The sequence below is a fragment of the Mycolicibacterium rutilum genome (genome assembly GCF_900108565.1).
GTDB classification, from domain to species: Bacteria; Actinomycetota; Actinomycetes; order Mycobacteriales; family Mycobacteriaceae; genus Mycobacterium; species Mycobacterium rutilum.
Window position 1 is genome coordinate 1531684 of the sequence record NZ_LT629971.1, and the last position, 454668, is coordinate 1986351.

The following is a 454668-nucleotide window of genomic DNA, read 5'->3' on the forward strand; positions in this document are numbered from 1 at the left end:
CGGCGACTTCTTCAACTTCTACGCCTGCGACATCTCGCTGCGGCTCAACGGCCTGCAGCCGGGTGGTCCGGTGCGCACCGTGAAACTGTTCAGCCAGCCGTCGGGTAGGTGCACGCCGCAATGAGGACGCTCGAAGGGTCGAACCGCATCCGCGGCGGGTTGATGGGCATCATCATCCTGGTGGTGGTGATCGGCGTCGGACAGAGCTTCGCCAGCGTGCCGATGCTGTTCGCGACGCCCACGTACTACGCACAGTTCTCCGACACCGGTGGCATCAACACCGGTGACAAGGTGCGCATCGCCGGCGTCGACGTCGGGCTGGTCCGCAGCATGGAGATCGACGGTGACAAGGTCGTCATCGGATACTCGCTCGACGGCACGCAGATCGGCACCGAGAGCCGCGCGGCCATCCGCACCGACACCATCCTCGGCCGCCGCAACATCGAGATCGAGCCCCGCGGCTCGGAACCGTTGCGCGCCAACGGCATACTGCCGCTCGGCCAGACCACCACGCCGTACCAGATCTACGACGCGTTCTTCGACGTGACGAAGGCGGCCTCGGACTGGGACACCAAGACCGTCAAAGAGTCGCTGAACGTGTTGTCCGAGACCATCGATCAGACCTCGCCGCATCTCAGCGCCGCCCTCGACGGGGTGGCGCGCTTCTCCGACACCATCGGCAAGCGCGACGAGGACATCAAGAAGTTGCTGCGCAACGCCAACGAGATCGCGGGCATCCTGGGCAACCGCAGCGAGCAGATCAACCGGCTGCTGGTCAACGCGCAGTCGCTGCTCGGCGCGATCAACCAGCGCAACTACGCGGTCAGCATGCTGCTCGAACGGGTCAGCGAGTTCTCCACGCAGGTCAAGGGTTTCATCGACGATAATCCCAACCTCAACCGGGTGCTCGAGCAGCTGCGGGTGGTCAGCGATGTGCTTCGCGACCGCCAGTACGACCTGATGGACACGCTGACCACGGTGGCCAGCTTCGTCGCGTCGCTCGGTGAGGTGGTCGCCTCCGGGCCGTACTTCAAGGTGATGCTCGTCAACCTGCTGCCCGGCCAGATCCTGCAGCCGTTCGTCGACGCCGCGTTCAAGAAGCGCGGTATCGATCCCCAGAAGTTCTGGCGCGACGCGGGTCTGCCGGCCTGGCAGTGGCCGGACCCCAACGGGCAGGGCTTCGAGAACGGCGCACCGCCGCCGTCGCCGGCCGCCATCGAGGGCACCCCGGAGAACCCGGGCCCCGCCGTGCTCAAAGGTTCGCCGTGCTCGTACACCCCGCCCGCGGACGGACTTCCGACGCCGGGCAACCCGCTGCCGTGCGCAGATCTGTCGGTCGGACCGTTCGGTGGTCCGGCCTACGGCCCGCCGAACGTGGCGACCTCCGACCCGAACGCGCACGGTCCGCAGCCGTCGCCGGGTGTGCCCGCCGCGGCGATCCCGGGCCAGCTGCCGCCGAATGTGCCTGGCGCACACGGCCAGTTGCCGCCCGCCCCGCCGGGCGCGCGCACCGTCCCGGTCGGGCCGATGCCGCCGCAGCCGCCGGACTTCACGCCCGGCATCGCTCCGCTGCCGCCCGCCCTGCCCGCACCGCCGGTGCCGGGACCGGGTCAGCAGCTGGCGCCGGCCGGACAGCCGCCGCTACCGGGCAATCCGCCGTTCCTCCCACCGGGTTCGCAGGGTTAGGGGGACAAGACTCATGTCAACGATTTTCAACGTCCGAAGCCTGAAGCTGCCCAACGTTTCCCGGGCCACCATCATCATCGGCGCGCTGATCGTGGTGCTGGCCTTGGTGGCCGCGTTCGTCGGCTACAACCTGTACAAGAAGCTGACGACCAACACCGTCGTCGCCTATTTCACCGACACGCTGGCGCTGTATCCCGGCGACAAGGTGCAGATCATGGGCGTGCGGGTCGGCGCGATCGACAAGATCGAACCGGCGGGCGACAAGATGAAGGTCACCTTCCACTACGAGAACAAGTACAAGGTGCCCGCCAACGCCACCGCGTCGATCCTCAACCCCAGCCTGGTGGCGTCGCGCACGATCCAGCTGTCCCCGCCCTACACCGGCGGCCCGGTGCTCGAGGACGACGCGGTCATCCCGCTGGACCGCACGCAGGTGCCGGTCGAGTACGACGAACTGCGCGACTCGATCAACCGGATCCTGACCGACCTGGGCCCGACACCCGAACAGCCCAAAGGCCCGTTCGGCGACATCATCGAGTCCGCCGCCGACGGGTTCGCCGGAAAGGGCAAGCAGCTCAACGCGACACTGAACAACCTGTCGGAGGCGTTGTTCGCGCTCAACGAGGGCCGCGACGACTTCTTCGGTGTGGTCAAGAGCCTGGCCTTGTTCGTCAACGCACTCCACCAGAGCGATCAGCAGTTCGTCGCGCTGAACAACGACCTCGCCGAGTTCACCAACGCGTTCACCAACACCGACCGTGAGGTCGCCGACGCGCTGCGCGACCTCAATCAGCTGCTGGCCACCACCCGCAGTTTCCTCGACGAGAACGCCGAGGTGCTCACCCACGACATCAACAACCTGTCGGAGGCGACCACCGCGATCCTGCAGCCCGAACCGCGCAACGGCCTGGAGACCGCGCTGCACGTGTTCCCGACGCTGGGCGCGAACCTGATGAACATCATCTCGCCGAACACCGGTGGCGTGATGAGCATCCCGGTGATCAACAACTTCGCCAATCCGCTGCAGTTCGTGTGTAGCTCGATCCAGGCGGGCAGCCGGCTCGGGTATCAGGAGTCGGCGGAGATGTGCGCGCAGTACCTGGCGCCGATCCTGGACGCGATCAAGTTCAACTTCCCGCCGTTCGGTGTCAACCAGTTCACGTCGGCGCTGACGCTGCCCAAGCAGATCGCCTACTCCGAGCAGCGCCTGCAGCCGCCGCCCGGCTACAAGGACACGACGGTGCCCGGCATCTGGTCGCGCGACACGTTGTTCTCGCACGGCAACCACGAGCAGGGCTGGGTGTCGGCGCCGGGCATGCAGGGCGTCGAGGTGCAGCCGTTCACCGCGAACATGATGACCCCGGAGTGCCTCGCCGAGCTGCTGGGCGGACCGAACTGCGTCATCCCGGCCGCGCCTCCGGCGTTCGGCACCACCCGCGGCGGCAACCTGCCCGGCCCGCCGAACGCGTTCGACCAGAACAACCCGCTGCCGCCGCCGTGGTATCCGCAGCCGGGGCCACCGCCGCCGCCGGCGCCGGGCGTCATCCCGGGTGATCCGGGCAGCGCGGCGATGGTCGGCCCGGTGCCGGCGCCGAACGTGGGTCCGGCCGCGCCGGCGCCCGCGCCCGCGGGACCGCCGCTCCCAGCAGAGGCAGGTGTGCGATGAGCGCTCGCAGGTGGAGCAGGATCGCCCAGCGCGTCGTGGCGATGGGCGCGGTCGCGCTGGTGCTCAGCTCGTGCAGTTCGTGGAAGGGCATCGCGAACGTCCCGCTGCCCGGCGGCCCGGGCACCGGGTCCGACCGGATGACGGTGTACGTGCAGATGCCGGACACGTTGGCGCTCAACGTCAACAGCCGGGTCCGCGTCGCCGACGTCTACGTCGGCCGGGTGCGCTCCATCGAGCTGAAGAACTGGGTGCCGACGCTGACGCTGGATCTGCAGCCGGGCATCGAGCTGCCGAAGAACGCGCTGGCGCGCATCGGCCAGACCAGCCTGCTCGGATCCCAGCACGTCGAGTTGGACACCCCGCCGGACCCGTCGTCGGAGCGGTTGCGGTCCGGGGACACGATCCCGCTGGCCAACGCGTCGGCCTACCCGTCCACCGAACGGGTGCTGGCCAGCATCGCGACGATCCTGCGGGGCGGCGGGGTGCAGAACCTCGAGGTCATCCAGACCGAGATCTTCAACGTGCTCAACGGCCGGGCCGACCAGATCAAGGAGTTCCTCGGCAAGCTGGACGTGTTCACCGACGAACTCAACCAGCAGCGCGCCGACATCACCCGCGCCATCGACTCGACCGACCGGTTGCTGTCGATCGTCGCGCAGCGCAACGACACGCTGGACCGGGTGCTGACCGAATTCCCGCCGCTGATCAAGCATTTCAACGAGACCCAGGGGCTGTTCGCCGACGCGGTCGAGGCGCTCGGCCGGATCAGCGAAGCCGCCGACAACGCACTGGCGCCGGCGAGCGACAACCTGAACACCAACCTCAAGAACCTGCAGCGGCCGCTCAAGCAGCTCGGCCGAGCGTCGCCGTACCTGCTGGGTGCGCTCAAGCTGATGCTGACCGCGCCGTTCTCGATCGAGAACGTGCCGAAGGTGGTGCGCGGCGATTACCTGAACGTGTCGCTGATGGTCGACCTGACGCTGTCGGCGGTCGACAACGGCATCCTGAGCGGCACCGGCGTCTCGGGCATGCTGCGTGCACTCGAGCAGGCCTGGGGTCGCGACCCGGCGACGATGATCCCGGACGTGCGGTTCACGCCGAACCCGCACAACGCGCCGAACGGTCCGCTGGTCGAAAGGGGTGAGTGAGCGGTGCTGACCCGGTTCATCAAGATCCAGCTGGTGCTGTTCACGATCCTCACGATCATCGCGGTGGTGGTGCTCGGCTGGTACTACCTGCGCATCCCGAGCATGGTCGGGATCGGCCAGTACGAGCTCAAGGCCGAGCTGCCGCGCTCGGGCGGCCTGTACGGCACAGCCAACGTCACCTACCGGGGTACCCAGATCGGCAAGGTGACGTCGGTCGAGCCGACGGAGCGCGGCGCGCTGGCGGTCATGAGCATCGACAACCGCTACAAGATCCCGGCGGACGCCTCGGCGAACGTGCACTCGGTGTCGGCGATCGGCGAGCAGTACCTGGACCTGGTGTCGACCGGCAATCCCGGCCAGTACCTGGCGCCGGGATCGACGATCACGAACAGCACCGTGCCCAGCGAGGTCGGGCCCGCACTCGACGCGGCCAACGAGGGCCTCGCGGTGCTGCCCAAGGAGAAGATCGACGCGCTGCTGACCGAGACGTCGCAGGCCGTTGGTGGCTTGGGCCCGGCGCTGCAGCGGTTGGTCGACTCCACCACCAACATCGCGCAGGGCTTCCAGGAGAACCTGCCGCAGGTCAACGACATCATCGAGAACGCGCGACCGATCCTGGACAGCCAGGTCCGGTCGGGCGACAACATCGAGCAGTGGTCCCGCAACCTCAACGTGATCGCGGCGCAGTCGGCCGAACAGGACGCCGCGCTGCGCAGCGGCCTGCAGCAGGCGCCGCCGACGCTGGACCAGGTGAACTCGGTGTTCAGCGGTGTGCGCGATTCGCTGCCGCAGACGCTGGCCAACCTGGCCGTGGTCATCGACATGCTCAAGCGCTACAACAAGGGCCTCGAGCAGACACTGGTGATCCTGTCGCAGGGCAGCTCGGCCAGCCAGGCCGGCACGCTGTTCGAGGATCTGGGCCAGCTGCCGTTGGCGCTGTCGATCAACCAGCCCCCGCCCTGTCTGACCGGCTTCCTGCCCGCGTCCGAATGGCGTTCACCCGCCGACACCAGTATGGCGCCGCTGCCGCGGGGCACCTACTGCAAGATCCCGAAGGACTACCAGGCCAACGTCGTTCGCGGCGCGCGTAACTATCCGTGTGTCGACGTGCCCGGTAAGCGCGCGGCGACGCCGATGGAGTGCCGCAGCGAGGAGCCCTACGTCCCGCTGGGCACCAACCCCTGGTACGGCGACCCGAACCAGATCCTGTCGTGCCCGGCGCCCGGCGCGCGCTGTGATCAGGGTGTGAACCCCGGCCGCGGCGTGATCCCGGCACCGTCGGTGAACAACGGGATGAACCCGGCACCGGCCTCCGACCTGCCGCCGCCGAACTCGACGGCGCCGGTCAGCGATCCGCTGAGCCCACCGGGACAGGGCAGCGTGAGCTGCAGTGGACAACAACCCAACCCCTGCATCTACACTCCGGCACCGGGGCCACCCGGCTCCACGGCGGTGTACAGCCCGACCAGCGGCCAGGTGGTCGGACCTGACGGCGTGAAGTACAACGTCAGCAACTCGAGTAACCCAGGAGACGACGGATGGAAGGAGATGCTGGCACCCGCCAGCTGAACCCCACCGATGCTGATGAGACGCCCGACGAGCCGTTAGCCCCGGAACAGGACACCGCCGAAGAACAGACCACAGACGACAACCCGCCCGCCGAGCGCCGGCCCGCCCGGATCGGCCGCGGCATGGCCGCCTCGATCTGCGCGGCGCTGCTCGCGCTCGCGGTGGGCGGGGGCGTCGCCGGCTACTTTTTGTTGAAGGCCGACCAACGCAACGACGCCAGCGCGCAAGCCGAGGCAGCCGCGCTGCAGGCCGCCAAGGACTGCGTGGCGGCCACCCACGCGCCCGACACCGCCGCGATGACCGCCGCCCAGTCCAAGATCATCCAGTGCTCGACGGGTGACTTCGCCGTGCAGTCGTCGCTGTACGCCGGCGTGCTGGTCGACGCCTACCAGGCCGCCAACGTCACCGTGCAGGTGTCGGACATGCGGGCGGCCGTGGAGAAGCACAACGACGACGGCTCGTTCGACGTGCTGGTGGCGGTGCGGGTGAAGGTCACCAACTCCGACACCGCCGACCAGGAGCAGGGCTACCGGTTGCGCGTGCAGATGGCGCCCGACGAGGGCACCTACAAGGTCGCCAAGCTGGACCAGGTCACGTCGTGACGGCGTCGACCCTGGCGCCGGAGACGACGTCGCCCGAACGGGTCGCCGAGGACCCGGTCGCCTCGTGGGGTGCGCGGGCCGGTGCCTTCGCCATCGACGTGCTCGTCGGTGTCGCGGTGCTCGCGACGTTGGCGCTGGTCGCCTTGACCGCGCCGGAGCGCAGCTCGCTGTGGTGGGCCTACACCGTGGCCGCCGCCGTGGTGGTGCTGGCGATGGCGATGAATCGCCTTGTGCTGCCGACGATCAAAGGATTCTCGCTGGGCCGCGCGGTGGTCGGTATCGCGGTGACGCGCCGCGACGGGTCGGCACCCGGGGTGTGGCGGCTGCTGCTGCGCGACCTCGCCCACCTGCTCGACACCGCGGCGTTGTTCGTCGGGTGGTTGTGGCCGCTGTGGGAGCGACGCCACCGCACGTTCGCAGACCTGTTGTTGCGCACCGAGGTTCGGCGGGTGCCGGGTCCCAAGGGTGACGTGCGACCGATGGCCGCGACCGCGTTGATCGTGGCGACGGTGATCTGCGCGGCGGCGATCGGGTCGAGTTACGCGGTGGTCTACCGGCACGAGCAGGCCGTGCAGACCACGCGCGAGCAGATCACCGAAGAGGGCCCGCGGATCGTCGAACAGATGCTCAGTTATCGGAAAGATTCCCTGCAGGAGGACTTTTCGCGCGCCCAGTCGCTGACCACCGAAGGCTACCGGCCGCAGCTGATCGAACAGCAGAAGGCGGTGGAGCAGACGGGCGGCACGTCCAACGAGTACTGGGCGGTCAGCAGCGCGGTGCTCGCGGCCTCACCCGACACCGCCGAGATGCTGTTGGCGATGCAGGGCCAGCGCGGAAACGAGGCGCAGGACCTGAAGTTCATCACCGCGACGGTGCGGGTGGCGTTCGAGAAGTCCGGCGACGGCCAGTGGCGCGTCGCCAACCTCACGGTGCTGAAGAAGCCGCAGATGAATGCGCAGGGCCAATGAGCCCGCGCCGCAGAGTCGACGCCGACGAACGGGACTACTTCGAGGTGGTGCCGAAACCGCCGCGGCGCTGGGGCCTGCCGGTGGTCGCGGTGGTGACCGCGCTGCTCATGAGCGCGGCGATCACCGCCGGCGCGCTGATGCTGGTCAGCCACGAGACCGACCGGCGCGCGATGGTCCGCGACGCCGCCGCGCTCGGCTACGTCAGCGAGTTCATGACCGACTACACGACGCTGGATCCGTTCAACGCCAACGCCTATGTGGACCGGATCCTCAACGAGGGCACCGGTGAGTTCGCCACGATGTTCAAGGAGAAACAGAACGAGATCCTGATCCAGGTCGCCCAGGCCGAACCCACCACCGGAAGCGTGGTGGCGGCGGGCGTGCAGCGGTGGAACGACAACGGCAGCGCCGACATCCTGGTGGCGACGAAGATCTCGACCAAGTCACCGGACGGGAAGTCCACCGTCGAGAGCGGAAACCGCTGGGTGGCAACGGCTATCAAGGAAGGACAGCAGTGGAAGATCAGCCAGCTGATTCAGGTGATCTGACCACCGACGTCACCGCGGCGGCCGACGAGACGTCGTCGCCACCCCGTCGTCGCCGCTGGTTCACGCGTCGGCCCAAGGCCGCTGAAGACACGCAGACAGAACCCGCGGAAGTGGCCGCCGAGGAACCTGAGCCCGCGCCGAAGACACCGATGGGCAAGGCGGCCCGCACCGCCAGGACACAGGAGCCCGAACCCGAACCGGAACCGGAATCCGTTGAGGACGAGGTGATCCCGCAGGAGGTCACGTTCGTACCGCACCGGCCGGCGAGCCGGCGGCTCATGGCGGCCGTGCTGGTCGCGGCGGCGCTGTTCGTCGGCGCGGCCGCGTTCGCGGCGGCCACCCTGCAGCCGTACCTGGCCGAGCGTGCCGAGGTCGACACCAAACTCGACGTCGCGCGAACGGCCGCCAGCGCCATCTCGACGCTGTGGACCTACACCCCGGAGAACATGGAGTCACTGCCGGACCGGTCGGCCGGCTTCCTGGGCGGCGACTTCGCCTACGAGTACCGCAAGTACATCGACGCGATCGTCGCGTCCAACAAGCAGGCCCAGGTCACCAACACCACGCAGGTGCTCGGCGCGGCCGTCGAGACGCTCACCCCGACCGAGGCCACCGCGATCGTCTACACCAACTCGGTGGCCACCAGCCCGATGACGAAGAACATCCCGTCGCTGCGCTACCTGTCGTACCGGCTGACGATGGAGCGCCGCGACGCGAAGTGGTTGATCACCCGGATGTCGACCATCACCTCGCTGGACCTCACCCCGCAGCTGTAGGCCGCCCCAGCATGGCCGTCGAATCGCCGGTTTCGCAGCGGATGACGGTCGGGTGCCTGCTGCTGTTGACGTTCGCGACCGGGTTGGTCGACGCGGTCAGCGTGCTCGAACTCGGGCACGTGTTCGTCGCGAACATGACCGGCAACGTGATCTTCCTCGGCTTCTGGTTCGTCCCGCACTCCGGCGTCGACGTCACCGCAGCGCTCGTCGCGTTCATCTGCTTCGTCGTCGGCGCGGTGCTCGGCGGGCGGTTGGCCCGCCACCTCGACACCCACGTCCGCCGGTGGCTGGCGATCACCATGGCCGTCGAGGTCGTCATGCTCGCGACGCTGGCGGCGCTGGCCGGTGCGGGCGTGCTCGACTACCACGACAACCGCAAGCTGCTGCTGATCGGCGGGCTGGCACTGACCTTCGGCGTGCAGAATGCGACCGCCCAGCAGTTCGGCATCCAGGAACTGTCCACGACGGTGCTCACGACGACGATCGTGCGGATCGGGTTCGACAGCCGGTTGGCGGGCGGCACCGGACATCGGGAGCGGCTCCGGTTCGGTGTGGTGCTGACGATGTGCGCGGGCGCCGCTGTCGGCGCGACGATGACGCGGTTCACCGTCGCGCCGGTGATCGCGTTGGCGGCGGTGCTGATCGCGCTGAGCGGAGCGATGTTCTGGTACGGCGGCCGACCGCGCGACTAGTCTGCTGCCATGCCGTCCGTACTCGTCACCGGTGCCGCCCGCGGGATCGGCCGCGCCATCGCCGAGGACATGGCCGCCCGCGGATGGAACGTGATCGCCGGTGTGCGCTCGCAGCACGACGCCGACGGCGTGACAGGGGCGAATCCGCAACGGATCTCGGCGCTTCTGCTCGACGTCACCGACGAGGAGCAGATCGCCGCGCTGGCCGGTTCCCTACCCGATCGGTTGGACGCGGTGGTCAACAATGCCGGTGTGGTCGTCGGCGGACCGATGGAGGCGGTGACCGCAGCGGACTGGCGAAGGCAGTTGGACGTCAACGTGATCGGCCAGCTGGCGGTCACCCGGGCGGTGCTGCCGCGACTGCGCGAATCGCGGGGGCGGATCGTGTTCATCTCCAGCGTCAACGGCAGGATGTCGATGCCGCTGCTCGGCGCCTACGCGGCGAGCAAGTTCGCGCTCGAGGCGGCCGCCGATGCGCTGCGAATGGAGTTGCGGCCGTGGCGGATCGCGGTGTCCATCGTCGAGCCGTCCCAGACCGACACCGACATGTGGCGCACCGCCGATGCGATGGTGGCCGACGTCGAGGCGGCGCTGACTCCCGAACACCGCGCGCTGTACGCCAAGCACATCGCCGGAATGAAGAAGATGGTGCCCGTCTCGCAGCGGATGGCCGTGCCGACCGCGAAGGTCACCGCCGTCGTCGCACAGGCGTTGACCGCCCGCAGACCCCGCGCCCGCTACATCGTCGGCGCGGCACCCAAGGTGCAGGTGGCCCTGATGACCAGATTGCCGACCGCGGTCCGCGACATTGTGCTGCGCAAGGTGTCCGGTCAGCCGTAGCGATGCGGGAGTTCGTCAAGCGCAACGCGTCCGCGCCGGCCGGTTTCTTCACGTGTGAAGCGGCTGGGCTGCAATGGCTTTCGGGCGCCGACGGCGGCGTGCCGTGCGCCCGGGTGCTCGCGTACGACGACACCAGCCTCACCCTCGAACGGCTGCAGAACATCCCGCCTCGCCGCGCGGCGGCCCGCGAGTTCGGTGTGCGGCTGGCGCACACCCACGACGCGGGCGCCGAGCGGTTCGGCTCCCCGCCGCCGGGCTGGACCGGGGTGGGCTTCTTCGGTCCGCTGCAGCAGCCGTTGCCGATGTCACTCACCGGCCACGACCGGTGGGGCCGGTTCTATGCGCGCGAACGATTACGGCCGATGGCCGCCAGGGCGGCGCCGCTGCTCGCCCCCGACGTTCGCGCGATGGTCGACTCCGTGGCGGCACGGTGCGAGGCCGGTGACTTCGACGACGACGATTCGCCGGCCCGGCTGCACGGCGACCTGTGGAGCGGGAACGTCATGTGGACCCCCACCGGTGTGGTGCTCATCGACCCGGCCGCGCACGGCGGGCACCGGGAAACCGACCTGGCGATGCTGGCGCTGTTCGGCTGCCCGCACCTGGAAGCGGTGCTCGACGGCTACGCATCCGTGCGCCCGCTGCGACCGGGCTGGCGCGACCGCGTCGCCCTGCACCAGCTCTATCCCCTTCTGGCGCATGTGGCGCTGTTCGGCAGCGGCTTCGCCAAACAGGCCGCCGACGCCGCTCGCGGGGCGCTGCGAATCGCGAGCTGAGGCTCTCAAGACGTTGCTCAGTACGCGTCAGGGTCGCGTCACCGCCGTCTTTGTCTTGGCAAGAATTTGCGTGAACTTTCCATACCTTGGGGTCTGGAGTGTTACGGTCACGTCAATAGCTTTTTGCCTCGGAAAGGATTGCTCGTGGCCGGACGACACGGAACGCAGCACAAGCGCAACGGGCAGGTTCAGAAGATCGCCGCGTTGGGCGCCGCCACCGCGACCGCGACAGCGTTGACCGTCACCGCGCTGCCGCTCTCCGAACCGGCTCCGGCCTTGACAAACCCCGAGGTCAGGCGCGTGATGGACGCGAAGGTCGACCTCCTCGCGGCCGTCAACCAGTGGCCCGACCCGGACCAGATCCCCGACATCACCGGCGGTCTGGGCACCGTCGGCTACGACTTCGCGCAGTTCGTCTCCGATCTGCTGCTGCACGCCGTGGTGGACAACTTCAACCTGGCGGCGCTCGCCGACGCCGCCGGCCTCGACCTGCCCAGCCTGCTCGGCCAGCTCGTCGGTGATCCGAACTTCCTGCTGAACGAAATCCTGGGCGGCGTCCTCGGCGCCGTCCCGATCGACATCACCCCGGTGCTGAACACGGTCCTGGGCCCGGTGGCCGGTCTCCTGATTCCGGTCCTGGACCTGCTCGGGATCACCAACGCCGAGGGCGAAGTGACCCTGCTGGGCCTGCTCGGTCTGGTCGGCCTGGACCTCAGTGATCCGCTCAACCTCGCGAACCTCGACATCCCGGGGCTCAACGTCATCACGGCCAGCCCGATCTTCACCGCGCTGAAGCTGCTCGGCGTCGACCTGGGCTGGGTGCCGTCGCTGCCGAACTCGGTCGCCGATGAGATCGACGGCACCCCGTATCTCGCCGTGGGGGGTCTCGATCTGGTGGACGACCTGGTCGGCCGGGTCACCGCCGTGCTGGCGCAAAACCCGTTGCTCGGCACGCTGCTGAATCCGGTATTGAACGGCTTGCGGGGCATCCTTCAGAACCCGCCGATCGATCTGCCGGAGGTCGTGCACGTGCGTGTGCCGGTCACCGTCGGTATCGGCATGGGCGCCTTCGCCGCCGGCGACGCCTACCGGCAGGTCCTCGACAATCTGGCGAACCAGCCGGGCGGCCTGAGCCCGAACGCGCAGGACGCGCTGCTGGGCAGCTTCACGGTGCTGCCGCTGATCCTGCTGCAGAATCCCGGCCGCGCCAACGGCGGTCTGGCGGCGCGGCTGTACCCGTTGATGCGGCTGTTCGGCATCGACACCGTCACCGAGGACACCTACGCGTCGCACTCGGGTGGCATCCCGCTGCTGAACACAGGGCTGTCGCTCGGCGGCGCCAACCTGCTGCCGATCAAGGTCGACGGGGCGATCCAGTACGACATCCTGTCCGACTTCGCGGCGTGGCCGAACCCGTTCTCGTTGGCCAACAACCTGCTTGCGGGCATGCTGCCGACCTACATGCTGCGCGGCATCACGCTAGACACGGTCACCGAGCAGATCCTCTCGCAGCTCGATGACATCCTCGGGCCGGTGCTCAGCGGCCCGCTGGGAATCAACCTGTACCTGACGCTGCCGTCGGCCACGCTGCCGCTGCTCGAGCCGCTGTACCTGGCGGCCGATGTCGTCAACATCGTGACGCTAGGCGCGCTGGCGCGGGTGAACCCGTTCAGCCTGGTGGCGAACGCGCTGGCGCCGGCGCTGACCAGCCTGGTGAACCTCGGCTACACCGACGTCGTCTACAACCCGGAGACGGGCGCCTATGAGCGCACGCTCACCGAGGCGGGCATCCCGACGCCGTTCTTCTCGTTCCCGAACGTCAACTGGAGCGCGGTGCCCGGCGTGGTGTTCAACCAGCTCGTCGCCGGCATCCAGAAGGAGTTCTTCAGCGGCAACCCGACGACCGGTACGCCGAACGTCATCAGCAACCTGCTCAACCTGCTCACCACCGGAAACCTGGGCGGCCTGCTCGGCGGCGGCCTGGGCGGCACACCGGCCGGTGGCGGTGGCATCGGCGGCGGGCTCGGCGGGCTGCTGGGCGGTGGCCTGCTCGGCGGGCTCGAAGACCTCGTCAACAACGTGGTCGGCGGGCTGCTGGGCGGTCTGCTCGGCGGGCTCGGTGGACTCTCGACCGCGGCGACGACGGCTCAGCGCAGCGGGTTGGCCGAGGCGACGTCGCTGCCGGACTCGGGCGCCCGCATGCTCAAGGTCGACACCGAGGACCCGTCGCTGGGCGGCGAGGGCGCCGAGGGTGCGGACGGAGACGTCGTCGACGACAAGACGCCCGACGGATCCGAGGAGGAACCGGCCGGTGAGATCGACGGCGACCAGGGTGAGGACCAGCAGAAGGTCGAGGAGCAGGACCCCGCCGACGAAGAGCCCGCCGACGAGGAGGCCCCTGCCGACGAGGAACCCGCCGACGAAGAGCCCGCCGACGAGGAGGACCCTGCCGACGAGGAACCCGCCGACGACGAGGGCGCCGACGACGAGGCGGCCGACAACAAGGCAGACATCAAGAGCGGCAACAAGTTCGGGCCCAAGCACGCCAAGCCCGGCAACGGCCGCTCGGTCTCGTCGGTCACCGACGCGCCGCGGCACGCCAAGCCGGACACCGACACGTCGAACACCGACGGCGGTGCCGACAACAACGGTGCCGACAGCAGCGATGGAGACTCCGGCGACGCGGCTGCCTAGTTGAAGGCGAGCCAACTCGGCAGCGCGCGTTCCCGCGAATCGCACAGCACCTGACGGGTGTCGCACGATCCGCGGGGCACGCCCGCGCCCGTCCACATGCCGCCGGTGTCGCGGCGCAGCACGATCGCCGAGGATCCGCCGCCGTCGAGCAGCACCGCGGTGTCGCTGCCCAATCCGCGGAACAGGTCCTGGATCTGGTCCGGGGTGTAGCTGCCGCCCTGGAAGACGTACATCTCGTCCTTGTCCCGGGCATAGGCGAGCGCGGTGCGGGCCGCGCTGGGGCCGCCGTCGTTGAGTTGCCCGGTGTCGTCCGGCGAGAGCAGGCCGATGCCCGCCACCGCGACGAACCTCGCCCCCTTGTCGACCAGTCCCTGGATCACCGGGGAGGCCGCGTCGTAGTCGTCGGGGCTCTTCGGCGGCACCACATACGGGGCGCCGCCGACCGGCAGGATCATCGTCGACAGCGCCTTCCAGTGCTCGTTGCCGCCGGACAGGCCCTGCTTGCCCGCGTAGGTGATGGTGCCGGTCACCGCGGCGTTGGCACGGCCCTGCCCGCGGGTGTTGTCGACGTAGGCGCCGAGCGGCGAACTGCATCCGGTCGACTTCCACGAGCCGCCCTTCTGCCCGCGGACGTCGAAGAAGTTCGCGTTGATCGCGATCGTCGGTTGGCCGAGCGCCTGCCACGCCTGCAGCGGCGTGAAGATCTCAGAGGCCTGCCACAGCCCCTCGCCGGTGCGGGCGCGTGGGTCTCGCTCGCACCGCGCTTGAAAACCCTTGTGCGAGTCGACAAGTAGCCGCGGCGCCAACCGGGTCGACGCCGACTTGATGATCATCAGGCGACCGCCGCCGCCCATCTCGTACCAGTTGCCGCCGGCGTTGAGCATCGGTGCGGGGTGCCCGCCCCCGAAGTTGTAGACCAGGTACGACCCGCGGGTGTTGGCGATCGCGGCGGCCAGCAGTTCCCGCGCGCTGGCGGCGCCCGCGCTGGGCACGCCGGCCGTCGTCGACATCACCGCGCACATCAGCAGCACCGCGGCAGATGCCGCGAAGCGCCGGATGTTTGCGGTTGTCGAGGACACGGTCGCCCCTTCGTGGAGTCAGCAAAGCCCAAACAACATTAATCACACCCTGAACACAGTCAACTTGCGTCACAGCGGCATCACGATTCGATTTCGGCTGCGCCCGTGCGTGCTTTTCGCGTTAACGGGTAATCCGCCAGCGACCGCACAACAGACAGGGAGCAGAAATGATCGGCACCATCCTCAGCGCGCTCGTCGTCGGGCTGATTGTGGGCGCGCTGGCGCGGCTCATCATGCCGGGCAAGCAGAACATCGGCGTGATCATGACCATCGTGCTGGGCGCGCTCGGCTCGTTCATCGGCAGCTGGCTGACCTATCAGTTCGGCTACTCCAACTCCAACGGAGGCTGGGAGGTCATCCCGTTCCTCGTCGGAATCATCGTCGCGATCTTGCTCATCGCGATCTACGTCGGCGTGACCGGTAAGCGCTCCGGCACCCCGCGCGGCACCGCGGTCCGCTAGCGACCCGGTGGGGCCAACCGGTACACCGCATCGGCGTAGTCGTCGGTGATGTAGACCGCCCCGTCGGGACCGACGGTCGCGGCCACCGGGCGGCCCCAACGTGATCCGTCATCGGACTGGAACCCGCCGACCAGCGTCTGCTGGTCGGCGAGTTCGCCGTTGTCGAAGGCGAAGAAGGCGATCTCGGGGGCGCGCGGCGGCCTGCGGTTCCACGAACCGTGCACCCCGACGAGTGCGCCGCTCGCGTACGGCGCGGGCAGCACGTCGTCGGTGAAGCTCATGCCCAGCGGTGCGGCGTGCGCGCCGAGGCTCTGCTCGATCGGCGGCAGGGCCGCGCAGTCGAGGCGGTCACCATCAGGGTTGGTCTGCACATCGCGGATCAGCGGCAGATTCGCCGGCCCGCCGTCGGGATTGCAGAAGGGCCAGCCCAATTCGCGCCCCGGAGTCAGCCGGGCCACCGCCTCGGGCGGGTGATCGTTGACGTATTCGGTCGTCACCTCGCCGGTCTGCGGATCGGCGGCGTTGTCGCGGTTGTTCACCGCGGTCCACAGTGACCCGTCGGGCGCGACGGCGAGCCCGGTGCCGTTGCGCACGCCGGTCGCGAACGGTTCGGCGGGTCCACCGCCCGGCGGGATGCGCATGATGCTTGCTCGCGGCGGAGTGGCGTCGCGGTCCGCGGCGGAGATGTTGCCGGTCGAGCCGATCGAGAAGTACACGCTGCTGTCGGGCCCCACCGCCACCGACTTGAGTGCGTGCGCGTACGCGCCGCGCAGGTCGGCACTCTTCGCGTCGGGCAGGTCCGCGGCGAGCGTGCGGCGGGCGGTGGCGACGCCGTCGGCGTAGTCGTAGGCGTCGACCTGATCGCTCTCGGCGACGTAGAGCGTGTCGCCGGCGAAGGCCAGGCCGTGCGGCTGGTCGAGGCCCTCCAGCAGCGTCGTCTGGCGCGGCGGTGTCTCGCCGGGCTGCAGGCGCAGCACCGCGCCGGCGCTGGGCTGCGAGATCAGCAGCGATCCGTCCGGCGCCCACGCCATCAGCCGCGCACGGGGGATGCGCGCAAACACCGACATCGACCAGCCGGCCGGGATCAGCGCTTGGCGTGGCTCGTCGAACGGTGCCTGTGCGAGTTGGGGGTCGACGGCGACCGTCGCGGGTGCCAGGTCGGCGGCCGCCGGCGGCGTCGTCGATGTTGGAGAGGGTGAGTCAGGTGGGGGCGCCGGGTCGGTCGCGCACGCTGTCAGCAGGGCCGCCCCGATAAGGCACCCGGCAATCTTGTTACGCCGCAGCCAAACTCGCATGCATCTCCCAGACCAAGATCTCGGCGGGCGAGGTGGCGGTGACGCGCTGGCCGCCCGACGCGGTGAAGCGCACGGCATCGCCCTCTTGCAGCGGGCCCGCACCCTCGAGCGTGACCTCACCGCGCGGAACGAACAGGTGCAGATACGGGGCGTGCGGCAACTCGACGCTGTCACCGGGTTGCAGGCGGGCGCCGTGCAGCGCCGCGTACTTGTTGCGGATGGCGATCGCGGCGCGGTCGCGGTGCTCGGGCATGCCGGACGCGATGGTGACCAGGCCGCCGCGCAGCAGCTCGTCGTCGATCTCGAGTTGCTGATATCCCGGGTCGAGCCCGGACTCGTCGGGCACCACCCACATCTGCACGAAATGCACCGGCTCCGAATGGGTTTGCTCGCCGGTCAGCGTCCAGGAGTCGTTCTTCTCGGAGTGCAGGATGCCGCGTCCGGCCGACATCCGCTGTGCCAGGCCGGGATAGATGACGCCGGAGTGGCCTGTCGAGTCCTGGTGCACCAGCGAGCCGCGCAGCACCCACGTGACGATCTCCATGTCGCGGTGCGGGTGGGTGTCGAATCCTGTGCCCGGTTTGACGATGTCGTCGTTGTTGACCAGCAGCAGGCCGTGATGGGTGTTCTCCGGTGCGTAGTGGCTGCCGAACGAGAACGAGTGCTTGGAGTCGAGCCAGGAGATCGTGGTCTTCGCGCGCTCGTCGGCGCGGCGGATGTCGACGGTGGGGGCGGTCATGGCGTACCTCTCGGTCGGAGCCCAGCCTAGGGGCGGCTACTGGACGCGACAACATAGATGATGTGTCATGTATTCCATGTGGTTGACGGCGCAGGAACAGCAGGTGTGGCGGATGTACCTGACGGTGACGAGCCTGTTGCAGACCGCGATGCACCGGCAGTTGCAGCAGGACTGTGAGCTGTCGCTGGCGGACTACGACGTGCTGGTCGCGCTGTCGGAGCGCGGCCCGCTGCGGATCAACGAACTCGGCGAGACGCTCGGGTGGGAGCAGAGCAGGCTGTCGCACCAACTGCGCCGGATGAGGGGGCGCGGGCTGCTGGAGCGCCGGGACAGCGGCGACGACCGGCGCGGCGCTTCCGTGTCGCTGACCGACGGCGGCCTCGCGGCCCTGCAGACCGCCGCGCCGGGGCACGCCGAACTGGTCCGCAGCGCGGTGTTCGACGGGTTGCCGCCCGAGCAGTTGGCGGTGTTCGGCGAGGTGCTCGAGTCGATGCTGCAGCGCCTGCGTCGGTGACTTTGCGGTTGCGCCGAGTGGCCAGTTATCGCGCGGTTTTCGAAGGATCCCGCCGCATAAGTGGCCACTCGGCGGTAGCGCCCTGTGGATAACTCCCGTCCGCCCGACCGAACTTGTCGGCACCGCAGACCACGGTCGATCCATGAGGAGCGACCTGCCTTTCCTGGGCACCGAAGCGTTGGCGAGCGGACGGTTCGGGCCGCGAACACTGCTGAGCAGAAACGACCGCATCTACCGCGATGTGTACCTGTCGAAAGACGTCGAGTTGACCGCGGCCACCCGAGCGGTCGCGGCGTGGCTCTGGTCGGGACGACAGGCCACGATGGGCGGTCAGTCCGCCGCGGCGCTGTACGGCACGGAGTGGATCGACGCGCAGCTGCCCGCAGAGATGTTCCGCCGCAACGGAAAACCGGCTAGCAAGATCGTGATCCACCGCGACGAGCTGTTGGCTCACGAGGTGACGTCGGTCCGCGGGATCGATGTGACGACACCCGCGCGCACCGCCTTCGACCTGGGCCGGCGTGGACCGTTCGTCGAAGCGGTGATCCGGGTGGACGCCTTGGGCCGCGCCACCAGATTGGACCCGTCGAGTGTGTACGACGTGATCGCCGAGCATCCCGGCGCGCGGGGATTGGTCCAATTGCGCCGCGTCCTGTCGGTGACGGACGCCGGCGCGGAGTCGCCGCAGGAAACCCGGACCCGCCTCGTGCTGATCGACGGCGGGTTGCCGCAACCGCAGACACAGATCCGCGTGGACGACTGGCGCATCGACATGGGCTATCGCGAGTTCAAAGTCGGCGTCGAGTACGACGGTGCCCAGCACTGGACGGATCCCTTCATCCGAGCCAACGACATCGAGCGGCACGCGCAGCTGTCGGCCCGCGGCTGGCTGATCATCCGCGTCAGCGCCGACCTCCTGCGCCATCGACCGCACGTAATCGTGATGCGGGTCTGCGCCGCCCTGCGACAGGCCGGCGCCGAGTGGCCAGTTATCGAGCGGGTTCTCGGCAGATGCGCGGCTTAAGTGGCCACTCGGCCGGGGAAGGTGTCGGGCAGGCCGAACTTCTCGAACGTCGTCATGTGGAACGCCACGACGTGCGTGATGCCGTCCTCGCCGACCGCGAGCACATGCATCTGGAACGGCTCGTGCACACCGGTCGCTTTGTTGAGCATGTAGAGCGCCGCGGCCGGTTGACCGTTGGCGGTGGTGGGGACGAACCGCATATCGCCCGGTCCGTCCGCCGGGCAGTGCGTCTTGGACAGCAGCACGATGTTCTCCGGGCCCTGGTACCAACCGTCGAACGGTGGCATCTCCCAGACCGCGTCCGCGGTGAACAACTCGACCAACTGATCGATGTTGTAGCTCTCGAACGCCGCGATGTAGCGGGCCAGCAGGTCCTGCGCTTCTTGGGACTCCGGCGGGCGCAGCGCGTCATCCTCGCTGGGGCCGACGGCATCCAGCTGAGCGCGGGCGCGCTGCAACAGGCTGTTGACCGCGGCGGTCGAGGAGCCGATGGCGTCGGCGACCTCAGCCGCCTTCCACTGCAGCACCTCACGCAACACCAGCACCGCGCGTTGGCGTGGTGAGAGGTGTTGCAGCGCCGCGACGAACGCCAACCGCACCGACTCGCGCGAGCCCACGATGTTCGACGGATCGGTCGAATCATCGGGCAACGGCTCGAGCCACGGCACCTCGTCCCGCGCGACGATGTCGTCGACCGGGTCCGAACTCGGCGCGCCGAGCCCCGTCGGCAGCGGCCTGCGCTGCCTGCTGTCCAGCGCCGTCAGGCAGGTGTTGGTGGCGATCCGGTACAGCCAGGTGCGCACCGATGATTTGCCCTGAAACGTGTTGTACGACTTCCACGCACGCAGATACGTTTCCTGAACCAGATCCTCCGCGTCATGCAGCGATCCGGTCATCCGGTAACAGTGCGCCAGCAGCTCTTTTCGGTACCGCTGAGCGTCGGCTAGGAAGGCGTCTTGTGCGCTGCCACCATCGACCTCGCGGGCCAGGACCGTCATGCGCGCGAGCATAATCACTGCCCCCGACAAGTGGAGCTCAACCGACAGGCTCCGATCCTCGGCTGCCCGCTAGTCTCGCTGGGTGGCCACTACCCGCAGCGAACGCAACTTCGACGGTGTCGGCGGTGTGCGCATCGTCTACGACGTCTGGACCCCGGAGGGTGATCCCCGCGGTGTGATCGTGCTGTGCCACGGATACGCCGAGCATGCCCGCCGCTACGACCATGTCGCGCAGCGCTTCGGCGAGGCCGGCCTGGTCACCTACGCGCTCGATCTGCGCGGCCACGGCAGGTCGGGTGGCAAACGGGTCTACCTGCGCGACATCACCGAATACACCGCGGATTTCCACACCCTGGTCGGCCTCGCCGCGGCCGACCATCCGCAGCTGCCGCGGATCGTCGTCGGCCACAGCATGGGCGGCGGCGTGGTGTTCAGCTACGGAACCGAACATCCCGACGACTACGCCGCGATGGTGCTGTCCGGACCGGCCGTCTACGCCCAGGACGCGGTGTCGCCGGTGATGATCACCGTCGCCAAGATCGTCGGCAGCATCCTGCCCGGCCTGCCGGTCGAGCAGCTGCCGACCGAGGCGGTGTCGCGCGACCCGCAGGTCGTGTCCGCCTACATGGCCGACCCGATGGTGCACCACGGCAAGCTGCCCGCGGGCATCGCCAAGGCGCTGATCAAGGTGGGCGAGACGATGCCGCAGCGTGCGGCGGCGATCACCGCGCCGCTGCTGATCGTGCACGGCGAGCAGGACAAGCTGATCCCGGTGGCGGGCAGCCGCCAGCTGCTCGAGTGCGTCGGCGCCACCGACGTCCACCTGAAGGTCTACCCGGAGCTGTACCACGAGGTGTTCAACGAGCCCGAACGTGATCTGGTGCTCGACGACGTCACCTCGTGGATCGAGGCGAAACTGTGAAGCTGCGCAAACTGCTTGCCGTAACGTCTCTTTCGGTGCTGCTGGCGCTGCCGGCGTGTTCGTCCGACGAGCAGAGCCAATGGGTCGACGAGGACGTCACGTTCAGCGCCGACGGGCTGACTCTGCACGGCACATATCGGCACGGCTCCGCCGAGACGCCCGGACCCGCGGCGCTGTTGATCTCCGAGAGCGGGGCCACCGACCGCAACGGCGACAACCAGGTCGCCGGGCCGGTCGGCAACATGCGCCAACTCGCCGAACTGCTGTCCGAGCGCGACGTGGCCAGCCTGCGCTACGACAAGGTCGGCACCGGCAAGACCGGCCTGGGCCCGTATGCGCAGCGGCCGACCGAGGTGGTCAGCGCCGTCTACACGTCCGGCGCGAAGGCCGCGGCCCGTTTCCTGGCCGGACAGCCGCGCACCGACGACGCCCGCATCTCGGTCTACGCGCTGGGCGAGGGCAGCGTCCACGCCCTGCAACTGGCCGGCGACACCGGCGCCGATGCGCCGAAGATCCACGCGCTGGGCCTGTTTCAGCCGCTGCCCGGGCGCTACCTGGACATCATCACCAACCGCGTGCGGGCCAACGCCAGCCCCGAGGCGCTGTCGACGTGGCTGGCCGCCGTCGAGCAGGTCCGCGCCGACGGCACCGTCCCGCCCAACCTGCCCGAGGGGCTGGGCGCACTGCTCAACCCGGGCAACGTCAACGCCGTGATCCAGGCCGACCGGATCGATCCGCTGGCGCTGGCCGCCAAGGTCCCCGCGGGCACGCCGGTGCTGCTGACATGCTCGGACTCCGACGGCCAGGCCAGCTGCGAATCGATCAGGCCGCTGGCCGACGCGCTCGCGCACACCGCGCTGACGCTGGTCGAACTCAAGGGCGTCAACCATGTGCTGCGCGACGACCCGACCGACAACGTCGCCAACTACGCCTCCCAAGACCCGCTTTCTCCACAGGTGGTCCAGGCGCTGGACAGATTTGTCACGAAGTAGCCCTAATCTGGGCGCCATGACACCGAGAAGAAACCATGACTGACGACAAGATGCTGGCGCGCATCGCGGCGCTGCTGCGTCAGGCCGAGGGCACCGACAATCCGCACGAGGCCGACGCGTTCATGGCCGCGGCGCAGCGGTTGGCCACGGCCACGTCGATCGATCTTGCTGTCGCCCGGTCGCATTCGGACCAGCGCACCAAGGCGCAGATGCCGGTGCAGCGCACGATCACGATCGGCAACGCCGGCACCAGGGGCCTGCGCACCTATGTCCAGTTGTTCACCGTGATCGCCCACGCCAACGACGTCAAGTGTGACGTCGCGTCGAACTCGACGTTCGTCTACGCGTACGGCTTCGCCGAGGACATCGACGCCAGCCACGCGTTGTACGCCAGCCTGGTGATGCAGATGGTGCGGGCGTCGGAGGCTTACATCGCCTCGGGTGCACACCGGCCGACGCCGACCATCACCGCGCGCATCAACTTCCAACTGGCCTTCGGCGCCCGCATCGGCCAGCGGCTGGCGCAGGCCCGCGAAGAGGCCCGCCAGGAGGCCACGGACAACTCCCGGCCGGGCACGGCAATCGCGCTGCGCGACAAGGACCTCGAACTGCGGGACTTCTATCGCGAGACCTCCGAGGCGCGGGGCACGTGGCGGGCGACCAGCGCGACGGCGGGCTACTCGTCGGCGGCGCGGCGCGCCGGGGACCGGGCGGGACGCCAGGCCAAACTCGGGCCCAGCACCGAACTGGCGGGTGCCCGCTCCGCGCTGCCCGGGAGCAGGGCCACCGACCGGAAGTGACGCCGCGGGACAGTCAGCGCGCGAAGGTCTATGCGGCGGAGGAGTTCGTCCGGACGCTGTTCGACCGGGTCGACGAGCACGGGTCGCGCGCCGTCGAGTTCTTCGGCACCTCGCTGACCCTGCCGCCGGAGGCGCGGTTCGCGTCGGTGGCCTCGGTGCAGCGTTACGTCGACGACGTGCTCGCGCTCCCGGCGGTTCGGCAGCGGTGGCCCGGCGTTGACGCCCTGCAGGTGCGGGCCCGGCGCGGGACGACGGCCGCGCACTACGAGCTCGGTGAAGCGGGTGCCGTGATCGCCGTGCCGGAAGCGCAAACCCGTTGGGCGCTACGCGAACTGGTGATACTCCACGAGATCGCCCATCACCTCTGCGCGGACCCGCCCCCGCACGGACCGCAGTTCGTCGCCACGTTCTGCGAACTGGCCGAGGCCGTGATGGGGCCTGAGGTGGCCCACGTGTTGCGGGTGGTCTACGCGAAAGAAGGTGTGCGCTAGAACGTCTCGCGCGGCAGATCGGTGATCTGCGCGACGGCGGCGTCGATGCGCTCACGGTCGGCCTCGATGGACTCGGTCGCCGCGGCCATCGCGTTCTGCAGCGCCTCGTTGAGCCGCTGCTGCACCGTCTCCGCACCCAGCCGGAGCAGACCATCCTCGATGACCGCACCGGTGAGATGGTGATGGCCGTCCAGCGTCACCTCGACGGTCTCGGATTCGTCTGTCGCGGTGAAGGTCTGGGTGTTCATCCGGTGCAGCTGGTCATCCATGATCGATTGCAGGCGCTGGGCCTGGCGCAGCGCGGCGGCCACGTCGGGATGCATGTCGTCGCTCACTTGGTGTCCGCACCCTCTCCGCCGCCCTTGCCGGCCTCCCTGCGCCGGCGGTTGCCGATGACGGCCTCGGTCCACGGCCGGTCCTCGGTGTAGAGGTCCTCGTCGGGCGCCAGCCGCGCGTCACGCTTCTTTTCCTTGCCCTGCTGCGCGCCGGCGCCGTGGCCCATCGGCGCCATGCCGCCGCCCATGCCGCCCGTCGCGCCACCGCCGCCGCCCTGCGCGGGTGCGGCGGTCGCTGCGGCAGTCGTCGTCGGTGCGGGTGCGACGGTCTCGGCGGTCACCGGCGCCGACATCGGGGTGGCAGGCATGCCGCCCCCACCCCCGCCTGCGCCGCCACCCGCGCCACCACCGCCGGCGCCGGAGGCCGCCGCGGGCCGCAGCGACGGATCGGTCGGCAGCTTCGGGGTGGACTGCCCGCCGCCGGGCAGCCCGCTCGGTGTGCCGCCGCCGGCGCCGCTGCCACCGGACTGTGCGCCGCTGCCACCGGACGGGGACCCGCCACCACCAGCCGGCGACCCGCCACTTTGGCCCGTCCCGCCGGTGGGCGACTCGCCGCCCAGTGACTGCGCCATCTTCTCGGCCATCGCGGCGGGGTCGCCGGTCGGCTGGTCACCACCAGCACCGCCGCCGCCATCGCCCGAGCCGGAGGCGGCACCGCCGGAGCCGCCCGAGCCGCGGTCCGTCGGCATCTCCGGCCGCACCGGCGAGAACGTCGAAGCGCCCGCGTACTCCTCGCGGACCTCGTCGGATTCCTCCTGCAGCGCCTGCATCCGCGCGCGGATCATCTCCATCGCCGCCTGCATCACGGCCGCGTTCTCCGCGGTGATCTCGGCGGCGGCCTTCTTGAGCATCTCGTCGAGTTTCTGGTACTCGGCGTGGATCTCGGTGTGCCGGGACTTCGCGCTGTTGTGTGCCTCGACGATCTTGGCCGCCGCCTCACCCAGGTCCTCCCAGGCCGTGGAGAGCTGACGCAGATGACCCGCGAACTCCGTCATCCGCGCGAACGCGGCGTCGGCGGCCTCACCCTCCCAGTCGCCGGGCGGCGGGCTGGGCACCTTGTCGGCCGTCCGTTTCGACGCCAGCGCCCACTGCAGCATGGCCGTCTTCAGCGAGGCCCCGTCGTCGGGCGAGGTGAGGTCGGCCTGGGTCTGATAGACGTCGCTGTACCCGTTGGCCTCGAGCGATTGTTGGGCGCCGACGGGTGTCGGCACCGGAGCGGGCGGGGTGGACGGTGCAGGCACGGCGATGGCCTCGACCGCGGCTCTGCGTTCGGGATTGTCCAGCGCCTGGCCGTACTGCTCGTCGACCCTTCGGTATTCGCCCGCCGCGATCTTCAGCATCTCGGCGATGCGTTTGTTCTCCGCCTCGGCCCAGTTCTGGAATTCCAGCAGTGACTGCGCGTTGGCGTTGAGGTTTGCCACGGCCGCGGATGACGACGGCAGCGCGTCCGGCGGCACGACCGCCTCGGCGGCCGGGTTGTGCCACGCCTGGCCGTCGTCCATCTCGTTGGCTTGGCGCTCGAGCGATTCGGGAACCACCCGCTGCTCATTGCCCACGGCTACACCTCCGTTTCGTCTCAGCCCTCGAGTGCCATCTGGTAGCGGCTTTCCTCGCGCGGGTTGATCAACCGGATCGGCAGCTGCTTGTGCCGCGGCGTGTCGATGAGGTTGTGCCGCAACACGACTCGTCCGATACCCGGATGCGGGCCGAGATACGTCGTCGCGTTCGGCCACGCGACCTTGGCCACCTGTCCGATTCGTGCGTTGACGTACGCGGCGAACTCGGAGAACTGCGGGAGCAGCGTGATGACGGCGCCGGCGGCAGCAGACCGCACGATGAACTGGGTGAACAACCGCGCGTCGCCGAGGTTGATGCTGACGTCGACGTCGTCGAACGGCAGGTACACCGGATAGCGGTCCGCGGTCTCGCCGACGAGCACCCCCGCCGACCCGATCGGCAGTTCGTAGTGCCGGTCGGTGACCGGGCTGATGCCGTGCAGCGCGGCGCGCTGGCCGCCGAACAGGCACGAAAAGCCGCGCGGCGTCGTGGGATTGGCCAATGTCGTCAGCAACACCGTCGATGTGGGGGCCGTCCCCGGCCGGATGCGGACCCGGGTGATCGTGTGATCGGCCCTGGCCGACCACCACACGTCCGGGCCGCCGGGTGCGCTGTAGGCGGCGGTGAACGTGCTGCGGCCCTTGATCGCCGACCACGTCTCACGTTCGAAACTGATCTCGGTGGCGCGGTCGAGGTCGTCGAAGCTGCGCAGCGGGCGGGCGTCGATGCCGTTGCTGGCCAACTGATCTGCGATCCGCGTCGCCGAAGCCACCAGATAGCGGGCCAGCCCGGCCACCCCGGACTCGCGGCGCAGCGACGACCGCCGGGTGGTCTCCGGGTCGGCGCGCAACACGATCCAGGTCCGGCGGTTCGCGGGCGCCGGATACGGCCCGATCACCTGCTCGTAGAGCGAAACCAGCGTCGCCGGAGCGGTTTTGCCGACGCGGTACCCCGCGGAGACGACGTCGGCCTCCAGGTCGGGGCAGTGCGCCGCGATCAGGTTCTCCACCAGCCGGGTGTCGACGACGTCGTCGGTGAACGCCTCGCCGTTGACGATCACCGTCGGCGTGAACGGCCGCGGCACCAACTCGATCCCGGCCACCAGATGATCGTCGTGCCACCGCACCGCGACGTGATCGCCCGGCATCACGGTCGCGCCCACCGCCGGTTCCGACGGCCGGTCGGGCACGTTGCGGTGCCGTCGTCGCCAGGCGAACACCGCCGCGACCCAGCCGGTGAACCGCCGACCGCGAACCGTCACCACCACCGCGAGCGCGATCAGCACCCCCAGCGTGATGCCCAGCCACAGCAGGTGGAGTCGGGCGAACAACAGGACCACGGCCGGGATCAGCACCGCCGCCCAGATCGCGTGACCGGTCGTGAACCGGAGCCCGAACCACCCGCTCATCGGCGCCTCAGGGCACGTCGGGTCAGGGCGCCGAGGCCGAGCACCGCCGCCAGCACCGAACCGGCGATGACCACGGCGGTGATGGGTCCGCGGTCCGGCGGCGGGATGTACACCGGCGGCGGGATCTCCTTGACCTTGTACGGCGCCCGCTCCGGTCCGGCGGGTACGTCCCAGGTGAGCGCGGCCACCGGGTCGACGACGCCGGCGCCGACGTAGTTGTCCACCCCGCCGCCGGGGTGGCGCGCCGTCGCGGTGATGCGGTTGATGATCTGGGCCGGCGTCAGCGTCGGGAACCGCTGCTTGACCAGCGCCGCCAACCCCGAGACATACGCCGCGGCGAACGACGTCCCGCTGATCGGGATCAGACCGTCCTGGCCCTGCAGCGCGTTGACCGGGTTGCCGTCGTAGCCGAGCGCGATCAGGTTCTCGGCGGGCGCCGCCGCGCCGACCCACGGGCCGGCCATCGAGAACGTGCTGGGCTGCCCGTTCGGGGCGATGCCGCCGACGGTCAGCACCATCGGCGAGTACCAGGCCGGGCTGACGATGGTCTGCACCTCGCGCCAGCCGCGCGGGTCGGACGGCACCGAAGGATCGGGCGGCGGGTTCTGCGTGCAGTCCTGTCCGGTGTTGCCCGCGGCGATGATGATCACCGCGCCCTTGACGTTGACCGCGTAGTTGATCGCGGCGCCCAGGCCGGTCTCGTTGATCGGGCGGGTCACCTTGTAGCAGGCGGCCTCACTGATGTTGATGACCTGCGCGCCGAGGTTCGCGGCGTGCACGACGGCGCGCGCCAGGCTGCGCAGCGATCCCGCGGTCACGGTGGTGTTCGGGTCGTTGGGATCCTGGCGCGAGCCGACCGGCTGGAACGCCTCGGACGTCTGGCGGATCGACAGGATGCGCGCGGCCGGTGCGACGCCGACGAACCCGTCGGTCGGCGAGGGACGGCCGGCGATGATCGACGCGGTCAGGGTGCCGTGGGAGTCGCAGTCGGACATCCCGTTGCCTGCCTGGTCGACGAAGTCGCCGCCCGGTTCGGCGGGCACGCGCGGTGAGGCGTTGACCCCGGTGTCGATGACCGCGACGGTCACCCCCGCGCCCGTCGCGAACTTCTGCGCCTCGCTGATCCGCAGGTAGTCGTTGGCCCAGGGCCGGTCGGCGAAGTTGGAGTTCGGGAACACCTGCGGCGCCGAGCAGACGCGGCGCAGCTCCATCGGCTGGTCGGGGCCGGTCTCGTCGGGAGGGACGGCGCCCGGGTCGATGGTCGGCGGTTCGATCGCCGTGGCGGGCGGAGCGGAGACGAACGCCAGCAGCAGCGCCGCCAACAGCACAGTGATGCGCTGCACGCGTCACGCACCTTCCCGGTGGAAAGTGTGCTGCGCTGTCCACAGCAAACTCTCAGGTACCCGAACTGACCCGCAAAGTCTCACGTCAAGCCGATTGGCCGAATGCACGCAGCCAATCTTAAGCGGCTCTGAGGGGAGGCAGTTCCGCATTCTGCGGCGCGCAGACCTCCCGGACCCCGCCCACGCGGACATCAGTGCAGGTGAGATCGGGTGCCGCCCGCTGTGTGGCGCTCGCCGAAATGGACGGTGGGTCCGGTCCGGAGGTCACCGCCGGTCGCCCAGGTCCGCACGCGACGGGGCCGGTCCGGGGTCGCCCGCAATGCAGATGTACTCCACCCTCGACGCCGCCGGTAGCGACCGCAGCCGGCGGACGGCGGGACCCGACGGGCCCCGCGCAGCGCGACCGGCGAGCAACCCTGGGGCGGATTGCTGAGCCCGTCCGGGGTCCGACCGCTCACTAGGGTCGACGGCATGGCCCGTAAGTACGCGACCGCCGACGCCGTCGACCTCGGCGCGCTGCTCGATTTCGTCCGCCCCCGGCACCGGATGGTGCTGACCACGTTTCGTGCCGACGGGACGCTGCAGAGCTCCCCGGTGACCGGCGGCGTCGACGACGCCGGGCGCATTGTGATCGCGAGCTATCCGCAGCGGGCCAAATCGGTCAACGTGCGCCGGGCCGGCCGGGCCAGCGTCGTCGTGCTCTCCGACGAGTTCAACGGGCCCTACGTGCAGATCGACGGTGACGCCGAGGTGATCGAGCTGCCCGCCGCGGTCGAACCGCTGGTCGACTACTACCGCGCGATCGCCGGCGAGCATCCCGACTGGGCCGAGTACCGCCAGGCGATGACGGACCAGGGCAAGTGCCTGATCCGGGTCAGCCCGCGGCGCTGGGGCCCCGTCGCCACCGGCGGCTTCCCGCCTCCGTCGGCGCAGGGCTAGCGTTAGGCGGAACGCGCCGGTGGCGGCGACTGTGATAGTCAAGGCAGGGCGGCCGCGTTGCGTCCGATAGCACGTCAAACTATAGTCTGGACACATGTCCAGAAGGTTCGGAGTTTTTGCGTGACACCGTTTGTCCAGCTCACCGGACCTGGATATGTCGGCCACTGCGCATCGTCGTGAGCTGATCATGCGCATCGCCTTGTTGTCGTACCGAAGCAAGACCCACTGCGGCGGGCAGGGGGTCTACGTCCGCTACCTCAGCCGCGGCCTCGTCGAGTTGGGCCACGACGTGGAGGTGTTCTCCGGTCAGCCCTACCCCGAGGGGCTCGATCCGCGGGTGCGGCTGACGGAGGTGCCGAGCCTGGACCTGTACCGCGAGCCCGATCCGTTCCGGATCCCGTGGCCGAGCGAGATCAAGAGCTCGATCGATCTGCTGGAGCTGCTGACGACCTGGACCGCCGGCTTCCCCGAACCGCGCACGTTCAGCCTGCGCGCCGCCCGCGTGCTGGCCGAGCGCCGCGACGAGTTCGATGTCGTGCACGACAACCAGTGCCTGGGCAGCGGGCTGCGCAAGATCGCCGCGCTCGGTCTGCCGGTGGTCGCGACGGTCCACCACCCGATCACCCGGGACAAGGTCGTCGACGTCGCCGCGGCCAAGTGGTGGCGCAAGCCGCTGGTGCGCCGGTGGTACGGCTTCGCCGAGATGCAGAAGCAGGTCGCCTGCGAAATCCCCGAGTTGCTCACGGTCTCCTCGACCTCGGCGGCCGACATCTCCGAGGACTTCGGGGTCGCGCCCAGCCAACTGCACGTGGTGCCGTTGGGCGTCGACACCGCGATGTTCAAACCCGCCGAAAAGCGGGTGCGTAACCGCATCATCGCGATCGCCAGCGCCGATGTGCCGCTCAAGGGCGTCAGCCATCTGCTGCACGCGGTGGCCCGGTTGCGTGTCGAGCGCGACCTCGAACTGCAGCTCGTCGCCAAGCTCGAACCCAACGGTCCGACCGAGAAGCTGATCGCCGAACTCGGCATCTCCGACATCGTGCACAGCTCCAGCGGGCTGACTGACCAGGAACTGGCCGACCTGCTGGCCTCCGCCGAAGTCGCCTGTATCCCTTCGCTTTACGAGGGCTTCTCGCTGCCCGCGGTGGAGGCAATGGCCAGCGGAACCCCGATCGTGGCCAGCCGTGCGGGCGCACTGCCCGAGGTCGTCGGGCCCGACGGCGAGTGCGCGCGGCTGGTCCGGCCCGCCGACGTCGACGAACTGACGTCCGTGCTCGGCGAACTGCTCGACTCGCCGCGCGAACTGGCCCGCCTCGGCGCCAACGGCCGCAAGCGCGCGGTCGAGGTGTTCAGCTGGAAATCCGTTGCCGCCCAGACCGTTGCAGTCTACGAGCGGGCCCGCGATCGGGTGGGCGCATGCTGACCGTCGACTTCGACCGCCTCGGCGTCGGCGCCGGCACCAAGGTCATCGACGTGGGCTGCGGCGCGGGACGGCACAGTTTCGAGGCGTACCGGCGCGGCGCCAACGTCGTCGCGTTCGACCAGAACGCCTCCGACCTCAACGACGTCGACGAGATCCTCACCGCGATGCGGGCCGAGGGGGAGGCGCCGCTGTCGGCCAAAGCCGAGGCCGTCAAGGGGGATGCGCTCGATCTGCCGTACCAGGACGGCACCTTCGACTGCGTCATCGCCTCGGAGATCCTCGAGCACGTCCCGCAGGACGACGAGGCGATCGCCGAACTGGTGCGCGTCCTCAAACCCGGTGGCGCACTGGCGATCACCGTGCCGCGCTGGCTGCCGGAAAAGATCTGCTGGCTGCTGTCCGACGAGTACCACGCCAACGAGGGCGGCCATGTGCGGATCTACCACGCCGACCGGTTGCGCGACAAAGTCCTCGCGCACGGCCTGCGGCTGACGCACGTCGACCATGCGCACGCTCTGCACTCGCCGTACTGGTGGCTCAAATGTGCGGTCGGCACCGAGAAGTCCGAGCACCCGGCGGTCAAGGCTTATCACCGAATGTTGGTGTGGGACATGATGAGTCGGCCGTGGCTGACCCGTACGGCCGAGTCTGTGCTCAACCCGTTGATCGGCAAGAGCGTCGCGCTGTACTTCGAGAAGCCGGTTGTCGACGGTGCTGACCTCTGAGATCCCCGGCGTTCCGGGCGTACTGACGCCTGCGCAGTGCCGCCAGACCGCGGAGTCGATCGCCGCGACGCAGGAGTCTTCCGGCGCGTTGCCGTGGTTCCCCGGCGGGCACACCGATCCCTGGGACCACATCGAGAACGCGATGGCGCTCACGGCGGCGGGCCTGCTGGAACCGGCCAGGGCGGCGTTCGAGTGGTCCCGCAGGATGCAGCGGTCCGACGGGTCATGGCCCATCCAGCTGCGCAACGGCGTGATCGAGGATGCCAACAGCGACAGCAACTTCTGCGCCTACATCGCCACCGGTGTCTGGCACCACGTGCTGGTGACCGGCGACCGCCGGTTCGCCGAGACGATGTGGCCGGTCGTCACCAAGGCCATCGACTTCGTCCTCGACATGCAGCTCAACCGCGGTGAAATCGCCTGGGCGCGTAGCGCTTCGGGGCTGGAGCCGGAAGCCCTGATGACGGGCTGCGCCAGCATCTACCACAGCATCCGCTGCGCGTTGGCGCTCGCCGACTACTTCGACGACCCGCAGCCCGAATGGGAGGTCGCGGTCGGCAGGCTCGGACACGCGATCGCCCACCACCCCGAGGCGTTCACGGTCAAGGACCGCTGGTCGATGGAGTGGTACTACCCGGTGCTCGGCGGCGCGGTGCACGGCGCAGCGGCGCGGGCGCGCATCGACGAGCGGTGGGACGACTTCGTCGTGCCGGGGCTGGGCATCCGCTGCGTGGACGACCGGCCGTGGGTGACCGGGGCCGAAACCTGCGAACTGGTCATGGCTTTGGACGCGATCGGGGACACCGTGCGGGCCCGCGAGCAGTTCGCGGCCATGCACCATCTGCGTGAGGCCGACGGCTCCTACTGGACCGGGCTGGTGTTCGCCGACGGGAAGCGGTGGCCCGAGGAGCGCACGACCTGGACCGGTGCGGCGATGATCCTGGCGGCCGACGCGCTGTCGTGCACCACGCCGGCCAACGGCATCTTCCGTGGCGTCGGGCTGCCGCGCGGCCTCGAGGGTTCCTACGACTGCGAGTGCGCCACCAGCGACCGCTAGAGCGCCTGCCCCGCCTCGCCGCTGGTCCGCTCCAGCACCCGCATCGATCCCTTCGCCGACACCTCGCGGAAATCGCCTGTCTTCAAAGCTCTTTGGTAGATGTGGAACGGCGCCTGCCCGCCCTCGTCGGGGTTGGGGAACACGTCGTGGATGATCAGCGCGCCGCCGACCTGCACCCATCTGGCCCAGCCGTCGAAGTCGCGCTGCGCGGCCTCCTCGGTGTGCCCGCCGTCGATGAACAGCAGCCGCAGCGGGGTGCGCCAGCCGCGCGCCACCACCGGCGAGCGCCCGACCACCGCGACGACGTGATCGTCGAAGCCCGCGGCGTCGAGCGTGCGCCGCGCCGTCGGCAGCGTGTCGAACAGGCCGGTGACCGCGTCGACCATCGCCGCGTCGTGGTACTCCCACCCTGGCTGGTGCTCCTCGGAGCCGTGGTGGTGGTCGACGGTGTAGATCACGCCGCCGGTCTGCTGGGCTGCGGCGCCGAGCAGCACGGTCGACTTGCCGCAGTAGGTGCCGATCTCAACCCCGATGCCGTCGGCGAGGTAGTTCACCGCCGCGTCGAACAGCGCCCGGCCCTCGTCGGGCGGCATGAAACCGGTGACCTGCTCGGCCAGTGCGAAGAGTTCATCAGTGGTGCGCATCGCCGTCCAACTTACTGACTCGTCTTTTGCGGATCGTTGCTGGTCCCCGGTCGTTGTAGTAGCGTCCGGACATGTGTCCGAAACGGCCCTGGAGTCGACTCGGCGCCGATTGACCGCCAAGCAGGCAGACACCGTCGAACGGCTCGGCCGCGCAGCGCTCGAACTCCTGCACCGCGAAGGTTTCGCCGGGCTGACCGTGCGCCGGGTGGCCGCCGAGGCCGGGGTCGGCGCGGCCACCGCCTACACGTACTTCTCCAGCAAGGAACACCTGATCGCCGAGGTGTTCTGGCGCCGGCTCGCGAGTTCTCCGCCTGCCGAACACGTCTCGGATGACCCGGCGACCCGGGTGATCGAGGTGCTGCGGCACATCGCCCTGCTGGTTGCCGACGAGCCGGAGTTCGCCGGCGCCGTCACCACCGCGCTGCTGGGCCGCGACCCCGACGTCGAGGTGCTGCGGCAGCGCATCGGCGGCGACATCCGGGACCGGCTCACCGCCGCACTGGGTGCCGACACCGACACCGACGTCATCGACACGCTCGAGATGTTGTACTCCGGCGCGCTGGTGCGCGCGGGCATGGGTTACGCGTCCTACACCGAGATCGCCGAGCGACTGGAGAAATCCGCCCGCCTGATGCTGAGCTGACGGTCTCAGCGCCCGCCGAGGATGGCCTGCGACGCGGTGACCGCGGGTTCGATGATCTCGCGCAGGTCGCGCCCGTCCTCGAGCAGCAGCGCGGTCAGCTCGCGCAGCCCGCCCAGGATGATCAGCGCCAGCGGCCGCGAGATGGGCGCCAGGTCCGCGCGACGGAAGCCGGGATTGTCCGACAGGTCGACGAGCATGTCGGTGAGGTGCTCCATCGCCGTGCGGTGCAATGGGTGGGCCACCACCCCGAGCGCGGGCGCCTCACGGATCCAGGCCAACGTGATCGCCTGCCGGGCCGAGATGTGGTCGACGTAGGCGGTGACGGCCTGGCGGACCTGCGCGCGCCAGTCCGCCTCGGGGTCCACCGCGGCCACGATGTTGGCGATCAGGATGTCGTTGTTGCGCCGCAGCAGTTCGATCAGGCAGTCCTCTTTGGAGGCGAACTGCTCGTAGAACGTGCGCTTGGAGGTGCGGGCGTCGCGCACGATGTCGGCGACGGTGGTGTCGCGGTAGCCGCGCTCGTTGATCGAGGACGCCAGCCCGTCGAGCAGCCGGCCCCGGAACGGGTCGTCGGCCGCGGGGCGCGCACCGTTGTCCAGCGCTGTGCTCATCCCGCCTCCTGATTTACCCTTGCGGCAACTGGTACCAACCGGTACCGTACTACACGAACCTGCGGTACATCGTAGTACCAGAGCCTGGGAGCGTGATGAGCGAAGCCGTCGTCGTCCAACCGCCCACCGAAGTGCCGACGCCGCCGCGCGCCGTGCGGTTGCCACCGCGTCCGCCGATTCCGAAACCGCTGCTGGCGGTCGCGTTCTCCATCTCGCGCAGCTGGACCGTGGCGCGACTCGCGCGCCGGTACGGGCCGGCCTTCACGCTCAATCTTCCCGTCTTCGGGCCCACGGTCGTCCTCGGCGAGCCGAGCCTGGCCAAGCAACTGTTCGCGGCCAACACCGACGACGTCGGCAACATTCAGCCCAACCTGTCCCGCGTGCTCGGGCCGGGGTCGGTGTTCGCACTCGACGGCGCCGAGCACCGCAAGCGCCGCCGCCTGCTCACCCCGCCGTTCCACGGCCGCAGCATCAAGAACTACGAGGCGATCTTCGAAGAGGAGACGCTGCGCGAGGCCGCGAACTGGCCTCAGGGCCAGGCGTTCGAGACCCTCGAGCCGATGATGCGGATCACGCTGAACGCGATCCTGCGCGCGGTGTTCGGGGCCGACGGCGAACAACTCGACGAACTGCGTCGCATCATCCCGCCGTGGGTGACGTTGGGCTCGCGGGTCGCGTCGCTGCCCGCTCCGTCGCGCACCTACAGCCGCTTCAGCCCATGGGGGCGGCTCGCCGAGTACCGCAGGCAGTACGACGCCGTCGTCGAGCGGCTGATCGCCAGGGTCGCGGCCGATCCGGATCTGGAGTCCCGCGACGACGTGCTGGCGCTGCTGCTGCGCAGCACCTACGAAGACGGATCGGCCATGTCGCACAAGGACATCGGCGACGAACTGCTGACCCTGCTGGCGGCGGGCCACGAGACGACCGCCTCCACAATGGCCTGGGTGTTCGAGCGCATCACCCGCCATCCGCAGGTGCTGGCCCGGCTCGTCGAGGAAGCCGCGACCGACGCCGGCGAATACCGACAGGCCACGTTGGCCGAGGTGCAGCGGGCGCGCACCGTCATCGACTTCGCGGGCAGGCACGTCTACGCGCCGACCGTCGAAATCGGCGAATGGGTGATCCCGCAGGGCCATTCGATCCTGGCGAGCATCTCGCTGATGCACGACCGGTCCGAGGAGTGGGCGGACCCGGACCGCTTCGACCCGCAGCGCCACCTCGGCACCCGGCCGCCGACGTTCGCGTTCCTGCCGTTCGGCGGCGGCACCCGCCGCTGCGTCGGCGCGGTGTTCGCGAACGTCGAGATGGACATCGTGCTGCGAACCGTGTTGCGCCACTTCGAGATCGACACCACCACCGCGCCGGGCGAGAAGGTGTACTCGCGCGGCGTGGCCTACACCCCCCGCGACGGCGGCCGCATGGTGGTGCACCGTCGCGACACCCCGTTGGCACAGGAGAACCGATGACGAACGCAGCCGTCGACACAGCGCAGACCATCACCCCGCCGGCGGTGCCGCTGCCCAAAGCGGTGCAGCTGGTGCTGATGGCCGGCTTCCGCCGGTGGTACCTGCGTACCGCGATCAAGCGCTACGGATCGGTGTTCTCGATCAACGTGCCGTTCTTCGGGCGCAGCGTCGTCGTCGCTGATCCGGCCCTGGCGCGGCAGGTGTTCCTCGCGAGCACCGACGACCTGATCAACGTGCAACCGAACCTGAGCCGAATCTTCGGTCCCGGTTCGGTGTTCGCGCTCGACGGGTCAGAGCACCGCAAGCGCCGCAAGCTGCTGGCGCCGCCGTTTCACGGCCAGAGCATCAAGAACTACGAGAAGGTCATCGAAGAGGAGACGCTGCGCGAGACGGCGACGTGGCCGCAGGGCGTCGAGTTCCGCAGCCTGGAGCCGATGAACCGGATCACGCTGAACGTCATCCTGCGCACGGTGTTCGGCGCCGACGGCGCAGAACTCGACTACCTGCGCGAGATCATCCCGCCGTGGGTCGAACTGGGCTCGCGGATGGCCACGCTGCCCGAGCCGTCGTTCAACACCGGCCCGCGCAGCCCGTGGGGACGGCTGGCCGAGTTCCGCCGCAACTTCGACCGCACCGTGTTCGCGCTGATCGACAAGGCCCAGGCCGACCCGCGACTCGAGGACCGCACCGACATCCTGGCGCTGCTGCTGCGCAGCACCTACGAGGACGGCACGCCGATGTCGCCGCAGGACGTCTCCGACGAACTGCTGACCCTGCTCGGCGCGGGCCACGAGACCACGGCGTCGACGCTGGCGTGGGCGTTCGAGCGGCTGCGTCGCCACCCCGACGTGCTGGCCCGCCTCGTCGAGGAGAACGACCGCGGCGAGACCAACGAGTACCGGCAGGCGTTCATCCAGGAGCTGCAACGCAACCGGACGGTCATCGACTTCTCCGGAAGGCACGTGCTGGCACCGCATTTCGATCTGGGTCCGTGGCGGATCCCGCACGGCTACACCGTGATGATCGCGATGGCCAACATCCACGCCAACGCCGAGGTGTTTCCCGCGCCGGAGCGCTTCGACCCCGACCGGTTCCTCAACACCAGGACACCGACCGCGTGGATTCCGTTCGGCGGCGGCACCCGCCGCTGCATCGGCGCCGCGTTCGCCAACGTCGAGATGGACGTCGTGCTACGAACAGTGTTGCAGCACTTCACCATTCAGACGGACAGCGAAGCCGACGAGAAGGTGCACTTCCGCGGCGTCGCGTTCACGCCGAAGGCAGGCGGCAAGATCGTCGTGCGCCGCCGCTGAGGGGTCAGGCCTGGGCGCTCTCGCGCTTGGGCAGCTTCCAGCCGGGCCGCGGGAAGTGGCAGGTGTACCCGCTCGGGTAGCGCTCCAGGTAGTCCTGGTGCTCGGGTTCGGCCTCCCAGAACTCGGCGGCCGGGGTCACCTCGGTGACGACCTTGCCGGGCCACAGGCCCGAGGCGTCGACGTCGGCGATCGTGTCGACCGCGACGCGCTGCTGCTCGTCGTCGAGGTAGAAGATCGCCGACCGGTAGCTGGTGCCGACGTCGTTGCCCTGCCGGTTCTTGGTGGTCGGATCGTGGATCTGGAAGAAGAACTCCAGCAGCGCCCGGTAGTCGGTGCGGGCGGGGTCGTAGACGATCTCGATCGCCTCGGCGTGCCCGGGGTGATTGCGGTAGGTGGGGTGGTCGTTCTCGCCGCCGGTGTAGCCGACGCGGGTGGACACCACGCCCGGCTGCTTGCGGATCAGGTCCTGCATGCCCCAGAAGCAGCCGCCCGCCAGGATCGCCCTTCTGTAGTCGCTCATGCCTGCGCCTCCTCCGTGCTGAAAAGCTTCTTGTACTCGCCGTAACCCTCGGCCTCGAGCTCGTCGTAACCGATGAACCTCAGCGAAGCCGAGTTGATGCAGTAGCGCAACCCTCCCTGGTCGCGCGGCCCGTCGGTGAACACGTGCCCGAGGTGGCTGTCGCCGTGCGCCGACCGCACCTCGGTGCGGATCATCAGATGCGAGAAGTCGCGCTTCTCGATCACATTCGCCGATTCGATCGGCCGGGTGAAACTGGGCCAGCCCGAGCCGCTGTCGAACTTGTCGGTCGAGGCGAACAGCGGTTCGCCGGACACCACGTCGACGTAGATGCCGGGTTCGTGGTTGTCCCAGTACTCGCCGGTGAACGGGCGCTCGGTGCCGTTGCGCTGCGTGACGTGATACTGCTCCGGCGACAGCGCGTGCACCGCGGCAGGATTCTTGTGATATCGCTTCATCGTGCCTGTATAACTGCCGGGCCGACCGCTGTGTTCCGGCCAGATATTACGGTTGTGTGATGCGCGCAGTCCTCGTCGTCCTGGCCGGTGTACTGGCCATGTGTGCGGCGCCAATCGCCTCGGCGGAGACCGCGGTGCTGCCCGAACGTCCCGCCGGCGCCGGCGTGGTGTTCACCGACAATCCGGCGATCGTCGACCCGCATCCGATGCGCGCCGAGTCCTTCAGCCGGGTCCCCGACGACCGGGCGATCGCCGTGCACTTCACCACCGGGACCCCGCAGTGCCACGGCGTGCACGCCACCGTCGCCGAGACGCCCGACACCGTCACCGTGGACCTACGCGGCGGCACGCTGCCCGAGGCTGTCGGGCGGGCGTGCATCCTGATCGCGGTGGCGGGCACCCTCGACGTCCCGCTGCAGACCCCGCTCGGTGCGCGACAGGTGCTCACCGCGTTCTGACCCTCGACAAACCTCAGTAGAACGTGTTCTAGTTCTGGATGTGACGAGCAGCACCTTCAGCCGCGACGAACTCGCCGCGGCCTTCGACCAGTTCGAGGCCACCGTCGACCGCGCCGCCCAGACCCGCGACTGGGATCCATGGGTTGACCAGTACACCCCCGACGTCACCTACGTCGAGCACGCCGCGGGCACGATGCGCGGACGCGAACAGGTGCGGCCGTGGATCTGGCAGACGATGGAGTCCTTCCCAGGCAGCTACATGACGTCGTTCCCGTCGTTGTGGACCGTCATCGACGAGGCGACCGGCCGGATCATCTGCGAGCTCGACAACCCGCTGCGCGACCCCGGCGACGGCACCGTCATCAGCGCCACCAACATCTCGATCCTGACCTACGCGGGCGACGGGCTGTGGCGCCGCCAGGAGGACATCTACAACCCGCTGCGCTTCGTCAAGGCGACGGTCAAGTGGTGCCGCAAGGCCGCCGAACTCGGCACGCTGCCGCCCGAGGCCGACGCGTGGATGAAGCAGTACGGAGGTAACAAGTGAGCAAGCTGGTCATCGGCGCCAACGGGTTCCTCGGCTCGCACGTGACCCGGCTGCTGGTCGGCGACGGGCACGACGTGCGCGCGATGGTGCGGCCCACCGCGAAGACCGTCGGCATCGACGACCTGACCGTCGAACGGATCCACGGCGACATCTGGGACGACGACGTGCTGCGCGCCGCGATGGACGGCGTCGACGACGTCTACTACTGCGTCGTGGACACCCGCGGCTGGCTCAAGGACCCGGCGCCGCTGTTCCGCACCAACGTCGACGGCACCCGCAATGTGCTCGAGGTCGCGAAGGACGCCGGGCTGCGCCGGTTCGTCTACACCAGCAGTTACGTCACCGTCGGGCGCCGGCGCGGCCACGTCGCCACCGAGGACGACGTGATCCGCGACAAGGGCCTGACCCCGTACGTGCGCTCGCGGGTGCAGGCCGAGAACCTGGTGCTGCAGTACGCGCGCGAGCACGGCCTGCCCGCGGTGGCGATGTGCGTGTCGACCACCTACGGCGGCGGCGACTGGGGCCGCACTCCGCACGGCGCGATCATCGCCGGCGCCGCGTTCGGCAAGCTGCCGTTCGTGATGAGCGGTATCGAACTCGAGGCGGTCGGCATCGACGATGCCGCTCGCGCAATGATTCTGGCGGCCGAGCACGGCCGCGTCGGCGAACGCTACCTGATCTCGGAGAAGATGATCACCAACGCCGAGGTGGTGCGTCTCGCCGCCGCGGCCGCCGGAATGCCGGCGCCGGCCAGGTCCGTCCCACTGCCGCTGTCCTATGCGATGGCCACGCTCGGCACCGTCAAGGCGAGGCTGACGGGCACCGACGAACGGCTGTCACTGGAGTCGCTGCGGCTGATGCGCGCCGAAGCGCCCGTCGACTGCACCAAGGCCAGACGCGAACTCGGTTGGCAGCCGCGCCCGGTCGAGGAGTCGATCCGCGAGGCCGCGCGGTTCTGGGCCGGCCTGCGCGACGCCCGGCGCCGCAGCAAGGCCGGCTGACCGGGTTACCGTCGAGGGCATGCCCGACAAACTGCGCGTCGACCTGTCCGGGGCACCGCAGACGATGCTCGCGACGTTGCACGCCAAGGCGCTCGACGCCGACCTGCCGCACCCGATACTGGGAGACCGGTTCGCCAAGGAGATCGTCGACCGCATCGACTATGACTGGTCGCGGACGGCGATCACCGCCGCCAACTCACCGTCGGTGACCACCCGCAGCGCCCACTTCGACAGGTGGGCCCGGCAGTATCTGGCAGTGCACCCGAAAGCTGTTGTGCTGCATCTGGGTTGCGGCCTGGACTCGCGGGTGTTCCGGCTCGACCCCGGCCCCGACGTCGACTGGTTCGACGTCGACTACCCCGACGTCGCCGAGCTGCGCACGCGCCTCTACCCGGATCGTGAGCACTACCGCGTCATCGCCGCCTCCGTCACCGATCCGGCCTGGCTGACCGAAATCCCCGCCGACCGGCCGGTTCTGGTGATCGCCGAGGGCCTGACGATGTACCTGACACGCGACGACGGGATCGCGTTGCTGCGCCGCATCGTCGACCAATTCCCGTCGGGCGAACTGCATTTCGATGCGTTCAACCGGCTCGGCATCCGCTCGCAGTGGGCCAACGCGGTGGTGCGCCGCGCCGGGGCGAGGCTGGACTGGGGCATCGACGGTCCCGACGACATCGTCCACGCGCTGCCCGGCGTGCGGCTGCTGGCCTGGCTGTCGCCGTTCGACTCGCCGACGTTCCGTGACGTCGCCTGGTACTACCGCGCGCTGGCGCAGGCGATGTCGCTGGTCCCGTCGCTGCGGTACATGGCCCAGTACCACCGCTACGCGTTCTGACTACGACGCGCGCAGCTCGGCGATCACCTCCGCATAGAGGCGAGCCTTGATCGCCCCGAACACCGGACCGGCTTTGGCGGCCAACGCTTCCGCACGCGCCACCGCGGTGTCGAGCACCTCGCCCTCACCCGCGGTCGCGGCCACGATGCCCGCCGCGAGGGCGTCCTGGCCGCCGTAGCGGCGCCCGGTCGTCATCGCCTCGTGCGCGGTCGCGATCGGCAGCCTCGACCGGATCAGGGCGTTCATGCCCGCCGTGAACGGGATGCCGAGGTCGACCTCAGGCAGGCAGAAGTAGCCGCGGTCCGCGCGCATCACGATCTGGTCGTGCGAGAGCGCGAGCATCGCGCCCGCGGCGAACGCGTGGCCGGCGACGGCGGCGATGATGGGCGCCGGGAAGGCCAGCACCCGCGCGAACAAGGCGTGCACCTCGCCGAGGTTGGCCTCGGCGGCGTCGGGATGCGCGGCCATGAAGTCGAGGTCGAGGCCGTTCGAGTAGAACTTGTTTGCGCCGGTCGTGACCACCGCGCGCGGACCGTCGGCCGCCTCGACCTCGTCGAGCGCGGCGTTGATCGCGGTCAGCCGGTCGGGATGGAAGCGGTTCTCGTCGTCGCCGAGCGTCAGCACGTACACCGCGCCGTTCTTGTCGAGTTCGGGCATCAGCCGATTACACCACCGCGGGCTGTCAGAATCGTGCGGTGCCCACAACCAACGGCCGGGTCTCGCACTGGTTCGACGAGCCGCCGCCGTCGCGGCCCGCGCTGCCCGGGGACCGTGACGCCGACGTCTGCATCGTCGGCGCCGGCTACACCGGGCTGTGGACGGCCTACTACCTGAAGAAGGCCGACCCGGCGCTGCGGATCAGCGTGCTCGAGGCACGGTTCGCCGGGTTCGGTGCGTCCGGCCGCAACGGCGGGTGGCTGTCCGGGTTGGTGCCCGGTGACCGCAACCGGATGGCCGAGCAGTACGGCAGGCAGCGTGTGCTGGACTGGCAGCGGGCGCTCAACGACAGCGTCGACGAGGTGATCGACGTCGCCGCCGCCGAAGGCATCGACGCGGGCATCGTCAAGGGCGGCACCCTGCACATCGCGCGCACCCCCGCGCAGGCCGGCCGGCTCGCCGCCGAAGCCGACGAAGAACTCGCGTGGAAGGTCGACGGCATCGCGCGGCTGTCCAAAGCCGAGGTAGCCGAACGAATCCGACTCGACGGCGTGGTGTCGGGTTACCACAATCCGCACTGCGCGCGGATCCAGCCCGCCCGGCTGGTGCGGGGGTTGGCCGATGCGGTGGAGCGGCTCGGGGTCGACGTCTACGAGCAGACGCCGGCGGTGACGATCGAGTCGGGCCGGGTGACGACACCGCACGGCACGGTCACCGCACCGGTCGTGTTGCGTGCGACGGAGGGCTTCACCGCGACGCTGCCCGGGCTGCGCAGGCGGTGGTTGCCGATGAACAGCTCGATGATCGTCACCGAACCGCTGTCCGCCGCGCTGTGGGAGACGATCGGGTGGGACGACCGTGCCACGCTCGGCGACACCGCGCACGGCTTCTTCTACGCCCAGCGCACGGTCGACGACCGGATCGCGATCGGCGGGCGCAGCGTCCCGTACCGGTTCGGTTCGCGGATCGACCGTGACGGGCAGGTGCCGCCCCGCACGATCACGCACCTGACGCGGGTATTGCACTCGGTGCTGCCGCAGGTGCGCGACGTCCCGATCGCCCACGGTTGGTGCGGTGTGCTCGCGGTTCCGCGCGACTGGGAGTCCACCGTGACGTTCGACCGTGCGACGGGCGTCGGCTGGGCGGGCGGATACGTCGGGCACGGCGTCACCGCGACCAATCTGGCCGGCCGCACGCTGACCGATCTGGTGCTCGACAGGCGCGGCCCGCTCGCCGAACTGCCGTGGGTGGGGCACCGGTCGCGCGACTGGGAACCCGAACCGCTGCGCTGGCTGGGCGTGCGCGGCATGTACACCGCGTACAAGGCGGCCGACTGGCACGAATCACGCGGACGCGCAACCACATCGCCGATCGCGGTGGTGGCCGACAAGATCGCCGGGCGGCCGCACTAGCGGGCTTCGGCGGCCGCCTTCAGCCGTTGCAGCGTCAGCCGGATGTGCTCGGCGTTGGCGGTGTCACGATCCCGCACACCCGTGGCCCACCCCGCCGGCGTCTTGAACCAGCCGGGACGGCGATCCCAGGTGCTTTCGGTGACGCGGCAGGACCCGTCGGCGGTCGACTCGATGTCGTAGCGCCAGTGCGCGACGGGAATCATCGCGCTGCGCACGTCGAACGCGAACACCCGCCCGGGCTCGGCGGCCGTGACCGTACAGCGCGTCGTCCACGAACGAGACCCACTGCGGTTGCGGCCCTTGAACTCCGCCCCGGGACCGGCGGCGTCGCCTTTGCACCACTCCATCGCGTGGGCCTCCTCCGCCAGCGTCGCCAGCGTCGGCAGGTCGGTGATGAGCTGGTAAACGGTCAGGGCGTCGGCGTCGATGTTCACCTCGGCGCACGCGGACGGCTTTCCGTGTTCGGTCATGCCGCGATAGTAATGCCGGTCAGAACGGCGTAGGTGCGGCATTGCGCGCCCGCTCGGCCTTGATCCGTGCGGCGAATTCGGCGGCGCGCGTGCGTTTTCGCTTCGGCATCTTCGCCATGCGATCGGGCGGCGGCGGCGAGATTATCGGTGGCGGCGGAAGGTTGGCGGTGGTGGTGTCCCAGTCGAAGAACAACTTGCTGCCCGGGCGGGTGGTGTAGGTGTGGCCGCTCGGCGAGGTCCAGATGACGGTGCCGTCGGGCAACTGAATGTCGCGCCACCCGTCGGGACCTCCGCAGAAGGTCTTCATCAGGTGGTTCTTGCGGCACAGGCATTTGAGGTTCGACGGGTGCGTCGGACCCAACGGCCAGGGGATGGTGTGGTCGATGTCGCAGAGATCCGCGGGCACGTCGCATCCCGGTGCGCGGCAGTACATATCGCGCAGGCGTACGAACAACGCCAACGGCGCGGACGGGTGGTAGCCCTCCTCGGCGTCCGACCCCGGCTTCGTGATCGGACGCACCTTCGCGCCGCCACGGATCAGCGTGGGCAGGAGTGAGGGCGGCAGAGCTCCGCGACCCAACAGCACCGCTGTATTCCGCCGCTCGGGAGCAGCCGCGCTGGCGGCCTCGACCACGCTCTGGTCGGCCACCACGTGCACCACGACATTCGACGTCTTCGGACCGGCGGCGTCGCAGGTCGGCGATCCGCACGCACAACCCAACCGGTCTTGACCGGCAGCCAACGCGCCGAGGGCATCCGCCCGCCGCTCAGCCAGCGTGCGCGGATCGTCGTCGCAGACACCGTGGGCCATCTCGTCGAGGCGACGTTTGAGGACCGCGGCGTCGGTGGCCAACAGCTTCCCCCACACCGACGTCGTGGCCGCTGGATCATCGATGTCACCGACATTGAAATCTCGGGTGCGCGTGGTGTTTTCGATGTTCCGAACGGCGAGCGGATCGAACTGCAGGACCAGGGCGTCGATCGCGGTCTCGAGGCGCTGCTCGGAGAGCGGCCCCAACCGGGACGCCCGTTGCGCGAGGGCCGTGTCGATGAGCGCCAGCGCCTCGGCGTCCTCGACCAGCTGCGTGCGCCACGTGATCGTCGAGATGATCCGTGCACTGATCCCGCCCCGCTCGAACAACGTCGCTACCTGGGGGAGCCGCTCGCGGAGTGCCTGCGCGATCCGCATCTGCCCGGAGGCGCGCCGGTGACCGACCGTCATCGCCGCAGCCACCTCCGCGGCGACGCAGTCCCACGGGTCGAACGCGCACCGACCGCGGTCATCATCGTCGGAATCGCCGACCTTGCGACTAACGAGCTCCGCAGTGGCGGCGAGCCGCCGCGCAGCGGCCTGCGCCTCCGCGCGGGTGCTCTCCGCGACCGCGGCGACGAGCTCGGCGTCGTCGGCATCCGCGAACTGCGATCCGTACATACGTTCGATAGTAGATCGCGGGTACGACAAGAAGAGGAATCCTGGCGCTACTTCGTGCGTTGCCTCTCCCATGAGCGATCGCCAAGTACTCGAACCCACCGCCGAGCATCCGATCACCGTCGAGCCGACCGGTGAACACGTCACGGTCCTGGTGAACGGTGTGACCGTCGCCGAGACCGACCGCGCGCTGACCCTGCAGGAGGCGAGCTATCCCGCGGTGCAGTACATCCCGCTCGACGACGTCGACGCGGAGCGGCTGCGCCCCAGCGACACCCAGACGTACTGCCCCTTCAAGGGCGAGGCCGGCTACTACCACTTCGTCGACGCCGGCGGCTACACCGTCGAGGACGTCGTCTGGACTTATCCGCAGCCGTATCCGGCCGTCGGGCAGATCGCGGGTCATGTGGCGTTCTATCCGGACAAGGCGGAGATCGTCGTCGGACAGCAGGCATAACCTTGGCCGGTGCCCACCTCGGTCAGCGTCCGCTTCGGCGGTCCGGTCAGTCCGGGCTTGACGCTGGCGCCGCTGCGGCGAGGCCGTAAAGACCCCTGTTACTACGACGCCCCCGACGGCGCGATCTGGCGCACCAGCCTGATGCGCAGCGGGCCCGTCACCGCACGGATCACGCGTCCGGCCGTCGACACCGTCGACTGTGAGGCATGGGGCGCAGGCGCGCGGGAGTTCGTCGAGACCCTGCCGGCCCAACTCGGGGCGTTCGACGACAGCCGGGATTTCGAGCCGGCCGAACCGACCATCGCCGCCGCGCACCGCCGGGTCCCGCATCTGCGGTTGGGCCGCACCGACCGGGTGCTCGAAGCGCTTGTTCCGGCGGTGCTCGAACAGCGCGTCTACGGTAAGGATGCCCGGCGTGCCTGGCGCCTGCTGGTCACCCGGTTCGGCGCGCCCGCTCCCGGCCCGGCGCCCGAGCACATGCGGGTGCCGCCGCCCGGCGATGTGTGGCGCCGCATCCCGTCCTGGGAGTACCACCGCGCCAACGTCGACCCGGGCCGCGCCCGCACGATCGTCGGGTGCGCACAGCGCGCGGACTCGTTGGAACGCCTCGTCACCCGCTCACCCGAACGCGCACGGATCGCGATGCGATCGCTGCCCGGGGTCGGGGAGTGGACGGCGGCGGAGACCGCCCAGCGCGCGTTCGGCGACGCCGATGCACTGTCAGTCGGCGACTACCACCTGGCGAAGATGGTGGGCTGGAGCCTGCTCGGCCACCCGATCGACGACCCGGCGATGGTCGAGTTGCTCGAGCCCCTGCGCCCGCACCGCCACCGCGCGGTGCGGCTGCTGGAGACGAGCGGGCTCGCGGTGTTGCCGCGGTTCGGTCCGCGCATGGCGATTCCGAACCTCATCGATCTGTGACGTGCGCTGGGCCCGTGATTACCCCACCGCAGCAGCGGGTAGTCGAGCGGGCGACACACATGCGTGCGAAGGAGCTTTCAGATGTCTCAATTCACTGTGCCCGGTATGACCGACAAAGACGCGGCCAAGGTGGCCGAACTGCTGCAGAAGCAGCTGAGCCGGTACAACGACCTGCACCTGACCCTCAAGCACATCCACTGGAATGTGGTGGGCCCGAACTTCATCGGGGTGCACGAGATGATCGACCCGCAGGTCGAGCTCGTCCGCGGTTACGCCGACGAGGTCGCCGAGCGCATCGCGACCCTCGGCTTCGCCCCCAAGGGCACTCCCGGCGCGATCATCGAGGACCGCTCGTGGGACGACTACTCGCTCGAGCGTGACACGGTGCAGGCGCACCTGGCGGCGCTCGACCTCGTCTACGACGGTGTCGTCGAGGACACCCGCAAGAACATCGAGGAGGCCGAGGAGTCCGATCCGGTGACCGAGGACATGCTGATCGGGCACGCCGCCGAACTCGAGAAGTTCCAGTGGTTCGTGCGTGCGCACCTGGAGAACTCCGGCGGTCAGCTGGCCAACGCGGGTGCCTCCACCGAGAAGGGCGCCGCCGACCAGGCCAAGAAGAAGTCGTCGGCCAAGTAGCCGTCTGAAAGACCAAAAACAGTGGAGGCCGGGACATTTCGTCCCGGCCTCCCTGTCTTCGCTATCGGCTAGCCGTCGGCTCCGTCGCTGCCGTCGTTGTTGGCGCTGCCCTGCCCGCCGGCGCCGCCGCTGCCGTTGGGCGAGCCGCCGTCGCCGCCGTCGCCGCCCGAGCCCGCGCCGATGCCGGAGACACCGTTGCCGCCCGTGCCGCCGTCGCCGCCGCTGCTGAGCAGGCCGCCGGCGTTGCCACCGGTGCCGCCCGTGCCGCCGCCGGCCGAGGCCAGGCCGCCGGTCGCGTCGCCGGCGTCACCGCCCTTGCCGCCGCCGCCGAGCAGGCCGCCACCCTGGCCGCCCTCGCCGCCGTCGCCGCCTTCGGTGTCGATATCGGGATTCGCGGTGCCGACGCCCGCGGCCGAATCGCCGCCCTCGCCGCCGATGCCGCCGCCGCCGATCACACCGGCATCGCCGCCGTCGCCGCCGTCGCCGCCGTCAGCGGTACCGGTGCCGACCGCGCCCGCGCCGCCTTCACCGCCGGTGCCGCCGTTGCTGATGACACCGTTGCTGTCGCCGCCGTCGCCGCCCGCGCCGCCGGTTCCGGTGCCGGTGCCCGCGGTGCCGAAGCCGCCTTCGCCGCCGGTGCCGCCGTCACCGAGGACGACGCCGCCGCCGCCACCTTCGCCGCCGGCCCCGCCGGTGCCGTTGCCGATACCGGTGGCGCCACCGATCGGGATGACCTCGCCGTTGCCGCCGGTGCCGCCTTCGCCGCCGCCGCCGACCACGCCGCCTTCGCCGCCTTCGCCGCCGGCGCCGCCGGTCGCGTTGCCGTTGATCACGGCCGCGTCGCCGCCGGCGCCACCGGTGCCACCGGCGCCGATGATGCCGCCGGACCCGCCGTCGCCGCCCGCACCGCCGGTCGCGTTACCGACCAGCACGCCCGCGCCGCCGCCGGCGCCGCCCGTGCCGCCGTCACCGAGCACGATGCCGCCGTGGCCGCCGTCGCCGCCCGCCGTGCCGGAGACGTCACCTGCCGCGCCGACCGCCGGGGTGTAGCCCGCGCCGCCCGCACCGCCGGTGCCGATCAGGCCCGCGCTGCCGCCGTCGCCGCCCGTCTGGGTGCCGTTCGCGGCCGCGCCGCCGGCGCCGCCGTTGCCGAGGAGCAGGCCGCCGTTGCCGCCGGTCTGGCCGGCCGCGCCCGTGGCGCCGCTGCCGATCAGCAGGCCGCCGTTCTCGCCGGGCTCGTCACCGTTACTGATCAGCGCATGCACCAGGCCGCCGAGCAGCGCGCTCAGCGGATCCGACGGCGGAGGCGCCGCAGCGACCACAGCGGTCGTCGTCGCGGCGGGCTTGGGCTTCGGCGGAACGAACAGCAGACCGAACAGCGAGGTCAGCTGAACTTCCTGCTGCTGCACCACCAACGGGTTCGCCTTGGCGACCGTCGCCGGCGGGTCGACGAGGTAGGCCGCGGCGCTGGCCGCGGCCAACGCGCCCATGGCCAGGGTCGCGGTTGCGACTGACTTTTGCTTGGCAATCTTCATTGCCGGGTCCTTTCGTGGAAGAGACCGCACTGGACTCTTAGCTGGCCAACGACACACAAGGGTGTGAGCAACATATTTAGCACACATTGCCACTGATGAATAGCTAATCCCTGCAACCTGTTTCAATTGACTGACATGTAAATTAATTACGCGGTTAACAAGGACTTTCAGGAGTTTTATGACGGAAGCTTGCTAAGAGAACTAATGGATTTGCAAACATTTCGACGCGCGTTCAGCAATCATTAGGGCCATCGCGCGCAAAATTACTCGTGACGGGCAGCGCCGAGCCCGCACGGCAATGACTTGCGGAAAGAGCAAACTGGCCGCGATGCGAAGAAGCGGTCAGCGGTAACCGGTCAGGCGCGCGATGATCGCCGGCGCTCCACCCGACCCGATCGCCTGGGCCTCGCCGACGCCTGTGCTGCGGCCCACCCGCAGAGATGTTCCGACGTAACGGGATTCAGCGCCGCTGTGGAAGGGACGCAGGAAGTTGACCCGCAGGGACGAGGTGCGCAACAGGTCGTCGTCGCGTGCGGAGTTGATCGCGGCAGAGGCGACCATCTCCAGCGCCATCGCCGACACCCCGCCGTGCACGATGCCGATGAGGTTGTTGAGCACCGGGTCCTCGCCCTGTAACAGCACCTGACCTGCGCCGCCGCCCTCGGCGACCCGCACCGCCATCCGGTCGGCGAGCGTGCCCGGCGGCATCGGGCCGGTGGGCCCGTCGCTGAAGGAGCCGAGGGCGCCCGGCGTGCGGATGTAGAACGAGCGCACGGTCGCGGTCGCCAGCACGGTGTCGCGGTGGGCGAGGTCGCACACCGCCAACGCGACGTCGGTCTTCCTGCCGAACGGCCGGGCCGTCGCGACCACCGGTTCCTCCGGCGCCTCGGCGATGATCGCGGCCGCGTCCGGGTCGACCTCGACGGACAGTTCGGACGACACCGTCCACTCGTCGGGGCCGCGGCGGCGGTGGTTGACCAACCCGCAGGCGTGGTCGACCAGCATCGCCAGCGGTGCGATCGTCGGCGCTCCGGTCAGCGCGTTGGTCATCCCGCCGACGGGGATCGAGGCCACGCACTCGGCGGGACCGTCGACGGATGTCACGATGCCGAACCGGCCCAGCGGGGTGTTCAGCGGATGTGACATCGCCGTACAGCGTGACCGACCGAACCTGGCGCTATACCCCTATGGGGTATACCATCGCGACCATGACCGAGGTCGAGCACGCGCAGCACCACCACGGGGCCGAGCACGCCGGCGGGCACAGCGGTCACGGCCACGACGACCACGTCGCCCAGTTCCGTCGCCTGTTCTGGATCATGCTCGTGCTCGCCGTGCCGACGGTGGCGCTGTCGGGGATGTTCGCGATGATCGTCGGCTATTCGCCGCCCGACGTGCCCTGGGTGTCGCCGGTGCTGGGCACCGTCATGTACCTCTGGGGCGGACGCCCGTTCCTGACCGGTGCTGTCAGCGAAATCCGTTCGCGCACACCGGGAATGATGCTGCTGATCGGTCTGGCCATCACGGTGGCGTTCGTGTCGTCGTGGGGCGCGAGCCTGGGCGTGCTGCACCACCAGCTGGACTTCTGGTGGGAGCTGGCGCTGCTCATCGTGATCATGCTGCTCGGCCACTGGATCGAGATGCGCTCGCTCGCGCAGACCAGCTCCGCGCTCGAGTCCCTGGCGGCTCTGCTGCCCGACGAGGCGGAACGAATCGTCGGCGACGGCACCGAGACCGTCGCGCCCTCGGAGTTGCAGACCGGCGACGTCGTGCTGGTCCGGCCCGGAGCCAGTGTGCCCGCCGACGGCGACGTGGTCGACGGATCCGCCGACGTCGACGAGTCGATGGTCACCGGCGAGTCGCGGCCCGTGCGCCGCAGCGTCGGCGACCACGTCGTCGCGGGCACCGTCGCCACCGACTCGGCACTGCGGGTGACCGTGACCGCGGTGGGCGACGACACCACGCTCGCCGGCATCCAGCGGCTTGTCACCGAGGCGCAGAACTCGTCGTCGCGGGCGCAGCGGCTGGCCGACCGCGCGGCGGGTTGGCTGTTCTGGTTCGCCTTGTCGGCGGCGATCCTCACCGCGGCAGCGTGGTCGTTCCTCGGCCAGCCGTCAGAAGCGGTCATCCGGACCATCACGGTGCTCGTGATCGCCTGCCCGCACGCCCTCGGATTGGCGATCCCGCTGGTGGTGTCGATCGCCACCGAACGGGCCGCGCGCGGCGGCGTGCTGGTCAAGGACCGGCTCGCGCTCGAGAACATGCGCACCGTCGACGCGGTGCTGTTCGACAAGACGGGCACGCTCACCGCGGGGAAGCCCGCGGTCACCGACGTCGTGGCCGCGGCCGGCCGCGACGAGAACACACTGCTGGCGCTGGCGGCGGCCGCCGAGGCCGATTCCGAACATCCGCTGGCCCGCGCGATCGTGGGGATCGCCAAAGAGCGTGGGTTGGCGGTGCCGGCCGCCCGCGACTTCACCTCGTCGCCGGCCGTCGGCGTCACCGCGCTGGTCGACGGCGCGACGGTCCGGGTCGGCGGGCCGCGGATGCTGGCCGAGGCCGGCCTGGCCGAACTGCCGGAGACCGGGACGTGGCGCGACGAGGGGGCGACGGTGCTGCACGTCGTCGTCGACGGCACGGTGGCCGGAGCGCTCAAGCTCGCCGACGAGATCCGCCCGGAGTCGCGGCAGGCCGTGGCGGCGCTGCGGGATCTGGGCATCGAGACCGTGCTGATCACCGGCGACGCGGAGTCGGTCGCCCACGCGGTCGCCGCCGAACTCGGGATCGAGCGGGTGTACGCCGAGGTGCGGCCCGAGGACAAGGCCGCCAAGGTCGCCGAGCTCGCGGCGGAAGGCCGCACAGTCGCGATGGTCGGCGACGGGGTGAACGACGCCCCGGCAATCGCGGCGGCGGCCGCCGAGGGCGGAGTGGGCATCGCGATCGGCGCGGGCACCGACGTGGCGATCGCGTCGGCCGGGGTGATCCTGGCCGGCTCTGATCCCCGGTCGGCGCTCTCGGTCGTCCTGCTGTCGCGTGAATCGTATCGCAAGATGCGTCAAAATCTTTGGTGGGCAGCGGGATACAACCTCGTGGCGGTGCCCTTGGCGGCGGGGGTGCTCGCGCCCGTGGGGTTTGTGATGCCGATGTCGGTCGGGGCGATCTTGATGTCCGCGTCGACGGTGGTGGTGGCGCTCAACGCGCAACTGCTGCGTCGCCTCGACTTGCGGCCCGACGCCGCACTGCGAGCGCTTTCCTAAGAATCTGGCTAGGCTTTTCGCAAACCACTTGTGATCAAGTTCGCACAGGTCGCACGATCACGGCAGCTCAACAGCAAACTAGCCGGCGCACCTGGAGGGCAGTGTGACGAATGCCGCATCTGCCCCCGTCGCACTGACATCTGGTCAATCATCAACGCGCTCAATGGCATTGGTCGATCTACCGGTTTGCGGCCGGCGGCGCGCGCACCGGCCGGCAACGGGTTAGTTAGGTAGGGCTAAGTTGGCATGTCACCCGGTGTTTGTCATATCGTTTTCTCCACTTGAGGCATGTGGAAAAAGGCCGGCGTTCGATGCTGCACGAAGGCACTCCATAGCCCGGACCGGCGAAACGCCGTTGTCGGCGGCTGCCAGGCAGAAGCTTCGTAAAGGGTAGGTGGGAATGGCGCCCAACAGCCAAGGGCTGTACAACCCCGCATTCGAGCACGACGCATGCGGTGTGGCCATGGTGGCCGATATGCACGGCCGTCGCAGCCGCGACATCGTGGACAAGGCCATCACGGCACTGGTGAACCTGGAGCACCGCGGTGCCCAGGGCGCCGAGCCGAACACCGGCGACGGTGCGGGCATCATGCTGCAGGTCCCCGACGACTTCCTGCGCGCAGTGGTCGACTTCGATCTGCCCGAGCCCGGCAGCTACGCCACCGGCATCGCGTTCCTGCCCCAGTCGTCCAAGGACGCGGCCAACGCGTGCGAATCCGTCGAGAAGATCGCCGAGGCCGAGGGCCTGCAGGTGCTGGGCTGGCGTGAGGTGCCCACCGACGATTCACCGCTGGGTGCGCTGGCCCGCGACGCGATGCCGACGTTCCGTCAGCTGTTCCTCGGCGGCGCGTCGGGCATGGAGCTGGAACGTCGCGCCTACGTGGTGCGCAAGCGAGCCGAGCACGAGCTGGGCACCAAGGGCCCCGGCCAGGACGGGCCCGGACGCGAAACGGTCTATTTCCCAAGCCTTTCCGGTCAAACCTTCGTCTACAAGGGCATGCTGACCACGCCGCAGCTCAAGGCGTTCTACCTCGATCTGCAAGACGAGCGGCTCACCAGCGCGCTGGGGATCGTGCACTCGCGGTTCTCGACGAACACGTTCCCGTCGTGGCCGCTGGCGCACCCGTTCCGGCGCATCGCCCACAACGGTGAGATCAACACCGTCACCGGCAACGAGAACTGGATGCGGGCGCGTGAGGCGCTGATCAAGACCGACGTGTTCGGCCCGAACCAGGATCTCGACAAGATCACCCCGGTCTGCACACCGGGCGCCTCGGACACCGCTCGGTTCGACGAGGTGCTCGAACTGCTTCACCTCGGCGGGCGCAGCCTGCCGCACGCGGTGCTGATGATGATCCCGGAGGCCTGGGAACGCAACGAGTCGATGGATCCCGCCCGGCGGGCGTTCTACAAGTACCACGCCTCGCTGATGGAGCCGTGGGACGGACCGGCGTCGATGACGTTCACCGACGGCACCGTGATCGGCGCGGTGCTGGACCGCAACGGGCTGCGCCCGTCGCGCATCTGGGTGACCAAGGACGGTCTGGTCGTGATGGCCTCGGAGGCCGGCGTGCTCGACCTCGATCCGTCGACGGTCGTCAAGCGGATGCGCCTGCAGCCCGGCCGCATGTTCCTGGTCGACACCTCCAAGGGCCGCATCGTCGAGGACGAGGAGATCAAGGCCGAACTCGCCGCCGAGCAGCCGTATCAGGAGTGGCTCGACGCCGGCCTGTTCCACCTCGACGAACTGCCGCCGGGCGACTACGTGCGCATGCCGCACCACCGCGTCGTGCTGCGCCAACAGATCTTCGGCTTCACCTACGAGGAGCTCAACCTGCTGGTCGCGCCGATGGCGCGCACCGGCGCCGAGGCGCTGGGCTCGATGGGCACCGACACCCCGATCGCGGTGCTGTCGTCGCGGCCGCGGATGCTCTACGACTACTTCCAGCAGCTGTTCGCCCAGGTGACCAACCCGCCGCTGGACGCCATCCGCGAAGAGGTGGTGACCAGCCTGCAGGGCACCGTCGGCCCCGAGGGTGACCTGCTCAACCCCGACGCCGAGTCCTGCCGGCAGATCGTGCTGCCGCAGCCGATCCTGCGCAACGCCGATCTGTCGAAGCTGATCTGCGTCGACCCCGACCACGAGATCCGCGGGCACAAGCACGGCATGCGCGCGGCCGTCATCCGCTGCCTGTACCCGGTCAACCGCGGCGGCCAGGGCCTCAAGGAGGCGCTGGACAACGTGCGGGCCAAGGTGTCGACCGCGATCCGCGAGGGCGCCCGCATCATCGTGCTGTCCGACCGCGAGTCCAACGAGCAGATGGCGCCGATTCCGTCGCTGCTGTCGGTGTCGGCGGTGCACCACCACCTGGTCCGCGAGCGCACCCGCACCAAGGTGGGCCTGGTCGTCGAGGCCGGTGACGCCCGCGAGGTGCACCACATGGCGTGCCTGGTCGGGTTCGGCGCCGCCGCGATCAACCCGTACATGGCGTTCGAGTCGATCGAGGACATGGTCGACCGTGGCGTGATCACCGGCATCTCCAGCGATCAGGCCAAGGCGAACTACGTCAAGGCCGCGGGCAAGGGTGTGCTGAAGGTGATGTCCAAGATGGGCATCTCGACGCTGGCGTCCTACACCGGCGCCCAGCTGTTCCAGGCGATCGGCATCAGCCAGCAGCTGCTCGACGAGTACTTCACCGGGCTGACCTGTCCGGTCGGCGGTATCGACCTCAACGACATCGCCGACGACGTCGCGGCCCGCCACTCGCTGGCCTACCTGGACCGTCCCGACGAGTGGGCGCACCGCGAACTCGAGGTCGGCGGCGAGTACCAGTGGCGTCGCGAGGGCGAGTACCACCTGTTCAACCCGGACACGGTGTTCAAGCTGCAGCACTCCACGCGCACCGGCCAGTACGAGGTCTTCAAGGAGTACACCAAGCTGGTCGACGACCAGAGCGAGCGGATGGCCTCGCTGCGCGGGCTGCTCAAGTTCCGCGCGGGCGAGCGCGCGCCGGTGCCGCTGGAGGAGGTGGAGCCGGCCAGCGAGATCGTCAAGCGGTTCTCCACCGGCGCGATGAGCTACGGCTCGATCTCCGCCGAGGCGCACGAGACGCTGGCGATTGCGATGAACCGCCTCGGTGGCCGGTCGAACTCCGGCGAGGGCGGCGAGGCCGTCGCGCGATTCGACCGCGACGAGAACGGTGACTGGCGACGCAGCGCGATCAAGCAGGTCGCGTCGGGCCGGTTCGGCGTGACCAGCCACTACCTGAGCAACTGCACCGACATCCAGATCAAGATGGCCCAGGGCGCGAAACCCGGTGAGGGCGGCCAGCTTCCGGGCGGCAAGGTGTACCCGTGGGTGGCCGAGGTGCGGCACTCGACGCCGGGCGTCGGGCTGATCTCCCCGCCGCCGCACCACGACATCTACTCGATCGAGGATCTCGCCCAGCTGATCCACGACCTCAAGAACGCCAACCCGCAGGCGCGCGTGCACGTCAAGCTGGTGTCCGAGAACGGGGTCGGCACGGTGGCCGCGGGCGTGTCCAAGGCGCACGCGGATGTGGTGCTCATCTCCGGCCACGACGGTGGCACCGGCGCGACGCCGCTGACGTCGATGAAGCACGCGGGCGCGCCGTGGGAGCTCGGCCTGGCCGAGACCCAGCAGACGTTGCTGCTCAACGGGCTTCGCGACCGCATCGTCGTGCAGGTGGACGGGCAGCTCAAGACCGGCCGCGACGTCGTCGTCGCCGCACTGCTCGGCGCCGAGGAGTTCGGCTTCGCCACCGCACCGCTGGTGGTGTCGGGCTGCATCATGATGCGCGTCTGCCACCTCGACACCTGCCCGGTCGGCGTCGCCACCCAGAACCCGCTGCTGCGCCAGCGCTTCACCGGCAAGCCCGAGTTCGTCGAGAACTTCTTCATGTTCATCGCCGAAGAGGTGCGTGAACTGATGGCGCAGTTGGGCTTCCGTACCGTCAACGAGATGGTCGGCCAGGTCAGCGCGCTGGACACCACCCAGGCCGCCGAGCACTGGAAGGCGCACAAGCTCGACCTCGCGCCGGTGCTGCACGAGCCCGACTCGGCGTTCATGAACCAGGACCTGTACTGCAGTTCGCGCCAGGACCACGGGCTGGACAAGGCGCTCGACCAGCAGCTGATCGTGATGTGCCGCGAGGCGCTGGATTCGCAGACGCCGGTGCGGTTCTCGACGACGATCGCCAACGTCAACCGCACCGTCGGCACCATGCTCGGCCACGAGGTGACCAAAGCCTATGGCGGGCAGGGGCTTCCGGACGGGACCATCGACATCACGTTCGACGGGTCGGCGGGCAACAGCTTCGGGGCGTTCGTGCCGAAGGGCATCACGCTGCGCGTCTACGGCGACGCCAACGACTACGTCGGCAAGGGCCTGTCGGGTGGGCGCATCGTGGTGCGCCCGTCAGACACGGTGCCCGACGACTACGTCGCCGAGGACAACATCATCGCCGGCAACGTGATCCTGTTCGGCGCGACCAGCGGCCAGGCGTTCATCCGCGGCCAGGTCGGCGAGCGCTTCGCGGTGCGCAACTCCGGTGCGCACGCGGTGGTCGAGGGAGTCGGCGACCACGGCTGCGAGTACATGACCGGCGGCAAGATCGCGATCCTCGGGCCGACGGGTCGCAACTTCGCGGCCGGGATGTCCGGCGGTATCGCCTACGTCTATGACCCCGACAACGCGCTGCCCGACAACCTCAACGCCGAGATGGTCGAACTCGAGAGCCTCGACGACGAGGACCTCGACTGGTTGCAGGGCATGCTGCAAGCCCACGTCGATGCCACGGATTCCGCTGTCGGACAACGGATCCTGAGTGACTGGAACAACAACGTGAAGCACTTCACCAAGGTGATGCCCCGCGATTACAAGCGGGTACTCGAGGCGATCGCCGACGCCAAAGAACGTGGCGTCGACGTCGACGAAGCGATCATGGCGGCCGCCAGTGGCTGATCCCCGCGGTTTCCTCAAGCACACCCAGCGCGAGACCCCGCAGCGGCGACCGGTGCCGCTGCGCCTACGCGACTGGAAAGAGGTCTACGAGGACTTCTCCCACGACACCCTGCGGGTGCAGGCCACCCGCTGCATGGATTGCGGAATACCGTTCTGCCACAACGGGTGTCCGCTGGGGAACCTGATCCCCGAGTGGAACGACCTGGTCCGCACCGACCGGTGGCGCGACGCGATCGAGCGGTTGCACGCCACCAACAACTTCCCCGAGTTCACCGGCCGGCTGTGCCCGGCGCCGTGTGAGGGCTCGTGCGTGCTGGGCATCAACCAGGATCCGGTCACGATCAAGCAGATCGAGGTCGAGATCATCGACAAGGCGTTCGACGAGGGATGGGTGACCCTGCGGCCGCCCGACGTCAAGACCGGCAAGAAGGTCGCCGTCGTCGGTTCGGGTCCGGCCGGGCTCGCGGCCGCCCAGCAGCTGACCCGCGCCGGGCACACCGTGACCGTGTTCGAGCGCGACGACCGCATCGGCGGGCTGCTGCGCTACGGCATCCCCGAGTTCAAGATGGAAAAGCGCCACATCGACCGTCGGCTGGAGCAGATGGCGGCCGAGGGCACCGAGTTCCGCACCGGTGTCAACGTCGGCGTCGACATCACCGCGCAGCAACTGCGCGCCGAGTTCGATGCCGTGGTGCTCGCCGGCGGTGCCACCGCGCGCCGCGACTTGCCGATCCCGGGCCGCGAGCTCGACGGCATCCATCAGGCGATGGAGTACCTGCCGTGGGCCAACCGGGTGCAGCAGGGCGATCCGGTGACCGACGAGAACGGTCTGCCGCCGATTCACGCCAAGGGCAAGAAGGTCATCATCATCGGCGGCGGCGACACCGGCGCCGACTGCCTGGGCACCGCGCACCGGCAGGGCTGCGAGAGCGTGCACCAGTTCGAGATCATGCCTCGCCCTCCGGAGACCCGCGCCGACTCGACACCGTGGCCGGTCTATCCGCTGATGTTCCGGGTGTCCTCGGCGCACGAGGAGGGCGGTGAACGCGTCTACTCGGTCAACACCGAGGAGTTCGTCGGCAGCGACGGCCGCGTGACCGGGCTGCGCGGGCACGAGGTCAAGATGAACGCGGGCAAGTTCGAGAAGGTCGACGGCACCGAGTTCGAGATGGACGCCGACCTGGTGCTGCTGGCGATGGGCTTCACCGGCCCGGAGCGCGAGGGCTTGCTCACCGACCTGCGGGTCGAGATCAACGAGCGCGGCAACGTCGCGCGCGACAACGACTTCGCCACCTCGGTGCCCGGCGTCTTCGTCGCCGGCGACATGGGGCGCGGTCAGTCGCTGATCGTGTGGGCCATCGCCGAAGGTCGCGCGGCGGCCGCCGGGGTGGACCGCTACCTGATGGGTCACTCGGCGCTTCCGGCTCCGATCAAGCCGACCGCTGTTCCTCAGCGGTAAGCCCTGCCGCGACACGCGGCGCAATGGACGGGTTTTCCGCGTGCGCGCGAGACAGTAGTGGCGATGATCGGCCGCTACCGAACCACCCGTCCCGTCGTGGAGCTCAACCGGCGCAACTTCCTGGCTGCGCTGTCTGTAGCAACGCTGGGCGCGGTCGGGCTGAGTCGCTGCGCGGCCGACGGTTCACCCCAGGTGACCGGGGTGGCCGCCGAAGTGGCCAAACCGTCGGGCGCATCGCCGGTGGGCCTGCTGCCGCCGCCGCCCGACAGCGCGCGGGTAGCGCTGCCCGGCGGCGTGCTGAGCAGGCTGCCCGGTGAGGGCGACCTGCTGGCACTGACCGTCGACGACGGGGTGAGCAGCGAGGTGGTCCGGGCGTACACGCAGTTCGCCAAGGACACCGGCGCGCGGATGACGTTCTTCGTCAACGGGATCTACCGGTCCTGGACCGACCACATCGATGTGCTGCGGCCCCTGGTCGACGCGGGTCAGATTCAACTGGCGAACCACACCTGGTCACATCCGAACCTCACCAAGCTGCCGCTGGCCGACGTCGCCGAGGAGTTCCGGCACAACCACGAATTCCTGTGGAAGACATACGGAATCGACGCCCGACCGTACTTCCGGCCGCCGTACGGCGCGCACAACGCACACGTCGAGAAGGTGGCGGGCGAGTTGGGCTACACGGCGAACACGTTGTGGTCTGGCACCCTCGAGGACCACGTGTGGATCCCGGCGGCCGACGTGGTCGCGATGGCCGACCGGTACTTCACCGCGCAGACCATCGTCATCGGACACCTCAATCACGAGCCGGTCACCGAGGTCTACGGGCAGCTGGTCGACATCATCCGCGCGCGACGGCTGCGCACGGTGACGCTGAACGACGTGTTCGTCAGGCCGTGACGGCCGCGGACCGGATGCCGCGCAGTCGCCATGTGTGCGGATTCGTACGGTGGACCGGCGCGTCGCGGACGACACCGCACAGTCGGAAAGAAACGGGCGAGAATTTGGTCACATCTGCCACATCAGTCACTCCAAAAACGTCTGACGATTTGTCGGCGCGCCTACCATAGTTTGCCAACGCACAGGTATCTAATGACTTCATGAGGGCACTGCGGTAATGTAGGCCCCCGGTCAGCAATCGGTATCGACGCAGGAGTCAGTTCCGTGTACCACAACCCAATCTCACGGTCACGGGTGAGTCGTATCGCCTGGTCACTGTTGCGACATCCCCTGAAGAGCCGGGAATTTCCCGCCAAGGCCGAGCGCCTGATCACCGCGGACGAACTCCGCCTGTACGGCGTCTAGCGAACACAACCGCCGGCGAAGCCCGCCAGCGACGGTGTGTGATCTCGGCTTTGCCGAATCGTTATATCTTCGTGACCGTCAGGAAAGTTTGCTAGTCGCGCAGCCCTGACGCCGCAATCTCGTCGGCCAACGGCTGCAGCACGGCCGGATCATACGGCGGCGGCAGGTAGATGATCGCCAGGTCCAGCCCCTCTTACCCAGCGCCGCAGCCTCCTCGACCACCTTGCCGTAGTTGCGCTCGGCGTCCAGGCGCACGTGCGCCGACAGCGTGATCTCTGCCGGATCGCGGCCGATGTCGGCGCAGTGCGACGCCAGCACGTCACGCTTGCGGGCGAACTCCTCCGGCGGGCCACCGACGAAATTCCAGTGGTCGGCGTACTTGGCGGTGATCCTCAGCGTGCGCTTCTCACCGCTGCCGCCGATGCAGATCGGCGGATGCGGCTGCTGCGGGTCCTTCGGCTCGTTGCGGGCATCCTTGAGCTGGTAGTACTTGCCGTCGAACGACGTCGTCTCCTGGCTGAGTAGACCCGTCAGCACCTCGCAGGCCTCCTCGAACCGGTCGAAGCGCTCCTTGATCGACCCCAGCTCGATGCCGTACGCGCCCGACTCCTCCTCGTTCCAGCCCGCGCCGATGCCGAGTTCGAGTCGGCCGCCCGACACGATGTCGAGCGCGGAAGCCATGTTCGCCAACACCGCCGGGTGCCGGTAGTGGATGCCGGTGACGAGCACGCCGACCCGGAGCCGCTTGGTCGCCTGCGCCAGCGCGGTCAAGGTGATCCAGCCCTCGAGGCATGGGCCGCTCGAGTCGGAGAAGATCGGATAGAAGTGGTCGAAGGTCCAACCGGACTCGAAGACCTCGATGTCGTCGGCGGCCTGCCAGACGGCAAGCATGTCCGACCATGCGGTGTTCTGCGGTGACGTCTTGAAGGCGAATCTCATTGCTTCAACGTTAGTCCCGGAAACCTGGTGATCGCCTGTGGACGATCGGGCTACTCGGTCTCGCCGAACTCGTCGAACCAGTAGGCGAGTTTGCCGCGCCGACTGACCGCGCGCAGTCGGCGCTCGGCCACCGCGCGGGTCTTGGTGGTGGTCACGATCAGTAGTTCGTCACCGATCGCGATGCGGGTGTCGGGCTGCGGCACGAAGGTTCGGCCGTTGCGGATGATCAGCGTGATCACGCTCGGATCGGGCAGCCGCAACTCGAGCACGGTGACGTTGTGCAGCCGCGACGGCGCCTGCACCGTCATCGTCAGCAGTTCGGCGTCCAACACGTCCAGCGGCGCCGACTCCACCGCGATCTCGCGCGTCGCCTCCTTCGGGATCAGTCCCAGCCGGTGCGCGAGCGGGCGCAGGCTCGGACCCTGCAGCAGCGTGAACACCACCACGAGGATGAAGACGATGTTGAGCAGGTGGATGCTGTTCGGCACGCCGCCGACGATCGGGAACGTCGCCAATACGATCGGGACCGCGCCGCGCAGCCCCGCCCACGACACGAAAACCTGTTCGCGCCAGGGGATCCGGAACCAGATGACCGAGGCGACGACGGACAGCGGCCTGGCGACGAGCAGCAGCACCAGCCCGGTGACGATCCCGGGGACGATCGCGCTGGCGAGGTCGCTGGGATCCACCAGCAGACCGAGCAGTACGAACAGGCCGATCTGCGCCAGCCAGCCCAGGCCCTCGGCGAACGAGCGGGTCGCCGACCGGTGCGGCAGACCGGAATTGGCCAACACCACCGCGGACAGATACGCCGCCAGGAATCCGCTGGCATGCGCGCTACCGCCCGCGGCGAACGCCACCATGCCGAGCCCGAAGGTGGCCAGCGGGTACAGGCCCGAGGCGGGAAGGGCGATGCGGCGCAACGCGATCGAACCGAGGTACCCGACGCCCAGACCGATCGCGGCGCCGAGCACCAGCTCGTAGCCCAGTTCCATCAGCGCGTGCACCGGCGACACCTCCAGCGGTGTCACGCTGAACATCAGCACCAGGATGACCGCGGGCGCGTCGTTGAAGCCGGACTCAGCTTCGAGCAGACCGGCCACTCGGCGCGGCAGCGGCACGACACGCAGCACCGAGAACACCGCCGCCGCATCGGTGACCGACACGACGGCGCCGAGCAGCAGCGACAGTTGCCAGTCGAGCCCGATCAGCAGGTGCGCCCCGGCGGCGGTCACCAGCATGCTGACCGCGACACCGACGGTGGCAAGCATCGCCGCCGGCGCCAGCAGTCGGCGAATGTCGGAGAAGCGGGTGGTCAGACCGCCTTCGACGAGGATCACGGCCAACGCCACGGTGCCGAGGTGGTCGGCGAGCAGATAATTGTCGAAGTCCAGTCCGAGTCCGTCCTCGCCGACGATGACGCCGACGCCGAGGAACAGCAGCAGGCTGGGCAGCCCGACACGGCTTGCGGCCCTGGTGGCGACGATGCTGGCCAGCAGCACCACCCCAGCGAGCAGCAGCATGAGATACAGCTGCTCAAGGGTCATTTCATCGCCGTTCGGTCGGTCTGACGTGCAGTAAACACCTACCACGGCGCGGCGACCGATGTTCTGACCCGGTAGCCGCGCAGGGTGCGGCCCGCATCGGTCAGTATGAAGTCGTGATCCGGCCGTGGAGACGCTCAGCGCAGGCACCGCGCCGCGTCGACGAGCGCGCCGTGATGCGGGTCGGTGTCGCGGGCGCCGGCGCGGTCGGGCGATCGGTCGCCCAGGAACTCCTCGACTACGGGCACCGGGTTCTGCTCATCGAGCACAATGCCCGCCACTACGAACCGCACAGCGTGCCCGGGGCCGAATGGCTGCTCGCCGACGCCTGCGAGCTGTCGGCGCTCGAGGAGTCCGGCCTGCACATGTGCGACGTGATGATCGCGGCCACCGGCGACGACAAGGTGAACCTGGCGGCGTCGCTGCTGGCGAAGACCGAGTTCGGTGTCGCGCGCGTGGTGGCCAGGGTCAACGACCTGCGCAACGAGTGGCTGTTCACCGAGGGGTGGGGCGTCGACGTCGCGGTGTCGGCGCCCAGCGCGCTGGTCGCGGCGATCGAGGGGGCGATCGACATCGGCCACGTCGTGCGGCTGATGCAGCTGCGGCGCGGCCAGGTGAGCCTGGCGAAACTGACGCTGCCCGAAGGTGACCTGCTGGTGGGCCAGCGGATGCGTGACCTGCCGCTGCCCGACAACACGATGCTGGCGATCGTCATCCGCGACAGCGGTGTCGTGCTGCCCAAGCCCGACGACGTGTTGGAGGCCGGCGACGAGATGCTGTTCCTGGTCGGCGGGTCCGGCCACACCGAGGTGCGGGGTCTTGTACAGGGGGCGCTCGAGCCGCTGCCCGAGCGATGACTTTTCGCTGGTGCGCGGGTCGGTATGGACATGATCGATCTGACCGCAGCGTGCAGACGCACCGCCGACGTGCTGGTGAACGTGACCGACGACCAGTTGAGTGCCCCGACCCCCTGTGAAGACCTGCGGCTAGACGCGTTGCTGGCGCACATCGGCGGGCTCGCGCTGGCCTTCAACGCCGCTGCGCACAAGGAGTTCGGCCCGCTCACCGACACCCCGCCCACCTTCGACCCGGCGCTCGACGACGACTGGCGGGTGCGGTATCCGGCCCGGCTCACGGAGTTGGCGCTGGCGTTCTCCCGGCCCGCGGCATGGGAGGGGATGACGCGCGCGGGCACGGTCGACTTTCCGGCCGAGGTGGCCGGGATGGTCGCGCTCACCGAGGTGGTCATCCACGGCTGGGACGTCGCACGCGCCAGCGGGCAGCGGTATGAGATCGACGACGAGACCGTCGCGGTGGTGCTGCCGCACGTCAGCCAGATCGCGGCCGAAGGTCCGGTGGAGGGGCTGTTCGCCCGCGCGGTACCCGTCGCCGACGACGCGCCGGTGCTGGACCGTCTGGTTGCGATGACCGGCCGCGACCCCGGATGGTCCGCGGGACACTGAGCTCACCTCGCGTGTGCGGCCACGTGACTGCGGGCGTGCGCGATCGCGTCGTCGAGCGAGTCAAGCAGGTGGTTCTCGTGCCGAAGTGATTCGAACACACCGACATTCGCAAGTAGGTTCATGTGCTCGGGTTGAACACCCTTGATGATGACGGTGATCCCCCGTGCCTCGAGGTCGGTCGCGATCTGGGCGAGCGTGTGCGCACCGGTGGCATCGAGCATGCCCAGCTGAGACAGGCGGATGACGACCACTGATTGGTCGGCATCGGCGATGGCATTCGAAATTCTTTCCGCCACACCGAAGAACATCGCGCCATCGAGACGCAGCAGGGCGATCTGGTCGTCGCCGGGCTGCGGTGGCCCCGGTAGTTCCTCACGGACGACGCTGCTGCGGCGAGCAACAGTGCGCAAGGCGAAGAACGCAGCGACCAGGATGCCGATCAGGACCGCGTCGACCAGGTCGAAACAGACGGTGACGGCCGCGGTCAGCACGAACGTCACGGCATCGGAACGGGTGGAGTGCAGGATCTTTCGGATGGTTCCCAGCGAGATCATCCGGAACGACGTCACCATCAGCACGCCGGCCAGCGCGGACAGCGGGATCATCGAGACGGGCCCGGTGGCCAGGTACACGATGGCGAGCAGCACCAGGGAATGCACGATCGCCGCGACGCGGGTACGGGCACCGGACCGGACGTTGACCGCGGTGCGCGCGATGGCGCCGGTTGCCGGCATGCCACCGAACAGACCCGAGGCCACCGACGCCATGCCCTGCCCGACCAGTTCGCGATCGGGATCGTAGGGTCCGGTCGGCGCCATGGTGGCGGCCACCCGCGCCGAGAGCAGCGACTCGATGGCCGCCAACGCGGCGATGGCCAGCGCGGCGCCGACCAGGGTGCGCATGGCGGCGACGTCGGCGTGCGGCAAAACCGGGGCGGGCAGGGTCGACGGCAGCGCACCGATGCTGTCGACTGGAAGGTTGAGGACCGCCACGAGCACGGTCGCCGCGACGACGGCGGTCAGCGATTCCGGAATGCCGCGGTGCAGGCGCGGCAGCGTCACCATGAGCAGCGCGACGACGGCCACCACGCCGATCGGGTAGACCGCCGCGGACCAGTCGATGTGGCTGACCACCTGCCAGGCGGCGACCACGGTGCGACCGCCCGCCGGGGTGTCCGCGGCGAAGGCGGCCGGAAGCTGTTGCAGGAAGATGATTGCGGCGATACCGAGTGTGAACCCCTCGATGACCGGCCACGGGATGAACGTCCGCGCGGCCCAGTCCGGTGATGCCGCCCACCAGCACGATCACTCCGGCGAGCACGGTGACGAGAGCGATGCTGCCGAGTCCGTGCTGGGCGACGACGGGGGCGAGGACGACGGCCATGGCGCCCGTCGGTCCGGACACCTGGACATGGGATCCGCCGAAGACGGCCGCGACCAGACCGGCCACCACCGCGGTGATCAGACCGGCGGCCGCACCGACGCCCGAACTGATCCCGAACGCCAACGCCAGCGGCAGGGCCACCACGCCGACCGTCACCCCGGCCAGGATGTCGCGGCGCCAGGAACGCGGCGCCTCGGTGTAGTCGCGACGGCTGGGCAGTAGGCGGGTGACCGTGTCGGCAGCGGCCCGGATCATCCGCGCTGTCCGAGCGGCGGCATCGCTTTGAGCGCCTCGAACTGGTCGCGCTGGGCGTCGAGCACATCGGCGAGAAAAGTCCGGGCGATCACCAGCAACTCGGACACCTTCGGGTGGGCGAGCTCGTAGAACACCGAATTGCCGACCCGCCGTGCGCTCACCACCCGATGCCGCTTGAGCACCGCCAGGTGCTGGGAGATCAGCGTCGGCTCCAAGCCGGTCTCGGCGAGAATCTGGCTGACCGGTGTCGGGCCGCGACCGGCCGACAGGATCTCGAGGATCCGGATGCGGGCGGGGTGGGCCAGCGCCTTGAAGAGATTGGCCTTGATCTCGTAGAGCGGCTGCTCCGGACTTCCGGGAAAACGATGCGGCATGGCGTTACTCATCGATTGATGGATTGAACAAATTCGCAATCCACTATATGAGGTGCGCGCGGCCAGCGCCAAATCGGCTTTTGGGCACACTGGAGTCGTGGACCCCGTCGTCGCCCTCCGGCAGATCGCCTATTACAAAGACCGCGCGCGCGAAGACCCGCGCCGGGTGATGGCCTACCGGAACGCCGCCGATGTCGTCGAAGCGCTCTCCGAAGCCGACCGCGACCGGCACGGCACCGCGAACAGTTGGCAGTCGCTGCCCGGCATCGGTCCCAAGACCGCAAAGGTGATCGCGCAGGCCTGGGCGGGCCGCGAACCCGACGCGCTGGTCGAACTGCGTTCCACAGCAGCCGATCTCGGCGGCGGCGATGTCCGCGCCGCGTTGCGTGGTGACCTGCACGTGCACTCCAACTGGTCCGACGGTTCCGCGCCGATCGAGGAAATGATGTCGGCTGCAAGGGATTTGGGACACGAGTACTGTGCGCTGACCGATCACTCGCCGCGGCTGCGAATCGCCAACGGACTGTCGGCCGACCGGTTGCGCCACCAGCTCGACATCATCGACGAGATCCGCGAGACCGTCGCGCCGATGCGGATTCTGACCGGGATCGAGGTCGACATCCTCGAGGACGGATCACTCGATCAAGAGCCAGAGCTCTTGGAGCGCCTCGACGTCGTGGTGGCTAGTGTGCACTCGAAACTGGCGATGGACTCCGCATCGATGACCCGCCGCATGCTCAAGGCGGTCGCCAATCCGCACACCGATGTGTTGGGGCACTGCACCGGCCGGCTGGTGACCGGCGGCCGCGGGATGCGGCCGGAGTCGAAGTTCGACGCCGAGGAGGTGTTCACCGCCTGCCGCGACCACGGCACCGCCGTCGAGATCAACTCCCGACCCGAGCGCCGTGACCCGCCGACGCGGCTGCTCGAGCTCGCGCTCGACATCGGCTGCGTGTTCTCGATCGATACCGATTCGCACGCCCCTGGGCAGTTGGAGTTCCTCGGTTACGGCGCGCAACGGGCGCTGGACGCGGGGGTTCCGGTCGAGCGCATCGTCAACAGCTGGCCCGCGGACAAGCTGCTGGAGTGGACCTCGTCCTGACTTGTCACACCACGTCGGTAAAACGCGCCGAACGGGGTACCCGTCGGGCTCCGGCAATTCAGCGTTATGGAGTCGACAGTGGTGAGAAAAGCGATCGGTGACACGGCCGCGGCGTTGGGCCAGCGCGCAGCCGGCCTGGTGGCCCTGGTCCGGGAGGCAGCCGAGGACGCGGCCGAGAAGGTCGGCCTGGGAGAGGGGTCGAAGCGATCCGGCGGGGACGACGCGCCGGCGAAGAAAGCCCCCGCGAAGAAGGCCGCGACGCGCGTGAACCAGCCCCCCGCCAAGAAGGCGCCCGCTAAGGCGGTGCCGACGGCGTCGGCGAAGACCGAGGCGGCCAATCCGCCGCCGGCCCCGGTGAAGAAGGCGCCGGCCAAGAAGGCGGCCGTGAGCAAGGCCCCGGCGAAGAAGGCCCCCGCGAAGAAGGCCCCCGCGAAGAAGGCCCCCGCGGCGAAGGCCCCCGCGAAGAAGGCCGAGCCGGCCATCGCGAAGAAGGTGCCGGCGAAGAAGGCTGAGCCCGCGAAGAAGGTGCCCGCGAAAAAGGCCCCGGCGAAGAAGGCTGCCGCCAAGAAAGTTCCGGCGAAGAAGACGCCGCCACGGAAGTCGAATCCGAAGGGCCGGCCCTGAATCAGTCCGGCAGGTGCGGCATTTCGAGCCCGGGATCGCGTCCCACCAGCACGCCACGGGTGACCGCGGCATTGCCGTACCGCTGACGGACCTGGTCGACGGCGGCGTCGACGGCCGTGGTGTCGGTATGCGCGTCGAACGGCAACTCCAACTGCTGTGCCCCGTCCCGGTCGATGTTCGACACCGCGAAACCCACCAGCGTCAAACCCTTTTCAGCGACCAACGGCCTCGCCTCGGCGACGAGGGCGCGGGCCGCCTGCAGGATCGCGTCGGTCGACGCCGTCGCGCGCGGCAGCGTGCGTGACCGCGTGGCCCGGCTGAAGTCGTCGAAACGCAACCGCAGGACCACGGTGCGACCGGTCCGCCCCGCCGCGCGCATCCGCCGGGTGATGCGGTCGATCAGGTTGACGACGACCGCGTCGACCTCCGCGTCCGTCATCGTGTTGCCGCGCCTGCCGAGCGCGCGCTGCGCACCGACCGAGCGCCGCCGCACACCCGTGACCACCCGCCGTCGATCGATGTTGTGCGCCAACGCGAACAGCCGGCTCCCCATCGCCTGACCCACCAGGGATCCGAGCGTCGACTCGCTGAGCTCGGCCACGTCGGCGACCGTCTCGATACCGAAGGTGTGCAGCTTCTCCGCCGTCTTGGCGCCGACCCCCCACAGCCGTCGCACCGGAAGCGGATGCAGGAACGCCAGTTCCCGATCGGGCGGGACGAGCAGCAGACCGTCGGGCTTGGCCTCCTGGCTCGCGACCTTCGCCAGGAACTTGGTGCGGGCGATGCCGACCGTGATCGGCAGGCCCACGCGGTCGCGCACCTGCTCGCGCAGTCGCGCGGCGATCTCGACCGGGGTGCCCGACACCCGCCACAGGCCGGAGACATCGAGGAACGCCTCGTCCACCGACAGCGGTTCCACGAGCGGCGTCACGTCGTGGAACACCTCGAAGACCGCCTTGGAGGCCTGCGAGTAGGCCGACATCCGCGGCGGCACGACGATCGCGTGCGGGCACAGCCGACGCGCCTCGCGTCCACCCATCGCGGTGCGCACGCCGTAGGCCTTTGCCTCGTAGCTGGCGGCGAGCACGACCCCGCCACCGACGATCACCGGACGGCCGCGCAACGTGGCGTCGTCGCGCTGTTCGACCGATGCGTAGAACGAGTCGAGGTCGGCGTGCAGAATGCTCGCCGCCTCGACACCACCGCCTCCGGACACGAACATATGTTCGCATCGGAGGGTGACGGCTGACTAGTGCCGCGTCGTCCCGTAGATGCTGGTGACCCAGATGTGGGCGAGGGTGTCGACGAGTTGTGCGGGGTCGACGGCGGGTTGTTCGGTGGCGAACGACGCCAGCATCGTGCGCTCGTTCATCAGGTTCAGTGACGTCGCGAGGTCGTGCGCCGGAATCGTCGTCGGAGCTTCGCCGCGGTCGCGCTCGGCCTGGATCGACGCCGTCGTGTGGTCGATCCACTTCTGCATGAACCGCGACCACAGGGCCCCGACGTCGGGGTTGGTTGGCCGGGCCGCCGCGCCGGCCAGCGTCACCGCCCGGTGCGCGCCGAAGGTGCTGAACAGCGCGTTGATCGCCTTCCACACGCCGGCGGGTTCGACCGAGACGTCCATGCCGCCCATGGCCGCGTCGGCGTTGCGGTCGGCCTCGTTGATGACCTGCTCGACGAGCGCCAGCAGGACCGCGTCCTTGGACGGGAAGTAGAAGTAGAAGGTCGGCCGGGACAGCCCGGCGCCCTTGGCGAGGTCGTCCACCGAGATCTCGGCCAGCGGGCGCTCCTCGAGCAATCGCTCGAGCGTCCCCAGAATCGCCTGCTCACGGTCGTCGCCGGTGGGACGCGAGGAACGCCGGGCACGGGATCCGCGCTGCTGGCTGACGGTGGTCACAGGCCTTCACTTTACACGGTGTCGAGTTTTTCAACACACTGTTGACTGACTCGACACACCGTTGATACGCTCCGGTACCATGACCGAACATCTCGACGTCATCATCGTGGGGGCCGGCATCTCCGGCATCAGCGCCGCCTGGCATCTGCAGGACCGCTGCCCCGGCAAGAGCTACGCGATCCTGGAGCGCCGCGAGAATCTCGGCGGCACCTGGGACCTGTTCAAGTACCCGGGCATCCGCTCGGACTCCGACATGTTCACCCTCGGCTTCCGGTTCAAGCCGTGGACATCGGAGAAGGCGATCGCCGACGGGCCGTCGATCATGGCGTACCTCGAGGAGACGGTCGCCGAGTACGGCATCGACAAGAACATCCGCTACAGCCACCGGGTGCTGTCGGCCGACTGGTCCGACGCCGACAACCGCTGGACCGTGCGCGTCGAGCGCAACGGCGAAGAAGCCGAACTGACCGCGTCGTTCCTGTTCGCCGCGAGCGGCTACTACAACTACGACGAGGGCTACACCCCGGAGTTCGTCGGCCGCGACGACTTCGCCGGCACGATCATCCACCCGCAGCACTGGCCCGAGGACCTCGACTACCAGGGCAAGAAGATCGTGGTGATCGGCAGCGGCGCGACCGCGGTGACGCTGATCCCCGCGCTGGCCAATTCCGGCGCCGGCCACGTCACGATGCTGCAGCGGTCGCCGACCTACATCGGCGCGCTGCCCGACGTCGACCCGTTCACCGTGCGGACCAACAAGACGCTGCCGGAGAAGCCCGCCTACGTGCTGAACCGCTGGAAGAGCATCCTGTTCCAGTCCGCGCAGTATCAGCTCAGCAGGCGTTTCCCGAAGTTCATGCGCAACCAGCTGATGACGATGGCCAAGCGCCGGCTGCCCGAGGGCTATGACGTGCAGAAGCATTTCGGGCCGCGGTACAACCCGTGGGACGAGCGGCTGTGCCTGGCGCCCAACGGCGACCTGTTCAAGACGATCCGCCACGGCAAGGCCGACGTCGTCACCGATACCATCGAGCGGTTCACCGAGACCGGCATCAAGCTGACGTCGGGTCAGGTGATCGAGGCCGACATCATCGTCACCGCAACGGGTTTGAACCTGCAGCTGTTCGGCGGCGCCGAGATCAAGCGCAACGGCGAGCCGATCAACCTGAACGACACGATGGCCTACAAGGGCATGATGCTGACCCACATGCCGAACATGGCGTTCACCATCGGCTACACCAACGCGTCGTGGACGCTGAAGGCCGATCTGGTGTCGGAGTTCTTCTGCCGCGTGCTGAACTACATGGACGACAATGGCTTTGACCGTGTCGAGCCGCAGCACCCCGGCAACAGTGTCGACGAGCGGCCGCTGATGGACTTCACGCCCGGATACGTGCTGCGCGCGCTGGACTATCTGCCGAAGGCCGGCCACGTCGCGCCGTGGCGGCTCAAGCAGAACTACCTGCTGGACCTACGGCTCATCCGTCGCGGTAAGGTCGACGACGAAGCGCTGGCATTCACCCGGCACAAGGTGCCGGCGGCCGTCTAATTCCTTTGCCGAGCAGACGCGAAACGCCCCTCTTTGCGGCGAAATTGGGGCATTTCGCGTCTGTTCGCGCTGAGAGTCAGGGGGCGACGACGACGATGCCGTCGTCGTCGCTGTAGGCGTGGTGCCCCGGCACGAACACCACGCCGCCGAATTCGACGGCGGCGTCGCGTTGGCCCGCCCCCGTCTTGCTGCTCTTGCGCGGGTTGGTGCCGAGCGCCTTGATCCCGATGTCGAGGGTGCGCAGCGTGGCGGCGTCGCGCACGGCCCCGTTGATGATGAGGCCGACCCAGCCGTTGTCGACGCCCAGGCCGGCGATGAGGTCGCCGACGAGCGCGGTGTGCACCGAACCGTCGCCGTCGATGACCAGCACGCCGCCGTTACCCGGTTCGGACAGCACGGATTTGAGCAGCGCGTTGTCCTCGAAGCACTTGACGGTGGTGATGGGGCCCGCGAACCGGTCGTGGCCGCCGAACTGGCGGAGCTGCAGATCGCAGCTGCGGACGTCGGGTCCGATCTCATCGACCAGGTCAGCGGTGGGGCGGAATTCGATGCTCACCGCTCGATGCTAGCGACGATCACGTCATGCACGAACTGCGCCAGCCCGGGCTCGACGTCGTCGTAGGTGCGGGTGAACCGCTCGTCGGCCAGATACATCTGCGCCAGGCACCGGTGCATCTCGTCGTCGCAGTCGTAGAACCGCTCGATCGTCGCGCGGTGCCGCTGCGCGAGCGCGTCGGCCTCGGCCGATCCTGGCCTCACCCCGCGGCGTTTGGCGTCGGCGAGCGCGGCCAGCAGCGCGTCGTTCTCGTTCTTGACGTCGATCCAGTCCTGCTTGGTCAACGTCGCGGCCCGCTGCTGTGACTGTTTCCAGGCGTCGGTGTCGCCCCCAGCGCGCCTCGGCCTCGGCCGCGTACTCGTCGTGGTGCGCTGTCGTGCCGAAAATCTCCGCCTGTTCCTCGGCGGTCAGCTGGATCCCGCCCCGGTGTGCGGTCATCAGTTCCTCCACTGCCTTGATCGTGTGCTCGAGCCGGTCGGCCTGCTCGAGCAGCAACTGGTGCTGTCGGCGCAGGTGCTCATAGGCGTCGGCGTCGGTATCGAGAATCGTTCGGATCTGCTCGAGCGGCAGCCCGGCCGACCGGTACACCAGAACCAGGTGCAGCCGCTCGATATCGGCATCGGTATAGCCGCGGTATCCGGCAGCCGACCGCACACTGGGCACCACCAGACCGATGTGGTCGTAGTGGTGCAGCGTGCGGACCGAGACGCCCGTGAGGGCCGATACCGCGCCGACGGTTCTGGCGTCCATACCGCCACTATCGACCCTCACGCCGCGTGAGGGTCAAGCAAATCAGTCGTCGTCGCCGCTGCGGCGCACGAGCAGCACGACGATGATCGCCAGCACACCGGCCGCGATGGCGGCGGCAACCGGCAGCCGCGACGACTCCGGCCCTTCGACCGGCACAGGAGCGGGCCCCGACACCGGGTTGCTTGCACTGGCGACAGCCGTCTTAGCCTGTGCGGCAGCTACTTTCGCGGCCGTTGCGAGAGTGTCGTCGACGGGCGTGGCCGCGGGCGACTCCGCGGCCGGAGGCTTCTTCTCGGGAGCCTTCTTCGCCGGCGTCGCCTTGGTCGCCTTCTTTGCCGGTGCGGCCTTCTTCGCAGCTTTCTTGGCGGGCGCCTTCTTCGCAGCCTTCTTTGCCGGTGTCTTCTTCGCCGGAGCCTTCTTGGCGGGCGTCTTCTTGGCGGCGGCGGGCGGGGTCGCCGGCGGCTCTGCGGCGGACGGCTGCGGGGTCGACTCTTCGGCGGGCGGCGTGCCCTGCGACTGGTCGTCGGGTCGGCCCTGCTGGTCTGCCATCAGGCTGCTCCTTCGCTCGTCTCCGCCTGGCCGGTCTAACCGGCGGCGAGTCGGTCCCATCATGCCAGGTGGGATGAGCCGCTAGCCCGTGACGGCCAGTCCAGCGGCCAGGGCCAGCGCCACGATCATCAACCCGGTTTCGACATACGACCGGGTCCGCGACACCACCGCGGTCGCCCGATGGGCACGCGCGGCAGGCACCCACATCGTGCGGTTTCGCCAGCCCAGCGTGATGAGGACGACGGTCATCACCACCTTCGCGAGCAGCAGCCGGCCGTATCCGGTGGTGTACAGGTCGGCCGGCACAGCCAACCGCTCGGCGGCGGCCACCACGCCGCCGATCAGCAGCACCACCACGCAGGCCAGCGACAGCTGCGAGAACCGCGGCAGCATCCGCGCCCACTGACCGCGGTGATCGACGGTGAGCACCAGCGCCGCCAACGCACCACACCACAGCGCCGCCGCCAGCGTGTGCGCGGTGACCGCCAGCCCACCCAGCGAGCTCTCGGCGAAATGCCCGGACAGTTGGCGAGCGGCGACCCCCACCGCCGCCGCGCCGGTCGCGACGACCGTGGTGGGGGCCGAGCGCGGCGCGACGGCCGCGGAGATGCAGACCACGACCGCCGCGCCTACCGCCAGCGCGCCCGCGCGGCCCGCGGCCGTACCGCTCGTGAAGTCGACAGCGGTGTGCACGCCGAGGCGGTCGACCCGGACCGCGGCGGCCTGCGCAGCGGCGATGAGCAGCCGGGCCAGTTCGGCCAGCACCCAGAGCGCGGCGGCCGCCGTCAGCGGGCCTCGCGCCCGCGCGGCGATCTCGTCGCGGTGCCGGTCCCCGTCGAGCATCGGCACCACCGCCAACCCCAGTGCGAGCACTGCGGCGACATCGGCGAGGACCCGCACCGCGGTGTCCGCGAGCGAGCCCTGCGGGTAGGCCAGCGCCCACGCCAGCACCGCGGCGGCGGCCACCAGCACGCCGACGGCCGCCGTGCCGCGCCGGTTCACGTGCGCCGCCGCACCGCCCACACCGCCGCCGCCCCGACGACGACCACGGCGGCGACGTAGAACGGCCACACCGGGATTCCCTCGTCCGGCGACGATTCCTGCGGGGCGGCCACCGACGGACCAGGCGTGCCCGAACCGGCCACCGCCAGCCGGAACGTCCACGAGCCGTTGATCACGTGGCCGTCGGCCGACGTCGCGCGGTAGTTCACCGTGTAGGTGCCCGACGGTCCGAGCGGGCGCACGTCGACCGCCAGCACGGCGCCGTCGACCCGCGGCTCACCGCTCTGCCACAGGTTGCCGTCCGGGCCGACGACCGTCATCGCGGCGAACTGCGGCTGCAGCGCCTCGCTGAACGTCGCCGACACCGTCGTCGGGCTCGCGGTCAATTCGGCGTTGTCCGCGGGGTCGGCGGCGATACGGGTGGCGTGCGCGGCGGCCGAGCCGGCGGCGGACACCGCGCCGAGCATCAGCACCAGCAATGAAACTAGCGTCACTGCAATCGATTTCATGTCGTCCTCCGGGAGGTGAGCGCGGCGACGGTGATCAGGGCGCGCGAAGTCGCCCCGGTGAGGGGTGTCATACGAAAGGGCTTTCTGGTGGTGGGGTGTGAGGTCAGCGCGCGAGGCGGACCGGCGGACCCCGATGCGACACCGAGGCGGCGAGCAGTAGCGCCGAACGCAGCGGTTGCTCGGCGCGGGTGGCAGCCATGCGGACCGTCGTCTCCACCGGCACCCACACGATGCGCGCGGCGGCCCGGACCGTTCGGGACACCGCACGGCACAACCGCTCGCCCGCCGCGATGAGCAGCGCACCGGCCACGACGGCGACCGCATGCGCGGCGAGCATCAGCCCCGCGGGCGGTGTGGCGGCGTGGGCATGTCCCGACGCCCCGAGCAGGACGTGCCCGAGGACCTGTCCGGTCGCCAACAGCGCCACCAGGACAGGGGTCTCGGCGGCGCGGCGGAGCGTGGTGGTCAACGCCCCGAGGGTGGCCGCGAGCACGGCCAGCTGTGCGAGAGCGGCGCCGGTCGGAACACCGGCGCCCCCGATGCCGTGGGCAGCGATCGCCAGCGTCGCCGTCAACAGTCCCGAAGCCGCGCCGCGGAGGCGGGCTGCGAAGCGAGACGCCGACACCGGGCCGCTCAGCTCAGGCCGAGGCGGGCCAGCAGGTCGGCGTCGATGCCGTCGAGGTCACGCTCGATCGCGGCGTGCGCCGAGCGGCGGCGCGGCCCGGGCATGTGCTCGGCGGCCGCCACCGCGGCCGACAACTCGCCGAGACGCTCGGTCATCGCCGCGACGAACTGCTTGGTCTCGGCGTCCTTGGGCTTCTTCTCGGCCACCAGCCGAAGCGACTGCTCGGCACCGGCGATGCGCGCCGACAGCGCGGCGCCGTGCCCGTTGAACTGCCCGACCTGGCTCAGGGGCACGCCCAGCCGGTCGGCGCGACGTTGGTCGAGGTATCCGCGGGTGGTGATCGCGCCGCGGTAGGCGAGCGGCACCACGATCGGGGCGAGCAGCCGGATCACCGTGAGCATGCGGCGAATTCGCCCGGGCGCGAACAGCTTTCCTTCACGCGCCGCTTTCAGCTGCGTCTGCGCCACCTTGAGCGCTGCCCGGTCGCTGTCGCGCTGGGCCCGCAGCTGAGCCTTGAGGGCGTTCGCCTCGGCGCGGTGCGCAGCCTTGATGCGACGGGCCTCGTTCTTGGCCGACAGCCGCGCCTCCAATTTGGCCTTCGCCTTGATCGCGCGGGCCTCGGCGCGACGGGTGGCGCGGGTCTTGCGTCGCTTGAACAAGCTCATCCCGGCTGCCGGCCTTTCTCTACAAACGCTGCTGTCTCGGCGGTACTGCAGCCCAACACTATCGTTCGGCGGCCACCGCCTGCGGCCGTGTCCCGGCCGGAGAAGTTTCGTTGGCAAGCACTCGGTCAACTGCGTTTGTGGGAGAATCGACCAATCGTTTGGGTTGCCGTGAGTGACGCGATGAAGGGTGGCACCGCAGTGGCTTCGCGCGTGCGTATCGCCGCAGCGACCGCCCTGGTGGCCTCTGGCCTGTTGGCCGCCGGTGCGGGTGCCGCGCTCGCCTACGCCGAACCGCAGGGCGAAACCGACGGTGCGTCCCAGAACGACGACGAGCAGGACGAGCCGTCGTCGGGCACGACCAACACCCGCGAGCCCACCAAGACCCGCGAACCGACCAAGACCCGCGAACCCACCAAGGAGCCCACACCCACCGAGGAACCGCCCGCCGGGTGCGACGAGGACAACGACGACGACTGCGGGCCCGGCTTGCCGTGGTGGCCGTGGTTACCCGAGCTGGGCGCCATGCCGATCGCCGACGGCGGTGGCGGCGGTGCGGTGGAAGTCCCGGCGGGTGGACCCGCACCGCCTCCGACGATGCGAGTGCCGGCCCACGTCGGCGTCGAGCGCGCCCCAGTCGCCGCCGCACCCCCGGCTGCAGTTCCTGCCGTCGAGCCGCCGTCCGTCACGCTGCCGGTGATCGTCGCACCACCTGCCGGCCCCGCAGGCGACGCGCCCGCGGCGCCGTTGCCACCGCCGCCGCGCACCGCCGACGTCGCACCGCCCGCGCGTCCGCCCGCACCGCAGGCCGACGGGCTCAGCAACGTGACCGCGCCCGCGTCGTCGTACCGGATCGGCTACACCGACTATTTGCGGACAGCGGAAATTCCGCAGCTCGTCGCTTTGGCGGCGCCGGGGGTAGCGGGCATGCTGGTACTCACCGGCGCGGGCGGACTGGTCGGCTACCGGCAAGCCAAGGCGGGCCACACGGTCCATCCGGCCGCCGCGAGGTTCGTCAACTGAGCACAAACAGGCTGCCCGAGACGCCGGGACAGCGCATAGTGGACAGGTCGAAAGGGGGCTCACATGCCAGCCAGCCGCAGCGTCACCCGCGCGGTCGGTGCCGTGCTCGATCTGGCACCGCGACACGGGGAGGTATCGCTGACCCGGCTCGTCGAGGCCGTCAGCGAGGACCGGAACCGACCGATCGAACTCAAGATGGCCGATCTGCCGCCCGGAGTCTGCGGGCAGTGGCGCCAGTACTCCGACCGTGACGTGTTCGTCATCCAGAAGGGCCTGCCCGCCTGGGACCGGACGCTGGCCCACGAACTGGGGCATCTGGTGCTCGGTCACGAGGGCATGCCCGTCGTGCAGGCCGCGCTCGACAGCACCGAGTTCGCCAGCTCCGACCTGATCGGCTACATGCTCAACCAGCGCACCGGCTGCATGGGACCGGCCGGTGAGGACGCCGAACAGGAGGCCGAGGACTTCGCGGCACTGCTGCTCTACCGGCTCGGCCGGTTGCCGTCGGACCGGTCGTCGATCGTCCAGGTCCGGCTCGGAGAGGCGTTTGGTTGATCGTCTGGGTCATCGCCGGTCTGCTCGGACTGGCCACCGGATTGCGGATCGGGTGGGCCCTGGTGAACAAGCAATCCCTGGTGAGCACGGCGATGATCGTCGCGCTGGGCAGCCTCGGGTTGGTCGCCGCGCTGAACTGGCAGCCGCTGACCCTGCTGCTCGACACCCTGCTGCGCTGGCCCAACATCTCGATGGGTCTCTCGCAGGTCGCGCTGGTCGCCTGTGCGGCCGGCAGCTGCGTCATGATCACCACGGTTTCGTCGGTTCGTAAACCGGCCACCATCCGCAGGATCGCGCTGGCCCAATACGCCGTTGCCGCCGTCATCGCGACGCTGAGTCTGGTCACCTTCTTCACCGCCGGCCAGCAACCGGAGATGGCGCCGGAGGAGTATCTGCGCCGCACGCTGAACAACGGCGGCAACTCGTTGCCGTGGCTGCTGCCGCTGCTCTACGTGCTGCTGGCGCTCTCGCTGGTGTCGTGGGCCGGGCTGCGGTACTCCAACCGCAGCCGCCGCGGCCGGGCACTGTTCGTCTTCACCATCGGCATCGTGCTGATCGTCGCGGCGTCGGGGTTCTTCTTCCTGCGCGCGGTCGGCCGGTCCGGGCCGGTCGGGGTGGGCGCGGCCGCGACCCTGCTGGGCTGCGCGATGCTCGTCGTCGCCGCCGGATCGCTGCTGCCCAGCATCGAGGACTGGTTCGGTGCGCGCCGGGAACTGCGGGTGATCCAGCCGATCCTCGACGAGCTGGGCCGACGGCAGCCCGACATCGGCATCGGGGTCCGGCCTCGCGGTCCGCTGGTGTTCCGGGTGGCCGAGCGGATGTCGCTGATCTCCGACGCCCTGTTCCTGGAGGCCACCGCCGCCGACCGCAAGAGCAGGCTGCGGGTCGACACCTCGGGCGCCGCGCCGGATGAGCTCGACGAGACCGAACTCGAATCGCCCGCGGTGCCGCCGCAAGAGCAGGCCAGCGCCATCGCGGAGTGGATCTACGCGGGGACGGACGCCGCGCCGAAGGACATACGGACGACCGACTTCCCGGGCCTGGGATGGCTCCGGCAGCCCAGCAGCTATTCGGACCGCGAATGGATCCTGGAAATCGCCGAGCAATACCGCGAACTGACCCGCCGCGGTGCCGCGACGGGTCAGTCAAGCTAGCCGGTGGTGCGACCCCGCTTCGCCGGGTTCGGCATTGGGGGCCGCGGCGGGCTAATCGTCGAGATGCTCGCGGCGACGCAGCTCATCGACCTTCTGTACGAGGTCCTGCTGCGCCTCGGCCGAGAGGCCGACCGTGCGTGCGGCAATACGCCGAACGCCTTCGTCCCGCATGCCCGCGAGCCAGGTCAGTTCCTTGTCCAGCTTCTCGTAGTACTCGTCGTCGGTGAAGTACGCCGGCTTGATCCGGAAGAAGTTGGCAAGAGCGGCCATGGTCGCGGCCGACGGGTTGGTGCGGTTGCCTGAGCGCAGCTGCGACAGGTACGGCGCCGACATCGTGACACCCTCGGCCTTGAGGGCAGCGATCACCTCAGCGGACGTATGGGGCCCGCGTCCCGGCGGGTAGACCGTGTCGAACAGCCGGTTCAAGCGATCGGCGAACGTCGTGCTCATCAGTTTGACCTCCACATGCATAGACGAGCGGATTATTGGCGGCGTATTTGCTGATCATCGTAGCGAGTGATGGAGCAACAACCAAGTGCAAACCGCGTAAAACTTAACCCGCCATTTTGTTCTTCAACGTCTCAGGTAGCGGCGACGACGCGCCCGGGACGTCCCGGCGCTGCACATCGCGGTGCAGCTGGGCAAATAATAACGGCTGTGTCGAACCGGTTTTGCCGATGTGACAGACACCGCCGCCACAGTAATCCCGTCGCGCCCCCGCGGCAACGCTGATCTTGTGGGCGCTACCTGAATTCAATGTTTGCCAATTACCGGACGAGTCGTCGCGGAATTACGTAACTGAGGAATTCGCCAGGGCGGGACGAGGCGCGTGACCGCCGTCCGTGTGCAGCGTGCGCGCCGCGGGCGCCGGTTGCGGACAGGTGTCAGGAATGTTGCGACGGGGACGGGTCCGAGGGGGTCGGCTCGACCGACTCCCGGAACCGGGCCCGGGCGGCGCGGGCGCGCAGGATGCCCACCACGACCGCGATCACGCCGACGGTCGCGGTGACCGCCACGGCAACCCAGCGCAGGCCGAGCGCGCTGTCGAACAGCAGCCACAGGCCGAACTCCAGGAACAGGACGCTCGCCAGGCCGTGCAGGAACCCGGCGGGCAACCTCTTGTGCATCAGCCGGCCCGCCGCGATGGCGACGCCGTCGGCCAGCACCATGCCGATCGTCGCGCCGACCCACACGCCGGCCCAGTGATGGTCACTGGCCAGCGCGACGGTCGCGAGCATGGTCTTGTCGCCGAGTTCGGCCAGCACGAACGATGAGACGATCGCGGGGACGACGAAGCGCGGCTCGGCGACCCGTACGTCGGCGTCATCTTCGCCTTCGCGCCACGTCCACACCGCGAAGAGCAGGAAGGCGACGGCGGCGGCGAACGCGATGGGCCGCTCGGGCAGCGTCATGCCGAGGAAGTGCCCGATGGCCACCGACAGACCGTGCACGAGCATCGCCGCGATGCCGACGCCGGACAGCACCACCCACCACCGATGCCGCAGTGAATAGGTCATGGTGATCAGCTGCGACTTGTCGCCGAGTTCGGCGACGAAGACAACGGCGAGACTGACCAGGATCGCGGTGAGCATCCAATCGACCTTTCGACGCGTCGCCGACGGCGCGGTGCTCAGCGCCCGCCGGCTTCGGTCGAAGGTCTCGCCCACCGCCCGAACGAGCGGTCCGCCGGCCGGGCATGCGCATCCATCCGGTGCGCGGTGCCAGTATGTCGACACGACGATTGGGGGCTACTCCCCTTCGCTGACTCCACCGACCATAGCGACGGTTCCTCGACTACGCCAGCGGGGCGGCGGGTTTCGGGTGCCCGAATACTGCGTTCAGGTCACCGAATCGAATGCTTCGAAAGCCCTTATGCGGCAAGGAGCATCGCGAGGATCGCGGTGTCGGGATGGCTGATCGGGTCGACGCCGACCCGGCTCACCATCGAGGTGACGGTGCCGTCGGCCTCGGCCTCCACCCAGGCGGCGCGGTGCTCGAGGCCCAGATGAGGCAGGCCGGGAAGCAGAACGCACCCCGACGCGGCGCCCGAGCATTCCGGCAGGCTCGGTGTGGTTTCCGAGGGCGGGTGCAGCATCAACAGGGCGGGCGGCTGGTGCTCAGCGAAATAGCCTGGCGGGACCGCGGATTCACCGACCACCGTGCCCTCGGCCAGCACCAGGCCGACGGTGTTCGGCTCCGGTTCGTCGGGCAGCTCCTCGCGGGCACCGAAAATGGTTGTGGTGGACAGCAGCCCGGGCAGCGACGCGACCCGGACGGCGACCATCAGAAGCTGCGCCCACTCCTTGGTGGAATCCGGCCAGCGGCCCGAGATCACGAAGCCCTTCAGCGCACCCCGTGAGTGGAACGGGGCGATCTCGACCGCCCGTCCGTCCGATTCCCGCTCCATATCGCCTCCGTGCCATCGGTGTTGGGATACCGGCCGGAGCCGGCGACTGCCAGACACGCCTGTGGGTCGATTTGCTCAGGATGCGGCAGATCCCGGCTGGCACGCAAGTGGACGAGACTGCTAACGAGGAGATTTCGCGCGCGCGGTCCAGATGACGCGGTACGAGCCGTCCGCGGAAACCGGGCCGAACTCATGCGAGTCGGCTGACCCCGCGGCGCGCGGATTGTCCGAGCGGGCTTCAAATATCGCACGCCGACCCGTCCCGTGCACTTCACCGACACGCTTGACGAGCCAGCGCGTCGACAGCCGCGGATCCGGGAACACCCGTAGCTGGCCGCGCCGAATGCTGCCGCCCCGCAGCGCCACTAGGCCGTCACCCGGGCCGAGCGCCGGGCGCATCGATTCGTCGACAACCCGGAACAGCCGCAGCGGCCAGGCTCGCGGGGTCTGGTTGCGGCGCACACCCAAAGGGTAAGTTAAGGCTCATGCTGCATCGACTGTTCACGAACGCGACCCCTGCCCATGCCCACTGCGATCTGTACTGCGGTGTCTACGATCCGGCGCAGGCCAAAATCGAGGCGCTCTCGTGCCTGAAGACGATCCAGAAGTACCACGACTCCGATGATGAGCACTTCCGCACGCGCGCGATCATCATCAAGGAGCGCCAGGCCGAAGAGGTCAAGCATCACCTGATGGTGCTGTGGGCCGACTTCTTCACCAAGGACCACTTCGAGCAGTTCCCGAACCTGCACCAGCTGTTCTGGGACGGGGTGCACGGCGCGGGCGACGTCAAGAAGTCGCTCGACGTCGCCGTCGCCGAGAAGCTGCTCAAGACCATCGACGAGATCGCCGACATCTTCTGGCAGACCGACAAGGGCAAGCAGATGGGCGTCTATCCGCCCGCCTGATCACCCGTCAACGCGAAGAGCCGCCGAGTCCGAGGACCGGCGGCTCTTTTTTGTGTTGTGCGCGACGCTCAGAAGAGAACGATGACTGCCAGGATGCCGAGGAGAACCAGCGCGATCACCCCGGCGCGCAGACACGCCATGAGCTGCGAACGGGTGTAGGCCGGCGCCGCCGACTGCCACTCACTGGGCGGAACGGCCGAACCCGAGCCCATCGATGACGTCATGCACCCCTCCTGACCTGCATAAACGAGGTAATCCTCCCAGTGACATCAGTCACAACAGCAACCTGTGACGCCGATCATAACCCTTTCTGTGTCACCACAGAAATCGGGTCATCGCCGGATGACCGGACCGTGTGATCCACGGCACGTTCTGCGATTAGCTGCGCTACGGATTTCGCTCGCCGAACCGCCCTGTTGATGAGCACCGCCGTGCCTGCCCGGCTTATCCACAGCAACGCTCAGGAAAGACACAGATTGACCGGCCCACACGGGACAGGCGCCGGTTCGGCCTGTGGATGAATCTGTGGAAATTGTGGATAGTTTGTCATTGCTGTCGATTACTGCGCGGTAGCGACGTGTCAGCATGAACGGATGGATCAGGGTCTCGTGAGACAAGCCGATATCGCAGACGTCCCGACGACGTTCGACGCCTCGGTGGTGCTGCTCGACGTCCGGGAGCACGACGAGTGGGCCCGCGGCCATGCGCCGGGGGCTCAGCACATCCCGATGGGGGAGGTGCCTGCGCGGCTGGCCGAGATCGACGGCGATGCGCAGCTGTTCGTCATCTGCCATCTCGGCGGCCGGTCGCAGCGCGTCGCCCAGTACCTGGCCGGCAACGGGTACGCGCCGATCAACGTCAGCGGCGGCATGGAGGCGTGGGCCAACGCGGGGCGGCCGGTGGTCACCGACGACGGCGGCGTGGGCGCGGTCTGACGAACCGTCGCTACGCTGGTCGGCATGAATTCGCGGTCACGAGGAGCAGCGTGATGGCGCGCACGCGAGGAGCGAAATGATCCAGGTGTGCTCCCAGTGCGGGACGCGCTGGAACGTGCGCGACCGGCGCCGGGTCTGGTGCCCGCGCTGCAACGGCAGCCTGCTGCCGCCGTCGGCGCCCGCGCCGGACGCCCAGTGGGGTGCGCGGCCGTCGGTGCCCGCGATGCCGGGCGCCGCGCCCCGCCCACCGGCCGGCCTTCCGCCCGGCTACCGCTGGGTCGCCGTGCGCCCGGGTGCCGCACCGACGCTGCGCCGCACGCGTCGTCCCCTCGGCCCCACACCGCGTTACACCACGATTCCGCGCTGGGGACTCGTCGACCACGTCGGGCCCGTCGACGCGCAACAGCAGGACGCTGTGCGCAGCGGCCCGTCGGTGGCGATGGTCCGCACCGTGCTGCTGCTGACGATGATCGCGCTCGGTTCGGCGGCTCTCATCCACCTCGTGCGCTACGCGCTGCTGATCGTCAACCGCTCGGTGCTGCTGCACCCGTGGATCGCCGCAGGCGCGACGTGGCTGGGGGTGGCGCTCAGCGTCCTGGCCGTGTTCATGGTGCTGGCGAGCCTTGTCGTGCTGGCCAACTGGCTGGTCGCAAGGCGCGCCGCCGCATACGCCCATCGTGGCACCACCGACCCGCGGCCGGCGTGGCTCCTGCAGGCCGGTTGTCTGGTGCCGTTCGTCAACCTGCTGTGGGCGCCGGTGTTCGCGATCGAACTGGCCGGCATCGAAGAGCGGCTGAGCTGGCTGCGCCGTCCCATCGTGGCGTGGTGGGTGGTGTGGTTGGCGAGCTACGCGCTGTCCATCTGGTCGATCGCGACCAGCTTCACCACCGACGCGCAGGGCATCGCCGACAACACGGTGACGACGACGGTGGCCTACCTGGCCGCGCTGGCGGCGCTGCTGCTGGCGGCCAAAGTGGTCGAGGGCTTCGAGCGTCAGCCCGTCGACCGGCCGAGCAAGCGCTGGGTGATGGTGCCCGATGAAGCGCCCGCGCCCGAGGACCGGCCCGCCGAGCCGGAAAGCGAAGCCCCGGTTGAGTCCGAAGGGCAGAACCCGGCAGCATAGGCCGTATGAACCCGGGCGACGCCGAAGCCGCCGAGGCCGCGACTTCCGAACCCGCGCTCGGCCGCCATCCGTTCGTCGTCGCGCACCGGGGCGCCTCGGCCGACCGTCCTGAGCACACGCGGGCGGCCTACGAGTTGGCGCTGCGCGAAGGCGCCGACGGTGTCGAGTGCGACGTGCGGCTGACCCGCGACGGCCACCTGGTGTGCGTGCACGACCGCAGGGTGGACCGGACGTCGGACGGCTCGGGCATCGTCAGCGACATGACGCTGGCCGAATTGCGTGAGCTCGACTTCGGCGGATGGCACCCGAGCCGTAAAGACGTTGCGACGCAAGGCGATACAGGCCTGCTGACCCTCGACGAACTGGTGACGCTGGTGTTGGACTGGAACCGGCCGGTCAAGCTGTTCATCGAGACCAAGCACCCGGTCCGCTACGGCGCGCTGGTCGAGAGCAAGGTGCTCGCGCTGCTGCACCGGTACGGGATCGCCGCGCCCGCGTCGGCCGATCTGTCGCGCGCGGTGGTGATGTCGTTCTCGGCGGCGGCGGTGTGGCGGATCCGGCGCGCCGCGCCGATGCTGCCGACCGTGCTGCTCGGCGAGACGTCGCGCTATCTGGGCGGCAGTGCGGCGACCACCGTCGGCGCCACCGCGGTGGGCCCGTCGATCGCGACGCTGCGCGAACACCCCGAACTGGTCGACCGCGCCGCCGCGCAGGGCCGGGCGCTGTACTGCTGGACCGTCGACCATTTCGAGGACGTGCAGTACTGCCGCGACGTCGGCGTGGCGTGGGTGGCGACCAACCATCCCGGCCGCACCAAGGAGTGGCTGCAGAACGGGTTGGCCGGCGCGGGCCGGGACTGACCGGTCAGAGGTTGCCGCCGGCGGCCTTGGGCGCGCCGGGGTCCTTGGCGGGCGCGCCGAACTCGCGGGCCACGAAGTCCTCGAGGTGGAACAGGTTGGCCCCGGCCCGGTCGGCGATGCGCACCAGCGTCGTCATCTGCGCGACCTCCTCGACCTGCTCGCCGAGGAACCACTGCATGAACTGCTCGCCGAGGTAGTCACCCTCGTCGCGGGCCACGCCGGCCAGCCGGCTGATCTGCTCGGTCACGGTGCGCTCCTGCTCGAGCGCGAGTGCCAGCGCGTCGCGCGGCGTGCCGAACGAGTTGCGCACCGGGTCCACGCCGGGGATCTCGACCTCGACGTCGCGGTCGATGAGGTACTGGACCAGCATCATGGCGTGGTTGCGCTCCTCGACGGCCTGCCGATAGAAGTGGCCCGCCAACTGCGGCAGGTCCGCACCGTCGAAATACACCGCGATCGCAAGATATTGCTGAGCGGCCCCGAATTCGTTGCGGATCTGCTCCTGCAGAAGGGCGTGAAATTTCGTGTCGGACACTTCAGCGGTGGTCATAGCGGCCACGATAGCCCAGTTCAGAGGGGGTTGTCAGTGAAGGTCGGCCTAACAGAGGTCAGCTTTGCCTAACTAAGTGAAACCTTTGTGACGACGCTAACAGGAAACTATAAAAGTTTGCTGGAGTAACTCATGGCTGCGCGTCGAGCACATCCTGCGGGACGGCAGCGTCGGTGCGCAGCGCCTCGAACAGCTGGCTCGCCAGGGCGTCGTCCCACACCACGACCGAGCCCGAGCCACCGCTGGTGAACTCGCCGATCGGCACGGTGGTCGTCGTGACGTCGCCGTGCATGGCCCACGCCAGCCGGGCCAGATCCCACACGTGATCGTCGGTGTCGACGGTGACCGAGCGCGTGGCCGCGCGCGCCATCGGGGCCCAGCGCAGCGGGTTGAGCAGCACCTCCGGGCTGGTGGCGCGGTGCAGAAGCGCGGACATGAACTCCTGCTGGTGACGCATGCGGTCCAGGTCCGCGCGCGGGGTGGCCCGGGTGCGGACGAACCCCAACGCGGTGCGGCCGTCGAGCTCCTGGCAGCCGGCGGGCAGATCGATGCCGGCCAGCGGGTCGCTGATCGGCTCGGCCGGGCACATGGTGACCCCGCCGACCGCGTCGACCATGGTGGCGAAACCGTCGAACCCGATCTCGGCGTAGTGGTCCATGCGCAGACCGGTCGCCTGCTCGACGGTCTGCACCAGCAGCGGCGCGCCGCCCATCGCGAACGCGGCGTTGATCTTGTCGCTGCCGTATCCGGGAATCGACACATAGGAGTCGCGCGGCAGCGAGACCATCGTGGTCGGGGCGCTCGACATCAGGCCCGGAACGTGCACCAGCAGGATCGTGTCGGTGCGACCGGTGCCGAGGTCGCCGCCGGTGGTCAGTTGCGACTGCTGCTCGGCGGTCAGGTTCGCCCGGCTGTCCGAGCCGACCAGCAGCCAGGTGGTGCCCGCGCTCGACGCGGGACGGTCCGGGTAGTCGGCCAGTGCGGGGATGCGCTGCAGCGAGGTGTCGACCCACACGCCGACGCCGACCACCGCCACGACGAACACCAGTAGCACGGCGACGATGATCCGGCCCCAATGCCGTTTGCGCCGTTGCCGTTTCGGCTTGGGAGGCGCAGGAGGTGCGGGTGGCGCGGCGCCGGCCCGGCGCGGGGCGCGCGGCGGAGGCGGTGGGGGTGGCGGACGCCGCGGAGGGGGCGGCGGAGGGGGAGGTGACGGTGGGTTCGGCGGCCACGACGGCGGCGGACGGTAGTTCGGGTCCCGGCGGATCACCTGCGACGGCTCCCGGCGCGCCCGCGGGTCGCGTCCCGGTGGCGGCGGCGGCCGACGGTCGTTCACATAGAGGAATCTACGTGCCGCACAGAGTTGGTTACTGCAACCAGCCCAGGTGACCGGCGGCCAGGGCGTAGCCGACGAACGCGACGGCGTCGATCACCGCGTGGGCGATGATCAGCGGCCACAACCGGCCGGTGCGCACGTAGACATAGCCGAACACCAGCCCCATCGCGAGGTTGCCCAGCCCCGCGCCGAAGCCCTGATACAGGTGGTAGAGCCCGCGCAGCACGCTGGTGAGCACGATCGCCGCGGCCGGGCTCATCCGCAACTGCCGCAACCGGGTGAGCAGGAACCCGACGACGATCACCTCCTCGGCCCACCCGTTCGCGAAAGCCGTCAGCAGCAGCACCGGAATGCGCCACCAGGTGTCGTAGAGCTCGGCGGGTTCGACGTCGGCGTTCATCCCCAGCACGCGGGCGAGCTGGTACAGCGCCAGTCCCGGCAGCCCGATCAGTGCGGCCAGCCCCAGCCCGCCGAGCCCATCGGCGCGCCAGCGCGGCCGTCCCAGCCCGATCGTCGACGGTCCTGAACCGCTGCGCCACAACAGGTATACGCCCAGGCCGCCCCACGCCAGCAATTGGAAGACCCAGGCGAGATTGAGCCCGAGGTCGATCAGGTCGAACGGTGAACGCCGCGGGTTGAGCGCGACCACCTGACCGGCCAGCCCGAGCAGCACGGCCTCGATAAGGTTGAGCAGCGCGCTGTAGGCCGACAGGCCGAACGTCACCGCCAGCACCACGACGATCTCGATGCGTATCGCCCGCGGGTCGCTGCCCTCGTCGGTGCCGGCGCTCACCGGAGCTACGGTAGCGGCGTCAGAGTTTGCGTGCGCGCAGCCCGTTGAGGAACGGGCAGCCCATCAGGACGCGGATCGCCTGGCTGAGCCCGGTGATGTCGTCGACCGGCTTGGTGAACGGCAGCCGCACATCGTGATCGCCCTCGTCGGTCTCCACCCGCAACTGCACGCCGTACCGGTCCAGGCCCAGCGGCCGCACCCGGCCGCGCCGCAGCGACACCGGCAACCGGCTGGCCAGCCGCTCGACGACCTCGCGGTGCGCGGACTCCATGTGCTGCAGCCACCCCGACTCCATCGCGCAGAACGGATCCGGCCGCGCGCCCAGCAGCGTGCTCACCCCGACCGATTCGGCGCCGGTGGAGTCGGCGACCACCACCGAGTCGATCTCCAGCCGCAGCAGCGCGAACCCGCCGCCGTCGTCGGCATTGGTCGAATTGACCTGCAGCAGAGCCGGATTGGGGTCCTCGGAGGCGACCAGATCCAGCAGCGGGGGCACCTCGCCCGCGGGCACGTCGTGCAGAGTGCCGCGGATCCAGACCAGCGAGCGCACCGGCTCCCGCAGCGGCAGCGGCGCGTAGTCGGTCATCTCCAGCACCGCCTGCACTCCCGCGGCGCCCGCGCTGACCACTTTGGCGGCGACGGCGCTGCCCGCCGGAACCGTGATCGCGAACGACCCGTCGTCGAGCAGGTGGTGGACGGGGGACTCGGTGGGCTCGGTGCCCTCGGCCGCGAGCATCGCGCCGCCCGCCTTGGCGCAGGCGCTGCGGATCCGCTCGGCTGTGCTGGGTGCCGTGAGCGCTGTCGTCATGCCGCCTCCTCTGTAATAAGGTGAGCCTAACTTAACTACGCCGCGGCGGCCCCGCAAGAGCTTCGGTCCAGCGGAACGGCATTACCGCACCGAACCGATAGGGTTGAGCCGTGCCGAGCATCGCCTACCTGGGACCCGAAGGGACCTTCACCGAGGCGGCGCTGCTCAAGATGGCGTCGGCCGGAATGCTGCCCGGTGGCGGGGCCGGGGACGGGGTCGTTCCGGTGCCGTTCGACAGCACCGTCGCCGCCATCGCCGCCGTGCGCGCCGGCGACGCCGACTACGCCTGCGTGCCCATCGAAAACTCGATCGAGGGCTCGGTGCTGCCGACGCTGGACAGCCTGGCCACCGGGTCCGCGCTGCAGATCTTCGCGGAACTGACCCTCGACGTGTCGTTCACGATCGTGGTGCGCGACGGCGTGCGCGCCGAGGACGTCACGACGGTGGCGGCCTTCCCGGTCGCCGCCGCCCAGGTGCGCAACTGGCTGGCCGCCCATCTGCCGACGGCGCAGGTGGTGCCCGCCAACTCCAACGCCGCCGCCGCCCACGACGTTTCCGACGGCCGCGCGGACGCCGGGGTGAGCACCGCGCTGGCCGCGCGCCGCTACGGACTGGCGGCGCTGGCGTCCGACATCGTCGACGAGCCCAACGCGCGCACCCGCTTCGTGCTGGTGGGGACGCCTGCCCCGCCGCCGCCGCGCACCGGCGCCGACCGCACCTCGGTGGTGCTGCGGTTGGCCAATGTGCCGGGCGCGCTGGTGTCGGCGATGACCGAGCTGTCGATCCGCGACATCGACCTGACCCGCATCGAATCCCGGCCCACCCGAACGGAACTGGGCACCTACGTGTTTTTCCTGGACTGCGTCGGCCACATCGACGACGACGCGGTGGCCGAGGCACTCAAGGCGCTGCACCGACGTTGTTCGGATGTGAGATTCCTGGGTTCCTGGCCGACCGGAGCGGCCGCGGGCGCGGTGCCGCCCGCACTCGACGAAGCGACCGACTGGTTGACGCGGCTGCGGAAGGGCGCACCGTGAGCGGGCGGCTGGTGCTGGTGCGGCACGGGCAGTCCCTCGCGAACGTCGAGCGACGCCTCGACACCCGCCCGCCCGGCGCGGAGCTGACCGACCTCGGCCGCAACCAGGCCCGCGGCTTCGCCTCCGGACTCGGGCAACCGCCTGCGCTGCTGGCCCATTCGGTGGCGCACCGGGCGCGGCAGACGGCCGAGGAGGTCGCCGGCGCGCTGCGACTGGACCGGCTGGCACCGCTCGAACTCGACGGCATCCACGAGGTGCAGGTCGGTGAGTTGGAGAACCGCAACGACGACGACGCCATCGCCGAGTTCGAGTCCGTCTACCAGCGCTGGCAGGAAGGCGACCTCGACGTCGCGATGCCCAACGGCGAGACCGGCAACGAGGTGCTGGACCGCTACGTGCCGACGATCACCCAGTTGCGGATGCGCCACCTCGACGACGACGCCTGGCACGGCGACATCGTCGTCGTCAGCCACGGCGCGGCGATCCGCCTGGTGTCCGCCGTGCTGGCCGGTGTAGAGCCGAGTTTCGCGCTGGACCATCACCTGAGCAACGCCGAAGCCGTCGTGCTCGCCCCGATCACCGACGGGCGCTGGAGTTGCGTGCAGTGGGGCGCGCTGACGCCGCCGTTCTATCCCGAACCCGGCGTGCGCCCGGTCGAGGACGCGCTGCGCTCAGCCGACCCGATGGGCTGACACCGAGACGCTGCACTGGCAGCCGACGGCATCACAGTCGACGACGAAGGTGTGCACGATCTCCGGTGTCACACAATCCGGTTCGGTGCACTCGGACCGATATACGGCGTGGTGGATGACGGTGCCATGGCAGTGCTCGAGGCCCGCCACACAGTCTCGGCACTCGGTCATGAACCCTTGATAACACCACTCGGTGACAAACCGTCGGTGCCGCGCGGGCTCACCCCCAGCCGAGTTCGTGCAACCGGTCGTCGTCGATGCCGAAGTGGTGCGCGATCTCGTGGATCACCGTGATCGCCACCTCTTCGACCACCTGTTCCTCGGTGTCGCAGTGCTCGAGCAGCGCCTCGCGGTAGATCGTGATCGTGTCGGGCAGCGACCCGGCGTACCAGGAGTCGCGTTCGGTCAGGGCGACGCCTTCGTAGAGCCCCAGCAGGTCCGGCTCCTCGTCGTTGCGGGCCTCGACCAGCACCACGACGTTGTCCAACGCGTCGGCCAGCTTCGGCGGGATCAGATCGAGCGCCTCGGAAACCAACTCGTCGAACCGGTGCGGGTCCATCCGCACGGCCACGTGGCTACGGTCCCGGTGGTGGCAGCGGCGCGCCCGGTGGCGGCGGCGGTGCGGGTGCTGGTGGCGGGGGTGCAGGTGCGGGCGGCGGCGGAAGCGGCGCACCCGGCGGTGCCGGAGCGGGTGGCGCGGGGGCGCCCGGCGGCGGCGGGCCGCCCAGGAACACGTTGCCCGGCGGCGGGGCGGGCGGGTCGGTGGGCGGCGGCGCCTCGGTCTCCGTCGCGTCGGTGTGCAGCGGGCCCGGCCCGTGCGTCGTCTGCTGCTCCTCGCTGCTGCTGGTATCGCTGGAGCTGCTGTCGGAGTACTGGTCGCTGGTCGCCGACGAACTGCTGCTCGAGTCGTCGACCTCGGGCATCGGGATCGGCGGGAAGTTCAGCCGTTCCTCGGGGATGTCCGGCGGCGGCACCGGCGGCTGACCGTTGATCATCAACGGGCCCTTGGCGCTGTTGAGCAGCGTCGACCATCCGCCGTTGCCGAGCGTCGACCCAATGCTGCACGACACCTGATGGCTGCCCGCCGCCCAGCTCGGCGGCGAGATCGTGCTGTAGATCAGGGTCAGCGTGGTGCTGCGCAGCTGGATCGGCGCGAGGTACGCGTCGGTCATCCGCGTGCAGGCGTCCTTGATGAAGCTGTCCTGCTCCGGCTCGGGCGGAAGGCCGCCGGGGAACTTCTCGGCGAGGTTGACCGCGCCGGTGACCTCCATCGCGTGCGGCGCCGCGCAGTCGACGGGGATGTCGGTCGGCTGGTTGGTCGTCGGGTCGATGCCCAGGCAGGTGCCGGCCGGCCACACCTTGGACTGGTCCACCTCAGCGACCTTGCCGGTGAACGCGAGCTGCTGGTTGTTCGCGCCGGGCAGCTGCAAACCGCACAGCATCCGGCGTTCACCGGACTGGCGCCACGCCTTGTCGCCGGACCACAGCATGCTGACCGTGAACCGGCTGTTCGGGTCGAAGCGGGCGCCCAGGTAGCGCTTCACGGCCGTCGAGCACTGTTCCTGGCTGATCTGCTGGATCCGCGCGCTCGACGGTGGCGGCGCCTCCGGCCCGTACTCGCTGCCCGGGAAGGTGCGCATGTCGACCGACTGCGCGACCTCGAACCGGTGCTCTTCGCTGCAGTCGACGATCGTGGCGTCATCGGGGGTGCGGTCCGGCCAGTTCAGGCAGTCGCCGGCCTTGGCGTGTGAGAACGTCTCGTTGCCGCGCGGCCCCAGCGAGATCGTGCTGGCGGTCAGGCCGCTGGCACCTTCGGACTGCGGCAGGGCCGTGATGAAGCCGGCGATCAGGATCCCGCCGAGCGCGATCAGCAGCAACGCGCGGCTGGTCGGCGTGGCTTGCAGGTTCTTCCACCACGCCACCCGCTGCGCGTCGGCTGGCCGCGAATCGGGCGCGTTTGCGCCGATCGGGTGCTCGGGTGCCTCCAACATCTGCTCCATTGTGACAGGCGTGTCAGGCGCTGTGACAAGTGATGCAGTTGTAAAGTTACGCGGTTGTGCTGGACGGGCCCGTCGACCAGTAGGGTTGCTGCGTGATCGACCTCAAGCTGCTGCGCGAAAACGCCGAAGCCGTCCGTGCCTCGCAACGTGCCCGCGGGGAAGACCCCAGCCTCGTCGACGCGCTCCTCGAAGCCGACGCCGCCCGCCGCGCCGCGGTGTCGGCGGCCGACAATCTGCGCGCCGAGCAGAAGGCCGCCAGCAAGAAGGTGGGCAAGGCGTCCCCCGAGGAGCGGCCTGCCCTGCTGGAGGCGGCCAAAGCGCTCGCCGAGAAGGTGAAGTCCGCCGAGGCCGCCCAGGCCGAGGCCGACAAGGCGTTCACCGCCGCGCACATGACGATCTCCAACGTGATCATCGATGGCGTGCCCGCCGGCGGCGAGGACGACTTCACGGTGCTCGACACGGTCGGCGAACCGCCGCGTCTCGATGACCCCAAAGACCACGTCGAGCTCGGAGAGTCGCTGGGGCTGTTCGACCTCGAGCGCGGCGCGAAGGTCGCCGGGGCACGGTTCTACTTCCTCACCGGCGCGGGTGCGCTGCTGCAGCTGGGCCTGATGCAGCTGGCGGCGCGGTTGGCGGTGGACAACGGTTTCACGCTGATGATCCCGCCGGTGCTGGTGCGCCCGGAAGTCATGGCGGGCACCGGTTTTCTCGGCGCGCACAGCGACGAGGTGTATCGGCTCGAAGCCGACGACATGTATCTGGTCGGCACCTCCGAGGTGCCGCTGGCCGGCTACCACGCCGACGAGATCCTCGACCTGGCGGCCGGGCCTCTGCGCTACGCGGGGTGGTCGTCGTGTTTCCGCCGCGAAGCGGGCAGCCACGGCAAGGACACCCGCGGCATCATCCGGGTGCACCAGTTCGACAAGGTCGAGGGCTTCATCTACTGCAAGCCCGGCGACGCCGAGGCCGAGCACGATCGGCTGCTGGGCTGGCAGCGCGAGATGCTCGCCAAGATCGAGGTGCCGTACCGCATCATCGACATCGCCGCCGGCGACCTCGGCTCGTCGGCGGCCCGCAAATACGACTGCGAGGCGTGGGTGCCTACGCAGCAGACCTACCGCGAGCTGACCTCCACGTCGAACTGCACGACGTTCCAGGCGCGCCGGCTCTCGGTGCGCTACCGCGACGACGACGGCCGTCCGCAGACCGCCGCGACGCTCAACGGCACACTGGCCACCACGCGGTGGCTGGTGGCGATCCTTGAGAACCACCAGCAGCCCGACGGCAGCGTGCGGGTGCCAGAAGCGTTGGTGCCGTTCGTCGGAACCGACGTGCTCGCGCCGAAGAAATAGCGCGCGGTCGTCGCGCGGCTGCGCGATCATGGGGTCGTGTATCCGCAGACAACCCCGCTACCCTCGCAGAGGCCGGCCGGATGGGCCATCGCGTTGGGAGTTGTCTCGGCCGGCTTCCTGATCGGCGCGCTGCTGTTCGCGGCGTTGGCGGTTGTGGGGATCGGCCACGACGCGCGACTCAACAGCCACGGGGTGACCACGACCGCCACGGTCACTGACTGTGACGGCACGGAGGTCGTGGTTGATTTCACGACGCAGGACGGGGAGCGGGTCAGCGGCGATTACATCTCGTGGCCCAACCAGGTCAGCCCTGCCGTCGGCGACCGCGTCGAGATCACTTACGACTCCACCGACCCGACCTACATCGTGGCCGCGGGAAGCGCCGAGGACCGGCTCCTCGGAATCGGGTTCACGGGTGCCGCCGTGGTCGCGGGGAGCTTCGCGACGGCTGCCGGTGCCGGTGCGCTCCTCGTCCATCGCGGCCGACGCAGGCAGGTGCTGATGTTTCGCGGTGCGGGGGCCGGGTAGCTCTGCCCGAATGAAGGCGATGGTGTACCGCGGCCCGTACAAGATCCGGGTGGAAGAAAAAGATGTGCCGGCGATCGAACATCCCAACGATGCGATCGTGCGGGTGCAGCTCGCCGCGATCTGCGGTTCGGATCTGCACCTGTATCACGGCATGATGCCCGACACCCGGGTCGGGATGACGTTCGGCCACGAGTTCATCGGCGTCGTCGACCAGGTCGGTCCGTCGGTGCAGAACCTCAAGCCCGGCGACCGAGTCATGGTGCCGTTCAACATCTTCTGTGGTTCGTGCTACTTCTGCGCGCGCGGGCTGTACTCGAACTGCCACAACGTCAACCCCAACGCCACCGCCGTCGGCGGCATCTACGGCTACTCGCACACCTGCGGCGGATACGACGGCGGGCAGGCCGAGTTCGTGCGGGTGCCGTTCGCCGATGTGGGGCCGGCGATCATCCCGGACTGGATGTCCGACGAGGACGCGCTGATGTGCACCGACGCGTTGGCCACCGGGTACTTCGGCGCGCAACTCGGCGACATCGTCGAAGGCGACGTCGTGGTGGTGTTCGGCGCCGGACCGGTCGGGCTGTACGCCGCGAAGTCGGCGTGGCTGATGGGCGCAGGCCGGGTCATCGTCGTCGACCACCTCGAGTACCGCCTGGAGAAGGCCCGCGAGTTCGCGCACGCCGAGACGCTCAATTTCGTCGAGTACGACGACATCGTGGTCGAGATGAAGAAGACCACCGGTTACCTCGGGGCCGACGTGGCGATCGACTGCGTCGGCGCCGAAGCCGACGGCAACCTGCTGCAACACATCACCGGAGCGAAGCTGAAAATGCAGGGCGGTTCGCCGATCGCGCTGAACTGGGCCATCGACGGGGTCCGCAAGGGCGGGACGATCTCGGTGATGGGCGCCTACGGGCCGATCTTCTCCGCGATCAAGTTCGGCGATGCCCTGAACAAGGGTCTGACGCTGCGCATGAACCAGTGCCCGGTCAAGCGGCAGTGGCCGCGGCTGTTCAGCCACATCCAGAACGGCTATCTCAAGCCCAATGACATTGTCACGCACCGGATTCCGCTTGAGCACATCGCGGAGGGCTATCACATCTTCTCCGCCAAGCTCGACGACTGCATCAAGCCGGTCATCGTGCCCAACGCCGCCTGAGAGGACGATCATGACCTACACCGCCGACCATCCGCCCGTGCCGAACTCCGACGACCTGCGTGCCCGGATCCCGGGCTGGGGCGCCGACCTCGATCCGGCCGACCGGCCGTCGGTGCCCAAGCTCGCCGCCGTCGAGACGGGCGCCCGCTGGGACTTCCCCGAACGCCAGCCGGAGAAGTGGCCGCGCGAGCGGTCCATCGAGCACAAGTTCCTGACGCCGGTGTTCGGCACCTCGACGCCGCCGCGCGGGCTGTCCGGGGCGATCCGGCGGTATTCGTACCGCACCTACAGCGAGGGCCGCGCCGCGCACTGGCTGCTGCTGATCCTCGCCGATCGGGTCGACGCCGTCGAACACCATCTGCAGTCCCTGCTGAGCCTGCGCCCGGACAACCCGATCACCCAGACCGGTGTCCTCACCGAGTTCAAGTACAATGGCGTCGCGGCGCGCGCCAAGAGCAAGCGCGCCGACAGCAATCACATGTGGCTCGACCCGATCATCGTGGCGGGCCCGTGGCTGGCCTCGGCGGGCGCCGGACTGCTCGCGGTGCGACGGCTGCGGCGCGCCCGGCGCTAGGTGAGTAGTTCGTCGAGTCCGGCGACGAACCGCTCGGGGTCGGCGGGGGTGAACGCCGGGCGCCACCGGCCGTCGACGTCGAGCGTGATCAGCGTGCTCTTCAGCGGCCGGCGGATGTCGAGCGGCAGCCAGCGGCGCAGATCCGAACTGCCCCACAGCCGGTAGCGGTGCATCCAGTTCAGCGGGGTCGCGGTGTAGCCGCGGATCGAGCGCAGCGGGATGACCTTCGAGGTGCCCGACGGGAAGTGGTAGCGCCGCAGTGTGATCGCCTCGCGGTCGAGCTGGATCATGCCGTCGTCGTAATACTGTTGCGGCGCGGTCATATCCGGGTGCTCCGCAGCTCGTGGCCCTTGGTCGTCAGACATCGGCCGTTCTGCAGATTCCACTGCCACCCGTGCAGGTTGCAGGTCAGCGTCGAACCTTCGACCACGCCGAACTTCGACAGATCCGCCTTCAGGTGCGGGCAGCGCCGCTGAATCTCCCAGCCGTCCAACGTGATCGACGCGCTGTCGTCGTGCGCCTCGGCGAACCAACCGTCGGCGTAGGCGATCCGCTCGTCGGTCAGGCACTTGAAGAACGTGTACAGGTACTCGTTGTAGCCGCCGACCCGCCAGGCGCGGAACCGGGTCGACAGGAAGATGGTGTTGACCCAGTCGGGTTCGTTGTCGCGCAGCACGGTGCGCACCAGTTCCGGCGCGATGGCGAACCCGTAGCGGAACTTCTCGTCGGGGATCGGTTCGCGCACAACGCGTTTCGGGAAGTCGAGGACGACCCTCTCGTCATGGCCGCCGCCGCAGAGTTCCAGTTCGACGGGATAGCCGATACCGTCGCAGATCTGGTCGCTCTGCACCATGATCGGCTCGAACAGGGTGCGCAGCGGTTCGAGCAGTGACTCGCCGGGCGCCGGCGCCCAGTTCGCCTTCTCCGCGGCGAGCACGGGAGCCATCCGCTCGGCGTAGTCGGCGATGTAGGCCGCCTTGCCGGTGGTGAAGATCGCCTGCACGTCCTCGTCGGGCAGCGGATGGGTCAGCGAATCCAGTTGTGAGCCGGTGAAATCCGCCGTCGACCCCGGGATCAGCAGCAGCCCGCCGTCGTGGCCGTGCGTGCGCATCTGGTCCAGGAACACCACCTGGTCGGGGAAGATGTTGGCCGGGTCGTCGTGGTCGTCGTTGAGGTCACGCAGGTCCGGGTCCAGAAAGCACGGGGGTCCCGCCGACGGGATCACCCACGTCGCCCCGACCTGCGCGATGTACTGACGGCACCGGTCCATCTGCCGCTGCCGCTTCTGGATGCCGAACGCCTCCTTGGCGCGGGCCGGCATGTCGTAGACCATCGGGTACCAGATCGCCCCGGAGTACTGCAGCATGTGCACGTCGACGTGACCGAAGTCGGCGTGCACCACGTCGAGGTCGACGGGCCGGGCGTCGTTCATGTTGAACGCCACGGTTTCCCCGTCGTCGACGATCAGACCGGAGTCGCCGATCGGCCCGTCGGCCGGGGCGCGCAGCGCGATGATCATCACGCCGAGGTCGCCCTTGGGGCCGCTGACGGTGTGACGCACCGAGTCGGTGGTCTCGAAGAATCGGTGGAAGCCCAGCTTCTCGAGCTCGCGGCGCAGATCGGGCACCGGATAGTCGGGCAGCAGCACGACGGCGTCCTTGTTGACGTGTTCGCGCAGCAGCTTCGGGTCGAAGTGGTCGCGGTGCAGATGCGAGACGTACAGGTAGTCCACGTCACCGAGGGCGGCCCAGTCCAGCCGGCTGTTGTCGGGGAACGGGAACCACGACGCGAAGTACGCGGGATTCACCCACGGGTCGCACAGCACGCTTCCCGCCGCGGTGTCGATGCGGAATCCCGCGTGGCCGATGCTGGTGACCTGCACAAATGCCCTTTCTGCGCGTGTGGGTGCTCGCCGCGAGTCTAGCCCGCCGCCGGCTCCTCCTCGTCCCACGCGCGGCGGTAGTAGGCGATGCGGTCGGTGTCGGCGGCGACGCCGTACGCGTCGAGCAGAACCTCCTGGAAGCCGCCGGGGCCCTCGGTCGGGAAGTTCCAGTCCAGCGACACGGTGGCGACGGCGAGGTCGGCCCACCGGTCCGCGACGCCCAGGTCCACGTGCCCGCAGAACGCGCCGTCGTCGTCGAGCAGCGTGTTGGGGGAGCAGGCGTCACCGTGGCACACGACGAGGTGGTCAGCCGGCGGCGCGTCCGGGGGCACCCACGACGGGGCGCCGAACGGGCAGTCGTCGACCGGCAGGGCGTCGTGCAGGCGGCGCAGGCCGACCCCGATCGCGCGGGCAGCCACCCGGGGTTGATCGGCAAAGCGCGGGTCGACCGCCGACAGTCCGGGCAGCCGCGCGGTGTGCAACCAGCCCGGCCCGGCCGCCAGGACGGCGGGCACCGCCGTGTAGCGCCGCGCCCAGCGCAGCCGCGGCACCTCGTCGGCCAGCAGGTGAGCGGACGCCGCGGGATACACCTTCACAAACTCCGTGCCGCCCACCGAGAACGTCACCCCGCCCAGTTCGTTCACCCACACCGCGCGCACCGGCCGCGCGCCCGCGATGCGGCTGACGACTGCGGGGATCGGCACGGGTTCGGTCGGAACGGTCACGCGACTAGGCTGCCTGATGTGGAACCGGTATACGGCACCGTTATTCAGCTGGCGCGGCTGATCTGGCGCGTGCAGGGGTTGAAGTTCACCGTGACCGGCGTGGAGAACCTGCCCGCCACCGGCGGCGCGGTGATCGCGATCAACCACACCAGCTACTTCGACTTCACCTTCGCGGGCCTGCCCGCCTACCGGCAGGGGCTGGGCCGCAAGGTCCGGTTCATGGCGAAGAAAGAGGTCTTCGACAACAAGATCTCCGGGCCGATCATGCGCAGCCTGCGCCACATCGAGGTGGACCGCGACAGCGGCGCCGACTCGTTCGCCCAGGCCTGCCAGAAGCTCAAGGAGGGTGAGCTGGTCGGCGTCTACCCGGAGGCCACGATCAGCCGCAGCTTCGAGATCAAGGAGTTCAAGTCCGGTGCAGCGCGGATGGCCATCGCCGCGGACGTGCCGATCGTCCCGCACATCGTGTGGGGTTCCCAGCGCATCTGGACCAAGGGCCATCCGAAGAAGATGTGGCGCCCCAAGGTGCCGATCTCGATCGCGGTGGGCGAACCGATCCCGCCGACGCTGCCCCCCACCGAGCTGACCGCGCTGCTGCACTCGCGTATGCAGCACCTCCTCGAACAGGTGCAAGACGAGTACGGCCCGTATCCGCCCGGCGAGTTCTGGGTGCCGCACCGCCTCGGCGGCGGTGCGCCGACGCTGGCCGAGGCCAACCGGATGGATACCGAGGAGGCGGCCGAGAAGGCCGCTCGCCGCGCTCAGCGGGCCGACCCGACCGGGGCGCCGGAGTAGCGGCTGTGGAGCCCGTCTTCTACTCGCTCGAGGTGCTCGTCAAGGCGGCGGTCCGGGTCAACGGCATCCGGATCACCTACCGCGGCCTGGAGAACATCCCGGCCGAGGGCGGGGCGGTCATCGCGATCAACCACACCAGCTACGTGGACTGGCTGCCCGCCGCCCTGGCGGTGCACTATCGGCAGCGCCGCCTGCGCTTCATGATCAAAGAAGAGATGCAGGAAGTGAAGGTCATCAACTTCCTCATCAGCCGCACCGGCACGATCCCGGTGGACCGCCGCGCCGGCGCCGGCGCCTATGCGGTGGCCGTGCAGCGGCTGCAGGCCGGCGAGTTGGTCGGGGTCTATCCCGAGGCCACCATCAGCCGCAGCTTCGAACTCAAGGACTTCAAGACCGGTGCGGCCCGGATGGCCGCCGAGGCCGGCGTGCCGATCGTGCCGCTGATCGTCTGGGGCACGCAGCGGATCTGGACGAAGGACCATCCGCGCCGGTTGGGGCGCAGCAAGATTCCGGTCACCGTCGACGTCGGGGCCCCGCTGCAGGCCGCCGACACCATGGCCGAGACGCTGCAGCGGCTGCGCACCGCGATGACCGAACTGCTGCACAAGGCGCAACTGGAGTATCCGCATCCGGAGGGGGCGTTCTGGGTACCCCGACGGCTCGGCGGCAGCGCCCCGACCCCCGACGAGGCCAAGCAACTCGACGAGGCCGAACTGGCCGAGCGCGCGCGCAGGCGTGCCGAGCGCGAAGCCCGAAGCCACCGGTGACCCCGGTACGAGAAGGCGGATAACCGTATGACCCGCACCACCGGTATGCCCCGGCTCATCGCCTCCGACGTCGACGGCACCCTGCTCGACGACGACGAGAAGGTCACGCCGCGCACGCGCGCGGCGGTGACGGCCGCCGTGCAGTCGGGCGCCCAGTTCGTGATCGCCACCGGGCGGCCTCCGCGCTGGGTGCCGCCGGTCGTCGACGCGCTCGGGTTCGCCCCGCTTGCGGTGTGCGCCAACGGCGCCGTGCTCTACGACCCGGCCACCGACCGCGTGCTGACCTCGCACACGCTGAGCGCGGACCTGCTCGGCGAACTGGCCGAGATCGCGACCCGGCTGATCCCCGGGGCGGGGTTGGCCGTCGAACGCGTCGGCAGCACCGCACACGACGCCGCCACCCCACAGTTCGTCAGCTCACCGGGCTACGAGCACGCCTGGCTCAACCCGGACAACACCGAGGTGTCGCTGGCGGACCTGCTCAGCGAGCCCGCGATCAAGCTGCTGATCCGCAAGGCCGGCGCGCGCAGCGATGACATGGCCGCGGTGCTCGCCGATCATGTTGGCGCACATGGCGATATCACATTCTCGACCAACAACGGGCTGATCGAGGTGATGCCGGTCGGGATCAGCAAGGCGACCGGCGTGGAGGACGTCGCCCGGCCGCTGGGCATCAGCGCCGACCAAGCCGTCACGTTCGGTGACATGCCCAACGACGTGCCGATGCTGCGCTGGGCCGGGCTCGGGGTGGCGATGGGACACGGCCACCCCGACGCGCTGGCCGCCGCCGACGAGATCACCGCCACCAACAACGAGGACGGGGTCGCCCGGGTGCTCGAGCGGTGGTGGCCGACTAGCTCGGACTGATCGGCGGGGTGAACCGCTCGAGTTGCACGGGCGCACCCTCGACCGCGGGCTTGGGCAACTCCACCGGGACCCCGTCGGCGACGCGGGTCACCGTGCCGTGCTCGCGGTCGAAGTTCAGCGTGCCGTGCTGGAAGTTCTGCACAATCCATTGCGGCTCATGGATTTCCGCGCTCGTCGGCAAGCCGAGTGCGCCGCGCTCGAAGCCCAGCGTCCCCCAGGCCCGGTAGATCTCGCCGACCACCGGTTGCGGACCACTGGGCGGTGACCAGTACACCGCGCCGTGCTCGAACGTGACGTAGCGGGCGTCGCGGTCGCCGGCGGCCTCCAGCGACGTCGGCCTGCCCAGCGGGCTGTTCATCCCGCCCATCGCCTCCCAGCGCGCGAAAATCGCTCCGCCGCGCAGGGATTCGGCGAGATCGTCGGGTCCCGGCGGCTGGTTGAAGCGTGCCGCGATGTCGCGGATGTGGTCCATCAGCGCGTAGGCGGCGTTGCCCGGGCACTCGGTGACGCCGACGTCGCGGTGGGTGAAGATCGCCGGCAGCGTCGGCGTCGCGCCGACCGGGAACTTCGAGAACGAGCCGCCCGCGGACGGCAGCACCGCCTGGCCGCGCGGGTCGATGCGGTCCAGGCCGAGCCGCCAGCCCAGCAGCCGGCCGGTGGTGCGGACCTGGATCGGCGTCGGCGGCACCACCTCGAAGTTGCCCATCATCGCCACACCCCAGGTGTCGCGGTTGAAGCCGCCGGTGTGTGCGCCCTCGACCGGCCGGTCCATTCCGCCTGCCCGGCCCTCGAAGACCTGCCCGTACTTGTCGACCAGCGCGTTGTAGGCGATGTCGCACCAGCCCAGGGTGCGGGTGTGGTACTCGTAAATCGACCGGACGATGCCCGCCGAGTCCTCGGGTGCGTACTCGTTGCTGCCCGCGGTGTGGTGCACGATGCCTGCGCGGATTCCCAGGTCGTACTGCGGTCCGCACCGCATCGACTCGTCGGCGCCCCACTGCGGCCGGGCGATGATGTTCGGCGCCACGCCCGGCGCGCTGGCCGCGGACGGGACCGGCAAGGTGTCGACCGGCGCCTGCGGCGGGCTGATCAGCACGGCGTTGAGTTGCCCGACCGGCTGCTCGACGTTGGCGGGCACGTACCCCAGGCCCGGACCCGGCGCCTTCTTCGGCGTCGCGCCGGGTGGTGTGGTGGCCGCGTCGGCCGGCCGGGTCACCGCAATCTGCACGGTCGTGGTGCGCCCGATGAAGACCGGCTCGGTGCCGCGTGGCCCTGTGCCGGGATCCTCCGGGCCGACGCCCTCCATCGGCTCGGCGTCGTACCAGGGGCCCCAGCTGCCGTCGGCCTTCTTGGCGCGCACGCGGGCGCTGGTGCCTGCGAAGTCCTGCGCGGTGAGCGCGACCATCGAGAATGGGGTGTCCTGGTGGATCTCGCGGATCGTCTCGCCGCCGCTGAGCCCGGTCAGCGGCTGCTCGACGAGGTGGGGCGCCTCGGCGGCCGGTGTATCGGTGTCCTCACCGGGCAGGCCGTAGATCGCCGGCGGCAGCATCACCAGCGTCGCCGCGAGCGCGGTGAACAGCAGCGATGGCGCTGGACGACGTGCAGGCACGGACCGATGTTACGTATGTGTCAGATGTTGCTAGTGGTGCGACACGGTCGATCGGTCTGAAAATGTCGGGCGACGTGCAACGGCACCGCAGAGCGGGGGTGGCTTCTGCGGTGCCGTTCAGCAACAGGTCTCGGTGGTCAGGCTCCGGGGATCGGCGCCGGGCCGGGGCCGGGGATCGGCGGTGCCGCGGGTGCGCCCGGGGGCTTGACCGCCGACATGATCGCCGGCATCACCATGCCCTTGAGCAGGTCGATCGCCTGTCCGGCGCCGAGCTGGTCGGCCATGCTGGACAGTTCGCCGATGATGCCGCCGCTGCCCGTGCTGGTCGCCGCGGGCATGGTCGCCAGTGACGGGTCGCCGAGGATCGGATACGTGCCTGCGGCCGGATCCAGCCCGATCGGGGCCGAGATCGGGATCTCGCTGGGCGCAGGCAGCCCGGCCGCCGAGGAGATCGGCACGGTGGCCAGCCCCGGATCGGTCAGCGCCGGCGGTGTGGACAGCCCTGGCGTAGCGCTCGGGCTGGTCAGCGCCGGGTTGGTGAGCGCGGGGTTGGTCAGCCCGGGATCGGTGAGCGACGGGCCGGTCGCCGAGATCGGCGGGACGGTCGCGCTCGGCGCGGTGAGCCCGGGCGTCGTCAGCTCCGGTGTGGTCAGCCCTGGCGTGGTCAGGCTCGGTGCGGTGAGCCCGGGCGCGGTCAGTTCCGGAGTCGTCAACCCGGGCGTGGTCAGGCTCGGCGTGGTCAGGCCGGGCGCTGTCAGGCCGGGCGTGGTCAGGCCCGGCGAGGTCAGCGTCGCCGGGGTGCTCGCCCCCGACCCGGTGAGGATCCCGGTCGGCATCGGCGGCAGGTTGATGCCGAACTGCGACAGCCCCTGGGACAGGGCGGACATCAACTCGTTGGGCAGGTCGGTGATCAGCGCCGCCTGGACGAATTCGCGCTGCTGCGCCGGCGGCTGGGTGCTCTCGGACAGTTCGCTCACGGCGACCACTGCGGCGGGACTCGCGACTGCCAGGGCCAGGACTGCGCTCGTGGCTGTCGACAGCCTGCGTCGACGTCGGTTCGGCACGGAAGTCTCCTCAATACATGGACTACGTCTGCTAGTGGGCCAGCCGGGTCGTCGCGGCCGTCGCGTTCAACCCGGGTCTGACGCCGTCGACAGGGATAGCCGACGTGATCGACGGTACGGCTGTGACTAGTGGGACAGAAGTGACGATATGGAATCGTGAGCCGATCGCAACCTTGGGCCCTTGTCGGATTCGAGGCGCGCGGTCGCGGTCGGATACCCTGACTGCCGATGACGACTGCCAATCCCGGGGGCCCAGCGCACCAGTCAGCCGGACGTTTCGACCTCATTGTCGTCGGCTCCGGTTTCTTCGGCCTGACGATCGCCGAACGCGTGGCCACGCAACTCGACAAGCGTGTGCTCGTGGTCGAAAGGCGGCCCCACATCGGCGGCAATGCCTACTCCGAGCCCGAACCGCAGACCGGCATCGAGGTGCACAAGTACGGCGCGCACCTGTTCCACACCTCCAACAAGCGGGTGTGGGATTACGTGCAGCAGTTCACCGAGTTCACCGGCTACCAGCACCGGGTGTTCGCACTGCACGACGGGCAGGCCTACCCGCTGCCGATGGGGCTGGGGTTGGTGTCGCAGTTCTTCGGCAAGTACTTCTCGCCCGACGAGGCGCGCCGGCTGATCGCCGAGCAGGCCGCCGAGATCGACACCGCCGATGCGCAGAACCTCGAAGAGAAGGCCATCTCGCTGATCGGCCGCCCGCTGTACGAGGCGTTCATCAAGAACTACACCGCCAAGCAGTGGCAGACCGACCCCAAGGAACTGCCCGCGGCCAACATCACCCGGTTGCCGGTGCGCTACACGTTCGACAACCGCTACTTCAACGACACCTACGAGGGCCTGCCGGTCGACGGCTACACCAAGTGGCTGGAGAACATGGCCGCCGACGACCGCATCGAGGTCCGACTGGACACCGACTGGTTCGAGGTGCGCGACGACCTGCGCGCGCAGAACCCGGACGCCCCGGTGGTCTACACCGGACCGCTGGACCGCTACTTCGACTACGCCGAGGGTCGATTGGGCTGGCGCACATTGGATTTCGAGATGGAGGTGCTCGAAACCGGCGATTTCCAGGGCACCCCGGTGATGAACTACAGCGACCTCGACGTGCCCTACACCCGCATCCACGAGTTCCGGCACTTCCACCCGGAGCGCGGTTACCCGACCGACAAGACGGTCATCATGCGGGAGTTCTCCCGGTTCGCCGACGCGGACGACGAGCCCTACTATCCGATCAACACCGAGACCGACCGTGCGTTGGTGGCCGCCTACCGCGCCCGCGCGAAGGCCGAAACCGCCTCGGCCGCAGTGTTGTTCGGTGGACGTCTGGGGACCTACCAGTACCTGGACATGCACATGGCCATCGCCAGCGCACTGAGCATGTACGACAACACGCTCGCTCCGCACCTGCGCGACGGTGTGCCGCTGACCGAATCTTCAGAAAGCAGTAGCGCATGAGCGACATCCCGTCCGGCGCGCTCGACGCCGCCGAACAGAAGGCGGTCAGCCTGCTGGCGCGCGTCATCCTGCCGCGCCCGGGTGAACCGCACGACGTCCGCAAGCTCTACATCGAGGAGGCGGACACCAACGCCAGGCGCGCGCACGCGCCGACCCGCACGCAACTCGAGATCGGCGCCGAATCCGAGGTGTCGTTCGCCACCTACTTCAACGCGTTCCCCGCCAGCTACTGGCGGCGCTGGTCGACGCTGGACACGGTGGTGTTGCGGGTCGAGCTGACCGGCAGCGCGCGCGTCGACGTCTACCGCTCCAAAGCCACCGGTGCCCGCATCACCGTCGGTGGTGCGCCGGTGGCCAGCGAGCGGGAAGGCGAGCCGGCGTCGGTCGAGTTCGAACTGGACCTGACCCCGTTCGAGGACGGTGGCTGGATCTGGTTCGACATCACCACCGACGCCAGATCCACGCTGCACCACGCCGGTTGGTACGCACCGGTGCCCGCGCCGGGGCGCGCCAACGTCGCGGTCGGCATCCCGACGTTCAACCGGCCCGCCGATTGTGTCAACGCGTTGGCCGCGCTGACGTCCGACCCGCTGGTGGACGAGGTCATCGGCGCGGTGATCGTCTCCGACCAGGGCAACAACAAAGCCAAGGACCACCCGGGCTTCGACGCGGCCGCCGCAGCGCTCGGCAACCGGTTGACCGTGCACGACCAGCCCAACCTCGGCGGTTCCGGCGGATACAGCCGGGTGATGTACGAGGCGCTGAAAAACACCGACTGCGAACAGATCCTGTTCATGGACGACGACATCCGCATCGAGCCCGACTCGATCCTGCGGGCGCTGGCGATGAACCGGTTCGCCAAGACGCCGACGCTGGTCGGCGGGCAGATGCTCAACCTGCAGGAGCCGTCGCACCTGCACGTCATGGGCGAGATGGTCGACTCCGAGAACTTCATGTGGACCAACGCGGTCAACACCGAATACGACCACAACTTCGCCAAATTCAAGCTCAGCGACGAAGAGCACGAACGCAGCAGGCTGCTGCACCGCCGCATCGACGTCGACTACAACGGCTGGTGGATGTGCATGATCCCGCGGCAGGTCGCCGAGGAGCTCGGCCAGCCGCTGCCGCTGTTCATCAAGTGGGACGACGCCGACTACGGCCTGCGCGCCGGCGAGCACGGCTACCCCACCGTCACCCTGCCCGGCGCCGCGATCTGGCACATGGCGTGGAGCGACAAGGACGACGCGATCGACTGGCAGGCCTACTTCCACCTGCGTAACCGGCTGGTGGTCGCGGCGCTGCACTGGGACGGCAATGTGCGCGGGCTGATCGCCAGCCACTTCAAGGCGACGATGAAACACCTTCTGTGCCTTGAATATTCGACCGTCGCCATCCAGAACAGGGCGATGGACGACTTCCTGGCCGGCCCCGAACACCTGTTCTCGATCCTGGAGTCGGCGTTGCCGGACGTGCGCGCCATGCGCCAGCAGTTCCCCGACGCCGTGGTGCTGCCGAGTGCGACCGCGCTGCCGACGCCGTCGGACAAGCGCTGGCGCCGGAAGGTCAAGATCCCGACGAACGCGCCCGCGATCTCGTGGCGGCTGGCGCGCGGCGTGGTGCACCAACTCAAGGCCCACGACCCCGAGCACCATCGCCGTCCGCAGATCAACGTCGCCACGCAGGACGCCCGGTGGTTCTCGCTGTGCCGCGTCGACGGGGTCACGGTGACCACGGCCGACGGCCGCGGGGTGGTGTACCGGCAGCGCGACCGGGACAAGATGTTCGAACTGCTCCGCGAATCGCTCAAGCGTCAGGCGCTGCTTGCCCGCCGGTTCAACCGGATGCGCAAGGTGTACCGCGAGGCGCTGCCGATGCTGACCAGCACGCAGAAGTGGGAGTCGGTGCTCAATCCCGGCGACGCGCGGATCGGGCAGCAGGCATGAGGTCTCGTCCCCATGGCTGAACAGCCGCGCGGCGAAGAGGCCGCGTTGGTCGCCGTGCAGTCCGCCATCGCCGGCAGGCCCGGGGTGTTGGCGGGGGCGCGGGCGATGTCGCACTTCGGTGAGCACAGCCTCGGCTGGCTGGCGATCTCGGCGCTCGGTGCCGTCGTCGCGCCGCAGCGCAGGCGCGCCTGGCTGGCCGCCGGAGCGGGAGCGTTCCTCGCCCATGCGGCCGCGGTGCTGATCAAGCGCGTCGTGCGCCGGGAACGCCCGCACCACCCGGCGATCGCGGTCAACGTCGGCACGCCGAGCAGGCTGAGTTTCCCGTCCGCGCACGCGACGTCCACGACGGCCGCGGCAGTGCTGCTGGCCAAGGCGACCGGACTGCCGCTGCCCGCCCTGTTGGTGCCGCCGATGGCGTTGTCGCGCCTGGTGCTCGGTGTGCACTACCCGAGTGACGTCCTCACCGGTGTCGCGGTCGGAGCGGCCGTGGCTAAGGCTGTCGGCACGGTTGCCGACCGCGCCGAAGGGAACCGATGAGCATCTCGAGTGACAGCAGCGCAGGAAGCGTACGGCCAATGAGCGAACAACCGGCACCGGTCAAGGGACCACCCAGCAACGTCGTGACCGGGCTGATCAAAGCGATCCGCCCGCGGCAGTGGGTGAAGAACATGCTCGTCCTCGCCGCGCCGATCGCGGCGCTCGGCGGCGACGTGGACTACGACTACCGCGACGTGGCGGTCAAGATCCTGATCGCGTTCGTGGCGTTCTCACTGGCGGCCTCGTCGATCTATCTGGTCAACGACGCCCGCGACGTCGAGGCCGACCGGGCGCACCCGACCAAGCGGTTCCGGCCCATCGCCGCCGGCGTCGTACCCGAGTGGCTGGCCTACGTCAGCTCCGTAGTGCTGGCCGTTGCCGCACTGGGCATTTCGCTGCTGGCCTCGACGAACCTGCTGATCGTGATCGCGGTCTACATCGCGATGCAGTTGGCGTACTGCTTCGGCCTCAAGCACCAGGCCGTGCTCGACATCTGCATCGTCTCGTCGGCCTACCTGATCCGCGCCATCGCCGGCGGTGCGGCCGCGGGAATCCCGCTGTCGCAATGGTTCCTGCTGGTGATGACGTTCGGCTCGCTGTTCATGGTGGCGGGCAAGCGCTACGCCGAACTGCAGCTCGCCGAGCGCACCGGCGCCAAGATCCGCAAGTCGCTGGAGAGTTACACCGCGTCGTATCTGCGGTTCGTGTGGACGTTGTCGGCGACGGCGATGGTGCTGTGCTACGGGCTGTGGGCGTTCGAGCGCGACGGCGCCACCGCGTCCTGGTACGCGGTCACGATCATCCCGATCACCATCGCGATCCTGCGCTACGCGGTCGATGTCGACGGCGGACTCGCCGGCGAGCCCGAAGAGATCGCGTTGAAGGACCGGGTTCTGCAGCTGCTGCTGCTGGCGTGGATCGGGACCATCGGTGCCGCCGTCTTCCTCAGCTGACAAGGTGCGCCGGCCCACCGCGTGGACCGGCGAGATGGGGCGCCGGCTGGCGCGCTGGCCGGCGTTCCGCTACGACAACACGGTCCGGCTGAGCCTGTGGGTCAGCGTGGTGGTGGTCGCCGCACTGTTCGGGTGGGGCGCCTGGCAGCGGCGCTGGATCGCCGACGACGGCCTGATCGTGCTGCGGACCATCCGAAACCTGTTGGCCGGCAACGGCCCGGTGTTCAACGCCGGCGAACGCGTGGAGGCCAACACCTCGACCCTGTGGACCTACCTGGTCTACCTGGGCGCGCTGGTCGGCGGGTCGGTCCGGCTCGAGTATGTGGTCCTGACGCTGGCGCTGGTGCTCAGCGTGCTCGGCGTCGTGCTCGCCATGCTCGGCACCGGCCGGCTCTACGCACCCAGCCTGCGGGGCCGGCGAGCGCTGATGCTGCCCGCCGGTGCACTGGTCTACATCGCCGTGCCGCCCGCGCGTGACTTCGCCACTTCTGGGCTCGAAAACGGTTTGGTGCTGGCCTATCTCGGGCTGCTGTGGTGGATGATGGTCAGTTGGGCGCAGCAGCCGCGCGCCTATCAGCCGCAGCCGGTACCGCGCGGCGGGGTTCCGACGATCCGCAGGCAGCCGGCGGGTCCGGCGGTGAGCGAGCGTCCGCTCGGTGCCTTCGACGCCGCGCTGGCGTTCGTGGCCGGGCTCAGCGTGCTGGTGCGACCCGAACTGGCGTTGATCGGCGGTCTGGCGCTGGTCATGATGCTCGTCGCGGCGCGCGGCTGGCGTAGTCGCGCGGTGATCGTCGTCGCGGGCGGTCTGCTGCCGGTGGGGTACCAGATCTTCCGAATGGGCTACTACGGGTTGATCTTTCCCGGCACCGCCGTCGCCAAGGATGCGTCCGGGGCGAAGTGGTCGCAGGGTTTCGTGTACCTGGCGAACTTCAACCAGCCGTATCTGCTCTGGGCGCCCGCGATCCTGCTCGCCGGACTGGGCGCGGTGGTGTGGGTGACGCGGGGCCGCACCGGATCTGGCCGCGCCGCCGCCGCGGCCGGTCGCAATCGGTTCGTCCGGATGGTGCAGAGCCCGGCCGCGGTGGTGATCTTCTTCCTCGTCAGCGGGCTCCTGCAGGGCGTCTACTGGATCCGCCAGGGCGGCGACTTCATGCACGGCAGGGTGCTGCTGACGCCGTTGTTCTGCCTGCTGCTGCCCGTGTCGGTGATTCCGGTGGTGCTGCCCGACACCACCCGAATGGCCCGCGGCGCAGGCTATTTGTTCGTCGGCGCGACCAGCGTGCTGTGGCTGGCGGTGGCGGGCTGGGCGCTGTGGGCGGCCAACTCGAGCGGGATGGGCAAGGACGCGACGCGGGTGACCTACAGCGGCATCGTCGACGAGCGGCGGTTCTACGCGCAGGCCACCGGGCACGCGCACCCGCTGACCGCCGCCGACTATCTGGACTACCCCCGCATGCGGGCCGTCCTGGAAGCGCTGGAGAACACCCCCGACGGTGCGTTGCTGCTGCCGTCGGGCAACTACGACCAGTGGGACGTGGTGCCCGCGATCCCGCCGCCACCGGACGCGCCGAAGGACCAGAAGGGCCCGCACACAGTCTTTTTCACCAATCTCGGCATGCTCGGCATGAACGTCGGTCTCGATGTGCGGGTGATCGACCAGATCGGGCTCGCCAACCCGCTGGCCGCGCACACCTCCCGGCTCGAGGACGGCCGCATCGGCCACGACAAGAACCTCTTCCCGGACTGGGCCATCGCCGAGGGGCCGTTCCTCAAGGAGCCACCGTTCATTCCCGGCTACATCGACGAGGAGTGGATCCGACAGGCCGAGGCGGCGCTGCAGTGCCCGGCGACCGACGCGATGCTGAACTCGGTGCGCGGACCGATGAGTCCGCGGCGGTTCCTGTCCAACCTGGTGCACGCGTACCAGTTCACCCAGTACCGGATCGACCGGGTGCCGCTCTACGAGTTGGCCCGTTGCGGGCTCGACGTGCCCGAGCCCAAGGAGGCTCCGTACACCGGGATGCCCGCGACCGGCCCGTAACGCTGCCGCACCCGCGCGCCGATAAAGCTGTCGCGGACCGCTGTCCGCGCTGTTGTTCGACTCGACGATGGACGGACTCTTCACGTGCGAACCTGGCTTCGCCGCGCGATGGCGGCGCTCGCCGCGGTGGTGCTGCTGCCCGGCCTGTGCGCGGTGATCGGCGCGCCGGCGGCGACGGCGTTCTCCCGCGAGGGGCTGCCGGTGGAGTACCTCGACGTGTACTCGCCGTCGATGGGCCGCAACATCAGGGTCCAGTACCAGCCGGCCGGCGGCGCGGCGCAGGTTCCGGCGAAAGCCGTCTATCTGCTCGACGGCATGCGGGCCCGCGACGACTACAACGGCTGGGACATCGAAACCGCCGCGTTCGAGTGGTTTTTCGACTCGGGTGTGGCCACCGTGATGCCGGTCGGCGGCCAGTCCAGCTTCTACACCGACTGGTATTCGCCGTCGAGCTTCAACAGCCAGCCCTACACCTACAAATGGGAGACGTTCCTCACCGACGAACTGCCCACCTGGCTGGCCGCCGAGAAACAGGTGTCGAGCACCGGCAACGCGGTGGTCGGAGTGTCGATGTCGGGCAGCGCGGCCCTGGCGCTGGCCGCACACCATCCGGCCCAGTTCGGCTACGCCGCTTCGCTGTCGGGTTTCTTGAACCCGTCGGCGGTGTTCATGCAGGGCGCGATCCGCGTCGCGATGCTCGACGCCGGCGGCTACAACGTCGACAACATGTGGGGCGCACCGTGGGATCCGGCGTGGAAGCGCAACGACCCGATCCGGCAGGTCGGCAAGCTGGTCGCCAACCACACCCGGTTGTGGATCTACTGTGCGCCAGGCGGAACGACACCGCTGGACCTCAATGCCGATCCGAATCAGGCCTTCAGCGCACACAGCCTCGAATCGATGGCGCTGAAGAGCAACAAGGACTTCCAGGCGGCCTACCTACAGGCCGGTGGAAACAACGCCACGTTCGACTTCCCGCCCGCGGGAAATCACGCGTGGCCGTACTGGGGTGCGCAACTGCAAGCCCTGAAACCAGACCTGATCGCAACGCTCCATGGCGGAGCGGCGTGACCAGGAACGACACACTCTGAATGGGAAGTTCGCAGCAAGGTGTGGTTGACTGCACGGGTTACGCGGCATGCCCGAGGGGCGGTTCCGCGTGCGGCATACGACAGATGGGATAGAAGAAGCATGAAGTTCGTTGGCAAGATCCGGGGTGCCTGGATCCGCCGGCTCGCAGGTGCGGCGATGGTCGCCGCCGTGCTGCCCGGCTTGATCAGCGCCATCGGAGGCTCGGCGACTGCGGGGGCTTTCTCTCGTCCGGGTCTGCCGGTCGAGTACCTGATGGTGCCGTCGGCCGGGATGGGCCGTGACATCAAGGTTCAGTTCCAGAACGGCGGTCCGAACGCGCCGGGCGTCTACCTGCTCGACGGTCTTCGTGCCCGCGACGACTTCAACGGCTGGGACATCGAGACATCGGCGTTCGAGTGGTACCTGGACTCCGGCCTCGCCGTGATCATGCCGGTCGGCGGCCAGTCCAGCTTCTACTCTGACTGGTACAAGCCGGCATGCGGCAAGGCCGGTTGCTCCACCTACAAGTGGGAGACGTTCCTGACCCAGGAGCTGCCCGCCTATCTGGCCGCCAACAAGGGCGTGAACCCCAACCGCAACGCGGCCGTGGGCCTGTCGATGGCCGGTTCGGCCGCGCTGACGCTGGCGATCTACTACCCGCAGCAGTTCCAGTACGCGGCCTCGCTGTCGGGCTTCCTGAACCTGTCCGAGGGCTGGTGGCCCATGCTGGTCGGGATGTCCATGGGTGACGCGGGCGGCTACAAGTCCGAGGACATGTGGGGCCCGTCGAGCGATCCGGCGTGGAAGCGCAACGACCCGATGGTCAACATCGACCGCCTGGTCGCCAACGGCACCCGCATCTGGGTGTTCTGCGGTAACGGCAAGCCTGCCGAGATCAACGGCAAGGTTGCCGGTGACAACTTCAACGCGAAGTTCCTCGAGAGCTTCACGCTGCGGACCAACGAGACGTTCCAGGAGCAGTACCTGGCCGCGGGTGGCAAGAACGGTGTGTTCAACTTCCCGCAGGGCGGTACCCACGACTGGCCGTACTGGGGTCAGCAGCTGCAGCAGATGAAGCCGGACATCCAGCGTGTGCTGGGTGCCACGCCGCAGCCGTCGACTCCGATCGCCACCGAAGCCGCGCCGGCCGGTAACTGATCGGTTCGTCCGAGTACATCGCCTGACGGCGGTGACCCTCCCGGGGTCACCGCCGTCAGTCTTTTGCGCTCTTGTTGTCCGCGTGTGTGATTGACTACCTCGCGCGGGGTAAGGCAAGCCGAACGTGAGGTGGGCAGTCGATGAGTGGGTTCTTGCGGGCGATTCTGACCGTGGCACTGGCCGCCGGCCTGTGGACCGCAGGCGCGGCGACGGCACCCACCGCCAACGCCGACGTCGAGATGCTGATGGTGCCCTCGGCGGCGATGGGCCGCGACATCCCGGTGGCCTTCCAGGGCGGCGGCCCGCACGCCGTGGTCCTGCTCGACGCGTTCAACGCCGCACCAGACGTCAGCAACTGGGTCACGGCGGGCAACGCGATGAACACGCTCGCCGGCAAGGGCATCTCGGTGGCGGCGCCGGCGGGCGGCGCCTGGAGCATGTACACCAACTGGGAGGCCGACGGCAGCAAGCAGTGGGAGACGTTCCTGGCCGATGAGCTGCCGAACTGGCTGGCCGCCAACAAGGGCCTGGCCCCGACCGGGCACGGCATCGTCGGCGCGGCGCAGGGCGGCTACGGGGCCATGGCGATGGCGACCTTCCACCCCGACCGCTACCGCTTCGCCGGTTCCCTGTCGGGCTTCCTGGCCCCCGAGCGCACCGGCGTCGACGGCGCCATCACCGCCGGTCTCGCGCAGTTCGGCGGCGCCGACACCCGCAACATGTGGGGACTGCCACAGCTGGGCCGCTGGAAGTGGCATTCGCCCAACGTCCATGCCCAGTTGCTGGCCGACAACAACACCCGGCTGTGGGTATGGAGCGCACCGGTCGGCGGCTGCACCGACCCGGCCGCGATGATCGGTTACTGCGACATCGCCCAGGGCACCAACCGCGAGTTCTACCAGCATTACCGCGGCGTCGGCGGCCACAACGGCCACTTCGACTTCCCGACCAGCGGAACCCACGACTGGGGTTCGTGGAGCGGGCAACTCGCCGCCATGGCGAACGAACTGGCCACCACGATCAAGTAGCCAGCGAACACGCCTCGCTCACCGGGTCCGGCGCCGACAGCCGGTACGTTGGAGGCGTGCAACGCTCGGTACGGACCATCGCCCTCGCGGCGCTGATGGGTTCGCTGCTCCTCGCGTCCGCGGCGTTGCTGACCGCGTGCTCCGGTGCGGACATGATGGCCACCATCGGATTGCCCACGACGCAGGCTGCCCCAGCGCACGGCGAGTCCAGCGCGGCCGCGCCCGGCCCGCCGCCCGCCGGCCCGAAGTCGAACGCGCTGGTCGTCACCGACCGGCAGCGCAACTATCTCGACGGGCTGGCCGCCGCCGGGGTGCGGCCGTCGAGCGATCTGCTGGCGCTGTCGATCGGCTCGTACGTGTGCCAGGCGCGCGCCGCCCAGCACACCGACCAGGAGGTGTGGGACTCGGTGTACCCGCTGGTGCGCAGCGACGTCGACGACCGGATGAGCCCGGCCACCGTCGACGTCGACGCCGAGACGTCCGACTACATTCGCATCGCAACCGACCGACTCTGCTAGCAGGAGCCGCATCCACTCATGGCCAAGACCAATCGGCGGAAACGCCATCGCATACTCGCGCTCGTCGCCGCCGGGGCGATGGCGCTCGTGGTGGTGCTGCTCGTCGCCATCGTGGTCATCGTCCTGCGCAAGCCCGACGGCCCGTCGACCGCGGTGCCGCCGTCGGCCGTGCCGCCCACCGGGGTCAGCCCCGGCAAGAAGCCGCGCCCGGAGTTCCAGGACGCCAGCTGCCCGGACGTCCAGCTGATCTCGGTGCCCGGCACCTGGGAGTCCTCACCGCAGCTGGACCCGTTCAACCCCACCCAGTTCCCGATCGCGCTGCTGCTCAACGTCAGCAACCCGGTGCGCGGCCAGTTCGGCGACGACCGCCTCGAGGTGTTCACCGTCCCCTACACCGCGCAGTTCCACAATCCGTTCGCCCAGGACGGGCAGATGACCTACAACGACAGCCGGGCCGAAGGCACCCGCGCGACGGTCAAGGCGATGACCGACATGAACAACCGCTGCCCGCTGACCAGCTACGTGCTGGTCGGGTTCTCGCAGGGCGCGGTGATCGCCGGCGACATCGCCAGCGACATCGGCAACGGGCGGGGCCCGGTCGACGAGGACCTGGTGCTGGGCGTGACACTGATCGCCGACGGCCGCCGCCAGGAGGGGGTCGGCAAGGACATCGGCCCCAACCCGCCGGGGCAGGGTGCCGAGATCACGCTGCGCGACGTGCCGATGCTCGACGGGATGGGGCTGGCGATGACCGGCCCGCGGCCCGGCGGGTTCGGGGCGCTCAACGACCGGGTCAACGAGATCTGCGCGCCCGGTGACCTGATCTGCTCGGCGCCGCCGCAGGCGTTCAACATCGTGAACCTGCCGAAGACCATCGAGATCCTGATCGGCGGTGCGGGGCAACCGATCCACGCCATGTACGCCACCCCGCAGTTCTGGAATGTGGACGGCGCTTCGGCGACCCAGTGGACGCTGGGATGGGCGCAGGGAGTGATTGATAACGCTCCGCGCCCGAAACATGGCTGACACGTGACCAACCTGATTTGGATCGCGTTCGGCGGTCACTTAACATTAAGAAATAACTAAGAGCAGTGGCGGAGAGCCGGCCGGTAGGATCGTCGGGTTCGGGGGGCGCGTCGGGGATCATGTGCGAGTCGGCATCGAGAAGCGAGTGCCGTTGACAGGAGAGTGCGATGGGGTTCCATAACCCGTTCATCAAGGACGGTCTGATCAAGTTTCCCGACAACGGAAGCCTGGTCAAACACGTCGAACGATGGGCGAAGGTGCGTGGGGACAAACTCGCCTACCGCTTCATCGACTTCTCCACCGAGCGCGACGGCGTCGCCCGCGACCTGCGCTGGGCCGACTTCGGCGCCCGCAACCGCGCGGTCGGCGCGCGTCTGCAGCAGGTCACCCAGCCCGGGGACCGCGTCGCGATCCTGTGCCCGCAGAACCTCGAGTACCTCGTCGCGTTCTTTGGCACCCTGTACTCCGGCCGTATCGCGGTGCCGCTGTTCGACCCTAACGAACCCGGCCACGTCGGCCGCCTGCACGCGGTGCTCGACGACTGCCATCCCTCGGCGATCCTGACCACCACCGAGGCGGCCGAGGGCGTGCGCAAGTTCTTCCGCACCCGCCCCGCCAAGGACCGCCCGCGCGTCATCGCCGTCGACGCGGTCCCCAACGAGGTCGGCGCCACCTGGGTGCCGGTCGACGTCGAGCACGACACCATCGCCTATCTGCAGTACACCTCGGGTTCGACCCGCATCCCGACCGGCGTGCAGATCACCCACCTGAACCTGGCCACCAACGTGGTGCAGGTGATCGAGGCCCTCGAAGGCGAAGAGGGCGACCGCGGGGTGTCCTGGCTGCCGTTCTTCCACGACATGGGCCTGATCACGGTGCTGCTGTCGCCGATGATCGGCCACTACGTGACGTTCATGACCCCCGCGGCGTTCGTCCGTCGGCCCGGCCGGTGGATCCGCGAACTCGCCCGCAAGGAAGGCGACACCGGCGGCACCATCTCGGTGGCCCCGAACTTCGCGTTCGACCACGCCGCCGCGCGCGGGGTGCCCAAAGACGGCGAACCGCCGATGGACCTGTCCAACGTCAAGTGCATCCTCAACGGCAGCGAGCCGATCTCGGCGGCCACCGTGCACCGGTTCAACGAGGCGTTCGGCCCGTTCGGCTTCAAGCCCCAGGCCATCAAACCGTCCTACGGCCTGGCCGAGGCGACGCTGTTCGTGTCGACCACCCCGATGGACGCCGAGCCCCGGATCACCGCGGTGGACCGCGACGAGCTCAACGCCGGCCGCTTCGTGCCGGTGCCCGACGACTCGCCCAAGGCGGTGCCGCAGGCCGGCGCAGGCAAGATCGGCGTCGCGGAGTGGGCCGTCATCGTCGACCACGAGTCGGCCACCGAGCTGCCCGACGGCCAGATCGGCGAGATCTGGATCAGCGGCCAGAACATGGGCACCGGCTACTGGGGTAAAGAGGAAGCCACCCGCGAGACGTTCCAGAACATCCTCAAGTCGCGGACCAACCCGTCGCACGCCGAAGGCGCCGCCGACGACGCGACCTGGGTGCGCACCGGCGACCTGGGCGCCTACTACGACGGCGAGCTCTACATCACCGGTCGCACCAAGGATCTGGTGATCATCGACGGCCGCAACCACTACCCGCAGGACCTGGAGTACTCGGCGCAGGAGGCCACCAAGGCGTTGCGCACCGGGTTCGTCGCCGCGTTCTCGGTGCCGGCCAATCAGCTGCCCGACGAGGTCTTCGAAAACGCCCACTCCGGCCTCAAGCGCGACCCGTCGGACACCTCCGAGCAGCTGGTGATCGTCGGTGAGCGTGCCCCCGGTGCCCACAAGCTCGACATGGGCCCCATCGCCGACGACATCCGCGCCGCGATCGCGGTGCGGCACGGCGTCACCGTTCGCGACGTGCTGTTGACCCCGGCCGGTGCGATCCCGCGGACCTCCAGCGGCAAGATCGGCCGGCGCGCCTGCCGGTCGGCCTACCTCGACGGCAGTCTGCGCAGCGGGAAGATCGCGAACGCGTTCCCCGACGAGACTGACTAGAACCTCAGGGAATATGGCTGACACACAAGACGATTCGCAGCAACCCGAACTGCCGGCCGGCGACGAGATCCAGCTGGCGCCCGAAAAGCCGCTGACGGCACCGAAATCCGACATGACGGTCGCCGAGATGCGCGAGTGGTTGCGCAACTGGATCGCCAACGCCACCGGTCAGTCCGCCGAGGCCATCAACGAGTCCACGCCGATGGTCGAGCTCGGCCTGTCGTCGCGCGACGCGGTCGCGATGGCCAGCGACATCGAGGACCTCACCGGTGTGACGCTGACCGCGACGGTCGCGTTCCGCCATCCGACCATCGAGTCGTTGGCGACGGTCATCATCGAAGGTGAGCCCGAACTCGAGGTCGGCGACGTCGACGACGAGGACTGGTCCCGCGAAGCCGATGAGGACATCGCGAACATAGCCATTGTGGGCATCGCCACCCGGTTCCCCGGCGACATGAACACCGCCGACGAGACGTGGCAGGCGCTGCTGGAGGGCCGCGACGCGATCACCGACCTGCCCGAGGGCCGGTGGGAGGAATTCCTCGCCGAGCCGCGCATCGCCGAGCGCGTCGCCAAGGCGCGCACCCGCGGCGGCTACCTGTCCGACATCAAGGGCTTCGACGCCGAGTTCTTCGCGCTGTCGAAGATGGAAGCCGACAACATCGATCCGCAGCAGCGGATGGCGCTCGAATTGACCTGGGAGGCACTCGAACACGCCCGCATCCCGGCCTCGAGCCTGCGCGGTGAGAAGGTCGGCGTCTACATCGGTGCGTCGAACAACGACTACCAGTTCCTGGCCGTGTCCGACCCGACGGTGGCCCACCCGTACGCGATCACCGGCACCAGCAGCTCGATCATCGCCAACCGGGTGTCGTACTTCTACGACTTCCGCGGTCCCTCGATGGCGATCGACACCGCGTGCTCGAGTTCGTTGGTCGCCGCGCACCAGGGTGTCGCGGCGCTGCGCGCCGGTGAGGCCGACGTCGCGGTGATCGGCGGCGTCAACGCGATGATCACCCCGCTGGTGACGATCGGCTTCGACGAGGTCGGCGGCGTGCTCGCGCCGGACGGCCGGATCAAGTCCTTCTCCCAGGACGCCGACGGGTACGCCCGGTCCGAGGGTGGCGGCATGCTGGTGCTCAAGCGCCTGGCCGACGCCCGCCGCGACGGCGACGAGATCTTCGCGGTGATCGCCGGCAGCGCGGTCAACCACGACGGCCGCTCCAACGGCATGCTGGCGCCGAACCCCGACGCGCAGGCCGAGGTGCTGCGCAAGGCCTACAAGGACGCCGGCATCAACCCGCGCGACGTCGACTACGTCGAGGCGCACGGCACCGGCACCATCCTCGGCGACCCGATCGAGGCCGATGCGCTGGGTCGCGTCATCGGCCGCGGCAGGCCCGCGGATCGGCCCGCGTTGCTGGGCGCGGTGAAATCCAATGTGGGACACCTCGAGTCGGCCGCCGGTGCGGCGAGCCTGGCGAAGATGGCGCTCGCGCTCAAGAACGACAAGATCCCGCCGTCGATCAATTACACGGGTCCCAACCCCTACATCGACTTCGAGGCGATCCGGCTCAAGGTCGCCGACACCGTCACCGATTGGCCGCGCTACAGCGGGCGCGCGATCGCCGGTGTGTCCGGGTTTGGCTTCGGCGGCGCCAACGCGCACCTGGTGCTGCGCGAGGTGCTGGACAGCGATCTCGTCGAACCCGAACCGCAGGAGGAGGTCGTCGAGGCGACCGCCGCGCCTGCGGAAGCCACCGCCGTCTATGTCGGCGGGGTCCGGATGGACGAGTACGGCGAATTTGTCGACGACGATGACGACGACGGTCTCGACCGTCCGCCCGCCGCGCTGGACGACGAGCCCGAACTGCCCGGCCTGACCGACGAGGCGCTGCGCCTGCTCGAGGTCGCCCGCGAGGAACTGGAGTCCGGCGAACAGCCGACACCCGTTGTGCCGCTGGCGGTTTCCGGCTTCCTGACCTCGCGCAAGAAGGCGACCGCCGCCGAGTTGGCCGACTGGATCGACAGCCCGGAGGGCCGGGCGTCGTCGCTGGAGTCGATCGGGCGCTCGCTGTCGCGGCGCAACCACGGCCGGTCGCGCGCGGTGGTGCTGGCCCACGATCACGACGAGGCCGTCAAGGGTCTGCGCGCGGTCGCCGAGGGCAAGCAGAGCCCGAACGTGTTCTCCGCCGACGGTCCCGTCTCCAACGGCCCGGTGTGGGTGCTGGCCGGATTCGGCGCCCAGCACCGCAAGATGGGCAAGAACCTGTATCTGCGCAACGAGGTCTTCGCCGAGTGGATCAACAAGGTCGACGCCCTCATCCAGGACGAGCGCGGCTACTCGATCGTCGAACTGATCCTCGACGACGCGATCGACTACACCAACGAGACCTGCGAGTACCCCATCGAGGTCGTCCAGACGGTGATCTTCGCCCTGCAGATCGCGCTCGGTGAGCTGCTCAAGCACCACGGCGCCAAACCCGCTGCGGTGGTGGGCCAGTCGCTCGGTGAGGCGGCCGCGGCGTACTTCGCCGGCGGCCTGTCGCTTCAGGACGCCACCCGGGCCATCTGTGCACGCGCTCACCTGATGGGTGAGGGCGAGGCGATGTTGTTCGGCGAGTGGATCCGGTTGATGGCGCTGGTCGAGTACTCGGCCGACGAGATCGAAACCGTCTTCGCCGATTTCAAGGATCTCGAGGTGTGTGTGTACGCCGCGCCGACGCAGACCGTCATCGGCGGCCCGCCCGACCAGGTCGACGCGATCATCGAGCGCGCCGAGTCCGAGGGCAAGTTCGCCCGCAAGATGCAGACCAAGGGCGCCAGCCACACCTCGCAGATGGACCCGCTGCTCGGCGAGCTGGCCGCCGAACTGGTCGGCATCGAACCGCACCCGACCACGATCGGGTACTTCTCGACGGTGCACGAGGGTCGGTACCTGCGGCCCGGCGAGACGATCCACGACGTCGACTACTGGAAGAAGGGGCTGCGGCACAGCGTCTACTTCACCCACGGCATCCGCAACGCCGTCGACAACGGGCACACCACGTTCCTGGAGCTGGCGCCGAACCCGGTGGCGCTCATGCAGGTCGGCCTCACCACCGCGGCGGCCGGGCTGCACGACGCGCAGCTGATCGCCACGCTGGCGCGCAAGCAGGACGAGGTCGACTCGATGACGACCGCGATGGCGCAGCTGTACGTGCACGGCCACGACCTCGACTTCCGGACCCTGTTTCCCCGACGTTCCGCCGGGGCAGAGTTCGCCCACATCCCCCCGACCCGGTTCAAGCGCAAGCCGCACTGGCTCGATGCCCGGTTCACCGGTGACAGCTCGATCGTCATGCCGGGCAACCACGTCGCCACCCCGGACGGCAGGCACGTCTGGGAGTTCGAGCCCAAGGGCGAGCCGGATCTCGCCGCGCTGGTGAAAGCCGCTGCGGCGCAGGTCCTTCCGGACGCCAAGCTGGTCGCCTCCGAGCAGCGTGCCGTGCCCGGTGAGGGTGCGCGGCTGGTGACCACGCTGACCCGCCACCCCGGCGGCGCCAGCGTGCAGGTGCACGCCCGCATCGACGAGTCGTTCACCCTGGTGTACGACGCGGTGGTCAGCCGCAACGGCGCCGCGGGCGCGCTCCCCGTCGCCGTCGCGACCGGAGCGACTGTCGCCGAACAGGGCCCACGAGCGGAGCTCAGGGGAGTTTCGGCCGCTCCCGCCGAACCCGAAGAGGACGACGCGGAGATCCTGCAGGACAACCTGACCGCAGGCGCCGGCCTGGCCGCAGGCTTCGCGAAGTGGTCACCCGACTCGGGGGAGACCATCCACGACCGGCTCGGCGCGATCGTCGGCGGCGCCATGGGTTACGAGCCCGAGGACCTGCCGTGGGAGGTGCCGCTGATCGAGCTGGGCCTCGACTCGCTGATGGCGGTGCGGATCAAGAACCGCGTCGAGTACGACTTCGACATGCCGCCGATCCAGCTGACCGCGGTGCGTGACGCGAACCTGTACGCGGTGGAGAAGCTGATCGAGTACGCGATCGAGCACCGCGACGAGGTCGCCCAGCTTGCCGAGCACCAGAAGGGCATGACGCCTGAGGAGATCGCCGCCGCGCAGGCCGAGCTGATGGGCGGGGCGAGCACCGTGGCCGAGCTCGAGGAGAAGCTGGCCGAGGCCGGCCACCCGCTGGGCACCCAGGCCGACGATGCCAAGGGCCGGGCCGAGGTGCTCAGCGGCGCCAGCCCAGCCACAGTCGGCGCCCCGGCGCCGGATCCGCAGGCCGAGCCGTCGACCCAGTCCTCCGATATCCCGGCGCCGCCGACGGACCCGAGCGGGCCGTCGATCCCGGCTCCGCCGACCGATCCGAGCGGGCCCAGGCCGGATGTCGCGGCCGCCGCCGCTCCGTCGCAGTCGACGGTTGCGGCTGCCGCCAAGGTGCTGAGCCAGGAGGCGGTCACCGAGGCGCTGGGCGCCGACGTGCCGCCGCGCGACGCCGCCGAACGGGTCACGTTCGCGACCTGGGCGATCGTCACCGGCAAGTCACCGGGCGGCATTTTCAACGAGCTGCCTGACATCGACGAGGCCACCGCGACCAAGATCGCCGAGCGGCTGACCGAGCGCGTCGACGAGGGCACCGTCACCGTCGACGACGTCCGCGGCGCCAAGACGATCGAGGACCTGTCGACCACCGTCCGCGAGTACCTCGAGGGCGGCAAGATCGACGGCTTCGTGCGGACCATCCGTGCGCCGCAGGAAGGTTCCGACCACATCCCGGTGTTCGTGTTCCACGCCGCGGGTGGTTCCACCGTCGTCTACGAGCCGCTGCTCAAGCGGCTTCCGCCGGAGACGCCGATGTACGGCATCGAGCGCGTCGAGGGCTCGATCGAGGAGCGGGCGCGCGAGTACGTGCCGAAGCTGTTGGAGCTCAACGGCGATCGCCCGTTCATCCTGGCCGGCTGGTCGCTGGGCGGTGTGCTGGCCTACGCGTGCGCGATCGGGCTCAAGGACGCCGGCGCCGACGTGCGGTTCGTCGGGCTCATCGACGCGGTGCGCGCCGGCGAGGAGATCCCGCAGACGCAGGAGGAGACCCGCGCCCGCTGGGACCGCTACGCGCGGTTCGCCGAGCGCACGTTCAACGTGGAGGTGCCCGAGATCCCCTACGAGGAACTCGAGAAGCTCGACGACGAGGGCCAGGTGAAGTTCGTCCTCGACGTCGTGAGCCAGAGCGGGGTGCAGATCCCCGGCGGCATCATCGAGCACCAGCGCACGTCGTACCTGGATCAGCGGGCCATCGACACCGCCGAAATCAAGCCGTACGACGGCAAGGTGACGCTGTACATGGCCGACCGCTACCACGACGACGCGATCTACTTTGAGCCGCGCTACGCCACCCGCAAGCCCGACGGCGGCTGGGGCGAGTTCGTCTCCGAGCTGGAGGTCGTGCCGATCGGGGGTGAGCACATCCAGGCGATCGACGAGCCGTACATTGCGAAGGTCGGCGCGCATATGAGCGAGGCGATCACCCGGATCGAGTCTGAGGAGAAGCAGGCGAAGTGACGACCGAATCTCTCCCGCCCACCCGCACCCGCACCACCGCGGAACTGCTTGCCGAGCTCCGCGAGAAGCTGGAGCTGGCCAAGGAGCCCGGTGGCGAGAAGGCCGTCGCCAAGCGCGAGAAGAAGGGCATCCCGAGCGCGCGGGCCCGGATCCACGCGCTCGTCGACCCGGGCAGCTTCCTGGAGATCGGCGCGCTGGCCAAGACCCCGAACGATCCGAACGCGCTGTACGGCGACGGCGTGGTCACCGGCCACGCCCGGATCAACGGCCGGCCGGTCGGCGTGTTCAGCCACGACCAGACCGTGTTCCAGGGTTCGGTGGGGGAGATGTTCGGCCGCAAGGTGGCCAAGCTGATGGAGTGGGTGGCGATGGTCGGCTGCCCGATCATCGGCATCAACGACTCGGCGGGCGCCCGGATCCAGGACGCGGTGACGTCACTGGCGTGGTACGCCGAGCTGGGCCGCCGCCACGAGATGCTGCGTGGTCTGGTGCCCGAGATCTCGCTGATCTTCGGCAAGTGCGCGGGCGGTGCGGTGTACTCGCCCATCCAGACCGACCTCGTCGTCGCGGTCCGCGACCAGGGCTACATGTTCATCACCGGCCCGGACGTCATCAAGGACGTCACCGGTGAAGACGTCACCTTCGACGAACTCGGCGGCGCCGACGTTCAGGCCGAGCGCGGCAACATCCACAAGGTGGTCAACTCCGAGGCCGAGGCGTACCAGTACGTGCGCGACTACCTGGAGTTCCTGCCCGCCAACACCTTTGACGACCCGCCGATCGTCAACCCCGGGCTGGAGCCGGAGCTGACCCCGCACGATTACGAGCTCGACACGATCGTGCCGGACAACGACAACATGGCCTACGACATGCACGAGATCCTGCTGCGCATCTTCGACGACGGGGATGTGTTCGAGATCGCCGAGCAGCGCAGCCCGTCCATGATCACCGCCTTCGCCCGGGTCGACGGCCGCCCGGTCGGCGTGATCGCCAACCAGCCCATGCACATGTCCGGCGCGGTGGGCAATGAGGCGTCCGACAAGGCGGCCGGTTTCATCCGGTTCTGTGACTCGTTCAATCTTCCGTTGGTCTTCGTGGTGGACACCCCGGGCGCGATGCCGGGGGTCGAAGAGGAGAAGCGCGGCATCATCAAGCGCGGTGGCCGCTTCTTCAACGCCATCGTCGAGGCCGATGTGCCCAAGGTGACGATCATCGTGCGCAAGGCCTATGGCGGCGGCTACGCCGTGATGGGGTCCAAGCAGCTGTCGGCGGACCTGAACTTCGCGTGGCCGACCGCGCGCATCGCGGTGATCGGCGCCGAAGGTGCGGCGCAGTTGCTGGTCAAGCGCTTCCCGGATCCGACCGCACCCGAGGTGCAGAAGATCCGTCAGGACTTCATCGAGGGCTACAACCTGAACATGGCCACGCCGTGGATCGCCGCTGAGCGCGGCTACATCGACGGTGTCATCGAGCCACACGAGACGCGGCTGCTCATCCGCAAATCGCTGCGGCTGCTGCGTGACAAGCAGCCCACCAAGAAAGTGCTCCGCAAGCACGGGCTCACCCCGCTGTAAAGGGGTCACCCCGGCGGTTCGTGAGCCATTACACTGCGGCAATGCCGCTAGTCGAGGGCCAGGAAATCGCGGGCTACACCATCCTGCGCTCGCTGGGCACCGGTGGAATGGGCGAGGTGTATCTGGCCCAGCATCCGCGATTGCCGCGCCAGGACGCGCTGAAGGTGCTCTCGACGACGGTGTGCGCGGACAGCGAGTACCGCGAGCGGTTCAACCGGGAAGCCGACATCGCCGCCTCCCTGTGGCACCCGCACATCGTCGAGGTGCACGACCGCGGCGAGGTCGACGGGCAGCTGTGGATCGCGATGGACTACGTCGAGGGCACCGACGCCGCGCAGTTGGCGGCGCAGCGCCACCCCGACGGCATGCCGCCGGACCTGGTGATCAACATCGTCACCGCGGTCGCCGAGGCACTCGACTACGCCCACCAACGCAACCTCACCCATCGCGACGTCAAGCCCGCCAACATCCTGATCGCCAACCCGGATACCGCCGACGAGCGGGTCATGTTGGCCGACTTCGGGATCGCCCGCCGTGGTGACGACGCCAGCGGGCTCACCGGAACGAACATGACGGTCGGGACCGTCGCGTATGCCGCCCCCGAACAGCTCAAGGGTGAGCGTATCGACGGCAGGGCTGACCAATACGCGTTGGCTGCCACGGCTTTTCAGCTGCTGACCGGTACGCCGCCGTTCGCGCATTCCAATCCCGCGGTGGTGATCAGCCAGCACCTGACGGCCGCACCCCCGGCGATCGGCTCCCGGCGGCCCGAATTGTCGGGCCTCGGGCCTGTTTTCGACAAGGCGCTGGCGAAGGAACCGGGGGAGCGGTACGCGCGCTGCATCGACTTCGCGCGGGCGCTGGCGCAGCGGCTCGGCGTGGCCGACTTCGACGCATCCGAACCGACAATGCTGGCCACCGCCGCGACCGGCCCGCGGCATGCGAAGAAGCCGGGACGCTCGCCGAGACGGCGGTGGGTCACCGTGTCCGCCGCGGCGGTGCTGGCCGTGATCGCGCTCGCCGCAGCGGCTTTCGTGTTCGGTGAACGCACCCGCGGGCAGACCGGTCCGCCGGATGCCCTCGCGCTGCCGGTGGTGGTGATCGGGGCGAACTGTGCCACGCTCGGCGCCGCCGGGATCACCGAAGCCGGTGATCCGGCCTACTGCGCCCGCTTGGCGAGCACCGGCGCGAGCCTGTGGTCGAAGTATCCCGGGGAGATCTCCGCACCGACGGCCACCGCGGCACCGGGCGAGCAGGTGTACCCGTCGGAGACCGAGCATCCGGTGTTGGTGTGTATGCAGCAGACCGGGCAGAGCAGACTGGACTGCCACGACGACATCCTGCAGAGCAACACCGGCAGTTAGAGCGCAGGCAGGTCCAGCCAGTCGTCGATCATGAACGCGTCGCCGCGGGCGACCACCGTCGCGCCTCCATGGCCGGGATAGTGGGCCGGAATCACGGCGGCTCGGCGGCGGGACGCCTCGGTGAGCACCCGGGTGCGGGTGACGGCCGCGGCGTGGAAGTCCTCGTCCCAGGCGCACGGGTCGCCGGGCCGCACGATCTGCACGGGACAATGGGTGAGGTCGCCGACGAACACCGCGGTCTTGCCGGCGTCGAGCCACACCACCGACGCTCCCTGCGTGTGACCCGGCGCCGGCCGCAGCCACATCGACTCACTGAGCCGATGGCCGCCGGACCACAACTCGATTTGGTCACCCAGCGGAGAGACGCTGTCCTCGAACACCGTTCGCACGTGCTGCTGCACCGATGCTTCTTCCTCGGTATCCGGGGCCGTTGTTTGCGCGGGGCCGTCCGGTCCGAAGTGGCGATAGTCCGGCTCGGGTATCAAGTACCGCGCGTTCGGGAACGTCGGAACCCAGGACCCGTTGGCGCGCATCGTATTCCAACCGACGTGGTCGAAATGCAGATGGGTGTTGACGACGACGTCGACGTCGGCAGGGTCCACTCCGGCGCTGCGCAGCGACGCGAGGAAGCCGGTCTGCAGGTCCGACAGCACCGCCATCCGCGGACGGGACTTGTCGTTGCCGGCGCCGGTGTCGATGATCACGGTCAGTCCGTCGACCTCGATCACCCAGGTCTGCAGCGCGATACGCCATCCGGCATCGGTCCAGAACGTCGGAGAGAACTCGTCGGCGTATGTGTGCCAGGCATCTGCCGGGGTGTGTGGGAACACCGCCGTCGGCAGGCCGTCGACCTGCCACTCCACGACGCGCGTGAGCGTCGCGGCGCCCATCCGGATGCGGTCCACAGCTTCAGGTTAGAGGATCTGCGCGCCCGCGCAACGGGTTACGGCTTGATTCGGATGTGCCCGGGGCTGTACAGGCCGCTGTGGGTCTGCGTGCCGAAGTCCAGCGTCGCCGGTTGCGCGTCCCGTGAGTCCGGCGTCGGCTCGAACCGGCGCAGCGAGCCCCAGTCACGGCCCCAGTCCTGCGACAGATACGTCGCCATCACGTGCGCACGCAACAGCAGGTCCGAGATCCCGAGCAGCCCGCCGTTGAGGCCGTCCTGCCAGGTGTCGGTGTCCTTGCGCTTGGCGTTGTAATCCGGGGTGATGCGGAACTTGGGAATGTCGGTGACCCCGTTGGCGTGCAGCATCGGTTGCTGACACGGGAACGCCAGCCCGACCGCCCAGTCCATCAGCACGGGCTGCTCGGAGCCGACGTACTCCTGCACCGAGCGCAGCTCCGGCACCCGTGGCGGCGTCACCGCCACCCAGTCGCCCGGCGTCAGCGAACGGTCCTCGGCGACAACGCGGACCGCGACCGCATCAGCGGGAATGTCGGCACGCGGGAACCGCAGGTTGCGCCACGACGGGATCGGACCCAGGTCGTAGGGCACCAACCGGCCACCGGGCAACAGCGCGCCGTCGGGGCCGCGCGTCGCGTACTCCAACTCAACGGTCTGCCCCTCGGTGCGGCCGTTGAACACGCTGTCCCCGGTGATCGTGCCCGCGGCGGTCACCACCACCAGCGGGTGCGCGTCGTCGGCGGGCGGAAGCTCGTACCACGCCGACGCCAGCGTGCTCTCCTGCTGCTGCCCCTCGACATAGCTGCCCGCCACCGGAACCCGGGCGGGGTCCAGCCCGTACGGCAGCGGCACCGTCGACCCGTTCACACCCGGCCGGGACAGCTCCGTCGGCTGGTCCCAGTCGTAGTCCGTGCCCGGCATCGGCAGGTTGATCCGAATGGCCTCGGCGACAATCTTTTCCGGCACGCCGTCGGCGGTGAAACCGGCCGGGTCGACGCCGCCCAACGGGCCCAGCGGACCGAAGTCGCCGGGCACCACCGGCATGAACCCGTCGTTGGCGTCGGGTTCGACGAGCACGTCGTCGGCCAGCGCGCACCCGCCCGCGAAGGCCCGCAGATTGGCCCACCCGTTCGAGTACGTCGGGTATTGACCCACCACGCCGATCACCATCGACGCGACGAACACCACCACCATGAATCCGGCCGTCACCGGGATCGGCGCAGCGGTCAACGCCCGCGCGATGCGCCCCTCCCCGCGGGTGCGCGAGGAGAAGTGCAGCCACGCGGCCCACAGCGCCGCGATCGCGAACAGCGCGAAAAAGACTGTGCTGATTGTGATTCCGCCCAGCTCAGGCATGTCGTTGTTGAACGGCACGCCGAAGCTCGACACATACCACCAGCCGTTGGTGGTGGCGAAGCACAACGCGACCACGAACAGCACCGCGGCCAGGAACGCCATCCTGTTGCGGGACCACTTCAGCACCGCGGGTGACACCAGCACGGTGGCCAGCGCCGCCATCGCCGCGCCCACGGCGGCGAACAGCCCGAAGTGGTGCACCCACTTCGTCGGGGTGAACATCAGGAAGAACACCGTGCCCAAGATGATGCCCATCAACCGCCACGCCGGACCGCGCGCGACGCCGGGCACCCGCCCGCGCCGCAGCATGATGAACATCGACACGAACAGCGACAGCGCGGTGATCAGGAACCCGAACCGCCGCGACAGCGATCCGTCGACGGTCGGCAGGATCAGGTAGTAGTACCGCAGGTTCTCGGTGTACCACTCCTGGTTCGGGCCGATGTCGGTGCGAATCCTGGTGGCCTCCAACACCGTCGCGATGGTCTGGTCGAAGAAGACGACGGTCAGGATCACCGTGCCCGCAGCGAGCAGCGGCAGCAGCAGCGGCCAGACGCCGACCACGCGGCGGCGCCGCACCAGGATGCGCAGCAGCGGGCGGCCGCCGGCCACCAGCGCGGCCACTGCGATCAGCCCGGTCGGCTGGATGCCCAGCGTGAACGCGGCAGTGATGATCGCGAATGCGGCCGGGGTGAGCCGTCCGGAGGTGATGGCCCGCTCGATCAGCACGTAGGTGATCAGCGCGCCGGTGGCGATCTGACCCTCCGGGCGCAGGCCGTTGTTGAACGGCATCCACGCCGCCAGCAGCACCAGGCCGGCCGCCCACAGCGCAGGCTTGCTTGCCGCGACTGCCGGACCCAGCCGCGGCAACACCTCGCGAGACAGCAACAGCCAGCAGAGGATTCCGCAGATAAGGTCCGGCAGCCGCATCCAGATGCTGGCGTCGCTGACGCTGGTCATCATCGCCAGCACGTTGTAGTACCAGCCGAACGGGTCCTCGGGGCTGCCGAACCAGCGGAAGTAGTTCGACATGTACCCGGCGTGCCCGGCGACGCGGGCCATGCCGAGGATGTAGCCGTCGTCCGACGAGTTCGCGCCGATGACATGCCACACCGCGAACCCGCCGACCACGGCCACGTCGGTCACGGTGAAGGTGCGCCACCGCTGCGGGATCCAGCGGCGCATCCGCCTGCCGTCCATGCGGTCCAGCCGCCACAGCGCCAGCAGCGCGACCACCGTCGAGACGATCGCCAGCAGCATCGCGGCCAGCTTCACCGGCGTCGGTTCGGTGGTGAACCGGGTGTCGATCTGCGCCGACAAGCTCAGCCCCGGCGGCGCCGGTCCGGTCAGGTCGGTGAACACACCGACGATCGCCGGGCGCAGGTTCGGATCCGGAAAGCCGCTGTACTGCGCTGAGCCGTCGGGCTTCGTCAGCCCGACGAACGTGGCGAACGTACCCTCCTCCGACGACGTGATCTCGATGCGCTGACACTCGGGAGACGCCACCCGCGCGCGCGGCACACTGGCCACCACCACGTTGCGGTCGGTGATGTCGACGCGTTGCGGGCCCACGGTGACGAAAAGCGCTTGCAGCGCAGCCTGTTTGCCGTCCTTCGGCGCCGTGCCCAGCACCACGCCGCCGCGCGGGGGCAGCGAGCGCACCACGTCGCACGGCACCGTGACCGACATCGTCACCGGGGTTTGCGTGATCAGCGGCGCGGTGACGCTGTTCAGCTGCCCTTCCTGCGGCCAGTTCAGCGTCGCGGTGGTCTGCTCGACCGGCAGCAGCGGTGTCGCCACCGACAGCACGAAGCCCAGCAGCCCGGCGATCGCGGCCACCCAGCGCGCGACCCGCACGTCCGAACCCGATGTCCGTGTCGTGGTCATGGCAGCGCCCTGATCGGTCCGTTACGGCTCCACCCGAACACCCGGGCGGTGCCCTGCTCGATCACGGCCTCGGGCGCCTGCGAGGCGGGCACGACGCGGTCATAGCGCTCGATCGAACCCCAGTCGCGGTACCAGTCGCCGCGCAGATACGTCGGCACGGTGGCCGTGCGCAACAGCGCCTGGATGAACAGGAACGGACCCCCGTCCTGAGCCGATTGCCACTGGTTCGACGACACCACCACCTGCTTGAGATTCGGAAGGATGCGGTACTGCGGAAGTTCGGCCACCCCGAGGTGTTCGGCGAACGGCCGCTGGCACGGGAAGTTCGCGGCCGTCGCGATGTCCATCAGCACCGGCGTCTGCGACCCGAGGAACTGCTGGGCGGTCTGCAGCACCGGCACCCGCGGCGGGGTGAACGCGAACCACTGGTCTTCGGACAGGTTCGGGTCGTCGGCGACGATGCGCGCGACGTTGGCCTCCGGCGGCGCCCACTCCAGTGGGAAACGCAGGTTGCGCCAAGCCTTCTGCGGACCCGGCCCAATGTCGATCGGCTGCACCTCGGCCAGCGGCGTGTAGCGGCCGTCGGGCCCGTGCACACCCCACTGCAGTTTCAGCGACTGCCCGTAGTTGAACGAGCCGTCCTCCTCGTAGAACCAGATCGCGCCTGCCGCAGCGACCGTCACCAGCGGACGGTCCGGAGAGCGGGGCGGAAGCTGGTACCACGCCGAAGTCACCTTGGCCGCAAGGGTGTTCTCGTCGTAGCTGCCCATCACCGGCACCCGGTCGGGATCGAGGCCGAACGGCAGGAACACCCGCGACCCGTTCACCCCGACGGGCCCGTACCCGCCCCCGGTGCCCGCGGCGAAGCCGATGCCGATGTTGGGTTCGTTGGGCGAGCCGTCGGAGTTCACCGTCCCCGGGTTGGCGGTGATCGGTTCGGGCGGTTCGAGGGTGTCGCTGACGCCGTTGGGGGTGAAGCCCACCGGGTCCTCACCGCCGAGCGGCCCGTACTCGCCGAACCGCTGACCCGGAACAGGTTGCAGCAGACCGGCATTCGTGTCCGGCTCGACGAGCACGTCGTCGGCCATCGCGCAGCTGGTCTCCGAAAGCCCGGACTTCAGCGCCGACACGTTGGCCTTGGCGGTGGTGTAGACGGGATAGCGCTGCACGGCGCCCTTGGCCATCGAGCCGACCTCGAGCACCACCATGATCGTCGCCACCACCAGAAGCGGGGTCGACGCCAGCACCCGGTTGCGGCGGGTGTCGGCGACCTGGGTGTGGCCCGCGTAGTCCATCCGGAAGTGCAGCCAACCAGCGAGCAGGCCCGAAGCGATCGCCAGCACCAGGAAGATGCCCGTCACCGGGATGCCCGCGATGACCGGTTGTTTGTCGAACCACGGCACGCCGTAGTTGCCGACGTAGAACCAGCCGTTGATACCCGAAGTGGCCCAAGCCAGGACGAACAGCAGCGCGGTGACGTACAGCGTGAGGTTGCGGCGGCTGTGCAGGCCGACGCGGGCGAACGCGAACGCCGTCACCGCGCCGAGGGCGCCGGCCAGCCCGGCGAACGCGCCGAACTGCACCGCCCATTTGGTCGGGGTGAAGGTCAGCAGCAGCAGGCCGATCGCCGTCGAGCCGATCAACCGCCACACCGGCCCGCGCGCCATGCCCGCGACGCCGCCGCGGCGCAACAGCACCGTCAGCATCACGAACAGGCACAGCAGCAGCGCCAGCACCGCGAACCGCCGGGTCAGCGACGAGTCGACGCTGTCCTCGACGGTGAGGAAGTAGTACCGCAGGAAGTCCTGGTACCACGCGATAGTCGGGCCGACGACGTACTTGATGCGCGCGGACTCGGCGACAGTGGCCAGCGTCTGGTCTCGGAACACCACGACGAAGATCAGCGACAGCGACGCCAGCAGCGCCGCCAGTGGGGCCAGCACCCCGTCGACCGGCCGGCGCGCCCGGATGGTGCGCACGATCGCGCGGGACCCGACGAGCAGCGGGGCCACCGCGATCAGGCCCTGCGGGGCCAGTGTCACCGCGAACACCGCGACCATGACGGCCACCGCGGCCGGCCACACCCGCCGGGTGGCGACGGCGTTCTCGACGAGCACCCACACCGCGACGGCGCCGAACGCGATCAGCGGTTCGGGCCGCAGGCCGTTGTTGAACGGCAGCCACGCGGCCAGGAACACCGCTCCGCCCGTCCACACGGTCACCCGGTTGGCGGCCAGCCGCCCGCCGAGTCGCGGCAGCACGCATCGGCTGACGATGAGCCAGGCGCCGATCGCGGCCGCCGTCGCGGGCAGCCGCATCCAGACGCTGGCGGTGCTGACGGATGCCAGCGTCGCCAGCACGGACTGGTACCAGTCGAACGGCGCCTCGGTGGCGCCGAAGAAGCGGTAGTAGTTGGCGGTGTAGCCGGCGTCGGCCGACACTCGCGCGATGGTGAGGTTGTAGCCGTCGTCGGAGGACAGCGCGCCGATCAGATGCCACAGCAGCAGGGTCCCGACGACGCCGACGTCGGCGGCCCAGTGCCAGAACCCGACGCGCCACCACCGGCGGCCCGATCTGGCCACCCGGCGGCCGCCGGCGCGGTCCAGCAGCGCCAGTGCCACCACCGACGCCAGGACGCACGCCACGCCGAGCACCATCGCCGCGAGCTTGAGCACCGTCGGTGAGGTGATGAATCGGGTGTCGACGTCGATGCGCGCCGACAGGCCTTCCTGCGGGGGGATCCGCAGGTCGGTGAAGACACCGGCCACCTGGGGTTTCTTCTCGGCGGCCAGCGTTCCGACGGCGCCGGGGATCCCGATGAAGTCAGCGCCCGCCGCACCTGGGTCGGCCCAGACGTGCAGCGTGCTGCATGCGCCGGACTCGACGGCGGGCCGTGGCGCGACCGCGGCGACCGAGTCGCGGAACGCCACCACGACGACGTCGGAGGTGGCGCGCACGAACAGTCCGTTGCGGCTGGCGTCGATGCCGCCGGGCGGCACCGTCGACAACACCAGCCCGCCGTCCTCCGGCAGTGTCGCCACCGCCTGGCACGGGATCGAGACGTCGAGGGACTGCGGTGCGCCGGACACCAGCGGCGCGGTGATGTCGGTGATGAACCCGTCCGGGGTGGGCGCCTGGGGCCACAGGATCGTCGCGGTGGTCTGCTTGACCGGCAGCAGCGGGACCAGTCCACACAGCAGCACACCCGCGAGGCCAGCGACGACGGCTATCAGTCGGGCGACCCGGCGGGTCCGCTCATCGTCGTCGCTCGGCACGAGGGTCGATGGTAGGCGACGACGATGAGTGCGCCGTTGATGCGGGACCTTGCTGTGGGAGCTGTCAGTATCTGACTAGTAAGACTAGTCAGACCTTCCTAAGATAGGCGTCATGAGGACGGTCACCAGTACAGAGGCGAAGGCGCGGCTGAACGCGCTGCTGGCCGAAGTGGAGCAGACCGGAGCATCGGTCACGATCACGAACCACGGGCGCCCCGTCGCGGTGCTGTCACCGGTCGTTGCGCGCCCGCGAAAGTTCGGTCAGATGCCCGGCCTCGCCGTTCCGGACGACTTCGACGAGCCGCTTTCCAAAGATGAGCTCGCGGCGTGGGAAGGCGGATCGTGATGGCGATCCTGCTCGATACGAACGCACTGCTGTGGTTGGTATCTGATCCGGATCGGATTCGGCCGTCAGCGCGTGAACTCCTGGACGATCCCGCCAACGAGTTGTACGTCTCGGCCGTATCCGCGTGGGAGATCGCCATCAAGACCCGCTCCGGCCGACTCGACGGAACTCGCCTGCTCGCCAGCTGGAGCGAGGTGGTCGCTGCGATGACCGCGATCGATCTGCCGATCGATTCCGCGGACGCCGCTTTTGCGGGTCAGCTGAATTGGGAGCATCGCGATCCCTTCGACCGCATGATCGTGGCTCAGGCTGCCCGGCGTGGGCTGAGCATCGCAACCAGCGACACAGCGGTTCGGGTCGGCGCGGTGACGCCGGTCATCGAAACCGGTTGATCTGGTTCCCGCGACAGCGCGGATTCTAGGGTTTACCCCTAGTGCCGTTACCCCGTCGGTGACTGAGGATTGCTACGCAACTCAAAACAACCATCGTGGGGGGAACAACGGTGACAATTATTCAGAAGCGTCTGATTGGCAAGAGCCGCACAACGTCGTCGACGCCGGCACTTGGGGACGCGCACGCAACGCGCAAACCGATTCTGATCACGGTGCAGGAGGTGCTGTTCGGCTCCGCGGCCGCCCTCCGCGCCCGGCGAACCCCGAAGCCACCGAAGCCCCGACGGGACTATCCCCAGCACATCAAATTTCTCGAGCAGGCCTCCATGGCACGTGAGATGTACCGGCTGTGAGCACCCGGTGTGGTGACACCGGGCCTCAAACAATCTCGAAGGCAGCGGGTTTCGCGAATCCCGCCAACAGCATCCGACCGGGAGTCAACGCCAGCACAGCGTTGCGCAGCCGCGACGACACAGGCCCCCGCATCGCGGCCGGGCGTCCGATCCTGTCGGCCTCGTCGCGCAGCTCCTCCGCACGGGGTTGCCGTTCGTCGGAGTAGCGGCGCAACGCCTCCTCGGGTGTGGGTCCGTCCGCCAGTCGCAACGCCAGGACAGTGGCGTCCTCGACGGCCAGGCAGGCCCCCTGCGCGATGTGCGGTGCCATCGCGTGTGCGGCGTCGCCGAGCAGGGCGATGCGCCCGCTCGACCATGTCGGCAACCGCGGCACCGCGTAGATGTCGGTGCGCGAGATCGCGTCCTCGGGTGTCGCGCTGATGATCCTGCCGAGCGGGTCACCCCAATCCCCGAACTCGGCCAGCGCGTCGGCCTTCATACTGCCGAACCGATCGGGTGTGCCGGGTGGTTGAAAGCGGGCGCCGAACCAGTACACCCGCCCGTCGCCCATCGGGCTCCATCCGGCGCGGCTCCCGCGGCCGAAGGAAACGAACGCCGTCGCGGGCAGGCTGTCGACGTCGGTCACCCCGCGCCAGACGGTTTGACCGTCGTACTGCGGTGCGCTGCCCGGACACACCGACGGCCGCACGGCGGAATGGATCCCGTCGGCACCGATCAAGACATCAGCCGAAATGCGTTGTCCATCGCTGAACTCCGCGTACACCGTGTCACCGTCCTGCTCGGCGCGCACCATCTCCGTTGCCCACACCACGTTCTCGTGGCCGAAACGGTCGAGCAAGACATCGGATACGACGTTGCGGCCGACGCACACCGTCGGCAATCCGAACTGTTCGACCAAGTCGGCGAGCGCAACCCGGACGAGGGTCCGTCCTGCGGCGGTACGAAACTCACTGTGCTCGAAGGTCCCTGCGTGCGCCAGGATGTCATCGAGCATCCCGTAGTGCCGGAACAGCTTCAACGCGTTCGCCCACAGTGTCAGACCCGCTCCGCCGGGTTGTGGCTCCGGACAGCGCTCGTAGACGATGACATCGAACCCGGCGTCACGCAACGCGATCCCCGCGAACAGTCCGCCGATTCCGGCCCCGATGACGATGATCTTCACTAGTACAGCAGTCGTTCGAAGACGAACCAGCTCGGCGACGTCGCGCGGTCACCAAAAGCGTCCTGGCTTTCCCCGACCGCCTCGGCCGCCCTCCGTCCCTGCGGTGTGGCGAGCGCACGAATGAGATCGTCACGCAGCCAGACGAATTCGTCGAGACCGTCGAATCCGTCCGGTTCGGTCCCGCGTTCCGACTTCAGCAGCGGCCCGACGGTCGGCTCGTAGATGTTGGTGTTCTGCACATAACGGGCAAGTCCGAGGTCCGCCGCCACCGACGCGACGAGCTCTGCGTGCCGGTCCCGGTACGCGGCATGGGCGTCGTCGCGCCCGATGTCCCCACGCGCGTACCAGCCCGAGTAGAACTTGAGGTACGGACCGCCGGGCAGCGCCACGGTTCGGCCCGGTCCGCGTTCCACGATGACCCGCTCGTCGGCGAACCATGCGGGCGAGCGGGTGAGATCGGTCATGTGCTTGTCGTCGACGGCGAGCTTGCGCATCGCCTGCGCGCCGGCAAGCAACTGCCGGACGGTCCCGAACGAGTAGTCGCGTTCGAGCAGCGAACATCGGGCCCGTAAGACCCGCGCTTCGGGACACGACGACGCGAGGGTGTCCAGCAGCGCGGTCTTACCGATGCCTGCGGGACCGAGCACGTTTGCGACCGCGCCGCGGCCATCGACGGCGTCACTGACGATTCTGCCGAGTTCGTCGAGGGCTTCTTGGCGTTCGACCAGCGTGGTTTCGCGTCCCATCAGCATCGGATGTCCTCTCCGTTGCTGATGACCTTGGTCGACATCTCGCGAGCCGTCATGCGTAGTCGACTACGCGTGTGTGGGTTTGCGAGCTCGTCCCGGTCGGCGACGGCGTTATTGACGACTCCTCGGATAATTCCGAGGGTCGCTTGCCGCTCCTTCAGTCCCGCCCGGGTGCTCACAGCAACCCCACAGGGCAATTGTGACGGCATCCGCCGAGCGGCGCTCGGCAACTGGCTGATCGGCCGCGACAGCCGTGTCGCCTACGGCGAAGTGTCGACGAGCCCGCGCTCCGGCGTTCGGCGTTCGGCGGTGCCGGTTTCCGCGAGGAGCCCAGCCGGGGAGTCGAGCCGTCCCGGTAGCCACCAGTTGAACCGCCCGAGCAACGCCATCGTGGCAGGCACCAGGATCATCCGGATGATGGTGACGTCGATGAAGACCGCCACGGCCATCCCGAACCCCATCATCTTCACGGTGATGTCGCCGTCGGCGGCGAACCCCAGGAACACCGCGATCATGATCAAGGCCGCGCTGGTGATCACACGTGCTGTCGAGTCGAGGCCGCGGATCACGCTCTGCCGCGGATCCTTCGTCGCGAGCCATTCCTCGCGCACCCGGGACAGGATGAACACCTCGTAGTCCATCGACAGTCCGAAGAGCATGGTGAAGACCAGGATGGGTACCCAGCTCGAAATCGGCACTGCCCCAGGCAATCCCAGCAGCCCAACGCCCCAGCCCCATTGGAATACCGCCACCAGGACCCCAAAGGTTGCCGCGGCTGCGAGCAGGTTCATCACGGCGGCCTTGAGCGCTACGACCGGCGCTCGGAACGCGATTGTCAGCAGCGCGACGGCCAGTCCGACGACGACGATGATCACCAGCCACAGCCGCTGCGCCAGGCGTTCGGAGGCATCGGCGAAATACGGTGTCATGCCCGTGGCATACATGCCGCCGGGCACTGCATAACGCACGCGGTGCAGGGTGTCTACGGTCGCACCGTCGCTCGGCGCGGTGGCCGGCTCGACGGTGAACACCGATGCGGTGCGATCGGCGTTGAACAGGGGTTCGGAGACGAGCACAACGTCGTCGGCGGAGCGCAGGTCGGCGATCGTCTGGTGGAGTTGATCGTCGCTGACCTGGGTTGCGTCCACACCGATCGTGAACGGGGCGTTGGCGCCGGGACCGAAACTCGATGCGACCAGGTCGTAGGCGCGGCGCACAGTGTTCGAGGTGGGCTGGCTCGCCGCGTCACGCGGCCAGGTACGCATGTCGATCATCGGAGCCGCACACAAGAGCAGGACGATCAGAGCCCCCATACCCCAGGCCACGGGCCGGTTGGTGACGACCTGGGCCCATCGCGCAAGCCCGCACAGCGCCGGTACCAGGGTGATCGAGGCGAGCATCACCGCGCCGACCACGAAGAAGGTGGCATACCCGTACGTCGCGAACAGGGGGATGCCGCCGAGGCGCAGGGCAAGCAGCGACACCAGCACCATCGTTCCGGCGAAGACGACCGATACTCCCGCCGAGCCGTTGGCCCGCGCGGCGGCGTCGGGAACACCTGAGCTGTGCGGGAGGTACTCGCGGAAGCGGGTCACCAGCAGGAGGGCATAGTCGATTCCCACCCCGACGCCGACCATCGCTGCGATCGACGGGGCGCTCGTACTGACGTTGGTGAACCCCGCCAGGATCAACACCAGCGCGTAACCGGTGCCGACGCCGATGAGGGCCGTCGCGACCGGAAGGCCGGCCGCGACGATCGAACCGAACGCGAACAGCAGGATGCACACCGCCGCCACGACGCCGACCAGTTCGCCCGCCAGCCCAAAGGAATTCACGTTCTCGGCCACCTGCCCGCCGAACTCGACCTGAAGACCGCCGCGCTCGATCGGTGCGACCGCCTCGCGTAAGGCGTCGACGCCTTCGGATCCCCGAAACGCCCCGGCGGGAACGTCGTAGGTGAGCTGGATCAGTGCGGTGTGCCCGTCGGCGGACATCCGCGGCGGCGACACCATCGACACTCCGCGCACGTCAGCAAGCTGGACGCGCAACGTATTCAACTCAGCCGGCGGCACCTCACCATCCGGCGAGTGCACCACCACTCGGGCGTTGGTGTCCGCCATCTCCGGAAACGATCGGGTGAGGAACTCGTTGCCGATCGTGGCAGGCATTCCGGGCACGTCGAGGTCGTCCTCCGGCAACCCGCCGATCGTCGCGACCAGTCCGAACCCGATACCGACGATGGCGATCCACCCGGCGATGACACGCCAGGGATGTGTCGCGCACAGCCATCCCAGTCGCCCCAGCACATCGCTCATCTGACGTCTGTCGGTCGCTGGCTTCGACATCGCTTACTCCCCCAACGGTTTCGGAGCTGTCGAGCAATGCTCCGTCACGTCCCGAGCGACGGCACTAGGGGAAAACCCTAGGATTCGGCGTTGACGGATACGTCGATTCGCGACGGCGTCAGGACAGTCGCAGGGGCGCCGGGCTCCACAGGCCGCTGCGGGTGGCCGTGCCGAGGTCCAGCCGCGCCTGGGTGGCGTCGGGGTACCAGGGACTCAGCTGCTGCAGCGAGCCCCAGTCCCGGAACCAGTCGTCCTTGAGATAGGTGGGCAGCGTGGTGGCCCGCACCAGCAGCTCGGTGATGCCGAGCGGCCCGCCGCCCAGGTAGTCCATCACCGGCGAGTTGGCCTCGGCGCCGAACCGGTCCGGCAGGATGCGCCACTTCGGCACCTCGATGACGCCGTTCTGATGGCCGTACGGGCGCTGGCACGGGAACGCCAGCCCGACCAGCCAGTCCAGGAACACCGGGTCGTCGGAGCCGACGACGTCCTGCAGGGTCTGTAGCTGCGGGATGCGCGGCGGGGTCAGCGCGATCCAGTGCTGCGGGTCGAGGTCGTCGTCGCCGGCGACCAGCCGGACCTGCGTCGCGTCGGGCGGGATCGCGGCCAGTTCGGCACGCAGATTGCGCCAGGCCGGCGACGCGCCGACGTCACCGAACCCGAGCCCGCCGCCGGCCTCGTCGTCGGCGGCCTGCTCGTCGGTCGCCCACTCCAGCACCACCTCGCCGGCGTCGAACCGGCCGGCCGCGGACACGACGATCAGCGGTCCGGCCGCGTCGCGGTCCTCGGGCAGCCGGTACCACGCCGACCGCAGCTGCGCGGGCTGCTGCGTGCCGGGCCGCCAGCTGCCCATCACCGGGGTGCGCGCGGGGTCGAGGTCGTAGGGCAGCCGGGCCCGCGACCCGTTGACGCCGACGCCGGCGATCGTGCCGCCCTCGGTGCCGCCGTTGCCGGCCTGGTCCTCGTTGTTGTTGTTGTCGGAGTCGGCGAAGTTGGTCGACGTGCCCTCGCCGCTCATCGACTCGTCCGCGGAGACGTCGGCGGGAATCCCGTTGGGGCCGAATCCTCGTGCGGTGCCTGCGCCCAATGCCTCGCCGACGGGTGTGTCGACCGGGGTGAGCATGCCGGCGTTCGGGTCCTGCTCGACGAGCACGTCTTCGGCCATGCCGCAGGTCTTGCCGGTCAGCGCCTCGAGATTGGACCGCCCGACGCTCCACGCCGGGTACTGGTCGACCATCGCCAGGGTCAGCGACACCACCTCGAAGATCACCACCAGCCAGGTGGCAATCGCCAACGGCGCCTGCATGATTCGCTGCCAGCGCCGCGGCGGACCCGGCGGTGAGGAGTCGCGGCCGGAGAAGTGGAACCACGCCGCCGCCAGCAGCGCGAGGACGGCCAGGCCCAGCAGGATGGTGGAGAAGCCGAACTTCCATTCCGGCATCGCATTCGACCACGGCACACCGAAGTTCGAGACGTACCACCAGCCGTTGACCGTCGCGAACGACAGCGCCATGGTGAACAGCACCGCCGCGCCGAACACCGACCGGTTGCGGCGCGAGCGCATCGCGGCCGTCGTGACGGCCACCGCGGCCAGCGCGCCGAGCGAACCCGCCAGCCCGGCGAACACCCCGAAATGGTGCGTCCACTTGGTGGGCGTGAACATCATCGCCAGGAACGAGATCACCGTGATGCCGACGATGCGCCGGCTGGGGCCCAGGGCGGTGCCCGGAATCTTGAACTTGCGCAACGCCATCGCCACGGCGGCGGCCAGCGCCAGCAGCAGCGTCAGCACCGCGAAGCGCCGCGCGACCGAACCGTCGGGGCTCAGCGTGAACAGCCGTTCGTAGCGGATGTGCTCGTCGAACCAGCTCAGGCTCGGGCCCACCGCCGACTTGAACGCGCTGGCCTGCAGTTCGGCGGTCAGTGTCTGGTCCCGGAAGATCAGGATGACGGTGACCGTGGCCGCGGCCAGGATCGGCGCCAGCAGGGCCAGATAGCCGAAGCGCGAAACATGGGCGGCAACAATAGTTTTCAGCGGCCCGACGGCGACGAGCAACGCGCCGACGGCGGCGATGCCGGTCGGTCCCGAGAACAACGTCAGCGCGCCGATGATCACCGCGACGGCGACCGGCAGCAGCCTGCTGGTCGCCACGCCGCGCTCGACCGAGCACCAGGTGAGCAGGATGCCCAGCGCGATGATCGGCTCGGGTCGCAGGCCGTTGTTGAGCGGCAGCCAGAAGGCCAGGAACAGGCCGGCCGCCGTCCATGCCGCCGCCGGCGTGGTCTTGACGGCGTGGCCCAGCCGCGGGATCACCTCACGGCTGATCAGCCACCAGCAGGTCAGTGCCATCAGCAGCGTCGGCAGCCGCATCCACACGCTGGTGGTGCTGACGTGGGCCCACAGCGCCAACAGGTCGTAGTACCAGCCGAACGGCGCCTCGGGGGTGCCGAACCAGCGGTAGTAGTTGGCCATGTAGCCGGCGTGCTCGGAGACGCGCGCCATGGTCAGGATGTAGCCGTCGTCGGCGGTGTTCGCGCCGACGAAGTGCCACCACACCAGCACCGCGGTCACCACACCGTCGAGGGGGCGCACCGACCACCAGCGCGGCGGCAGGAACCGCTTGACGCGGCGGCCGTCGGCGGTGTCGAGCACGTGCAGTGCGCCCAGCGCGACGATCGTCATCGCCACCCCGATGATCATCGCGAGTGTCTTCAGCAGCGTCGGCGAGGTGCTGTAGCGCGAGTCGAGGGTGGCCGAGAACTGCATGCCGGGCGGCGCGGGCCCGGACAGGTCGGTGAAGACGCCGACGATCTGCGGGCGGAAGTCGTAACCGCCGCGCTCGCCGCGCAGCGGGTCGCCCGGATCCTCGCTCGGGATGGTGCCCTGGGCCTGGGTGAGCCCGACGAACTCGCCGGTGACCTTGTCGGCGTGTGCGGTGAACGTCAGCCGCTGGCACTGCGGGCTGAGCACGGCGCTCAGCGGTGCGCTGACCACCGGGGTGTTGCGCACGATGACCAGCAGGTCGTTGTTGACCCGCTCGATCAGCAGCCCGCGGTCGACGGCCTTGGGCGCCTGTCTGGGCACCGTCGACAGCAGCACGGTGCGCCCGCGCACGTCCGGGCCGGCCAGCGGGGCCACCGCGCGGCACGGGATGCTGATCTCGAGGTCGGTGGCGACGTAGCCGATCAGCGGTGCGTCGACGCTCTCGACCACGCCGTTCTGGGGCCAGTTCAGCTGCGCGGTCGTCTGCGTGACGGGCAGCAGTGGGGTGGCGATTGCCAGCAGCGCGCCGAGCAGTCCCGCGATGATGGCGATGAGCCGCGCGGTCCGATGGTTGGACCCGACGCCGGCTTGTTCGACCACGGGGTGCGATCTTAATTGGGCTTGCGGATGGCAAGCACGAACGGGCCGATGCTGGACACCTCGAAGCGGGGATCGTCGAACAGTGCCTCGTCGAGTGCGACGTGGTAGCGGCGCACGTTGGGCTGGTTCGGATAGACGTCGGAGGCCAGCCGCAGGGTGTAGGTGTCGTCGGCGCCGCGGCGCATCAGAAACACCGTCGGCGCTGCCCACTGCAGGTTGTCCAGCGCGTCGACGAACTGGTCGGCCTCGGTCAGCGTGGCCCAGCTCTCGATCGCGTCGGCGCGCTTGTCGAACTGCGCGAGCGGGTTGGCGTAGTGCGACGTCAGCCCCTGGAAGCCGTAGTACGGGTAGTACGACAGGAAGCTGTAGTCGGCGGTCAGCACGACGGTTTCGTTGCGCGGCCGGCCCGTCACCTCGGTGATCCTGGCGTCGATCTCGCGGTAGTAGCGCTCCGCGCCCGGCGGGCGGCGGTCGGCGCGCTGGCCGTAGCCGTCGGTGTCGGTGTAGGCGACGACGATGTCCGAGCGCAGCACGTCGGGGATGTCCTGGCTGTAGGTCAGCGCGCCGACGGCGCCCAGCGTCGCGGCGACGGCCACCACCCGCCGCGCGTTCTCCGCCTTGACCCGGGCCGCCACCGCCCGCGTCACGTCGATGAACCCGAAGGCGCCCGCGGCGGTCAGGAGGATCGTCAGCGTCGGATTGAGCCGGAACGACAGCAGCGTGGTGCCCAGCAGCGTGGTCAGCATCGACAGCAGCGACCAGGCGTAGACGGCCAGCACCGCGATCGCCAGCGCGCCGCCCCGCGTCGAGGACCTCGCCCGCCAGACCAGCCACAGCGTGCCCAGCATGCACAGCGCGCCGAGCAGCGTCGGGTGCAGCATCGGGAACTCCAGCTGCGCGCCGTCCGAGGGCAGGTAGTGCTGCGCGGTGCCGGAATCGGCGGGCTGACCCCTGGCGGCGGCCAGCAGCCACGGGCCCAGGCCCACCAGCCACATGGCCACCGAGATCACCGCGATGACGGCCAGCCGCAGCAGCGGGCCGAGCTGCCTGCGCGCGGCGGCCAGCAGGACCGCCATGATCGCCAGCGTGAACGCCGCGTACGCCAGCAGCAGCGTGTAGAACAGCGCGGCGACGCCGAGGAACAACCCGGTCCCGATGACCGCCGCCCAGCCGCCCGTGCTGTGCGCCTTCCCGCCCACCACCCGGCCACCGCCGCGCAGGCCCGACCATGCCAGCACGAACACCGGCGGCAGCAGCACGGCGATGATCGCGGCGTAGGGTTCGGCCGGGGAGTAGGCCAGCGTCGCGGCGGTGGTGGCCGTCGACACCACCAGCGCGTACTCGAACCGGATCATGGCCGCCCACAACACGAATCCGACGACCACCGCGGCCGTGATCGAGATGATGGCCCACGGTTTGAACATCTCCCAGGCCGGTGTTCCGGTCAACGCCGCGAGCCGGCCGCCGATCCAGAACCAGCCGGGCGGGTAGAACGGCGGCAGCCCCAGGTAGGTCATGTCGTGCAGCGCAGGCGAATCAGCCAGCCGGGTCAGATACTCGGTGCGGAACTGCTGGTCGACCGAGATGCCGTACAGGTACAGCTTCGTCGCGCCGAGCGGCATCGCCAGCGTCACCACCGCGAACGCGGCCAGGAACACGGTCGCGGCGGCCTGCGCGAGCAGCCGCCTGCCGCGGCGCCAGATCAGCCCACTCGCCAGAACGCCTGCCAGGCAGGCGACCTGGCCGACGGTGGTCAGTGCGTGCAGCTGGTTCGACGAGTTGTAGGCCGGCCACTCGACGCGCGCGATCGCGGCCAGCGACACGGTCGCGATCACGACGGCGACAGCGACGGCGGCCACCATCTGACCGGCCACCTTCGCCGGCAGCGCCGAACGCATCAGATCGGCAGCTTGCGGAAGATCGGGCGCGGGATGTGGCGCAGCACCATCATCACGTAACGGAATGTGCCGGGCGCCCACACCAGGTCCTTACCCTTGGCCGCCGAGGTGACCGCCAACTCCGCGACGTAGTCCTTGTCGACGGTGAACGGCGCCTCCTTGGTGCCGGTCGCCTTCCAGTGCTCGATCGTGGTGGTGGTCCGCACCTGACCCGGCCGGATGACCAGCACCCGAACTCCATACTCGCGCAGCGCTTCTCCCAGGCCCAGGTAAAAACCGTCGAGCCCGGCCTTGGTGGAGCCGTAGACGAAGTTGGACCGTCGCACCCGCTCACCAGCGGCCGAACTCATCGCGATGATCTGGCCGAAGCCCTGCGCGCGCATCTTCTCGCCGAGCAGGACGCCGACCGACACGGCCGCGGTGTAGTTGACCTCGGCGATCTGCACGGCCTTGCGCTGGTTCTGCCACAACTCCTCGGCGTTGCCGAGCAGGCCGAACGCCACGATCGCGACGTCGATGTCACCGCCCGCGGCGGCCGTGTCGATGACGGCGGAGTGGCTGTCGGTGTCGGTGCCGTCGAAGTCGACCCACTCCACGGACTTGGCGCTGGCCGCGGTCATCTCCGCGATGGCATCCGCCTTGCGCGGGTGGTCGGGCAGGTCGCCGAGCACGATGCGCGCCTGCGCATTTCGCAGGTAGCGTGCACAGATCGCCAGCCCGATCTCCGAGGTGCCGCCGAGCAGCAGGATGGTCTGGGGGTTACCTACGGCGTCGAGAACCACTACAGCAACTCCAAGCGTCGGGCCATGTCGGATGCGAAGACGCCGTTCGGGTCGGCCTTGCGGCGCACGGCGATCCATTCGTCGATACGGGGGTACATCTTGTGGAACCGCTCGGCGGTCACCCGCGAGTCCTTGGCGGTGTACACGCGGCCGCCGAACTCCATCACCCGGTCGTCGAGTTCGTTGAGGAACTCGTTGACACCGGGCCTGTTGGGGAAGTCCATGGCGACATTCCATCCGGCCATCGGGAAGCTCAGCGGCGCACGGTTTCCGGGCCCGAACAACTTGAACACGTTGAGCGCCGAGTAGTGGCCCCTGGTCTGGATCCACCGGATGATCGCCTTGAACTCCTCGAGCGCATCGGGCGGAACGAGGAACTGGTGCTGCGCGAAACCCGCTGGGCCGTAAGCGTTGTTCCAGCCGCTGACCAGGTCCAGCATGTGGTAGAACTGTGACAGGTTCATGATCTTGCCGCTGTAGGTGCCGCCGAGCCGGTAGTACACCTCGCCGATCGCCATGAACGACAACTTGTTCATGGCGCTGACCGGGAAGATGTTCGGCACCGTGAGCAGTTGCGGCGCATCGAATTTCAGCGGGTTCTTGGCGAGCTTGGGCGGCAGCTGGTCCAGCGTCGCCAGGCTGCCGCGGCTGATCGAGGCCCTGCCGAGTTTGGGCGGCGGGCTGATCAGGTCGAACCAGGCACTGGAGTAGGTGTAGCGGTCCTCGCTGCCGTCGAGGTGCACCGCGACGGTCTCGTCGAGGTTGTCGGTGGCCACGCCGTCGGCGATGAAGTACGCGGTCTCGGTGCGGGTCATGGCGATTCGCGCGCGCAGCACGATGCCGGTGAGGCCGTTGCCGCCGACCGTCGCCCAGAACAGCTCGGCGTCGGGGCCGTCGGGGGTGAGGGTGTGCACCTCGCCGTCGGCCATCAGCAGGTCCATCGACTGCACGTGGTTGCCGAAGCTGCCTGCGCTGTGGTGGTTCTTGCCGTGGATGTCGGAGGCGATCGCGCCGCCGACGGTGACCTGTCGGGTGCCCGGCAGCACCGGAACCCACAGGCCGAACGGCAGCGCGGCCTTCATCAACTGGTCGAGGCTGACGCCGGCGTCGACGTCGGCCACGGCGGTCTCGGCGCTGATCGAGTGGATCCGGTTGAGCGCGGTCATGTCCACGACCAGACCGCCGCCGTTGCACGCCTGGTCGCCGTAGGACCGGCCGAGCCCGCGGGCGAGCACGCCGCGCTGCAGGAACGCCGGGCCGGCCGCGCTGCGGTCGGCGGCTTCGCGGACCGCCCGGGCGATCAGCTCGACGTCCGGGGTGGTCAGCACCTGTGCGACCGACGGTGCGGTGCGCCCGAACCCGGTCAGGGCACGCGAGGTCGTCGGCAGGTTCTCAGACATCGTGACGAGGGTACCGTGCAGCGCCGAGCGCCTCGGATCAGCGCAGCCGGAAGATCACCGCGCGCTGAACGATGAAGTTGATCACCGTCGCGGTGCCTTGGGCGATGACGAACGCGACCGGAACCCGCCACGGTTTCTCGTCCCAGGCGACGTAGAACACGTAGTTGATGCCGACCTGCACGGTGTAGGTGACCGCGTAGAGCGCGCAGACGGCGATGAACCGGGCGGTGCTCGGCGGGGCCTGGAAGGTCCACCGGCGGTTGATCAGGTACGCCGTGGTGGTGCCTGCGATGAAGCTGAGCGTCTTGGCGAGGTTGACGTGCAGGCCGACGGCGAGCAGCGCGACGTAGAGGCCGAAGTCGACGACCGCCGACAGTCCGCCGGTGACGATGAACCGCCACACCTGGGTGCCCAGGCTCAAGCTGGGCTGCATGGGAGGCTCGGCCACCCGGGCAGCTTACGTGGCGCGACCTACAGCCCGCTGGCGGCCAGGATGTCGCACAGCGCCTCGACGGCGGCGTTGAACGCGTGCTCGGGCGGCGTGCCGAAACCGACGATCACCCCGTCGGGCTGCGGCACGTCGGGTCCGGCCAGCGGGTGGCGCATCAACGAAAGGCCCTGCAGCGCAACGCCTGCCTCGCCGGCCCGCTGCACCACCTCGGGTTCGGCGCCGTCGGGCAGGGTCAGCAGCATGTTCAGCCCCGCGTTGAGGCCGCCGATGCCGATGTCGAAGCGCCCCAACGCCTCGACGAGGGTGTCGCGGCGGCGCCGGTACCGCAGCCGCATCCGCCGGATGTGCTTGTCGTAGTTGCCGCTGGCGATGAAGTCGGCCATCGTGAGCTGGGCGATGCCGTTGACGTAGAACTGCGCATCGCCGGCGGCCGCGATCACGGGCTCGACGAGGTTGGCGGGCAACACCATCCAGCCCAGCCGCAGCACCGGCGAGAGGCTCTTGCTGGCCGAGCCGAGGTAGGCCACCCGGTCGGGGCACAGCGCCTGCAGCGCCCCGATCGGCTGGCGGTCGTAGCGGAACTCGCCGTCGTAGTCGTCGTCGATCACGTACCCGTTGGTGCGCTGCGCCCAGTCCACGACCGCGGTGCGCCGCGACGGGTGCAGCGGCATGCCCAGCGGGCTGTGGTGGGCGGGGGTGAGCAGCACCGCGGGCACGTCGACCCGGTCGAGATCGTCGATGACCGCGCCGTGCTCGTCGACGCCGATCGGCGTCGTCGACATCCCCAGCGCGGCGATGGCGTCGCGAAAGATGAACAGCCCGTACGCTTCCAAAGCGATCGGCCGGTCCGCACCGAAGACCCGCGCCAGCAGTTCGACGCCGTGCCGGGTGCCCGCGCAGATGACCACCGCGTCCGGCGAGGTGCGCACGCCGCGGACGCGGCCTAGGTACTCGGCGACGGCTTCGCGCAGTTCGGGCCGCCCGCGCGCATCGCCCATCCGCAGCGCCTCGGTCGGCGCGTTGGCCAGCGCGCGTCGCGTCGAAGCCACCCATTCGTTGCGGGGGAACTCGGCGACGTCGGGCGAGCCGGGCATCAGGTTGTGCCGCGGCGCCGTCCGCACCCCGCGCGAGCGGGCGGGGGCCGCGGCGCCGCCGTTGTTGACCACCCACGTGCCTGCGCCCTGCCGGGAGGCCAGCCAACCCTCGGCGACCAGTTCGGCGTACGCCTCGGCGACGGTGTTGCGGGCCAATCCGAGGTCGGCGGCCAGGCTGCGCGACGGCGGCAGCACCGTGCCGGTCGCGAGCCTGCCGCTGCGGACGGCGTCGCGCAGCGCGGTGAGCAGCAGTTCCCGCGCGCCGCGCACACCGGGGGTGATCCGCTCGCGCAGATCGAGGTGCAGATCCCGGCTGCCCGGATTGGCCCACGAAGCCATGGACTGATTGAACCATGCGGATGGGACATTGCGCACTAGCGTCGAAGACATGACACAGACACTCGAAACCGTCGACCGCCTGAAGATCTACAAGTCGTCACCGGAACTGCTCGACGCGATGCTGGCGCTGAGCACCGCGGCGGCCAAGGACGTCGAGGTCGAACTCGGCGAGCTGATCAAGATTCGCGCGTCGCAGATCAACCACTGCGCGTTCTGCCTCGACATGCACCTGCGCGACGCCCGCAAGCACGGCGTCAACGAGCAGAAGCTCGACCTCATCGCGGCCTGGGAGGAGGCCGGCGAGGTGTTCACCGAGCGCGAGCGCGCGGCGCTGGCGCTGACCGAGTCGATCACCGAGCTGCACGACGGCCACGTGCCCGACGACGTGTACGCCCGCGCGGCCGCGGTGTTCACCGACCGCGAGCTGGGGCAGGTCATCGCGATGGCCGTCACGATCAACGCGTGGAACCGCATCAACGTGACGATCCGGCAGGCGCCGCGGGCAGCCCTCTCATGAGACTGGCCTGGAACCGAAACGGCGCGACCACCCGACTGCAGCCGTCGCGTCGCTAGGTTTCAGGTGTGCAGACCCGGTCCGGTGCGGAGATCGTCGTCGACAACGACGTCGTCCACAAACTGCACCGGCCGGGTATCAACCCGCACGATCTGACGGTCCGGCTGGGCATCGCCGCCCGGTCGGACTGTCTGCTCTCGCCGCTGTCGGCTCCCGAGCGTGTCGGCGACCGATGGCGCACCCGCTGGCCGCTGGTGAAAGTCGTTGCGCAACAACCCGAGTCACTGCCGTGGGCGCAGGCCGGGCAGCTGCTGGCCCGGCTGCACCGCGAACCGCGGCCGCCGCGAGCGCCGGCTCACGGCTGGCCGCAGCGGATGCGGCGCGCGGTCGACGCGCTGCGCGGTGGACATCCCGACGTCCGCCGGGCCGCCGCCACACTGCCCGATCCGGTGTGGCGGCCCGGCTCACCCGACCGCCCGATGACGCTGGTGCACGGCGACTGGCACCTGGGCCAGCTCGGGCGCCGCGACGACGGGCCGTGGCTGCTGATCGACGTCGACGACCTCGGTGTCGGCGACCCGGCCTGGGATCTGGCCCGCCCGGCCGGATTCTGGGCCGCCGGCCTCATCCCCGACGGCGACTGGCACCGATTCCTCGACGCTTATCGCGGCGCCGACGGTCCCGCGCTACCCGACGGCGATCCGTGGCCGGTGCTCGAACCGTTCGCCCGCGCGGCCGTCGTGCAGGCCGCCGCCCACCATCCCGACGACGAACTGCTGCTCGCCGCGTGCGTGCGAATGGGCTAGCTGGAGAAGAACAGCCGGCCGAACCCCTGCTTGCGGTAGTGCTTGTTGCCGCGATGCCCCCAGCCCGGGCCGTACCCGTAGCCGCCCTGCTGCGGGGGCGGCGGCGGAGCCTGGACGAACCGGTTCTCCATCTGCGTCAGCGCCTCGAGCTCGCCGAAGTCCAGGAAGATCCCCCGGCAGGTGTCGCACTGCTCGAGGTGGATGCCGTTGCGCTCGTAGGTGCGCATCGACCCTGCGCACTTCGGGCACGTCAATGTGCCTGCCGGACCCGACGGCGTCGACGACGGCGGCTGATATGGCGGGATGCTCATAGCCGCATAACGCTACGCGGCAGTGCGGTGGTTCCGTCGAGTGTCCAGTTATCCGCCGCCACAGCGCGAAAAGTGCGCGATAACTGGCCGCTCGGCGCGGCTCAGACCCAGTACGCGACGCGGGCGCGGTACTGGCGCATGGCGAACGCCGCGAGGATCCACCCGATCACCGTCAACACGATGACCACCACCCAGTGCCGCAGCTCCTGGTCGGCACCGAGCAGCGGGGCCCGCACGATGTCGAGGTAGTGCAGCAGCGGGTTGAGCTCGACGACCTTGGCGTACTGGGCCGCGCCCTGCTGCTGCAGCGTCGACTCGTTCCAAATGATCGGCGTCATGAAGAACAGCAGCTGCACCAGGCTGACCAGCAGCGGGCTGATGTCGCGGTAGCGGGTCGCCAGGATGCCGAAACACAGCGCCACCCACACGCAGTTGAGCACGATCAACGCCAGCGCCGGGATCACCGCGAGGTCGGTCCACTTCCACGGCTTCGGATAGATGATCGCGATGATCACGAAGATGATGATGTTGTGCGCGAACAGCAGCATCTGCCGCCACACGAGCCGGTACACGTGCACCGACAGCGGGGTCGGCAGCTGCTTGATCAGCCCCTCGTTGGCGACGAACACGTCGGCGCCTTCCAGGATCGACGCGTTGATCAGGTTCCACACGATAAGGCCGAGCGTGACGTACGGAAGATGTTCGGACAGTTCGAGTTTGAACAGCTTCGAATACAGCAGCCCCATCGCGACCGCGGTGGCGCCGGTCGCGATCGTGATCCAGAACGGGCCGAGCACCGAGCGGCGGTAGCGCTGCTTGATGTCCTGCCAGCCCAGGTGCAGCCACAGCTCGCGCCTGCCGAAACCGGCGACGAGGTCGCCCCACGCCCGGCTCATCGTCCGCGACTGCGCGGCGGCGTCGGTGAACGTCACTTTCGGGGCCTCCCGAACCTCTCCTTACGGCCCAGGCGCCGCAGCCGGACCCACTCCATCAAACCGGCGGGGTCGCGCCGCGACACCAGGAAGAACCAGCCGAACCGCGCCCACTCCTGTGCCTGCAGCCGGCGCAGGCCCGGCTGCGAGAGCAGATAGCCGCGATTGCGGTAGGTGAAGAATCGCTTGTTCGCGTCGTCCGGATACTGCGTGTGCATGCGCCCGCCGAGGATCGGCTTGAACTCGTCGCCGCCCTGCGGATGCAGGTACACCGCGTCCAGGCAGGTACCGAACGGCAGCCCGGAACGCACCAACCGGCGATGCAGTTCGGTTTCGTCGCCGCGCACGAACAGCCGCAGATCCGGCACGCCGATCGCCTCCAGCGTCGCGGCCGAGAACAGCGCGCCGTTGAACAGCGACGCGATTCCGGGCAGCAGGTCCTGGCCGGGGTCGGTGCGCAGCTCGTCGACGCGCCGGCGCCAGGCGATGCCGCGCCGCAGCGGGAACGCCAACCGGCCGGGGTCGTCCATGTCGCAGACCATCGGGGACACCTCGGCCAGCGAGTGCCGCGCCGCGCAGGCCAGCAGCGTGCCGAGCACCTCGGAGTCGGCGGGCCTGCCGTCGTCGTCGGCCAGCCACACCCAGTCGGCACCCAGCGCCAGCGCGTGCAGCATCCCGAACGCGAAACCGCCTGCCCCGCCGAGGTTCCGGCGCGACCCGAGGTAGGTGGTCGGGATCGGCTGGCCCGCGACCAGGTCGGCGACGCGCTGATCGTTGTCGTTGTCGACGACGATCAGGTGGTCGGGGGCGCGGGTCTGCGCCGACACCGCCTCCAGCGACTTGGCCAGCTCGTCGGGTCGCCGGTGGGTGACCACCACCGCGCAGACGTGCCCGGTCATGCCGAACGGGTCTCGTCGAGGACCTCGCGGACGTGGCGGGCGGCGTCCTCACCCTCATACGCGCGCACGACGTCCTCGATCTCGCCCTGCATCTTGATCGTGCCGTGGTCGATCCACATCGCGGTGTTGCACAGCCGGGCCAGGAACTCGTTGGAGTGGCTAGCGAACACCAGGATCCCGGAGCGCTCGACCAGGCTGGCCAGCCGCGACTGCGCCTTCTTGAGGAATTCGGCGTCCACCGCGCCGATCCCCTCGTCGAGCAGCAGGATCTCCGGGTCGATGCTGGTGACCACTCCCATCGCCAGGCGCACCCGCATGCCGGTGGAGTACGTGCGCAGCGGCATGGACAGGTAGTCGCCGAGCTCAGTGAACTCCGCGATCTCGTCGACCTTGGCCAGCATCTGCTTGCGCGTCTGCCCGAGGAACAGCCCGCGGATGATGATGTTTTCGAAGCCGGAGATCTCCGGGTCCATCCCGACACCCAGATCGAACACGGGCGCCACCCGGCCGGTCACGGTGGCGACGCCGCGGGTGGGCTCGTAGATCCCCGACAGCAGCCGCAGCAGCGTCGACTTACCCGCGCCGTTGTGGCCGACCAACCCCACCCGGTCGCCATGTTCGAGCTTCATGGTGATGTCGCGCAGCGCCTCGATGACCACGACGTTGGACTCGTTGCGGCCGATCGCGCCGCCGGCCTTGCCGAGGAACGCCTTCTTCAGCGAACGCGACTTCGCGTCGAAGATCGGAAACTCCACCCACGCGTTGCGCGTCTCGATGTGTGGGACCAACGTGTGCGCCTACAGGTACTGGCCGGTTCCCGGCTGCGCCGGGCCGCCACGCACCGCGACCCCCGGCGGCAGCGCACCTTGTCCGCGCATCTGCTCGAGCTGCTGGCGGGCGGCCATCTGCTGAGCGAACAGCGCGGTCTGGATGCCGTGGAACAGGCCCTCGAGCCAACCCACGAGCTGCGCCTGGGCGATGCGCAGCTCCGCGTCCGACGGCACGCCCTCCTCGGTGAACGGCAGGGTGAGCCGTTCCAGCTCCTCGCGCAGCTCCGGCGCCAGCCCGTCCTCGAGCTCGGAGATGGACGTGCGATGGATCTCGCGCAGCCGGTTGCGGCTGGCGTCGTCCAGCGGTGCCGCCCGCACCTCCTCGAGCAGCTGCTTGATCATCGTGCCGATCCGCATCACCTTCGCGGGCTGCTCGACCAGGTCGGTCAGCGACTTGCCGTCGGTCTCCTGGTCGCCGTCGTCGGCGTCACGGCTGATGATCTCGATGTTGTCGTCGTCGGTCATGTGTCCCGTGTTCCCTCTGATTTCCATCTGACGCCGCCGCCCGGCGTGGATTCCGTGCTTCCTCGCCGACGGCCGCAAACCATCTAGCGACACTAGTCCGCGACCTTGCCGTACTGCCCACAGCCACCTGCTCGGGCCCACCGCGGGAGCGCCAGCAACGACGGACGATCAGCACTCCGTTCCCGAAGCCCACTGGACTAGTATGGCTGCCCAGTGGACCCCGTCAGGACCGGCGGGTCGCGCCGACGTTCGGCCAGTGCCGAATCGGTTTGTGCATTTCACGGACGCTCGAAGGTTGGCAGGCATGGCGTACGACGTCGCCCGGGTGCGAGGGTTGCACCCGTCGCTGGGCGACGGCTGGGTACGGTTCGACGCCCAGAACGGCATGCTGCTGCCCGACGCCGTCGGCCGCGCCGTGTCCACCGCGTTCCGGGGCTCGATGCCGACGCCCGTCGGACCGCACCCGTCCGCCCAACGCAGCGCCGCCGTGCTGGCCGCCGCCCGGCAGGCGGTGGCCGACCTCGTCAACGCCGACCCGCGCGGCGTGGTGCTCGGCGCCGACCGCTCGATCCTGCTGACGTCGCTGGCCGACGCGTCCTCGTCGCGGGTCGGGCTCGGCTACGAGGTCGTGGTGACCCGACTCGACGACGAGGCCAACATCGCGCCGTGGCTGCGCGCGGCCAATCGCTATGGCGCCAAGGTGAAGTGGGCCGAGGTCGACATCGAGACCGGTGAGCTGCCCGCCTGGCAGTGGGAAAGCCTGGTCACCCGGCCCACCCGGCTGGTCGCGATCACGTCGGCGTCGGCGACGCTGGGCACCATGACCGACCTGCGCGCGGTCACCAAACTCGCGCACGACCAGGGCGCGCTGGTCGTCGTCGACCATTCCGCGGCCGCGCCGTACCAGCTCATCGACATCGACGAGATCGACGCGGACGTGGTCGCGGTCAACGCCCTGGCCTGGGGCGGGCCGCCGATCGGCGCGCTGATCTTCCGGGACCCGGCGGTCATCGACTCGTTCAGCGCGGTGTCGCTCAACCCGTACGCGACGGGCCCGGCGCGCCTGGAGGTGGGCGCGCACCAGTTCGGGCTGCTGGCCGGCGTCGTCGCCAGCATCGAGTACCTGGCGTCGCTGGACGAGGCGGCCGGCGGCACCCGCCGGGAACGGCTCGCGGTGTCCATGCAATCGGCGAGCTCGTACATGAACCGGTTGTTCGACTATCTGCTCATGTCGCTGCGCTCGCTGTCGGCGGTGATGGTCATCGGCACCCCCGAGGCGCGCATCCCGGTGCTGAGCTTCGCGGTCAGCGACGTCCCCGCCGATCGCGTCGTGCAGCGGTTGGCCGACAACGGAATTCTGGCGATCTCCAACGCCAGTTCGCGGGTGCTCGACGTGATCGGCGTCAACGACATCGGCGGCGCGGTGACCGTCGGGTTGGCGCACTACACCACGACCGCCGAGGTCGATCAGCTGGTGCGCGCGCTCGCCTCGCTCGGTTGAGCTCAATCACTCACGCGCAGAAGCACTTTGCCTGACACCTCGCCCGACTGCAGCAGCTCGTGGGCGGCGCCGGCCTGCTCGATCCCGAACTCGGCGCCGATGATCGGGCGGACCTCCCCGCGCTCCACCATCGGCCAGACGTTGTCGCGCACCGCGGCGACGATCTCGCTCTTGCCTGCCGGCCCGTCGACCGGGCGTGCGCGCAGCGCGGTGGCGATCACCCCGGCGCGCTTGCCGAGCAGCTTGCCGATGTTGAGTTCACCCTTGACGCCGCCCTGCATGCCGATGATGACCAGACGCCCGTCGGCGGCGAGCGCGTCGACGTTGCGGGCGAGGTAGGCCGCCCCCATGATGTCGAGGATCACGTCGGCGCCGCCCTCGGCGCTCACCCGCTCGACGAAGTCGTCGTCGCGGTAGTTGATCAGCACCTCGGCGCCCAGTTCGGCGCACAGGTCGAGCTTGTTGGCCGAACCGGCCGTCACGGCCACCCGGGCGCCGAGCGCGCGGCCGACCTGGATCGCGTGGGTGCCGATGCCGCTGGCGCCGCCGTGCACCAGCAGTAGGTGTCCGGCGGTCAAGCCCGCGGTCATCACGACGTTGGACCACACCGTGCAGGCGACCTCGGGAAGGCCCGCGGCCTCGTGCAGGCCGACAGTGTCGGGCACCGGCAGCACCTGGCCGGCGGGCACCACGACGTACTCGGCGTATCCGCCGCCGGCGAGCAGGGCGCAGACCGGCTGCCCCTCGGTCCACCCGGTGACGTCGGCGCCGACGGCCGCGACCGTGCCCGACACCTCGAGCCCGAGGATGTCGCTGGCACCGGGCGGGGGCGGGTAGTTTCCTGCCGCTTGCAACAGGTCGGCGCGGTTGATCCCGGCCGCGGCGACCTTGACGAGCAGTTCGCCGGCAGCGGGCGAGACGTCGGGAATCTCGGTCCAGGTCAGTCCTGTTTCCGGGCTGGCCACAATCGCATGCATTCAAACAACGCTACTATCCTGCAAAAACAGTCGGGCGATTCCCTTACCAGCAATGCCGGCGGTGTTTACTATGACCGCATGGAGGGGATGATCGCGGGGCGTACCGCCAGTGATATGCCGGGACTGGATATCGCTGAGCAACGGTCTTGGCAAAATTTTTTGGACTCGGCGCTACGGCTCTACGCCACGCTGAACAGAACGCTGGTCGACACGCACCATCTGACGCTGAACGATGTGCGGCTGCTCGACATGCTGGACAAGTCCGCGACGGGGGCGGCGCGGATGGGTGACCTGGCCGAAGGGCTGATGTCGCTGCCAAGCCGGGTGACCCGGCAGATCCGGCGCCTGGAGTTGCAGGGGCTGGTCCGGCGCGGCGCCAGCCCGGACGACGGGCGCGGCGTGCTGGCCAGCATCACCGACGAGGGCAGGACGGCGGTGCGCGAGGCGATGGCCACCTACGGCGAGGGCGTACGCGCGCACTTCCTCGGCCGGCTGTCGCGTCCGCAGGTGGCGGCGATGGGGGAGAACTGCCGCCGGATCAGCGCGGCGCTCAAGACCGGCAGCAACAACGCCAAGCTCGGCCGCGTCTGAGTTCGCGGCGCCGGCCGCTACGCTTGTCGGCGGTGGCGTGGCAGAGCGGCCTAATGCACTCGCCTTGAAAGCGAGAGACGGCTAACACCGTCCGGGGGTTCAAATCCCTCCGCCACCGCTCGATTGGCACCCGATCTCGGTGCCGAATTGGTTCCTGACTTGTGCCGTCGCGCGAACTACCGTGACGCCATGACCATGACGCCGGCCCGCACGCCCACCCGGTTCGTCGAGGTGACGCTGATCGTGTTCGGGGTGTACGCCCTCGGCGTCGGGCTGTTCATGTTGTTCGCGCCCGGCGCGTTCTTCGACACGCTCGGCACGTTCGGGGTGCGCAACGACCACTACATCTTCGACAACGCGACGTTCGAGATCCCGCAGGGGCTACTGCTGCTCGCCGCGGTGCGGCGCCCGACGTGGCGGGTGCCGGCATTGGCGTTCGCGACGGTGCACTGGGCGCTGCACTCGATCAGCCACCTCATCGACCCGCATCACGGTGCCGGCGACTGGATCGGCTGGCTGGAGGCCGGCGGGCTGGTGGCGACCACCGCGATCCTGGCATTCGCGTTGCGCGCCACCGTCGTCACGCATAACCCAGCGCCGCGTTCTCCGCTCGAATCCGGACATTGAGCACCAGCGCGTTGGCGACGCTGAACACGATCGTCGTCAGCCACGCCGAATGCACCAGCGGCAGTGCGGCGACCTCGACCGCCACCGCGGTGTAATTCGGGTGGTGCAGAACGCGATACGGGCCGCGACGCACCAGCGGGGCATCGGGGATCACGATGAGCCGCGGGTTCCAGTGGTTGCCCAGGATCGCCACGCACCACCACCGGACGACGGTGCTGGCACACACCAGCGCCACCATCGGCCAGCCCAGCAGCGGGATGAACGGCCGGTGCGCGGCGGCCACCTCGACCACGCACGACACCAGCAGCAGCGTGTGCATGGTGACCATCACCGGGTAATGACCTTGGCCGAACTCCTTGCCGCCGTTGGCAATCGACCATCGCGTGTGGCGTCGTGAGACCACCAGTTCGATCAGCCGCTCGACGCCGATCGCGAGGATGAACAGGTAGTACATGATGCCCCCTACCAGCCCAGCAGGATCAGCTCGAAGCTGAATCCCGGGCCCATCGCCAGCAGCACCCCGAGGGATCCGGGTTCCGGCGGCGTCGCGAGCGTGCGGTCGAGCACGTCGAGCACCGACGCCGACGAGAAGTTCCCGTTCTCCCGCAACGAGTTCCGGCTGTGCGCGTTGGCTTCCGGCGGCAGTGCGATCGCCCGGTCGATCGCGTCGATCACCTTGGGGCCGCCGGGGTGGCAGATCCACGTCGAGATGTCGCCGACCGTGAGCCCGTGATCGCCCAGGAAACGGTCGACCTCGTCGCGCAGATAGTTGTCGGCCATGTGCGGGACGTCGCGCGACATCACCAGCCCGAAACCGGCCGAGCTCACGTTCCAGCCCATCACGTCGATGGTGTCGGGGAACAGCCGGCTGCGGGTGGCCAGGACCGCGGGGCCGCGGGGGCTCGTCGGCGACGCCGGAACCCGGTCGGCGCCGGTGACGACGACGGCGGCCGCGCCGTCGCCGAACAGGCACGCGCCGATCAGCGCCGGGATCGACGTGTCGTCACGCTGCAGCGTCAACGAGCACAGTTCGACCGACAGCAGCACCGCGACGTCGGACGGGAAGCCGCGCAGGTAATCGTGGACGCGGGCCATCCCCGCGGCGCCGGCCACACAGCCCAGCCCGAACAGCGGGATGCGTTTGACGTCCGGTCGCAGCCCGATCCGCGACGCCACGCGGGCGTCGACGGTCGGCACCGCCACGCCGGTGGAGGACACCATCACGATGGCGTCCACCTCGTGCGGCGCCACGTGCGCGGCTTCCAGCGCCGACCGCACGGCGCGTTCGCCGAGGTCGACCGCGACGCGGATGTAGGTGTCGTTGGCCTCGGTGAAACCGCTGAGCACCGGGTACCGGGACAGCGGTAGCGCCAGGCTGCGGGTCTGCACGCCACTGGATTGCGCGAAGCGCATGAACTCGGGGCCGCCGACGCTGGCCAGCGTCGACGCCACTTCGTCCTGGTCGTAGCGGTGCGAGGTGAGAGCCACGGCGGTGCCCCCGATCCGGGGTGCGCCTGTCCACTGGGCGGAGTGGTAGTCGATGGATGGGTAATGCGTTGTGTCTGTCATGAATACGGCACGACACGTAGCACAGGGCCGTTCACCGAAGTGACACAAAGCACATCAGAGCACCGAAAGCTGTTGTGCTGAACCAGATTTCACTACATCGCAAACCTGGAAAGGGGCCGTGACCCCGGTGGGAGGTTCCTGTAAACCGTTATTCGCCAGTGAATTTCGGTGGCCGCTTCTCGAACATCGCGGTCACCGCCTCGCCGAGGTCCTTCGACGGCAGGAACGCCGAGTTCCACGCCGCGACATAGCGCAGGCTTTCCGAGACGCGGGCGATGCGCTGCTGATCGAGAACGTCCTTGATGCCGTGCACGGTCAGCGGCGGGTTGGCCGCGATCTCGGCGGCGGTGGCGTGCGCCGCGGCGAGCGAGGCGTCGGCGTCGTCGTAGACGTCGTTGACCAGACCGATCTTCTCGGCGCGCGCCGCGTCGATGTCCTTACCGGTCAGGGTCAGCTCGCGCAGGTGCCCGTCGGACAGGATCAGCGGGAGCCGGGCCAGCGACCCCACGTCGGCGACGATCGCGAGCTTGACCTCGCGCACCGAGAACTTGGCGTCGGCGCTGGCGTAGCGGATGTCCACGGCGCTGATCAGGTCGACACCGCCGCCGATGCACCAGCCGTGCACCGAGGCGATCGTGGGGGTGCGGCAGTCCGCGACCGCGTTGATGGCGCCCTGCATCTTCTGCAGCGTGGTGTGAAAGTTGAGCCGGCCCTTGGCGCCGGAGTCCAGGCCGGGCAGGCTGCCGCCCATCGCGACGAGGTCCAGCCCGTAGCTGAAGTTGCGCCCCGAGCCGGTCAGCACGATCGCCCGGACGTCCGGGTCGGCGTCGAGCGTGCCGAACACCTCCGGCAACTCGGCCCAGAACGCGGGGCCCATCGCGTTGCCCTTCCCGGGGCCGATCAACGTCACGCGCGCGACGTGCTCGGAGGTGTCGACGGTGACGGATTCATAGGTGTCGGCCATGGCGCAAAGGCTAGCGACTCACCGTCCGGGGATTCCGATGACCACCTCGTTGACTTCCGCGGCGGGCATCAGCTGGCACATCGCGTCGGCCATGATCTGAGCCAGCATCTCGGCCTCCTGGCCGGGCTGGGCGCCCTGATTGGTGAGGATCACGCGGAGCACGGCCAACTTGGTCGCCGTGTCCAGGCCGTTGTATTCGCTGCAGGACATGGTGGCCGCGTTCGGCGGCGGAGGCACCTCGGGCACGTTCGGGCCGGGCAGCCCGGGAATCCGGATGTCGGGAATCGGGATGTTCGGCAGACCCGGCAGCGTCGGCGAGGACGGCTGGCGCGACGGTGCCGAGGTCAGCGGCGGGCCCGGTTCGGTGGTCATCGCGACGGAGCCCTCGGTGGTCTGCTGGCAGGCGCTCACCCCGAACACGATCAGCGCCGCCGCCGCCACCCGCACGTGCGTCTTCATCCCGGCAACGATATGCGCATGCACGACGTAGCGTGGCTTCATGCCCGATGACTTGCGCGCCGGACCCGACTCACCCCCGACCGACGAGCTACGCAGCGCCGAGAAGTCGTTCGCGGTGCTGCAGCACGTCCTGCACGGCATCGCCGCCGACGATCTGCACAAACAGACGCCGTGCCGGGAATTCGACATCGCCGGATTGACCGAGCACCTGATGAACTCGATCACCGGGCTCGGCGGGATCGCGGGCGCGCAGTTCGCTCAGCGTGACCCCGACGCCCCGATCGAGCAGCAGGTGGTGCTCGCCGGCCGTGCCGCGTTGGACGCCTGGCGCCGGCGCGGGCTCGACGGCAAGGTCGACTTCTTCGGCAACGAGGTGCCGGCCAAGGTGATCCCCGGGGTGCTGTCGATGGAGTTCCTGGTGCACGCCTGGGATTACGCCACCGCGCTCGGCCGCGACGTCGACGCCCCGGAGTCGCTGTCGGACTACGTGCTGGGGCTGGCGCAGAAAATCATCACGCCGGAGGGCCGGGCCAGGGCGGGGTTCGACGACCCGGTCGACGTCGCCGCCGACACCGGCGCCCTGGAGCGCCTCATCGCCTACACCGGCCGGCGAATCTGACCGTTCGCGGCGGTCAGACCCGTTCGAGGTAGAAGTACAGGTGCCTGCCTTTATCGAGGGCACCCTTGCCGTTCATGATGCCGACGACGGTGCTGTCGTCGACGACCTTGAAGTGGTCGTGCACCGGCGCGCCGTCGTAGACCATCGTCGCGGTCACCTCGCCGCGGAACTCCTCCATCCACAGGCTGGCCTCGCCCTTCATCGCCTCGGTGTCGGAGAACCTGTTGCCGTCGACGTCCAGACAGACGAGCGGCTTGGCGTCGGTGGCCGAGACGAAGGTCTTGCCGAACCAGTTGAGCCGCTGCATGAAGCCGTTGGCCTTGTGGCCGGTGTAGAACTCCCCGCCCTTCCACTCGCCGATCATGAACTCGATCGAGGCGGGCGCCAGCGTGGCCCAGAACGCGTCGAGTTCGGCGTCGGCGATCGGCTCGGTGCGCTGGGTCAGCTCGGTGAACGTCTCGCGGGCGGTGCGGGTGGAGGTCATCGGTGTCCTATCCAGCGTCGGGCGAATTCGAGGAACGCGTCGTTCTCGTGGGTGGCGGCGACGGTGACGCGCACGCCGTCGTCGCCGTAGGGGCGAACGATGATGCGGTTGTCGGCCGAGGCCTCGGCGAACTGCTGCGCGCGTCCGGGCAGCGGTAGCCACACGAAGTTGGCCTGCGAGTCGGGCACGTCGTAGCCGGCCTGCCGCAGCCCGGCGGTGACGCGGTCGCGTTCGGCGACCACGGCGTCGGTGCGTTCGAGGAGCTCGTCGGCCGCGTCCAGCGAGGCGATCGCGGCGGCCTGGGAGACAGTGGTCGCGGTGAACGGCACGTAGACCTTGCCCAGAGCGGTGATGATGTCGGGGTCGCCGACCGCGTATCCGATGCGCAGCCCGGCCAGCCCGTAGGCCTTGGAAAAGGTGCGCAGCACAACGACATTCGGATGGGCGCGGACCAGGCCGAAGCTGTCGGGCAGCATGGGGTCGCGGATGTATTCGACGTAGGCCTCATCGAGGGCGATCAGGATGTGCGGCGGGACCGCGGCGACGAAGCGGGCCAGCGCGTCGGGGTCGACGACGGTGCTGGTCGGGTTGTTGGGGTTGCACACGAAGATCAGCCGGGTGCGGTCGGTGATCGCGGCGAGCATCGCGTCGAGGTCGTGGGTGTGGTCTGTGAGCGGGACCGCCACCGGGGTGGCGCCGGCGGTGCGGACCTGCAGCGGGTAGATCTCGAAGCTGCGCCAGCCGAACAGCACTTCGTCGCCGACGGTCGCGGTGATCTGGATCAACTGCTGGCACAGGCTGACCGATCCGCAGCCGACCGAGATGTGTTCGGGCGCGAAATTCACGTGCTTGGCCAGTCGATCCTTGAGCTCGATGTAGCCGTTGTCGGGGTAGCGGTTGATGTGCTCGGCGGCCTGCTCGATCGCGGCGCGCACGCTCGGCAACGGCGGCTGCACGGTCTCGTTGCTGGCGATCTTGATTGCACCGGGGACCGTCCTGCCGGGGGTGTAGGCGGGCAGGTCGGCCAGTTCGGGGCGCAGCCGGGCAGTCACCGCACCAGTTTATGGGTCGGCTCGACGCGCTTTGCCTCGCGCCATAACGCATGTGTACGCTGTCGCTTCGGCGGTAATCGTCGAGGAGGCGTGCCAGAGCGGCCGAATGGGGCTCACTGCTAATGAGTTGTCGCCCTCAAAGGCGACCGGAGGTTCAAATCCTCTCGCCTCCGCCGCGGCTGTCCGCAGCCGACAACTGAAGATTGGCCATGCGCCCGTAGCTCAACGGATAGAGCATCTGACTACGGATCAGAAGGTTGGGAGTTCGAGTCTCTCCGGGCGCGCTTTTTCTCTTGGCGGCAGTTTGTCAGACGGCTGTGTCAGGCTCCGGTCATGTCCGATCACGCCGCCGCAGCCCGGAGCACTATGGCCGGCGGTCTCGGCACGCGCTCGCGGATCCGGTCGTATCGATACGCGCTCGCTCCCTCGCGGTTGCAGGAAGATCAGCTCCGGTCACACTGTGGTGCGCAGCGGTTCGCGTACAACTGGGGTTTGGCACAAGTCAAAGCAAATCTGGAGCAGCGAAGCGCGGAAAGTACCTATGGCATTTGCGGGAAGGATCTCACACCCGCGCTGAACTGGTCGGCGTATGCCATGCGGAGGATTTGGAACCGAGTCAAGAGTGACATCGCGCCGTGGTGGCAGGAGAATTCCAAGGAAGCTTACTCGTCCGGGTTGGCCAACCTCGCGACAGCTCTTCGGAACTGGGCCGCGTCCGCCACGAAACGACGCCAGGGGCGGCCGGTCGGATTTCCGCGATTCAAGTCGAAGAAGAGTCGACTCTCGTGCTGGTTCACGACGGGTGCGCTCGGGCTTGTCGCCAGCGACCGGCGGCACGTCAAACTCCCTCGAATCGGCATCGTCAGAACCCACGAATCCACTCGCAAGCTCGCGCGACGCCTCGAGAGCGGTTCGGCCCGAATCAGATCAGCCACCGTTGCCTACGACGGTGGGCGCTGGTTCGTCTCCTTCTCTGTCGAGTTGCAGGGCACATCTGTATCCGCTGCTCGGTCGAAGGACACGGTAGGAGTGGATGTCGGAATCCTCCACCTCGCGGTTCTGTCGACCCCCGTGCGCGGGCTGTCGGATGCCAGTGGCCTCATCGCGAACCCCGCGCACCACGAAGGCGCCATCAAGAAGTTGCGCCGCCTACAGCGGAAGACTGCGAGGAGGGTCGGCCCGGACAGGCGGGCCGGTACCATCCCGTCGGCTCGATGGCGCCGCGCGCGCGATGACGTCCGTCGACAGCACGCAAAGATCGCCAATCAGCGAGCCGACACGCTGCACTGGCTGACCAGTGCGTTGGCGGAACGCTTCGGGACCGTCGTGATCGAAGACCTGAACGTTGCCGGGATGCTCCGTAACCGTCGCTTGGCGCGCAGGATCTCTGCGGCGGCATGGGCAGAGATGCGGCGGCAACTGGAGTACAAGACCGATTGGCGAGGCGGTCGCGTGCTGGTGGCCGACCGGTTCTACCCAAGTTCCAAGACCTGCTCTGGATGTGGCGTGGTGAAAGCCAAGCTGCGCCTGTCCGAGCGAGTGTTCACATGCGATACCTGCGGGCTGACGATCGATCGTGATCGCAACGCAGTCCGCAACCTGGCTGCACTGGCGGCCGATGCCGGGACCTCCCCCGAAATGTCCTCCCCGAGTTGCGGGGCGACAGAAAACGAGCCCGCTGGAAACCCGAATCGAGACAGCCTTCGCGGCCAGGGGTACTGCCACGGGAAGCCCCCCGAGGGCAACGCCGCGTGAGCAATCGCGCGACTGCCTGCGTTGCAGTGACGCAGGTAACGGTTCGAATCCCTTCGGGCTCAGGTGAAGGTGCGGATGACGTCCGGACAGTAGGCCTTCGCGGCCTCACCGGCGAATGTGGTCGCGACCTGGCGCGGGATCCCACCCATCACCAGCCCGGAAACCGCCCAGGCGAAACTCTTCGTCGACTTCTTCATCTGCTTGCAGAAGCCTTTGGCCATCCCCTTGGCCATTTCCGAATCCCCGAATTGCACACCGGCCGCCTGCAATGCGGCGATGAACGCGTCGTCGGCGGCGTCGGCGCGCGCGGTCGCGGCGTTCATCGGGGCAATGGCGATCATCAGTCCGACGACCGCGGCCATCATCATCTTGACCGGCAACGTCGAAACTCGGGAAATCCGCATTGCCCAACTGTGCCTTGCCGCGGCCGCTGTGTCCAAATTTCGGTCATTTCGGCCCGCATCGGACCCGAGCGGCAGCCGTCCGCCAGCAAATGATCGTGATCCTGCGGTTTTGACGCGGCCCGATCGGCTATCTCTGCGGGCGGTCCTGAGCAACCGGGAGGCGCGATGACCACCGAACCCGAACCCGACCCACCGGTCACCGAGGTGGCCGTGGTCGAAGCGCAACGCCGCGCCCGCGAGGCGCGCGAGCAGGCCGCGCACGCAGGCCTGTCGGCGGCGAAGAGCATCGAGCGATCGGCCCGCCGGCACGAGGAAGTCGCCGAACTGCAGGAGCAGACAGCCGCCAAGGGCATCCCGGCTCCCGAGGTGAACCACGCATCGGCGGCGCGCCACCGCAACGCGGCGCAGGACGACTACACGCTGGCCCGGAAGAAACGGGCGGAGTCGGAGGCCGACCTGTCCGCGGACCAGTGACGCGCGCGCGGTCACCCGCCCACTAGATTGGGAACAGTGCGGCTGCTGTTGATCGCCGATACCCACGTTCCCAAGCGCGCCAAAGACCTGCCCGCACCCGTGTGGGAGGAAGTGTCGAAGGCCGACGTCGTCGTGCACGCCGGCGACTGGGTCGAGCCCTCGCTGCTCGATGAGCTCGAGGCGCGCGCCAAGCGGCTGGTCGCCTGCTGGGGCAACAACGACGGAGCCGAACTGCGCCGGCGCCTGCCCGAGCGCGCGGACGTCACACTCGGCGGGCTGCGCTTCACCGTCGTGCACGAGACCGGCGCGGCGACCGGCCGCGAGGCACGGATGGCCAAGGCGTACCCGGACACCGACGTGCTGATCTTCGGGCACAGCCACATCCCGTGGGACACCCACACCAAAACCGGGCTGCGTCTGCTCAACCCGGGCTCGCCGACCGACCGGCGCCGCCAGCCCTACTGCACGTACATGACGGCCACCGTGCGCGGCGGCACCCTCTCCCAGGTGGTGCTGCACACGCTGGAGCGCCGTGCGTGAGCGGCCGGCGCGGGTCGACGACGTCCACGCGATCGCCGCATCCATGCCGCACGTCAAACGCATCGAGGGCCCGAAGGGCAACCCGATCTATCAGGTCGGCGGTAAGTCGTTCGTCTACTTCCGCACACCCCAGCGCGACGCCGAGGACCCCGAGACCGGCGAGCGGTACACCGACGTGATCATGATCTGGGTCGATTCCGAGAGCGACAAGCTCGCGCTGACCCAGGACCCGGACTCGCCGTTCTTCACCACCTTCAAATTCGACGGGCACCCGTCGGTGCTCATCCGGGCCAGCCGGTTACGGGAGATCGGCCGCACCGAGTTGACCGAACTCATCCAGGACGCCTGGCTGTCGCAGGCCTCACGCCGCCGCGCCGAGACCTGGCTGGCCGAACATCAGCGTTGAGCGGCCTCTGCCGCGCAGATCAGGTCGATGTGCCGAGTCGCCCAGTCGCCCAACGGGTTCAGCGCCTGCAGTAGCTCTTCACCGGCCGGGGTCATCGAGTACTCCACCCGCGGCGGCACTTCGTGGTAGCTCTGCCGGTGCACAACGCCGTGGCGCTGCAGTTCCTTGAGGTGCTGGGTCAGCATCTTCTGCGAGATCCCGTTCAGGCTGCGGTGCAGGGCGTTGAATCGCTTGGGTCCGTCCTGCAGTTCCCACAGGATCAGCGGCTTCCACTTCCCGTCCACCACCGCCATCGCGGCGTCCAGTCCGCACGTGAACTTGCCCAGCGAAGCCACAGCTCACCTCCATTGCTTTCAATTTGGTAAGTATCGCACTTTTTAGTGGGTACTTGTCGGCGAGTGCGCACCACTCCGACGATGGTGCCATGACAACCTTCATCGGCCTCGGAGACATGGGTTCGACGCTGGCCCGCACCTCGCTGGCAGCCGGTCACCGCGTCACCGTGTGGAACCGAAGCCACTCCAAGACAACGGCTCTCGTCGACCACGGCGCGGATCTCGCCGCCTCGCTGGCCGACGCCATCGAGGCATCCGAGGTGCTGATCGTCTGCCTCTTCGACCACCGCTCAGTGCACGACGTGCTCGATCCCGTCGTCGACCGGCTCGCCGGCCGCCAGGTGATCAACCTGACCACCACCTCGCCGGACGGGGCCCGCGAACTCGCGCACTGGGCCGCTCGCCACGGCGCCGACTACCTCGACGGCGGGATCATGGCGATACCGTCGATGATCGGCACCGCGGCCTCGAAGGTTCTCTACAGCGGATCGCAGCAGATCTTCGACCAGAACCGTCCACTGCTCGAAACATGGGGCTGTGCCGAGCATTTCGGCACCGACGCCGGGATGGCGTCGCTATACGACCTGGCCCTGCTCGCAGGCATGTACGTCATGTTCGCCGGGTTCTTCCACGGCGCGGCGATGGTCGGCGCCGCCGGTGTGCCCGCCAAGGAGTTCGCGGTGCGGGCGGCCGACTGGCTGCGTGCGATGGCGCCCGCCGTCATCGAATACGCCGACGTCATCGACGGCGGGGACTATGCGATTCCCGGCCAGCAGAGCCTGGAGTTCTCCGACGTCAGCGACATCGTCGCCGCCAGCCGCGCCCACGGCGTGAGCACCGAACTGGTCGACGTCGTCCAGCGGCTGATCCACCGGCAGATCGACGCGGGCCACGGCGCGCACGGCTTCGCCCGGGTCATCGAAAGCCTCAGGGGGGCCGCGGCATGACCGCCGTCACCGTGCTGGGGCAGGGGCCGATGGGCCGCGCGCTGACCGCCGCCCTGCTCGACGCCGGATACCGCACCACGGTGTGGAACCGCACCGAGGCCAACGCCCGCGAGATGCTCGCGCGCGGGGCGATCTGGGCGCCGAGCCCGGCCGAAGCCGTCGCCGCCGGCGGCGTCACGCTGATCAACGTCGTCGACCACGACGTCGTCGACGCGGTGCTCGAGACTGCGGGCCGGGCACTGGCCGGCGCCACGGTGATCGGGCTGAGCTCCGACACCCCGGACCGGGCGCGACAGACCGCCGAACTCGTCGACGGCCTCGGCGGCCGCTATCTGGACGGTGCGATCATGACGCCCACCGACACGATCGGGACACCTGACGCGCGGATCCTGCTCGCCGGGCCTCAAGCGGTGTACGACACGTACCACCCGGTGCTGGACGCGCTGGGCACCTCGACCTGGCTCGGCGAGGATCCCGGCCGCGCCGCAGCGTTCGACATGTCGCTTCTCGATCTGTTCTGGACCGCGGTCAGCGGGTTCGAGCACGCGCTGATGATGGCCGCCGCCAACGGGATCGCGCCGCGGGAACTGCTGCCGCACGCGCTCGGCATCGTCGACATCCTGGCCCCGGTATTCATCGAGATCGCCGAACGCATCGAAGAAGACCGCCACGATGACGCCAGTGCGCCGGTCTCCTCGACGGCCGCGTCGGTGCGGCATCTGGTCAACGCGTCCCGCGACGCTGGTGTCGACGCCGGTGCGCTGGAAGCGTTCTCGGGCTACGTCGACGCGGCCGTCGCAGCCGGCCACGGCGCGGACGAGATCAGCCGCATCACGGCGGAAATGGTGCAGCCGGCCGCCGGCAGTCCGACGAGAAAGTTTCGTTGGCAACATGTTTGAGTGCGAGCGTCAGCGAATATTTGCGCCGATTCTCCGAAACGGCCCGGGGTCTAAATTTACGCTTCGGATGTGGGGACCGACTGGCCGTTCACCGGGCGAGCCGAGGTACTCGAGCGGATGGTCGACGGATTGACCGGCGCCGACGAGTGCCGCGGCTTCATATTGGCTGGCGAGCCCGGGGTCGGCAAGAGTCGTCTGGTGCGCGAGGTTCTCGGGGCGGTTTCTCAGCGGTGTGAGCCGCGTTCGGTCGTCGCCACCCGGTCCGCGGGCGCCCTGCCGCTCGGCGCGTTCTCGGAATGGGTGCACGGCACGAGCGCGAATCCGACCGTCCTGCTGCGCAGTGTGATCGAGAACGTGACCGTGAGCAGGAACGGGCGTCCGGTGATCGTGGCCGTCGACGACGCTCACCTGCTCGACGAGCTGTCGGCCTTGGTTGTGCACCAACTCGTCCACCGCCGATCGGCGAGAGTCCTGTTGACGGTGCGCAGCCGCCAACCGGCGCCGGAAACGATCACCGCGCTGTGGAAGGACTGCTATCTGGAGCGCATCGAGTTGTCGCCGCTGTCTCGGGAAGAGTCCGCGCACTTGCTCACCCGAGCGCTGGAGGGGCCGATGGAACCCGCCAGCGCGCAACGTCTGTGGGATCTGACCCGCGGCAACGTGTTGTTTCTGCGTCACCTCGTCGCCCAGGAAATGGCGCAGGCGAAGTTGTCGAGGAAGAACGGGACGTGGTCGTGGGCCGCTGAGGCGGTGGGGTTCTCCCAGCTGGGTGAATTGGTCACGGCACAGATGGGCGCACTGTCCGGGGTGCTGACAGATGTCGTCGACGTACTGACGGTGGCCGGCCCGCTGGATTGTGATGTGCTCACCACCGTGGTCGGGGTGTCAGCGGTCGACGAGGCCCAGGCGCGCGGTCTCATCGCGATCGAGCAAGAGGGCGACCGTGCTGTCGTGCGACTGGCTCACCCGTTGTACGGCGAAGTTCGGCGCCCGAAGACGTGCGGCGGGCGGGCCCGCGCGCTGCGCGGCCGGGTCATGTCGGCCCTCGCCGCCGTTCCGGTGCGTGACCGGCACGACCTGATCCACCGTGCCATGCTGCTGTTGGAATCTGATCTGCCGCCCGACCCGACGCTGTTCACCGAAGCAGCAGGCACCGCGATGGCACTGCTGAATCCCGTTCTCGCAGAGCAGCTTGCAGGGGCGGCGCGTCAATCCTCTGACTCGTACGAGGCCACCTACCTACATGCGTTCGCGTTGCATCTGATCGGGCAGGCGCCCGAAGCCGAGCGGATCCTCGCGAACGCACCCGACCGGCATTACACCGCGCGCGAACGCGCCGTTCTCGCCATGTTTCGGGCGGCGAACCTGTTCTGGGTGTTGGGTCTGACCGACCGTGCGGTACAGGTCCTCGACGAAGCGCAGCGTCGCATCCCGGCCGAAGCCCACGCCGTTCTGCACGCCTATCGCGCCCTGACCCGTGCCGCGACCGGACCCGCGCCGGAGGCGATCGACGGCGCGCAGAAGGTGCTGAGCGGACGCGTCTGTGACGTCACCGCCATGAACGCGAACTACGCCCTCGTCCTTGCGTGCGGGTACGCGGGCCGCACACACGACGCGGTCGACGCCGCCAAGCAGGGCTATCACCTGATCGAGCGGTCAGTCGGGGCCGCGCCGATGGTCTTCGGATTCACCGAGCACCATATCCAGGCGCTCCTGCTGGCGGGATACCAGTGCGAAGCCGCCACACTCGCCGAGAGGTGGTCGAATCAGACGATCGACATCCCGGTGACATCCACGGCGTACAGCGCGTTGTTCACCGGCCATGTCGAACTCGCCGCCGGGCGGGTGCGGGCCGCGCGGGCGTCGCTCGAGAAGGCCCTGAAAACCTTCACCGACATCGGGAATGTGAAGCTGGGAAATGTCCTGTCGCACTGCGACCTTCTGGTGGCCTCGGCGCTGTGCGGTGATCAGCAGGCTACTGATGCGGCAGCGCGCGGGCTGAGCGAGGAAGCCAACACTTTCGACTACCTCAACGCGCGGGTAGCGCTGGCGCAGGCATGGGCGGCGGCGGCCTCGGGAGCGACCACCGCCGCCGTCTTGAAGTGTCGCAATGCAGCCGAGATAGCGAGAAGCCGGGGACATCTCGCACAGGAGGTGGTGTGCCTGCAGACGGCGACGCGGTTCGGGGATGTTGCCGGCGCGCCGCGGCTGTCCGTGCTGTGCACGCGCGTCGACGGCCCCCGTGTGATCGCCGCGGCCGCACATGCCGCGGCGCTGGCCGACGATGATCCGGACGGCCTGGCCGACGCGTCGCGCCAATTCGAGCGGATGGGCGATCTTCTGGCCGCCGCGGACGTCGCGGCCCAGGCGGCCAACGCCTACCGGCGACGGAGTCACCGGGGATCGGCGCTCAGCGCGTCGGCGCGCGCCGACATGCTCGTTGCGGCGTGCGGCGGTGCGCAGACACCCGCGCTGTGCGAGCTGCACTCAGACCTGCTGACCACCCGCCAGCGAGAAATCCTGGCATCGAGGAACCGGCTGCTGGTCGACGTGGACTGGGTGTCCACCTCACGGATGTGGGTGCACAACTCACGGCTGAAGGGCACCGCCAGTTCTTCAAGCGACACTGACGTCTTCCCCACCTCGGCCAGGGACAAGACCGACTTCGCCAAAGCGAATTTGAAGGACGCCACGTTGCGCCCTCGTAGCACGACGCTACGGAAGTCGGTTGCGGAGCCCATCTGGACGACGGTAGTCAACCTCGACGCGTCGTACACGACATGTCGAGCGCTTCCTGTGAAGATGCATGAGTGCCGAAGAGCAAGAGGCCGAACAGGTACAGCGTCTACCCGCCGGTCGTCGAACAGTTGGATCTTGCCCAGTCGATGCTCAAGGTCAACCGCAACGACCTACTTCCGCCTCGACCAGATGATGGGGCGGGCGGTCAGGTCGCCGAACGGTTCGTCGAATCACTCAAGCGTTCGCTCGCAGTCGGGGAGTACGAACCTGAGCGCGTCGTGAGCGTCCCCGTCTCGAAGCGCAAGTACTCAACGCGACCGGCGGCATTGATGAACCTAGCTGATCGCGTCGTGTATCACGCCTTGGTTGAGCCCCTTCGGCAGCGGGTTGAACCGCCCCGGCATGTCCGGAGACTCCACTTCTTGGGAAGGATGGGGTCATGTCAGGTGGTTCGTCGAGGAGGTATCCGCCGGAGCTTCGTGAGCGGGCGGTGCGCATGGTCGCTGAGATCAGCGATCAGCATGAGTCGGAGTGGGCTGCGATGGGTGAAGTCGCCCGGCTACTGGGGATCGGCACAGCCGAGACGGTGCGCAAGTGGGTGCGCCAGGCCCAAGTCGATGCCGGCGCCCGGCCGGGAGCGACATCCGAAGAGTCCGCCGAGCTCAAGAAGCTGCGCCGGGAGAACGCCGAGCTTAAGCGAGCCAACGCGATCTTGAAGACGGCGTCGGCTTTCTTCGCGGCCGAGCTGGACCGGCCACACCACTGATCTGTCGATTCATCGCTGAGCATCAGGGCCGCCGCGAGGGCCCTGATGGTTTGCGCTGGGGTGTCCAGTCGATCTGCGCCGAGCTCGTCGGGCTCGGCGTGCAGATCGCCCCCTCGACGTACTACGAGCATCTCGAGCGTGAGCCCAGTCGCCGCGAGGTCCGCGACGAGGAAATCAAAGCCCACATCAACCGGGTTCACGGCGCGAACTACGGGGTCTACGGGGCGCGCAAGGTGTGGCTGGCGCTCAACCGGGAGGGTATCGGGGTGGCCCGCTGCACGGTGGAGCGGCTGATGGGCGACCTCGGTCTGCGCGGTGCGGTGCGCGGCAAGGCGAAGCCGACCACGATCGTTGATCCGGGGGCGGTGCGTGCGGCTGATCTGGTCGGGCGCCGCTTCGGCCCGGTCGCACCGAACCGGCTCTGGGTGGCCGATCTGACCTATGTGTCGACCTGGTCGGGGTTCGCTTACGTCGCGTTTGTCACCGATGCCTATGCCCGCCGGATCCTGGGCTGGCGGGTGGCGTCGACGATGGCGACCACGATGGTGCTCGACTCGATCGAGCAGGCCATCTGGACACGTCAACAAGAAGGCATCCGCGATTTGAAAGATGTTGTCCACCATACGGATAGGGGATCGCAGTATACGTCGATTCGGTTCACCGAACGGCTCGCCGAGGCGGGTATTCAGCCGTCGGTGGGTGCAGTCGGCAGTTCATATGACAACGCGCTCGCCGAGACCATCAACGGTCTCTACAAGACCGAACTGATCAAAGGGGGTAAGCCCTGGCGCACCGTCGAGGACGTCGAGCTGGCGACCGCCCGCTGGGTCGACTGGTTCAATCACCGCCGGCTCTACGAGTACTGCGGAGACGTCCCCACCGGCCGAGCTTGAGGCTGCCTACTACGCTCAACGAGCGAGGCCAGCCGCCAGCTGAGTCCTCAAATCAGAAAGTCTCCGGACATGCCGGGGCGGTTCAGTGTGTCATGCGTTGGCCACGTTGACATTTGAGCCTGTATCACACGCGGCACCCGAATGCTCGCGGGTTCGGGCAGAGTCGTCCTCGATTGACCAGGTAGATATCCACTGCTACCTTAGCAGAGTTAAGTTCTGCCTACCGGAAACACTTCGCCAATTTCAATGGACAGCCCTGATCAAGATCCATGCAGACCAGGAACGGTGCCAGGGATATGCGAACTGCGTCGTCGCTGCGTCGGATGTGTTTGATTTGGATGATGCTGGGATCGTCATCGTGCTTCGCGACGAGATCGAGAACTCCGAGCGTGAGCATGTCGACGAGTCCGCGCGAAGCTGTCCGCTTGCAGCGCATCGGCTCAAGCAGATGTCCGCGGCCGACCACTAGTACGCGTCGAAAACATCGCGGAGACAGAGAAACTGATGAAATATGCGACTTGCGTGCGGGGCACGAGTGGTGATGAAGACAGGGCCCTGCTCGGATATGTGGTTGTCCTGCGTGACCGACGCTACGCATCCAGCCTGACGGACCTTACCGGTGCCGACCGGTCCCGCCGTTCGCCTCTGATCCGCTGCCGTGGCTGACCGGGACCCGTTCGGCATCGCCGGCAACGTCATCGTGGTAACCGGCGGCGCCAGTGGCATAGGCGATGAGGTGGTTGCGGATCTGGTGGACGCTGGCGCCAACGTGGTGGTGGCCGACCTCGCGCCACCGGCCGGCCGGCCGACGGTGATCTATCACCGTGTCGACGTCACCGACGAAGACCCGCTGGCAGACCTGGTCAAAAACACCGTAGAGCGCTACGGCAAAGTAGACGGCTTGGTCAATTGCGCTGCGATGTATAAGGCGCTTGGCGCCAAGAAGACCTTGGAAGAGTTGACCATCCAAGAATGGGACGACGTCCTACGCATCAATGTGCGGGGTACGTGGCAAGCGATGAAAGCGATTCTGCCGGCGGTGCCACCGCAGGGCGGTCGCATTGTGAACGTGTCCTCGACAACGGCGCGAACGGGAACGCTCGGTTTTCCGCACTACATCGCCTCTAAGGCTGCGGTCGAGGGTCTCACCCGCGCGGCGGCCCGAGAGTTGGGCGCGCGCGGAATCACCGTCAACGCAGTCGCCCCGGGGCTCGTGGATGACGAGGCGACAAACGAACTCAACGATCCCGACTACGTCGCGCAGGCGGTCAATCGCCGGTCGATCAAGCGGACGCTCCTACCCGCGGATGTCGCGTCCGTGGTGCGATTTCTGTGCAGCGGCGGCAGCGGGTTTATCACCGGTCAAGTCCTAATCGTCGATGGCGGGGGAGTCTTTGTGTGAGTCTCGACGTCCCTTGACGTCCTGACAAAGCGAGTCGCGTCGATGATCCCCTCCACGGCGCAAGTCTGCGCTCACCCACACCGCTGACGGCAGAGTCCGGTCCAGGCGTCTTCGACAGTCCGTCGCGGGGACGACCCATGCAACATCGGCATGGGGCTTCGACCACCGCCCACGACTTGGAGCGTAGCGGCTGCTTGATCCTGAATGCCTAATGGTCTTACAATTAGGTCGATGCGATTGGGTGCCACCGCCGGATGGGTGGGAAAGAACTAGCTGAGGTAACGGTGCTACGCGCAGAGATCAACGAGCTTTTGACCAGGACCGGGCCGGGGACGCCGATGGGTGAGTTGTTCCGCCAGTACTGGATTCCAGCCTTGCTTGCCGAGGAACTGCCGGAGGACGATTGCCCGCCGGTACGCGTAAAGCTGCTGAGCGAGCGAATGATCGCTTTCCGAGACAGCAATGGCAACTTTGGTTTGATCGATGAGTTCTGCGCGCACCGCGGGGCATCACTGTGGTTTGGCCGCAACGAAGAGGGTGGTCTGCGATGCCCCTACCATGGCTGGAAGTACGACGTCACGGGACAAGCCGTCGAGGTGCCGTCCGAGCCTGAGGGGTCCACGTTCTGCGCGCGCGTCAAACTTGCGTCCTACCCGCTGATCAAGATTGGGGACGTGCTGTGGACCTACATGGGCGACTCCGCGAACCAGCCGCCGTTGCCGGAATTCGAATTTGCTCTCGTGCCGGCCGATCAGACCTTCACGTCCAAACGATGGCAGGAATGCAACTGGCTACAAGCCTTCGAGGGCGGCATCGATTCCAGCCATGTGTCGTTCCTGCATTCCGGCGGGTTGAAGTCCGACCCGCTGTTCAAGGGCAGCAAGGGTAACGAGTACAACATGGCGGACCTCAAGCCGTTCTTCGAGATCGCGGACTCCGAGGGCGGATTGTTCGTTGGCGCCCGCCGCAACGCAGACGCCGACAATTACTACTGGCGTATCACGCCCTGGGTGATGCCGTGCTTCACGATGGTGCCGCCACGAGGGGATCATCCCGTCCACGGCCACTTCTGGATTCCCATCGACGATGAGAACTGTTGGGCGTACTCGTTTGACTACCACCCTGTGAGACCCTTGACTTCGCAGGAGGTTCAGGCGATGAAGGACGGGCACGGGGTACACAGTGCGAACATCCCTGGGACGTACCGCCCGCAGGCGAACAAGGACAACGACTATCTTATGGATCGTGCGGCGCAGGAGCGCGGCGACACATACTCGGGCGTGCGGGGCATCGCAATCCAGGACTCGTCGCTGCAGGAGAGTATGGGGCCGATCGTCGATCGGACCAAGGAGCGGTTGGTGTCCGCCGACAGCGGCATCATCAAGGCGCGGCAGAAGTTGAAGCGGGCTGCTGAAGCATTGCGCGACAAAGGTGTGACTCCTCCAGGTGTTGACCCTGAACATCATCGTGTTCGGTCTGCCGCCGTCGTACTCTCGCGTGACGCATCGTTCAGCGAGGCGTGCCGAGAAGATCTCAAGGTGCGCGAAGGCGTGCGGCAGACATCGGTATGACCAGTGCACTCCAGCCGACTCTCGGGAGTAGTTGTGCGCGGGCGACATCTGCCGCCGAGATGCGATACCGGATCAGCCGTCCGATCGCCGGACGGGAGGGCGCGCGCGTCATTGCGCTCGACGGCGGTGCACGGGCTATCATCGAGCGGCTTTCACCTCAGCCGTGGGGACATTCACGCTACCTGTCGGTAGCCGAACATAAAGGGAATGCGGGGGAGCGGGATTCGGTTTCGCTGCTCGACATCGACGGTGCCGTCTCCAGTCTTGCGGAGGAATTCGCCGAAGCCGATGTGGTCGTCATGGTCGCTACCACCGATGCGGATGCCGCTGCAGCAAGCATCATCGGTGCGGTGAGCACGAGTCGCGCCATCACGACCGCCGGTGTCGTCGTCGGGGAAGGCGCCGCGGCGAGTCAGACGGTGGCCGTGCTGCGGCCTCATGCGCGCGTACTCGTCGTCAGCGGTCACGAAGAGGACATCTCGGATCTGCTCACAGCGTTGCGAGCCTGAAGGGATCCGTCGTGGGCACGAAGGTGAAACTCACTGACCTGCTGGACATGAAACTGCGTGGGCAGAAGATCGTCGGTGTCGTGGCGTGGGACTACCAGATGGCACGGATAGTCGATCGTGCCGGCGTCGACTTGGTGTCGGTGGGTGACACCGTGGGAATCAACCTGTGGGGTCAGCCGAATCCGCTTGAAATAACCATGGATCAGATGGTCGTGGTGTGTCAGGCAGTGCGCCGAGGTGTTCAGCGCGCCCTACTGTCCTGCGATTTCCCGTTTGGTCCGCTGCAGGATGGGCGAAAGAGTGCGGTGCGGGCCGCAATTCGCCTCGCCAAGCAAGCCGGCATCGACATGGTGAAACTCGACGGGGCATCCGACCACCTAGATGCCGTGACCGCGGTGACGCGTGCAGGGATTCCCGTGTTCGCTCAGTTCGGGATCACCCCGCAGACTTCCCTCAAATACGGTGTCACGTATAGCGCCACGCCGAGCGCCGAGGATGCGGTTCCAGACGAACTTCTCGATGAGATGGTGCGCGAGGCCCGTCGTCTCGCTGATGCGGGCGCGGTGTTGCTGAACTTCACGAATTCGGGACCCGTCGTTGGAGCGGCAGTGGCCGAGGCGGTGCCCATCCCGGTGCTCGGTGGATTCGGTGGCGGCCCGTGGCTGGATGGCCGGATCCGGATGGCCACGGCTGCCATCGGTTACAGCGCCGATGGTCTCGACAGCCCACCGGACACCTATGCCAACGTCGCCCGGATCGCTTTCGACGCCATCACGGCGTATGCAGATGACGTGCGGGCTACTCGCCAGATCAAGGGAGGTCCTCGACGTTGAGCATGTCTTCGGCGAAGATCGATGGCATTGAAACCCGTTACGCGGTAGAGGGTTCGGGTCCGCCGCTACTGATGTTCTCGCCTGGCGGCTTCGGCGCCTCCATGGACGCGTGGGAGAAGCTCGGTCTCTATCGTCGGACGCGGATGCTGTCACAGTTGCAAGAGCGGTTCCAATGCATCACGTTCGACAAGCGTGAGGCCGGCGAGTCTGGCGGGCGGGTCGAGCGCGTCTCATGGTCTGATTACGTGAGACAGGGTGTCGGCCTGTTGGACCACCTCGGGCTGGGCCGAGTGCACGTCATGGGTGCCTGCGTTGGTTGTTCGATCGCGGCGTGCACGGCGAGCACTCATCGCGAGCGCGTTGCGGGGATGGTGCTGTATTCGCCGGCCGGCGGCGTACGGTACCGACGAAAGCAGCTCGAACGGTTCCGCACCCACCTTGCGTATGCCGCGGAGCACGGGCTGGCCGGTGTTGCCGACCTTGCGGCCACGACCGACGGCGACTTTTCCTCAGACGCCAGACTGGGCCCGTGGGTCAGCGTTTTGCGCTCCGATCCTGATTTCGCCGCGGAGTACCGTGATCTCGGCAGCCCCCAGTACCAGATCACAGTCGCGGCGATGGGCGCTCTGTTGTTCGACCGCGACACCGTGCCTGGCCCTGAACCCGATGACCTACTGGTGTCGGACGTGCCCGCGCTCATCGTGCCGGGTGAAGATGCATCGCATGTGCCGTCGGCCGCGCGTTATCTACAGGAGTGTCTTCCCGTCAACGAGTATTGGGACGTTTCGGTCGCGGCCCAGACCGCCGAAACTGCACCGGCGCGGGTGATGGATTTCCTGGAGTCAGTCGCCCTTTGAGACGTGCTTTGCCGTTCGGCCGATATGGGTACGCATCACGGACGTCGCTTTGTCGACATCGCGCTTCTTGATCGCCGCCACAAACTGGCGGTGCTCTCGGATGCCTCGGATACCCATCTCCGGGTGTGACTGCTGGACGTGGCGCATCGAGAGCAAGGTGGGTCCGTGAAAAGATTCGGCCAGCATCGCGATTGCCTTGTTATGGCTGGCCTGCGCGACGCGTGTATGGAACTCCGCCGACAGTTCCATCGGATAGAAACCTTCTTTCAAAGCCGCGTCGCCCCGGTCGCAAATCTCTGTCAGTTCGTCGATGTCCTGTTCTGTCGCACGCTCGCACACGAGCGGGATTATTCCGATCTCGAAGACTTGCCGCGCTTCGGTCACCTCCTTGTCGGTCAGGCCCGATAAGCTGAGCAGATCCTCGATACCTTCACCGACACGTTTGCTCGTCGGCGCCGTCACGAACGCGCCGCCGCGGGCGCCGACCTTGATGCGCACCATGCCATTCGCCTCCAGGCCACGCAGTGCCTCGCGCACCGTAACCCGGCTCACCCCAAACTTCTCACAGAGTTCACGTTCGGCAGGCAGGCGGTCGCCGGGCCGCAGCTGACCTTCCCGAATCAACACACGAATCTGATCGACGATCATCTCCGAGGCCCGGCCCGGGCTGACCCGGCTGAACATAGGATCAGCCATCGGTGGGGTCGCCGAGGGACTCTTGGATGCAGCCATGGACCAATGATAAGGCCAAGGGCGCCCGCCGGTATGGCGCCCGTCCGCCCCTTGAGCACCGGCGTTGCGTGGCGTGCTCAGAGGTAGACGCCTCCTCGTATTAGTGGCGCCAACTTATTGTCGAGGTCGTAACGAAGTGGCGCTCCGGTCGGTATGACCAGGCACGTACCTGCGCGAACGTCATCCGTTTCACGAGCATACGAAGCAGTCACAATGAATTGCCATGTGCGACAACTCATGTGACCGGCATCCGCGGAGATCGGTGGCGGTGCAAAGTCGTAGGAACGACGCCTTCGCGTGAGCAATCCGGTGCCGAACTCCATCTCGACGTCCCGGCGGGTCCGGCCCTGCAAAGCGCCATAGTGACGTCCGTTGAGTCGCCAGGTTCGTCGAGAGTTCTATTTCTCTGCGTCTGCGTCTGCGTCTGCGTCTGCGTCTGCGGCAGCTGCACTGATTCGCGCGGTCTCGATCGCCCTGTCGAGCATCGACATATGGAGGCCGTCGGTGTAGGACCTGTATCGCGGATGAGACGCCCCGCGTCGACTGCCTGTGTGCGCCCACGAGCGGTCAATGGGCAGTCGAGCCAACCCTCGAATGCGCCCACGGTGTTGGCGGCGCTTCCCCCGTGCCTCATCAGCAACAGAACCCGTGTCATGAGTTAAACCGCTGCGAGCGGCGCGCGAAGCCCCGTGGCGGCTAGGAATCAACCCGCGTGATTCCACCGCGGATCACATCGATGCGCATCCTCTCTCCTACCCGGCATAGTAATCCCACGATAAGGTATATTGGTTAGGCCTTAATTCTGACTGGAGTATCGCATGCCGAAAATTGTCTTCATCGCTCTTGACGGCGCGCACCGCGTGGTGGATGTGGATCCCGGCGAGTCGGTCATGGCGGCCGCGGTACGCAATGGCGTCCCCGGCATCGTGGGCGAGTGCGGCGGAAACTGCAGCTGCGCCACCTGCCACGTCTATGTCGATGGTGAATTCGCTGCCGAAGTCGGTGGGCCTGAGGAAATGGAAGATGAATTGCTCGAACTCGGTGCTGCCGCTGAGCGGCGTGAGACCAGCCGATTGTCTTGTCAGATCACGATGATCGAGTCGCTCGACGGCCTGATCGTTCACATCCCCGAGGAGTAGTGAGGGTGAGCGCAGGGACGTTAATCGTCGGTGCCAGTCAAGCAGGAATGCAGCTGGCACTTTCGCTTCGCGATGCAGGAGAAGGCGGACCAATAACATTGGTTGGTGACGAACCGTACGCGCCTTTACAACTGCCCCCGTTGTCGAAGTCCTACTTGCAGGGCGACATCCGCTTCGAACAGCTGCTATTCCGCGCCCAGGAGTATCTGGCGAACCGCGACATTTCGGTACTCACGGGTGAGCTTGTCGATTGGGTGCAACTCGAGGGGGAGGGGCCGTCAGGAGTCGCGCTCACAGCGTCAGGCGAAACGCTGTCGTTCGACAAGTTGGCGTTGACCGTTGGCGCCAGTCCACGACGACTGGCCGTGCCGGGTGCCAATCTCGACGGGGTGATGTACCTCCGCACAGCGGATGATGCCGCGAAGCTGCGCTAGCTCCAGCGCGAAGCAGAATCCGTCGTCGTGGTCGGCGGCGGGTTCATAGGACTCGAAGCCGCGGCGGTCGCGCGCGCTCAAGGTAAGACGGTGACCCTGGTTGAGGCCGCCGATCGGTTGATGGGCCGAGCCGTTGCACCCGTGGTTTCCGACTTCTACCTCGATGCACACGCGCGCCGCGGTGTCACCACGCGTCTGAACGTGGAGGTAGTGGCACTGACCGGCCGGGATGCCCGCGTGCAATGGGTCGAATTGTCGGACGGCAGCAGTCTTCCCGCCGATCTTGTGATCATCGGCATCGGAGTGGTGCCACGAACCGAACTTGCGCACCAACTGGATCCTGTTTGTGACGGTGGCATTGTCGTCGACCGCTTCGCACGTACCAGTAATCCGAATGTCGTCGCGGCGGGCGATTGCACCGTCCAACCCGATTGGCGTACGGGCAGCGGCAAAGTGCGCCTGGAGTCGGTTCAAAACGCCATAAATCAGGCCAGAGCGGCTGCTTCGACATTGGCGGGCAGAGCGGAGTCGGAGCTTCCGGTGCCGTGGTTCTGGTCCGATCAGTTCGATCTCAAGCTTCAGATCGCCGGCCTGTGGACGGGGCACGACTACTATGTGGTTCGCGGCGTTCCTGAACGCGAGTCATTCTCCGTGCTCTATTACCGTGACGACGATTTGATGGCGGTCGCCTCCGTCAACGCGCCGAGTGACTACATGGTGGTACGTAAGGCGCTCACCCAAGAATCCACAATCCGGGCAGAGGATGCTCGCGATGTCTCGGTTTCGCTCCGCGAACTGATCCGCCCCTTACCCGGGAATGTTAGACGAAGACGTCGTCGACCTTGATCTGTCGGGTCAATATGTGTTGCCCCAGTGCGAACTTCACTAATTGCTCGATTATCGGCCGGTTGAGCTCGACACCATAGGGCAGCGGGTCCGCGCCCGTCGTCTTCATCACTTCTGCGTACATCCGATCGGCTGAGTTGGCCACCTGTCCGCTGGCGAGCTGAGCGACATAGCGCTCCTTGGCTTCGCTGAAAGCGGTGTATACCGCAGCCGCCGCGTCCGGGTAGCGCTGCAGCACTTCGTCCTTGAGGACGATGACGTGGTTGATGGGGTAGAACGCACGATCACGCAACGCGCTGATTGCGGCCCCGCGGGGGTCGGGGATCAACGGTGCCACATCAGGATGGTCGACGTCGACCCCGATGACCGCGTCGATTTCGCCTGCGATCAACATATCGGCCAGGTCTGCGCCGGGGCCGACGGAGACCACGTTGGGCGGTGGGACGTACGACTCCACGTGTTCGTCGCCCGATAACAGCCACGTCACGCGATCGAGGTCGACGTCGTATTCGGAGGCGAGAATGCCGCGGGCCCACACACCGGTGGTAACGGTGTACCCCCGATTGACCCCGACCCGCCGACCTTCGAGGTCCTTCGGGTGCCGGATCGTCGAGTGGCGGTTGTACAGGATGGCCCCGTGGTGGAACCCCCGCACGAGGAAGATCGGTAAGGCGGTGAAGGCGACACCGTGTTCGCGTGCCGTCAGGTACGTCGTAAGCGCCATCTCGCTGACGTCGAACTCCAGGTGGCGAACCATTCGGCGGAACCCCTTGACCAACGAGGGTAGTTCCTGGAACTGCAGCTGAAAACCTGCAGGAAATACCAAGCCCTCCTTGAGTGCCTGGTTGGCTCCTTGAGAGCGCGTCAGCGTGGTCAGCACGCGGCGGCTGTCAGGCATCGGTCTCCGGTTCTGGTGGGGCGGGCAGCGCTTGGTAAATTGGCATGACCATTGTGCCATAGCCGCTGCGGGCCATGAGACTCATGGCGACCCTGGTGAGCAGTACTTCGAAATGGTAAATTGGCATTACCATTGTGCCATAGTGATTGCGAGGGATGAGTTGGTCGAGCGCGTACTGGCTGCTGTACGCACGGCGCCGAACACGACCGAGTTGCGGGAGTTGCCTTGGCCCGAACTGTCCGATGATTCCGCGCTTCTGAAGGTCGAGGTCGCAGGGATCTGCGGCACGGATGTCAAGATGTACTCCAAACCGCCGTTCGACGAACCGGTGATCATGGGGCACGAGAACGTCGGCACCATTGCCGCGGTCGGGGAGAAATTCACCCGGTTGCATGGCGTGGGTGAAGGCGATCGAATCTTCGTCGAGCATTACGTTGGTTGCTACAAGTGTGAATGGTGCCGTATCGGCGAATACCGACACTGCGAGGCAACCGACTGGCGCACTAACGCCGACGCGCGCAGGTACGGTTACACCTCAGCCAACAACCCCGGAACGCTGTGGGGTGGCTTCTCGGAATACATGTACTTGCCCTGGAATGCTGTGGTACACAAGGTGCCCGACAGTGTCGATGCTGAACTGGCCGGTCTCGTAACTCCCTTGTCGAACGGCATCGAGTGGGCACTGATCGCCGCAGGTGTTGGATACGCCGACACTGTCCTGATTCAAGGACCGGGCCAGCAGGGACTGTCGCAAGTCGTGGCTTGCAAGCAAGCCGGCGCGTCCCAGATCATCGTTACGGGCGCAACGCGGGACAAAGCTCGCCTGGACCTCGCGCTGCAACTCGGCGCGGACGAAGTGATCGACATTGACGCCGAAGCTCCTTACGACCGGATCATGGATCTGACTGACGGCCGTGGCGTCGACTTCGTGCTCGACTGCACTTCGCGGGCTGGTGTTGCACCGGTTTTGCTTGGCATCGACGCCTTGAAACGCCGTGAGGGCACGTTGCTGATTCAGGGTGAACTCTCCGCGTTCCCCGATTTCCCGGTGAAGAAGCTCACCGAGAAGGCCATCACTATCAAGAGCGCACGCGGCCATAGTTACCGCGCGTGTGAGCTCGCGCTCGAACAGCTTGCGTCGCGCAGGTTCCCGCTGGAGCGGCTGTCTACGCACAGATTCCCGCTCAATCAGGTCGACAGGGCTATCAGAGCGCTGGCCGGCGACACGGAGGACGCCGACGTCATCCATATTTCGCTGATGCCTTGGCTGGGAAAGGAGCCCTGACCGTGTCCGTCGTCGTTCGCAATCCACCTCGCGCCCATCCCGCGGTGCGGGAGGAACTTGCCCAGTTCGGCGTTGCGACCATCCATGAAGCGCAGGGCCGCACCGGGCTGCTCGCTGCGTACATGACGCCGATCTACACCGGCGCACGGGTCTGCGGATCGGCGGTGACTGTCAGTGTGCCGCCAGATGACAACTGGATGATCCATGTGGCGGTGGAGCAGTGTCAGGCAGGTGATGTCCTGGTGGTCGCTCCCGAAGAGCCCTCGGAGTGTGGGTATTTCGGTGAATTGCTGGCCACGGCACTCGCGGCCCGTGGCGTGGGCGGTCTGGTGATCGACGCCGGATGCCGGGACGTCACCGAACTCGCCGCCATGAAGTTCCCGGTCTGGTCGAAATGTGTCTCAGCACAGGGCACGGTCAAGAAACGTCTTGGCTCGGTCAATATTGGGATCACCTGTGCCGGCGCCTGGGTCGAACCGGGTGACGTCGTGGTCGGCGACGACGACGGGGTCGTCGTCGTCCCCCGCGCGGAGGCCGCTGCCGTCGCAGCGGCATCCAAGCTGCGCGAGACCAAGGAAGCTGAGAACCAGAAGCGTTACATGCGTGGTGAACTGAGCCTCGATGTCAACAACATGCGTGCCGACCTTGTCCGCGCGGGGCTGCGCTACGTCGACTATAAGGATGCCGTGCGGTGATCATCGACATCCATGGTCATTACACCACCGCGCCACCAGCGCATCAGGCGTTTCGCGACCAACAGCTCGCGGCGTTGGAGGACCCGAGCGCGCCCGCACCGGCAGCGCCGAGGATCGGTGACGACGAGCTCCGAGAGAGCGTCGAGAACAACCAGCTGCGCGTGCTTCGCGAGCGGGGTGGTGATCTGATGCTTTTATCCCCGAGAGCTTCCGGGATGGAGCACCATGTAGCGGACCAGGCCACTGCCACCGCGTGGGCCCGCGCGTCCAACGACCTGGTCCACCGTGTGGCCCAGCTGTATCCCTACGCTTTCGCGCCAGTGGCTCAGTTGCCGCAGACACCTAGTGGAGATCTGCGTCCCGTGGTCGACGAGCTACGACGTTGCTTGGATGAACTCGGTTTCGTCGGGTGCAACGTCAACCCGGACCCAACGGCCGGGTACTGGACGACGCCCCCGATGACGGACGAATACTGGTACCCGCTGTACGAGGCCATGATCGACTTGGAAGTGCCTGCGATGCTTCATGTCTCTACCTCGTGTAATCCAAACTTCCACACTCTGGGCGCGCACTATCTCAATGCTGACACGAGCGTCTTCATGCAGTTCGTACAGTCCGATTTGTTCCAGCGATACCCAAAGTTGACCTTTGTGATCCCGCATGGAGGCGGCGCCGTCCCGTACCACTGGGGCCGTTACCGCGGCTTGGCCGCTCGGCTGGGCAGGCCAGACCCAAGCGAACTCCTGCGAAATGTATTCTTCGACACCTGCGTCTATCACCAGGCTGGAATCGACCTGCTGCACCGAGTGATCGGTCCGGCGAACCTGCTCTTCGCATCCGAAATGCTCGGCGCGGTTCGTGGAGCCGACCCGGACACCGGAGTCGCATGGGACGACACGCTGGTCTACATCAACAAGCTCGGTCTGGGCGAGGAAGATCACCACGCGGTGGTCCAGGGGAATGCGCGCCGGGTGTATCCCCGGCTGGACCGGTATTTGGCCAGTAAGAAACCCGTCGGCAACGGATCCGCCGCCGTCGACGTCTGTTTCGGATGAGGTGGCAAGTGTCACGTAGAAGTCTCGCAGCGCAAGCGTGCACAACCAACGAATAGAGGGAGGCCGAGACTCGGTGAGCACGATCCCAGAGTTCGACGTCGACATCTTTTCCGACGAGGTGTTGCAGGATCCGTTCCCCACGTACGCCCGCATGCGGGAGCTGGGGCCGGTCGTCCGTCTGACCGTGAATGGCGTGCTCGCGGTGGCGCGGTATGCCGAAGTGCGTGCAGTTTTGATGGACCACACTCGATTCATATCCGGCAAAGGTGTCGGCTTCAACAGTCAGTTCAACGAGGTCCGTCAACACAGCGTCATCGCGTCTGACTCGCCACGCCACGACATGCTGCGCGGTGTTCTTCAGGATCGGCTCGGGCCCCGTTCGATTCGCAATGTGGAGAGGGTCATTCGGCCCAGAGCTCAATCGCTCGTCGACGAGATGACCAGAAGAGGATCCTTCGACGCGGTGATCGACTTCGGTCAGGTCTTTCCCGTCGAGGTCGTCGGAGAGCTGATCGGGCTCCCCGTTGATGCTCGATCGGAGTTGCTGCGCTGGGCCAACGGTGCCTTCAACGCCTTTGGACCGCCGGGCGATCGCACGTCGGCGGGCCTGGCCGACATCGCCGAGCAGTTCGAGTACATCCGCACCGTCGCAACGAGGGACCAACTGGCGCCGGGCAGCATGGGGGCCGCAGTATACGAAGCGGCCGACGCCGGGATCATCCCCGAGGAGTACTGCCTCCACCTACTTTCGGCGTATCTCACGGCGGGGATGGACACGACCGTCAACGCGCTTGGGGCGATGGTGTGGCTGCTCGGTTCGCATCCCGAGCAGTGGCAGGAGCTTCGCAGGTTGCCCCACCGGGTCAACGCAGTGGTGAATGAGGTGTTGAGGATCGAAGCACCTGCGCAGCTCTTCTCCCGTGTCGCAGCGGTGGACGCCGACGTGAGCGGGATCGAGATCGCCGCGGGCGAGCGGGTAGCTGTCATCTATGGCAGCGCCAATCGCGATGAGCGCCAGTATCCCGACCCAGACAAATTCGACATTCACCGAAACGCCGCGGGCCATCTGACCTTTGGAACCGGTCTTCATGCCTGCGCGGGCCAGGTATTGGCCCGGATCGAGCTCCAGGCAGTGTTGGAATCGATGATCGAGCGCGTCGAGACGCTCACAGTCGGAGATCCCACCCGCAAGCTAAACAACGTGTTGCGTGGATTCTCGCATATTCCTGCAACTTTCACGCCCGCTCCGGTCAAGGATCCAGTCCTTTCCGGAGAAACGGCGTGATCGGCAGGCGCCACAGCCATATCTATGTCGATGGTGTCTGGCGGAAGGCCGATTCCGATGCCATCATCGACCTCACCGATCCGGCCACCGAGGACTGGGTCGGCAGCGTCCCCGACGGCAACAGCGCGGACGTAGCATCGGCGGCGATCGCGGCACGCGCCGCGCTGCCGGCGTGGGCCGAAGCGCCGTCCAACGATCGTGCAACCCTGATCGCCGCGCTGGCCGACGGTTTCGATGAACGGCGCGAGGAGATCGCGCGCCTCGTCACGGCCCAGAATGGAGCCGTCATCTCGAGGTCACGTCGTACCAATGGCACTCGTCCCATAGCTCTCTACCGCCACTATGCCGAGGAAGCCGGATCCTTCGAGCCCGAAGTCGCCAGTGCCGACGGGAAGGGCATTGTCAGACGTGAACCGGTAGGCGTCGTCGGGATCATCATCCCGTGGAATGCGCCACAGTCCTTACTTGCCCACAAGCTGGCTCCGGCTCTAGCCGCAGGGTGCACGGTCGTTGTGAAACCTGCGCAGGAAACATCTTTGGACTCATTGCTCATCGGGGAGCTCGCTGCTGCAGTCGGCTTTCCTCCCGGTGTGATCAACGTCGTCACCGGTGGCCGCCTTACAGGGGCCGCAGTGGTAGACGATCCGAACATAGACATGGTGTCCTTCACCGGTTCCACGGGTGCCGGTCGCGCAGTCGCCTCGCGTGCAGGCCATCTCTTGAAGCCGGTCATAGCGGAGTTGGGCGGAAAGTCGGCGGCCGTGCTGCTCGACGATGCAGACCTCGAGCTCTTTTCCGACAACTTGGTCACCACCTGCCTGCCGAATACGGGTCAGGTCTGCTACTCATGCACGCGTGTCATCGCACCTCGCGCACGCTTCGGGGATGTGCTCGACGTCGTCACATCATCCTTGGCCAGTGCGCAGGTGGGTGACCCGCTGGATCCAAAGACAGTCTTCGGTCCGCTTGTCAGCGCGGCGCAGCGCGCACGTGTCGAGGACTACATCGACTCGGCTCGTGCCGAAGGAGCTCGGGTGATCCTCGGAGGTGGCCGTCCGTCCAACCCGACCGGTTTCTATGTCGAGCCCACGGTGATCGTCGACGTCGATCGTACGATGCGCGTGTTCCGCGAAGAGATATTCGGACCCGTGCTGGTCGTAGTTCCTCATGGTGGAGATGATGACGCAACTCGCGTGGCCAATGATTCGTCCTATGGGCTAGGCGGCGCGGTGTTCAGTCGTGACGTCGAGCGTGCGACGGCGGTGGCGCGCAATATGCAGACCGCCCGCATTTCGATCAACGCGCGGGACCACGGTGTCTCCGACCCAGCCGATGGATACAAAGACAGCGGAGTCGGCGGCTCGCTCGATATTTCCTCCCACCTTCGACTCAAGTCCATTGCGCGAGCGGTGAACTGAGATGGCCCCCGCTTACTTCCTCACTTCTACTCAATACTGATTTGCCTGGCGTCCAAAACGGTTCGGTACGGATGCTGCGTCGATCCCACCGAACGACGGGCGTACGCGGACGAAGAGCCGGCGACCATCAATCCAGTTGCCGTCGACGGTCCTTACTAATGTGCTCGATGGACTTACGACAACCTATTCTGGCTTAAGTCGGTGCCATCATCACTGCCTACATTGCCCTCGCGTTGGCGATCGCATAGCCGCTTCAGGGTCCGGACCAGCTGGCTTCGAAGTGGATGTCCACCGCCACGCACCCGAAGCCATCCGAACATGGGCCGACGATTACCGAAACCTTCTGGGCGTCACGGAAAAACCTTCTGGGCATCACGAAAAAATAATCGGCGAGTGACCCGAGATGCCGGTTTCATTTTCTTCCACTAACCAGTGAGCCACGTCAACGAGCTCGATGTGGGTTTCTCACATAAAGCACATCGAACTTCACTATGGAGAAGCGTGTGGCGATCGTGCGCCTCGGCGTCCGTGGTCGTATACCGCGTTCACCGGGCAGTATCGTTTACTCGTCGAACCCTTCATCTGGGATGGCAAACACCGTCCGTGCGTTTTCGTTGAGATTGGCAAATCCATCGATGATCACCCGCTTCACGCGCATCTCGTCGTCAGCGATGCGAATCAGCCACGTGCGAAAGGCCGACCCGGTGAATTCTTCGCTGACCAACGCGGGCGCCTTCCAGCGACGAAAATAGAACTCAAGACGGGTCGTCAGCTCCACCACACCCTCATTCACCGGGACGTAGGAAAGTACGTGGCGCAGCTCGAGGCGTTCGTCGAAGATCCCGTCGCGTTGGTTGAGGTACACCTGTAGGCCATCGCGGCCTTTCCACTGGTGACCACCACGAAAACCGATCTGAAAGTCGTCGGTGAGGACCGCGGCGAACATCGGTTCGGATTTCCTTCGCTTCTCCAATCGAAGGAATAAGTCGATGGTCGCAATGAAGCCAGGCAGGTCCGGGGCGCCGCCGGGTACCTTCCTGTCGGCCTCCGTTTCTTCGGATGTCATCAGCCGAGATTGCGGGCTAGCTCGGCGGCGGCGTCTTTTAGGGCACTGCAAGCTTCGCGAACATCGGAGGGCCGGAATCGATAACTCGGCGCTGACGCGTTTAGTGCCAGCCTTATCCCGGAACCACCTTGGGGTACCGCCACGGCAACAGACGCGACGCCTTCCTCACTTTCCTGCCTGCTGATCGCGAACCCGCTTTTCCTGACCTCTGCCAATTGAGTGCGCAGTTCGGTGAGAGTGCGCACGGAATGCTCAGTGAGTGGCTCCAAATGTGGGTCGGGGTACAACTGGTCCAGCTCGTCGTCGGATAGGCCGGCGAGTAGGACTTTGCCGGTCGACGTGCAGTGTGCAGGACGCGTGCTACCCAAACGCGAGATCACCCGGACGGCAGAAGGGCTTTCGAGTGCCGCGATGAAGCGAACCAGTCTGCCGTCCAACGTTCCTACGTGCACGGTTTCCTGAAGCGTGTCGACCAGCTGGCGCAGAATCGGGGCGGCCGTGCGTGGTATGTCCATCCTGGAGTGGACAGCGAACGCCACGTTTGTCAGGGACGGTCCGGGCTGGTACGCCTTGCTGGCCGGATCTTGGCGGACGAACCCACGGTACTGAAGCATCGATAACAGGCGATGCGCGGTCGATGAAGCGACGCGCAGGTACTCACTGGCGTCAGTGAGCCGGATCTCAGAGCGCTCTCCTAGGAGGAGGAGTAGGCGAAGAGCGTTGTCGACAGACTCGATCGGATATTGCGGGGGCTTCCCTGTGCTGTCACGCTCCATGCCCGCGAGTGAGGGTTTCTGCATGACAGAGAGCGTACCGCGGTCAGGTTCGAATGCAGGTCGAAGAATCGCGACGAGTCCGGTGCCGGGGGCGAAAAGTCGCCTTCATGCGCACAAGCCTGGCCGCCGTTTGTCTGCCTTGGCTGCGGCGGGTAGTTGGGGGCCGCCGACTTGCTTCTTGGCGCACGCGGCGGTGCCTTCGTCGACGAGCAGTTCGCCTGTGGCAGTACAGGATCGCCGCGTTAATACGTTTTGGCTCATCCCTGTGGTAGCCGCTCGGATCGGACGCTTGTCCCCCGCCCCCCTGTGGTAACGGGTTGCGGTCCTCTTTTGCGCGGTCTAGCGCTCACTCGCTGCAGTCTCGACTAGTCAACGCCCTCGTTTGACTCCACCGGTAAGGAGACGGCATACTCTCTGCTAGACAGAGTCGCGTTCTACATAACAGTGAAGGCGCCTTGGTCGGGGATCGAGTCCAGTCGCTGAGTCATGGAGTTGAAGATGCAGGATCACGGTGAGGTGTTAGAGGCTGTACGCACTGGCATGATCCCGGCGCACGTGTATAACGACAAGCAGATTTTTTCGCTCGAGAAGGAGCGCTTGTTCAGTCGGGCGTGGTTGTTCGTGGCGCACGAATCGGAGATTCCGCAACCGGGGGACTACGTGGTCAGACAAGTGTTGCAGGATTCGTTCATCGTCGCTCGTGATTCTGCGGGCGAGATCCGGGTGATGTTCAATATGTGCCTCCATCGCGGTATGCAGGTTTGTCGGGCGGAGATGGGGAACGCGTCGAACTTCAGATGCCCGTACCACGGGTGGTCTTACCGCAACGACGGCCGCATTATCGGCCTGCCGTTTCACCAAGAGGCCTACGGAGGAGACGCCGGGTTCAACAAGGCGGGGCAGACCCTGTTGCCAGCGCCGAGTGTGGCCAGCTACAACGGGTTGATCTTCCTGTCGATGGATCCTGACGCGGAATCGCTTGAAGAGTATCTGGGTGATTTCAGGTTCTATCTCGATTTCTACACCAAGCAGGGCCCCAACGGCCTTGAGGTGCGGGGTCCGCAGCGTTGGCGGGTAAAAGCGAACTGGAAGATCGCAGCTGAGAATTTCGCCGGGGACATGTACCACACACCTCAGACGCACACGTCTGTGGTGGAGATCGGCTTGTTCCGAGAGCCGAAGGCCAACAAGCGCAAAGACGGCGCCACGTATTGGGCGGGTAGAGGTGGGGGCACCACATACAAGCTGCCCGAGGGGAGTTTCGAAGACCGGATGAGCTATGTGGGCTACCCGGCGGACATGATTAGTCGAGCCAAGGCCACATGGACCGAGCAGCAGCAACAAGTCGTCGGCACCGACGGGTTCATGATCTCGGCCGCGACGTGCTTTCCCAACATCAGTTTCGTGCACAACTGGCCGAAAGTGGAGGACGGCGAGCACGTCTTGCCGTTCATTTCAATCCGGGTATGGCAGCCCATTAGCGAGAACGAAACTGAGGTGCTGTCCTGGTTTGCGGTGGATTCTGATGCCCCGGCAGACTTTAAGGCGGACTCGTATAAGGCTTATTTGATGTGTTTCGGCTCGACGGGAATGTTCGAACAAGACGATGTCGAGAACTGGGTGTCGCTGACCAACACCGCGGGGGGTTCCATGGCCCGCCGACTGCGGCTGAACAGCCGGATGGGGCTGCTCGCAGACGATGCCCGGGTGGTCGACACCCTAAGCAGCGCTCAATTCCACGGGCCTGGATACGCTCAGCTCGGTTACAACGAGAACAATCAACGGCAATTGTTGAGGCTCTGGGCCGACTACCTGGACATGCCGCCGCTGCGAGTCGACCCGGCTACGGTGCTCACGGACAACCCGCAAGGTATTGAGCCGATGGTGCAGACCAACGGCGGGGCCGTCGCCGGTATCGACTCGGAGTCGGCTACGACGTCGGTGACGCTGTGACCGTCGACGATCAACGCACTGGTCGACCCATGGCCCCATCGGTACTCGGTGCGCACGCCGCGCGCGCCCAACGCGTCGGCGACCCGTTACCGTTCGACGATTCTCGCCATCTGGAGGCGCATCGCTTCCTCGTCAACGAGGCGTACCTCCTCGATGCCCAAGACTACGACAGGTGGCTGGGTGTTCTTACCGAGGACATTCACTATTACATGCCGGTGCGGATCACCACCGCCGCCGGCGCCGGATTCGATAGCTCACCGGGAATGGCGCATTTCGACGAGAACAAATACTCACTCAGTCGCCGCGTTGCCCGATTCGCCACCGAGCATGCCTGGACTGAGGATCCGCCGTCGCGTCTGCGTCACTTCATCACCAATGTGCGCACATTCCTCAGCGACGATGCCGACTACCTCGTGGTCGACAGCGCTGAGTTGTTGTTCCGCAGCCGTGGCGACGTCAATGAGTCCACGCTCCTCTCATGCGGTCGTGAGGATCTTCTACGTCGCGATGGCAACGCGCTCAAACTCGCACGCCGCACAATCTGCGTCGATGAATCAGTGCTTCGAATGCAAAATCTGGCGGTCTTCCTATGAGCTCGAACGGATCCGGCGAGGGCGCGCAGTCGCCCCCACAACCGGGGTGCGAGGAACTGTCGTCGCTGCTGGCTGGGGCGACCGGTGATGCACTGAACATTGCCAACGAGTTCGCAGAGGTCGTCGTGCGCCGAGTGACCACTCGCAATGGAGCTCGGCTGTTGATTCAGGCGCCGAAATCGGCGCAGTGGGTGTCGCTGGATGCTTTGGAGATCGAGGCGCTGACCTGGCAGAATCCGGCCACCTTGGCGGCCATGGTGGGGAACGCAGGTGCTCCGTTGATTCTGGGCGAGGAGGTATGACTGGCTGGCTGGCGGGCAAACGCGCATTGATCGTCGGCGGAGGTTCGGGTATCGGTCGGGCCACGGTCGACGCGTTCCTGAACGAGGATGCCCGGGTGGCCGTGCTCGAGTACGACAGCGGTAAGTGCGCCACGCTGCGCCATCAGCTGCCCGACGTTCCGGTGATCGAGGGCGATGGGACCACCCGCACCGCCAACGACGAAGCAGTGCAGGTCGCTGTCGACGCCTTCGGCGGACTCGACACATTGGTGAACTGCGTGGGGATTTTCGATTTCTACCGCCGTATTCAGGACATCCCCGCCGAGCTGATCGACCAGGCGTTCGACGAAATGTTTCGCATCAACGTCCTGAGTCATATCCACTCAGTCAAGGCAGCAGTGCCGGCGCTGATGGGCCAGGACGGCGCCTCGATCGTGCTCACCGAGTCCGCGTCATCGTTCTATCCAGGACGCGGCGGCCTGCTGTATGTGGCGTCGAAGTTCGCGGTGCGCGGCGTAGTCACTGCACTGGCTCACGAACTCGCGCCGAGGATCCGTGTGAACGGTGTCGCCCCCGGGGGGACGTTGAACACCGACCTGCGCGGACTCGACAGCCTCGACCTTGGCGCCCGCCGTCTGGATGCTGCACCAGATCGGGCCCGCGAATTGGCTGCTCGCACACCGCTGGGCGTGGCCCTATCGGGTGAAGACCACGCGTGGAGTTACGTCTTCCTCGCTTCTCACCGCTCCCGCGGGCTCACCGGCGAAACGATCCATCCCGACGGCGGTTTCAGCCTCGGACCCCCACCCCAGCGGAATTGAACCCGACGAACACAGGGAAGGAAAGCAGATGGGCGGAGTTATAAAGGCTAAGCGCGAGGTATGTCAGGGCTACGCGAACTGTGTCGTTGCGGCCGAGGATTACTTCGACATCGACGATCGGGGACTCGTGGAGGTCCGCAAGACGGAGGTTCCTTCCGCGGACAGGACCCGGGTCGAGGAGGCTGCGCGCAGCTGTCCGGTGGCAGCGTTGGAAGTCGTAGACGAATGACGTCACGGGTCGTCATCGTCGGCAGTTCTGTCGGCGGGGTCCGCACGGCCCAGGCGCTGCGCTCGCAAGGCTACGACGGCGACATCGTCCTGGTGGGCGAGGAAACTGCGCTGCCCTACGACAAACCGCCGCTATCCAAAGCGTTGCTTGCGGGTACGAGTGACATCGCGGCTGCGACGTTACTCACCAGAGACGCTGCCGCCGCCGACGCCATCGAGCTTCTCCTCGGCCGCCGCGCGATCGGAGTGGATGTCGCAGCGTGTCAGGTCGAGTTCGCCGATGATGAGCCCCTGCGTTATGACCACCTGGTGGTGGCCACCGGAGCCAGCGCGCGACCATCCCCGTGGGGCCACGGATCGGGCGTTCATGTGCTCCGCACTCTGGAGGACTGTCTGCGGCTAAGAGCCGACCTCGTTGCCGGTGCCCGCCTCGTGGTGATCGGGGCAGGATTTATTGGGGCCGAGGTCGCGTCAACCGCGCGGTCACTGGGGCTGCAAGTGACGGTTGTCGACCCGGTGCCGGTGCCGATGAGCCGGGTGCTGACCGAAGAGATCGGCGAGTGGTTCGTCGATTTGCACCGAGACCACGGAGTGCACACGCGATTCGGCGTCGGTGTCGAGAATATTGAGGGGGAGCGCGGCAACCTTAAGATCGGCCTCACGGACGGGACCGTCCTAGAAGCCGACACGGTGGTGGTGGGCATCGGCGCCGTTCCGAATGACGGCTGGCTGATGCCGTCGGGACTGGTCGTCGATGACGGCCTGGTCTGCGACGAGTTCTGCCGCGCCGTCACGTCACAAAACATCTACGCAGTCGGCGACGTGTCGCGTTGGTTTCATCGCGCCCGCGGCGTGACGATGCGCATCGAACACTGGACAAACGCGGTCGACCAGGCGTCTTGCGTCGCGCATAATATTTTGTATCCCGATGAATTGCGCTGCTACGAGCCCGTCGAGTACGTCTGGAGCGACCAGTACGACTGGAAGATCCAGTTTTGCGGCCAAACAACTCACCTAGGAGAGCCACTCGTCGTCGGAGATCGATTGTCCGACAATCGATTCACAGTCCTCTACCCGGATGGCGAGCAACGTCTTGGTGGCGCGGCGGTGGTGAACTGGCCTCGAGCACTGATCGAGTGCAGGCGTGCGCTGCAGGCCGGTAGCGATCTCGAAAGTGTGCGGGGAAGGCTCGAAGTGTTGACGAACCCACCCGATACCGCCGCAACGCGATCGCCATAGTCGGGCCACAAGTGGTTGCGCGCCGCATTGCAAGTGGGACTGGTTTCCCACCGAACATGCTCGCTGCGGCTTCGCCGCGTTCTTAGCTCGGAATGTCGCGGCTTTCTACCGCGCGAGGTCCTCGGTGGCCGCGGCGCGGTATTCAGGTTTCGGCCACCGCCCCGGCTCGGTGGACAGGCCGATACCGCGCCTTGGGCGCCGGCATCACGGATGAGTTGCCGCGACCGCATCGCTCCCCTAGACGGAACTCGGCTCGAAACGGAGTGGCCGATCATCGAGGTTCGGGGCTGCGCCGCTGGCGACCGACCCACATCGGTGACCTCTGGGACCCTATCGACAACACAACCTGTCGCAGCCGACACGGCGCCACGAGTCATGAAGAAGACCTCGGAGGTTGTTGAGCGTTCCTAGCTCACTTGGAGGTCTTCTTGTTCTCACCTCGCCACGCCGTCACCAACGGCGATGGTCAGTACGGTGAGGTTAGTACGCGGCACTTCCTGGTGTTGACGCAATCGGCCGGTCCCGATACTCTCTAAGTAACAGAGTAGTGTTCTGCAAAACAGAGAAGGTAGTCTCATGTCGACCGCTGAGATTTCAGGGCTTCACGAATTCGACGCCGAGCTCGAGGCTGCCAACTTACGTGGGCAATGGATCTACGACGACATGCTGGAGAGGGTCGTCGGCGGCCCCAAGCCTGCGGGTGTTCCGTTTCTGTGGCGATGGCACGATGTTTACGCGAAGCTTCTGAAGTCGTGCGACGTGATGCCTGAAAGTTTGACGGCGCGACGCAATCTCTCGTTCATCAATCCGGATGCCCGGGGAACCACGCACACCATCAACATGGGTATGCAGATGCTCAAGCCCGGCGAGATTGCCTATGCGCACCGCCACACCATGGCGGCGCTGCGGTTCGCTATTCAAGGCGGCCCCGGCCTGGTGACTGTGGTGGATGGCGAGCCTTGTCAAATGGACACCTACGACCTGGTTCTGACCCCTCGCTGGACGTGGCATGACCATGAGAACGCCACCTCGGAGAACGTCGTTTGGCTCGACGTGCTGGATATCGGCCTAGTGCTCGGGCTGAATGTGCCCTTCTATGAGCCCTATGGCGAGATGCGCCAACCTCAACGCGAGGACCCGGGAGAGCATCTCGCTGACCGCGGTGGGATGCTGCGCCCGGCGTGGGAGCAGGTCAAGGCGGCGAACTTCCCGTACCGCTATCCGTGGCGTGACGTCGAGCGGCAGCTCCAGCGGATGGCGGGCCTTGCGGGCAGTCCCTACGACGGCGTAGTCCTGCGTTATGCGAACCCCGTTACCGGCGGATCGACTATGCCAACGCTGGATTGCTGGGTGCAGTTGCTGCGGCCGGGCCAGCAGACCGAGGCCCATCGCCACACGTCGAGTGCCGTGTATTTCGTCGTGCGTGGCGAAGGGACGACGGTTGTCGACGGGGTCGAACTCGACTGGGGGCCCCACGACAGCTTCGTGGTGCCCAACTGGAGCACCCATCACTTCGTCAACCGGTCGGCAGAAGATGCCGTGCTGTTCTCGGTCAACGACATCCCTACATTGAAGGCTCTCGATCTCTACTACGAAGAGCCCGAGCTGTCTTTGGGGACGCAGCCATTTCCGCCGGTCCCCGCTAACCTCCGAGCCCGCTGACGATTCACGAGAGAGGCAGTGCACGTGCGTGACACGAAGTTGACCGTTGATGACATCACCGGTGTCGTCGGCATTATCCCTACGCCCTCCATCCCGACGGCCGACCAACCGGGCACCGCGTTCTCCGTAGACCTCGATGAGGCGGCGACGCTCGCCGACGCGATGGTCCGTGGCGGAGTGGATGTGCTCATGACCACAGGCACCTTCGGCGAGTGCGCCTCGCTGACGTGGGACGAGTTGCAGAGCTTTGTCGCCACCGTGGTCGACGCCGTCGCGGGACGTATCCCGGTTTTCGCCGGAGCGACGACGCTCAATACCCGCGATACGATCGCGAGGGGTCGCCGGCTCGGCGAGCTCGGCGCCGATGGCCTGTTCGTGGGTCGTCCGATGTGGCTGCCCCTGGATGACGCCGGCATCGTGCGCTTCTACCGGGATGTGGCCGAGGCAGTGCCGAACATGGCATTGGTGGTCTACGACAACCCCGGCGCCTTCAAGGGAAAGATCGGGACGCCCGCCTACGAGGCACTCAGCCAGATACCCCAGGTCGTCGCTGCCAAGCATCTCGGGCTGCTCAGTGGCTCCGCCTTCCTTTCCGACCTCCGCGCGGTAAGCGGTCGCGTGCGGCTACTGCCGCTTGAGACTGACTGGTACTACTTTGCGCGGCTCTTCCCAGAAGAGGTCACCGCCTGCTGGTCGGGCAATGTGGCCTGCGGCCCTGCGCCAGTAACGCACTTGCGCGACCTAATCAGAGCCCGCCGCTGGGACGACTGCCAAGCGCTCACCGACGAACTCGAGGGGGCTCTTGAGACGCTGTACCCGGGCGGCAACTTCGCCGAATTCCTCAAGTACAGCATCCAGATCGACAACGCCCAATTCCAGGCGGCCGGTTTTATGCGCACGGGGCCCACCCGACCGCCGTACACCGAAGTGCCGGAGTCCTATTTGGCTGGCGGGCGCGAGGCCGGCAAGAACTGGGCCGCACTCCAGCAGCGCTATGCGTCACTTGCCGTCTCGAACCACTGAATCGCCTGAGGACAGCACATGTTGGTGAAGACGTTGGGTTATGTGGGTGTGGAGTCTCCGGATGCGAAGGAGTGGTTGGCGTTCGGTCCGGAGGTTTTGGGGATGGAGGCGGTTGAGGCGTCCAGTGGGTCGGTCCTGTTGCGGATCGACGACGCCGATCATCGTTTGGCTGTGCATCACGGAGAGCGCAACCGGATGTTGTATGCGGGCTGGGATGTGGGCAGCGAGGAGGCGGTTGAGGCTGCCGGGGAGTTGCTGCACAAGCGGGGCATTGGGTTTGAGGTGGGGACCGAGGAGGACTGCGCGGCCCGCGGGGTGTTGGGCTTTGTGACGCTGTCGGATCCTTCGGGGTTGCGTCATGAGTTGTTTTACGGTCAGAAGGTGGTGCCGGGTTCCTTCCGGCCCGGTCGTGCGATATCGGGGTTCGTCACCGGTGCGCAGGGGTTGGGTCATGTGGTGTTGGCGACGCCGGACCTTGCGCAGGCCGACCGGTTTTTGCGGGGGGTGTTGGGGTTTAAGAAGAGCGATGAGATTTACACCTTCATGGATCTGTGGTTCTACCACTGCAACCCGCGCCATCACAGCATCGCGTTGACTCCGATGCCGGGTGTGCGGGGACTGCACCACGTGATGGTCGAGGTGCAAAGTTTTGATGACGTGGGGATGGCTTATGACCTGTGCATGTCGCGCAACATTCCGCTGAGCATGACGTTGGGGCGCCATGTCAACGATCGGATGGTGTCGTTTTACGCGCGCACACCGAGCGGGTTTGACATCGAGTACGGCTGGGATGCGGTGACCGTCGACGAGGAAACCTGGACAGTCGCTCAGTACGACCGACCCAGTGTGTGGGGCCACCAGATGGTCGCCCAAACACCACCAGGCGCACTCGAAGCCGCAACAACATGAACGGCTCGACGGCCGAGACGACGAAAACGATCATATGGAGGTGAAATGGCGATCCGGTTCCTAACCGACGACTGGGCGACTGCGGTGACCGACGCGGCCAATGCCGACGAGAGGTTCCGCATTGCAGCGAAGGGACATGACGTGGTGCTCCGCGTATCCGTGTCGCAGAGCCCGGCCAGCGATGACTACTACATGCATTTCTCTGACGGGTCGCTCATCGTCGGTATCGGATCCCCGCCGCGCACGCCCGACGTGGAGGCCGAGCTCAGCTACGAAACAAACGTCGAGCTGTCTCGGGGTGCGCTCAACGGCCAGACCGCGACCATGACCGGGCAGATGAAAGCCGTCGGCAACATGATGAAGATGATGTCGATCGGAAAAGCCCAGGATCGGCTCGCTGAACTCGAGAGCGGCTTAGACATCGACTACTAGCACTTATCGCGGCGCCTAGAGTTGACTTCGCGCCGAGGGACACAATGCCACGAACGGGAGTGCATCGGCACTTACCATCGGCTCAAGTCCCACCCTGGACGGTCCGGCGCGACCATACCGCCAATAAAAGCCATTCCGAAGATCATCAAACCAGATTGGACACGGCTCATGACAACACGTAGCAGCGAACTCGTTCCCAGCGACATGAAGGGGCTGTGGGGATTCGTGCCGGCCTGCTCGACGCCGGACGCCGCCGATGTCAACGCGGTCGACACGATCGACACCGATGCGCTCGCGTCTCTGGTGGATCGTCTGGTGCGTGATGGTGTCGACGGCATCGTGACGACCGGCAGCGCCGGCGAGTCGCACACCCTTTCCGACGACGAATACCGCACGCTCATCACGACAGTCGTGGAGACGGTGAACGCCCGGGTTCCGGTGTTCGTTGGTGCCAGCACGCTCAACACGCGCGACTCGATCCGACGCGCCCGCGTCATCGCCGACCTCGGGGCGGACGGCATTATGAGCGGACCGCCGATGTATTTGCCGCAGACTGCCGAGAACGCGGTCCAGTACTATAAAGACCTCGCCGAGGCCGTTCCGGAGCTGGCGATTATGATTTACCAGAACCCGCATGCGTTCCGCATCACATTGCCGCCCGGTGCATTTAGGGAGCTGGCCCAGATTCGCAATATCGTTGCGCTCAAGCAGACCTCGATGGACATCTTCAATGTGATCGGCGCCATCAAAGCGGTCAAGGAAAAGATGTCGGTCCTCGTCTTGGACCAATTGATGTACCCCGCAATGATGTTCGGTGCTGCCGGAGCGTGGAGCATCGACGTATGCATGGGCCCCTGGCCCGCGCTTTCGCTGCGCGATGCATGCCAGCGTGGCGACTGGACAGAGGCCGCGGCCATCGCCGACCAGATGCAGGCGCCATTTCGAACGCTGGGTCTGACTATGGAGGAATTCCAAGCCATGCAGTCCGCCTGGTGGAAGATGGCAATCGACACTGCGGGCTATGGGCGTGCTGGGGCTGCTCGGCCGCCCTTCGTTCACATACCGCAGACCGTCGTCGATTCCGCGCACCGCTACGGTGAACGCTGGGCAGGACTTGCGGAGCGCTATCACCGGTCAAGGGAAGCCGCTGGGCTGCCGCCTGCCGCGGCGAACGTCGCCGCCGCCTCGTCATAGACGCCGGGGAAGAACCTTCAGGGCGACCTGCTGACCACTCCCCCCACCTAGGCGTCTAGGTCTGTAGCCAACGTCGCCAGACCACTCAGCAGCGACTGAACTTCGGAAAGGACTGCCAAGCCGAGCAATGCGACGGCGGCGAGGTTGAACAATGCCGCCTGCTCGCGACCACCGATCTGATGGGCTTCTCCAAGAGCCCGTTGCGCGATGATAGGTCAGCCAGTCAGGATTGCGATCGAGAGCAGCGTCAAGATAGGAAGTCGCACCCGAGCCAACGCGTCGCCGAGCACACAGATGGTCTGCGCAACAAGCGGTTTCGCGGCCGTGGCCACGGCGAGCATGTCACAAGTCACAGCGCCACGGGCGGTCTGCCAGGGACCATGCCGGCGATGACTTGGAGATGCCCGAACCGATAGGCGCGGCAATCGGCATCGCCTGCCGACCCGGGCGATCGGGGGAGTGGAGTCGGCTAACGCCCGCCACCTGGGTGTTCGTCGGACAATAGCGGCAACGACCGCCGCGCGTGCTCTTGTTCCCGCGCCCCGCGGCCGAATGTTGTTAGCAGGGCACCGACAGCACGACGACATCGCCACAGACCTCGGCCATTGCGGGGCTGGCGGCCCCGGCGCAAAGGCAAGTCGGTCAAAGAGATCAACACGTCCAGTCGCGATCTTGCTTGCACTGCCGCAGCCTGCCGAACGCGTCGTAAATGCCTGATTCGCCAGGACTTAGCGTGATCTCGTCTACATAAGGTGACGCGCCGGGTCCGTCAGATTAACGGTGTAAGCGGCATCTTCGGTTAGGTGGTTTCGCTGCCCGGCATGCGGTCGGCGAAGGTGATCGCGAAGGCGTTCAGGGCTGGTTTCCAGCGTATGGTCCATCGCTTCTGTCCGGTCCCGGTCGGGTCCAGCGACCGGGTGACCAAGTATAGGCACTTCAGCGCCGCCTGCTCGGTGGGAGAATGACCGCGGGCCCGCACGGCGCGGCGGTAGCGGGCGTTCAACGATTCAGTAGCATTGGTCGAACAGATCACCTTCCTTGTCTCGGTGTCGTAGTCCAGGAACGGAATGAACTCACTCCACGCGTTGCGCCACAATCGAATCGCCGCCGGGTAGCGGTTACCCCACTCGGCTCTCGAATGCGTCCAGCGCTGCCGCTGCAGCCTCGGCGTTGACCGCGGTGTAGATCGGCCGCAACGCCTTGGCAATGGCGTCGCGGTGCTGGCGCCCGGCATAGCGGAACGTCCCACGGATCAAATGGATGACACACGTCTGGACCACAGTGTCGGGGAACACCGCGCCCACCGACTGCGGTAAGCCTTTGAGCCCGTCGCAGACCAGGAAGAAAATGTCGGCCACCCCGCGGTTCTTCAGCTCGGTGAGTACCGCCAGCCAGTATTTGGCTGACTCGCCCTCGCCCTCGCCCTCGCCGGCCCACATGCCCAGCACGTCACGATGCCCGGCCAGGTCCACCCCGATCGCGGCGTAGATGGGCCTGGGGCCGACCTGGCCGTCGCGGATCTTGACGTGCAGGGCGTCGATGAACACCGCGGCGTACACGCGTTCCAGCGGGCGGGTGTGCCACACGGTCATCTCCTCGACCACGCGGTCGGTGATCCGACTGATCGTGTCCTTGGACACCGACGCGCCGTAGATGTCGGCGAAATGGGCGCTGATCTCGCCGGTGGTCAGCCCGCGGGCATACAGCGACAACACCACCTCGTCGACATCGGTCAGGCGACGTTGGCGCTTCTGGACGATCTGGGGTTCGAAGCTGCCGGCGCGGTCGCGCGGCACCTCGATCTCGATCTGCCCGCCCGCATCGGTCAGTACGGTCTTGGCCCGGGTTCCGTTGCGGGAGTTGCCCGAGCCATACCCAGCCGGATCGTGACGGTCATAGCCCAGGTGCTCGGACAGTTCCTCGTCCAGAGCGGTCTCGATGACCGTCTTGGTCATCGCCTTGAGCAACCCGCCCGGACCGGTCAGCGATACGCCGGCCTCGCGGGCCTGGCGTACCAACTCCCGGGCAACCTCGAGCTCGTCGACCTCACCGCTATCCGGGACATCAACCGCCGCCACGGCGGCCTCATCATCGGGATTCTGCGATGGCTCCACAGCCACGACAGTTTCGGTCATCACGCGACCTTTCCGGCCCCGACACACCGGGGCCGATCAGGCCGTTTACACCGTTACCGCGACAGTCCCGACGCGCCAGGCGCCCGGGCATTGCGCATCCGATGGAGGCGCCACATGAGCTCGCGTCCAGATTCGGTTGTGCAGCGTCATCATTAGTTGCGCGCCGTTTTGGTCGTTGCCCATTTGGAGATGTTGTCTTGACGGGCCGTGTGACGTGACCTACATTCTCTACAGCGGAGGACGCATCTGTTCAGCAGAATATCGAGTCAGTGTTGATGGTCTGGTCGAGGAGTTCGGTGTGATGAACGCGGTTGCGGTCGATCGAGATACCCGTGAGGCCGTCGAGGCGTTCATGTTCCGGGAGGCGGAGCTACTCGATGGGGGGCAGTTCCGAGAATGGTTGGGTCTGCTCGACCCCGACATCCGGTATGTGGTTCCGGTGCGCACCACCCGTGAGGATTCCGCGGGTTGGGTGGGCGCGATCGCGCACTGGAACGACGACTACACGGGCTTGGAGATGCGGGTCCTCCGGGGCGAGACGGACTTCTCGTGGGCCGAGTCACCTCGGTCGCGGACCCGGCACTTCGTGTCCAACATCCGCACGACTGCCGGACCGGAGGCTGATGAGTTGACCGTGCGCTCAAATCTCTTGTTCTTCCGCAGCCGCGGAGACAGCGGCCGGTGGGAGTTGCTCTCGGCCGAACGCGTCGACGTGTTGCGCCGCACCGACGATTCGCTGCGGCTCGCTCGGCGCGAGGTGTTACTCGATCACTCGACGTTGCCTATCGACAACCTGTCGGTAGTCCTGTAGGGCCAGCTCCGTTCACCCCCTCCGCGTGGATATCGCCGATTCCAGAAAGGGTCCAACCATATGACCACCGAAACAACCGAGACGGACTTGATCGAGATGTTGGTGAAGGCGTGACTGGCGTTATGGGTGACCTGGATGTGTCGGTCCAAGAATGCGACGTCTTGGTAGTGGGTGGGGGAATTGGCGGAGTGCGGGCAGCACTACGGGCCGCGGAGTTGGGGTCGTCGGTGATTCTGGTGGAGAAAGCGGTGGTGTCTCGGGCAGGGCCGATGACGTATGTCCACAGCCAATACGCCCCTGATCACCGGGTGCAGGGTGAGGAGATGACGGAGTGGGCGCGCGAGTTCGTGGTGGGCAGCAATTATTTGGCCGATCAGGATTGGGTGCAGCAGTACATAGCCGAGGCCTATGACAGGGTAAACGAGCAGATCGAGTGGGGTGTGCCCTATTCCACCCATGAGGATGGGTCGCTGAAGTATGTGACGGTCCGCGGCCACAACCTCGGCACGACGCTGGGTGTGGATGGTCGCGTGTGTATGGAAATCCTCAAGGAGAGGATGAAAGCGGCGGGGGTGCGACTGTTCGAGCGAGTCGATGTGATCGATCTGTTGACCACCGACGGGTGCCGGCCCACCGCTGGTGCGGTGTGTGGTGCGGTGGGGGTAAACGTTGTCACTGGCCAGTGTCATGTCTTTACGGCGGGCAGCGTCATCCTCAACACCGGCCCTTGGTACCCCAAGCTGCATTACGCGTTCGCCGACCATTGCAGCGGGGAAGGTCATGTGGCGGCCTGGCGAGTGGGTGCTGAGTTCGCCGGCATGGAATTCGGCCAGTTCGCTGCCTGGAGTTACTTCAATCGGTCATTCTTCACACCGGGTCAAGCCAAGATTCAGGGGATCGGTGGCAAGTTCTGCAACGCGGCGGGCGAGTACTTCATGGACCGCTATGACCCGATCTGGGGCGATAAGGGCGGGCTGTTCACCATCGCGCGCGCGATCATGACCGAGATGGTCGAGGGCCGAGGGCCGTGCTATCTCGACTTGCGTCACGTACCACAGGCGGATCTAGAGGTGCTGTATGAAGTGTCTCCGACGGTGCGGCGCGCCTTTACCGAGTTTGAGGTCGATCCCTCCACTGACCTGCTGGAGGTGACCCCGTTCATCGTGCTCGGCACGAGCAGCACCAGCGGTCCCACGATCGACCTGGACGGAGCCACCACAGTGCCCGGCCTGTACGCGGCCGGGTATGGCACGGCGTGCCCGCATTTGATGTCGGGAATTTCTGGCAGCGGGATCTCGAGCTTCTCGGCTGTTGCGGGGTACCGGGCGGGCACTGCGGCGGCGGCGCGCGGCGGTCACGCGGTACCGCGCAGTGTGTGGGAGAACCAGGCACAGGAGAGCTTCGCGGAGTATTTCGCGCCGATGCGTCGGCTGCGGCAGGTCCGGCCGGCGGATGTGTGGAAAGCCATCGGCGAGGCGACGGCCAATCCGGCATTCGCATTGTTTAAGTCGGAGGCACGGATCGATTCAGCGCTCGCTGAGCTGTACCGGATCCGGGATCGGGTACTGCGTTACGTTTTCGCGCCGGACTATCAAGAACTTAAGAAGGCGCATGAGGTGCGCGCATACCTGACGTTGGCGATCATCACCTGTGAGGCGATGAAGCGGCGCACCGAAAGTCGCGGGGAGCTGTTTCGTATCGACTACCCCTACGCGGACAACGATGAGTGGCTGAAGTGGCTGCTCGTCCGCCGGGGCAGCGGCGGTGAATTCGATCTGCAGTTCAGCGAACGCGACCTGCCGATTCAGTCGTGGCCGGTGCAGGCCCCGCCCGGCCGCCATCCAAGTCCATATACCGTGCCGCAAGGCTACCGGGAGGAGGCGGCGGTTCAGTGATCGAAAGCATCGACGAAACAACGTGCGACGGGTGCAACGTCTGCATCGACAGCTGCCCAACCGGGGTGATCCGGCTGGTGGAGGGCGACGAACCGTGGTCCACGACCAAGTGGCGAGCCAAGATCATCTACCCCAACGACTGTCATTCCTGTCGGTTGTGCGCAATCGATTGCCACGTGGACGCGATCGTTGTCAGCCACGCACTAGTGATCCCCGACCCCTTCCTCCCGGGCGTAGAGCCCCTCGACGGCAGCCGCGACGCTCCGCCCGACGAAAAGAAAACTTGATGTCCATCGGAATAGCGCGAGCCGGGGCGTGTTCGGTGTCGGCAAGGTCCACGCTGCGGGGTCAGGCGATGATGGCCGCCCGATGCGGCCGGCGCCGGATTCGGCACTTATCTGGCGGTCGCCGGGCGATCCTCCGATGACCCAGACATGGCTCCCACAAATCAACCGTTCCCCACAGGAAAGTTAGGACTTCGGCATGATCAGCGCAAACCTCATCATCAACGGACGTGAGGAAACATCCGACCGGACGATCGACGTCGTCAGCCCGGCTGATATTCGGGTACTGCTCGGTTCGGTCCCAGACGCCGCACCCGGGCAGGTCGACGAAGCGGTCGCAGCGGCCGCAATGGCGTTCCCAGAATGGTCATCGCGGCCCCTGGAAGAACGCCAGGGAGCACTACTTGCCGCCGCAGGCACGATCCACGACATGATCGAGGAATATGCGCCGATCCTGAGCAGGGAGAACGGAAAGATCCTCGAAGAGTCGCACGTCGACCTCGAATTCGCGTCGGGCATTTGCGGCTACACCGCAGGCATTTCGGCTGAAATCCTTGCAGACCAACAGATTCGCGACACCGGGGGCACGACCCTCATCCGCCGCCGCCCAATGGGGCCGGTGGCCGCCATCACGCCGTGGAACTTCCCGGTGGTCCTGGCATTCATGAAGCTGGCGCCCGCGCTCGTCGCCGGCAACACAGTCGTCTTGAAGCCGGCGGCAAGCTCCCCGTTGGTTCTCGCCGAGATCATCCGAGCCCTCCAACAGCACTTCCCTCCGGGCGTGCTCAACATGGTCACCGGTGGCGACGCGGTCGGAGAAGCACTCGTCGCCCACCCGAGTATTCGCAAGATTGGTTTCACCGGCGGCATCGATACCGGGCGCAAAGTTATGGCCGCGGCCGCGCGCGACATCAAGAGGGTGACGCTCGAGCTGGGCGGAAACGACCCCGCGATCCTCCTCGACGACGTCGACCTCTCGCCCGAGACTATGCGGCAGATCGTAAAAGGCGCGTTCGGGACCACCGGCCAGGTGTGCTTCGGTCTCAAACGTATCTACGTGCCGACCCGAATCCACGACCGCTTCGTGGAAGCGTTCTCAGCCGCCGTGGATGAAATCGTCGTCGGGCCCGGCGACGACCCCCGAGTCACCATGGGGCCGCTGAACAACGCTCAGCAGAAGAACCTCGTCGAGAAGATCGTGGACGACGCGCGCTCGAGCGGCGCGACCGTCACCACCCTCGGCCAGCGGCTCGATTCGGCGGCCTGGGACCACGGCCACTTCATGATGCCCAGCGTGGTCACTGAGGCTGATCCCCGCCTCGCAATCGTCGAAGAGGAACAGTTCGGCCCGGTAGTGCCCGTGCTGAAATACGACGAACTCGACGACGTGATCCGGCTCGTGAATCAATCGCAATACGGGCTTGCCGCCTCGATCTGGACGTCAGATGAAGAGCGGGCGTTCCTGCTCGGCCGTCGGTTCGACACCGGCTCCGTCTTCATCAACAGCCACACCTTCACCTCCCTCGACCCCCGCGCACCCTTCGGCGGGGCGAAAGCGAGCGGCTTGGGACGCGAATTCTCTCCAGCCAGCCTGGATTCCTACACCGAATTACAAACAATCAGCCGTCGCATCGGGCCGCCAGGCCCTCCGCTGTCCTGAGTCCGGCGGGGAGCCTGACCAACACATATTCGTCACGGTCGTAGATCAGCGACGACGACGCGGCGGTATCGATGCATACAGGTAACTTCGCCGACGGTGTGAAGGCGTGGCGGCGCGTGCTTCGGCAGGGGTGCCCCCATTAATGATCCATTCCGGCCCAACGTTCGCGGCGATTCGACCCTCCTAACGTAGAGACCGCCAATAGTGGGACTGTCGCGGTAACGGTGTAAACGGCCTGATCGGCCCCGGTGTGTCGGGGCCGGAAAGGTCGCGTGATGACCGAAACTGTCGTGGCTGTGGAGCCATCGCAGAATCCCGATGATGAGGCCGCCGTGGCGGCGGTTGATGTCCCGGATAGCGGTGAGGTCGACGAGCTCGAGGTTGCCCGGGAGTTGGTACGCCAGGCCCGCGAGGCCGGCGTATCGCTGACCGGTCCGGGCGGGTTGCTCAAGGCGATGACCAAGACGGTCATCGAGACCGCTCTGGACGAGGAACTGTCCGAGCACCTGGGCTATGACCGTCACGATCCGGCTGGGTATGGCTCGGGCAACTCCCGCAACGGAACCCGGGCCAAGACCGTACTGACCGATGCGGGCGGGCAGATCGAGATCGAGGTGCCGCGCGACCGCGCCGGCAGCTTCGAACCCCAGATCGTCCAGAAGCGCCAACGTCGCCTGACCGATGTCGACGAGGTGGTGTTGTCGCTGTATGCCCGCGGGCTGACCACCGGCGAGATCAGCGCCCATTTCGCCGACATCTACGGCGCGTCGGTGTCCAAGGACACGATCAGTCGGATCACCGACCGCGTGGTCGAGGAGATGACCGTGTGGCACACCCGCCCGCTGGAACGCGTGTACGCCGCGGTGTTCATCGACGCCCTGCACGTCAAGATCCGCGACGGCCAGGTCGGCCCCAGGCCCATCTACGCCGCGATCGGGGTGGACCTGGCCGGGCATCGTGACGTGCTGGGCATGTGGGCCGGCGAGGGCGACGGCGAGTCAGCCAAATACTGGCTGGCGGTACTCACCGAGCTGAAGAACCGCGGGGTGGCCGACATCTTCTTCCTGGTCTGCGACGGGCTCAAAGGCTTACCGCAGTCGGTGGGCGCGGTGTTCCCCCGACACTGTGGTCCAGACGTGTGTCATCCATTTGATCCGTGGGACGTTCCGCTATGCCGGGCGCCAGCACCGCGACGCCATTGCCAAGGCGTTGCGGCCGATCTACACCGCGGTCAACGCTGAGGCTGCAGCGGCAGCGCTGGACGCATTCGAGGCCCAGTGGGGTAACCGCTACCCTGCGGCGATTCGATTGTGGCGCAACGCGTGGAGTGAGTTCATTCCGTTCCTGGACTACGACACCGAGACAAGGAAGGTGATCTGTTCGACCAATGCTACTGAATCGTTGAACGCCCGCTACCGCCGCGCCGTGCGGGCTCGCGGTCATTCTCCCACCGAGCAGGCGGCGCTGAAGTGCCTATACTTGGTCACCCGGTCGCTGGACCCGACCGGGACCGGACAGAAGCGATGGACCATACGCTGGAAACCAGCCCTGTGAATCGCCCTGGAAATGTTGGAGGCTCCTGACCTTGGAAACGAGGATGCAGGTATGCCGAAGGAACAGTCGCCTGGGAAGCCCACGACACGTCGTTACAGCTCGGAGGAGAAGGGCGCCGCGGTGCGGATGGTCCGTACCCTGCGCGAAGAGCTGGGCACCGAGCAAGGCACGGTCACGCGGGTGGCCCATCAACTCGGGTACGGCGCGGAATCGGTGCGCTCCTGGGTACGCCCGGCCGACATCGACGATGGCCACGCCCCCGGGGTGACGAGCACCGAGTCCGCGAAGGTCAAAGAGCTCGAGCAAGAGATCCGAGAACTGAAGCGGGCCAACGAGATTCTGAAGCGAGCGGCAAGTTTCTTCGGGGCGGAGCTCGACCGCCAACACAAGAAATAGTCGCGTTCATCGACAACAATCGCGAGGATTTCGGGGTCGAGCCCATCTGCATGGTCCTGCGCAGCGCAGGCCTGCAGGTGGCCCCGAGCACCTACTACGACGCCAAAACCCGCCCACCGTCGGCGCGGGCACAGCGCGATGCAGTCCTGGGGCCGGCGTTGCGCCAGCTCTGGAAAGACAACTACCAGGTGTGCTTCATCGTCGATGCACACTCGCGGATGATCGTGGGCGGGGGTAGCGTCGCATATGCGCACCTCGATGGTGCTCGATGCGTTGGAGATGGCACGCTGGTCACGTAGAACGACGTTGCAGGACCTGATATGTCACTCCGATGCAGGGTCGCAATTTACCTCGATTCGCTACGGGGAGCGCCTCGCTGAGATCGGCGCAGTCCCATCCATCGGGACCGTCGGGGACAGCTTCGATAACGCCCTCGCCGAGACGGTCAACGGCTACTACAAAGCCGAGTTGATCTACGGGCCCGCCCGCGGCGGGCCGTGGAAGACCGTCGAAGACGTCGAACTGGCTACCCTGAGCTGGGTCTACTGGCACAACACCAGCCGCCTGCACAGCTACCTCGGCGACCTCCCGCCGGCCGAGTTCGAAGCGGCGTTCTACGACGCATCACGGACCGACCAACCCCTGGTCGAAATCCAATAGCCCGAGCCTCCAGCAGACCCAGGGCGATTCACTGAACGCCTTCGCGATCACCTTCGCCGACCGCATGCCGGGCAGCGAAACCACCTAACCGAAGATGCCGCGTACACCGTTAATCTGACGGACCCAAGTCTCCAGGTGTGCTCGTTGAAATTCCTCACCTGTGAGCAGCGGTCAGTGTAGTGGTTGGCGGGTGCCGGTGGTGGTGCGTCGCAGGGTTTCGGCGGCGTCGTGGTGATCGCGTAGTCGGTAGGACTGGCCGTCGAGGTTGATGACTACCGATCGGTGCAGGAGGCGATCGAGCATGGCTGCGGCGACGGTGGTGTCACCGAGGATGTCGCCCCAGGCGCCGACTCCGCGGTTGGTGGTGATGACGATGCTCGTTTTCAAATATCGTTGGGAGACAACCTGAAACAGTGCCGATGCTGCTTCGGCGGGCAGTGGCAGGTAGCCGAGCTCGTCGATGACCAGCAGTGTGGGGCCGGCGTAGAAGCGCATGGTGGTGGCCCAGCGTCCTTCGATGGCGGCGCGGTGGCAGCGGGCGGCCAGGTCGGCGGCGGTGGTGAAGTATGTGCGGTAGCCGGCGTGGGCGGCTGCTCGGGCCAGTCCGACCGAGAGGTGGGTTTTGCCGGTCCCGGGTGGGCCGATGAGCAGGATGTTGGTCGCTGATTCAAGGTAGCGGCAGGTGCCCAGTTCGTTGATGAGCTTGCGGTCGATGCCGGCGGCGGCATCGACGTCGAAGTCGGCCAGCGTGGCCGGGGTGGGTAGGCAGGCGAACCGTAGCCGTCCGGCCAGCCTTCGTGCGGTGCTGGCGTCGACTTCCACGGCCAGCAGCCGCTCCAGGGCGATGGTGAGTGAGAGGTTTTCGGCGTTGGCTTGGTCCAGGACTGCAGGGAGGGCTTCGGCGGCGGCGTGCAGTTTGAGTTCGGCCAGATGCGAGCGCAACTGCTGATAGCGGCTGGCCGCCGCCGACGGGCCCTCAAGGGTGGCGGTGGTTTTTGGGGTGCGTGGGGTGGGTGTCATTGGATGGTCCTTCGCTGGGCGGCCCGCTCGTAGGCGGACAGGTCGATGACTGTGGAATCGGTTGCCGTGGCCAACGCTTTCGGTGGCCACGGTGTTGGCGGTGGTGGTCCGGAGTAGTTGGGCGGCAGCAGCTTTGGCGGCTACACCGGGTGGGATGCGTTCCTTGCGGCGGTGCGGTCGGCCGGTCGTGGCGGTGGCCATGGCCGCGGTGTCCAGGGCGATGATGTGGCCGCTGTCGCGGACCATGAGTCGAGGCCGTCTGTGGCGCGGTGGTGGCGGGCCACGACGACGCCGGTCATCGTGGCGATGTCGATGTACTGGCCACCGATGGGGTGGCTGACGGTGACCTGGGCGGCGGCCAACTCCGGTGGCACCGAGTAGCGGTTGCCGCGGTAGGACACCAGGGCTTGGCGTGACGCGGTTGGGGACTCGGACACGATTACCGGGTACGGCGTCACTGGTACCGGGGCCAGCGGCTCAGCTTTGGCGACCACGGCGACCGAGGAGCGCCCGTCGGTGGTGGCCCGGATCCGGGTGTCACCTCGCAGACGAGCGAAGCGGTCCACGCTGGCCTGGGCCGCCTCAACGGTCAGGTCGTCGGCCAGGGTGCGCCACCAGCGTTGCGCGGCAGTGTGATTGACCTTCTCCACGACACCTTTGCGCTTACCGCGTCGCGGTGGGCAGATCGCTACCGAGACGCCGTAGTGTTGGGCGACCCCGGCGAACGAGGCGGTCACCCGGCCCGAGCCTGGGTCGCAGACTGTGGCCATCCGGTCGAACCGCCAGATGCGGGTCAGCCCGCCCAGGCCGCGCACGATGCGGTCGATGGCGGCCACCAGGTGCGGTTGATCCATCGACGGTGAGAGCACCGCCCGCCACTTGCCCGAATGCGCCAGCGAGCCGACCAGCAGGAAAGCTTTCTTCCCCCATCCCCAGGATGCGGGTGGATCGGGCAATTCCAGCCAGTCCCATTGGGTTTCCTCACCCGGCGGGTGCGCGATGACCGCGTTGGGCCGGTCTGCCGCGGTGCGGCAGGCCTCGTACGCCGGGCGCAGACTGCGGGTGCGGATGTTGCGGGTCAAGCTCTGATACGACAGCCCGAAGCCGAGGTCTTCGAGTTCGTCGAAGAGTGTGCGGGCCCACAGGTGCGGGTCCTCGACCAGTCGGGCGGTCACGTAGTCGACGAACGGCTCGAACGGGTCAGGGCCCGGCCGGGCCCGCACGCCGGGCTCGGTGTCGCCGGCCAGATAGTTGCGGACCGTTTTGCGGTCGAAGCCGGTGTGACGGGCGATCGCAGAGATCGACCAACCACGTTTTCGTAGGGCGTGTACTTCCATGTCGTCCTCCCATGTGAGCATGAGAAAGCGGGCCTCCTTCGACACAGCTACTGGCGTCAGACACCAGCAGCATCGAGGGAGGCCCGCCCTTCTCGGCGGAGCCACACAGGTGGGGAATTTCGATGAGCCTCAGTGGGGAATTTCAGCGAGCGCGGTCAATAGACGTGCGTGTGCTGCCACGCCTCGACGAGGAACACACCGGTAGCGCTCTCACCGACAGTGCGCGTTATAAGGGCCGCCGCCGCTGTCAAGCCTCGCCAACCACGGCGACGACCGCGCGATACCTCCGGCTTCGTCTGCAAGTTCGCTGGCTGTCGACGACGTGTGCCGTGCGACTGGTTCTGCGAGCGCCGCGGGGCTTGCTGTGGGAGCCGTTTTGGTCGTTGCCCATTTGGAGATGTTGTCTTGACGGGCCGTGTGACGTGACCTACATTCTCTACAGCGGAGGACGCATCTGTTCAGCAGAATATCGAGTCAGTGTTGATGGTCTGGTCGAGGAGTTCGGTGTGATGAACGCGGTTGCGGTCGATCGAGATACCCGTGAGGCCGTCGAGGCGTTCATGTTCCGGGAGGCGGAGCTACTCGATGGGGGGCAGTTCCGAGAATGGTTGGGTCTGCTCGACCCCGACATCCGGTATGTGGTTCCGGTGCGCACCACCCGTGAGGATTCCGCGGGTTGGGTGGGCGCGATCGCGCACTGGAACGACGACTACACGGGCTTGGAGATGCGGGTCCTCCGGGGCGAGACGGACTTCTCGTGGGCCGAGTCACCTCGGTCGCGGACCCGGCACTTCGTGTCCAACATCCGCACGACTGCCGGACCGGAGGCTGATGAGTTGACCGTGCGCTCAAATCTCTTGTTCTTCCGCAGCCGCGGAGACAGCGGCCGGTGGGAGTTGCTGTCGGCCGAACGCGTCGACGTGTTGCGCCGCACCGACGATTCGCTGCGGTTGGCTCGGCGCGAGGTGTTACTCGACCACTCGACGTTGCCTATCGACAACCTGTCGGTAGTCCTGTAGGGCCAGCTCCGTTCACCACCTCCGCGTGGATATCGCCGATTCCAGAAAGGGTCCAACCATATGACCACCGAAACAACCGGAACAGCTGACGCGACCGATCCCTACCTGCGGCGCGCGTTGCGGGAGGTAGCGGACGGGCTCAAGGTCGGGCGCTTACCGGCCCGCGTCGTCAGCGATCCCGCGCTACACACGATCGAGATGGAGCGGATCTTCGGGCGCGCCTGGGTGTTTCTCGGACACGAGTCGGAGTTGGCCAAGTCCGGCGACTTCGTCGTGCGGCACATCGGGGCCGATTCGGTGATCGTTTGCCGGGACAACTCCGGCCGCATCCAGGCGCTGTCCAATTCTTGTCGCCACCGTGGTGCGCTCGTGTGCCGCGCGGAGATGGGAAACACCGCGCACTTCCAATGCCCGTACCACGGCTGGGTGTACAGCAACACCGGAGAGCTCGTCGGCGTGCCGGCGATGACGGAGGCCTATCCCGGCGGCTTCGACAAGTCGCAGTGGGGATTACGTCACATCCCCCATGTCGACTCGTACGCCGGATTCATCTTCGGCAGCGTCGATCCGAAGGCGCCGAGCCTGACCGACTACCTCGGCGACACGACGTTCTACCTCGACCTCATTGCGAAGAAGACAGCGGGCGGTCTGGAGGTGATAGGGGCACCGCATCGATGGGTGATGTCAGCGAACTGGAAGACAGCCGCCGACAATTTTGTCGGCGACTCCTACCACACCCTCTTTGCTCACCGCTCGATGGTCGAGCTAGGCATGGCGCCCGGTGACCCAAACTTCGCGAGCGCACCAGCGGAAATCTCGCTGCAGAACGGCCACGGCGTCGGCGTACTCGGCTTTCCGCCCACGCTCGCCGATTTTCCCGAGTACGAGGGATACCCCGACGAAGTCGTCGACCAGATGGCGACGTCCTACCCGTCGCCGGTACACAAGGACCTGATGCGACGCTCAGCCTTTATTCACGGCACCGTGTTCCCGAATTTGTCGTTCATCAACGTGACCATCGCGCCGGACCACATGTCGCCCCCTACCCCCTTCATCACGTTCCGGGTATGGCATCCGCTCTCCCATGATCGGATGGAGATCCTCTCCTGGTTCCTGGTCGAACGCGATGCTCCGGAATGGTTGCGCGATGCGTCCCAGGCGTCCTACGTCAACAACTTCGGCCCAGGTGGGGTTTTCGAACAGGACGACGCCGAGGCATGGAAGGCCATCACCGAATCTGTCCAGGGCCCGTTCGCCGGTGAAGGCCTGCTGAACTACGAAATGGGCATGGACTTGACTCCGCTCACCGACTGGCCAGGGCCGGGAGAGGCCCTCCCGAGCGGGTACGCCGAGCAGAATCAGCGGCGGTTTTGGGGGAGATGGCTGGAATACATGGGTCAGCCTCCCGCATTCGGCGGGCGTGCTTGATGAAGCTTCTGCCCAGGCTATGCGCGAAGTGCGCCCGTTCACCAATCGGCGCCGCGTGAGTGCCGTGAAGGCGGGGGACCGCCGGGTCGCAATTGTCACTGCCGCCGCCGCGGGAATCGGTAAGGCGATCGCCCTGCGGTGGTGCCGCGAAGGTGGGTCCTGTGTCATGGCCGACACCGACGGCGAGGGCCTCGATGCGGCCGTGCATGAATTGGCCGAGTCCGGCGCGGCGGTTTGCGGCGTCGCCGGCGACGTTTGCCTCAGCGATGTTGCCAACAGTGTCGTCGAACGGGCGCTGACCGAGTTCGGGCGGCTCGACACACTGTTCAACGTCGTCGGCGGGAGCCTGGCTCGCAACGTGGAGGAGATCAGCGAGGAGCAGTGGCGCAGCCAGATCGACATGAACCTCGGCAGTGTCTTTCAGATGTCCAAACCCGTCATCCCACTCCTGCGCCAGGGTGGCGGCGGGTCGATCGTCAACGTCGCGTCGACGGCCGGGATCCTCGCCGAGAACAGGTGCTCCGCCTACAGCGCAAGCAAAGGCGGGGTCGTGCTACTCACGAAGAACATGGCCCTCGACTTCGCCCGCGACAACATCCGCGTGAACGCGATCGCCCCCGGGGGCACCCGCACGCCGAGGATCGAACGGTTCCTGGCCGAGCACCCCGAACACGCCTCGATGATGGTGGACCTCTGCGCGATGCAGCGTTTCGCAGGACCAGACGAGATCGCGGCGCCGGCTGTGTTTCTTGCCTCGCCCGAGGCGTCCTACATCACCGGTGCCGTACTGCCGGTCGACGGAGGCATGACCGCCGGCGTCACTTTCCGGGCGTTCGAGGCGGTATGAGCATGATCCCCAACCGCTGGAATCTACACCGGACCCACGAAAGCACCGCGAGCTGAGATGGAAGCGATCGTTCTCAACGGCACCAACGACGTCGGTCTGACGTCGGTGCCAGACCCGGCGCCGCAGGACGGTGAGGTCATCATCGAAGTGGCGGCGACAGGGCTGTGTGGAACTGACCTCCACGAGTATGTCGCGGGGCCCACCTTCTCGCAGCCGCCGGTGGTGCTCGGTCACGAGGTCTCGGGCCGGATCGTGGAGGTCGGAGCGGGCGTCGACCAATCCCGCATCGGGCAGGGCGCCGCGGTGATCCCGATGGATTTCTGCGGGAGCTGCCACTACTGCCACCGGTCGCTCTACCACTTGTGCCAGCGCCCAGGATGGATCGGCTACACCCGAAACGGAGGCCTCGCGAACTACGTCGCAGTGCCCTCTCGGCTCGCAGTCCGAGTGCCGGACGTGGTGGACCTCGAGGAGGCGGCGCTGACCGAGCCGACGGCGGTGGCGTTCCACGCGGTGCGGCGAGCGGAACTGCTCCTCGGCGAAACGGTGATGGTCCTCGGTGCCGGGGCACTCGGGCTCACCGTGATCCAGTGCGCACGCGCGGCCGGAGCTGCGCGAATCTTCGTCACGGAACCAAGCGGCGTGCGGGCCAGCCTGGCGCGCGACCTCGGCGCCACGTTGGTGCTCGATCCGCATGACCCCGGGACCACCGCGTGCATCCTGGAGGAGACCCGCGGTGTAGGGGTGGACGTGGTCTTCCATGTGGCGGGCAGCGCGGAGGCGTTCACACAGGGCCTGGACTGCCTCCGCAAACAGGGCCGTTTCATGGAGATGTCGTCGTGGGCCGGCGCGGCCTCGCTCGATGTCAACCGCCATCTGCTCAAGGAGATTCAGCTCCGGATGGTTTTCGGTTACGACATGTTCGACGATTTCCCGGCCGTTCTCGCCCTGATCGCCGACGGAAAACTCGCGCTCGCGCCGCAAATCACCGCTCGAGTCCCGCTGGACCGCGCCGTCAAGGAGGGATTGGGCGGGCTATTGGAGGGCCGGGAGGGTCTGGTCAAGGTGCTGGTGAAGCCGTGAGTGAGGGAGACTTGATGGTCGTCGCCGCGACAAGCCGCGGTGTATTCACCGTGTCCGGCGACGGCAAGGCCCGGGCCTGGCCCGAGTTGCCGGGGCAGGTCATGGCCATGGCTGTCCAGGACGAGCGCGTCGCCGTCGCCGTCCACAAGCACGGCGTGTTTCTCGCCACCGCGGGCGCAGACCACTGGACTGACCTCGGCGATGGCCTCGCCCACCGCGACGTGCGCGCGCTGGCGTTCGATCCGCACACGCCCAACGCGCTCTACGCCGGAACAGAACCAGCGCACTTGCTGCGGTGGCAAGACGGGATCTGGGCCGAGTGTGGAAACGTCCTCGGCGTACCCGAAGCGAAAAGGTGGAGCTTCCCCATCCGCCCGGGAATCGCGCACGTCCGTACCATCGCCGTGCACCCACTAGAAGCTGACGTCGTCTACGTCGGCATTGAAGTTGGATCCCTCCTGATCACCCGGGACCGGGGACAGACGTGGGAGGAGATCGATGGCCTCGGTCACGACATCCACCGCGTGGTCCTGCACCCGGAAGCTCCCGACCGGCTCATCGTCACCACCGGCCAAGACACCAAGCCTTACCGCGGCGGCAAGGGCATTTACCGCAGCACCGACCGCGGATCGAGCTGGGTGCAGTCCAACAACGGACTTGGCGAGCGCAACTACACCGAAGACGCGATCGTGGTGCATCCCGCCGACCCCGACGTGGTGTTCCTCGCCGCGGCCGACGGCATCCCACCGAAGTGGGCTGCAGTGCGCCGGCTGGTGATGGGCGCGATCAACGGCAACGTCTATTTCTTGTCGCCGTCCAAACTGCGCCGACGCCGCGGCGCCGACGTGGGATTCTTCCGCAGCAACGACGGTGGCGCCTCCTGGGTACGGCTGAATAGCGAGGACGACCGCGGCCTGTTCGACATGGTCTGGGCGCTGGAAGGCGAGCTCACTGAAGGCGGCGAGCTGCTGCTGTACCACGGCACCACGGCGGGTGGGCTTTACGTGTCGGAAGACGAGGGCCACACCTGGAAGTGCCTGGCCGACGGCCTGGGCGCGATCACCCACATCGCGACGCCGAAGAAGGGAACAGCGCAGTGAAGCTTGGACCGACGATGGAGTTCGACCACATACAGCCGGCGATCCGGAAACGGTTCACCTCTGCAGCGGACATCCCCAAAGAGGTGTTCAGCGACCCCGACGTCTACCGGGAAGAGCTCACCCGCATCTTCTATGGCCCCTACTGGCATCCGATCGCGCACCGGGCCGAGCTGGCCGAGCGCAACGCCTTCCGGACGAGATGGCTGGCCGACGTGCCGCTGCTGATGGTGCGGGACGGCGATGACCGCATCCGCGTGTTCGTCAACTCCTGCGCCCATCGGGGAACGCTACTGGAACAGCGCCGGTGCGGGGTGGCGGAGCGATTCGAGTGTCCGTATCACCGGTGGATCTTCAACAATGACGGCCGTTTCGCCGGCGCGCCCCGCCGCATGCAGTTTCGCCCGGACTTTCGCGAGGAGGACTACGGCCTCCGGGAGCTGCACGTAGTCGAGGCGTGGGGTTTGATCTTCGTCAGCATGGCTGCGCAGCCGCCGCCGTTCGACGATTATCTCGGCGATAGCGCGGATCCGTTGCGCGACTGCATGGTCGATGACGGGGACTTGACGTTGCTGGGCTACCAGACGGTGGTGTTTCAGAGTAATTGGAAAACCTACATCGACAACGATCCCTATCACGCGCCGCTGCTGCACAGCGCGTTCAAACTGCTCAACTGGCAGGGCGGCAGCGGAAACGTGCTGGTCAGCGAGCCCTATGGGCACATGTCGATTCTGTACGATGCGCAACCCTACGTGGACAACGGTTTCCTGGCTGACCCGAGTGTGGTCACGCGGATGGGGGATGACAGCCGAGCCCGCGTGATTGCGTTACGGCCGGTCACTGGGATCGTGCGTCACGTCGACACAATCAACATCCGGTACGCCCGCCCGCTGGGGGTTGATCGTACCGAGGTGCGATACACGTTCTTCGGCCATGCCAGTGACTCCGAGGACTTCGCACGCCACCGAGTCCGCCAGTCGTCAAATCTGCTGGGGCCGAGCGGCTTCATCAGTATCGAGGACGCCGCCGTCTACAACCGCGTGCAGGCGACCGCGCGTGACGGCGGCTATCAGCGCTTTGTCGCCGGGGTCGGCCGACCATTGTCGGAGTCGTCGCAGAACGACGAGGTCGCCAATACCGGCTGGTGGGCGCACTACCAGGAGGTGATGGAGTTTTGCTGACATCGAGCGTCGAAGATCGGCGGGCACGTGCCGCGTACCTGGTGGACGAACTGCTGGGAGCCTACGCCCGCGCAGTCGACGATCAAGACTTCACCGCGTGGCTTGCCCTGTTCGCGACGGAATGTGCCTACGAGGTGCGCGCGATGGAGAACGTCCGTGAGGGGCTGCCGCTGGCGTACATGATGGACGATTGCCGAGAACGGCTGGCCGACCGCGCGAAGATGATCCAGGAGGTCTGGGCGGGCACGGTCGAACCCTACGACACCCGCCACTTTCAGCAGCGTACGGCGATGCGTGAGCTCGGCGAAGACCGCTGGGAGGTACGGTCCAACGTCCTCGTCACCTACACCGGCGCCTCCGGCGAGCCGGGGATTCTGGTCAGCGGCTACAGCGAAGACGTCGTCGTCCTTGACGATGAAACCGCGCTGTTTCAGCAGAAATTCGTGGTGGTGGACAACACTCCGCCGCGCTATCTGGTGTACCCCGTTTGACTCGTCGACCGAAGGAGTGGATTAGATAATGACTGCCGTTGCGTTGATGTCGCCCGAGTGGGCACGCGCGTACCGCGACCTGTGGAACGACTCGGCCGAGATCCGGCAGGGTGCCAAAGAATTGAGCATGCTGATCGAATGGCGAGTACAGGACGCCAACGACCAGGTCTCACAGTTGGAGATCACCGATGGTGAGGCCGTCTACGGCGGGGTGCAGATCGAAGGGCGAAAGGCTGACTTCGTTCTGACTGCAACCGCGAGCGTCTGGCACCGGGTCGCGGACGGCGAGCTCGGCGTAGCGAACGCCATCGCGACGCGCAAGATCAAATTCGTGGGCCCGGTCAAGGTGGCGATGGCGAACATGGCGGTGCTCGGCGCCGGACTCCGCCTCCTAGGTCAGGTCGACGGACTCGTCTGGGGAGACTGAACATGGCAGCTTCTCCACGGTGGCAGTGCGACCGGGCGGCGGGCGCGTCCGGGGCCATTCAGTTTCACGGGGTGATTACGGATGAAGATGGTCGACCAGTTCCTAACGTCCTGATCGAGACCTGGCACGCCGCGGGGGACGACGACAACGCGGCGACGAAGATCGGACGGCCGCGGTGCGACGGCCGGAACTACACCCGCCCAAAGAGCGTCATCACCGACCAACAGGGTCGTTACAGCATGAGAATGGTGCCGCCTCGAGCACCCGAGCACGGGGCAGCGCCGTTCATTGCGGTGTCGGTGCATACTCGAGGGCTTCTCGATCGGCTGATAACCCGCGCCTACCTTCCAGGGTGCCATCTCGCCAAGGACCCCCTGCTCCGCCGCCTGCCCGCCGAGCGGCGGCAAGCCCTGATTGCCACCCGCGACGACATCGGACTTCGTTTCGACATCACGCTGCGGCCAGCACACGGCGTGAGGGTTGAAACCTTTGTTGAGCCGCAACAGGAAGCTGCGACGTGACCGTGTTGCCGGCTTCAGGCGATCGGGGGCGGTCCGGCCTCACCATGCCTGCTGTCATCGACGCATTTCGGCCGTGCTGTTGGGGCAGGCCTAGCCGCGGTGAGGGAGATTCCGGTCCCAGACGCGCACCTCAGCAACCTTATGGGGGCTTCTGAGTGAAGGGCCTTTCGCTCCGTAGCAAGGTTGAGAACCTCCCGACAGCGGCTGACGTCAAAGCTCTGAAACCACTCAGCATCATTGGCGGGCTCTACGCGATGACGCTGGACATGTTCGTCGCGATGTTCAAACCACCCTTCCAATGGCGCGAGTTCCTCCTCCAGACATGGTTCGTGGCGCGGGTTTCCATGGTCCCAGCGCTGACGTTGTCGATTCCCCTCGTTGTCCTCACGTCATTCACCTTCAACACGTTGCTCGGCGAATTCGGCGCCGCAGACTTCTCAGGAACCGGCGCAGCATTGGGCGCGGTCAACCAGATCGGCCCCTTCGTGACTGTCCTCGTCGTCGCAGGGGCCGGCGCTTCGGCGATGTGCGCCGATCTCGGGTCGCGCACGATCCGCGAGGAAGTCGATGCAATGCGGGTCCTCGGCCTTGACCCGATCCATTCCCTTGTCGTCCCTAGAGTGCTGGCCACGACGTTGGTCGCGGTGCTCCTGTCATCTGTCGTGACCGTTACTGGGCTCCTAGGCGCTTTCTTGTTTTCGGTGTACTTCCAGCATGTAACGCCCGGGTCATTCGTCGCCAGCATGACGCTGATCACCGGTCTCGGCGATGTCCTCGTGTCTCTGGTCAAGGCCACGCTGTTCGGTTTCGTGGCGGGTCTGATCGCCTGCTACCAAGGCTTGCGAGTGCAAAAAGGTGCGGCCGGAGTGGGTAACGCGGTCAGCGAAACCGTTGTCATTGCGTTCTTGTTGCTCTTCGTCGTCAATGCCATCGTCACTGCGGTCGGGTTCGAGGTCACGAAATGAGCGCCGGCGTTGTCTTCCGGCAGCGGTTTCCCAGGACCGCCCGCTCTTTGAGCCAGTGGAGGGCCAATTGGAGAGATCTCGGCGATCAGGCCCGCTTCTACGGTCAATCGATCAGCTCGACCGTGCAGGCGGCCACGACCTACCGTGCCGAGGTGCTACGCCAGATCGCCGCGATTGGTCTCGGCGCAGGATCCTTGGCGGTGGTGGGTGGCACAGTCGCTGTCGTCGCCTTCCTGAACTTGTCGACCAGCGCCGCTCTGGCGAGTCAGGCCTACAACCAGATGTCGCAAGTCGGCGTGGAAGCGCTGGCCGGCTTCACGTCGGCGTACGTCAACGTTCGGTTGGCCACCCCGGCCAGCTCCGCCTTCGCGTTCGCCGCCACGATCGGTGCTGGTACCACCGCGCAGCTCGGTGCGATGAAAATCAACGAGGAAATCGACGCGCTAGCGGTGATGGGCATCCGGCCGATCGCCTACCTAGCCTCAACTCGTCTGCTCGCCGGCGTGATCGTGGTCGTCCCGCTGTACTGCGTGGCCTTGTTGATGTCGTTCTTCTCGGTGCGGGTCATCACCACCGCGTTCTATGGGCAGGGGTCCGGAGTGTTCGACCATTACTTCGACACCTTTCTCAATCCGCAAGCCGTGTTCTTCTCCTTCGCCGTCACGGTCGCCGCAGCGCTGGTGATCATGCTGATCCACACGTACTACGGACTCAACGCCACTGGCGGTCCCGCCGGTGTGGGTGAGGCGGTCGGGCGCGCGACCCGGACGTCGCTGATCGCCTCGCAGATGGTGATTCTCTTGGTCACTCTGGCTCTCTACGGCCAGACCGGCACCTTCAACTACGCGGGGTGAGGCGCATGGCTGACGGTACGGGTGCTCGGCGGATCTCCCCCGGGTGGTGGGCGATGTTGCTGGTCACGGGCATCGTGGCGGCGGTGGTGCTGAGTCTGGCCATGTTCAACAGGACGTTCACCCCGACCGTGCCGGTGACCCTGACAGCGGACCGCTCGGGTCTGATGCTGGAGCCCAACTCGCGGGTCAAGATGCGCGGGGTGCAGATCGGCCGCGTCAGCGCGGTCACCGGCGGGGATGCCCCGCGCATCCAGCTGGCCATCGACCCCGACCAGATCCGACACATCCCGGCCAACGTCGAGGCACGCATCCAATCCATATCCTTGTTCGGGGCGAAGTACGTCGACCTTGTCTACCCACCCGACCCCAGCCCGCAGCGGCTGTCAGCGGGAGCAGTATTGACATCACAGAACACCGCCACCGAGGTCAACACCGTGTTCCAAAATGTGGTGCAGCTGATCAAGACGATCGACCCGCTCAAGCTCAACGCCGTACTTAGCGCGCTCGCCGAAGGGGTGCGAGGACAAGGCGACAGGATCGGTGCAGCGATCACCGCGAGCAATCAAGTTCTACTTGAGCTGAATCCACGCACCGACACTGTGCGCGAGGACTTCCGCGCGCTCAAAGGTGTCAGCGACACCTACAGTGCGGCAGCCAAGGACATCATCGACACCGTAGCCGCGGCGACCACCACCAGCGCGACGGTCACCACGCATGCACAGCAACTCGACACGCTGCTGCTCAACGTGGTGGGGCTATCCCGCAGCGGAATCGACCTGCTAGGCGCCAGCAAAGACAACCTGGTGAAAGCGGTCAACCTGCTGGAACCCACAACGAACTTGCTGATGAAGTACAACCCCATGCTCACCTGCTTGTTTGTTGGCGCCAAGACCACACTCGACACCGGCTATGCCGACATGCTCGGCGGAAACGGCAAGTCTCTCATCATGGACGCTGCGCTGCTGCTGGGAGACGATCCATACCGTTATCCGGACCATCGGCCCATCAACGCCGCCAAGGGCGGGGAAGGTGGTAAGCCCAGCTGCGGCTCGCTGCCCGACGTCGCCCAGAACTTCCCGGTGCGCCAGCTGATCGCCAATACCGGGTTCGGCACCGGACTAGATTGGCGACCCAATCCCGGCATCGGCTTCCCCGGGTACGCCAACTATTTCCCGGTGACTCGGGCGGTCCCCGAACCGCCGAGCATCCGTTACCCGGGCGGCCCAGCACCCGGACCGATGCCCTACCCCGGTGCACCGCCCTACGGCGCTCCCCAGTACGGCCCCGACGGAACGCCCCTCTATCCCGGTGTCCCGGTCCCGCCACCGCCCTCCGCAGGACCCACACCGTGACCGCCGGCCGCGCAGATCGTCGAAAATACCTGTAAACGTCGGAGGGGAGCATCGCCGTGACCAATAAGATGTCGGCCGTCTTGTGGCGCCTCGGAATCTTCGTGGTCGTGTGCGCTCTGGGTGCCTTCGCCCTCATCGCCGTCTTCGCGCAGCTGCGCTTCGAGCGCGAACAGCGCTACACCGCTGTGTTCGCGAATGTCAGCGGACTGACGAGCGGCGACTTTGTCCGCATCGCCGGTGTCGAGGTCGGCAAGGTCAGAACCCTCACTGTCCGGGATGATTCCACCGTGGCGGTCGAGTTCGGGGCCGACGACTCGGTGGTACTCACCGACGGCAGCCGCGCTGTCATCAAATACGACAACCTGATCGGCGACCGTTACCTGGCGATCGAGGAAGGCGCGGGCGGAACCACGAAACTGCGGCCCGGCGACGCAATCCCGTTGGACCGCACCGCGCCGGCACTGGATCTCGACGCCGTGATCGGGGGCTTCCGGCCTCTGCTGAACGCGCTAGACCCCACCCAAGTCAACACCCTCACCAGCCAGCTCATCGCAGCCTTTCAGGGGCAAGGCGCCACGATCGGTTCCATACTGGCTCAGACCGCAGCGCTAACGAACACCCTGGCCGACCGGGACGAGCTCATCGGGCAAACCATCGTCAACTTGAACGTGGTGTTGGGATCGCTGGCCGGGCACAGCGACCAGTTCGGCAAGGCCATCGACTCACTGTCGCAGCTCGTGCACGGACTTCAAGCCCGTAAACAGGACATTAGCAACGGAGTGGCCTACGCCAACGAGGCCGCCCGCTCGATCGCCGACCTTCTCGCCCAAGCACGACCACCGCTGCAGAAAACGGTCCATGAAACCGATCGCACCGCGACCGCTGTGCTCGCCGATCGCGACTATTTCGACAACCTCCTGAACACCCTGCCCGACACATATCGGGTAATGCTCCGGCAAGGTCTCTACGGCAACTACTTCACCTTCTACCTGTGCGATCTGCTGCTGAAAGTCAATGGGAAGGGTGGGCAGCCGGTGTACATCAAACTGGTCGAACAATCCAGCGGTAGGTGCACGCCCCAATGAAGACCTTCAGCGAGCGCAACGTCATTGTCATCGGCGCCATCGGTGTCCTTCTCACCGCGGCTATCGTCGCTGGTGCGCTCAACTACAACAAGCTGCCGTTCGTTTCCTCCGGCAAGAGCTATTCGGCGTATTTCGACGAGGCCGGCGGACTGACCACCGGCGCCCCGGTGCGGGTGTCGGGGGCTCCCGCCGGCCAAGTGCAGAGCATCACCCTCGACGGGCAGTGGGTACTGGTCACGTTCACGGTAGCCGACGGCATCCGGCTGGGCGACCGTACCGAGGCGTCGATCAAGACGACCAGTGTGCTGGGCAATAAGGTCCTCGACCTCACGACCCGCGGCGCCGGGACGCTTGCGGGCACAATCCCCGTCGAGCGGACCACCTCGCCTTATCAGCTGCCGGACGCTATCGGAGACCTCACGACCACCATCAGCGGACTCGACACCGGCCAGCTGTCCGCCTCGCTGGCAGTGCTGTCCCAGACCCTCCAAGACACCCCCGACGATCTGCGGTTCGCCGTCGCCGGGATCGCCCGCTTCTCGGAAACCCTCAACCAGCGCGACGCCCAGCTGCGCGACTTACTGGCCCATGCCGCCAAGGCGACGACCGTCCTGGGCGAACGCAGCAACGACATCGTGCGGCTGATCTCCGACACCAACGCGGTGTTGGCGCAGCTGCGCACCCAAAGCGCAGCGCTCGACGAGATCTCGACCAGCATCTCCGCGGTAAGTCGCCAACTCGCGGGCTTCATCGCCGAGAACAAGACAACACTCAAACCCGCCCTCGAGAAACTAAACGGGGTTCTCGCGATCCTCGACAACCGGAAAGCTCAGATCCAAGAATCCATCAAGGGTCTGGCCGCCTACGCGATGCAGTTCGGCGAGACTATCGCAGCCGGCCCCTTCTTCAACGCCTACCTCGCCAACCTCGTGCCCGGACAGTTCATCCAACCGTTCGTCGATGCGGCGTTCTCCGATCTCGGTCTGGATCCCAACGTGCTCTTACCTTCTGAGCGCACCGACCCTCAGGTGGGCCAGCCCGGCACCCCGGCGCTGCCGATTCCGTATCCGAGGACCGGCCAAGGGGGCGACCCCAAACTGACTCTGCCCGACGCGATCACCGGAAACCCGGGTGATCCCCGCTACCCGTATCGCGAATCGGTACCGGCCCCTCCGCCAGGTGGTCCCCCACCAGGTCCGCCGGCACCGCCACCACCCGATCAGCAGGCCCCGCAGCCGCCGACCCCAAGCCCGGTCGTCGTGCCGGCGCCCGACGAAGTCGCGCCGGGACCAACAGATTCCTCGATCCCCCAAGGCAGACGATGACGAACTCTCGGACCAAACTCGGATTGGCAATCATTTTGGTCAGCCTCGTCGTGGGCGGCGCGATTGCGGTGACACGCGCGGCACACGAGCTCGATCGTGTTCACGTCGTCGCCTACTTCGACAACAGCAACGGTGTGTTCGTCGGCGACGACGTCCGCATCAAGGGCGTCCGCGTCGGCAGGATCGAGGCCATCGAACCGCAACCCACACAGGTCAGAATCACCTTCTGGTTCGACGCGAAATACCCGGTGCCCGCCGACGCCAAAGCCGTGATCTTATCCCCGACACTGGTCACGTCCCGCGCCATCCAATTAACCCCGGGCTACACTGGTGGCCCGACGCTGCAGAACAACGCGACCATCCCCCGGGCGCGCACCGCTGTTCCGGTGGAGTTCGACGAATTCCGCCAACAGCTCGAACGGCTGACCGCTTTGCTGCAGCCCACCGAGCCGGGCGAAGTGAGCACGCTGGGCTCCCTGGTGAACACCGCCGCCGACAACTTGCGCGGTCAGGGTCCGGCGATCCGCGACGCCATCATCAGGCTGTCCCAATCGGTGTCCGCGCTCGCCGATCACAGCCCGGACATCTTCACCAGCGTCAGAAACCTGTCGACACTGGTCTCGGCGCTGCAGGACAGCACCGTCCTGATACGTCAGCTGAATCAGAACCTTGCGTCGGTCACCGGGCTTTTGGCCAACGAGCCCACCGAAGTCGGGGACGCGGTGAAAAACCTCAATGACGTGGTGGGCGAGGTGACCGCGTTCGTCGCCGCAAACCGCGACACGATCGGCGCCACCTCGGACAAGTTGACGTCGGTTTCACAGGCGCTGACAGACAGCACCGACGACATCGAACAGCTGCTGCACATCGCGCCGACGACGCTGTCTAACGCCGCCAACCTCTACCAGTCCGCCCAGGGCACGCTCACCGGAGCTCTTAATGTCGCCAACTTCTCCGATCCGATCACCTTTTTGTGCGGCGCAGTGCAGGCCGCCTCGCGACTGAACAACGAGCAGTCGGCGAAATTATGTGTGCAGTACTTGGCGCCGATCATCAAGAACCGCCAATACAACTTCCCGCCGATCGGGGTCAACCCCTTCGTCGGTGCGACTGTTCGACCGAATGAAGTCACCTACAGCGAGGATTGGATGCGCCCGGACTACGTTCCGCCGCAGCCGACGCTGCCGGCCGCGACCGGCGCCGACCCGGACGCGCCGCCACCGCTTACCGGGCCGACGCTGCCCGCCGAAGCTCCGGTGCCGATTCCGGACCCGTCGAATCGGCAGACCGATCCGGCCGCCGGGTTGCCCGGCATGATGATTCCGCACGGGGGCGGTTCATGACGGGGAAGCGCTTCGCTCGCGCCGCCGCGGTGATCATGATCGCGCTGACCGTCGCCGGGCTGTCGGGATGCGGCTTTCGCGGGTTGAACTCCTTTCGGCTGCCCGGGACGCAAGGCCAAGGGCAGGGCTCCTACACGATTCAGGCCGAAATGCCCGATGTCGAAACCCTTCAGCCGAACTCACGTGTCCGCGTGGGCGACGTCAATGTGGGCACCGTCACGAAGATCGAGCGTCGAGGCTGGCATGCGCTGCTCACACTCGCACTCAACGGCGACGTCGACCTTCCCGCCAACTCGACCGTGTCGTTGGGTCAAACCAGCCTGCTGGGCTCACTGCACATCGAGTTGGCACCCCCCACCGATGTTCGTCCCGCGGGAAAACTCCGGGCCGGTTCACTGATCCCGTTGACCTCAGCTGGGGCTTACCCGTCTACCGAACAGACCCTGGCGTCGGTATCCCTCCTGCTCAACGGTGGCGGAGTGGGGCAAGTACAGGACATCACCACCGCCCTCACGTCTGCGCTGGGAGGCCGCGAAGCCGACTTCCGCAGCCTGCTTACACAATTGGACACCTTCACCGCGAACGTCAACGGTCAAATCGGCGACATCATCGCGGCCACAGACAGCCTCAACAATCTGGTCGCCCAGTTCGCGGCGCAAAAGCCGATCATCGACAAGGCCCTGGAAACAATCCCCGACGCGCTGGCGGTTATCAACGCCGAACGCGATCAGCTGGTGGAGGCGGTCGACCAGCTCGGCAAATTCAGCGCGCTGGCCGCCGACACGGTCAACCAGTCCCAAGAGTCGTTGATCCAGATCCTGAACGACATGGGACCGGTACTGGAATCACTGGCTAACGCCGGCCCGGCGCTGACCCGGTCCCTGAACCTGTTCACCACGATTCCGTTCGTGAAAGACAACCTGACCAAGTGGTGGCGCGGTGACTACGCCAACATCACCACGATCGTGGACCTGACTTTGAGTCGTATCGACGCGGGGCTGTTCACCGGTACCCGGTTCGAAGGGCACCTCACCGAACTGGAATTGCAGTGGGGCCGCACGATCGGACAACTGCCCAGCCCCTACACCGCGCGAAACCCGTTGATCGTCCCCTACCGGCTGGATCAAGGACCGTAATGTACCTGAGCAAACGAGTCCGGCTGCAACTGGCCATCTTCGCCATGGTGACCGTGGTGGCCGGTGGAAGCATGGCCTTCGCCTATCTTCGGCTGCCAAGCCTGCTCTTCGGTGTCGGCCGCTACCAAGTCACCATGAAGCTTCAGGACGCAGCAAGCCTGTACCGCGACGCCAACGTCACCTACCGGGGCACAACGGTGGGCCGGGTCTCAGACGTCCGCCTCAGCGACGCCGGGGTCGACGCCATGCTGTCGCTGCAATCGGACACCAAGATCCCAGCAGACCTCGATGCCCACGTGGGCAGCCACACCGCGGTCGGCGAGTTGTTCGTCGACCTCGTGCCGCGAAGCGGTGACGGTGCGCCGCTGAAGAACGGCGACGTCATCCCGGCCGACCGCACCTCGGTGCCCCCCGACATCAACGCCTTGCTACGCGCGGTCAACACCGGTGTTCAGGCGATCCCCCGCGACAACCTCACGACGGTCATCGACGAGTCCTACATCGCTTTCGGCGGCCTGGGTCCCGACCTGGCCCGGCTGACGCGGGGCGCCACCACGCTGGCCATCGACACGCGCAACAACCTACCCGCCCTGACCACCCTCATCGACGACGCCAAACCCATCCTCGACGCCCAAACCGAAACCTCCGATTCCATCCAGACCTGGGCGAGCAACCTCGCTCAAGTCACCAATCAGCTGCAGCTGCAGGATGAATCGGTGCAGGGCTTACTGGTCAACGGACCCCCCGCCGCAGACCAGGTACGTCAGCTCTTCGAACGGGTACAGCCCACCCTGCCCATCCTGCTGGCCAATCTCGTCAGCCTCGGGCAGGTGGCGCTGACCTATCAACCCAACCTCGAGCAGATCCTCGCCCTGTATCCGATCGAGATCGCCGGCCTCCAGGGTGCCGCGCTGGCCAACCGGAACACCAAACAGGACTACAAAGGCCTGTTCCTGTCGTTCAACCTGAACCTCAATGTGCCGCCGCCGTGCAGAACGGGATACCTACCTGCCCAACAACAACGCGCACCGTCTGAAGTGGATTATCCACCGAAGCCGCCAGGTGACTTGTACTGTCGGATCCCGCAGGAGTCCGGCCTCACGAACGTCCGCGGGGCCCGCAACCTGCCGTGTGTGACTCGGCCGGGGAAGCGCGCGCCGACGGTGAAGATGTGCGAGAGCGACGAGAACTACGTACCGCTCAATGAGGGCACCAACTGGAAAGGTGATCCGAACGCGACGCTGTCCGGTCAGCCGGTTCCGCAGCCGCCGCCAGACCCGCCCCCCCCTGTGCCGGTGACCGCCCCGATTGCGGTCGCCGAGTACGACCCGAGCACCGGCAGCTACATCGGACCTGATGGCAAACAGTACAGGCAAGCGGATTTGGGCCAGAATGCTGTCGGGCAGCACACCTGGCAGGACATGCTGCTTCCGCCAAAGGACGGTAAACCGTGAGCATGCACACCGCCGACGACCCCCCCGGCGACGATCCCACACCGTGCTCGCCTGCCCCTGATGACACCCTCGATGTCGGCACCGACAAGGGCGCTGGCGGTGCGGGCGCCGACAGCGAGGACACCGAAGTCGTCGACGGCAAACACCAGCGGGACACCTCTCGCGCCTGGCGCAACCGAATGCCGCCGCAGCGACTGGCGCTTGTGATGGGATCGGTAGCAGCCGTGACGATGGGAGCACTGACCAGTTGGCTTGGCTTCCAGACCCACCAAGCGCATCAGGCATCCGAACAACGTCAGCTATTCGTGCAGGTCGGACGGCAAGGCGCACTGAATCTAACCACGATCGACTGGCAGCACGCCGACGTCGATGTCAAGCGCATTCTCGACTCGGCTACCGGCACGTTCTACGACGAGTTCTCCCAGCGGTCACAGCCGTTCATCGACGTGGTCAACAAAGTAAAGTCGAAATCGGTGGGCACCATTACCGAGGCCGGCTTGGAATCGCATTCCCGTGACACGGCCCAGGTGCTGGTCGCAGTCAGCGTGAAGACCACGGTCGGCGATGGGCCCGAACAGGAACCCCGAGCATGGCGAATGCGCGTCACGGTGCAGAAAGTCGGCAACGATGCGAAGGTCGCCGACGTGGAGTTCGTGGTATGAGGAATTCACCAGCGAAAGTCGAGCCCGATGACGGCGACGCCGCCCACTCCGCCGGAGCCGACGCCCAACCACCATCACCCGAGAAAACATCGAAGAGCGCGTCGGGATGCGAGGCCGCCGTAGCGCCAGAATGCCTGGACCGCGACGATGTGGCCTCGACAGACAATCGTCGCGGCACTTTCGTGCGGATGCTCGGATTCTGGCTCTTGCCCTCTATCGCGTTGTTGTCCGCGCTGGGCGCGGCCTACTTCAAGTATCAAGAAGGGACCGCCGGTGACGAGGATCGCGCCCGCGTTGAAACCGTTCAGGTCGCCACCGAAGCGACGGTCGCGATGCTGTCCTACACACCCGAAACGGCAGCCGAGAAACTCAAGGCCGCGCGCGATCGACTGACGGGACCATTTCGCGGTTCATACACATCGTTGACTGAGGATGTCGTGATTCCTGGGGCGCAGCAGCAACGAATCTCAGCCACCGCCAGGGTGTCAGCCGCCGCCTCCGTCTCCGTAAGCAAGAACCGTGCCATCGTCATGGTGTTCGTCGACCAAACCACCACTGTGGGCAAAGACGCGCCGACAGAGACCGACTCCGTAGTCCAGGTCAGCCTCGACAAGGTCGGATCCCACTGGTTGATATCGGGTTTCGAGCCGAAATGAGCACCATCCGAACTTCAAGGTCGGCTGGTGGCCCCCGAGTCCGCCGATAACAACGTGTGAGGAGTGACCTTGAGTGCCGTGCGCGCAGTGAGACCATTTAGCATCCACGTCGCCGATGACGTTCTCGACGATCTACGAACGCGTCTTTCGCGGACCCGTTGGCCGGAAGCCGAATGTGTACCGGACTGGACCCAGGGCATCCCGCTCGGGTACACCCGCGAACTGGCCGCCTATTGGGCCGACGGATACGACTGGCGGTCCCGTGAAGCCGCCCTCAACCGATTCGATCAGTTCGTCGTCGAAATCCACGGCGTGGACATCCATTTCATCCACCAGCGATCTCCGCACCAAGAGGCTTTTCCGCTGGTGATCACCCACGGCTGGCCCGGCTCGATCGTGGAGTTTCACAACGTGATCGAGCCGCTGACCAACCCGACTGCCCACGGGGGACGGGCCGAGGACGCCTTCCACGTGGTGTGCCCGGCGCTTCCGGGCTACGGTTTCTCCGGCAAGCCCACCAACGCCGGCTGGGGTGTCGGGAAGATCGCGCAGGCCTGGGAGACGCTCATGCTGCGCCTTGGCTACCAGCGCTACGGCGCCCAGGGCGGCGACTGGGGCGCAGCGATCACCACACAAATGGGCCGCAACCGCGGCCACTGCGCCGCCATCCATCTGAATATGCCGATCGCTTACCCTCCAGCGGGCGGCATCACCGATCCGACCGAGGAAGAACAGCTGGCCCTGGCCGCCCTGACGACTTATCAGCGTTGGGAGACAGGCTATTCCGAGCAGCAGTCCACCCGGCCTCAGACCGTCGGCTACGGACTGGCCGATTCGCCGGTCGGCCAGATGGCCTGGATCGTCGAGAAATTCGCAGCGTGGATGGACTGCGACGGCCATCCCGAGAACGTGCTCAGCCGCGATGAGCTCCTCGACAACGTCATGATGTACTGGGCTACCAATAGTGGCTCCTCCTCGGCCCGGTTGTACTGGGAGAGCTTCAAGACCCTGGACGCGACAACTCGTGTGGAATTGCCCACTGGTATTGCTGCCTTCCCCAAGGAGGTCCTGCCCGCACCGCGAAGTTGGTGCGAACCGATCTACAACATCACCCATTGGACGACCATGCCGCGCGGCGGGCACTTCGCCGCTCTGGAACAACCGAGGCTCTTCGTCGACGACATCCGCGCATTCTTCGAATCCGTGCGGTGATGCGGCCAGCCGGCAGGCAACGAAGCTTTGGGAGCACGCTTTCGATGAGCTAAACTTTCTGTATTGCGGAGATATTATCTGCTAGCAAGAGGATGCCCGCTGACAAGCACGTGTCAACTATCAAGGAGGCGATGAGTGGTAGACGACCCACGGAGTGCAGTCATGAGAACGTGGACGCTCCCGCTAGGTGACGCAACTTTGCAGGGCCAAAGCGTCTACGACGTGGAGGATCCGTGTACCGGCGACGTGCTGACCCAGGTGCCCGACTGCAGCAGTGAGGATGTCGACAGGGTGGTGGCGACTGCACATGCCGCTCAACGCGATTGGGCGCTGCGGACGCCTCGCCAGCGCGGCACCGCGCTGCGGGCTTTGGCGACACTCATGCGCGATCACTCTGAAGAGCTCGCGCTGCTCGACGCAATTGACGGCGGCTTTCCACTGCCTGCGATGCGCGACGACGTCACGTGGGCGGCCGACGTGCTCGAGCTGATGGCAGACGACGCGCTCGACCTCGGCGGACGGACTATCCCGCTCTCGGCGAACCTGCACTACACGCTGCAGCAGCCCTACGGCGTAGTCGCTCGAATCGTCCCCTTCAATCATCCCGTCCTATTTGCAGGATCCAAGATCGCCGCTCCGCTGATGGCGGGGAACGCCGTGGTGCTCAAAGCTCCCGATCAAACACCGTTGTCGGCCATCCGGCTCGCCGAGCTCGCCAGGGAGGTCCTGCCCGAAGGCTTATTCGGGGTGGTAACCGGGCACGGGGCAACTGCCGGCGCCGCGTTGGTTGCCCATCCACTAGTCCGGCGAATCGGCTTCATCGGCTCCCCGGGCACGGGCCGACATATCCAGCGCTTGGCGGCCGAGCACGGCGTCAAATACGTCACGCTGGAACTCGGCGGCAAGAACCCCATGATCGTCATGCCGGACGCCGACCTCGAGGCGGCTGCCAAAAGCGCCGTGGTAGGGATGAACTTCACCACCACCGCGGGCCAATCATGCGGATCAACAAGCAGACTGCTGCTGCACGAAGCGATCGCTGACGAGGTGATTGATCTGGTCGTCGATCAGGTCGCTGCCATCAAGGTAGGCGACCCGCTCGTTGACGGCACGGACATGGGACCCGTCATCGACCAAGCGCAATACTCAAAGTCGTTGCGGGCCATCGAGTCAGGACGGGCGGGCGGCGCCAGCGTACTTACCGGTGGAGGACGCGCGCAGGGTGTTGGTAGCAAAGGCTGGTATGTCGCCCCGACCGTATTGGCTGGAGTGGCACCACAAGCCGATGTCGCCCGCGACGAGATCTTCGGGCCCGTTCTTTCGGTGCTGACCGTCCGTGACGAAGCCGAGGCTGTCGAAGTTGCCAACAGCGTCGAGTTCGGGTTGACCGCCGCGGTGTGGACCAACGACGTAAGCCAAGCCCACCGCATGGCTGCGGGACTTGACGCCGGCTACGTCTGGATAAACGGCAGTGCACGCCATTACTGGGGGTTGCCCTTCGGCGGTTGGAAATCGTCAGGTGTTGGATCCGAAGAGTCCACGGAGGAACTGTTGTCCTACACCCAAGTCAAGGCAGTAACCGTCACCCTGGACTGAACTGCGTCGATGCGCTGGAAGGCGTCGACTGCGGACGGTGACCTTTCTCGCAGTCGAAATCCTGTGGGAGAACTGCTATTCGACGTAGGGCGTCAGTCGGCCGTGCATCGGCGCCTCAGACGATAAGCGACCGATTAGAAAATCGACTCGGGACACGGCATCGCGCCGTTGCGGGTATGTGACACGCGGCTGTTTCCCCCGGAACCCCTCCGATGCCCGCGGCGGCGGCTATGTCCGGCGTCGGGTCCGGGCAGCACGCAATCGACTGGTACACGCCGACTTGCGCTAGCATCAGTTGTAGTTTCAAAATAGTTGTGTGAATGAAACTGTTGTCGAACGACTGAGCCGCCGGCACAAGGCCTTCGTCCTGGCGTCCTGCTGCCTGAGCGTGCTCATTGTGTCGATCGACGTGACCATCGCCAACGTTGCAATCCCGAGCATCCGCGCCGACCTTTCGGCGTCGCCTTCGCAAATGCAGTGGGTCATTGACATCTACACCTTGATGGTGGCCTCGCTATTGCTGCTCTCGGGTGCCATGGCCGACCGATTCGGTCGGCGGCGTACGTTGCAGATCGGGTTGACAATCTTTGCGTCGGCCTCCCTACTGTGCAGCGTGGCTCCCAACGTCGAAACGCTGATCGGTGCCCGCTTCCTGCAGGCGATCGGCGGTTCGATGCTCACTCCTGCTGGGTTGTCGATCGTCACGCAGGTGTTCACGGGCAGAGTGGAGCGCGCGCGCGTCATCGGCATATGGGGGGGCGTCGTAGGCATCTCGATGGCCTTGGGTCCGATCATGGGCGGAATACTTCTCGAGTATGTTGACTGGCGAGCAGTGTTCTGGATCAACGTGCCGATCTGCGCGCTTGCGGTGCTGTTGACCGCGATCTTCGTTCCCGAATCCAAGTCGGTCACCATGCGCCACGTCGACCTGATCGGCTTGGTCCTGGGCATGGCCTTCCTGTTCGGACTGGTGTTCGTGCTCATCGAAGGGCCAGGGATGGGCTGGACCGACACCCGCGTCGTCGTTAGCTGTTGCCTCGCAGCGCTGGCCTTCGCGACATTCCTGCGCTACGAGTCACGCCGCCTCGACCCGTTCGTCGAGCTCCGATTCTTCCGCAGCATCCCGTTTGCTTCGGCGACGGCCATCGCGGTGTGCGCATTCGCTGCATGGGGCGCGTTCCTGTTCATGATGTCAATCTATTTGCAAGGGGAGCGCGGGCTTTCAGCGGTGAACACCGGGCTGATGTTTCTGCCCGTGGCCGTCGGCGCATTCATCTTCTCGCCCTTGTCTGGCCGGCTGGTGGGGCGATTTGGTGCCAGACCGTCGCTGATGATCGCCGGCGCATTGATCGTCGCCGCGACTCTCATGTTCGCGCAGATGAGCGACGCTACCCCGCAATGGCGAATGCTGGTCGCCTTTGCGGTTTTCGGCGTCGGTACTTCGATGGTGAACGCACCGGTCACAACCGCGGCCGTCAGCGGTATGCCGACCGACCGCGCCGGTGCGGCGGCGGCTATCACATCCACGAGCCGACAGGTGGGCGTCGCCATCGGTGTGGCCATATGTGGCCCGGTCGCTGGTGCGGCATTGGGCGACACCAACGTCGATTTCGCGGTCTCCGCCCAGCCCCTATGGCTAGTGTTCGCTGGAGTTGGTGTGCTGATCTTCACGCTCGGTGTCTACTCGACGTCGAAGCGCGCGCTGCGCTCAGCAGAGCATCTGGCGCCGCTGATCGCAGGAACCGATCCGCGACGGGAGGCTGCCGATGTCGCGTAATCCGGAAGCGGACGAGGTCTGGCGCGCGATGACCGCACTGGTCACCGACAACCGCGACAGTTGGAGGCGAGCGACCGTCGACCAGACGGGCCTACCTTTCAGTCGCATCCGGATACTGCTCCGGCTGTCCCGCGGGTCGATGACCGTCAAAGAGGTCGCGCACGCCGTGACAATCGATCCCCCGGCGGCCACGGTGGCCGTCAACGATCTGGAGGACCGCGGCTTAGTCATGCGTCAGACTATTCCCACCAACCGGCGGTACAAAGTGGTATCACTGACCGACGCCGGCTGGTCGATGGTGGCCACCATCAATGCGGTCGACGACCCGGCTCCCGAAGCGCTTGCGGCACTTGACGGTAATGAACTGAGGGCGCTGCGCGATGCGATAGCAAGAGTCAGCGCCGCCCGCCAGACACTGAATGAAAGCCGCGGCCGGATCGCTCAACGAACGACTCTCAGTCCGGCCTAGCGAACCTGCAACTTGCCAGGGTCGCTGTGGGGTACTGCAGAAGTCGGGTCAGATGGCGGGATTGGTGGACCAAGGGCCGCGACTGTCGAGAAGAACTCTGTTCGGTTGGAGTCCTGGGTGGCAGACGTCGGTCTGCGAGGGGATGCCGGCTGATACCGCCGTTACCGCGGTGGTCTAAATAATAGCTTGCAAACAGTTGTCATCCTATGTAAACTTCCGTGTGATGTAGCCCACATGAGTGCTCACGTTCTAGGGGCACAAATCGATAGGAAGGTGCGTCCGGTGGATTCGATGGCGCCTGATGCGACGACAATGCGAACCTTAGAGAATGCGCGCGGCTCCATCCTAAAGGGTCGCCTCCCTGCGTCTCTCATCGCTAATGCAGCGCTTTACGAGCTTGAATTGAAGCGAGTATTTGGTAGGACCTGGCAGTTTCTCTGCCACGAAGACGAGATCCCCAATGCGGGTGACTATGTAGTGCGCTACATCGCTGATAACTCAATTATTGTCGCGCGGCAGCAGGATATGACGATTCGGGCGATGTCGAACTCGTGTCGGCACCGCGGCACGCTGCTTTGCCGAACCGAGTCTGGGAATGAGTCGGCGTTCCAGTGTCCGTACCACGGTTGGACCTATCGAAACAACGGTGATCTCATCGCGATACCTGCGCAGCAGGCAGTGTACGGTGCTGCGTTCGACAAGAGTCGGCTAGGGTTGCGCGCTCTGCCGATGCTGGACTCGTACGCGGGCCTTGTCTTCGGGTGTGTGTCGGATGAGGCGCCGGGACTGGATGAGTACCTCGGGGACATGCGCTGGTATCTCGACTTGATGATGAAGAAGAGCCCGGCCGGCCTTGAGGCGTGGGGTGCCCCGCAGCGTTGGGTGATTGACGCGAACTGGAAGACCGGCGCCGACAACTTTGTTGGGGACGGCTATCACACGGTCATGACGCACCGTTCGATGTGTGAGCTGGGGTTGTTACCGCCCGATAATGTGGCCGTTTCGCCGGCCCACGTCAGCCTATCGGGCGGGCACGGGGCGGGCGTTCTAGGCGCACCACCCGGCATACCCGCACCGCCGTACATGGGCTATCCGGAGGAAGTCGTCTCCGGTCTCAGCGAGGGTTACGGCGATGACGTCCATGGCGAGATGCTGAAACGGACGATGTTCATTCATGGCAATGTGTTCCCGAACTTGTCCTTCTTGAACGCCTTCATCGCCAAGGACGGGGAGTCTATGCCGGTGCCCATTCTGACCTTGCGGCAATGGCGTCCCTTGGACGCAGCGCGTATGGAGGTGTGGTCGTGGTTCTTCGTGGAGCGCAACGCGCCCGAAGAGTTCAAGCAGCAGTCGTTTGAGACTTATGTTCGGACGTTCGGGGTCGGGGGTGTCTTCGAGCAGGATGACGCCGAGATATTCCAGGCTATTACCAAGGGAACACGCGGCGAGTTGGCTGGTGGTGTGGAGCTGAACCTGGAGATGGGACTGGACAATCTGGCTCCTGATCCAACGTGGCTGGGCCCGGGACGACCGTTGGCCAGTGGCTACGCCGAACAGAATCAGCGCGAGTACTGGAAGCAGTACTTCGACTATCTGGCCACACCGAGAAGGGATGAGAACGTATGACGACAACGGTGCCGCAGGATTCACCTAAGGCTGCGAGGGTTTCGCGCGACGTGCGCGAGGAAATCGAAGACTTCCTTTTCGACGAGGCCGATCTGTTGGATCGCGATGAGTTCGAAGAGTGGCTGGAATTGCTGGCACCGGATGTGCACTATTTCGCGCGCGTCCGTCAGACGCTTCGCAGAGCAGGTGGCCCGGGGTTCTCTGAGCGCTCTATGCACCTGAGTGATAACTACACGAGTCTGAAGATGCGTATTCAGCGGCACCGAACGTCGTCGGATTGGGCTGAGGATCCTCCGTCGCGGATCCGGCACTACATCACCAATGTCAGGGTCAGGTCTGGTGAGGACGGCGATGAGTACCGTGTGACGTCGAATGCGTTGCTGGTGCGCACGCGCGGGGACGAGCCTAAGGCGGAGACAGTCGCTGCCGAGCGCCGAGACATTATTCGTCGCGACGAGACGGGTTTGAAACTGGTCCAGCGCGAGATCCTGCTGGATCACACCACATTGCCCACGCACAACCTGTCATTCTGGATCTAAGGTGCCGGTGAGCTTGACATCATTACGGCGGCGCCTCCGCCGAAACTCCGGCCCACGAACGTTGTGGCCGAGCGAATTTGGGTCTGTCCTTAAGGTAGGCCGGTAGGTGCGCGCAGCTATTTATCACGGCCGCGAAGACGTGCGGATTGAAGAGCTTCCCGACCCGAGTCCACGTGCGGGCGAAGTGGTCATCGAGGTGGCCCGAGCGGGGATCTGCGGCACAGACCTGCATGAGTACATCGCCGGTCCGATGCATGCTGCGCCAGGGGTCGTCATTGGACACGAATATTCCGGGACGGTGGTCGGCGTCGGGTCCGGCGTGCGCGAGTTCACCGAAGGTGACCGAGTCTGCGGCGTCGGCGTTTTCGGCTGCGGTGAATGCGGCTTCTGCAAACAGGGGGCTGAAGCACTCTGCGGAGCAGTCGGTTTCATCGGCTTCGCTGTCAACGGAGCACTTGCCCGCTACGCGTCGTTGCCGACGAAGGCGTTGTTTCGCATCCCGGATGAGATCAGTCTCGCCGAGGCTGCCGTCGTTGAACCGATCGCGTCGGCGTACCACGCTGTCCGCCGTAGCGGGTTGGCAGCGGGTGGGACCGTCTTCATCGCCGGCGCTGGCCCGATCGGCCTTGCCCTGGTGCAGTTCTCACTTGCCGAAGGTGCGACTCAGGTCATCGTCAGTGAGGTTTCGGCGACGCGCCGCGTTGCCGCTCACCGGGTCGGGGCTACGCGCGTAATCGATCCTCTGGCGGAGGATGCAGTTGAGGTGGTTCGGATGTTGACGAACGGAAACGGCGTCGATGTCTCCTTCGACGCTGCGGGCGTACAACCCGCGCTTGATGCGGCGTTGGGCGTGCTGCGCCCCCGCGGTCGATTGATGGTCGTGGCGATTTGGGAGGCTCCGGCTGGTATCGACATCAATCGAAGCGTCATGCGCGAAGCAGATATTGGCTTTTCATTTTGTTACGAAGCGCAAAGGCAGGTTCCGGCGATTCTTGACTTACTAGCTACGGGGGCGATCAGCCTTGGTGAACTGATCACCGACGAGATCCCGTTGGATGCCGTGATCAGTCAGGGCTTCGAGGAATTGCGCGTCAACCGCGATGCACACGTAAAAATTCTGATCGACCCATCGGCATAGCTGCGACCGGTATCGCACGCAGTAGATGTCACACCGCCGCACCAAAGGAGTTAAGTGTCCGCGAATATGGAGAGTCTGTTCGACGGTCTGACCGTCCTCGAGTTGGGGCACGTGATCGCGGCGCCTTTCGCTGCCTCGCTGATCGGCGACTTCGGAGCACAGGTCATCAAGATCGAAGACCCCGGCTCAGGCGACATGTTGCGTAGGTCCGGTCCTCGTAAAGACGGAGTGCCCCTTTGGTGGAAGTCCGCGGCCCGGAACAAGTCAAGCGTCGCTATCGATCTGCGGCTCGCCGAGGGGCAAGCGCTCGTGCGCAAAATGGTCGAACGCGCCGACGTGGTGATCGAAAACTTCCGCCCGGGAACGCTCGAGCGTTGGGGACTGGGATGGGAGGAGCTGCACGCAGCGAACCCGCGGCTGATCATGTTGCGGATTTCCGGGTATGGCCAGATCGGCCCGGAGAGCGCAAAGCCGGGATATGGACGGGTCGGCGAAGCCATGAGCGGAGCGGTACACATCACCGGGCACCCTGACCGGCCACCGACGCATTTCGGTTTCTCCCTGGGCGATGTCACGACAGGAATCATGGGTGCGTTCGCTGTTGCCGGAGCACTCTTCAAACGTGAAGCGATCGGGAATCGCTTCGATGGGGAATGTATCGACCTGGCTCTCTACGAGTCACTGTTTCGTGGTATCGACTGGCAGGTCATCCTCTACGACCAGTTGAACTTTGTTGCCGAGCGTCAGGGCAACCAGTTTCAGGTCAGCCCGTCACCGGTGTCAGATACTTATCTCAGTGGCGATGGGGTGTGGTACACCGTGGCGACCGGCACCGTCCGGTCAGTACAGAGCCTGCTCGAACTGCTGGGCGGCACGACTCTGCGCAACGATCCGAAGTACGCGACACAGGAACTGCAGATGTTGCACCGCGAGGAGCTCGGCGAGATGGTTCGCCAGTGGTTCGCCGAAAACAACTCCGATATTGTCGAAAAGGCCTGCGCGAGTGCGGGTGTCGTGGCTGCGCGGATCTTCACGCCGGCAGAGATGTTCTCCAGTCCCACGTTCGCGGCTCGCGAGAGCCTGGTCGAGGTCGCTGACCCGGAATTGGGTCCGGTCCGCGTCACCGGGGTGGTGCCGAGGTTGACGAACTTTCCCGGATCCGTGCGCAGCACCGGGCCCCGTCTCGGGATCCACGGCCAAGAGGTGCTGACTGAGTGGCTCGGCTTGGCCGACTCGGAGTACGAGGCGCTGGTATCGAGTGGCGTCGTCGGGGCGGTCGACGTTGACGGAGAGGTTCCCGGGCATTGAATTCGCTGCGCGACAAGGCCTGCATCGTCGGCGTTGGTCATACGGCCTACCGTCGTGATGCCACTGAGTCGGCAACGGACCTTGGCCTGCAACTTGAAGCGGCCCATGCCGCGATCGTGGATGCCGGGCTGTCGGTTGGCGAGATCGATGGCCTCATCTGCCCGATCAACGGTGGCACGGCCGAAGATTTCATCGCGAATCTCGGCCTGACGCATGTTCGTTACGCGGTGACTTCCCATACCGGAGGCGCGGCAAGTGTGGCGGGTCTGGCAACTGCGGCGATGGCGGTTTGGTCGGGCGTCGCTCGCCATGTCCTCATTCCCGCGGGCTGGTGTGGGTACTCAGGTCCGCGTGCCCGCGGGATGGCATCGAGCGCGGACATGGCGATAGGCAAGGTTGTCCGGGATTATTACGCGCCACAGGGCGCGGTGTCGGCGGTGCACCAGTATGCGCTCGTGGCCGACCGCTACGTCCGCAAGTATGACGTGCCGCCTGAAGCGATGGGGGCGGTGGCAGTCGCGTTTCGTGCTAACGCGCAGCTCAACTCGAATGCGGTGATGTGCGGCCGTGAGCTGACGATGCAGGACTACCTCGACGCTCCACCGATCAGTACGCCGTTTCGTTTGTTCGATTGCAGTTTGGAGACCGACGGCGCAGCAGCGGTGGTGGTATCAGCGGCCGATCGTGCGGCTGACGGCCCGCACCGGCCGGTGTTTGTGATGAGTGTGGCCGAAGGTCGCCCATTTCCCGTCGATGAGTTCGCCAACAGGGCCGATCCATTGGAGATCGGGCTCGCCGAGGCGGCGCCGCGCGCGTTTGCCGACGCCGGTGTCGCCCCGTCTGATATCGATCTGCTCGAGGTTTACGACAGTTTCACTGTCAACGTGTTGCGGCAGATCGAAGCGGCCGGGTTCTGTAAGCCAGGCGAAGCAGCGGATTTTGTACTCGACGGATGTATCGCCGCGGACGGTTCGTTGCCGACGAATCTCAATGGCGGTTTGCTCTCCGAAGCGCACGTGCAAGGGATGAACAATCTGGTCGAGGCGGTGCGGCAACTGCGCGGGGGCTTAGCGGAGCGGCAGGTCCACAATGCGGAGTTGGCGGTAGTGACCGGTATGGGCGGCGGATGGGGTTCAGGTGCTCTCGCGATATTGCGTCGGTGACAGCGTTGTGACTGGCCGCTTCACAAGGGGCCCGATGTGAGGCGAACGGAAACGGATGTCGCAGCACCGCTGTTGCCATCCCTGGAAGGTCTCACGGCCCAGTTCTATGAGCATTGCCGACGTGAAGAGCTGTCGTTTCAGCGGTGTTCAAGGTGCGGCCGTTGGCGTCACGTTCCTCGCCTGACGTGTGCTGGCTGCGGCAGTAACTCCTGGTCTTGGCAGAGGTCGTCGGGCAGGGGAGTGGTATTCAGCCACACGGTTATTCACCGCGCGCTGCATCCCGGGTTCGACGAGGCCGTCCCGTTCGTGTGCGCCGTTGTCGAAATGGATGAGGGTGTGCGGATGGTGGCACGGATAGTGGACCTAGTTGCCGACCGGACGGCGGTGCTGGTTGATGCGGCCGTCGAGGTTGTCTATGTGCACGTCGCCGATGATGTTGTGCTGCCGGCATTTCGGCTGTCCGCTGCGGAAGTGCGGGGCGATGGCCGCCGCTGACGAGTTGCGCGATCGTGTCGGTGAGAAGATCCACTTTCGAGGAGCCGACTCGGTGACGCAGAACGACATCCGCCGCAAACTGGAGGTTTTCACCTTTTCCTGTCCGCTGCATGACGACGAGGCGGCAGCGAAGGCGCACGGGTACCTCGGCGTTGTGGCCCCGGTGACGATGACCCCGCTGTGGGGGCTGCCGCCGTATTGGGCACCCGGACAGCCCAGTCCCTATCGGGTCGACGGGCAGGAGATGACGGGCAACATCACCGACACGCTGGCTCTGCCATTCAGCCGATCGGTCAACGTCAGCAGCGAGTGGCAGTACCACACACCGCTGTACTTGGGGGACAGGTTGCAGGGGACTACGACGATCATCTCGGTAGAGCAGAAGCGCACCCGGGTGGGTACCGGAGTCTTCCTGCAATACGAGTCGGAGTACGTGAAGTTTTCGGGAGAACTGGTGGCGCTCAACCGAAATACCGTCTTCAACTACGACCCAGACGACGCCTCCAGGCCTGAGCCCGGCACTTCGGCCCGCGCCCAGCAGGGCGACCGAGGTCCCCGCACGCGCTCAGTGGATGATGCCGCTACCAGTGTCGACTGGAACACGCCACTTCAGTTCGACGACGTTACGGTCGGTGCGCAAGTGCGCGGACCGGCTCTGGCCCTGACCTACCAGCGCATTGTGATGAACATTGCCGCGGATCGCATGTTTTCCGGGATACACCATAGCGCCGCGGCCGCTCATGCCGCGGGGCTTGCCGACATCATCTTCAATACTCGTGGCCTGGAAACTCTTTTCGAGACCGGGCTTCGTCGCTGGATGGGCCTTCGCGGCAGGTTGGTGCATCTGGGTCCGTTCAAGATGAGTGCCTCAGTTCACCCGGGCGACGTCGTGCAGGCGCGATGGACGGTGACTGGCAAGCATGCCGAGGCTGGCGCAGAAACCGTAGATCTCGATTTCGGTGTCTTCGCCGGGGATCGGCAAGCGGTGCAAGGGATTGCCACCATCGCCCTCGATGGCAAAGAGCAAAGCTGATCAGAAGTTCGTAGGACAAGAAGGGGTCAAATGAGTGTTATCAAGGCGGACGTGGAGGTCTGCCAAGGCTACGCGAACTGTGTCGTTGCAGCGGCCGACGTCTTCGACATCGGTGATACGGGAACCGTTGTCATTCTTGATGACACGGTAACCGAGAGCGATGAGGCAAGGATCGTCACGGCAATTCGCAGTTGTCCCGTCTCGGCTCTACGTCTCGCAACGATTTGAGTGAGACGGCCGTGAACGTGCAAGTACCAGCGGGTGAGTGCGTCGACCATGGTTGAGACGAGTTGGTTCCCGAATGTACTTGCGTTTCAACCGGCATGAGTTCTCGTGTATTGCATCCTCAATCAGGATCTGGCTCCACTCGACGAGGTACGACGTGAGATCGACGCCTGGCAGACGCGGTGACGGTTTGTGGTGATCTGAGTTACGGCTGTCTCGGGGGTGGTTCGGGCATTACAGCAAAGGAAAGGTACCGATGACGTTAAAAATGAGTACTTCAGGCGGTTCGGACACGACCGCTCGTAGTCTCGTCGATGTCGATCGCGGGGAGATCAGTCGCGAAATCTTCACCGATGCTTCGATTTTCAACCGTGAGTTGGAGTATTTGTTTCCGCGAGCCTGGTTGTTTGTGGGCCATGCCACGCAGGTGTCTGCGCCGGGCCAGTTCTTCTCGTCGAGGATGGGTTCGGATCCGGTGCTGTTGACCCGTGACGCTCAAGGCGATGTGAATGTCCTGCTCAATTCGTGCCGACATCGGGGTATGGCGGTGTGTCGCTACGACGAGGGCCGTACGCTGCAGTTCACCTGCCCCTACCATGGCTGGTCGTACTCGATGGACGGTTCGCTGGTGTCCACTCCAGGGGATTTGCACGGTGTGCCGCAGCAGGGCATGGCCTACGGCAATGGCCTTGACAAAGCGAGTTGGGGACTTGTCAGGGCTGCCAAGGTGCACAACTTCAAAGGCCTGATCTTCGCGTGCTGGGACCCCGCCGCCCCGGATTTCGACGAGTATGTCGGCGACTTTCACTATTGGCTGGACAACCTGGCTGATGCTTTCGATGGCACCGAGGGCGCGACCGAGGTGTTCCGTGGAGTGCAGAAGTGGCGCATCAGATCGAATTGGAAGTTCGTTTCAGAAAACTTTCTGGGCGATACCTATCACGGGGCGACGACTCACGCCTCAGTTGAACAGGTGGGTATCGGCCCGGGCGGCAGAAACTCCCGGCGTCACGGTGAACGACAGGATCAGGGTGGTTTTTCGAAGGGCCGAGTGAAGACGTCGTTTCGTACGGGCCACGGTGCATCGGACAACCTGGCGTATGAGATCGCCTATCCTGAGTTCGCCGAAGAACCGGCCTTGAGTGAGTACTTCTCCCAGGCCTGGGCACTCCGTAAAGAGCGGTTAGAGGCGCAGGGCAGACAGCTCGGTGGTCGTGGCCCAGCGACGATGTTCCCCAATATGTCGTTCTCCGCCGGTTTTCCGCGGACGATCCTGGTGTCACACCCGATCAGCCCCACCGAAACCGAAGTGTGGCGGTGGTACCTCATCGACAAGAACGCTCCCGATGATGTACGTGACTGGCTGCGCCGCTATTACATGCGCTACTCGGGTCCTGGAGGGATGACGGAGCAAGACGATATGGAGAACTGGAATTACGCGACGCAGGCCAGCCAGGGCGTGATAGCCCGGCGCTATCCCTACAACTATCAGCAGGGTCTCGATATGGAAACTCCCAGTGCGCTCGACCAGGCGGTGCATTCTCACCACCCCATCGCAGGCGAGGTGAATGCACGCGCCTTTTACCGGCGATGGGCCGAGTTCACCGACAACCTCTCGTGGCCTCAACTCATCGAACTTGCCAAATCCGACGAGAGAGCCGCACGGTCGTGAGTGCAACGGGCGGTGAAATTTCCACGAGGCAGGATGCGGTAGAGAAGTTGCTGCTTCAGGCCGAAATCGCCGATTTCCTCTATCGGGAAGCCGACCTGCTCGACGAACGACGTTACTCCGAATGGCTCGGTCTGCTCACCGACGACTACGAGTACTCCGTTCCACTGCGGGCGAACGTCGCCTACGACGACCTCGCGCAGCTGGAGCAGACTCAGGAAGGTCACGACATCTGCTGGTTCGACGAGAAAAAGGAGACCGTCGCTTTGCGGGTGGAGCAGCTGATGACTGGCCTGCACTGGGCCGAAGAACCCGTCTCGCGAGTGTCACACCTAGTCACCAACGTGCGTATTGAAGGAGTAGACGGCGCGGAAGTCGAGGTGAGTTGCCGGTTCCTGGTGTATCGAAACCGGGTCGCCGATGAGACTGATTTTCTGGTCGGCCGGCGCAAGGACCGGTTGCGCCGCGTCGCCGGTGACTGGCAACTGTGCCGTCGCCGGCTACTCCTCGACCAAACGGTCTTACTCGCTAAGAACCTGTCGATCATTCTATGAAGCCGGACCATGTCCTTGAACCCTTGACCTTCAGCACGGCAAAATATATTCTTCTCTAAACCCATTTGATGGGCCGCGACCGATGAGGGGGCAGCTGGATTGTCTACTTCGCTCCAACCGAAGCGGCGTGCCGATGACGTGACCGCCCTGCGTGTGATGACAGAGGAAATGCGCCCGCTTCTCGTCGGCGACGGGTACCAGATGTTCGATGTGCGCGCTCCGCAATCATCGGGCCCACCGCCGCACCAGCATCCCTGGGATGAAAGCTATGTCGTGCTGGAGGGCGAACTGTGGGTAAGCCGCGGCGGCGAAGAAGCGACCCTGCAGGTGGGTGAGGCGATTCGAGTGCCGGCTGGCGTCGTGCACGCCTATCGCGTTCTCTCTGACGGCGCCCGGTGGATCACGACTTCGTCTTGCCCGGGCGGCGCGCTGGATTTCTTTTCAGACGTGGACGAAACGTCGAACGGTCCGGGTGACGTGAAGGCCCTCATTGAGGCGGCCAAGCGAAACAGTGTCCGATTCGCCGATCCGGCGCTGGGATAGCCGTCTGTTGAGCCACCATGCCGCAGATGCCGGCATTCGCCGACTGTGTCGGTAGTCGGTTTACGGCCTGACATTCGGTGGTCGGTGTCATGAGGCGGGTCGGCGTGATCGGCTTGGGCGGCATGGGTTCCGCGCTGGCGGCGTCACTTCTTGCGACGGACCATTACGTAGTCTGTTTCGACATTCGGCCCGACGTATTACGCCCAATTGTCGAGCTAGGCGCCGAGGCTGCTGCGGACGCGCGTGAGTTGGCCGGCGCATGTGATGTCGTTTTGACGTTCCTCCCGGGGCCGAGTCAGGTGCTGGAGGTGGCGCTCGGGTCGGAGCGAGGTGTCCTGGCCGGCCTTGCCGACGGGGCCGCCCTGCTGGATATGTCGACCTGTAATCCCGAGGTCGCAGCAATCATCGGTCAGGCCTACGACGCGGCTGGGAGGCGTTTTGTCGATTGCCCCGTCAGCCGAAAGGCGCCGAACATGACCGTTCTGGTCGGAGGCCCAAGCGGGGTGCTCGGCCCTGATGCCGATGTCCTCGCCGCCGTCTCGCGCACCTTGGTGTACTGCGGCCAACGAGGTGCGGGATATGCCACCAAGCTCCTCAACCAGCACATCAAGTACAGCTGGTACCTCGCTTCGGCGGAAGCCCTCTTAATCGCTGAGGCGATGGGATTGAATGCCGGCGACGTAGCCGACGCGATCGCGGAGTGCAGCGGGGGGGACTCGGGTCTCACCACGGCGGCGGCGTACTTCCGCCACGACACCGAGTCAGTTAGAAACCGCGCCCCCGCTAGCACCATTACGAAAGACTCCGCGCTCGCGGAACGAATGGCGACGAACGCCGGTATCCGCAGCAGGACGCTTGAGCCCGTCGTGGACTTCTTCCAAAGCGTTGCGGCCTCGGAGTTTCGCGACCGTGCCTACCCCGAAAGCACAGAACTTCTTCAACGAATCCGGTCGATGCCTCCGAAGTCAACCTCCACGCCGTGACAGTAAGGCGCTCACGCTGTATAGCTAACTGAATTGTAAACGGGGCCGAATATCGGTGAGCGGAAAGAAAGACCACCGACCATTTGCCGGTATGATCACCACCCGGTGGAGATGTCTGCCGAACCGCTGATCAACGTTGCAAGGGACGTCATGACTACCGAGAAGTTGACGATGGCCCAACAGGTCGCGGCCAAGACCCGCGAAGCCGGACCCGATCACGACCCCTCTTCGTTGGCGCTCCCGCTTGCGCTCTACCGTGCCGTGACCGCCTTCGGTCGGGTAGCCGTCGATGAGTTGACGCCGGTAGACCTCTCGATGAGCCAGTTCAACGTTCTGACCGTCCTGAAGCGCGCCGACGGGCCGATCACGATGGGCGCACTGGCCGATTCTATTTCCGTACGCCAAGCCAGCCTGACGAGCGTGGTGGACACGCTGACCAAGGCAGGTTTTGTCACACGCAAGATGAATCCCCGCGATCGGCGCTCGGTAGTGGTCGCGATATCGAAGAAGGGCGATCAGTTCATGACCGAGTTTCTGCCCGGTCATTACGACTTTCTGCAGAGACTCTTTGCCGGTATCAACCCGCGACACAGGCAGCAGCTGCTTGCACGACTGAACGAACTAATAGATTGCTTGGAGAACTACCCGAGCGGCCAGCGCACCTCCTGATCAGTCCCCGGGTATAGGACGGTCGACGCCGCTACGGTGCTGACGTCCACTCACCGGTCCTCGCATGGCATCCACGGCTCCAACTGAGGGGTCTATCGGGTGCACTCAGGTAGTGAATACTCCCGAGAAGAACGTTCGCTCGTCGGCTAGGTTGCGTCCGACCTTGGTGAAACGTGGCAGTCCGCGTGGCGCTCAGGGTTTGTCGCGAGGTGCGAATGACATTGCGGCACAGAAGAATTATTGATACGACGCTGCACGACCGCAATGAAGAACTGTGTCGATGTGATGGTCGACAGTTTGCGTCGGCAGCCGCACCGCTGCGCCCGCGTGACGTGGGCATCGTCTCCCCTTCGAGAGTCCCATTTGTCGCTTGCCAGGGTGATGGGACCACCTGATTGCCAGGGGGATGGGACCACCGTGGCGCGTTACTGAGGATGCTCGTCGGCGGGGTCTGGGTCAAGCTGGGGCCGGGTCCGTTGGCGGTAGGACGGTCCTTCGATGACCAGGGTGTGCGCGGCGGAGGTCAGCCGGTCGATGGCTGATTGAGCCAGCAGGGTGTCGGCGGTCATGGTCAGCCATTCAGCGGGCTCGCGGTTCGACGTCACGATCGTGGTCTTGGCGCGATGGCGCTCGACGACGATCTCGTAGAAGTCGCTGGTTTCGGTGGCATCGAGCGGGCGTAGCGCGAAGTCGTCGATGATCAGGACGTCCACGGCGGCCAGGCGGCGGATCTCGGCGTCGACGGTGTGGTCGAGGCGGGCGGCGCGCAGCCGGGTGAACAGTTTGTCGGCCCGGCCGAACACGACGGTGTGTCTGCGTCGAATGGCCATGTGTCCCAATGCTGTTGCCAGATGCGTCTTGCCAACACCAACGGGCCCGAGGACGATCGCGGACTGGCCGGCGTCGAGGAACCGCAGTGAGGTCAGATCCCCCAGCAGGGTGCGGTCATAGCGCAGGTCCTCGTGTGCGGTCCAGGTATCAAACCGCATGGTGGGGTCGAGTCCGGCTTTGGTCGCCCGCAACGCGGCGGAGCGGGATTCGCGTCGGGAGACCTCGTCGGCCAGCAGCGTTTCCAGGAACCCGATGTGACTGAGTTTGTGTTGGCGGGCCAGAGCGGCGCGTTCGGGCAGGGTGTCGGCCATCGCGCCGAGTTTGAGGGTCTTGAGCAGTCGGAGCAGGTCAGCGCCGATCGGGTCGGTGGCGCCACGGGCGGTGGTGGTCATGTCAGCGGTTCTCCTCGGCAACGGTGGTAGTGATGATGGTCAATGGTGTTGGGGTGGAGCTGAATTCGGATGGATCGCGGGCGAAGCGGGTGGCGGTGTGGCGGACGGCCTTCGGCAGCGCGGGTGTGCTGGTCTCGGTGGCACGCTCGAGCATGGAGGCGATCTTGTTCACCGAGACGACATCAAGATCCAGCGACAGTGCGCAGGCCTGTTCGACCCGGTCGGCGCCGTAGCGGCGCACCAGGCCCAGCAGCCGGTAGACGGTGCGCATCTTCGTCCAGGGCAGCCGGTCATCGAGGATGCGTTCGGCGTAGATCCCGACGTTGGGGCCGTGCGCGGCGCAGGTGGCGATCAATGTCGTCACATCGCGCAGCGCGTAGCCGGTCTTGTGTTCGGGCAGATCAGCGGGGTCGGTGCTGCGCCCACCGGCCGGCTGGCGAGGATGGACCTTGACCAGCACGCCGCGGCGATAGAACTTCACCAACTCGGTGTCGGCCCGCACGTCCAGGTACTGACCGATCCAGCACTCGGGCAGCGAATACAGCGCCTTGGCGACCTCGGCGTGGAAATCGCGGTGCACCTTGACCGTCTTGAACACCGGCACGTCATAAACCCCTGGCACCGGCAACAGCCGGGACTGTTCCTCGGCGGTGAACACCTCCAGCGGACGAGCGCAGATGGTGCCGTGTGTGCGGGTGCCCGCGGTGTCACGACACCACACCGTCGCCGCCTGCTGCGCATGGGCCAGGCTGGTGAATGTTTCACCGTCCCAGAAGTTTCGGCGCACGTACTGCACGGCGCGTTCCACTCGCGGCTTGTCCTTCGGCGAGGCCACCCGCGCCGGGTCGGTCAGGAACCCGACATGCCCGGCGTAGTCCAGCCAGCCCTGGCTGAACTGCGGGTTGACCGCATCGGCGGCGGCGATCACCGGTTTGAGGTTGTCGGGGATCAGCACGGCGAACACGCCGCCGAAGAACTCCCAGTGGCCGCCTCGCAGCCGGCGATCACCGCGGCCAGAGTCTGCGAGTAGGACAGCCACACAAACATGTGCCGGGAGTACACCGCGGTGAAGATCAGCGCATGCACCTTGCGGCGGCGCCCATCATCGACGTCAGTGAGCATCCCCAGATAGCCGAAGTCGACCTGGCACTCCACCCCGGGATCACCATCAGCGACCCGCACCGTGAGATCTTTGCGGCCGAAACCGCAACGCTGGCTGGCGAATCGGTGCAACGTCCGATACGGCACCACACAGCCCTGCCTTCCCAGCAGAGTGTGGATCTTGGTCACTGTCAACGGCCGCTGCTCACCAGAGCCGGCCACCCACTTGGTGATCTGATCCTCGAACCCCAATAACTGCTCCCACGCCGCGCCGTGACCATCGGGGCGAACCGGGCGCACCGCTTCGGCGACCATCCCGATCAGACCGTCGTCGATCGCGCCGGCGTCGTCGCCGCGGCGCAGACCGGCCGCGTGGGCGGCCTCGACGTAACGGCGCACCGTTTTGCGATCCACACCGCAATGCGCGGCGATCGTCCGGTACCCCGGCGCCGGTAACCCCGCCACGCCCAGCCACACCCGCAGAACTTCCCTGATCTCGTTCACACTGACCTCCCGAAAAGCCATGCCGGCGACCTCCGTGACTTGAGCTGTCACGGCGATCGAACGAACAAATGAAAAGACCACCGACGCGACGCGCCGGTGGTCCCATAACTGGCAATCCAGGTGGTCCCATCACCCTGGCAAAAATCAGGTCACACTGGTCCCATCCTCATGGCAGGCGACACCATTTACACAGAAGCCTAAATTTCTACCTTGCAGATATTCGGGAAGTATGATAAAAACTGGGTACTGTACTAGCTGAGGGGACGTCGAAGGTTGCTCAAAGACGCTTCAATTTGTGTGAGCTTGCTTGGAGCGGAAACACGCTTCGTAGATGTCGACGGCGTCCGAACCAGGACAATTCAGGCAGGGGAAGGTCCGGACCTCATTCTCATGCACGGGGGAGGCGGTCACGCCGAAGCCTTCGCCCGCAACGTGACGGCGCTGTCGCGTCATTTCCGAGTGCATGCGCTGGACCTGTTGGGTCACGGTCTCACCAGTGGTTGTGAGGTCGCCCCGAAGCGTAAGGACTATGTCAGTCACCTACTCGGATACATGGACCAGGAAGGCATCGACCGAGCCCACCTGGTGGGCGAGTCGTTAGGAGGTTGGATCGCGGCGTGGACTGCGTTGGAACATCCCGACCGTGTCGACCGATTGATCTACGTGTGCGGCGCGCGGTTGACGCTAGAGGTCGGCGCCGATGCCGAGGCTCGCACCGCTGCCGGGCGCGCAGAGCTTGCCCGGGTCACCCGGCAATTCCTGGCTGACCCGAGTCCGGCGAATGTGCGGGAGAGGATGGCCTGGCTTTTCCACCACCCTGACCGCGACCTGACCGATGAACTGGTGGCGCTGCGGTGGGCACTTTACCAGAGCGAAGAATCGCGGTCGGCACTGACGAACGCGACGGCGCCGCCCTCAGCGGCGACTGCTGAGGACAATCTCACGGCTGAGCGATTGACCAGCTTGACCAGGCCCACGCTCGTGCTGTGGACGAGTCACAATCCCTCGGCGACGGTGGAATTCGGACGGCGGGCAGCCGAGCTAATTCCCGGCGCTGAATTCGCATTGATGGAGGATTGTGGCCATTGGCCGCAGTGGGAACGGCCGGAAGAGTTCAACCAAATCCTCACCAATTATCTTCAAGGTGATCGCGAGTCCCGAGGGCAACGTTGATGGAGACAATCGGTTCCAAAACCGGCTCGGCGCTGCCGATAGACTCCTCGGCCTTCTACGACGAGGCGGTGTACCAGCGGGAACTCGACTCCATCTTCAAGCGGTCGTGGCTATTCGTCGGCCACGAGTCCATGATCCCCAAGCCCGGTGACTTCCGCACAACCTATATGGCCGACGACGCCGTGATCGTATGCCGGGACAAGGAATCTCGTGTTCGTGTGCTGCTGAACAAATGTCGGCACCGGGGCAATAAAGTCTGTCAGTTCGACAAGGGCAACGCGAACATCTTTCACTGCAGCTATCACGGCTGGAGTTACGACACTGCCGGACGGCTGCGCAGTGTTCCGCTAGCCGAGAGCGCCTACGGGCCGCAGTTCGATAAGGCCAGCATGGGCCTCGTCTCCCCCCGGGTAGCTACCTACAAAGGACTTATCTTTGCTTGCTGGGATCAGTCGGCGCCGCCGCTGGAAGAATATCTGGGGGAGGGCCTGCTGTGGTACCTCGACAACTTTCTACTCGACTGTGACCCCAACGGCCTGCAGGTCGTTCCCGGCCTGCACCGCTACCTCATGCCCGTCAACTGGAAGTTGTTGGCCGAGAACTTCGGCGGCGACCAGTATCACTTCGCTGCCACTCACGGATCGGTTTCCGCACTGTCGAAAGCTGGGCAGACTGCCCGCATCAACTTTTCGATAGACGAGGGGCAGCACTACAGCGTGGTTCTCGACGGCTGCGCGCCCCATGGGTTGCTGCAACTGGCAGTCGGTAAGAATTTTTATCAGGACGATCTCGCCCAAGCCGAAACGCTGGGTACCGAAGCAGTCGACTGGCTAACCGAGCGGCAGCGCCTGCAAGACGAGCGGTTGGCGACATCCCCCGTGCAGCCCTACAGCTTTCACGTAGCCAATATCTTCCCAAACTTCAGCATGATTGGCATGGGCACGGCTTTTTACGGTCGGGGATTCATCATGTGGCAGCCTCGGGGACCGCGGTTGACCGAGGTTTGGGAGTGGTGTTTGGTGGAAAGCTCCGCGCCCCGTGCTGTCAAGGAACGCATGGTCTTCGTCTTGAGTCAGCGGCAATCGGCGGCCGGTCTCGTGACGCCCGATGATCACGAAAACTTCGAACGATTGTCTGACGCCCTTGACACCGGAGTCGCCCGGGATGTGCCGTTCAACTACTCACTCGGCGAGGACGTCGAACCAATGGAGTCGCTGGTTGCGGAGTTACCCGGCAATGTCAGGCCGCAGATCAGCGAAGCCTACCAGCGCGAGTTCTATCGGCACTGGCACCGAACTATGACGGAGCCGGCCTAGCCATGGAGACCAGCCAGTTGGACGTGGAACTGCGGCTGCGAATAAACGAATTCTATGCGCGGGAGACCATGCTTCTCGATGATGGGCGGCTGGACGAGTGGCTGGGCTTATTGGCGCCGGATGTCAGATACACGATGCCATTCCCAGAGTCCAGCACGCATCCGGTCGACGATGATGACGGCCTACCGCCGTTTCTGTTGTTCAACGACGACTACGAATCGCTGAAGCTGAGAATTGCCCGGCTGGCTACTGGGCTCGCCCCCGGGGAAACTCCACGCACGATCACTCAGCGCTTAGTCAGCGACATCCTGGTCACCGATGTATCCGATCAGGAGCTGAGCGTCCGATCCAGCGTCATGGTGTTTCTCGTACGCCATGAACGCCACGAGAGCTTCTTCATCGGCAAACGACAAGACGTTCTACGCCGAGACGAAGACTCGGGCCTGCTGCTGGCCGCCCGGGTCATCACCCTGGCTCATAGCGTTCTTCCACGAGCGATTTCGATCTTCTTCTAATGCCCAGTCGTTCACTAGCTCTCAGATAGGTCGCACATGACAGATGTCGCGTCACGCGAGCTCGGCCTAGGATTTCTCGGAATCGGTCAGGCAGTCGCCCGAATCTTCCAGCAGTACCCAGACATGTCGACGCTGCCGTATCGGGTTGTGGCGGCAGCCGATACCCGATCACACTCGCTCGCCCGCTTCGCCACCGAGTTCTCCGGCCAGACCTACACGAACGCAGAGCAACTGTGTGCCGATCCAAGCGTGGACGTCGTCTACATCGCCACCCCTCCCGAGCTGCATCGGGAGCATGCGCTAATGGCCGCACGTCACGGAAAACACATGATCGTCGAAAAGCCGTTGGCCATGTCGATCGACGATTGCACTGCAATGGTCGAGGCGGCCCAGGCAGCGGGCGTGCAGCTGATGGCCGGCCACACACACAGCTTTGATGCGCCGGTGCGAGCGATGGCCGAACTTGTAGCCAGTGGCGAACTCGGCGAGTTGCTCATGGTCAACACCTGGAATTTCAACGACTTCAACCGGCGACCGTGGCCGACTTCGGAATTGCGCTCGACCAGCGGGCCAGTGCTCAACCAGGGGCCCCACCAGGTCGATATCGTGCGGCAGATAGCCGGCGGTTTGGCCAGAACAGTGCGTGCGTCGACAATATGGGACGACGTCCGGGAATGCGTCGGGGGATACACCTGTCATCTCGGATTCGAATCAGGAGCTTCCGCCACGCTCGTCTATGACGCGCGAGCTTTCTTCGACGTCGCGGAGTTGCACTCGTGGGTGGCAGAAGACGGCGGCCGCCGCAGTCCCCAAGCCAACCAGCGAGTAGCCAGCAACTTCGCTGCGCTCAGTCAGAACCCTGACCACCTTGAAGTAGCACTGGAAGCCCAGAAGGAGCAGGGCCGCTACGGTGCTGCGACGACGACCGAAGAGTCACAGGAGCTGTGGGGGTACTCCGCCCCCGGAGAGATCATCCACCACCCCTACTTCGGCCTGACCGTGGTCAGCTGCCAACACGGCGCGATCAGGCAGTCGCCCGACGGGCTGGTGGTGTACGGGCAAAACGGATTACAGGAAATACCGGTCGCGCGCACCATGCGGGGCAGGGCCGCAGAGTTGGCTGAACTACATCGGGCGATCACTGAGGACCGCCCTGTTCAGCACGACGGTCGCTGGGGGCGCGCGACGCTAGAAGTATGTTTCGCCATCCTGCAGTCGGCCTACGAAGATCGCGAAGTCGTTCTCTCCCACCAGGTATCGCTGTGACTTCAGATGAGGAGAAATCGTGGGTGAGATTGTAGCCGGTTACGCGTCGTCCCATGCCTTCACTTTCATCCCGCCTCCCAGGTGGGAAGGCTTCCGCATAAAGAACAGGCAGAAGTACACATTGCGACGCGGTAAGACCCCACCTCGCCTGAGGAAAGACGAAGAACCATTCGACGACGCTGCGGCGCGTTACGCGCACATCGAGAACGGGCTTCAAAGGCTGCGTGACAGCATCAGACAAGACCGACTGGATTGCCTGATCATCATCGGTGATGACCAAAACGAAAACTTCGACGGTTCGGCACTGCCCCAGATAGCCATCCACACAGGAGATGGGTTCACAGTGTCTGACCGCTTCTTGCCAGACGCGCGGTTTTGGAAAAGTTCGCCCGAACTCAGTAAGGACTTGAGTGAGCACACCGTCGAGGCCGGATTCGACGTCACCGCAGTCACCGATTTTCGTGACAGCACCTTGCACTCACACGCACACGGCGAGATTGTGGCCAACATCCTCCGAGACCACCAAATCCCAGTGGTGTTGGTATTCCTCAATGCCGTTCACGTGCCGTCGTTGTCGCCTAAACGGTGCTTCGCGCTCGGCCGCGCGATTGCCGACGCCGTGCGGTCACGCCGCCCTGCAGACGAGAGGATAGGTCTTTACGCGTCCGGTGGACTTTCACACTTCACTGCCGGCTATCCATGGGCTGCCTACGATGGGCCGCGCGTTCACGGCTCCATCGACGAGGAATTCGATCGCCGCACCCTGAAGTGCCTCGCTACCGGAAACGGCTACGAGCTGAGCAAACTGACCAGCGAAGACCTGCTCAACTCTGGCAACATCGAGCTGAGATCGTGGATATGTGCTGTCGGCGCAGTCGGCGGCAACACGCCATGGGCCAGCGTCTATGAGCCCATTCCCCGCGCCCTTATGGGAATGGCCGTCGCCTGGACGAACTGCGAAGTCACTGTTTAGCGCGTCGAAGGTGAGGCACGCGAAATTTGATTCTGCGGGTGTGGGTTATCCGCAGATCTACTCGACGTTTGCACTGAGAACCCCCACGGTCGAAGGAAGATGTCGTCGGCCGTGACCCTGGGACGAGGGCATGTCTGCCCACCCTCTGGCCCAGTCAACCGGCAGAACCGTGGGCCGCCGAGACGCCGCTCGCGAAAGGGTATGTGTCTCAATGTCGTTGTTGCGCCGCCTGCGCGGACTGTCGGCGACAATAGGCCCACACCGAAACCAGAGTCTCTGTTTTACAGAGTAGATCTCTGGTATACAGTAAGGCTATTGGGTGTAGCGCCTAACTGCGTGGAAGTGATGGCTCGTGGTTAACGATGCCTTCTGCTTCGGGGCCTCAACAGCCCAAGCCCTATAGGAACGGTTAAGGAGGCGAACCGGATGGCCATCTGCGCTGCCAGCACCACCCATCGCAGTTTGGGTAAGGCATCCGCGGACTTCGCTGTCGTCGTCAAGGACGGCGTCGACACCGAAACCCCGAGTTGGCGATGAGCTCCACCCCTTCGGGTGCAGGGCTAGACACTGAACGACACGCCATCGCGCTGGCCTGTCGCGTCCTGGCGGCGCGCGACTTGGCGCCAGGCATCCTCGGCCACATCAGCCTGCGCGTCGACCGAGATCGACTGCTGATCCGATGTCGTGGTCCGCGCGAGCGAGGGCTCGCGTTCACCAGCGCAGAGGACATCCGGATGGTCACGTTGGACGGTACAGCGGGCGGCAAAGGAGAACTCGACGATGGTTACCAGCCGCCGAACGAGTTGCCACTGCACACCGAAGTGCTCCGCACCCGCCGCGATGTCAATGCTGTGGTTCATGCGCACCCCGAGGCGGTAGTCGCCGCCGATCTCGCCGGTCTGGCTGTCCGACCGATCGTCGGAGCGTTTGACATACCCGGTTTTCGGCTCGCCGCGGCTGGCGTGCCGGTCTATCGGCGAGGCGTATTGGTGCGCAATCGGCAACTAGCCCAGGAAATGGTTGCTGCTATGGCAGACCGGCCGGTGGTCGTTCTCCGTGCCCACGGCCTCACCAGTGCTGCGGACACCGTCGAGCGGGCCGTACTACAGGCCATCAGCGTCGACACGATCTCGCGTTTGTCGCTCCAGATCGCTTCTGCGGGTGGCACTCTGGCTGATTTGCCCGACGCTGATGCAGCAGAGCTGCCTGATCTCGGTAACGCTTTCAACGAGACCATCGCGTGGCGTCACGAGTTGGCGCGCCTCGAAACCCATGGTTTGTCGTGTCACCCATCGGAGAAAAGGTCCTCATAGGCACATCCGGGCACGCGCTCATGTCCATTGCCGCGGGTGGTCTGGGACGCGGCTTCCGATCCCATCGGACCATTGGCGTAGACATCCCCCGCACTCTCCTCGCCCGAGCATCGAGACCCGCGTGAATCGGAGCTTCGACAGCGCTGCGCGGATAGACCCCCCATTCAGCGGCGAGGACACTGGTGGGCAGATGCAGAGCAACAAGAGCATTGCGCATCACCGGAGGGACGATAGTTTTGAGTTGGTTGACCGGGCAAGTCGCCCTGGTGACCGGCGGGGCAGCCGGAATCGGTTTGGCCGTGGTCGAGCGTTTCTTGGCCGAGGGCGCATGCGTGGGCGTCCTGGATCGCTCGGAAGGCGACCTGGCTACCATCGGCAACGCCGACGGCAGGCTCATCGCGGTAACAGGTGACGTGAGGTCGTATGCAGACAACGTCATGGCGGTGCGCGAAACGGTCGATGCGTTCGGAAAGCTCGACGTCTTCGTCGGCAACGCTGGGATCTTCGATTACTTTGCCCCTTTGGTGGGTTTCGACGGAGCCGACCTCAGCAGCGCCTTCGATGAGATCTTCGCGGTCAATGTAAAGGGCTACCTCCTTGGTGCCAGGGCCGCCGTTCCTGAACTCCTCAAAAGCGATGGCCCGAGCATGATCTTCACCGTCTCCAACTCTGGCTTCTATGCCTCCGGTGGCGGCCCGCTGTACACCGCTTCCAAGCACGCAGTCGTTGGCGTAGTGCGTGAACTGGCCTACGAGTTGGCGCCGAAGATCAGGGTGAATGGCGTCGCTCCAGGCGGCACGGTAACGGGCCTGCGTGGAATCGAGGACCTCGGCCAGGGTCAGGACGTGTTGTCATCGGTGCCCGGCATCGCCGACATTATGAGTACTACAAACCCATTGCAGTACGCGCAGCAGCCCGCCGATCACGCCGGCCTGTATCTGCTACTCGCGTCTGCAGACAACTCGCGAGCGGTGACCGGCGTCGTCATCAACAGCGACGGCGGCTTGGGCGTGCGGGGCCTCAACCAGCCGTCCGGAGGGACGGAACTTGCCACCGGCGCGATGCGCATCGACGTCGGGTCAACATAGGAGGTTTTACACATGTTGGTGAAAGCGTTGGGTTATGTGGGTGTGGAGTCTCCGGATGCGAAGGAGTGGTTGGCGTTCGGTCCGGAGGTTTTGGGGATGGAGGCGGTTGAGGCGTCCAGTGGGTCGGTCCTGTTGCGGATCGACGACGCGGATCACCGGATCGCCGTTCATCACGGGGACCGCAACCGGATGCTGTATGCGGGCTGGGATGTGGGCAGCGAGGAGGCGGTTGAGGCTGCCGGGGAGTTGCTGCACAAGCGGGGCATTGGGTTTGAGGTGGGAACCGAGGAGGACTGCGCAGCCCGCGGGGTGTTGGGCTTTTTGACGCTGTCGGATCCTTCGGGGTTGCGTCATGAGTTGTTTTACGGTCAGAAGGTGGTGCCGGGTTCCTTCCGGCCCGGTCGTGCGATATCGGGGTTCGTCACCGGTGCGCAGGGGTTGGGTCATGTGGTGCTGGCGACGCCGGACCTTGCGCAGGCCGACCGGTTTTTGCGGGGGGTGTTGGGGTTTAAGAAGAGCGATGAGATTTACACCTTCATGGATCTGTGGTTTTACCACTGCAACCCGCGCCATCACAGCATCGCGTTGGCTCCGATGCCGGGTGTGCGGGGACTGCACCACGTGATGGTCGAGGTGCAAAGTTTTGATGACGTGGGGATGGCTTATGACCTGTGCATGTCGCGCAACATTCCGCTGAGCATGACGTTGGGGCGCCATGTCAACGATCGGATGGTGTCGTTTTACGTCCGCACACCCAGCGGGTTTGACCTCGAGTACGGCTGGGACGGGGCCACTGTCGATGACGAAACCTGGACAGTCGCTCAGTACGACCGACCCAGTGTGTGGGGCCACCAGATGGTCGCCCAAACACCACCAGGCGCACTCGAAGCCGCAACAACATGAACGCCGCAATCACGAAAACATCTGTCCAAGAGAACATTACGCAGCCCAATCCAAGAAACGTAGGAAAAGTACATGTCTATTGTCGGTAAGAACGACATTCAGCAACTGGTAGCGGCGGGCCGAGAAGGCCTTGCTAAGGGCCGTCTGCCCGCCGGGCTGGTCGCCAACGCAGAACTCCACAAGCTCGAAGCTCAGCGAGTCTTCGGCCGGTGCTGGCAATTCCTGGCCCACGAGACGGAGATCCCCCAGGCAGGGGACTACGTGGTCCGATATCTGGGTGGCGGTTCGATCATCGTTGTCCGCGGCGAAGACGGCGAAGTGCGCGCCATGGCGAACTCGTGTCGGCACCGCGGAACAATGCTGTGCCGCACGGAGATGGGCAACACTTCGCACTTCCGCTGCCCCTATCACGGCTGGACCTACCGCAATACCGGAACTCTGGCGGGTGTACCCGCACAAAAAGAGGTCTATGGGGTCGAGATGGACAAGAACGAGTGGAGTCTTACCCAGGTTCCGCGCCTCGAGAACTACCGCGGAATGATATTCGGTTGCCTGGACGAGAAGGCAGAACCTCTCGTTGATTATTTGGGCGATATGGCGTGGTATCTGGACCTGATCACCCAGAAGTCCAAGGGTGGACTGGAGGTGCGGGGTGAGCCCCAGCGTTGGATCATCGACTCCAACTGGAAGCTCGGCGCGGACAACTTTGTCGGGGACGCCTACCACACGTTGATGACGCACCGATCGGCGGTCGAGCTCGGTCTGGCTCCGCCCGATCCAAAATTCGCGTCGGAGCCGGCGCATATCAGTCTCTCCAACGGTCACGGCCTCGGCGTCCTCGGGGTAACGCCCGGGCAACCGATGCCGCCCTTTATGAACTATCCACCCGAGGTTGTCGATGGACTCGCAGCGGCTTACGGCGATCAGGACCGCGCAGACATGCTTCAGCGTTCGGCCTTCATTCACGGCACGGTCTTTCCCAACCTGTCGTTCCTCAACGTCCTCATCGGTAGGGACAAGAAGTCAATGCCAGTGCCGATGTTGACATTTCGGCTGTGGCGTCCACTGTCACACGACACGATGGAAGTTTGGTCGTGGTTTCTCGTCGAGAAGGATGCCGACGAAGAGTTCAAACAGCAGTCGTATGAGACCTACGTACGAACGTTCGGCATCTCCGGTGTGTTCGAACAGGACGACGCCGAGACTTGGCGCTCCATCACTGCGGGAACGCAAGGCATTCTCGCAGGCAGCCAGACACTCAACTTCGAGATGGGCATGGGTGTGCTGACCAGCGACGACACGTGGAAGGGGCCCGGTCGTCCCCTGTCCAGCGGGTACGCGGAGCGTAACCAACGCGAATTCTGGGGTCGCCTGTTGGAGTTACTCACCGACTCAGGCGATGACGCCAGCGAAACCGAGCCCAAACCCCAACTACTCGCGCAATCTCGGACCAATACAGACGAGGTCGCCTGATGAGGCATCAGGCACCTGCTTGTCTCACAACCACAATCAACCAGGTCATAAAGGATGGTGTGCCATGGTAGCGACGGTCGAGCAACAGCTTCTGCTCCGCTGCGAGATGGAGAACTTTCTGTTCGAAGAGGCGGAGCTGCTGAACGACGGCCGGTTTCACGACTGGCTAGAACTGTGCGCCGAAGATATCCACTACGTCATCCCGGTGCGCGTGAGCAGAGAACGCGCCAACGGCGACGGAAATTCGACGACCATGACCCACTGGGATGACGACTACGCAGGCTTGGAGCTGCGGGTGCTACGTCTGGACACCGAATACGCATGGGCAGAAGATCCGCCCTCACGGATCCGACACCACGTGTCGAATGTGCGGGTACGCCCCGGCGCAGGGACGGACGAATACGATGTCCGCTCCAACCTTCTCGTGTTCCGCAACAGGGGGGACAGCCCGCAGCACGACCTCATCTCTGCGGAGCGCCACGATGTCATCCGCCGCAGTGAGATGGGCCTGCGGTTAGCGAGCCGACGGGTAGTGCTTGACCATGCCGTTGTCGGCACCCACAATCTGGCTAACTTCTTCTAACGGGGCGACGTTGAGCTTGCATTACTTAAAACCTAGAAAGGTACAGTCGTGACCGGCGACCACGGTGCGGCGACGACCATCGCGAACGAGTTCGCCGTCGTCACCGTCGACAAAATCTTTACCCGCAATGGAGAGCGGTTGGAGATTGCCAGCCCCCGCCTCGGCTTCCGAATTCAGCTCGACCCGTTGGAACTTGAGAGTTTGTCATGGCAGACCAAGGAAAGCCTTTCGCGGTTTCTCGAGGACCCGTACGGTCCTGGCCATTGACCTCGCGCACGTCAGTGAGCAGGGGATCGTTTCCTACTTGACGCCCCTTCCCCAATCGTGAAAGGACGTCTGTGATGACAACTGCAGGTGCTGCGCGGCGGCGTGCCTTGGTCCTCCGGCCTGACTTAGGACAAGGTCGGACGAACTCTGAACTGGCAATCCGCTGACCTGCGGTTTTCATGGGCTTAGTGCCCCGTTTGGGGCACTAAGCGGTAGGTTCGGGCGGTGGCGTACGTGCGGGAGGTGCGCACGGCCTCGGGCGCGGTCGCGGTACAGGTCGTGCGTAAACACCGAGGTCAACGCCCGCGCGGCAGCACACGAATGCCCGTCGGCAGCGATCACCGTACGTGCTTCCGGATCCGCGCAATGACACCCTAAATGTCTTCCTCGGGTAGGTTCACCCCCAAACGACCGTCCGCCGTTGTCGCAGGCGCTCACCCGGCGCCGTCTGATCTCTTCCGTGGTGCGACCTTCCGCCTACTATGTCTCTGCTTCTCACGAGCACGCTAGACGTGACGGGATTGTCAGAGGTTGACCTGTGAGAACGGCTGTCGTCTATCGCCGGCTCGCCAGAGACGTGAAGGACGACTTCGAGAAGGACAACTACAACCGCCTGACGAGGCGCAATTTGAAATGTGCGTCTTCTCTGATGGCCGTGTCGCGCAGCGCTGGATGGTAGGCGCTGGGTCTTGGGTCTGGTGGGATGACCTAGACCATCTGTATAAGGTTCACATCTACGCGCACCCTGATTACGGAAAATGGTTATCTGGTCCGACGGCGCGGTCGAGGAGCTATGACAGGCTCGTGCACTTAAACCGAATTGTCAATCTGTGTCGGTGATGATCACCGAGACGGCCTGTGCGGTTCCTTTTTCGCGAATATTGACTTATCTCCAAATCATCCGCTTCGATGTGACACTAAGGCGATTGTGCGCCGTGCGGTGTCGGGCGATATCTTTTCTATCGACTACCACAACTTGGTCATCGCGAGCTTTGGCAGAGCGTTTAGCGCAACATCGCCAGCTGGACTAGTGTGGCCGAGGTGTCTGAGAAGAAGCCATTATTTTTCCTTCTCTCCCAGCGATTTTGATCTCGACCTCTATGTCTTCAGAGCGCGAGAAGGTTCCAAGCTTTCAAGGAATGGGATGGATGCCAGAAGTGCTCAACCCACTGGCCTGCACGACCGGAAGGCGCGACGAGAAGCAAAATCGTGGTGATTATTCAGTGCCCCACTGTGTAATACATTCCGCACTCAAGGTATGCAGACCCCTCAGGCCCGATTGGCTCCTCCATCTCCGCTGGCATGGATCTGTGAGCGCAGGCTATTGCACACGCAAGCTGGTATCGGATGTGTTCCCGCCAGAGGCGCGAATCCCCTCCGGACGGCACTCGCACCGGGGTGCGATCGCACCAGTCAACGCCACGCGACAACTGTCGAGCTGACGCCGGCAAGCTCACACAGCTCCAGAGCGTCCTTCAACAGCAATATCGGGGTCGGGGCGGTCGCCGGCCAGCACACCATCGAGGTGGACGATGCACGCGGCAGCCAGTGACCCTGCTGCACGGAGAAAGGGCAACACGCGTTTAAAGGAATCACTCTCTGCATAACAGAGTTTTTCATCCACTAGAATGCGGTTGGGTGACGCAGGACCCTGAGTCGGAGGCCAGGCCTTCCGCGCTGGTGTTCGACGGAGCGACAGATTCTGTCGGCGAACTGCGGTTACCGCAGCGAGAAAGTGAGATGTTACCAATGGCGGATGGGCCGAAGATGGCAGGATCGTACTTCAGCCGACGCGAGACCGTATGCACCGAACAGTTGAGCGCGGCCGAGCACCTCGCTTCGGAAATTTTCACACCGCACCGTCTCCGCTACTCCCGTCGCGGCCAGCGTTTGAATGCGCGGCTCAGCGCCGCACGAATCGGTGCTGTGACCGTTGGCTACCTTCGGTACGGTGCAGATGTCGAGCTCGTCAATTCGACTGCGCTCGATGATTACCACATCAACGTTCCCCTCACCAGCTACGCCGATTCGTGGTGCGGCTCAGCCACGGCCCAAGCGACGCCCACGCAGGCGGCGGTTTTCCTCCCAGGCCGTCCTGCCGGCATCAAGTGGGCCGCCGATTGTGGTCAGCTGTGCGTGAAGTTCAGCCGCACGGATCTGGAATACGAACTCGAGGGCTTGCTTGGACGACCTGCGGTTAGGCCGCTGAATATCACGCATAGCATGGACCTGACGGCGGACAGCAGTCGTGCGTGGCTTGCGCTGCTATCGGTCTTGTATCGGGAGGTCTCTCGCCCTGAGAGCATCGTGCAACATCCGATGACCGGGCGACATTTCGAACAGTTGGTCATGCATGGGTTTCTACACGCCCAACCTCACTATCAGGCCATGGCGCTCGCCGCCGACCAACACGCAGTGCCGCCGCCCAAAGTACTCAGGACAGCTCTCGACCTAATCGAGGAGCATCCCGAACGGAGTTGGACGACAACCGATCTTGCTCGCGAGGTTGGTATCAGTGCCCGCGCTCTTCAAGAGAGCTTCAAGCGGCACGTCGGGCTTCCTCCGCTCACGTATCTGCGCGAAGTCCGGCTGATCCGTGCGCACGCAGAACTGGCGGCGTCGTCTGAGGGTGCCGTGACTGTTGCCCGCGTAGCGATGAAGTGGGGCTTTGGTCATCTGGGCCGCTTCAGCGCGGAGTATCGGCGCAAGTTCGGCGTCACTCCCCAACACACCTTGCGCGCTGCCTGAACATCGCCTTCGAACCGCGTCATTGCTAGGCCAGGAATCGGTCGACGGTCTTGATGATCTGGTAGGCGACCCGCAGCGTCGGTGTATCCATGCCCAGTTCTTGAGCGGCGGCGAGATAAGGCGCCAGCATGAAGTCGACCTCGGTCTTACGTCGTCGCAGAACATCCTCGTACATCGAGGGGTGTCCCGAGTTTCCCTTCTCGCGCATTGCTCTGCCTTGCCCGATGACAAACTCGATCGCGTCGGCCGTCGGAAGGGCATCGAGTTCCTTCAGGCGGGAGAGAGGCGCAAAGAAGTTCATCGGCTCGTAGCCCTTCGCCCGGTACACCCCAAGAAGGTCCTTTGCCAGCGCGACGAAGTACATCGCTCCCTCGCGCACCTCCATGCCCTCGAAGACCGAGGCGTCAGGGATTGCGCCCAGTGCCGTGACCGACCACGCGGCCGCCAGCGCGATCTGGGCGAGCTTTTCCCACTCGACCTGCTCGATGTTGCCTACCGCCTTTGCAGGAAGGCCGGCGTTGGTGAAGGCAGCCGTCAAGTCGTCGACGCGCGCACTAGATGTCCCGTCAAGTTCGCCGAAGTAAGCGGTCACCTCAGCTGTAAGGTGATTTCTGACGAGCCCCGGTTCGAGCAAGGTGCCGCCCTCGATGGTGGAGGCTCCGATCACCCTGTCGGGCCCAAGCCACCCGGCGAGCGTCGCATCCTTTTCGACGGTGTTCTGCACCGACAACGCGCTGCTCACGCAATCACGCAACCCGTCGGCCTCCGCCAGGGCCTGCGCGGTATCTTTGCCCTTCACTGCCAACACCAGGTAATCGAAATGCCCCGTGGCTTTGGCTGTCTGGTCGACCGCGGTCAAGTTATCAGTAATCACCAGGTCGCCCCGACGGCCCGTGATTCGGAGACCGTTGCGCGTGATGGCCTCGGTGTGCGCGGGCCTGCCGACCAGGGTGACATCGACGCCAATGTTCGCCAAATATCCGCCCAAGACAGATCCGAGCCCACCAGCGCCCAGGATCAGGACGCGCATCAGATGGCCTCGGCGGCCGTCAGTTTCTCCTGCAGGACTTCCCGCTCCGGAGCAGACAGCCGGGCTTTGACGGGCGGTCGCACCGGGCCGGCACGCAGCCCCAACAGTTCGAACCACGCCTTCAGATAGGGCATGGCCGCGACGTAGGAACCCGTTGCCGCGATGCGGCCGATGAGCACCTCTTCGTACACCTGGCGAATTGCGTCCACCTTCGCCGACACAGGTAGCGCCCCCGCGAGTTCACCAGCAAACGCAAGGTCGGTGTATTGGTGCAGTTCCTGCCGCCGTTTCCCGTAGAGGATCAGGGAGAGCTCCCCGTAAAGCACCCGACCCCCGAAGAGCGCAGCATCATGAGCCCAATAGCGCTCATTCGGCTCGCTGATCACAAGATGGTCCCCGAAGCGGTGGCGTAAGGCGATGCTGTCGGTCCAACTCAAAGTGCCATTCTTGATCCCGACGACGTTGGCGTGCTCGGCGATCCGAGCGACGGCGTCGTGGCTATACACGAAACCGGATACCGGCGTCCGGTAGAGCACAAGCGCCAGCCCGGTGGCGGGCGCCACGAAGTCGAAGTAGTCGACCACGTCGTCGTCGGTCTTGAGCTGCACCGATGGGTTCATGATCTCGGCGCCGGTGAAGCCCAGGGACTCCACGAACCGCATTTTTTCGATCGCCTGGTAGGCCGAATGGTCGAGAATGATTGTGAACAAGGGCAGGCGGCCGGCGGTGGCACCGGCGACCACCTCGTGGTAACGCTGCCATTCGGCCAGCGTCATGTTCCATCCCTCGGCGAAAAACCCGCCGACGACAAGGCCGGTGCACCCCATCTCCACAAACGCGTCGATATTCTGCCGCAGACCCTCTTCGTCCAGCTCGAACTCGTCGGTAAGGGGCGTGACAGGACACATATAGAAGCCTCGAAGGTTCTCGGCGGCCCACGCCCTGGCGTCGGATCCCAGCGGTGTCGTGGCGGTCATGTTCTTTGCAATTCCTTCAGCGATAGTTCGGCTGTTGAGGGTTTGAGGGTGGGCGGAATCGCCTCCCTCGCTGGATATTCGAAGCTGCGGAGTGCGCCAGCTTCCTACAAATCATTGGCGGGGAGACTCGTTGGTGTCTATCCGGTAAGCGCTGCGCGGACTCCGGTTCGCGCCTAACGTGTGGCACTCCGACCTAGGTTGCGGCCGCCGCCAAAGCTTGCCCGTTCGAGAGATTCTGTCCCACAGAGCGACGGCTACGACGGCGCCTGACGGGTCATAGCAGTCGCCCAATGCCGTGCGCGGCGACCTGCAGGGCGCCGAGAAGCCGCTGACGATCGCGCTTCAGCGTCGGTACCACCACGGCGATCGCGGCGACTACGGCGTGGTCGGTCTGGCGGATGACCGGCACCGCCAGCGAACATGCACCCAGCGACATCTCCTCGCTCGTGGTGGCCACTCCTTCACGATGGATGCGCTGCATCTGCGAAGACAGCACGGTCGGCGACACGATGGTGTACGGCGTGATGCGAGTCAAGGTGGCGAACACTCGGTCTTTAACGTCCTCCGGCGCGTGGGCCAGCAGCACCTTGCCAACGCCGGTGCAGTGCATCGGCAGCCTGCTGCCGACGGCGCTGACAATCGGGACGGATGTCCGGCCCATCATCCGTTCCAGGTACAGCACCTCGTCGCCATCGCGCACGGCCAGGTGCACGGTGGCAAGGGTCGCCGCGTATACGTCATGCAAGAACGGTTCAGCCACCTGGCGCAATTGGCCTTCCACCGGCGCCAGCAATCCCGCGTTCCAGATCAGCCTGCCCACCACGTACTGACCGTCGGCGCGGCGCTGCAATGCCGAGCCGGCGACCAACTCGGCCGCAAGGCGGTGTGTGGTGGCAATCGGCAGTCCGGCCCGGCGGGCCAACTCGGACAGCGTCAGGCTGTTATGCCCCTCGTCGAAGGCGCCGAGAATGTTCAGCAAACGCGAGGTGACAGTGGTTCCCGGCGTCGAAGTGTTCCCTGCCAATTGTGGATGGCCTTTCCGCTCAGTGAAATTCTACCGTTCGCTAATCTCAACGTCGTCGGTACCATAGGCGCCGTGACAACGTTGATCGACAGCAATCCCGACGGCGCCGTAGCGAGCCAGTCGGAGATCAGCGCGGAGATCGGTGCGATCGAGTCCGCCTACCAGCGTGCAGGGGTCGAGGAGACGCAGCCGCGCCTGAATTATCCGCCTTACCGGAGCAGCCTGCTACGGCATCCGACAAAGGACCTTCACCACGCCGACCCGGAAGGGGTCGAGCTATGGACGCCGTGCTTCTCCGAACGCGACGTTCACCCGCTGGAGGCCGACCTCACCGTCCAGCACTCGGGTGAACCCATCGGCGAACGACTGGTGGTGACCGGCAGGGTCGTCGACGGCGCAGGGCGGCCGGTGCGGCGCCAGCTCGTCGAGATCTGGCAGGCCAACGCCGGCGGACGTTACATCCACAAGGGGGATCAGCACCCGTCCCCAATCGACCCCAACTTCACCGGCGCCGGCCGCTGTCTGACCGACGAGGACGGCATCTACCGGTTCACCACGATCAAGCCGGGGCCGTATCCGTGGAAGAACCACCGCAACGCGTGGCGGCCCGCACACATCCACTTCTCGCTCTTCGGCACGGAATTCACGCAGCGAATGGTCACCCAGATGTACTTCCCGGGTGACCCGCTCCTCTGCCTTGATCCGATCTTCCAGGCGATCCCGGATCAGAAGGCGCGCAGCCGGCTGGTGGCCAGCTACGATCACGAACTCAGCACCCACGAATGGGCTACCGGCTACCGATGGGACGTCGTCCTGACCGGGTCGGCGCGCACCCCAATCGAGAACCTCGGCCGCGGAGCCCACCGCTGATGTCCACGCTGCTGCCGGCCACCCCTGGCCAAACCGTCGGACCGTTCTTCGGCTATGCACTGCCCTTCGACAGGTGTAACGAGTTGGTGCCGCCCGGTTCGCCGAACGCTGTTCAGTTGCACGGCGTCGTCGCAGACGCCGACGGCCGAGGGTTACCCGACGCGCTGCTGGAGATCTGGCAGGCCGACGCCGACGGCAGCATCCCGAACGCCAGCGGCTCCCTGCACCGAGACGGCTGGACCTTCACCGGGTGGGGTCGTGCCACTACCGATGAAGCGGGGCGGTACACCTTTACCACCGTCATCCCCGGCGTCAGCGAACCCGTTGCCGCGCCGTTCATCTCGATCACCGTGTTCGCCAGGGGACTGCTGAACCGGTTGTTCACCCGCGCCTACATTCCCGGCAAGCAATTGGAGAACGATTCGCTGCTGAACACGCTTACGCCCGAGCGTCGTGACACGCTCATCGCCACCCGCGACCGAACCGGTCTACGCTTCGACGTCCAACTGCAGGGCACCCCGGACAAGCCCGAGACGGTCTTCTTGCGTTACCCGGGCCACCAACGATGATCGATCTGTTCTGGCCGGGCGACGATCTCGCGGGCGACCTGATGAGCGACGGCGCATTCCTGTCCGCGATGGTCGCGGTGGAACAAGCCTGGCTGGATGGACTCGTCGACGCGGGCATCGCGCCCCGGCAGGCGCGCGCGGACCTGACCATCCTGCTCGCCGACGGTGACGCCGCGACGATCGCCCGGCGTGCTGGCGCGGACGGCAATCCCGTCTCCGCCCTGGTGCTGATGTTGCGGGAACGCTCGGCGGAACCAACGGCCCGCTGGCTGCACCGCGGGCTGACCAGTCAGGACGTCGTCGACACCGCACTGATGCTCTGCACGCGTGACGTCTTGATCCGCATCGGCGACGAGTTCGCCATCCAGGTACGGGCGCTGACCGAACTGGCCGAAACTCACCGTGACACTTCGGCACTCGCCCGCACGCTGACCCAGGCCGCACTGCCGAGCACCCTCGGCGCCAAGTTCGCCCGCTGGCTGACCGGTGTACTCGACGCCGCCGAGCCCATAGCGGGGCTGATAGCGTCGTTGCCGGTGCAGGTCGGTGGCGCGGTGGGATCGCTCGCAGCCGCAACCGAATTGGCCGGATCCGTCGAGGGTGCCATCGCTCTCAGTGACGGCTTGGCCGCCACGCTGCGATTGGCGCCCACCCCACCCTGGCATACCACCCGGTGGCAGGTCACCCGGATCGGCGACGCGCTGGTGAGCTGCTGCGACGCCTGGGGCCACATCGCCACCGACGTCACGACGGGCTGTAGGCCCGAGATCGGCGAGCTGGCCGAGGGGCATGGTGGCGGCTCGTCGACGCTGCCGCACAAGAACAACCCGGTCCGCTCGGTGCTGATCCGCCGCGCCGCGCTCACCGCCGGACCCCTTGGTAGCATCCTGCACACCGCCGCAGGCGCGACCGTCGACGAACGCTCCGACGGCGCCTGGCACACAGAATGGGCAACCCTGCGGACACTGGCCCGCCACACCGTCGTCGCCGCCGCGCACACATCCGACCTCCTGTCCGGCCTCCGTGTCGACCCGCCGCGCGCCGCGGCCAATCTGGCCGCCGCCGAAAGCCTGCTTTCCGAACAGCGCTCGATGACCGAGCTGACAGGTCGTGCAGCGTTACCCGGCTACACCGGCGCCGCGGATCGGCTGATCGACTCGACACTCGGCCGGGCTTGCCGCTTCGTCAAGGACGCGCCATGAGTAATCCGCCTCTCACCGCCATCCACCTCGGCGGACCCGACGACGGGCCGCTACTTTTGCTGGGCCCGTCGCTGGGGACAACGACGGCCACCCTGTGGACAGGCGTGGCGCAACGACTGGTCGATCATGTGCGCGTAGTCGGATGGGACCTTCCCGGTCACGGCCGCGGCCGTCGGGCCCACCCGTTCACCATCGCCGACCTCGCAGCAGCGGTGTTGGTGATCGCGGACGACCTTAACGTGGAGACATTCCACTACGCCGGTGATTCGGTGGGTGGTTGCGTCGGTCTGCAGCTGCTGCTCGATGCTCCGCAACGGGTCAGTTCGGCGACCCTGCTGTGCACCGGCGCCGCCATCGGCACCCCGGACGGCTGGCTCGCACGTGCCGCTACCGTCCGCGCCGGCGGTGTCGACACGATGCTGGCCGGCGCGGCCGAGCGCTGGTTCGCGCCGGGCTTTGTCGACCGCGAGCCGGGGACCGCCTCGGCGCTGCTGGATGCCCTGAGTCACACCGATGCGGAGTCCTATGCGCAGGTATGCGAAGCGTTAGCAGTGTTCGATGTAACCGATAGGTTGTCCGAAATCGTCACTCCGGTCCTGGCCGTTGCGGGTAGCGTCGACGTCCCCACGCCGCCGGAATCGTTGCGGCGCATCGCCTCCGACGTAAAAGACGGGGACCTGGTGGTGCTCGAAGGCGTCGGACACCTGGCCCCCGCCGAAGCGCCGCAGCGCGTGGCCGGCCTCATCGCAGAGATCGTCGGTGTTCCGCAGCCCCCGAGCAAGACCCTCGAAGACGTGCACCGTGCAGGAATGGCAGTACGGCGCGAGGTGCTCGGCGAGGCGCACGTCGACCGGGCAGTGGCCGGTACCACCGACCTGACCGCCGACTTCCAGCACATGATCACCCAGTACGCCTGGGGCACCATCTGGACCCGCCCCGGTCTTGACCTTCGCAGCCGCTCGATGATCACGCTGACCGCGTTGGTCGCGCGCGGTCACCACGAGGAACTGGCGATGCACCTGCGGGCGGCCCGCCGTAACGGTCTGAGCAACGACGAAATCAAGGAGCTACTAATGCAAACCGCCATCTACTGCGGTGTCCCCGACGCCAACTCCGCCTTCCGCATCGCCGCCGAGGTCCTGCCCGAGTTCGACGAGCACCCAGGTGCGCCGTCATGAGTCGCACCCTTGTCTGCCACCGTGCCGAGGAAGCCGTCGCTGGAATCAACGACGGCGCAACGATTCTCGTCGGTGGATTCGGAATGGCGGGCATGCCCACCACGCTCATCAATGCGTTGATCGAACAGGGTGCCGCCGACCTCACCATCGTCAGCAACAACGCAGGCAACGGCGACACCGGCCTGGCCGCACTGCTGGCAGCGGGTCGGGTCGCCAAGGTCATCTGCTCCTTCCCGCGACAGGCCGATTCGTACGTGTTCGACGCGCTCTACCGGGCGGGCAAGGTCGACCTCGAGGTGGTCCCTCAGGGCAACCTGGCCGAACGGATCAGGGCGGCGGGGGCCGGCATCGGCGCATTCTTCTGCCCGACGGGGGTTGGCACGCCACTGGTCGAGGGCAAGGAGACCCGCACCATCGACGGCCGCGACTACGTGCTGGAGTACCCGATCTTCGGAGATGTGGCGCTCATCAGGGCGCACGTAGCGGACCAGGTCGGAAACCTGTTGTACCGCAAGACCGCGCGAAACTTCGGCCCGGTGATGGCGACCGCGGCATCGCTTACTGTCGTCGAGGTCTCCCGCGTCGTCGACACCGGGCAGATCGACCCCGAGACGGTCGTCACGCCCGGCATCTACGTCGACCGCGTCCTCGACCTGTCCGCAATTCCCGAGACGTCCACGGAGGCAGCCTCGTGACGAGAACAGTCGACGCATCGACCCGCGCCTGTGTCGAGCACCTCGACCGGGGCCCGCTCGACCGTCGGGAGATCGCCGCGATGATCGCCCGCGACATCCCCGCGGGTTCGTACGTCAACCTCGGCATCGGGCAGCCCACCATGGTCGCTGACTTCCTGGACCCCGCCGCGGGGGTCGTGTTGCACACCGAGAACGGGATGCTCGGGATGGGTGGGGAGGCGATCGGCGACGCAATCGATCCGGATCTGACGAACGCCGGCAAGATCCCGGTTACCGAAACCCCTGGGGCATCCTACTTCCACCACGCCGACTCCTTCGCCATGATGCGCGGCGGTCATCTCGATGTCTGTGTCCTCGGCGCGTTTCAGGTCAGCGCGCGCGGGGATCTCGCCAACTGGCACACCGGGGCGCCTGACGCCATACCCGCCGTCGGCGGCGCGATGGATCTTGCTATCGGCGCGAAGAGCGTATTGGTCATGATGACCCTGTTCGCAAAGGACGGAACCGCCAAACTGGTTCCTTCGTGCAGCTATCCACTGACCGGACTTCGATGCGTCAATCGGGTGTACACCGACTATGCCGTGTTTGACATCGACCACACCGGTGGCGGCCAGCTGCGGGTCTTGCACACGTTCGGGCTCAGCATTGCCGCGCTCGAGGAGCGGATGCGCATGGCACTCTCGTGTGATGGACGCGTCGCTGATCTTCGTCAATGCTGACCTTGGCGGCGCTATCGGCAGCGCAGGCGGCCTCGGTGATCACCGACGGGCAGATCTTTAGAGCATGCAGCGAATCCTCCTGCACGTCTACAAGTTTCATGATGCAACGGCAAGCTCTAGGACCAAGGTCAGCATGATCGTCGTCGCAAATCCCCGCAAAATCGGTGCCCAGGCCGGACCGCTGGTTTCCCACGCTCAGCCTGAAAGAGTGTGCCGGAACATCGCCAGCACCGAGGGAACGAAGTTCAGCGGAGGGGAACCGAGTCAACCCGATGAATTACCCGGCTACTTCGCCGCTTCGACGATTGTTGCCACCCTCGAACGGGCATCCGCCGTTGTTCAGGACATGCAGGACGACATCGTCGGTTCGGTGCTCACGTTGAAGGAATTTGACGATGAGGTTCAGGCGATCAGCCTGGCTAATGCAACTCCGTATGGTCTTGCAGTCGCGGTGTGGACCCGTCTAAACGACGCCGCGATTGGCTTGAGCCGTGAGACTACAGCCGGCTTTATATGGTTCAACGCCTCTCGTAAGAACAGTCGCGAGATGTCCTGTAGCGGCGTCGATAATCCGGGCTGCACCATAGCCGGGGCAGCCAAGGAGACGAGGATTTTTGGTTCGTATGACCCTTATCCCGAATGGCAATCATGGCGCATTCATCGAAGTGCCGCGGTGAGCTCATTTTTTGCTGGGCCGCCGGCCGCTACCGGTTGGATCCCGTCCATTTTCGATCAGTGTGACGAGGCTGCAGGCGGCATCTTGGCAGACTACGGCATAGGGGAGGTTGCTCGTGTGTAACTCGACCCGCGAAAAGCGGCCCCGCGGTGATCAACTCGACGCCAGGCGACCGAACCTGGGCGCAACGAAGACGGTCAGAGAGGCATCAGGTCGCCGCCTCCGACACTTTTTGACGCTCACGGTAGGTATCGTTGCGGTGCTTGGCGTGCAAGCACTACTGATAACGCCCGCCGCGCATGGTGACAACAAGCGCCTCGATGACGGCGTAGTAGCGAACGTATACACCATTCAGCGCCAAGCGGGCTGCGTGAGCGACATCAAGACTAGTCCGAGTCTCCAGCTCGCCGCGCAGTGGCACGCGCGCGATGCGCTGACCAACCGCAACGTCAACGGCGATGTCGGATCGGATGGTTCTACGCCACAGCAGCGGGCGGAGGCCGCGGGATGCAGCGGCGCGGTGTCAGAAACCGTGGCCATCAATCCCGCGCTCGCGTTCAGCGGTATCGAGTTGATTAACCGGTGGTATCACGATCCGGTCGATTTCGCAGTCATGTCCGACTGCTCGAGCACCCGGATCGGGGTCTGGTCGGAGAATTCCGTAGACCGCACCGTTGTCGTGGCGGTGTACGGCAAGCCCCAATGAGTCAAAGCGGAGGAATGGTGACGGGTGCGTTCCCTGCATTGACCCCTACACGCCTCTGTGGTCATCGCAACGAATCTATCGGCCCGGCGAGATAATCAATGATGGCCAAACTCAGAGTCCCGTTGGACCCTTGTCCACCAAGGGTCACCTTTCATGGCAGGCCGAGAACTCTGCTGACTGAGCGAAGGAATACCCGAAGGAGGCCGTTGAATGACTCTATCCCGTGACGAGTTAGATGAATTCGCCAAGAGCATGGCGCGAGCAGGAGGTCGCGACAGCCAGCACGTGGGGGAGGAGCACCTCGTCGTCAGCTCCGCCGAGGCGCACTGGATCGAAACTGCAAGCCCATCGCAGATTGGGTTGCTCCTGCGAATACCCGCCAGCTCTATTGAAATTTTTCTGCAGAAGATCCCCGCGGGGGAGGCTAGCGACCTTCATCGACACGTACATGAGTCGATTCACTTCGTGCAACATGGCTCGGGCTGGTCGGAAATTGGCGATCAACGCGTGCGGTGGAGCGCGGGCAGCTTCGTGTATACGCCGCCGTGGATCTGGCATCGCCACTATGCCGACGACGGGCGCGACGTGGAGATGATCGTCATCGAAAACTCTCGCCTCCTAGCGGCGGTGGACGCCAGCCAGAGGGAGAGCATGGGCAACACCAGCTTCGCCGACGCCTTCGGCGTGAACACGGAATAGGCTCTTCGTTCATGAAGCGCGTGTTCGCGGCACTCGCAACGGCTGCCGCCGCCCTCGTGGCGGTCGCCCCGCAGGCCGGCGCCGACACCGTGGCGTATCTGGTCAACGTTCATGTCCGGCCGGGCTACAACTTTCCGAACGCCGAGGCCGCGATCGGCTACGGCAGGACGATCTGCGACCGGGTCGCCGCGAAGATGAGCTATGCGCGACTCGTCGACCAGGTGAAGGCCGACTTCCGGACCGCCGACTACTACCAGGGCGCCTACTTGATCAACCAGGCGGTCAACGAGCTGTGCCCGGCGCAGATCTGGCAGCTGCGGCAGTCGGCGGCCGGATACACCAGTGCTCCGTCGGTGTTGCGACGCTGACCAGAACCCACCCCCGAGCGGGCGGCTCAGCATTTTACCGGCGCCGACGCCGTTTGCGGACGAAGGTTCGCTGGCCGGCGTATCGAGGAGAACCGGCACGACGACGCCAGTGCGCCGGTGTCCTCGGTGGCTGCCTCGGTGCGGCACCTGATCGCCGCGTCACGGGACGCCGACGTCGACACCGGTGTGCTGGAGGCAATTTTGAGCTACGTCGACGCCGCGGTCGCCGCCGGGCATGGCGCCGACGAGATAAGCTGCATCGCCGGGGAGATGCGCGCAGGGTGAACCGGGCACGCGTTGACCATTGACGGACTACTACATGTGGTAGTAGTTTCACGGCGATGGACCGTCGGACGGCAATCAAAGGCTTTTCTCTTGGATCGTTGGGAATCCTCGTCGCGGCTTGCAGTGACCGAGGCCAGCTTTCGGATTCCAGCTCTGGTGACGTGACGCCGTCGAGCATTGCAAAATGGACGCCCAGATTCGACCATCAGACGCGGCCCGTGATCGGTGTTCTCGCGGCGAACAGTGGAACGGAGTTGGCCGACTTCGCTGTGCCGTTCGGCGTGCTCAGCGCTGCCGACGTCGCGGAGATCATCACCGTGTCGACGCAGCCAGGACCTGTCTCGATGGGGCCGGGGGTGCAGACGCGAACCCATCTGACCGTCAATCAATTCGACAAGCAGCACCCCGATGGGGCCGATTACCTCATCGTGCCTGCGTTGCAGCCGACCGACGACCCGGCCGCCATTGCTTGGATCAGGGCGCAAGCGGAGAAGGGCAGCTCGATACTGAGCATCTGCAACGGCGCTTTGGCGGTTGCCGCAACCGGGTTGATGGACGGCAGGCACGCCACGGCGCATTGGGCCAGTGAGACGAGGCGCCGCGCAGAGTTCCCGAATGTCAACTGGCGTAACAACGTCCGGTACATCGCTGATGGACCTATCGTCTCGAGTTCGGGTATCAGCGCAGCGATGCCTGTCTCGATCGCATTGATCGCCGCAATCGCAGGCGCCTCTCGGGCCGATTTGGTTGCCGAGAGCATGGGCGTCCGCGATTGGGGACCGGTCCATGACAGTGACTCATTCCGCCGCGGGCCTACACTCGATTCGATTCCCCGGCCCGCGACCTTGGACGCTGTTGGCATCGTGGTGGGCTCGGGAACCGACGAGATCGCTTTCGCGCTCGTCGCCGACGCCTACAGCCACAACGGACATACGCGTGCCCATGCCGTGTCGCGACGGCGAATGCCGGTGCAGACGCGTCGCGGTATGACGATCTTGCCCGACCGAGCCCCGGACGATCCGGCATTGGTCGACGTGGTCACCCTCCCGGAAGGAACGACGCCCATGCGGACGCTCGACGATGCGCTGGCATCGATTGAGAAGTCATACGGCGTCGAGGCGTCGACCACCGCAGCGCGCGTCATGGAGTATCCCGAATATTTTCGTTGACCGCCAAAGTCGTTGAAGCAATACCGGAGTGCGTTGACGCCCAAGTGAATATCGTGGCGGTATGCCGCAGAAGCCGCCCGCCGCCGTCATCGAGTCCGCCCACCGCAGTCACCTCGCTGCACTGCCGTTCGACGACACCGCGGACTTCGACGACGCCGACCGCGGGTTCATCGCCGCCCTCGAGCCCTGTGTGGTCACCGCCGGCGACGGCCGGGTGGTCTGGGACAACGATGCCTACTCGTTCCTGGCCGCCGATGCGCCGACGTCCGTGCATCCCAGCCTGTGGCGGCAGTCGCAGCTGTGCGCGAAACAGGGCCTCTACGAAGTCGTCCAAGGCATCTATCAGGTGCGCGGGCTCGACCTGTCGAACATCACGTTCGTCGAGGGCGACACCGGCGTAATCGTCATCGACCCGCTGATCTCCACCGAGACCGCGGCGGCCGCGCTGGGGTTGTACCGGGCGCACCGCGGTGACCGCCCCGTCGTCGCGGTGATCTACACCCACAGCCACGTCGACCATTTCGGCGGTGTTCTCGGTGTCACGAGCCAGTCCGAAGTCGACGCCGGACGCGTCGCGATCATCGCGCCCGAACACTTCGCCGAACACGCGGTGCAGGAGAACGTGTACGCAGGCACCGCGATGGCCCGGCGGGCCGGTTACATGTACGGCGCCGCGCTGGCCCGCGGACCGCAGGGGCAGGTGGGGTGCGGGCTCGGCCAGGTCGGGTCGACGGGCGAGGTGGCGCTGATCGTGCCGACGGTCGACATCCGGCGAACCGGCGAGACCCACACCGTCGACGGGGTGGAAATCGAGTTCCAGATGGCGCCCGGCACCGAGGCGCCGGCCGAGATGCACTTCTACTTCCCGAAGTTCCGCGCGCTGTGTATGGCCGAGAACGCCACCCACAACCTGCACAACCTGCTGACGCTGCGCGGTGCGCTGGTGCGCGACCCGCACGGCTGGGCGGGGTATCTGACCGAGGCGATCGAGCGCTTCGCCGACCGCGCAGACGTCGTCTTCGCCTCACACCACTGGCCGACGTGGGGCCGGGAGCGCATCGTCGAATACCTTTCGCTGCAACGGGATCTGTACGCCTACCTGCATGACCAGACGTTGCGTCAACTCAATCAGGGGTACACCGGAATCGAGATCGCCGAGGACTTCGCGATGCCGCCGGCGCTGCAGAAGGCGTGGCACACCCACGGCTACTACGGGTCGGTCAGCCACAACGTCAAGGCCGTCTACCAGCGCTACATGGGCTGGTTCGACGGCAACCCAGGCCGGCTGTGGGCGCATCCGCCCGAGGCGATCGGCCCGCGATACGTCGAGGCGATGGGTGGGCCGGACCGCGTCGTCGAACTGGCTCGCGCGGCCTTCGACAACGGTGATTACCGTTGGGCAGCAACGCTTCTAGATCACGTCATCTTCACCGACGAGCAGCACGGCCCGGCTCGCGACCTGTACGCCGACACGCTCGAACAGCTGGCCTACGGCGCCGAGAACGGCGTGTGGCGCAACTTCTTCCTCTCCGGTGCGACCGAACTGCGCGACGGCAGCTTCGGCACCCCGACTCAGAGTGCGTCGCCGACGATCCTCGCGCAGCTGACCCCGGAGCAGATGTTCGACGCGCTCGCGATCAACGTGAACGGCCCGCGCGCGTGGGATCTCGACATCGCGGTCGACATCATGTTCTCCGACACGGAAGCCAACTACCGACTGACGCTGCGCAACGGCGTGCTGATCCACCGCAAGGTGCCCGCGGATCCGGCGTCGGCGCACGCCACCATACGGCTGGCGAACCGGATGCGCCTGATGGCACTGGCCGCGGGCGACCAGACCTCACCGGGCCTGGACGTCAGCGGCGACGCCGAGGTGCTGCAGGCGATGCTCGCGGTGGTCGACCGCCCCGACCCCGCGTTCAACATCATCACCCCGTGAGGTAAAACCCCCCGCCGAACGTGGGTTACCCGCACGCTTCGAGGCCGAAATGCGTGCGGGTAACCCACGTTCGCGCCAGGAAGGGAACTACGGCATGCCGCCGTCGACCCGGATGATCGAACCCGACGTGTAGCTCGACGCGTCCGACATCAGATACAGCGCCGCCCCGACGATCTCCGGCGGGTTGCCCAACCGCTTGAGCGCGAAGTGCTGCACCCCCGCGACCGTCGCCTCCATCTCCCACGCCTTGCTCACATCGGTCAGAAACGGCCCCGGCATCAGCGTGTTCACCCGCACCGTCGGCCCGAACGCCAACGCGAACCCCTCGGTCAACGCGTTCAGCCCAGCCTTGGACGCCGCATACGGCAGCATGTGCGCGTCCGGTCGCCGCGACCCGCTCGTGCTGACGTTGATGATCGACCCGCCGCCGTCGGCCACCATCCGCTCCCCGACGAGCGCCGACAACCGGAACGGCCCCTTGAAGTTCAGGTTCATCACCGAGTCGAACAGCTTCTCCGACACCGAGGTCAGCGACTCGTACAGCGGGGACATGCCCGCGTTGTTGATCAGCACGTCGACCTTGCCGAAGCGCGCGTAGGCCGCCTGGACCAGCCCGTCGAGCTCATTCCAGCGGCCCACGTGCGCCCCGTAGGGCAGCGCCGCGCGGCCGGTCTCGGCAGTGATCTCATCGGCGGTGGCCACGCAGGATTCGTACTTGCGGCTGGCGATCACGACGTCGGCGCCGCACCGCGCCGCGGCGAACGCCATCTCGCGGCCCAGCCCGCGACTGCCGCCGGTGACCAGCACTACCCGGTCGGTGAGGTCGAACAGCGTGTCCGCGAATGAACTCATGGCCCATATGGTGGCACGGTGCAGTTGCTCATCATTCGTCACGCGTTGCCGCTCCGCAGCGAACCCGGCCAAGGGTCCGATCCCGACCTGTCCGAGGACGGCATCGAACAGGCCAAACGGCTGCCGGACGCGCTGGCCCGCTATCCGATCTCGCGGCTGGTCAGCAGCCCGCAGAAGCGCGCGATCCAGACCGCCCAGCCGGTCGCCGACGCGCTCGGCCTGCCCATCGACATCGACGACCGCCTCGCCGAGTACGACCGCGACCTGTCGCACTACATCCCGGTCGAGCAGATCTCCAAGGAGGACATGCAGCGGCTGGCAAACGGCGACCTGCCCGGCGACGTCGACGCGGACGCGTTCGTCGAGCGGGTGCAGGCCGGCGTCGACGACATCGTCCACAGCGCGGGCCGTGACGACACCGTCGCGCTGTTCAGCCACGGCGGGGTGATCAACGCGGTCGTGCACAAGGTGATGGGCACCGAGCGGCTGCTGTGCGTGCAGGTCGACTACGCGGGCGTCACCCGCGTGCTGTGGTCGTCGTCGCGCGACAGGTACTTCGTCGCAGGCATCAACTGCACCGAGCACGTATGGGACCTGCTGCCGAGAAATCAGCAGTGGTAGACAAGTGCGGTGACAATCTCGCTCGACGGGCTCGACCTCGACGCCCTTGACCGCCACCTGCGTTCCGAGGGCATCCCCCGCGACGGTGAGCTGCGCGCCGAGCTGATCTCCGGCGGCCGCTCCAACCTGACATTCCTGGTGTTTGACGACGCCGCCAAGTGGGTGCTGCGCAGGCCGCCACTGCACGGGCTGACCCCGTCGGCGCACGACATGGCCCGCGAGTACCGGGTGGTGGCCGCCCTCGAGGGCACCGCGGTACCGGTCGCCCGCGCGGTCACCATGCGCAACGACGACTCCGTGCTCGGCGCCCCGTTCCAGATGGTCGAGTACGTGCCCGGCCGCGTCATCCGGCACACGCCCGAACTCGAGGCGATCGGCGATCAGGCCGCGGTGAACTCCTGCGTCGACGCGCTGATCAAGGTGCTCGCCGACCTGCACTCGGTCGATCCCGAGCAGGTCGGGCTCGGCGACTTCGGCAAGCCGACCGGCTACCTCGAACGGCAAGTACGACGGTGGGGCGGGCAGTGGGAGCTGGTCCGCCGCGAGGACGACGAACGCGACGACGACGTCAAACGCCTGCACTCGGCGTTGGCCGAAAAGATCCCGGCGCAGAGCCGAAGCGCGATCGTGCACGGCGACTACCGGATCGACAACACCATGCTCGACGCGACCGACCACACCAAGGTGCTCGCGGTGCTGGACTGGGAGATGTCGACGCTCGGCGACCCGGTCAGCGACGCCGCGTTGATGTGCGTCTACCGCCACCCGATGTTCAACCTCGTGCACTCGGATGCGGCATGGGCGTCACCGATGATCCCGACGGCCGACGAACTCGCACAACGCTATTCGGTGGCCGCCGGGCATCCGCTGGACCATTGGGACTTCTACATGGCGCTGGCGTACTTCAAGCTGGCGATCATCGCCGCCGGCATCGCCTACCGCGGCCGGGTCGGGGGCGGGGTGTCCGACGACATCGACAAGGTCGACGACGCCGTCGCCCCGCTGATCGCCGCCGGTCTAACCGAACTCTCTTAGCGCAGCGCGGCCTTGTAGTTCTTCTTCGCCGCGCGGCGCAGCTGGAAGATGCGCGCGGCCCCGGCCAGCGCGGTGATCAGCCCGCCGCCCACCGCCGCGAACAGGATCGCCACCCCCAGCGGCAGATCCCACCGCCAGCCCAGGAACGCGAACTGGGCGGACTCGGTGTTCTGCGCGATGAAGATCAGAAGGATCACCAGGACCAGGAAGCCCGCGATCACCGCCGACCACAGCGCGGCCGCCCGGGTGAAGTGCACATCCTTCGCCGCCGACGGGTTACGGTCGGCGAGCTCTGCGTCGCTCGGCGGCACCGGGGGCCCCGGATTCGGCGGATCGAACGGCTCCGGCTCGCTGCGCGCCGACGGCCCAAACGGATCGCTAGTCATAGCCTCATCTTTGCCGTTCCCGACTGCGAAGAAACCACTTTGGCGTTTCAGCGTCGATCGAGCCGCGAACTCATGCTGAGACAAAGCCGCGCGGAGCAGCGATGATCTCGATAATGTCGAGATCATGACGCCCCCCACGGCGAGGCCGGCGCACCGTCGGCCCGCCTCTGTAGTCGCGGCGCTGGTCCTCCTCGTAGCCCTCATCGCCGCAGGCTGCGGCAGTTCCAATCCGCTCGGCGGCGGCGAGATCTCCGGCGACCTGAAGATCATCGCGGTCGGCTCCGCCGACTTCACCGAGTCCAAGATCATCGCCGAGATCTACGCCCAGGCGCTGGAAGCCAACGGCTTCACGGTGCGCCGCCAGTTCGGCATCGGCAGCCGCGAGACCTACATACCCGCGGTGCAGGACCACTCCATCGACCTCATCCCGGAATACACCGGCAACCTGCTGCAGTACTTCGACCCCGAGGCCACCGCGACGACGCCGGACGCCGTGCTGATCGCGCTGCTCAAGGCGCTGCCCGGCGACCTGTCGATCCTGTATCCGTCGCCCGCCGAGGACAAGGACACCCTCGCCGTCAGCGAGGCCACCGCGCAGCGGTGGAACCTCAAGACCATCGCCGATCTGGCCGCGCACTCGCCGGAGGTGAAAGTCGGTGGGCCGTCGGAGTTTGCGACGCGGGTGACCGGCCTGGTCGGTCTGAAGGACAAGTACGGCCTGGAGATCGCACCGGCGAACTTCGTCGCGATCAGCGACGGCGGCGGGCCCGCGACCGTGCAGGCGCTCACCGGCGGCACGGTCACCGCCGCGAACATCTTCAGCACCTCACCCGCGATCGAGCAGAGCCGGCTGGTCGTCCTGGAGGACCCGGAGAACGTGTTCCTGGCCGCCAACGTCGTCCCGCTGGTGGCGTCGCAGAAGATGTCCACCGATCTCAAGACCGTGCTCGACGCGGTGAGCGCGAAGATGACCACCGAGGCGCTGATCGAACTCAACACGTCGGTCGAGGGCAACCGCGGCGTCGACCCGGACGAGGCGGCGCGAAAGTGGATCACCGACAACGGTTTCGACCAGCCGGTGGCGCAGAAGTGATTACATTCCAGAACGTCACCAAGCGGTACCCCGACGGCACGGTGGCCGTCGACGACCTGACCCTCGAGGTGCCCGAAGGCACGCTGACCGCGTTCGTCGGCCCGTCGGGCTGCGGCAAGACCACCTCGATGCGGATGATCAACCGGATGATCGAGCCCACCTCGGGCACCTTGACCGTCAACGGCGACGATGTCACGAAGGTCGACCCGGTCAAACTGCGCCTCGGTATCGGTTACGTCATCCAGAGCGCCGGGCTCATGCCGCACCTGCGGGTCGTCGACAACGTCGCCACCGTGCCCGTGTTACGCGGCGAATCCCGCCGCAGCGCACGCAAATCCGCGCTCGAGGTGATGGAACGGGTCGGGCTGGACCCGTCCCTCGGCAACCGCTACCCGGCCCAGCTGTCCGGTGGTCAGCAGCAGCGTGTCGGCGTCGCGCGGGCGTTGGCCGCCGACCCGCCGATCCTGCTGATGGACGAACCGTTCAGCGCGGTCGACCCGGTGGTGCGCGAGGAACTGCAGGCCGAGATCGTGCGGCTGCAGGGCGAACTGCGCAAGACCATCGTGTTCGTCACCCACGACATCGACGAGGCGGTCAAGCTCGGTGACAAGGTCGCGGTGTTCGGCCGCGGCGGCGTGCTGCAGCAGTACGCCGAACCGTCGTTCGTGTTGTCAAACCCGGCCAACGAGATGGTGGCCGGCTTCGTCGGCGCCGACCGCGGGTACCGCGGCCTGCAGTTCTTTCACGCGACGGGGCTGCCGCTGCACGAGATCCGGGGGGTCGACGAAAACGAGGTCGACGCACTGCAATTGGATCCGGGTGACTGGCGGCTGGTGACCAAGGACGGGCGGCCGTACGCCTGGATCAACGCCGCGGGCGTGGACGTGCACCGCAAGGGCGGCTCGCTGTACGACAGCACGATCGGCGGCGGATCGCTGTTCCGGCCCGACGGCACGCTGCGCAACGCGCTCGACGCCGCGCTGTCGTCGCCGAGCGGGCTGGGTGTCGCGGTCGACGAGGACGGGCGCCTGGCCGGCGGGGTACGCGCCGAGGACGTGCTCGCCATCCTCGAACGCCAGCGCCGTGTGCCGGAGTTGGGTTAGCGCGTGCGCTACCTGTTCACCCACCTCGACGACCTGTGGGCGCTGACGCTGATCCATCTGCGGCTGTCGCTGATCCCGATCGTGCTGGGCCTGCTGATCGCCGTTCCGGTGGGGGCGCTGGTGCAGCGCACCACCACCGTGCGCCGGCTGACGACCATCACCGCGAGCATCATTTTCACGATCCCGTCGCTGGCCTTGTTCGTCGTGCTCCCGCTGCTCATCCCGACGCGCATCCTCGACGAGGCCAACGTGATCGTCGCGCTGACCCTGTACACGGTCGCGCTGCTGGTGCGCGCCGTGCCCGAGGCGTTGGACGCGGTGTCGCCGACGGTGCTCGACGCGGCCACCGCGGTCGGCTACCGGCCGCTCACCCGGATGCTCAAAGTTGAGCTGCCGCTGGCTGTTCCGGTGCTCATCGCCAGCCTGCGCGTCGTCGCGGTGACCAACATCTCGATGGTGTCGGTGGGTTCGGTGATCGGCATCGGCGGGCTCGGCACCTGGTTCACCGAGGGCTACCAGGCCAACAAGAGCGATCAGATCATCGCGGGCATCATCGCGATCTTCGTGCTCGCGATCGTCATCGACACCCTGATCATGCTCGCGGGCCGGGCGCTGACACCGTGGACCCGCGCCGCGCGGCCGTCCGGCAGACGCAAGGCGGTGACCGGATGAGCCCGATGAGCTTCCTGCAGCAGGCGCTGGCCTTCATCTTCACCGCCGAGAACTGGGGCGGCCCGGCCGGTCTGACCGCACGCATCCTCGAGCATCTGCAGTACACCGTGATCGCCGCGGTGTTCTCCGCGCTGATCGCGATCCCGGTCGGCATGCTGATCGGGCACACCGGCCGCGGCACCTTCCTCGTCGTCACCGGGGTCAACGCGCTGCGCGCACTGCCGACCCTCGGCGTGCTGCTGCTCGGCGTGCTGCTGTGGGGACTCGGGCTGGTGCCGCCGACCGTCGCGCTGATGCTGCTCGGCATCCCGCCGCTGCTGGCAGGCACCTACGCCGGCATCGCCAACGTTGACCCCGCGGTCGTCGACGCCGCCCGCTCGATGGGCATGACCGAGCGGCGCATCCTGCTGCGGGTGGAGACGCCCATCGCGATGCCGCTGATCATCGGCGGCCTGCGCACCGCGGTGCTGCAGATCGTGGCGACCGCGACGGTGGCGGCCTACGCAAGCCTCGGCGGCCTCGGCCGGTATCTGATCGACGGCATCAAGGTGCGCGAGTTCCACCTGGCGTTGGTCGGCGCCCTGATGGTGACGGCGCTGGCGCTGCTGCTCGACGCCGTGCTCGCGTTCGCGGTGTGGGCGTCGGTGCCCGGCACGGGCCGGCTCAGGCGCCAGCGGTTGCCGCAGCCGTTCCTCGGTGACGAAGTCGCCGTCGAATCCCGGCCGCGCGCAACATCACACGGGCCGCCCTGAGGTGCTCTTGATCCCACCCGGGAAGCGCGTTACGAACGGAGGGGACCTTCGCATACGGTATAGGGGTGAGTGAAGCAGGCGGCTCCGAGAGAACCTGGCCGGCGATCCTGACCTGGCAGGCGCACGACATCCCGCGGATGGAATCGGTGCGCGTGCACGTGGCGGGTAACCGCATCAAGGCGTACGGCCGGATCGTGGCTGCCGCGACGTCGTCGCACCCGGCGTTCTCGGCTTCCTACGATCTGGTGACCGATGAGGCCGGCGGCACCAAGCGGCTGTCGATGACCGTCACGCTCGCCGAGCGGGAACGGCAGCTGTCGATCGCCCGCGACGAAGAGAACATGTGGCTGGTGCAGCAGCACACCGGCGAGACCAGTCGCGCCGCGTTCGACGGCGCCCTCGACGTCGACGTGATCTTCAGCCCGTTCTTCAACGCGCTGCCGATCAGGCGCACCGGGCTCTATGAGCGGTCGGATTCGTTCAGCTGCCCGGTGGTCTACGTGCGGCTGCCGGAGCTGTCGGTGGAGACCGCGGTGATCAGCTACAGCAGCGCCGAGGACGGGATCAAGCTGCACTCGCCGGTCGCCGAGACCACCATCACCGTCGACTCCGACGGGTTCATCCTCGACTACCCCGGACTCGCAGAGCGGATCTGATCACCCCACCCGACCGACCCGCCGCCGCGAGCTCCTCGCGCCACCGGTCCTCCCCGATGACCGTGGTGACGATCTCCGGGCGGGGGAAGCTGTCGTAGCGGATACGCGCGGCATGCCCGAGGTCGACGAGATCGGTCAGCGGCTTGTCCTGCGACAGCGCATCGCGCGCGTGGTTGAGCAGGTTCAGGGTCCGGTCCAGCGCGGTCAGCAGGTGCGTGGCGTTGGCCTCGCACATCGCGCGCACCAGGTCGGGTGCGGTGGCGGCCACCCGGGTGCCGTCCCGGAAGGACCCGGCCGCGAGCGCGAACGCCAGCGGCACCTCGCCCGCGGTCGCGGCCAGCGCCTCGGCCAGCAGGTGCGGCAGGTGCGAGATCGTCGCCGCCGCCGCGTCGTGTTCCTCAGAGCGGGCGGGGACGACGACCGCTCCGCAGTCCAGCGCGAGGTTCATCACCAGCGCCCACACCTCGGGGTCGACGTGGTCGTCGACGCTGACCACCCACGGCGCGCCGACGAACAGTTCGGCGGTGCCGGCGGCCCACCCCGAATGCGCGGTGCCGGCCATCGGATGACCTCCGACGAACCGGTCGAGCAGGCCGACCGCCCGGACCTCGTCCAGCACCGCGCCCTTCACGCTGGTCACGTCGGTCAGCGGACAACCCGACGCGACGTCCCGGATGTGGGCGAGCAGCCGGCCCAGCGCAGGCACCGGCACGGCCAGCACGATCAGCGCGTTACCTTCCGCCGCCCGGCGCAGCACCGCGTCGAGGTCCTCGGTGGTGTCGAACCCGTCGGCCCGCGCGGCCTGCACGGCCTCCAGCGACCGGTTGTAGCCGAAGACCTCGCGTCCGGCGCCGGCGGCCGCACGCATCAGCGAGCCGCCGATGAGGCCGAGGCCGAGCACGCAGACCGGAGTGTTCGTCACCGCTCAAGGTTGGCACATCCAGCTGACTGTCAGGTGTGAAGGCCGACGTCAGCTCCGGTGTCGATGCCTGGTCAAGTACCTGGTCGGCGACTACCGTAAGCCGACATGGGAGCAGAGCGTGCCTCGGCGAAAGAGCAGTCCGCCGACACCCTCGACGGCTTCGGTGTCGCCGTTGTCCGAGAGGACGGCAAGTGGCGGTGCGCACCCCTGCGACGCGCGGCGCTGAACAGCCTGACCGCCGCCGAGACGGAGCTCCGCGAGATCCGCAGCGCGGGCGCGGTGTTCGGGCTGCTCGACATCGACGACGAGTTCTTCGTGATCGTGCGGCCGGCGCCGGCGGGCACGCGGCTGCTGCTGTCGGACGCCACCGCCGCGCTGGACTACGACATCGCCGCCGAGGCCCTCGAAAAGCTCGACGCCGACATCGAGGCCGACGAACTCGAGGACGCCGACCCGTTCGAGGAAGGCGATCTCGGGCTCCTGAGTGACATCGGGCTGCCCGAAGCCGTCCTCGGAGTCATCCTCGACGAGTCCGATCTCTATGCCGACGAGCAGTTGGGCCGCATCGCGTGCGAGATGGGTTTCGCCGACGAGTTGGCGGCGGTCATCGAGCGCTTGGGTCGGTGACCGACACCCAGGACGAAGCGCTGATCCGGGCCGCGCTGGCGGCGGCGCGCGCGGCGGGACCCCGCGACGTGCCGATCGGGGCGGTCGTGGTGGCCGCCGACGGAACCGAGTTGGCGCGGGCGGCCAATCGGCGCGAAGAACTCGGCGATCCGACCGCGCACGCCGAGATTCTGGCGATCCGGGCTGCGGCCGCGCGGCTCGGCGACGGCTGGCGGCTGGCCGGCGCCACGTTGGCCGTCACCGTCGAACCCTGCACGATGTGCGCGGGCGCGCTGGTGATGGCGCGGGTCGCGCGGGTGGTGTTCGGGGCGTGGGAACCCAAGACCGGGGCGGTCGGCTCGCTGTGGGATGTGGTGCGCGACCGCCGGCTCACGCATCGGGCCGAGGTGCGCGGCGGCGTGCTGGCCGCCGAATGCGCAGCACCGCTGGAGGAGTTCTTCGCCAGACAGCGATTGGAGTAGACGGGCACTCGCCTAGTAAGCTGCCACACGGTGGCGTGTCCGAGCGGCCTAAGGAGCACGCCTCGAAAGCGTGTGACGGGTAACCCCCGTCCGAGGGTTCAAATCCCTCCGCCACCGCCACAACCGCCGTGACAGCGCCGGATACAGGGTCTGTCGGTAATGTTGCCGACCAGATACCCGGTGTCCGGCGCTGCAACGTGTCGGGACGATATTGTCAGTTCGTCACTAAAGCAGAGGTCCAGGCGACCGCGGTGACCAAACCGAGAGAATTGGTTGCACATGCGCGCGCTCTATGACCAGGGGCCCGCCGCTGCCGGCGGCGGTGGGGGACTGCTGCGCCCGTTCAATGTCTTGCTGGTCGAAGACGACCGCGGCGACGCGATCCTGGTCGAAGAACTGATCGCCGATGCCGACGGCGACATCCAGGTGGTGTGGGCGCCGACGATGGAGGACGCCGAACAGCACCTGGACATGTCGCGGCCCGACTGCGTGCTGCTCGACCTGAACCTGCCCGATGCCGAGGGCATCAAGGCCCTCGACCGGGTGGCCCGGCGCGACATCACGATGCCCATCGTCGTGCTGACCGGCCTCAACGACGAGCACTTCGGCATCTCCGCAGTCGCCGCGGGCGCCCAGGACTATCTCGTGAAGGGCCGCGTCGAACCCGAGACGCTGCGCCGGGCGCTGCTGTACGCCGTGGAACGCAAACGCGCCGAACTCACGTCGGTCGAACTGCACGCCAGCGAACTGCGGGCGCGGGAGAACGCCCGCCTCGAACGCGGCCTGCTGCCCTCACCGCTGCTGCTGGACCAGCCGGGCGTCGACATCGTCGCCGAGTACCGGCCGAGCCGCCAGCACGCGCTGCTCGGCGGCGACTTCTACGACTTCGTCCAGACGCCCGACCGCACCGTGCACGTCATGGTCGGCGACGTCGCCGGCCACGGCCCGGACGAGGCCGCGCTCGGGGTGGCGCTGCGGATCGGTTGGCGCGCACTGACATTCGCCGGCCTGCGCGGCAACGAGCGCATGCGCCAGCTCGAACGGATCCTGAGCACCGAACGGCCCGGTTCGAGCATCTTCGCGACCGTGATCAGCGTCGCGATGTCACCGGACACCCTCAGCTTCAACGTGGTTTCCGCAGGCCACCCCGGCATGCTGCTGCACGGCCCGGGCACGGTGGACTGGATCGAACCCGCGTCCGGCCCGGCCCTCGGCCTCTACGGCAAGGAGTGGCCGCTCAACGTCTACGACCTGCCCGAAGGCCACGGTCTGGTGCTGTTGACCGACGGCCTGTTCGAAGGGCGGTCCGGCCGCGGCACCGAACGTCTCGGCGAGAAGGGCCTGCTCGAAGTCGCCCGGTCGTATGCGCACCTGCCCGCCGCCGAATTCGTCAGCGCGCTGATCGAAGACGTCGAGCGGCGAGCGCAGTCGGTCGGCGGCATCAGCGACGACATCGCGGTCGTGCGGGTGCAGCGGACGGCGACCGTATGAGGTCACGCCTGACGGTCCAGGCTTGGCAGAACCTGGTCCTGTCGGTGATGGGTGTCGTGGTGTTCGCCGGTGCGATCGCCGGGGCGCTGCTGCTCAACCGCACCGACGACGTGGCGCGCGAACTGACCGGCGACATCCAGCCCGCCCGCGTCGCGGCCTACCAGCTGCAGGCGGCGCTGCGCGACCAGGAGACCGCGGTCCGCGGTTACGCGATCGCCGCCGATGAACAGTTCCTCGAGCCGTACTACGAGGGTCAGCAAGCCGAACGCGCCGCGGCCGAGCAGGTTCGCGAGGGCATCGGTGACCGGGAAGACCTGGTTGCCGATCTCGACGCGATCGAACAGGCCGCCGCCGCGTGGCGCACGAACTACGCCGATCCGCTGATCGCGTCGGTGACGCCGGGATCGCCGAGGGTGATCGACCAGGCCACCGCCGACCGCGGGAAGGCCGACTTCGACGCGCTGCGCGCACTTTTCGACCGTCAGAACAGCGACCTCGGGGTGGCCCGCCAGCGGGCCGTCGACGAACTGGAGAACACTCAGGCGTGGCGCGACCGCGTGCTGATCGGCATCGTCGCGACGTTCTTCGTCGCCGCGATCATCCTGGCGGTGCTGGTCCGCGGCGTGGTCACCCGGCCCCTCGCGGCGCTGGCCGCGGCATGCCGCAAGATCACCGAGGGCAGCTTCGACGAGAAGATCTCCGTGCACGGACCGCGCGACATCCAGGCCATCGCCTCCGACGTCGAGGACATGCGCCAACGCATCGTCGACGAACTCGAGTCGGCGCGAACGGCCCGCTCGGAGCTTGCCGACCAGGCGCTGGAACTTCAGCGCTCCAACGCCGAACTCGAACAGTTCGCCTATGTCGCGTCGCACGACCTGCAGGAGCCGCTGCGCAAGGTGGCGTCGTTCTGCCAGCTGCTGGAGAAGCGGTACGGCGACAAGCTCGACGAGCGCGGCGTCGAATACATCCGCTTCGCCGTCGACGGCGCCAAGCGGATGCAGGTGTTGATCAACGACCTGCTGACGTTCTCCCGCGTGGGCCGGCTGCACTCGGTGCAGGCCGACGTCGACCTCGGCGCCGTGCTCGACGACGCCATCGACAACCTGTCCACCGCGATCGAGGAGTCCGGCGCCGAGGTGGTGCGCACGGGCGAGCCGCTGCCGTCGGTGCAGGGCGATCCGACCTTGATGACCATGTTGTGGCAGAACCTGATCGGCAACGCCGTGAAGTTCCGCAAGCAGGGTGTCGCGCCGCGCATCGTCATCGACTGTGCCACCGGCGAGGAGTCGGCCGCGGGCGCTTGGGTGTTCACCGTCACCGACAACGGGATCGGCATCCCCGACGAATTCGCCGAGAAGGTGTTCGTGATCTTCCAGCGGTTGCACGGTCGCGACTCCTACACCGGAACCGGAATCGGGCTGGCGCTGTGCCGCAAGATCGTGGAGTACCACGGCGGCAGCATCTGGATCGACACCGCCTACACCGACGGCACCAGGTTCCGCTTCACCATCCCCGTTGCTGCCGACGAGCCCGTCGCAGCCGAACTGGAAGGATCAACCGCATGACACTTGAGGGTCGCGCAATCGACGTCCTGCTCGTCGAGGACGATCCGGGTGACGAGTTGATCACTCGAGAAGCGTTCGAGCACAACAAGATCAAGAACACGCTGCACGTCGCGCACGACGGCGAGGAAGGGCTCGACTTCCTGTACCGGCGCGGCAAGTTCGCCGACGCGCCGAGGCCCGACCTGATCCTGCTCGACCTGAACCTGCCGAAATACGACGGTAGGCAGCTGTTGGAGCAGATCAAGTCCGACGCCGAGCTCAGCCACATCCCGGTTGTGGTGCTGACGACCTCGTCGGCCGAGGAGGACATCCTGCGCAGCTACAAGCTGCACGCCAACGCGTATGTCACCAAGCCGGTCGATCTCGATCAGTTCATGAACGCGGTCCGGCAGATCGACGAGTTCTTCGTTCAGGTGGTCCGGTTGCCCAACTCCTGAGGGCGGTCCTCGGTGACGTCGAAGATCATCGTCACTTTGGTGCCCGACGTCGAGTTGTCGACGTCGACGTCGTCGCCGACGGCCCGCATGATCAGGATCCCGCGGCCGCGGGTGGTCGGCTCCGTGGTGGGGGTGCGCCACGCGCCGTGGTCGACGACGCATACCACCAGCCGGTCGCCCTCCACCGAGGCTTCGACCATCATCACGCCCTGCTCGCTGTTCAAGTAGGCGTGTTCGACGCAGTTGGTGGCCGCCTCGTTGACCGCCAGCACGACGTCGGCGATGACGTCGTCGGGCACCCCGATCGATTCGAGCCAGGCGGTGAGCCCGCGACGGATCTGCGCCAGTCGATCGGCGAGCGCCGGCACCTCGATCCGCAGCGGGTCTGCAGGTCGCAGACGCACGTCGATCACCACGCCGGTGTTGTACCCCGCAGCGGCCGATTCCTCACGCATCTCACGCGTGGTCCGTCGATCTCGAATCGGTAGCGAGGCGTACATCACAGTCGGCCGGACACCCGTGCCTACTGAGCGGCGTCAGCCGTAGAACGTCACCCGGTAGTCCGGCGTCCACGCGCCGTCGATGCAGCTGAGCGGGACGCCGTCGGGGGATTGTGCGACGCCGGTGGCGTCGCCGCAGGGCAGCCGGTTGGTGCGCACGCCGACCAGCGGCGCCGAGGCGATCCAGGTGCTGCGCGAGTTGCACGCCAGCGTGTTTCCCGACGCATCGATGCCGAAGTTGTAGCGGGTGTTCTGCGTGCAGTGCGTGCCCTCGACCGCCGAGCGGTCGACGTAGGGCACGCAGTCCGCGCCGTCGCAGTAGCCGGGGGATGCGGGGGCGGTCGCGGCGGTGACCATCGGAGCGGCGACGAATCCGCACGCGAGCGCAGCAGCAGCCATGAGCCTCATGCGGTTAGCGTATGTGCCCCGCGCCGGCGGCGGGCACGGAATAGGCTCTCAACCATGAAGCGTGCCCTCGTTGCTCTCGCGGCCACCGCCGGTGCGGCCGCTGTCGTGTCCGCGCCGGCGGCCCAGGCCGACACGGTGGCCTATCTGGTCAACGTGCACGTGCGGCCGGGCTACAACTTCCCCAACGCCGACGCGGCGATCGGATACGGCAACACGATCTGCGCCCGGGTGGCCGGACAGATGGGCTACTCACAGCTCGTCAACGAGGTGACCGCCGACTTCCACACCACCGACAAGTACCAGGGCGCCTACCTGATCAACCAGGCCGTCAACGAGCTGTGCCCGGCGCAGATCTGGCAGCTGCGCCAGTCCGCGGCCGGCTACACCGGCTGACCCGAACAAACAACGGCGGCGCCCCGCGCAGGGACGCCGCCGTGTCGCGAGCGGTTACGGGCAGCTGACCTCGATCTCGAACGGCTTGTTCACCGGCTGCAGCGGGTTGGCCATGTCGACACCGGTCGCGGTGCCGGTGATCTTGTAGGTGTTGCCGTCCTTCTCGGCCTTGGCGTCGCCCTGGCCGGTGCCGGCCTGGAAAGCGAGCGTCACGCCGTTCACGTTGCCCAGGCCGACGGACTGCACAGTGGGCTCGTCACCAGAGCTGACGACGGCGCCGATGCCGGTGGTCGCGTCGCCGATCGCGATGTTGGTGTTGCCGCCCACCGAGCTGCACACCACGGTGCCCTGGACGCTCTGGTCCTGCCCGTCGATCGTGACGGTGGTCTTGCCTTCCGCCGCGGCGGCCGTCGAGGTCTCGCCGGAGGTTTCGGACTTGTTGTCCGACGAACACCCGGACAAACCGGCGATCACGATCGCAGCGCCGCCGACGGCGACCAGGAAACCACGCTTCACCACTGTTCTCCTTCGTGTAGACGTGACCCGTCAAGATCGGATCATCTACAGCAGTATCGGGTGCGGCCCCGCCGCGAACAGCAAATTCGGTGAAACCGGCGTCAGCAGGCCACCCGGATCGCGAACGTGCCGGGCACCCGGAAACTCGGGGCGTCGGTGTTGAAACCGTCGGCGGTGCCGGAGATGTCGTAGGTGTTGCCGGTCATGCCGACCTGCGCGGCGCCGCCCGTTCCGCCGACGTCGGCGGTGTAGCTACCGGTGAAGCCGCCGACGTTGTTGATGCTCACCGATTCGGTGACGAGTTCGTCCTTGTTCGACAGCATCGCGGTGATGCCGGAGGTCTGGTCGCCGGTGGTGATCGTGGTCAGCCACTCGGTGGTGTTGCACTGCACCGCCTGGGTGACGCCGGCGTCGCGGCCGTTGACCGTCACCTGCGCGGTGCCTGCGACCAGCTCACCCGCGGGCGGCGTGTAGTCCGGCGGGGACGACGAGCAGCCTGCGAGAACCAGCACGGTCGCGACGCAGGCGACCCACCGAATCTTCACAGTGCAGAATCTACGGCGTGGCCGACCCTTTCTTCAGCGTTGCCGCGGAACTTCCCGGCCGCCTCGGCCGCACCGGGGTGATCCGCACGCCGCACGGCGAGATCCGCACCCCGGCGTTCATCCCTGTCGGCACCCAGGCGACCGTCAAGGCGGTGCTGCCGGAGACCATGAAAGAGCTTGGCGCGCAGGCCTTGCTGGCCAACGCCTACCACCTCTACCTGCAGCCCGGCCCCGACATCGTCGAGGAGGCGGGCGGGCTGGGCGCGTTCATGAACTGGCCCGGGCCGACGTTCACCGACAGCGGCGGGTTCCAGGTGCTGTCGCTGGGCGCCGGTTTCCGCAAGGTGCTCGCCATGGACACCGAGCGGGTGCAGGCCGACGACATCATCGCCGAAGGCAAGGAGCGGCTGGCCAGCGTCGACGACGACGGGGTGACGTTCCGGTCGCACCTCGACGGGTCCACGCACCGGTTCACCCCCGAGGTGTCGATCGGGATCCAGAACAAGCTGGGCGCCGACATCATCTTCGCGTTTGACGAGCTGACCACGCTGGTCAACACCCGCGGCTATCAGGAGCGTTCGGTGCAGCGCACCCACGAGTGGGCGGTGCGCTGCCTGGCCGAACATCACCGGCTGCAGGCCGAGCGGACCGACCGGCCCAAGCAGGCGCTGTTCGGCGTGGTGCAGGGCGCACAGTACGAGGACCTGCGGCGACAGGCGACCCGCGGTCTGGTGTCGATCGAACACGACGGGGCGGGTTTCGACGGCTACGGCATCGGCGGTGCGTTGGAGAAGCAGAACCTCGCCACCATCGTCGGGTGGGTGTGCGAGGAACTGCCCGCCGACAAGCCGCGGCACCTGCTCGGCATCAGCGAACCCGACGACCTGTTCGCCGCGGTGGCCGCGGGCGCCGACACGTTCGACTGCGTGTCGCCGTCGCGGGTCGCCCGCAACGCCGCGGTGTACTCGGCGACCGGCCGCTTCAACATCACCAACTCGCGGTTCCGGCGCGACTTCACCCCGATCGACGACGGCTGCGACTGCTACACCTGCGCGCACTACACCCGCGCGTATCTGCACCACCTGTTCAAGACCAAGGAGATCCTGTCGGCGACGCTGTGCACGATCCACAACGAGCGGTTCGTGGTGCGGCTGGTCGACCGGATCCGCGCGGCCATCGAGGCGGGCGAGTTCGACGAACTGCGCGACGACGTGCTCGGCCGGTACTACTCAACGTCTGCACAATAGAGGGATGGAAGCCTCGCAGGCGCTGCTACTGCGGCTGCTCGACCCGTCAACGCGGGCCGACCCGTATCCCATCTACGCCGAGATCCGCGCCCACGGGCCGCTGCAGCTGCCGGACATGAACCTCGTCGTGTTCTCGTCCGCCGAGCACTGCGACGAGGTGCTGCGCCATCCGTCGTCGGCGTCGGACCGCACGAAATCGACTGCCGCGCAACGGCGGTACGCCGAGCTCGCCGAACAGTTTCCGCAGGACTCGTCGGATGCCGAGCCGCCGAGCTTCCTGTTCCTCGACCCGCCCGATCACACCCGGCTGCGCCGGCTGGTCAGCAAGGCGTTCGCGCCCAAGGTGGTCCGGGCACTGGAGCCGGAGGTCGAGTCGCTGGTGGACGGGTTGCTCGACGCCGCGGAGGCCAAAGGGTCGATGGATCTGGTCGCCGACCTGGCCTACCCGCTGCCGGTCGCGGTGATCTGCCGGCTGCTCGGCGTCCCGGTCTCCGACGAACCCGAGTTCGGCCGGGCGTCGGCGATCCTGGCCCAGGCGCTGGATCCCGTGTTCACGTTCACCGGGCAGGCGCCCGCGAGCTTCGACCAGATGATGGCCGCGGGGGTGTGGCTGCGCGAATACCTGCGCGACCTGATCGCCAAGCGGCGCGCGGACCCGGGCGACGACCTGATGTCGGCGCTGATCTCGGTCGAGGAGTCGGGCGATCAGCTGACCGAGCCCGAGATCGTGTCGACGTGCAACCTGCTGCTGATCGCCGGGCACGAGACGACGGTCAACCTGATCGCCAACGCCGCGCTGGCCATGTTGCGCGCGCCCGAGCAGTGGAAGGCGCTGGCGACCGACACGTCGCGGGCGCCGGCCGTCGTCGAGGAGACGCTGCGCTACGACCCGCCGGTGCAACTGGTCAGCCGGATCGCCGAGGACGACATGATGGTCGGCGGCGTCGAGGTGCCCAAAGGCGACGTGATGGCGTTGCTGATCGCGGCGGCCAACCACGACCCCGCCGCGGTCGAGCGGCCCGACTCGTTCGACCCGGACCGGCCGTCGATCCGGCACCTGGGGTTCGGCAAGGGACCGCACTTCTGCCTCGGCGCCCCGCTGGCCCGCCTCGAGGGCACAGTGGCGTTGTCGAAGCTCACGAGTCGCTTCCCGACCGCGCGGCTGGCGGCCGAGCCGGCGTACAAGGCGAACCTGACCCTGCGCGGGCTGGCTGCGCTTTCCGTCGCCTTCGAGTGATTTCGGTGCGCAATCAATCGCTCAGCGACTGGTTGGACACCGAATTCGTCGTCGATCGCGTAGGTTGTGCGCATGCGAATCCTCCTGGTGGGCGCCGGCGGGGTCGGCGCAGCGTTCTGCTCCATCGCCCAACGCCGCGACTTCTTCGACAAGCTCGTCGTCGCCGACTACGACGAGGGCCGGGCCCGGCAGGCGGCTGACGCCGTCGGGGACGCGCGCTTCGTCGCCGCGCAGGTCGACGCGGGGTCGGCGGACGCGGTCGCCGAACTGGTCCGCAGCCACCAGATCACCCACGTGACGAACGCCGTCGACCCCCGCTTCGTGATGCCGATCTTCGACGGTGCGCTGGCTGGCGGCGCGGACTACCTCGACATGGCGATGAGCCTGTCGCAGCGCCATCCCGACCAGCCCTACGCGTTGCCCGGCGTGAAACTCGGCGACGAGCAGTTCGCCGCCGAGGACAAGTGGCGCGCGGCGGGCCGGCTCGCGCTGGTCGGCATCGGCGTGGAGCCCGGGCTCTCGGACGTGTTCGCCCGCTACGCCGCCGACCATCTGTTCTCCGACATCGACGAACTGGGGACCCGCGACGGGTCGAACCTGACCGTCGAGGGTTACGAGTTCGCGCCGTCGTTCTCGATCTGGACCACGATCGAGGAATGCCTCAACCCGCCGGTGATCTGGGAGGCCGACCGCGGCTGGTACACCACCGAACCCTTCAGCGAGCCAGAAGTTTTCGACTTTCCCGAGGGCATCGGACCGGTCGAGTGCGTGAACGTCGAGCACGAAGAGGTGCTGCTGATGCCGCGCTGGGTGAAGTGCAAACGCGCGACGTTCAAGTACGGCCTCGGCGAAGAGTTCATCGACGTGCTCAAGACGCTGCACAAGCTGGGTCTCGACCGCACCGAGAAGGTGAAGGTCGGTTCGGTCGAGGTCTCACCGCGTGACGTCGTCGCGGCCTGTCTGCCCAACCCGGCGACGCTCGGCCCGAAGATGCGCGGCAAGACCTGCGCGGGGCTGTGGGTGACCGGCACCGGCAAGGACGGCGCGCCGCGCTCGACGTACCTGTACCACGTCGTCGACAACGAATGGTCGATGGCCGAGTACGGCCACCAGTGTGTGGTGTGGCAGACCGCGATCAATCCCGTTGTGGCACTGGAACTTTTGGCGCGCGGGACGTGGAGCGGCGCCGGGGTGCTGGGCGCCGAGGCGTTTGACGCGGTCCCGTTCCTGGACCTGCTGACCGAATACGGCTCGCCCTGGGGCCGAAAGGAGCTGTCAGCGCGGTAGGTTTCCGCCATGCCGATCGAGCTCACCGCCGAACAGGCCGCCGCGCGGCTCACCGCCGACGACACGCTGGGCATCCCGCTGGGACCGGGCCAACCACCGGCGCTGCTGCGGGCACTCGGCGAGCGCACCGACTGGACGAACCTGCGGGTCTACGGCGCACTGCTCGCCGTCGGCACCGAGTTGTTCACCCGCCCGAACGTGCACTACCTGTCCGGCTTCTTCGGCCCGCTCGAGCGGGCGCTGCTCGACGCAGGCGCCGACATCGAGTTCACCCCCGCCGATTTCCGCCGCTTCGGGCCGCTGCTGCAGCGGCAGTGCCCGCGGGTGATGACGACCGTCGCGACACCACCCGACGCGGACGGCTTCTGTTCACTGTCCCTGCACGCCGGCGGCACCATCGACGAACTACACCGTGCCGGCGCGGATCCCGACCGCCTGCTGATCGTCGAATGCTCGGAGGCGTTCCCGCGCACCCATGGCCACGGCGAGCACCGGCACGCCGTGCACGTCGACGAGATCGACGTCCTGGTGCGGTCCGACGACGCACCGCTGGCCCTGCCCGGCGGCGACGCACCGCCGAGCGACGTCGACACGGCGATCGCCGAACACGCCGTCACGTTCATTCCGCCGGGATCGACGCTGCAGACCGGAATCGGCGCCATTCCCAACCAGATTGCGACCCTGCTCGCCGAGGGTGACGGCGACGGCTACGGACTGCACAGCGAGATGTTCACCGACGGTTGCATGCGACTGCACCGCGCGGGCAAGGTCTCCAACACCGGCAAGGGCATGTACGACGGGGTCAGCGTCACCACGTTCGCGTTCGGCTCGGCCGACCTCTACGCCTGGCTCGACGGCAACACCGACGTCGCGTTCCTGCCCGTCGAGATCGTCAACGCGCCGGAGATCATCGCCGCCAATCACCGGATGGTGTCGATCAACGGCGCGCTCGCGATCGACGCGCACGGCCAGGTCGTCGCCGACACCATCGACGGCAAGCAGTTCAGCGGTATCGGCGGAGCCGAGGACTTCGTCGCCGGGGCCGGGCTCGAGCTGTCCGACCGGTCGCTGATCTGCCTGCCCTCGACGTACGAGAAGGACGGCGAACTCCGGTCCCGCATCGTGCCGAGTTTCACTGCGGGAGCGGTGATCACCACGCCGCGGCACCACGTCGACGTGATCATCACCGAGTACGGCGCCGCCGAACTGGAAGGCAGGACCGTGCGCGAACGCCGCGAGGCGCTGGCCGCGATCGCGCACCCGCAGTTCCGCGACGAGATCCTGGCTACAGCGGATTGAGGATCCGGTCGAGGAACTGCCGCGTGCGCTCCTCCTTCGGATTGCCGATCACCTCGGCGGGTGGCCCCTTCTCCAGGATCACGCCGCCGTCGGTGAACAGCACCTGATCGGAAACCTGCCTGGCGAACTGGATCTCGTGCGTGACGATCACCAGCGTCCAGCCCTCGACCGCGAGATCCCGGATGACACTGAGGACCTCACCGACCAGTTCGGGATCCAGCGCCGAGGTCGGCTCGTCGAACAGCACCACCTTCGGTCTGAGTGCCAGCGCGCGGGCGATCCCCACCCGCTGCTGCTGTCCCCCGGACAGCTGGAACGGGTACTGGTCTTTCTTGTCGGCCAGCCCGACCTTCTCGAGCAGCTCGACCGCCTCGGCCTCGGCATCCTGCCGCGGCTTGCGCTGCGCGACGACCGGACCCTCGGTGACGTTCTGCAGCACCGTCTTGTGCGGGAACAGGTTGTGGCTCTGGAACACAAACCCGCTCTGCGCGCGGTACTGCCGCAGCGTGTCCTTCGACACCGGTGCGCTGAAGTCGATCTCGACGTCGCCGACGCGGATCACCCCGGCGTCGGGCACGTCGAGCGCGTTGAGCGCCCGCAGCAGCGTCGTCTTGCCCGACCCGGACGGCCCGATGATCGTGGTCACCGAACCCTGTAGGACGTCGAACGAGACATCCTTGAGAACTTTGTTGGCGCCGAACGCCTTCTGGACGTTCTCGGCCTTGACGCGGTACTCGCTCATCGGGCCACATACCTTTCCAGTCGACGTTCGAATCGGTTCTGGCCGAACGAGAGCGCCAGGCAGATGATCCAGTAGTACAGCGCCGCGGTGCCGTACAGCGCGAAGAACTCGAACGTCGGCGCCGCCACGTTCTGCGCCGTCCGGAACAGCTCGGTCACCAGGATCGTCGACGCCAGCGAGGTGTCCTTCACCAGCGAGATCAACGTGTTCGACAGCGGCGGCACAGCCACCCGGGTGGCCTGCGGCAAGATGATGCGGCGAAGCGTGGCAACGTAATTCAGGCCGATGGTCTCGGCCGCCTCCCACTGTCCCTTCGGAATGGACTGGATCGCCGAGCGGATGATCTCGGCCGCGTAGCCGCCGACGTTCAGGCTGAACGCGATGATCGCGGCGGGGAACGGGTCGATGCGCACACCGATCTGCGGCAGCGCGAAGAACACCAGGAACAGCTGGACCAGCAGCGGGGTGCCGCGGATCAGCGAGATGTAGATCCGCGCCAGCCCGGACACCGCCGCGTTCGACGACAGCCGCGCCAACGCCACCACCAACGCGATCACCAGGCCGATCGCGAAGCTGATGATGGTCAGCGGAATCGTCATGGTGATCGCCGCGCGGGCCAGCGGCCAGAGGTTGTCGAGGATCAACTCCCAGGTGCTGCGCGGCGCGGCCCGCGACAGGTCGATGTCGAGGTACTTGCGGGAGATCTCGGTCAGCGTGCCGTCGGCGCGCAGTTCTTCGAGCGCCCTGTTCAACTCGGGCAGATAACCGCTGTCCTTGCGGGCGGCGAACGCCTGCTCGCTCTGCTCACCGGTGGTGCCTGCCACCTTGATCGGCGCGTCCGGGTGTTCGGCCTGATACGCGAGCACCGACAGGCTGTCGTTGACGACGACGTCCACGCGCCCGTCGTTGAGCACGCTGATGGCCTGCGAGAAGCCGTCGACCGACACGATCTGCGCTCCCGCGTCCCGCGCGACGGTCGCCCAGTTGCTGGTCGGGCTCTGCGCCGCGCGCTTGCCCTTGATGTCAGCCAGGGACGTCACCGAGTTGTCGTCGGCGCGGGTGACGATCACCCCCTCGGCGATCGAATACGGCGCGGAGAGATCGTATTTCGCTTTGCGCTCGTCGGTGATCGTGACTTCGTTGGCCACGATGTCGAACCGGTCGGCCTCCAGCGCCGCGAAGATGGAGTCCCACGACGTCTCGACGAACTCGACGCGGACGCCCAACTTGTCGGCGACGGCCCGCGCGACGTCGACGTCGTAGCCGGCGAGTTGGCCGCCCTGGCCGGCGTCGTGGAAGGAGTACGGCGGATACACCCCCTCGGTGCCCACCCGCAGCACCCCCGCCGCCTTGATCGGGTCGGTGCCGGCGTTTTCCGGGGAGCCGCAACCGGCGGCCCCAAGGATCACCGCCGCGAGCAGAAGAAGAACGGGCAGGAGGTTTCGGCGCACCGGCGGAAACTACTCGAAACGCCGGGTTCGGGGAAGCATTCCGCTCAGTGGGGCTGATAAATCCACGGCTGACGCGGCAGCAGCGCGGGATCGAACTCGGCCAGCATGCCGTCGACGTCGGTGGCGCGCCATCCCAGCGACGCGCTGATCTGCTCGAGCGCCCGCGACACCCCGATCTCGGCGAGCGTCACAGCGCCGTCGCGCTTGGCCAGCCGCGCGCCGTCCTCGTTGAGCACCAGCGCGACGTGCGCGTACGTCGGCTCCGCGTGTCCGAGCATCCGCGCGAGGTACGCCTGGCGCGGGGACGACGGCAGCAGATCGTCCCCGCGCACGACCTGGTCGACACCCTGGGCCGCATCGTCGACGACGACGGCGAGGTTGTAGGCGGGCACACCGTCGCCGCGGCGCACCACGAAGTCGTCGACGATGCCGGTGTAGTCACCGTGCAGCAGATCGCGCACGGTGTAGGTGATGACGTCGGTGCGCAACCGCAGCGCAGGAGGCCGTCCGGTCTCGGCGCGGCGCACCTGGCGTTGATCGTCGGTCAGGTCGCGGCAGGTGCCCGGGTACGCGCCCTGCGGTGCGTGCGGTGCGCGCGGGGCCTGCGCGATATCCTTTCGGCTGCAATAGCATTCGTATAGCAGACCGGCCTGTGACAGTTGCTCGATGGCGGCCGAGTAGCGGTCCGGGTGCTGTGACTGCCACTCGGGTTCGGCGTCCCACGTCAATCCGATCGCCTCGAGGTCGGCGACCTGACGGTGACCGATCTCGGTGAATGTGCGATCGTCGAGGTCGTCGACGCGCAGCAGGAACCGCCGGCCCGTCGAGCGTGCGAACAGCCACGCCAACACCGCGGTGCGCAGATTGCCGATGTGAAGGTCGGCCGACGGGCTGGGGGCAAACCTGCCAGCGGACATGCCCACAACTTAGCGAGTGGTGGGCGTACCCGGCGGTATGCCTGGGTACCCCCTCCAAGCGCTGCACCGACACGAGGAGGCTCGACGTGGACCGCGACGGTTCGACCAGCGAGAACACCGGAGCCGGCAAAGACGCACCGCCCGGCGTCGTGAAGAAGGCGATCGCTGCCTCGGCGGTCGGCAACTTCACCGAATGGTTCGACTACGGCCTCTACGCATACGGCGTCGCCTACATCTCGGTTGCGATCTTCCCCGGTGAGGGCGCCACCAAGACCCTGCTGGCGTTGATGACGTTCGCGGTCTCCTTCCTGTTCCGCCCCCTCGGCGGCTTCGTCTGGGGCCCGCTCGGTGACCGTCTCGGCCGGCGCCGGGTGCTGGCGATCACGATCCTGCTGATGGCCGGCGCCACCCTCGGTGTCGGCCTGGTGCCCAGCTACGCCACGATCGGCATGTTGGCGCCGGCGCTGATGGTGCTCCTACGCGTGATCCAGGGCTTCTCCACCGGCGGCGAGTACGGCGGCGCCGCGACGTTCATGGCCGAGTACGCCCCCGCCCGGCGTCGCGGGATCCTGGGCAGTTTCCTCGAATTCGGCACGCTCGCCGGCTTCTCGGCCGGCGCGCTGCTGATGCTGGTGTTCTCGCTGGCCCTCAACGACGACCAGATGAACACGTGGGGCTGGCGGGTGCCGTTCCTGCTCGCCGCGCCGCTCGGCCTGATCGGCCTGTACCTGCGGTCGCGCCTCGACGAGACGCCCGCGTTCAAGGAACTCGAGGAGTCCGGAAAGCAGGAGGACGCCGTCGGCAGCGAGTTCCGCGATCTCATCCGCGAGTACCGGGGCCCGATCCTGCGCCTCGGCGGCCTGGTGGTGGCGCTCAACGTCGTCAACTACACGCTGCTGACCTACATGCCCACCTATCTCGAGACCTCGATCGGGTTGTCGACCGACCAGTCGCTGGTCGTGCCGATCATCGGGATGGCGTCGATGATGGTGTTCCTGCCGTTCGCGGGTTTGGCGTCGGACCGGATCGGGCGGAAACCGGTGTGGTGGATCTCGCTGATCGGACTGTTCATCGCCGGTGTGCCGATGTTCATGTTGATGTCGGTCAACATGATCGGCGCGATCGTCGGCTTCGCGGTGCTGGGCCTGCTCTATGTCCCGCAGCTGGCGACGATCTCGGCCACGTTCCCGGCGATGTTCCCGACGCAGGTGCGGTTCGCGGGCTTCGCGATCGCCTACAACGTGTCGACGGCGCTGTTCGGCGGCACGGCGCCGGCCCTCAACGACTGGCTGGTCAACCTGACCGGCAACAACCTCATTCCGGCCTTCTACATGATGTTGGCCTGCGTCGTCGGCGCGATCGCGCTGCGAGGTCTGCCCGAGACCGCGCGGTGCCCGATCAACAGCACCGAGATCCCCGGCACGCCCGAAGCGCCGCCGCAGTTGGACTACGAACTCGAGACCAGCCGCTGAGTCACACCACGGCGCTCACCGCATGGGACCAGATGTCGGCCGCCTCGTCGATCTGCTCGGCGGTGACGACGAGCGCCGGGATGAACCGGACGACCTGACCCCAGGCGCCGCACGTCAGCAGCAGCAGGCCACGGCGCGCGGCCTCCTGCTGCACCGCGGTGGCCGTCGCCGCGTCGGGTTTACCTGCGGCGTCGCGAAACTCGGTGCCGAGCATCAGTCCGAGGCCGCGCACGTCGGCGATCGCATCGAACTTGTCGCCGACCGTCTGCAACGCCTCCCGCAGCTGCGCCCCGCGCTCGGCGGCGTTGTCGACCAACCGCTCGTCGGCGATCACCTCGAGAGTGGCCAGCGCCGCCGCACAGGCCACCGCGTTGGCGCCGTACGTGCCGCCTTGCGAGCCCGGCCACGCCCGCTCCATCAGCGCCGCCGGCGCCGCGATCGCCGACAGCGGGAAACCCGACGCCAGTCCCTTGGCCGTGATCAGGATGTCAGGCCGCGCTCCGTCGAGGAAGTGCTGATGGCCCCAGAACCGGCCGGTGCGGCCGAACCCGGTCTGCACCTCGTCGACGACGAGCAGGATGCCGTGGGCGTCGGCGCGCTCGCGCAGTCCGGCGAAGAACCGCTCGTTGGCAGGCACGTAACCGCCCTCACCGAGCACGGGTTCGACGAAGAACGCGGCGGTGTCGTCGGGCGCGCTGATCGTCTGCAGCACATAGTCCAGTTGGTCCAACGCGAAGTCGGTGGCTTGCTCGGCCGGCCAACCGAAATGGCCGGGGTCGGGGAACGGTGCGACGTGCACGCCCGCCATCAACGGGGCGAAGCCGGCGCGGAACCGGGTGCCGGAGGTGGTCATCGACGCCGCCGCGACCGTCCGGCCGTGGAAGCCGCCGTGAAAGACGATCACGTTCGGTCGGCCGGTGGCATGACGGGACAACCGCAGTGCCGCTTCCACCGCCTCGCTACCGGAGTTGGCGAAGAACAACCGGTCCAGCCCGGGCGGCAGCACCGTTCCCAGCCGCTCCACGAGGGTGAGCAACGGCCGGTGCAGCACGGTCGTGTACTGGCCGTGGATCAGCGTGGCCACCTGGCGTTGAGCGGCCTCGACCACTCGGGGATGGCAATGTCCGGTGCTGGTCACGCCGATACCCGCGGTGAAGTCGAGGTAGCGGCGGTCCTGCTCGTCGTAGAGCAGCACTCCGTCGCCGCGGGCGGCCACCACACCGGTCGCCTGCTTGAGGACCTGGGAAAGCCGCGGGGCTGGAGGCGCCGTATTCATGGCATGATCCTTGAACCCGCGCTGTAGATTGTCAACAATCCGACAGAAGGGAGCGGTGATGGATCGCGAACAACAGGTCGTCGCGGCGGTCGAGAAGGGACTCTTCGTCGACGGCAAATGGGTGGGCGCGACCGACGGCCGCACCTTCGACGTCGTCGATCCCGCGACCGGGCAGACGCTGTGCGCGGTCGCCGACGCAAGCCCCGCGGATGCCCGCGCCGCACTCGACGCGGCCGTCGCTGCCCAGCGGGAATTCGCGGCGACCCCGCCCCGGCGCCGCGCCGACATGCTGATGGCCGCGTTCGAGTTGCTGCATGAGCGCGCCGACGACCTCGCGTTGTTGATGACGTTGGAGATGGGTAAACCGCTCGCCGAAGCGAAGGGTGAAATCGCTTACGCCGCTGAGTTTTTCCGTCACTTCGCCGAGGAAGCGACGCGCATCGATGGCGGCTATCAGACCGCGCCGGCGGGCGGCGCGCGCTTCCTGATCGCGCGCCAGCCCGTCGGGCCCTGCCTGCTGATCACGCCGTGGAACTTCCCGATGGCGATGGGCACCCGCAAGCTGGGACCTGCGATCGCCGCCGGATGCACCAGCGTGATCAAACCCGCGCACCAGACCCCGCTGTCGATGCTGGCGCTGATGGGGATCCTGGACGAGGCGGGGGTGCCGGCCGGTGCGGTCAACTGCATCACCGCGATGGACGCCAACGCCGTGATGGAACCCCTGATCCGGTCCGGGCTGGCGCGCAAGCTGTCGTTCACCGGGTCGACCCGGGTGGGCCGGATCCTGCTCGAGCAGTGCGCGGAGAAAGTGTTGCGGACCTCGATGGAACTCGGCGGCAACGCACCGTTCATCGTGTTCGCCGACGCCGATCTCGACGAGGCGGTGGACGGGGCGATCGCCGCCAAGATGCGCAACATGGGCGAGGCGTGCACGGCCGCGAACCGGATCTTCGTGCACGCGTCGGTGATTGACGAGTTCGGCCGCCGGTTGGCCGAGCGGATGGCGGCGCTGCGCGTGGGCCGGGGCACCGAGGACGACGTCAAGGTCGGCCCGCTCGTCGACGCGGCAGCACTCGACAAGGTGCAGACCTTGGTCGACGACGCGCTGAACCGTGGTGCGCGCCTGCTCACCGGCGGCGCCGCGGTGCCCGGAGACGGCTACTTCTATCCGCCGACCGTGCTGACCGGGGTCCCGCGAGACGCCCGGATGTCGGGTGAGGAGATCTTCGGCCCGGTCGCGCCCCTGACGCCGTTCGAGACCGAGGACGAGGTCGTCGCCGCCGCGAACGACACTGAATATGGGCTGGTGGCTTACGTGTTCACCAACGATCTGCGGCGGGCGTTGCGGGTCGCCGAGGCGCTGGAGACCGGCATGGTCGGGCTCAACCAGGGCGTGGTGTCCAATCCTGCGGCGCCCTTCGGCGGCGTCAAGCAGTCCGGTCTGGGGCGCGAAGGCGGGGCGGCGGGCATCGACGAGTTCCTGGAGACCAAGTACGTCGGCATCGCGCTCGGTTAGGCGCCGCGGGACAGCCGCTCGGTCAGCCGGTCGACGGCATCCTCCATGTGGGCGATCAACAACTTGTCCGACAGCTGCACATCCCCGGCACGGATCGCGCTGGCCAGCGCCTGGTGCTCGACCACGCGGTCACTGGGGTTGTCGTAGGTGTCGGCCAGCGCGTGTACACACATCCGGGTTTCGACCAGATAGGTCTGGTGCATCCGCGACAGGCGCGGGCTGCCCGCCAATTCGACGAGGCGCTCGTGGAAGCGGATGTCGGCCTCGCTGCCCTCCTCGGCGTCGACAGCCGCGGCCATCTCCTCGACGATCGCCAGCAGCTCGTCGCCCGCGAAAGCGTAATCACCCTGCAGGATTTGGCGCGTCGCGGCGCGTTCGATCGCCTCCCGCGCGAGGTACATGTCGGAGGCCACGTCGGGCGTCATGTCGATCACGAACACCCCGCGGTTGCGGATCGCGATCAGCAGCCCCTCCTGGGTCAGCCGCTGCATCCCCTCGCGCAGTGGCCCGCGGCTGACGCCGAGCTTGCGGGCCAGGTCGACCTCGATCAGCTGCGTACCGGGGGCCAACTCGCCGTGGGCGATGGCCTGCCGCAGCTTGTCGGCCACGATGCTCGGGGTGGATTCCTGCTCCACCGGCGCCAGGAACTCGGTCACGCGGTTCCCCCGAACAGGCGGCCCAGTCCCGGAAGCGCGGGCGCCCCGCCGGCGAGTTGCAGGCCCTTCCACACGGTGACCTGATTGGCGGTCAGCACCGGCTTACCCACCGCGGCCTCGAGCCGGTCGATGATCGCCAGCGTGTGCATGGCGGTGTCGGGGACCAGCACCGCCTGGGCGTCAGGGTGGTCGGCCGCGATGACCATGTCGCACACCCGGTCCGGCTCGAGCGTGCCGACCTCGGCCGCGGTGATGATCCCGTGGCTGCCCATCGCCACCACCTCGACGCCGTCGGCGGCCAGGAATCGCACGAAGTGTTCGGCGACGTCATGCGGGTAGGACGCGGCTACCGCGACGCGCCCGATGCCAAGGTGACGCAGCGCGTCGACAAAAGCGATCGAGGTGGACGACGCCGGAACGCCGGCTGCCGCAGCGACTTTCGCGGCCTGATGGCGAGCACCCTCGGGTCCGAACACGAAGCTGCCCGACGTGCACGCCCACATCACAGCCTGTGGGCGGGTGTCGGCGAGCCGGCGCACACCGTCGGCCAGGCGGTCCTCGCCGCCGAGATCCAGCAGCGCGTCGACCCGGTGCGCGTCCTCACCCACCGAGGTGATGACCACGGGCAAGCGCACCCGCCCGGGCACCCGCGCCTCGAGCGCGGGGAAGTCGTCCTCGGCACTGTGCCCCGGGTAGAGCAGTCCTACGGTCGCCATGGCGGCCCTGCTTTCTGGAATGGGCAGATTGTCGACAATGTTAACAACCGGCTGATGTGTGGCTACGCAGCCAGCAGGCGTTGTCCCGGTCCGACGGCCTTGCGCCCGGCGACGCGCAGGGCCGCCCACATCGTCACCTGGTTCGCGGTGACGACGGGCTTCTGCAGATCGGCCTCCAGGTCGGCGATCAGGTCGTAGGTGGGCAGGTTCGTGCAGCTGACGACGATGGCTTCGGCGTCGGCGACGTCCGTGGCGCGGATCATCTCGGCCGTGCGGGCATACGGCACCGACCAGATCTGCGAGGTGAGGCCCAGCCCCGAGGTCGCGACGACTTCGATGCCCGCCTCCATCAGATAACTCGTCAGACCGATCGTCAGATCCGTCGTGTACGGCGTGACGGTCGCGACCCGGCCGACGCCGAGGTGCCGCAGCGCCTCGAGCATCGAGCCGCTGGTGGTCACCGCGGCCGGTGCGCCGGCCGCCCGCATCGCCGCGACCAGCGCCGCCTCTCCGGCGAGCCCTTTGACGAAGCTGCCCGCGGTGCACGCGTACGCGGTGACGAGCGGGGACACCGCCAGCACGTTGGCGGCACCGGCGATCACCTGCTCGGGATCGGAAACGTGCACCGCCATGTCGACGGTCACCGGCAGCGGGGCATACCGCAGCCGGGTGACGTACAGGCTGACGTCGTCGGGCACCCAGCGCCAGAGTTCGCGGTCGAGCGCGAAGTCGTACGGCGTCACTACGCCTATGCCTACCTGCTGCAATGGTGGGGGTGGCACCAGTTCCCCGATCCTCATTTGCACAGTGTGAGGCCAGAACGCGGAACCAGCAACAGATTGTTGACAATCATACGGCGCGTCCCTAGCCTCGGGGCGTGCCATCCCCCCGCGGTAGCGCCCAGATGACGTCGTCTCCGCAGGTCAGGGCGGGTTCCTCTCGGCCAGTCATCGCCGTCCTGTGCGAACGCGCGACGGATCGCCCGCCCACGCTGCAGGGGCTCGACGTCGAGTTCCGGTACTGCACAGCCGAGAACCTCGCAGCGGCCGTCCGCGGCGCCCGCGCGTTGTTGCTCTGGGACTTCTTCTCCACCGCGCTGCGCGATGTGTGGGACGAGGCCGACGGGCTGGAGTGGATCCACGTCACCGCGGCGGGTGTCGACACGCTTCTCTTCGACGCATTGCGCGACTCCGACGTCGTGGTCACCAACGCCCGCGGTGTATTCGACCGCCCGCTCGCCGAATACGTGCTCGGAGCGGTGCTCGCCCACGCCAAGGACAGCCGCACCAGTTTCGCGTTGCAGCGCGAGCACCGATGGCAACACCGCGAGACCCGCGGAATCGCGGGCGCACGCGCGCTCGTCGTCGGCACCGGCGGCATCGGCCGCGAGATCGCGCGGCTGCTGCGGGCCACGGGTATGCAGGTGCGCGGGGCGGGGCGCGTGGCGAGGTCGGACGACCCCGACTTCGGCGACGTGGTGGCCAGCGCGGACCTGGCCGACCACGTCGGCTGGTGCGATCACCTGGTGCTCGCCGCGCCGTTGACGTCCGCGACGCGCGGCCTGGTCAACGAGGTGGTGTTGGCCGCGATGAAGCCCGACGCCCACCTGGTCAACATCGGCCGCGGTCCGCTGGTGGACGAGTCGGCGTTGCTTTCGGCATTGTGCGACAACCGGATTGGTGGCGCGACGCTCGACGTGTTCGACACCGAGCCGCTGCCGCCCGGCCATCCGCTGTGGGACGCTCCCAACGTGACGATCACCGCGCACATGGGCGGCGACGTGGTGGGCTGGCGTGAGACGCTGGCCGAGCAGTTCGCCGACAACGCGCGGCGCTGGCTGGCCGGGCAGCCGCTGCGCAACGTGGTGGACAAGAAACTCGGGTACGTGCCGGGGGACGTGCGATGATCCCGACGGCCGCCGAGTTGGTGCAGGGCTACCGAACCAGAACCATCTCGCCCGTCGAGGCCACCCGGGAGGCGTTGGCCGCGATCGACGCGTACGACGGCGCCGTCAACGCCTACGTGCTCGTCGACCCCGAGGGGGCACTGGCCGCGGCGCGGGCATCCGAGAAGCGTTGGCTCGCAGGCGAACCGCTCGGACCTGGCGACGGGATGCCGACGTCGATCAAGGACGCGTTGTGGACGCGCAGTTGGCCGACTCTGCGCGGTAGTTGGCTCATCGACGAAGCCGGCCCGTGGGACGAGGACGCGCCCTGCACGGCGCGACTGCGCGAGACCGGCGCCGTCTTGCTCGGCAAGACCACGACGCCGGAGTACTCGTGGAAGGGTGTCACCGACTCACCGCGGTTCGGTGTCACCGGCAATCCGTGGGATCCCACCAAGACCGCGGGTGGGTCCAGCGGCGGCAGCGCAGCGGCGGTAGGCCTCGGGATGGGCGTGTGGTCGGTCGGTACCGACGCGGGCGGATCGGTGCGAATTCCGGCGGGATTCACCGGAACGGTCGCGCTCAAGCCGACCTATGGGCTGATTCCGCACTACCCGCCGAGCCCATTCGGCACGCTGGCGCACCCCGGTCCCATGACCAGGACGGTGGCCGACACCGCTGCGCTGATGGACGTGATCACCGGGTTCGACGCCCGGGACTGGTCGGCCATGCCGACGCCGCGCTCGTCGTTCCTTGCCGGTCTCGACGACGGCGTCGCGGGCCTGCGGGTGGCGTTCTCTTCGAACTTCGGTTTTGTGCGCAACGACCCGGAGGTCGACGCGGCGGTGCGGGCCGCGGTGACCGTGCTCTCCGATGCGGGCGCCTCGGTCGAGGAGATCGACCCCGGGTTCGCGGATCCGGTCGATGCCTTCCACGTCCTGTGGTTCTCGGGTGCGGCAAAAGTGTTGCAGGCGTACGGCGAAGCGGTCGACGACCGAGTGGATGCGGGCTTGCGCCGGATCGCGGCGGCGGGTGCTTCGTTGACGGCGTCGGATTACCTCGATGCGACGGCCGTCCGGATGCAACTGGGACAGGTGATGGGCCGGTTTCACCAGCACTATGACGTGCTGATCACGCCGACGCTGCCGATGCCCGCCTTCACCGCCGGTCGCGACGTGCCGGAGGGCTGGCCGTCACCGGACTGGGCGACATGGACGCCGTACACCTACCCTTTCAACATGACTCAGCAGCCCGCGCTGAGCGTGCCTTGCGGGTTCACCGCAGCGGGCCTGCCGATCGGGCTGCAGATCGTCGGCCCACGCCACGCCGACGCCCTGGTGCTGCGGGTGGGACAGAGCTACGAGACGGCCACCGACTGGCGTCGGCGCACGCCGGCCCTGACAGCACAAGGAGTTCGATGAGCAGGCTGATCACCGTGTCCCTGGACAAGCGCGGCGTCAGCTGCACCGCGCGCATGCTGGACGACGCGGCACCGCGTACCTGCGCGGCGGTATGGGACGCGCTGCCCTTGTCGGCACCGGTGTTTCACGGCAAGTATGCGCGCAACGAGATCTACACGCTGCTACCGGAATTCGCGCCGGCGGACCCCGGCCGGGAGAACACCACGGTGACGCCGATCCCGGGTGACCTGTGCTGGTTCTCGTTCGACTCGGACCAGCTCGGCAACCCGGCCTACGGCTACGAGAACAGCACGGGAACCGGTACCACCGGGGCGATCGTCGATCTGGCACTGTTCTACGGCCGCAACAACCTTCTGATCAACGGCGACCAGGGTTGGGTGCCGGGCAATGTGTTCGGTGCCGTCATCGAGGGCCTCGACGAGATGGCCGAAGCCTGCCAGGACTTGTGGATGGGCGGAGTCCGCGGGGAGACGCTGAGCTTCCAGCGCGCCACATGACCGCGGTCGACGTCAGGCGGGGAGCAGGCTGATCGGGTTCTGGTGCTGCAGAACGTTGGGATCGTTGCAGGCGCCCGGTTTCGAGGTGTAGGTGGCGGTTCCCGCCAGCGTCGCCGGGTCGAACGCGTAGGACAGATCGCCCGGACCCGTGCTTCCGTCCGCGCACGTCCACCCGTTCGGCACATCGTGGCGTTCGACGGTCCACGGCCCGCCTGCCACCCGGCTGATGTGGGCGATCATGCCGGTGGAGCTGGAGACGGTGCCCCCGCAGGCGCCCTCCGGGTTGCACTGCGTGGTGATCGACCACCGGTTTTGCGTCGGGCCGTTGACGAAGACGAACTCGCCGTCGAGCCGGTCGTCGGCCGACGCGGCACCGGCCGTCGCCACGGCGATGCCGGCCACCGCGACGGCCAGCGCTGAGGCGCGGAGGGAAGTCACCACCGCAGCATCACACGCCGACGACGCCGGGGTCACCCGTCTGGGGAAATCTGTCGTCCCACCATGCCAGCACCCGGGCCGCCGACAACGTCAGCCACTTCGACGGCTTGCCCTCGGGGACGTCGACGTCGAACCAGACCCGGCCGCTGTGGGGACGCCCCTGCAGCACCGTCCCGTCTGGTTGGCGAGCGGCGCGGATCAGCTCGATGGCCTCGGCCATCCGCGGGTCAGGGGGACCGGCCGTGCGGAAGTAGTCCACCGCGTTGAGCAGGCTATAGCACCAGCGCCAGGGATAGGTGAAGTTGAACACCCACGGCCCGACCGGCTCTGAGGTCGTCAAGCGCCGAAACAGACTGCGCTGCAACAGGTAGTCTTCGCCGGCGCGGCGGGCGGCGCGGGTCGCATCGGTGTCACCGGTGGCGGCTTCGTAGGCCAGCAGGCCCTTCAGCGCGTTCAGCGTCGAATGAAATGACGAACGGATCGAGCCTTCGACCCACTCGCAGTTCCAACCGCCGTCGGCCAGTTGGTGCTCGAGAAACCAATCCTTGATGACGGTGACGTCGACGCCGAGCCAGAGCCCGTTGGCGAGTGTCCAGGCGTTGATGCAGCAGTCGACCTCACCGTCCCAGTAGGGCAGGTCGTCGTATTCCCACCGGCAGTGCGCGGCGAGCAGCTCCGGTGTGCGGCGTTCACGGAGCACATCGGCGTCGACTCCCCACTCCCGCAACGCATTCAGCGACCAGGTTGTCGCGGTCCAGGGCTGGCCGACGTCGCTGATGGTCTCGAAGTCGAAGTCGGCGGGGAAGAACGCGCCGCCTGCCCACTGCCCGTCGGGATCCTGCAGTGCCAGCAGGCGTGCACCGAAGCCCTCCGTCGCGGTACGCGCCCGCGTCGCCTGCCAGACTTCCTGCGGCTCACCGAGAATGTCGCGCTGGACTTGCCACCGCAGCGCAGGGTCGGAGTCGAGCAGCCAGGCGATCACAGACTCCGAGAGCATGATCTAGCCGCCGAGTCCGGGGACGATGTCGTTCAGTTCGAACGTCACGGGTTGTTCGAGTTGTTCGAAAGTGCATGAGTGCGGGTCGCGGTCGGGACGCCACCGGTTGAACTGCGCGGTGTGGCGGAACCGCTCGCCCTCCATGTGGTCGTAGCGGGCCTCGACGACGCGTTCGGGGCGAAGCGGCACGAATGACAGGTCCTTGCCGGCGTTCCAGCGTGAACCGCCGCCGTAGCGTCGGACCACGTCCGGGTCGACGTGCGCGGCCCAGTTCCACGGGTGCGCGTCGAAAGGTGTTATGAGGGGCTGCATTTCGACGAAGAGTTCACGTCGTCTGGCCATCGGAAAGGCGCCGATCACCCCGACCGACGCCAGGCTGCCGTCCTCTTTGTAGAGTCCGAGCAACAGGGATCCGATCGCATCGTCGCCCGATTTGTGCAGGCGGTACCCGGCGACGACGCAGTCCGCGGTGCGCTGGTGCTTGATCTTGAACATCACCCGCTTGTCCGGCTGGTAGGTCAGGTCGAGGGCCTTGGCGATGACGCCGTCGAGGCCTGCGCCCTCGAACTCGTCGAACCAGCGCTGGGCGGTGCTCAGATCCGTGGTGGTGGGGGTGAGGTGGAATTTCTTCGCGTTGGTGGTGAGTGCGTCTTCGAGGGCGGTCCTTCGCTCGCTGAAAGGCCTTGCGGTGTAATCGGTGTCGTCGAGCGCGAGCAGGTCGAACGCGATGAACGACGCCGGCGTCTGGGTAGCCAGCATCTGCACCCGGGATGCGGCGGGATGGACGCGAAGTTGCAGCGCATCGAAGTCGAGTCCGGTTCGAGTGGCGATGACGATCTCGCCGTCGATGACGCACCGTTGCGGTAGTTCGGCTTTCGCGGCCTCGACGAGTTCGGGGAAGTAGCGCGTCAGCGGGCGCTCGTTGCGACTCCCGAACTCCACCTCGTCGCCGTCGCGGAAGCAGATCGACCGGAAGCCATCCCACTTCGGTTCATAGGACGCGTCCGGAGGGATGGCGGCCACCGATTTCGCCAGCATCGGGGAAACCGGCGGCATGACGGGCAGACGCATGCGGCCATTGTCGCAGTTGGCTGAAAATCGTGAAATCACTCCTGTCTCTTTGGTTTCAGAGGTCACATCGCCAGGCCGGGTTGTCGGTGGGTCGAACTAGTGTTCGAAGTATGGAGTCGGGCCGGGTCAGCGAGCGGATCGCGGCATTGCGCCGCGAGGTCGATGCGCTGATGGCCGAGCCCCTCGATGCCTTGAGCACTACTGAGGTGTTGGCGGCGACCGCCGAGTGGGAGTCGTTTGTGCGCGCGTCGGCGATGGTGAGGCATCACCTGGTGGCGCAGTTGGGCCGCGCACCGGTTGCCGAGCTGGGGGAGTCCAGCGTGGGTCGGGCGCTGTCGACGTTGTTGCGGATCTCGGTCGCGCAGGGCAATCAGCGGGTGGCCGAGGCCAAACAGTTGGCCCCGCGGGTCACGATGACCGGTGAGCGGTTGGCCCCGGTGCTCGCGAACACGGCTGCAGCGGTGCGGCAAGGGTTGATCGGTGCTGAGCATGTACGGGTGATCCGCAAGTTCTTCGATAAGCAGATCCCGCGGTCGGTGGGCTTTGATGTGCGCGAGGCCGCCGAAGCACACTTGGCTGACCTGGCGGGTGGGCTGGATCCGCAACAGCTGGGTCAGGCCGCCAAGCGGTTGGCTCAGCACATCGATCAAGACGGTGAGTTCTGCGAGGAGTTGGTCAAGCAAAAGCGTGGGATCTGGTTCAGCAAGCAGCGCCCCGATGGCAGCAGCGAGATCCACGGCACCGTCGATGCGGCGACGCGGGCGTGGATCGAAGCGGGCTGGGCGATCTACGGCGCCCCGGGCCGCAACAACCCCGACGCCCCGGACGTCGAACCCGCCCCCGAGCCCGGCGACGACCCCGCCGAACCGGCCGACAGCGAGGCGGTCGACGCTGCCGACAACGGGTCGTCCGAGGTCGAACCGGCGGATCGCGAGGCGACCGAAGCTTCCGACGTTGGACCCTCAGCGGACGTCGTGGTCACTGATACGCGCACGCGGGCGCAGCGCAATCACGATGCGATGGGCGCGATGTGCCGTGATCTGCTGGCGTTGCGGGGCAGCAGCACCCATAACGGGTTGCCGGCCACCGTCGTCATCACCGCGACCTTGCAGGACTTGCAGGCCGCGGCGGGGCACGGGGTGACCGCGGGCGGGACCCTGGTGCCGATGCGCGACGTGATCGCGATGGCGGCTAACGCGCACAACTATCTGGCGGTGTTCGACCAGCACACCAGCCAACCGCTCTACCTCGGGCGCGCGCGCCGGTGTGCCAGCACCGCGCAGCGGTTGATGCTGTTCGGCCTCGAGCGTGGCTGCACCAAACCCGGCTGCAGCGCCCCGGCCTATGAAACCCAGGTCCACCACGCGGTCACCGACTGGGCCGACGGCGGGCGCACCGACATCACCGAACTCACCCTGGCCTGCGGGCCCCACAACCGCTCAGTGAAACCCGGCGGCTGGCGCACCGGCAAACGCCGTGATTGGCGCACCGAATGGCTACCCCCGCCGCAGCTCGACACCGGCCAAGCCCGGGTCAACAACTACCACCACGTGTGCCACGAACGAGGATCGGAGGCTCGATGTAGGTAGCGAGACTGTGTGATTCGGTGTTCTGCAAGAGATGAAGGTTGGCCCTTCGGAGTCGTCGGTCGGGCGGAGACTTCAAACCACCACATGCTGCGTTGGCTGAAGACCGTCGTGGTGAGCGATGTGGAAAAGGCACCCCCAGGAGGTGTCAGGTGGGGACCAGGAAGATGAGTGACCCCGAACCGCTGTTGATGTGTCGTCATAGTTTGGAGTGACATCGAAACCGCGGCCGTGTGGTGGGCGGCGGGAGCAAGGCTTGGCGGGTGTCCCGATTCTGGCCAGGTGGTGTCCGGCATTGAGGCGGCATGAGCCTGGTCTGCGGCTCTTGCAGGAAACGTGGGAAGGCGCGTCACGACACTGCTGAATGAGTTCGGTTGGGATGTAACCGGATTCCCCAGCGAGAGGGAGTAGCCGGGCCATGGCCCGGTGTGAGTACCGTTGCGCGGCGCGCTGGCGGACCGGCTCGTAGTAGTGAGGAAGCCCCTGTAATGGGGGTGGAGCGAAGGGGCCGGGTCATCTGTGGCTGTTTGTCCGGTCAACCCGGGGAATCGTCTCGGGGAGGAGCTGTATGAGCACGCTGAAATCATCAGCGAAACCGTTCGAAGTTTCGAAGTGGGAAATCTGGAGGGCCTACGAGAAGGTCAAGGCGAACAAGGGTGCACCGGGAGTCGATGGTGTGGATCTGCAGGCATTCGAGGCTGATCTAAAGAGCAACCTCTACAAGATCTGGAATCGGATGGCCTCGGGGTCCTACTTTCCCCCACCGGTGAAGGCGGTGGAGATCCCCAAGCCACATGGCGGCGGGACCAGGGTGCTAGGAGTGCCCACGGTCGCGGACAGGATCGCCCAGACGGTGGTGGCCATACGGCTGGAAGAGCAGGTCGAACCGATCTTTCATCCAGACTCCTACGGCTATCGACCGAACCGGTCGGCCCTCGACGCGGTTGGGGCCTGTCGGCAACGCTGTTGGAGCTACGACTGGGTCATCGATCTGGACGTGGCGAAGTTCTTCGACAGTGTGCCCTGGGATCTGGTCATCAAAGCAGTGGCCGCACACACCGACCAATCATGGGTGCTGCTGTATGTGAAGCGGTGGCTTGCCGCACCACTGCAGCAGCCCGATGGCACCCTGCACCAGCGAGATCGTGGCACCCCGCAAGGGTCGGCGGTTTCCCCGGTGTTGGCGAACCTGTTTCTGCACTACGCGTTCGATATGTGGATGCGTCGGGAATTTCCGTCGGTCCCGTTCGAGCGGTATGCCGATGACGCGGTCGTGCACTGCACCAGTGAGCGGCAAGCTCACCAGGTGCAGGCGGCGATCGCAACCAGGCTGGAATCTGTCGGGCTGCGCCTGCATCCGGACAAGACCCGGATCGTGTACTGCCAGGACGCCAACCGGCGCGGCTCTGCTGAGCACACGTCGTTTACGTTTCTGGGTTACATGTTTCGCGCTCGCGGGGCACGCAATCGAAACGGAGTGGTATTCACCTCGTTTCTTCCTGCGGTCAGCCCCGACGCCTTGAAGAAGATGGGGCAGGTGCTGCGCCGATGGAAGTTGCACCGTCGCACCGATCTGTCCTTCGTTGAGTTGGCTCGGATGATCAATCCGGTCGTCCGGGGGTGGATGCGCTACTACGGAGCCTTTTACTCCACAGCGCTAAACCCCTTCCTTGGGCGCATCAACGCCTACCTGCTGCGCTGGATCCGCAAGAAATATCGACGTTACCGCGGCTACCGGAAGGCCAGTAAAGCCTGGGCCCGTGCTGTTGCACACTATCCTCGGCTGTTCGCCCACTGGAGCCAGGTCACGGCCCCGCTGAAGATCAAGATGATGGGAGCCGGGTGACGGGAGACTGTCACGCCCGGTTCTGAGGGAGCCCGGAGGTGCAACCCCTCCGGGCCACCCGACCCCGAGCGCTACCTGATCCCCGACGACGGCGCCGACGGTGACGCCGGCGACGGCGACGGCGAAAGACCCAGCCCCAGCGACCCTGACCGCGACGCCAACTGACGCCGCGGAGCGCCACCCTGCGCGGAAGCGATGACAATGCGCGATGCCGTCGGTCTCAAGTCCCGTGAACGCAATAATGGGCCAGGTGGATCTCCCCGTACTCCCGCCGCTGGAACCGATGCTCGCCAAAGCTCAGGTGAAGGTGCCCCCCGAAGCAGGGGTGTGGTCGTACGAACCGAAGTGGGACGGATTCCGGGCACTGGTGTTCCGCGACGGCGACAAGGTCGTCCTGCTGTCCCGCAGCGGTAAGGACCTCGGCCGCTACTTCCCCGAAGTCATCGAGTCGGTGCGCGACGAGTTGGCGCCGCGGTGCGTCCTCGACGGCGAGATCGTCGTCCCACGCGAGTTCGGCGGGCGGACCCGGCTCGACTGGGAGTCGCTCAGCCAGCGCATCCATCCCGCGGCGAGCCGGATCAGGATGCTCTCGGAGCAGACGCCCGCACATTTCATCGGATTCGACGCGTTGGCCGTCGAAGACCGGTCGCTGCTCAAGGAGCCGTTCCGCGTCCGTCGTGAAGCGCTCCTCGACGCGGTGACCGAGAAGCAGTGGTGCCACGTCACCCGCACCACGGAAGATCCCGAACTCGGTGCACAGTGGCTCGAGGAGTTCGAAGGCGCCGGGCTGGACGGGGTGATCGCCAAGCGGCTCGACGGCCCGTACCTGCCGGGCAAGCGCGAGATGGTCAAGGTCAAGCACGCCCGCGACGCGGACTGCGTGGCGATGGGCTACCGCATCCACAAGAGCGGCGAAGGCATCGGCTCGATCCTGCTCGGGCTGTACCAAGGCGACGAACTGCTCATGGTCGGCGGCGCTGCCGCTTTCACCGCCAAGGACCGCATCAAACTCCTCAACGAGCTGGAGCCGCTACGCGAAGGCGACGAGCTGCGCGAAGGCGATCCCAGCCGGTGGAACTCCGCCGCCGACAAGCGCTGGGTTCCGATCCGCCCCGAGAAGGTGTGCGAGGTCGCCTATGACCAGATGGAAGGCAACAGCGGAGCGCAGCGCTTCCGCCACGCGGTGAAGTTCCGGCGCTGGCGACCCGACCGCGATCCACGAAGCTGTACCTTCGACCAACTCGACGTGCCGCTGAACTACGACCTCTACGACGTTCTGGAGTCCTGAAATGGCAACGCCCGCAGAGGAAATCGACGTTGACGGCGTCAAGGTCCGGCTGACCAACCGGGACAAGCCCTATTTCCCGAAGCTGGGGAAGAACGGCACCAAGGGCAAGCTCTTCGACTACTACCTGTCCGTCGCCGAGCCGATGGTCGCGCTGCTGCGCGACCGGCCCGTGCACCTACAACGCTTCCCCGACGGGGTCGACGGTGAGGAGATCTACCAGAAACGGACGCCGCAGAAGCGGCCCGACTACCTCGAAACGTGCACGGTCACGTTCCCGTCGGGACGCACCGCCGACGCGCTGAAGATCACCCACCCGTCGGCCATCGCGTGGGCCGCGCAGATGGGCACGGTCACGCTGCACCCGTGGCAGGTGCGCTGCCCTGACACCGAGCATCCCGACGAGCTGCGCATCGACCTCGACCCGCAGCCCCGGACCGGCTTCGCCGATGCGAGCAGCGTCGCGGTCGATGTCTTAAAACCGCTGCTCGACGAACTCGGGCTCGTCGGATACCCGAAGACGTCGGGCGGCCGCGGTGTGCACATCTTCCTGCGGATCAAGCCGGACTGGGATTTCATCGAGGTTCGGCGGGCGGGGATCGCGCTGGCCCGCGAGGTCGAACGCCGGGCGCCCGACGCGGTGACCACGTCCTGGTGGAAGGAAGAGCGGGGCAAGCGAATCTTCATCGACTACAACCAGAACGCCCGCGATCGCACGTTCGCGTCGGCGTACTCGGCCCGCAAGACACCGATCGCCACGGTGTCGACACCGCTGACGTGGGATGAGCTGCGCGACGCCGACCCCGACGACTTCACCATCGCGACCGTTCCGGATTTCATTGCGGGACGGCCGAATCCGTGGGCCGATATCGACAAGAAGCCGCAGTCGATCAAGAAACTGCTCGACATGGTCAAGGCGGACGAGGACCGCGGCCTCGGCGACATGCCCTATCCACCGAACTATCCGAAGATGCCGGGCGAGCCTCCGCGGGTGCAGCCGAGCAAGAAGGTCGCGGCCAACTGGGACGAGGACGGCACGCCCGTCAAGAACAGCTGAGATACGCGCGTTTCCGGCACCGCCCGACACCCTTGTGACGCAAGATGGTGAAGTGGTCACGACGGTCACAAGGGCAGGGGGTTGAGAGTTGTTGTCGGTGGACTTCGGCACGTCGTACACCGCGGTGGCGTTCCGCGACTCACAGGGAGCGATCCGTGACGTGCCGCTGTCGTCCGCCGGCACGCTGATGCCCTCGGCGGTGCTGTGCAACGCCGGTCGCATGCTGACCGCCGGCGACGACGCGGTACTCGCCGGCCACGCCGACCCGTCCGCGCTCGATCCTGCCCCCAAGCGGCGCATGGACCAGGTCGAGGTCAACCTCGCCGGGCTGTTCCTGCCGATGACCGACCTCGTCGCCGCAGCGCTCTCCGTGGCCCTCGCCAAGGCCGCCGCATTCACCGGTGAGCAACCCGGCGAGGTCGTCCTCACCTACCCGAATCACTGGCACCAGGCGCTGATTCAGCGACTGGCCACCGCGGGTGAGGTCGCCGGGATCGACCAGCACCGTATGCGCCTCGTCGACGAAGCCACCGCCGCGGCCGCCTATCACACCGACGCAACCGCGCGCCTCGTCGTCGTCGACATCGGCGCCGGCATCTGCAGCGTGTCGGTCCTCGATCGGCAGCAGGACGGCACGTTCACCGTCATCGCTGCCGACGGTTTCGACGGCCTCGGCGGGCTCGACTTCGAGGCCCGCATCAAAGCGTGGGCCCTGCAGCAGCTCGAGACCACCAACCCCGCGCTCGCGGCCGAGGCCGCTAACAGGGCCGACCTCGCCGGCCAGCTCCGCCTCGCCGACACCATCCGCACCGCCAAGGAACTGCTGTCCACCGAACAGACCGCCGCCGTCGTCGTCACCGGCGCCACCGGAACCGAGACGCTGCACCTGTCGCGCGCGCAGTTCGAGACGCTGATCGCCGCCGACGTCGACCGTGCGGTCCGGCTCACCGAAAGCCTGCTCTTCCACGCCAACACGCTCCGACAGCACACCGAGCCCGTCGCGATCCATCTGACCGGCGGATCGTCGCGCATCCCGCTGATCCAGGCCCGCTTCGCCAAAATCGGTCCCGTCGAGGTGCTCGACCCGAAAGCCGTTGTCACCCATGGCGCACTACTCGCCGCCCCGACACCGGAACAGCAGCGCTACAACAAGGTGCCCGAACAACCGCCGGCGCCGGTGCGCAGCCGCTGGAAGCGGCATCAACAACGCAAGGCCGCTTCCAGAGCTGCACTCGGTGGCGGCGCGACCCGGCGCCGCAAGCTCATCACGACCACCACCCGCAAGTGGTTGGCCGGTATCGCCCTACTCGCGATCGTCGCCAGCGGTGTCGGCGTCGCCGCGGTGATGATCTTCGGCAGCATCACCGCGCCGAAGCAACTACCGCAGGCGTCGTCGCCCCGCACCACCTTCGCGCCGCCCACCCCGAAGGTGCCGACCCCGGTCGAGTTCACCGTCAACGTGATCGTCACCGAGCAGCAGTGCCCGCCTGAGGCGCCGGCCTGCACCTACAAGTACACGATCGAGCCGAAGTACATTGGTCTGCACCCGCTTCCGGAGACGCCGTTCACCGTCTTCTATGAAGTCGTTGGCGGCGTCGCCCCGCAGAAGGGCGAGTTCACCGTGCACAAGGACCAGGCCAAGATCCTCAAGGACGTCGTGCTGGAGGGTTCGCCCGCAGCGCAACTGCGGGCGAACGTCCTTCAGGTCGCTGGTTAGGCCATCACCCCGCGCGCCTGCGGCAGCGGCAGGTCGTTGTACGTCGCGATACCCGGCGCCGCCGCGACGACGGCAGGGATCGCGTGGATCGGCGGCATCGCGGTCATGATGTGCCCGAGCACGAAGAAGTCCGCGATATTCTTGGCGTTCTCGATCATGTCGGGCGGCGGGAGGAAACCGACCTGCATGTTGACCGTGGGCCTACCGTCGATGGTGATCTTCCACCCGTCGCCGTCGAGCTGCCAGTCCGGCTCCAGCGTCTGGCCCTTCTTCCACCGGACGTTGATGTCGACGACGGTCTTGCCGCCGGCAATGCCCTGCCAGCTGGCGTAGACGCCGGCCACGTGACCCTTCGGGATGGTCCACGACGCCATCGTGAGATCCTCTGTCGTCTGGGCATATTCGGGCACGCACTTGATCTCGTCGAGCTCGACCCCGATCGAGTCGGCGACCAACCGGACCGCCTCGGCGAACACCGCGGTGCCCTTGGCCGCCATCGGCTGCAAGTTCGGGTCGTCGATCGCGGTGCCGAAGCCCACGGGGCGCTCGGTGTCGGGGGAGTCGTAGAGCGTGGTGTCGGCCGACTCGGAGATCGTGATCTTGTCGACGCGGTCGCACGCCGTCGACGCGACAATCGCCAGCAGTTCGGCGAAGCCCGGGCTGACCCCGGACCCGAAGAGCGTCGACCCGCCGCGCCTGCACGCCTCCTCGAGCTTGTCACGGTCAGCGCCGAGGTTGTGGCCGGTGATGAACGACGCCGACGCCACCACGTTGACCCCCGCCTCGAGGATGCGCACCAGTTCGTCGACGTCGATCCACATCGGGTTGTACACCACGACATCGGGTTTGAGCGCGAGCAGGGCGTCGACGTCGTCGGTGGCCTGCACGCCGAGCGGCTCGATGCCGGCCAACTCGCCGGCGTCCTCGCCGACCTTGTCCTTCGACCACGCGTAGAGGCCGACGAGTTCGTAGTTCGGATTCTTGGCGATCGCCTCCACCGAACTCTTGCCGACGTTGCCGGTGGTCCATTGGACGACGCGATAGGAAGTGTTTGGCACCCGCACAGCATAGGAACCGTGCGCGCGGTTTTTTGCCGTTCGGCGAAAATTCCAACGATGCGGCTTAGGCTGGGCCGATGAGCGGCCGGACCAGGGGGCGCCCGCCGCGGATCAGCCGGGACCAGATCCTCGCGGCGGCCCGCGACGTGGCGAGCCGAGACCTGACCATGCAGGCGGTCGCCGACACGCTCGGCGTCAGCCGTAAGGCGCTGCACTACTACGTCGGCGACCGCGAGGGACTGCTGTCGCTGGTGCTCGTCGACCGGTTCGAGCGCGAGCTCGGCGGCGTCGAGCTACCCGCTGACGACGACTGGCGAAAGGTGTTGCGCACGTACGCGATCGCGTTCCGCGACGGGTTGATCCAGGTCGGTGCCGCGACCGACTTCAACCGGCTGCGCGGCATCGGCGCCGCCGCCGCGTTGGCGCTGGCCGACCGCGTCCTCGGCGTCCTGCTGAGCGCCGGGTTCGAGCCCGACACCGCCCGGCACGCGTTGACCGCGGCGTCGAACATCGCCCAGTCCGCGGCCCACGACAGCGCCGCGCAGACCGCGGGTGGGATGCACCGCCACCGCGCCGAGACCGCAGCGGCGCTCGAACACGAACCGGCCGACACCTATCCGGCGTTGCGGCGGGTGCTGTCGTCGGCGAGGTCGCGGCGGCAGGACGCCGAGGAGCAGTTCGACTTCGAACTGGATCTGCTGATCGCGGGTCTGGAGCGTTAGGACATCGGGGTCAGCGTCGCCTTGCCGACGCGTTCCTGCCCGCTGCCGTCGATCCACGTCAGGTCGATGACGTCGCCGGGGTAGTGGCGGTCCAGTACGTAGGTGAGCGTGGTCGCGGAGTCCAGCGGGGTGCCGTCGAGCGTGAGCAGCGCGTCGCCGGGAACCAGCCCGGCCTGCTCGGCCGGCCCGCCGCGCAGCACGTCGGCGATCTGCACGCCGGGCCCGCGCTGCGCTGTGCGCACGCCGACGCCCAGCAGCACCGGCGGTCCGATGTGCACGTCGGCGGACGGCGCCCGGGACCGGATCTGGTTCGCGATGGCCATCGCGTCGTTGATCGGGATTGCGTAGCCCTCGCCGCCGGGACCGAAGCGGTAGTTCACCGAGGCGGCGGTGGTGACGCCGACGACCTGGCCGGCGCTGTTGACCACCGGGCCACCCGAGTCGCCGGCCACCACCGGCGCGGCGAACTCGAAGAGACCGGTCAGCTCGTCCTTGCTGCCGGTCAGCGCGTCCTCGGCGTTGACGGCGCGGCCGAAGCCGGTCACCGTGCCGACCTCGCGGGTCAGCGGGCCGTTCGAGCCGTTGGCATTGCCCAGCGCGACGACGGGTTCGCCCTCCGCGAGCTGGGCCGAGTCGCCGATCGGTGCGGCGGGCAGCCCCGCGGCGCCGATCAACTGCAGCACCGCGATGTCGCGTCTGCGGTTGTAGCCGACGAGTTCGGCGGGGTAGGAGCGTCCGCCGACGGCCGCGGTGATGCGGTCGGCGCCCGACACCACGTGGAAGTTCGTCAGCACCTGACCGTTCGGGTCGAGGACGATGCCTGCGCCGTTGCCGTACGCGCGCTGGTAGTCGATCTCCGTGTCGATGCGCACCACGGCCGGCTCGACCTGTGCGGCGCCGGCGAGCGGGTCGCCGGGGGCGGCGAGAACCGGGGTCGCGGGTGCCACAAGGGCCAGCACCATGGCCGATGCGATGGTGAAAGCGGTCAGCAACGGCGCGACGCGACGCCGGACGGGGATTTTGCCCATATGCCCATATTGCCCGATGGGCGGTCGGTTAACCGTGGACGCTAGTCCTCGACCGCGATGCCGCCGCGCAGCCGCCTGCGCCGACGCCGGGCCGGCTCGGGCCGGCGGTTGCGCAGTTTGCCGCCCTCCGACGTGTCTTCCGACGAGTCCTCGGAAGTGTCCTCGGCAGGCTCGTCCGAGCTCTCGGACTCCGTCTCTTCGACGGCCGCTGTCTCTTCGGCGGCCTCTTCGGTGGATTCGGTGTCCTCAGTGTCCTGGGTTTCCTCGACGGCCTCGGTGGTCTCGGCCTCGTCGTCGGACTCTTCTGCACCGCCGCGACGGCGCCGCTGCTTCGGCGCCTTCACCTTCAGCGGTTTCGGCGGTGGCGGCGGCAGTTCGGCGACCCACGCCAGGTAGAACGCGGAGATGCCGAGCAGCGCGGTCGCCGCGGCCGCCCCGTAGACCCCGAACAGCCACTGGCCGGCGTCGTCGAGCGACAACCAGATCTCGCTGACCGCGGCGCCGATGATCAGCAGACCCGCCAGCACATGCAGCGCAATGGCCCAGGTCCGCAGCGTCAACGCCAACTGCGGGGTGCCGAACTCGGGCCTGCGCGTGCGCAGCAGCGTGAACACGACCGGCAGCGCGGCCAGGCCGATCAGCGCGCCCACCACGATGCGCAGCACCGTGCCCAGCGTGTGTGAGGTGGTGCCCGTCAGCTCGGGCCAGCGCGGGAGGACGAAGAAGAAGTACAGAACACCGGCGACGACGCTGAACGACGCGTGCCAGATCACCGCAACGGTGCGGCTCATACTCCTCCTACGCGCTCGTCGGCTCTGCGTGAGCGCTGATCGCTTTGGTGTGCCCGGGGTGCGACCGAAACCGTCGCACCCCGGGCCGAGTGCGGAGGATGCGGGATTTGAACCCGCGAGGGCTATTAACCCAACCCGCGTTCCAGGCGAGCGCCATAGGCCACTAGGCGAATCCTCCGCGGGCCATGGTAGCCGACCTGAGGGGGCCGTCGTTCACGATGCGCGGGCCGGCCGCCGACGCTCTGGTATTAGACTCGCCGTGGACCCCGCGCGGCGTCCATCCTGTGAACTCCCCCAGGGCCGGAAGGCAGCAAGGGTCAATGGGCTCTGGCGGGTGCGCGGGGTCCCCTTCTTTTTCACGCTTCTCCAGTCGAAAGGCGTCCGGTGTCATTTCTGTCGCTCGGCCGGGACGAACTCTCCGCTCTCCACGAGCAGCAGAAACGCAACTACGCCGAGCTGCAGGCCAAGGGCCTCAAGCTGGACTTGACCCGCGGCAAGCCGTCGTCGGCGCAGCTGGACCTGTCCAACAAGCTGCTCGAGCTGCCCGGTCCCGACGACTTCCGCGACGGCGACGGCACCGACGTCCGTAACTACGGCGGTGTGCACGGTCTGCCGGAGCTGCGCGCGATCTTCGGCGAGCTGCTCGGCATCCCGGTGCAGAACCTGATCGCCGACAACAACGCCAGCCTGGAGCTGATGCACGACGTCGTGGTGTTCTCGCTGCTGCACGGCGGGCCGGACTCGCCGCGGCCGTGGGTGCAGGAGCCGACGCTGAAGTTCCTGTGCCCCGCCCCCGGGTATGACCGGCACTTCGCGATCACCGAGAGCCTGGGCATCGAGATGATCACCGTGCCGATGCTCGAGGACGGCCCCGACGTCGACCTGATCGAGGAGCTCGTCGCCGCCGACCCGGCCATCAAGGGCATGTGGTGCGTGCCGGTCTACTCGAACCCGACCGGGGTGACGTTCTCGTGGGAGACGGTCCGTCGCCTCGTCCAAATGCGCACCGCAGCAACCGATTTCCGGTTGATGTGGGACAACGCATACGCGGTGCACACGCTGACGCACGATTTCGTCCGCAACGTCGATGTGCTCGGGCTGGCCGAGGCCGCAGGCAACGGGAACCGGCCGCTGGTGTTCGCGTCGACCTCGAAGATCACCTTCGCCGGCGCCGGTGTCAGCTTCCTGGGCGCGTCGCTGGGCAACATTGCGTGGTTTTTGCAGCATGCGGGCAAAAAGACGATCGGCCCGGACAAGGTCAACCAGCTGCGCCATCTCCGGTTCTTCCGCGACGCCGATGGTGTGCGGCTGCAGATGCAGCGCCACCAGCAGCTGTTGGCCCCGAAGTTCGCCGCGGTGTTGGAGATCCTCGAGGACCGGCTCGGCGAGTCGAAGATCGCATCATGGACCGAACCCAAGGGCGGCTACTTCATCAGCCTCGACGTTCTGCCGGGCACGGCCAAGCGCACGGTGGCGCTGGCCAAGGATGCCGGCATCGCGGTGACCGAGGCGGGCGCGACGTTCCCGTATCGAAAAGATCCGGAAGACAAGAACATCCGCATCGCGCCGACCATGCCGCCGGAGCCCGAGCTGCGCGAGGCGATCGACGGCCTGGCGACTTGTGCGCTGCTGTCGGCGACCGAGTCATTGCTGAAGGGCTGAGGTGCTCGCTCGTCGGACCGCGCCGGTAGCCTGCTGACCGTGGCGCTCTACCGCAAGTACCGGCCCGCGACCTTCGCCGAGGTCGTCGGCCAGGAACATGTCACCGAGCCGCTGTCGACGGCGCTGACGTCCGGCCGCATCAACCACGCGTACCTGTTCTCGGGTCCGCGTGGCTGCGGCAAGACGTCGTCGGCGCGCATCCTGGCCCGCTCGCTGAACTGCGAGCAGGGGCCGACGGCGACGCCGTGCGGCGTGTGCGACTCGTGCGTGGCGCTGGCGCCCAACGGGCCGGGCAACGTCGACGTCGTCGAACTCGACGCGGCCAGCCACGGCGGCGTCGACGACACCCGCGAACTCCGCGACCGCGCCTTCTACGCGCCCGCGCAGTCGCGCTACCGCATCTTCATCGTCGACGAAGCGCACATGGTCACCACGGCCGGCTTCAACGCGCTGCTCAAGATCGTCGAGGAGCCGCCCGATCATCTGATCTTCGTGTTCGCGACCACCGAACCCGAGAAGGTGCTGCCGACCATCCGGTCGCGCACCCACCATTACCCGTTCCGGCTGCTGGCGCCGCGGACCATGCGTTCGCTGCTGGAACGCATCTGCGCGCAGGAGGACGTCGCGGTCGACGAGGCCGTGTACCCGCTGGTGATCCGTGCAGGCGGCGGCTCGCCGCGCGACACGCTCTCGGTGCTCGACCAGCTGCTGGCCGGCTCTGAATCAGGCACAGCGGGCAACCACATCAGTTACGCGCGGGCGCTGGCGCTGCTGGGTGCGACGGACGTCGCGCTGATCGACGACGCGATCGACGCCTTGGCGGCCGGCGACGCCGCCTCGCTGTTCGGTGTCGTCGAGGCGGTGATCGACGCCGGCCACGACCCGCGCCGGTTCGCGACCGACCTCCTGGAACGGTTCCGCGACCTGATCATCCTGCAGTCGGTGCCCGACGCCGCCGCGCGCGGTGTCGTTGATGGACCCGAGGACGTGCTCGAGCGGATGCGCGAGCAGGCGACCCGCATCGGCACCGCCACGCTGACCCGCTACGCCGAAGTCGTGCACGCCGGCCTGGGCGAGATGCGCGGCGCGACCGCACCGCGGCTGCTGCTCGAGGTGGTGTGCGCACGGCTGCTGCTGCCCTCGGCCAGCGACACGGAAAGCGCTCTGCTGCAACGGGTCGAGCGCATCGAGACGCGGCTGGCGATGTCGATCCCGGCGGGTGAGGCGGCGGTCGGGCAGCCGGGCGCGCCGCCCAAGCAGTACGCCCGCAGGAGCCAGACCGCCGACAAGCCGGCACCCACGCCGACGCCCGAGCCCGTGCCACCGCCGCGCCCCGAGCCCAAACCTGAGCCCAAACCCGAGCCGCGGGTCGAGACCAAGCCGGCCGACGAGCCCAAGCCGCCGTCGCCGCCGCCGGTACGGCCGCCGTCGGACCCCGTGGTGACCGCACCGCCGCCCGCGGCGGTCACCGGCGAGCCGAACGCCGCTGCCGTGCGCAGCATGTGGTCGACGGTGCGCGACAAGGTCCGGGAACGCAGCCGCACCACCGAGGTCATGCTCTCCGGCGCGATCGTGCGCGCCGTCGAGGGTGACACGCTGGTGCTCAGCCACGAGTCGGCGCCACTGGCCAAGCGGCTCTCCGAACAACGCAACGCCGACGTCATCCGCGAAGCGCTCAAGGACGCCCTCGGGGTGAACTGGAAGATCCGCTGCGAGACGGGCGCCGCGCCCCCACCCGCCGCCGAGCCGCCGCCCCGCGACGACGCGGCGCCGCCGCAGCGCGACCAGGACGAGGAGGACATGCTGGCCGAGGCCAGCGCCGACACCTCCGACACCCCGCGCCGCGACCCCGAGGAAGCCGCGCTGGAGCTCCTTCAGACCGAGCTGGGCGCGCGCCGCATCGACAGCTAGCGGCCTACGCCGTCCACCACGGCCGCAGCGGCAATCCGCCGTCATTGCCGTTGCTGTCCAGCTTGACCGCCAGAACCTGGTGCAGCTGAACCACATTGGTCTCGAAGCCCAGCCGGGAGCCGGCCATGTACAGGCCCCACACCTTGGCGGTCGGCAGGCCGACCTCGGCGACGGCCTCGTCCCAGTGCTCGACCAGGTTGCGGCACCAGTCGCGCAGGGTCAGCGCGTAGTGGTGACGCAGGTTCTCCTCGTGCACGACCTCCAGGCCGGCGTCCTGCGCCTCGGTGATGATGCGGCCCGACCCGGTGAGCTCCCCGTCGGGGAACACGTAGCGGTCGATGAAACCGCCGGCACCCGCCACCGACTTGTTGTCCGGGCGGGTGATGCAGTGGTTGAGCAGCAGCCCGCCGGTGCGCAGCTTGGACCGCAGGAAGCCGAAGTACGCCGGGTAGTTGTGCACGCCGATGTGCTCGGTCAGGCCGATCGACGACACCGCGTCGAAGCCGGACTCGCGCACGTCCCGATAGTCCCCGTGCCGCACCTCGGCGAGGTCACCGAGGCCCTGCTCGTCGATCGCCTTCTGCGCCCACGCCGCCTGCTCCGTGGACAGCGTCACACCGATCGCGCGGACGCCGTGCTTGGCGGCGTAGCGGACCATGCCACCCCAGCCACATCCGACGTCGAGCAGCCGGTCGCCCGGCTTGAGGCGCAGCTTCTCGAACACCAACCGGTACTTGTTGTCCTGCGCCTCCTCCAGCGTGGCGTCGGCGTCGGGATAGCACGCGCAGGTGTAGGTCATCGACGGTCCGAGCACCCACTCGTAGAACGTGTTGGACACGTCGTAGTGGTGATGGATGGCCTCAGCGTCACGAGTCTTGCTGTGCCGCAGACCTTCTGCGATCCGCCGCCACCGCGGCAACGCCTCCTGCGGCGGCGGCGCGATCGGCTTGAGGTGCTCGATGCCGATCGAGCGCACGATGTTGGCCAGCAGCCGCGCGGGCGGACGCTTGAAATCCATCTTGTCCGCGAGCGCCCGCAGCAACTCGTACGGATCGCCCGGATGCACCCCGTGCGTGGCGAGGTCACCCGACACATACGCGCGTGCAAGCCCCAGATCACCCGGCGCCGTGGCGAGGTACGTCGTCCCGCGCGGGGTCAACAGCTCCAGGCCCAGCGGCGCGTCCTCGGGGCCGGCCGTGCTGCCGTCGTATGCCGAGAACCGCAGGGGGAGTCGGCCGCCCGCGAAAATCTCGAGGATCTCGGCGAGCGTGTACTTCCTGGCGGGAGCCTGGGTCCCCTGTTCCTTGAATGTGGTCATCGTCGTTGCACCGCCTTCGCATACAGGTCGAGAAGCCGTGAATCTGGATCGTAGGCCTTTTTTACGGTTTTGTAGATTTCGCCTCCGTAGAGCTGGTCGAACTCGTCGCGGCCGTAGTACGCGTCGGAGTACAGCGATTTGTGGCCGTCGAGTTCGCTGACCTTGGCCTCGATGAGCCGGTTGGTGTAGCCCTGCTCGGCCGGCCAGTCGGGGCCGACGGGCACCGACGACCAGAAGCCGACGTTGACGTAGGTGTGGTCGGGCCGGATCGGATACAGCGGCCAGCCGTTGTTGTCGCGAAGCCGCAACGGGCACAACCAGATCGGTTCGATCGGCACGTTGTCGAGGAACCAGTGCAGGAACTCGGGGACCCGCGCGATCGGCACCTCGATGTCCTGCACGACGCGCTCGCGGGGCGGCCGGCCGTTGCGGATCTCGATGCGGTCGGCGATGTTGAAGCGCTGGTCGTAGGCGATGAGTTTCCAGTAGAAGCTGCTGCGCCGCAGGCGCCGTGGCCACCACCGCCGGATGCGCGGGTCTTGCGCGCCGAACGCGCGCGAACACCAGAACCAGTCGGTGTCCCAGCGCCACAGGTAGTCGTGAATGGTGAGCCGGTCGTGCTTCTCGTTCTCGCCGTCGTGCTGGATCGAGCGGTAGTAGATCTGCTGGCCGGTGTAGTCGCTGACGGGTCCTGGTGTCGCGGTCTGGATTCCGAGCGTCAGGTAGCTCTCGTCGGCGGAGAACACCACGCCGTCGAGGTAGTCGACGCGGGTGCCGTCGTACCCGCCTGTGTCCACGATGCGGTCCATCGTCGCGACGAGTTCGTCGAGATCGCGGAAACGCAGGTGGCGCAGCGCCACAAACGGCTTCACCGGTTCCAGCTCGATCTTCAGCCGGACCGAGTAGCCCAGCGTGCCATAGGAATTGGGAAACGCCCGGAACAGGTCGGGGTGCTGGTCACGCGACGCGGTGAGCACCTCGCCGGTGCCGGTGAGGATGTCCATCTCCAGCACCGACTCGTGCGGCAGCCCGTTGCGGAACGAGGCCGACTCGATGCCCAGTCCGGTGACGGCGCCGCCCAGCGTGATCGTCTTGAGCTGCGGCACCACCAGCGGGCTCAGCGCGTACGGCAGCGTCGCGGCGACCAGGTCCTCGTAGGTGCACATCCCGGCGACGTCGGCGGTGCGTGCCTCCGGGTCGACGGCCAGCACCCCGGTCAACCCGGAGACGTCCAGGCCCTTGCCGCTGGTCGCGGCGCGGGCGCGGAACAGGTTGGAGGTCGGTTTGGCCAGGCGGACGGTGGCATCCGGCGGTATCGCACGGTAACTGTCCACGAGCCGCTGTACGCCCGCGGCCTGAACAGCACGTGCGTCGGTTCGGGCAACAGACACGCATATACGCTAGTCCGCGGTGGCACCCGATGCGACCGCACAACCCCGTCTAACAAGGAGCTTGCAGGAGATGGCACAGGTCAGCGCATCCAGCACCGTCACGATCGACGCGCCGCCGGAGACCGTGCTGGCGGCCGTCGCCGACTACGCGACCGTGCGCCCGAAGATCCTGTCGTCGCACTACAGCGACTACAAGGTGTTCGAAGGCGGCCAGGGCGCGGGCACCGTCGCCGGCTGGAAGCTGCAGGCGACCAAGTCGCGGGTGCGCGACGTCAAGGCGACCGTCGATGTGGCGGGTCACACGGTCATCGAGAAGGACGCGAACTCGTCGATGATCACGAACTGGACCGTCGCGCCCGCCGGTCCGGGGTCGACGGTCACGGTGAAGACGTCCTGGCAGGGCGCCGGCGGGATCGGCGGGTTCTTCGAGAAGACGTTCGCCCCGCTCGGGCTGCGCAAGATCCAGGCCGAGGTGCTCAACAACCTCAAGACGCAGGTCGAAAGCGCCTAACTCGCGCCTAACTGGCGCCCAGGAAACCGGCGATCCCGCGCACGACCGCGTCGGCGTACTTCTGCCTGCCCTCGGGCGTCTTCATCAGCGCGGAGTCCACCGGGTTCTTCATGTTGCCCAACTCGACGAGGATCGACGGGTACTGGGCGAGGTTGAGCCCGGCGATGTCCGAGCGCGGGTTGAGCCCGCCCGACCCGATGTAGGTCGACGGCACGAACCCGGAGGCCTGCAACTGGTCGCGCATGATCGCGGCGAACCGCGGTGCGGGCCCGGCCTGCGCGTCGTTCAGCGGCGGCGAGGAGTACAGCACGTGGAAGCCGCGCCCGGTCGGCGGACCGCCGTCGGCGTGGATGCTGACGATCGCGTTGGGGCGCACCGAGTTGGCCAGCGCCGCGCGCTCGTCGACGCAGGGGCCGGGCCCGGTGTCGTCGCCGCGCGACATCGCGGTGCGCACGCCCAGATTGGTCAGCGCCTGCCGGATCCGCAGCGTGGTGTCCCAGGCGAAGGTGTGTTCGGGGAAGCCGTCCTCGGTGGAGGTGCCGCTGGCCTGGCAGTCCTTGGTGCCGCCGCGGCCGGTCGGTACCTGCCTACTGATCGAGGCGTCGTTGGCGCCGTTGTGGCCGGGATCGAGGAACACGATCTTGCCCGCGATGCTGTTCGGCGCGGCCCCGGCTTCTGTCGCGGGGACGACGAGGGTCGAGGCGACGACGAGCAGACCGGCGACCAGGAAATGGCCGACACGCAGGCGGGCGAGCACGGGCGTCACCGTAGCGGCAATCGCGACTAGGCTGAAAGACCAAACCGCCGCGAGCGGGTGAGGCGAGACCAAGTCGATACCGGACCGCAACGAACACGCAAGGGGACCAGTCATGCAACCCGGAGGCCAACCCGACATGTCCGCGCTGCTCGCTCAGGCGCAGCAGGTTCAGCAGCAACTGATGGAGGCGCAGGAGGCGCTGGCCAACGCCGAGGTGCACGGCCAGGCCGGCGGCGGCCTGGTGCAGGTGACCATGAAGGGCAGCGGTGAGGTGGTCGCGGTGTCGATCGACCCCAAGGTCGTCGACCCCGACGACGTCGAGACGCTGCAGGATCTGGTGGTCGGCGCGATCGGCGACGCCGCCAAGCAGGTCACCATCCTGGCCCACGACCGGCTCGGCCCGCTGGCCAGCGGCATGGGCAATCTCGGTCTGCCGGGAATGTAATTGTTCGAGGGACCTGTCCAGGATCTGATCGACGAGCTCGGCAAGCTGCCCGGTATCGGGCCCAAGAGCGCGCAGCGGATCGCCTTTCACCTGCTGTCGGTGGAGCCGCCCGACATCGACCGGCTGACCGCCGTGCTGAACAAGGTGCGCGACGGTGTGAAGTTCTGCGCGGTGTGCGGCAACGTCTCCGACGACGACCGCTGCCGCATCTGCTCCGACCCGCGCCGCGACGCGTCGCTGGTGTGCGTCGTCGAGGAACCCAAGGACGTGCAGGCCGTCGAGCGCACCCGCGAGTTCCGCGGCCGCTATCACGTGCTCGGCGGCGCGCTGGACCCGCTGTCGGGGGTCGGGCCTGAACAACTGCGAATTCGGGAGCTGCTCAACAGGATCGGCGAGCGGGTCGACGGGGTCGACGTCGCCGAGGTGATCATCGCGACCGATCCGAACACCGAGGGCGAGGCCACCGCCACGTACCTGGTGCGCATGCTGCGCGACATCCCGGGGCTGACCGTGACGCGGATCGCCTCCGGTCTGCCGATGGGCGGCGACCTGGAGTTCGCCGACGAACTGACGCTGGGCCGCGCGCTTGCGGGCCGGCGCGCGATGGCCTGAGGAGGGCATGTATGCCGGGTGAGGAGTTCAAGGTCGAGGTCGAACTCGGCGCCGCCCTGTCGTTCTGGGACAAGGTGCGCACCCTCGACCTCGACGACGACGCCCGCAAACGGCTGGGCTCGCAGGTCACGGTCACCCGCGACGGCGACCGCATCCAGCTCTACACCCACACCCTGGCCGATGCGCAGGAAGCCGAACGCACGGTGCGCGCGCTGGTCGCCGACGACCACGTCGACGCGCAGTTCAGCGTGAGCCGGTGGGACGCCGCAAGCCAGGAGTGGGTGGACCCGACGACGGGCCGCGAGGTGCCCGACGATGCGCCCGAGACCACGCCGCCGCCACCGCAATACATGTTCCTCGAGACCTACAAGCCGGAGTTCCTGCGCGACTTGGGGTTGTAAGCCTGACGTGTCGGTGGTCGGGTGCACGATGCCGGTATGACTGAGATCTTCATCGGCAGTGAGGCGCTCGCCTCGGGACGCGTGACCCGCCACGAACTGAAGCGGTGCTACCGGCCGGTCTTCCGCGGAGTCTATGCCCCTGATGGGGTGGAATTGTCGCTGCGGGATCGGGCGATCGCGGCATGGTTGGCGTCACGGCGCAGGGGCGTGGTCGCGGGAGTTGCGGCATCCGCTCTGCACGGCGCTCCGTGGGTCGATCCGTCGCAGCCGATCGAACTCGTCGGCGTGCGCATGCGTCCGCAGCCGGGCCTCATTCCCCGCGGTGATGCGGTCGGCAGCGACGAGATCACCACGATCGGCGGGCTGCCGGTGACGTCGCGCGTCCGAACCGCGTTCGACATGGGTCGCCGGCTGCAACGCGCGGAGGCGTTAGCCCGGCTGGACGCGCTCATGTGGAATCAGCGCTACGACGTCGACGAGGTTGCGCAACTCGGTCAGCGGCACCCGAAAGCCCCCGGCTTGGCGCGTCTGTACGAGTTGCTTCCGCTCGTCGACGGCGGCGCCGCCTCCATACCGGAATCTCGAGTTCGACTGTGGTTGCACGACGCCGGTCTACCGTCTGTGGAAACCCAGATCCCCGTCGTCGTCGGCAGTCGGCCGGTCGCTTGGCTGGACATGGGATGGCGGGATTATCAGGTCGCCGTCGAGTACGACGGTGATCACCACCGCAAGAACCGGCAGCAGTACGTCAAGGACATCGCGAGACTGCGAATGTTGGAGGCGCTCGGGTGGATCGTCATCCGGGTGATCGTCGAGGACAGCCCCGACGATGTGATCGCTCGGGTCGAGGCGGCACTGATCGCGCGCGGGTGCAATCTCGATTTCGACGACATGCAGCGGTTCAAGCGGAGTCTCGTCGCCTAGGACATCGCTGCGACTCCCGGGAGGCGCGTGATCAGACCCGGCGCGGGGCGGCCAGGCGTTCGCGGCGCAGCAGGTCCACCTCGTCGAGCGGCAGCGGCGCCAGTTCCCCGACGACCTGGCCCAACAGGTGGTCGGCCAGCTGCGGATTGCGGGCCAGGCACGGGCCGTGCAGATAGGTCGCGACGACGCTGCCCTGCACCGCGCCGTCGAACCCGTCGCCCGCCCGGTTGCCCGCGCCGCTGACGACCTTGGCCAGCGGTGCCGCGTCAGCACCGAGAATCGTTCCGCCGCGGTGGTTTTCGAAACCGGTCAGCCGTTCGGACAGTCCGGGCAGCAGCGGCTCGGACACCACCTCGCCGATCGTGCGCTCCTCCTGCGGCGAGGTCGTGACGTCGAGCAGCCCCACCCCGTCGACGCGTTCCCGCGACGACGTCTCGTACCAGTGGCCGAGCACCTGGATGGCGGCGCAGATCGCCAGCACCGGCGCGCCGCGGCCCGCCGCCTGCTGCAGTCCCGGATACCGCAGCAGGTGCTTGGTCGCCAGCCGCTGCGCGTAGTCCTCCGCGCCGCCGAGCGTGTACAGATCGAGCTCGGCGGGCACCGGGTCGTCGAGCGTGATCTCGACGACCTCGGCGTCGATTCCCCTCAGCCGCAACCGTTGCCGCAACACCAGCGAGTTGCCGCCGTCGCCGTAGGTGCCCATCACGTCGGGCAGCACCAAACCGATCCGTACCGTCGACTCAGCCATGGTTGCCCCGCCGTTCCAGTGCGCGGTTGAGTTGCAGGAACGCGGTGTAGTTCGCGATCACCTCGACGTGTCCGGGCGGGCAGGACGCGATCGCCGCGATCGTGTCGTGCACCAGCGTGTGCTCGACGCCGGCGTAACCCAACCGGACCGCGAGGTCGGTGCCGCGCTCGCCGGCCGCCACCACCTGGGTGTCCTCGAAATGCTCGAAGCGCACATCCCACAGCCACGACAGGTCTTCACCGTCGGGCACCTGGCCGTTGACCGAGATCACCACGCCCGCACCGTGTTTGTCGACCATCGACAGCGCCTCCTGCCAACCGGCGGGGTTCTTCGCCAGCAGCACCCGCACGGTGTGCTCGCCCAGCCGCACCGTGCGGTACCGGCCTGCGACCTCGTCGACCGCGGACACCGCCGCGACCGCGGCCACCGGGTCCGCACCCATGGTCACCGCCGCCGCCACCGCCTGCGTCGCATTGCCGCGGTTGACGGTGCCGGGCAGCGCCAGCGTCATCGGCAGCGAAAGACCGTCCGGCCCATAGATGTTCGTGTCGTCGAACCACCACTGCGGGCTGGGCCTCTTGAAGTCGGTTCCCGTCGAGTGCCAGTCGCGCCCGTCGCGCACGATGATCTCCCCGGAGCGGGGGCAGCTCACCGAGTCGTTGGCCCAGCTGCCCCCGGCGGCCACCCACACCACGTGCGGGCTGTCGTAGGCGGCCGACGTCATCAGCACGTCGTCACAGTTGGCGACCACCACGGCCGACGGGTGTCGAGCCAGGCCGCCGCGCAGCGTGCGCTCGATGTGGTTGATCTCGCCGACGCGGTCCAGCTGGTCGCGCGACAGGTTCAGCAGCACGACCACCTGCGGGTCGACCGCGTCGGCCACGTGCGGCACGTGCATCTCGTCGACCTCGAGCGCGGCCAGCGGCGCGGTCCTGGCGCCCGCGAGCGCCGCGACCAGGCCCGCGTCCATGTTGGCGCCGGTGTCGTTGGTGGCGACCGGACCGACCGTGCGCAGCGCGGCCGCCACCATCCGCGTCGTCGTCGACTTGCCGTTGGTGCCGGTGACCACCACGGTGCGACGGCCCCCGCCGAGCTGGCGCAGCAGCGACTTGTCCAGCGCCAGCGCGACCAGGCCGCCGATCATCGCGCCCGCGCCGCGACCGGTGACCCGCGACGCCCAGCGCGCGCCCGCGCCCGCGGCGAGAGCGACCCGTGCTCGAGTGGTGACCATCCCCGGCAGTTTAGGTAGCCGACACGCTGGCAGGCGATTCGGCGAGGTCCCGGCTTTGTCACACCACCGTGCCATCCTGACGAGGTGAGCCAGATCCAGCCCGGATGTCGCCGGCTCACCCCGTCCTGGGGCCGGCCGGCGGAGGACGCCGGGGCGGGCTGGGCGGTCGTGGACGTCGAGACCTCGGGTTTCCGGCCCGGGCAGGCCCGCATCGTCAGCATCGCCGCGCTGGCGCTCGGGGACGACGGCAACGTCGAGCACAGCCTCTACAGCCTGCTCAATCCCGGCGTGGACCCCGGACCGACCCACGTGCACGGCCTCACTGCGGAGATGCTCGACGGGCAGCCCACGTTCGCCGACATCGTCGACCACCTCGTCGAACTGCTCGACGGGCGCACCCTGGTCGCGCACAACGTCGGTTTCGACTATTCGTTCCTGGCGGCCGAGGCCGAATTGGTGAACCGGCAGTTGCCCACCGACACCGTGATGTGCACCGTCGAACTGGCCCGCAGGCTGGACCTCGGGACCGAGAACCTGCGGCTGGAGACGCTGGCCGCGCACTGGGGCGTGGACCAGATGAAGCCGCACGACGCGCTCGACGACGCGCTGGTGCTGGCGCAGATCCTCAAGCCGGTGCTGGTGCGCGCCCGTGAACGCAAGGTGTGGCTGCCGGTGCATCCGGTGACGCGGCGGACGTGGCCGAACGGCCTGGTCACCCACGACGAGCTGCGCCCGCTCAAGGCGGTCGCGTCGCGGCTGCCCTGCGCGTACCTGAACCCGGGCCGGTTCATCGCGGGCCGGCCGCTGGTGCAGGGCATGCGGGTGGCGCTGTCGGCGGAGGTCAAACGCACGCACGAGGAGCTCATCGAGCGGATCCTGCACGCGGGGCTGGCCTACACCGACATCGTCGACGTCGAGACGTCGCTGGTGGTCTGCAACGAGAGTCGGCCCGAGCAGGGCAAGGGTTTCCACGCCGCCGAACTCGGGGTGCCGCTGCTGGCCGACGAGGACCTGCTGCGTCTGCTCGACGGGGTGGTCGGCGGCACCGGCATCGAGGAGTTCACCGACACCACGCTCGCCGGCGATCAGTACGCGCTGTTCTGATTCCAGCCGGGCCGTGGCGAAGCCGTCGGCGCTCATGTTCGAGACCGCCGGCTTCACCACGGCGCCGGAGAGGATGGACGAAATCAGCAAGCCGCCCAACGGGGGTGGGCTGGGACGGCCTCATCGTCGACCGATGCCGCCGGTCTTGTGGACCAGCTGCTGACCGTCTCCTCGTTCAGCGTGCGGCGCGGTTGACCGCCGACACCACCGCGCGCAATGACGCAGTGGTGATCGACGTCGCAATTCCCACGCCCCACACGGTCTTTCCGCCGATCGACGTCTCGACGTAGGCCGCGGCCTGCGCCTCCTCGCCCGCCGACAGCGCGTGTTCGGAGTAGTCGAGCACCGAGACGTCGTAGCCGATCGCGCCCAGCGCGTCGACGAACGCCGCGAGCGGGCCGTTGCCGGCGCCGACGATCTCGCGCTCGACGCCGTCGACCTTCACGACCGCCTCGATGGTGTCGGTGCCGCCGTCGACCTCGGCGGCGGTCACCTTCTGCCGGATCCGCTCGAGCGGACGCACCGGGGCCAGGTACTCCTCGGCGAAGACGTCCCACATCTCCTTCGGGGAGACCTCGCCGCCCTCACCGTCGGTGATCTTCTGGATCGCCTGGCTGAACTCGATCTGCAGCCGCCGCGGCAGCACCAGACCGTGGTCGGCCTTCATGATGTAGGCCACGCCGCCCTTGCCGGACTGCGAGTTCACCCGGATGACGGCCTCGTAGGTGCGGCCGACGTCCTTGGGGTCGATCGGCAGGTAAGGGACTTGCCACAGGAGGTCATCAACGTCCGCGTCGGCCTCGTCGGCGGCGACCTTCATCGCGTCCAGGCCCTTGTTGATCGCGTCCTGGTGGCTGCCGGAGAACGCGGTGTAGACGAGATCGCCGCCGTACGGGTGGCGTTCGTGTACCGGCAGCTGGTTGCAGTACTCGACCGTGCGCCGGATCTCGTCGATGTTGGAGAAGTCGATCTGCGGGTCGACGCCGCGGGAGAACATGTTCATGCCCAGCGTCACCAGGCAGACGTTGCCGGTGCGCTCGCCGTTGCCGAACAGGCAGCCCTCGATCCGGTCGGCGCCGGCCTGATAGCCCAATTCCGCTGCGGCGACGGCGGTTCCGCGATCGTTGTGCGGGTGCAGGCTCAGGATGATGCTGTCGCGGGGGCTCAGGTGCCGGTGCATCCACTCGATCGAGTCGGCGTAGACGTTGGGGGTGGCCATCTCGACGGTCGCGGGGAGGTTGACGATCAGCGGCGCCTCGGGGGTGGGCTTGATGACGTCGGCGACCGCGTTGCACACGTCGACGGCGTACTCCAGCTCGGTTCCGGTGTAGGACTCCGGCGAATACTCGAAGCGCCACAACGTATCCGGATACTTTGCGGCTTCCTCGACGCACATGCGGGCACCGTCGGTGGCGATCTTTTTGACCGCGTCGCGGTCGGCGCGGAACACCACGCGACGCTGCAGGATCGACGTCGAGTTGTAGAAGTGCACGATCGCGCGCGGGGCGCCCGCACAGGCCTCGAAGGTGCGCTCGATCAGCTCCGGGCGGCACTGCGTGAGCACCTGGATCGTGACGTCGTCGGGAATCGCACCGGTGGTGATGATCTCGCGGACGAAGTCGAAGTCGGTCTGGCTGGCCGACGGGAAACCGACCTCGATCTCCTTGTAGCCCATGCGGACCAGCAGGTCGAACATGCGGCGCTTGCGCGCCGGGCTCATCGGGTCGATCAGCGCCTGGTTGCCGTCGCGCAGGTCGACGGCGCACCACATCGGCGCGGTGTCGATGACCTTGTCCGGCCAGGTGCGGTCGGGCAGCGTGATGTTCTCGACCTCGGCGGCGAAACTGCGGTAGCGGCTGACCGGCATCGCCGACGCGCGCTGGGTGTTCCATGCCGGCTGCCCGGGGTGGGGCGGACCGGCCGGTTTGGTGATCTGACGGGCTCCCGAGTTCCAACTGAAGGCGTCGGGGGAGTCCGGCGTGGATTTCGAAAAAGTAGTCACGGTGATTGCTCCGGGAGTTCTAGACGGGACTCGACCGGCGCATCGCGAACACCCGCGACGGGAAGCCGGTCTGGTCAGACCCCGTCGCGGCTGCCGAGAAGGAGCACCCGCTGCACCCGAACGACTGTACTCCGCACCCGCGCGCGCCACAAAATGCGGTCAGACGGCGGAGTCCGGGAACGCGATCACCGACAGGAAACGGATCGGCAGCTCCACCAGATCCACCGGCCCGTGCGCGCCCTCGCCGTCGAACTGCAGCGAGTCGCCGGGGTAGAGCCGATACACCGACCGGCTGTGGCTGTAGTCCATGACGCCCTCGAGCATGAAGATGAACTCCGTGCCGGGATGCTGGAACAGCGGATAGGTCTGGCTCTTCTCCGACAGCGTCACCCGCAGGCACTCGAGGCGCTTGTGCTCGCCGCGCAGCGACCCCAGCAGCTCGTACTCGTGGCCCTCGCGGGTGCCGTTGCGGGCGATGCGCGCGCCGGTGCCTGCCTTGACGAACGCCGCCGGCCGCTCGACGTCGGCGCCGCGGAACAGGCTGGTCACCGGCACGTCGAACCCGGTCGCCAGCAGCGCGAGCGTGCTCAGGCTGCACGACGTCTGCGCGTTCTCGATCTTGCTCATCATCGCCTTGGAGATGCCGATGCGCGCGGCCATCTCCGAGACCGTCAACCCCTGTTGCAGGCGCAGTTGACGCACGTTGCGCCCGATGGCCGCCTCGATCTCGAGTTCCTCGACGGGGGCCTGCGGGTCGCGGTCGCGGGCGGTGCCGGACCTGTTCCGGAGCAGTGGGACGTCAGACATGTTTCCTGACAGGAATCATCGCATCTGTCCCGCGCCCACGTACGGGTACGGGCTGGTCAGCAGATCGCCCTCGGCGAACCGGGACAGTCGGAAGTCGGTCTCGGGGATCCGCGGGTCGCTGCTGCGCCCGTCGACCACCAGATCGGCGATCAGCCGGCCGACCGCGGGCGCGATCTTGAAGCCGTGGCCGCTGAAGCCGGCCGCGACCACGAGCCCGTCGACGCCGGCCCTGCTGATCACCGGGTTCCAGTCCGGGGTGGCGTCGTAGCAGCCGGCGTAGCTGCTGGTGATCGCCGCGTCGGTGAATCCCGGGAACCGGGTCCCGACGCGCTCGACGGTCAGGTCCACGAACGCCTCGGTGGCGCGATTGAGGTAGCGGTCCGGGTCGGCATCCTCGGCGTCGGACAGGTCGCTGTTGCCGAACAGGATCTCGCCGCCGAGTTCGGGCCGGATGTACTGCAGCGAGACCAGGTCGGAGAACACCGGGACCGGACCGACCTCGACACCCGGTGAGATCAGCACGATCTGCTCGCGCACCACCCGGATCGGCACGTCGACGCCGTACGGCTCGAGGAACGGCTTGGTCCAGACGCCGGTCGCGACGACGACGGTGTTGGCGGACACCGTGTCGCCGTCGGCGGTGCGCACGCCGGTGACCCGGTCGCCGTCGACGACGAGTCCGGTCGCGGTCACGCCCTGCCGGATCCGCACGCCCGCGGCACGCGCCGCCGCCGCGAACGCCTGCGCGGTCTGATAGGCGTCGCCGTAGCCGCCGCGGGGCTCCCAACCGAACGCCGCGAACGGTGACAGGTCCGCCCACGGCCACATCCGCGCCACCTCGGCGGCGTCGATCTCCTCGGTCTGCACCCCGACGGACCGTTGCGCGGCAAGGCTTTTACGCAGCGCGTCGACGTCCTTTGGGCCGACGCCGACGACGTAGCCGGTCTGCCGGAACCCGATGTCGTCGCCGAAGATTTCCTCGGCTTTCTCGAATACCTCGAGCCCGACGGTGGCCATCGCCGCCAGCGAGCTGACGCCGTAGTGGCAGCGCACGATGCCGCTGGACTTGCCGGTCATCCCGGAGCCGACGGTGTTGCGTTCCAGCACAACGACATCGGTGATGCCGCGCTGGCTCAGCGCCCACGCCGCGGCGGTGCCCTCGAGCCCGCCGCCGACGATGACGACGTCCGCCGTGGTCACGAGCCCGGGATCCAGGTCGTGCCGGCCAGCGGCACCCGCGCCATCGCCGCCGCCTCGATCGTCACCGCGACGAGGTCCTCGGGTTCGAGGTGGCAGACGTGCGCCTTGCCGCAGGCGCGGGCGATGGTCTGCGCCTCCATCGTCAATACGCGCAGGTAGTTGGCGAGGCGGCGGCCACCCTCGATCGGGTCGAACCGCGCCGCCAGGTCCGGATCCTGTGTGCTGATCCCCGCCGGGTCCCTACCGTCCTGGAAGTCGTCGAAGAATCCCGCGGCGCTGCCCAGCTTCTCGTATTCGGCGGCGTAGCGAGGATGGTTGTCGCCCAATGCGATCAGCGCCGCCGTGCCGATCGCCACGGCATCGGCGCCCAACGCCAGTGCCTTGGCCACGTCGGCCCCGGTCCGGATGCCGCCGCTCACAATCAATTGCACTCCGTTATTCCCCGTCGCTCCGCCAGCTCCGCTCGCCCTGGCCCGGTGCACCCCCAGTTCCTGCAGCGCCTGCACCGCCTCCGGCACCGCGGCGAGCGTCGGGATGCCGACGTGCTCGATGAACACCTCCTGCGTGGCAGCGGTGCCGCCCTGCATGCCGTCGACCACCACCACGTCGGCGCCCGCGTGCACCGCGAGCTTGACGTCGTAGTACGTGCGGGTGGCGCCGACCTTGACGTAGATCGGCTTCTCCCAGTCGGTGATCTCCCGCAACTCGTTGATCTTGATGGTCAGGTCGTCGGGGCCGGTCCAGTCCGGGTGCCGGCAGGCCGAGCGCTGGTCGATGCCCTCGGGCAGCGTGCGCATCCCGGCCACGCGCGGAGAGATCTTCTGGCCCAGCAGCATTCCGCCGCCGCCCGGTTTGGCGCCCTGACCGAGCACCACCTCGATCGCGTCGGCCTTGCGCAGGTCGTCGGGGTTCATCCCGTAGCGCGACGGGAGGTACTGGTAGACCAGGTACTTGCTCTGGCCGCGCTCCTCGGGCGTCATGCCGCCGTCGCCGGTGGTCGTCGACGTGCCGACCTCGCTGGCGCCGCGGCCGAGCGCCTCCTTGGCCGGGCCGGACAGCGCGCCGAACGACATCCCGGCGATGGTGACCGGGATGTCCAGGTGCAGCGGGTGTTTGGCGTGCCGGTCACCCAGGACGACGTCGGTGTCGCAGCGCTCGCGGTAGCCCTCCAGCGGATAGCGCGACATCGACGCGCCGAGGAACAGCAGATCGTCGAAATGCGGCAGCGGCCGTTTGGCGCCCCAGCCGCGGATGTCGTAGATGCCGGTGTCGGCGGCCCGCTGGATCGCGGCGATCGTGGAGCGGTCGAAGGTGGCGGATTCGCGTAGTGCCCAGTTGGTCATCAGTAGCTCGCAGCGTTGTCGGTGTGGAAGTGGTAGAGGGAGCGCGCCGAGCCGTAGCGGGTGTAGTCGGCGGTGTCGTCGTCGTGAAAGCCTGCCGATGACAACAGTTTCCGCAACTCGGCGTGGTGCTCGGCGCGCATCGGCTTGGGCACGCAGTCGGCGCCCAGCGATGCGACGTCACCGCGGACGTAGAGCCGGGCCTCGTAGATCGAGTCGCCGAGTGCCTCCCCGGCATCGCCGCGCACGACCAGGCGGCCGGCCTGCGCCATGAACGCGCTCATGTGTCCGATGTTGCCGCCGACCACGATGTCGACGCCCTTCATGGAGATGCCGCAGCGCGCGGCCGCGTCACCCTCGATAACCAGCAGCCCGCCGTGCGCGGTGGCGCCCGCCGACTGCGAGGCGTTGCCCTTGACCCAGACCACGCCGCTCATCATGTTCTCCGCGACGCCGGTGCCCGCGTTGCCGTTGACGGTGACCTCGGCGCGCTGGTTCATCCCGGCGGCGTAGTAGCCGACGTGCCCGTCGATCGTCACGCGCACCGGTGCGTTGAGGCCGACCGCGACGTTGTGTGCGCCAGCGGGATTGGTGATCACGAATTCACCGGACAGGCCGGGCGCGTGCAGGGCGGTGTTGACCTCGCGAAGCGGCGTGGCGGCCAGGTCGTAAGCCACTACCGTGTCCATGCGTACACCACCTCCGGTTCGGGCTCCCAGATCTTGGCCGCGCCGACGCCGGGCAGGCCGGCCAGCGCGCGGTACTCGCTGGCCATCGCCACCCAGTCGGCGGTCTCGGCGATCACCGCGGGTTTGCAAGCGATCGCGTCGCGCACCACCGCGAACGAATCGCGGTTGGACACCAGCAGCGTGTAGAACCCGTCGAACACCGCGCACAGCTCCTTGAGCGCGGATTCGACGTCGCGGCCCTGCGCCAGCTGGTGCGCGATGAACCGCGCGCCCACCTCGGTGTCGTTCTCGCTGTCGAAACGGACTCCGGCCGCGCGTAATTCGCGCCTGATGGTGGCGTGGTTGGCGAACGACCCGTTGTGCACCATGCACTGTTCGGGCCCGACCGCGTAGGGATGGCAGCCCGCGGGTGTGACGGCCGACTCGGTGGCCATCCGGGTGTGCCCGACGCCCTGCCAGCCCTGCACGTCGGCCAGACCCCAGTTCTCGGTCAGCACGCGCGGGTGGCCGACGCCCTTGAGCACCGCGAGGTCGGCCCCGAAGCCGGCGATCAGTGCGCCGGGGTACGCCGCGCGCACGGCGGCCAGCAGGGTCTCGGAATTGATGTCGCCCGTCACCAGGAACGTCTCGTCGTGGCGGCTGACGGCGACGTCGAGGCCGATCGCCTCGGCGGTCGGTTCGGCCTCGAGCACCGAGACGCAGCCGTGTCCCGGCGGTGACAATGTGGGGTCGCCATACACGGCCACCCCGGCCGAATCCGAACCGCGGTCGCCCATTTCGCAGAGCATGCCGGTGAGCAGTTCACCCAGCCGGGGGTACAGGTCGGGGTTTCGCAGGTGCAGGCCCACGATTCCGCACATATCGTGCCGGTCCTTTCTCAGAAGGCGGTCAGGTAGTTGTCGATCTCCCACGCGGTCACCGCACTGTGGTAGGCGAAGAACTCGTCGCGTTTGAGGTTCGCGAAGTAGGCGGCCACGCCCTCGCCTGCGGCGTCGAGCACACCGGTGACGACGGGATCGCCCTCGAGTTCGTCGATCGCATGCAGCAGTGTCGCGGGCAGTGGCGAACGATGTTGCGCGCCAATATCTCCGGGGTCCGCGCTGCGCTTGATCCCGTCGAGCCCCGCACCGAGAGCCGCGGCGATCGCGAGGTAGGGGTTGGCCGAGCCGTCGCCGCCGCGCAGCTCGATGCGCTGGGCGTCGGGCACGCGGATGTAGTGGGTGCGGTCGTTGCCGCCGTAGCTCGGGGTGTTCGGCGACCACGACGCTCCCGAGGCGGTCGCGGTGGCGCGAGTCCGCTTGTAGGAGTTGACCGTCGGCGCGACGACCGCCTGCAGGGCGCACGCGTGCTCGAGGATGCCGCCGAGGAACGCGTACGCGGTCTCCGAAAGGCCGAGCCCGCGGTCGTCGGTTTCCGACGGGAACACCGGGGTGCCGGCGCTGGTCAGCGACAGGTGCAGATGCAGTCCGCTGCCGGTGCGGTCGGTGAACGGCTTGGGCATGAACGTGGCGACCATGCCGCGTTCGGCGGCGATCGTCGACAGCAGATACCGCAGCGTGACGACGCGGTCGGCGGTGGTGAGCGCGTCGGCGAACTGGAAGTTCTGCTCGAACTGGCCGTTTCCGTCCTCGTGGTCGTTGGCGTAGTTCGACCAGCCGAGCGAGTTCATCGCGGTCGAGATCGCGGTCAGGTGGTCATACATCCGGGTGACGCCGCGCGCGTCGTAGCAGGGCTGGGCGGCGGTGTCGTGGGCGTCGGCCGTGCACAGCCCGCCGTCGGCGGTGCGGCGCAGCAGGAAGTACTCCACCTCGGCGCCCACCCACGGTTCGAACCCGGCGTCGGCGGCCTGCTGGATCAGCGTCTTGAGGATGACCCGCGGTGCGTACGGCCACGGCGCGCCCTCGACGTGCGGATCGCAGTGCACGATCGCCAGGCCGTCCTTGATGAACGGGACCGGCGTGAACGACGCGGGGTCCGGAATCGCCATCAGGTCAGGGTCTTTGGGCTCCTGGCCCATCGCGCCGACGGCGTAGCCGGCGAAGCCGACGCCCTCGGTGGCGAGCAGGTCGACCGCCTCGACGGGAACCAGCTTGGCGCAGGGCTTTCCGCGTAGGTCGACGAACAACGCGAGGATGAACTTGGTCCCTGACTGCTCGGCCAGGGTCGCGAGATCGTGAGACATTCCAGCACAACCTGTCTTCTGTGGTGAATCTTCGTATCCTGTAGGGAAACTCGATGGAAACGGGCCAGCCGGCGCGGGCCAGAGGCATCCGCGCCGGCCGGGGTCCGGATCAGGCGGGCTCGGGCTGCAGCGCGTACGCCGAGTCGCGGTGGAACTTGGCGTCGATACCGGTCTCCTCCTCGTCGGGGGAGATCCGGATGCCCATCGTCTTCTTGATCGCGAGGGCGATGAGGTAGGCGACGACGAACGAGTACAGCATCACCGCGCCCGCGGCGACGGCCTGCTTCCACAACTGCTCGATGCCGCCGCCGTAGAACAGTCCATTGGTGGCGCCGGGCATCGTCTCGCTGGCGAAGAAGCCGATCAGCAGGGTGCCGATCAGGCCGCCGACCAGGTGCACGCCGACCACGTCGAGGCTGTCGTCGTACCCGAAGCGGTCCTTGAGGCCGACCGCGTACACGCAGATGGCACCGGCGATCGCGCCCACGCAGATCGCGCCGACCGGGGTGACCGAACCGCAGGCGGGGGTGATCGCGACCAGGCCGGTGATGGCGCCCGAGGCCGCGCCGACGCCGGTGACGTGACCGGTCTTGAACTTCTCGACCGCCAGCCAGGCCAGCGTCGCCGAGCAGGTCGCGACGAACGTCGTCACCATCACGATGGACGCCGCGGTGCCCGCGGCCAGCGCCGAACCGCCGTTGAACGCGTACCAGCCCGCCCACAGCAGGCCGGCGCCGAGCAGCGTCAGCGGCACGTTGTGCGGTTTGCGGCTGCCGAACAGGGCGGAGCGGCCCAGCACGATCGCCACGGCCAGCGCCGCGGCCCCGGCGTTGATGTGCACGGCGGTGCCACCCGCGAAGTCCAGTGCGCCGAGCTTGTTGGCGATCCAGCCGCCGACCGAATCCTCGGTCACCACACCGTCGAACGCGAACACCCAGTGCGCGGCGGGGAAGTAGACCAGCACCGCCCACAGCCCGGCGAACACCATCCACGCGCTGAACTTCATCCGGTCGGCGGCCGCACCTGACACCAGCGCGACTGTGATGGCCGCGAACAACGCCTGGAACAACGCGAACAAACTGATCGGCAGGCCGTCGACGGTCGTCATCGCCTCGGTGAGATCGGTCAGCCCGTCGAATTCGGTGAAGCTGCCGATGAATCCGCCGTAGGAGGTGCCGAACACCATCGAGAAGCCGAACAGCACCCAGAGGACGCCGACCAGCGCCGCGGCGCCGAAGGTCATCATCATCATGTTGATCGAGCTCTTCACCGACACCATGCCGCCGTAGAAAAGCGCGAGCCCGGGGATCATCAGCGTGAGCGCGATGATGCAACACAGCATGAACGCCGTGGTTCCTCTATCCATCAACCATCTCCTGGAGTGAGGCGGCCCCGCCGCGGAGCCGTTCACTGCCAGTAACCGATGTTTCTGTTACGTGGACCGCCTCATCATGTTGCGCGCACGTAACGAATCGAGTGCTGGCTAGAGTTCGAGCGGTGAGAAGGCTCGACCGGCGGTGGTGGATCGCGATCGGTGTCGTCGTGGTGGCGATCGTGGCGCTGGTCTACACCCAGCTGCAGAAACCCCCCGCCGAATGCGGTCCGGTGCGCGACCTGCTGGAGTTCAATTCCGAACAGGGCGACCTGATCCGCGAGAAGGGGGAGGGCGAAGAGGGACTGCCGACGGCTGCCGACGAGCTCGCCTACCGGCAGTGGGCCGACGGTCTGGCCGAGCGCGCCCGCAAGATCGACGCCCCGGAACTGCGGTTCACCGCGATCGACGCGGCGGATCTGGCGGGCGCCTTCGTCCGCAAGTTGCCGGAACTGCGGGCGGAGGCCGACGCCCAGGCGCCCGGCGCCCCGACCCCGCAGATCGTCTACGAGATGTCGGCGCTCGACGATCAGCTGCAGCGCAGGCTCTCCGAGTTGGCAACTGCTTGCGACGCCTGACCGGACGCATAAGGTGACTTATCGTGTGCACCCGCGTCGTTTATCTAGGTACCTCTGACCGCATCGTCACCGGCCGCTCGATGGACTGGAAGGCCGAGATCGCGACCAATCTGTGGGCGCTGCCGCGCGGTGTCCAGCGAACCGGCCAGGCCGGTGCGAACTCCGCGCAGTGGACGTCGAAGTACGGCAGCGTCGTCGCCACCGGCTACGACATCTGCACGACCGACGGGCTGAACGAGGCCGGGCTTGCGGTGAACCTGCTGTGGCTGGCCGAATCGCAGTACCCCGCCGCGACCGCCGACGGGCCCGCGGTCTCGTTGGCGCTGTGGGGTCAGTACGTGCTGGACAACTTCGCCACCGTCGCCGAGGCGGTGCAGGCGCTGCGCGCGACGCCGCTGCGGGTCGCCACCACCGAGGTGCCGGGCGAGGGCCGGATGGCGACGCTGCACCTGGCGATGTCGGACCGCACCGGCGACAGCGCGATCATCGAGTACATCGACGGCGAACAGACCATCCATCACGGCAGGCAGTACCAGGTGATGACCAACTCGCCGACCTTCGACAAACAGCTGGCGATCACCGAGTACTGGAAGGACATCGGCGGCACGGTCATGCTGCCGGGCACCAACCGCGCCGCCGACCGGTTCGTGCGGGCGTCGTTCTACATCAACACCGTGCCCAAGACCGACGACCCGCTGCTGGCGGCCGCGACCGTGTTCAGCGTCGTGCGCAACGCGTCGGTGCCCTACGGGATTGCCACCGCCGACGAACCGAACATCTCGACCACCCGGTGGCGCACGGTCATCGACCACAAGGCCCTGCGCTACTTCTTCGAGTCCGCGCTCTCGCCGAACACGTTCTGGGTCGAACTGGACAACCTCGACCTCTCGCCCGGCGCGCCCACCAAGCGGCTGCCGCTCGGCGAGGGCGAGAAGACGATCTACGCCGGCGACGCCTCCGCGCGATTCGAGCAGGCCGACCCGTTCGCTTTCCTGGGAGTGCCCTGATCACAGGGGGCCGATGACCGGCGGGAAAAACCAGGTGCGCGCAGCCCTTATCCTTGTTGGGATCTTCCCCGCGGTTGAAAGGCTTGTTCAGTGGCGCTCGTCGTGCAGAAGTACGGCGGATCCTCGGTCTCCGATGCCGAGCGGATCCGTCGCGTCGCCGAGCGGATCGTCGAGACCAAGAAGCAGGGCAACGACGTCGTCGTGGTCTGCTCGGCGATGGGTGACACCACCGACGACCTGCTCGATCTCGCCAAACAGGTGAGTCCGGCACCGCCCGCCCGTGAGATGGACATGCTGCTCACCTCCGGCGAGCGGATCTCCAACGCACTGGTGGCGATGGCGATCGACTCGCTGGGCGCGCAGGCGCGCTCGTTCACCGGGTCGCAGGCCGGGGTGATCACCACCGGCACCCACGGCAACGCCAAGATCATCGACGTCACGCCCGGCCGGCTGCGCTCCGCGCTCGATGAGGGCCTGATCGTGCTGGTCGCCGGGTTCCAGGGCGTCAGCCAGGACAGCAAGGACGTCACCACGCTGGGCCGCGGCGGCTCCGACACCACCGCGGTCGCGCTGGCCGCCGCGCTCAAAGCCGACGTCTGCGAGATCTACACCGACGTCGACGGCATCTTCACCGCCGACCCGCGCATCGTTCCCAACGCCCGGCACCTGGAGACGGTGACGTTCGAGGAGATGCTCGAGATGGCGGCGTGCGGCGCGAAGGTGCTGATGCTGCGCTGCGTGGAATACGCCCGTCGCTACAACGTTCCGATTCACGTGCGCTCGTCGTACACCGACAAGCCCGGAACCCTCGTCAAAGGATCGATAGAGGACATCCCCATGGAAGACGCCATCCTGACCGGAGTCGCCCACGACCGCAGCGAGGCCAAGGTCACCGTCGTCGGTCTGCCCGACGTGCCGGGGTACGCGGCCAAGGTGTTCCGCGCGGTCGCCGACGCCGACGTCAACATCGACATGGTGTTGCAGAACATCTCCAAGGTCGAAGACGGCAGGACCGACATCACGTTCACCTGCTCGCGGGCCAGCGGGCCGGGCGCGGTGGAGAAGCTGACCGCGCTGCAGGACGAGATCGGGTTCTCCAAGGTGCTCTACGACGACCTGATCGGCAAGGTGTCGCTGGTGGGCGCCGGCATGAAGAGCCACCCGGGCGTGACCGCGAAGTTCTGCGAGGCGCTGGCCGAGGTCGGCGTGAACATCGACCTGATCTCCACCTCGGAGATCCGGATCTCGGTGCTGATCAAGGACACCGACCTGGACAAGGCCGTCGCCGCATTGCATGACGCGTTCGGCCTCGGCGGTGACGAGGAAGCGGTGGTCTACGCGGGAACGGGTCGTTAAATGGTCAACATCGGTGTAGTCGGCGCGACCGGACAGGTCGGCCAGGTCATGCGAACGCTGTTGGAGGAGCGCGACTTTCCCGCGTCGTCGGTGCGGTTCTTCGCGTCGGCACGCTCGCAGGGCAAGAAGCTGTCGTTCCGCGGTCAGGAGATCGAGGTCGAGGACGCCGCGACCGCCGACCCGTCCGGACTGGACATCGCGCTGTTCTCCGCGGGCGCGACGATGTCGCGGGTGCAGGCGCCGCGGTTCGCCGAGGCCGGCGCGGTCGTCATCGACAACTCGTCGGCGTGGCGCAAGGACCCGGATGTGCCGCTGGTGGTCAGCGAGGTCAACTTCGACCGCGACGTGCGCGGTGTGAAGCTCAAGAAGGGCATCATCGCCAACCCGAACTGCACGACGATGGCCGCCATGCCGGTGCTCAAGCCGCTGCACGACGAGGCTGGTCTGGTCCGGATGATCGCGTCGACCTATCAGGCCGTCTCGGGCAGCGGGATCGCCGGTGTCGACGAGCTCTTCGGCCAGGCCAGCGCGGTGGTCGGCGACAGCAGAGGGTTGGTCGCCGACGGTAAGGCCGTCGACTTCCCGGCGCCGTCGAAGTACGTCGCGCCGATCGCGTTCAACGTGGTGCCGCTGGCGGGTTCGCTGGTCGACGACGGCTCCGGTGAGACCGACGAGGACCAGAAGCTTCGCAACGAGAGCCGCAAGATCCTCGGCATCCCCGAACTCGCGGTGAGCGGGACGTGCGTGCGAGTCCCCGTCTACACCGGACACTCGTTGTCGATGAACGTCGAGTTCTCGCAACCACTTTCGGTGCAGCGTGCCTACGAGCTCCTAGGGTCCGCACCCGGTGTGACGCTGGTGGACGTCCCGACACCGCTGGCCGCGGCCGGCGTGGACGACTCGCTGGTCGGTCGCATCCGGCAGGACCCCGGTGTGCCCGACGGTCGCGGGCTGGCGCTGTTCGTCTCCGGCGACAACCTGCGCAAGGGCGCGGCGCTCAACACGATTCAGATCGCCGAGCTGCTGGCACAGGGCTGAATTTGCGCCGAAACGGTATTCCCGCAGGCCTCTTCTCGATCTTGCTCTGCTGGAATACCGTTTCGGCGACCGGCGCGCAGGCCCAGCCCGCGCCGGTGCCCGATCCGGTACTGCCGCCGCTGGCGCCCGGGCAGGTGATGCGAATCGGCCCGACCGCCGGAACCGGCACGCTGACAAGCGATTACGGCATCGGCGCGACGGACCTGTGCGAGTTCATGGAGTTCCCCAGCGGCATCCTGCAGGTCTGCGGAGACAGCTTCGCCGGGCAAGGCGTCGGCTACGGTGGCTGGTACTCGCCGATCGCGTTGCACGTCGACACCGAGTCCGTCGACGACCCGGGCGGTGTCCGGTATGACGGCGTCACCGGCACCGACACACCGCTGCTGGCCGACCCCACGCCGACGGGGATGTCGCAGCTGCCCGCCGGCGTCGTGCAGATCAACCGGCAGAACTATCTGATGGTCACCACGGTCCGCGAACTAGACCCGCAGACCTCCAGGCTGGTGAAAGCCGAAGCAGGACAGGGCAACTGGGCGACAGTGCCGGACTCTGTGCGCGACGCGGCGTACGCCGAGGGGCGGCAGTCGCAGATCAGCGGATACTACGACCCGATCCCGCGGCCGGACTCCGAACGCGGCTGGGTCTATCTCGTCGCCAACAACTTCGACCGCAGCGCACCGCTGGTGCTGTACCGGGCGACCCCGCAGGACTTCGAGGACCGGTCCAGCTGGCAGGGCTGGTCGGCGACGCAGGGCTGGGGGCATCCACCGACGCCGCTGTGGCCGGACCGGGTGGGCGAGATGAGCATCCGGCAGATCGACGGCAAGACCGTGCTGTCGTATTTCAACGCGAGCACCGGCAACATGGAGATGCGGGTGGCCGCCGATCCGACCGGCCTGGGCACCGCGCCGGTGACGACGGTCGTCGTCGCCGCCGAATGGCCCGACCCGGTCGAGCATCTCGGCCCGCCGGAGAACAACCGGCTGGCCCAACCGTACGGCGGGTACATCTCGCCGGGTTCGACGCTCGACGAGGTGCGGGTGTTCGTCAGCCAGTGGAACACCGGCCCGCGCGGCGGTGCGCCGTACCGGGTGATCCAGTTCGCGGTCAACCCGTTCAAACCGGTGTAACGCTTCGGCCCTTCGGCGGCACTCACTTTCCATACGCGGCGGTGAACGAACCGCCGCCCCGGAATCGAAGGAAGTGCCATGACCACCATCAAGGAGGCGATCGTCGTCGCCACCAGCGAGTCGAACGAAACGAAGGTCAACGCCGTCGCCGGCGCGGTCACGCGATACGGGCTGGTCCTGGTGATCGGCTGGATCGGGCTGATGAAGTTCACGGCGTACGAGGCGTACGGCATCGAGCCGCTGGTCGCCAACAGCCCGTTCATGGCCTGGCTCTACGACATCTTCTCGGTGACGACGTTCTCGGCGCTGCTCGGCGTGCTCGAGGTCGGCGCCGCGGTGCTGATTGCCGTCAAGCCGTGGTGGCCGACGGCGTCGGCGGTGGGCAGCGTGGTGGCCGTCGGCTTGTTCGTCGCCACGATCAGCTTCCTGTTCACCACACCCGGTATCGGCGAGGAGGCGGCCGGCGGCTTCCCGATGCTGTCGACCAGCGGCCAGTTCCTGATCAAGGACGTGGTGCTGCTCGGCGCGGCGCTGTGGACGTTGGCTGATTCTGTGCGCGCTGCCCGGGTGAACGGGGTTAGTCTCGCTGCACGATGACCGCCGTCATCAACCACGACGAAGGCGCGCTCGTCACCGCCCTCAAGGCCGGCGACGAGAGCGCTTTCGCCCTGCTCGTCGAGCGGCACACCACCGCCATGCTGCGCATCGCACGCGGCTACGTCGCAACCCAGGAACTCGCCGAGGATGTCGTGCAGGAGACCTGGCTCGCACTGCTCAAGGGTATCGACGGGTTCGAGGGCCGATCATCCTTGCGCACATGGCTTTTCACGATACTGATCAACACCGCCAAGAAGCGTGGGGTGCGGGAGCGACAGACCGGCGACGCCGAGTTCGCGGCGTTCACCGGCGGCACGGTCGACGCGGCGCGGTTCCGGGGCGCCGACGACCGCTGGCCGGGCCACTGGCGGGCCGACGCCGCACCGGCACCGTTTCCGGAGACGCCGGAGAACTCGCTGCTGGGCCGGGAGCTGATGGGCGTCGCGCGGCGCGAACTCGACCGCCTGCCCGACCGTCAGCGCACCGTCGTCACGCTGCGCGACATCTACGGGTTCGACTCGAAGGAAGTGACCGATTTGCTAGACATCACCGTCGCCAACCAGCGGGTGCTTCTGCACCGCGGCCGCGCCGCGGTCCGCCAGGCGCTCGAGGTCTACCTCGCGGAGGGATCATGAGCACGATGGACTGCAACGAGCTCGTCGAACTGGTCACCGCGTACCTCGACGGGTCGCTGGACCACGACACCCGCGCCAGCTTCGACGTGCACCTGCTCGACTGCGACGGGTGCGTCAACTATCTGCAGCAGTTCCGCGCCACCATCTCGACGCTGGGCAACGTCGACGACGAACTCGATCCCGCCTTCCGCGACAAGCTCATGACGGCGTTCCGCGACTGGCGGTGAATCAGGCGACGGTGCTGACGTGTTCGGCCGATGCGCCGATGGTCGCGGTGTCGTCGCCGACGATCGTGCGCATCAACATCCGGTGCTCGCGCTCGCCGCGGGCGGTGGCCCGCGCGATGCCGCCGGGCACGGCGACCGCGGCCGCGCTGCGGGCCAGGTTCACCGGCAACCGCAGCACCGGATACCACGGCAGGTGTGGCCGCAGACCCAGCGAGCGCATCGTGCGCGGTCCGAGGAACCCGCTGGTGACCGAAAGATGTTGCGCCCGAGCGATTCGCCGCCGCAGCGCCCGCATGCTGTCGTAGTGCCAGATCATCGGATCGTCGGCCATCGGCATCGCCAACTGCTTCGACGACTCGTCGGGTTCGGCCAGCGCGCCGAGCGTGTGATAGAGCACGCGGATGCTGTCGCGGAAGCTGTGAGGCAGCCACTCGTCCTCCACGCCCATCAGCCAGCCGACGTATCGGGTCAGGTGGGCCACGGCGTCATAGTCCTTGGGCCGCAACACGACTCCCATACCCGCGGCGCCGACGGCCGGCGCGACGAGCGCGCCGATCAACGTCGCCGCCATGTCGGTCTGGTTGATCGGCACACCCCACTCGTCGGCGCGCCAGTCCGGCATCGCGCCGACGTGCCTGCGCACCAGGCCGTGGATGAACCGCACGCGCAGCGTCGAGCGGTATCCCGAGCCGTACAACTCCAGCCCGCCCTCGGCGATGACGTCCATCGCCCACTGCATCGTCTCGGCGAACCGCTTGTTCGAACCCTTTTCGAGCGCGCCGGTGCGTAACAGGGTCTTGTTGAACCCGGAGAACTGGTAGCCGCCGAGCAGCGACACGTCCCGCGCGACGTACATGCCGTCGGCGCCGCCGCGGCGCAGCGCGCGCTGGCCCCGCCGCAGCTTTGCCGGATCGACCCAGTCGGGCATCGTCTCGACGTGGTCGAAGAAATCGCGCAGCGGTTGCGGTGCGTCGGGCACGGCGGCGATGCCGTGGGCCAGAGCCTGTTCGAACAGCGGCCGCATCTGCGCGACGCCGGCTCCGGACATCCACTCGACCAGCCGGTCGACCGGTTCGTCGCCGACCGTCAGCCGCTCACCGAGTCGCTGCCACTGCTGGGGTGTCGGCGCGCCGATGCCCAGCATGCGGGCCATGGTCCGGATGGCCACCGGCACCGGGCGGGGGTACTCGGGGTGGCGGGCAGGGATGGGCTTCATCGCCTCACTTCCGCTCGTTGACAACGCGTGTAGTCAAAAGTTATGTCGCGGCGACGGGCGATGTCAATCGGCCTATTCACAGCTTGCTCATAGGCGGCACATGCCCGGCGCATGAGAACCGGGCGCAAGATGTCGACCATGAGCGAAACAACGTCGTCCTCGTCCGAACCGGCGACTTCCCCGGTCGCCACGCCGCCGCCGTCCTACAGTGCACCGCCCGGATACGTCGAACCCGCCCGCCGGTCGCGGCTCACCACCGTGGCCGCCTGGGTCGGCATCGTCGCCGGGGTGGTGTTCATCGTCGCGGTGATCTTCTTCTCCGGCTTCATCCTCGGCGCGCACTCCGCGGATCACCGCGGCGGCGGTGGCCACCGCGGCGGACACGACCGCGAAGCGATGATCTTCCACCGCGGTCCGCCGCCGATGTTCCCGATGGGACCGCGCGGCGAGTTCGTCCGCCCGCCGTTCGGTGGCGACGGCCCGCGGATGGAACCGCCGCAGCCGCCGACGACGGCACCGGCGCGCCCATAGCTCGCGCGCGCCGTCAAGGGCTCACCCCGGGCGTCTTGCCGTCGACGGCGATGCTGGCATGATCAAGCGCATGAGCATCGAAGTCGTTTTCACCTCAGAGTCCACCGCAACCGGAGGCGGCCGCGAGGGCCACGTGAAGTCCTCGACCGGACGCATCGACCTGAACACCAACCACCCGAAGGAAATGGGTGGCAGCGGTGAGGGCACCAACCCCGAGGAACTGTTCTCCGCCGGTTACGCCGCGTGCTTCCTCGGCGCGCTGCGCCTGGTCGCGCGCAACGAGAAGATCGACCTCGACGACGCCAGCGGCATCACCGCCCAGGTCGGCTTCGGCAAGGATCCCGCAGGCGGGTTCGCCATCAACGCCCACCTCATCGGCTACCTGCCCGGCCTCGAGCAGAGCGCGGCCGACGAGCTGATGAACAAGGCGCACGAGGTGTGCCCGTACTCCAAGGCCACCCGCGGCAACATCGACGTCACGCTGTCGGCGAAGGTCTAGCCCCATGGGGCCGCGGCGGTCACGGGGACGGACCCCGGTCGTCCTCACCGCTGCGGTCGTGGGCCTGTCGGTGGTGGCGCCGGTCGGTACCGCCGTCGCGCGCCCTTCGGATCCCGGCGTGGTGAACTACGCCGTGCTGCCGAAGGGCTCGGTCGGCAATATCGTCGGCGCCACACTGCGTTTCGAGTCGACGTTCACCGACCCGGTGCAGAACTTCTCCGTCGACAACCCCGCCTGCAACAACTGGGCCGACATCGGCCTGCCCGACGTCTACGCCGATCCGGACCTAGCCTCGTTCAACGGCGCGGTCGCCCAGGAGTCGCCGACCGATGCGACGCATCTGGTCAAACAGGCCGTCGGCGTATACGCCACCACCGACGCCGCCGACCGCGCGTTCCGCCGCGTCGTGGACCGCACCGGCGGCTGCGCGGGGCAGACCACCGCGATGCACCTGAACAACCTGACCACCCAGGTCTGGACGTTCACCGGCGGGCCCGCGTCGGCCACCGACGCCGACTGGGTCAAGCAGGAAGCGGGCACGGATCGGCGCTGCTTCACCACCACCCGGAAACGGGAAAATGTTCTGCTCCAAGCGAAAGTCTGCCAATCCGGCAACGGTGGACCCGCGGTGAACGTGCTGGCCGGGGCCATGCAGAACACGCTCGGCCAATAACGACGCCAGCCATGTAACGAACGCGTCATTCAAAATGCGCGGGAATTTGTCGGTCCCATCTGGAAGATGTGTAGAGGGGACGAGCGGTCCAAACCCGGAAGGGGATGGTTGGGATGACCTTCACCATCACGTCCGAGGTGGACGACGCGCATGCACCGTGCGCCGCGTCCGTCGAGTTGACCAGCGCGCGCGCCGCGGCCGAGCACGTCGGGCAGGGCTCGCTGCGTGACGGCCCGGTCGGCGCGGTCGGCCTGGAGATCGAGGCGCACTGCATCGACCTGACCAACCCGATGCGCAGACCCGGATGGCAACAGCTCACCGAGGTCATCGCCGGACTCCCCCCGCTGCCCGGCGGCAGCACGGTCACCGTCGAACCCGGCGGCGCCGTCGAATTGTCCGGACCTCCGCTGTCCGGTGCGCCCGCCGCGATCTCCGCGATGACCGCCGACCGCGCGGTGCTGCGGGCCGAGTTCGCGCAGGCGGGTCTCGGCCTGGTGCTGCTCGGCGCCGACCCGCTGCGGCCGCCGCACCGGGTCAACCCGGGCGCCCGGTACCGCGCGATGGAGTCCTTCTTCGACGCCAGCGGCACCGCCGCCGCGGGAGCGGCGATGATGACGTCGACCGCGTCGATCCAGGTGAACCTCGATGCCGGGCCCAGCGAGGGCTGGGCGGACCGGGTCCGGCTCGCACATGCGCTGGGCCCGACGATGATCGCGATCACGGCCAATTCGCCGCTGCTGGGCGGGCGGTTCGCGGGCTGGCAGTCCGCGCGCCAACACGTGTGGAGTCAGTTGGACTCGGCGCGCTGCGGTCCCGTGCTCGGCACCAGCGGTGACGATCCGGCCAGCGACTGGGCCCGCTACGCGCTCAAGGCGCCGGTGATGCTGGTCAACCATCCTGCGGCCGACGCCGAACCGGTCACCGACTGGGTGCCGTTCGCCGACTGGGCCGACGGCCGCGTGCTGCTCGCCGGACGCCGGCCCACGATCGCCGACCTCGACTACCACCTGACCACCCTGTTCCCGCCCGTCCGTCCGCGGCGGTGGCTGGAGATCCGCTATCTCGACAGCGTGCCCGACGCGCTGTGGCCCGCCGTCGCGTTCACCATGACCACGCTGCTCGACGACGCGGGCGCCGCGGACGTCGCCGCGGCAGCCACCGAACCCGTCGCCACCGCGTGGGACCGGGCCGCCCAGGTCGGCCTCGCCGACCGCCACCTGCGCTCGGCCGCCGAGACGTGCGTGCACGCGGCCGCCGAGCGGGCGCCGGCCGAGCTGAAGGAATCGATGCAGCAGCTGGTGCGTTCGGTCGAACAGGGCCGCTGCCCGGCCGACGACTTCAGCGACCGGGTTGTGCACTACGGGATCGCGACCGCGGTCACGCAACTGGCACGAGGGGAACTGTGACTCCACGCGAAACGATCGCGCGCGAACTCACCAAGGCCCGCGAGCGCACGCTGCGGCTCGTCGACTTCGACGACGCGGAGCTGGGTCGCCAGTACAGCCCGCTGATGAGCCCGCTGGTCTGGGACCTCGCCCACATCGGCCAGCAGGAGGAGCTGTGGCTGCTGCGCGACGGCGATCCGCGCCGCCCCGGCATGCTCGCCCCGGACGTCGAACGGCTCTACGACGCGTTCGTCAACTCCCGCGCCAGCCGCGTGAACCTGCCGCTGCTGCCGCCGTCGGACGCCAGAACCTACTGCGGCACGGTGCGAAACAAGGTGCTCGACACCCTCGACGCGCTGCCCGACGACGACCCGGGCTTCAACTTCGGATTGGTGATCAGCCACGAGAACCAGCACGACGAGACCATGCTGCAGGCGCTGAACCTGCGCTCCGGGCCGCCGCTGCTGGAGCGCGGAACCCACCTGCCGGCCGGCCGCGCAGGCGTCGCGGGAACATCGGTGCCGGTGCCCGGCGGCGAGTTCGTGCTCGGCGTCGACGCGGTCACCGAACCGCACTCACTGGACAACGAACGGCCCGCGCACATCGTCGACGTGCCGGCGTTCCGGATCGGGCGGGTGCCGGTCACCAACGCCGAATGGCGCGACTTCATCGACGACGGCGGCTACGAGGAGCGGCGGTGGTGGTCCGACCGCGGCTGGGCGCACCGCATCGAGGCCGGCCTGTCCGCACCGCAGTTCTGGAACCCGGACGGCACCCGCGTGCGGTTCGGCCACGTCGAGGAGGTCCCGCCCGACGAACCCGTCCAGCACGTGACGTACTTCGAGGCCGAGGCCTACGCGGCGTGGGCGGGTGCGCGGCTGCCGACCGAGATCGAATGGGAGAAGGCCTGCGCGTGGGATCCGGATCTCGGTGCGCGGCGCCGCTATCCGTGGGGTTCGTCGGAGCCCACCGCGCATCTGGCGAACCTCGGCGGCGACGCGCTGCGACCCGCGCCGGTCGGCGCCTATCCGGCGGGCGCCTCGGCCTACGGCGCCGAACAGATGCTCGGCGACGTCTGGGAGTGGACGACGTCGGCGCTGAGGCCCTGGCCCGGGTTCACGCCGATGGTCTACGAACGCTATTCGCAGCCGTTCTTCGACGGTGACTACAAGATCCTGCGGGGCGGTTCGTGGGCAGTCGCCGCGGGCGTCCTGCGGCCGAGCTTCCGCAACTGGGACCATCCGATCCGGCGGCAGATCTTCGCCGGTGTCCGTCTGGCCTGGAACGGCTGATGTGCCGGCATCTTGGGTGGCTCGGCGAACCGGTCTCGGTGGCGTCGCTCGTCACGGAACCCGCGAACGGTCTTCTGGTGCAGTCGTATTCACCGCGAAGGCAGAAGCACGGCCTGATGAACGCTGACGGGTGGGGCGTCGGCTTCTTCGACGGTGATACCCCTCGGCGGTGGCGCAGCGCGACCCCGATGTGGGGGGACGCCTCGCTGGCGTCGGTGGCGCCGGCACTGCGCAGCGGATGCATCGTGGCCGCCGTGCGCTCGGCCAGCGTCGGCATGCCGATCGAGGCGACCGCGTCGGCGCCGTTCACCGACGGGCAGTGGCTGCTGTCGCACAACGGCCTCGTCGACCGTGCCGTCCTGCCGCTGTCCGCGACCGCCGAGTCGACCAACGACAGCGCGCTGCTGGCCGCGTCGATCTTCGCGCGCGGCCTCGACGCGCTGGGCCACACCATCGTCGAGGTCGCCGCCGCCGATCCCAACGCGCGACTGAACATCCTGGCGGGCAACGGGTCCCGACTGCTCGCCACGACGTGGGGGGACACGCTGTCGATGCTGCGGCGTCGCGACGGTGTCGTGCTGGCCAGCGAACCCTACGACGACGACCCGGGGTGGCAGGAGATCCCCGACCGCCACCTCGTCGAGGTCACCGGAGCCGGTGTCGAGTTGACACCCTTGAAAGGATCGTCATGACCCTCTCGCTGTCGAACCACTTGTCCGCCGACTCCGCTGCAACGGCGTTGCGTCGCGACGTGCTCGATGGTTTGACCGGGTCGCCGAAGTCGCTGCCGCCCAAGTGGTTCTATGATGCCGTCGGCAGCGACCTGTTCGACCAGATCACCCGGTTGCCGGAGTATTACCCGACCCGCACCGAGGCTGCGATCCTGCGCGAGACATCGGCCGAGATCGCGTCCGCGTCGGGTGCTGACACGTTGGTCGAACTGGGCAGTGGAACGTCGGAGAAGACCAGGATGCTGCTCGACGCGCTGCACGAGCACGGATCGTTGCGGCGGTTCATCCCGTTCGACGTCGACGCCGGCGTGCTCAGCGCCGCCGGCACGGCGATCGCCGACGAATACCCCGGCATCGAGATCGACGCGGTGTGCGGCGATTTCGAAGAGCACCTCGGAAAGATCCCTCAGGTGGGTCGCCGGCTGGTGGTCTTCCTCGGTTCCACGATCGGCAACCTCACCCCGGGTCCGCGTGCGGATTTCCTCGCGTCGCTGGCCGAGACGCTGCAACCCGGCGACACCCTGCTGCTGGGCACCGACCTGGTCAAGAACACCGACCGGCTGGTGCGGGCCTACGACGACAGCGCCGGCGTCACCGCGAGGTTCAACCGCAACGTGCTGGCCGTGGTCAACCGCGAACTGGACGCCGACTTCGACCTCGACGCCTTCGAACACGTCGCGAAATGGAATGCGGCCGAAGAACGCATCGAGATGTGGCTGCGCGCCACCGACGCCCAGCGGGTGCACGTGCGCGCGCTCGACCTGACCGTCGACTTCGCCGCGGGTGAGGAGATGCTGACCGAGGTGTCGTCCAAGTTCCGACCCGACGGGGTGGCGGCCGAACTGGCCGCGGCCGGCCTGCGGCGCACCCACTGGTGGACCGATCCCGCCGGGGACTTCGGCCTGTCCCTGTCAACGAAATGAGCCTCGCACAGCAGTGGCGCTCGGCACGGCCGCCGGTCGCCGGGGTGCACCTCGACAGCGGCGCCTGCTCACGGCAGAGCTTCGCCGCGATGGACGCCGCGGCGCAGCACGCGCGACATGAGGCCGAGGTCGGCGGATATGTCGCCGCCGAGGCAGCCACACCCGCACTGGACGCCGGGCGCGCCGCGATCGGAGCGCTGACCGGCCTGGCCGGATCCGACGTCGTGTTCACCACGGGAGCCAACGCCGCGCTCGACCTGCTGCTCGGCGCCTGGCCGGGGGAGCGCACCGTCGCCTGCCTGCCCGGCGAGTACGGTCCGAACCTGGCGATCATGGCCGCCAACGGTTTCGCGGTCCGCGCGCTACCCGTCGACGATGCCGGCAGGCTCGATGTCGACGCCGCCGCGCGGCAGCTCGCCGCCGATCCACCCGCGGTGGTGCACCTGACCCCGCTGGCCAGTCACCGCGGGATCGTGCAACCGCTGACCGCGCTGGCCGCGGTGTGCGCCGACCTCGGCCTGCCGCTGGCCGTCGACGCCGCCCAGGCGCTCGGGCACCTGGACTGCTCGGTGGCGCCCGCCGCGATCTTCGGCTCGTCACGCAAATGGATCGCCGGCCCCCGTGGTGTCGGCTTCCTCGCGATCCGGCCCGATGTCGCACAGCGGCTCCGACCGCGGCTTCCACCGCCGGAGTGGAACCATCCGCTGCCGGTGCTGGCGCGCCTCGAACACGGCGAGGCCAATCTCGCTGCACGCGTAGGGTTTTCGGTGGCCTTGGGCGAGCACCTGGCGCACGGACCCGCTCGGGTGCGTGACCGGCTCGCCGAGGTCGGCCGCATGACCCGCAGCGCGGTCGCCGACGTGCCGGGCTGGCGGGTGGTCGAGCCTTCGGAGGAGCCGACCGCGATCACCACCCTCGTCCCGACCGGCGGCGCCGACCCGAAGACGGTGCGGGAGCGGCTGATCGCCGAGCACGGCATCGTGACCACCTATGCCGACCGCGAGCGTGCACCGTTCGAGATGACCGCTCCGGTGCTGCGGGCGTCGCCGCACGTCGACACCACGACCGACGACCTCGAACGGTTCGCCGAGGCGCTCGCAGCGGTCAGCAGCTGACCTCAGCCCGCGTCACGGACCACCAGCGTCGCGCGGTAGTCCGGCAGCGCGGGCGCATCGTCCGGGGTTCTCGGATACGGATCGAGAGCCTGCAGTGTGACGAGGTAGCCGTCGGTGCGGATGCTCTGGCGATTCTGGCCCGGCGCCGGGTTGGTGTTGAACTCCAGCGTCGATGGCCGGCCGGTGTCGGCGACGACGGTGAGCCGTGCCTGGCCGGTCCACACGCACTCCACTTCCGTCGGGCATCGGGAGTCCTCGAGCACTTCGGTGAAGCGCAGTCGCAGCGGAGTGCCGGCGAGCGCAGCCTCTTGCCCGCCGGACAGCACGAACGGTTGGTCGAGTGCCGCGGTGACGGGATCGGCGCTCGCCGCCGGACCGTGGCATCCGGCGAGCAGCACTCCCAGCATCGCCACCGCTGCGGGTCGCCGACAGGTCACCCTTTGACGCTACTGCGCGCTCCGGCCGGTTCAGGCGGAAAACGTTCCCCAGAGTTACAGAATTGCGCGCTCACAAGATCGAAAGTTTGCTCGGTTTGAATCGGTAGCCGTCCATAACCTGGGTTATGTGTCGTTACTTTAGCAAACGAATTTGCCAAATCGTACGCCCGGCGCAGAGATTGTGGCAAACAAGTGCGACCGCGCGCCACCAGCTCAAGATCGTTTTGGAAATCGGGTGTGACTAGTGCATATTTGATTTACGTTCATGTCAATTCTCGCGTAGCGCCAGATTCGGCGCACCGAGTCGGGACACCTGAGCATCGGCTCAGCAAACGTCACTATCGAGGGGGATCGGGGAAATGGGATACAGCACTTACGTCGGCCGGGTAGGCACGCTGGCGGTGGCACTTGGCGTCGGTTTCTCGATCGCCTCGCCCGCCGGAATTGCGTGGGCCGAGACCACGGAAACGTCGTCCACCGGATCGACGGCTGATGCGCCGTCGGAGCCGTCAGAGTCGGCGTCAACCCCGCAATCGACTCCCGACCGGGACCCGGCGGAGGACGCGGCCGCTGAGCCGGCGGCAGAGCAGGCGCCGTCGTCGCCGAGTTCGCAGACCACCGAGGTGGCGCCCGGCGTCGTGGTGTCCAGCTCCGGAGGCGCCACCACCTCCGAGGACGAGCCCGAGGACGAGGCCGAAAGCGTCGACGAGCTCGCGCCGCCGGTGAAGGCGAAGAAGGCCAACTCGCGAAGCACGGCGACCAGCGCCCCGGCGACCAGCGCGCAGGCGACCGCGCGCACCGCAGCACCGGCGACCACCCCGTCGGCGCAGTCGACCACCGCCAAGGCCACCCCCGCACCCGCCGAGGCGCCCAAACCCGCCGCCGCCGAGCCCGCCACCGCCGGTGTCGCGCTCGAGGCCCAGTCGTCGGTCGCAGCTGTCGAGCCGGCGGCCCGGGCGGCGGCACCGAACGTCGTCGATGCGCTCGTCAAAGCCTTTGTGTCGCCTGTGGTCTCGAGCCTGTTGGCCGCGTTCCCCGGCAATCCCGCGACCTCGCCGCTGGGCTGGCTGCTGCTGGCCGCGGCACGGCGCGAGGTCGGCGTCGCCGCACCCGTCGAGACACCGCAGAGCGCGATGATGCAGCGGACCGCCGCCGTCGTCGCCACTGCCGCCGCGGACCCGACCGGCAACCTGGCCGAACTCGCCGGCGTCGACGAGGCCCACGCGATCGCGATCGCGGGCAACCGCGCCTACGTCACGAACAAGACCGCAGGCACCGTCACCGTGATCGACACGACCACCAACACCGTCGTGCGCACCTTCGCCGCCGGTGTGAAACCCGACGCCATCACGGTCAAGCCTGACGGCACCCAGGTCTTCGTCGCCAGCTCGGAGAACAACACCGTCACGGTGGTCAACACCGCGACCGGTGCGACGGCGCGCACGATCTCCGTCGCCTCCCCCAGCGCGATCGGCATCAGCCCCAGCGGCCAGACGCTGTACGTCACCAGCCAGAGCGCCGGCACGCTGGTCAAGATCACCACCGTCTTCTGGAACGCGGCGACCGTCAAGCTGCCCACCGGGTCGGCGCCGACCGACCTGTTCGTCAGCCCGGACATCTCCAACATCTACGTGATCAGCCGCACCGCCAACGGCGGCGGCACGGTCTCGTCGGTCGGGGCCAATGCGTACAACTCGACACTGATCGCGAACTTCGCCTCCGCCCCAACGTCTTTGGCGGTCAGCCCGGACAGCAAGCGGCTCTACGTCGCCACCACCGACGGCAAGGTCAGCGTCATCGACACGACCACCAGGGCCGTGGTCGGCACGCACACGGTGAGCGGCGTGCCGGGCGCCGTGTCGGTCGCCAAGGACGGCACCAAGCTCTACGTCACCGATACGGCCGGGGTGGTGTCCACCCTCAACGCGTCGACCGGAGCGCTGCTGAGCACCTCGGTGACCCGCCCCGTGACGACCCCGATGTCGGTTCCGCCGACGACGGTCGTCAGCGCGGACGGCACCAAGCTGTACGTCACCGACCACGACGCCGACAAGGTCTACGTCGTCTCGCTGGTCGCGGCCAACCAGGCGCCGACGGTCGGCGCGCCGGTCGTGAACGCGCCGAACGCGACCACCGGTGTGCTCACCGGCCGCGTCGTCGCGACCGACCCCGAGGGCGGACCGCTGCGCTACACCGTGGCCGGCGCTCCGACCAAGGGCACGGTCACCGTGGCGGCCGACGGGTCGTTCACCTACACGCCCACCGCCGCGGCCAGGCATGCCGCCGCCACCGTCGGCGCCGGTGCCGCGCTGACGACCGACTCGTTCACCGTGACCGTCACCGACGGCAGCGGGGCGGGCACCGTCGCCGCCATCACCGTGAACATCCTGCCGGCCAACAAGGTGCCGACGATGAGCACGTCCGTCGGGAACCCGGCCGCCACCGGCGTGGTCACCGGTACGGTGACCGTCGCCGACGGCGACGGCGACGCACTGACCTACACGTTCAGCCAGCCGACCAAGGGCACGGTGAATTTTAACGCGGCCACAAGGACTTTCACCTACACGGCGACCGACGCCGCGCGCCACGCCGCCGCCGCACTCGGCGCCCCGGCCGCCGCGAAGACCGACACGTTCACCATCACCGTCAGCGACGGCCACGGTGGCGTCGTCGTCAAGACCGTCACAGTGGCTGTGGCGCCGCAGAACTCGGCTCCGGCGACCCCGGTGGTCAACTCGCAGACCGACACGAACACGGGCGTCGTCACCGGCACGGTGACGGCGACCGACGCCGACGGCGACGCGCTCACCTACACCGCCGGCGCGGCCGCCAAGGGTGAGCTGACGATGCGGCCCGACGGCAGCTTCACCTACACGCCGACCGCGGCAGCCAGGGACGCCGCAGCGGCCCCCGGCGCGACGACCGCCACCAAGACCGACACGGTCACCGTCACCGTCACCGACGGGTACGGCGGCACCACGACGATGACGCTGAACCTCACTGTGGCGCCGTCACTTCCGGTGGGCGGCGGCTTCCAGGCGGCCAACTCGACGCCGGCCATCGGTGCGGTCATCGGCAAGGTGAACCCGGCCGACCCGAACGCCGCGGGTCTGAGCTACACGGTCGCCACCGGCCCGACCAGGGGCCTGGTCAAGGTCGACGCCGCGACCGGCGCGTTCACCTACGTGCCCAACGTCGACGCGCGCTACGCCGCTGCACAGACGCCGGGGGTCGACACCGACACGTTCACCGTCAGGATCACCGACGCCGCAGGCACGGTCACCTCGGTTGCGGTGACGGTCCAGGTCGCGCCGCCGTCGGCGTCGACGATGGATCAGCGGTCGACCACGATCGCGGTGACCGCGCAGGAGATGTACTTCTTCTCGCAGGCCGAGACCGACATGGCGCTGGACCTGCTCAAGCAGGCCGGCGTGACCAACATCCGGATCCTGGTGCCCTGGATGGGCGTTGAGCCCGCGGACGACACCTGGACGTGGGGTGCGGTCGACCGGATGGTCAACGCCGCCGTGGCCCGTGACATCGAGGTGCTCGCGGTGCTCAACTCGCCGCCGGTGTGGGCGTCGGTACCCGACGTGCCGCTACTGGCGGGCCGGCCCGCCAGCCCGGCCGAGTTCGCGGAGTACGCGGGCATGGTCACCACCCGGTACGCGGGCAAGATCGCGGCCTACGAGATCTGGAACGAGCCGAACTTCTGGGCGTTCTGGGCGCCCGGCCCCAACGCCGCGCAGTACACCGAGATTCTCAAGGCGGCCTATCCGGTGATCAAGGCCGCCGACCCGGAAGCGGTGGTGGTCGCGGGATCGGTCGCGGCGGTGCTGGACTTCTTCAACATCACGGCCAGCCCGGTGCGCTTCGTCAAGGAGATGTACGCCGCGGGTGCCGCCGGCTACTTCGACGCGCTGTCGGTGCACCCGTACCTGTACGGCACCGAGTTCTCCAAGGGCACGGCGACCGTGCAGTCGCCGATCTGGCAGCTCAACGAGATCTACAAGCTGATGGTGGCCAACGGGGACGGCAACAAGAAGATCTGGGCCACCGAGTACGGCCAGCCGTCGCACCTGGTGTCCGAGGAGAGCCAGGCCGCGTTCATCGCCGACTTCCTGCGCACCTGGCGGACGCTGCCCTACGCGGGTCCGGCGTTCATCCAGACCATCAAGGACAACACCGAGTCCGACCCGAACGCCGCGAACATGGGCCTGTTCCGGACCGACTGGACGCCGAAGGCGGCGCTGGGCGTGGTGAGCGCGATCATCGCGGAGAACGCGGCGCTGCTCACCTAGCGAGCCACGCACCTGGGACGGCTCAGCCGTCCCAGGTGTGCACCGGCTCGTTGCTGTGCATCCGCTCGCCGTAGCGGCGCAGCATCTCGGCCAGGGCGGCGGGCCGCGCCAGCCCACCCTCCTGCAGCGCGTGCACCGTCTCCACCTGCCACGAGGCGCCGTTGCGGCCGGTCTTGGCGCGCCCCTCGATCACCCCCAGGTAGCGGTCGCGCACCTCGCCGGACACCTCCCAGCGGCGCAGGCCCTCCTCTGCCATCGGTAGCAGCTGCCGGAGCACCAGCTCGTCAGGGGTGACCTCGCCCAGTCCGGGCCAGTACATCCGCGCGTTCATGCCGTGCTGGGCCGCTTCGAGGAAATTGTGTTTGGCCGCGGCGAAGCTCATCTTCGTCCACAGCGGGCGGTCCTCCTCGGACAAGGTACGCAGCACGCCGTAGTAGAACGCGGCGTTGGCCATCATGTCGACGACGGTGGGGCCCGCGGGCAGCACCCGGTTCTCCACCCGCAGATGCGGACGGCCGTTCACGACGTCGTAGACCGGCCGGTTCCAGCGGTAGATCGTGCCGTTGTGCAGCCGCAGTTCGGCGAGTTTGGGGGTGCGGCCCTCGGCCAGTTCACGGAGCGGGTCCTCGTCGGAGAGTTCGGGCAGCAGCGACGGGAAGTAGCGGACGTTCTCCTCGAACAGATCGAAGATCGAGGTGATCCACCGTTCCCCGAACCACACCCGCGGGCGCACCCCCTGCGCCTTGAGTTCGTCGGGCCGGGTGTCGGTGGCCTGGGTGAACAGTTCGATGCGGGTCTCGGCCCACAGTTCGTGCCCGAAGAAGTACGGCGAGTTCGCGCCGACCGCGAGCTGCGGGCCCGCCAGCACCTGCGCGGCGTTCCAGTTCTGCGCGAACTCGGCGGGCGAGACCTGCAGGTGTAGCTGCATGCTCGTGCACGCGGACTCCGGGGCGATCGACTCGGTCTGCAGGCTCAACGGCTCCGGACCGGCGATGTCGATCTGGATGTCCTCGCCGCGGGCGGTGAAGATCGAATCGTTGAGCGCCTGATAGCGGATCGACTCGCTCATCCACCGGCCCGCCAGGTGCTCGGGCATCAGCGTCGGCAGGATGCCGATCATCACGATGTGTGCATCGTGCCGGTTGGCCTTGTCCTCGGCCGCGTTGAGGCTCGCGCGTACCTCGGTCTCCAGTTCGAGCGCCGCTCGGCCGGGCAGCCGGCGCGGCGGCACGTTGAATTCGATGTTGTAGGCACCCAATTCGGTCTGATAGGCCGGGTCGGCGATCGCCTGCAGCACCTCGGCGTTGCTCATGGCCGGCTGGTAGGCGGAGTCGACGAGATTGCACTCGATTTCCATACCGGTCAGCGGCCGCTCGAAGTCGAAGCTCGACTGGGCCAGCATCGTCTCGAACACGTCGAGGCACTGCTGAACCTTGCGGCGGTACTCGCGGCGGTGCGCACCGCTGAACTCGGTGCCCTTCAGTTCCTCGCCCACGAGCCCATTGTCGGCGAGCGTGCGGGATTGCACCCGACATTGTGGGTACTCGCATGAACCCGGGCGGCGCGGGTAGTCCCACACGATGGACGTCACCGTCACCTTCATCGGCAACGCCACCACCCTGATCTCCGGCGGCGGCATCACGCTGCTGACCGACCCGAACTTCCTGCACGAGGGCCAGCACGCGTATCTCGGCTACGGGCTGCTGTCCAGACGACTGAAGGGCCCCGCACTCGACATCGACCAGCTGCCGGCGCTTGACGCGGTCGTGCTGTCGCACATGCACGGCGATCACTGGGACCGCGTGACCCAGAGCCGGCTCGACCATGCGCTGCCGATCCTGACCACGCCGCACGCCGCCAAACGCCTCGGCCACCGCGGGTTCGGCAAGACGCTGGCGCTCGAAACCTGGCAGCACCACACCATCACGAAGGGCGAGGTGACCGTCACCGTCACCGCGCTGCCCGGCCGCCACGCGCCGACGCCGGTGAACCGGTTCCTGCCGCCCGTGATGGGCAGCATGATCGAGTTCACCAACGGGACCGCAAGGCGCCGGCTCTATGTCTCGGGCGACACCCTGTTCGTCGACGAACTGCGCGAGATCCCAGTGCGATTCGAGTCCATCGATGTCGGCGTGCTGCACCTGGGCGGTACCCGGTTGCCGTTCGGCAAGCATCTGCCGTTCGGGTTGACCGTCACCATGGACGGGCAGCAGGGCGCCGACGTCGTCGAACTGCTGAACCTGCCGCGGATGATCCCCGTGCATTTCGACGACTACGGCGTGTTCGCGTCCCCGCTGTCGGATTTCGTCGCGGAGATGAAGCGGCGCGGGCTGGCCGACCGGATCGTCGAACTCGAGCGGGGCTCCTCGGCGGTCGTTTAGATCGCGGCAGGCGGGGTAGGCGCGGGAGTTCGACGACAATCCGGAAGGACTCCTGATGACCGACGTCTCCTCGATCCCGCCCGACCCCGACGACACCCGCGACGTGCTCACCGACCGTCAGGGCCACCCGATCTACGACAACCAGAACCAGCGGTCAGTCGGCGCGCGCGGGCCGGCCACGATGGAGAACTACCACTTCCTGGAGAAGATGAGCCACTTCGACCGGGAACGCATTCCGGAGCGGGTGGTGCACGCGCGTGGTGCAGTCGCGTTCGGGTACTTCGAGGCGACCGGCAAGTGGGGCGACGAGCCGATCGAACGCTACACCCGCGCCAAGCTGTTCAACACCGAGGGCAAGCGCACGGATCTGGCGATCCGGTTCTCGACAGTGATCGGCGGTCGCGACTCGTCGGAGGTGGCCCGCGACCCGCGCGGGTTCGCGGTGAAGTTCTACACCGAGGACGGCAATTGGGACCTCGTCGGAAACAACCTGGCCGTCTTCTTCATCCGCGACGCGATCAAGTTCCCCGATGTCATTCACTCGCTCAAACCTGATCCGGTCACCCACCATCAGGAGCCGGCGCGCATCTTCGACTTCATGTCGCAGACCCCTGAGTGCATGCACATGATCGTGAACCTGTTCTCACCGCGGGGTATCCCGGCCAACTACCGCACCATGCAGGGTTTCGGGGTCAACACCTACCGGTGGGTGAACGCCGAGGGACAGACGCATCTGGTCAAGTACCACTGGATGCCCAAGGCCGGCGTCAAGAGCCTGACCGAGGCCGACGCGGCGGCGATCCAGGCCACCGAACTGGGCAGCGCCACCAAAGATCTTTACGAGTCGATCGAGCGCGGCGAGTATCCCGAGTGGGAACTGCTCGTCCAGATCATGAGCGACGACGAGCATCCCGAACTGGACTGGGACCCGCTCGACGACACCAAGGTCTGGCCGGAGAACGACTTCCCGCCCAAGCTCGTCGGCCGAATGGTGTTGAACCGCAACGTCGACAATTTCTTCAACGACAACGAGCAGTTGGCATTGGGCACCGGTGTGTTGGTGGACGGCATGGATTTCTCCGAGGACAAGATGCTGATCGGACGGACGTTCTCCTATTCGGACACCCAGCGCTACCGGGTCGGGCCGAATTACCTGCAACTGCCGGTCAACCAGCCCAAGAACGCCAGGGTTTCGACCAATCAGCAGGGCGGGCAGATGCAGTACGGCGTCGATAACGTCGGCGCCAACCCGCACGTCAACTACGAACCGTCGATCACCGGAGGCCTGCGTGAAGCCGAAGCCCCCACCGCCGACGAGTACGGACCGGAGTTCAGCGGCCGGATCACCAGAAAGCGGATTCCACGCACCAACGACTACGAGCAGGCCGGTCAGCGCTATCAGCTGATGGATCAGTGGGAGAAGGACGATCTGGTGAAGAATTTCGTCACCAACATCGGCGAGGCCACCCGCGAGGTGCAGGAGCGGATGGTGTGGCACTTCTTCATGTGCGACGACGAACTCGGCCAGCGGGTCGGGGAAGGCCTGGGCATCTCGGTCGACGACGTTCGTGATCTCGAACCGCTCAAGTCGCAGACGCTGTCCGAAGACGAGGAGCGCCGCAGGCAGCACCTGGGCAAGAACGGACCCCGAAATGTCGAGGGGTTGAAGATGACCCATTGCGTGCCCGACGAGCGCGTGGTGATGGCCACTTAGCGCGGCGGCCGACCGGCATACTGGCCGGGTGAGTTCGTCGCCGGACGACGTCGACCAGGGTGGGCTCGAACAGGTTTCGCGGGCCGACCGGGTCGCGTCGCTGACCGGGGTCCGTGCCGTCGCCGCGCTGCTGGTGATGGGCACCCACGCCGCCTACGGCACCGGGGCGTATCACCGGGGCTACCTCGGAATGATGTTCGCCCGCATGGAGATCGGCGTCGCGATCTTCTTCGTGCTGTCGGGGTTCCTGTTGTTCAACGGGTGGGTGCGGGCGACGGCCACCGGGACCGCGCCGCCGCGGGTGCGCCGCTACGCCCGCAACCGGGTGCGCCGAATCATGCCGGCCTACGTGGTGACGGTACTGCTGGCCTTCGCGCTCTACGAGGTCCGCGAGATCACTCCCAATCCGGGGCACAGCTGGGCCGGGCTGGCACGCCACCTCACGCTCACCCAGATCTACAGCGCGGACTACTTCGCCGCCTACCTGCACCAGGGCCTGACCCAGATGTGGAGCCTGGCCGTGGAGGTGGCGTTCTACGCGGCGCTGCCCGTGTTGGCGTATCTGCTGCTGGTGTTGCTGTGTCGGCGTCGCTGGCGGCCGTCGATGGTGCTGGCCGGGTTGGCGGTGCTCGGCGCGCTGAGCCCGCTGTGGCTGATCGTCCTGCACACGACCGACTGGCTGCCCACCGGGGCGGGACTGTGGCTGCCGCATTACCTGGTGTGGTTCGTCGGCGGGATGACGCTCACTGTGCTGTCGCACATAGGTTTTCGGTGCTATGCGGTGGTCGCGGTGCCGGTCGCGGTGGTGGCGTACCTGGTGGTGTCGACTCCGATCGGTGGGCGAATCGACGCGCCCGCACTCGATCTCGTGCAGGACGTCGCCAAGGTGATGTTGTACGCGACGGTCGCCACCCTCGTCGTCGCGCCACTGGCGCTGGGCGACACCGGCGTGTTCTCCCGGATGCTGAGCAGCCGGCTGATGGTGTGGCTCGGCGAAATCTCCTATGAGATCTTCCTGTTGCACGTCATCGTGATGGAGATCGTGATGGTGTCGATACTGGGTTGGCCGCTGTACACCGGATCGGTCGTGGTGCTGTTCACCCTGACCCTGGCGATGACGATCCCGGCCGCTTGGCTGCTGCACCGGCTGACGCGTCCCCGCCCGCAACAGGTTTGACGGGCGTCGAGGCGGGTACCACCCTGTCCGTGAGGATGATTGGGACCCTGCTGGTCCGGCACCCGGGCCTGTACGACGTGCTCGATGCCCTCATCGAGTTCGGTTATCAGCGTTGGCCTTTCGGCAGAGATGCCGCCGCGTCGCCGCGGCGCGCCACCACGACCTGAGGACTGAGCAGGCCGCTGCGCAGGTCGAGCTCGATGGCGGGGTCGGCGTATTCGGCCAGTGCCCGCAGCGCCGACGGGCTGTAGGTGCGCAACGAGCTGATCACCCCGTCGTGGACGAACGGCAGCAGCGGGGCGAACGGCAGCATCGTCGCCAGCCGCACCAGGTGTAGCGGCGACGTTGGCCGGGGCAGATCGATGATCACCAGCGTGGCGGCCACCCGCGTGCCCTCGGCGAACACGCGCGCCGCCTGTGCCGGCGCCAGGTGGTGAAACGACAAGGCGAACACCGCGAGGTCGAAGGCCCCGTCGGCGGCGTCGATCGCGGTGGCGTCCATCTGTCGCACGGTCACCCGGGGGTGCTCGCCGAGTTCACCGGCGGCCATTGCCGCCACCGATTCCTCGTCGACGTCGGTGACCGTCAGCGACGCCGTCGGGTGCCAGTCGAGCAGCTTGCGGGACAGCCCGCCGTGCCCGGCGCCGAGTTCCAGGATGCGCGGGTCCGCGACGTCGGCCACCTCCGCCAGGGCCACCTCGGCGAACCGCTCGGTGTTGCCGAACCGTTCGCCGGTCCACTCCAGCGCGCGGATCACGCTGGTCTTGACCCGCTGGTCGACGTCGTCGCGGTCGAGGTACTCGAGCCGGTCGGTTTCCAGCAGCCGGTCCAGGCAGGACGCGTCGGGCCCGCCGCGCGGCATACGGTTGATGTCGATCAGCGACTGGGCCATGTGGTCCATGATGGACGACGGACTGCCGACACGAGGGGAGACCAAGTGGCCGATTTCGTTGCCGCGATCGACCAGGGCACCACGAGCACCCGGTGCATGATCTTCGACCACGGCGGCGCCGAGGTCGGCCGCCACCAACTCGAGCACGAGCAGATCCTGCCCAAGGCGGGCTGGGTCGAACACAACCCCGTCGAGATCTGGGAACGCACCGCGGCGGTGATCATGTCGGCGCTGAACAAGACGAACCTGTCGGCCACCGACCTGGCCGCGCTCGGCGTCACCAACCAGCGGGAGACGGCGCTGGTGTGGAACAAGCGGACCGGGCGGCCCTACTACAACGCGATCGTGTGGCAGGACACCCGCACCGACCGCATCGCCTCGGCACTGGATCGCGACGGCCGCGGCGACGTCATCCGCCAGAAGGCCGGGCTGCCGCCCGCGACGTACTTCTCCGGCGGCAAGCTGCAGTGGATCCTGGAGAACGTCGACGGGGTACGCCGCGACGCCGAGAACGGGGACGCGTTGTTCGGCACGCCGGACTCGTGGGTGTTGTGGAATCTCACCGGCGGCACGCGGGGCGGGGTGCATGTCACCGACGTCACCAACGCCAGCCGCACCATGCTGATGAACCTCGAGACGCTCGACTGGGACGACGAGCTGTTGGGGTTCTTCGGGATTCCGCGTCAGATGCTGCCCGAGATCAGGCCGTCGTCGTGTCCGGAGCCGTACGGGATGACGCGTGAGGACGGGCCCGTCGCGGGGGAGGTGCCGCTGACCGGGATCCTCGGCGACCAGCAGGCGGCGATGGTCGGGCAGGTGTGCCTGGAGGCCGGCGAAGCCAAGAACACCTACGGCACCGGCAACTTCCTGCTGCTCAACACCGGCGAGAAGATCGTCCGCTCCCAGAACGGTCTGCTGACCACGCTGTGCTACCAGTTCGGGGATGCGAAACCCGTTTACGCGCTGGAAGGTTCGATCGCCGTCACCGGATCGGCCGTGCAGTGGCTGCGCGACCAGTTGGGCATCATCAGCGGCGCGTCGCAGAGTGAGGCGCTGGCGCGGCAGGTCCCCGACAACGGCGGTGTGTACTTCGTGCCTGCCTTCTCAGGATTGTTTGCGCCGTACTGGCGTTCGGATGCCCGCGGTGCGATCGTCGGGCTCTCGCGGTACAACACCAACGCCCACCTGGCCCGCGCGACGCTGGAGGCCATCTGCTATCAGAGCCGCGACGTCGTCGACGCGATGGAGGCCGACTCGGGCGTGCACATGGAGGTGCTGAAGGTCGACGGCGGGATCACCGCCAACGATCTGTGCATGCAGATTCAGGCCGATGTGCTCGGCGTCGACGTCGTCAAGCCCGTGGTCGCCGAGACGACGGCGCTGGGCGCGGCGTACGCGGCCGGCCTGGCGGTCGGGTTCTGGGAGAACACCGACGACCTGCGCGCCAATTGGCAGGAAGACAAACGCTGGTCACCGGACTGGACCGAGGAGCAACGCCAATTCGCCTATGCCGGTTGGCGTAAGGCGGTCGAGCGGACGCTGGACTGGGTCGACGTCGACTAACCCACCGAGGCCAGGAACTCGTCGCCGAGTTCGATGTCGGCGACGGCGGTGTTCTCCTCGAGGTGACGCACCGACGACGTCCCCGGGATCAGCAGCACGTTCGGTGCGACCGACAGCGTCCACGCCAGCGCTACCTGCGCCGGGGTGCGGCCGAGCCGTTCGGCCTCGGCCTTGACCGCGGGATGGCCGAGCACCGGATTGTCCGGCGAGAGCGCCGAACCCAGCGGGAAGAACGGTACGAACGCGATGCCGCGCTCGACGCACGCGTCCAGCACGGGCTGCGCGGACCGGTCGGCCAGGTTGTAGGCGTTCTGCACGCACGCGATCTCGGTGCGGTCCAACGCTATTCGCAGATGGTCGAGGCCGACACCCGAGAGCCCGATGCCGCCGATGAGGCCCTCGTCGCGGGCCTTGATCATCACGGTCAGCTGCCGGTCGAACAGTTCGCGGTCCACCGGCGCCACCGCGGTGGGATCACCTGAGTGGATCCGCAGGTTGACCGCCGCCAGCCGGTCGGTGTCGAGGGTGCGCAGGTTCTCCTCGATGCCGGCCCGCAGCTCGTCGGGCTGCTGGGCGCCCAGCCAGGCGCCGGCGTCGTCACGACGCCCACCCACCTTGCTGACCAGCGCGAGGTCGGCCGGATACGGGTGCAGCGCCTCGCGGATCAGCTCGTTGGCCACGTTCGGGCCGTAGAACTGCGCGGTGTCGATGTGGTTGATCCCGAGCTCGATCACCCGGCGCAACACGGCGAGCGCCTGGTCACGGTCGCGGGGTGGCCCGAAGACGCCCGGACCGGGCAGTTGCATGGCGCCGAAGCCGACGCGGCCGACGTGAAATGAGCCCAGCGGGAAGGTCTGCATGCTCAATGCGTACGCCTTCCGCGCCGGGCTTATTCCGGTCTGCCGACTATTCGGATTCGCCGAGGATTCCGTAGATCTCGCGGCGGGCGTTGTTGACGATGTCGACGATGCGCTGCTGTTGCTCCTCGGTGGCGGCGAACGTTGATTGCGCGACGGCGCCCATCAGCTGTCCGACGGCGCTGCGCAGGTTGGCGTGGCCGGGCGCCTCGTCTTTGAGATTGTCGGTGATTTCCTCCCACGGCGGGGTCTCGATCTTCTCCGCCGCGGCGCGGCCGTCCTCGGTGAGCTCGAATAGCTTTTTGCTGCCCTCGGCTTCGCTGCTCACCGCCAGACCTTCGTCGACGAGTAGCTGCAACGTGGGGTAGATCGATCCGGGGCTGGGCCGCCACAGGTTCTGGCTGCGCTCGGCGATCTCCTGGATCATCTCGTAGCCGTGCATCGGCCGTTCGGCGAGCAGGCGCAGGAGGGCGGCGCGCACGTCGCCGCGGCGGCCGCGGCCCCGACCGCCGCGCCGGTGTCCGCGCGGCCCGCCGGTCCCAAACATGCGCGGGTCGAAGCCGAACTCGAAGCCCCGCCCGGGTCCGAAACCAGAGCCGAAGCCAGGTCCGAACCCGGCGCCGGGCGCCTGCTGGCGGAACTGCTCACGCATGGTGTGGCGCAGTTCGCGCCGGGCGTGGCGACGCTGTTGGTGCATCGCCCGCCGGTCGAACGGGGTGAAGCCACCGGGGCCGAAGCCGCCGGGCGGCGGGGTGAATGGGTTGGTCATGTCTGTTTCCTTCGTTCGAGAGGAAACACGTGATGTGTCTCCGATACGTTGACGATATATCGGAGACTATCGCGACGCAAGGTCGATCAGTAGATCGGGTTGAAGTAGTCCGTGCCGCCGACGGGGCACTCGACCTTCGCCTTCCACGTCGTGCCGGTCTGGACACCTGGAAACCACAGGTTGTGAGACTGGTTGGCCTGCAGGTGGAACGGCACCTTGTAGACCGGCAGCGGCTTGACGGTCTGCCATCCGAACCACGGTTCGGCGCTGTAGAAGCACAGCCCCTCGCTGCCGGTGGAGTTGATCTGGACGGTGACGCCGAACGCGTCGCTGCTGGTGTTGATCGTGGACGCCGCGTGGGCCGTTCCGGCGCCCGTGAGTGCCAAGGCCGGTGCCGCGAGGACCGCGGTGACGCCTGCGAGGATCGATGCCGTCAGTTTGCGCTTCATGGTGTTGCTCCTTCTCGTTGGCACGGCCCCCGGTGGGCCGTTACATGAGTAGGAGCAGCGGGCTAGGTCGGGTCTGACACTTTTTCCGCATCGAAGTTTCGGCGGCCGATCGCGTCGATGACCGAGCGTGCCCACTCGGCTTCCATCGCGTTCAGGCGCAGGCCGTAGTCGAGCGCCGCCAACCCGTAGAACAAGCCGTCGTCGGGGTCCTTGCCGGTGATCTCGTCGCGCAGGGTCTGGAGGCGGGCGACCTCGGCGTCCGCGTGGTCGGCCATCGCCGCGAGGTGCTCTCGCGCCTGGTCGGCGGAGACCTCGCCGAGCAGGAAGATGCGCAGCAGGCGCGGGCTGCGAAACGGTGGGTCGTCGGTCGGATCGGTCACCCATCGCCGCAGTTCGGCACGACCGGTCTCGGTGATCCGGTACTCCTTGCGGCCGCGGGGGCCGACTGCCGAGACCTCGATCAGCCCGCCGTCGGCGAGCTTGTTCAGCTCGCTGTAGAGCTGGCTTTGGGTTGCCGGCCAGACGTTCGCCATCGACTGCTCGAAGTATCGCAGCAGGTCGTATCCGCTGCCCGGCTGCTGCGCCAGCAGGCCGAGTGCGGCGATTCGCAAACTCACCACGTGATGATAGCTCCACTCTTGACATGTCACTGATGACATGTCAGTGTCGACCTATCGACGTGAGGAGCCATCATGACCGAGACCTCGGATTCCACGCTGTTCGGCACCGATCAGTTCTTCCAGACCGGCAACTACGCGCCGGTCGCCGATGAGCTGACCGCCCACGACCTGCCGGTGCAGGGCGCCATCCCCGCCGACCTCGACGGCTGGTACCTGCGCAACGGACCCAACCCGCGGCAGGCCACCGCACACTGGTTCACCGGCGACGGGATGATCCACGGCGTGCGGATCGAGGGCGGCCGCGCCCGCTGGTACCGCAACCGCTGGGTCCGCACCGACAGCTTCATCGACCCGTTCCCGCTCTACAACGCCGACGGAACCCGCAACCTGCGGGCCAGCGTCGCCAACACCCACGTCGTCAACCACGCCGGCAAGACGCTGGCGCTGGTCGAGTCGTCGCTGCCGTACGAGATCACCAACGACCTGGAAACCGTCGGCGCCTACGACTTCGGCGGCAAGCTCGTCGACTCGATGACCGCACATCCGAAGATCTGCCCGACGACCGGCGAACTGCACTTCTTCGGCTACGGCAACATCTTCACGCCGCACGTCACCTATCACCGCGCCGACGCCAATGGCGAGCTGACCGTCAACCGGCCGCTCGACGTGCCCAAGTTGACGATGATGCACGACTTCGCGCTGACCCCGTCGTACGTGATCTTCATGGACCTGCCGATCGTGTTCGACCTCGACATCGCGATGACCGGCGAACGGGACATGCCCTACCGGTGGGACGACGACTACGGCGCCCGCTTCGGGCTACTGCGCCGCGACGACCCGTTCGGCGAGGTTCGTTGGTTCGACATCGACCCGTGTTACGTGTTCCACGTCGCCAACGCCTACGAAGCAGACAACAGCGTGGTGCTGCAGGCGGTCCGCTATCCCGAACTGTGGCGCGGCACCAGCGGTTTCGAGGCCGACGGTGTGCTGTGGACGTGGACGATCGACCTGGCCACCGGACGGGTCAGTGAGCGTCAGCTCGATGATCGCGCCGTCGAGTTCCCGCGCATCGACGACCGGTTGGCGACGCTGCCCGCGCGCTACTCGGTGGCCGTCGGCGACGGGAAGCTGCTGCGCTACGACCTGAGCACCGGCGACGCCGTCGAGCACGGCTTCGGACCGGCGGACGCCGCAGGCGGCCCGGGCGAGGCGGTGTTCGTGCCGTCCGCGTCGGGACCGGCCGACGAGAGCAGCGGCTGGTACCTCGGCTACGTCTACGACCCGGTGCGCGACGGCAGCGACCTGGTGATCATCGACGCCGCCGATTTCGCAGGCCCGCCGGTAACGAGAATCCAACTACCGCAACGCGTCCCGTACGGCTTCCACGGAAACTGGATCGCCGGCTGAGCGGATGCCCGCCCGGTAGCCATTCGGGCTGACACCGTAGGCGCGTTTGAACGCACTGCTCAGCGCGAACGGCGTGCGGTAGCCGACCTGCCGGGCGACCGCCGTGATCGTCGCCTCGCCGGAGGCGAGCAGGTCGGCCGCCATCGCCAGCCGCCAGCCGGTGAGGAATGCGATCGGGGGTTCACCGACCTGATCCGTGAACCGGCGCGCCAGCACTGCGCGCGACGAGCCAACGGCGGCAGCGAGATTCGCGACAGTCCACGGATGCGCCGGGTTGTTGTAGATGAGTTTGAGCGCCGGACCGACGATCGGGTCGCGCTCGGCATGCCACCATGCGGGCGCGTTACCGTCGCGGCCGAACCAGGTCCGCAGTGCCGCGACCAGCAGCACGTCTAGCAGCCGGTCGAGGTAAACCTCTTGCCCCGCACCGTCGTAACCGGCCTCCTCGCTGAGCAGCCCCACCAGCGGGCAGTCCCACTCGTCGGCGCGGATGACGACCACCTGGGGTAGCGCGTCGAGCAGTCGCGCGCTGACCTCGCTGCGGCCCTCGTAGGCGCAGATCACCGATCGCGTGCTGCCGCGGCGGCTGTTGCCCCACGTGCGGACCCCGAGTGCCATCTCGATGGCGAGCGACTCGCCCGACACCGTCGTGCAGCGCTGGCCGGGATGGATGACGACCATCGGTGGGGTGGCCGGATCGTCGGCGTAGACATAGCGCTGGGTGCCGCGGGTCAGGGCCACGTCGCCCGCGTGTAGCCAAGTGGTGCCGGTGGATTCGCCGATGAGCGCGGCGCTGCCGTGCGTCTGGCAGATCACGGTCAGCGGTGCGTCGTCGCGGACGCTCATCGCCCACGGCGGATCCATCATCATCCGCAGCACGAACGCCCCGCGGGCGCGTACCCCGTCGAGCAGACCCACCACGGCGTCCACGGGGCGAGCCTAACCGCAGACGCTCGCGTATGCGGCCGGGACGGACAGCGATGGTCCGCGGCGCCGGCGAGCACTTCACTGGATGACATGAACAGCAACCTCTTCGCCACCGTCACGTCGCTGGCCGCCCTCGCCGTCGCCGCGGCCGCCGGGATGATGTACGTCTTCTCCACGTTCGCGATGCGCGGCCTGGACCGCACCGGCCCGGTGTCCGCCCTGACCGCGATGCGCGGGATCAACACCGAGGCGAACACCAACGCGGCATTTCTGTTGGCCTACTTCGGCGCCGCCGTCCTCGCCGTGGTGGCCGGCGGCTTCGCGCTGACCAGACTGGGGCAGCCAGGTGCGGTGTGGGTGCTGGTCGGCGCGGCGCTCGCGCTACTCGCCGCGGTGATCACCGTGGCGTTCAACGTGCCGCTCAACAACCACCTCGAAGGCCTGGACCTCACCCGCCTGTCGGCCGACGACATGGCCAGGGAATGGAGCGCATACCTGTCGACGTGGTCGGCGTGGAACCACGCGCGGACCGCTGCCGGTGCGCTCGGGGCCGTGCTGATGACCGTGGGCGTGCAGCTGCGGTGAGCCGGCGGATCACCGCGCCGGCGTGCGGTATGCGGCGAGGAACACCGACACCGCGGCGCGGACCGTGCGCTCGACATCGAGGTCGGCCAGCACGTCGGGCCCGCCGTAGAACAGCGCCTGGTCGATCCACCGGCCGACGATGAGGAACGCCAGCTGATCGGCGGCCACATCCGGATCGGGCACCCGCAACAGTCCCCGGTCGTGCAGCTTGCCCAGCGCCTCGGCCCATGCCGCGAGTGTGCGGGCGGGCGCCTGCTGGTGGTACTGGCGCGCCAACTCGGGGAGTCGGTTGGCCTCGGCCACGATCAGCCGGCGCAGCTGCACGACGGGCGGCTGCAGCACCGCGCGCAGATAGTCCGACCCCAGCGCGGTGAGGTCGGGCTCGAGGTCGTCGGTGTCGGCCAGCGCCGCGATCCGGCCGACGATCGGCGCGACCGTGCCGGCGACCGCGTCGTCGACGATCGCCCGCAGCAGTTCCTGTTTGTCCCCGAAGTGCTTGTAGACGGTCTGCTTGGACACCTCTGCCATGGCGGCGACCTGGTCCATGCTCGTGCCCTGGTAGCCGCTGCGCAGGAACAGCGTTCTGCCCGCCTCCAGGATCGTCGCCCGTTTCCGGGCCGACCGTCCTAGCACTGCCTCCGTCATCTCCACCTCCGCTCAGTACTGGACAGTCTAGTTTCGGTGCGGGTACTGTACCGTCCAGTTTGATTCTGACGAGAGGGTCGGCCATGACGACGACTGACTGCCCGCCGTTGGCCGTCCGCGTGACGAAGTCCCTGCTCGGATACGGCGTGATCGCCGGACCGATCTACGTGGTGGTCGCCGCCGCGCAGATGTCCACCCGCGCCGGCTACGACCCCACGCGCCACGCGGTCAGTCAACTCGCCAACGGCACGCTGGGGTGGATTCAAGTCGCCAACTTCCTTGTCACGGGCGCGATGACGGTCGCCGCCGCCGTCGGGGTCCGCCGGGCACTCGGTGCGGGACGCAGATCGGCATGGGCGGGGGGCACTGCTGGCGGTCTACGGGGTGGCGCTCATGGGCGCCGGCGTCTTCCGTGCCGACCCGTCTGACGGCTTTCCGCCCGGCACACCGCCGGGTATGGGTGAGGTCAGCTGGCACGGGCTGGCCCACTTTGCCGTCGCCGCAGTGGGATTCGCCGCGCTGATCGCGGCGTGCTTCGTCATCGGCGGGTGGTTCACGCAGCGCGGGGACACGGCGTGGGCGTGGTTCTCCCGGGTCACCGGGGCCGTGTTCGCGGCGAGCTTCATCGGCCTGTCGTCCGGATCCGGCGGCGCGGCAGCGGTTCTGGTGTTCACCGCGGCGGTCGTACTGGTGTGGGCCTGGCTGTCGGCGGTGTCGATCACGCTGTACCGCCGCGTGCGCTGACTCAGCCGGGCGGGGCGAACCCGCCGGACGTGTGCGGGGTGGGCGCTGGCACCGGCTGCCCCGGCGGCGGTGGCGGTGGCGCGGCGGGCGGCTGGAGCCGGGCCAACTCCCGGCGGTGCCGCTCGGCCAGCACGGCGGCGAGCACCAGCTGCGGCGGTGTCCCCGGTGGTGGCGGCGGGGAGATCTGCGCGATGACCTCGGAGGTGATCCGGTAGGCCATCTGATCCCGCACCACCGGATCCAATTGGGCCGCGCGGGTGAGGAATTGGCGCGCCAACTCGGCCTGCTCGGGGCGCAGCCCCGACAGTTGCAGCGACGACGCCCACCAGGCCAGGTGCGGCGGCATCGGCGGCGGAGCGGGCATCCGTGGCGCGCGTTCGCTGATCACGACGGTGCCGGCGAAGATGTCGCCGAGGCGTTTGCCTTTGGGGGAGAGCAGGCTGCAGATCACCGCCGGCCCGCCGGTGAGCAGCCAGATCTCCACCACACCGGCAAGTGCGCGAAAGAAGGCCTGGCGGAACCGTTCTGGACCGCCGTCCTCGGACACCACCCGCAATCCCATCGCCATCTTGCCCAGTGACCGGCCGCGGGTGGCGGTCTCGAAGATCAGCGGATAGCCCAGCACGGCGAGCGCGGTGAAGATGGTCAGGATCGCGGCCGACAGTGCGGTGTCGAACTGGGTGAGCGTCAGCGTGTAGAGCAGCAACCCGATCACGTACAGCAGCGCGATGACCGTGACGTCGATCAGCGCTGCCACCGCGCGGACCGGCAGTTGGGCGATCTGGATGTCGAGGACCACCGCGTCACCGGTCACCACGGGTTCTTGCTCGCGGACCATAAGCGTCCACGCTACTAGGATCGCGAGGCGTGGATGTCGACGCGTTCGTGCTGACGCACCGCCCCACCTGGGATCGGCTCGAAGCGCTGATCAAGCGGCGCAAGCACCTCACCGGGGCGGAGGTCGACGAGCTGGTCGACCTGTATCAGCGGGTCTCGACGCACCTGTCGGTGGTGCGCACCAACTCGACCGACGGGGTGCTCGTCGGCAGGCTCTCGGGCCTGGTGGCGCAGGCGCGCTCGGCGGTCACCGGTGCGCACGCGCCGCTGTGGCGCGAGTTCGTCCGGTTCTGGACGGTGGGCTTCCCGGTGGTCGCCTACCGCGCCCGGTGGTGGTGGCTGAGCACGGGTGTGGTGTTCCTGGTGCTGTCGGCGGTGATCGCGGTGTGGGTGGCAGGCAGCCCGGAGGTGCGCGCCACGATCGGCACCCCCGACGAGATCGACCAACTGGTCAACAATGACTTCGCCTCGTACTACAGCGAGCACCCCGCGGCATCGTTCGCGTTGCAGGTGTGGACGAACAACGCGTGGGTGTCGTTGCTGTGCTTGGGGTTTGCGGTGCTGCTCGGCATCCCGATCCCGTACATTCTGCTGCAGAACGCCGCCAATCTCGGGGTTAACGCGGGCCTGATGTTCGGCGCGGGCAAGGGCGACATCTTTCTCGGTCTCATCATCCCGCACGGGCTGCTCGAGCTGACCGCCGTGTTCGTCGCCGCCGGCGCGGGCATGCGGCTGGGGTGGACGGTGATCTCGCCCGGGCACCGGCCGCGCAGTCAGGCCCTGGCCGAGGAGGGCCGCGCCATCGCGGCGGTGGCCGGCGGGCTGGTCGCGATGCTGTTGGTGTCGGGACTGATCGAGGCGCTCGTCACGCCGTCACCGCTGCCGACCGCCGCCCGGATCGCGATCGGGGTGGCCGCCGAGATCGGCTTCCTGGTGTACGTGTTCCACTTCGGCAGGCGCGCGGTGCGGGCCGGCGAATCCGGGGATCTCGAGGACGCACCGGACGTCGTGCCGACGCGTTAGAGCCGCCCGGCCGCCTTCAACGCCAGGTAGTGATCGGCCAGCGCCGGCGCGAGGTCCTCCGGTGCGGCGTCGACGACATCGACGCCGCGTCGCCGCAGCCGCGCCGCGATCTCCGCGCGTTCGTTGCGGGTCCGTTCGGCCGCGCCCGCGTCATACACCTGCGCAGCGTCGGCCCGGCCCGCGGCGAGCGCGGCCACTCTGGGGTCGGCCACGGCCGCGATGAGCACGGTGTGCTTGGCGGTCAGCTGGCCGAGCACCGTCATCAGCCCCTCGTCGAGCGACGAGGCGTTGAGGTCGGTCAACAGCACCACCAGGGCGTGCCGTCGCACCCGGCGCTGCACCGCGGCGACCATTGCGCCGGCGTCGGATTCGATGAGCGCGGGCTCGATCGGCGCCATCGCCTCGACCAGGCGGGTGAGCAGTTCGGTGCGGGACGCGTTGACGACCCCGGCCCGCAGCTCGCGGTCGTGGGCCAGGAGATCGACGTGGTCACCGGCGCGCGACGCCAGTGCCGCCAGCAGCAGGGCGGCGTCCATCGACCAGTCCAGCCGCGGCCACCCGGACGGATCGACGGCGGTCGGGTCGACCCCGACGCGACCCGCCGAGGTCCGGCCGGTGTCGAGCACGATCACCACGCGTTGATCCCGTTCGGGGCGCCACGTCCGGACCACCACGTCGGCCCGGCGTGCCGAGGCGCGCCAGTCGATCGAGCGGACGTCGTCGCCGATCACGTACTCGCGCAACGAGTCGAACTCGGTGCCCTGCCCGCGGATCAGGAGCGGCGTCGTGCCTTCGAGTTCCCGCAGCCGCGCCAGCCGCGACGGCAGGTGCTTACGCGACAGGAACGGCGGCAGGATCCGCACCTGCCACGGCACCCGGTGTGACCGCTGCCGTCCCGCGATGCCGAGCGGGCCGAGTGAGCGCACGGTGATCAGCGCCGACTCCTGATCACCGCGCCGCACGGGATGCAGGATGGTGATCAACTGAACCCGTTGTCCGGCAGCCACTTTGACCGGATGGGTGCGGGGCTCGGCGCGGGCGCTGGGCGGCCACGCGTCGCGCACGACGCCCCGCAGCCGCCGCGATCCGGTGTTCTCGACCTGCAGCACCGCATCGACGCGCTGACCCAGCCGCGCGGTGACGTCGCCGGACCGGGTGAAGGTCAGCCGCCTGGTGCTGCCGGCCAGGGCCGCGTCGAATCCGGCGAGCACCACCAGTCCGGCCAGCAGGACGACGAAAGTCGTTGCCGGCCAGGGCGACACCGCGATCGGCAGGACGCAGAGCCCGGCGATCAGCGCGGCACGTCCGGTGAGGACCACTACTGCGGCACCGGCACTGCCGCGAGGATGCCGTCGAGTACGCCGTCGGGCGTGGCGCCCTCGAGTTCGGCCTCGGGCCGCAGTTGGATCCGGTGCCGCAACGTCGGCCGTGCCATCGCCTTGACGTCGTCGGGCGTGACGTAGTTGCGGCCCGACAGCCACGCCCAGGAGCGGGCAGTGCCCAGCAGCGCGGTCGCCCCGCGCGGCGAGACACCCAGCTGCAGCGACGGCGAATTCCGGGTCGCGACAACCAGATCGACGATGTAACCGAGCACCTCCTCGCCGACCAGCACCTGCTGGACCGCCTCGCGGCCGGCGTTGAGCTCGTCGGCGCCCGCGACCGACGTCACGGTGGACAGATCCCGCGGATCGAACCCGTTGGCGTGCCGATCGAGGATCGCGACCTCCTGTTCGCGGGTGGGCAGCGGCACGTGCAGCTTGAGCAGGAAGCGGTCCAGCTGCGCCTCGGGGAGCTGATAGGTGCCCTCGTACTCGATCGGGTTCTGGGTGGCGGCCACGATGAACGGTTCGGGCAGCGGACGCGCCTCGCCCTCCACGCTGACCTGACGTTCCTCCATCGCCTCCAGCAGCGCCGCCTGCGTTTTCGGCGGTGTCCGGTTGATCTCGTCGGCCAGCAGCAGGTTGGTGAACACCGGGCCGGACCGGAACTCGAACTCGGCGGTGCGCGCGTCGTAGATGAGCGAACCGGTGACGTCGCCGGGCATCAGGTCCGGGGTGAACTGCACCCGCTTGAAGTCCAGTTGCAGCGCTGCGGCCAGCGTCCGCACCAGCAGGGTCTTGGCGACGCCCGGTACTCCCTCGAGGAGAACGTGGCCGCGGCACAGCAGCGCGATGACCAGCCCGCTGACCACCGCGTCCTGGCCGACGACGGCCTTGGCGATCTCGTCGCGCAGTGCCAACAACGCGGTCCGCGCTGCGTCCTGGTCTTCGGCCGGCTTACTGGGCTCTGGCTCTGTCACGACTGTGCGACCTGCCTTTCGATGTTGTCGAGTTCACGTGCGAGGTGGACGAGTTCGGTGTCGTCGGCGGGCGGCGGACCGAACAGGGTGTGTGTCACGGTCTGCTGGTCGATGCCGCAGTGTGCGCTGACCGCGACGGCGACGGCGGCGGCATCGGCGTTGGCGCCCAGGCCCAGCCGGGGCGTCAACCGCTGCAGCGCGGCGGCGCGCAGGGCGTCGGCGGCGCTGTCGCGGGCGCGTCGGGACCGGTACAGCCGGCCGCGGCCCTCCACGGTCTCCGAGGCCCGCACCACCACGGGCAGCCGCTCGGCGACCAGCGGGCCGACCCGCCGCACCTTCCATGCGGCCAGCAGCGCCACCACCACGACCAACTGCCACAGCAGCCAGGTGACCTGGTCGGGCACCAGGTCGGTCAGCGTGGCACCGCCCTCGGCGGCGCCCTCGGTGAATTGCGGTGCGTACCAGATCATCCGGGGGTTGGTGCCGGCCAGGTTCAGCGCCAGCGCGGCGTTGCCCTCCTTGAGCAGCCCGCCGTTGGTCATGAATTCGGAGTTGCCGACGACGGTCACGTCGCGGCCGTCGGCGGTGTACCGGACCAGGGCGCCCCCGTAGCAACGGGTGAGCGGGGTTTCGTCGGCGGCCTCGTAGGCGTCGGCGCCGCCGAACTGCACCGCACCGGCGCGCACCGCCTCGCGCAGGTCGCAGTCCGGGCGTCCGCCGCCGCCGAACACGGCCCCGGCGCCCATCTTCAGGTGCGGCGCCAGCGCTTCGCGGGTCCGCGACATCGGTTCGACGAGAAGGCGGTTGCCCGGCAGCGCGCCGATGCGCGCCAGGATCGCCTCGTCGACGAGGTGATAGGTCTGCGCGACGATCAGCAGCGTGTCGGGCTGGGCGGCCGCCTCCACCGCCGCGACATCGGGTGCTTCGACGACGTCCACACCCTGCTCGCGCAGCAGTGTGATGAGCGCGCGCGCCCCGTTGGGGGAGGTGGCGGTGGGATCCAGGTGCCCGCCGGGCCGTGGCGCGGTGAAATAGGCTGTGACAGCGCCTAATCCGACGATGACGGCCAGCCCGAGCAGCACCCAGCGGGCGCTGCGCCAGCGTTGCCGGGCGGTCGGGCCGACGGCGGTGTCGCCGCGCGTGCTCATCGCACCTCCGCCCATGCCGCGGGCGCCGCGGGCGCGGGCACGTCCGGGTCCGCGGCCGGGGCGCGCGCACCCAGGTGTTCGTCGAGGTCTGCGATGGCTCGGTAGGCGGACTCGGTGCCCGGCCGCTCGCCGTAGGTGACGTCGTTGAAAGCAGTTGCCGCCGTGGTCAAATCGGTGCCGAGGTGCGGCAGCTCGCGGCCGGCGTCGCGCGCGAGTTCGGTGGCGGTGCGGCCGGGCACCGGGTCGAGCACGCCGGTCTCCTCGAGGCGACGCGCGACGGCGCGCAGCCGGTGTCGGATCGCTGCGGCCCAGTCGCCGTCGGCGGCGGACCGCTCGGCGGCGCGGCGGTGCTCGGCGGCGGTCATGGTGTGCGTGTCGAACAACGCGGGGTCCCGGCCGCGGCTGGTCCGCACGGCGCGGCGCGCGGTACGGATCGCGATCAGTACGGCGAGCACCAGCAGCACGCCCAGCACCGAGATCGTCAACCAGCCGCCGGGCACCGTCGCGCCCTGCGAGGCCAGGCGGTAGATCAGGTCGTCGATCCAGTCGCTGAGCTGGTCGGTCAGCGACGCCTTGGGGTAGATCGGCTTGGCGAGTTCGCGTTGCGCTGCGTCGTGAGCGGCATCGCCGTCGATGTCTATCGGAGGCACGTCAGTTGGGTCGGGTCAGCCAGAGGTGGTCGGTGGAGTCGGACGGGGCGGCGGGACCGTGGGCGGCACCGGTCTGAAGTATCAGATCGAACGCCTCGCTGCGAATCCGGCCGTCGGTGTACTGCAGCACCACCACCCCGGCGCTGAACGGCGCGGTGATGATCTGGCTGATCGCCCCGCCGACCGCCAACAACACCAGCGCGAGCAGCGCCAGTGACGTCGTCTCCGCCGCGAGCAGCATGATCTGCCCACCGAGGCTGAACGGGATCGCGACCGCGCTCGCGATCAGCTGCGCGACGATCAGGGCCAGCACCCGGATCCCCAGCACCCGCCAGAAGTCGCGCTTGACCAGTTTGAACGACCGAGTCACGGCGCTGATGATGTCGAGCCGTTCGAGCACGATGATCGCCGGGGTGAAGGTCAGGATCGTCCCGAAGTACAGCAGCGCGGCAATCGTCGCCACCACCAAGGGAATCCCGATCACCGCGGCGGCCAGCCCACCCGCGGCGAACGCAACCCAGAAGATGAGCCCGACCGCGACCGCGATCAGCAGCACCGCGGCGAGCACCTCGAGGACGGTGAAGCCGATCAGCGCCCACAGCCGGCCCCGAAGCCGTTGCCACGCTTCGCCGATCGTGATGCCCGAACCGAACACCGCCCTGCCGACGACCACGGTCAGCAACCCGCTCAGCAGGATCGACGCCAGCCCGGTAGCGATGGTGGCCGCCAGACTCGACAGCGACGAGCTGATCAGCACGCCGGTCGAGACCTGCTCGCCGGTCAGCGTCGGCGTCAGCTCTCCGCCGGCGGCCAGCGGTCCCACGGACAGCAGCAGCGCCAGCAGCTGGGTGATCACCACGACGATCGTGGTCAATCCGAGGGTGGCCTTCGGGTTGGCCCGGATGTAGGCCACCGCGCCGTTGAAGATGTCCGACAGTGTCAGCGGGCGCAGCGGGATGATCCCGGGCTTGAGCGGCGGGGGCGTCCACGGCGCGTACCCGCCGTAGCCGGGCGGCGGCCCGTAACCGGGCGGGGGGCCATAGCCGGGCGGCGGTCCGTAGCCCGGCGGCGGTCCGTACCCGGGCGGCGCGTAGCCGTACGCCGGGGGATAGCCGGCCGGCGGCGGGTGCGGCGACGGCGGGCCTGCGGTACCGGACCCGCCGGCGTCGGTGCTCATGCGCACCATCCTGTCGAGGACGGTGCGAATTGACAACGTCGTCGGGGGGTCGGTGAAGGCCCCTGGCGCGTGGGCGCGGCGTAGCTTTGGCTCATGGCGGATCTCAAGGAACGGTTGCGGGCGGACCTGACGGCGGCGATGAAATCGCAGGACAAGCTGCGCACGGCCACGCTGCGGATGCTGCTCACCGCGATCCGCAACGAGGAGGTCTCGGGCAAGGAGTCCCGGGAGTTGACCGACGCAGATGTGCTCAAGGTGCTCGCTCGAGAGGCCAAGAAACGCGGCGAGTCCGCCGAGATCTACACGCAGAACGGTCGCGGCGAGCTGGCCGCCAATGAGCACGCCGAAGCCAGGATCATCGACGAGTACCTGCCGACCCCGCTGACCGAGGCCGAGCTGGCCGACGTCGCCGACACGGCCATCGCGCAGGTGGCCGAACAGCTCGGGGAGCGGCCGGGACCCAAGCAGATGGGTCTGGTGATGAAGGCCGCGACCGCGATCGCCGCGGGCAAGGCCGACGGCGCCCGGTTGTCGGCCGCGGTCAAGGCCCGGCTGTGACGCCGTCGTTTTCCTCGTAGAAGCCCCGGGTACCCCGCGCTCATGACGCGGTTCGGTTACACCCTGATGACGGAGCAGAGCGGGCCTAAAGAGCTTGTCCGTTATGCGGTTTCGGCGGAACAAGCGGGTTTCGACTTCGAGGTCTCCTCCGACCACTACTTCCCGTGGCTGTCGTCTCAGGGCCACGCGGGCTATGCCTGGTCGATGCTCGGCGCCGTCGCACACGCCACCGAACGCGTCGAACTGTTCACCTATGTGACCTGCCCGACGATGCGCTACCACCCGGCCATCGTCGCGCAGAAGGCCGCCACCATGCAGATCCTCGCCGACGGCCGGTTCACGCTCGGCCTCGGCAGCGGGGAGAACCTCAACGAGCACGTGGTCGGCAAACGCTGGCCGACCGTCGCGCGCCGGCAGGACATGCTGCGCGAGGCGATCCAGATCATCCGCGAACTGTTCACCGGCGAACTCGTCGACCGGAAGGGCGAGTACTTCGAGGTGGACTCGGCGCGGCTGTGGGACCTGCCCGAGACACCGGTCGCCATCGCCACCGCGGTCTCCGGTGAGCGTTCGGTCGAGACGTTCGCGCCGCTGTCCGATCACCTGATCGCCGTGCAACCGGACAAGAGTCTCGTCGATGCCTGGCACGACGCCCGGCGGGCCACCGGGCTGCCCGGCGATGTGCGCGTCGTCGGCCAGATCCCGATCTGCTGGGACACCGACCGCGACGCCGCCGTGGCGCGGGCGCACGACCAGTTCCGCTGGTTCTCCGGCGGCTGGGCGGTCAACTCCGACCTGCCGACCACCGCGGGCTTCGACGGGGCCACCCAGTACGTGCGCCCCGAGGATGTCGCGGAGTCCATTCCGTGCGGCCCGGACCTCGACGCGATCGTCGAGGCGGTCAGCGCGTACTGGGAGGCCGGGTTCACCGACATCGCGCTGGTGCAGATCGGCGACGAAGGCCAGGAGCAGTTCCTCAAGGAAGCAGCGACGCCGCTGCTGGACAAGCTGCGCAGCGCAGCCAATTAGAAGGGACCAGGGATGCCCACCGGTAAAGGGATCTACGACGACGACGACGCCGACGAGCGCGCCAAGAAGAAGGCGCAGCGCACCGGGCCGACGGACGAAGGCGGCGACGGCGGCATGGCGACCCGGGAGAACGCGCCGGACGTCGCCGAGTCCGGCGGCGAACCCACCGCCTAGGTGTCGGGGCCCTCGCCCCGGCCTTCACGGCTGCGCCGGTACGCCGAGCGACGGAAGTCGCCGAGCCAGCGCGGCGCGAGCTCGACCTCCGGATCGCTGTGCATGGCCGGGTCGAACGCGATGTCGTCGGTGCTGGGGTCGACGTGGCGCAGCGTCAACCGCGCGAGCGGACGGAACCCGCCGGTCGGCGGGGCCTGCTCGATGGTGAACACGACACCGTCCGCGGAGATCGCCTCTTCGACGGCCGCCAGGGACAGGCCCGGTCCGTCCACGCCGGACGCCAGCCGGGCCCGGACCCACCACAGCCGGTTGTGATAGCGCAGCGGCATCAGGCTGGAGAACGTCGCGCCCGTCCACGAGGCGGTCGGCGCCAGCCCGATGCGGCTGCCGGCGAGCGTCGACGCCAACAGCACGTCCCACGGGCCGCACGACCGCAGATCCGGTGGCGGCGGGATGCGAAACGCCAGGCCGGCGACATCCGGGGCGGCGCCCGGCAGCCCGACACCCTTGGAGACGCGGGCGATGACGTCGCAGGACTGCATGGGCAGCCCCTCGTCCTCGGGAGCGACCCGCTCGAGGATTCCCTCGGCCATCACCCCCGAGGGATGGAACAGCCGGCGGTTGCGAAGGGCGGCGCCGAAACGGATCGGCAGCGCGGCGATGTCTGAGGCTTGCACGAAAGCTGGGTGCCCGCCGGATGGCCTGGTAAAACGGCCGCTCGCGTTTAACACCGCCGAGACAGGGCATTAATCCGAGGCAGTGCTGCGCCGCATCAGGCTGCTGCAGCCCAGGATTTTGTCGAAAGGCCGATGTGACAACCGCATACACCGATGTCCGCGATCCGGTTATCGCCGACCAGGGCGTTTACGTACCGCAAGAAGATTCGCGACTGCTCATCGATGTCATGGACAGCGCCGCACTGGCGCGCGGTCGGCACGTCGTCGACCTGTGCACCGGAAGCGGCGTCGTCGCCATCGGCGCCGCAGCGCAGGGCGCCGCATCCGTGACGGCGTTCGACATCTGCCCCAAGGCCGTGCGCTGCGCGCGGTCCAACGCGCTCGCCGCGGGCGTCGACGTCGACGTGCATCGCGGGTCCTGGGCCAGGGCAGTCGAATTCGGCCCGTTCGACCTGGTGACCTGTAACCCGCCGTATGTGCCGCACGATCCGTCCGCCGACTGCGAGCCGCTGCCGGACTATGTGGGTCCCCCACGCGCCTGGGACGCCGGCTACGACGGCCGCCTGGTGCTCGACCCGCTGTGCGAGGCGGTGCCGCAGATGCTCGCCCATGGTGGTTCGCTGCTGTTGGTGCAGTCGGAGTTCGCCGATCCGCGGCAGACGCTGGGCGCACTCGCCAGCTGCGGACTCGACGCTGAAATTGTTGCCCGCCAATGGATTCCGTTCGGTCCGGTGCTGAGCGCACGCGCCGAGTGGCTGGAGGAGACGGGCCGTCTGGAGCCCGGCCGCCGCGAGGAGGAACTGCTGGTGATCCGGGCGGACAAGCCGTGACCGACGCCGAACCGCGCACCGTGCGGGTCGTGCCGAACGGCCCGCTGATGGTGCAGGGCCCGGTGCGCATCGAGATGCCCGACGGCAGCGTCGTGTCCTCGGACCGCTTCATGGTGGCCATCTGCACCTGCCGGCGCAGCAAGGATTACCCGATGTGCGACACCAGCCACCGGTGCCGCTCCCGGGTGCCGTCCCAGAAGGCGTCAGCCGAGCGGTCGGCGTAGCGACGACCGGTTCTCGGTCCAGCACGCCATCACGTGGTCGGCCAACCGGTCCTCGACCACGTCGCGGGCGCGGATACCGAACACCACATCGCGGTCCAGGTGCGGCTCCCTGGCGACCAGGTCGCCCACCACGTCGGTGCGCACCACCTGCTCGTGCACGGCATCGGCGACGACGTGCTCCTGGTAGAACGCGACGCACGTGTCGGGAGCGCCGAGGCGCTTGAGCCCCTCGACCAGCCGGCGCGACCCGGGCGAGGACGTGATCTCCGTCGACGCGAAGTGCCCGATCGATGCGCCGCGCAGCTCGCGGTGCAGACCGAACAGCGACATCAGGTTGACCGACGCCAGCGCGTCGGCGGGCACGTTGTCGAGATAGCGCAGATACGTCGAGTCCAGCCCGGCGGCGTCCATCAACTGTGCGTACAGGTGCTGGTGCACGTGATCGCCGCGCCCGCCGCCGAATTCGTCGAACTCGACCGCGACGAACGCGGCCTTCGACTGCCCGGACAGGCGGGGGATCGTGAACGCGTGCGGGTCGCCCTCCTTGAGGTGGTACACCGAGCGGTGCACGAAGTACTCGACCATCTGCTCCCAGGTGCCCTTGTCGCGCAGGTAGTAGGAGGGACCCTCACCGTCGACGGGCTCGACCGAGAGCTTCTCCATCTCGGCCTCGGCGGTCTCGTCCTCGCCGATCTCGCCGACATCGTGGCGCACCGCGCTCAGGAACGCCTCCTCGAAGCGTCCGCGCAGGTGCAGCAGCGCCGGGTTCCACTCCCATCGCGGATTCACTCCGGCAAAACCGCGGTAATGCAGTTCATAGCAGATGTAGAGGGCAAGCTGAAGGTCGAGGCCGTAGGGGTCGGCCTCGCACATCGGAACATCGATCGGCCGCACGTGCAGTGCGGGCCGACCTCGCTGAAGGAGGTCGATTATCGCGGCGGACAGCGGCCCGACGGCCTTCGGCAGCGCAGGTTCGACAAGCGTCGACGGAAGAGTCACGCCCATGCGATACCCGAGTCCGGGCCGGTCAAACACGTATGCCCCGGTCAGGGCGCGGACGTGCACGAATGCGGCTTGTTTGGATTTAAAGTAGGAGGGGTAATTCGCCTACAACGTCGTGGGCCGAGGGGGCGATGACATGTTCACCGTTGAACTTCTGATGAGTCTGTACCTGTGTGGTTGGGCGATTGTGTCGCTCGGCCTCTACTTCGCAGGTCGGCGATTCGCGGTGACCGGTGCCGCCGCCGAGCACCCGGTTCTGCTCAGCCTGGCCGGCGGCATGGTGTGGCCGCTGGTCGTCATCGGGGTCATCGAGATGAGTTCGGTGGTGGTCTACACGAAGGTGCAGAACAAGCCCGGTCCGGGCGTCGGCATTCTCGCTTGATTCCACCGCCTCACCGCTGGCCGATCGCGCGGCCGGTTGCAGAATAGGGGTCATGAGCTACGAGTGGCTGGGCCGGGTCGCAGTGGTGGACCTGGAGGCGGCGTGCGCACTCTTCGGCTACGACATGCTGCCGGCGCCGCTGGGACGCAGCCGGCCGGTCGGGTCTGTCTGGCTGCTCACCAGAGACGTCGCCCCGATCGAGGATCGGCTACACGACGGGGATCTGCGCGGCGTTCGTGCATGGGTGGAATCCGTTGTGCGCGCTGACGTTCACGTCGAATGCACGGTTCACCGCTTCGAGGACGACGGTCCGGATCTTCGGGTGCACGGCCTGCGTGCGGGAGAGTCGTGCTTCATCGGGGTGCAGACCAGGGATGCCGACGGTGTCGACGTCGTCGACATTCACGGCGTCTCCGCGGGAGCGTTGGCCGCGGCGGTCGTGGACGCGGTCGGGTTGACCGGTGCCGGTGTCCGCCAACGCATCGCGGTGCCCGGCAGCGGGGATCGTCTCCCGGACACACCCGAGTTGCTCGACGAATACGACGATTTCGGCTTCCTGATCCCGGGCGCCGAGGTTGCGGCGGTGCCCGTCGTCGAGAGCGGTGACGTGACGGCGACCGGGACGGTGCGGGCGCGGTGCGATCCGGCACGATACTGGGGCGCGGATGCCGACCGACGGGTCCTGCAGTGGGTGCAGGTCGACGGCGACGGGGATTATCTGTACGAACCCGGCGACTCGGGATACGCCGAACCCGTCGACGCCGAGACGTTGACCTCCTACCTCGACGGCCTGATCGCCGACGAACTCGACGTCGTGCAGCGCTATTCCGCGACGCAGCCCTGACCGAGGCGCTGCAGGGCGCGGCCGTCGCCGAGCTCGTCACGGTGTTGCGGGTGGCGCCAGTAGAAGCGCACCCATTCCCGCAGCGCCGCAACGTCTCCGGTGATGGCGTCGGCGATCAGCACCGCGGTGCGGCCCTTCGGCAACGCGAACACGATCACTTCGTTGAACGGCTTGCCGCCCTTGGCGGGGTGGTCCGTGATGTCCTCGATCTCGTCCCAGGTGCCGCGGCGCAGTGTGCCCCACTGGCCGTTCCACACCTCGAAGCCGGCCGGGTCGACGCGCAGATGGCCGCCGCCGCCGTGTCTGGCCATCCGGTACAGCGTCGGCGCGCCGAACAACACGAGCGCGACGCAGCCGCCGGGGACGGCGAGTTGCATGACCCCGGTCGGGACGTAGTCGACCATGCCCAGCGGGGCGAAGATCAAATACAGCACCGCGGCCACGAAGACCGTGCCGGTGGCAAGGACGAACGCCGCATCCACGAAGCGACCGGGACGCAGAATCGTTCCCGCCGAACCACTTTCGAGGCGCGGTTTGGCTTTGCCCACCGTCGTGGCGAGGAAGTACGTCGCGAAGCCGACGGCCCAGACCGTCACGCCGCACACGATGAGCGCCGTCAGATAGCTCCCGCGCAGCAACCACAGCACGGCCCACACGCCGGTGAAGACACCGACTCCGAGCAACGCGATCGAGAGCACGACCGCCCGTGCGGATCCTCTCATCGCGGACAGAACGTGTTGCCGATCCAGTTGCCGAGCGCCGTGCCGCCGCCCCCGGCGACCAACGCGACCGGGACGGCGACCCACGGCCCGGCTCCCGACGTCGCGATGCCGGCGATGGTGCCGGAGGCCAGCGAGGTCGCGCCCTCCGCTGCGGCGACACAGCGTTCGAAGCCGGAGTCGGCGACCGCCACGTCCCACAGCGCGGTCGCGACGCTCAGGCCCGGGCCGCCGTACTTGGCGCCGACCTTGACGTGTTCGAGCGCTTCCTCGCTCAGCATCGGTATGCCCTTGCCGGCCTGCGCGTCCAGTCCGGTGATCGCGGCGTCGGTGGCGGTCAACGCCGGGTGGTTGAGCAGGTTCACCGGCACGTCCGCTTGGCGGCCGTCCGGCGTCGTGACGGTGGCGCTCCTGCGTCCGTCCGGACGTTCGATGAAGGTGGTCAGGGTGCCGTCGGCCATCCTCACCGTGGTCACCTTCGCGTTCGCCATGTCGTTCCTGGCGAATTCGGTGTAGGTGACCGAACTCGTCTCCGACACCAGCTTTCCGTTCTTGTCGATGTGGCGTTCGACGACGGACGGGCTGCGGTCGGAGAAGTCGCTCTTGGTGTGGGCCGTCCTTTCGTGCCTACTGCCGTCCATCATGTAGATGGTCGTTTTCGTGTACAGCTCTTCCCCGGTGACCGGGTCGTATTTGGTCTCCACCTTCGTGTCCCGCACCGTCTGGCCCATCTCCGCGTCTCGCAGCGTGCCCTGCTGGATGGTTCCGACCGGGCTCAGCGGATTGGGCACTTCGTCGCCGGGTTTCTGGGCGCCGGGGACGATGACGCTCATCGGGTCGTTCGGGTTGGGCGGCTGGAATCCGTGTGGCTTCGCGGCGGCGTGGATCGCCGCGGCGGTCTGCTCGTCGGCGTTGCCGACGCCCAGCAGCAGGGTGTTGACGGTGACCTGTTCGGCCTGGGCCCGCCGCTCGAGCTCCGCGGCCTGTTCGGCGGTCATCTGCGCGCCGGTGATCATCACGACCCACTGCTCGCTGACGTACAACTGGCCGGTCATGTCGATCTCGTCGGCCTTGTTCAGCAGCGACGTCCTCGCGCCGCCGATGGTGCCGGCACCGTTGGCGAGCGCTTCGCCGACCGCGGTGGTGTAGGTCGTGAACTCCGCGGTCTGCTCGCTCGCCCGCTCGAACATCCCCGTCGCCGCCTGGTGCGCAGGACCCGACCACGCCTTGGTGTCCGGCATGGTCTTGATGTTGGTGCTCATCGTCGTCACGGCGCTGTCGACGGCCGCGCCCGCGTCCGCGACGGCCTTGCCCGCGAACGTCAGCGAATCGGGATTCCAGCGTTCCAGCCGGGATCGGGAGGGCAGCACGACGTTTAGAAGATCTTCCCGAAGCTGCCGGCCAAATCCGCGTCGGTCACCTCGTAGGTGTTGCCCGCGCCCCGCACCGCGGTGCCCATCTCGCTGACGCCGGCGGCGATCTTGTCGGCGATCTCCTTGACGTGGGCGCCGACCAGGCGGGTCGCCCACTGCGTCGTCGATCCGTCCAGGCCGTCGGCGGCCGTGGCGACCTTGGTGCCCACGTCGGCCTCACGGATGACGCCGGCCGCGATATCCACCTGGCCGGCGAAGGCACGCAGGATCTCGGGGTCGACTTCCACTGGATTCTCCGTTCGACGGATGGGTACGACGCGGGCTGTAGAAAAGCCTAATTCAGTGCAGCAGTAGGTCCGATCGCCAATTCCGCGGACAGCAAGAAGGCCCCGAACCGGATCACCGGTCGGGGCCTCTCACTTGCGGACACACGAGTCGGGGTGGCGGGATTCGAACCCACGACCTCTTCGTCCCGAACGAAGCGCGCTACCAAGCTGCGCCACACCCCGCGTGAAGCCACGACAGCCTATCGCACCTGCCGGGCGGGAAGCCAAACGCCTTCCGGCCCGGAGCTGGCGGTCGGTGCGCCGAGATCTACACCAGGGCTGTGGCCGAGCGCCTGACCACGACCCTGGTGTCGATCTCGCGGTATTCGCGGCTGCGCGGCCCGGCCGGCGTGAGTCGCACGTCACGCCACGTGCGGGGAAGCGCCGGATTGTCGGTGGCGTTGTTCATCATGAGATCAACCGTGGAAGCGAGGACGAGATGACTGGTCTGGGCGCATCGATCTACCTGGGTTTCTTCGCGTTTGCCGCGCTGTGGCTCTTCCTCACCTCGGACGCCCCGCTGACCGGCGGCGCCGACGATCAGGGCCAGCGGCCCGAGCGTTCGAAGTCGGTCAGCGCCGACTCGAATGCCGAGGGTGCCAGCCCCTGGCTGGTCAGCCACTCGTCGCAGAAGTAGGTGTCGGCGTAGCGGTCACCGCTGTCGGCCAGCAGTGTGACCACCGAACCGCGACACCCCTCGGCCTTCATTTCCGCCAGTAGCCCGAACGCTCCCCACAGATTCGTCCCCGTCGACGGGCCGACCCGTCGGCCCAGCACCTTGCTCGCGTGCCAGGCGGCCGCCACCGACGCGGCGTCGGGCACCACGACCATGCGATCCACCACCCCGGGCAGGAACGACGGTTCCACCCGCGGCCTGCCGATGCCCTCGATCCGCGACGAGCTCCCCGTGACGACGTCCGGGTCGTCCTGCGCGTAGGCGGGGAAGAACGCGGAGTTCTCCGGGTCCACGACGCACAACCGGGTGGCGTGGCGGCGATACCGGATGTAGCGGCCGATCGTCGCGCTGGTGCCGCCGGTGCCCGCGCCGACGACGATCCAGTCCGGGACCGGGTGCGCCTCGTCGCGCATCTGCTCGAAGATCGACTCGGCGATGTTGTTGTTGCCGCGCCAATCGGTCGCGCGTTCAGCGTTGGTGAACTGGTCGATGTAGTGCCCGCCGGTCTCCTCGGCCAGCCGCTCCGCCTCGGCGTACACCTGGCTCGACTCATCGACGAAATGGCAACGGCCACCTTGGGATTCGATGAGTGCGATCTTGCTGGCACTGGTCGAGGACGGCATCACCGCGATGAACGGCAGGCCCAGCAGCGCGGCGAAGTACGCCTCGGACACCGCGGTCGAGCCCGACGACGCCTCGATGACCGTCGTGTGCTCGTCGATCCAGCCGTTGCACAACGCGTACAAGAACAGCGACCGCGCCAGCCGGTGCTTGAGGCTGCCGGTGATGTGCGTCGTCTCGTCCTTCAGGTACAGCTGCAGCCCGCACCTCTCACCCCAGGCCGACGGCAGCGGATACCGCAGCAGGTGGGTGTCGGCGCTGCGCCGGGCGTCGGCCTCGATCAGCCGCACCGCGTTGTCCACCCACGTGCGTGGCTGGCTGCGGTCCGCGGTGGTCGACGCCGGCCGGCTCACCGCACCGCGACGCTGGGATGCGACTTACCCGCCCGGGTGTCGGCGTCCCGGCCGCCGGTCGGCGCGGCGACCAGGGTCAGCAGCGTGGCCTCGGGCCGGCAGCAGAACCGCATCGGCGCGTACGGCGACGTGCCGATCCCGGCCGACACGTGCAGCTGCATGCGCGCGCCCCACCGCGACGGGCCCTTGACCCGCGACCGGTCCAGCTCGCAGTTGGTGACGATGGCGCCGTAGAACGGCAGACACAGCTGGCCGCCGTGGGTGTGGCCGGCCATCACCAGCTGGTACCCGTCGGCCGCGAACCGGTCGAGCACCCGGGGCTCGGGCGAATGGGTCAGTCCCAGAGTCAGATCCGCTGCCTGACTGGCCGGGCCGGCGATCGTGTCGTAGCGGTCCCGCGTGAGGTGCGGGTCGTCGACGCCGGCCACCGCGATGTGCACGCCGCGCACCTCGAGCTCGCGACGCGTGTGGGTCATGTCGAGCCAGCCGCGTTCGGTGAACGCCGCGCGCAGGTCCTGCCACGGCAGCGGCTCGCCGTGGATGCGGTGCGTCGGCCGGGTGAGGTAGTTCATCGGGTTCTTCGGCCGCGGGCCGAAGTAGTCGTTGCTGCCGAACACGAACAGCCCGGGCACCGACAACAGCTCCGACAGCGACTGCACCACCGCGGGCACCGCCTTGGGGTGCGCGAGGTTGTCGCCGGTGTTGACCACCAGGTCCGGCTCCAGGCTCGCCAGGTCTCGCAGCCAAGCCTGCTTGCGCCGCTGCCCGGGCCGCATGTGGATGTCGCTGATGTGCAGCACCTTCAGCGGCGCCGAGCCCGGCGACAGCACCGGCATGGTCAGCTCGCGCAGGACGAACGCGTTGCGCTCGATCAGCGAGGCGTAGCCGATGCCGGCCACCAGGGCGCCGGTGGCCGCCGCGGCGGAGTTCTTCAAGACCGTCGAACGGGCAGACATGTGCCCGAGCCTACTGCCAGAGGCCCGCCGTCACCGCCTTCGGACGGCCCGGCGTGCGCAACTGCACATCACGGCGGCGGTGGCGGCGCGGGCGGCGGCGGTGGTCCGAGCACCGGCACCGTGATCGGCGGCAGGCCGGGGATCTGCACCACGGTCTGCCCGACCGGCGCCGGCAGCCCCGGAATGCCGGGGATCTCGCCGGCCGGCGGCGGCGGAGGTGGTGGCGGGATGCCGTTCGAGACCTGCAGCGTGATGATCGAGCCCGGCACCGTCTGTCCGGACGGCGAGGTGCCGACGACCGCGCCCGAGGGCGCCGAGCTGTTCACCGAGTTCGCCTGGTCGGCGACCTGGAAGCCGGCGTCGCGCAGCCGCTGGCGGGCGGTGTCCTGCGTCAACCCCGACACGCTGGGCACCCGCGAGCCGGGCCCGCCCTCGACGAAGCGCGGGTCGGTCGGCGGCAGGTTGACCTCACCGAAGTTGGTGGCGATCGGTTTCATCGCGGCGAACCAGGTCCGGGCGGGTTCGTTGCCGCCGAACAGATCTCCGTAGCCGCACTTGCGCAGCGGGAACGAGCACAGCTCGCCCGGCGAGGTGGAGTCGTCGTAGATGTAGTTGCCCGCGGCGAGCTGATTGGTGAACCCGAGGAACGCCGAGGAGCGGTGCGCCTCGGTGGTTCCGGTCTTGCCCGACATCGGCAGGTCCCAGCCAACCGAGCCGGCCGCCGAGGCGGCGGTGCCTGCACCCTGGTCGTCCTTGCTCAGCGCGGTCGCCATCGTGTTGGCCAGCCCCTCGGGCACGGCCTGCTCGCACGTCTCGGTGGTGACGGCGACCTCCTCGCCGTCGCGGTCCAGCACCTGCGTGATCGGCGTCGGCGGGCACCACACGCCGCCCGACGCCAGCGTCGCACCGACGTTGGAGAACTCGAGGGCGTTGACCTCGATCGGGCCCAGTGTGAACGAGCCGAGGTTCTGCCGCTTGATGAAGTCGGCGAGGCTCTCGTTACTCTCCGGGTCGTAGTCGCGCGCGGTGCCCGGCAGCGCGTAGGACCGCAGGCCCAGCCGCACCGCCATGTCGACGCTGCGCTGCACACCGACCTGCGAGATCAGTTTGGCGAACGCGGTGTTGGGCGACGTGGCGAGCGCGTCGGTGATGTTCATCGTGCCGCGGTAGCCGCCGGCGTTCTTCACGCACCAGGTCGCGGCTGGGCAGCCCGGGGTGTCGCTGCTGCCCAGTCCCTTGGCCTGGAACTGCGCGGGCACATCGAGCTGCGCGTTGATACCCATGCCCATCTCCATCGCCGCGGCGACGGTGAAGATCTTGAACGTCGACCCGGCACCGTCACCGACGAGCGAGAACGGCTGCGGCTGCATGGTTTCGTTCGCGTCCTGGTTCAGGCCGTAGGTCCGGCTGCTGGCCATCGCCAACACCGGATGCGACTCCTTGCCGGGCCGGATCACGCTCATCACGCTGGCCACGCCGTTGGCGTCGGCGGGGGCGAACTGGTTGACCGCCGCCTTGACCGGGCCCTGCACGTCGGGGTCGAGCGTGGTCTTGATCAGGTAGCCGCCGCGCGCGACCTGCTCCTTGCTGATGCCCGCGCGGGCCAGGTACTCGAGCACGTAGTCACAGAAGAACGCGCGGTCCCCGGCGGCGATGCAGCCGCGCGGCAGTTCCTTCGGCTGCGGCAGCACGCCCAGCGGCTGCTCCTTGGCCGCCCGCAGCGCCTCGGCCTCGGCCGGGATGTTCTCGATCATGGTGTCGAGCACCAGGTTTCGCCGGGCCAGCGCACCGTCGGGATTGGTGTACGGGTTCAGCGTGCTGGTCGACTGCACCATGCCGGCCAGCAGCGCCGCCTGCTGCCAGTTCAGCTCCGAGGCGTTGATGCCGAAGTAGGTCTGCGCGGCGTCCTGCACGCCGAAGGCGCCGTTGCCGAACGACACCAGGTTCAGGTAGCGGGTCAGGATCTCGGACTTGGTGAACGTCTTGTCCAGCGTCAGCGCCATCCGGATCTCGCGCAGTTTGCGCGCGGGCGTCGTCTCGATCGCGGCGCGCTTCTCGGCGTCGGTCTGCGCCACCACCAGCAGTTGGTAGTTCTTGACGTACTGCTGCTCGATGGTCGACCCGCCGCGGGTGTCGAGGTTGCCCGACAGGTACCCGGACAGCCCGGTCAGCGTGCCCTGCCAGTCGACGCCGTTGTGCTCGGCGAACCGCTTGTCCTCGATGGAGACGATCGCCAGCTTCATGGTGTTGGCGATCTGGTCGCTGGGCACCTCGAAGCGGCGCTGGTTGTAGAGCCAGGCGATGACGTTGCCCTTCGCGTCGACCATCGTCGACACCTGGGGCACCTCGCCCTCGACCAGTTGCGCCGAGCCGTTCGCTACGACGTCGGAGGCCCGGTTGGACATCAGGCCGATTCCCCCGACCACGGGGAACATCAGCGCGGCGGCGATCACGCTGGCGAGCAGAACGCACCACGCGAGCTTGATGACCGTCACCGCGCGCGGCGGAGGAGACGGTTGGCGCTCCGGCATGACCTACAGACTAACGACGTCGCAAAATCGCAGCATTAGACGGTCGATCAGCACATCCGGATACCGTGCCGAACGGCACGGACGTCAATTTTGAGACCCGTCGGCACGGTCGTCCCAAAATAGGGGGCTCCAACGTATTGCGCAGAACGCCGTTGACCATCTAATTTGGTCGAACAGTGCGATATAGGTCACACTGACCCCCTGCACTGTGGCGTAGATCGCAGCAGCGTTCTACACCGGAGGACTACGCCGTGCCGGGTCGCCCGGGGGGCGGCTGGATCGAAGGGAACGCTGGTGTCAGCTACTAGGACAGCCCCACGCAGGACCGCGATGACGTCGTCGGCGAGCAGCGTCGTGCACGGCGCCGAGGCCGAAGCCCGCATCGCCTGGGTGTCACAAGCCCGCTGCCGCCAGACCGATCCCGATGAGCTGTTCGTCCGAGGCGCCGCCCAACGCAAGGCCGCGGTGATTTGCCGACACTGCCCGGTGATCCTGGAATGCGGGGCCGACGCCCTCGACAACCGCGTCGAGTTCGGCGTCTGGGGCGGGATGACCGAACGTCAGCGCCGCGCCCTCCTCAAGCAGCACCCCGAGGTCGTGTCCTGGGCCGACTTCTTCGCCGCCCAGCGCAAGCACCGCAGCGCGGTCTGACGACCGCTGGCGGCCTCAGGCCGCCGGATCCGCCTCGCCGGTGATCTGATCGGCGATCGCCCGCAACGCCTCCAGATCCGACACGTCGAACGGCAGCGACGGCACCCCCACGATCGCCACGTGCGGATTTGCGCCGGTGAACCGCGACAGCAGCCGGATCTCCCGCTTGGCGGTCATCGCGCGGTCGGCGTGGATCCGCAACACCGCGGCCGTCAAGGATTCGGCGTCCTTCTTCTCGAGCTGCTCGGCGGCTTCCTCGGCCTTCTCGGCGTGCAGCTCCGACAGCATCGGGTGGGTGCGGTTGAGGATCAGGCCGGCCAGCGGCATGTTCTCCTCGGAGAGGCGGTCGACGAAGAACGACGCCTCGCGCAGTGCATCGGGTTCGGCGGCCGAGACGACGACGAACTGGGTCCCGCGCCGCTTCAGCAGGTCGTAGGTGCGGTCGGCCTTCTCCCGGAACCCGCCGAACGTGGAATCCAGCGACTGAACGAAAGCCGCTGCGTCGGAGAGCATTTGAGACCCGAGCACCGTGGACAGCGCCTTCATCGCCAGCCCCATCGCGCCGGTGACCAGCCGCCCGATACCGCGGCCGGGTCCGAGCAGCAGCTTCCACAACCGGCTGTCCATGAAGCCGCCCAGCCGTTTCGGGGCGTCGAGGAAGTCCAGCGCGTTGCGCGAGGGCGGGGTGTCGACGACGACCAGGTCCCAGCGGTCCTCACCGAGAAGCTGGCCGAGCTTCTCCATCGCCATGTACTCCTGCGTGCCCGCCAGCGAGGTGGCCACGGTCTGATAGAACTGGTTGTCCAGAATCTCTTGTGCGCGTTCGGGTCCCGAGTACTGGATGACCATCTCGTCGAACGTGCGGCGCATGTCGAGCATCATCGCGTGCAGCTCGCCGGAGACCTCCGGCGCCAGCGGCACCCGCTGCGGGACGTTGCCGAGGTCCTTGATGCCGAGCGCCTGGGCGAGCCGCTTGGCCGGGTCGATGGTCAAGACGACGACGGTGCGGCCGTACTCGGCCGCGCGCAGCGCCATCGACGCCGCCGTGGTGGTCTTGCCGACGCCGCCGGCGCCGCAGCACACCACGACCCGGTTGGACGTGTCCTTGAGAATCGACCCCATGTCGAGGGCCGGCGGTGTGGCGCTCACTATCGGACCCCCTGGCGTTCCAGCGCTTCTGCGAGTTCGTACAGGCTGCCGAGGTCGACCCCGTCGGCGATCTGCGGCAGCTCCAGCCGCGACACATCCAGCGCGTCGAGTTGCTCCGCGCTCTCGGCGCGCGCCCGGATCCGAGTGGCGTGCTGGATGGTCTCGGTGAGCAAGCCGGCGAAGTCATTGTCGGACAACGTGATTCCCGCCTCGTCGAGGCCTGCGCGCACGGCGTCGGCGTCGATGTCGCCCTCGGCGGCCTTGGTCAGCGCGGAGGCGGGCAGATACGCGGGGATGTTGCGGTTGACGATGACGCTGCCGATCGGCAAGTCGAGCTCGCGCAACTCGTCGATGGCCTCCAGCGTCTCCTGGATCGGCAGTGCCTCCAGCAGCGTGACGAGGTGGATCGCGGTCAGGTCCGAGTGCAGCACCTTGACCACGCTCTCGGCCTGCCCGTGCACCGGGCCGCCCTTGGCCAGGTCGGAGACGGCCTTGGTGACGTCGAGGAACCGGGCGATCCGGCCGGTCGGCGGCGAGTCGACGACGATCGCGTCGTACACGGGCTGCTTGCCCTTCTCGGCGCGGGTGACGATCTCGCGGATCTTGCCGGTCAGCAGCACGTCACGCAGGCCCGGCGCGATCGTCGTCGCGAACTCGACGGCCCCGATGCGGCGCATCGCCCGGCCGGCCAGCCCGAGGTTGTAGAACATGTCGAGGTACTCGAGGAACGCGGCCTCGGTGTCGATGGCCAGCGCGTTGACCTGACCGCCGCCCTCGGCGGTCGCGATCTTGACCTCCTGGTAGGGCAGCGGCGGCACGTCGAACAGCTGCGCGATGCCTTGGCGCCCTTCGACTTCCACCAGCAGCACCTTGCGGCCGCCGGCGGCCAGGGCCAGCGCCAGCGCCGCCGCGATCGTCGACTTGCCGGTGCCGCCCTTGCCGGTGACGAAGTGCAGGCGAGCTTTGCTCAGCCGGGACGGCCAGCCGACGGATCTACCGTCATTGGTAGTGGAAGCCACCCGTGCATGCTAGCTAAAGCGGTTTCATGCTCCGCAGGTCCGCGGTGCCGATGCGGTGACCGATAGGCTCGCCGCATGAGCGAAGCGACCAAATGGGAATACGCCACCGTCCCGCTGTTGACGCACGCGACCAAGCAGATCCTCGACCAGTGGGGCGAGGACGGCTGGGAGCTGGTGTCGGTGCTGCCGGGCCCGACCGGCGAGCAGCACGTCGCCTACCTCAAGCGACCGAAATGACAGTCTCGGCGCGGCTGGCCGAACTCGGCATCGAGCTGCCCGAGGTCGTCGCCCCGCTGGCGGCCTACGTGCCCGCGGTGCGGACCGGGAACCTCGTCTACACCGCGGGCCAGTTGCCGATCCAGGCCGGTGAGCTGCTGCAGACCGGCAAGGTCGGCGCGGCCGTCACACCCGAGCAGGCCCATGCGCTGGCCCGGGTGTGCGCACTCAACGCGTTGGCGGCGGTGCACTCGCTGGTCGGGATCGACGCGGTGACCCGGGTGGTCAAGGTGGTCGGATTCGTGGCATCGGCGCCGGGCTTCACCGGACAGCCCGGCGTCGTCAACGGCGCATCCGAGCTGCTCGGCGAGGTCTTCGGCGACGCAGGCGCGCACGCCCGGTCGGCGGTCGGGGTGTCGGAGCTGCCGCGGGACGCGCCGGTCGAGGTCGAGCTCATCGTGGAGGTCGGGTAGCCCTGGAGCATCCCGCGTACGGATCGCTGCGACCGGTCACCGAGACCGCGTCGGTGTTGTTGTGCAACAACCCCGGGCTGATGACGCTCGAGGGCACCAACACCTGGGTGCTGCGCGGCCCCGGCAGCGACGAGATGGTCATCGTCGATCCGGGACCCGACGACGACGAGCACATCGCCCGCATCGCCGAGCTCGGCCCGATCCCGCTGGTGCTGATCAGCCACAAACACGAGGACCACACCGGCGCGATCGACAAGATCGTCGAGCGCACCGGCGCGGTGGTCCGCTCCGTCGGCAGCGGATTCCTGCGCGGTCTCGGCGGACCGCTCACCGACGGTGAGGTCATCGACGCGGCGGGGCTGCGGATCACGGTGATGGCGACGCCGGGGCACACCGTCGATTCGTTGTCGTTCGTGCTCGACGATGCGGTGCTGACCGCCGACACCGTGCTCGGTCGCGGCACGACTGTCATCGACCAGGAGGACGGCAGCCTGGCCGCGTACCTGGACTCGCTGCAGCGGCTACGCGGATTGGGGCACCGCGCGGTGCTGCCCGGACACGGCCCCGACCTCGAGGACCTCGAGGCGGTCAGCGACATGTATCTGCAGCACCGCGAGGAACGGCTCGAACAGGTACGTGCCGCGCTGCAGGAACTCGGCGACGACGCGACCACCCGGCAGGTCGTCGAGCACGTCTACACCGACGTCGACGAGAAGCTGTGGGACGTCGCGGAATGGAGCGTCCAGGCGCAGCTGGACTACCTGCGCAACTAGCGCGCTCGGCGGGCCAGCCGCTCTGAGTCCGAGATCAGAACGCTCTTGCCCTCCAGGCGGATCCAGCCGCGGTGCGCGAAGTCGGCGAGCGCCTTGTTGACGGTCTCCCGAGAGGCGCCGACCAGCTGGGCGATTTCCTCCTGGGTCAGGTCGTGCGTCACGCGCAGCGCCCCGCCCTCCTGGGTGCCGAAGCGCTGGGCGAGCTGCAGCAGCTGCTTGGCCACGCGGCCGGGCACGTCGGTGAAGATCAGGTCGGCGAGGTTGTTGTTGGTGCGACGCAGCCGGCGGGCCAGCACGCGCAGCAACTGCTCGGCGATCTCGGGCCGGTCGGCGATCCAGGCGCGCAGCGCATCGCGGTCCATGGATACGGCGCGCACCTCGGTGATCGTGGTGGCGCTCGACGTCCGCGGGCCCGGGTCGAAGATCGACAGCTCACCGAACATGTCCGACGGCCCCATGATCGTCAGCAGGTTCTCCCGGCCGTCCGGTGACCGGCGGCCGATCTTCACCTTGCCCGAAATGATGATGTAGAGCCGGTCGCCCGGCTCACCCTCGGCGAACACGGTGTGTCCCCGGGGGAAGTCGACGGGCTGCAATTGCTTCGTCAGCGCGGAAACGGCGCTGGGTTCGACCCCCTGGAAGATTCCGGCCCTGGCCAGGATCTCGTCCACGTTGCCCCTCTTAAGCTGTTGGGTAAAGCCGACCTCTATCGGTTAGCGAGATCAGTCTAGAGGTACCCGGATTCGTGACCTGCTCACGCTACACACGATCGGCATGTCGGGTCGGCTGAAATTCCGTATTGACCCCGGCATGCGTATAGGGCTGCGTCGGCAGCGCCGACACCCGGATCGGCGCGCTGCGGGGGCCCGTCACCTGGTGGCCGGCGCCGGCCTGTTCGAGGAATTTCGCGACATCGGTCGCCGAGACGGTGTCCCTCTGCAGGCCCGCCTCGAGTCGCTGGAGCCCGAATGTCGCCACCATCAGCAACCCCGGAATCAGCCCGACCAGCAACCACGACACAAGGCTGAAGTAAACACGGCCAAGGTCTCAGCGGGATCACGAATTGTCACCGGTCCGCGTAGCGATGTCGGGGCATCTCAGTACGCTGGCCAATGTGACCGCGGGTGAGACATCGGCAAAAAAGCCGGCAGTGCCGAAACGCGCCAAGAGCCGGGACGGTGAGACCCGCATCGGGTTGGTCCGCCGCGCGCGCCGGATGAATCGCACGCTGGCGCAGGCGTTTCCGCACGTGTACTGCGAGCTGGACTTCACCAACCCGCTCGAGCTGACGGTGGCGACCATCCTGTCGGCGCAGAGCACCGACAAGCGGGTCAACCTCACCACCCCGGCGCTGTTCAAGAAGTACCGCACCGCGCTGGACTATGCGCAGGCCGACCGCACCGAGCTCGAGGAGCTCATTAGGCCCACCGGTTTCTACCGCAACAAGGCCAATTCGTTGATCCGGCTGGGCCAGGAGCTCGTCGAGCGGTTCGACGGCGAGGTGCCGTCGACGATGGACGAGCTGGTGACGCTGCCCGGCGTCGGCCGCAAGACCGCCAACGTCATCCTCGGCAACGCGTTCGACATCCCGGGCATCACCGTCGACACCCACTTCGGGCGGCTGGTGCGGCGCTGGCGCTGGACCGCCGAGGAAGATCCGGTCAAGGTCGAGTTCGCGGTCGGCGAGCTGATCGAGCGCAGCGAGTGGACCGACCTGAGCCACCGGGTGATCTTCCACGGCCGTCGCGTCTGCCACGCCCGCAAGCCGGCCTGCGGGGTGTGCGTGCTGGCCGCCGACTGCCCGTCGTTCGGCACCGGCCCCACCGACCCGATGCAGGCCGCCCCGCTGGTGAGGGGTCCGGAGACCGAGCACCTGCTGGCGCTGGCCGGCCTCTGAACGACGCACCATGCGCAGCTCGACCCGCTGGACCGTGGTGGTGCTCGTCGTCGTGGTGGCGCTCGGCTGGGCGCTGTTTGACCAGCTCGGCGCCGACGCCCCGTCGGGACCGTCCGGGTCGAGCCAGCAGGACGCGGCGCGCGACCGCCGCGACGCCGACACCGCCGAGGCGCTGGCCGGGCCGCGGGCGCGGGCCGACCTGCCGCCGTGCCCGGGCCCCGGTACCGGCGCCGGCCCGGCGGCGCTGCGCGGCATCACGCTGGAGTGCGCGTCCGACGGCGCGCCGGTCGACGTGGCGAAGGCGCTGGCGGGTCGCACCGTGGTGCTCAACCTGTGGGCCTACTGGTGCGGACCGTGCGCCGAGGAGTTGCCCGCGATGGCCGAGTACCAGCGGCGTGCCGGACCCGGGGTGACGGTGCTGACCGTGCACCAGGACGAGAACGAGACGGCGGCGCTGCTGCGGCTGGCCGAACTCGGGGTCAAGCTGCCGACGCTGCAGGACGGCAGGCGCCGGATCGCCGCCGCGCTGCGGGTCCCCAACGTCATGCCTGCCACCGTCGTGCTGCGCGCGGACGGTAGCGTGGCCGATATCCTGCCGCGCTCGTTCGCCACCGCCGACGAGATCGCCGCCGCGGTGAACCCAGAGATAGGAGCCCCCGGGTGAGTTGGGTCAGCGAGGGCAGCGGGCTGGATCCCGCCGCGGCGCCGTCCTGGCTCAAACCGCTGCTGGACAACGCCTCCGACGTCAAGCAGGCCTACCGGCGGCGGGTGCCGCCCGAGGTGTTCGCGATGGTCACCGCCGAACGCGACAAGCTCGGCGCGTCGCCGTCCGGTCGCGAGGCCGCGGTGCTGGTGCTGTTCTCCGGCCCGCCCGACTCGGCCACCGGCGGCGTCCCGGACGACGCCGACCTGCTGGTCACCGTCCGCGCCTCGACGCTTCGCCACCACGCCGGTCAGGCCGCTTTCCCGGGCGGCGCGGTCGATCCGGGCGATCACAGCCCGGTGCAGACCGCGCTGCGCGAGGCCAACGAGGAGACCGGCGTCGACACTGCCCGGCTGCACCCGCTGGCCACCCTCGAGCGGTTGTTCATCCCGCCGTCGGGATTTCACGTCGTTCCGGTGCTGGCCTACTCGCCGGATCCCGGCCCGGTGGCGGTCGTCGACGAAGCCGAGACCGCGATCGTCGCCCGCGTGCCGCTGCGCGCGTTCGTCAACCCGGAGAACCGGATCATGGTGTACCGCAGCGACGCCACCCGCCGGTTCGCGGGCCCGGCCTTCCTGCTCAACGAGATGCTGGTGTGGGGTTTCACCGGTCAGGTGATCTCGGCGATGCTCGACGTGGCCGGGTGGGCGCAGCCGTGGAACACCGACGACGTGCGTGAACTCGATGACGCAATGGCGCTCGTCGGCCGCCAAGACGGTTACGGTGTTGCACAACCATGACTTCGTCTCAGTGGGTGGACCTCATCGTCCTCGGCATCGCCTTCGTCGCGGGCATCTCGGGCTGGCGCTCGGGCGCGCTGGGATCGATGCTGTCGTTCCTCGGCGTGGTGCTCGGCGCGGTCGCGGGCGTACTACTGGCGCCGCACCTCGTCGCCAACATCGACGGGCCGCGGACCAAGCTGTTCGTGACGCTGTTTCTGATCCTGGCGCTGGTGGTCGTCGGTGAGATCGCCGGCGTGGTGCTCGGCCGAGCCGTGCGCAGCGCCATCCGCAACCGCGCGCTGCGGTCGGTCGACTCGCTGATCGGGGTGGCGATCCAGATCGTCGCGGTGCTGGTTGCGGCGTGGATGCTGACCTATCCGCTGCAGTCGTCCGATCAACCCAACCTCGCCGCGGCGGTGCGGGGTTCCAAGGTGCTCAAGGAGGTCGACGGGGTCGCGCCGAACTGGCTGCGCTCCGTGCCGACCCGGCTGTCGGCGCTGCTGGACACCTCCGGTCTGCCCGACGTGCTGCAGCCGTTCGGGCGCACCCCGATCGTCGCCGTCGACGCGCCCGACGCCGCCCTGGCCGCCGACCCGGTCGTCGCCGCCACCCGACCGAGCGTGGTCAAGATCCGCGGGGTGGCGCCGAGTTGCCAGAAGGTGCTCGAGGGCACCGGTTTCGTGGTCGCGCCCAACCGCGTGATGTCCAACGCGCACGTGGTCGCCGGATCGGAGAGCGCCACCGTCGAGGTCGACGGCCAGACCTACGACGCGTTCGTGGTGTCCTACGACCCGCAGGCCGACATCTCGATCCTCGACGTGCCGAACCTGCCGTCGGCGCCGCTGGAGTTCGCCGGCACCCCGGCGACCACCGGCACCGACGCCGTCGTGATGGGCTATCCCGGCGGCGGCAACTTCGTGGCGACACCGGCCCGCGTCCGCGAGATCATCGAACTCAGCGGCCCCGACATCTACCGCACCACCACCGTCGAACGGGAGGTGTACACGATCAGAGGCAGTGTGCGCCAAGGCAATTCCGGCGGCCCGATGATCGACCGCGAAGGCCGGGTGCTGGGGGTGGTGTTCGGTGCGGCGGTCGACGACGCCGACACCGGGTTCGTGCTGACCGCCAACGAGGTGTCGCAGCAACTCGCCAAGATCGGCGACACCCAGCGGGTGGCGACCGGCGCCTGCATCACCTAGCCGTAGACCTGCCGAAGGAATCGGGTCAGCTGTTCGTTGACCGCCTGCGGGGCTTCCTCGTGGCCGAAATGCCCAGCCTCCGCGACAGATACGTACCGTCCGTGCGGCGCGTAGTGCTGCGTGCGGTACACCGGGTCGGCGAGCACGTAGGGGTCGGCGTCACCGCGCAGGTGCAACACCGGAACGTTGATCGGACGCTTCATCGACCGCATGAACCGCCTACCCTCCCCGCGCAGCTGGCTGCGTACCGCCCAGCGCTGGTACTCCAACGCCGAGTGCGCGGCGCCGGGAATCTGGATCGCCGTGCGCAGATATGCGATCGACTCTGAGAAATCCTCGGTAGCAAGCCATTTGGCGCTCGCTCGGCTGCGCACCAGGCGTTCGAGTTCGTCGGCGTTGTGGCGGGTCAACGACCTCTCCGGCCACCGGGGCAGCTGATAGCGCAGCATCGACGGCAGGAGCGCCCGGCCCTGGTCGCGGCGACGCAGCGCCGACGCCCGCAGCGCCACCGGATGCGGCGAGCTGACCACTGCGATGGCCTTCACCGCGCGCGGATGCAGCACCGCGGTCGCCCAGCACACCAGCCCGCCGTCGGCGTGGCCGACCAGCGTCGCGCTCTTGTGCCCCAGGGCGCGGACCAGACCGGCGGTGTCACCGGCCAGCGTCCAGCCGTCGTAACCGCGGGGCGGTTTGTCGCTGGCCCCGTAGCCGCGCAGGTCGACCGCCACCACCCGGGCGTCGGTCAGGCCGCGCAGCTGGTGGCGCCACGACCACCAGAACGACCCGAACCCGTGCAGCAGGATGACCAGCGGCCGCTCGGTCGACGGCTGCGCGTCGGCGGTCTCCGCTTCGACCACGTGGAAGCGAATTCCGTTGGCGTGCACCTCCCGATGCCGCCACGGTCCGTCGATGCGGACGACCGACGGAGCCGGTGGGGCCATCTACCAGCCCGACGGGTCGGCCGTCGACGCGGGCTTGTTGTCGGCCGCGGTGAGCTGCCGGTCCTTGTCGTGGCCCGGGGTCAACGCCTCGGGAATCTCCTTGACCGACGCGATGGTCTTCTGCGGGCCGCGGATCCGGCGCACCTTGAGATAGCCGAGGAACGCGAACACCAGCGTTACGGCGACCATCAGACCGAACACGATCAGGTAGGCCGCCCACTTCACCAGCCACAGGTCGAGCAGCTCGCCGAGGAAGAAGAAGAAAAAGAACGTCGAGTAGAACAGCACGACCAACGCCAGGATGAAAAAGACGCTGCCGGTGAGGCCCTTCTTGACGTCGCGGGTGATCTCGGCCTTGGCCAGCTCCACCTCGGCGCGCACCAGCGTGGACACCTGCGCCGTCGCGTCCTTGACCAGGTCGCCGATCGACGGGTCGGCCTTCGGCGCGTGCGGGTCGACCAGCGGTATCGATGTCACGGTGCTCGGCACGCCATTCCTGCGATCGGTCACGGACAGTTCCTCCCGCGTAAGCCGGATAGTCTTCCTCGGTCGCGGTTCATGTTGCCATGTGGCGAGCACTGAAACGATGTCGGCCGACGATAGACTGGTCTGGTTCATGGCACGGCAGGTCGGGGCGCGTCGATAGGGGGATGTTCACGTGAAGTCCACCGGCCACCGGCTCGGTCTGCTGGCTACCGCGATCGCCGCCCTCCTTCTCACCGCGTTCGGGAGCGGGGTCGCGCACGCCCAGGGGCCGATCACGCTCGGCGGCGGGTCCGGGCTCGTCGTCAACGGGGAGACGCTGTGCACGCTGACCGCGATCGGCAACGACAACCGCGGTGAGCTCGTCGGCTTCACCTCCGCGCACTGCGGCGGTCCCGGTGCCCAGGTGGCCGCCGAGGGTGCCGAAGCCGCGGGTGTGGTCGGCACGATGGTGGCGGGCAACGACGCGCTCGACTACGCGGTGATCCAGTTCGATCCCCAGAAGGTGCGCCCGACCAACAACGTCAACGGCTTCCAGATCGACAGTCTGGGACCCGATCCCACCGCCGGCGACATCGCGTGCAAACTCGGGCGCACCACCGGTTATTCGTGCGGTGTGACGTGGGGCCCTGGCCAGGACCCGGGCACGATCGTCAACCAGGTGTGCGGTCAGCCCGGCGACTCCGGCGCGCCGGTCACGGTCAACAACCGCCTCGTCGGCATGATCCACGGCGCGTTCTCCGAGGCGTTGCCGACGTGCGTCATCAAGTACATCCCGCTGCACACGCCCGCGGTGACCATGTCGTTCAACACCCAGCTCGCCGACATCACGGCCAAGAACCGACCGGGAACGGGTTTCGTCCCGGTCGGTGCGGCCGCCTGATCGCGCCTACTTGCCGGCGCGGATCGCCTCGAACACGCTGGGGTCCACCAGGGTTGACGTGTCGCCGAGCTCCCGGCCCTCGGCGACGTCACGCAGCAGCCGCCGCATGATCTTGCCGCTGCGGGTCTTCGGCAGCTCCGGCACGACGTGAATTTCCCTGGGCCGGGCGATCTTTCCGATCTCCTTGGCGACCTGCTCGCGCAGCTCGGCCACCATGTCGTCGCCGCTGTCCTTGGCGTGCGACTCGAGGATCACGAACGCGCAGATGCCCTGGCCGGTGGTCTCGTCGGCGGCGCCGACGACCGCGGCCTCGGCGACGCCGGAATGGCCGACCAGGGCCGACTCCACCTCCGTCGTCGAGATCCGGTGTCCCGACACGTTCATCACGTCGTCGATGCGGCCCAGCAGCCAGATCGAGCCGTCGGAGTCGACGCGGGCGCCGTCGCCGGCGAAGTACCAGCCCTGCTTGGCGTAGCGCGACCAGTAGGTGTCCTTGAACCGTTCCGGATCACCCCAGATGCCGCGCAGCATCGCCGGCCACGGCTTGTCGAGCACCAGGTATCCGGTGACGTGTTCGGCCTCGTCGGCGCCGGGCACCAGTTCGTTGCCCTCCTCGTCGACGATCATCGCCGAGATGCCGGGCAGCGGCTGCATCGCCGAACCGGGCTTGCATTCGGTCACCCCGGGCAGCGGCGAGATCATGATGGCGCCGGTCTCGGTCTGCCACCAGGTGTCGACGATCGGAGTCCGGTTGCCGCCGAAGGCATCCCGGTACCAGCGCCACGCCTCGGGGTTGATCGGCTCACCGACCGAGCCGAGCAGCCGCAGGCTCGACAGGTCGTGTGCGTCGGGGATCTCGCGGCCCCACTTCATGAACATCCGGATCAGCGTCGGCGCCGTGTAATAGATTGTCACACCGTATTTTTCGATGACCTCGAAGTGCCGGTGTTCGTTCGGCGAGTTCGGCGTGCCCTCGTAGACCACCTGTGTGCAGCCGTTCGACAGCGGCCCGTACACGATGTAGGTGTGCCCGGTCACCCAGCCGATATCGGCGGTGCACCAGTAGACGTCGCTCTCGGGCTTGATGTCGAAGACGTAGTGATGGGTGTACGAGGCCTGGGTCAGGTACCCGCCCGAGGTGTGCACGATGCCCTTGGGCTTGCCGGTGGTTCCTGAGGTGTACAGCAGGAACAGCGGGTGCTCGGAGTCGAAGGCCTCCGGCGTGTGTTCGGGTGACGCGCCGTCGACGGTCTCGTGCCACCACAGGTCGCGGCCGTCGGTCCACGGGGTGTCGATTCCGGTGCGGCGCACCACGAGTACGTGCTCGACGGACTCCTGGCCCTCGCACGCCTCGTCGACAGACTCTTTGAGCGAGACCGCCTGGCCGCGGCGGTACTGCCCGTCGCTGGTGATCACCAGCTTGGCTTCGGCGTCCTCGATGCGCGCCTTGAGCGCGGAGGCGGAGAAGCCGGCGAAGACCACCGAGTGCAGCACGCCCAGCCGCGCGCACGCCAGCATCGCCACGATCGCCTCGGGGATCATCGGCATGTAGATCGCCGCCCGGTCGCCGGCGGTGAGTCCGAGGTCGGTCAGCGCGTTGGCGGCCTTGGACACCTCGGCGAGCAGGTCGGCGTAGGTGATGTCGCGGCTGTCGCCGGGCTCGCCCTCCCAGCGGATCGCCACCCGGTCGCCGTTGCCCGCCTCGACGTGGCGGTCGACGCAGTTGTAGGCGACGTTGAGTTTGCCGCCGACGAACCACTTGGCGAACGGCGCCTCCGACCAGTCGAGCACCTCGCTGAACGGGGTCTCCCACGCCAGGCGGTTGGCCTGTTCGGCCCAGAACGCCAACCGGTCCTTGTCAGCCTGCTCGTAGAGGTCCTCGGTGGCGTTCGCGTGTTCGGCGAACTCCGCGGACGGCGGATAGACGGACGGACCGTGGGTGTGCTGCGCCGATGTGTCTGTCATATCTGTGAGGGTAGTCACCCGGGCGGGCGGCCACATTGACATGTCACACCCTTCTCCGTCGGCGGTCCGTCCGCAGCGCCGAACGTCGTGGCTGGCGGGTCCAGCGGTCGGCTACCGTGTGCTGCCGTGACCTCCGATCCGCTGGCGCCGCTGGCGCAACTGCCCGGCGTCGCCGAGGCGGCAGAGGAGGCGCGCGAGGCGCTGGGACGGGCGCACCGGCACCGCGCGAACCTGCGCGGTTGGCCGGCGAACGCGGCGGAGGCGGCGTTGCGTGCGGCCAGGGCGTCGTCGGTGCTCGACGGCGGTGCGCTGCAGCTGTCCGACGGGTCCGTCCCAGGCAGCCCGGACGCCGTGCTGGCCGGCGCGCTGCGCGTGTCGGAGGCGGTGGAGGGCGGCGAGACGACGCTGGTCGGTGTGTGGCGGCGGGCGCCGCTGCAGGCGCTGGCCCGGTTGCACGCGCTGGCGGCCGCCGACCTCGCCGACGACGACCAGTTGGGTCGCCCGCGCGTCGATCCCGAGACGAGTCAGCGGCTGACGCTGCTGGCCGACATCGTCACCGCGAAGTCGTCGGTGCCCGCGCCGGTGTTGGCCGCCGTCGTGCACGGCGAACTGCTCACGCTCGCACCGTTCGGCACCGCCGACGGGCTGGTGGCCCGCGCCGCGGCGCGGTTGGTGACGATCACCAGCGGGCTCGACCCGCACGGCCTCGGAGTGCCGGAGGTGTACTGGATGCGGCAGTCCGGCGACTATCGCGCCGCCGCGCGGGGCTTCGCGTCGGGAACCGCCGACGGGCTGACGGCGTGGATCCTGTTGAGCTGCCGGGCGTTGCACGCCGGCGCGCGCGAGGCGTTGTCGATCGCGCAAGACGCCGGCTGACCGACCCGGCTGATCGACAATGCGAAGCGGGCGACGTTCCGAACTCGTGGTTCGGCTCGTCGCCCGCTAGCACGGACACCGGCTACCAAGCGTGCTCAGGTGGGTTGCGTGGGTGGCCTCGGCGTCTTGTCGATGCGCTTCGACTGCAACCCCACCCAAGGGGCCGTCGTGGTCGTCCGCTTTTCGCAAATACGCAGGCCCGCAACACTTTTGCCTATTCCGCGGCATGTGCTCCGCGTGGGTGTCCGGGATCCGTGCTGGGGAGCCGGGATCGGGAGTCCGAGTCTTCTCTTCCGACTCGGCCTTGGCCTCTCCAAGCTTCCGTGGTTCCTTTGTACCTCGTGACCGCGGTCACATCAAGGCCCAACTCGCGCCGGATTCGGATTGTTACGCAGCCGCTCGACGCGCCGCGAAACGTCGGCTAGAAAGCGAAGCGCCGCAACAGCGAAAAGGTCAACGCGCCGGCCGCCAGCGCGCTCACGCCGACGGCCGCGGTGGTTGCCACGGCCGCGCCCGACGGGGCCGGGATCCGGTCCCGCAGCGAGACCGGCCGGGAGAAGTTCAGCACCGGCCAACCGCGGGTCGCCGCCTCTTTGCGTAACGCGCGGTCGGGGTTTACCACGGCGGGGTGGCCGACCGCCTCGAGCATCGGGATGTCGGTGACCGAGTCGGAGTAGGCGTAGCAGTGTTCGAGCGCGTAGCCCTCGCGGGCGGCCAGTTCCCGGATCGCGGCGACCTTGTTCTCGCCGTAGCAGTAGAACGCGATCTCGCCGGTGTACTTGCCGTCCTCGACGACCATCCGGGTGGCCATCGCATGGGTGGCGCCCAGTGCCCGCGCGATCGGCGCCACGATCTCCTCGCCGGAGGCGGACACGACGACCACGTCACGGCCGCATAACTTGTGGTCGGCGATCAACTCGGCGGCCTCGGCGAACACCAAGGGATTGACGATGTCGTGCAACGTCTCTCCGACGATCGACTTCACCTGCTCGACGTCCCAGCCCGTGCACATGGTGGTGACGTAGGACCGCATCCGGTCCATCTGATCGTGGTCGGCGCCCGACATGAGAAACAGAAATTGTGCGTAAGTGGACTTGAGCACTGCGCGGCGATTGATTAGCCCCTGATCGAAGAAGGGTTTGCTGAAAGCCAAAGTGCTCGATTTGGCAATCACCGTTTTATCCAAATCGAAGAAGGCCGCCGTGCGGATCGGCGGATCCGCCGTCGCGGGTGTTTGCGGTGCATCCGACGGCGTCGTCGGGGACTCGGCTCCGGTCACAGCGTCAGCATAGGAGGCGGTGCGTGACATTTCGCGGGAGTGTGTACAAAGTGGCAGGTTATGACACCTGTCCCAAACCGCAACGTTTCTGGAATCGTGGTGATTTCGTAAGCAACGGACACTTGCGCCGGGGCCGACTGGCGTGTGTATAGTGACCATTACCCGGCCTATGCCGGGGGTGCATCAGCCCGACCCCCCGGGGCTGATACACGACGACCTCCGCCTCCTCCCCCCCTGGCGGGGGTCGTCCCTTTTTCCGGGCCTTTCGCATACCGGATAAATCGGTGCAAATAGCAAAAGTTGCGGAATGCTGTTCTCAGCCCGGACCGCCGTGCGCGTCCATCCACAACGCCGGGCTCATCCACAGATTCACGTTGTGCCGTGGCGCTTCGCGGCAGCCGTCCGCAGGCTTCAGGGGTGGCTTCGTTAAGCGGACTTCTCGTGCTGGTCAGCGATACCGCGCTGCGTGAGGACGTCGACCGGGTGTGTGCGGCCACCGGGCTGACGGCGGTGCACGTTGCCGAGCCGTCCAGCCGCAAAGTCTGGACCGGCGCCGTCGCCGTGGTGTGCGATGCCGGCGCCGCGCAGCGCTGTGCCGCCCGGGCGATGCCGAGACGCAGGCACGTCGTCCTGGTGAGTCCCCGCGACCCCGGTGCCGCCGAGTGGCAGGCCGCGATCGCGGTCGGCGCCCAGCGCGTCGTCACGCTGCCCGCCGAGGACGGCGCGCTGATGGCTGAACTGGCCGAGGCCGCTGAGTCACTGCACGACGGCGCCGACCGCGGCGCGGTGGTCTCCGTGGTCGCCGGCCGCGGCGGCGCGGGTGCGACGGTGTTCGCCGCGGCGCTGGCCCGGGTGGCGTCCGACGCGTTGCTCATCGACGCTGACCCGTGGAGCGGCGGCATCGATCTGGTGCTGGGTGCCGAGGCCGACGCCGGGTTGCGCTGGCCGGACCTGGAACTGGGCACCGGCCGGGTCAACTTCGCCGCGCTGCGCGAGGCCCTGCCCAGGGCGGGCGGTGTCAGCGTGTTGTCGGCCGGCCGCGGCGCCGACGGCGGAGAAGTCGCCGCCGCCTCGCTCGGCGCGGTGATCGACGCGGGCAGCCGCGGCGGCGTGACGGTCGTCTGCGACGTGCCGCGGCGGTCGACGACGGCGGCTGAAGCCGCGCTCGGCTCGGCCGACCTCGCCGTGCTGCTGACGACCGCCGATGTGCGCTCGGCCGCGGCGACCGCAGCCCTCGCGTCCTGGGTGCCGACGATCAACCCGAACTGCGGGCTGGTGGTCCGCGGCCCCGCCCCCGGTGGACTGCGGTCGGCTCAGATCGCCGACATCGTCGGGCTGCCGTTGCTCGCCGCGATGCGTCCACATCCCGGTATCGCGCAGACCCTGGAACGCGGCGCCCTGCGGCTCCGGCGCCGGTCACCGCTGACCGACGCCGCGAACAAGGTGCTGGCAGTGCTGCGCCGGCACCCGGCGGGCGACGTCGCATGAGCTCGTCGCTGATCGACCGGGTCCGCGAGCGGCTCGCCGCCGAGTCCGCGCCGCTGCGGCCCACGGTCGTCGCGGACGCGATCCGCGCGGAATCGGGCGGACTGCTCGGCGACAGCGATGTGCTGACCGGGCTGCGCCGGCTGGAGACGGAGCTGACCGGCGCGGGTGCGCTCGAGCCGCTGTTGTCCGCCGACGGCACCACCGACGTGCTCGTCACCGCACCGGACGCGGTGTGGGTGGACGACGGCGACGGTTTGCGCCGCAGCGAGATCCGGTTCGCCGACGAGGAGGCGGTGCGGCGGCTCGCGCAGCGGTTGGCGCTGGCGGCGGGCCGCCGGCTCGACGAGGCGCAGCCCTGGGTGGACGGCCAGTTGACCGGTCTGCGACCCGACGGGTCGACCGTGCGGCTGCACGCCGTGCTGCCGCCGATCGCGGCGGCCGGGACGTGCCTGTCACTGCGCGTGCTGCGACCGGCGACCCAGAACCTCGCTTCGCTGATCGCGGCGGGCGCCATCGACACCGACGCTGCGGCGCTGCTCGACGACATCGTCGCCGCGCGGCTCGCGTTCCTGATCACCGGCGGCACCGGCGCGGGCAAGACGACGCTGCTGGCCGCGATCCTCGGTGCGGTGCCCGCCGAGGAGCGCATCGTCTGTGTCGAGGACGCCGCCGAGCTGTCGCCCGCGCATCCGCATCTGGTGAACCTCGTCGCGCGCGGCGCCAACGTCGAGGGCGCCGGTGAGGTGACCGTGCGTGAACTCGTCCGGCAGGCGCTGCGGATGCGCCCGGACCGCCTCGTCGTCGGCGAGGTCCGCGGCGCGGAGGTGGTCGACCTGCTGACCGCGCTCAACACCGGCCACGACGGAGGCGCGGGCACTGTGCACGCCAACAGTCCCGACGAGGTGCCCGCCCGCATGGAGGCACTCGCCGCGCTGGGCGGCCTGCCACGCGCCGCGCTGCACAGCCAGCTGGCCGCGGCGGTGCAGGTGGTCATCCACGTGGGCCGGGACCGCTCGGGTGGTCGCCGACTGCGCGAGATCGCGGTGCTGACGCCGGGTGATGACGGCATCGTGCGCGCGGCGACGGCGTGGCGCTCCGGCACCGGATTCGCGGGCGGCGCCGCGCGATTGGCGGAGCTGATCGGGAGCCGACGGTGACCGCGTCTGCCTTGGCCCTCGCGTTGGCGCTTCTGGTGGCGCCGGGGCCGCCGCGGCACCGGCTCCTCGCGGCAGGAACGCCGCGCCGACTCGCCATCCCGACGACGCCCTGCCTGATCGCGGGGGTGCTGCTGCTGGCCGTTGTGGCGCCGATCGGGCTCGCGGTGGCCGCCGCGATCGTCGCGTTCACCCTCGACATCGGCAGACGTCGCCGGCGAGCGCGCCGCGCCGCGGCCGATGAGGCGGCCGCCCTGCAGTCCGCGCTGGACGTGCTCGCCGGCGAGCTGCGGATCGGCGCTCACCCCGTGGTTGCCTTCGACACCGCGGCCGGCGAGGTCGGCGGTGTCGTCGCGGCGTCGATGCGCACGGTCTCGGCGCGGGCTCGGATGGGCGCCGACGTCGTCGCGGGGCTGCGCGGTGCGGCGCTGTCCTCGGCGATGCCCGCGCACTGGGAGCGGCTCGCCGGGTGCTGGCAATTGGCGGATTCGCATGGTCTGGCGATCGCGACGCTGATGCGCACCGCTCAGCGCGACATCGTTGCCCGGCAGAGGTTTTCGAGCCAGGTTGCGGCGGGCATGGCCGGCGCGCGCACCACGGCGGCGGTGTTGGCGGGCCTGCCGCTGCTCGGGATCGGTCTCGGTGAGCTGGTCGGCGCGGAGCCGGTGCGCTTCCTGCTGTCCGACGGGATGGGACAGTGGCTGCTCGTCGCGGGCGCGGCCCTGTCCTGCGCCGGCCTCGCCTGGTCCGATCGCATCACCGGGCAGGTCGTCAAATGAGCGTCGCCGCAATGCTGTTGGCTGTCGCGCTGCTGCTGGGTGCACCGTCGTCGCGGCTGCGGCTGACAGCGGGGCGCTCGGCGAGCCCCCGGCCTGAGGCGCCGGAGCCGAATGACCCCTTGGCGTTCGCGTCGAGCCTCGACGTGTTCGCCGCGTGCCTGCAGTCCGGGATGGCGGTGTCGGCGGCGGCTTCCGCGACGGTGCCGACCGCGCCGCCTGCGCTCGTCGCGGTGCTGGGCCGGGCGGCGGACCTGCTCGCGCTCGGGTCGGACCCGTCGACCGCATGGTCGACGCCGACCGAGGTGGACCGGCATGTCGACGCGCTGCTGCGGCTTGCGCGCCGGTCGGCGGCGTCGGGAACGGCGTTGGCGCAGGGCATCACCGAACTCGCGGAGCGTTCCCGTGACGAGGCGGCCGATGCGGCGCGCGCCGCGGGGGAGCGCGCGTCGGTGTTGATCGCGGGCCCGTTGGGGCTGTGCTACCTGCCCGCGTTCCTGTGTCTGGGCATCGTGCCGGTGGTCGCCGGGCTGGCCGGGGACGTGTTGCGGTCGGGGATTGTGTGAGGAACACCTGTGAGGGGGAATGATGGAAATTGCCAACCAGATTCGAGCGGTGCAAGTGCGGTTGACCTTGCTGATGGTCGAAGACGACGGCATGTCGACGGTCGAGTACGCGATCGGCACCATCGCGGCCGCCGCGTTCGGCGCGATCCTGTACACCGTCGTCACCGGCGATTCGATCGTCAGCGCGCTGACCAACATCATCAGCCGTGCGCTCAACACCAACGTCTGAGCGGTGACCGTGGCGCGGCCACCGTCGAGGCGGCATTCGCGATCGCGGCGCTGGTCGCCGTGCTGGTGCTGTGCGCCGCGGGGCTCACCGCGCTGTCCACGCACATCCGCTGCGTCGACGCGGCACGCGAGGCGGCCCGGCTGGCGGCCCGCGGCGACGACGGCGTCGCGGTGGCGCGCACCCTGGCGCCCGACGGCGCCGCGGTGCAACTGGGCCGCGACGGCGATTACGTCGTCGCCACCGTCACCGCGCGCTCGCCATTGCCCGGACTCACCATCGGTGCACGCGCGGTGGCGGCGCTCGAGCCGGGCGGCCGCTGACGACGGCGCGGCCACCGTGCTCGCCGCGGTGATGATCGCGGTGTTGCTGGCCGTCACGGTCGCCGCGGGATATCTCGGCGCGGCGGTGATCGCCCGGCACCGCGCGCAGGCGGCCGCCGACCTGAGCGCGCTGGCCGCGGCCGGCCGGGTCGCCGACGGTCCCGCTGCCGCGTGCGCGCACGCCTCGACGGTGTCCGAGTCGATGCGCGCGCACCTGCGCAGCTGCCGCGTAGATGAGCTCGATGTCGTTGTGGCAGTGGAGGTCACGATCGCATTGGGCCGCTTCGGGGTCGGGCCGGCCGCTGCCGTCGCGCGCGCCGGACCCTAGGCGCGGCGCAGCATCGCCAGGCCGGCGAACACGCCGTCGCCGACGTCGATCCGGTTGACCGTCACCTGCACGGGTGTCCATCCGTCGTCCGACGCCATCCGCAGCACGCCCGATGTCGTACCCGTCTCGAATTCGGCTGCCATGCGGTCGATTTCGCCACTGTCCTCGGGGTGCACGGCGCGGTCACCCGCCATACCGGCGCGCCAGTCGAAGTACGCCGGCGGCGGGTCCAGCCACTTGAGCAGGGTCCAGCGCGGCACATCGATCAGCGCCCGCTGCACGCCGGGCTGCGCGAGCCCGTCGAGGATCCGCTGCGCGAGGTCATCCGGCGGGGTGGCGGCCGGGTCCGGCTCGCTGCGCCAGTTCATCGCGCGGCACAGCAGTCGCTCCGAACCGTCGTCCTGCGGTTCGCGCACCACCCGGATCACGAAGCCGACGGTGGCCGGTTCACCGCTGTGGTCGGTGACGTCCCACGTGCTGCACAGCACGGCACCGGCTTCGCGGGTGATCGCCATGCGCAGCACCCGGGCTTCGCTGGGGTTCAGGTCGCGGGTGGGCAGGTCGTCGGCGAAGGTGCGGATCGGCCCTGCCTCGGCGTCCGGGGCGCGACCGCTGTTGAGCAACGACTCCGGAGTGCCGGTCGCGGTGCCGCGGTCCAGGTCCCATACCAGCGGACCGGGCACCGGCCGCTCGGTCGGTTCCATGTCGGGTGGCCCGATCCACAGGTGCACGCCGTGGATCCGCCCGTCGGTCATCTGCACGACCTCGGTACGGATCACGCGGTCGTTCTTCGGGGTGATGCTGCTCAGTCCCTGCCCGGCGCGCACCGTCTCGCCGATGGCGGTCTGGATCGCCATGAGGTGGGGATTTCGCCTCAACAGCGCGCTGATCGGGACCAGGTTCACGGTTCGCCTGCCCTGCGCGACCACCACGGGCTCGTCGCCCAGCGTTTCCACGAGCAGCCAGTCGTGGACCATGCCTGCATTCTATCGACGCGCCCGAGGCCGCCCTCGGGTCGACGGTGCGCCACGGATCGCGTTGAACATTGGCGCCACCGTTGTTTTCGGCTTCGTTAAAAGGCGAGGACGAAGTTGCAACAGGCCTATTTGCGCGGTATTTTTCGTCTACGCCCGGGTTTCCGGGAGTGAAACGGATCGAGTCGTCCGGCCGTTTCGCAGTACGAGTCTGTGCGCTCGGCGTCGAGTTTGCGCCCTGAGCCGCGGAACCGGTGGGGGCGACCGTTCGAGGGGTCGGTCGCCCCTCGCATTCCAGCGCAGCGCGCGCCTCAGAGCGGACGGCCAGCAATCTCGTCGAGCACCAACCGCAGCACCCGGACCGCGCCTGCCTTGTCCAACGGGTCATTGCCGTTTCCGCACTTCGGCGACTGCACGCACGACGGGCAGCCGGCCGGGCAGTCACAGGCCTCGATCGCATCGGCCGTTGCTGCCCACCACGTGGCGAGTTTGCGGTAGCCGCGGTCGGCGAAGCCCGCCCCGCCGGGGTAGCCGTCGTAGACGAAGATCGTCGGCAGGCCCTGCTCCGGCCCGACAGCCGTCGACACCCCGCCGATGTCGCCGCGGTCGCAGCTGGCGACCAGCGGCAGCAGCCCGATGGCCGCGTGTTCTGCGGCGTGCAGCGCTCCCGGCAGGTGGAGCAAATCGAGTCCGTTGCGCTGCAACGCCTCTGGAGTGATCGTGCACATCACCGCGGTGGTGTCCAGCGTGCGGGTCGGCATGTCGAGTTCGACGAAGTCGATCACCTCACCGCTCAGTTGCCTGCGCAGGTACCCGGTCACCGTGTTGCTGACCGACACCGGAACGAGCCCAACAGTAACCGCGCCGAACGTCTTTCGCTCCCCTTCCCCGGTGACCGCGATGTCGGTCAGTTCCCGCGCGGAGGTGGTGTATCCGGGGTCCTCTGCGTGTACGAACGCGACGCCGTCCTCGAAACTCAGCGAATCGACGAGATAACTCTCGCCCTGATGGAGATACACGGCGCCGGGGTGCACGGACGCCGGCGCCTGGCCTGCCCCGGTGCTGCCCAGCATGCGCCCGGTGCCGGCCTCCAGGATCGCGATCTGCCCGCCGGCCGACCCGCGGATGTCCACGGCCGGATGGGGATCCATGCCCGGGGTGGGGAAGTAACCGTTGGCGCGCCTGCGCAGCAGGCCGTCGTCGACGAGCGCGTCGGCCACCGACTCGGCATCCCACATGCGGACCTCGGCGTCGGTCAGCGGCAGTTCGGCCGCCGCGCAGAGCAGTTGGGGCCCGAGAACGTAGGGGTTCGTCGGGTCGATGACGACGCGTTCGATCGGCTTGTCGAGCAGCGCCGCCGGGTGGTGCACCAGATACGTGTCGAGCGGGTCGTCGCGGGCGATCAGCACGATCAGCGCGCTCTGGCCGCGCCGGCCCGAACGACCGGCCTGCTGCCAGAACGAGGTGACGGTGCCCGGGAAGCCCGCGAGCACGACGGCGTCGAGGCCGGCGATGTCGACGCCCAACTCCAGCGCGTTCGTCGTCGCCAGCCCGCGCAGTTCCCCGTCTGTCAGCGCACGTTCGAGCGCGCGGCGGTCCTCGGCCAGATAGCCGGCGCGGTAGGACGCGACCCGGTCGACGAGGTCCGGTGCGATCTCCTCGAGCCGGCCCCGCGCCCCCAGCGCGGTCAGTTCCGCGCCGCGCCGCGACCGCACGAACGTCAGCATCCGCGCGCCCTCGGCGACGAGGTCGGCCATCACGCTGGCCGCCTCCGCGCCGGCCGAACGCCGTACCGGCGCGCCGTTCTCGCCGACGAGATCCTCGAGAAGCGGCGGCTCCCACAACGCCACCGTGCGCGCGCCCTGCGGTGAACCGTCCTCGGTCACCTCGGCCACGGTCTGGCCGATCAACTCCGAAGCGGTCTGGCCCGGCGACGCGGTCGTGGCACTGGCGAAGATCACCGTCGGCATCGATCGGTCGGGGGAGTACCGCACGCACAGGCGCAGCAGGCGACGCAGCACCATTGCGACGTTGGAGCCGAAAATGCCTCGGTAGTAATGGCATTCGTCGATCACCACGAAGCGCAGGTTGCGCAGGAACACCGCCCAACGCGCGTGGTTGCGCAACAGCGACAGATGGATCATGTCGGGGTTGGAGAAGATCCAGCGCGACCGCTCGCGCGCGAAACGGCGTACGTCGGTGGGGCTGTCCCCGTCATACGAGCACGGTGCGACATCGGGCAGTGGCACGGCTTCGGTGAGCGCCACCGCATTCCGGAGTTGGTCGTGGCCCAGCGCCTTGGTCGGCGACAGGTACAGCACACGGGCCCGCGGATCGGTCTTCAACGCCGTCAATATCGGCAACTGGTAGGCCAGCGACTTGCCCGACGCGGTGCCGGTGCTCAGCACCACGTGGCGGCCGTCGCGGGCGAGTTCGGCGGCGGCGACCTGATGCGACCACGGGGCCTCGATACCGCGATCATGGAACGCCCGCACCACATCTGGATCCGCCCACTGCGGCCAGCCGCGCGGCCGGCCGGCCCGCGGGGGCAGATCTGCGACGTGCCGCAAGGGATCCGACCCGCCGGCGCCGGTGCCGTCGACCGCGCAGGCAAGCAGCTCGCGGCCGAAATCAGCCATGAATAGTCCTCCCGAAGCACTTCCTGGCATGAATTGTTCCCCACTTGTTTGCGCCAGACTGTCGCGGCAGCTCCGAACGTGATTGACTTATCGCGGTCGCAGCTTCTGTGTTCGTGTACTCGCACTCGCAGGATCGACGTTGCGATCGCGGTTCCTGCGAGGGTTGTAGGTCGGGTCAGTTCCGAGCACTCCACGAAGGAGAGCGGTCGGAACCGGCCCGGTGTACCGAACACGGTGGACCGCACCCGGTGAATAAGAGAAGGAAACAACAGGAAATGCCACAGGGAACTGTGAAGTGGTTCAACGCGGAGAAGGGCTTCGGCTTCATCGCCCCGGAGGACGGCTCCGCTGACGTATTTGTCCACTACACGGAAATTCAGGGCAGCGGCTTCCGCACCCTGGAGGAGAACCAGAAGGTCGAGTTCGAGGTTGGCCAGAGCCCCAAGGGGCCGCAGGCCACGGGTGTCCGGGCCGTCTAGCTAGACCCCCAAGCTGAGGTAACACCCCGCGCGCGTCCAGACCCGGCCGCCGCGGGGTGTTCGCTATTCGGGCCTGCCCCGGCCCGCCGACTCCGAAGATCCCGGCGACTGGCTTACTGTCGGTCTGTGAGCCAGCTGTCGTTCTTCTCGGCTGAGTCGGTGCCACCCACGGTCGCCGACCTCACCGGGCTGCTCGCCGCACCCGGTCAGGTGGTGCTGGTGGGTTCGGGCGCGCGGCTGTCGGTCGTCGTCGAGGAACTGTGGCGGGCCGAGGCGCTGGCCGAGATGATCGTCGAGGCGGGCCTGGAGCCGGAGATCGCGCGCACCGACGAGAACACCCCGCTGGTGCGGACGGCGGTCGACGCCCGACTGCTGACCATCGCCGGCGACTGGACCCGTGGCGCGGTCAAAACGGTGCCGCCGCAGTGGCTGCCCGGCCCGCGCGAGTTGCGGGCCTGGACGCTGGCGGCAGGCACCCCGGAAGCGGACCGCTATCTGCTCGGGCTGGACCCGCACGCGCCGGACACGCATTCGCCGCTGGCGTCGGCGATGATGCGGGTCGGGATCGCGCCGACATTGATCGGCACCCGCGGATCCCGGCCGGCGTTGCGGATCAGCGGCCGCCGACGGCTGTTGCGCCTGGTAGAGAACGTGGGGGAACCGCCGGCGGGCGGCGCGGCGTTCACTCAATGGCCGCGCGTCTGACGGCCGTAAACTGGGGGGTCAGTTTGCGTCGGCCCGCGTGGGGTGCCAAATTGTCAGTTGCCGACAGGATCGACTTCCGTGGCAAGAGCCATATTGATGGGCACTATCGACCCTGTGGGCAGTTGAAAGAAGTGGAGCGTGCGCAAAGGTGGCAGACGAGGACCGCGGTAGCGGCCGCAACGGCAACGTGCGGCGGCTCGTCATAGTCGAGTCGCCGACCAAGGCGCGCAAAATCGCCAGTTATCTGGGCTCCAACTACATCGTCGAATCGTCCCGCGGCCACATCCGCGACCTGCCGCGCAACGCCGCTGACGTGCCCGCCAAGTACAAGTCCGAGCCGTGGGCCCGCCTCGGGGTGGACGTCGACCACAACTTCGAGCCGCTCTACATCATCAGCCCGGAGAAGAAGAGCACCGTCGCCGAGCTGAAGGACCTGCTCAAGGACGTCGACGAGCTGTACCTGGCCACGGACGGCGACCGCGAGGGCGAGGCCATCGCCTGGCACCTGCTCGAAACCCTCAAGCCCCGCGTCCCGGTCAAGCGGATGGTGTTCCACGAGATCACCGAGCCCGCGATCCGCGCCGCCGCCGAGGACCCCCGCGACCTGGACAACGACCTGGTCGACGCGCAGGAGACGCGCCGCATCCTGGACCGGCTGTACGGCTACGAGGTCAGCCCGGTGCTGTGGAAGAAGGTCGCGCCGAAGCTGTCGGCGGGCCGGGTGCAGTCGGTGGCGACGCGCATCATCGTGCAGCGCGAACGCGAGCGGATGGCGTTCCGCAGCGCCGGCTACTGGGATGTCACGGCCGAACTCGACGCCAGCGTCTCCGATGCGCAGGCGTCACCGCCGACATTCACGGCCAAGCTGAACACCGTCGACGGTCGCCGCGTGGCGACCGGGCGCGATTTCGACTCGTTGGGCGCGGTGCGCAAGCCCGACGAGGTGCTGGTGCTCGACGAGGCCGGCGCCACCGCGCTGGCGTCGGGGCTGCGCGGCGCGCAGCTGTCGGTGTCGTCGGTGGAGCAGAAGCCCTACACCCGCAGGCCGTACCCGCCGTTCATGACCTCCACGTTGCAGCAGGAGGCGGGCCGCAAGCTGCGGTTCTCGTCGGAGCGCACGATGAGCATCGCGCAGCGGCTCTACGAGAACGGCTACATCACTTATATGCGTACCGACTCGACCACGTTGTCGCAGTCGGCCATCGACGCCGCGCGCAATCAGGCGCGTCAGCTCTACGGCGAGGAGTACCTGCACCCGTCGCCGCGGCAGTACACCCGCAAGGTGAAGAACGCGCAGGAGGCGCACGAGGCGATCCGCCCCGCCGGCGACGTGTTCCAGACCCCCGGCCAGCTGCACAGCGCGCTCGACACCGACGAGTTCCGGCTCTACGAGCTGATCTGGCAGCGCACCGTGGCCTCGCAGATGGCCGACGCGCGCGGCACGACGCTGTCGCTGCGCATCGGCGGGACGGCCAGTTCCGGTGAGCAGGTGGTGTTCAACGCCAGCGGCCGCACCATCACGTTCCCCGGCTTCCTGAAGGCCTACGTCGAGAGCATCGACGAGCTGGCCGGCGGCGAATCCGACGACGCCGAGAGCAGGCTGCCGAATCTGACGCAGGGCCAGCGCGTCGACGCCAAGGAGCTGACCGCCGACGGGCACACCACCTCGCCGCCCGCCCGCTACACCGAAGCGTCGCTGATCAAGGCGCTCGAAGACCTCGGCATCGGCCGGCCGTCGACGTACTCGTCGATCATCAAGACCATCCAGGACCGCGGCTACGTCGTGAAGCGTGGCAGCGCGCTGGTGCCGTCCTGGGTGGCGTTCGCCGTCATCGGGTTGCTCGAGCAGCATTTCAGCCGGCTCGTCGACTACGGGTTCACCGCCGCGATGGAAGACGAGCTCGACGCGATCGCTTCTGGCAGCGAGCGAAGGACGAACTGGCTCAACAACTTCTACTTCGGCGGCGATCACGGCGTCGAGGACTCGATCGCCAGGGCGGGTGGGCTCAAGAAGCTCGTCGGCGTCAACCTCGAAGAGATCGACGCGCGAGAAGTCAACTCCATCAAGCTGTTCGACGACGATCAGGGCCGTCCGATCTACGTGCGGGTGGGCAAGAACGGTCCGTACCTGGAACGGATGATCGTCGACCCCGACAATGCCGACGGTGAGCTCAAACCGCAGCGGGCGAACCTCAAGGAGGGGCTGACCCCCGACGAGCTGACCCTCGAGTTGGCCGAAAAGCTTTTCGCCACACCGCAAGAGGGCCGCTCGCTGGGTATCGACCCGGCCACCGGCCACGAGATCGTCGCCAAGGACGGCCGTTACGGGCCGTACGTCACCGAGGTGCTGCCCGAACCGCCGGAGGATCCCGATGCGGGGACGACGGCGAAGAAGGGCAAGAAGCCGACGGGACCCAAGCCGCGCACGGGTTCGCTGCTGCGGTCGATGGACCTGGAGACGGTGACGCTGGACGACGCGTTGCGACTGTTGTCGCTGCCGCGGGTCGTCGGCGTCGATCCGAACACCAATGAGGAGATCACCGCGCAGAACGGTCGCTACGGGCCATACCTCAAGCGCGGCACCGACTCTCGGTCGTTGGCCACCGAAGAGCAGATGTTCGACATCACGCTCGAAGAGGCGCTTAAGATCTACTCCGAGCCCAAACGCCGTGGCGGACAACGGGCTGCGGCCCCGCCGCTGCGCGAGCTGGGCAACGACCCGGCCTCCGGCAAGCCGATGGTGATCAAGGACGGCCGGTTCGGCCCGTACGTGACCGACGGTGAAACCAACGCCAGCCTGCGCAAGGGCGACGACGTGCTGTCGATCACCGACGAGCGCGCCGCCGAACTGCTCGCCGACCGCCGCGCGCGGGGTCCGGTCAAGCGGACGAAGAAGGCCGCCGCCAAGAAGTCGCCGGCGAAGAAGGCCGCGAAGAAAGCGGCGAAGAAGAGCTAGTCAGCGCGAGACGTCGCTGGCGATCTCGTCGTCGACGTCCTCGTCCTCGTCGGCGCGGGCCTTGCCGGGGGTGGCCAGGTTGATCGGGCGTGCCAGCTGCGTCGGCGCGATCCGCCCGCGCAGCTCGACGATCTCGCCGACGTCCCAGCACAGCGCCTCGGCGTCCAGCGCGCCGCTGACCGCGATCGCCGAGGCGAGCACGTGGCCGTCCTCGAGCTTGGCGAGCTCGGTCAGCCGCGCGGCCTCGTTGACCGGGTCGCCGATCACGGTGTACTCGAAGCGGGCCTGCGCGCCGATGTGCCCGGCGATCGCCCGCCCCGCCGACACCCCGATGCCGAACTCGGTCTGGCCGAGCACCTGGATCAGGTCGTCGTGCAGCTCGCGCGACGCCGCCAGTGCGGCGCCGCACGCGTCGGGATGTTCGATCGGCGCCCCGAAGATGGCCAGCGCCGCGTCGCCCTGGAACTTGTTGACGAAGCCGCCGTGCCGGTTGACGGTGTCGACCACGACGCGGAAGAAGTCGTTGAGCAGGTTGACCACGTCGGCGGCGGGGATGGTCGACGCCAGCTGCGTCGAGCCGACAAGGTCGACGAACAGCACCGCGACGTCGCGTTCCTGACCACCGAGTTCGGTGCCGCGCTCCAACGCCCGGCGTGCGACGTCCTCGCCGACGTAGCGACCGAACAGGTCCCGCAGTCGTTGTCGTTCGGCCAGGTCGCGGACCATGTCGTTGAAGCCCGCCTGCAGCAGGCCCAGCTCGCTGGCGTCGTAGATCTGCATGTGCGCGTTGTAGTTGCCGCGCTGCACCTCACCGAGCGCCCAGCGCAGCTGGCGCAGCGGGTCGGCGATCGACATCGCGACCAGAACCGTGCCGGCGAGGCCCACCACCAGCGCCGAGATCGCCAGGATCAGGATCGGGGTGGTCAGTCGGTCGGCGGGCGCGGTGAGGATCTCGAACTTGCTGGCCACCAGCGCCAACACGATCGCGATGATCGGCACCGCCGTCGACAGCACCCAGGTCATCACCTGCCGCGCGATGACGCCGGGGGCGCGGAAGTTCTCCGGGACGCCGCCGCGCAGCGCCGCGACCGCGACCGGGCGCAACACCCGCTCGGACTGCAGGTAGCCGATGATCGCCGTCGCCGTCGCCCCCAGGCCGGTCGCGACCGCCACGACGGGCGCCGACTTACTGGCCACCGGCCAGCTGGCCACGATGAACACCACCGAGCCCAGGAACCAGTTCACGACGTTGATCACCGAGCGGTAGAACGGCATGCGCAGCGCCCGGGTGCGCGCGACCTCGGTGTCCTCGGTGTCGCGTTCGCCGAGCAGCATGTCGCGGCGCTGCCAGCGCATCACCGGGATGAGCAGCCGCAGGCTCCAGTACGCCGCGATGGTGAAGGAGATGAACAGGAAGCCCAGGAAGACCGCGAGGTTGAACGCCGGCAGATCCTGCAGCTGGATGCGGTCCTCCGGCGGCAGGCCGAACCGCAGGAAGCTCAGGACCAGCAGGGCGCCGATGATGTCGGCCTGCACCATGCCCAGCGTGAACACCGGCCACGGGGTGCGCGCGGCCCAGCGGACGAATGCACCGATTCGCCCGATGGGTTTCGCGTCCATGGCCACGCCGTCAACCGTATCGGGCATGGGCGACCCATACGGGTGATGTGGGACGGACGTGTCGGTTCGCAGCATTACTGTGATGTGCGATGTCTGGTGTTTTCTCCCGGCTGGTGGGTCAGCAGGCGGTCGAATCGGAGCTGGTGGCGGCTGCGCGTGCGGCGCGCGGTGAGACCGCTCACAGCGGCGGCACCGTGGGGACCATGACACACGCGTGGCTGATCACCGGGCCGCCGGGGTCGGGCCGCTCGGTGGCCGCGTTGTGCTTCGCGGCTGCGCTGCAGTGCACGTCCGACGGCCCGCCGGGATGCGGCGAGTGCCGGGCGTGCACGACGACGATGGCCGGCACCCACGCCGACGTGCGGCGGATCATCCCCGAAGGGTTGTCGATCGGGGTCGACGAGATGCGCGGCATCGTGCAGATCGCGTCGCGGCGGCCCGGCACCGGGCGCTGGCAGATCGTGCTGATCGAGGACGCCGACCGGCTCACCGAGGGCGCGGCGAACGCCCTGCTCAAGGTGGTCGAGGAACCGCCGCCGTCGACGGTGTTCCTGCTGTGCGCGCCGTCGGTGGATCCCGAGGACATCGCGATCACGCTGCGCTCACGCTGCCGGCACGTGGCGCTGGTGACCCCGACCGTCGACGCGATCGCCGACGTGCTGATCGACAGCGACGGCCTGGCCGAGGCGGATGCCAAGTGGGCGGCGTCGGTCAGCGGTGGGCATGTCGGCCGGGCGCGGCGACTGGCCACCGACGATCAGGCCAGGGAGCGCAGGAAGCGGGCGCTGAGCCTGGCGCGTGACGCCGCGACCCCGTCGCGGGCGTACGCCGCGGCCGAAGAGCTGGTGAAGACCGCCGAGGACGAGGCGGTCGCGTTGACCGTCGACCGCAACGAGGCCGAGACCGAGGAGCTGCGCACCGCGCTCGGCGCCGGCGGGACGGGCAAGGGCGCGGCCGGTGCGTTGCGCGGGTCGGCGGGCGCACTCAGCGCGCTCGAGCGGCGGCAGAAGTCGCGCAGGACGCGCGCGTCGCGGGATTCGCTGGACCGGGCGCTGATCGACCTGGCGACCTACTTCCGCGACGCGCTGCTGGTGGCCTCGGGCGCCGGTGGTGTGCAGCAGAACCACCCGGACATGGGCGACGAGGTGGCCAGGATCGCCGCGCACGCCTCGCCGGAGAAGCTGTTGCGCTGCATCGAAGCGGTGCTGGAGTGCCGCGAGGCGCTGGCGGTCAACGTCAAACCGAAGTTCGCGGTCGACGCGATGGTGGCCACCGTGGGGCAGGCGCTGCGTGACTGACTTGGGTCGGCGGCGGGCACTGCCGTAGACTCGTCCCGCCCGAGCCGCGCGCCAGCGTGGCAGGGCACGCCACCTTAGCTCAGTCGGTAGAGCGGCTCACTCGTAATGAGCAGGTCAGGAGTTCGATTCTCCTAGGTGGCTCTCTCTTTTGGCCGCCGAGCGCACGCTTTTTCGCGGGTGTTCTCGGGTTTTGTGTTCAACTTCCGTGCGCTCGGGGCAGGAATTCGCGGACCAGCGGCACCACTTCGGACAGATGCGTCTCGAGGAGCCAGTGCCCGCCGCCGAGCAGGCGCAGCGGCGCGTCGGGCACGTCGCGGTGGTAGGCCCGCGCCGAGGCCTCCGGCATGTAGCCGTCGTGGGGTCCCCACACGATCAGGGTCGGCGGCTGGTGCTCGCGCAGGTAGGCCTGCTCGTCGGGAAACCAGTTCAGGGTGGTGGGCTGGTCTTCGAGAAGGTGGATGAGGTTCGCCAGCCGCTCGGGGGTGTTCATCAGCGACCAGTGCAGCGTCCACAGGTCGGGGCTGATCCGGTCGGCGACGTCGTCGGGCAGTTCGCCGCGGAACTCGCTTTCGAACCCGGCCAGCGTGACGTGCTGGGCGATGTGGCGCCGCGACGCGGGGCCGGGGTTGGCCCACAGTTCCTTGAGGAAGTCGTATTTGGAGCCGAACGCGTCGGCGTAGATGTCGCCGTTCTGGATGATGAGCCCGGCGACGCGCTCGGGTGCGGCCATCGCGAGCCGGAAGCCGAACTGTGAACCGTAGTCATGCAGCCAGATGACGTAGCGCCGCAAGTTCAAGGCGTCGACGAACGCCTGCAAAAACGTCGCGTACGCCTCGAAGGTGTAGCCGAAGTCATCGGGCGAAGGGGTTGCGCTGTAACCGAATCCGGGCAGATCGGGTGCGACGAGGCGCCACTGGTCGCCGAGTGCGGCCATGAGATTGCGGTAGACGTAGGACGACGCCGGGTATCCGTGCGGCAGCAAGACGACGGGGGCGTCCGGTGGTCCCGCCTGCCGGTAGAAGGTGTCGATGCCGTCGACGGTGACGCGGTGATGGGTGACCGGTGCGATGCTCACTTCTCTCGCAACACCTCTTCGGCGATTTTCATTGCGGCGGTGGCGGCGGGGAAGCCGGTGTATCCGGTGCTGTGGTAGATGACCTCGGCGATCTCGTCGTCGGTGAGCCCGTTGGTGCGAGCGATCCGGAAGTGAAGTTGAAGTTCCTCGGTCGCGCGCAGCGCGATGAGGATGCCCAGCGTGACGAGGCTGCGTTCGCGTCGGCTCAGGCCGTCGCGGGTCCAGAGCCGGCCGAACACGTTGTCCAACGCCAGCCCGAGCATTTCGCCGCCGAAACCGTCGGTGGGCAGTTCGGCGTCACCGTCCGGCAGGACGCCCGGAAGCAGTTCGCGGAATGCCTGAAGTCCTTGTTTGCGTACCTCTGTCATACCGACAGCGTGGCATGGAGCTCACGCATGCGATGCTCGTTAACCGGTGATAATGGCGAACCTATAGCCGTACTGGCGAATCGCATTACTGATGTGCTGAACGCCGCCAGGTACGCCGTCAGCTGGCTGTCATAGGCGCTCCAGCTGCCCTTGTTGATCTGATTCGGGGAAAGCAGCCGACCCTGGCGGAAAAAGTCGGGACTGATGTACGGGTCACCGGGGCGCACTGACCGTGAGGCCACCTGATACATCACTTCGGTTTGCGCCTGCATCGGTGTCGCGACGGGTGACTCCGGATCGGCGATGTGGGCACCTGCCGCGAGGAGGCCTCTCAACCGCGCGGCACGCATCAGATCCTCCAGGGGGGCGGTGTTGCCCACAAGAGTCGGGTTCGCCGCTGCTTCTTCGGCGAAGCTGACCTCGAATGAGTGTGCGCGCTCATTGGCGGCTTCGGTGAAGATTCGGCTGGCTTCCGGATCTTTGTGAAATGCGGCGAATACTGCTGCGGTGCGCCGCATCTCAGTGTTCGAGGTGTCCAGGGCTTCGAAGCCGGAAACGCCCTGGAGGTCTCCCGCCATCGCGCCGATGTAAGGCACCAAGCTCCGGGCACAACTCCGCCAGAGGCCCGGATTTCCCGGCGTACCGGCGAGGGCATCTTTGTCATCGGCGATGAACGATGCGATAGCGTGCGCCGTCTCACCGGCACGGATCGCCGCAGCGGAATCCTCAGAGTGCGCGTCTTGCGGGATCCACGCGAAGAGTTCGCCGGCGCGGGCCCCGCCGTCGTCCCATGACGCCGCGACGATGTCCTGGAGGAAGGCCGGCCCGTCCGGGCCTGTGACCCGTTCGGCGATGGCGGCCGGGTCGGTGCTCGGTGGTAGGTCAGGCTCGCGGTTCGTCGTGCAAGCGGCGACCAAGCCGACCACGGCGACGACGACAACCAGCCAGCGAGCCGTGCGCGTATTCAGTCTGACCATCCGTCACTGCCCGTCGGCGATCAGGCTGTAGGTGCTAGCGAACTGATCTATCGCGGCGTTGATCTGCGGCCACGGGACGAGATAGACCCGGAGTTGGGCGCGGTAGATGCTCAGATCTTCTTCCGGTATCTCGTTGGGTGGCAACAGGCTTCCGTTTCGGAAGAACTCATCGTTGATATGCGGGTCGTCATCACGGGCAGTCAAGGACGCAACGCGATACATGACCACGGTTTCGGCGTACGTCGGGACGGGACGTGGGGCATCCGGATTTACCAGTCGATCACCGGTCGCGACAAGGCTCCGGAGTCGAGCCGCCTGCAACAGGGCTTGTTGAGCATCCCCAGTGTCGGCTTGCAGGGGTTCGGTTACCGCTGCTTTGGCGAAGGCCTCTTCGTAGGTTTGTGCCTTGGCGTTGGCGGCGTCGGCCCAGGCGCGATCGGCCGTGCTGTCTTTCGTCATGGTGGCGAACAGCGAAGCTGTGCGGCGCATTTGAGATTCGGGACCCTCCAGCGGGGCAAAATCCGCGATTCCTTGGTCATCACCGACCAGGGCACCCTGATACGGGATCAAGCTGTCGGTGAATGACCGCCATAGGGCGGGGTTGTCGGGGGTGTCCGTGATCGTGTCGCGTTCGTCTGCGAGGAACGCGGCGATTACATGTGCCGTCTGACCGGCGCGGGCTGCCACAGCAGGATCGTCCGAGTGAGCGTCCCGCGGTATCCACGCAAAGAGCTCGCCGGCGCGGGCCCCGCCGTCGTCCCATGACGCCGCAACGATGTCCTGGAGAAAGGCCGGCCCGTCCGGGCCTGTGACCCGTTCGGCGATAGCGGCCGGGTCGCTGCTCGGTGGTAGGTCAGGCTCGCGGTTCGTCGTGCAGGCGGCGAGCAAGCCAACCAAGGCGACGACGAAAACTGCCCAGCGGGCTGTCACTGGCCGAAGGCGATTCTGTTGTAGGTACGCGCGAATTGGGCTACCGCTTCGCTGATGCGCGGCCAGGGGGCAAGGTACACGGCGAGCTGGCTGTCGTAGATGCTCCAGTCAGTGTCCGGTATCTCGTTAGGCGGCAGAAGGTGTCCGTCACGGAAGAACCCTTCATTGATATGCGGGTCGTCATCACGAGCGGTCAGGGACACTACCTGGTACATGATTCCGGTTTCACCGAGATTCGAGCTCGGCTTCGGTGACTCTGGATTCGCGAGGTAATGGCCGGTTGCGTTCAAACTTCGGAGCCGGGCTGCCCGTAGTAGGTCTCGCTGGGCGTCTCCTCTATCGGCTTGCAGGGGTTCGGCTACCGCTGCTTTGGCGAAGGCCTCTTCGTAGGTTTGTGCCTTGGCGTTGGCGGCGTCGGCCCAGGCGCGATCGGCCGTGCTGTCTTTCGTCATGGTGGCGAACAGCGAAGCTGTGCGGCGCATTTGAGATTCGGGACCCTCCAGCGGGGCAAAACCCGCGATTCCTTGGTCATCACCGACCAGGGCACCCTGATACGGGATCAAGCTGTCGGTGAATGACCGCCATAGGGCGGGGTTGTCGGGGGTGTCCGTGATCGTGTCGCGTTCGACTGCGAGGATCGCGGCGATTGCATGTGCCGTCTGACCGGCGCGGGCTGCCACAGCAGGATCGCCCGAGTGAGCGTCCCGCGGTATCCACGCAAAGAGCTCGCCGGCGCGGGCCCCGCCGTCATCCCAGGCGGCAGAGATGATTTCGCGAAGAAATCCTTGGCCGTCGGCGCCGGTGACCAGGTCAGCTATGGCCGCAGGGTCGGCGTTGGACGGCAAGTCCGGATCCCGGTCCCGACTGCACCCCGACACGAGCCCGAAGAGCAGTAGACAGATTATGAGCGCTACACGAATTTGCGAGACGGACCCGGTGCGCTTCACTCTTCGTACCCACCTGCTTGTCCGAGACTGGTGTTGAATCGCAGCATCATCGCCAAAATCCGCGGGTGCTCGGCCATTGCGGCTGTCAGCTGCGCGTCATAGATGCTGATATCGGCGGTGCTGATGTCTTTCGGTGGCTTCAGGTTGCCTTCATCGTCAAAGAAGCGATCCTCAATATGAGGATTGCCTGCGCTGACGAACTGCGACGCAATGGTGTACTGCGCTTGTGTGTACTGGTGAGCGATCGATTGCTGGCTCGATGTTAGGCCGACGTCGGTGATGGCGCCGTCCCTGTCGAACTTGATGTCGCCCGTGTCGGGCGGATCTCCGGCGAATGAATCGGCAAGTGCGTTGGTTACCAGGTCGCCTCCCGGAGCGTACGAGAAGACGCTGCGGAGAAGGTCCTTCTTGAGATCGTAAGCAGACCGCGCGTTCTCGGCTGCCTGGTCGGCATTCATCTCGCCGTTGCGAATATTCGACAGAGTCTCTTGACTGATACCACCGTCAATGACGCCCAGCATTCGGGCAGAAGCCTCAAGGTCGTCGACCCGGACGTCTCCCTTCGGAATGTTGGGGTTCTCTTTTGCGTAGTCAGCGAAGGATCGCTGTAGGTCCAATGCTTCTTGGTATGCCGCTCGGTTCCATTCCTTCGCCGCATCGGGCTGCGAGTCGATAACAGCGAATAGTCCTTTGGTTTTGTCCATCGAGCCATGGAGGTCGTCGATCCGCTGGAAGGCCGTGTCGACCGAGGGCTGATCGGTGATCAACTCCTCCTGGTACGGCATCAGACCGTTGGAGAACGCTTTCACCAGTTCGGGGTTCATGTCGCCGATCTGACGGTTGCCGTCGATCGCCAGCAGGTCGTCGCTCTCGCGTCCCAGGAACTCCGCGTAGACGTTGGCGGTTTCGGCGGCGAACGGGCTCGTCGCGTCCTTCGTCCATTCGAACAGGCCGCCGGCGGCCTTGCCGTCGTCGTTCCACTCGTGGGTGCTGACATCCATCATGAAGTCCTGGCCGTCGTCGCCGCGCGCGCCGGTGAGGTGGTCGTGGACGATTTCGTGATCACGGCCCGCTGAGTCGAAGATGTCCTGCAGAACGACGTCGTACTGCGGCCGCGACCCGTCGCCCGGCTGGCCGGTGCTCTTCTCGAACATCGGCGCGTCCATCATGCGGTCCGCCTTGCGCATCATCTCGCGATCGATCTCGGTGCCGGTCTGGAACTTCGCGTCGCCGTCCTTGACGATGGCCGCGATGTCCGACATCTGCCGGTCGGAGAACAATCCCGAAGACTTGATCGCGTCCTGCACGCTTTGCGGCAGGTTCTCGAACTTCCTGTCGCCCGAGGCGACTTCGCCGGTCTCGGCATCTGGGAAGTCGATGTCTTCGTTGGTCATCAACTGCCACGAGTCACCGATGATCCGGCCGTGCTCCCCCAGCCGATCCTCGGCGGCTTTGAGGTCCTTGACGCTCATGCCCTTCTGCTGCGTCTGCATCTGGCTCAGATACGCGCTCTGCGCCGGTGACAGCGGTGTCGCGCCGGACATCTGGTCGGGTGTGATGCTGTCCAGCACGGACTGCACCCGGCCCGCGGCGTCCTTGTCGCCCTCCTTGAGCGCCTTCTCGACATCCTCCTCGGCCCGCTTCTTGATGTCTTCGGCGGCCTTGTCGTCGAGGACGTCGCCACCGCCGGCGAACTTCTGGTTGCCGAGCGCCTCGAACTCGCCTTTGAGCGCTCGGATGCGTTCGGCGGTGACATTCGACTCGGTGTTGGACTGCGTCATGATCTCCTGCAGCTGGGCCAGGCCCTTCTGCGCGATCACCATGCGGATGGTCTCGGCATTCTTGCCGGGCGGGACGCTGTTGGCAGCGTCGATCACCCAGGTGCGCAGCGCCTCGAGGTTGCGCCTGCCCGCGTCGACCGACCGCGCAGAGTTGTCGACCTCGGCGGTCAGACGCCGATCCAGGTCGGCCAGTGCACCGATCACTCGACGGTGTTCGGTGTTGACGGCGCCGTAGTTGTCGGCCGCGCTGCCGGTCCACCGCGAGCCCGGTGCGGCGGCCTCCAAGTCGGTGGCCAGCGTGGTCAGCCGGCTGCTGTTGTCGTACTGTTCGCCGGTCTGGGGGGTGCCTTCGCCATACGTCTGGCGCGCGCCGGACCACGTCGTGAGGAATGCGTCGATCGAACCCACCGTTCGATTATCCCAGCGCGCGGACTACCTCGGTGCCACAAATCCGACCGGCCCCGACGCGATGCACACCGACAGCGCAGCGGTGTTCGCCGCGACCGTGATCGCGTCACCGGCACCGGGTAGCCGGACGAACACCCGGTTCAGTCCCGGCCGCACCGGCACCTTGACCTCCGGTCCCTCCGACAGTGCCATCGTCATCGACCCGTCGCTGTTGGCCAGATAGTTGATCTCGGCGGTCCAGTCGGCAGGCAACAACGGACCGTCGAGCGGCATCCGCACCGGCGCATCGGGCTGGACCAGGTATCCGCAGTTCGGTGCCGGTCCCGGCGTGATGCTGCGTACCCAGGTGACCTTCGCGTCCACCACCCGACCTGCACTGTCGAGCATGCGCAGGTTCGTTGTCGCCGAGGCGAATTCGGGTCGCTCCCGAACCAATGCGAACATGTGGCTGGCGCGGTTCTCCGGCCCCACCACCCGCTGCAAGACCATCGGGTCCACTTCCTGGTCGAGCATCGGCTCATCGGATTCCCGTGCGGCCGCGGCCAATCCGGCGACTGCGTGCTGCAGATACGGCTGCGCCGGGTTGTAGCGCCAACTGGTCAGGAAGGTCGCCGTCGAATACAGGCTGCTCGCGACGAACGCCGTCACCGCGACACCCACCGCGACCGTGCGCGCCCGCGACGCGTCCAGACACCGCGCGCGCTCCCGGTTCGGCGCGCACAGGCCCACCGCCGCCAACAATGCCAACACCACGACCAGATCCGGCAGATAGCGCAACGTCTGCGCCAGTTCGAGCGCGGTGAACCGCGACGACCGCATCAGATAGATCGGGATCTGGCACGCCACCGCATACCCGACCGCGACCGCCCACACCGCCGCGATCCGCTGCTTGCGCAGCACCGTCACCACGACCACCGCCGCCAGCACCAGCCAGCCCAACACCATCACCGCGACCGGCGGCGTCCCCCACGGCGACGCCGGCGCCCACCGCTGCCACTCCCACGGGCCGCCGACAAGACCGGGCACGATGCCGTGCGTGATCGACCGTGCCAGCAGGTCGGTCGTCATCGCGATATCGAAGCTCCACCGCTTCTGGTCGACGACGGCCAGGTACACCGCGACCCATGCCGCGGTGATCGCCAGCGCCGGCACCCACAACCGAATGCCCCTGCGCCACACCGACGCCGTCGACCACGCACCCGTCACGTGCCCGAGCAGCGCCACCACCGCGAACGCGACGAACGGGATCACCGCAGCCTTCTCGAAGAACAGCAACCCACCCAGGTAGACGACGAGGCCGGTGACCGCGTAGCGACGGTTTCCGGTGCGCTGCAACAGGACCGCGTCGCCGCACACCCAGGCCAGCGCGGCCAGCATCGGCAGCGAGTTCAGTGCCGCGGCCCACCAGGCGAACCCCGGCACCGCCAGCGGCGTGAACAACGCAAACGTCAACGGCACCAACAACACCGGGCGCCAACCGAGGATCACGTGCAGCGCGCGCAACAGCGCCAGCGACGCCAGCACCTGCAACACCAGCATGCTGATCGCCGCACCCGCCCAGTTCAGCGGCGCCAACCGGGTGATGCCGCCGGCGACGAGGAACGCCGCGGGCATGACGTGACCGTCGTGATCGTCGAACAGGTACGCCGGCGACAGCAGGCTTTGTGTGCCCGCGCGCCCGATCAGGATCAGGTCGTCCCAGTAGAAGTAGCCGCCGAACGCCAGCACGGCGCGCACCGCCAACTGCGCGACGATCAGCGCTGCGGCGGTGCGGGCGACCCAGGACTTACCGCGGATACGCGTCCCCCGCTTGCCGGCGCGCGGTCCACGCCGACCGCACCATCTCCTCCAGCGAATGCCGCATCTGCCAGTCGAGGTCGCGGGCGGCCAGATCCCCGGAGGCGACGATCCGCGCGGGGTCGCCAGGCCTGCGCGCACCGATCTGAGGTTCGAAGTCGAAGCCGGTGACGTCGCGGATCGTCGTCATGATCTCGCGCACCGAGGTGCCGCTGCCGCTGCCGAGGTTGTACACGGGCTCGAGTGCCTCGCCGGCGTCGAGGCGCCGCGCGGCCGCGACATGCGCCAACGCCAGGTCCGCCACGTGCACGTAGTCCCGCACGCAGGTGCCGTCGGGGGTCGCGTAGTCGGCGCCGTTGATGCGCGGTGTCTCCCCGCGGCACAGCATGTCGAACACGACCGGGAACAGGTTGTGCGGACTGACGTCGAACAACTCGGCCGAACCCGACCCCACCACGTTGAAGTACCGCAGGCTGGTGTGACGCAGCCCGGACGCCCTGCCGGCGTCGCGGATCATCCACTCGCCGATCAATTTGCTCACCCCGTAAGGGGATTCGGGGTTCGTCGGGGTCTGCTCGGTGACCAGGTCGACGTCGGGCGTGCCGTACGTCGCCGCGCTCGACGAGAACACCAGCTTGTCCGCGCCCGCGCCGTCCATCGCTTTGAGCAGCGTGACCATCGCCGAGACGTTCTGCTCGTAGGTGTGCAGGGGCCGCTGCACCGAGACGCCCGCGTACTTGAAGCCCGCGATGTGGATGACGCCGGAAACCTCGTGCTCGGCGAGCGTGCGGGCGACGAGGTCGCCGTCGAGCAGGGTGCCGCGCACCAGCGGCACCGTGGGCGGCACGAACTTCTCCAGCCCGGTGGACAGGTCGTCGAGCACCACGACCGGCACCCCGGCGTCCGACAACGCGCGCACGACGTGCGACCCGATGTATCCGGCGCCGCCGGTCACCAGCCAACTCATCTGATCCCCCTCGCTCGAGAACGGGGCCAGCATACGGATCGGCGCTGCGGAGGCCGCGTCGCGCTCACGGCGCACGTTTCCCGGCGAGCGCGGTCAGGTGCACGACGATGCCGACCACCGGCCCGCACAGCAGCGCGACGACGGTGCGGGTCTGCAGGTCCAGCGGCATCAGCAGCAACAGCGTCGAGGCGACGGTGGCCGACACCCACCCGAGTGAGTACGCCCGGTGCAGCGCGGCCGCCACCGCGGCCGCACCCGTCAAGGTGAGCAGCGCGATCGCGACCGCCGCCCCGGTGAGCCAGGCCAGCAGCGCGCCGTCGGCGTGGTAGTCCGCGCCGAATGCGCTGCGCAGCAGCCACGGTCCGATCGCACCGGCGGCGACGACACCGAGCGCGCCGACCCCGGCCACCACGGTCGCCGGCACCACCAGCGCCCGCAGCCGGTGCGCGCGCTGGTCGACGAAGTGCGCGATCAGGTTGCCCTGCATCGCGGTCAGCGGAACCAGCAGCGGCGCCCGGGTCAGCGTCACCGCCAGGATCACCACCCCGCCCGCGGCGCCCAGATCACCCGACGTGGCCTTGAGCAGCACCGGAAACCCCATCACGAGGATCGCGCTGGCACCGGCCGCGGCGATCGAATGCGACGCGCCGCGCAGGAAAGTCGCGGTGCCGCCCGGGGTCAGCAGCGCGGCCGCGTCCCGGCCGGCCGGCGAGGTCGCGAGCAGGATCAGCCATGCGACGGCCCCCGCCACCGTCGCCCACAGGTAGCCGACCAGTCCCCACCCGACGATGAACGTCGCGACGGCCACCACCACCCGCAGCGCGGCGTCGGTGACCATCAGCGCGCCGTAGGCCGTCCACCGGTCCAGCCCCGCCAGCACCCCGAGCAGCGCCGCGTGCAGGCAGAAACCGGCCAGCCCGACGGCCAGCAGCGCGACGGACAACCACCGCGACTCGACGAACACCCGGCCCGACCACAGCGGGGCGCTCAACGCGATCACCGCGGCCGCCGCCACCCCGACCAGCGCCGCCACCCGCAGCGGGTGGGTCCGCGGGCCGACGGCGATCTCGACATACGTCATGGACCGCACCTCGCGGGTGGATTCCTGCAGCAGCCCGAACGCGGCGCCGGTCACCAGCCCGAACGCACCCCAGAAGACCGCGAACACCGAGAACCCGGCCGGTTCCAGGTCGCGCGCGGCCAGGTAGAGCACCGCGTAGCCGCACAGCGCGGAGGCCGCGGTCGCCGCGCCGACCCGCACGACGCTGCCGCGGGTGACCGGCCCGGCCGTCGACGGACCGGTCGCACCCAGCGGTGCGCCCGCATCGGTCACGGCGAGGCGTCCAGGTCGGGCAGCGCGGTCGAGTAGAGCCACGCCGTCCACAACGGGCGCAGCGAGTCGTCGGCGTAGTGCGACGCCAGACCGGTGAAGTCGTCGGTCACGACGGTGCTGTGCCGGTAGCGGCGTGTCCACTCCCGCAGCAGCGTGAAGAAGTTGTCGTCGCCGATGTGTCGCCGCAACACATGCAGGGTCAGCGCCCCCCGCTTGTATACGCGGTCGTCGAACATGTCGCGCGGCCCGGGATCGGCGAGCACGAGGTCCTGCGGCGACTGGGCCAGCCGGCGGTGATAGTGCTGGGCCCACGCGTCGGCGCTGCGCCCGCCGGAGTTCTCCGACCACAACCACTCGGCGTAGCAGGCGAACCCCTCGTGCAGCCAGATGTGCCGCCAGCGCTGCGCGGTCACCGAGTTGCCGAACCACTGGTGGGCCAGTTCGTGCGCGATCAACCGCTCGGCGCCGCGTTCACCGTCGCAGTGGTTCGCCCCGAAGATCGAGATGCCCTGTGCCTCAAGCGGAATCTCCAGCTCGTCGTCGGTGACGACGACGGTGTAACCCTCCGCGAGCGGATAGTCGCCGAACAGTTTGACGAACAGCTTCATCATCTGCGGTTGCCGCGCGAAGTCGTAGTCAAAGGTGTCACGCAGGCGGTCCGGCAGCACGGCGTGGATCTCGACGCCGTTCTTGGCCATCCGGTGCCTGCCGTACATGCCGATCTGCAGCGTCACCAGATACGTCGACGTCGGCTCGGGCAGGTCGTAGACCCACGTCGTCATTCCGGCGCGGGCGCGGTGCGACACCAGTTCGCCGTTGGCGATCACCCGGTACGGGCTCTCGGCGGCGATCTGGATGCGAAAGCTCGCCTTGGCCGCGGGGTGGTCGTCACACGGGAACCACGACTGCGCGCCGTTAGGTTGGCCGGCGACCAGGGCGCCTTCGGTCAGCTCCTCGAATCCCACGTCGCCCCACTGGGATCGGATGGGGCGCGGGTTGCCGCCGTAGCGCACGACGATCGTCATGGCCGCGCCGGCGGGCAGCGCGTCGCGCAGCGTGATGTGCAGCTTGCCCGAGGCGGTGCGGAACTGCGGGCGGTTGCCGTTGACGGTCACCTTCGACACCGACAGCGCCGGCGAGAGGTCGAGGGTGAAGGTGCGCAGCGACGCGAGCGTGACCGCGGTGATCGTGGCGGTGCCCGCGAGCCGGTTGCTCGCCACCTTGTAGGTGAGCTCGAGGTCGTAGCGTGACGCGCGGTAGCCGAAATTGCCGCTGGTGGGCAGGTAGGGGTCGATGACCGGAGCGGGATTCTTCTTGGTTCTGGTCACGCGGCCGTTTCTCGGGTCGAAGGTGTCGCCGCGTCGCGCCGTTTCTTGCGCACAGTCTGCCACGGTGCGATCGGGTTGCCCTGCCAGCGGGTCGAGGCGGGTACCTCGTCGCCGCGCATGACCAAAGACGCCGGCCCGACGGTGGCGCCCGCACCGACACGGGCCGCCGGCAGGGCCACGCAGTGCGTGCCGAGTGTCGAACCTGCCTCCAGCACAACGGAATCCACGCGCATGATGCGGTCATGGAACAGGTGGGTCTGCACGACGCAGCCCCGGTTGACGGTGGCGCCGTCGCCGAGGGTGACCAGGTCGGCCTCCGGCAGCCAGTACGTCTCACACCAGACGCCGCGCCCAATCCTGGCGCCGAGCGCACGCAACCACAGGTTCATCACGGGCGTGCCGCTGGCCGCGCGGGCGAACCACGGGGCCGCCACCGTCTCGACGAACGTGTCGGCCACCTCGTTGCGCCACACGAACGCCGACCACAGCGGATGTTCGACGGCCCTGATCCGGCCCACCACAACCCATTTCGCGATCACCGCGACGCACCCGGCGATGGCGCCCGCCGCGAGTAACACCAGCCCGGACGCGGCGGCCGCCCAACCCCAGCCGAACTGGAGCGCCAGCCACTGCAGGGTCAGCAGCACCGCCACCCCGATGCCGAACGTCACGATCAGCGGCACGATCCGGCAGGTTTCGACCAGGCCGCGCAGCAGCTTCAGCCGCGCCGACGGGTGGAACGTGCGCAGCGCGTCGGCCGCGGTCGGCTTGCGGCGCAACCGGACCGGCGGGCTGCCCAGCCATGACGAACCGGCCTTGGCCTTGTGTGGCGCCGCGGACAGCACCGCGACCAGGCCGTCGTCGGGCACCTTGCGGCCCGGTTGGGTGATGCCGGAGTTGCCGAGGAACGCGCGCTTGCCGATCGTCGCCCGGGCGACGTGGATCCAGCCGCCGCCCAACTCGTAGGAGCCGACCATCGTGTCGTCGGCCAGGAACGCGCCGTCCTCGACGACGGTGAACTTCGGCGTCAGCAGCGCGGTCGAGATCTCGGTTCCCGCACCGACCTTGGCGCCCAGCAGCCGCAGCCACCACGGTGTCAGCAGGCTGGCGTAGATCGGGAACAGGTAGTTGCGCGCGGCGTCCATCAGCCGCTCGGTGGCCCAGATCTGCCAGCCGATCCGGCTGCGCACCGGGTGATAACCCTCGCGTAACCGCACCGACAGCAGCCGCACCCCGAGTACGGTGAGCGCCGCGTATGCCGCCGCGGCCGCCAGCGTCGCGAGCGGTGCCCACAGCGCGGCCGGCGCGATCGCGGCGGCCAGGGACGGCGTGTCGCGGATGCCGTACCCGACAACGGCCAGGCCCGCGCCGATGGCCACCAGTGGCAGCGCGCTCAGCAGGATGCTCGTGACGCCGTAGACGCCGACCCACAGCGGCGCGCGCGGCGGCCGGTGATCGGGCCACGGGTGGCGCGCCTTGCCGGACTTCACCGCCGGCGAACCCTTCCAGTACTGGCCGTTCTTCACCTTGCCGACGACGCCGGAACCCGGTGCCACGTCGGCATTCTTGCCGACCACTGCGCCGGGCAGCAGCGTGGTGCGGGCACCGACGGTGGCGTCGTTGCCGATGGTGATGGTGCCGACGTGGAAGTGGTCGCCGTCGATCCAGTGTCCTGACAGGTCGACCTCGGGTTCGACCGAACTGCGGTGCCCGAGTTTGAGCAACCCGGTCACCGGCGGCGTCGAGTGCAGGTCCACACCTTTGCCGACGCGGTTGCCCAACGCGCGCGCGTAGTACACCAACCACGGTGCGCCGGCGAGGTTTTCGGCGCCGCTGGCGTCGGCGAGCCGTTCGGCGAGCCACACCCGCAGGTGCACCGCGCCGCCGCGCCGGTACGTGCCGGGCTGCAGCCCGCCCAGCAGCATCCGCGCGCACAGCGCCGCGATGCCCATCCGGCCCAGTGGCGTGACGAACAGCAGGAACCCGACCCCGACGAGCCACCAGTTCACCGGCACGGCCCACGACACGAACGGCGCGGCAAGGTTGTTGAGCAGCGCCGCCCACACCACCCACTGCAGGCCCGCGAGCGTGGCCAGCGGCAGCGACAACGCGACCTGCGCGGCCTGGGTGAGGCGCGGCGTCGGCTTCACCGTGCGCGTCCGAACCTGTGGCGGCGGGTCGAGTTCGTCGAGGAAGCCGGCCAGTGAACCCAGCCGCGGATGGTCGTAGAGGTCGCCGACGGTCACCTGCGGGTAGCGCTGCCGCAGCGCGGCGACCAGTTGGGCCGCCGACAGCGACCCGCCGCCGAGCGCGAAGAAGTCGGCCTCGGGGCCGTCGACGGGGGCGGCCAGCACCTCGCGCCACAGGCCGGCGACCCAGCCCATCGTGCCGGCCAGCTCGGGTCCGTCGGCAGCACCGCCGGCGTCGTCCACCGGCCACGGCAACGCGTCACGGTCCACCTTGCCGGACGTGCGGGTGGGCAGCTCCTCGACGCGCACCAGCCGCGGGATCAGCGCGGCAGGCAGCGTCTCGGCCAGTGCGGCGCGCGCGGCGGCGAGGTCGAACGCCGGGTCCGCGCTGGCGATGTAGCCGACGAGCAGGGGAGTGCCACCCGCGGTGCGCCGGACCGCGGCTGCGCCGCCGCTGACCCCCGGCAGGTTCACCAGCGCGGTGTCCACCTCGCCGAGTTCGATGCGTCGCCCGCCGACCTTCACCTGATCGTCGGCGCGCCCCACGAAGTACAGCCCGTCGTGTTCGAGCCGCACGAGATCGCCGCTGCGGTAGGCCCGCGACCAGCCCAGCGTCGGCATCGGCGCGTACTTCTCGGCGTCCTTGTCGGGATCGAGGTAGCGGGCCAGCCCGACACCGCCGATGACGAGCTCACCGACCTCGCCGGGCCCGACCGGGGCGCCGTGCTGGTCGACGACCGCCAGGTCCCAACCCTGCAGCGGCAGGCCGATGCTCACCGGCCCGGTGCCGTCGAGTTTGGCCAGGCACGCCACCACCGTCGCCTCGGTGGGCCCGTAGGTGTTCCACACCTCGCGGCCTTCTACGGCGAGCCGTTCGGCGAGGTCGGGTGGGCAGGCCTCCCCGCCGAAGATCAGCAGCCGCACCGCCTCGAGCGCCTCGGCCGGCCATAGCGCCGCGAGCGTCGGCACCGTCGAGACCACGGTGATGTCCCGGGCGATCAGCCACGGACCCAGGTCCATCCCGCTGCGCACCAGCGACCGCGGTGCGGGCACCAGGCAGGCGCCGTGCCGCCAGGCCAGCCACATCTCCTCGCAGGACGCGTCGAACGCCACCGACAATCCGGCCAACACCCGGTCGCCGGGGCCGAGGGGATTGTCCTGCAAGAACATTCGCGCCTCGGCGTCGACGAACGCGGCCGCGCTGCGGTGGGTGACCGCGACGCCCTTCGGCGTGCCGGTGGAGCCGGACGTGAAGATGATCCACGCGTCGTCGCGGCCCAGCGGGGACGTGGCGCGCCAGCCGCGCGACGAGCCGGGCCCACGGACCAGGCCCGCCTCGGTGATGACCGCCACCACGTTGGCCTCGCCGAACACCAGGTCGGCGCGCTCCTGCGGGTCGTCCGCGTCGACGGGGACGTAGGCGGCGCCGGTGGCCAGCGTCGCGAGGATCGCCACGTAGAGCGCGTAGCTGCCCGACGGCATCCGGATGCCGATGCGGTCGCCCCGGCCGATGCCGCGCGCCGCCAGCCACGCCACGCTGTCCTCGATGTCGGTGATCAGCTCGGCATAGGTGAGCTGCACGGTGCCGTCGTCGATGGCCGGGGCTTCCGGGTAGCGCGCGGCCGTGTCGTAGAGGATGTCGATGAGCGTGCGCGGGGCGGGCGCGAACGCGGACACCAGGTACTGAGGCATCAGCGGCGACGCGGTGTGCGGCGCCTCGCTGACCTGAAAATCCCCAGTCACGGCTACAAAGTTACTCAGCGCGGTCCGCGGCCAGGGGTTTGACGTCGCCGATTTCGGTCATTCCGTTGTTCCTGGCAGAATCGTCGGCTGGAGGGGAGTATTCCTTCGCCGCGGCGTCGTCATCACGTCGGCCGTCATCGGACGACCGGTGCTGCGGGCTGACACGGCGACGTGCGGTGGAAGAGACCTCCGGCGCTTTGACGACCGGAGGATAAGTGAACGTTTCTCAACTCGAATGGATCATCACGCTGAGCGTGACGATCGCCATCCTGCTGTTCGACGTCGTGGTGATCGGCCGCCGACCACACGAACCGTCGAAGAAGGAAACCGGGATTGCGCTGACGTTCTACGTCGGGCTGGCCATCGCCTTCGGGTTGTGGACCTGGTTCTTCCACGGCAGCCAGTTCGGGTTGGAGTTCTTCGCCGGCTGGCTCACCGAATACAGCTTGTCCGTCGACAACCTGTTCGTGTTCCTGATCATCATGGCCAGCTTCAACGTGCCGAGGAAGTACCAGCAGCAGGCACTGCTGGTCGGCATCATCCTGGCGCTGATCTTCCGCGGCATCTTCATCGCGCTCGGCGCGGTGGCGATCAACCAGTTCTCCTGGGTGTTCTACATCTTCGCCGCGTTCCTGATCTACACCGCGATCAACCTGGCCCGCGACACCGACCACGAGGACGACGGCGACAACGTCGTGGTTCGGTTCGCGCGCAACCACCTCAGCCTCACCGACAAGTGGGACGGCCTGAAGCTGTGGATCAAGGAGAACGGCAAGCGGGTGATGACCCCGATGTTCCTGGTCATCGTCGCGCTCGGCACCACCGACCTGATCTTCGCGCTGGATTCCATCCCCGCGATCTACGGCCTGACCCGCGAGCCGTACCTGGTGTTCACCGCGAACGTGTTCGCGCTGATGGGTCTGCGTCAGCTGTACTTCCTGCTGGGCGATCTGCTCAAGCGGCTGGTCTACCTGTCCCAGGGGCTGGCGTTCATCCTGGCCTTCATCGGTGTGAAGCTGCTGCTGCACGCGCTGCACGAGAACGAGGTGCCGTTCATCAACGGCGGCAACCACGTCCCGGTGCCGGAGATCCCGACGCTGTGGTCGCTGGGCGTCATCGTCGTCACGCTGCTCATCACCACCGTCGCGAGCCTGTACAAGACCCGCGTGCACGACGTGAAGAAAGCCGGCGACGAGACCGGTACCGACAAGACGTTGGATTCGCGCTGATCGCAACCGTCGACGCAGGTCCGCGGCGCCTCTAGGTTCGACGGGTGCGTCTATTCGTGACCGATGCGCCCGACGGCGGCTGGACTGAAGTGACCGAGGGCGGGCAGCGGCCTGTCCGCGTTGCCGCGACCGATCTGCAGGAGGCCCGCCGCGTGCGCGCGCGGATCCGGGCCGGCGCCGAGGACGTCGCGGTGATCCTCGACGTCACGGTGGCCGTGGCAGCGGACTTCCGCTCGGTGCATGACACGCTCGACCCGGTCGCCGGGGTGCGTTACGGCGGGCCGGTCGACGGGCTGGCCGGGCTCATCACCGACATCGAACTGGCCGACGTCGCGGACGGCGTCACGCTGGTGCCGGCGTCACCGCGCCAGGATGTGCGCGCCCTCGCCCGCGACGTGCTGCACCGGCTGGCGGCGCGCGATCAGCCGAGAGCCTCGTAGATCGCGGTGGCGTAGCGGTTCGTGCGCTCGGTGCCGGTGGTGCCGGGGCCCATCTTGTTCATCACGTAGGTGATCGTGGCTCGACGGTCGGTGTCCATCACCGCCATCGAACCGCCCCAGCCGCCCCAGAAGCAGATGCGCCCCTCCGGGAACGCCGGGAACGCCGCGCTGGGCAGGCCGAAACCGATCCCGAACCGCAGCGGCACCATCAGCACGACGTCCGTGCCGTCGACCTGCTCCGAGAAAATCAGGTCGATCGTCTCGGGACGCAGCAGCTGGACGCCGTGCGCGGCGCCGCCCCGCGAGATCGGTGACAGTGCGCGCGCCAGCGCCCTGGCGTTGCCGTGACCGTTGGCGCCGCCGATGTCTGCCCGCCGCCAGCCGTCGGTCTCGGCGACGGCGGCGAAGTCGGCGGTCGTGCCCAGCAGCGGTCCGAACGTCTTGATCAGCGGATGGTCGGCGGGCAGCAGGTCGAGCGGCAGGTCCAGCGGCGGGGGAGGGACCAGTTCCGCGATGCGATGGGTGTCCTCGGGGCGGGCGCCGAGCTGGACGTCGGCCTGCAGCGGCGTGGCGATCTCGTCGCGGATGAAGTCCTTGAGCGACGAACCGGTGATCCGCCGGACCACCTCGCCGATCAGGTGCCCGTAGTTGAGCGCGTGATATCCCGATGCGGTGCCCGGTGCCCACCACGGTTCCTGTTTGGCCAGCCGCTCGGTGGCCGCCGTCCAGTCGTAGATGTCGTCGATCCCGAACGGCGCCTCCCAGCCCGACACCCCCGAGGTGTGGGCGAGCAGATGGCGAATCTCGATGTCCTGCTTGCCGTTTGCGCCGAACTCGGGCCAGTAGGCAGCCACCGGGGCGAACGGGTCGAGCTGCCCGCGGTCGACGAGGATGAGCGCGGCCAGCGCGGTGAGCGTCTTGCTGCAGGACCAGAAGTTGACGATGGTGTGCTCGGCCCACGGGATCGTGGCGGCGCGGTCGGCGTGCCCACCCCAGATGTCGACGACGAGTTCGCCGTCGAGGTCGACGGCGATCGACGCGCCGAGTTCATCACCCTTGGCGATCTCGTCGGCCAGCGCGTCGGCGACGCCGTCGAACCGCTTGTCCCACTGCCCGTGCACGGTCTGCTGCATCGGCTCATCATGCCGGTGCCGACCGCGCTGATGAGGGCAAACGGGCCGCTTGGGCGGTCGCCCCGGAGTAGCGTCTTGACGCGTCCGCCACATTCAAGGGGGTTCTGATGCGGAAACTGGCGACCACACTGGCGGTGGGCGCGTTGATCGTCGGCCCACTCGCCACCGCTCAGGTGGCCGACGCCGCCTCGACGCCGCCCGCGACTCCGGGCCACGTCCAGGTGACGCCCGAGGCGCCGAAGGTCAAGGCGTACGACTGCGAGGGCACGACGGGCCGGATGGGCTGCGGGCCGGGCTGGTTCTGGCGCGACGGCTGGCGCGGCTGGGCGTGCTACCCATGCTGAGCGCGACGCGTGCCGGGCTGGTCTCGGCGGTGATGGGGCTCGGGTTGGTGTTCGGAACCGGTTCCGCCGCAGCGGAATCCACGGACTACAGCGTGCTGCCCGTCGACCCGAACACGTTGACCGACTCGCTGGCGTACAGCGCGGCGCCGCTCGATCTCAACCCGAACGGCCAGCCGGGGGTGATGGCCGAGTACACGCACCGCGAGGGCGGCACGCGTCAGATCACCACCACGATCCTGATCCTGCCCGACGCCGCGGCCGCCGCGGCGGCGCTGGCGGGCGCCGCGGCCGAGGTCGGCAATCCGCAGACCCAGCCGGCGGCGGTCGGCACCGGCGGCACGATGGTCACCGGGACGTCGCCGGACGGCACGGAGGCGGTCGCGGTGTTGACGTTCACCGAAGGAAACGCCGCCACCACAATCGAATTCGACGGTCCGCCCAACGATCCGGCGCCCGCGGACCTGATTCTCGAACTCGGTGAGCGGCAGGCGGCCAAGATCAGGGAGTGGCGAGCCGCCTAGCGGTCACCAGTTGTCGTAGCCGCCCTCGGGGCCGAGCATGCGTTCCAGCCGGGTGCGGTTGATCCGGGCCAGTTCGTTGCGCACGATCTTGCGCTCGGTGTCGGCGTCGTTGTGCAGCCGGTCGGTCATCGTCGCGAGCACCTGTTCGGCGTTGTAGCCGTTGATGAACATCACGAAGCCGAACCCGAAGTGTTCGAGGTATTGCCTGGCGGCGTTGGCCAGCCGCTCCATCATCTCCGGCTGGTCGCACCAGATCGCGCACTGTTCGGCCGCGGACTTCTCGCTGCCCGGCCGGCGCCCGACGTCGGGGTAGGCCTGCAGGATCGTGTCGATCGAGTCTTCACCGAGGCTGAACAGCGACGCGTCGGCCGCCCGGTACAGCGACTCGTGGTCGGGATAGGGCCGGCCGCGGCACAGGTCGGCGGCCAGCGGGACGCTGTAGCAGCACTCGTACACCGCGTGCACCGCTCTGCGCATCGGCATTGCGTTGAACGCCTCGAGGCCGATCCCCTGATGCATCAACACAGAAGCCATGATCAGAGGCGCAGAGAACACGCGGGTTACGCCGTGTTACGGCGAGGAAAATTCAGCGGCGGGTGTTCGCTGCGCGGGTCAGTGGCCGGACTTCTTGAACCGCTCGACCGAGGCGTTGACCTCGGCCTCGGCCTCCTCGCGGCCCACCCAGTCGGCGGCCTTGACGTACTTGCCCGGCTCGAGGTCCTTGTAGTGCACGAAGAAGTGCTTGATCGCCTCGAGTTCGAACGCGGGCACGTCGCCGAGGTCCTGGATGTGCTCCCAGCGCGGGTCGTCGGCGGGCACGCACAGCACCTTGTCGTCGCCGCCTGCCTCGTCGGTCATCCGGAACATCGCGACCGGGCGGGCCTCGACGATGCAGCCCGGGAACACCGACTCCGGCAGCAGCAGCAGTGCGTCCAGCGGATCGCCGTCCTCGCCCAGGGTGTTCTCGAAGAACCCGTAGTCGGTCGGATAGGCCATCGACGTGTACAGGTAGCGGTCCAGCTTCACCCGCCCGGTCTCGTGGTCGACCTCGTACTTGTTGCGCGAACCCTTGGGGATCTCGATGACTACGTCGAACTGCACCGCCGCGGCTCCTTGCCCTGTGCTCTGTCTGGGGGTCGTCTGTCGACGACGCGGGTCAACCTTAAACGAGCGATACGCTGCTGTGAGGGGGCGGTCTAGTCGAGCAGGAGAGTTATGCGGCCCACGCGGTGGCGGCGATCGACGCATGTGGCGGTCGGGGTGGCGGTATTGCTGCTGGTGGCGGTCGTGGTCGCGGTGGCGGCGGTGCTGACCACCCGCGAGGCGCCCGATGCGGCGGCCATCAAGCCCACGCCTGCCGCCGCGACCGCGAACCCCGCCGTCGTGCCGGTGGCCGACTCGGCGCCCAAACCGGTCGCGGCCCGGCTGGCGGCGGCGCTGGCGCCGGCGCTGGCCGACCCGAACCTCGGCGACCTCACCGGCCGGATCACCGACGCGCTCACCGGCGCCGAGCTGTGGGCGCAGCGCGCCGAGGTGCCGATGCAGCCGGCGTCGACCAACAAATCGTTGACGACCGCGGCGGCCTTGCTGACGCTGGACCGCGACGCCCGGCTGACCACCCGGGTGCTGCGCGGCAGCCGGCCGGGGGTGGTGGTGCTCAAGGGCGGCGGCGACCCGACGCTGTCGGCCGCGCCGCCCGGCGAGGACACCTGGTATCGCGACGCGGCCCGCATCAGCGATCTGGCCGAACAGGTGCGCGGCAGCGGCATCGAGGTCACCCAGGTGGTCGTCGACGTCAGTGCCTACAGCGGCCCGACGATGGCGCCGGGGTGGGACCCCCTCGACATCGACTTCGGTGACATCGCGCCGATGGAGTCGGTGATGCTCGACGGCGGCCGCACCCAACCGGTGAGCTACGACTCCGTGCGGTCCCACACGCCGGCGCTGGACGCGGGCCGCGCGCTGGCGGTGGCGCTGAAGGTCGACCCGGCCACGGTCACGGTGCTGCCGGGCGCCGCCACCGGCCAGGAGATCGCCGCCGTGCAGTCGCCGCCGCTGATCTCGCGGCTGCGCGACATGATGAACGCCTCCGACAACGTGATGGCCGAGGCGATCGGCCGCGAGGTCGCCGCGCAGGCCGGCAAGCCGCAGAGTTTTGACGGGGCGGCGCGGGCCGTGCTCGCCGCCCTCGACGATGCCGGCATCGACGTCACCGGGGCTCGGCTCTTGGACTCCAGCGGCTTGTCAATCGACGACCGGCTCACCGCCAGGACCCTTGACGAGGTGGTGCAGGCCGCCGCCGGCGACGAGCACCCGGCGTTGCGGCCGCTGGTCGACCTGCTGCCGATTGCCGGGGGCAGCGGGACGCTGTCGAACCGCTACCTGGACACGGCGGCCGCCGGGTTCCTGCGTGCCAAGACCGGCTCGCTGACGGGCACCAACTCGCTGTCGGGCATCGTCACCGACGAGAGCGGCCGGGTGCTGACGTTTGCGCTGATCTCCAACAACGCGGGCCCGACCGGGCGCATCGCGCTCGACAACCTGGCCGCGGTGCTGCGCTCCTGCGGGTGCAGCGCATGAGCACGGGCAAGTCCTCGCTGTCGGTGGGCCGCGCCGTGGACTGGAAGTTCGCGGCCACCGTCGGCGAGAAACTGGCGCGGCCCGGTCCGGCCGTCACCTCCTACACCCGCAACCAGGTCATCGAGCAATTGTCGGAGGCGGCGCGCTCCGCCGAACTGCCGGTGCGCGAAGTCACCGGGCTCAACGAAGGCGGCGAGATCCCCGAGGCGCGAATCGTCGACCGCCCGCAGTGGATTCGGGCCGCCACGCAGTCCATGCGAGTGATGACCGGCGGGCACGACGACGGCGACTCCAAGGCCGGATCGATCAGCGGACGCATCACCGGCGCGCAGACCGGCGCGGTGCTCGCGTTCGTGTCGTCGGGAATCCTCGGGCAGTACGACCCGTTCGGTCCGGACCACGGGGAACTGCTGCTGGTGTATCCGAACGTGGTCGCCGTCGAACGCCAACTGCGGGTGCAGCCCTACGATTTCCGGCTCTGGGTGTGCCTGCACGAGGTCACGCACCGTGTGCAGTTCCGGGCCAACCCGTGGCTGGCCGAGCACATGTCGCGCGCGCTCGGGGTGCTCACCGAGGAGAGCAGCGACGACGTCGCGCAGGTCGTGTCCCGGCTGGCGGAGTTCGTACGCCGCCGCCGCGAACCATCGAACAACGGTGAGGCCGAACCGAATTCGGCCGGTATGGTCGGGCTGCTGCGGGCCGTGCAGTCCCCGCCGCAACGCGAGGCACTCGACCAGTTGCTGGTGCTGGGCACGCTGCTCGAAGGCCACGCCGACCACGTGATGGACGCCGTCGGTCCCGCAGTGGTGCCGTCGGTGGCCACCATCCGCAGGCGGTTCGACGAACGGCGTCAACGCAAGCAGCCGCCGCTGCAGCGGGTGGTGCGCGCGCTGCTGGGCTTCGACGCCAAGCTCAGCCAGTACACCCGCGGCAAGGCGTTCGTCGACGCCGTCGTCGGCAAGGTCGGCATGGCGCGCTTCAACGCGATCTGGACCGCACCCGAAACTCTGCCGCTGCCAACCGAAATCGATGAACCGCAACTATGGATCGACCGGGTGCTCTAGCAGCGGTGCGGACCGCGGTCGCGGCGTTCGCCGCCGGCCTCGGCGACGAGCGCTGGTGCGTCGCACTGTCCGGCGGCGCCGACTCGCTTTCGCTGACCGCGGCGGCGGCCGCGCTCCGGCCGACCACGGCGTTGATCGTCGACCACCAGCTGCAACCGGACTCTGCGAGCGTCGCCGCGAGCGCGCGCGAACAGGCGCTGTCGTTGGGTTGCATTGACGCTCAGGTGATTCCGGTTCAGGTCGGCACGACCGGCGGGCCGGAAGCCGCGGCCCGCACCGCCCGCTACCAGGCGCTGGACACCGCGCGAGCCGGCGCCCCCGTGCTGCTGGGCCACACCCTCGACGACCAGGCGGAGACGGTGCTGCTCGGGCTCGGTCGCGGCTCGGGCCCGCGGTCGATCGCGGGCATGCGACCACACGACCCGCCGTGGTGCCGCCCCCTGCTCGGGGTGCGGCGGGCGGTGACGGTGGCGGCGTGCGCCGAACTCGAGGTGACGCCGTGGCAGGATCCGCACAACACCGACCGGCGGTTCACCAGGGTGCGGCTGCGCAACGAAGTGCTGCCGCTGCTCGAGGACGTGCTCGGTGGCGGGGTCGCCGAAGCGCTGGCCAGGACCGCCGCCGCGCTGCGCGCCGACACCGACACCCTCGACGACCTGGCCGGCCAGTCGCTGGCCGGGCTCCGGGTCGCCGGAGCGCTGACCGTCGCGGGCCTCGAAGCGATGCCGGAGGCGTTGCGGCGCAGGGTCATTCGCCGCTGGCTGCTCGACGGCGGCGCCGCCGGGCTGACCGACAAGCAGATCCGCGCCGTCGACGCGCTGGTGGTTTCATGGCGCGGGCAGGGCGGGGTGGCGGTCGGCTCGCCGCTGCGCGATCAGCGGCTGTTCGCCGGCCGGCGTGGCGGCATGCTGACCCTGCACACCGAGCCGGTCGGGAACATGAAAAACTGTGCTCGTGCCTGAGCAATCCGCCGAGCTCTACTCCGGCGACATCAAGTCGGTGCTGCTGTCCTCCGACGAGATCCAGGCGAAGATCGCCGAGCTCGGCGCCCGCATCGGCGACGAGTACCGCGACACCGTCGCCGCGGGCGGCCAGGATCTGCTGCTGGTGACCGTGCTCAAGGGTGCGGTGTTCTTCGTCACCGACCTGGCCCGCGCGATCCCGCTGCCCACGCAGCTGGAGTTCATGGCGGTCAGCT

The 454668-nt window shown here is 67.7% G+C and carries 438 protein-coding genes, 7 tRNA genes, 1 other RNA gene, 12 pseudogenes and 1 other annotated feature (2 of these 459 cut by a window edge); of the genes and pseudogenes, 287 read left to right on the forward strand and 171 right to left on the reverse strand.

Annotation, left to right across the window (positions count from 1 at the left end):
- The 13 genes from BLW81_RS07370 to BLW81_RS07430 form a co-directional block, all read left to right on the forward strand.
- On the forward strand, positions 1 to 124 hold the final stretch of the coding sequence (locus tag BLW81_RS07370; RefSeq protein WP_083406626.1) for a virulence factor Mce family protein. Its footprint begins 908 nt before the window's first position; the window shows 124 of its 1032 coding nt (coding positions 909-1032); the start codon falls outside the window, past its left edge; the stop codon is at positions 122 to 124.
- Positions 121 to 1686, forward strand: coding sequence for a virulence factor Mce family protein (locus BLW81_RS07375; RefSeq protein WP_083406627.1), 1566 nt, complete (start codon positions 121 to 123; stop codon positions 1684 to 1686). The genes BLW81_RS07370 and BLW81_RS07375 overlap by 4 nt, the downstream gene beginning before the upstream one ends.
- A gap of 13 nt (positions 1687 to 1699) precedes the next feature.
- Positions 1700 to 3352, forward strand: coding sequence for a virulence factor Mce family protein (locus BLW81_RS07380; protein WP_083406628.1), 1653 nt, complete (start codon positions 1700 to 1702; stop codon positions 3350 to 3352).
- Complete coding sequence (locus BLW81_RS07385; RefSeq protein WP_083406629.1) at positions 3349 to 4500, forward strand: virulence factor Mce family protein; 1152 nt, start codon at positions 3349 to 3351, stop codon at positions 4498 to 4500. The genes BLW81_RS07380 and BLW81_RS07385 overlap by 4 nt, the downstream gene beginning before the upstream one ends.
- A gap of 3 nt (positions 4501 to 4503) precedes the next feature.
- Positions 4504 to 6069, forward strand: a complete 1566-nt coding sequence (locus BLW81_RS07390; protein ID WP_083406630.1) for a virulence factor Mce family protein — start codon at positions 4504 to 4506, stop codon at positions 6067 to 6069.
- Positions 6039 to 6671: an Rv1363c family protein gene (locus BLW81_RS07395; RefSeq protein ID WP_083406631.1), complete on the forward strand. Its 633-nt coding sequence runs from the start codon at positions 6039 to 6041 to the stop codon at positions 6669 to 6671. The genes BLW81_RS07390 and BLW81_RS07395 overlap by 31 nt, the downstream gene beginning before the upstream one ends.
- Positions 6668 to 7639 (forward strand): RDD family protein, encoded by a 972-nt coding sequence (locus tag BLW81_RS07400; RefSeq protein WP_083406632.1) that lies wholly within the window; start codon positions 6668 to 6670, stop codon positions 7637 to 7639. Before BLW81_RS07395 ends, BLW81_RS07400 begins: the two co-directional genes overlap by 4 nt.
- The gene (locus BLW81_RS07405; protein ID WP_083406633.1) at positions 7636 to 8187 is read left to right on the forward strand and encodes an Rv1363c family protein; all 552 of its coding nucleotides are present in this window, start codon (positions 7636 to 7638) and stop codon (positions 8185 to 8187) included. The genes BLW81_RS07400 and BLW81_RS07405 overlap by 4 nt, the downstream gene beginning before the upstream one ends.
- Positions 8154 to 8963: a mammalian cell entry protein gene (locus BLW81_RS07410; protein WP_083406634.1), complete on the forward strand. Its 810-nt coding sequence runs from the start codon at positions 8154 to 8156 to the stop codon at positions 8961 to 8963. Before BLW81_RS07405 ends, BLW81_RS07410 begins: the two co-directional genes overlap by 34 nt.
- An 11-nt stretch (positions 8964 to 8974) precedes the next feature.
- A complete protein-coding gene (locus BLW81_RS07415) occupies positions 8975 to 9655 on the forward strand; it encodes a YoaK family protein (protein ID WP_083406635.1) in 681 nt (226 codons plus the stop codon).
- Between the two features lie 9 nt (positions 9656 to 9664).
- On the forward strand, positions 9665 to 10495 hold the full coding sequence (locus BLW81_RS07420; protein ID WP_083406636.1) for an SDR family NAD(P)-dependent oxidoreductase: 831 nt from the start codon (positions 9665 to 9667) through the stop codon (positions 10493 to 10495).
- 2 nt (positions 10496 to 10497) lie between these two features.
- Entirely contained in the window at positions 10498 to 11271 is a 774-nt protein-coding gene (locus tag BLW81_RS07425) for a fructosamine kinase family protein (protein WP_083406637.1), read from the forward strand.
- Between the two features lie 144 nt (positions 11272 to 11415).
- Positions 11416 to 13965, forward strand: coding sequence for a hypothetical protein (locus BLW81_RS07430; RefSeq protein WP_083406638.1), 2550 nt, complete (start codon positions 11416 to 11418; stop codon positions 13963 to 13965).
- On the opposite strand, the gene BLW81_RS07435 is transcribed toward BLW81_RS07430, so the two are convergent.
- Entirely contained in the window at positions 13962 to 14987 is a 1026-nt protein-coding gene (locus BLW81_RS07435) for a phosphodiester glycosidase family protein (protein WP_083410376.1), read from the reverse strand. The two genes, BLW81_RS07430 and BLW81_RS07435, sit on opposite strands and share 4 nt — an antisense overlap.
- A gap of 224 nt (positions 14988 to 15211) precedes the next feature.
- Between BLW81_RS07435 and BLW81_RS07440 the strand changes: the two genes are divergently transcribed.
- The gene (locus BLW81_RS07440; protein ID WP_083406639.1) at positions 15212 to 15505 is read left to right on the forward strand and encodes a GlsB/YeaQ/YmgE family stress response membrane protein; all 294 of its coding nucleotides are present in this window, start codon (positions 15212 to 15214) and stop codon (positions 15503 to 15505) included.
- Here BLW81_RS07440 and BLW81_RS07445 read toward each other — a convergent pair.
- Complete coding sequence (locus BLW81_RS07445; protein WP_083406640.1) at positions 15502 to 16800, reverse strand: PQQ-dependent sugar dehydrogenase; 1299 nt, start codon at positions 16798 to 16800, stop codon at positions 15502 to 15504. The two genes, BLW81_RS07440 and BLW81_RS07445, sit on opposite strands and share 4 nt — an antisense overlap.
- Complete coding sequence (locus tag BLW81_RS07450) at positions 16778 to 17539, reverse strand: pirin family protein (protein ID WP_083406641.1); 762 nt, start codon at positions 17537 to 17539, stop codon at positions 16778 to 16780. Before BLW81_RS07450 ends, BLW81_RS07445 begins: the two co-directional genes overlap by 23 nt.
- 67 nt (positions 17540 to 17606) lie before the next feature.
- Here BLW81_RS07450 and BLW81_RS07455 point away from each other — a divergent pair, with 67 nt between their 5' ends.
- Positions 17607 to 18053, forward strand: coding sequence for a MarR family winged helix-turn-helix transcriptional regulator (locus BLW81_RS07455; protein WP_083406642.1), 447 nt, complete (start codon positions 17607 to 17609; stop codon positions 18051 to 18053).
- A gap of 142 nt (positions 18054 to 18195) precedes the next feature.
- A complete protein-coding gene (locus BLW81_RS07460) occupies positions 18196 to 19077 on the forward strand; it encodes a type IV toxin-antitoxin system AbiEi family antitoxin (RefSeq protein WP_083406643.1) in 882 nt (293 codons plus the stop codon).
- Here the strand turns inward: BLW81_RS07460 and BLW81_RS07465 are convergent.
- Entirely contained in the window at positions 19074 to 20075 is a 1002-nt protein-coding gene (locus BLW81_RS07465) for a sigma-70 family RNA polymerase sigma factor (protein ID WP_173839580.1), read from the reverse strand. The genes BLW81_RS07460 and BLW81_RS07465 overlap by 4 nt on opposite strands.
- Before the next feature lie 82 nt (positions 20076 to 20157).
- Here BLW81_RS07465 and BLW81_RS07470 point away from each other — a divergent pair, with 82 nt between their 5' ends.
- Genes BLW81_RS07470 through BLW81_RS07485 form a run of 4 tightly spaced genes read left to right on the forward strand, consistent with a single transcriptional unit; the run spans position 20158 to position 23280 of the window.
- Positions 20158 to 20997 (forward strand): alpha/beta hydrolase, encoded by an 840-nt coding sequence (locus BLW81_RS07470; RefSeq protein WP_083406645.1) that lies wholly within the window; start codon positions 20158 to 20160, stop codon positions 20995 to 20997.
- A complete protein-coding gene (locus BLW81_RS07475) occupies positions 20994 to 21989 on the forward strand; it encodes an alpha/beta hydrolase family protein (protein ID WP_083406646.1) in 996 nt (331 codons plus the stop codon). Before BLW81_RS07470 ends, BLW81_RS07475 begins: the two co-directional genes overlap by 4 nt.
- A gap of 35 nt (positions 21990 to 22024) precedes the next feature.
- Positions 22025 to 22789, forward strand: coding sequence for a DUF2786 domain-containing protein (locus BLW81_RS07480; RefSeq protein ID WP_083406647.1), 765 nt, complete (start codon positions 22025 to 22027; stop codon positions 22787 to 22789).
- Entirely contained in the window at positions 22786 to 23280 is a 495-nt protein-coding gene (locus BLW81_RS07485; RefSeq protein WP_083406648.1) for a TIGR04338 family metallohydrolase, read from the forward strand. Before BLW81_RS07480 ends, BLW81_RS07485 begins: the two co-directional genes overlap by 4 nt.
- Here BLW81_RS07485 and BLW81_RS07490 read toward each other — a convergent pair.
- Genes BLW81_RS07490 through mycP form a run of 4 tightly spaced genes read right to left on the reverse strand, consistent with a single transcriptional unit; the run spans position 23277 to position 27923 of the window.
- Entirely contained in the window at positions 23277 to 23603 is a 327-nt protein-coding gene (locus BLW81_RS07490) for a YbaB/EbfC family nucleoid-associated protein (RefSeq protein WP_083410377.1), read from the reverse strand. The two genes, BLW81_RS07485 and BLW81_RS07490, sit on opposite strands and share 4 nt — an antisense overlap.
- 8 nt (positions 23604 to 23611) lie before the next feature.
- Positions 23612 to 25171 (reverse strand): PPE domain-containing protein, encoded by a 1560-nt coding sequence (locus BLW81_RS07495; RefSeq protein WP_235632212.1) that lies wholly within the window; start codon positions 25169 to 25171, stop codon positions 23612 to 23614.
- A gap of 20 nt (positions 25172 to 25191) precedes the next feature.
- The gene (gene eccE / locus BLW81_RS07500; protein ID WP_083406649.1) at positions 25192 to 26580 is read right to left on the reverse strand and encodes a type VII secretion protein EccE; all 1389 of its coding nucleotides are present in this window, start codon (positions 26578 to 26580) and stop codon (positions 25192 to 25194) included.
- On the reverse strand, positions 26577 to 27923 hold the full coding sequence (gene mycP / locus BLW81_RS07505; RefSeq protein ID WP_083406650.1) for a type VII secretion-associated serine protease mycosin: 1347 nt from the start codon (positions 27921 to 27923) through the stop codon (positions 26577 to 26579). Before mycP ends, eccE begins: the two co-directional genes overlap by 4 nt.
- 471 nt (positions 27924 to 28394) lie before the next feature.
- Here mycP and BLW81_RS07510 point away from each other — a divergent pair, with 471 nt between their 5' ends.
- The 4 genes from BLW81_RS07510 to BLW81_RS07525 all read left to right on the forward strand — a co-directional run bounded on the left by BLW81_RS07510 (position 28395) and on the right by BLW81_RS07525 (position 32067).
- Positions 28395 to 28862 (forward strand): PPOX class F420-dependent oxidoreductase, encoded by a 468-nt coding sequence (locus BLW81_RS07510; protein ID WP_083406651.1) that lies wholly within the window; start codon positions 28395 to 28397, stop codon positions 28860 to 28862.
- A gap of 187 nt (positions 28863 to 29049) precedes the next feature.
- Positions 29050 to 30285, forward strand: coding sequence for an MMP alpha-(1->4)-mannosyltransferase (locus tag BLW81_RS07515; protein WP_083410380.1), 1236 nt, complete (start codon positions 29050 to 29052; stop codon positions 30283 to 30285).
- A complete protein-coding gene (locus BLW81_RS07520) occupies positions 30279 to 31010 on the forward strand; it encodes a class I SAM-dependent methyltransferase (protein ID WP_083410379.1) in 732 nt (243 codons plus the stop codon). The genes BLW81_RS07515 and BLW81_RS07520 overlap by 7 nt, the downstream gene beginning before the upstream one ends.
- Positions 30997 to 32067 (forward strand): MMP endo-(1,4)-3-O-methyl-alpha-D-mannosidase, encoded by a 1071-nt coding sequence (locus BLW81_RS07525; RefSeq protein ID WP_083410381.1) that lies wholly within the window; start codon positions 30997 to 30999, stop codon positions 32065 to 32067. The genes BLW81_RS07520 and BLW81_RS07525 overlap by 14 nt, the downstream gene beginning before the upstream one ends.
- On the opposite strand, the gene BLW81_RS07530 is transcribed toward BLW81_RS07525, so the two are convergent.
- A complete protein-coding gene (locus BLW81_RS07530; protein WP_083406652.1) occupies positions 32064 to 32711 on the reverse strand; it encodes a class I SAM-dependent methyltransferase in 648 nt (215 codons plus the stop codon). The two genes, BLW81_RS07525 and BLW81_RS07530, sit on opposite strands and share 4 nt — an antisense overlap.
- Before the next feature lie 73 nt (positions 32712 to 32784).
- On the opposite strand from BLW81_RS07530, the gene BLW81_RS07535 reads away from it, so the two are divergent.
- Positions 32785 to 33354 carry a TetR/AcrR family transcriptional regulator gene (locus tag BLW81_RS07535; RefSeq protein WP_083406653.1) on the forward strand — a complete coding sequence of 190 codons (570 nt, stop codon included), beginning with the start codon at positions 32785 to 32787 and terminating at the stop codon, positions 33352 to 33354.
- Between the two features lie 5 nt (positions 33355 to 33359).
- Here the strand turns inward: BLW81_RS07535 and BLW81_RS07540 are convergent, their stop codons facing one another.
- Positions 33360 to 33965 carry a TetR/AcrR family transcriptional regulator gene (locus tag BLW81_RS07540; RefSeq protein WP_083406654.1) on the reverse strand — a complete coding sequence of 202 codons (606 nt, stop codon included), beginning with the start codon at positions 33963 to 33965 and terminating at the stop codon, positions 33360 to 33362.
- Positions 33966 to 34060: 95 nt separating this feature from the next.
- Here BLW81_RS07540 and BLW81_RS07545 point away from each other — a divergent pair, with 95 nt between their 5' ends.
- Entirely contained in the window at positions 34061 to 35431 is a 1371-nt protein-coding gene (locus BLW81_RS07545) for a cytochrome P450 (protein WP_083406655.1), read from the forward strand.
- Positions 35428 to 36744, forward strand: coding sequence for a cytochrome P450 (locus tag BLW81_RS07550; RefSeq protein ID WP_083406656.1), 1317 nt, complete (start codon positions 35428 to 35430; stop codon positions 36742 to 36744). The genes BLW81_RS07545 and BLW81_RS07550 overlap by 4 nt, the downstream gene beginning before the upstream one ends.
- Before the next feature lie 4 nt (positions 36745 to 36748).
- On the opposite strand, the gene msrA is transcribed toward BLW81_RS07550, so the two are convergent.
- Complete coding sequence (gene msrA / locus BLW81_RS07555; RefSeq protein ID WP_083406657.1) at positions 36749 to 37264, reverse strand: peptide-methionine (S)-S-oxide reductase MsrA; 516 nt, start codon at positions 37262 to 37264, stop codon at positions 36749 to 36751.
- Entirely contained in the window at positions 37261 to 37719 is a 459-nt protein-coding gene (msrB, locus tag BLW81_RS07560) for a peptide-methionine (R)-S-oxide reductase MsrB (RefSeq protein ID WP_083406658.1), read from the reverse strand. Before msrB ends, msrA begins: the two co-directional genes overlap by 4 nt.
- A 59-nt stretch (positions 37720 to 37778) precedes the next feature.
- On the opposite strand from msrB, the gene BLW81_RS07565 reads away from it, so the two are divergent.
- The 4 genes from BLW81_RS07565 to BLW81_RS07580 are packed head-to-tail and all read left to right on the forward strand — an operon-like array spanning position 37779 to position 40563.
- A complete protein-coding gene (locus BLW81_RS07565) occupies positions 37779 to 38177 on the forward strand; it encodes a hypothetical protein (RefSeq protein ID WP_083406659.1) in 399 nt (132 codons plus the stop codon).
- Between the two features lie 40 nt (positions 38178 to 38217).
- Entirely contained in the window at positions 38218 to 38724 is a 507-nt protein-coding gene (locus BLW81_RS07570; RefSeq protein WP_083406660.1) for a nuclear transport factor 2 family protein, read from the forward strand.
- Entirely contained in the window at positions 38721 to 39725 is a 1005-nt protein-coding gene (locus BLW81_RS07575; protein ID WP_083406661.1) for an NAD-dependent epimerase/dehydratase family protein, read from the forward strand. The genes BLW81_RS07570 and BLW81_RS07575 overlap by 4 nt, the downstream gene beginning before the upstream one ends.
- A 19-nt stretch (positions 39726 to 39744) precedes the next feature.
- Positions 39745 to 40563 (forward strand): class I SAM-dependent methyltransferase, encoded by an 819-nt coding sequence (locus BLW81_RS07580; RefSeq protein ID WP_083406662.1) that lies wholly within the window; start codon positions 39745 to 39747, stop codon positions 40561 to 40563.
- Here the strand turns inward: BLW81_RS07580 and BLW81_RS07585 are convergent, their stop codons facing one another.
- Positions 40564 to 41220 carry an enoyl-CoA hydratase-related protein gene (locus BLW81_RS07585; RefSeq protein ID WP_083406663.1) on the reverse strand — a complete coding sequence of 219 codons (657 nt, stop codon included), beginning with the start codon at positions 41218 to 41220 and terminating at the stop codon, positions 40564 to 40566. It lies immediately after the preceding gene.
- A 38-nt stretch (positions 41221 to 41258) separates the two neighbouring features.
- On the opposite strand from BLW81_RS07585, the gene BLW81_RS07590 reads away from it, so the two are divergent.
- Positions 41259 to 42632 (forward strand): NAD(P)/FAD-dependent oxidoreductase, encoded by a 1374-nt coding sequence (locus BLW81_RS07590; protein ID WP_083406664.1) that lies wholly within the window; start codon positions 41259 to 41261, stop codon positions 42630 to 42632.
- Here BLW81_RS07590 and BLW81_RS07595 read toward each other — a convergent pair.
- The gene (locus tag BLW81_RS07595) at positions 42629 to 43102 is read right to left on the reverse strand and encodes an SRPBCC family protein (RefSeq protein WP_083406665.1); all 474 of its coding nucleotides are present in this window, start codon (positions 43100 to 43102) and stop codon (positions 42629 to 42631) included. The two genes, BLW81_RS07590 and BLW81_RS07595, sit on opposite strands and share 4 nt — an antisense overlap.
- A 19-nt stretch (positions 43103 to 43121) precedes the next feature.
- Positions 43122 to 44534 (reverse strand): HNH endonuclease signature motif containing protein, encoded by a 1413-nt coding sequence (locus tag BLW81_RS07600; RefSeq protein WP_083406666.1) that lies wholly within the window; start codon positions 44532 to 44534, stop codon positions 43122 to 43124.
- A gap of 70 nt (positions 44535 to 44604) precedes the next feature.
- Here BLW81_RS07600 and BLW81_RS07605 point away from each other — a divergent pair, with 70 nt between their 5' ends.
- The 3 genes from BLW81_RS07605 (at position 44605) to BLW81_RS07615 (ending at position 46548) form a co-directional block, all read left to right on the forward strand.
- Entirely contained in the window at positions 44605 to 44988 is a 384-nt protein-coding gene (locus BLW81_RS07605; protein ID WP_083406667.1) for a DUF427 domain-containing protein, read from the forward strand.
- Between the two features lie 9 nt (positions 44989 to 44997).
- Positions 44998 to 45909 carry a DNA-3-methyladenine glycosylase family protein gene (locus BLW81_RS07610; protein ID WP_083406668.1) on the forward strand — a complete coding sequence of 304 codons (912 nt, stop codon included), beginning with the start codon at positions 44998 to 45000 and terminating at the stop codon, positions 45907 to 45909.
- A gap of 81 nt (positions 45910 to 45990) precedes the next feature.
- Positions 45991 to 46548 (forward strand): Dps family protein, encoded by a 558-nt coding sequence (locus BLW81_RS07615; RefSeq protein WP_083406669.1) that lies wholly within the window; start codon positions 45991 to 45993, stop codon positions 46546 to 46548.
- A gap of 68 nt (positions 46549 to 46616) precedes the next feature.
- Here BLW81_RS07615 and BLW81_RS30135 read toward each other — a convergent pair whose 3' ends face one another.
- Positions 46617 to 48083 carry a PGRS repeat-containing protein gene (locus BLW81_RS30135; RefSeq protein ID WP_157897624.1) on the reverse strand — a complete coding sequence of 489 codons (1467 nt, stop codon included), beginning with the start codon at positions 48081 to 48083 and terminating at the stop codon, positions 46617 to 46619.
- Between the two features lie 342 nt (positions 48084 to 48425).
- The gene (locus tag BLW81_RS07630) at positions 48426 to 49229 is read right to left on the reverse strand and encodes a PaaI family thioesterase (protein ID WP_083410382.1); all 804 of its coding nucleotides are present in this window, start codon (positions 49227 to 49229) and stop codon (positions 48426 to 48428) included.
- A 62-nt stretch (positions 49230 to 49291) separates the two neighbouring features.
- On the opposite strand from BLW81_RS07630, the gene BLW81_RS07635 reads away from it, so the two are divergent.
- The 4 genes from BLW81_RS07635 to BLW81_RS07650 all read left to right on the forward strand — a co-directional run bounded on the left by BLW81_RS07635 (position 49292) and on the right by BLW81_RS07650 (position 58683).
- Entirely contained in the window at positions 49292 to 51340 is a 2049-nt protein-coding gene (locus tag BLW81_RS07635; RefSeq protein ID WP_157897625.1) for a heavy metal translocating P-type ATPase, read from the forward strand.
- Between the two features lie 400 nt (positions 51341 to 51740).
- A complete protein-coding gene (gene gltB, locus BLW81_RS07640) occupies positions 51741 to 56324 on the forward strand; it encodes a glutamate synthase large subunit (protein ID WP_083406670.1) in 4584 nt (1527 codons plus the stop codon).
- On the forward strand, positions 56317 to 57783 hold the full coding sequence (locus tag BLW81_RS07645) for a glutamate synthase subunit beta (RefSeq protein ID WP_083406671.1): 1467 nt from the start codon (positions 56317 to 56319) through the stop codon (positions 57781 to 57783). Before gltB ends, BLW81_RS07645 begins: the two co-directional genes overlap by 8 nt.
- Before the next feature lie 63 nt (positions 57784 to 57846).
- Positions 57847 to 58683 (forward strand): polysaccharide deacetylase family protein, encoded by an 837-nt coding sequence (locus BLW81_RS07650; RefSeq protein ID WP_083410383.1) that lies wholly within the window; start codon positions 57847 to 57849, stop codon positions 58681 to 58683.
- Between the two features lie 496 nt (positions 58684 to 59179).
- On the opposite strand, the pseudogene BLW81_RS07655 reads toward BLW81_RS07650, so the two are convergent.
- Both BLW81_RS07655 and BLW81_RS07660 read right to left on the reverse strand, forming a co-directional pair.
- Positions 59180 to 60027 (reverse strand): annotated as a pseudogene (locus tag BLW81_RS07655) (LLM class F420-dependent oxidoreductase).
- 50 nt (positions 60028 to 60077) lie between these two features.
- Positions 60078 to 61574, reverse strand: a complete 1497-nt coding sequence (locus tag BLW81_RS07660; protein WP_083406672.1) for a potassium/proton antiporter — start codon at positions 61572 to 61574, stop codon at positions 60078 to 60080.
- Between the two features lie 173 nt (positions 61575 to 61747).
- On the opposite strand from BLW81_RS07660, the gene BLW81_RS07665 reads away from it, so the two are divergent.
- Positions 61748 to 62428, forward strand: coding sequence for a potassium channel family protein (locus tag BLW81_RS07665; RefSeq protein ID WP_083410384.1), 681 nt, complete (start codon positions 61748 to 61750; stop codon positions 62426 to 62428).
- Positions 62429 to 62458: 30 nt separating this feature from the next.
- Complete coding sequence (locus BLW81_RS07670; RefSeq protein ID WP_083410385.1) at positions 62459 to 63034, forward strand: TIGR03086 family metal-binding protein; 576 nt, start codon at positions 62459 to 62461, stop codon at positions 63032 to 63034.
- A 2-nt stretch (positions 63035 to 63036) separates the two neighbouring features.
- Here the strand turns inward: BLW81_RS07670 and BLW81_RS07675 are convergent.
- Positions 63037 to 64672: pseudogene (locus BLW81_RS07675) on the reverse strand (SulP family inorganic anion transporter).
- Complete coding sequence (locus BLW81_RS07680) at positions 64669 to 65046, reverse strand: ArsR/SmtB family transcription factor (RefSeq protein WP_083406673.1); 378 nt, start codon at positions 65044 to 65046, stop codon at positions 64669 to 64671. Before BLW81_RS07680 ends, BLW81_RS07675 begins: the two are co-directional and overlap by 4 nt.
- A gap of 97 nt (positions 65047 to 65143) precedes the next feature.
- On the opposite strand from BLW81_RS07680, the gene BLW81_RS07685 reads away from it, so the two are divergent.
- Both BLW81_RS07685 and BLW81_RS30140 read left to right on the forward strand, forming a co-directional pair.
- Positions 65144 to 66148 (forward strand): PHP domain-containing protein, encoded by a 1005-nt coding sequence (locus tag BLW81_RS07685; RefSeq protein WP_083406674.1) that lies wholly within the window; start codon positions 65144 to 65146, stop codon positions 66146 to 66148.
- 81 nt (positions 66149 to 66229) lie between these two features.
- Positions 66230 to 66772, forward strand: a complete 543-nt coding sequence (locus BLW81_RS30140) for a hypothetical protein (RefSeq protein ID WP_268875606.1) — start codon at positions 66230 to 66232, stop codon at positions 66770 to 66772.
- 1 nt (position 66773) lies between these two features.
- Here the strand turns inward: BLW81_RS30140 and dinB are convergent, their stop codons facing one another.
- Both dinB and BLW81_RS07700 read right to left on the reverse strand, forming a co-directional pair.
- Complete coding sequence (dinB, locus tag BLW81_RS07695) at positions 66774 to 67994, reverse strand: DNA polymerase IV (RefSeq protein WP_083406676.1); 1221 nt, start codon at positions 67992 to 67994, stop codon at positions 66774 to 66776.
- Positions 67995 to 68021: 27 nt separating this feature from the next.
- The gene (locus BLW81_RS07700; protein ID WP_083406677.1) at positions 68022 to 68669 is read right to left on the reverse strand and encodes a TetR/AcrR family transcriptional regulator; all 648 of its coding nucleotides are present in this window, start codon (positions 68667 to 68669) and stop codon (positions 68022 to 68024) included.
- A gap of 79 nt (positions 68670 to 68748) precedes the next feature.
- Here BLW81_RS07700 and BLW81_RS07705 point away from each other — a divergent pair, with 79 nt between their 5' ends.
- On the forward strand, positions 68749 to 70218 hold the full coding sequence (locus tag BLW81_RS07705; RefSeq protein ID WP_083406678.1) for a flavin-containing monooxygenase: 1470 nt from the start codon (positions 68749 to 68751) through the stop codon (positions 70216 to 70218).
- A 76-nt stretch (positions 70219 to 70294) separates the two neighbouring features.
- Here the strand turns inward: BLW81_RS07705 and rraA are convergent, their stop codons facing one another.
- The 7 genes and pseudogenes from rraA to BLW81_RS07740 all read right to left on the reverse strand — a co-directional run bounded on the left by rraA (position 70295) and on the right by BLW81_RS07740 (position 74874).
- On the reverse strand, positions 70295 to 70774 hold the full coding sequence (rraA, locus tag BLW81_RS07710) for a ribonuclease E activity regulator RraA (protein WP_083406679.1): 480 nt from the start codon (positions 70772 to 70774) through the stop codon (positions 70295 to 70297).
- Positions 70771 to 71524 (reverse strand): annotated as a pseudogene (locus BLW81_RS07715) (MerR family transcriptional regulator). Before BLW81_RS07715 ends, rraA begins: the two are co-directional and overlap by 4 nt.
- A 42-nt stretch (positions 71525 to 71566) precedes the next feature.
- The gene (locus BLW81_RS07720) at positions 71567 to 72073 is read right to left on the reverse strand and encodes a hypothetical protein (RefSeq protein ID WP_083406680.1); all 507 of its coding nucleotides are present in this window, start codon (positions 72071 to 72073) and stop codon (positions 71567 to 71569) included.
- Positions 72074 to 72154: 81 nt separating this feature from the next.
- Positions 72155 to 73075, reverse strand: a complete 921-nt coding sequence (locus BLW81_RS07725; protein WP_235632213.1) for a CopD family protein — start codon at positions 73073 to 73075, stop codon at positions 72155 to 72157.
- Complete coding sequence (locus BLW81_RS07730) at positions 73072 to 73584, reverse strand: copper resistance CopC family protein (protein WP_083406682.1); 513 nt, start codon at positions 73582 to 73584, stop codon at positions 73072 to 73074. The genes BLW81_RS07725 and BLW81_RS07730 overlap by 4 nt, the downstream gene beginning before the upstream one ends.
- Positions 73585 to 73687: 103 nt before the next feature.
- A complete protein-coding gene (locus tag BLW81_RS07735) occupies positions 73688 to 74209 on the reverse strand; it encodes a hypothetical protein (RefSeq protein ID WP_083406683.1) in 522 nt (173 codons plus the stop codon).
- An 8-nt stretch (positions 74210 to 74217) separates the two neighbouring features.
- Positions 74218 to 74874: a DUF6474 family protein gene (locus BLW81_RS07740; RefSeq protein WP_083406684.1), complete on the reverse strand. Its 657-nt coding sequence runs from the start codon at positions 74872 to 74874 to the stop codon at positions 74218 to 74220.
- 198 nt (positions 74875 to 75072) lie between these two features.
- Between BLW81_RS07740 and BLW81_RS29290 the strand changes: the two genes are divergently transcribed.
- The 3 genes from BLW81_RS29290 (at position 75073) to BLW81_RS07755 (ending at position 77603) form a co-directional block, all read left to right on the forward strand.
- Positions 75073 to 75894 (forward strand): hypothetical protein, encoded by an 822-nt coding sequence (locus BLW81_RS29290; RefSeq protein ID WP_157897626.1) that lies wholly within the window; start codon positions 75073 to 75075, stop codon positions 75892 to 75894.
- Positions 75895 to 75957: 63 nt separating this feature from the next.
- Positions 75958 to 76449, forward strand: a complete 492-nt coding sequence (locus tag BLW81_RS07750) for an ImmA/IrrE family metallo-endopeptidase (RefSeq protein ID WP_083406685.1) — start codon at positions 75958 to 75960, stop codon at positions 76447 to 76449.
- Positions 76446 to 77603, forward strand: coding sequence for a hypothetical protein (locus BLW81_RS07755; protein ID WP_083406686.1), 1158 nt, complete (start codon positions 76446 to 76448; stop codon positions 77601 to 77603). Before BLW81_RS07750 ends, BLW81_RS07755 begins: the two co-directional genes overlap by 4 nt.
- Positions 77604 to 77654: 51 nt before the next feature.
- Here BLW81_RS07755 and BLW81_RS07760 read toward each other — a convergent pair whose 3' ends face one another.
- The 4 genes from BLW81_RS07760 to BLW81_RS07775 all read right to left on the reverse strand — a co-directional run bounded on the left by BLW81_RS07760 (position 77655) and on the right by BLW81_RS07775 (position 80409).
- Complete coding sequence (locus BLW81_RS07760) at positions 77655 to 78053, reverse strand: helix-turn-helix domain-containing protein (RefSeq protein ID WP_083410387.1); 399 nt, start codon at positions 78051 to 78053, stop codon at positions 77655 to 77657.
- Between the two features lie 434 nt (positions 78054 to 78487).
- Positions 78488 to 79195, reverse strand: a complete 708-nt coding sequence (locus tag BLW81_RS07765) for a TMEM165/GDT1 family protein (RefSeq protein ID WP_083410388.1) — start codon at positions 79193 to 79195, stop codon at positions 78488 to 78490.
- Positions 79196 to 79473: 278 nt separating this feature from the next.
- The gene (locus tag BLW81_RS07770) at positions 79474 to 80010 is read right to left on the reverse strand and encodes a peptidase (protein ID WP_083406687.1); all 537 of its coding nucleotides are present in this window, start codon (positions 80008 to 80010) and stop codon (positions 79474 to 79476) included.
- Positions 80011 to 80130: 120 nt separating this feature from the next.
- Entirely contained in the window at positions 80131 to 80409 is a 279-nt protein-coding gene (locus tag BLW81_RS07775; RefSeq protein WP_235632298.1) for a S26 family signal peptidase, read from the reverse strand.
- 86 nt (positions 80410 to 80495) lie between these two features.
- Between BLW81_RS07775 and sodN the strand changes: the two genes are divergently transcribed.
- Complete coding sequence (sodN, locus tag BLW81_RS07780) at positions 80496 to 80918, forward strand: superoxide dismutase, Ni (protein WP_083406688.1); 423 nt, start codon at positions 80496 to 80498, stop codon at positions 80916 to 80918.
- Between the two features lie 68 nt (positions 80919 to 80986).
- On the opposite strand, the gene BLW81_RS29295 is transcribed toward sodN, so the two are convergent.
- Positions 80987 to 81142 (reverse strand): hypothetical protein, encoded by a 156-nt coding sequence (locus tag BLW81_RS29295; RefSeq protein WP_157897627.1) that lies wholly within the window; start codon positions 81140 to 81142, stop codon positions 80987 to 80989.
- Between the two features lie 369 nt (positions 81143 to 81511).
- On the opposite strand from BLW81_RS29295, the gene BLW81_RS07785 reads away from it, so the two are divergent.
- From BLW81_RS07785 to BLW81_RS07795, 3 genes are all read left to right on the forward strand, one after another.
- The gene (locus BLW81_RS07785; RefSeq protein WP_083406689.1) at positions 81512 to 81853 is read left to right on the forward strand and encodes a rhodanese-like domain-containing protein; all 342 of its coding nucleotides are present in this window, start codon (positions 81512 to 81514) and stop codon (positions 81851 to 81853) included.
- Between the two features lie 76 nt (positions 81854 to 81929).
- A complete protein-coding gene (locus tag BLW81_RS07790; RefSeq protein WP_083406690.1) occupies positions 81930 to 82976 on the forward strand; it encodes a DUF4328 domain-containing protein in 1047 nt (348 codons plus the stop codon).
- A 5-nt stretch (positions 82977 to 82981) separates the two neighbouring features.
- Positions 82982 to 83836 (forward strand): glycerophosphodiester phosphodiesterase, encoded by an 855-nt coding sequence (locus BLW81_RS07795; protein WP_083406691.1) that lies wholly within the window; start codon positions 82982 to 82984, stop codon positions 83834 to 83836.
- A 4-nt stretch (positions 83837 to 83840) separates the two neighbouring features.
- Here the strand turns inward: BLW81_RS07795 and BLW81_RS07800 are convergent, their stop codons facing one another.
- The 4 genes from BLW81_RS07800 to BLW81_RS07815 form a co-directional block, all read right to left on the reverse strand.
- Positions 83841 to 84386, reverse strand: a complete 546-nt coding sequence (locus tag BLW81_RS07800; RefSeq protein ID WP_083406692.1) for a ferritin — start codon at positions 84384 to 84386, stop codon at positions 83841 to 83843.
- A gap of 130 nt (positions 84387 to 84516) precedes the next feature.
- Positions 84517 to 85722, reverse strand: a complete 1206-nt coding sequence (locus BLW81_RS07805; RefSeq protein WP_173839581.1) for an LCP family protein — start codon at positions 85720 to 85722, stop codon at positions 84517 to 84519.
- 31 nt (positions 85723 to 85753) lie between these two features.
- On the reverse strand, positions 85754 to 86515 hold the full coding sequence (locus BLW81_RS07810) for a CPBP family intramembrane glutamic endopeptidase (RefSeq protein WP_083406693.1): 762 nt from the start codon (positions 86513 to 86515) through the stop codon (positions 85754 to 85756).
- 19 nt (positions 86516 to 86534) lie between these two features.
- A complete protein-coding gene (locus tag BLW81_RS07815) occupies positions 86535 to 87323 on the reverse strand; it encodes a DUF2470 domain-containing protein (protein WP_083406694.1) in 789 nt (262 codons plus the stop codon).
- A 110-nt stretch (positions 87324 to 87433) separates the two neighbouring features.
- On the opposite strand from BLW81_RS07815, the gene pheA reads away from it, so the two are divergent.
- Together pheA and BLW81_RS07825 are read left to right on the forward strand one after the other, a co-directional pair.
- A complete protein-coding gene (pheA, locus tag BLW81_RS07820) occupies positions 87434 to 88360 on the forward strand; it encodes a prephenate dehydratase (protein WP_083406695.1) in 927 nt (308 codons plus the stop codon).
- The gene (locus BLW81_RS07825) at positions 88357 to 89052 is read left to right on the forward strand and encodes a histidine phosphatase family protein (RefSeq protein WP_083406696.1); all 696 of its coding nucleotides are present in this window, start codon (positions 88357 to 88359) and stop codon (positions 89050 to 89052) included. The genes pheA and BLW81_RS07825 overlap by 4 nt, the downstream gene beginning before the upstream one ends.
- On the opposite strand, the gene BLW81_RS07830 is transcribed toward BLW81_RS07825, so the two are convergent.
- Genes BLW81_RS07830 through BLW81_RS07840 form a run of 3 tightly spaced genes read right to left on the reverse strand, consistent with a single transcriptional unit; the run spans position 89032 to position 91052 of the window.
- Positions 89032 to 89223 carry a hypothetical protein gene (locus BLW81_RS07830; protein WP_083406697.1) on the reverse strand — a complete coding sequence of 64 codons (192 nt, stop codon included), beginning with the start codon at positions 89221 to 89223 and terminating at the stop codon, positions 89032 to 89034. The two genes, BLW81_RS07825 and BLW81_RS07830, sit on opposite strands and share 21 nt — an antisense overlap.
- A 49-nt stretch (positions 89224 to 89272) precedes the next feature.
- Positions 89273 to 89611 carry a metallopeptidase family protein gene (locus BLW81_RS07835; RefSeq protein ID WP_173839705.1) on the reverse strand — a complete coding sequence of 113 codons (339 nt, stop codon included), beginning with the start codon at positions 89609 to 89611 and terminating at the stop codon, positions 89273 to 89275.
- A 16-nt stretch (positions 89612 to 89627) separates the two neighbouring features.
- Positions 89628 to 91052 (reverse strand): septum formation family protein, encoded by a 1425-nt coding sequence (locus tag BLW81_RS07840; RefSeq protein WP_083406699.1) that lies wholly within the window; start codon positions 91050 to 91052, stop codon positions 89628 to 89630.
- A gap of 92 nt (positions 91053 to 91144) precedes the next feature.
- On the opposite strand from BLW81_RS07840, the gene serS reads away from it, so the two are divergent.
- Genes serS through BLW81_RS07860 form a run of 4 tightly spaced genes read left to right on the forward strand, consistent with a single transcriptional unit; the run spans position 91145 to position 94665 of the window.
- Positions 91145 to 92404: a serine--tRNA ligase gene (serS, locus tag BLW81_RS07845; protein WP_083406700.1), complete on the forward strand. Its 1260-nt coding sequence runs from the start codon at positions 91145 to 91147 to the stop codon at positions 92402 to 92404.
- Positions 92405 to 92440: 36 nt separating this feature from the next.
- Positions 92441 to 92932 carry a DUF3592 domain-containing protein gene (locus BLW81_RS07850; protein WP_157897628.1) on the forward strand — a complete coding sequence of 164 codons (492 nt, stop codon included), beginning with the start codon at positions 92441 to 92443 and terminating at the stop codon, positions 92930 to 92932.
- Positions 92933 to 92942: 10 nt separating this feature from the next.
- The gene (locus BLW81_RS07855; protein ID WP_083406702.1) at positions 92943 to 94091 is read left to right on the forward strand and encodes a zinc-dependent alcohol dehydrogenase; all 1149 of its coding nucleotides are present in this window, start codon (positions 92943 to 92945) and stop codon (positions 94089 to 94091) included.
- A 10-nt stretch (positions 94092 to 94101) separates the two neighbouring features.
- Positions 94102 to 94665 carry a hypothetical protein gene (locus BLW81_RS07860; RefSeq protein ID WP_083406703.1) on the forward strand — a complete coding sequence of 188 codons (564 nt, stop codon included), beginning with the start codon at positions 94102 to 94104 and terminating at the stop codon, positions 94663 to 94665.
- On the opposite strand, the gene BLW81_RS07865 is transcribed toward BLW81_RS07860, so the two are convergent.
- Genes BLW81_RS07865 through BLW81_RS07875 form a run of 3 tightly spaced genes read right to left on the reverse strand, consistent with a single transcriptional unit; the run spans position 94662 to position 97272 of the window.
- Complete coding sequence (locus tag BLW81_RS07865) at positions 94662 to 94988, reverse strand: hypothetical protein (protein ID WP_083406704.1); 327 nt, start codon at positions 94986 to 94988, stop codon at positions 94662 to 94664. The two genes, BLW81_RS07860 and BLW81_RS07865, sit on opposite strands and share 4 nt — an antisense overlap.
- The gene (locus BLW81_RS07870; RefSeq protein ID WP_083406705.1) at positions 94985 to 96547 is read right to left on the reverse strand and encodes an MBL fold metallo-hydrolase; all 1563 of its coding nucleotides are present in this window, start codon (positions 96545 to 96547) and stop codon (positions 94985 to 94987) included. Before BLW81_RS07870 ends, BLW81_RS07865 begins: the two co-directional genes overlap by 4 nt.
- A gap of 38 nt (positions 96548 to 96585) precedes the next feature.
- A complete protein-coding gene (locus tag BLW81_RS07875) occupies positions 96586 to 97272 on the reverse strand; it encodes a phosphotransferase (RefSeq protein ID WP_083406706.1) in 687 nt (228 codons plus the stop codon).
- A gap of 18 nt (positions 97273 to 97290) precedes the next feature.
- Between BLW81_RS07875 and BLW81_RS07880 the strand changes: the two genes are divergently transcribed.
- Genes BLW81_RS07880 through BLW81_RS07890 form a run of 3 tightly spaced genes read left to right on the forward strand, consistent with a single transcriptional unit; the run spans position 97291 to position 99701 of the window.
- The gene (locus BLW81_RS07880) at positions 97291 to 98067 is read left to right on the forward strand and encodes a lysophospholipid acyltransferase family protein (protein ID WP_083406707.1); all 777 of its coding nucleotides are present in this window, start codon (positions 97291 to 97293) and stop codon (positions 98065 to 98067) included.
- Between the two features lie 5 nt (positions 98068 to 98072).
- Positions 98073 to 98834 (forward strand): lysophospholipid acyltransferase family protein, encoded by a 762-nt coding sequence (locus BLW81_RS07885; protein WP_083406708.1) that lies wholly within the window; start codon positions 98073 to 98075, stop codon positions 98832 to 98834.
- Between the two features lie 27 nt (positions 98835 to 98861).
- Positions 98862 to 99701: a Cof-type HAD-IIB family hydrolase gene (locus tag BLW81_RS07890; RefSeq protein WP_083406709.1), complete on the forward strand. Its 840-nt coding sequence runs from the start codon at positions 98862 to 98864 to the stop codon at positions 99699 to 99701.
- Here the strand turns inward: BLW81_RS07890 and BLW81_RS07895 are convergent.
- Positions 99688 to 101250, reverse strand: a complete 1563-nt coding sequence (locus tag BLW81_RS07895; RefSeq protein ID WP_407662335.1) for an N-acetylmuramoyl-L-alanine amidase — start codon at positions 101248 to 101250, stop codon at positions 99688 to 99690. The two genes, BLW81_RS07890 and BLW81_RS07895, sit on opposite strands and share 14 nt — an antisense overlap.
- Positions 101251 to 101447: 197 nt before the next feature.
- Complete coding sequence (locus BLW81_RS07900; RefSeq protein WP_083406711.1) at positions 101448 to 102374, reverse strand: hypothetical protein; 927 nt, start codon at positions 102372 to 102374, stop codon at positions 101448 to 101450.
- Positions 102375 to 102602: 228 nt separating this feature from the next.
- Between BLW81_RS07900 and glf the strand changes: the two genes are divergently transcribed.
- The 14 genes from glf (at position 102603) to BLW81_RS07970 (ending at position 124662) form a co-directional block, all read left to right on the forward strand.
- Positions 102603 to 103841, forward strand: a complete 1239-nt coding sequence (gene glf / locus BLW81_RS07905; RefSeq protein ID WP_083406712.1) for a UDP-galactopyranose mutase — start codon at positions 102603 to 102605, stop codon at positions 103839 to 103841.
- Positions 103838 to 105787 carry a glycosyltransferase gene (locus BLW81_RS07910; protein ID WP_083406713.1) on the forward strand — a complete coding sequence of 650 codons (1950 nt, stop codon included), beginning with the start codon at positions 103838 to 103840 and terminating at the stop codon, positions 105785 to 105787. The genes glf and BLW81_RS07910 overlap by 4 nt, the downstream gene beginning before the upstream one ends.
- Positions 105788 to 105799: 12 nt before the next feature.
- Positions 105800 to 106324: a phosphatase PAP2 family protein gene (locus BLW81_RS07915; protein WP_083406714.1), complete on the forward strand. Its 525-nt coding sequence runs from the start codon at positions 105800 to 105802 to the stop codon at positions 106322 to 106324.
- Between the two features lie 38 nt (positions 106325 to 106362).
- Positions 106363 to 107277, forward strand: coding sequence for a decaprenyl-phosphate phosphoribosyltransferase (locus BLW81_RS07920; protein WP_083406715.1), 915 nt, complete (start codon positions 106363 to 106365; stop codon positions 107275 to 107277).
- Positions 107255 to 109318 (forward strand): terminal beta-(1->2)-arabinofuranosyltransferase, encoded by a 2064-nt coding sequence (gene zomB / locus BLW81_RS07925; RefSeq protein ID WP_083406716.1) that lies wholly within the window; start codon positions 107255 to 107257, stop codon positions 109316 to 109318. The genes BLW81_RS07920 and zomB overlap by 23 nt, the downstream gene beginning before the upstream one ends.
- A gap of 108 nt (positions 109319 to 109426) precedes the next feature.
- Positions 109427 to 110389, forward strand: a complete 963-nt coding sequence (locus BLW81_RS07930; RefSeq protein ID WP_083410391.1) for an alpha/beta hydrolase — start codon at positions 109427 to 109429, stop codon at positions 110387 to 110389.
- A gap of 120 nt (positions 110390 to 110509) precedes the next feature.
- Entirely contained in the window at positions 110510 to 111547 is a 1038-nt protein-coding gene (locus tag BLW81_RS07935) for an esterase family protein (RefSeq protein ID WP_083406717.1), read from the forward strand.
- A 140-nt stretch (positions 111548 to 111687) separates the two neighbouring features.
- Positions 111688 to 112575 (forward strand): alpha/beta hydrolase-fold protein, encoded by an 888-nt coding sequence (locus tag BLW81_RS07940; RefSeq protein WP_083406718.1) that lies wholly within the window; start codon positions 111688 to 111690, stop codon positions 112573 to 112575.
- A gap of 56 nt (positions 112576 to 112631) precedes the next feature.
- Positions 112632 to 113093 (forward strand): DUF732 domain-containing protein, encoded by a 462-nt coding sequence (locus BLW81_RS07945; protein ID WP_235632214.1) that lies wholly within the window; start codon positions 112632 to 112634, stop codon positions 113091 to 113093.
- A gap of 18 nt (positions 113094 to 113111) precedes the next feature.
- Positions 113112 to 114119, forward strand: a complete 1008-nt coding sequence (gene culp6 / locus BLW81_RS07950; RefSeq protein WP_083406719.1) for a carboxylesterase Culp6 — start codon at positions 113112 to 113114, stop codon at positions 114117 to 114119.
- Between the two features lie 167 nt (positions 114120 to 114286).
- Positions 114287 to 116176: a long-chain-fatty-acid--AMP ligase FadD32 gene (gene fadD32 / locus BLW81_RS07955; protein WP_083406720.1), complete on the forward strand. Its 1890-nt coding sequence runs from the start codon at positions 114287 to 114289 to the stop codon at positions 116174 to 116176.
- Positions 116177 to 116189: 13 nt separating this feature from the next.
- Positions 116190 to 121724 (forward strand): polyketide synthase Pks13, encoded by a 5535-nt coding sequence (gene pks13 / locus BLW81_RS07960; protein ID WP_083406721.1) that lies wholly within the window; start codon positions 116190 to 116192, stop codon positions 121722 to 121724.
- Positions 121721 to 123298 carry an acyl-CoA carboxylase subunit beta gene (locus tag BLW81_RS07965; RefSeq protein WP_083406722.1) on the forward strand — a complete coding sequence of 526 codons (1578 nt, stop codon included), beginning with the start codon at positions 121721 to 121723 and terminating at the stop codon, positions 123296 to 123298. Before pks13 ends, BLW81_RS07965 begins: the two co-directional genes overlap by 4 nt.
- Positions 123299 to 123339: 41 nt before the next feature.
- Positions 123340 to 124662, forward strand: coding sequence for a serine/threonine-protein kinase (locus BLW81_RS07970; RefSeq protein ID WP_083406723.1), 1323 nt, complete (start codon positions 123340 to 123342; stop codon positions 124660 to 124662).
- Here BLW81_RS07970 and BLW81_RS07975 read toward each other — a convergent pair.
- Genes BLW81_RS07975 through BLW81_RS07985 form a run of 3 tightly spaced genes read right to left on the reverse strand, consistent with a single transcriptional unit; the run spans position 124659 to position 132084 of the window.
- Positions 124659 to 125567 (reverse strand): MBL fold metallo-hydrolase, encoded by a 909-nt coding sequence (locus BLW81_RS07975; protein WP_235632215.1) that lies wholly within the window; start codon positions 125565 to 125567, stop codon positions 124659 to 124661. The two genes, BLW81_RS07970 and BLW81_RS07975, sit on opposite strands and share 4 nt — an antisense overlap.
- 38 nt (positions 125568 to 125605) lie before the next feature.
- The gene (locus tag BLW81_RS07980; protein WP_083406724.1) at positions 125606 to 128809 is read right to left on the reverse strand and encodes an arabinosyltransferase domain-containing protein; all 3204 of its coding nucleotides are present in this window, start codon (positions 128807 to 128809) and stop codon (positions 125606 to 125608) included.
- Positions 128806 to 132084, reverse strand: a complete 3279-nt coding sequence (locus BLW81_RS07985; RefSeq protein WP_083406725.1) for an arabinosyltransferase domain-containing protein — start codon at positions 132082 to 132084, stop codon at positions 128806 to 128808. The genes BLW81_RS07980 and BLW81_RS07985 overlap by 4 nt, the downstream gene beginning before the upstream one ends.
- Before the next feature lie 112 nt (positions 132085 to 132196).
- Between BLW81_RS07985 and BLW81_RS07990 the strand changes: the two genes are divergently transcribed.
- The 3 genes from BLW81_RS07990 to BLW81_RS29300 all read left to right on the forward strand — a co-directional run bounded on the left by BLW81_RS07990 (position 132197) and on the right by BLW81_RS29300 (position 133175).
- Positions 132197 to 132430 carry a type II toxin-antitoxin system Phd/YefM family antitoxin gene (locus tag BLW81_RS07990; RefSeq protein WP_083406726.1) on the forward strand — a complete coding sequence of 78 codons (234 nt, stop codon included), beginning with the start codon at positions 132197 to 132199 and terminating at the stop codon, positions 132428 to 132430.
- Positions 132427 to 132822, forward strand: coding sequence for a type II toxin-antitoxin system VapC family toxin (locus tag BLW81_RS07995; protein WP_173839582.1), 396 nt, complete (start codon positions 132427 to 132429; stop codon positions 132820 to 132822). The genes BLW81_RS07990 and BLW81_RS07995 overlap by 4 nt, the downstream gene beginning before the upstream one ends.
- A 110-nt stretch (positions 132823 to 132932) precedes the next feature.
- Positions 132933 to 133175 (forward strand): hypothetical protein, encoded by a 243-nt coding sequence (locus BLW81_RS29300; RefSeq protein WP_157897629.1) that lies wholly within the window; start codon positions 132933 to 132935, stop codon positions 133173 to 133175.
- 25 nt (positions 133176 to 133200) lie between these two features.
- Here BLW81_RS29300 and BLW81_RS08000 read toward each other — a convergent pair whose 3' ends face one another.
- The 9 genes from BLW81_RS08000 to pdxR form a co-directional block, all read right to left on the reverse strand.
- The gene (locus tag BLW81_RS08000) at positions 133201 to 134337 is read right to left on the reverse strand and encodes an FAD-dependent monooxygenase (protein ID WP_083406727.1); all 1137 of its coding nucleotides are present in this window, start codon (positions 134335 to 134337) and stop codon (positions 133201 to 133203) included.
- Positions 134337 to 135089 carry an AAA family ATPase gene (locus BLW81_RS08005; protein WP_083406728.1) on the reverse strand — a complete coding sequence of 251 codons (753 nt, stop codon included), beginning with the start codon at positions 135087 to 135089 and terminating at the stop codon, positions 134337 to 134339. The genes BLW81_RS08000 and BLW81_RS08005 overlap by 1 nt, the downstream gene beginning before the upstream one ends.
- A gap of 257 nt (positions 135090 to 135346) precedes the next feature.
- Positions 135347 to 137401, reverse strand: a complete 2055-nt coding sequence (locus tag BLW81_RS08010) for an MMPL family transporter (protein ID WP_083406729.1) — start codon at positions 137399 to 137401, stop codon at positions 135347 to 135349.
- Between the two features lie 148 nt (positions 137402 to 137549).
- On the reverse strand, positions 137550 to 140792 hold the full coding sequence (locus BLW81_RS08015; protein ID WP_083406730.1) for an arabinosyltransferase domain-containing protein: 3243 nt from the start codon (positions 140790 to 140792) through the stop codon (positions 137550 to 137552).
- 11 nt (positions 140793 to 140803) lie between these two features.
- A complete protein-coding gene (locus tag BLW81_RS08020; protein WP_083406731.1) occupies positions 140804 to 142690 on the reverse strand; it encodes a galactan 5-O-arabinofuranosyltransferase in 1887 nt (628 codons plus the stop codon).
- Positions 142690 to 143472 carry a decaprenylphospho-beta-D-erythro-pentofuranosid-2-ulose 2-reductase gene (locus tag BLW81_RS08025; RefSeq protein WP_083406732.1) on the reverse strand — a complete coding sequence of 261 codons (783 nt, stop codon included), beginning with the start codon at positions 143470 to 143472 and terminating at the stop codon, positions 142690 to 142692. Before BLW81_RS08025 ends, BLW81_RS08020 begins: the two co-directional genes overlap by 1 nt.
- Positions 143472 to 144872, reverse strand: a complete 1401-nt coding sequence (locus tag BLW81_RS08030) for a decaprenylphosphoryl-beta-D-ribose oxidase (protein WP_083406733.1) — start codon at positions 144870 to 144872, stop codon at positions 143472 to 143474. Before BLW81_RS08030 ends, BLW81_RS08025 begins: the two co-directional genes overlap by 1 nt.
- A gap of 37 nt (positions 144873 to 144909) precedes the next feature.
- Positions 144910 to 145305: a GtrA family protein gene (locus BLW81_RS08035; protein WP_083406734.1), complete on the reverse strand. Its 396-nt coding sequence runs from the start codon at positions 145303 to 145305 to the stop codon at positions 144910 to 144912.
- A gap of 38 nt (positions 145306 to 145343) precedes the next feature.
- Positions 145344 to 146756 (reverse strand): MocR-like pyridoxine biosynthesis transcription factor PdxR, encoded by a 1413-nt coding sequence (gene pdxR / locus BLW81_RS08040; RefSeq protein WP_083410395.1) that lies wholly within the window; start codon positions 146754 to 146756, stop codon positions 145344 to 145346.
- A gap of 49 nt (positions 146757 to 146805) precedes the next feature.
- On the opposite strand from pdxR, the gene BLW81_RS08045 reads away from it, so the two are divergent.
- Both BLW81_RS08045 and BLW81_RS08050 read left to right on the forward strand, forming a co-directional pair.
- Positions 146806 to 147273: a carboxymuconolactone decarboxylase family protein gene (locus BLW81_RS08045; RefSeq protein ID WP_083406735.1), complete on the forward strand. Its 468-nt coding sequence runs from the start codon at positions 146806 to 146808 to the stop codon at positions 147271 to 147273.
- Between the two features lie 65 nt (positions 147274 to 147338).
- Positions 147339 to 148076 carry a phosphotransferase family protein gene (locus BLW81_RS08050; RefSeq protein WP_083406736.1) on the forward strand — a complete coding sequence of 246 codons (738 nt, stop codon included), beginning with the start codon at positions 147339 to 147341 and terminating at the stop codon, positions 148074 to 148076.
- Here the strand turns inward: BLW81_RS08050 and BLW81_RS08055 are convergent.
- The 5 genes from BLW81_RS08055 to BLW81_RS08075 form a co-directional block, all read right to left on the reverse strand.
- Entirely contained in the window at positions 148073 to 148387 is a 315-nt protein-coding gene (locus tag BLW81_RS08055; protein WP_083406737.1) for a TFIIB-type zinc ribbon-containing protein, read from the reverse strand. The two genes, BLW81_RS08050 and BLW81_RS08055, sit on opposite strands and share 4 nt — an antisense overlap.
- Positions 148388 to 148488: 101 nt before the next feature.
- The gene (gene wzm, locus BLW81_RS08060; protein ID WP_083406738.1) at positions 148489 to 149319 is read right to left on the reverse strand and encodes a galactan export ABC transporter permease subunit Wzm/RfbD; all 831 of its coding nucleotides are present in this window, start codon (positions 149317 to 149319) and stop codon (positions 148489 to 148491) included.
- Positions 149316 to 150218 carry a galactofuranosyltransferase GlfT1 gene (gene glfT1, locus BLW81_RS08065; RefSeq protein WP_083406739.1) on the reverse strand — a complete coding sequence of 301 codons (903 nt, stop codon included), beginning with the start codon at positions 150216 to 150218 and terminating at the stop codon, positions 149316 to 149318. Before glfT1 ends, wzm begins: the two co-directional genes overlap by 4 nt.
- Positions 150215 to 151006: a galactan export ABC transporter ATP-binding subunit Wzt/RfbE gene (gene wzt / locus BLW81_RS08070; RefSeq protein ID WP_083406740.1), complete on the reverse strand. Its 792-nt coding sequence runs from the start codon at positions 151004 to 151006 to the stop codon at positions 150215 to 150217. The genes glfT1 and wzt overlap by 4 nt, the downstream gene beginning before the upstream one ends.
- 9 nt (positions 151007 to 151015) lie before the next feature.
- Entirely contained in the window at positions 151016 to 151513 is a 498-nt protein-coding gene (locus BLW81_RS08075) for a bacterial proteasome activator family protein (protein ID WP_083406741.1), read from the reverse strand.
- Positions 151514 to 151817: 304 nt separating this feature from the next.
- Between BLW81_RS08075 and BLW81_RS08080 the strand changes: the two genes are divergently transcribed.
- Positions 151818 to 153014, forward strand: a complete 1197-nt coding sequence (locus tag BLW81_RS08080) for a cysteine desulfurase-like protein (protein WP_083406742.1) — start codon at positions 151818 to 151820, stop codon at positions 153012 to 153014.
- Between the two features lie 2 nt (positions 153015 to 153016).
- Here BLW81_RS08080 and BLW81_RS08085 read toward each other — a convergent pair whose 3' ends face one another.
- A complete protein-coding gene (locus tag BLW81_RS08085; RefSeq protein WP_083406743.1) occupies positions 153017 to 153991 on the reverse strand; it encodes an NAD(P)H-quinone oxidoreductase in 975 nt (324 codons plus the stop codon).
- A 78-nt stretch (positions 153992 to 154069) separates the two neighbouring features.
- Between BLW81_RS08085 and BLW81_RS08090 the strand changes: the two genes are divergently transcribed.
- The 3 genes from BLW81_RS08090 to BLW81_RS08100 all read left to right on the forward strand — a co-directional run bounded on the left by BLW81_RS08090 (position 154070) and on the right by BLW81_RS08100 (position 155209).
- Positions 154070 to 154582 (forward strand): MarR family winged helix-turn-helix transcriptional regulator, encoded by a 513-nt coding sequence (locus tag BLW81_RS08090; protein WP_083406744.1) that lies wholly within the window; start codon positions 154070 to 154072, stop codon positions 154580 to 154582.
- A gap of 31 nt (positions 154583 to 154613) precedes the next feature.
- Positions 154614 to 154700, forward strand: a tRNA-Ser gene (locus BLW81_RS08095).
- Between the two features lie 71 nt (positions 154701 to 154771).
- Entirely contained in the window at positions 154772 to 155209 is a 438-nt protein-coding gene (locus BLW81_RS08100; RefSeq protein ID WP_083406745.1) for a hypothetical protein, read from the forward strand.
- Here the strand turns inward: BLW81_RS08100 and BLW81_RS08105 are convergent.
- The 4 genes from BLW81_RS08105 to BLW81_RS08120 all read right to left on the reverse strand — a co-directional run bounded on the left by BLW81_RS08105 (position 155163) and on the right by BLW81_RS08120 (position 158201).
- Positions 155163 to 155663 (reverse strand): isoprenylcysteine carboxyl methyltransferase family protein, encoded by a 501-nt coding sequence (locus BLW81_RS08105; protein ID WP_083406746.1) that lies wholly within the window; start codon positions 155661 to 155663, stop codon positions 155163 to 155165. The two genes, BLW81_RS08100 and BLW81_RS08105, sit on opposite strands and share 47 nt — an antisense overlap.
- Positions 155664 to 155671: 8 nt before the next feature.
- Positions 155672 to 156778 (reverse strand): type III polyketide synthase, encoded by a 1107-nt coding sequence (locus BLW81_RS08110; protein WP_173839584.1) that lies wholly within the window; start codon positions 156776 to 156778, stop codon positions 155672 to 155674.
- A gap of 148 nt (positions 156779 to 156926) precedes the next feature.
- Complete coding sequence (locus BLW81_RS08115) at positions 156927 to 157742, reverse strand: crotonase/enoyl-CoA hydratase family protein (RefSeq protein ID WP_083406747.1); 816 nt, start codon at positions 157740 to 157742, stop codon at positions 156927 to 156929.
- An 18-nt stretch (positions 157743 to 157760) separates the two neighbouring features.
- On the reverse strand, positions 157761 to 158201 hold the full coding sequence (locus BLW81_RS08120; protein ID WP_083406748.1) for a hypothetical protein: 441 nt from the start codon (positions 158199 to 158201) through the stop codon (positions 157761 to 157763).
- A gap of 40 nt (positions 158202 to 158241) precedes the next feature.
- Here BLW81_RS08120 and BLW81_RS08125 point away from each other — a divergent pair, with 40 nt between their 5' ends.
- Complete coding sequence (locus tag BLW81_RS08125; protein ID WP_083406749.1) at positions 158242 to 158820, forward strand: TIGR03086 family metal-binding protein; 579 nt, start codon at positions 158242 to 158244, stop codon at positions 158818 to 158820.
- 13 nt (positions 158821 to 158833) lie between these two features.
- On the opposite strand, the gene BLW81_RS08130 is transcribed toward BLW81_RS08125, so the two are convergent.
- Together BLW81_RS08130 and BLW81_RS08135 are read right to left on the reverse strand one after the other, a co-directional pair.
- On the reverse strand, positions 158834 to 159304 hold the full coding sequence (locus tag BLW81_RS08130) for a DUF4334 domain-containing protein (protein WP_083406750.1): 471 nt from the start codon (positions 159302 to 159304) through the stop codon (positions 158834 to 158836).
- Positions 159301 to 160356, reverse strand: coding sequence for a pyridoxal phosphate-dependent aminotransferase (locus tag BLW81_RS08135; protein WP_083406751.1), 1056 nt, complete (start codon positions 160354 to 160356; stop codon positions 159301 to 159303). The genes BLW81_RS08130 and BLW81_RS08135 overlap by 4 nt, the downstream gene beginning before the upstream one ends.
- Before the next feature lie 84 nt (positions 160357 to 160440).
- Between BLW81_RS08135 and BLW81_RS08140 the strand changes: the two genes are divergently transcribed.
- From BLW81_RS08140 to tnpB, 3 genes are all read left to right on the forward strand, one after another.
- Positions 160441 to 160529 (forward strand) — tRNA-Ser (locus tag BLW81_RS08140).
- A 38-nt stretch (positions 160530 to 160567) separates the two neighbouring features.
- Positions 160568 to 160640: transfer RNA gene (locus tag BLW81_RS08145), tRNA-Arg, on the forward strand.
- A gap of 49 nt (positions 160641 to 160689) precedes the next feature.
- A complete protein-coding gene (tnpB, locus tag BLW81_RS08150) occupies positions 160690 to 162111 on the forward strand; it encodes an IS607 family element RNA-guided endonuclease TnpB (RefSeq protein WP_083406752.1) in 1422 nt (473 codons plus the stop codon).
- A gap of 59 nt (positions 162112 to 162170) precedes the next feature.
- On the opposite strand, the gene BLW81_RS08155 is transcribed toward tnpB, so the two are convergent.
- The gene (locus BLW81_RS08155; RefSeq protein ID WP_083406753.1) at positions 162171 to 162515 is read right to left on the reverse strand and encodes a DUF732 domain-containing protein; all 345 of its coding nucleotides are present in this window, start codon (positions 162513 to 162515) and stop codon (positions 162171 to 162173) included.
- Between the two features lie 165 nt (positions 162516 to 162680).
- On the opposite strand from BLW81_RS08155, the gene BLW81_RS08160 reads away from it, so the two are divergent.
- From BLW81_RS08160 to BLW81_RS08170, 3 genes are read left to right on the forward strand one after another with little or no spacing between them, the layout of a single operon-like run.
- Positions 162681 to 162989, forward strand: coding sequence for a hypothetical protein (locus tag BLW81_RS08160; protein ID WP_083406754.1), 309 nt, complete (start codon positions 162681 to 162683; stop codon positions 162987 to 162989).
- Positions 162990 to 163025: 36 nt separating this feature from the next.
- Positions 163026 to 163529, forward strand: coding sequence for a metallophosphoesterase family protein (locus BLW81_RS08165; RefSeq protein WP_083406755.1), 504 nt, complete (start codon positions 163026 to 163028; stop codon positions 163527 to 163529).
- Entirely contained in the window at positions 163522 to 163935 is a 414-nt protein-coding gene (locus BLW81_RS08170; RefSeq protein WP_083406756.1) for an MmcQ/YjbR family DNA-binding protein, read from the forward strand. The genes BLW81_RS08165 and BLW81_RS08170 overlap by 8 nt, the downstream gene beginning before the upstream one ends.
- On the opposite strand, the gene BLW81_RS08175 is transcribed toward BLW81_RS08170, so the two are convergent.
- The gene (locus tag BLW81_RS08175) at positions 163926 to 164270 is read right to left on the reverse strand and encodes a winged helix-turn-helix transcriptional regulator (protein ID WP_083406757.1); all 345 of its coding nucleotides are present in this window, start codon (positions 164268 to 164270) and stop codon (positions 163926 to 163928) included. The two genes, BLW81_RS08170 and BLW81_RS08175, sit on opposite strands and share 10 nt — an antisense overlap.
- A gap of 89 nt (positions 164271 to 164359) precedes the next feature.
- On the opposite strand from BLW81_RS08175, the gene BLW81_RS08180 reads away from it, so the two are divergent.
- From BLW81_RS08180 to BLW81_RS08225, 10 genes and pseudogenes are all read left to right on the forward strand, one after another.
- Positions 164360 to 165217 carry an NAD(P)-dependent oxidoreductase gene (locus BLW81_RS08180; RefSeq protein ID WP_083406758.1) on the forward strand — a complete coding sequence of 286 codons (858 nt, stop codon included), beginning with the start codon at positions 164360 to 164362 and terminating at the stop codon, positions 165215 to 165217.
- A complete protein-coding gene (locus BLW81_RS08185; protein ID WP_083406759.1) occupies positions 165214 to 166116 on the forward strand; it encodes an NAD(P)-dependent oxidoreductase in 903 nt (300 codons plus the stop codon). Before BLW81_RS08180 ends, BLW81_RS08185 begins: the two co-directional genes overlap by 4 nt.
- A 69-nt stretch (positions 166117 to 166185) precedes the next feature.
- Positions 166186 to 169137, forward strand: coding sequence for an ATP-binding protein (locus tag BLW81_RS08190; protein ID WP_083406760.1), 2952 nt, complete (start codon positions 166186 to 166188; stop codon positions 169135 to 169137).
- Between the two features lie 157 nt (positions 169138 to 169294).
- Positions 169295 to 170557 (forward strand): annotated as a pseudogene (locus BLW81_RS08195) (IS3 family transposase).
- 213 nt (positions 170558 to 170770) lie between these two features.
- The gene (locus tag BLW81_RS08200; protein ID WP_083410397.1) at positions 170771 to 170983 is read left to right on the forward strand and encodes a ferredoxin; all 213 of its coding nucleotides are present in this window, start codon (positions 170771 to 170773) and stop codon (positions 170981 to 170983) included.
- A gap of 189 nt (positions 170984 to 171172) precedes the next feature.
- On the forward strand, positions 171173 to 171916 hold the full coding sequence (locus BLW81_RS08205) for an SDR family NAD(P)-dependent oxidoreductase (RefSeq protein ID WP_083406761.1): 744 nt from the start codon (positions 171173 to 171175) through the stop codon (positions 171914 to 171916).
- 338 nt (positions 171917 to 172254) lie between these two features.
- Positions 172255 to 173487: an aromatic ring-hydroxylating dioxygenase subunit alpha gene (locus BLW81_RS08210; protein ID WP_235632216.1), complete on the forward strand. Its 1233-nt coding sequence runs from the start codon at positions 172255 to 172257 to the stop codon at positions 173485 to 173487.
- Between the two features lie 59 nt (positions 173488 to 173546).
- On the forward strand, positions 173547 to 173996 hold the full coding sequence (locus BLW81_RS08215) for a 3-methyl-2-oxobutanoate hydroxymethyltransferase (RefSeq protein WP_235632217.1): 450 nt from the start codon (positions 173547 to 173549) through the stop codon (positions 173994 to 173996).
- Between the two features lie 11 nt (positions 173997 to 174007).
- Positions 174008 to 174829 (forward strand): 3-methyl-2-oxobutanoate hydroxymethyltransferase, encoded by an 822-nt coding sequence (locus BLW81_RS08220; RefSeq protein ID WP_083406763.1) that lies wholly within the window; start codon positions 174008 to 174010, stop codon positions 174827 to 174829.
- Between the two features lie 2 nt (positions 174830 to 174831).
- A complete protein-coding gene (locus tag BLW81_RS08225) occupies positions 174832 to 175686 on the forward strand; it encodes an alpha/beta fold hydrolase (protein ID WP_083406764.1) in 855 nt (284 codons plus the stop codon).
- Here BLW81_RS08225 and BLW81_RS08230 read toward each other — a convergent pair.
- Positions 175672 to 176418 carry a FadR/GntR family transcriptional regulator gene (locus BLW81_RS08230; protein ID WP_083406765.1) on the reverse strand — a complete coding sequence of 249 codons (747 nt, stop codon included), beginning with the start codon at positions 176416 to 176418 and terminating at the stop codon, positions 175672 to 175674. The genes BLW81_RS08225 and BLW81_RS08230 overlap by 15 nt on opposite strands.
- Before the next feature lie 235 nt (positions 176419 to 176653).
- Complete coding sequence (locus BLW81_RS30260; RefSeq protein WP_083406766.1) at positions 176654 to 177073, reverse strand: histidine phosphatase family protein; 420 nt, start codon at positions 177071 to 177073, stop codon at positions 176654 to 176656.
- Between the two features lie 163 nt (positions 177074 to 177236).
- On the opposite strand from BLW81_RS30260, the gene BLW81_RS08240 reads away from it, so the two are divergent.
- The 4 genes and pseudogenes from BLW81_RS08240 (at position 177237) to BLW81_RS30205 (ending at position 178837) form a co-directional block, all read left to right on the forward strand.
- Positions 177237 to 177557: a 2Fe-2S iron-sulfur cluster-binding protein gene (locus BLW81_RS08240; RefSeq protein ID WP_083406767.1), complete on the forward strand. Its 321-nt coding sequence runs from the start codon at positions 177237 to 177239 to the stop codon at positions 177555 to 177557.
- 5 nt (positions 177558 to 177562) lie between these two features.
- A complete protein-coding gene (locus tag BLW81_RS29895) occupies positions 177563 to 177991 on the forward strand; it encodes an FAD-dependent oxidoreductase (RefSeq protein WP_235632218.1) in 429 nt (142 codons plus the stop codon).
- Positions 177992 to 178015: 24 nt separating this feature from the next.
- Positions 178016 to 178471: pseudogene (locus tag BLW81_RS30200) on the forward strand (FAD-dependent oxidoreductase); the annotation flags it as partial.
- 60 nt (positions 178472 to 178531) lie between these two features.
- A complete protein-coding gene (locus tag BLW81_RS30205) occupies positions 178532 to 178837 on the forward strand; it encodes an oxidoreductase C-terminal domain-containing protein (RefSeq protein ID WP_322788832.1) in 306 nt (101 codons plus the stop codon).
- Here BLW81_RS30205 and BLW81_RS08250 read toward each other — a convergent pair.
- Positions 178812 to 179717, reverse strand: coding sequence for a substrate-binding domain-containing protein (locus BLW81_RS08250; protein WP_235632220.1), 906 nt, complete (start codon positions 179715 to 179717; stop codon positions 178812 to 178814). The two genes, BLW81_RS30205 and BLW81_RS08250, sit on opposite strands and share 26 nt — an antisense overlap.
- Between BLW81_RS08250 and BLW81_RS08255 the strand changes: the two genes are divergently transcribed.
- The 5 genes from BLW81_RS08255 (at position 179707) to BLW81_RS08275 (ending at position 185473) form a co-directional block, all read left to right on the forward strand.
- A complete protein-coding gene (locus tag BLW81_RS08255; RefSeq protein ID WP_235632221.1) occupies positions 179707 to 181020 on the forward strand; it encodes a zinc-dependent alcohol dehydrogenase in 1314 nt (437 codons plus the stop codon). The two genes, BLW81_RS08250 and BLW81_RS08255, sit on opposite strands and share 11 nt — an antisense overlap.
- A gap of 2 nt (positions 181021 to 181022) precedes the next feature.
- The gene (locus tag BLW81_RS08260; RefSeq protein ID WP_083406769.1) at positions 181023 to 181715 is read left to right on the forward strand and encodes a 4-carboxy-4-hydroxy-2-oxoadipate aldolase/oxaloacetate decarboxylase; all 693 of its coding nucleotides are present in this window, start codon (positions 181023 to 181025) and stop codon (positions 181713 to 181715) included.
- Positions 181712 to 182770 carry an amidohydrolase family protein gene (locus BLW81_RS08265; RefSeq protein ID WP_083406770.1) on the forward strand — a complete coding sequence of 353 codons (1059 nt, stop codon included), beginning with the start codon at positions 181712 to 181714 and terminating at the stop codon, positions 182768 to 182770. The genes BLW81_RS08260 and BLW81_RS08265 overlap by 4 nt, the downstream gene beginning before the upstream one ends.
- Positions 182771 to 182843: 73 nt before the next feature.
- On the forward strand, positions 182844 to 184055 hold the full coding sequence (locus tag BLW81_RS08270; protein ID WP_083406771.1) for a cytochrome P450: 1212 nt from the start codon (positions 182844 to 182846) through the stop codon (positions 184053 to 184055).
- Positions 184052 to 185473, forward strand: coding sequence for an aldehyde dehydrogenase family protein (locus tag BLW81_RS08275; protein WP_083406772.1), 1422 nt, complete (start codon positions 184052 to 184054; stop codon positions 185471 to 185473). The genes BLW81_RS08270 and BLW81_RS08275 overlap by 4 nt, the downstream gene beginning before the upstream one ends.
- A 562-nt stretch (positions 185474 to 186035) precedes the next feature.
- On the opposite strand, the gene BLW81_RS08280 is transcribed toward BLW81_RS08275, so the two are convergent.
- A complete protein-coding gene (locus tag BLW81_RS08280) occupies positions 186036 to 186539 on the reverse strand; it encodes a hypothetical protein (RefSeq protein ID WP_011777780.1) in 504 nt (167 codons plus the stop codon).
- On the reverse strand, positions 186539 to 187339 hold the full coding sequence (locus BLW81_RS08285; RefSeq protein WP_013470348.1) for an IclR family transcriptional regulator: 801 nt from the start codon (positions 187337 to 187339) through the stop codon (positions 186539 to 186541). The genes BLW81_RS08280 and BLW81_RS08285 overlap by 1 nt, the downstream gene beginning before the upstream one ends.
- Before the next feature lie 474 nt (positions 187340 to 187813).
- Here BLW81_RS08285 and BLW81_RS08290 point away from each other — a divergent pair, with 474 nt between their 5' ends.
- The 11 genes from BLW81_RS08290 to BLW81_RS08340 all read left to right on the forward strand — a co-directional run bounded on the left by BLW81_RS08290 (position 187814) and on the right by BLW81_RS08340 (position 197650).
- Entirely contained in the window at positions 187814 to 189268 is a 1455-nt protein-coding gene (locus BLW81_RS08290) for an aromatic ring-hydroxylating dioxygenase subunit alpha (RefSeq protein ID WP_083410400.1), read from the forward strand.
- Between the two features lie 29 nt (positions 189269 to 189297).
- On the forward strand, positions 189298 to 189861 hold the full coding sequence (locus BLW81_RS08295) for a 3-phenylpropionate/cinnamic acid dioxygenase subunit beta (protein WP_407662336.1): 564 nt from the start codon (positions 189298 to 189300) through the stop codon (positions 189859 to 189861).
- Positions 189858 to 190163 (forward strand): hypothetical protein, encoded by a 306-nt coding sequence (locus tag BLW81_RS08300; RefSeq protein WP_083406774.1) that lies wholly within the window; start codon positions 189858 to 189860, stop codon positions 190161 to 190163. Before BLW81_RS08295 ends, BLW81_RS08300 begins: the two co-directional genes overlap by 4 nt.
- On the forward strand, positions 190160 to 190963 hold the full coding sequence (gene hcaB / locus BLW81_RS08305) for a 3-(cis-5,6-dihydroxycyclohexa-1,3-dien-1-yl)propanoate dehydrogenase (RefSeq protein WP_083406775.1): 804 nt from the start codon (positions 190160 to 190162) through the stop codon (positions 190961 to 190963). Before BLW81_RS08300 ends, hcaB (BLW81_RS08305) begins: the two co-directional genes overlap by 4 nt.
- 28 nt (positions 190964 to 190991) lie before the next feature.
- Positions 190992 to 191192, forward strand: a complete 201-nt coding sequence (locus BLW81_RS08310) for a ferredoxin (RefSeq protein WP_041305446.1) — start codon at positions 190992 to 190994, stop codon at positions 191190 to 191192.
- On the forward strand, positions 191189 to 192430 hold the full coding sequence (locus BLW81_RS08315) for an NAD(P)/FAD-dependent oxidoreductase (RefSeq protein ID WP_083406776.1): 1242 nt from the start codon (positions 191189 to 191191) through the stop codon (positions 192428 to 192430). The genes BLW81_RS08310 and BLW81_RS08315 overlap by 4 nt, the downstream gene beginning before the upstream one ends.
- A gap of 576 nt (positions 192431 to 193006) precedes the next feature.
- The gene (locus BLW81_RS08320; RefSeq protein ID WP_083406777.1) at positions 193007 to 194092 is read left to right on the forward strand and encodes a cupin domain-containing protein; all 1086 of its coding nucleotides are present in this window, start codon (positions 193007 to 193009) and stop codon (positions 194090 to 194092) included.
- Between the two features lie 24 nt (positions 194093 to 194116).
- Positions 194117 to 195115, forward strand: a complete 999-nt coding sequence (locus BLW81_RS08325) for a dihydrodipicolinate synthase family protein (protein ID WP_083410401.1) — start codon at positions 194117 to 194119, stop codon at positions 195113 to 195115.
- 18 nt (positions 195116 to 195133) lie between these two features.
- Entirely contained in the window at positions 195134 to 196024 is an 891-nt protein-coding gene (locus BLW81_RS08330; RefSeq protein WP_083406778.1) for a VOC family protein, read from the forward strand.
- Between the two features lie 45 nt (positions 196025 to 196069).
- Positions 196070 to 196456, forward strand: a complete 387-nt coding sequence (locus BLW81_RS08335) for an SCP2 sterol-binding domain-containing protein (protein ID WP_011777790.1) — start codon at positions 196070 to 196072, stop codon at positions 196454 to 196456.
- A gap of 168 nt (positions 196457 to 196624) precedes the next feature.
- Positions 196625 to 197650, forward strand: coding sequence for a dihydrodipicolinate synthase family protein (locus BLW81_RS08340; protein WP_011777791.1), 1026 nt, complete (start codon positions 196625 to 196627; stop codon positions 197648 to 197650).
- Positions 197651 to 198449: 799 nt separating this feature from the next.
- On the opposite strand, the pseudogene BLW81_RS08345 reads toward BLW81_RS08340, so the two are convergent.
- Positions 198450 to 199764: pseudogene (locus BLW81_RS08345) on the reverse strand (IS256 family transposase).
- A gap of 322 nt (positions 199765 to 200086) precedes the next feature.
- Between BLW81_RS08345 and BLW81_RS08350 the strand changes: the two are divergent.
- The 6 genes and pseudogenes from BLW81_RS08350 to BLW81_RS08375 all read left to right on the forward strand — a co-directional run bounded on the left by BLW81_RS08350 (position 200087) and on the right by BLW81_RS08375 (position 207045).
- The gene (locus BLW81_RS08350) at positions 200087 to 200596 is read left to right on the forward strand and encodes an aromatic-ring-hydroxylating dioxygenase subunit beta (RefSeq protein WP_011777800.1); all 510 of its coding nucleotides are present in this window, start codon (positions 200087 to 200089) and stop codon (positions 200594 to 200596) included.
- Between the two features lie 122 nt (positions 200597 to 200718).
- The gene (locus BLW81_RS08355; RefSeq protein ID WP_083406779.1) at positions 200719 to 202491 is read left to right on the forward strand and encodes an FAD-binding protein; all 1773 of its coding nucleotides are present in this window, start codon (positions 200719 to 200721) and stop codon (positions 202489 to 202491) included.
- On the forward strand, positions 202488 to 202778 hold the full coding sequence (locus BLW81_RS08360; protein ID WP_011767827.1) for a 4Fe-4S dicluster domain-containing protein: 291 nt from the start codon (positions 202488 to 202490) through the stop codon (positions 202776 to 202778). The genes BLW81_RS08355 and BLW81_RS08360 overlap by 4 nt, the downstream gene beginning before the upstream one ends.
- A gap of 196 nt (positions 202779 to 202974) precedes the next feature.
- Entirely contained in the window at positions 202975 to 204435 is a 1461-nt protein-coding gene (locus tag BLW81_RS08365; RefSeq protein WP_083406780.1) for an aldehyde dehydrogenase family protein, read from the forward strand.
- A 275-nt stretch (positions 204436 to 204710) separates the two neighbouring features.
- Positions 204711 to 205989, forward strand: a pseudogene (locus tag BLW81_RS08370) (IS256 family transposase).
- A gap of 51 nt (positions 205990 to 206040) precedes the next feature.
- Positions 206041 to 207045, forward strand: a pseudogene (locus BLW81_RS08375) (IS3 family transposase).
- Positions 206340 to 206471, forward strand: a sequence feature (AL1L pseudoknot). It overlaps the preceding pseudogene by 132 nt.
- A 171-nt stretch (positions 207046 to 207216) precedes the next feature.
- Here BLW81_RS08375 and istB (BLW81_RS08380) read toward each other — a convergent pair.
- Together istB (BLW81_RS08380) and BLW81_RS08385 are read right to left on the reverse strand one after the other, a co-directional pair.
- On the reverse strand, positions 207217 to 208065 hold the full coding sequence (istB, locus tag BLW81_RS08380; protein ID WP_083406781.1) for an IS21-like element helper ATPase IstB: 849 nt from the start codon (positions 208063 to 208065) through the stop codon (positions 207217 to 207219).
- Positions 208062 to 209423: pseudogene (locus BLW81_RS08385) on the reverse strand (IS21/IS408/IS1162 family transposase). The gene istB (BLW81_RS08380) and the pseudogene BLW81_RS08385 overlap by 4 nt, the downstream one beginning before the upstream one ends.
- Positions 209424 to 209911: 488 nt before the next feature.
- Here BLW81_RS08385 and BLW81_RS08390 point away from each other — a divergent pair.
- The 36 genes from BLW81_RS08390 (at position 209912) to BLW81_RS08565 (ending at position 245327) form a co-directional block, all read left to right on the forward strand.
- Entirely contained in the window at positions 209912 to 210421 is a 510-nt protein-coding gene (locus BLW81_RS08390; RefSeq protein WP_011777800.1) for an aromatic-ring-hydroxylating dioxygenase subunit beta, read from the forward strand.
- Between the two features lie 60 nt (positions 210422 to 210481).
- Positions 210482 to 211849, forward strand: coding sequence for an aromatic ring-hydroxylating dioxygenase subunit alpha (locus tag BLW81_RS08395; protein WP_083406782.1), 1368 nt, complete (start codon positions 210482 to 210484; stop codon positions 211847 to 211849).
- A 19-nt stretch (positions 211850 to 211868) separates the two neighbouring features.
- Entirely contained in the window at positions 211869 to 212696 is an 828-nt protein-coding gene (locus BLW81_RS08400; protein ID WP_083406783.1) for an SDR family NAD(P)-dependent oxidoreductase, read from the forward strand.
- A gap of 57 nt (positions 212697 to 212753) precedes the next feature.
- Positions 212754 to 213779 carry a 2,3-butanediol dehydrogenase gene (locus BLW81_RS08405; RefSeq protein ID WP_083406784.1) on the forward strand — a complete coding sequence of 342 codons (1026 nt, stop codon included), beginning with the start codon at positions 212754 to 212756 and terminating at the stop codon, positions 213777 to 213779.
- Positions 213780 to 213793: 14 nt separating this feature from the next.
- A complete protein-coding gene (locus BLW81_RS08410; RefSeq protein WP_011855460.1) occupies positions 213794 to 214879 on the forward strand; it encodes a beta propeller repeat protein in 1086 nt (361 codons plus the stop codon).
- A gap of 14 nt (positions 214880 to 214893) precedes the next feature.
- Complete coding sequence (locus tag BLW81_RS08415; protein ID WP_234904400.1) at positions 214894 to 216057, forward strand: aromatic ring-hydroxylating oxygenase subunit alpha; 1164 nt, start codon at positions 214894 to 214896, stop codon at positions 216055 to 216057.
- 41 nt (positions 216058 to 216098) lie between these two features.
- A complete protein-coding gene (locus tag BLW81_RS08420) occupies positions 216099 to 216548 on the forward strand; it encodes an aromatic-ring-hydroxylating dioxygenase subunit beta (protein WP_235632222.1) in 450 nt (149 codons plus the stop codon).
- 28 nt (positions 216549 to 216576) lie between these two features.
- Complete coding sequence (locus BLW81_RS08425; protein WP_011559054.1) at positions 216577 to 216975, forward strand: SCP2 sterol-binding domain-containing protein; 399 nt, start codon at positions 216577 to 216579, stop codon at positions 216973 to 216975.
- Positions 216976 to 216977: 2 nt separating this feature from the next.
- Entirely contained in the window at positions 216978 to 217496 is a 519-nt protein-coding gene (locus BLW81_RS08430) for a dioxygenase family protein (RefSeq protein WP_011891586.1), read from the forward strand.
- Positions 217497 to 217651: 155 nt separating this feature from the next.
- The gene (locus tag BLW81_RS08435; protein WP_083406785.1) at positions 217652 to 218461 is read left to right on the forward strand and encodes an MlaE family ABC transporter permease; all 810 of its coding nucleotides are present in this window, start codon (positions 217652 to 217654) and stop codon (positions 218459 to 218461) included.
- On the forward strand, positions 218458 to 219315 hold the full coding sequence (locus tag BLW81_RS08440; protein WP_083406786.1) for an ABC transporter permease: 858 nt from the start codon (positions 218458 to 218460) through the stop codon (positions 219313 to 219315). The genes BLW81_RS08435 and BLW81_RS08440 overlap by 4 nt, the downstream gene beginning before the upstream one ends.
- Before the next feature lie 5 nt (positions 219316 to 219320).
- A complete protein-coding gene (locus BLW81_RS08445) occupies positions 219321 to 220667 on the forward strand; it encodes an MCE family protein (protein ID WP_083406787.1) in 1347 nt (448 codons plus the stop codon).
- 56 nt (positions 220668 to 220723) lie between these two features.
- The gene (locus BLW81_RS08450; RefSeq protein ID WP_083043738.1) at positions 220724 to 221752 is read left to right on the forward strand and encodes an MCE family protein; all 1029 of its coding nucleotides are present in this window, start codon (positions 220724 to 220726) and stop codon (positions 221750 to 221752) included.
- Entirely contained in the window at positions 221749 to 223077 is a 1329-nt protein-coding gene (locus BLW81_RS08455; protein ID WP_011559062.1) for an MCE family protein, read from the forward strand. The genes BLW81_RS08450 and BLW81_RS08455 overlap by 4 nt, the downstream gene beginning before the upstream one ends.
- A complete protein-coding gene (locus tag BLW81_RS08460) occupies positions 223074 to 224420 on the forward strand; it encodes an MCE family protein (protein ID WP_083406788.1) in 1347 nt (448 codons plus the stop codon). Before BLW81_RS08455 ends, BLW81_RS08460 begins: the two co-directional genes overlap by 4 nt.
- A complete protein-coding gene (locus BLW81_RS08465) occupies positions 224417 to 225556 on the forward strand; it encodes an MCE family protein (protein ID WP_011559064.1) in 1140 nt (379 codons plus the stop codon). The genes BLW81_RS08460 and BLW81_RS08465 overlap by 4 nt, the downstream gene beginning before the upstream one ends.
- On the forward strand, positions 225556 to 227010 hold the full coding sequence (locus BLW81_RS08470; RefSeq protein ID WP_083406789.1) for an MCE family protein: 1455 nt from the start codon (positions 225556 to 225558) through the stop codon (positions 227008 to 227010). The genes BLW81_RS08465 and BLW81_RS08470 overlap by 1 nt, the downstream gene beginning before the upstream one ends.
- Positions 227007 to 227672 (forward strand): Rv1363c family protein, encoded by a 666-nt coding sequence (locus tag BLW81_RS08475; protein WP_083406790.1) that lies wholly within the window; start codon positions 227007 to 227009, stop codon positions 227670 to 227672. The genes BLW81_RS08470 and BLW81_RS08475 overlap by 4 nt, the downstream gene beginning before the upstream one ends.
- Positions 227669 to 228328 carry a hypothetical protein gene (locus BLW81_RS08480; protein WP_083406791.1) on the forward strand — a complete coding sequence of 220 codons (660 nt, stop codon included), beginning with the start codon at positions 227669 to 227671 and terminating at the stop codon, positions 228326 to 228328. Before BLW81_RS08475 ends, BLW81_RS08480 begins: the two co-directional genes overlap by 4 nt.
- A gap of 87 nt (positions 228329 to 228415) precedes the next feature.
- The gene (locus tag BLW81_RS08485; RefSeq protein ID WP_173839706.1) at positions 228416 to 229540 is read left to right on the forward strand and encodes an epoxide hydrolase family protein; all 1125 of its coding nucleotides are present in this window, start codon (positions 228416 to 228418) and stop codon (positions 229538 to 229540) included.
- 162 nt (positions 229541 to 229702) lie between these two features.
- Positions 229703 to 231136: an aldehyde dehydrogenase family protein gene (locus BLW81_RS08490; RefSeq protein ID WP_011559069.1), complete on the forward strand. Its 1434-nt coding sequence runs from the start codon at positions 229703 to 229705 to the stop codon at positions 231134 to 231136.
- Between the two features lie 316 nt (positions 231137 to 231452).
- Positions 231453 to 232913 (forward strand): MFS transporter, encoded by a 1461-nt coding sequence (locus tag BLW81_RS08495; RefSeq protein ID WP_013470367.1) that lies wholly within the window; start codon positions 231453 to 231455, stop codon positions 232911 to 232913.
- On the forward strand, positions 232903 to 233382 hold the full coding sequence (locus BLW81_RS08500; RefSeq protein ID WP_011767841.1) for a MarR family winged helix-turn-helix transcriptional regulator: 480 nt from the start codon (positions 232903 to 232905) through the stop codon (positions 233380 to 233382). Before BLW81_RS08495 ends, BLW81_RS08500 begins: the two co-directional genes overlap by 11 nt.
- 234 nt (positions 233383 to 233616) lie before the next feature.
- Complete coding sequence (locus tag BLW81_RS08505; protein ID WP_069416760.1) at positions 233617 to 235008, forward strand: Rieske 2Fe-2S domain-containing protein; 1392 nt, start codon at positions 233617 to 233619, stop codon at positions 235006 to 235008.
- Positions 235005 to 235547 carry an aromatic-ring-hydroxylating dioxygenase subunit beta gene (locus tag BLW81_RS08510; protein WP_083406792.1) on the forward strand — a complete coding sequence of 181 codons (543 nt, stop codon included), beginning with the start codon at positions 235005 to 235007 and terminating at the stop codon, positions 235545 to 235547. Before BLW81_RS08505 ends, BLW81_RS08510 begins: the two co-directional genes overlap by 4 nt.
- A gap of 106 nt (positions 235548 to 235653) precedes the next feature.
- Positions 235654 to 236685, forward strand: a complete 1032-nt coding sequence (locus BLW81_RS08515; protein ID WP_083406793.1) for a 2,3-butanediol dehydrogenase — start codon at positions 235654 to 235656, stop codon at positions 236683 to 236685.
- A gap of 66 nt (positions 236686 to 236751) precedes the next feature.
- Positions 236752 to 237993 carry a CaiB/BaiF CoA transferase family protein gene (locus tag BLW81_RS08520; RefSeq protein WP_235632223.1) on the forward strand — a complete coding sequence of 414 codons (1242 nt, stop codon included), beginning with the start codon at positions 236752 to 236754 and terminating at the stop codon, positions 237991 to 237993.
- The gene (locus BLW81_RS08525) at positions 237990 to 239156 is read left to right on the forward strand and encodes a thiolase C-terminal domain-containing protein (protein ID WP_083406795.1); all 1167 of its coding nucleotides are present in this window, start codon (positions 237990 to 237992) and stop codon (positions 239154 to 239156) included. The genes BLW81_RS08520 and BLW81_RS08525 overlap by 4 nt, the downstream gene beginning before the upstream one ends.
- A gap of 36 nt (positions 239157 to 239192) precedes the next feature.
- Positions 239193 to 239651, forward strand: coding sequence for a Zn-ribbon domain-containing OB-fold protein (locus tag BLW81_RS30145; protein ID WP_083406796.1), 459 nt, complete (start codon positions 239193 to 239195; stop codon positions 239649 to 239651).
- Positions 239638 to 240684 (forward strand): FAS1-like dehydratase domain-containing protein, encoded by a 1047-nt coding sequence (locus BLW81_RS08535; protein WP_083406797.1) that lies wholly within the window; start codon positions 239638 to 239640, stop codon positions 240682 to 240684. Before BLW81_RS30145 ends, BLW81_RS08535 begins: the two co-directional genes overlap by 14 nt.
- Positions 240685 to 240714: 30 nt before the next feature.
- Positions 240715 to 240912 (forward strand): ferredoxin, encoded by a 198-nt coding sequence (locus BLW81_RS08540; RefSeq protein ID WP_083406798.1) that lies wholly within the window; start codon positions 240715 to 240717, stop codon positions 240910 to 240912.
- Positions 240913 to 241165: 253 nt separating this feature from the next.
- Positions 241166 to 242581 (forward strand): aromatic ring-hydroxylating oxygenase subunit alpha, encoded by a 1416-nt coding sequence (locus BLW81_RS08545; RefSeq protein WP_083406799.1) that lies wholly within the window; start codon positions 241166 to 241168, stop codon positions 242579 to 242581.
- On the forward strand, positions 242578 to 243132 hold the full coding sequence (locus tag BLW81_RS08550; protein ID WP_083406800.1) for a 3-phenylpropionate/cinnamic acid dioxygenase subunit beta: 555 nt from the start codon (positions 242578 to 242580) through the stop codon (positions 243130 to 243132). Before BLW81_RS08545 ends, BLW81_RS08550 begins: the two co-directional genes overlap by 4 nt.
- Before the next feature lie 99 nt (positions 243133 to 243231).
- Positions 243232 to 243675 carry a cupin domain-containing protein gene (locus BLW81_RS08555; RefSeq protein ID WP_011559081.1) on the forward strand — a complete coding sequence of 148 codons (444 nt, stop codon included), beginning with the start codon at positions 243232 to 243234 and terminating at the stop codon, positions 243673 to 243675.
- A gap of 89 nt (positions 243676 to 243764) precedes the next feature.
- Entirely contained in the window at positions 243765 to 244658 is an 894-nt protein-coding gene (locus tag BLW81_RS08560; protein WP_011777832.1) for an NAD(P)-dependent oxidoreductase, read from the forward strand.
- Between the two features lie 150 nt (positions 244659 to 244808).
- Positions 244809 to 245327 (forward strand): MarR family winged helix-turn-helix transcriptional regulator, encoded by a 519-nt coding sequence (locus tag BLW81_RS08565; protein ID WP_011767850.1) that lies wholly within the window; start codon positions 244809 to 244811, stop codon positions 245325 to 245327.
- Between the two features lie 425 nt (positions 245328 to 245752).
- On the opposite strand, the gene istB (BLW81_RS08570) is transcribed toward BLW81_RS08565, so the two are convergent.
- Positions 245753 to 246550: an IS21-like element helper ATPase IstB gene (gene istB, locus BLW81_RS08570; protein WP_067388237.1), complete on the reverse strand. Its 798-nt coding sequence runs from the start codon at positions 246548 to 246550 to the stop codon at positions 245753 to 245755.
- A 1-nt stretch (position 246551) separates the two neighbouring features.
- Positions 246552 to 248176, reverse strand: a pseudogene (istA, locus tag BLW81_RS08575) (IS21 family transposase).
- Between the two features lie 252 nt (positions 248177 to 248428).
- On the opposite strand from istA, the gene BLW81_RS08580 reads away from it, so the two are divergent.
- The 12 genes from BLW81_RS08580 (at position 248429) to BLW81_RS08640 (ending at position 261773) form a co-directional block, all read left to right on the forward strand.
- Complete coding sequence (locus tag BLW81_RS08580; RefSeq protein ID WP_011559084.1) at positions 248429 to 249328, forward strand: alpha/beta fold hydrolase; 900 nt, start codon at positions 248429 to 248431, stop codon at positions 249326 to 249328.
- The gene (locus BLW81_RS08585) at positions 249328 to 250644 is read left to right on the forward strand and encodes an aromatic ring-hydroxylating oxygenase subunit alpha (RefSeq protein WP_011559085.1); all 1317 of its coding nucleotides are present in this window, start codon (positions 249328 to 249330) and stop codon (positions 250642 to 250644) included. The genes BLW81_RS08580 and BLW81_RS08585 overlap by 1 nt, the downstream gene beginning before the upstream one ends.
- A gap of 2 nt (positions 250645 to 250646) precedes the next feature.
- Entirely contained in the window at positions 250647 to 251159 is a 513-nt protein-coding gene (locus BLW81_RS08590) for an aromatic-ring-hydroxylating dioxygenase subunit beta (RefSeq protein ID WP_011767817.1), read from the forward strand.
- A 36-nt stretch (positions 251160 to 251195) separates the two neighbouring features.
- Positions 251196 to 252425 carry a Gfo/Idh/MocA family protein gene (locus BLW81_RS08595; RefSeq protein ID WP_083406801.1) on the forward strand — a complete coding sequence of 410 codons (1230 nt, stop codon included), beginning with the start codon at positions 251196 to 251198 and terminating at the stop codon, positions 252423 to 252425.
- Positions 252426 to 252444: 19 nt separating this feature from the next.
- Entirely contained in the window at positions 252445 to 253398 is a 954-nt protein-coding gene (locus tag BLW81_RS08600) for a DODA-type extradiol aromatic ring-opening family dioxygenase (protein WP_083406802.1), read from the forward strand.
- Positions 253399 to 253931: 533 nt separating this feature from the next.
- On the forward strand, positions 253932 to 254711 hold the full coding sequence (locus BLW81_RS08605) for a 3,4-dihydroxyphthalate decarboxylase (protein WP_011559089.1): 780 nt from the start codon (positions 253932 to 253934) through the stop codon (positions 254709 to 254711).
- A 236-nt stretch (positions 254712 to 254947) separates the two neighbouring features.
- Complete coding sequence (gene hcaB / locus BLW81_RS08610; RefSeq protein WP_157897630.1) at positions 254948 to 255799, forward strand: 3-(cis-5,6-dihydroxycyclohexa-1,3-dien-1-yl)propanoate dehydrogenase; 852 nt, start codon at positions 254948 to 254950, stop codon at positions 255797 to 255799.
- Positions 255800 to 255811: 12 nt separating this feature from the next.
- Entirely contained in the window at positions 255812 to 256702 is an 891-nt protein-coding gene (locus BLW81_RS08615; RefSeq protein WP_083406804.1) for a VOC family protein, read from the forward strand.
- A 72-nt stretch (positions 256703 to 256774) separates the two neighbouring features.
- Positions 256775 to 258175 (forward strand): Rieske 2Fe-2S domain-containing protein, encoded by a 1401-nt coding sequence (locus BLW81_RS08620; protein WP_083406805.1) that lies wholly within the window; start codon positions 256775 to 256777, stop codon positions 258173 to 258175.
- A gap of 64 nt (positions 258176 to 258239) precedes the next feature.
- Positions 258240 to 258758, forward strand: a complete 519-nt coding sequence (locus BLW81_RS08625) for an aromatic-ring-hydroxylating dioxygenase subunit beta (protein WP_011559094.1) — start codon at positions 258240 to 258242, stop codon at positions 258756 to 258758.
- A 48-nt stretch (positions 258759 to 258806) separates the two neighbouring features.
- Positions 258807 to 259025 carry a hypothetical protein gene (locus tag BLW81_RS08630; protein WP_011559095.1) on the forward strand — a complete coding sequence of 73 codons (219 nt, stop codon included), beginning with the start codon at positions 258807 to 258809 and terminating at the stop codon, positions 259023 to 259025.
- Positions 259026 to 260663: 1638 nt separating this feature from the next.
- Positions 260664 to 261773, forward strand: a complete 1110-nt coding sequence (locus BLW81_RS08640) for an AraC family transcriptional regulator (protein WP_083406806.1) — start codon at positions 260664 to 260666, stop codon at positions 261771 to 261773.
- A 25-nt stretch (positions 261774 to 261798) separates the two neighbouring features.
- Here the strand turns inward: BLW81_RS08640 and BLW81_RS08645 are convergent, their stop codons facing one another.
- From BLW81_RS08645 to BLW81_RS08655, 3 genes are all read right to left on the reverse strand, one after another.
- Positions 261799 to 262803 carry a ketopantoate reductase family protein gene (locus BLW81_RS08645; protein ID WP_083406807.1) on the reverse strand — a complete coding sequence of 335 codons (1005 nt, stop codon included), beginning with the start codon at positions 262801 to 262803 and terminating at the stop codon, positions 261799 to 261801.
- A complete protein-coding gene (locus tag BLW81_RS08650; protein WP_069416678.1) occupies positions 262803 to 263780 on the reverse strand; it encodes a dihydrodipicolinate synthase family protein in 978 nt (325 codons plus the stop codon). Before BLW81_RS08650 ends, BLW81_RS08645 begins: the two co-directional genes overlap by 1 nt.
- Before the next feature lie 274 nt (positions 263781 to 264054).
- Complete coding sequence (locus tag BLW81_RS08655; protein ID WP_083406808.1) at positions 264055 to 264804, reverse strand: IclR family transcriptional regulator; 750 nt, start codon at positions 264802 to 264804, stop codon at positions 264055 to 264057.
- Between the two features lie 72 nt (positions 264805 to 264876).
- On the opposite strand from BLW81_RS08655, the gene pcaH reads away from it, so the two are divergent.
- The 13 genes and pseudogenes from pcaH (at position 264877) to BLW81_RS08715 (ending at position 275879) form a co-directional block, all read left to right on the forward strand.
- Positions 264877 to 265674, forward strand: coding sequence for a protocatechuate 3,4-dioxygenase subunit beta (gene pcaH, locus BLW81_RS08660; protein ID WP_083406809.1), 798 nt, complete (start codon positions 264877 to 264879; stop codon positions 265672 to 265674).
- Complete coding sequence (pcaG, locus tag BLW81_RS08665) at positions 265674 to 266243, forward strand: protocatechuate 3,4-dioxygenase subunit alpha (RefSeq protein ID WP_083406810.1); 570 nt, start codon at positions 265674 to 265676, stop codon at positions 266241 to 266243. Before pcaH ends, pcaG begins: the two co-directional genes overlap by 1 nt.
- Positions 266240 to 267445 carry a lyase family protein gene (locus BLW81_RS08670; protein WP_011777848.1) on the forward strand — a complete coding sequence of 402 codons (1206 nt, stop codon included), beginning with the start codon at positions 266240 to 266242 and terminating at the stop codon, positions 267443 to 267445. The genes pcaG and BLW81_RS08670 overlap by 4 nt, the downstream gene beginning before the upstream one ends.
- Positions 267442 to 268623, forward strand: coding sequence for a bifunctional 3-oxoadipate enol-lactonase/4-carboxymuconolactone decarboxylase PcaDC (pcaDC, locus tag BLW81_RS08675; protein WP_083406811.1), 1182 nt, complete (start codon positions 267442 to 267444; stop codon positions 268621 to 268623). Before BLW81_RS08670 ends, pcaDC begins: the two co-directional genes overlap by 4 nt.
- On the forward strand, positions 268620 to 269318 hold the full coding sequence (locus BLW81_RS08680; RefSeq protein WP_071948763.1) for a 3-oxoacid CoA-transferase subunit A: 699 nt from the start codon (positions 268620 to 268622) through the stop codon (positions 269316 to 269318). Before pcaDC ends, BLW81_RS08680 begins: the two co-directional genes overlap by 4 nt.
- Positions 269315 to 270037, forward strand: a complete 723-nt coding sequence (locus BLW81_RS08685) for a 3-oxoacid CoA-transferase subunit B (RefSeq protein ID WP_083406812.1) — start codon at positions 269315 to 269317, stop codon at positions 270035 to 270037. Before BLW81_RS08680 ends, BLW81_RS08685 begins: the two co-directional genes overlap by 4 nt.
- 64 nt (positions 270038 to 270101) lie before the next feature.
- Entirely contained in the window at positions 270102 to 270836 is a 735-nt protein-coding gene (locus BLW81_RS08690) for an aldehyde dehydrogenase family protein (protein WP_083406813.1), read from the forward strand.
- Positions 270829 to 271419 (forward strand): CAP domain-containing protein, encoded by a 591-nt coding sequence (locus tag BLW81_RS08695; RefSeq protein ID WP_083406814.1) that lies wholly within the window; start codon positions 270829 to 270831, stop codon positions 271417 to 271419. The genes BLW81_RS08690 and BLW81_RS08695 overlap by 8 nt, the downstream gene beginning before the upstream one ends.
- Positions 271420 to 271629: 210 nt before the next feature.
- Entirely contained in the window at positions 271630 to 272118 is a 489-nt protein-coding gene (locus tag BLW81_RS08700) for a cupin domain-containing protein (RefSeq protein ID WP_069416675.1), read from the forward strand.
- Positions 272119 to 272129: 11 nt separating this feature from the next.
- A complete protein-coding gene (locus tag BLW81_RS08705) occupies positions 272130 to 272486 on the forward strand; it encodes a DUF732 domain-containing protein (protein WP_083406815.1) in 357 nt (118 codons plus the stop codon).
- Positions 272487 to 272564: 78 nt separating this feature from the next.
- Positions 272565 to 272771 (forward strand): annotated as a pseudogene (locus BLW81_RS29305) (imine reductase family protein); the annotation flags it as partial.
- Positions 272772 to 272827: 56 nt separating this feature from the next.
- The gene (locus BLW81_RS08710) at positions 272828 to 273940 is read left to right on the forward strand and encodes a DJ-1/PfpI family protein (protein WP_083406816.1); all 1113 of its coding nucleotides are present in this window, start codon (positions 272828 to 272830) and stop codon (positions 273938 to 273940) included.
- A 61-nt stretch (positions 273941 to 274001) separates the two neighbouring features.
- Positions 274002 to 275879 carry an alkyl/aryl-sulfatase gene (locus BLW81_RS08715; RefSeq protein WP_083406817.1) on the forward strand — a complete coding sequence of 626 codons (1878 nt, stop codon included), beginning with the start codon at positions 274002 to 274004 and terminating at the stop codon, positions 275877 to 275879.
- 87 nt (positions 275880 to 275966) lie between these two features.
- Here the strand turns inward: BLW81_RS08715 and BLW81_RS08720 are convergent, their stop codons facing one another.
- On the reverse strand, positions 275967 to 276731 hold the full coding sequence (locus tag BLW81_RS08720; protein WP_083406818.1) for an SDR family NAD(P)-dependent oxidoreductase: 765 nt from the start codon (positions 276729 to 276731) through the stop codon (positions 275967 to 275969).
- A gap of 18 nt (positions 276732 to 276749) precedes the next feature.
- Between BLW81_RS08720 and BLW81_RS08725 the strand changes: the two genes are divergently transcribed.
- Entirely contained in the window at positions 276750 to 277352 is a 603-nt protein-coding gene (locus BLW81_RS08725) for a histidine phosphatase family protein (RefSeq protein WP_083406819.1), read from the forward strand.
- A gap of 9 nt (positions 277353 to 277361) precedes the next feature.
- Positions 277362 to 278387, forward strand: coding sequence for a phosphotransferase family protein (locus BLW81_RS08730; RefSeq protein WP_083406820.1), 1026 nt, complete (start codon positions 277362 to 277364; stop codon positions 278385 to 278387).
- Here BLW81_RS08730 and BLW81_RS08735 read toward each other — a convergent pair.
- Positions 278384 to 278773, reverse strand: coding sequence for a LapA family protein (locus BLW81_RS08735; protein ID WP_083406821.1), 390 nt, complete (start codon positions 278771 to 278773; stop codon positions 278384 to 278386). The genes BLW81_RS08730 and BLW81_RS08735 overlap by 4 nt on opposite strands.
- 124 nt (positions 278774 to 278897) lie before the next feature.
- On the opposite strand from BLW81_RS08735, the gene BLW81_RS08740 reads away from it, so the two are divergent.
- From BLW81_RS08740 to BLW81_RS08760, 5 genes are all read left to right on the forward strand, one after another.
- On the forward strand, positions 278898 to 279866 hold the full coding sequence (locus BLW81_RS08740) for an ABC transporter substrate-binding protein (RefSeq protein WP_083406822.1): 969 nt from the start codon (positions 278898 to 278900) through the stop codon (positions 279864 to 279866).
- A complete protein-coding gene (locus tag BLW81_RS08745) occupies positions 279863 to 280969 on the forward strand; it encodes an ABC transporter ATP-binding protein (RefSeq protein WP_083406823.1) in 1107 nt (368 codons plus the stop codon). Before BLW81_RS08740 ends, BLW81_RS08745 begins: the two co-directional genes overlap by 4 nt.
- Positions 280970 to 280972: 3 nt before the next feature.
- Positions 280973 to 281641 (forward strand): ABC transporter permease, encoded by a 669-nt coding sequence (locus BLW81_RS08750; RefSeq protein WP_083406824.1) that lies wholly within the window; start codon positions 280973 to 280975, stop codon positions 281639 to 281641.
- 5 nt (positions 281642 to 281646) lie between these two features.
- Positions 281647 to 282393 carry an ABC transporter permease gene (locus BLW81_RS08755; RefSeq protein WP_083410404.1) on the forward strand — a complete coding sequence of 249 codons (747 nt, stop codon included), beginning with the start codon at positions 281647 to 281649 and terminating at the stop codon, positions 282391 to 282393.
- A 65-nt stretch (positions 282394 to 282458) separates the two neighbouring features.
- Positions 282459 to 283049 carry a putative glycolipid-binding domain-containing protein gene (locus BLW81_RS08760; protein ID WP_083406825.1) on the forward strand — a complete coding sequence of 197 codons (591 nt, stop codon included), beginning with the start codon at positions 282459 to 282461 and terminating at the stop codon, positions 283047 to 283049.
- Here the strand turns inward: BLW81_RS08760 and BLW81_RS08765 are convergent.
- A complete protein-coding gene (locus tag BLW81_RS08765) occupies positions 283012 to 283971 on the reverse strand; it encodes a prephenate dehydrogenase (protein ID WP_173839585.1) in 960 nt (319 codons plus the stop codon). The genes BLW81_RS08760 and BLW81_RS08765 overlap by 38 nt on opposite strands.
- A gap of 105 nt (positions 283972 to 284076) precedes the next feature.
- Here BLW81_RS08765 and BLW81_RS08770 point away from each other — a divergent pair, with 105 nt between their 5' ends.
- The 6 genes from BLW81_RS08770 (at position 284077) to BLW81_RS08795 (ending at position 288555) form a co-directional block, all read left to right on the forward strand.
- Positions 284077 to 284598, forward strand: coding sequence for a tRNA adenosine deaminase-associated protein (locus tag BLW81_RS08770; RefSeq protein WP_083406826.1), 522 nt, complete (start codon positions 284077 to 284079; stop codon positions 284596 to 284598).
- A complete protein-coding gene (locus tag BLW81_RS08775) occupies positions 284595 to 285059 on the forward strand; it encodes a nucleoside deaminase (protein ID WP_083406827.1) in 465 nt (154 codons plus the stop codon). Before BLW81_RS08770 ends, BLW81_RS08775 begins: the two co-directional genes overlap by 4 nt.
- A 29-nt stretch (positions 285060 to 285088) precedes the next feature.
- Positions 285089 to 285179 (forward strand) — tRNA-Ser (locus tag BLW81_RS08780).
- Between the two features lie 159 nt (positions 285180 to 285338).
- Positions 285339 to 286550 (forward strand): PP2C family protein-serine/threonine phosphatase, encoded by a 1212-nt coding sequence (locus BLW81_RS08785; protein ID WP_083406828.1) that lies wholly within the window; start codon positions 285339 to 285341, stop codon positions 286548 to 286550.
- The gene (locus BLW81_RS08790) at positions 286547 to 288118 is read left to right on the forward strand and encodes a sensor histidine kinase (RefSeq protein WP_083406829.1); all 1572 of its coding nucleotides are present in this window, start codon (positions 286547 to 286549) and stop codon (positions 288116 to 288118) included. The genes BLW81_RS08785 and BLW81_RS08790 overlap by 4 nt, the downstream gene beginning before the upstream one ends.
- A complete protein-coding gene (locus BLW81_RS08795) occupies positions 288115 to 288555 on the forward strand; it encodes a response regulator (protein WP_083406830.1) in 441 nt (146 codons plus the stop codon). Before BLW81_RS08790 ends, BLW81_RS08795 begins: the two co-directional genes overlap by 4 nt.
- Here the strand turns inward: BLW81_RS08795 and BLW81_RS08800 are convergent.
- Entirely contained in the window at positions 288528 to 289010 is a 483-nt protein-coding gene (locus BLW81_RS08800; RefSeq protein ID WP_157897631.1) for an ATP-binding protein, read from the reverse strand. The two genes, BLW81_RS08795 and BLW81_RS08800, sit on opposite strands and share 28 nt — an antisense overlap.
- An 81-nt stretch (positions 289011 to 289091) precedes the next feature.
- Complete coding sequence (locus tag BLW81_RS08805) at positions 289092 to 289463, reverse strand: hypothetical protein (RefSeq protein ID WP_083406831.1); 372 nt, start codon at positions 289461 to 289463, stop codon at positions 289092 to 289094.
- A 54-nt stretch (positions 289464 to 289517) separates the two neighbouring features.
- Between BLW81_RS08805 and BLW81_RS08810 the strand changes: the two genes are divergently transcribed.
- Positions 289518 to 289856: a DUF732 domain-containing protein gene (locus BLW81_RS08810; protein WP_083406832.1), complete on the forward strand. Its 339-nt coding sequence runs from the start codon at positions 289518 to 289520 to the stop codon at positions 289854 to 289856.
- Positions 289857 to 289910: 54 nt separating this feature from the next.
- Here BLW81_RS08810 and BLW81_RS08815 read toward each other — a convergent pair whose 3' ends face one another.
- A complete protein-coding gene (locus tag BLW81_RS08815) occupies positions 289911 to 290372 on the reverse strand; it encodes a lipoprotein LpqH (RefSeq protein WP_083410406.1) in 462 nt (153 codons plus the stop codon).
- A 101-nt stretch (positions 290373 to 290473) separates the two neighbouring features.
- Positions 290474 to 290917: a lipoprotein LpqH gene (locus BLW81_RS08820; protein ID WP_083406833.1), complete on the reverse strand. Its 444-nt coding sequence runs from the start codon at positions 290915 to 290917 to the stop codon at positions 290474 to 290476.
- 17 nt (positions 290918 to 290934) lie between these two features.
- Here BLW81_RS08820 and tgt point away from each other — a divergent pair, with 17 nt between their 5' ends.
- The 4 genes from tgt to BLW81_RS08840 all read left to right on the forward strand — a co-directional run bounded on the left by tgt (position 290935) and on the right by BLW81_RS08840 (position 295987).
- A complete protein-coding gene (tgt, locus tag BLW81_RS08825; protein WP_083406834.1) occupies positions 290935 to 292164 on the forward strand; it encodes a tRNA guanosine(34) transglycosylase Tgt in 1230 nt (409 codons plus the stop codon).
- Between the two features lie 4 nt (positions 292165 to 292168).
- The gene (locus BLW81_RS08830; protein WP_083406835.1) at positions 292169 to 293401 is read left to right on the forward strand and encodes a cytochrome P450; all 1233 of its coding nucleotides are present in this window, start codon (positions 292169 to 292171) and stop codon (positions 293399 to 293401) included.
- Between the two features lie 72 nt (positions 293402 to 293473).
- Positions 293474 to 294688, forward strand: a complete 1215-nt coding sequence (locus BLW81_RS08835) for a saccharopine dehydrogenase family protein (protein ID WP_083406836.1) — start codon at positions 293474 to 293476, stop codon at positions 294686 to 294688.
- 9 nt (positions 294689 to 294697) lie between these two features.
- Positions 294698 to 295987: an acetyl-CoA hydrolase/transferase family protein gene (locus tag BLW81_RS08840; protein WP_083406837.1), complete on the forward strand. Its 1290-nt coding sequence runs from the start codon at positions 294698 to 294700 to the stop codon at positions 295985 to 295987.
- On the opposite strand, the gene BLW81_RS08845 is transcribed toward BLW81_RS08840, so the two are convergent.
- The 3 genes from BLW81_RS08845 to gluQRS are packed head-to-tail and all read right to left on the reverse strand — an operon-like array spanning position 295974 to position 299097.
- Positions 295974 to 296729 (reverse strand): amino acid ABC transporter ATP-binding protein, encoded by a 756-nt coding sequence (locus tag BLW81_RS08845; protein ID WP_083406838.1) that lies wholly within the window; start codon positions 296727 to 296729, stop codon positions 295974 to 295976. The two genes, BLW81_RS08840 and BLW81_RS08845, sit on opposite strands and share 14 nt — an antisense overlap.
- On the reverse strand, positions 296726 to 298180 hold the full coding sequence (locus BLW81_RS08850) for an ABC transporter permease subunit (protein WP_083406839.1): 1455 nt from the start codon (positions 298178 to 298180) through the stop codon (positions 296726 to 296728). The genes BLW81_RS08845 and BLW81_RS08850 overlap by 4 nt, the downstream gene beginning before the upstream one ends.
- Positions 298181 to 298224: 44 nt before the next feature.
- Positions 298225 to 299097: a tRNA glutamyl-Q(34) synthetase GluQRS gene (gluQRS, locus tag BLW81_RS08855; RefSeq protein WP_083406840.1), complete on the reverse strand. Its 873-nt coding sequence runs from the start codon at positions 299095 to 299097 to the stop codon at positions 298225 to 298227.
- Between the two features lie 86 nt (positions 299098 to 299183).
- On the opposite strand from gluQRS, the gene BLW81_RS08860 reads away from it, so the two are divergent.
- On the forward strand, positions 299184 to 300569 hold the full coding sequence (locus BLW81_RS08860) for an MFS transporter (protein WP_083406841.1): 1386 nt from the start codon (positions 299184 to 299186) through the stop codon (positions 300567 to 300569).
- A gap of 1 nt (position 300570) precedes the next feature.
- Here the strand turns inward: BLW81_RS08860 and BLW81_RS08865 are convergent, their stop codons facing one another.
- Positions 300571 to 301845, reverse strand: a complete 1275-nt coding sequence (locus BLW81_RS08865) for an aspartate aminotransferase family protein (RefSeq protein WP_083406842.1) — start codon at positions 301843 to 301845, stop codon at positions 300571 to 300573.
- 58 nt (positions 301846 to 301903) lie between these two features.
- Here BLW81_RS08865 and BLW81_RS08870 point away from each other — a divergent pair, with 58 nt between their 5' ends.
- Positions 301904 to 303364, forward strand: a complete 1461-nt coding sequence (locus BLW81_RS08870; RefSeq protein ID WP_083406843.1) for an NAD-dependent succinate-semialdehyde dehydrogenase — start codon at positions 301904 to 301906, stop codon at positions 303362 to 303364.
- On the opposite strand, the gene BLW81_RS08875 is transcribed toward BLW81_RS08870, so the two are convergent.
- The 3 genes from BLW81_RS08875 to BLW81_RS08885 form a co-directional block, all read right to left on the reverse strand.
- Positions 303361 to 304020 carry a GntR family transcriptional regulator gene (locus tag BLW81_RS08875; RefSeq protein ID WP_083406844.1) on the reverse strand — a complete coding sequence of 220 codons (660 nt, stop codon included), beginning with the start codon at positions 304018 to 304020 and terminating at the stop codon, positions 303361 to 303363. The two genes, BLW81_RS08870 and BLW81_RS08875, sit on opposite strands and share 4 nt — an antisense overlap.
- Positions 304017 to 304736, reverse strand: a complete 720-nt coding sequence (locus BLW81_RS08880) for a maleate cis-trans isomerase family protein (protein ID WP_173839586.1) — start codon at positions 304734 to 304736, stop codon at positions 304017 to 304019. Before BLW81_RS08880 ends, BLW81_RS08875 begins: the two co-directional genes overlap by 4 nt.
- Positions 304737 to 304798: 62 nt before the next feature.
- Positions 304799 to 305536 (reverse strand): maleate cis-trans isomerase family protein, encoded by a 738-nt coding sequence (locus BLW81_RS08885; protein ID WP_173839587.1) that lies wholly within the window; start codon positions 305534 to 305536, stop codon positions 304799 to 304801.
- 104 nt (positions 305537 to 305640) lie between these two features.
- Here BLW81_RS08885 and BLW81_RS08890 point away from each other — a divergent pair, with 104 nt between their 5' ends.
- The 3 genes from BLW81_RS08890 to BLW81_RS08900 are packed head-to-tail and all read left to right on the forward strand — an operon-like array spanning position 305641 to position 308539.
- Positions 305641 to 306642 carry a D-2-hydroxyacid dehydrogenase gene (locus tag BLW81_RS08890; protein WP_083406846.1) on the forward strand — a complete coding sequence of 334 codons (1002 nt, stop codon included), beginning with the start codon at positions 305641 to 305643 and terminating at the stop codon, positions 306640 to 306642.
- Positions 306639 to 308042 (forward strand): amidase, encoded by a 1404-nt coding sequence (locus BLW81_RS08895; protein ID WP_083406847.1) that lies wholly within the window; start codon positions 306639 to 306641, stop codon positions 308040 to 308042. The genes BLW81_RS08890 and BLW81_RS08895 overlap by 4 nt, the downstream gene beginning before the upstream one ends.
- Complete coding sequence (locus tag BLW81_RS08900) at positions 308039 to 308539, forward strand: DUF3830 family protein (RefSeq protein WP_083406848.1); 501 nt, start codon at positions 308039 to 308041, stop codon at positions 308537 to 308539. Before BLW81_RS08895 ends, BLW81_RS08900 begins: the two co-directional genes overlap by 4 nt.
- Before the next feature lie 12 nt (positions 308540 to 308551).
- On the opposite strand, the gene BLW81_RS08905 is transcribed toward BLW81_RS08900, so the two are convergent.
- From BLW81_RS08905 to BLW81_RS08915, 3 genes are read right to left on the reverse strand one after another with little or no spacing between them, the layout of a single operon-like run.
- Complete coding sequence (locus BLW81_RS08905; protein WP_083410408.1) at positions 308552 to 308977, reverse strand: hypothetical protein; 426 nt, start codon at positions 308975 to 308977, stop codon at positions 308552 to 308554.
- A 10-nt stretch (positions 308978 to 308987) separates the two neighbouring features.
- Positions 308988 to 309974: a prenyltransferase/squalene oxidase repeat-containing protein gene (locus tag BLW81_RS08910; protein WP_083406849.1), complete on the reverse strand. Its 987-nt coding sequence runs from the start codon at positions 309972 to 309974 to the stop codon at positions 308988 to 308990.
- 3 nt (positions 309975 to 309977) lie between these two features.
- Positions 309978 to 311045 (reverse strand): ATP-dependent DNA ligase, encoded by a 1068-nt coding sequence (locus tag BLW81_RS08915; protein ID WP_083406850.1) that lies wholly within the window; start codon positions 311043 to 311045, stop codon positions 309978 to 309980.
- A gap of 110 nt (positions 311046 to 311155) precedes the next feature.
- On the opposite strand from BLW81_RS08915, the gene BLW81_RS08920 reads away from it, so the two are divergent.
- The 5 genes from BLW81_RS08920 to BLW81_RS30210 all read left to right on the forward strand — a co-directional run bounded on the left by BLW81_RS08920 (position 311156) and on the right by BLW81_RS30210 (position 318536).
- Positions 311156 to 312634 (forward strand): HNH endonuclease signature motif containing protein, encoded by a 1479-nt coding sequence (locus BLW81_RS08920; RefSeq protein WP_157897634.1) that lies wholly within the window; start codon positions 311156 to 311158, stop codon positions 312632 to 312634.
- Positions 312635 to 313199: 565 nt separating this feature from the next.
- Positions 313200 to 314477, forward strand: coding sequence for a group II intron reverse transcriptase/maturase (ltrA, locus tag BLW81_RS08925; protein ID WP_083406851.1), 1278 nt, complete (start codon positions 313200 to 313202; stop codon positions 314475 to 314477).
- A gap of 241 nt (positions 314478 to 314718) precedes the next feature.
- Positions 314719 to 315765 (forward strand): ATP-dependent DNA ligase, encoded by a 1047-nt coding sequence (locus BLW81_RS08930; protein ID WP_083406852.1) that lies wholly within the window; start codon positions 314719 to 314721, stop codon positions 315763 to 315765.
- 1 nt (position 315766) lies between these two features.
- The gene (ligD, locus tag BLW81_RS08935; RefSeq protein ID WP_083406853.1) at positions 315767 to 316819 is read left to right on the forward strand and encodes a non-homologous end-joining DNA ligase; all 1053 of its coding nucleotides are present in this window, start codon (positions 315767 to 315769) and stop codon (positions 316817 to 316819) included.
- A 97-nt stretch (positions 316820 to 316916) separates the two neighbouring features.
- Complete coding sequence (locus BLW81_RS30210) at positions 316917 to 318536, forward strand: Hsp70 family protein (RefSeq protein WP_083406854.1); 1620 nt, start codon at positions 316917 to 316919, stop codon at positions 318534 to 318536.
- Here the strand turns inward: BLW81_RS30210 and BLW81_RS08945 are convergent.
- Positions 318533 to 319594 (reverse strand): NAD(P)H-dependent amine dehydrogenase family protein, encoded by a 1062-nt coding sequence (locus tag BLW81_RS08945; protein WP_083410410.1) that lies wholly within the window; start codon positions 319592 to 319594, stop codon positions 318533 to 318535. The two genes, BLW81_RS30210 and BLW81_RS08945, sit on opposite strands and share 4 nt — an antisense overlap.
- Positions 319595 to 319671: 77 nt before the next feature.
- On the opposite strand from BLW81_RS08945, the gene BLW81_RS08950 reads away from it, so the two are divergent.
- Positions 319672 to 320316, forward strand: a complete 645-nt coding sequence (locus tag BLW81_RS08950; RefSeq protein ID WP_083406855.1) for a TetR/AcrR family transcriptional regulator C-terminal domain-containing protein — start codon at positions 319672 to 319674, stop codon at positions 320314 to 320316.
- Here the strand turns inward: BLW81_RS08950 and BLW81_RS08955 are convergent.
- The 3 genes from BLW81_RS08955 to BLW81_RS08965 form a co-directional block, all read right to left on the reverse strand.
- Complete coding sequence (locus tag BLW81_RS08955) at positions 320313 to 321344, reverse strand: S1C family serine protease (RefSeq protein ID WP_083406856.1); 1032 nt, start codon at positions 321342 to 321344, stop codon at positions 320313 to 320315. The genes BLW81_RS08950 and BLW81_RS08955 overlap by 4 nt on opposite strands.
- 41 nt (positions 321345 to 321385) lie before the next feature.
- Positions 321386 to 322135, reverse strand: a complete 750-nt coding sequence (locus BLW81_RS08960; RefSeq protein ID WP_083406857.1) for a lipid uptake coordinator LucA — start codon at positions 322133 to 322135, stop codon at positions 321386 to 321388.
- A gap of 92 nt (positions 322136 to 322227) precedes the next feature.
- A tRNA-Ser gene (locus BLW81_RS08965) sits at positions 322228 to 322313 on the reverse strand.
- A gap of 80 nt (positions 322314 to 322393) precedes the next feature.
- On the opposite strand from BLW81_RS08965, the gene ffs reads away from it, so the two are divergent.
- The 3 genes from ffs (at position 322394) to BLW81_RS08980 (ending at position 325708) form a co-directional block, all read left to right on the forward strand.
- An RNA gene (ffs, locus tag BLW81_RS08970) (signal recognition particle sRNA small type) lies at positions 322394 to 322488 on the forward strand.
- Between the two features lie 31 nt (positions 322489 to 322519).
- Positions 322520 to 323797, forward strand: coding sequence for an aspartate aminotransferase type Ic (locus BLW81_RS08975; protein WP_083406858.1), 1278 nt, complete (start codon positions 322520 to 322522; stop codon positions 323795 to 323797).
- A 39-nt stretch (positions 323798 to 323836) separates the two neighbouring features.
- The gene (locus BLW81_RS08980) at positions 323837 to 325708 is read left to right on the forward strand and encodes a DNA polymerase III subunits gamma/tau (RefSeq protein ID WP_083406859.1); all 1872 of its coding nucleotides are present in this window, start codon (positions 323837 to 323839) and stop codon (positions 325706 to 325708) included.
- 4 nt (positions 325709 to 325712) lie between these two features.
- Here BLW81_RS08980 and BLW81_RS08985 read toward each other — a convergent pair whose 3' ends face one another.
- Together BLW81_RS08985 and BLW81_RS08990 are read right to left on the reverse strand one after the other, a co-directional pair.
- Positions 325713 to 327026 (reverse strand): class I SAM-dependent methyltransferase, encoded by a 1314-nt coding sequence (locus BLW81_RS08985; RefSeq protein WP_083406860.1) that lies wholly within the window; start codon positions 327024 to 327026, stop codon positions 325713 to 325715.
- Entirely contained in the window at positions 327023 to 328417 is a 1395-nt protein-coding gene (locus BLW81_RS08990) for an FAD-binding oxidoreductase (protein ID WP_083406861.1), read from the reverse strand. Before BLW81_RS08990 ends, BLW81_RS08985 begins: the two co-directional genes overlap by 4 nt.
- Before the next feature lie 70 nt (positions 328418 to 328487).
- On the opposite strand from BLW81_RS08990, the gene BLW81_RS08995 reads away from it, so the two are divergent.
- Complete coding sequence (locus BLW81_RS08995) at positions 328488 to 328928, forward strand: SRPBCC family protein (protein WP_083406862.1); 441 nt, start codon at positions 328488 to 328490, stop codon at positions 328926 to 328928.
- 7 nt (positions 328929 to 328935) lie between these two features.
- On the opposite strand, the gene BLW81_RS09000 is transcribed toward BLW81_RS08995, so the two are convergent.
- Complete coding sequence (locus BLW81_RS09000) at positions 328936 to 329685, reverse strand: Rv3717 family N-acetylmuramoyl-L-alanine amidase (protein WP_083410411.1); 750 nt, start codon at positions 329683 to 329685, stop codon at positions 328936 to 328938.
- A 112-nt stretch (positions 329686 to 329797) separates the two neighbouring features.
- Between BLW81_RS09000 and BLW81_RS09005 the strand changes: the two genes are divergently transcribed.
- From BLW81_RS09005 to BLW81_RS09020, 4 genes are read left to right on the forward strand one after another with little or no spacing between them, the layout of a single operon-like run.
- Positions 329798 to 330130: a YbaB/EbfC family nucleoid-associated protein gene (locus BLW81_RS09005; RefSeq protein WP_083406863.1), complete on the forward strand. Its 333-nt coding sequence runs from the start codon at positions 329798 to 329800 to the stop codon at positions 330128 to 330130.
- Positions 330131 to 330742 (forward strand): recombination mediator RecR, encoded by a 612-nt coding sequence (gene recR, locus BLW81_RS09010; RefSeq protein ID WP_083406864.1) that lies wholly within the window; start codon positions 330131 to 330133, stop codon positions 330740 to 330742. It abuts the gene before it with no gap.
- An 11-nt stretch (positions 330743 to 330753) separates the two neighbouring features.
- Positions 330754 to 331143, forward strand: a complete 390-nt coding sequence (locus BLW81_RS09015) for a hypothetical protein (protein ID WP_083406865.1) — start codon at positions 330754 to 330756, stop codon at positions 331141 to 331143.
- Positions 331144 to 331179: 36 nt separating this feature from the next.
- On the forward strand, positions 331180 to 332067 hold the full coding sequence (locus tag BLW81_RS09020; protein ID WP_083406866.1) for a type IV toxin-antitoxin system AbiEi family antitoxin: 888 nt from the start codon (positions 331180 to 331182) through the stop codon (positions 332065 to 332067).
- A 31-nt stretch (positions 332068 to 332098) separates the two neighbouring features.
- Here the strand turns inward: BLW81_RS09020 and BLW81_RS09025 are convergent, their stop codons facing one another.
- Positions 332099 to 332815: a type 1 glutamine amidotransferase gene (locus tag BLW81_RS09025; protein ID WP_083406867.1), complete on the reverse strand. Its 717-nt coding sequence runs from the start codon at positions 332813 to 332815 to the stop codon at positions 332099 to 332101.
- On the reverse strand, positions 332808 to 334046 hold the full coding sequence (locus tag BLW81_RS09030; protein ID WP_083406868.1) for a Mur ligase family protein: 1239 nt from the start codon (positions 334044 to 334046) through the stop codon (positions 332808 to 332810). Before BLW81_RS09030 ends, BLW81_RS09025 begins: the two co-directional genes overlap by 8 nt.
- Positions 334047 to 334130: 84 nt before the next feature.
- Between BLW81_RS09030 and BLW81_RS09035 the strand changes: the two genes are divergently transcribed.
- Positions 334131 to 335150, forward strand: a complete 1020-nt coding sequence (locus BLW81_RS09035; RefSeq protein ID WP_083406869.1) for a DEDDh family exonuclease — start codon at positions 334131 to 334133, stop codon at positions 335148 to 335150.
- A gap of 175 nt (positions 335151 to 335325) precedes the next feature.
- On the opposite strand, the gene leuA is transcribed toward BLW81_RS09035, so the two are convergent.
- From leuA to BLW81_RS09075, 8 genes are all read right to left on the reverse strand, one after another.
- Positions 335326 to 337152: a 2-isopropylmalate synthase gene (leuA, locus tag BLW81_RS09040; RefSeq protein ID WP_083406870.1), complete on the reverse strand. Its 1827-nt coding sequence runs from the start codon at positions 337150 to 337152 to the stop codon at positions 335326 to 335328.
- A 159-nt stretch (positions 337153 to 337311) separates the two neighbouring features.
- The gene (locus BLW81_RS09045; protein WP_083406871.1) at positions 337312 to 337959 is read right to left on the reverse strand and encodes a type II toxin-antitoxin system RelB family anti-toxin; all 648 of its coding nucleotides are present in this window, start codon (positions 337957 to 337959) and stop codon (positions 337312 to 337314) included.
- 15 nt (positions 337960 to 337974) lie between these two features.
- A complete protein-coding gene (locus tag BLW81_RS09050; RefSeq protein ID WP_083406872.1) occupies positions 337975 to 339159 on the reverse strand; it encodes an NAD(P)/FAD-dependent oxidoreductase in 1185 nt (394 codons plus the stop codon).
- Positions 339156 to 340502, reverse strand: coding sequence for an FMN-binding glutamate synthase family protein (locus BLW81_RS09055; protein ID WP_083406873.1), 1347 nt, complete (start codon positions 340500 to 340502; stop codon positions 339156 to 339158). The genes BLW81_RS09050 and BLW81_RS09055 overlap by 4 nt, the downstream gene beginning before the upstream one ends.
- A complete protein-coding gene (locus BLW81_RS09060) occupies positions 340502 to 341188 on the reverse strand; it encodes a GltB/FmdC/FwdC-like GXGXG domain-containing protein (protein ID WP_083406874.1) in 687 nt (228 codons plus the stop codon). The genes BLW81_RS09055 and BLW81_RS09060 overlap by 1 nt, the downstream gene beginning before the upstream one ends.
- Complete coding sequence (locus BLW81_RS09065; RefSeq protein ID WP_083406875.1) at positions 341176 to 342048, reverse strand: class II glutamine amidotransferase domain-containing protein; 873 nt, start codon at positions 342046 to 342048, stop codon at positions 341176 to 341178. The genes BLW81_RS09060 and BLW81_RS09065 overlap by 13 nt, the downstream gene beginning before the upstream one ends.
- Positions 342049 to 342065: 17 nt before the next feature.
- Complete coding sequence (glnT, locus tag BLW81_RS09070; protein WP_083406876.1) at positions 342066 to 343370, reverse strand: type III glutamate--ammonia ligase; 1305 nt, start codon at positions 343368 to 343370, stop codon at positions 342066 to 342068.
- Between the two features lie 109 nt (positions 343371 to 343479).
- Positions 343480 to 344736: an ammonium transporter gene (locus BLW81_RS09075; protein ID WP_083406877.1), complete on the reverse strand. Its 1257-nt coding sequence runs from the start codon at positions 344734 to 344736 to the stop codon at positions 343480 to 343482.
- A gap of 131 nt (positions 344737 to 344867) precedes the next feature.
- Here BLW81_RS09075 and BLW81_RS09080 point away from each other — a divergent pair, with 131 nt between their 5' ends.
- From BLW81_RS09080 to BLW81_RS09115, 8 genes are all read left to right on the forward strand, one after another.
- The gene (locus tag BLW81_RS09080; RefSeq protein WP_235632225.1) at positions 344868 to 345320 is read left to right on the forward strand and encodes a hypothetical protein; all 453 of its coding nucleotides are present in this window, start codon (positions 344868 to 344870) and stop codon (positions 345318 to 345320) included.
- A 23-nt stretch (positions 345321 to 345343) separates the two neighbouring features.
- The gene (locus BLW81_RS09085) at positions 345344 to 346327 is read left to right on the forward strand and encodes a bile salt hydrolase (RefSeq protein WP_083406878.1); all 984 of its coding nucleotides are present in this window, start codon (positions 345344 to 345346) and stop codon (positions 346325 to 346327) included.
- Between the two features lie 90 nt (positions 346328 to 346417).
- Positions 346418 to 347683 (forward strand): aspartate kinase, encoded by a 1266-nt coding sequence (locus tag BLW81_RS09090; RefSeq protein WP_083406879.1) that lies wholly within the window; start codon positions 346418 to 346420, stop codon positions 347681 to 347683.
- Positions 347684 to 348721, forward strand: a complete 1038-nt coding sequence (locus BLW81_RS09095) for an aspartate-semialdehyde dehydrogenase (RefSeq protein ID WP_083406880.1) — start codon at positions 347684 to 347686, stop codon at positions 348719 to 348721.
- Positions 348722 to 348759: 38 nt separating this feature from the next.
- Positions 348760 to 349851, forward strand: a complete 1092-nt coding sequence (locus BLW81_RS09100; protein ID WP_083410413.1) for a DUF4185 domain-containing protein — start codon at positions 348760 to 348762, stop codon at positions 349849 to 349851.
- A gap of 78 nt (positions 349852 to 349929) precedes the next feature.
- A complete protein-coding gene (locus tag BLW81_RS09105) occupies positions 349930 to 350448 on the forward strand; it encodes a YkgB family protein (RefSeq protein WP_083406881.1) in 519 nt (172 codons plus the stop codon).
- The gene (locus tag BLW81_RS09110) at positions 350445 to 351083 is read left to right on the forward strand and encodes an RNA polymerase sigma factor (protein ID WP_083406882.1); all 639 of its coding nucleotides are present in this window, start codon (positions 350445 to 350447) and stop codon (positions 351081 to 351083) included. The genes BLW81_RS09105 and BLW81_RS09110 overlap by 4 nt, the downstream gene beginning before the upstream one ends.
- Before the next feature lie 5 nt (positions 351084 to 351088).
- A complete protein-coding gene (locus BLW81_RS09115; protein WP_083410414.1) occupies positions 351089 to 351310 on the forward strand; it encodes an anti-sigma factor family protein in 222 nt (73 codons plus the stop codon).
- 1 nt (position 351311) lies between these two features.
- Here the strand turns inward: BLW81_RS09115 and BLW81_RS09120 are convergent, their stop codons facing one another.
- Positions 351312 to 352526, reverse strand: a complete 1215-nt coding sequence (locus BLW81_RS09120; RefSeq protein ID WP_083406883.1) for an oxygenase MpaB family protein — start codon at positions 352524 to 352526, stop codon at positions 351312 to 351314.
- Between the two features lie 138 nt (positions 352527 to 352664).
- Between BLW81_RS09120 and BLW81_RS09125 the strand changes: the two genes are divergently transcribed.
- The 8 genes from BLW81_RS09125 (at position 352665) to egtE (ending at position 359675) form a co-directional block, all read left to right on the forward strand.
- The gene (locus BLW81_RS09125; RefSeq protein ID WP_083406884.1) at positions 352665 to 353057 is read left to right on the forward strand and encodes a hypothetical protein; all 393 of its coding nucleotides are present in this window, start codon (positions 352665 to 352667) and stop codon (positions 353055 to 353057) included.
- Positions 353058 to 353127: 70 nt separating this feature from the next.
- The gene (locus BLW81_RS09130) at positions 353128 to 353556 is read left to right on the forward strand and encodes an organic hydroperoxide resistance protein (RefSeq protein WP_173839589.1); all 429 of its coding nucleotides are present in this window, start codon (positions 353128 to 353130) and stop codon (positions 353554 to 353556) included.
- A gap of 4 nt (positions 353557 to 353560) precedes the next feature.
- Positions 353561 to 354229, forward strand: coding sequence for a sensor domain-containing protein (locus BLW81_RS09135; RefSeq protein ID WP_083406886.1), 669 nt, complete (start codon positions 353561 to 353563; stop codon positions 354227 to 354229).
- A 113-nt stretch (positions 354230 to 354342) separates the two neighbouring features.
- Positions 354343 to 355635, forward strand: a complete 1293-nt coding sequence (gene egtA, locus BLW81_RS09140; RefSeq protein ID WP_083406887.1) for an ergothioneine biosynthesis glutamate--cysteine ligase EgtA — start codon at positions 354343 to 354345, stop codon at positions 355633 to 355635.
- The gene (egtB, locus tag BLW81_RS09145) at positions 355632 to 356906 is read left to right on the forward strand and encodes an ergothioneine biosynthesis protein EgtB (RefSeq protein WP_083406888.1); all 1275 of its coding nucleotides are present in this window, start codon (positions 355632 to 355634) and stop codon (positions 356904 to 356906) included. Before egtA ends, egtB begins: the two co-directional genes overlap by 4 nt.
- Positions 356906 to 357598, forward strand: coding sequence for an ergothioneine biosynthesis protein EgtC (egtC, locus tag BLW81_RS09150; RefSeq protein WP_083406889.1), 693 nt, complete (start codon positions 356906 to 356908; stop codon positions 357596 to 357598). Before egtB ends, egtC begins: the two co-directional genes overlap by 1 nt.
- Positions 357595 to 358560 (forward strand): L-histidine N(alpha)-methyltransferase, encoded by a 966-nt coding sequence (gene egtD, locus BLW81_RS09155; protein WP_083406890.1) that lies wholly within the window; start codon positions 357595 to 357597, stop codon positions 358558 to 358560. Before egtC ends, egtD begins: the two co-directional genes overlap by 4 nt.
- Positions 358557 to 359675, forward strand: coding sequence for an ergothioneine biosynthesis PLP-dependent enzyme EgtE (gene egtE, locus BLW81_RS09160; RefSeq protein WP_083406891.1), 1119 nt, complete (start codon positions 358557 to 358559; stop codon positions 359673 to 359675). The genes egtD and egtE overlap by 4 nt, the downstream gene beginning before the upstream one ends.
- Positions 359676 to 359677: 2 nt before the next feature.
- Here the strand turns inward: egtE and BLW81_RS09165 are convergent, their stop codons facing one another.
- Entirely contained in the window at positions 359678 to 360112 is a 435-nt protein-coding gene (locus BLW81_RS09165) for a hypothetical protein (RefSeq protein WP_235632226.1), read from the reverse strand.
- A 359-nt stretch (positions 360113 to 360471) separates the two neighbouring features.
- On the opposite strand from BLW81_RS09165, the gene BLW81_RS09170 reads away from it, so the two are divergent.
- On the forward strand, positions 360472 to 364413 hold the full coding sequence (locus BLW81_RS09170) for a cadherin-like domain-containing protein (RefSeq protein WP_083406892.1): 3942 nt from the start codon (positions 360472 to 360474) through the stop codon (positions 364411 to 364413).
- Positions 364414 to 364435: 22 nt separating this feature from the next.
- Here BLW81_RS09170 and BLW81_RS09175 read toward each other — a convergent pair whose 3' ends face one another.
- Positions 364436 to 365908 (reverse strand): glutamate-cysteine ligase family protein, encoded by a 1473-nt coding sequence (locus BLW81_RS09175; protein ID WP_083406893.1) that lies wholly within the window; start codon positions 365906 to 365908, stop codon positions 364436 to 364438.
- Positions 365909 to 365993: 85 nt separating this feature from the next.
- On the opposite strand from BLW81_RS09175, the gene BLW81_RS09180 reads away from it, so the two are divergent.
- Genes BLW81_RS09180 through BLW81_RS09190 form a run of 3 tightly spaced genes read left to right on the forward strand, consistent with a single transcriptional unit; the run spans position 365994 to position 369685 of the window.
- A complete protein-coding gene (locus BLW81_RS09180) occupies positions 365994 to 366794 on the forward strand; it encodes an MBL fold metallo-hydrolase (RefSeq protein WP_083406894.1) in 801 nt (266 codons plus the stop codon).
- A 55-nt stretch (positions 366795 to 366849) separates the two neighbouring features.
- A complete protein-coding gene (locus tag BLW81_RS09185) occupies positions 366850 to 368508 on the forward strand; it encodes a catalase (RefSeq protein WP_083406895.1) in 1659 nt (552 codons plus the stop codon).
- A gap of 28 nt (positions 368509 to 368536) precedes the next feature.
- Complete coding sequence (locus tag BLW81_RS09190) at positions 368537 to 369685, forward strand: acyltransferase family protein (protein ID WP_083406896.1); 1149 nt, start codon at positions 368537 to 368539, stop codon at positions 369683 to 369685.
- 106 nt (positions 369686 to 369791) lie between these two features.
- Here the strand turns inward: BLW81_RS09190 and BLW81_RS09195 are convergent, their stop codons facing one another.
- Positions 369792 to 370586 (reverse strand): class I SAM-dependent methyltransferase, encoded by a 795-nt coding sequence (locus BLW81_RS09195; RefSeq protein ID WP_157897637.1) that lies wholly within the window; start codon positions 370584 to 370586, stop codon positions 369792 to 369794.
- 36 nt (positions 370587 to 370622) lie between these two features.
- Between BLW81_RS09195 and glpK the strand changes: the two genes are divergently transcribed.
- Positions 370623 to 372140, forward strand: coding sequence for a glycerol kinase GlpK (glpK, locus tag BLW81_RS09200; protein ID WP_083406897.1), 1518 nt, complete (start codon positions 370623 to 370625; stop codon positions 372138 to 372140).
- Here the strand turns inward: glpK and BLW81_RS09205 are convergent.
- From BLW81_RS09205 to BLW81_RS09220, 4 genes are all read right to left on the reverse strand, one after another.
- A complete protein-coding gene (locus BLW81_RS09205) occupies positions 372137 to 373000 on the reverse strand; it encodes an oxidoreductase (protein ID WP_083406898.1) in 864 nt (287 codons plus the stop codon). The two genes, glpK and BLW81_RS09205, sit on opposite strands and share 4 nt — an antisense overlap.
- A 46-nt stretch (positions 373001 to 373046) precedes the next feature.
- Entirely contained in the window at positions 373047 to 373766 is a 720-nt protein-coding gene (locus BLW81_RS09210; protein WP_083406899.1) for a PadR family transcriptional regulator, read from the reverse strand.
- An 86-nt stretch (positions 373767 to 373852) separates the two neighbouring features.
- Complete coding sequence (locus BLW81_RS09215; protein WP_083406900.1) at positions 373853 to 374215, reverse strand: hypothetical protein; 363 nt, start codon at positions 374213 to 374215, stop codon at positions 373853 to 373855.
- A gap of 62 nt (positions 374216 to 374277) precedes the next feature.
- Entirely contained in the window at positions 374278 to 374832 is a 555-nt protein-coding gene (locus BLW81_RS09220) for a PadR family transcriptional regulator (protein WP_157897638.1), read from the reverse strand.
- Positions 374833 to 374907: 75 nt separating this feature from the next.
- On the opposite strand from BLW81_RS09220, the gene BLW81_RS09225 reads away from it, so the two are divergent.
- Positions 374908 to 376242, forward strand: coding sequence for a carotenoid oxygenase family protein (locus BLW81_RS09225; RefSeq protein WP_083406902.1), 1335 nt, complete (start codon positions 374908 to 374910; stop codon positions 376240 to 376242).
- On the opposite strand, the gene BLW81_RS09230 is transcribed toward BLW81_RS09225, so the two are convergent.
- Entirely contained in the window at positions 376192 to 377172 is a 981-nt protein-coding gene (locus BLW81_RS09230) for an AraC family transcriptional regulator (protein ID WP_083406903.1), read from the reverse strand. The genes BLW81_RS09225 and BLW81_RS09230 overlap by 51 nt on opposite strands.
- Positions 377173 to 377259: 87 nt before the next feature.
- Here BLW81_RS09230 and BLW81_RS09235 point away from each other — a divergent pair, with 87 nt between their 5' ends.
- Positions 377260 to 377754 (forward strand): anthrone oxygenase family protein, encoded by a 495-nt coding sequence (locus BLW81_RS09235; RefSeq protein WP_083406904.1) that lies wholly within the window; start codon positions 377260 to 377262, stop codon positions 377752 to 377754.
- Between the two features lie 9 nt (positions 377755 to 377763).
- Here BLW81_RS09235 and BLW81_RS09240 read toward each other — a convergent pair whose 3' ends face one another.
- Positions 377764 to 378399, reverse strand: coding sequence for a TetR/AcrR family transcriptional regulator (locus tag BLW81_RS09240; protein WP_083410417.1), 636 nt, complete (start codon positions 378397 to 378399; stop codon positions 377764 to 377766).
- Positions 378400 to 378587: 188 nt separating this feature from the next.
- Between BLW81_RS09240 and BLW81_RS09245 the strand changes: the two are divergent.
- Positions 378588 to 379143, forward strand: a pseudogene (locus BLW81_RS09245) (DUF998 domain-containing protein).
- A gap of 1 nt (position 379144) precedes the next feature.
- On the opposite strand, the gene BLW81_RS09250 reads toward BLW81_RS09245, so the two are convergent.
- Entirely contained in the window at positions 379145 to 379981 is an 837-nt protein-coding gene (locus BLW81_RS09250) for an RDD family protein (RefSeq protein ID WP_083406905.1), read from the reverse strand.
- A 29-nt stretch (positions 379982 to 380010) separates the two neighbouring features.
- Here BLW81_RS09250 and BLW81_RS09255 point away from each other — a divergent pair, with 29 nt between their 5' ends.
- Positions 380011 to 381003, forward strand: coding sequence for a stage II sporulation protein M (locus BLW81_RS09255; RefSeq protein ID WP_083406906.1), 993 nt, complete (start codon positions 380011 to 380013; stop codon positions 381001 to 381003).
- Here the strand turns inward: BLW81_RS09255 and BLW81_RS09260 are convergent.
- From BLW81_RS09260 to BLW81_RS09280, 5 genes are read right to left on the reverse strand one after another with little or no spacing between them, the layout of a single operon-like run.
- Positions 381000 to 382322 (reverse strand): DUF58 domain-containing protein, encoded by a 1323-nt coding sequence (locus BLW81_RS09260; protein WP_083406907.1) that lies wholly within the window; start codon positions 382320 to 382322, stop codon positions 381000 to 381002. The two genes, BLW81_RS09255 and BLW81_RS09260, sit on opposite strands and share 4 nt — an antisense overlap.
- A complete protein-coding gene (locus BLW81_RS09265) occupies positions 382322 to 383302 on the reverse strand; it encodes an AAA family ATPase (protein ID WP_083406908.1) in 981 nt (326 codons plus the stop codon). The genes BLW81_RS09260 and BLW81_RS09265 overlap by 1 nt, the downstream gene beginning before the upstream one ends.
- Entirely contained in the window at positions 383299 to 384450 is a 1152-nt protein-coding gene (locus BLW81_RS09270; protein ID WP_083410418.1) for a DUF4350 domain-containing protein, read from the reverse strand. Before BLW81_RS09270 ends, BLW81_RS09265 begins: the two co-directional genes overlap by 4 nt.
- Positions 384447 to 385100 (reverse strand): DUF4129 domain-containing protein, encoded by a 654-nt coding sequence (locus BLW81_RS09275; protein ID WP_083406909.1) that lies wholly within the window; start codon positions 385098 to 385100, stop codon positions 384447 to 384449. Before BLW81_RS09275 ends, BLW81_RS09270 begins: the two co-directional genes overlap by 4 nt.
- Before the next feature lies 1 nt (position 385101).
- On the reverse strand, positions 385102 to 386277 hold the full coding sequence (locus BLW81_RS09280) for a DUF7847 domain-containing protein (RefSeq protein ID WP_173839590.1): 1176 nt from the start codon (positions 386275 to 386277) through the stop codon (positions 385102 to 385104).
- A gap of 93 nt (positions 386278 to 386370) precedes the next feature.
- On the opposite strand from BLW81_RS09280, the gene BLW81_RS09285 reads away from it, so the two are divergent.
- Genes BLW81_RS09285 through BLW81_RS29595 form a run of 3 tightly spaced genes read left to right on the forward strand, consistent with a single transcriptional unit; the run spans position 386371 to position 388038 of the window.
- On the forward strand, positions 386371 to 386835 hold the full coding sequence (locus tag BLW81_RS09285) for a GatB/YqeY domain-containing protein (RefSeq protein WP_083406911.1): 465 nt from the start codon (positions 386371 to 386373) through the stop codon (positions 386833 to 386835).
- Positions 386836 to 386877: 42 nt separating this feature from the next.
- Positions 386878 to 387864: an LLM class F420-dependent oxidoreductase gene (locus BLW81_RS09290; protein ID WP_083406912.1), complete on the forward strand. Its 987-nt coding sequence runs from the start codon at positions 386878 to 386880 to the stop codon at positions 387862 to 387864.
- A gap of 12 nt (positions 387865 to 387876) precedes the next feature.
- Entirely contained in the window at positions 387877 to 388038 is a 162-nt protein-coding gene (locus BLW81_RS29595) for a hypothetical protein (RefSeq protein WP_173839591.1), read from the forward strand.
- Here BLW81_RS29595 and BLW81_RS09295 read toward each other — a convergent pair.
- On the reverse strand, positions 388035 to 388715 hold the full coding sequence (locus BLW81_RS09295) for a phosphodiesterase (RefSeq protein WP_083406913.1): 681 nt from the start codon (positions 388713 to 388715) through the stop codon (positions 388035 to 388037). The genes BLW81_RS29595 and BLW81_RS09295 overlap by 4 nt on opposite strands.
- Positions 388716 to 388849: 134 nt before the next feature.
- Here BLW81_RS09295 and BLW81_RS09300 point away from each other — a divergent pair, with 134 nt between their 5' ends.
- Both BLW81_RS09300 and BLW81_RS09305 read left to right on the forward strand, forming a co-directional pair.
- A complete protein-coding gene (locus BLW81_RS09300; RefSeq protein ID WP_083406914.1) occupies positions 388850 to 389545 on the forward strand; it encodes a HemK2/MTQ2 family protein methyltransferase in 696 nt (231 codons plus the stop codon).
- Positions 389542 to 389769: a CDGSH iron-sulfur domain-containing protein gene (locus tag BLW81_RS09305; protein ID WP_173839592.1), complete on the forward strand. Its 228-nt coding sequence runs from the start codon at positions 389542 to 389544 to the stop codon at positions 389767 to 389769. Before BLW81_RS09300 ends, BLW81_RS09305 begins: the two co-directional genes overlap by 4 nt.
- On the opposite strand, the gene BLW81_RS09310 is transcribed toward BLW81_RS09305, so the two are convergent.
- Positions 389749 to 390768: an iron-containing redox enzyme family protein gene (locus tag BLW81_RS09310; RefSeq protein WP_173839593.1), complete on the reverse strand. Its 1020-nt coding sequence runs from the start codon at positions 390766 to 390768 to the stop codon at positions 389749 to 389751. The two genes, BLW81_RS09305 and BLW81_RS09310, sit on opposite strands and share 21 nt — an antisense overlap.
- A gap of 139 nt (positions 390769 to 390907) precedes the next feature.
- On the opposite strand from BLW81_RS09310, the gene BLW81_RS09315 reads away from it, so the two are divergent.
- The gene (locus BLW81_RS09315) at positions 390908 to 391153 is read left to right on the forward strand and encodes a hypothetical protein (RefSeq protein WP_083406916.1); all 246 of its coding nucleotides are present in this window, start codon (positions 390908 to 390910) and stop codon (positions 391151 to 391153) included.
- A 52-nt stretch (positions 391154 to 391205) separates the two neighbouring features.
- Positions 391206 to 391997 carry an ESX secretion-associated protein EspG gene (locus BLW81_RS09320; protein WP_083406917.1) on the forward strand — a complete coding sequence of 264 codons (792 nt, stop codon included), beginning with the start codon at positions 391206 to 391208 and terminating at the stop codon, positions 391995 to 391997.
- Here the strand turns inward: BLW81_RS09320 and BLW81_RS09325 are convergent.
- From BLW81_RS09325 to ponA2, 8 genes are all read right to left on the reverse strand, one after another.
- Entirely contained in the window at positions 391976 to 392719 is a 744-nt protein-coding gene (locus BLW81_RS09325; protein WP_083406918.1) for a hypothetical protein, read from the reverse strand. The two genes, BLW81_RS09320 and BLW81_RS09325, sit on opposite strands and share 22 nt — an antisense overlap.
- Positions 392716 to 394086, reverse strand: a complete 1371-nt coding sequence (locus BLW81_RS09330; protein ID WP_083406919.1) for a hypothetical protein — start codon at positions 394084 to 394086, stop codon at positions 392716 to 392718. The genes BLW81_RS09325 and BLW81_RS09330 overlap by 4 nt, the downstream gene beginning before the upstream one ends.
- A 5-nt stretch (positions 394087 to 394091) precedes the next feature.
- Positions 394092 to 394376: a WXG100 family type VII secretion target gene (locus tag BLW81_RS09335; RefSeq protein ID WP_083406920.1), complete on the reverse strand. Its 285-nt coding sequence runs from the start codon at positions 394374 to 394376 to the stop codon at positions 394092 to 394094.
- A 148-nt stretch (positions 394377 to 394524) separates the two neighbouring features.
- Positions 394525 to 394598: transfer RNA gene (locus tag BLW81_RS09340), tRNA-Pro, on the reverse strand.
- Positions 394599 to 394683: 85 nt separating this feature from the next.
- Positions 394684 to 394827, reverse strand: a complete 144-nt coding sequence (locus tag BLW81_RS29310; protein WP_157897639.1) for a hypothetical protein — start codon at positions 394825 to 394827, stop codon at positions 394684 to 394686.
- A 128-nt stretch (positions 394828 to 394955) separates the two neighbouring features.
- Positions 394956 to 396065, reverse strand: a complete 1110-nt coding sequence (gene cds1 / locus BLW81_RS09345; RefSeq protein WP_197680361.1) for an L-cysteine desulfhydrase Cds1 — start codon at positions 396063 to 396065, stop codon at positions 394956 to 394958.
- Complete coding sequence (locus tag BLW81_RS09350) at positions 396062 to 397021, reverse strand: metallophosphoesterase (protein WP_083406922.1); 960 nt, start codon at positions 397019 to 397021, stop codon at positions 396062 to 396064. Before BLW81_RS09350 ends, cds1 begins: the two co-directional genes overlap by 4 nt.
- 68 nt (positions 397022 to 397089) lie before the next feature.
- Positions 397090 to 399552, reverse strand: coding sequence for a transglycosylase/D,D-transpeptidase PonA2 (gene ponA2, locus BLW81_RS09355; protein WP_083406923.1), 2463 nt, complete (start codon positions 399550 to 399552; stop codon positions 397090 to 397092).
- A gap of 330 nt (positions 399553 to 399882) precedes the next feature.
- Between ponA2 and BLW81_RS09360 the strand changes: the two genes are divergently transcribed.
- Positions 399883 to 400203, forward strand: coding sequence for a WhiB family transcriptional regulator (locus BLW81_RS09360; RefSeq protein ID WP_276045782.1), 321 nt, complete (start codon positions 399883 to 399885; stop codon positions 400201 to 400203).
- A gap of 15 nt (positions 400204 to 400218) precedes the next feature.
- Here BLW81_RS09360 and BLW81_RS09365 read toward each other — a convergent pair whose 3' ends face one another.
- A complete protein-coding gene (locus tag BLW81_RS09365) occupies positions 400219 to 401352 on the reverse strand; it encodes an ATPase BagB (protein WP_083406924.1) in 1134 nt (377 codons plus the stop codon).
- A complete protein-coding gene (locus BLW81_RS09370; protein ID WP_083406925.1) occupies positions 401352 to 402371 on the reverse strand; it encodes an ATPase BagA in 1020 nt (339 codons plus the stop codon). The genes BLW81_RS09365 and BLW81_RS09370 overlap by 1 nt, the downstream gene beginning before the upstream one ends.
- Before the next feature lie 75 nt (positions 402372 to 402446).
- Between BLW81_RS09370 and BLW81_RS29315 the strand changes: the two genes are divergently transcribed.
- Genes BLW81_RS29315 through BLW81_RS09380 form a run of 3 tightly spaced genes read left to right on the forward strand, consistent with a single transcriptional unit; the run spans position 402447 to position 403833 of the window.
- Positions 402447 to 402608, forward strand: a complete 162-nt coding sequence (locus BLW81_RS29315) for a Sp36 family protein (protein WP_157897640.1) — start codon at positions 402447 to 402449, stop codon at positions 402606 to 402608.
- Positions 402605 to 403060, forward strand: coding sequence for a RidA family protein (locus tag BLW81_RS09375; protein ID WP_083406926.1), 456 nt, complete (start codon positions 402605 to 402607; stop codon positions 403058 to 403060). The genes BLW81_RS29315 and BLW81_RS09375 overlap by 4 nt, the downstream gene beginning before the upstream one ends.
- Before the next feature lie 53 nt (positions 403061 to 403113).
- Complete coding sequence (locus BLW81_RS09380) at positions 403114 to 403833, forward strand: MBL fold metallo-hydrolase (protein WP_235632227.1); 720 nt, start codon at positions 403114 to 403116, stop codon at positions 403831 to 403833.
- Here BLW81_RS09380 and crp read toward each other — a convergent pair.
- On the reverse strand, positions 403830 to 404504 hold the full coding sequence (gene crp / locus BLW81_RS09385) for a cAMP-activated global transcriptional regulator CRP (protein ID WP_005138643.1): 675 nt from the start codon (positions 404502 to 404504) through the stop codon (positions 403830 to 403832). The two genes, BLW81_RS09380 and crp, sit on opposite strands and share 4 nt — an antisense overlap.
- An 88-nt stretch (positions 404505 to 404592) precedes the next feature.
- Positions 404593 to 404814: a hypothetical protein gene (locus BLW81_RS09390; protein ID WP_235632303.1), complete on the reverse strand. Its 222-nt coding sequence runs from the start codon at positions 404812 to 404814 to the stop codon at positions 404593 to 404595.
- A 133-nt stretch (positions 404815 to 404947) separates the two neighbouring features.
- Between BLW81_RS09390 and nth the strand changes: the two genes are divergently transcribed.
- Genes nth through marP form a run of 4 tightly spaced genes read left to right on the forward strand, consistent with a single transcriptional unit; the run spans position 404948 to position 408357 of the window.
- Complete coding sequence (gene nth, locus BLW81_RS09395) at positions 404948 to 405730, forward strand: endonuclease III (protein ID WP_083410421.1); 783 nt, start codon at positions 404948 to 404950, stop codon at positions 405728 to 405730.
- A 10-nt stretch (positions 405731 to 405740) separates the two neighbouring features.
- Entirely contained in the window at positions 405741 to 406394 is a 654-nt protein-coding gene (locus BLW81_RS09400; RefSeq protein ID WP_083406928.1) for a TlpA family protein disulfide reductase, read from the forward strand.
- Entirely contained in the window at positions 406391 to 407173 is a 783-nt protein-coding gene (locus BLW81_RS09405; RefSeq protein WP_083406929.1) for an NUDIX hydrolase, read from the forward strand. Before BLW81_RS09400 ends, BLW81_RS09405 begins: the two co-directional genes overlap by 4 nt.
- On the forward strand, positions 407170 to 408357 hold the full coding sequence (gene marP / locus BLW81_RS09410; protein ID WP_083406930.1) for an acid resistance serine protease MarP: 1188 nt from the start codon (positions 407170 to 407172) through the stop codon (positions 408355 to 408357). Before BLW81_RS09405 ends, marP begins: the two co-directional genes overlap by 4 nt.
- Here marP and BLW81_RS09415 read toward each other — a convergent pair.
- Together BLW81_RS09415 and BLW81_RS09420 are read right to left on the reverse strand one after the other, a co-directional pair.
- On the reverse strand, positions 408354 to 409298 hold the full coding sequence (locus BLW81_RS09415) for an alpha/beta fold hydrolase (RefSeq protein WP_083406931.1): 945 nt from the start codon (positions 409296 to 409298) through the stop codon (positions 408354 to 408356). The two genes, marP and BLW81_RS09415, sit on opposite strands and share 4 nt — an antisense overlap.
- Entirely contained in the window at positions 409299 to 409808 is a 510-nt protein-coding gene (locus BLW81_RS09420; RefSeq protein WP_083406932.1) for a phage holin family protein, read from the reverse strand.
- A gap of 175 nt (positions 409809 to 409983) precedes the next feature.
- On the opposite strand from BLW81_RS09420, the gene BLW81_RS09425 reads away from it, so the two are divergent.
- Positions 409984 to 410664: a chymotrypsin family serine protease gene (locus tag BLW81_RS09425; RefSeq protein ID WP_083410422.1), complete on the forward strand. Its 681-nt coding sequence runs from the start codon at positions 409984 to 409986 to the stop codon at positions 410662 to 410664.
- Between the two features lie 6 nt (positions 410665 to 410670).
- On the opposite strand, the gene acs is transcribed toward BLW81_RS09425, so the two are convergent.
- Positions 410671 to 412629: an acetate--CoA ligase gene (acs, locus tag BLW81_RS09430; protein WP_083406933.1), complete on the reverse strand. Its 1959-nt coding sequence runs from the start codon at positions 412627 to 412629 to the stop codon at positions 410671 to 410673.
- Between the two features lie 126 nt (positions 412630 to 412755).
- Here acs and BLW81_RS09435 point away from each other — a divergent pair, with 126 nt between their 5' ends.
- Positions 412756 to 413505 carry a Fic family protein gene (locus BLW81_RS09435; protein ID WP_083406934.1) on the forward strand — a complete coding sequence of 250 codons (750 nt, stop codon included), beginning with the start codon at positions 412756 to 412758 and terminating at the stop codon, positions 413503 to 413505.
- A gap of 421 nt (positions 413506 to 413926) precedes the next feature.
- Here the strand turns inward: BLW81_RS09435 and BLW81_RS09445 are convergent, their stop codons facing one another.
- Entirely contained in the window at positions 413927 to 414814 is an 888-nt protein-coding gene (locus BLW81_RS09445) for an HAD-IB family hydrolase (protein WP_083406935.1), read from the reverse strand.
- Positions 414815 to 415201: 387 nt separating this feature from the next.
- On the opposite strand from BLW81_RS09445, the gene ssd reads away from it, so the two are divergent.
- The 7 genes from ssd to BLW81_RS09485 are packed head-to-tail and all read left to right on the forward strand — an operon-like array spanning position 415202 to position 419645.
- On the forward strand, positions 415202 to 416272 hold the full coding sequence (gene ssd / locus BLW81_RS09455) for a septum site-determining protein Ssd (RefSeq protein ID WP_083406937.1): 1071 nt from the start codon (positions 415202 to 415204) through the stop codon (positions 416270 to 416272).
- Positions 416269 to 417429 (forward strand): TadA family conjugal transfer-associated ATPase, encoded by a 1161-nt coding sequence (locus BLW81_RS09460; protein WP_083406938.1) that lies wholly within the window; start codon positions 416269 to 416271, stop codon positions 417427 to 417429. Before ssd ends, BLW81_RS09460 begins: the two co-directional genes overlap by 4 nt.
- On the forward strand, positions 417426 to 418205 hold the full coding sequence (locus tag BLW81_RS09465) for a type II secretion system F family protein (RefSeq protein ID WP_083406939.1): 780 nt from the start codon (positions 417426 to 417428) through the stop codon (positions 418203 to 418205). The genes BLW81_RS09460 and BLW81_RS09465 overlap by 4 nt, the downstream gene beginning before the upstream one ends.
- Entirely contained in the window at positions 418202 to 418768 is a 567-nt protein-coding gene (locus BLW81_RS09470) for a type II secretion system F family protein (RefSeq protein WP_083406940.1), read from the forward strand. The genes BLW81_RS09465 and BLW81_RS09470 overlap by 4 nt, the downstream gene beginning before the upstream one ends.
- A gap of 22 nt (positions 418769 to 418790) precedes the next feature.
- The gene (locus BLW81_RS09475) at positions 418791 to 418997 is read left to right on the forward strand and encodes a DUF4244 domain-containing protein (RefSeq protein WP_083410423.1); all 207 of its coding nucleotides are present in this window, start codon (positions 418791 to 418793) and stop codon (positions 418995 to 418997) included.
- The gene (locus tag BLW81_RS09480) at positions 418994 to 419317 is read left to right on the forward strand and encodes a TadE family type IV pilus minor pilin (protein ID WP_173839710.1); all 324 of its coding nucleotides are present in this window, start codon (positions 418994 to 418996) and stop codon (positions 419315 to 419317) included. The genes BLW81_RS09475 and BLW81_RS09480 overlap by 4 nt, the downstream gene beginning before the upstream one ends.
- On the forward strand, positions 419277 to 419645 hold the full coding sequence (locus BLW81_RS09485) for an Rv3654c family TadE-like protein (protein WP_322788823.1): 369 nt from the start codon (positions 419277 to 419279) through the stop codon (positions 419643 to 419645). The genes BLW81_RS09480 and BLW81_RS09485 overlap by 41 nt, the downstream gene beginning before the upstream one ends.
- On the opposite strand, the gene BLW81_RS09490 is transcribed toward BLW81_RS09485, so the two are convergent.
- Positions 419642 to 420622 (reverse strand): PAS domain-containing protein, encoded by a 981-nt coding sequence (locus tag BLW81_RS09490; RefSeq protein WP_083406941.1) that lies wholly within the window; start codon positions 420620 to 420622, stop codon positions 419642 to 419644. The genes BLW81_RS09485 and BLW81_RS09490 overlap by 4 nt on opposite strands.
- 308 nt (positions 420623 to 420930) lie before the next feature.
- Positions 420931 to 423258, reverse strand: coding sequence for a DNA 3'-5' helicase SftH (locus BLW81_RS09495; protein WP_083406942.1), 2328 nt, complete (start codon positions 423256 to 423258; stop codon positions 420931 to 420933).
- Positions 423259 to 423533: 275 nt separating this feature from the next.
- Here BLW81_RS09495 and BLW81_RS09500 point away from each other — a divergent pair, with 275 nt between their 5' ends.
- The 3 genes from BLW81_RS09500 to topA all read left to right on the forward strand — a co-directional run bounded on the left by BLW81_RS09500 (position 423534) and on the right by topA (position 427398).
- Positions 423534 to 423737 (forward strand): cold-shock protein, encoded by a 204-nt coding sequence (locus tag BLW81_RS09500; protein ID WP_006243848.1) that lies wholly within the window; start codon positions 423534 to 423536, stop codon positions 423735 to 423737.
- Positions 423738 to 423863: 126 nt separating this feature from the next.
- A complete protein-coding gene (locus tag BLW81_RS09505) occupies positions 423864 to 424442 on the forward strand; it encodes a hypothetical protein (protein ID WP_083406943.1) in 579 nt (192 codons plus the stop codon).
- A gap of 148 nt (positions 424443 to 424590) precedes the next feature.
- A complete protein-coding gene (gene topA / locus BLW81_RS09510) occupies positions 424591 to 427398 on the forward strand; it encodes a type I DNA topoisomerase (protein WP_083406944.1) in 2808 nt (935 codons plus the stop codon).
- On the opposite strand, the gene BLW81_RS09515 is transcribed toward topA, so the two are convergent.
- Positions 427399 to 429093, reverse strand: coding sequence for an adenylate/guanylate cyclase domain-containing protein (locus tag BLW81_RS09515; RefSeq protein WP_407662322.1), 1695 nt, complete (start codon positions 429091 to 429093; stop codon positions 427399 to 427401). It lies immediately after the preceding gene.
- A 14-nt stretch (positions 429094 to 429107) separates the two neighbouring features.
- Between BLW81_RS09515 and BLW81_RS09520 the strand changes: the two genes are divergently transcribed.
- Both BLW81_RS09520 and BLW81_RS09525 read left to right on the forward strand, forming a co-directional pair.
- The gene (locus BLW81_RS09520) at positions 429108 to 430316 is read left to right on the forward strand and encodes a DNA polymerase III subunit delta' (RefSeq protein WP_083406946.1); all 1209 of its coding nucleotides are present in this window, start codon (positions 429108 to 429110) and stop codon (positions 430314 to 430316) included.
- Between the two features lie 68 nt (positions 430317 to 430384).
- Positions 430385 to 430457: transfer RNA gene (locus BLW81_RS09525), tRNA-Thr, on the forward strand.
- A gap of 55 nt (positions 430458 to 430512) precedes the next feature.
- Here BLW81_RS09525 and BLW81_RS09530 read toward each other — a convergent pair.
- The 11 genes from BLW81_RS09530 to BLW81_RS09580 form a co-directional block, all read right to left on the reverse strand.
- Positions 430513 to 431391 (reverse strand): alpha/beta fold hydrolase, encoded by an 879-nt coding sequence (locus BLW81_RS09530; protein WP_235632228.1) that lies wholly within the window; start codon positions 431389 to 431391, stop codon positions 430513 to 430515.
- Complete coding sequence (locus BLW81_RS09535; protein WP_083406947.1) at positions 431388 to 431759, reverse strand: carboxymuconolactone decarboxylase family protein; 372 nt, start codon at positions 431757 to 431759, stop codon at positions 431388 to 431390. Before BLW81_RS09535 ends, BLW81_RS09530 begins: the two co-directional genes overlap by 4 nt.
- Positions 431756 to 432736: a hypothetical protein gene (locus BLW81_RS09540; RefSeq protein WP_083406948.1), complete on the reverse strand. Its 981-nt coding sequence runs from the start codon at positions 432734 to 432736 to the stop codon at positions 431756 to 431758. Before BLW81_RS09540 ends, BLW81_RS09535 begins: the two co-directional genes overlap by 4 nt.
- Before the next feature lie 3 nt (positions 432737 to 432739).
- A complete protein-coding gene (locus BLW81_RS09545; RefSeq protein WP_083406949.1) occupies positions 432740 to 433666 on the reverse strand; it encodes a hypothetical protein in 927 nt (308 codons plus the stop codon).
- On the reverse strand, positions 433663 to 434511 hold the full coding sequence (locus tag BLW81_RS09550) for a TPR repeat domain-containing protein (protein WP_157897641.1): 849 nt from the start codon (positions 434509 to 434511) through the stop codon (positions 433663 to 433665). The genes BLW81_RS09545 and BLW81_RS09550 overlap by 4 nt, the downstream gene beginning before the upstream one ends.
- A 98-nt stretch (positions 434512 to 434609) precedes the next feature.
- Complete coding sequence (locus BLW81_RS09555) at positions 434610 to 436802, reverse strand: TPR repeat domain-containing protein (RefSeq protein WP_083406951.1); 2193 nt, start codon at positions 436800 to 436802, stop codon at positions 434610 to 434612.
- A gap of 24 nt (positions 436803 to 436826) precedes the next feature.
- The gene (locus BLW81_RS09560; RefSeq protein WP_235632229.1) at positions 436827 to 438545 is read right to left on the reverse strand and encodes a hypothetical protein; all 1719 of its coding nucleotides are present in this window, start codon (positions 438543 to 438545) and stop codon (positions 436827 to 436829) included.
- A gap of 43 nt (positions 438546 to 438588) precedes the next feature.
- On the reverse strand, positions 438589 to 439566 hold the full coding sequence (gene galE, locus BLW81_RS09565; protein WP_083410427.1) for a UDP-glucose 4-epimerase GalE: 978 nt from the start codon (positions 439564 to 439566) through the stop codon (positions 438589 to 438591).
- Positions 439567 to 439630: 64 nt separating this feature from the next.
- Positions 439631 to 440899 (reverse strand): hypothetical protein, encoded by a 1269-nt coding sequence (locus BLW81_RS09570; protein WP_173839595.1) that lies wholly within the window; start codon positions 440897 to 440899, stop codon positions 439631 to 439633.
- Complete coding sequence (locus BLW81_RS09575) at positions 440896 to 442227, reverse strand: M1 family metallopeptidase (RefSeq protein WP_083406952.1); 1332 nt, start codon at positions 442225 to 442227, stop codon at positions 440896 to 440898. The genes BLW81_RS09570 and BLW81_RS09575 overlap by 4 nt, the downstream gene beginning before the upstream one ends.
- Positions 442224 to 446108, reverse strand: a complete 3885-nt coding sequence (locus BLW81_RS09580; protein WP_083410429.1) for a Pls/PosA family non-ribosomal peptide synthetase — start codon at positions 446106 to 446108, stop codon at positions 442224 to 442226. The genes BLW81_RS09575 and BLW81_RS09580 overlap by 4 nt, the downstream gene beginning before the upstream one ends.
- 266 nt (positions 446109 to 446374) lie before the next feature.
- Between BLW81_RS09580 and BLW81_RS09585 the strand changes: the two genes are divergently transcribed.
- A complete protein-coding gene (locus BLW81_RS09585; protein ID WP_083406953.1) occupies positions 446375 to 447388 on the forward strand; it encodes a TerC family protein in 1014 nt (337 codons plus the stop codon).
- A 44-nt stretch (positions 447389 to 447432) separates the two neighbouring features.
- Complete coding sequence (locus tag BLW81_RS09590; protein ID WP_083406954.1) at positions 447433 to 447828, forward strand: hypothetical protein; 396 nt, start codon at positions 447433 to 447435, stop codon at positions 447826 to 447828.
- Here BLW81_RS09590 and BLW81_RS09595 read toward each other — a convergent pair.
- Positions 447810 to 448961, reverse strand: a complete 1152-nt coding sequence (locus BLW81_RS09595; protein ID WP_083406955.1) for a serine hydrolase domain-containing protein — start codon at positions 448959 to 448961, stop codon at positions 447810 to 447812. The genes BLW81_RS09590 and BLW81_RS09595 overlap by 19 nt on opposite strands.
- 107 nt (positions 448962 to 449068) lie before the next feature.
- Between BLW81_RS09595 and BLW81_RS09600 the strand changes: the two genes are divergently transcribed.
- Positions 449069 to 449305 carry a hypothetical protein gene (locus tag BLW81_RS09600; protein WP_083406956.1) on the forward strand — a complete coding sequence of 79 codons (237 nt, stop codon included), beginning with the start codon at positions 449069 to 449071 and terminating at the stop codon, positions 449303 to 449305.
- Positions 449299 to 449826: a hypothetical protein gene (locus BLW81_RS09605; RefSeq protein WP_083406957.1), complete on the forward strand. Its 528-nt coding sequence runs from the start codon at positions 449299 to 449301 to the stop codon at positions 449824 to 449826. Before BLW81_RS09600 ends, BLW81_RS09605 begins: the two co-directional genes overlap by 7 nt.
- Positions 449827 to 449829: 3 nt before the next feature.
- Here BLW81_RS09605 and BLW81_RS09610 read toward each other — a convergent pair whose 3' ends face one another.
- Positions 449830 to 450351, reverse strand: coding sequence for a 2-oxo-4-hydroxy-4-carboxy-5-ureidoimidazoline decarboxylase (locus BLW81_RS09610; protein ID WP_173839596.1), 522 nt, complete (start codon positions 450349 to 450351; stop codon positions 449830 to 449832).
- An 87-nt stretch (positions 450352 to 450438) separates the two neighbouring features.
- Positions 450439 to 450927, reverse strand: coding sequence for an inorganic diphosphatase (locus tag BLW81_RS09615; protein ID WP_083406958.1), 489 nt, complete (start codon positions 450925 to 450927; stop codon positions 450439 to 450441).
- Positions 450928 to 451041: 114 nt separating this feature from the next.
- On the opposite strand from BLW81_RS09615, the gene dacB reads away from it, so the two are divergent.
- The 4 genes in view from dacB to hpt are tightly spaced (each overlapping or abutting the next) and all read left to right on the forward strand, a layout consistent with a single transcriptional unit that may run on beyond the window.
- A complete protein-coding gene (gene dacB, locus BLW81_RS09620) occupies positions 451042 to 452406 on the forward strand; it encodes a D-alanyl-D-alanine carboxypeptidase/D-alanyl-D-alanine endopeptidase (protein WP_083406959.1) in 1365 nt (454 codons plus the stop codon).
- Positions 452403 to 453470, forward strand: coding sequence for an Rv3626c family coenzyme F420 biosynthesis-associated protein (locus BLW81_RS09625; RefSeq protein ID WP_157897642.1), 1068 nt, complete (start codon positions 452403 to 452405; stop codon positions 453468 to 453470). The genes dacB and BLW81_RS09625 overlap by 4 nt, the downstream gene beginning before the upstream one ends.
- Positions 453449 to 454432: a tRNA lysidine(34) synthetase TilS gene (gene tilS, locus BLW81_RS09630; protein WP_083406961.1), complete on the forward strand. Its 984-nt coding sequence runs from the start codon at positions 453449 to 453451 to the stop codon at positions 454430 to 454432. The genes BLW81_RS09625 and tilS overlap by 22 nt, the downstream gene beginning before the upstream one ends.
- Positions 454419 to 454668: the 5' portion of a hypoxanthine phosphoribosyltransferase gene (gene hpt / locus BLW81_RS09635; RefSeq protein WP_083406962.1), read on the forward strand. The gene runs 341 nt beyond the window's last position; 250 of the gene's 591 nt are visible here — the first part of the coding sequence; its start codon is at positions 454419 to 454421; the stop codon falls past the right edge of the window. Before tilS ends, hpt begins: the two co-directional genes overlap by 14 nt.

Excerpts from the sequence above, each read along its gene's own strand:
- BLW81_RS07375 (WP_083406627.1), top strand. The coding sequence starts at position 121 with ATGAGGACGCTCGAAGGGTCGAACCGCATCCGCGGCGGGTTGATGGGC.
- BLW81_RS07380 (WP_083406628.1), top strand. The coding sequence starts at position 1,700 with ATGTCAACGATTTTCAACGTCCGAAGCCTGAAGCTGCCCAACGTTTCC.
- BLW81_RS07385 (WP_083406629.1), top strand. The coding sequence starts at position 3,349 with ATGAGCGCTCGCAGGTGGAGCAGGATCGCCCAGCGCGTCGTGGCGATG.
- BLW81_RS07395 (WP_083406631.1), top strand. The coding sequence starts at position 6,039 with ATGGAAGGAGATGCTGGCACCCGCCAGCTGAACCCCACCGATGCTGAT.
- BLW81_RS07405 (WP_083406633.1), top strand. The coding sequence starts at position 7,636 with ATGAGCCCGCGCCGCAGAGTCGACGCCGACGAACGGGACTACTTCGAG.
- BLW81_RS07415 (WP_083406635.1), top strand. The coding sequence starts at position 8,975 with ATGGCCGTCGAATCGCCGGTTTCGCAGCGGATGACGGTCGGGTGCCTG.
- BLW81_RS07420 (WP_083406636.1), top strand. The coding sequence starts at position 9,665 with ATGCCGTCCGTACTCGTCACCGGTGCCGCCCGCGGGATCGGCCGCGCC.
- BLW81_RS07425 (WP_083406637.1), top strand. The coding sequence starts at position 10,498 with ATGCGGGAGTTCGTCAAGCGCAACGCGTCCGCGCCGGCCGGTTTCTTC.
- BLW81_RS07435 (WP_083410376.1), bottom strand. The coding sequence starts at position 14,987 with ATGTGCGCGGTGATGTCGACGACGGCCGGCGTGCCCAGCGCGGGCGCC.
- BLW81_RS07440 (WP_083406639.1), top strand. The coding sequence starts at position 15,212 with ATGATCGGCACCATCCTCAGCGCGCTCGTCGTCGGGCTGATTGTGGGC.
- BLW81_RS07445 (WP_083406640.1), bottom strand. The coding sequence starts at position 16,800 with ATGCGAGTTTGGCTGCGGCGTAACAAGATTGCCGGGTGCCTTATCGGG.
- BLW81_RS07450 (WP_083406641.1), bottom strand. The coding sequence starts at position 17,539 with ATGACCGCCCCCACCGTCGACATCCGCCGCGCCGACGAGCGCGCGAAG.
- BLW81_RS07455 (WP_083406642.1), top strand. The coding sequence starts at position 17,607 with ATGTATTCCATGTGGTTGACGGCGCAGGAACAGCAGGTGTGGCGGATG.
- BLW81_RS07460 (WP_083406643.1), top strand. The coding sequence starts at position 18,196 with ATGAGGAGCGACCTGCCTTTCCTGGGCACCGAAGCGTTGGCGAGCGGA.
- BLW81_RS07465 (WP_173839580.1), bottom strand. The coding sequence starts at position 20,075 with ATGACGGTCCTGGCCCGCGAGGTCGATGGTGGCAGCGCACAAGACGCC.
- BLW81_RS07480 (WP_083406647.1), top strand. The coding sequence starts at position 22,025 with ATGACTGACGACAAGATGCTGGCGCGCATCGCGGCGCTGCTGCGTCAG.
- BLW81_RS07490 (WP_083410377.1), bottom strand. The coding sequence starts at position 23,603 with ATGCATCCCGACGTGGCCGCCGCGCTGCGCCAGGCCCAGCGCCTGCAA.
- eccE (WP_083406649.1), bottom strand. The coding sequence starts at position 26,580 with ATGAGCGGGTGGTTCGGGCTCCGGTTCACGACCGGTCACGCGATCTGG.
- BLW81_RS07510 (WP_083406651.1), top strand. The coding sequence starts at position 28,395 with ATGGCCCGTAAGTACGCGACCGCCGACGCCGTCGACCTCGGCGCGCTG.
- BLW81_RS07515 (WP_083410380.1), top strand. The coding sequence starts at position 29,050 with ATGCGCATCGCCTTGTTGTCGTACCGAAGCAAGACCCACTGCGGCGGG.
- BLW81_RS07520 (WP_083410379.1), top strand. The coding sequence starts at position 30,279 with ATGCTGACCGTCGACTTCGACCGCCTCGGCGTCGGCGCCGGCACCAAG.
- BLW81_RS07530 (WP_083406652.1), bottom strand. The coding sequence starts at position 32,711 with ATGCGCACCACTGATGAACTCTTCGCACTGGCCGAGCAGGTCACCGGT.
- BLW81_RS07540 (WP_083406654.1), bottom strand. The coding sequence starts at position 33,965 with ATGAGCACAGCGCTGGACAACGGTGCGCGCCCCGCGGCCGACGACCCG.
- BLW81_RS07545 (WP_083406655.1), top strand. The coding sequence starts at position 34,061 with ATGAGCGAAGCCGTCGTCGTCCAACCGCCCACCGAAGTGCCGACGCCG.
- BLW81_RS07550 (WP_083406656.1), top strand. The coding sequence starts at position 35,428 with ATGACGAACGCAGCCGTCGACACAGCGCAGACCATCACCCCGCCGGCG.
- msrA (WP_083406657.1), bottom strand. The coding sequence starts at position 37,264 with ATGAGCGACTACAGAAGGGCGATCCTGGCGGGCGGCTGCTTCTGGGGC.
- msrB (WP_083406658.1), bottom strand. The coding sequence starts at position 37,719 with ATGAAGCGATATCACAAGAATCCTGCCGCGGTGCACGCGCTGTCGCCG.
- BLW81_RS07565 (WP_083406659.1), top strand. The coding sequence starts at position 37,779 with ATGCGCGCAGTCCTCGTCGTCCTGGCCGGTGTACTGGCCATGTGTGCG.
- BLW81_RS07580 (WP_083406662.1), top strand. The coding sequence starts at position 39,745 with ATGCCCGACAAACTGCGCGTCGACCTGTCCGGGGCACCGCAGACGATG.
- BLW81_RS07585 (WP_083406663.1), bottom strand. The coding sequence starts at position 41,220 with ATGCCCGAACTCGACAAGAACGGCGCGGTGTACGTGCTGACGCTCGGC.
- BLW81_RS07595 (WP_083406665.1), bottom strand. The coding sequence starts at position 43,102 with ATGACCGAACACGGAAAGCCGTCCGCGTGCGCCGAGGTGAACATCGAC.
- BLW81_RS07600 (WP_083406666.1), bottom strand. The coding sequence starts at position 44,534 with ATGTACGGATCGCAGTTCGCGGATGCCGACGACGCCGAGCTCGTCGCC.
- BLW81_RS07605 (WP_083406667.1), top strand. The coding sequence starts at position 44,605 with ATGAGCGATCGCCAAGTACTCGAACCCACCGCCGAGCATCCGATCACC.
- BLW81_RS07615 (WP_083406669.1), top strand. The coding sequence starts at position 45,991 with ATGTCTCAATTCACTGTGCCCGGTATGACCGACAAAGACGCGGCCAAG.
- BLW81_RS30135 (WP_157897624.1), bottom strand. The coding sequence starts at position 48,083 with ATGAAGATTGCCAAGCAAAAGTCAGTCGCAACCGCGACCCTGGCCATG.
- BLW81_RS07630 (WP_083410382.1), bottom strand. The coding sequence starts at position 49,229 with ATGTCACATCCGCTGAACACCCCGCTGGGCCGGTTCGGCATCGTGACA.
- BLW81_RS07635 (WP_157897625.1), top strand. The coding sequence starts at position 49,292 with ATGACCGAGGTCGAGCACGCGCAGCACCACCACGGGGCCGAGCACGCC.
- gltB (WP_083406670.1), top strand. The coding sequence starts at position 51,741 with ATGGCGCCCAACAGCCAAGGGCTGTACAACCCCGCATTCGAGCACGAC.
- BLW81_RS07650 (WP_083410383.1), top strand. The coding sequence starts at position 57,847 with ATGATCGGCCGCTACCGAACCACCCGTCCCGTCGTGGAGCTCAACCGG.
- BLW81_RS07660 (WP_083406672.1), bottom strand. The coding sequence starts at position 61,574 with ATGACCCTTGAGCAGCTGTATCTCATGCTGCTGCTCGCTGGGGTGGTG.
- BLW81_RS07665 (WP_083410384.1), top strand. The coding sequence starts at position 61,748 with ATGCGGGTCGGTGTCGCGGGCGCCGGCGCGGTCGGGCGATCGGTCGCC.
- BLW81_RS07670 (WP_083410385.1), top strand. The coding sequence starts at position 62,459 with ATGATCGATCTGACCGCAGCGTGCAGACGCACCGCCGACGTGCTGGTG.
- BLW81_RS07680 (WP_083406673.1), bottom strand. The coding sequence starts at position 65,046 with ATGCCGCATCGTTTTCCCGGAAGTCCGGAGCAGCCGCTCTACGAGATC.
- dinB (WP_083406676.1), bottom strand. The coding sequence starts at position 67,994 with ATGTTCGTGTCCGGAGGCGGTGGTGTCGAGGCGGCGAGCATTCTGCAC.
- BLW81_RS07705 (WP_083406678.1), top strand. The coding sequence starts at position 68,749 with ATGACCGAACATCTCGACGTCATCATCGTGGGGGCCGGCATCTCCGGC.
- BLW81_RS07720 (WP_083406680.1), bottom strand. The coding sequence starts at position 72,073 with ATGGCAGACCAGCAGGGCCGACCCGACGACCAGTCGCAGGGCACGCCG.
- BLW81_RS07730 (WP_083406682.1), bottom strand. The coding sequence starts at position 73,584 with ATGAAATCGATTGCAGTGACGCTAGTTTCATTGCTGGTGCTGATGCTC.
- BLW81_RS07740 (WP_083406684.1), bottom strand. The coding sequence starts at position 74,874 with ATGAGCTTGTTCAAGCGACGCAAGACCCGCGCCACCCGTCGCGCCGAG.
- BLW81_RS07750 (WP_083406685.1), top strand. The coding sequence starts at position 75,958 with ATGCCAGCCAGCCGCAGCGTCACCCGCGCGGTCGGTGCCGTGCTCGAT.
- BLW81_RS07760 (WP_083410387.1), bottom strand. The coding sequence starts at position 78,053 with ATGAGCACGACGTTCGCCGATCGCTTGAACCGGCTGTTCGACACGGTC.
- BLW81_RS07765 (WP_083410388.1), bottom strand. The coding sequence starts at position 79,195 with ATGCTCACCGCGATCCTGGTCAGTCTCGCCGTTGTCTTCGTCGCCGAA.
- BLW81_RS07770 (WP_083406687.1), bottom strand. The coding sequence starts at position 80,010 with ATGGAGCGGGAATCGGACGGACGGGCGGTCGAGATCGCCCCGTTCCAC.
- BLW81_RS07775 (WP_235632298.1), bottom strand. The coding sequence starts at position 80,409 with ATGCGCCCGGCGCTCGGCCCGGGTGACGGCCTAGTGGCGCTGCGGGGC.
- sodN (WP_083406688.1), top strand. The coding sequence starts at position 80,496 with ATGCTGCATCGACTGTTCACGAACGCGACCCCTGCCCATGCCCACTGC.
- BLW81_RS29295 (WP_157897627.1), bottom strand. The coding sequence starts at position 81,142 with ATGACGTCATCGATGGGCTCGGGTTCGGCCGTTCCGCCCAGTGAGTGG.
- BLW81_RS07785 (WP_083406689.1), top strand. The coding sequence starts at position 81,512 with ATGGATCAGGGTCTCGTGAGACAAGCCGATATCGCAGACGTCCCGACG.
- BLW81_RS07790 (WP_083406690.1), top strand. The coding sequence starts at position 81,930 with ATGATCCAGGTGTGCTCCCAGTGCGGGACGCGCTGGAACGTGCGCGAC.
- BLW81_RS07795 (WP_083406691.1), top strand. The coding sequence starts at position 82,982 with ATGAACCCGGGCGACGCCGAAGCCGCCGAGGCCGCGACTTCCGAACCC.
- BLW81_RS07800 (WP_083406692.1), bottom strand. The coding sequence starts at position 84,386 with ATGACCACCGCTGAAGTGTCCGACACGAAATTTCACGCCCTTCTGCAG.
- BLW81_RS07815 (WP_083406694.1), bottom strand. The coding sequence starts at position 87,323 with ATGACGACAGCGCTCACGGCACCCAGCACAGCCGAGCGGATCCGCAGC.
- BLW81_RS07830 (WP_083406697.1), bottom strand. The coding sequence starts at position 89,223 with ATGACCGAGTGCCGAGACTGTGTGGCGGGCCTCGAGCACTGCCATGGC.
- BLW81_RS07835 (WP_173839705.1), bottom strand. The coding sequence starts at position 89,611 with ATGGACCCGCACCGGTTCGACGAGTTGGTTTCCGAGGCGCTCGATCTG.
- BLW81_RS07840 (WP_083406699.1), bottom strand. The coding sequence starts at position 91,052 with ATGGAGCAGATGTTGGAGGCACCCGAGCACCCGATCGGCGCAAACGCG.
- BLW81_RS07855 (WP_083406702.1), top strand. The coding sequence starts at position 92,943 with ATGAAGGCGATGGTGTACCGCGGCCCGTACAAGATCCGGGTGGAAGAA.
- BLW81_RS07860 (WP_083406703.1), top strand. The coding sequence starts at position 94,102 with ATGACCTACACCGCCGACCATCCGCCCGTGCCGAACTCCGACGACCTG.
- BLW81_RS07865 (WP_083406704.1), bottom strand. The coding sequence starts at position 94,988 with ATGACCGCGCCGCAACAGTATTACGACGACGGCATGATCCAGCTCGAC.
- BLW81_RS07890 (WP_083406709.1), top strand. The coding sequence starts at position 98,862 with ATGACCCGCACCACCGGTATGCCCCGGCTCATCGCCTCCGACGTCGAC.
- BLW81_RS07895 (WP_407662335.1), bottom strand. The coding sequence starts at position 101,250 with ATGCTGCCGCCGGCGATCTACGGCCTGCCCGGTGAGGACACCGATACA.
- glf (WP_083406712.1), top strand. The coding sequence starts at position 102,603 with ATGACGACTGCCAATCCCGGGGGCCCAGCGCACCAGTCAGCCGGACGT.
- BLW81_RS07910 (WP_083406713.1), top strand. The coding sequence starts at position 103,838 with ATGAGCGACATCCCGTCCGGCGCGCTCGACGCCGCCGAACAGAAGGCG.
- BLW81_RS07915 (WP_083406714.1), top strand. The coding sequence starts at position 105,800 with ATGGCTGAACAGCCGCGCGGCGAAGAGGCCGCGTTGGTCGCCGTGCAG.
- BLW81_RS07920 (WP_083406715.1), top strand. The coding sequence starts at position 106,363 with ATGAGCGAACAACCGGCACCGGTCAAGGGACCACCCAGCAACGTCGTG.
- BLW81_RS07930 (WP_083410391.1), top strand. The coding sequence starts at position 109,427 with ATGGCGGCGCTCGCCGCGGTGGTGCTGCTGCCCGGCCTGTGCGCGGTG.
- BLW81_RS07935 (WP_083406717.1), top strand. The coding sequence starts at position 110,510 with ATGAAGTTCGTTGGCAAGATCCGGGGTGCCTGGATCCGCCGGCTCGCA.
- BLW81_RS07940 (WP_083406718.1), top strand. The coding sequence starts at position 111,688 with ATGAGTGGGTTCTTGCGGGCGATTCTGACCGTGGCACTGGCCGCCGGC.
- culp6 (WP_083406719.1), top strand. The coding sequence starts at position 113,112 with ATGGCCAAGACCAATCGGCGGAAACGCCATCGCATACTCGCGCTCGTC.
- fadD32 (WP_083406720.1), top strand. The coding sequence starts at position 114,287 with ATGGGGTTCCATAACCCGTTCATCAAGGACGGTCTGATCAAGTTTCCC.
- pks13 (WP_083406721.1), top strand. The coding sequence starts at position 116,190 with ATGGCTGACACACAAGACGATTCGCAGCAACCCGAACTGCCGGCCGGC.
- BLW81_RS07970 (WP_083406723.1), top strand. The coding sequence starts at position 123,340 with ATGCCGCTAGTCGAGGGCCAGGAAATCGCGGGCTACACCATCCTGCGC.
- BLW81_RS07980 (WP_083406724.1), bottom strand. The coding sequence starts at position 128,809 with ATGACCACGACACGGACATCGGGTTCGGACGTGCGGGTCGCGCGCTGG.
- BLW81_RS07990 (WP_083406726.1), top strand. The coding sequence starts at position 132,197 with ATGAGGACGGTCACCAGTACAGAGGCGAAGGCGCGGCTGAACGCGCTG.
- BLW81_RS08005 (WP_083406728.1), bottom strand. The coding sequence starts at position 135,089 with ATGCTGATGGGACGCGAAACCACGCTGGTCGAACGCCAAGAAGCCCTC.
- BLW81_RS08010 (WP_083406729.1), bottom strand. The coding sequence starts at position 137,401 with ATGAGCGATGTGCTGGGGCGACTGGGATGGCTGTGCGCGACACATCCC.
- BLW81_RS08020 (WP_083406731.1), bottom strand. The coding sequence starts at position 142,690 with ATGCGTTCGGCGCTGCCGGCGAAGGTGGCCGGTCAGATGGTGGCCGCC.
- BLW81_RS08030 (WP_083406733.1), bottom strand. The coding sequence starts at position 144,872 with ATGTCTGAGAACCTGCCGACGACCTCGCGTGCCCTGACCGGGTTCGGG.
- BLW81_RS08035 (WP_083406734.1), bottom strand. The coding sequence starts at position 145,305 with ATGCAGCCCAGCTTGAGCCTGGGCACCCAGGTGTGGCGGTTCATCGTC.
- pdxR (WP_083410395.1), bottom strand. The coding sequence starts at position 146,756 with ATGGCTTCGTGGGCCAATCCGGGCAGCCGGGATCTGCACCTCGATCTG.
- BLW81_RS08045 (WP_083406735.1), top strand. The coding sequence starts at position 146,806 with ATGACACAGACACTCGAAACCGTCGACCGCCTGAAGATCTACAAGTCG.
- BLW81_RS08055 (WP_083406737.1), bottom strand. The coding sequence starts at position 148,387 with ATGAGCATCCCGCCATATCAGCCGCCGTCGTCGACGCCGTCGGGTCCG.
- glfT1 (WP_083406739.1), bottom strand. The coding sequence starts at position 150,218 with ATGACCGGGCACGTCTGCGCGGTGGTGGTCACCCACCGGCGACCCGAC.
- BLW81_RS08075 (WP_083406741.1), bottom strand. The coding sequence starts at position 151,513 with ATGACCGACGACGACAACATCGAGATCATCAGCCGTGACGCCGACGAC.
- BLW81_RS08080 (WP_083406742.1), top strand. The coding sequence starts at position 151,818 with ATGGCGTACGACGTCGCCCGGGTGCGAGGGTTGCACCCGTCGCTGGGC.
- BLW81_RS08085 (WP_083406743.1), bottom strand. The coding sequence starts at position 153,991 with ATGCATGCGATTGTGGCCAGCCCGGAAACAGGACTGACCTGGACCGAG.
- BLW81_RS08090 (WP_083406744.1), top strand. The coding sequence starts at position 154,070 with ATGGAGGGGATGATCGCGGGGCGTACCGCCAGTGATATGCCGGGACTG.
- BLW81_RS08100 (WP_083406745.1), top strand. The coding sequence starts at position 154,772 with ATGACCATGACGCCGGCCCGCACGCCCACCCGGTTCGTCGAGGTGACG.
- BLW81_RS08105 (WP_083406746.1), bottom strand. The coding sequence starts at position 155,663 with ATGTACTACCTGTTCATCCTCGCGATCGGCGTCGAGCGGCTGATCGAA.
- BLW81_RS08110 (WP_173839584.1), bottom strand. The coding sequence starts at position 156,778 with ATGACAGACACAACGCATTACCCATCCATCGACTACCACTCCGCCCAG.
- BLW81_RS08115 (WP_083406747.1), bottom strand. The coding sequence starts at position 157,742 with ATGGCCGACACCTATGAATCCGTCACCGTCGACACCTCCGAGCACGTC.
- BLW81_RS08120 (WP_083406748.1), bottom strand. The coding sequence starts at position 158,201 with ATGAAGACGCACGTGCGGGTGGCGGCGGCGGCGCTGATCGTGTTCGGG.
- BLW81_RS08125 (WP_083406749.1), top strand. The coding sequence starts at position 158,242 with ATGCCCGATGACTTGCGCGCCGGACCCGACTCACCCCCGACCGACGAG.
- BLW81_RS08130 (WP_083406750.1), bottom strand. The coding sequence starts at position 159,304 with ATGACCTCCACCCGCACCGCCCGCGAGACGTTCACCGAGCTGACCCAG.
- tnpB (WP_083406752.1), top strand. The coding sequence starts at position 160,690 with ATGTCCGATCACGCCGCCGCAGCCCGGAGCACTATGGCCGGCGGTCTC.
- BLW81_RS08155 (WP_083406753.1), bottom strand. The coding sequence starts at position 162,515 with ATGCGGATTTCCCGAGTTTCGACGTTGCCGGTCAAGATGATGATGGCC.
- BLW81_RS08160 (WP_083406754.1), top strand. The coding sequence starts at position 162,681 with ATGACCACCGAACCCGAACCCGACCCACCGGTCACCGAGGTGGCCGTG.
- BLW81_RS08180 (WP_083406758.1), top strand. The coding sequence starts at position 164,360 with ATGACAACCTTCATCGGCCTCGGAGACATGGGTTCGACGCTGGCCCGC.
- BLW81_RS08185 (WP_083406759.1), top strand. The coding sequence starts at position 165,214 with ATGACCGCCGTCACCGTGCTGGGGCAGGGGCCGATGGGCCGCGCGCTG.
- BLW81_RS08210 (WP_235632216.1), top strand. The coding sequence starts at position 172,255 with ATGGGTGAGTTGTTCCGCCAGTACTGGATTCCAGCCTTGCTTGCCGAG.
- BLW81_RS08215 (WP_235632217.1), top strand. The coding sequence starts at position 173,547 with ATGCGATACCGGATCAGCCGTCCGATCGCCGGACGGGAGGGCGCGCGC.
- BLW81_RS08225 (WP_083406764.1), top strand. The coding sequence starts at position 174,832 with ATGTCTTCGGCGAAGATCGATGGCATTGAAACCCGTTACGCGGTAGAG.
- BLW81_RS08230 (WP_083406765.1), bottom strand. The coding sequence starts at position 176,418 with ATGGCTGCATCCAAGAGTCCCTCGGCGACCCCACCGATGGCTGATCCT.
- BLW81_RS30260 (WP_083406766.1), bottom strand. The coding sequence starts at position 177,073 with ATGACACGGGTTCTGTTGCTGATGAGGCACGGGGGAAGCGCCGCCAAC.
- BLW81_RS08240 (WP_083406767.1), top strand. The coding sequence starts at position 177,237 with ATGCCGAAAATTGTCTTCATCGCTCTTGACGGCGCGCACCGCGTGGTG.
- BLW81_RS08280 (WP_011777780.1), bottom strand. The coding sequence starts at position 186,539 with ATGACATCCGAAGAAACGGAGGCCGACAGGAAGGTACCCGGCGGCGCC.
- BLW81_RS08285 (WP_013470348.1), bottom strand. The coding sequence starts at position 187,339 with ATGCAGAAACCCTCACTCGCGGGCATGGAGCGTGACAGCACAGGGAAG.
- BLW81_RS08290 (WP_083410400.1), top strand. The coding sequence starts at position 187,814 with ATGCAGGATCACGGTGAGGTGTTAGAGGCTGTACGCACTGGCATGATC.
- BLW81_RS08295 (WP_407662336.1), top strand. The coding sequence starts at position 189,298 with ATGGCCCCATCGGTACTCGGTGCGCACGCCGCGCGCGCCCAACGCGTC.
- BLW81_RS08300 (WP_083406774.1), top strand. The coding sequence starts at position 189,858 with ATGAGCTCGAACGGATCCGGCGAGGGCGCGCAGTCGCCCCCACAACCG.
- hcaB (WP_083406775.1), top strand. The coding sequence starts at position 190,160 with ATGACTGGCTGGCTGGCGGGCAAACGCGCATTGATCGTCGGCGGAGGT.
- BLW81_RS08310 (WP_041305446.1), top strand. The coding sequence starts at position 190,992 with ATGGGCGGAGTTATAAAGGCTAAGCGCGAGGTATGTCAGGGCTACGCG.
- BLW81_RS08315 (WP_083406776.1), top strand. The coding sequence starts at position 191,189 with ATGACGTCACGGGTCGTCATCGTCGGCAGTTCTGTCGGCGGGGTCCGC.
- BLW81_RS08320 (WP_083406777.1), top strand. The coding sequence starts at position 193,007 with ATGTCGACCGCTGAGATTTCAGGGCTTCACGAATTCGACGCCGAGCTC.
- BLW81_RS08330 (WP_083406778.1), top strand. The coding sequence starts at position 195,134 with ATGTTGGTGAAGACGTTGGGTTATGTGGGTGTGGAGTCTCCGGATGCG.
- BLW81_RS08335 (WP_011777790.1), top strand. The coding sequence starts at position 196,070 with ATGGCGATCCGGTTCCTAACCGACGACTGGGCGACTGCGGTGACCGAC.
- BLW81_RS08340 (WP_011777791.1), top strand. The coding sequence starts at position 196,625 with ATGACAACACGTAGCAGCGAACTCGTTCCCAGCGACATGAAGGGGCTG.
- BLW81_RS08350 (WP_011777800.1), top strand. The coding sequence starts at position 200,087 with ATGAACGCGGTTGCGGTCGATCGAGATACCCGTGAGGCCGTCGAGGCG.
- BLW81_RS08355 (WP_083406779.1), top strand. The coding sequence starts at position 200,719 with ATGGGTGACCTGGATGTGTCGGTCCAAGAATGCGACGTCTTGGTAGTG.
- BLW81_RS08365 (WP_083406780.1), top strand. The coding sequence starts at position 202,975 with ATGATCAGCGCAAACCTCATCATCAACGGACGTGAGGAAACATCCGAC.
- istB (WP_083406781.1), bottom strand. The coding sequence starts at position 208,065 with ATGACACCCACCCCACGCACCCCAAAAACCACCGCCACCCTTGAGGGC.
- BLW81_RS08390 (WP_011777800.1), top strand. The coding sequence starts at position 209,912 with ATGAACGCGGTTGCGGTCGATCGAGATACCCGTGAGGCCGTCGAGGCG.
- BLW81_RS08395 (WP_083406782.1), top strand. The coding sequence starts at position 210,482 with ATGACCACCGAAACAACCGGAACAGCTGACGCGACCGATCCCTACCTG.
- BLW81_RS08400 (WP_083406783.1), top strand. The coding sequence starts at position 211,869 with ATGCGCGAAGTGCGCCCGTTCACCAATCGGCGCCGCGTGAGTGCCGTG.
- BLW81_RS08405 (WP_083406784.1), top strand. The coding sequence starts at position 212,754 with ATGGAAGCGATCGTTCTCAACGGCACCAACGACGTCGGTCTGACGTCG.
- BLW81_RS08410 (WP_011855460.1), top strand. The coding sequence starts at position 213,794 with ATGGTCGTCGCCGCGACAAGCCGCGGTGTATTCACCGTGTCCGGCGAC.
- BLW81_RS08415 (WP_234904400.1), top strand. The coding sequence starts at position 214,894 with ATGGAGTTCGACCACATACAGCCGGCGATCCGGAAACGGTTCACCTCT.
- BLW81_RS08425 (WP_011559054.1), top strand. The coding sequence starts at position 216,577 with ATGACTGCCGTTGCGTTGATGTCGCCCGAGTGGGCACGCGCGTACCGC.
- BLW81_RS08430 (WP_011891586.1), top strand. The coding sequence starts at position 216,978 with ATGGCAGCTTCTCCACGGTGGCAGTGCGACCGGGCGGCGGGCGCGTCC.
- BLW81_RS08440 (WP_083406786.1), top strand. The coding sequence starts at position 218,458 with ATGAGCGCCGGCGTTGTCTTCCGGCAGCGGTTTCCCAGGACCGCCCGC.
- BLW81_RS08445 (WP_083406787.1), top strand. The coding sequence starts at position 219,321 with ATGGCTGACGGTACGGGTGCTCGGCGGATCTCCCCCGGGTGGTGGGCG.
- BLW81_RS08455 (WP_011559062.1), top strand. The coding sequence starts at position 221,749 with ATGAAGACCTTCAGCGAGCGCAACGTCATTGTCATCGGCGCCATCGGT.
- BLW81_RS08460 (WP_083406788.1), top strand. The coding sequence starts at position 223,074 with ATGACGAACTCTCGGACCAAACTCGGATTGGCAATCATTTTGGTCAGC.
- BLW81_RS08465 (WP_011559064.1), top strand. The coding sequence starts at position 224,417 with ATGACGGGGAAGCGCTTCGCTCGCGCCGCCGCGGTGATCATGATCGCG.
- BLW81_RS08470 (WP_083406789.1), top strand. The coding sequence starts at position 225,556 with ATGTACCTGAGCAAACGAGTCCGGCTGCAACTGGCCATCTTCGCCATG.
- BLW81_RS08480 (WP_083406791.1), top strand. The coding sequence starts at position 227,669 with ATGAGGAATTCACCAGCGAAAGTCGAGCCCGATGACGGCGACGCCGCC.
- BLW81_RS08490 (WP_011559069.1), top strand. The coding sequence starts at position 229,703 with ATGAGAACGTGGACGCTCCCGCTAGGTGACGCAACTTTGCAGGGCCAA.
- BLW81_RS08500 (WP_011767841.1), top strand. The coding sequence starts at position 232,903 with ATGTCGCGTAATCCGGAAGCGGACGAGGTCTGGCGCGCGATGACCGCA.
- BLW81_RS08505 (WP_069416760.1), top strand. The coding sequence starts at position 233,617 with ATGAGTGCTCACGTTCTAGGGGCACAAATCGATAGGAAGGTGCGTCCG.
- BLW81_RS08510 (WP_083406792.1), top strand. The coding sequence starts at position 235,005 with ATGACGACAACGGTGCCGCAGGATTCACCTAAGGCTGCGAGGGTTTCG.
- BLW81_RS08520 (WP_235632223.1), top strand. The coding sequence starts at position 236,752 with ATGGAGAGTCTGTTCGACGGTCTGACCGTCCTCGAGTTGGGGCACGTG.
- BLW81_RS08535 (WP_083406797.1), top strand. The coding sequence starts at position 239,638 with ATGGCCGCCGCTGACGAGTTGCGCGATCGTGTCGGTGAGAAGATCCAC.
- BLW81_RS08540 (WP_083406798.1), top strand. The coding sequence starts at position 240,715 with ATGAGTGTTATCAAGGCGGACGTGGAGGTCTGCCAAGGCTACGCGAAC.
- BLW81_RS08545 (WP_083406799.1), top strand. The coding sequence starts at position 241,166 with ATGACGTTAAAAATGAGTACTTCAGGCGGTTCGGACACGACCGCTCGT.
- BLW81_RS08560 (WP_011777832.1), top strand. The coding sequence starts at position 243,765 with ATGAGGCGGGTCGGCGTGATCGGCTTGGGCGGCATGGGTTCCGCGCTG.
- BLW81_RS08565 (WP_011767850.1), top strand. The coding sequence starts at position 244,809 with ATGACTACCGAGAAGTTGACGATGGCCCAACAGGTCGCGGCCAAGACC.
- istB (WP_067388237.1), bottom strand. The coding sequence starts at position 246,550 with ATGACCACCACCGCCCGTGGCGCCACCGACCCGATCGGCGCTGACCTG.
- BLW81_RS08585 (WP_011559085.1), top strand. The coding sequence starts at position 249,328 with ATGGAGACAATCGGTTCCAAAACCGGCTCGGCGCTGCCGATAGACTCC.
- BLW81_RS08590 (WP_011767817.1), top strand. The coding sequence starts at position 250,647 with ATGGAGACCAGCCAGTTGGACGTGGAACTGCGGCTGCGAATAAACGAA.
- BLW81_RS08595 (WP_083406801.1), top strand. The coding sequence starts at position 251,196 with ATGACAGATGTCGCGTCACGCGAGCTCGGCCTAGGATTTCTCGGAATC.
- BLW81_RS08605 (WP_011559089.1), top strand. The coding sequence starts at position 253,932 with ATGAGCTCCACCCCTTCGGGTGCAGGGCTAGACACTGAACGACACGCC.
- BLW81_RS08615 (WP_083406804.1), top strand. The coding sequence starts at position 255,812 with ATGTTGGTGAAAGCGTTGGGTTATGTGGGTGTGGAGTCTCCGGATGCG.
- BLW81_RS08620 (WP_083406805.1), top strand. The coding sequence starts at position 256,775 with ATGTCTATTGTCGGTAAGAACGACATTCAGCAACTGGTAGCGGCGGGC.
- BLW81_RS08625 (WP_011559094.1), top strand. The coding sequence starts at position 258,240 with ATGGTAGCGACGGTCGAGCAACAGCTTCTGCTCCGCTGCGAGATGGAG.
- BLW81_RS08645 (WP_083406807.1), bottom strand. The coding sequence starts at position 262,803 with ATGCGCGTCCTGATCCTGGGCGCTGGTGGGCTCGGATCTGTCTTGGGC.
- BLW81_RS08650 (WP_069416678.1), bottom strand. The coding sequence starts at position 263,780 with ATGACCGCCACGACACCGCTGGGATCCGACGCCAGGGCGTGGGCCGCC.
- pcaG (WP_083406810.1), top strand. The coding sequence starts at position 265,674 with ATGTCCACGCTGCTGCCGGCCACCCCTGGCCAAACCGTCGGACCGTTC.
- BLW81_RS08670 (WP_011777848.1), top strand. The coding sequence starts at position 266,240 with ATGATCGATCTGTTCTGGCCGGGCGACGATCTCGCGGGCGACCTGATG.
- pcaDC (WP_083406811.1), top strand. The coding sequence starts at position 267,442 with ATGAGTAATCCGCCTCTCACCGCCATCCACCTCGGCGGACCCGACGAC.
- BLW81_RS08680 (WP_071948763.1), top strand. The coding sequence starts at position 268,620 with ATGAGTCGCACCCTTGTCTGCCACCGTGCCGAGGAAGCCGTCGCTGGA.
- BLW81_RS08690 (WP_083406813.1), top strand. The coding sequence starts at position 270,102 with ATGCAGCGAATCCTCCTGCACGTCTACAAGTTTCATGATGCAACGGCA.
- BLW81_RS08700 (WP_069416675.1), top strand. The coding sequence starts at position 271,630 with ATGACTCTATCCCGTGACGAGTTAGATGAATTCGCCAAGAGCATGGCG.
- BLW81_RS08705 (WP_083406815.1), top strand. The coding sequence starts at position 272,130 with ATGAAGCGCGTGTTCGCGGCACTCGCAACGGCTGCCGCCGCCCTCGTG.
- BLW81_RS08710 (WP_083406816.1), top strand. The coding sequence starts at position 272,828 with ATGGACCGTCGGACGGCAATCAAAGGCTTTTCTCTTGGATCGTTGGGA.
- BLW81_RS08715 (WP_083406817.1), top strand. The coding sequence starts at position 274,002 with ATGCCGCAGAAGCCGCCCGCCGCCGTCATCGAGTCCGCCCACCGCAGT.
- BLW81_RS08720 (WP_083406818.1), bottom strand. The coding sequence starts at position 276,731 with ATGAGTTCATTCGCGGACACGCTGTTCGACCTCACCGACCGGGTAGTG.
- BLW81_RS08735 (WP_083406821.1), bottom strand. The coding sequence starts at position 278,773 with ATGACTAGCGATCCGTTTGGGCCGTCGGCGCGCAGCGAGCCGGAGCCG.
- BLW81_RS08740 (WP_083406822.1), top strand. The coding sequence starts at position 278,898 with ATGACGCCCCCCACGGCGAGGCCGGCGCACCGTCGGCCCGCCTCTGTA.
- BLW81_RS08755 (WP_083410404.1), top strand. The coding sequence starts at position 281,647 with ATGAGCTTCCTGCAGCAGGCGCTGGCCTTCATCTTCACCGCCGAGAAC.
- BLW81_RS08770 (WP_083406826.1), top strand. The coding sequence starts at position 284,077 with ATGGGAGCAGAGCGTGCCTCGGCGAAAGAGCAGTCCGCCGACACCCTC.
- BLW81_RS08785 (WP_083406828.1), top strand. The coding sequence starts at position 285,339 with ATGCGCGCGCTCTATGACCAGGGGCCCGCCGCTGCCGGCGGCGGTGGG.
- BLW81_RS08790 (WP_083406829.1), top strand. The coding sequence starts at position 286,547 with ATGAGGTCACGCCTGACGGTCCAGGCTTGGCAGAACCTGGTCCTGTCG.
- BLW81_RS08795 (WP_083406830.1), top strand. The coding sequence starts at position 288,115 with ATGACACTTGAGGGTCGCGCAATCGACGTCCTGCTCGTCGAGGACGAT.
- BLW81_RS08800 (WP_157897631.1), bottom strand. The coding sequence starts at position 289,010 with ATGCGTGAGGAATCGGCCGCTGCGGGGTACAACACCGGCGTGGTGATC.
- BLW81_RS08805 (WP_083406831.1), bottom strand. The coding sequence starts at position 289,463 with ATGAGGCTCATGGCTGCTGCTGCGCTCGCGTGCGGATTCGTCGCCGCT.
- BLW81_RS08810 (WP_083406832.1), top strand. The coding sequence starts at position 289,518 with ATGAAGCGTGCCCTCGTTGCTCTCGCGGCCACCGCCGGTGCGGCCGCT.
- BLW81_RS08830 (WP_083406835.1), top strand. The coding sequence starts at position 292,169 with ATGGAAGCCTCGCAGGCGCTGCTACTGCGGCTGCTCGACCCGTCAACG.
- BLW81_RS08835 (WP_083406836.1), top strand. The coding sequence starts at position 293,474 with ATGCGAATCCTCCTGGTGGGCGCCGGCGGGGTCGGCGCAGCGTTCTGC.
- BLW81_RS08840 (WP_083406837.1), top strand. The coding sequence starts at position 294,698 with ATGCCGATCGAGCTCACCGCCGAACAGGCCGCCGCGCGGCTCACCGCC.
- BLW81_RS08845 (WP_083406838.1), bottom strand. The coding sequence starts at position 296,729 with ATGAGCGAGTACCGCGTCAAGGCCGAGAACGTCCAGAAGGCGTTCGGC.
- gluQRS (WP_083406840.1), bottom strand. The coding sequence starts at position 299,097 with ATGTCCGCTGGCAGGTTTGCCCCCAGCCCGTCGGCCGACCTTCACATC.
- BLW81_RS08865 (WP_083406842.1), bottom strand. The coding sequence starts at position 301,845 with ATGAATACGGCGCCTCCAGCCCCGCGGCTTTCCCAGGTCCTCAAGCAG.
- BLW81_RS08870 (WP_083406843.1), top strand. The coding sequence starts at position 301,904 with ATGGATCGCGAACAACAGGTCGTCGCGGCGGTCGAGAAGGGACTCTTC.
- BLW81_RS08880 (WP_173839586.1), bottom strand. The coding sequence starts at position 304,736 with ATGGCGACCGTAGGACTGCTCTACCCGGGGCACAGTGCCGAGGACGAC.
- BLW81_RS08885 (WP_173839587.1), bottom strand. The coding sequence starts at position 305,536 with ATGAGGATCGGGGAACTGGTGCCACCCCCACCATTGCAGCAGGTAGGC.
- BLW81_RS08890 (WP_083406846.1), top strand. The coding sequence starts at position 305,641 with ATGACGTCGTCTCCGCAGGTCAGGGCGGGTTCCTCTCGGCCAGTCATC.
- BLW81_RS08895 (WP_083406847.1), top strand. The coding sequence starts at position 306,639 with ATGATCCCGACGGCCGCCGAGTTGGTGCAGGGCTACCGAACCAGAACC.
- BLW81_RS08900 (WP_083406848.1), top strand. The coding sequence starts at position 308,039 with ATGAGCAGGCTGATCACCGTGTCCCTGGACAAGCGCGGCGTCAGCTGC.
- BLW81_RS08910 (WP_083406849.1), bottom strand. The coding sequence starts at position 309,974 with ATGCTCTCGGAGTCTGTGATCGCCTGGCTGCTCGACTCCGACCCTGCG.
- BLW81_RS08915 (WP_083406850.1), bottom strand. The coding sequence starts at position 311,045 with ATGCGTCTGCCCGTCATGCCGCCGGTTTCCCCGATGCTGGCGAAATCG.
- BLW81_RS08920 (WP_157897634.1), top strand. The coding sequence starts at position 311,156 with ATGGAGTCGGGCCGGGTCAGCGAGCGGATCGCGGCATTGCGCCGCGAG.
- ltrA (WP_083406851.1), top strand. The coding sequence starts at position 313,200 with ATGAGCACGCTGAAATCATCAGCGAAACCGTTCGAAGTTTCGAAGTGG.
- BLW81_RS08930 (WP_083406852.1), top strand. The coding sequence starts at position 314,719 with ATGGGCCAGGTGGATCTCCCCGTACTCCCGCCGCTGGAACCGATGCTC.
- ligD (WP_083406853.1), top strand. The coding sequence starts at position 315,767 with ATGGCAACGCCCGCAGAGGAAATCGACGTTGACGGCGTCAAGGTCCGG.
- BLW81_RS08950 (WP_083406855.1), top strand. The coding sequence starts at position 319,672 with ATGAGCGGCCGGACCAGGGGGCGCCCGCCGCGGATCAGCCGGGACCAG.
- BLW81_RS08955 (WP_083406856.1), bottom strand. The coding sequence starts at position 321,344 with ATGGGCAAAATCCCCGTCCGGCGTCGCGTCGCGCCGTTGCTGACCGCT.
- BLW81_RS08960 (WP_083406857.1), bottom strand. The coding sequence starts at position 322,135 with ATGAGCCGCACCGTTGCGGTGATCTGGCACGCGTCGTTCAGCGTCGTC.
- BLW81_RS08985 (WP_083406860.1), bottom strand. The coding sequence starts at position 327,026 with ATGACCACATTCAAGGAACAGGGGACCCAGGCTCCCGCCAGGAAGTAC.
- BLW81_RS08995 (WP_083406862.1), top strand. The coding sequence starts at position 328,488 with ATGGCACAGGTCAGCGCATCCAGCACCGTCACGATCGACGCGCCGCCG.
- BLW81_RS09005 (WP_083406863.1), top strand. The coding sequence starts at position 329,798 with ATGCAACCCGGAGGCCAACCCGACATGTCCGCGCTGCTCGCTCAGGCG.
- BLW81_RS09015 (WP_083406865.1), top strand. The coding sequence starts at position 330,754 with ATGCCGGGTGAGGAGTTCAAGGTCGAGGTCGAACTCGGCGCCGCCCTG.
- BLW81_RS09020 (WP_083406866.1), top strand. The coding sequence starts at position 331,180 with ATGACTGAGATCTTCATCGGCAGTGAGGCGCTCGCCTCGGGACGCGTG.
- BLW81_RS09025 (WP_083406867.1), bottom strand. The coding sequence starts at position 332,815 with ATGGCTGAGTCGACGGTACGGATCGGTTTGGTGCTGCCCGACGTGATG.
- BLW81_RS09030 (WP_083406868.1), bottom strand. The coding sequence starts at position 334,046 with ATGGTCACCACTCGAGCACGGGTCGCTCTCGCCGCGGGCGCGGGCGCG.
- BLW81_RS09045 (WP_083406871.1), bottom strand. The coding sequence starts at position 337,959 with ATGTCTGACGTCCCACTGCTCCGGAACAGGTCCGGCACCGCCCGCGAC.
- BLW81_RS09055 (WP_083406873.1), bottom strand. The coding sequence starts at position 340,502 with ATGACCAACTGGGCACTACGCGAATCCGCCACCTTCGACCGCTCCACG.
- BLW81_RS09060 (WP_083406874.1), bottom strand. The coding sequence starts at position 341,188 with ATGGACACGGTAGTGGCTTACGACCTGGCCGCCACGCCGCTTCGCGAG.
- BLW81_RS09065 (WP_083406875.1), bottom strand. The coding sequence starts at position 342,048 with ATGTGCGGAATCGTGGGCCTGCACCTGCGAAACCCCGACCTGTACCCC.
- glnT (WP_083406876.1), bottom strand. The coding sequence starts at position 343,370 with ATGTCTCACGATCTCGCGACCCTGGCCGAGCAGTCAGGGACCAAGTTC.
- BLW81_RS09075 (WP_083406877.1), bottom strand. The coding sequence starts at position 344,736 with ATGGATAGAGGAACCACGGCGTTCATGCTGTGTTGCATCATCGCGCTC.
- BLW81_RS09095 (WP_083406880.1), top strand. The coding sequence starts at position 347,684 with ATGGTCAACATCGGTGTAGTCGGCGCGACCGGACAGGTCGGCCAGGTC.
- BLW81_RS09105 (WP_083406881.1), top strand. The coding sequence starts at position 349,930 with ATGACCACCATCAAGGAGGCGATCGTCGTCGCCACCAGCGAGTCGAAC.
- BLW81_RS09110 (WP_083406882.1), top strand. The coding sequence starts at position 350,445 with ATGACCGCCGTCATCAACCACGACGAAGGCGCGCTCGTCACCGCCCTC.
- BLW81_RS09115 (WP_083410414.1), top strand. The coding sequence starts at position 351,089 with ATGGACTGCAACGAGCTCGTCGAACTGGTCACCGCGTACCTCGACGGG.
- BLW81_RS09120 (WP_083406883.1), bottom strand. The coding sequence starts at position 352,526 with ATGAAGCCCATCCCTGCCCGCCACCCCGAGTACCCCCGCCCGGTGCCG.
- BLW81_RS09125 (WP_083406884.1), top strand. The coding sequence starts at position 352,665 with ATGAGCGAAACAACGTCGTCCTCGTCCGAACCGGCGACTTCCCCGGTC.
- BLW81_RS09130 (WP_173839589.1), top strand. The coding sequence starts at position 353,128 with ATGAGCATCGAAGTCGTTTTCACCTCAGAGTCCACCGCAACCGGAGGC.
- BLW81_RS09135 (WP_083406886.1), top strand. The coding sequence starts at position 353,561 with ATGGGGCCGCGGCGGTCACGGGGACGGACCCCGGTCGTCCTCACCGCT.
- egtA (WP_083406887.1), top strand. The coding sequence starts at position 354,343 with ATGACCTTCACCATCACGTCCGAGGTGGACGACGCGCATGCACCGTGC.
- egtC (WP_083406889.1), top strand. The coding sequence starts at position 356,906 with ATGTGCCGGCATCTTGGGTGGCTCGGCGAACCGGTCTCGGTGGCGTCG.
- egtD (WP_083406890.1), top strand. The coding sequence starts at position 357,595 with ATGACCCTCTCGCTGTCGAACCACTTGTCCGCCGACTCCGCTGCAACG.
- egtE (WP_083406891.1), top strand. The coding sequence starts at position 358,557 with ATGAGCCTCGCACAGCAGTGGCGCTCGGCACGGCCGCCGGTCGCCGGG.
- BLW81_RS09170 (WP_083406892.1), top strand. The coding sequence starts at position 360,472 with ATGGGATACAGCACTTACGTCGGCCGGGTAGGCACGCTGGCGGTGGCA.
- BLW81_RS09180 (WP_083406894.1), top strand. The coding sequence starts at position 365,994 with ATGGACGTCACCGTCACCTTCATCGGCAACGCCACCACCCTGATCTCC.
- BLW81_RS09185 (WP_083406895.1), top strand. The coding sequence starts at position 366,850 with ATGACCGACGTCTCCTCGATCCCGCCCGACCCCGACGACACCCGCGAC.
- BLW81_RS09195 (WP_157897637.1), bottom strand. The coding sequence starts at position 370,586 with ATGGACCACATGGCCCAGTCGCTGATCGACATCAACCGTATGCCGCGC.
- BLW81_RS09205 (WP_083406898.1), bottom strand. The coding sequence starts at position 373,000 with ATGCAGACCTTCCCGCTGGGCTCATTTCACGTCGGCCGCGTCGGCTTC.
- BLW81_RS09210 (WP_083406899.1), bottom strand. The coding sequence starts at position 373,766 with ATGACCAACCCATTCACCCCGCCGCCCGGCGGCTTCGGCCCCGGTGGC.
- BLW81_RS09215 (WP_083406900.1), bottom strand. The coding sequence starts at position 374,215 with ATGAAGCGCAAACTGACGGCATCGATCCTCGCAGGCGTCACCGCGGTC.
- BLW81_RS09225 (WP_083406902.1), top strand. The coding sequence starts at position 374,908 with ATGACCGAGACCTCGGATTCCACGCTGTTCGGCACCGATCAGTTCTTC.
- BLW81_RS09235 (WP_083406904.1), top strand. The coding sequence starts at position 377,260 with ATGAACAGCAACCTCTTCGCCACCGTCACGTCGCTGGCCGCCCTCGCC.
- BLW81_RS09240 (WP_083410417.1), bottom strand. The coding sequence starts at position 378,399 with ATGACGGAGGCAGTGCTAGGACGGTCGGCCCGGAAACGGGCGACGATC.
- BLW81_RS09250 (WP_083406905.1), bottom strand. The coding sequence starts at position 379,981 with ATGGTCCGCGAGCAAGAACCCGTGGTGACCGGTGACGCGGTGGTCCTC.
- BLW81_RS09270 (WP_083410418.1), bottom strand. The coding sequence starts at position 384,450 with ATGAGCACGCGCGGCGACACCGCCGTCGGCCCGACCGCCCGGCAACGC.
- BLW81_RS09280 (WP_173839590.1), bottom strand. The coding sequence starts at position 386,277 with ATGAGCACCGACGCCGGCGGGTCCGGTACCGCAGGCCCGCCGTCGCCG.
- BLW81_RS09285 (WP_083406911.1), top strand. The coding sequence starts at position 386,371 with ATGGCGGATCTCAAGGAACGGTTGCGGGCGGACCTGACGGCGGCGATG.
- BLW81_RS09290 (WP_083406912.1), top strand. The coding sequence starts at position 386,878 with ATGACGCGGTTCGGTTACACCCTGATGACGGAGCAGAGCGGGCCTAAA.
- BLW81_RS29595 (WP_173839591.1), top strand. The coding sequence starts at position 387,877 with ATGCCCACCGGTAAAGGGATCTACGACGACGACGACGCCGACGAGCGC.
- BLW81_RS09315 (WP_083406916.1), top strand. The coding sequence starts at position 390,908 with ATGTTCACCGTTGAACTTCTGATGAGTCTGTACCTGTGTGGTTGGGCG.
- BLW81_RS09320 (WP_083406917.1), top strand. The coding sequence starts at position 391,206 with ATGAGCTACGAGTGGCTGGGCCGGGTCGCAGTGGTGGACCTGGAGGCG.
- BLW81_RS09325 (WP_083406918.1), bottom strand. The coding sequence starts at position 392,719 with ATGAGAGGATCCGCACGGGCGGTCGTGCTCTCGATCGCGTTGCTCGGA.
- BLW81_RS29310 (WP_157897639.1), bottom strand. The coding sequence starts at position 394,827 with ATGATGAACAACGCCACCGACAATCCGGCGCTTCCCCGCACGTGGCGT.
- BLW81_RS09350 (WP_083406922.1), bottom strand. The coding sequence starts at position 397,021 with ATGTCTGCCCGTTCGACGGTCTTGAAGAACTCCGCCGCGGCGGCCACC.
- ponA2 (WP_083406923.1), bottom strand. The coding sequence starts at position 399,552 with ATGCCGGAGCGCCAACCGTCTCCTCCGCCGCGCGCGGTGACGGTCATC.
- BLW81_RS09360 (WP_276045782.1), top strand. The coding sequence starts at position 399,883 with ATGACGTCGTCGGCGAGCAGCGTCGTGCACGGCGCCGAGGCCGAAGCC.
- BLW81_RS29315 (WP_157897640.1), top strand. The coding sequence starts at position 402,447 with ATGAGCGAAGCGACCAAATGGGAATACGCCACCGTCCCGCTGTTGACG.
- BLW81_RS09375 (WP_083406926.1), top strand. The coding sequence starts at position 402,605 with ATGACAGTCTCGGCGCGGCTGGCCGAACTCGGCATCGAGCTGCCCGAG.
- BLW81_RS09390 (WP_235632303.1), bottom strand. The coding sequence starts at position 404,814 with ATGGTGGCGACATTCGGGCTCCAGCGACTCGAGGCGGGCCTGCAGAGG.
- BLW81_RS09400 (WP_083406928.1), top strand. The coding sequence starts at position 405,741 with ATGCGCAGCTCGACCCGCTGGACCGTGGTGGTGCTCGTCGTCGTGGTG.
- marP (WP_083406930.1), top strand. The coding sequence starts at position 407,170 with ATGACTTCGTCTCAGTGGGTGGACCTCATCGTCCTCGGCATCGCCTTC.
- BLW81_RS09415 (WP_083406931.1), bottom strand. The coding sequence starts at position 409,298 with ATGGCCCCACCGGCTCCGTCGGTCGTCCGCATCGACGGACCGTGGCGG.
- acs (WP_083406933.1), bottom strand. The coding sequence starts at position 412,629 with ATGACAGACACATCGGCGCAGCACACCCACGGTCCGTCCGTCTATCCG.
- BLW81_RS09445 (WP_083406935.1), bottom strand. The coding sequence starts at position 414,814 with ATGTCACGCACCGCCTCCTATGCTGACGCTGTGACCGGAGCCGAGTCC.
- BLW81_RS09460 (WP_083406938.1), top strand. The coding sequence starts at position 416,269 with ATGAGCTCGTCGCTGATCGACCGGGTCCGCGAGCGGCTCGCCGCCGAG.
- BLW81_RS09470 (WP_083406940.1), top strand. The coding sequence starts at position 418,202 with ATGAGCGTCGCCGCAATGCTGTTGGCTGTCGCGCTGCTGCTGGGTGCA.
- BLW81_RS09475 (WP_083410423.1), top strand. The coding sequence starts at position 418,791 with ATGGAAATTGCCAACCAGATTCGAGCGGTGCAAGTGCGGTTGACCTTG.
- BLW81_RS09490 (WP_083406941.1), bottom strand. The coding sequence starts at position 420,622 with ATGGTCCACGACTGGCTGCTCGTGGAAACGCTGGGCGACGAGCCCGTG.
- BLW81_RS09495 (WP_083406942.1), bottom strand. The coding sequence starts at position 423,258 with ATGGCTGATTTCGGCCGCGAGCTGCTTGCCTGCGCGGTCGACGGCACC.
- BLW81_RS09500 (WP_006243848.1), top strand. The coding sequence starts at position 423,534 with ATGCCACAGGGAACTGTGAAGTGGTTCAACGCGGAGAAGGGCTTCGGC.
- BLW81_RS09515 (WP_407662322.1), bottom strand. The coding sequence starts at position 429,093 with ATGCTGCGAACCGACACGTCCGTCCCACATCACCCGTATGGGTCGCCC.
- BLW81_RS09520 (WP_083406946.1), top strand. The coding sequence starts at position 429,108 with ATGTCTGGTGTTTTCTCCCGGCTGGTGGGTCAGCAGGCGGTCGAATCG.
- BLW81_RS09535 (WP_083406947.1), bottom strand. The coding sequence starts at position 431,759 with ATGACAGAGGTACGCAAACAAGGACTTCAGGCATTCCGCGAACTGCTT.
- BLW81_RS09540 (WP_083406948.1), bottom strand. The coding sequence starts at position 432,736 with ATGGTCAGACTGAATACGCGCACGGCTCGCTGGCTGGTTGTCGTCGTC.
- galE (WP_083410427.1), bottom strand. The coding sequence starts at position 439,566 with ATGAGTTGGCTGGTGACCGGCGGCGCCGGATACATCGGGTCGCACGTC.
- BLW81_RS09580 (WP_083410429.1), bottom strand. The coding sequence starts at position 446,108 with ATGCCTCAGTACCTGGTGTCCGCGTTCGCGCCCGCCCCGCGCACGCTC.
- BLW81_RS09595 (WP_083406955.1), bottom strand. The coding sequence starts at position 448,961 with ATGCAGCAGACCGTGCACGGGCAGTGGGACAAGCGGTTCGACGGCGTC.
- BLW81_RS09600 (WP_083406956.1), top strand. The coding sequence starts at position 449,069 with ATGCGGAAACTGGCGACCACACTGGCGGTGGGCGCGTTGATCGTCGGC.
- BLW81_RS09605 (WP_083406957.1), top strand. The coding sequence starts at position 449,299 with ATGCTGAGCGCGACGCGTGCCGGGCTGGTCTCGGCGGTGATGGGGCTC.
- dacB (WP_083406959.1), top strand. The coding sequence starts at position 451,042 with ATGCGGCCCACGCGGTGGCGGCGATCGACGCATGTGGCGGTCGGGGTG.
- BLW81_RS09625 (WP_157897642.1), top strand. The coding sequence starts at position 452,403 with ATGAGCACGGGCAAGTCCTCGCTGTCGGTGGGCCGCGCCGTGGACTGG.
- tilS (WP_083406961.1), top strand. The coding sequence starts at position 453,449 with ATGGATCGACCGGGTGCTCTAGCAGCGGTGCGGACCGCGGTCGCGGCG.